Consider the following 461,373-nt stretch of genomic DNA (forward strand, 5'->3'; position numbering starts at 1 on the left):
CGGAGGACGCGACCGTCACCGCCGCCGCGCTGCTCGACCCGCACGCCGGCGCGGTGACCCGCTGGGTGCTGCTGCGCGACACCGGCACGCTGCTCGTGGTCGCGCACCACCTGGTCGTCGACGGCGTCAGCTGGCGGATCCTGATGGCCGACCTGGCCGCGGCCGCGGCGGACGTCCCGCTGCCCGCGCCCGCGACCGGTTTCGACGACTGGACCGCGCTGCTCGCCACGGACGCCGCGACGCCGAGGCGGACCACCGAGCTGCACCACTGGCAGCGTGCGCTCGACGCGCCACCGCCGTTCCCCGGTCTGCGTCTGGACGCGGCCCGGGACACCGCGGCCACCCGGCGCGAGCTGACGCGCAGTCTCGACTCCGGCGAGACCGAGGCCGTGCTCACCCATGGCGCCGAGGACGTGCTGCTGGCCGCGCTGGTCACCGCGCTCGGCGAGCGACCGGTCGCGGTGCTGCTGGAGGGCCACGGCCGCAACGACGACGTGCTCGACGCGGACGTCAGCCGCACGGTCGGCTGGTTCACCAGCATGTACCCGGTCCGGCTGGACGCCGGTGACCCGGCCCGGGTCGCGGCCGCCCGCAAGGCCGTCCCGGACCACGGCCTCGGCTACGGCCAGCTGCGCCACCTGCGGCGCGTGCTGCACGCGCCGGAGCCGCAGATCCGGTTCAACTACCTGGGCCGGTTCAGTACCGGCACGCACCGCGACTTCGCGCCGGTGGACGAGACCGAACCGATCGGCGGGTACGCCGACCCGGCGCTGCCGATCCCGTACCCGCTGGACATCACGGCCGCGGCGGTCGACGGCGCGCTGCACCTGCGGCTCGCCTGGCCCGGCCGGCACCTCGACGAGCCGCGCATGCGCGCGTTCGCCGACGACTACCTGCACGCCCTGCGACACCTGTCCGGCCGGCGCGCGCCGGACCCGGACGACGCCGTCCTCGTCGACATCGGCGCGGACGAGCTCGACGACCTGTGGAGGAACGCATGACCGGCCTGGAGGACGTCCTTCCGCTGTCCCCGCTGCAGCACGGACTGCTCGTCTGGGCGTCCTACGGTGACGCCGCCGCCGACGTCTACGCGGTGCAGCGCGCGTTCGACGTCGAGGGACCGGTCGACGCGGCGGCGCTGCGGCGCGCGGGTGAGACGCTGCTGCGCCGGCACCCGAACCTGCGGGCGGCGTTCCGCTTCCGGCGCAGCGGCGACCCGGTCGCGCTGGTGCCGCGCACGGCCGAGCTGCCGTGGCGGTCCGCGGACCTGACCGCGCTGGACGCCGGCGCGCGCCGCGCCGAGCTGGACCGGATCGCGGCGGACGAGCGCACCCGCCCGTTCGACCTGGGCCGGCCGCCGCTGCTCCGCCTGGCGCTGGTCCGCACGGACGAGACGCGCTACACGGTGCTGCTCACGTTCCACCACATCCTGCTGGACGGCTGGTCCGTGCCGCGGCTGGTCACCGAGCTGTTCACGCTGTACGGCACGCGCGGCGACGAGGCCGGGCTGGGCGCTCCGGTCCCGTACCGCCGCTATCTGGCCTGGCTGTCCACTCAGGACGCGGAGGCGTCCGTCGCGGCCTGGCGCCGCTACCTGGACGGGCTCGACGGTCCCACGCTGGTCGCGTTCGGCGCGGACCTGCACGGCCGCAGCACGCCCACCGAGATCACCACGTTCTTGACCGAGGACGAGACGGAGGCGCTGCGCGCGCTGACCCGCCGGCACGAGGTCACCGCGAACACGGTGCTGCAGACCGCCTGGGCGCTGGTGCTCGGCGAACTGACCGGCAAGTCGGACGTGGTGTTCGGGCTCAGCGGCTCCGGCCGCTCACCGGAGCTGCCCCGCGCCGACGAGATCATCGGTCTGCTGATCAACACGATCCCGGCCCGCGTCACGCCGCGCGCCGGTGAGACGGTCGCGGAGCTGCTCACCCGCGTGCAGGCCGGCCAGGCCGGGCTGCTGGCACACCAGCACGTGCGGCTCGCGGAGCTGTCCGCGGGCGGCGGCGAGCTGTTCGACACGTACGCGGTCTTCGAGAACTACCCGCTCGACCAGGGCGTGCTGGACGCGCTCGGCAGCCGTGCCGGGCTGCGGATCCACGGCGTCGAGTCGGCCGAGGGCAGCCACTATCCGCTCGGCGTGATCGCCACGCCCGGCGGCCGGCTGCGCCTCGACGTCCGCTACCGCGCCGAGGCGATCCCGCGCGCGACCGCGGAACGCGCCACGCGACGGCTCACCGACACGCTTCGGACGATCATCGAGAACCCCGGCCGGCGGTACGCCCGGCTGCCGCTGCTCGCCCCGGGCGAGCGCGCCGATCTGCTGGACGCCCGCAACCGCACCGAGCCGGCTCCACCCGGGGCCACGTTCGCGGAGCTGGTCGCCGGCCACGACCCGGACGCGCCCGCGGTCGTGCACCAGGGCACCACGCTCACCTACCGCGAGCTGCACGCGCGCGCCGACGTGGCGGCCGGCCGGCTCGCCGCGCGCGGCATCGGCCCGGAGCGCAGCGTGGTGGTGGCGCTGCCCCGGTCCGCCGACCAGATCGTGGCGATGTTGGCCGTGCTGAAGGCCGGTGCGGTGTACGTCCCGGTCGACACGGACTATCCGGCCGAGCGTGTGGCGTACCTCCTCGACGACGCCGCGCCCGCGCTGGTCATCATCGCACCCGCGCACACCCGCCTGCTCCCGCCGTCCGCGCCGGTCGTGCTGCTCAGCGAGCTGGAGGCCGAGGGGCCGTCGCGGGAGCCGGACCGCGCGCGTCCGGACAACGCGGCCTACACGATCTACACCTCCGGCTCGACCGGCCGGCCGAAGGCGGTCGTGGTCACGCACGCCGGACTGCCCGCGCTGGTCCGCACGGTCGCGGACGCGTTCCGGCCCGGCCCCGGCGACCGGGTGCTGCAGTTCGCGTCGCAGAGCTTCGACACGTCCGTGTGGGAGCTGTGCATGGCGCTCGGCACCGGCGCGGCCGTGGTGGTCGCGCCACCGGAGCGGCGGCTCGGCCCGGAACTGGCCCGGCTGCTCACCGAGGAGCGGATCACGCATCTGACGTTGCCGCCGTCCGCGCTGGCGGAGCTGCCCACGGACGCGGTCGCGCCCGGCACCGTGGTGATCGTCGCGGGCGAGGCCTGCCCGCCGGAGCTGGCCCGCCGCTGGATCGACGCCGGGCACGTGTTCTTCAACTCCTACGGCCCGACCGAGACCACGGTCGACGCCACGCTGTGGCGGGCCGGTGAGCCGTCCGGCACCGCGCTGCCGATCGGCCGGCCGGTCGCCGGTACCACGGTCTACGTGCTGGACGCGCTGCTGCGCCCGGTCCCGCCCGGCATCCCGGGCGAGCTGTACGCCGGCGGCACCGGCCTGGCGCGCGGTTACCGGGGCGTGCCCGGCCTGACCGCCACCCGGTTCGTCGCGAACCCGTTCGGCCCGGGGCGCCTCTACCGCACCGGTGACCTGGTCCGCTGGCGCGCGGACGGCGACCTGGAGTTCCTCGGCCGCGCCGACCACCAGATCAAGATCCGTGGCTTCCGGGTCGAGCCGGGCGAGGTCGAGGCCACGCTCGCCGCGCACCCCACGGTCGCGTCCGCGCTGGTCCTGGCCGTCGACGACGAGGTGGTCGGCCGCCGCCTGATCGCCTACGTGACGCCGTCCGGCGCGGAGGAGAAACCGGACCAGGTCACGCTGCGCGCGTACGCCGGCCGGAGCCTGCCCGAGCACATGGTGCCGTCCGCGGTGGTGACGCTGGACGCCTTCCCGCTCACCCCGAACGGCAAGGTGGACCGGGCCGCGCTGCCCGGCGCCGCGCCCGCGGTCACCGGCACGGCCCGGCCGTCCGGCGGCGCCCGCCCGCGCGAGGAGCTGATGTGCGGCGTGTTCGCGTCCGTGCTCGGCGTGCCCGAGGTCGGCCCGGACGACAGCTTCTTCGACCTCGGCGGCCACTCGCTGCTCTTCGCCCGCCTGGTCGCGCGCGTCGAGGCGGTGTTCGGCACCACGCTGTCGATGTCCGACGTGTTCGAGGCGCCCACGCCGCGCGACCTGGCCCGGCTGCTGGACGCGGGCCGCCGCCGTCCGCCGCTGACCGCCCGCGACCGCTCCGGTCCGCAGCCGCTGTCGTTCGCCCAGCGCCGCCTGTGGTTCCTGCACCGGCTCGACGGGCCCAGCGCCACCTACAACATCCCGGCCGTGCTGCGCATCCGCGGCGCGCTGGACGTGGACGCGCTGCGCGCCGCACTGTCCGACGTGGTCGCGCGGCACGAGAGCCTGCGCACGGTCTTCCGGGACGGCGACGGCGAGGGACTGCAGGAGGTGCTGGCCGACCCGTCGCTGCCGTTCACGGTCGGCGCGGCCACCGAGGCGGACCTGGACGCGCGGCTGACCGAGGCGGCCGGGCACCGGTTCGCGCTCGACGCGGAGATCCCGGTCCGCGCGCACCTGTTCGCGCTCGCGCCGCAGGACCACGTGCTGCTCGTGCTGCAGCACCACATCGCGGGCGACGAGTGGTCGGTCGGGCCGCTGTTCGCGGACCTGCGCCGCGCGTACGAGGCTCGCCGGCTCGGCCGCGCGCCCGCGTTCCCGCCGCTGCCGGTGCAGTACGCGGACTTCGCGGTCTGGCAGCGGGACCTGCTCGGCGCGGAGGACGACCCGGACAGCGTCGCGGCGAGCCAGGTCGCGTTCTGGCGCACCGCGCTGGACGGCACGCCGGAGGAGCTGGCGCTGCCGTTCGACCGGCCCCGGCCCGCGGTCGCCGGATACGCCGGTGACTACCTGATGTACGAGATCCCGGCCCCGGTCCACCGTGGACTGCTCGCGCTGGCCCGCGCGCACGACGTGACGCCGTTCATGGCCGTGCAGGCCGCGGTCGCGGCACTGCTCACCCGGCTCGGCGCGGGCGAGGACCTGCCGCTCGGCTCGCCGATCGCCGGCCGCACCCAGCAGGAGCTGGAGGACCTGGTCGGCTTCTTCGCGAACACGCTGGTGCTGCGCGTGGACACGTCCGGCGACCCGAGCTTCGCGGAGCTGCTCGGCCGGGTCCGCCGCACCGACCTGGCCGCGTTCGACCACGCTGACGTGCCGTTCGAACGCCTCGTCGAGGTGCTCCGCCCGGCCCGCTCGCTGTCCCGGAACCCGCTGTTCCAGGTGATGGTCACCCACCAGCACCGGCTGGACATGGACCTCGGCGTGGCCGGTCTGCAGACCACCGCGATCCCGTTCGGCCTGGACACCGCGAAGTTCGACCTGACGTTCAGCTTCTTCGGCGACGACGCGGACGGCCCGCTCGGTGCCGGCATCGAGTTCGCCACCGAGCTGTTCGACCGCGGCACGGTCGCCGGGCTCGCGGACCGGCTGACCCGCCTGCTCGCCGCCGTGGTCGCCGCGCCGGACGCGCCGATCGGTGCCGCGGACCTGCTCGCACCGGCCGAGCGCGCCGCGCTGACCGCCCCGCCGGAGCCGCCGGTCACCGTTGCGCTGGTGCCGGAGATGTTCGCTGCGGTCGCGTCCCGCCACCCGGAGCACCCGGCGCTGACCGACGGCGCGGCCGAGGTGAGCTATGCGGCGTTGCACCGGCGGGTCGTGGCGCTGGCCGGACGCCTGCCGGCCGGGCCGGAGGACGTGGTCGCGCTCGCGCTCCCGCCCTCGATCGACCTGGTGGTGGCGCAGCTCGCGGTGCTGCACGCGGGTGCCGCCTACCTGCCGCTGGACACCGGATACCCGGCCGGCCGCATCGCGCTGATGCTCGCGGACGCGCGCCCCGCGCTGCTTATCACGTCCGCGGACATCAGGGAGACCGTCGCACCGGTACGGGACTGGACCGGCCCGCTGCTGCTCACCGGCCCGGAATCCGCGGTCCCGGCACAGGATCCGGCGCGGACCGGCCGCGCCCGGCCGGACAACCCGGCGTACGTCATCTTCACGTCCGGCTCGACCGGCCGGCCCAAGGGCGTCGTCGGCACCCACGGCGGCCTGGCCGCGCGACTCCACTGGGGACAGACCGCGCTGCCGCTCGGCCCCGGCGACACCGTGGTGGCGAAGAGCTCGCCCAGCTTCATCGACGGCACCACCGAACTGCTCGGCGCGCTGATCGCCGGCGCCACCGTGGTGCTCGCGGACGCGGGCACCCGGAGCGACACACACGCGCTCGCCGCGCTCATCGAGACCGCCGGCGCCACCCGGATGACCATGGTCCCGAGCCAGCTCCGCACGCTGCTGGCCGAGACCGGCCCGGACCGGCTCGCGTCCGTCACCCGCTGGGTCACCAGCGGCGAGACGCTCACCCCGGACCTGGCCGCCGCGCTGCCCGGGATCACCGATCTCTACGGCTGCTCCGAGGCCAGCGGCGACAGCCTGGCCCGCCCGCACCCGGAGCACCCGGCGTTCACCGACGTGGTCACCGGCACCGCGGTCTACGTGCTCGACGCCCGGCTCCGCCCGGTCCCGCCCGGCGCGACCGGCGAGCTGTACCTCAGCGGCGCCGGCCTGGCCCGCGGCTACCGGGACGCGCCCGGGCTGACCGCCACCCGGTTCGTCGCGTCGCCGTTCGCGGCCGGCCGGCGGCTCTACCGCACCGGCGATCTGGCCCGGCGCACGCCCGGCGGCGGCATCGCGCTCCGCGGACGCGCGGACGCCCAGGTGAAGATCCGCGGCGTACGGGTCGAGCCGCGCGAGGTCGAGGCCGCGCTCGCGGCGCTCGACGGGGTCGCGGAGGCGGCCGTGCTGGCCCGCACCTCGCCCGCCGGTGAGACGGAGCTGCGCGCGTACCTCGTGCCCGGGGCCGGTTTCGATCTGCCGGCGGTGCGGGCCGCGCTGCGCCGCACGCTCCCGGCGCAGCTCGTACCGGCCGCGCTGATCCCGGTCGACCGGATGCCCCGGCTGCCCGGCGGGAAGACCGACCGGCGCGCGCTGGCCCGGCTCGACGCGCCGGCCGGCGAGCCGGTGGACGCGGCGGACGGCACCGAGCGGGAACGCCTGCTCGCCCAGCTCTTCGCGGACGTGCTGAGCCTCCCGTCAGCCGGGGTGGACCAGGACTTCTTCGACCTCGGCGGCCACTCGCTGGCCGCCACCCGGCTGGTCTCCCGGATCCGCGCGGTGCTCGGCGCCGAGGTGCCGCTGCGCGCGGTGTTCGAGTCGCCGACCGCCCGCGAGCTGGCCGGCCGGCTGACCGATCGGCCGGCCCGCCCGCCGATCACCGCGCGGCCCCGGCCGGACCGCATCCCGCTGTCGTTCGCGCAGCGCCGCCTGTGGTTCCTGGACCGCCTGGAGGGCCCCGGCACGGTCTACACGATCCCGCTGCTGTCCCGGCTGCGCGGCGACCTCGACGTGGACGCGTTGCGCGCCGCGGTCGCGGACGTGGTGACCCGGCACGAGCCGCTGCGCACGCTGCTCGTCGAGCACGACGGCGAGCCGTGGCAGCACATCCTCGCCGAGGCGCCGGACGTGTTCACCGTGCACCCGGACGCGGACCTGCCGGCCGGGCACCGGTTCGCGCTCGACGCCGAGCCGCCGATCCGGGTCGACCTGGCGCGCACCGGGCCGGCGGAGTGGCTGCTGCTGATCCTGCTGCACCACACCGCGGCCGACGCGCTCTCCACCGGCCCGCTCGTCGACGACCTGGAGACCGCGTACGCCGCGCGGCACGCCGGGCACGCGCCGTCGTGGACGCCGCTGGCCGTGCAGTACGCGGACGTCACGCTGTGGCAGCGGGAGCACCGGGGGAGCGCCGGCTACTGGCGGGACCGGCTGGCCGGTGCCCCGGCCGAGCTGACACTGCCCACCGACCGGCCGCGGCCCGCGCTGCCCGGCTACACCGGCGGCACGGTCAGCGAGCCGCGGCCGGACGGGCTGGACGCGCTCGCCCGTACGCTCGGCGTCACCCCGTTCATGCTGTTCCAGGCCGCGGTCGCGGCGCTGCTGTCCCGGCTCGGCGCCGGTGACGACATCCCGCTCGGAGCGCCGGTCGGCGGCCGCACCGAACCCGCGCTGGAGCGCCTGGTCGGGTTCCTGGTCGACACCGTGGTGCTGCGCACGGACGTGTCCGGCGACCCGACGCTGGCCGAGCTGGCCGCGCGCGTGCGCGACGCCGACCTGGCCGACCTCGCGCACCAGGACGTGCCGTTCGAGCTGCTGGTCGAGCAGCTGAGGCCGGAACGCGCGCGGGCTCGGCACCCGCTCTTCCAGATCCTGGTCAACCAGCACCGCGCGGGCGAGCCCGGGGTGCGGCTGGCCGGGCTGGTGAGCGAGTCGGTGGCGCAGGCGCCGGACACGGCCAAGTTCGACCTCAGCTTCCTGCTGGAGGACGACGCGGTGTCGCTCAACTACGCCGCGGACCTGTTCGACCACGGCAGCGCGCGGACCGTGCTGCGCCGTCTGACCCGGCTGCTGGCGGCGGCGACGCCGGGCACGCGGGTGTCCGAACTGGACGTGCTGCTGCCCGCGGAGCGCGTGGCGCTGCGGGAGCGGAACGCGACCGCGCACGACGTGCCCGGCGGTACGGTCGTCGACCGGCTGATCGAGGCGGCGCGCGCCCACCCGTACGCGATCGCGCTGCTGCCGGACGGCGGCGTGCCGGTAACCTACGCGGAGCTGAGCCGGTCCGCGGCCGCGCTGGCCCGCGCGCTGCGCAACCGCGGCGTGGCGCCCGGCGACGTGGTCGGTGTGCGGATCCCGCGTGGCCCGGAGCTGGTGATCGCGCTCTGGGGCGTGCTGCGCGCCGGGGCCGCGTACCTGCCGATCGACCCGGACCACCCGGACGAGCGCGCCGAGCTGCTGCGCGCCGACGCCGGTGCCCGCCTGGTGCTCGGCGCGGACGACGTGCGCGCCTGGTCCGCGGGCCCGGCCGCCGACCTGCCGCCGCCGTCACCGGACCTGCCCGCCTACGTCATCTACACGTCCGGGTCGACCGGGCGCCCGAAGGGCGTCCGGGTGCCGCACCGCGCGCTGACCAACCGGCTGGAATGGATGCAGGCCGCGTTCCGGCTCGGCGACGGCGACGCGGTGCTGCAGAAGACACCGGCCACGTTCGACGTGTCCGTGTGGGAGTTCTTCTGGCCCGCGCTCGCGGCCGCGCCGCTGGTCATCGCGCGGCCGGGCGGCCACCGCGACCCCGGCTACCTCGCGGCGCTGATCCGCCGCGCGCGTGTGACGGTCGCGCACTTCGTGCCGTCGATGCTGCGTGAGTTCGCCGCCACCCCGGCCGCCGGGTCCTGCGCGAGCCTGCGGCTGCTGGTCACCAGCGGTGAGGCGCTGGCCGCCGACCTGGCCACCGCCACCCGCGGCCTGCTCCCGCACGCCGAACTGCACAATCTCTACGGCCCGACCGAGGCCACGGTGGACGTGACGGCGTGGCACGTGACCGGCGACGACGTGCCGATCGGGCGGCCGGTCTGGAACACCCGCGCGTACGTGCTGGACCGCCGGCTGCGGCCGGTGCCGGACGGCGTGCCCGGCGAGCTGTACCTGGCGGGCGTGCAGCTCGCGGACGGCTACCTGGGCCGGGCCGCGCTGACCGCGGAACGGTTCGTCGCGGACCCGTTCGCCCGCGGCGAGCGGCTGTACCGGACCGGTGACCTGGCCCGGTGGCGGCCGGACGGCGCGTTGGACTTCCTCGGCCGCACCGACCACCAGGTGAAGGTGCGCGGTCTGCGGATCGAGCCGGGCGAGGTGGAGGCCGCGCTGGCCGCGCTGCCCGGCATCGCGGCCGCCGTGGTGGTCGCGCACGGCGACCGGCTCGCCGCATACGTCACGCCCGCGGACGAGCGTCACCTCGCACCGGCCGCGCTGCGCGCCGCGCTCGCCGGGACGCTGCCGGAGTACCTGATCCCGTCGACGTTCACGGTGCTGGCCGAGCTCCCGCTCACCACCAGCGGCAAGGTCGACCGGCGGGCACTGCCCGACCCGGCGTCCGCACCGGCCGGCGCCGAGGCACCGCGCGGGCTCGGCGAGGAGGTGCTGTCCGGCGTCTTCGCGGACCTGCTCGGCGTCGACCGGGTCGGCGCGGAGGACGACTTCTTCGCGCTCGGCGGCCACTCGCTGCTCGCGGTGCGCCTGGTCGCCCGGCTGCGCACGGTCTTCGGCGTCCAGCTGGCGCTGCACGACGTGTTCGACGCGCCGACCGTGCGCACGCTCGCGGAGCGGCTGCGGCGCGGCGGGGACCGGCCGGCGCTGCGGGCCGGTGCGCGCCCGGACCCGCTGCCGCTCTCCCCGGCGCAGCAACGGCTGTGGTTCATCGACCGGATGGACGGGCCGTCCGGCACGTACAACATCCCGTTCACGGCCCGGTTCCGCGGCGCGCTCGACCTGGAGGCGTTCACCGCGGCCGCGTCCGACGTGGTGGCCCGGCACGAGATCCTGCGCACGGTCTACCCCGCGCCGGGCGGCCGGGCCGCGCAGTCGATCCGGGCGCCGCACCCGGTCACGATCATCACCGAGGGTACGGTCGCGGAGGCGATCCACCGGCCGTTCCGGCTGGACCGGGAGATCCCGATCCGGTTCCACGCGTTCGCGGCCGGGCCGGACGAGCACGTGGTCGCGGTCGTGGTGCACCACATCGCGGCCGACGAGTGGTCCGCCCGGCCGCTGTTCACCGACCTCGCCATCGCGTACGCGGCCCGGGTGTCCGGAACCGCGCCGGAATGGGACGCGCCGCTGCCGGTGCAGTACGCCGACTACGCGCTCTGGCAGCACGACCTGCTCGGCACCGGCGACGACAAGACGCCACTGGCCGCGGAACAGCTCGCGTTCTGGAGCGCGGAACTCGCCGGCCTGCCCGAGGAACTCGCGCTCCCGGGCGCCCGCCCCCGCCCGCCGGTCGCCACCTACCGCGGTGAACTCGGCCGCCGGCCACTGTCGACGGAGCTGGCGGCGGCGCTGCGGTCGGTGGCCGCGGCGCACGGCGTCACCGTGTTCATGGTGCTGCAGGCCGCGGTCGCGGTGCTGCTGCGCAAGCTGGGCGCCGGTACCGACCTGCCGCTCGGCACGCCGATCGCGGGCCGGGCCGACGCCGCGCTCGACGACCTGGTCGGCTGCTTCCTGAACACGCTCGTGCTGCGCACCGACGTCTCCGGCGACCCCACGTTCACCGAGCTGCTCGACCGGGTGCGGCGCACCGACCTGGCCGCGTTCGCCCATTCTGACCTGCCGTTCGAGCGCCTGGTCGAGCATCTCGCGCCGGCCCGCTCGCTGTCCCGGCACCCGCTCTTCCAGGTCGTCACCACCCACCGGTACGCGGACCAGGACGGCTTCGGTCTCGCGGGCCTGGAGGTGGCGCCGGAACCGGCCGAGTTCACCGTCGCGAAGTTCGACCTGACGTTCGTCATCGAGGAGGACGCGGCCACCGGCGCCACCACGCTGGAACTGACCTGCGCCCGCGACCTCTTCGACGACGGCACCGCGGACCGGCTGCTGGACCGCCTCGACCGGGTCCTGCACGCCGTCCTCACCGACCCCGGCCAGCGGATCAGCACGGTACGGGTGCTGGACGACCGCGAACGCGAGCTGGTCCGGCACGGGTGGAACCGGACCGCGCGGGACGTACCGTTCACCGACCTGGCCGGGCTGTTCGAGGCGCAGGTGGCGGCCCGGCCGGACGCGGTCGCGCTGGCCGACGGCGACCGCGAGCTCACCTACCGGCAACTGGACGCGGCCGCGAACCGGCTCGCCCACGCGCTGCTCGGCCGCGGCGCCGGGCCGGAGCGGATCGTCGCGGTCGCGCTGCGCCGGTCCGCGGAGGTGGTGACCGCGATCCTGGCGGTGGCCAAGACCGGCGCGGCGTACCTGCCGATCGACCCGGACCACCCGGCGACCCGGGTACGGCACGTGCTCGACGACGCGCGGCCGGTGCTGGCGGTCGCGGCGCGCGCAGAAGACGTACCCGCGCCGGGCCCTGAGGTCGTCGACGTCGCCATGGCGTGGGCTGCCGGTCCCGCCACGCGGCCGGACCGGGCGGCGCCGGTGCCGTCGCGGCTGGCCTACGTCATCTACACGTCCGGGTCGACCGGGCGGCCGAAGGGCGTGGCGGTCCCGCACGCGGGGCTGCCGGACCTGGTCGCCACGATGGCCGGTGGGTCGCGCGGCGGCGCCGGGGCCCGGGTCGGGTCGTTCGCGTCGTTCTCGTTCGACGTCACGGTGGCGGAACTGGCCATCTCGATCCTGAGCGGCGGCACCGTCGTGCTGCTGCCGGACCACGCCCGCGCCGGTGCCGCGCTGGCCCGGTTCGCCACCGCGCAGCGGCTGACCCACCTGGTGATCCCGCCGTCCGTGCTGTCCTCGCTGCCCCGGCCCGGCACCGCTGAGCCGACGATCGGCCCGGACGTGACGCTGCTGGTCGGGACGGAGGCGCTGCGCCGCGACCTGATCCGGGACTGGGCCGGCGGGCGGCTGTTCCTGAACTGCTACGGCCCGACCGAGACGACCGTCAACTCCACCCTGTGGACGGCCGAGCCGGACTGGCCGGGCGCGGTGCTGCCGATCGGGCGGCCGGACGTGAACCGCCGCGCCTATGTGCTCGGGCCGGACCTGGCGCCGGTGCCGCCGGGCGTGACCGGTGAGCTGTACCTGGCCGGCGGGCTCGCGCGCGGCTACCTCGGCCGGGCCGGGCTGACGGCGCAGCGATTCGTGGCCGACCCGTTCGGCGTGCCGGGCGGCCGGCTCTACCGCACCGGCGACCTCGCCCGGTGGACCGGCACCGGGCTGCTGGAGTACCTCGGCCGCGCGGACGACCAGCTCAAGGTGCGGGGCCTGCGCATCGAGCCGGCTGAGATCGAGGCCGCGCTCCGTGACCTGCCCGGCGTGGCGGCCGCCGCGGTCGCGGCCCGCCCCGGTCCGGACGGCCGCGACCGTCTGGTCGGCTACCTGGTTCCGGACGGCGACGCCCCGGACCCGGCGCGGATCGCGCGGCTGGCGGGGGAGGTGCTGCCGGCCGGGATGGTGCCGTCCGCGTGGATGGTGCTGGACGCGCTGCCGCACACGGTCGCCGGGAAGCTCGACCGCGACCGGCTGCCGGCACCGGCCACGGTCGAGGCGGAGCGGGCGGACGCGGCCACCGATGTCGAGCAGACGCTGGTGGACCTGTTCGCGGAACTGCTCGGCCGGGACGATCTCGGTGCCACGGACGGCTTCTTCGCGCTCGGCGGCGACAGCATCCTGTCGATCCAGCTGGTCGCCCGGGCCCGCGACCACGGGCTGCTCCTCGCACCGCGGGACGTCTTCGAGAACCCGACGCCGCGCGAGCTGGCGGCGGTCGCGACCGAGGCCGGAATCGCGGTGCACGATCCCGGCGCCGGCGCCGTGCCGCTGACCCCGATCATGCGCCGGTTCGTGGACGCGGACCCGGCCGTGGCGAAGTTCGGCCAGGCGTTGCGGTTGAGTCTGCCGGCCGGGCTGACCGAGCGGACGATCCGGGACGGGCTGCGCGCGGTCCTGGGCCACCACGACGCGCTGCGCGCCCGGCTGGAGCCGGGCCGTCTGGTCGTGCCGCCGGAGGTGCCGGAGCCGGCGCTGACCGTGGTGACCGGCGACGCGGAGCTGCCCCTGGCGACCGCACGGGCCGGCCTGGACCCGTGGCGCGGCGCGATGATGCACGCGCTCTGGCGCGACACCGGGCCGGGCCGGCGCTCCGAGCTGCTGATCCTGATCCACCACCTGGTGGTCGACGGCGTCTCCTGGCGCATCCTCGCGGCCGACCTCGAGTCGGCCTGCACCGCGCTCCATCACGGACGGACACCGCGGCTCCGCCCGGTCGCCACGTCGCTGCGCACCTGGGCGCGGGCGCTGCCGGACGCGGCGCTCGCCCGCGAACCGGAGGCCCGCTACTGGCGTGACGTGCTCGACGCCGTCACCCCGGCACCGCGCGGCCGCGCGGCGGCCTCCGCCGGGTCCACACCGGGGGCCGGGCCCGGCGCCCGCGGCGGTGCGGCCGGCACACCTGATCCCGCCGCTGCCGCGAATGCGGCCGAGCCCGGCACGCTCGACACCGTCGCGCAGCTGAGCCGGACGCTACCGGCCGCGGACACCGCGCCGCTGCTCGGGGACGTGCCGGACCGGCTGCGGGCGGGCGTCAACGACGTGCTGCTGGCCGCGCTCGGGCTGGCGTTGCGCGAGTGGACCGGTGACGAGACCGTGATCGACCTGGAGGGGCACGGGCGCGAGCAGCAGATCGTGCCCGGCGCCGATCTGACCAGGACGGTCGGCTGGTTCACCACGGTCTATCCGGTGCGGCTCGCGACCGGTGGTGCCGGACTGGCCGAGGCCGAGGCCGACCCGGGCCGGGCCGCGGCGGCGGTCAGGGCCACGGCCGCGTCGCTCGGCACGGTCCCGGACCACGGCATCGGGTTCGGGCTGCTGCGCGAGCTGGCCCGGCACCCGGCGCTGACCGGGGCGCCGCGGCCGTGGATCGCGTTCAACTACCTGGGCCGGATCGGTGGCACGCCGGACCGCCACGGTGCCGGCTGGCGCATCGACGGCGGTCTCGGCGGCACGGTGGACGGGCACCGCGTCGCTGACCACACGCTCAGCATCGACGTCACGGCCGTGCCCGGTGCGGACGGGACCGCACTGCGGGCCGTCTTCGCCTACGTCTCCACCGCGATCGAGGAGGACTCCGTGGACCGACTGGCCACGCTGTGGGAACGGGCGCTGCGTGCGGTCGCGGCCGCCGCGGTCACCACCCGGCTCACCCCGGCCGACGTGCCGCTCGCCGGGCTCGACCAGCGGCAGCTGGACCGGATCGCGGCGAAGTGGGCCGCCCGATGAGCGCGATCACGGACGTCCTGCCGCTGTCCCCGTTGCAGGAGGGCTTGCTCTTCCTCAGCGGGTACGCGGATTCCGGCCCCGATCCGTACACGGTGCAGCTCGTTCTCGATCTTCGTGGCCCGCTCGGCGCCGGCCGGCTCCGGCAGGCCGCGAACGCGCTGCTCGACCGGCACCCGCACCTGCGCGCCGCGTTCTGGACCGAGGACGTGGACCGCCCGGTCGCGCTGGTACCGGACCGGGTCGACGTGCCGTGGACCGAGACGGACCTGTCCGGCCCGAGTCACCGGACCGGCATCCTCGAGCGCGCCGAGGCCATCGCGGCGGCGGAGCGAGCCCGCCGGCTGGACCTGACCAGGCCGCCGCTGTTCCGCTTCCACCTGCTGCGGCTCGGACCGGACCGGCACCGGCTGCTGGTGACCAGCCATCACCTGCTGCTCGACGGCTGGTCGACCGCGCCGCTGATCCGGGAGCTGCTCACGCTCTACCGCGCACCGGGCACGCTGCCGGAGCCGGCCCGATACCGCGACTACCTCGCGTGGCTGGCCGCCCGCGACCGGCCTGCCGCCGTCGGCGCGTGGCGCGCGGACCTGGCCGGTGCGGTCTCCTGCACCCCGTTCAGTGGTCCCGCGCGGCCGTCCCCGGTCGTGCACCGGGTCGCGGCCGACATCGACGGCGGCGGGCTCATCGCGCTGACCCGGGAGCTGGGCGTCACGCTCAATACGGTCCTGCAGTGCGCCTGGCTGACCGTGCTGGCCGCGGCCGGTGGCGGGCCGGACGTGGTCACCGGTCAGGCCGTGTCCGGCCGTCCGGCGGAGCTGCCCGGCGCCGACGGGATGATCGGGCTGTTCCTGAACACGGTCCCGGTGCGGGCCCGGCTGCGCCCGGCGGAGCCGTTCGCGGACCTGCTCCGGCGCCACCAGGCCGCGCAGGCCGCGCTGCGCGAGCACGCGTGGCTGGACCTGCCCGCGATCCTGAACGCGGCCGGGCAGGGCGAGCTGTTCGACAGCCTGCTCGTGGTCCAGACGTTCCCGGGCGTGGAACGGACTGACGAGTCAGACGGCCGGCTGACCGTGGAGTCGGTCGAGGGACATGACGGATCGCACTATCCGGTGATGCTCACGGCCGCGCCCGGCGCCGGCCGGCTCCGGCTGGAACTGAAGTACCGCGACGGCACGCCCGGCGCCGCCGCGCTCCTCGACCGCCTGCTGCGCGTCCTGACCCAGATCATCGACGATCCGGCGGTACGCACCGGCGCGGTCACCACGCTCGACGACCACGACCGGTCGCCGGTCACGACCGCGCCGGCCGCAACCGTGCGGCGGGCGGGCGGGCTCCCGTCCGCGGATGCCCGTGCCGCGGTCGGCGCGGCGCTCCCGGAGGACCTGTCCGCGCTGCTGAGGCCCGCGGATCCGGCCGCCACCGCGCTCGTCTGCGACGGGGCCGGCATCAGCGCGGGTGACCTCAGGGACCGCGCCGATCGGCTCGCGGCGGCGTTGCAGCACCGCGGGATCGGGCCGGAATCCGTCGTCGGGCTCGCCACCGGCTACCGCCCGGAGCTGGTGGCCGGGCTGCTCGCGGTGCTACGGACCGGCGCGGCCTACCTGCCGCTCGACCTCGATCATCCGCCGGCCCGGCTCCGCCACATGATCGACACGGCGCGTCCCGATCTGCTGCTGACGACCGGTGAGCTGCCGTACGACGTCCCGCAGCTCGACGTCACCGCGCCGCTGCCGGACGCGGCGCCGAAACCGGTCACCGTGGACCCGGACCATGCCGCCTACGTGCTGTTCACCTCCGGGTCCACCGGCACGCCGAAGGCCGTGATCGGCACCCGCGGCGGTCTGGCCGCCCGGCTGAGGTGGATGCTGGCGGCCGAGCCAGCCACGCCCGGCGACGTCGTGCTGGCCAAGAGCTCGATCGGCTTCGTCGACGGCTCGACCGAACTGCTCGGCGCGCTGGCCGCGCACGTGCCGGTGGTGCTGGCCGGCCGGGACGACCGCCGCGACCCGCTCGCGCTCATCGACCTGATCGAGCGGCACCGGATCACCCGGCTCACGGCCGTACCGACGCTGCTGCGGGCGCTGGCGGAGCACGGCCGCGGCCGGCTCGGCTCGGTCAACCTGTGGATCTCCAGCGGTGAACCGCTCACCCGCGCGCACACCGACGGCCTGACCGCGCGCGTGGTCAACCTGTACGGCTGTTCCGAGGCCAGCGGCGACAGCACCTACCTGGCCGACGCGCGCCGGGACCCGCACCTCGGCACGCCGATCACCGGCACCGCGGCGTACGTGCTCGACGCCTGGCTGCGCCCGGTGCCGGTCGGGGGCGTCGGTGAGCTGTACCTGTCCGGCGCCGGCCTGGCCCGCGGCTACCTGCGTGCGCCCGCCGCGACCGCGGACCGGTTCGTGGCGCACCCGTTCGTGCCCGGCGCCCGCCTCTACCGCACCGGCGACCTGGTGCGGCGCCGCGCCGACGGCGGTCTCGACCACCTCGGCCGCACCGACGAGCAGGTCAAGGTGCGCGGCCACCGCATCGAACCGGCCGAGATCGAGTCCGTGCTCGCCACCGCGCCCGGTGTCAGCGCGGCCGCGGTCACCGTCCACGACGGCCGCCTGACGGCCTATCTCGCGCCGGGTTCCGGCCACACCGCGGGTTCCGGGGGCGGGGCCCGCCCCGCCGGAACCGGGGATGCCGGTGCGAGCGGCGCGCGGATCGACCTGACCGCGGTCCGTGCCCATGCGGCCGGGCGGCTCGCCGAGCACCAGCTGCCGTCGATCATGGTGGTGCTGGAGCGGCTGCCGATGACACCGACCGGGAAGGTCGCCCGGCGCGAGCTGCCGAAGCCGGATCCGGCCGCGCTGACCGGCACCGGACGGCCACGCACGCCGGACGAGCGCGCACTGGCCCGGATCTTCGCGGACGTGCTCGGCCTGCCGGAGGTGGGCGTGCACGACGGCTTCACCGAGCTGGGCGGCGACAGCATCCTGTCGATCCGGCTGGTCAACCGCGCGCGCGAGGCCGGTCTGCCGCTGCGGCCCCGGGACGTCTTCGAGCACCGGACCGTGGCCGCGCTGGCCGCGATCGCCCGTCACCACGGCGAGGACGGCGTGGACGACGGCGAGGCGGCGCTGCGGGCGTTCCGGGACCGGCATGCGGCGCTGCGCGACGATCCCCGGGTCGAGGACGTGCTGCCGCTGACGCCGTTGCAGGCCGGCATGTTCTTCCTCGCCGGGTACGACCGGGAGGCACCGGACGTCTACACGATGCGGCTGCGGCTGCGGCTGCGCGGGCCGGTCGACGAGGAGCGGCTGCGCGACGCGGCCCGCCGCGTGATCGCCCGGCATCCCGCGTTGCGCGCGAGTTTCGTCCACCACGACGGCGAACCGGTGCAGATCGTACGGACCGCGCCGGGCGGCTCGGAGCCGGAGTGGAACGGGCCGGACCGGCGCTTCGACCTCGGCGCACCCCCGCTGATCCGCTTCGCGCTGGACCGCGTCGCCGACGGCGAGCACCGGTTCACGGTCACGAACCATCACCTGATCCTGGACGGCTGGTCCGTACCGCTGCTGGTGCGGGAGATCTTTGCGACCTACGCCGGGCTGGAGCCGGACACGCCGGCCGGCGGCCACCGCGCCCACCTGCGCTGGCTCGCCACCCGCGACCGCGCGGCCGCCGCCCGCGCCTGGCGGGACGCGCTCGACGGCCTGCCCGGCCCCACGCTGCTGGCCGGCCCGGCCGCCGCTGCTCGCCCGGACGGCGGCGGCGCCGACCTGTTGCCGCTGGCCCTGCCCGCGGGCCGGGCCGAGGCGCTGACCGCGCTGGCCCGCCGCACCGGCGTCACGCTGAACACGGTGCTGCAACTGGCCTGGGCCACCGTGCTGGCCCGCGCGACCGGGCGCGACGACGTGGTCTTCGGCGCCACCGTCTCCGGCCGCGACGCCGGTTTCCCGGACGCCGAGGCCACGCTCGGGCTGCTGATCAACACGGTGCCGGTCCGGGTCCGCCTGCCGCGCGCGGAGACGGTCGCCGGCGCGCTGCGGCGGGTCCAGGCCGAGGCCGCGGCGCTGCTGGAGCACCGGCACGCCGGGCTCGCGGACGTGCTGCGCTGGTCCGGCCGGCGGGAACTGTTCGACACGCTGCTGGTCTTCGAGAGCTTCCCGGTCGACGAGGACGCGCTGCACGCGGCCGAGCGCGCGGCCGGCCTCGACGTCGCGGCGCTGGCCGGTGAGTCGGTCACGCACTACCCGCTGACGCTGACCGTGCTGCCCGGCACCGGACTGGACCTGATCCTGGAGTACCGCCCGGATCTGTTCACCGCGGACGCCGCGGCCCGGCTCGGCGACCGCCTGCTGGCCGTGCTCGCCGCGATCGTGGCCGCCCCGGACGCCCCGCTGGCCGCGCTGCCCTCGGCCGGCCCGGCCGAACGTGAGCTGGTCCTGACCGGCTGGAACGACACGTCCACGGCCGGCGCGGAGCAGCTGCTGCCGGACCTGTTCGCCGCGTGCGTGCGCAGCCGGCCGGACGCACCCGCGCTGGTGCTCGGCGGCACCACGTGGACGTTCGCCGAGACCGGCGTGGCCGTCGACCGGATCGCCGGTGCGCTGCAACGACACGGCGTCGGGCCGGAGGACCGCGTCGCCGTGCTCGGCTCCCGCACGCCGGAGGCGATGGCGGCGATGCTGGCCGTGCTCGCGTCCGGCGCGGCCTACCTGCCGATCGACCCGTCCTATCCGGCCGAGCGGATCCGGACGCTGCTGACCGGCGCGCGCCCGGCCGCGCTGCTGCACACGCCGGACGTACCCGCGCCGCCGTTCGACGGCCCGGTGCTGAGCACCGACGCGGCCGGCCCGTTCACCGCGCCGCGGATCAGCGGGCAGCACCCGGCGTACGTGGTCTACACCTCCGGGTCCACCGGCACGCCGAAGGGCGTGGTCATCCCGCACGCCGCGATCGCGAACCTCTACCGAAGCCACCGCCGGCACCTGCACGAGCCGACCGTCCGGCTGGCGGGGCGGGAGCGGCTGCGGGTCGCGCACGCCTGGCCGTTCGCGTTCGACGCGGCCTGGCAGCCGCAGCTGTGGCTGTTCAGCGGCCACGCGGTGCACCTGGCCGACGAGGAGCAGCGCACCGACCCGGCCGCGCTGGCGAAGCTGATCGACCGGTCCGGCATCGACTTCGTCGAGGTCGCGCCCGCGATGCTGGCCGCGCTGGACGACCTCGGTATGTTCCAGCCGGACCGGCACACGCTGTCGATGATCGGCTTCGGTGGCGACGCGGTGGGGGAGCAGCAGTGGCGCCGCCTGGCGAACACGCCCGGCCTGGCCGCGGTCAACCTCTACGGCCCGACCGAGTGCACGGTGGACTCGCTGGCCGCGTTCGCCACGGACGCGGAACGGCCGGTGATCGGCCGGCCGGTGGACAACGCCCGCGCGTACGTGCTGGACGCGAACCTGAGCGTGCTGCCGCCCGGCGTGCCCGGCGAGCTGTACCTGGCCGGTGCCGGCCTGGCCCGCGGTTATCTGGACGCACCGGCCGCGACCGCGGCCCGGTTCGTGGCCAGCCCGTTCGAGCCCGGCGGCCGTCTCTACCGCACGGGCGACCTGGTGCGCTGGACCGAGAACGGCACGATCGACTACCTCGGCCGCACCGACGACCAGGTCAAGATCCGCGGGTACCGGGTCGAGCTGGGCGAGGTGCAGGCCGCGCTCGCCGCCCACCCGGACGTGGCCCAGGCCGAGGCCGCCGCGCCCACGCTCGGCAACGGCCGCCGGATCCTGGCCGGGTACGTGGTGCCGCGCGCCGGGCGGACGCTCGACCCGGCCGCGTTGAAAGGACACCTGGCCGCACGGCTGCCGGACTTCCTCGTACCCGCGGCGTTCGTGGTTCTGGATCGTCTGCCGCTGACCGGGAACGGCAAGGTGGACCGGGCCCGCCTGCCGCGCCCCGACCTGGCGGCGCCCACGTACCGCCCACCGGCCACCGACGCGGAGCACAAGCTCTGCGCGGCGTTCGCGGAGGCGCTGGGCGTGGACCGGGTCGGCGTCGACGACGACTTCTTCGCGCTCGGCGGTGACAGCCTCGCCACGCTCCGCCTGGTCGCGCTGACCAAGGACGTCAGCCCCCGGGACGTCTTCACGCACCGCACGCCCGGCGCGCTCGCAGCCGCCGGGAACCCCCACCCCAAGGAGTACGCATGACCGAGATACCCGACCCGCACGTCACCCGGCGGCGGTTGCTCGCCGGCGGCGTCGCCACCGGTGTCGCGGGCGCCGCGCTGCTGACCAACGAGTCGGTGCGCGGCCTGCTCGCGGTGGACGGCACGCCCACGCTGCCGCGCACCGTGCCGGTCGCCGCGCAGCAGCGGCTGCCCGGCCGGGCCGTGGCGGCCAGAGCGGTCTCGGCCTATCCGGAGCCGCTCACGCCGTACCGGGATGCCCTGCCCGTGCCCCGGGTCCTTCGCCCGGAACGGGGCCGCGGCGGCCGGCCCGCCGAGCTGACCGTGCCGATGCGGCTGGCGAAGCACCGGTTCCACTCGCAGCTCGGGCCGAGCACGGTCTGGGGCTTCGACGGTACGGTTCCCGGTCCCACCATCGAGGTGCGCGCGGACGAGCCGGTCGTGGTCCGGTGGGTCAACGCGCTCACCGGGAAGATCCCGCTGCGCGCCTGCGCGCCGATGATCGCCTGGGCCGACCCGCCGCTCTGGGACCGCCCCGGCACCGACGGCGCACCGCTGCTGACCGACGTGTCGAACCTTCCACCGTGGACGGTCGTGCACCTGCACGGCGCGGAGACCGGCATGGACAACGACGGCTGGCCCGAGGCCGGCATCCCGCCCGGTCAGGCGCAGGTCGCCGAGTACGCCAACGACCAGCGCGGCACCGCGCTGTGGTACCACGACCACGCCATGCCGATCTCCCGATGGAACACCATCGCCGGGCTCAGCGGCCTCTACCTGATCCGCGACGCCACCGAGGACCGGCTCGGGCTGCCGTCCGGGAAGTACGAGATCCCGCTGCTGCTCTGCGACCGTAACTTCGACACCGACGGCGCCGGGAAGCTCACGCCGTTCCAGCTGTACAAGACGGTCATGTACGCGACCGAGCCGGAACTGCTGGCGACCAGCTTCTCCGGGCCGTTCACCACGGTCAACGGCGTGATCTGGCCGCACCTGGACGTCGAGCCGCGCTGGTACCGGTTCCGGGTGGCGAACGTGTCCAACGTCCGCCCGTACCACCTGCAGCTGACGCTGGAGGACGGCACCGCGGTGCCGGAGACGGCGATCAAACTCATCGGTACGGACGGCGGCCTGCTCGCCGCGCCGGTCGACGCCGGGACGGTGAGCGTGCTCGCGGCCGAGCGCGCCGACATCCTGATCGACTTCTCCGCGTTCAAGGGCAAGAAGCTGATCCTGAAGAACGCGGACTACGACCCGGGGCCGTGGCCGCAGGTCATGCAGTTCCGGGTCGGCAGCGGCCGGGGCGCCGGCTGGAAGCCACCGGCCACGCTCGACGCGAAGCTGCCGAAGCCCGGCACCGCCGCGGCCCAGCGCATGATCATGTTCCCGCCGCTCGGCACCGGCCAGATCGAGCAGTGGGAGATGGTGGAGACCGAGGCGCCGGCCGGCCCGTTCCCGGTCGACGGCATCGTGCAGGTCAAGGGCCCGGACGGCGGCGTGCGGACGTACCGGCGGGTGGCCCGCGGCTTCCACGACCCGGCCCGGTTCATGGTGCGGACCGGCGACTGGGAGGACTGGACCTGGATCAACCTGGACGTCGGCGGCTGGCCGCACCCGCAGCACGTGCACGCCACCCACTTCACGGTCAAGCACCGCCATTCCTACGACGTGGCGGAGAAGTGGGAGTTCATCCTGGACGACGCCGGCCGCACGGTCGGCGGGGGCACGGTGGCCCCGATCGAGTACCGCGAGACTCTCCCGGCCGCCGCGTCCGACGCCGGCTGGAAGGACGTGGTCTCGGTCAACAACGGCGAGGCGGTCACGGTAACCGCCCACTTCGCGCACAGTGGCCGCTTCCTGCACCACTGCCACATGCGCGACCACGAGGACATGGGCATGATGCGCCCGTTCGTCGTGATGCCGGCCGAGGTCCTGAAGATCGAGCACCAGGCCGGCCACCCGATGGAGAACCCGGGCCACTCCGGCCACTGAGGTGCGGCGGGCCCGGATCGCTCCAGGCCCGCCGCCAACGGATCACGGATCAGCCGATTCCGGCGATCAGCAGTTGCCAGAGGGCGGGGTCGACCACGCCGGTGGCCGTCCGGTCGTGGGCGGACTGGAACGACGTCACCGCGGCCTGGGTCGCCGGGCCGAACGCGCCGTCCACGGTCAGTGCCGCGCCGGACCGGTTCAGCGCGACCTGCGCGGCCCGCACCGCGCTGCCCTGGTCGCCGGTCTGCACCTGGCGCAGCAGCCTGGACCAGGTGACCATGCCGACGATCCCGTCCGCGGTCGCGCCGTTGGCGGACTGGAACGACCGGACCGCGGTCTCGGTCGCCGCCCCGAACGCGCCGTCCACGGTCAGCGTCTGGCCGGACGCGTTCAGCAGGTGCTGCAGCACCTGCACGTTCACGCCGGTCGCGCCGCGCTCCAGCCGGGGCCAGGAGGCGGGCTGGTCGGCCGCCGTCCACCAGGTCGTCTGCTTGAGCGCGCCGGCCCGGCTGAAGCTGAAGTGCACGTGATCGGTGTGCGGGTTGCTGCCGGTGTACGTCCGCCAGCCCTCGCTCGCCCGGTACGCGGACCAGATGCGGCCGTCGAAGATGATGTACATGATCCCCAGCCGCCGCGCGTTCGCGTGCTGGTTGCCGTGCGCGTCGGTGGCGAGCAGCCAGGCCAGCAGCTCGTCCGCGCGGGCGTGGTCCGCGCTGTTGTTCGCGTTGATCGTCCAGTCCCAGGCCCGGCCCTCCTTATGCTCGGTGACCTCGGCGGCGCTGCACGCGCGGACGATGCCCGAGTCGCCGGTGGCCGGGTAGGTCCGCAGCGCCAGCTCGCGGAAGCCGAGCGTGCCCGGCTTGGCCACCGGGTCGCAGGTGGTCTGCGGGTCGTAGGCCGCGTGAGCGTCGATCGCGGCGCCGAACACCGGCGTGGTGGGCGGCACCGCGGCGGCCGGGACCGCCGCGACCAGCACGGCCAGCGTGGCCGCGGCGGCCGTGACCGCGCCGCGGCGAAGGACGGGGACGAGTCGCATCGGATCTCCTCCGGCTCAGGTCGGCGAGCGTGGCACGACGGAGTCCGGGCAGCGCGCACGGGACATTCACGCATGACCTCCCCCGTCATGCGGCAGACCATACACCCGCCTACGCCATGTAGATTTGTGCGATTCGATGGCAATAGTGCAGATAATTCGGCGCTATTGCCCGCTTTTGGGTAGCCGGGAATTCGGTGCGCGCGGAACTGCGCATGACGATTTGGTGTCGTCCGTCGCGCATTCCCGGACGGCCGGTTCTACTCATCACCGCACGACGTGTGACGAGACGGGGGAGAGCGGGATGGGAGTGTCGGAGAAGTCCGCGGAGGACCCGCTGGCCGGCATGTTCGCCGAGCTGGCCGGGCATCTGGACGAGCGACAGCGCCGGCTGGTGATGGGCGCGCAGGCGCGGCGGCTGGGCCGGGGCGGCATCGCCGTGGTGGCCCGCGCGGCCGGGGTCAACCGCAAGACCGTGGCCCGGGGCGTGGACGAGCTGGACGGCCGGGCCGAGCCGCCGGGCCGGGTCCGCGCCCCCGGCGCCGGGCGGCGTACCGCGGTCGAGGCCGACGACGGTCTGGAACGCGCGCTGTGGGACCTGATGGAGCCGCGGGACGCCGCGCGGTCGCCGTTGCGGTGGACGACCCGGTCGGTGCGCTGGCTGGCGGACGCGCTCCGGGCCGCCGGGCATCCGGTCTCGACCTGGACGGTGCGCCGGTTGCTCGAGGCCGGCGGATTCCGCCGTCCGGCCGCGCCGAGCCGCGGCGGCCACGGCGGCTGGCCGGACGGGGAGCGCGAGCGCCGCTTCCGCCGCCTGGACGACCAGGCCGCGGCCTTCGTCGACGCCGGTGAGCCGGTGGTCAGCCTGGTCGCGTGGCGCGGCGGCATCCCGGAGGCCACCGGTGCGGACGGTGCGACGGTGGGCCTCGCCGACCGGCGGCACCGGGTGCCGGTCGGCGGCGACCGGGAGACGGCCGGGTTCGCCGTGTCGAGCCTGCGCCGCTGGTGGGCGATGGCCGGTGCGGGCGAGCATCCCGGTGCGCGGCGCATGCTGGTCGTGGCGGACAGCGTGCACGCCACCGAGCACCGCCACCCGTGGCTGCGCACCGGGCTGGCCGGGTTCGGCGGGGAGGCGGGGCTGGCCGTGGTGGCCGGCGATCTGCCGCCCGGCATCAGCCGGTGGAACCAGCTCGCACACCGGATGTCCGACCAGGTGGTGCTCCGGCCGCGGGGCGGGCCGACGGCCGGCTACCTGGTGGCGATCGGCGTCGTCGGCCCGGAATGAGCGCCGGTTGACCAAGTAATTTTCTCGCACGAACATAAGTGCGGCCGGCGGTGTTGGCAACGACGGCGTGCCGATCATTCACGGTACGGATATTTCCGTCGTATGCGCCGATCGACATTGACGCTCGTCCGCTCCCTCGACACTGTGGTGGCTCGCGGCCCGCACCGCGGGCCACCGGAGCCACGGGGAGTAGTCCGGATGACGAGACAGAAGGTGTTCCGCCTGTTCATGGCGCTGTTCATGATGGTCTCCGCGACCGCCACGGTGAACGTGATGCTGGCGGGTCCGGCCCAGGCCGACGGGTGCTACACCTGGAGCCGCACGCTGCGCGAGGGCATGACCGGCGACGACGTCACGCAACTGCAGATACGCGTCGCGGGCTGGACCGACTCCGGCGAGGTGCTGTCCATCGACGGCGACTTCGGCCCGCGGACCACGGCCGCGGTGCGCAAGTTCCAGGCCGCGTACGGCCTGGGTGCCGACGGCGTCGCCGGCCCGCAGACCGTCAACCAGATCTACGCCCTGCAGGACGACGACTGCAGCCCGATCCACTTCACGTTCGCCGAGGTCACGCAGTCGTCGACGTGCGGCAGCCAGGCCAGCCTGCAGGGCGGTGCGGTGCCGGCCGCGCAGGTGCGGGAGAACCTGATCAGGTCGATGTGGCGGGCCGAGGCGCTGCGGCGCCAGCTCGACGACGCGCCGCTGGTCGTCACGTCCGGGTTCCGCAGCGTGGACTGCAACCGGCGGGTGGGCGGTGCCACCGGCAGCCGGCACACGTACGGTGACGCGCTCGACTTCACCGGCACGCCGAGCCTGTGCACCATCGCGCGGCAGGCCCGGACCGCGGGCTTCGCCGAGATCATCGGCCCCGGCGCCGCCGGCCACGACGACCACACCCACCTGGCCGCGAAGCCGACCCGCAGCTGGTCCGCGCCGGACTGCTTCTGATCCCGCACCACCGCAACGATCGGGACCGCGCCGTCGCGGGGTCCCGGCGAGGAGGTCACCACGTGCACACCCGGACATCGACCGGATCCCTGCTGCTCCGCCTGGCCGTCGCGGTCACCGTGGCGCTCGGCGGCGTCGTGCTCGCCGGCCCGGCGCAGCGGGCCGAGGCGTTCCCCGGCGCGTTCTTCCACACCCAGCGCCAGGGCAACCGTGGCGTCGACACCCAGGCCGTGCAGTACCTGCTGACGGCGCGCGGCCACGCGACCGACACCGACGGCGTCTTCGGCGCCGGCACGACCACCGCCGTGCGCGCGTTCCAGAGCGCGCGTGGGCTGACCGCCGACGGCATCGTCGGCCCGCAGACCTGGGGCGCGCTCGTCGTCACTGTCCGCCAGGGCGACAACGGCCCGGCGGTCCGCGCGGTGCAGACGCTGCTGAACAAGAAGCGGCGGCTGTCGCTCACGGTCGACGGTGACTTCGGCTCCGGCACCCACGCGGCCGTGGTCGCGTTCCAGAACCACGCCGGCATCGCCGCCGACGGCATCGTCGGGCCGGCCACCTGGCAGAACCTGGTCTGGCACTACGCCTACCCGTCGCTGGCCGACATGTGCGACAAGGACCCGGACGGCAACGGCACCGCGAACTGGGGGACCGGCGCCGCGATCGGCTCGCTGGAGGCGGCCGCCGCGTCGTTCGCCGGCAGCGGCAACGGGCAGCTGCCGCTGGGCGACGTCAGTTTCGAGCACGGCGGCGACATCCCCGGTCACAGCACGCACGAGACCGGGCTGGACGTCGACGTGTGGCCGATCCGCACTGACTCGGCACAGTGCACGGCCGGGCGGATCACCTGGCAGTCGTCCACCTACGACCGGGCGGCCACCCGGCTGCTGGTGCAGCGGATCCGGGCCACCGGGCGGATCGAGAGCATCTACTTCAACGACCCGACCCTGATCAGCGAGGGTCTGACCATCGACTACCCGAACCACGACAACCACCTGCACATCAACTACCTCTGACCGGTACGCGACGCCAGGGGCCCGGCGATCCGCCGGGCCCCTGGCGTACCCCCCGTGGCCGTGGTCCCTGCCGTGTTCCGGCAATTCGCGGGACGTGACTCGGCCGGGTTCGTGCCTGGAACACCGCGGCGCCCGCCGCGAGGATGTGGGCATGACGACCGACATCGCGATCCGCGCGGAGGGACTGACCAAGTTCTACGGCGGCGATCGCGGCATCGAGGACCTCGACCTGGAGGTCCGGGCCGGTGAGGTGCTGGGTTTCCTCGGGCCGAACGGGGCCGGGAAGACCACCTCCATCCGGTTGCTGCTGGACTATCTGCGCCCGACCCGGGGGCGCGTCACCGTGCTCGGGCTCGACCCGCGCCGGGACCGGGCCGCGCTGTACCGCCGCGTCGGATATCTCCCCGGCGAGCTGGCCTTCCCCGGGCGCGGGCGGGCCGACGAACTCCTCCGGTTCTTCGCCGCGGCCCGCGGCGGCGTCGCCTGGTCCCGGGTGACCGAGCTGGCCGACCGGCTCGAGCTGGACGTGTCCCGCCCGGTGCACGCGATGAGCAAGGGCAACAAGCAGAAGGTCGGTTTGGTGCAGGCGTTCATGCACCGGCCCGCGCTGCTGATCCTGGACGAGCCGACCAGCGGGCTCGACCCGCTGATGCAGCAGGAGTTCCTGGCGCTGGTACGCGACGCGCGCACCGACGGGCAGACCGTGCTGATGTCCTCGCACGTGCTGGCCGAGGTGCAGCACGCGGCGGACCGGGTGGCGATCGTGCGCGCCGGGCGGCTGGCCGCGGTCGAGCGGGTCGAGTCGCTGGGCCGGCGCGCGGTCCGCACCGTCGAGATCCATTTCGCGGATCCGGTGGACGCGGCCGAGTTCGCCGCGCTGCCCGGCGTCACCGACGTGCTGGTGTCCGGCCCGGTGCTGACCTGCACCGTGGACGGCCGGCTGGACCCGCTGATCAAGGCGGCAGCCCGGCACGACGTGGTCGACCTGCTGTCGGCGGAGCCGGACCTCGAGGAGACGTTCCTGTCGTACTACTACCACTCCGAAGGAGCCGGCGATGCTGCCCGCACTGGTGCGTAAGACCTGGCGGGACGACCGCCGCGCGGTGCTCGGCTGGGCCGCGGGCGTGGCCGTGTTCACCGCGGTCTACTCCGGCTTCTTCGCGAGCTTCCAGGGTACGGCCGAGTTCAAGCAGGACGCGCTGCCGCGGGAGGTGCTGGAGTTCCTCGGCGTCGCCGACCTGCTCTCCCCGGCCGGATATCTGCAGGCCAGCGTGTTCAGCCTGCTCGGGCCGCTGCTGGTGATCATGTGTGCGGTGACGTTGACCGTGCGGACGATCGCCGGGCCGGAGGAGGACGGCGGCATGGAGCTGCTGCTGGCCAACCCGGTGTCCCGGGTCGCGTTCGCCGTGCAGCGCCTGGCCGCGTCCACGGCCGCCGCCACGCTCGTCGCGGCGCTGCCCGGTCTGGTGCTGCTGGTCGTGGTGCCGGTGATCGGCATGGACATCCCGCTGTCCCACGTGGCCGCGGCCGGTGCCGGGCTGGTCGCGCTGGTGTGGTGCTTCACCGGGATCGCCTTCCTGGCCGGCGCGGTCACCGGCCGGCGCGGGCCGGTCCTCGCCGTCACCGGCGCGATCGCGGTCGCGACGTACATGGCGCACGCGCTCAGTGGCGTGATCGACGGGACGGCCTGGATGCGGTGGCTGTCGCCGTTCCACTACTTCATCGGCACCGACCCGCTGGGTACCGGCTGGCATGTGGCGGAACTGCTGGTGCTCGTGGCGGTCGGCGCGGTCACCGCCGCGGCCGGCGTGCTGCTGTTCGATCGCCGTGACGTCGGTGTCTGACGACGACCGGCTCGCCTCGCCGCCCGCTACCGGAACGTCTCTGCCGGGACAGCCGGGGGACGGCGCGGACCGTCTCGCCGCGGGGTGCGCGGCGCTGCTGGCGATGCCGGCCGGTGTGGAACGGGACCGCGCGGCCGCATCGCTCGGTGCGCACGCCGCCGACGCCGGCCTGCGGCTGCCGCAGCTCGTCGACGGCGTGCTCCGCGCCGCCACACTGCACTGGCATCCGACCGCGGGCCTGGCGGCCGGCGCCGCACACGCGCGGGCCGGCACGCTGCTGGACACGATCCGGGTGCTGATCGCCGCGATCCTCGACGGATACACCGATCAGACCAGAGCCGAACTCAGCCGGTACGACCGGGACCGCACCGCGTTCGTCAACGACCTGCTCACCGGCCGTGCAGACCAGGGCGGGCTGGCCGAGCGGGCCGGCCGCTACGGCATCCGGCTCTCCGCCACGCACGTGGTCCTGATCGCCCGGTCACCCGGCATCGGTATCGACGTCGTGCACCGGATCGACGCCGCGCTCGCCGACCGGTTCGGTGAGGGCAACACGCTGACCACGCTGCGCGACGGCGACCTGGTCTGCATCAGTGCCGGCGGCCTGCGCGGCATCGCGGCCGAACTCGCCCACCAGCTCCTCGGCACGCTCGGTGCCGGCCGCTGGCAGATCGCGGTCGGCCGCGCCCACCGAGGCCTGACCGGGCTGGCCCGATCGCTGGACGAGGCCCGCGGCACGCTCGACCACGCGGCCGCGCTGGGCTTCACCGCGCCCGTGCTGCACGCGGCCGACCTACTCGTCTTCCCGGTGCTGCTGCGCGACCGGGACGCGATCACCGACCTGGTCGCCACGGTCCTCGGCCCACTGGAGACCGCGCGCGGCGGTGCCCGGCCGTACCTGGAGACGCTCTCCGTGCTCTTCGACAACCAGGGCAACCACGCGGCCACGGCACGGCAGATGCACCTGTCCGTGCGCGCGGTCACCTACCGCCTCGACCGCATCCGGGCGATCACCGGCTACCACCCGGGCGAACCCACCCAGCGCTTCACGCTGCACGCCGCCGTCCTCGGCGCCCGCCTGCTCGGCTGGCCACCGACGCCCTCCGACTGACCGGAGCCGCCGCCGCAGTCCGGCCGGCGTGGTGTGCCGTCGGGCGTCGGGGAGGTCATGCCGTCCGGTCACCCGCTGAGGGCCGCGACCTCGGCGAGATCGCGGCCCGGCGCTCAGCGATGCAACAGCGTCAGAATTGCAGCGACCAGGACGCGATCGAGCCGGTGTCCCGGGAACTCCTGTCGCGGACGCGGAGCTTCCAGACGCCGTTCGGTTGCTTCGACGACACGTCCAGGACGTACGTCTTGTCGATGCTGTCGTAGTATCCGTACCCGCGATTATGGACGTTGTAGACCGTGCCGTCCGGGGCGATCACGTCCACGACCAGGTCGCGCGGCTCGCCGTGGTAGATCAGGACCTTGACCTTCAGATCGCGAGGCGACGTCGGCTGATCGGTGACGGTGATCGGCGACTCGGCCTCGCCGATCGGGCCGTCGGGGATGACGATGCGGTTCGTGTTCGAGAAGTAGTTGCTCTCCACCGGCGGCAGCTCTCCCGGCGGCGGATCGCCCGGACCGGTGCACACGGCGTCGGAGCCGGAGACGTTCACCGCGGACCAGGCGGCCTGCACGGCCCGGTACTCGTCGTTGCACGTGCCGTACAGGTCCGCAGCGGCCTTGAGCGTGTCCTGCCGGGCCTTGCGGTACGACTCGGTGCTGGTGAAGTGCGCGTCGAGGGCACGGAACCAGATCCTCGCCGCCCGTTCCCGGCCGATGCCGGTGACGGTGGAGCCGTCGCAGGTCGGGCTCGGCTTCGGTCCGCCGGACGAGCCCTCCGCGAGCAGGTAGAAGAAGTGGTTTCCCGGACCCGAGGTGTAATGCGGATCGTAGTCCGGCCAGGGGAACTGGTAACAGTCGAAGGATCGGCCGTCCAGGCTGGGCTGGTACATGTAACGCAACGGCCGGCCGTCGCCGAACAGGTTGATCTCCTCGCCGATGTCGTAGTCACCGGGGTCGTTGACGTTGTTGGCGGCGAACTCGACCATCGAGCCGAAGATGTCACTGGTCGCCTCGTTGAGGCCGCCCGCGTCGTCGTTGTACTCCAGGCCGGCGAGCGAATCGGTCAGCCCGTGGCTGAGTTCGTGGGCGACCACGTCGAGCGCCACCAACGGGTTGGCGTTGTCCCGGCCGTCGCCGAACGTCACGTTCGTCCCGTCCCAGAAGGCATTGGTGTAGTTCCAGCCGTAGTGGACTCGCGCCCGGACGCCCTTGCCGTCGCCACGGATGCCGGTGCGTCGGTGGACGGTCCTGAAGTAGTCCCAGGTCTGTGCGGCACCGTAGTGCGCATCGACACCGGCCGAGTTGCGGTCCGACTGCGTCCCGTTGCCCCAGGCGTTGTCGGCGTCCCACAGGGTGCTGCACAGGTTGGTGTTGTTGCCGAACGTGCAGGTGTCGTTGTCGCCCCGGGACGGATCCGTCAGCGCGAAGCTGCCCCCCGAACCCGGCTTGGTGTCGAGCGGTACGGCTCCGTTGAAGATGCCGAGGCCGGAACCCTTTGCCGGCACGCCGGCGGCTGCGCGCGCCACCGGCCCCGGTGCCGCCGCCGCTGCCGTGAGCTGCTCGGACGGGATGAACACGCGTACGTCATCCCAGCGCTGGAGCACGGCGCCCGTGTGGGCGTCGACGATGACGTTCTCCTTGCTCGGGGTCTGGCCGTCCGCACGTGTTCCGGACAGCCGCACCTGCCAGGCGAGCCGCGGAGTCGGTACGGCGTCCACGATCAGCGTGCTGCCGAGCACCCCCGTCAGGGTGCCCTCGAACCCCTGCTTGGCCGCGTCGGCGGCCTGCCCTGCGGTCTTCTTCGGAGTGATGGACGGCAACGAGATCGCATCCGGCTGCGCCACGTCCGCTCCGGCGAACCGCCCGGCCGCGTCGCTGTGCACGACGAAGTCACCGCCCCGCACCGGCAGGCCCCGATACGTCCGCTGATAGCGGGTATGGGAGGCGCCCGAGGCGTCGATGATGACCCGCCCGGCAATGTACTTCTCGCCGTCTACGCCCTTGATCGCCGCTCGGTGCGCCGACACGGCTTGTTCGGCCCGGGCCAGCGCGGCGGCGCGGTCGGGCACCCGATCGCCTCCGGACGGCGCGCCCTGCGCGGCCGTCGGCACTCCGGCCGCCAATCCCAGCACCACAGCGATGATGCCGGTCGAGGCAAGCATGCTCCTCACCGATACTCCTCCCGTTGGCTGCGTAACCGATCGTCACGCACGGAAAACTTATCGACGTCCGTCGTTTGTTGTTAGCTGTGGGAGCCACCGGTAAGAGCGCGGTAATAAATGAAACCGCCGCGGCCGGGAAACCTGGCCGCCGGAAGGCGTCGGCGTCGACCCGTGTGCCAGTGCGCCGCGGTGGGTCTTCATGTGGAGGTTCAGTTGACGCCCGTACCCGCCTCGCCCTTACCTCCGTGGGCGGCCGTGGTCCTCGTGCCTGAACCAGGCTCGATCGGCGGTAGATCCGCGCACGTGACCCTGGCGTCAAAGGCCACGAAAAGTACGTTGCGAAGGATGTCGAGAACGGCCTGACGGCTCCGTCTCGGAGGTGGATTCGACCACCGTGGCCGCACGACACCAAGGAGGCCCAGCATGACGATCCAGCGGATGGACAACGTCCTCGTCGTCGTCGACGACCTTGACGCTGTCATATCGTTCCTGGCCGAACTCGGCATGGGATCGTGCACAGAGTTCCGCTGAGCGAGTGCCGTATCAGCGCATCAGCGTGAGCGCGCACCCGCTGCTGAGACATCCTCGACGTCACGCCGCGCACGAACGGCGGCAGAAGAGTGCGCCACTCTCATTAGCCGGGCGGTAGTTCGCCCGAGGAGTCAAGGACCGACACCGTCATATCAAGCAGTCTCTGAAAGTAGGCGGCCTCATCGCCCGACAGCTCCGGCACAACCCGCTCGAGATCTCGCTCGCGCGCCGCGAGGACATCCCACCACCGGTCGTCGATGTTGCCACCATCGTTCAGCCAGGTGCTGATGCAGCCAGCGACGTCCGCATCGAGCATCACCATCTCGATACCCGCTATGTCCACGGACCGCAACCGGTCAGGGAAGGCAGCATCGCGATGTGCCGTCCACAGCCGCGCCATACCCGTCATTCGATCGTTTTTCATGCCGGGCGACGCTCCACTCGTCGACTACGGCACACTGTGCCAGAGGTGCGGACCCACCTGCCAGGCGGGAGGAGGCTTCATCGCGGACGGAGACCTCACACCTCGATCCGGGAACCCATGATCACCGTACGGTGGCGGGGGAGGCCGAAGTACTCGGCCGCGTCCGCGGTGATGTGGGCGGTGGCGATGAACAGGCGTTTGCGCCACGCGGCCATGGTGTGCGCCGGGCCGCGGACCAGTTCGATCTTCGACAGGAAGTACGACGCGTCGTCGACCTCGGTCCGGTCCGCCGTGATCAGCCGCAGCACCGCGGGCACGTCCGGCTTCTCGATGTAGCCGAAGCGCACGTTCACGTGCGTGATCCCCTCTCCGACGGCGCCGAGGTCGTCGATCTCGATGCGCTCGGCGTCCGGCACCCGCGGCACCGGCAGCGTCTGGATCGACAGGATCACCACCTTCTCGTGCAGCACCCGGTTGTGCTCCACGTTCGCGCGTAACGCCAGCGGCGCGGTCTGCTTGCCGCGGTTCAGGAACACCGCGGTGCCGGGCACCCGGACCGGCCGGCGCGCGTGCAGCTCCGCGACGAACTCGCGCAGCGGCCCCTCGGCCCGGTCGCGTTCCGCGGTGACGATCTGCCGGCCGCGCTGCCAGGTGGTCATCACCGTGAACGCGATCAGCCCGATGATCAGCGGCAGCCACGCGCCGTGCACCAGCTTGGTCAGGTTCGCGCCGACGAACAGCAGGTCCACCGCGATCAGCAGCGTCGCGCCGGTCGCGGCCAGCCAGGCGGGCACGCCCCAGCGGGTGTGTGCGAGGTAGAAGAACAGCAGCGTGGTGATGGTGATCGTGCCGACGACGGCCATGCCGAACGCGTACGCCAGCGCGGCCGAACTGCGGAACGCGAACACCAGCGTCAGCACCGAGACCATCAGGACCCAATTGATCCACGGTACGTAGATCTGGCCCATCGTCGACTCCGACGTGTGCGCCACCCGCAGTCGCGGCAGGTAGCCGAGCTGCCCGGCCTGGTTCGCCACCGAGTACGCCCCGGTGATCACCGCCTGGGCCGCGATCACCGTGGCCGCGGTCGCCAGCAGCACCATCGGCAGCCGCCCCCACCCCGGCACGAGCAGGAAGAACGGGCTGGACAGCGTGCCCGGATCGGCGAGCAGCAGCGCACCCTGCCCGAGGTAGCTGAGCGTGCTGGCCGGCAGCACCAGCCCGAGCCACCCGAACGCGATCGCGCGCCGCCCGAAGTGCCCCATGTCCGCGTACAGCGCCTCCGCGCCGGTGACCGCGAGCACGATCGCGGCGAGCGCGAAGAACGCGATGTGGAAGTGCCCGGCCAGGAACCCGATCGCGTACGTGGGGGAGAGCGCCCGGAGGATGTCCGGTCGCTGCGCGATCCCGCCGAGCCCGCAGATGCCGATCGCCAGGAACCAGGAGATCGTGATCGGCCCGAACAGCCGCCCGACCGCGTTCGTGCCGAACCGCTGCACCGCGAACAACACCACGATGATCACCGCGGTGATCGGGATGATCAGCTCCTCCAGCCCCGGCGAGACGACCTTCACCCCTTCGACCGCGGACAGCACCGAGATGGCCGGCGTGATCATGCTGTCCCCGAAGAACAGCGCGGCCCCGAACAGCCCCAGCACGGCCAGCGCCACCGCGGTCTTCCGCCCCCGGGCCGCCTCACCGCGCCGCAACAGCGTGATCAGGGCCATGATGCCGCCCTCACCGTCGTTGTTGATCCGCATGACGAGCGTGACGTAGGTCAGCGTCACGATCAGCATCACCGACCAGAAGATCGTCGACACCACGCCGAACAGGTTCTCCTCCGTCAGCGGCACCGGATGCGGGTCCGCCGGATTGAACACCGTCTGCAGCGTGTAGATCGGGCTGGTCCCGATGTCCCCGAACACCACCCCGAGCGCCCCCACCACCCCAGCCACGCTCAACTTGTCCCGCTTCGCCCCCATGCGCCCGATCATCCCGCACGCCCACGGCCCCGGCGACGTGATTCATCGTTTGACGTAATCACTGCGTGCCGCTGATGGCTACCCCGCCCTACCCGAACGACTGACCGGGTCAGGCGGAGGTGCGGCGCCAGTAGCCGCAGAAGTAGACCCGGCTCTTGGCGATGGCGAGGTCGGTGCAGAGGTGGCGGCGGACCGTGGTGACCATGGTCGATTCGCCGGCGATGAAGGCGTAGGGATTGCCCGGCGGCAGTTCCAGCGCGCGCAGCGTGTCGATGATCACGCTGCTGGTGCCCGGCTCGTCGCCGTTGCGGTGCAGCCAGTGGACGGTGACGCCGGGCGGTGCGGCGATCGGGATCTCGCAGGGTGTGCCGCCGCATTCGATTAGCGCCAGGCCGGTCGCGTCGTGCGGAAGGGACTCGATCGCGGCGGCGATCGCGGGGAGCGCGGTCTCGTCGCCGGCGAACAGCTGCCAGTCGGTGTCCGCGGGCGGCGCGTACTCCGCGCCGTCGCTGAGCACGCCGATCCGGTCGCCGGGCGCGGCCTTGTGCGCCCAGGCGGAGGCCGGGCCGCCGTCGCCGTGCAGGACGAAGTCGATGTCGAGTTCGCGGCGGTCGGCGTCGAAGCGGCGGACCGTGTAGTTGCGCACGACCGGGCGTACCTCCTCGGGCATCGCCTTGAGCGCGGGCCACCACCCGTCCGGCGAGTCCGGCAGCGTGAGCGGCACGTCCGGGGCCGGGGCCAGGAAGATGCGGACCAGGTGGTCGGGGCCGTCGTAACCGAAGCCGTGCAGGTCCGGCCCGGTGACGGTGATCCTGGTCAGGTGCGGGGTCAGGCGGCGGTTCGCGACCACCTCCGCGGACAGCGCACGGCTCGTCACGGTCATGGCGAGGCTCCTCTGTGGGGGGTTCTTCCGACCCGAGTGAGGTTAGGTTAGCCTGTCCTGAGTTTTGATCTCACTACTGAGGGGCGGGAAGTGACAGCGGTCGGTACGACCCGGGTCCGTCCCGCGGCACTCCTGCTTCCCGGCCTGCTCGGCGCACTCGGGCTGCTCGCGCTGGCCACCGTGCTCAGCGTGGCGGTCGGCGCGAAGTCGATCCCGCCGCAGGTCCTGATCGACGCGCTGCTGCACTACCGGCCGGACGACCCGGACCATCTGGTGATCCACACGCTCCGGTTGCCGCGTACCGCGGCCGGGCTGCTGGTCGGCGCCGCGCTCGGCGTGGCCGGTGCGGTCATGCAGGGCCTGACCCGCAACGCGCTCGCCGACCCGGGACTGCTCGGCATCAACGCGGGCGCGGCGCTGCTGCTGGTCATCGGCATCAGCGTGTTCGGGATAACCGGCCTGACCGGGTACGTGTGGTTCGGCTTCGCCGGCGCCACGCTCACGGCACTGATCGTCTACGGCATCGGCGCGCTCGGCCGGGACCGCGCCACGCCGGTCAAGCTTGCGCTCTCCGGCGCCGCGGTCAGCGCCGCGCTCGCCTCGGTCACCACCGCGATCGTGCTCACCGACTCGGACGCGTTCGACCGCATGCGCCTCTGGCAGGTCGGCTCGCTGGCCGGCCGGGACGCCGCACTGATCGGCCAGGCGCTGCCGTTCCTGATCGCCGGCGCGGTCGTCGCGATCCCGTGCGGCCGGCTGCTGAACGCGCTCGCGCTCGGCGACGACGTGGCCCGCGCGCTCGGCCAGCGGATCGGCGCCGCCCGCGCGATCGGCGCGCTGTGCGTGGTGGTGCTGTGCGGCACCGCGACCGCACTGGCCGGGCCGGTCGCGTTCGTCGGCCTGACCGTGCCGCACGTCGCGCGCATGCTGACCGGTCCGGACTACCGGTGGATCCTGCCCTACTCGGCCGTGCTCGCGCCCGCGCTGCTGCTGGCCGCGGACGTGCTCGGCCGGGTCGTCGCGCGCCCCGGCGAGATCCAGGTCGGCATCGTCACCGCCGTGATCGGCGCGCCGGTCTTCGTCGCGCTCGTCCGCCGCCGAGACCTGGCGCAGCTATGACCAGCACGCTGCACCGGACCAAGATCCAGATCACGAGGGTACGGCGACGAGGCGCCACCCGTACCGTGGCGGTGTCGTTGATCCTGGCGGCGTCAGCCGTGGTGTTGTTCTGTCTCGCGCTGTCGACGGGTGCGTTCCGGATCCCGGTCACCGGCGTGCTCGACACGCTGACCGGTCAGGGCACGCGGCGGGACACGTTCGTCATCATGGACGTGCGCCTGCCGCGCGTGCTGGTGGCGCTGCTCGCCGGTGCCGCGTTCGGGTTGTCCGGCGCGCTCTTCCAGACCCTGGTGCACAATCCGCTGGCCAGCCCGGACGTCATCGGCGTCACGATGGGCGCCAGCGCCGCCGCGGTCACCTGCACGGTGGTCCTCGGCGTGGTCGGCGCCGCGGTCTCGGCCAGTGCCTTTGCCGGGGCACTGGCCACCGCGGCGCTGATCTACCTGCTCGCCTGGCGGCGCGGCGTCAGCGGCTACCGGCTGGTGCTGGTCGGCATCGGCGTCGGCGCGGTGCTCAGCAGCGCCGTCTCCTATGTGATGTCGCGCGCGGACGTGACCAGCGCCCAGCAGGCCCTGGTGTGGCTGACCGGCAGCCTGAACGCCCGCTCCTACGAGCACGTCTGGCCGCTGCTGGCCGGCGTCGCGGTGCTGCTGCCGGTCGCGCTGGCACTGGCCCGTGGACTGCGCGTGCTCGGCTTCGGCGACGAGACCGCGCGCGGGCTCGGCGCGCGCGTGGAGACGCTGCGACTGTCCGTGCTGGTCACCGGCGTGGCGCTGGCCGCGTTCGCGACCGCGGCGGCTGGGCCGGTGCCGTTCGTGGCGTTCGTGGCCGGGCCGATCGCGCGCCGGCTGGTCGGCGAGCGCACGCTCGCGCTGGTCCCGGCCGCGCTGGTCGGGGCGGTGGTCATGGTCGCGTCCGACCTGGTCGCGCAGCGCCTGCTCGGCGACCGCGCGCTGCCGGTCGGCGTGGTCACCGGCGCGGTCGGCGCGCCGTTCCTGCTCTGGCAGCTGGCCAGCGCGAACCGGGAGGGCCGGGGTGGCTGAAGGCTTGCACGCCCACGAGGTGACGCTCGGCTACGGGGACCGCGCGGTCGTCCGGACGCTGTCCGTGCGCGTCCCGCCGGGACAGATCACCGTCATCGTCGGCCCGAACGCGTGCGGCAAGTCCACGCTGCTGCGCGGCCTGGCCCGGCTGCTGCACCCGTCGCACGGCCGGGTCGTGCTGGACGGCCACGACGTCCACCGGATGTCCACCCGCGCGGTCGCGCTGCGCCTCGGCATCCTGCCGCAGCAGCCGGTCGCGCCGGACGGCATGCGCGTCGCCGACCTGGTCGGCCGCGGACGCTACCCGCACCACCGCTTCTTCGACCGGTGGAGCGACTCCGACGACGAGGCGGTCGCGGCCGCGCTGCTCGCCACCGGCACGGCCGAGCTGGCCGACCGCGCGGTCGACGAACTCTCCGGCGGGCAGCGGCAGCGGGTCTGGATCGCGATGGCGCTCGCCCAGCGCACCGGCATCCTGCTGCTGGACGAGCCGACCACGTTCCTCGACGTCACCCACCAGGTCGAGGTGCTCGACCTGCTCACCGACCTGAACCGCCGGGACGGGGTGACGCTCGTGCTCGTCCTGCACGACCTGAACCTCGCCGCACGGTACGCGCACCACCTGATCGTCATGAAGGGCGGCGACCTGGTCGCGGAGGGCGTGCCGGCGGACGTGATCACCGAGAGCACGGTAGCCGACGTCTTCGGCCTGGCCAGCCGCGTCGTCCCCGACCCGGTCTCCGGCACACCCATGGTCGTGCCGATCGGCCGCTACCACGGCGGCCTGCCCCCGATCGAAACACCGCCCACGCCGCTGCGCGTGAAGAAAGGTTGACCCATGGCCATCAACAGGCGTCTCTTCCTGACCGGCAGTGTGGGCGTCGCCGGCGGCGCGCTGCTCGCGGCGTGCGGTTCCGGTTCCTCCCCGGAGGAGCCGGCCGCGTCCGCCGCCGAGCGCGAGGTGCAGACGGACAAGGGCCCGGTCACGGTGCCGGCCGCGCCCGCGAAGGTGGTCTGCGCCGACTACTACGGCGCGTTCGCGGTCGTCGACCTCGGGCTGATCCCGGTCGGTGTGGGCGGCGGCGGGTACGAGGGCACCGGCGCGTTCTACGGCGACAAGCTCAAGGCCGTGCCGGTCACCGGCGACTACACCGAGCCGGACGTGGAGAAGATCGCCGCGGCCGGCCCGGACCTGATCCTGCGCACCATCGACACGCCGGACGCGCTCTACCAGCAGCTGTCCACGATCGCGCCGACCGTGGTCATCTCGTTCCAGCAGCTGTCCCTGCTCGACGTGGCGAACCGGCTCGGCGACGTGCTCGGCCGCGGCACCGAGGCGAAGGCGCTGCTCACCCAATACGAGCAGAAGACCGCCGCGGTCAAGACCAAGCACGCGGACACGCTGGCCAAGTACACGTTCTCGTTCGTGCAGGTGGCCACGGAGACCGCGTTCTGGACGCTCGGCCCGGCCTGGACCGACACCACCGTGCTGCTCGCCTGCGGCGTCCAGCTGGCGGAGCCGTCCAAGTCGCAGACCGAGCAGACCCAGGAGCACTCGTTCGAGCAGATCAACATCCTGGAGCCGAGCGGCGCGCTGCTCATCCCGGCCGGTCCGGACGGCGTCACGGCCTCCCCGGATAATGCGGCCATGACTGATCTTGACCTGTGGAAGAACCTGTCCGCCGTGAAGGCCGGCCGGGTCTACCCGATCGTCTCCGGCGCCTCCTCGCTCGGCACCGGCATCCAGCTCGCCGACCGCATGGACACGGTCCTGACCGAGCTCGCGGGCTCCTGATGGCGGCGGCCGGCGAGTTCACCGCCAGCGCGGTCCAGCGGCGGATCCTGCGCCGCCAGCGGGCCCGGGTCGGCGTGAGCGTGGTGTTCCTGTGCTCCCATCAGGCCGCCGAGGCGCTCGTACCGGTGATGATCGGCGTGGTCATCGACCGGGCCATCCGCACCTCCGACACCCGCGCGCTGCTGCTGTCGCTCGCCGGCCTCGCCCTGCTCTTCACGGTCCTCACGTTCTCCTACTTCTTCGGTGCCCGCCTCGGGTACGCCGCGGTCGAGCACGAGTCGCACACCACCCGCGTCGAGATCGCGCGGCGCGCGCTCGACCCGCGCGGCCAGCGGTCCGGACTGCGCGACGGCGAGCTGCTGTCCGTCACCGCGTCCGACGCGGAGATCTCCACGCTGGTGCTGCGCGCGGCCGGGATCGCCGCGGCCGCCACCACGGCGCTCGTCGTCTCCGCGATCGCGCTGCTGGTCGTGGACGTGCCGCTCGGGCTGGGCGTGCTGCTCGGCGTACCGCTGGTGGTCCTCGCGCTGCAACGCCTCGCGCCACTGCTCACCCGCCGCAGCGAGGCCCAGCAGGAGGCGCTGGCCGGCACCACCGCGCTCGCCGTCGACCTGGTCTCCGGCCTGCGCGTGCTGCGCGGCATCGGCGCCCAGGACCACGCGGCCCGCCGGTACGCGGCCGCCAGCGCGCACGCGCTCGGCGTCACGCTGCGCGCCGCCAACAGCAAGGGCCTGCACCAGGGCCTGACCACCGCGGTCAACGGCCTGTTCCTCGCGGCCGTGGCCGGCACCGCCGGCTGGCTCGCGCTGCGCGGCCGCCTCACGCTCGGGGAACTGGCCACGGTGGTGCTCCTCGCCCAGTTCATCGCGGAGCCGGTCGGGACGCTCGGCTGGTGCGTGCAGCTGTTCGCGACCGCCAAGGCGTCCGCGACCCGGGTCGGCCGGGTCCTCGGCGCGCAGCCGCTGGTCACACCCGGTACCGCGGGCCTGCCCGGCCCGTCGGACACCCGGCTGGCGCTGGACGGCGTCGGCTACGGCAACCTCGGCGACGTCACGCTGCGGGTCCGCGCGGGCGAGGTCGTCGGCGTGGTCGCCTACGACCCGCGGGACGCGGACGCGCTGGTCACGCTGCTGTCCGGGCGGGTGCCCCGGGACGGCTACCGCGGCACCGTGCGCATCGACGGCGTACCGGCGGAGACGCTGACGCTGGACGCGGTGCGCGGCACGCTGCTGGTCGAGCAGCACGACGTGGCGTTGTTCGAGGGCACGCTGCGGACGAACCTGGCCACCCGTACGGCCGGCGACGACCACCTGCTCACCGCGCTGCGCCACGCCGGTGCCACCGACGTCATCGAGACGCACCCGGACGGGCTCGACCGTGAGCTCACCGAGCGCGGCGCGAACCTCTCCGGCGGTCAGCGGCAGCGCATCGGCCTGGCCCGCGCGCTCGCCGCCGACCCGCCGGTCCTGATCCTGCACGAACCCACCACGTCCGTCGACGCGGTCACCGAGGGCCTGGTCGCGGACGGCCTGACCGCCGCGCGCGGCACCGGCGCGCGCGGCACGCTGGTCATCACCAGCAGTCCCGCGCTGCTGCGCGCCGCCGACCGGGTCGCCGTGCTGGACGGCGGCCGTGTGGTCGCCGAGGGTACCCACGACGCGCTGGCCGCGGCCGACGCCCGATACCGCGAGGCAGTCATCCGATGAGCGAGGGATCGCGTACCACCCAGCTGCTGCCCACCGCGACCGCCCGGCAGACCTGGACCGCGCTCGCCGCGGAGTTCCGGCGCCTGCCCGGCCTGACCGCCGCCGCCGGTGCGCTGCTCGTCGCCGCGTCCGCGTCCGGGCTGGTCGCGCCGTGGGTGCTCGGCCGGCTCGTGGACGACGTCAAGGCCGGGGCCGACACCGGCCGGATCGTCATGTGGGCCGGCGTGATCGCGGCTGCGGCCGTGGTCGCCGGTGTGCTCACCGCGGCCGGCGCGGCCGTCGCCGCGCGGCTCGGCGAGACGGTCCTGGCCCGGCTCCGCGAACGCGTGCTCGACCGCGCGCTGCACCTGCCGTCCAGCACGCTCGAGCGGGCCGGCACCGGCGACCTGGTCGCGCGCGCCGGTGACGACGTCGCGGTGGTCACCAACGCGATCACCGGCATCGGGCCGCTGATGGTCGGCGCGGTGCTCACCATCGTGCTCACCGCCGGCGGGCTGTTCACGCTGAACCCGTGGCTCGGCCTGGCCGGCCTGGTCGCCGCGCCGGCCTATGCGCTGGCGCTGCGCTGGTACCTGCCGAAGTCGGTGCCGTTCTACGCCCAGGAGCGGATCGCCACCGGCGAACGGTCCCAGGCGATGGCCGGTGCGCTGCACGGCGCCGCCACGGTCCGCGCGTACGGCATCGAGGAAGTGCACGTCGCCCGGATCGCGGACCGGTCCGCGGCCGCCCGCGACCTCGGGCTGACCGTGTTCGGCATCTTCACCCGCTTCGGGCTGCGGATCAACCGGGCCGAGCTGATCGGGCTGAGCAGCGTGCTGATCGCCGGATTCCTGCTGGTCCGCGCGGGGCAGACCACGGTCGGCGCGGCCACCGCGGCCGCGCTGTACTTCCACCGCCTGTTCAACCCGATCGGCCTGATCCTGATGGAGTTCGACGCGGTCATGCAGGCCGGGGCCAGCCTGGCCCGGCTGATCGGCGTCGCGTCGCTGCCCGGGCAGCCCGCCGTGGCCGGCCGCGAGCCGGTCGACCACGACGCGGCGCTGAGCGTGACCGTGCGCCGGCACCACTACGAGGACGGGCCCACCGTCCTGGAGGACGTCACGCTGACGCTCGCGCCGGGGGAGCGGGTCGCGCTGGTCGGGGCCAGCGGCGCCGGGAAGAGCACGCTCGCCGGCATCGCGGCCGGGATCATCCCCGCGTCCGACGGCGACGCGCGCCTCCGCGGCGTACCCCTGCAAGATCTAGGCGAGATCCGGGTCCGCAAGGAGATCGCGCTGGTCAGCCAGGAGGTGCACGTGTTCGCCGGCCCGCTCGCCGACGACCTGCGGCTGGCCCGCCCGGACGCGGACGACGCCGAGGTCGAGAAGGCGCTCGACCGGGTCGGCGCGACCGGCTGGCTGCGCACGCTACCGGACGGCCTCGCCACGCACGTCGGCGAGGGCGGCCACCGCCTGACCGCGGCCCAGGCCCAGCAGCTCGCGCTGGCCCGGCTGATCCTCGCCGACCCGGCCGTCGCCGTGCTCGACGAGGCCACCGCGGAAGCCGGCAGCGCGGGCGCCCGCGACCTGGACCGCGCCGCGGCCGCCGCCACCGACGGCCGCACCACGCTGATCGTCGCGCACCGACTGGTCCAGGCCGCGGACGCGGACCGGATCATCGTGCTCGACCACGGCCGGATCGTCGAACAGGGCACGCACGACGCACTGCTCGCGGCCGGTGGACGGTACGCGCACCTGTGGCAGTCCTGGGGAGGACCACGATGAGCTCGGAAACCGCGGAACGCCGATACGCGGACTTCTACCGCTACCAGGCATCCAGCCCGACCCTGCGGCAGATCTACGTCGACGTGTACGGCGACGACTACCCGGACGAGCTGCAGCCGTTCGGCTTCGTCACCCGCACCGACCTGTCCCGCATCGCCACGCTCGTCGGCCCGCTCGACGGCGGCCTGCTCGTCGACGTCGGCTGCGGCCGCGGCGGCCCCGGCACATCCGTCGCACTCACCTGCGGCGCCCGCCTCCTCGGCCTGGACGTGGTCCCGGCCGCGGTCGAGGGCGCCCCCGCGCTCGCCGCCTCCCTCGGCCTGCCCACCGCCGAGTTCCGGACGGGCAGCTTCACCGGGACCGGCGTCCCGTCCGGCGCCGCCGACGCGGTGATGAGCATCGACGCGCTCTGGATGGTGTGGAACAAACCGGCCGCACTCACCGAGATCCACCGCATCCTCCGCCCCGGCGGCCGTTTCGTCTTCACCACCTGGGAGCCGTCCTATCTGGACCACGCGAGATTGCTGGCGAAAGCCGGTTTCGAGGTCTCGGTGCGCGAGGAGACCCCGGACTGGCTCGACCGCCAGGGCGCGGTCTACGCCCGCGTACTCGCCGCCACCGAGACCCTGGAACGCGAGCTGGGCCCCGGCGCCGAGGTCATCTTCGCCGAGGCCCGCGACACCCCCGCCGTCCTCGGCGGCACCCCACGCCTGCTGATCGCGGCGCACAAACCCTGATGGACGAAGGCCGTCTTCCCGCTTCCGGCGTGGTCCGGCCCGCATGCCCGAGGGCGGCCCGGCCCGCCCTCGCCAGGAACTCGCCCAGACTTCGAAACACATTTGATAGAGATCGGCATCGGTTGGACCGTTCTTACTCCTGTCGGTCCTAACGGCAATCGAGGCAATTAGGACACGAGGCTCCGCGTGCCCGGTCCACCGGTGACTTTTCGCCGCCCCCGGCCCCATTATGGGTGGCAATGGACGGTCCGCGCCGTGCGTACCGTTCTCCAACGGGCGGTTAACCACAGCGAAACGCGCATCGACTATCTGGGATCTAGCGACGTCGCCCGCGCACCGATATCCTGTCCGGAATTACGACAGAATCGCGAATCATCGTTTTCCTTCTTCAGTCGAGCAATGTTGAGCAAGGTCGCCCGCGAGCACGTGCGGGTGCTTTCCCGTGATGCGCAGCTCCCCGGAAAGGGGTGACTCATCTTTGTCTGCCTTCATGCGTGCGTGGCGACGCCGGGCGGTCATTCTGGTGCTGGCCGGTGTGGTCGCCGGGACCGCGGGGCTGGCATCGCCGGGTGCCGCGACGGCCGCGGTCGTTCCGCCGCCGGCTCCGGGCCGGGTCGTCTCGGCCAACCCGGACGACCGCACCCCGCATGCCCGTAACGGTGAAGTGCGGGCATTCGCCCAGATCGGCGACGCCGTCTACGTCGGCGGCACGTTCACCCAGCTGCGGACGGCGGCCAACGCCACCTGGATCAGCCGGTCCTATCTGTTCGCCTACGACCGGACCACCGGCGCGCTCCACACCACCTTCCTCCCCGTCCTGGACGGCGCGGTCAACTCGCTGGCCGTCAATCCCGAGGGCGACCTGGTGGTGGGCGGCGCCTTCCGCAACGTCAACGGTGTCGAGCGACGCAATCTGGTCGCCGTCGACCCGCAGACCGGCGCGACGGTGGGTGACTGGGTGGGACGGTCGGACGGCGGCGTGGTGCGGACCATGAAGCTGCTCGGTGACGACCTCTACGTCGGCGGGGCCTTCAACTGGCTCAACGGCGTGGAGCGGCACGGCCTGGCCCGGATCGACGCGTCCAGCGGGGCGATCGACACCGGCTTCGTGGTCCATGCGACCGGCGGGCGCAACAACGCCGCGCCGTACGTGTGGACGGTGGACGTCACCCCGAACGGCGCAACGCTGATCATGGGCGGCAACTTCACCCTGGTCAACGGGCTCTCCCGGAACCAGATCGCGCTCATCGAGATGGACGCCGCGGGTACGCCGACGGTCGCGAACTGGTCGACCACTCGCTACGTGCCGCCGTGCGCCGCACCGAACACGTTCATCCACTACGTGCAGGACGTCGACTTCTCCGATGACGGCAGCTACTTCATCGTCGGCAGCAACGGCGGCGGCGGCTGGCCCGCGGCCTATTGCGACGCGCTGGTCCGGTTCGAGACGAGCATCCGGGGCACCGGCCTGGAGGCCACCTGGATCGACTGGACCGGCAACGACACGATCACCTCGGTCGAGGCCACCGACGAGGTCGTCTATCTCGGCGGGCATTTCCGCTGGCTGAACAACCCCAACGCGAGCGACCAGGCCGGACCCGGCGCGATCGACCGGCTCGGGGTCGCCGCGGCCGATCCGAACAACGGGATGCCGATCAACTGGAACCCGCGACGCAGCGGCGCGCCGAGCGGGACCACCGCGTGGGGCTCGACGGTGCCGGTCATCTGGCGCGGCGACGACGGAATCTACATCGGGCAGAACTCCGACGGACTCGGCAACGAGTACCACGGCCGGTTCGCGATGTTCCCGATCGCGTCCGGTCGCGACATCCCGGTGGTCGAGGCCCCGGCCGGCACGACCGGCTTCCTCTACTCGGGAGACACCGACGGGCAGCTCACCCGCACGCCGTACGCCGCCGGTGGACTCGGCACGGCCACCGTGGTGAGCCAGCCGAACCTGGTGGGGGCGGGTGCGGCGATGCGGGCCGGCGACAAGCTCTACTGGGACGTCGGCGGCGCTTTCGGCATCTCCCAGGTCAGCAACACGGGTGTGGTGGGCGTGCCGTGGCACATCGGCTTCAACGACTGGTTCGACTCGTCCGTGATGACCGGCGCCTTCTTCCTGAGCGGGCGGATGTATTACACGAGGTCCACCGGGAACGGCCTCTACTATCGCTACCTCGAACCGGACGGTCACTACGTGGGCGCGACCGAGTTCACCGCGCCGACCACCGGGGTCACCTGGTCGGCCACGCGCGGGCTGGCCTACGCCGGCGGCACCGTGGTCTTCGGCTCGACGGACGGCAAGCTGCGGTCGGTGCCGTTCGACCCCACCGCGGCACCGAGCCTGGTGGTGGACGGCGCCGCGGTCACCGTGATCGACCCGGGCACCACCTGGACGAGCCCCACGCTCTTCTTCGCCGCGTCGTGATCGGAGCCGCGTCGTGATCGGGAGCCGCGTCATGGCCGGGGACAGCGCACCGGTGGACACCGAGCGCGCGCCGGCCCCCGTCGGCGTCCTGGTCCGGCAGGTGTTCCGGCTCAAGCGTGCGTGGTACCGGCTGCGCTACCCCCGGCTGACCCTGGGCAGGGACGTGCAGATCCGCGGCCGGATCCGGCTTCGGCGGGGCGTGACGGTCGTCATCGGCGACCGGTGCCGGCTGAACAAACTGGTCCGGTTCGCCGGCCCTGGCGTGGTCCGCATCGGACCGGACACCCTGCTCAACGGTTCCTGGGTGGGCTGCTGGACGACCGTCACGGTCGGTGCCGGCAGCTTGCTGTCGGACTGCGAACTGGTCGACAACACCTTCCACAACCTCGACCCGGCCCGGCGCCACGCGGCGCCCTCGCCCAGCACCCGGGCGCCGATCACCGTCGGCGAGAACGTGTGGATCGGTGCCGGCGCCCTGGTCATGAAGGGCGTCACGATCGGCCGGGACTCGGTGGTCGGCGCGGCCACGGTGGTCCGCACCGACGTGCCGGCCCGGGTGGTCGTGATCGGAAATCCGCAGCAGATCGCCAAGAGGTTCGATGACTGACACCACCGATGTCGCGCCCCGCAGCCGCACCGTCAGCCCTCTCGACCTGCTCCGCCCGCCCGTCCGGCGGTGGCGCACGACCCTCGCCGGGGTGCTGCTCGGCCTGCTCGGTGCGGTCGGCTACCTCGCCACCGCGGGCGGCTTCGAGGCCACCGCCGTGGTCGCGGTCCGGCCGGTCGTCACCGACCCGTTCACCTATCCGGGCCCGGGCTCCGACCGGGTGGTCAACATGACGGTGGAGAACGGCCTCGCCACCGGCACCGAGGTGGTCACGGCGGTCGCGGCGGCCACCGGGCAGGGCGAGGAGGCGGCCCGCGCGTCGCTGACCGTCGAGCTGCCGGACGGATCGCAGGTGCTCCGGTTCCGCTACGCCGCGCCGACCGCGGACGCGGCCGTCGCCGGGGCCAACGCCGCAGCCAACACTTACCTGGACGTGCGTCGCCGCCTCTACCAGACCCAGCGGGACGCGAGGATCGCCTCGTACGACCAGAGCATCGCCGCACTCGCCGCCGAACGCGACAAGGTCCGCGCCGCGCTGCCGTCCGGCGCCGGCTCGGTCGCCGCCACCGCCGCACTGGACCGGCTGCGGAGCCTCAATGACCAGCTCGGCGAGCTGGCCACCCGGCGTGCCGACGCCGCCGCGGTCGACGTCACGCCCGGTACGGTCACCCGGATCGCCACCCCACCCGCCGCCCCCGGACGGATGCCGCTGCCGATAGTGCTGATCGCGGCGCTGGCCGGCGGTCTGCTCGCCGGCGCGGTGCTCGCCACCGCGGTGGAGGCGCTGAGCCGCCGAGTCCGGACCGGGTACGACGCGGCCACGATCTCCGGGCTACCGCTGCTCGCCGAGCTGCGCGGCCGGCGGTTCGGCCAGGGTCGCAGCCAGCTCACGGCGGATCTGCGGTACCTGGTGCCGGCGATCCTCGGCCGGCTGGGCCCGGCCACCCGCCGCATCGTGCTGCTCGCCCCGGGCTCCGGTGAACTGCCCACCGGCGTCGCCGCCGGCCTGGCCGTGGCGCTCGCCGACGGCGGCAACGAGGTGCACTGGCAGGACCTGACGCCCGAGGCGCCGCTGAGCCGGTCACGGGTGCTGGCCTCCGCCACCGGCCCGATCACCGAGCGGCCGCGGCCCACCGACACGACCGAGCCGCTGACCCGGCCGCGCCCGTCGCCGGTGCTGGTCGAGCAGCGCGAACGGGACCGGACCAGCGCGTCCGTCACCCGGTCCGTACCGATCGGCCGGGGCCGGGTGTGGTTGATCGCGCCCGCCGACCCGGACGAAAAACTGATCACACTGGTCAGAGCCGTCCCGGCCGACTGGGACGCGCTCGGCGTGCGGTCCGTGCAGCAGGCCGCCGTGGTCCTGGTGGCACGCCGGGATCACACCCGCGCCGCCGACCTGGACCGGCTCGCCACCACCCTTCGCCTCAGCGGGGTCCGGACCCTCGGCATCGTTCTGGTGAGCGGGCATGACTGACCGGATCACGGACGGTGAGCTGCCGCTCTGGCCGCTGGCCGCGATGTTCGGCGCGGTGCCACTGCTCTGGCTGTCCGGCGGGTTCTACCTCGGATGGCCGCTGCTCGGCGGGCTGCTCGGGCTGGTCCTGCTGGCCCGCCGCAGCCGGGTCGAGTTACCCACCGGCAGTGGTCTCTGGCTGGTCTTCTGCGTCCTGGTACTGATCTCCGCGATCCGGCTGGACGCCGGCGGGCTGGTCGTGGCGGCGCTACGGTTCGGGTTCTACGTCGCGGCGTTCCTGCTGCTGCTCTACGCCTACACGGCGCTGCGCGACGGGCAGGGCTGGGAGCGGGTCTTCCGGCCGCTCTGCCTGTTCTGGCTGTCGATGGTCGCGCTCGGCTGGCTGGGCGTGCTGCTGCCGACGTTCGCCGCGGTCAGCCCGATCGAGTTGCTGCTGCCGGCCGGCCTGCGTGCGAACCCGTTCCTCAGCGACCTCGTCCACCTGCGCAGCAGTGAGTACAGCACGAACGCGACGGCGCCGATCTACCGTCCGTCGGCGCCGTTCGCGTACACGAACACCTGGGGCAGCGCCTGGGCGCTCCTCGTCCCGTGTGTGATCGCCTACGTCCTGTCGGTGCGGCGCGGCCCGTTGCGGCGGGCGCTGCTGATCTCCCTGCCGCTCTCCCTGCCGCCGGCCTTCCTGACCCTGAACCGCGGCATGTTCGTCAGTCTCGGCGCGGGCCTGCTGTTGCTGGCCGCGCGTGGGATCGGCAGACGGCAGACCACGGTCGTGGTCTCGGTGGTGGCCGCGACGCTGTTGGCGGGGGCCGTCTGGCTGGTCATCCCGGTGGACGAACTGATCTCGGCCCGGACCAGCAGCAGCGACACCACCACCGACCGGATCGACCTGTACCGGCAGGCCCTGCTGCTCGCGGAGCGTTCGCCCGTGATCGGGTACGGCGCCCCGGTCACCGTCGACACCACTACGGCGCAGGCACCGGTCGGCACCCAGGGCCAGATCTGGCAGGTCCTGGTCTCGCACGGCGTTCCCGCGCTGCTCTGCTTCCTCGCCTTCTTCGTGGTCACCGCCCGGCGGTCGGGCCGTGCGGTGTCCCCCGCCGGTCAGTGGCTGGCCACGGTGCCGGTGATCGGCGCGGTGCAGCTGCCGTACTACGGACTGACCTTCCACAACCTGACGGTGCTCTGCTACGCGATCGGGCTGTCGATGGCGGCGGTGGACGGTCCGGTCCGCCGGGCGGCGCCGCTACCGCCGGCGGGAGCGGCGCCGGCGCGCGGATCCGGCAGCCCTGCGCCGGACCGGGGCGGCACGGCGGAGCAGACCGCATGAGCGTCACCACCGCCCGGCGCACCGGTGCCCGAAGCAGCGCGGTCGGTCTGGCCGGGGCCGCGGTCAGCGGCCTGTTCGGGTTCCTGCTCGCCGTGGTCCTGGCCCGTGGTTTCGGGTCGGCCGGGGCGGGTGCGATCTTCGCCGCGGTCGGCCTGCTCACCGTGGCCTGCGCGGTCTGCTGCCTGGGGGCCGACACCGGCCTGGTCTGGGCCCTGCCCCGGCGGGCCCTCGCCACCGCGGCCCCGCTGCTCACCGTCGCCCTGGCACCGCCGCTGGCGCTGGGGTTGCTGGTGGCGGCGGGCGGGTTGCTCCTGGCCGGGCCACTGGCCGGGGTGCTCCTGCCCGACGCCGGACCGTCCGGTGTCCGCCTGCTGTCGGTGGCCTCGGCGGCGTTGCCGCTGGTCGTCGCGATGACCGTGCTGCTGTCGGCGGTGCGCGCCTCGCGGCCGATCACCGCGTACGCCGCCGTCCAGTTCGGGCTGCTGCCGGTGGGCCGCCCGGTGGCGGTCGGCGCGGTCGCTCTGGCTGCCGGTGGCGTCGTCGCGGCGCTGATCGGGTGGGTGCTGCCGGTGCTGCTCGCCCTGGTCGCCTGCGTGGCGCTGCTGTACCGGCCGCTCGGTGTCGACGGTATGTCCGCGCTGCGTCCGGTGTCTGCCGAGTGGCGCCCGTTCTGGTCGTTCGCGCTGCCCCGAGCGGTGTCCGCGGCGATCGACAGCGGCAGCATGTGGGTGGGTGTCCTGCTCACCTCCGCCCTGGCCACGGCCACCGACGCGGGCGTCTTCGGTGGCGTCGGCCGGTACGTGCTGGCCGGCCAGCTCGCGCTGCAGGGTCTTCGGGTCGCGGTGGCGCCGCAGCTGTCCCGGCTGCTCGGGGCGGGCCGGATCGCCGACGCCGCGGCCGTGCACCGGCAGACCACCGTCCTCGCCATCGCCCTGTCCTGGCCGGTCTACCTGCTCCTGGCGTTGTTCGCCCCGGCCTTCCTGGCGCTGTTCGGCGGCGACTTCGGTGCGGGCGGCACGGCGATGGCGGTGCTGAGCGCGGCCATGCTGGTGAACGTCGGGCTCGGCACGGTGCAGACGGTGCTGCTGATGAGCGGCCACAGCCGTCGCCACCTGGCCGCCACCTCGGCCGGCCTGGCCTGCACGGTGGGCTTCGGCCTCTGGTGGATACCGGCCGGCGGCGTGCTCGGGGCCGCCGCCGCGTGGGCGGTCGGGATCGTCGTCGAGAACGTCGCCGCGGCGATCGGCGCTCGGCAGGTGATCGGCGGTGCGGTGGTGAGCCGGAGCGCGCTGCTGTCGGCGGCGGGATCCGTCGTCGCCGTGGTCCCGATCGGGTTGTGCGCGGCCGCGGTCGCCGGCCGGGGCCTACCGGGACTGCTGCTGGCCTGCGTGTCGCTGATGTGCGGGCTGGCCGCCGCGGTGTCGGTCCGGCGGGTGCGGGAGCTGATCCGGGGCGGGGTGGCGCTGCTGCGCGATGCCCGGTCCGGGTCCGGTACTGGGGAGGACGACACGTGACGACCATGAGGGACCGAGCCAAGCGGATGGCGCCACCGGGACTGCGGGAACGGGCGCGGGAGGGCCTGGTCCGCTACGGCGAGCGCACCAGCGACCGTCGCCCGCTACCCGACTTCCTGATCATCGGTACCAAGCGCGGCGGCACCACCTCGCTGTGGAACTACCTGATCCAGCATCCGCTGGTGCCCCGCCTCTTTCCGGCCTGGAACACCAAGACGTCGCACTACTTCGAGGAGAACTGGCATCGGGGCGAGGCCTGGTACCGATCGCACTTCCCGACCGAACGACACCGGCGGCGGCTTGAGCGGCGGTTCGGCGCGGCGCCGAAGGTGGGCGAGGCGGCTCCGCTCTACATGTTCCATCCGCTCGTCCCGGCCCGGGTGCAGACGCTGATGCCGTCCGTCCGGCTGATCGTGCTGCTGCGCGACCCGGTGGAGCGGGCCTGGTCGCACTGGAAGGAGCGACGGACCGAGGGTCACGAGCCGTTGGGCTTCGCCGAGGCGCTGGCCGCGGAGCCGGAGCGGACGGCCGGCGAACGTGAGCGGTTGATCGCCGACCCGAACCTGTTCAGCGAGCCGTTCGACTGGTGGACGTACCGGGCCCGGGGCCGGTATCTGGAGCACCTCGAGCCCTGGCTCGTGCGCTTTCCCCGGGAACAGCTGCTGGTGCTGCCGAGCGAGGCGCTCTATCGCGACCCGGCCGCGACCTATGCACGGGTGCTGGAGTTCGTCGGCCTGCCCGCGCACGAGCTCGGTAGCTACGAGGTGTTCAACGGTCGTCGTTCGGCGCCGATGGACCCGGCGATCCGGGCGGAGCTGACGGCGTACTTCCGGCCCTGCAACCAGGCGCTCGCCCGGCGGCTGGGGATGTCCTTCGACTGGGCGGGCGGGGAGGGTTGACCGGCTCCGGGGCGCGGGCGGTCCTTCCACATGATCCGCGGGACCGCGACGACGGCCTGGGCTGGGTGGCCCGCGCGGTCTTCCCGGACGAGCGGCTGCGGGTGACGGTCGGCCGGCGCCGGTGGGGCCCCGGTGTGACCAGCTGGGCGGTGGTGCCCTCGGTGTCGCGTGCCCGGTTCCTGGTGCCGCTCGGGGATCCCCGGGTCGCGGCCGGTTCCGTGCTGGCCTTCAACTCGCTGCGGTCCGGCGCCACCCGGGCGGTGCGCACGACGCTGGGTGGTCTGGCCCGCGTGGGTGCCGCCGAGGCGTTGCCGTTCCCGGTGCTCTCCGCCGACGGCCCGGCCGGGGCGGCGGCGGCCTCGTCGCTGATCGCGCACCTGGCCGAGGTGCTGGGCGAGCCGGGCCTGCGCGCGGCGATCGGGGTCCGGCCGCCGGACCCGAACCGCAAGCCCACCCTGCAGTTGTTCGACGGACGGGGAAAGCCACGCGGGTACGCGAAGATCGGCTGGAACGAGGCCACCCGGGCGCTGGTCCGGGCGGAATCGGCGGCCCTGCGCGTCCTGCCGGATCGCCCTCACGACGGCTATCCGGTCGTACCTCGCCTGCTGCACAGCGGCGACTGGGCCGGGCGGGCGGTGTCGGTCACCGCTCCGCTGCCCGAGACGGTGCGCCGGCTGCCGGAGCCGAGCCGTCCTCGCCTGGCCGGGCTGCTGGCTGTCGCGCGCCGCGGTGGGCCGCCGGGCCCGCTCCGGACGACGGCCGAGGCGGGTCTGCTGGACCGGTTCCGCCGGGAGTCGGCGACGGTGCCGGGCGCGGCCGGCGAGACGATCCGGCGGCTGGTCGTGCGACTGGCCGAGACCGTGGGTGGTCTGCGGATGGAGTTCGGCGACTGGCACGGGGACTGGGTGCCGTGGAATCTGGGCGAGGTCGCCGAGCGCCCGGGTGTGGCCCGCCTGGTGGCCTGGGACTGGGAGCACAGCGGCTCCGGTATGCCGGTCGGCGTCGATCTCGTCCATCAGGTGTTCAACACCGCGCTGGTGGTGGCCCGGCGCCCCGCGTCCCGGGCGGTGGACGCCGCACGCGCGACGTTGTGGGCCCGGATGCCCGATCTGGGGATCAGTCCGGACGCCGTCGAATCAGTCGTCGACATATACCTGGTCGAAATGTGGCTGCGCACTTTTCGACTCGCCGCGGGCGGCGCCGGGTGGAATGCCGACCTGCACCCGTCTCTATTGGAGGTGCTGACCAGAAGAATGATGTGAGGCGGTCGACGAGATACGTTCTTCTCTGCGGATCAAATCATATTAAACCTATAGGTCGGCGAGGAAAGCGGGATCCGTCTTAAGCCGGAATTCCGGAAGGTTCCAAGAACTCCTTATGTGCATCATCTGACATTCGGAAAGGCGTATGAATGCCGACACCCACGCGAAAGTGAACGCGAATGAAACGCGCCGCCTATAAATTGTTTCCGTCGTTGAAAGCGGGGCCGCCAAAGATCGTTTAGGAGGAATGCATGGGTCACGTGCCGGGCGACGGGTCGGGCAGCCCGCCGCTTCTGCTGGTCGCCTCCAGCGGAGGACATCTCGCGCAGCTTCTCGCGCTCGAACCGTGGTACCGGGAGCGGAACCGCCGGTGGGTCAGCTTCGACACGCCGGACGCGGTCTCCCTGCTGCGCGACGAGACGGTCACCTGGGCGCATCACCCGACCACCCGCAACCTGCGGAACCTCCTGCGAAACCTGCGCCTCGCCGCCGCTCTGGTCCGCCCCGCCCGGGCCGGTGCGGTGATCACCACCGGAGCGGGCGTCGCCTTCCCGTTCGTGTTGCTGGCCTGGCTCCAGCGGATCCCCACCGTCTACATCGAGGTCTACGACCGGATAGACACGCCGACACTCACCGCGCGCCTGTGCCGGCCGTTCCTGTCCGCGATGCTCGTCCAGTGGGAGGAGCAGCGCAGGCTCTATCCCGAGGCCACCGTCGTGGGGCAGCTGATATGACCGAGGCGAGCACTCCGTCGGTGCTGGTCGTGGTCGGCACCGACGTGCACCGCTTCGACCGGTTGATGGGATGGCTGGAGCAGTGGCACACGACCCGCCGCGACGGTCTCGCCATGTTGATCCAGCACGGCAGCAGCCGGCGCCCGGAGATTCCCGGCGCCACCGCCTTTCTGGCCCATGAGGCACTGGCCGAGGCGATGACCAGGGTTCGGGCCGTGGTCAGCCACGGCGGCCCGGCCACCATCACCGAGGCCCGGCGCAACGGGCACACCCCGATCGTGGTCGCCCGCGATCCCGCGCACGGCGAACACGTCGACGACCATCAGATGCTGTTCGCCGGCCGGCTGGCCGGGTACGGCCTGATCCGGCTCTGCGCCTCCGCCACGGAGTTGCACACCGCGCTCGACGAGGCGATGTCCGGTGTCCCCGGTGCCCCGGCCAGGATACCGGCCCAGACGGACCGGTCGGCGGCGGTACGGCGGGTGGGCCGCATCGTCGACGACCTCCTGGCCGTCCGGCACCAGGGCCGGCGTGGGGGAGGGCGATGAGCCCGGCGATCTCCGTGATCGTGCCGACCGTCGACCGGCCCGAGCTGATGCGCCGGGCCGTGGACGCGGCCACCGGTCAGGAACACCCAGGCATGATCGAGGTGATCGTCGTCTTCGACCGTAACCCGCCGGACGAGTCCCTCCAGCGCGCCTGGCGCGACCCCTCCGGTGCGGAACGGGTGGTCCGGGTGATCCCCAACCGGCGGCGTCCCGGTCTCGCCGGCGCCCGCAACAGCGGGATCGACGCCGCGACCGGCGACCTGATCGCGTTCTGCGACGACGACGACGAATGGCTGCCCGGCAAGCTCGCCGCACAGCTTCCGGCACTGGATGCCGGGGCGGACTTCGTCTGCTCGGGCATCCGGGTGACCACCGGGGAGTCCGAACACGAGCGGGTGCTCCACCGCACCCGGGTGTCGCTCGCCGACCTGCTGCGCGACCGGATCACCGAGCTGCACCCGTCGACGTTCCTCATCCGGGCCGCGGCCCTGCGCGATCACATCGGCCTGGTCGACGAGGACATCCCCGGCAGTTACGCGGAGGACTACGAGTTCCTGCTCCGGGCCGCGCGACGCGGGCCGCTGGCCAACGTGCCGAGTCCCGGGGTGCTGGTCCGCTGGTATCGCCGCTCGCACTTCACCGAGCGCTGGGAGACCATCTCCGAGGCGCTGCGCTGGTTGCTGGAGCGCTATCCGGAGTTCGCCGGCGAGCCGGCCGGCCTCGCCCGGGTCTGCGGTCAGATCGCCTTCGCCGAGGCGGCGCTGGGCAACGGCCGGTCGGCGGCCCGGTGGGCCGGCCGGACACTGGCCGGGAACGCCCGCGAACCCCGGGCGTACCTCGCGCTGGCCGTCGCCGGCGGGCTCCTCAGCCCGGACACCGTGGTGCGCACGCTGCGCCGGCGCGGTCGCGGCATCTGACCGATCCTCCGGGCCGGTTCTGCCGGCCCGGAGGGGTCCGCCGTCAGTAGGCGCCGCTGGACCGGGCCACTGCGGTCACCGTGCGAGCGAGGATGATCAGGTCCAGGGTGAGAGTCCAGTTCTCCACGTACCGCAGGTCGAGCCGAATCGCTTCCTCCCACGGCAGGTCGCCCCGTCCGGAGACCTGCCACAGCCCGGTCATGCCGGGCTTGACCACCAGCCTCCGGCGCATGTCCTCCGGGTACGCGGCCACCTCCGCCGGAAGCGGCGGCCGAGGTCCGACCAGCGACATCTCGCCGCGCACCACATTCACCAGCTGCGGCAACTCGTCGAGGGAGTACCGTCGCAGAAATCGGCCCACCCGGCTGATCCGCGGATCCTCGCGTAGCTTGAACAGCACCCCGTCGTGGTCGTTGAGGTGGCGCAGCGCGGCCAGTTGCGCCTCGGCGCCGAGCCGCATGGTGCGAAACTTCAGCATGGTGAAGGGCCGCTCATGCCGCCCCACCCGGGTCTGCCGAAACAGCACCGGGCCGGGTGCGCTCCGGTCCAGCCGGACGGCGAGCGCGCACGCCGCCAACAGCGGAGCGAGCACGATCAGGGCAAGAGCCGCGGCGGTACGGTCGAAAAGGTTCTTGACCAGGCGTCCCGGGCCGGTGAGCCGTGGATGCTCGACATGCAGCATCGGCAGTCCGTCCACCGGCCGGATGGTCGTACGCCCGTCGGTGACCTCCACCAGCGCGCTGGACAGCACCAGGTCGATGTCCTGGCCCTCCAGCCGCCATGCGAGCCGGCGCACGGCCGGCCCGTCCAGTTCCGGGCAGGGCAGGATCATCACGGTGTCGGCCTGCGCGGTCAGCGCGACCGTGGCGATCGACTCGAATCCCTCGATCACCGGGACGGTCCGTAGCTGCGGCGGCAGATCATCCCGCCGGGGCACACAGGCCGCCACCACCTCAAGCCCGTGGTACCGCTCGTGACGCAGCTGCCCGGTCAGCGCGGCGACCGAGCCGGCGTGCCCGGCCACCACCACCCGGCGCAGGCAGCGCCGACGGGACCAGGCCCGGTGCAGTGCCATCCGGTTCAGGCGCCGGGCGGCGAGCCCGAGCGCGGTGAGCGCCGGCATCGCCACGGTCACGTAGCCACGGGCGACCTCCGCCTCGGACACGTACGACAGAAAGGCGATCGTCGCGGTGAGCGCCAGCGCCGCCCGCAGCACCCGCTGGTACTCCTCGTTGCCGCTGAACAGGTACCGGTCGTCGTAGGCGTGATTGAGCAGCAGTGCGATCAGCCAGCCCGCCGACAGCAGCACGCTGATCAGCGCATACGACCATCCCTCGGTCGTCAGGTCGCCCCCGAAGCGGACTTGCATGGCGATCAGGACCGCGGCCACCACGGCCAGGGTGTCGCTGACGATCAAGGTGAGGACGTAACGCCGTTGCCACGCGGGGCGGGCCGAGGCCTGAGTCCGTGGCGCGGGGACGGTGACGGCCGCAAGGGTGTCTGATGACATCATCGGCTGGTGCCCTTCCGATGGGTAGCACGACAGACCGGGGGTCCCGCCCGGTCGGGTGCCGTCGAAGGAGAGGCCGCCAAGCCACTTCGAACAGAGTTAACGTAACAACCTTTGGTAACGTTTCAGTTACCGTGAGTTTCAGCTCCGTTCCCACACCCGGACGTAGTCGACGCGGAAGTCCGCCGGGAACGTCGTGGCCGCGTTCGGATCGCCGAGCCAGCCACCGACCTGGAAGTTGATCCGCAGGTGGAAGGGCCGGCTGAACGCCTCGGTGAACCAGGGCGTCGTGGACCGGTTCCGCTTCCAGACCTCGGTGCCGTCGATGTACCACCGCAGTTCGTCGCGGTCCCACTCGGTGACGTAGGTGTGGTAGCCGTCGGCCGGATAGCCGACCGGGAAGTCGTAGCGGTTGTCCTGCTTGACCGGCGTGTAGTCATAGAAGATCGACTGAGTGGCCGCGTGGTAGTAGTCCTCGCCGCCGGGCAGCTCCACCACGTCGATCTCACCCACCCCGCCGTCGTCCGGCCGCAACCAGAACGCGGGCCACAGGCCGGTGGAGTTGCCCGGGCCGGTGGGCGTCTTCGCCCGGATCTCGAACCGGCCGTACGTGAACGACTTCTTCCCCTGTGTCGTCAGGTACGCCGTGGTGTATTTGCGGCTCTCGGACCCGCAGGTGGCGCTCTCCCGCTGAGCCGTGATCACCATCGTGTCGTCGCCCACCGAGACGTTGTCGTCGGTGATGCAGGCCAGGTCGTAGTCGACCATCGTGTCGTCCTTCGCCACCCACTTGGTGGTGTCCAGCCTCCCGGTGTCGAACTCGTCGGACCAGGTCAGCTTCCAGCCGGCCGGCGCCTGCGGCCCGGCCGCGACGGGCGGGGTGCTGGCCGGTGTCCGGGAGGGTGGCGGCGGCGGGGCGGTGCTCGGCGCGCTGCCGATCCCCGCGTCGGAGGTGGCCGACGGGGACGGCGACGTGGGGCTGGGCGCCGGTGGCGCGCTGGTGGCGCCGCTCGGCCCGCCACGATAGGTGAGGGTCAGCTGTGGACGGATGCCCGTGTCGCGGTTCTCCCTCGAGGCCCAGTAGACACGGGTGCCGAGCTGCTCCTGCCGCACCGTGAACGTGTACCGCCCGTTACCGGCCACGGCGCCGGAGACGTCCCACTCGTTGTAGCCCGACCGCACCGACGTGGCCCGGTCCAGCCCGGCACCGACGGCGGCACGCCGGGTCACCACGCCGGTGCCGGTGACCGAGCCGCCCAGGTGCACGCTGGTCATCGCGCCGAACGCCTGCCAGGAATAGAGCCGCAGTACGGCCCGGACATCGACGGCGCCGGCCGGGATGTCGGCCACGTCGAAGCTGATCACCGCGTCCCGCCAGCCTCGTGGGTTCCGGTCGCAGGTCGACGGGCACGTGGCCAGGGTGCTCTTGACGCTGTTGTCGCCGTCCTGCGGAACGGTCGTGCTGGTGGTGTCGGCAACCGCCGCGACGGTCAGATCACCGTGGTCGTCCGCGAGCAGCGGCACGGTGGTCAGCAGCGCCGCCGCCGCGGCCACGCCGACCACCAGCAGGAGTCTGGTCCGTCGCACCGGCATTCTCCCCTCACGATGAAGCTCTGGGGCACACTACCGATACGAGCGCCTTGATCACTCTCCGCATGCGCGAACAAGGCATCAACCTAAGCCGAATTTAAGGAAAGGTGCCACCGCGAGGGGTTGCGGTAGGCATGCGTCCCCGGGGCAGGCCGGGGCGTCGCCGGCCGTGATCCGTGGGTGGTGGAGCGACGAGACCGTCGACGACGACTGACCGGGCCGCGTCGGTCGAAGCGCCGGAGAAACCCCGCACGACCGCGGTCGCGCCCAAGATCTACAGCGCGGCCCAAGCCCCGCGGCGCGTCCATTGCCGGCACGCCCCGCTGGACGACGGCGGAACCGGGCACGCGACCCGCTGTCAGCAGCGCGTCCAGTTCGCCGAGCAGCACCTTGAGGTCGTCCGGCCCGGTCAGGTCGTAGTGCTTACTGACCGCGTGCTCATCAGAGATACGGAGGGCGTCAAGCTCCGCTTCCCGGCTGATCCGGATCAGCAGGCTGCCCAGCCAGGCCGCCGACTCGAACTCGCTGACGACCACCGGCTTGCCGTGGTCGGGCCGTGCTCTGCCTATGGCACCCACGTCAGCCGAACCGGGCGAACGGCAGATCTCCGAGTCGAGCCGAACGACGGTAGGCGACATCATGCCGCTCATCCGCTGTGAGCGCGCGCAGGTCGCGATCACTGAGCGATTCATCCAGCTGCGATATCATTGCCGTCATTGAATTATCGAGGCGATCGGGGGCGACGATGTCCGCCAACCCAGGACGGGGAACGGGCCGAGCGTCCAACCAGTCGCCGTCCGCGGAATCGTCTCCGGCCGACGGCCGTCGAGGCATCGTCGGCTGGTTGCTGGGACGCCCCTGGTGGCAGGGTGTCGGTGCAATAGTGGCCATTGTGGCCGTACTGATACCGTTCATCGCAAACGGCGACGGCAAAGGGGCAAAGCCTGACGCCTCCAGCGCCGCAAGCAACAGCGGCCAGGCATCGACGATCCAGGCCAACTCCGGCGGCTGCAACGTGCAGGGTTCGGGCAACGTGGTGGCGTGCGGGCCCGGCTTGGAGCAGTCGTACGGGCAGATCTCCTTGGCCTACTACATCGACTCTTTCTACTACACCGGGACGGCTCAGGAGCTCCCCGCGCCCCCTGATTACCCAGCCGAGAACGCCAACGACCACTGTAAGGAATGGCAGTCCTGGATCGCGGGCAATCCGGCGATGTACAACACGTACCCGTACATCGACCTTGAGATGCTGTCCGGCAGCGCCGACCTGGTGGTGGTGAAGAGCGCCGAGGTGGCGATCTTCAAGCGAACCCCGAGCGCCGGCGGGACCGCCCTGACGTGCCGGCATACCGGAGGTGACATCCCGTCGTAGTCATCGAGGTCGATACGGTAGAAGGCCGGACCACGATGTCCACGTTCGACGGACCGGACCAGGTTGATGGTCCCGACGCCATGCCGCCGGCCTCGATTCAGCTGACCGAACGCGGTTACCGATACGCGAGGCTCCTCATCGAGTCGAAGGAAGGCTATCTCTACGAGGGCGCGTTGACCGTCCGGGCGGTCATCAACGGGACCGAGAAGACCTACCAGATCGGAAGCGCGCAGCATCCTCTCCGCTGGATCCGCACCCCCAGGGACGATTCGGGTCCCGTACCGCTGGATTGGAACCCCACCGCGCGGGAGTGGACCGACACCGCGTGGTGAATCGCGAGGCACGGGGCCGTCGACCGGCCCGGATTGCCGCTGCGCGAAACACCGGGCCTGCTGCCGGCGTGCGCCGTGGCCGGACGCGCCGCTGATGAACAACGCGCAGGCCTGGCGTGCACGCTCGTGCCGACGTGAGTGCGTCTTTTTGGATGGCCCTCAGGCGATGCGAAACCGCGAAGCCGGACCGCGCCATGGCGGATTTCTGTCATACCCGGGCGATACCGTTCGCGGGTGATGGACCCACAACACACGGCCGAGGCCGTCCGGGGTGCCGCGTCGGCCGGACGGCCCGCGTGACCACCATGATCGAGGGGGTCTGGTCCCTGCATCGGAGGCGCGGTGGCGAACTGCTTGCCTCGCTGGTCGTGACCGGCGGGGATTTCCCCTGGCTGCACGCGCGGGTGGAGCCGGCGGGCGGCCTGGAGGACGTGCGGCCGCTGTTCGTCGACGAGTTGCGGCTGCTGGAGCGGGTCGACGAGGACGTCGAGGCGTGGGAGCGGGCGTACGACGCGGTGCGCAACGTCGTTGTGCTGCGCTATCCGGACGGCCGCGACGTGCCGGAGTTCCTGCTGCACGTCGACGGCGACGAGGCCTGGTGGCGGTGGAGCGACCAGGCCTTCGACGACGACTGACCGGACGGCGCCGGTGGTCAGTGGTGGTGCGGGACGACCGCGTGGCCGCGGCCGCGGAAGATGAGCCAGCGGTTGATCGGGACGGTGAGGACGAACGCGACGGCCAGTGCGAACGCGAGCGAGGCCCAGAAGACGACGGTGAGCGGCCCGGCGTCCATCGCGCCGGGGACGAGCAGCATCACGGCGTTGTCGATGGTCTCCACGGCCGCGATCGAGATCGTGCGGCGGCCAGCGCGATGCTCAGCGCGGCACGCGGGCCGAGGTGCTGGGCGAGCAGCGGGCGCATGGTCAGCGCGTAGCCGAAGAGCAACGCGAGCGCGACGGAGAGTGCGCCGGTGCCGCCGACGCGCCGGCCGAGCGCGGGTGCCGATCATCATGCCGAGGATCTCGCCGATCGCGCAGCCGGTGAGACAGCGCGCCGTGGCCTGCACGGCCGGCCGCCAGGTCCCTGCCGGATGCGTCACGCCGACCACAAACCCTCAGGGGGGTACGTGACGACAGTGCCGCCGGGCGGGCCGGACCCGGGCACCACGACGGCGCCGGCGTCGCGCTGAGCGACGCGGAACAGGCGGTGACCGGGCGCCGGCGGCAGCGTCCCGGCCGGTCACGATCGCGCTGCCGCACTGCCGTAGCCCGCTGGAAGTCCTGCGCCACACCGCCCCTGCCGCCGCCCGGGAGATGCCCGGCTGCCCGCGCGTGCGGGCACCTGATAGAAACGCCGCGTGAGCGATCAGCCCCAGTACCCGCAGTACCCGTCGGCGCAGCCGGGCCCGCAGCCCGGTCAGTACCCGGCCTACCCGCAGTACCCCGCCGCCGCACAGTCCGGGCCGCAGCCGGTCCAGTACCCGCCGCACCCGCCCCAGCCGCCGGCCTGGACCGACCCGGTCGCACCGGACGGGCGCCCGGTGGCCGACGCGGGCCGCCGGCTCGCCGCCCGGCTCGTCGACAGCGTCATCTTCATGCTCGCGGCCGGCGTGCTGGCCGGTGCGATCGGCGGCGGCCTGGTCGCGCTGTTGGTCAACACGGCCGGCGACGAGTCCCCGCTCGTCCCGATCACCGGCGTAACCGCGATCGTGCTGGTCATGCTCGGCGTTCAGTACGTCCACGAGGTCGAGATCCCGCTGCGCTGGCACGGCCAGACCCCGGGCAAGCGCATGCTGAAACTGGCCGTCGCCTCACTCGACCCGTACGCGCCGCTGACCCGCGGCCGCCTGACCTACCGATGGCTGGCCACGCTCGGCTTCTCCATCCTCTCCAACTGCTACGTCGGCCTCATCGACCCGCTCTGGTGCCTCTGGGACAAGCCCTACCGCCAGTGCCTCCACGACAAGCCCGCCCGCACCCTCGTGGTCCGCGTCCAGTGATCGGAGGTCGATGACCGGATGGCCCGGGAACGGGAGCGGCCGTCCCAGGGGGCCACGGAGGCGGCGGTCGTGCACCTGCTCCGGGACGCCATTCTCTCGATCAGGTTCGAGGTCGCGCCGCTCCGCGACGACGTGCCGGAACGGGAACGTCTGCACCGTGCGTGGGTGCTCGCCGACCTCTGCCACAACCTTCCGGCATGGCTGGATCCCACCCACCGGGCGAGGATCCACGAGGGCGTGGAGTACCTGTGGCGCTCCGCGCCGGAGCCGAGACGCGCCTGGTTACGGAGCCGCTGGGACGAGATCGGCTATGACCACGCGTGGCTGGCCGATTCGCCGGCATCCGCTCGCGGTGAGTGATGTGGCGCCTCGCACGCCGCCCGGTGGCGGGAGCCGGTGGCGTGATTGGATGGCTGGGTGACGTACACGGTGACTGACCTGCCCGACCGCGAGCGCTTCGAGGCGCGTGATGCTTCCGGGGCGCTCGCCGGGGTGCTCACCTATCAGGTCACCGGGCCGATCATCGCCTGCACGCACACCGACATCGAGCCCGGCTTCGAGAACACCGGCGTCGACGCGGCGCTGGCCCGCGCGGTCATGGACGACGCCCGCAGCCGCAACCGCACGGTCGTGCCGATCTGCCCGTTGCTGACCGCCTGGCTGGACAAGAACCGCCAGTACGAGAAGATCGTCGTCCGGTCCACCCGCCGGGTGAAGTAGCGGCCGCACCGGTTCATGCCGGCGGGCACTCAGGCGATCGACGCTCGCCGCCGCTCCCGGAGCGCGGAGGCCCGGGGAGCGGGGTCAGCGGGTGCGGCGGATCTTGCGGAGCAGCGTGGACCAGACGCCGGCCGCAACGCCGAGGGAGCCGCCGGCTGCCGCGCCCGCGCCCGAGGCCAGGAAGAGGGCCCGGGCGCAGTCCGGGCAGACCTCGCGGCCGAGGATCGTCTCCTCGAAGGGTTCGCGGACCCGGCGTTCGCAGTCGGGGCATACGCGACCGGACAGACCCATGCCGACCTCCTGATGCGGTCATCGTACCGGTGAATGCCGAGGTCTTCGGCCTTCAACAAGTAACCTTTTGTGCAAACGAAGATTTGTATTAGGGTCGAACCATGACGACATCGCTCGCGCCGCCGGAGCCCGACCTCGATGCGGCGTTCGCCGCGTTGGCCGATCCGGTGCGGCGGGCGCTGGTGAGCCGGCTGGCGCGGGGGGAGGCCACGGTGAAGCAGCTGGCGGAGCCGTTCGCGCTCACCCAGCAGGCGATCTCGCACCACGTCGGTGTGCTGCGCCGCTGTGGGCTGGTGGAGCAGCGGCGGGACGGGACCAGCCGGCCGTGCCGGCTGCGGGCGGAGCGGCTGGAGCTGCTCAGCACGTGGATCGACGACCAGCGGCGGGCCTGGGGTGACCGGCTCGACGCGCTCGAACGGCACCTCGGCGACGACGGGACGGCGCGGTGAGCGGTGACGAGCTGATCGCGCGGCGGCGGCTGGCGGCGAGCCCGGAGCGGGTGTGGACCGCGTTCACCACGCCGGCCGGCATCGCGGCGTTCTGGGGTGGCGCGCACGCCACCGTACCGCCGGGGTCCGTGGTCGTCGATTGCCGGCCGGGCGGGGAGTTCGCGCTCGACACGCGCGCGCCCGGCGGTGCGGCGGGCCGGCTCCGGTTCGTCTACGTCAGTGTCGCGGCGCCGCACGAGCTGGTCTTCGACGAGCCGGTCACCGGGATCCGCACCACCGTCACGATCCGCCCGGACGGCGACGGCGTGGAGCTGACCGTCCATCAGCGCCGGCTCCCGCCGGAGCTGCGCACCGCCCGGGCCGCCGACGGCCTCGCCTCGATCCTCGAGGCGCTCGACCTTCACCTGCGGCAAGGAGCAGACCGGTGAACCAGCGTGACCTCGTGGCGCGGTACTTCGACGGCTTCCGGGCCGGCGACCACGCGAAGATCCTGGCCACGCTGCACGACGACGTCGAGTGGGTGATCCACGGGCACCGCACCACGCGCGGGAAGGCCGAGTTCGACGGGGAGATCGAGAACCCCGGGTTCAGCGGCGTGCCGACGCTGGACGTGCAGCGGGTGCACGAGGACGGTCCGGTGGTGTTCGCGCTCGGTGAGGGCCGTGGGGTGAGCGTCGCGCACGGGCCGTTCCGGTTCGCGTTCAACGACGTCTTCACGTTCCGCGGCGGGCTGATCGCGCGCGTCGACTCCTACGTGGTGCCGCTGCCCGACGGGCGTTGACGTGCTGAACGGCCACCGAGCACCCCGCTGTCTCAGGGTGCGAAGCGGTCGACCTGCTCCTGGATCTGACCGGCGAAGCCCTCTGCCATCGCCAGCTGGTCGCGCAGCGCCTGTACGCGCCCCTGCGCGGCCTCGTGGAACGTGTGCAGCCGGTCCATCAGCGCGGCCCGCTCGCCGCCGGCGGGCGCGGGGGCGGCGGCCAGCGAGTCGAGGATGTCCAGCAGGTCGCGCATCTCCTCGAGCGTGAAACCGAGCGGCTTCATCCGCTTGACCACGGCGAGGCGGGCCAGGTCGGGCTCGCTGTACAGCCGGAACCCGCCCTCGCTGCGCGCGCTCGGGGTGACGAGGCCGGCCTGCTCGTAGTGCCGGATGGTGCGGATGCTCAACCCGACCCGCTCGGCCGCCTCGCCGATCTGCATGTGCCGTCCCGTCATGGTGATCAGTGCGCGGCGGTGAGCTTACCCGCTAGATTCTCGTGCATCAGCGCGCTCTCCTCGTTCAGCCCGGTGATCTCCACGTGCTTGCCGCGCGCCGCGTACTTCGTGGTGATCGCGTCCAACGCGGCGACCGAGGACGCGTCCCAGATGTGCGCCTTCGACAGGTCGATGACCACGCGGTCCGGGTCGCCGGCGTAGTCGAACTGGTAGACCAGGTCGTTGCTGGACGCGAAGAACAGCTCGCCGTGCACAGCGTAGACGCGGGTGCCCCCGTCCGGGCCGAGCACGCTCGTGACCGTGGTGACGTGCGCGACCCGCCGGGCGAAGATGACCATGGCGGCCAGCACGCCGAGCACGACGCCGATCGCGAGGTTGTGCGTGGCCAGCGTCGCGGCCACGGTCACGCCCATCACGACCAGCTCCCCCCACGGCATGCGCCGGAGCGTGGCCGGTGCGACGCTGTGCCAGTCGAACGTCGCCACCGACACGATGATCATCACGGCGACCAGCGCGGCCATCGGGATCACCGCGACCACGTCACCCAGTGCCACCACCAGCACCAGCAGGAACGCGCCGGCCAGGAATGTGGACAGCCGGGTCCGGGCGCCGGACGCCTTCACGTTGATCATCGTCTGGCCGATCATGGCGCAGCCGCCCATGCCACCGAAGAAGCCGGTCACGATGTTCGCCACGCCCTGTCCCCACGACTCGCGGGTCTTGTCCGAGTGCGTGTCCGTCACGTCGTCGACCAGCTTCGCGGTCATCAGCGACTCCATCAGGCCGACCAGGGCCAGCGCCAGCGCGTACGGTGCGATGATTGTCAGCGTTTCCCAGGTGTACGGGACGTCCGGCAGCGCCAGGACCGGCAGGCTGTCCGGCAGTGCACCCTCGTCGCCGACGGTGGGGACCTTCACGCCGGCGATCACGGTGAACGCGGTCAGCGCCACGATCGCGATCAACGGCGCCGGCACCACGGTGGTCAGCCGTGGCAGCAACACGATGATCGCCAAGGCGATCGCCACCAGTGCATAGACCAGCCATGGTACGCCGAACAGGTGCGGAAGCTGCGCCGTGAAGATCAGGATCGCGAGCGCGTTGACGAAGCCGACCATGACGGACCGCGGGATGAACCGCATCAGCCTCGCCACGCCCAGCAGCGCCAGCACGATCTGGATCAAGCCGCCGACGATCACGGCCGCGATCAGATGCCCGAGCCCGTGATCCTTCACCAGGGGCGCGATGACCAGCGCGATCGCGCCGGTCGCCGCGGAGATCATTGCTGGCCGCCCGCCGGTGAACGCGATCGTCACCGCCATGGTGAACGACGCGAACAGCCCGACCCGCGGATCCACGCCGGCCAGGACGGAGAACGAGATCGCCTCCGGGATCAGCGCGAGCGCGACCACCAGCCCCGCCAGCACCTCGGTACGCAGCACCGCGCCCGAGGACAGCCAGGCCGGCCGGGACAGGCGCGGCCCACGCGCCGCCGTCATCTGGGACGAAGACATCTAACTCATCTCTTTCCGGACAGGCCTCCGCGTGTGGGAGTGCCGGTCGTGCAACGGTGACCGGCGCCCCTCCGGTCACCGGCGGCGAGCCTTCCGCCCGCATGGCCTGATCGCGCCGAGGGGCCACCGGCCACACCTCGATCGCGTCCGGAACTCTACTCTCCGGAGAGGGGAGAGTTGTGCGCCTCCCGGAGGTGTCGATGATCACGGCGTCCCGGGTGCCGTGACGGACGTCAGGGCCGGGTGCCGAGGGGCAGGCCGCAGATGAGGGCGGTGGCGAGCAGCGTGGGCAGCAGGCAGAGGGCGATCTTCAGCGGAGCGGGAAGGCCGCTGCGGACGATCACGAGGTTGACGTAGACCAGGGCCGGGCCGATCAGCAACGCCGGGAAAAAGATCAGGAACAGGTTGCACAGCAGGATCGGCAGGAAGACGAGGGCGCGCAGCAGGGGTGGGGTCGGCGGGCCGACGTGGTGGTCGACGTCGCGGATCGTGAGCGTCGGGTACGCCTCCAGCAGGCCGGCGGTCGCGCGGACGACGACCGGATGGCCCGACGCGCCGGGCAGCCGGAACGTGAGGCCGTCGTTCTCCGCCACGCCCTGCCCGGCGATCCCGACCCGGGCCCGCCCGGTGAACGGCTCCACCGATGCCTCGACCGGCTGGTCCACGCCGTAGATGTTGATGATCATTTTTGCCACGGGCGCCGATGCTATTGCCATGGTCCACTGAGGGCAACGGAATACCCGGTGGTGTCGGCCGCCGACCGGACCATGCCGAGGAGACGAACATGACGTATCCCGCCGCGGACGGGCCGCGTGCGGCCTCCTGGCTGCGACCGTTGAACGCGGTGCTGCGGCCGGTCGTCCCGTACGCCTCGATCGAGGCCGCGCAGAAGGCGGCGAGCCGGCGCACCGGCCTGCCTGCCCGCGCGGACGACGAGGCGTTCGCCGAGGACATGCGGGTCCTGTGCGACGCGATCCGGGACGCCCCGGCGCTGAGCCCGGTCGGGCGGCTGGGCACCCAGGAGGAGCTCACCCGCCGGCTGGAGGCCCGGCTGCGGATGCGGCACCTGCTCGATCAGGATCCCGGTGTCGCCGATCGGGCGATCGCGCGGCCGATCCTCGTCACCGGGCTGCCGCGGACCGGCACGACGCTGCTGCACCGCATGCTCGGCGTGCACCCCGCGGCCCGCGCGCCGAAACTGTGGGAGCTTCTGGGCCCGGCGTCGCTCGGCCGGGAGGACGAGAAGCTGATCAAGGCGGCCCGGCGGATGTCCTCCATGTACCACCGCAGCATGCCCGAGATGCGGACGGTGCACCCGCTCGATCCGTTCGGTCCCGAGGAGTGCGTGTTCCTGCTGCCGCACAGCGACCAGTTCGACGGCGTCGTGCCCGTGCCCGCCTACCGCTCCTGGTACGCGCAGCGGGACGCCCGGCCCGACTACGCCTACTACCGGCTCCAGCTGCAGGCGATGCGGGAGCGCGACAACCCGGCGCGGTGGGTCCTGAAGTCGCCCTATCACCTCAACCACCTCGACGTGTTCCTCGAGACGTTCCCGGACGCCATGATCGTCATGACTCACCGCGACCCGGCGGCGGCGATGCTCTCCTGGTGCTACTTCATGGAGGGAAGCCGCCGGCTGTACAACACCGTGGTCGACCCGCACGAGATCGGCGCCACCTGGTTCGAGATCTGGAGCCGGGCGACCGAGCGGGCGCGGCGCGTCCGGCAAGCGCGCCCGGAGCGTTTCGTCGACGTCGACTATGCCGCCCTGTCCGCCACCCCCGTCCCGGTCGCGGTGGAGGTGGCGGCCCGGCTCGGGCTGGCCGGCTCCGCGGACTGGCAGCGGCTTGCGGCCGTGGAGGCGGGCCGCGGCGGCGACCGGGGGCGGCCGGCGCCCGTTCGGCCGTCGCTGGCCCGGTACGGTCTCGACGCGGCCGGCGTGCGGCGCGACCTGGCCCTGCCCGCGGTCACCACCGGGAACGACGGTGCCGCGGGGGTCAGGCGGTGAGCAGTGCGGCGGTGGCGTCCCAGAGGCGGCGTTCCCGGGTGCGGTCGTGGGCGAACGGCTTCGGCTCGATGAGGTGGTCGCGGAGTACGAACGCGCCGTCGCGCAGGTGCGACCAGCGGTCGTCGAGCGCGACCGAGGCCAGCGCCGGGCCGGAACGCTCCGGCGTGGAGACGCCGGGGATGCGGGACAGCGCGAGGCCGATCGCCCGGACCGCCGGCGGTGCGTCGCGGCCGAGCGCGGTGCCGGGCATCCAGCCGGGCTCGAACACGGTCACGCCGATGCCGGGCGCGACGTGCCGCTGCAGCTCGTGGGCGTAGTAGAGGATGGCGAGCTTCGCGTTCGAGTACGCGACGCCGGGCGGGTCGCCGGACGGCCGGGCCAGCTCCAGCGGGTCGCGCCAGCGCGCCTCCGGCACGCCGAGGAGCCGGCGCCAGACGTTCTGGTAGTACGTGTTCGAGCCGAGCAGCACGATCCGGGCCGGTGCGGTGAGCGTGCCGTGCAGGTCCGCGACGAGCTGCGCGTGCGCCAGGTAGTTGACCGCGAACGTCAGCTCGTGGCCGTCCGCGGAGACGCGCCGGGTGTCGCCGGACATCAGGCCGGCGTTGCCGATCAGCGCGCGCAGCGGACGTACCGTGCCGGTGTCGATCAGGTTCTTCGCGGCGGCGGCCGCGGCACGCACGTCGGCGAGCCGGGACAGGTCGGCGGTGATCTCGTGCACCCGGGCGCCGCGGTCGCGGGCCTCGGCCGCGACCGCGGACAGGTTGCGGCCGACGAGCAGCAGGTCGGCGCCGCGGGCGGCGAGCGCGAGCGTGGTGCTCCGGCCGAGGTTGCGGGACGGGCCGGTGATCAGTACGGAGGTCATGCTCCGAGCCTGGGCCGCGGGACGGCCGGTAGGCAGCCGTCCCGTTGTCGTAGGACTGCTGGGTCCAGGACAACCGGCGGCCGGGCGCGCAGACTGGGTCGCATGGAGTCGTGGGGGTTCGGCGCGACGGTGCGGCGCTGGCGGGATCGGGTCGCGCCGGAGGCGGTCGGCGTGCCGGTGGGCCGGCGGCGGCGCGCGGCCGGTCTGCGCCGGGAGGAGCTGGCCGCGCTGGCCGGTATCTCGGCGGATTACCTGACCCGGCTGGAGCAGGGCCGGGCGACCGCGCCGTCCGCGCAGGTGGTGGAGGCGCTGGCCCGCGCGCTGCGGATCAACGACGCCGAGCGCGACCTGCTCTACCGGCTGGCCGGGCATGCGGCGCCGGGCCGGGACGTGGTGCCGTCCCGGGTGCCGCCGAGCGTGCAGCGGCTGCTGGACCGGCTGGCGCACACGCCGGTCGTGGTGTGGGACGCGAGCTGGACGCTGGTGCTGGCGAACGCGCCGTACGACGCGTTGATGGGTGCGACGACGGCCTGGCACGGGCTGGAGCGGAATGCGATCTGGCGCAATCTGACCGGCCGTAACGGCCGGGTGGTGCACACGCCCGAGGAGCGGGCCGGCCTGGAGGCGGGGCTGGTCGCGGACCTGCGGCTGACGGTGTCGCGGTATCCGGCGGACCGTGGGCTGGCGAGACTGGTCGGCGAGTTGCGGGGCTGCCCGCGGTTCCCGGAGCTCTGGGAGGCCGCGCCGCCGGCGCAGGGGCCGGCCCGTCGGAAGATCATCGATCATCCGGCGGTCGGCCGGATCACGCTGGACTGCGACACACTGGTGGTGGCGCAGGACGATCTGCGGATCATGGCCTACACGGCCGAGCCGGGCACCGAGGACGCGGAGCGGCTGGCGCTGGCGATCGTCCTCGGCACGCAGAGCCTCGTGTGAGATATCCGCCGGCTCGCGTTTACGCAGGCAGGCCGCTGACCGGTCACCGTGCGTATCGGTACCGTTCGGCGCGATCGCAAGCCGGATAGGCGACAGAAATCGATATTTCAGACTTCGCTGGAGCCGGTCTCCAGTGAACCGACCTAGACTCGCGCGTTATGAGCACCACCCAGGCGGGACCGGTGCGGCGCAGTCGCCGTGCCGGGTACACGGCCGCGACCCACCGCTCCATCCTCGAGGCCGCCCGCCGCCTGTTCCGCGAGCGGGGCTACTTCGCGGTGAAGGTGGAGGAGGTGGCGCGCGCCGCCCGCGTCTCGCCCGCGACCGTCTACGCCGTGGCCGGTGGCAAGGGTGGTCTGCTGCGCTCGCTGATGCGGTTCTGCGCGGCCGCGCCCGCGGTCACCGCGAACCTGGACCTGATCGACCGCGCCGACGACCCGGGCCGGATCCTGGACCTGGTCGCGGACACCACGCTCGACATGCGCCGTGAGTGGGGCGACGTGCTGCGCGTCATCATGGCGACCGCGCCGCACGAGCCGGACGCGGCCGCGGCGCTGGCCGAGGCGACCGACCGGTACCGCTCCGGCCTCCTGCTGGCCGCGAAGCGCCTGTCCCGGCTCGGCGCGCTGCGCACCGGCGTCGACGTGCCGCACGCGGACGCGCTGCTGTGGTTCTACTTCGGCTACTCCTCGTTGTTCACGCTCGTCGACGACCTGCACTGGAGCGACGGCGACGCGGTGGCGTGGCTGCGCACCGCGGCCGCGGACGCGCTGCTGGAGCCGGGTGCCTGAGATGTGGTTGCAGGTGCTCGGCCCGGTGCGGGGCCGCCGGGACGACGTGGAGCTGGAACTCGGCCCGCCGCAGCAGCGCACACTGCTCGCGGTGCTGCTGGCCGCGGCCGGTGAGCCGGTCGGCATGGCCACGATCCTCGACGTGCTCTGGGGTGACGCGCCGCCCGCCGCCGCGGCCGCCACGGTCCAGCAGTACGTCAGCCGGCTCCGCCGGATCATCGAACCGGACCGGCCGGCCCGCGACACCGGCGGGCTGCTCCGGCGTACCGCCGGTGGCTACCAGCTGGCCGCGGACGACGACCAGGTCGACCTGCTGCGCTGGCGGGCGCTGATCCGCGACGCCCGCGCGCTCTACGGCGCGGACAAGGCCGCGGCCGGTGCGATGTTCCGGGAGGCGTTCGCGCTCTGGACCGGCCCGGCCGCGGCGAACCTGCCGCCGGAGGCGCGCGGCCACCCGGTCTTCGCCGGCCTGGACCGCGAGCACGTCACCACGCTGGTCGAGGCCGCCGACGACGCGCTGTCCTGCGGGTTCGGCGCCGCGCTGGTCCCGGCGCTGGACCGGGCCGCGGTCTGGCACCCGTTCGACGAGGGCGTGCACGCCCGGCTGCTGCGCGCGCTGGCCGCGGCCGGCCGCCGCGCCGACGGGCTGCGCCGCTACCGCGAGGTCCGCGACCGGCTCGTCGGCGAGCTGGGCATCGAGCCCGGGCCGCTGCTCCAGGCCGCCCACCGTGAGCTGCTGGCCGAGGCCGCCCCGGCGCCCGAGGACCGGCCCCGGGACGAACCCCGGGCGGTACGGCCGGCGCAGCTGCCCGCGGACCTCGGCTCGTTCTCCGGCCGCGACGTCGAACTGGACCGCCTCGACTCGCTCGCCGAGGGCGCGATGCCGCTGGTCGTGGTCGGTGGGCTGGGCGGTGTCGGCAAGACCGCGCTCGCGCTGCGCTGGGCACACCGGGTGATGTCCGACTACCCGGACGGCCAGCTATACGTGGACCTGCGCGGCTTCGCGCCGCGCAACCCGCCGCTGTCCCCGGTCGAGGCGCTGCACGGCTTCCTGGAGGCGCTCGGCGTGCCCCGGTCCAACCAGCCGGCCACGCTGGACGGTCTGTCCGCGCTGTACCGCAGCGTGCTGGCCGGCCGGAAGGTCCTGGTGGTGCTGGACAACGCGCGCGACGACGAGCAGGTCCGCCCGCTGCTGCCCGGTACGGCCGGGTGCGCGGTCGTGGTGACCAGCCGCAGCTATCTCGGCGGGCTCGCGGTAGACGAGGGCGCCCGGTCGGTCGGGCTGGACGTGTTCAGCGACGCGGACGCGTACCGCTATCTGCGGTCCCGGCTCGGCAAGGAACGGGTGGACGCGGAACCGGAGGCGGCCGCCGAGATCATCGAGGTGTGCGGCGGGCTGCCGCTGGCCCTGGCGATCTGTGCGGCGTGGACCGAGCGCAGCCCGGCGTTCACGCTCGGCACGGTCGCGGCGGAGATCCGGCGGCGGGCCGGGCTGGACGCGTTCGCCGGCGTCGCCACCGGCCGGGACGTGCGCGCGGTCTTCTCCTGGTCGTACCGGCGGCTCTCGCCCGGTGCCGCGGAGCTGTTCCGGCGGCTCGGCCTGCACCCCGGCGGCGACGTCGCGCTCGGCACCGTGGCCAGCATCGCCGGCCGCGGCACGCCGGAGACGCTCACGCTGCTGGCCGAGCTGGCCGACGCGCACCTGATCTCCGAGCTGCGGCCCGGCCGGTACGGCGCGCACGACCTGGTCCGGGCGTACGCGGCCGAGCTGGGCGAGCCGGCCGAGCGGCAGGAGACGCTGCGCCGCACGCTCGACCACTACCTGCACTCGCTGCTGGCCGGTGCGCAACTGGTCAACCCGCTGCGCACGCCGATCGACACCGGCGGGATCGCGGACCGGGTGCGGCCGTTCACGCCGCGCGACACCGACGAGGCGCTGGCCTGGTTCGGCGAGGAGCGGGAGAACATCTCGGCCGCGATGGACGCGGCCGAGCAGCACGGGCTCGACCCGTACCTGTGGTATTTCGCCTGGGGGCTGAACGGCTACCTGATGGACCAGCTCGGCCGGTGGGACGAGGTGATCCCGGCGGCCCGCCGCGCGCTGGCCGCGGCCGAGCGGCAGAACTCGCTGTGGTGGCGCGGCTACCTGCACAACGCGCTCGGCATCTGCCACCACCGGTTCGGTGACTACGCGGAGGCGTACCGGCAGTGGTCGCTCGCGGTGGAGGTGGGCCGGGCGGCGGACGACCCGGTCCGCACCGGCATCGGCCTGGCCGGCATGGCCAGCACGCTCACCGACAACGGCCGCTGGCCGACCGGCGACGAGATCGAGCGGGCCGCCGCGTTCGCGGACGAGGCGGTCGCGCTCTGCGGGCACCTGGACCGGGACGCGCCGCCCGGCCGGCCTGACCCGTACACGGTGCGTGCCCGGGAACTGCTCGGCATCTGCGCGGAGTTCTTCGCGCTGCGCATCCTGCACCGCACCGGCGACGTCGAGGCGGCCGCGGCCGAGCTGCGCCGCGGCATCGACATGCATCGCGGCGTCGGCAACTGGGCGCGCGAGGGCTGGGGCTGGGAGCTGCTCGGCCGCATCTACCAGCACGTCGGCCAGGACGCAGAGGCGATCGAGGCGTACGAGCGCGGCCTGGCGCTGATGCAGCGCTGGCAGTGGAGCGGCACCGAGGTGCTGGTCTCGCTCGCGGCCTGCCACGCCCGGCTCGGCGACAGGGCGGCCGCGGCCCGGCTGCGCGCCCGCGCCCGGCGGCTCGCCGACGGCGTCTACCACGCCTACGCCGACCAGCTGCGCGCCCGGCTGGACGCCTACGAGACGGCCGAGGGCTGACCCGGCGTGCCGATGTGGTTCGAGGTACTGGGCCCGGTCCGCGGCCGGCGCGACGGCGTGGAGCTGCCGCTCGGCTCGCCGCAGCAGCGCGTGCTGCTGGCCGTGCTGCTCGCGGCCGCGGGTGAACCGGTCGCCACCGGCGTGCTCTCCGACGTGCTGTGGGCCGGTGAGCCGCCGCCGGCCGCGGCCGCGACCGTGCAGCAGTACGTCAGCCGCCTGCGCCGGGTCGCCGGTCCGATCGGCCGGACCGCGGCCGGGTACCGCCTCGACGTCGACTCCGACCTGCGCCGCTACCGCACGTTCCTGGACCAGGCCCGCGAGCTGGCCGGGGCCGGGCGCACCGAGGCGGCGGTGGACGCGTACGCGGCCGGGCTCGGCCTGTGGACCGCACCGGCCGGCACCGGACTGCCGGCCCACCCGGTCTTCGCCGACCTCAACCGCGAGCACGCGGCCGTGCTGGCCGAGGCCGCGGACGCCGCGCTGGAGTCCGGGCGCGGCGCCGTGCTCGCCCCGGTGCTGGACCGTGCGGCCGGCTGGCACCCGTACGACGAGGGTCTGCAGGCCCGGCTGCTGCGCACGCTCGCCGCGGCCGGCCGCACCACGGACGCGCTCGGCCACTACCGCGCCGCACGCGAACGGCTCGTCGGCGAGCTGGGCATCGAACCGGGCCCGCTGCTGCGCGACGCGCACCGGGACGTGACCGCGCCCGCGTACGTCCGGCCCGCGCAACTGCCCGCGCCACCGGCCACGTTCACCGGCCGGACCGCGGAGCTGGCCCGGATCGACGCGATCGCCGGGCCCCGGCCGCTGGTGCTGGTCGGCGGTCTCGGCGGCGTCGGCAAGACCAGCCTGGCGCTGCACTGGGCGCACCGGGCCGCGCCGCGCTACCCGGACGGGCAGCTCTACGTGGACCTGCGCGGGTTCGCGCCGAGCGGCGTGCCGCTGTCCCCGGTGGAGGCGCTGCACGGCTTCCTCGAGGCGCTCGGCGTGCCCCGGGCCAACCAGCCGGCCACACTCGACGGCCTGGCCGCGCTCTACCGCACCGTGCTGTCCGGCCGCCGGGTACTGGTGCTGCTGGACAACGCGCGCGACGACGACCAGGTGCGCCCGCTGCTGCCCGGCACGGCCGGCTGCGCGGTGCTGGTCACCAGCCGCAGCTACCTCGGCGGGCTGTCCGTCGACGAGGACGCGCGCTCGGTCGGGCTGGACGTGTTCCGGGACGCCGACGCGCTCGGCTACCTGCGCTCCCGGCTCGGCGCCGCGCGGGTGGACGCGGAGCCGCACGCGGCCGCCGAGATCGTCCGGGTGTGCGGCGGGTTGCCGCTGGCGCTGGCCATCTGCGCGGCCTGGGCCGAGCGCAGCCCGGCGTACACGCTGGCCACGGTCGTGTCCGAGCTGCGCCGGCGGGACGGGCTGGACGCGTTCGCCACCGTCAACGTGGGCCGCGACGTGCGTACCGTCTTCTCCTGGTCCTATCGGCGGCTCGGCGCGGACGCGGCCGAACTGTTCCGGCGGCTCGGCCGGCACCCCGGCCCGGACGTGGCGCTCGCGACCGCGATCAGCGCGGCCGGCCGCACCTCCTCGGAGACGCTCGGCCTGCTCGGCGAGCTCACCGACGCGCAGCTGCTCAGCGAATTCAGGCCCGGCCGGTACGCGGCGCACGACCTGGTCCGGGCGTACGCGCTGGAGATCTCCTCGGCCGGGGAGGAGCCGCTGGCCCGGATCCTCGACCACTACCTGCACTCGGTGATCGCGGGCGCGCGGCTGGCGAACCCGTACCGGCGGCAGCGTGAGCCCGGCCCGCCCGCGGCCGGTGTCGTGCCGTACACGCCGGTGGACGTGCCGGACGCGGTCGCCTGGTTCGACGCGGAGCGGGAGAACCTGGGCGCCGCGCTGTACGCGGCCGACCGGGCCGGGCTCGACGAGTACGTGTGGCTGCTCTGCTGGGGCATGAACGGTTTCCTGCTCGACCACCTAGGCCGGTGGGACGAGGCGATACCGTACGCCCGGACCGCGCTGGCCTCGGCCCGCCGGCGCGGCGACGTGTGGTGGCGCGGCTACCTGCACAACGTGCTCGGCAACTGCTACCACCGCGGCGGCGACCACGAGCGCGCACACCGGGAGTGGTCGCTGACCGCGGCGGTCGGCCGGGAGGCGGGCGACCCGATCCGGATCGCGATCGGGCTCGGCGGCATGGCCACCACGCTCACCGAACGCGACGAGTGGCCGGACGGCGACAGCATCGAGCGGGCCGCCGGGTACGCGGACGAGATGCGCGCGCTGCTCGCCGGCATCGACCGGGCCGGGCCGCCCGGCCGCGCGGACGGCCGCACCACGCACGCGCGCGACCTGATCGGGTTCACCTACCGGCTGACCGCGCTGCGCGTGCTGCACCGCACCGGCGACGTGGCGGCCGCGGCCGCGGAACGGGCGGCCGGCATCGCGGTGCACGAGAGCATCGAGAACTGGCTGCAGGTGCGCAACGGCTGGCAGCAGATCGGCCGGATGCGCGAGCACGCCGGTGACCTGGACGGCGCGGTCGAGGCGTTCGAGAAGGCGCTGCCGCTGGGCCGCACCGACGAGTGGATCACCGTGGAGCTGCTGACCCGGCTGGCCGGCTGCCACGCGCGCCTCGGCCACTCCGGCGCGGCCGCGCACTGCCGGGCCCGCGCGCTGGAACGCCTGGGCGGCGTCTACCACCCGGCCGCGGACCGGCTGCGCGCTATGCTGCCGCCCGCGTGACCCGGCCGACCAGGTAGAGGTATCCGTCCGCGTCCAGGTAGCCCGAGTCGCCGGTGCGCAGCCAGCCGTCCGGCGTCCGCACCGCGGCCGTCTCCTCCGGCTGCCGCCAGTACGCGGTCATCGCGCGCGGCGTCGACACCTGCACCTCGCCGACCATGCCGTCGGGGATGCCGTCGCCGGACTCCGGGTCGCTGATCCGCAACCGCACGCCCGGCAGCGGCCGGCCCGCGGACGCGACCCGCACGTCGTCCGCGTGGTCGGCGGCCGGCAGCACGGTCGTCGCACCGGCCGCCTCGGTCACGCCGTACACCTGGAGCAGGTTCGTACGCAGCACCGAACCGACCGCGCGGATCATCGACGGCGGCATCGGCGCGGCGCCGTACGCCAGGTTGACCACGCTGCTCAGGTCCCGCCCGGCCGCGCCCGGCTCCGCGGCCATCGCGGCCAGCAGCGTCGGCGGCACGAACGTGTGCGTCACCCGCCGGGCCTCGATCGCGTCCAGCACCGCGGGCGCGCTCACCTCCGGCATGATGACGGTCTCGGCGCCGTGCCGGACCGCCATCAGCGCCTGGGACAGCGCGGCCACCCGGGACATCGGCGTCACCACCAGGCTCACGCCGGACGGTGTCAGCCCGATCGCGTCCGCGAGCGCGTCACAGACCGAGGCCATCGCCGCGTGGGTGAGCACCGCGCCGCGCGGGAAACCGTCCCGGCCGGCCGCGTACAGCTGGCAGAACGGGGCGTCGCCGGTCACCTCGACCCGGCGGGTCGTCGTCGGCGCCTCCGCGAGCAGCAGTTCGTAGCTGCGCTCCATGTCGACCAGCTCGCGCAAATGCGGCATCAGCACCCGGACCCGGGACATCCGCTCCGCCCGCCCCTCACCGGCCAGCAGCACCGGCGCGGACGCGTCGTCCACGATGTACGCGGCCTGGCCCTCGGTGGCCCGCCCGTTGATCGGCACGTACACCGCGCCGATCCAGGCGCACGCCAGCGCGATCTCCAGCGTGGCCGGGTCGTTGCCGGCCAGGTGCGCCACCCGGTCGCCGGGCAGTACGCCCAGCCCGTCCAGCATGCCGGCGGCGGCCCGGACCCGCGCCGTGAACGCGCGCCACGTCCAGCTGCGATCGCCGTGCCTGAGGGCCACGGCGTGCGAATCGTTGGCGAGGACTGCCGACAGGACGTCGGCGGGGCGGACCGGAGCGGCCGGGATGGTCATGACCCTCAAACCACCACCGCCCGATCGACGATCGCATGACGACCCCATGATCGGGCCGCTGACCGGCGCGTTCAGTTTTTGCTCAGTGGTTGACCTGTACATCCCCCTACCGTTCATATCGTCCACCGGACTACCGGTGGACGCCGGCTTTTCGGGGGCGCCGGCCGTGCCGAACGGTGTGGGGGAAGCAGGGACATGATGTCCGGGGGGATACGTTTCGCGTTGCTCGGCCCGGTGCGGGCCTGGGACGGCGCCACCGAGCTGCCGCTCGGGTCACCGCAGCAGCGCACGGTGCTGGCCGCGCTGCTGCTGCGCGAGGGCTCCATGGTCACCGTCGACGAGCTCGTCGCGGCCGTCTGGGGGGACGAGCCGCCGCGCAGCGCGATCAACACGGTGCGCACGTACCTGTCGCGGCTGCGCACGCTGCTGCGCGACGCCGCCACGATCGTCTCCATCGGTGGCGGTTACGCGCTCCCGGTCGACCGCGCGGCCACCGATGTAACCGTTTTCCTCGACCACGTGGCGGACGCCCGGGAGGCCCGCCGGCACGGTGACGTGGCCGCGGCCGCCACGTCGCTGCGGGCCGCCGTCGCGCTGCACCGCGGCCGCCCGCTGGCCGGTGCCTCCGGGCCGTACGCGGACGCCCAGCGCACCCGCCTGGAGCAGCAGATGCTGGCCGCCCGGATCGACCTGCTCGCCGCCGACGTCGAACTCGGCCACGGCGACGAGGCGATCCCGGAACTGATGGGACTCGCCGACGAGCACCCGCTGCGCGAGCGCGTGCACGAGCTGCTGATGCTCGCGCTCTACCAGGCCGGGCGGCAGGCCGACGCGCTCGCGGTCTACCAGGACGTGCGCCTGCTGCTCGCGGACGAGCTCGGCATCGACCCGGGCGCCGCGCTCCAGGCCGCGCACCGCCGGATCCTGGCCGCGGACCCGGGCCTGGTCCTGCCGGCGGTGCTCCCGGCCGCGGCCGCGGGTACGCCACGCACGCCGGCGCAGCGCACCGGCGGTCAGCGTCCGGGCGGCGTGGCCGCGCCGCTCCGGCCCCGCCGGCACCGGCGGCGCACCGGCCTGTAGCACTCGCTCCTCAGCCGGTCCAGGCGTCCCCGTGCGGGTGGGACGCCTGGACCGGTGTCCGTGCTGATCCGCACCAGTTCCGGGAGCAGCGCGCGCAGCATCGCCTCGTCGACCGGCGAGGACGGCGCGCAGCTCGCCACCGTCAGGCCGGCGAAGGTGCCGGGCGAGCCGTATGCCGCGCACGTCGCAGCGGCGTCCGGGCCGCCGGGCAGGCCGGCCGCCGTGTCGTGCCGTGGAACGGCGCCGGCCGCGGACGCCGCGCGATATATCGATACCCGCGCCGGCAGCGGCCGGACTACGCTCACCGCATGCGCGTGATCGGACTCATCGGCGGGATGAGCTGGCAATCAACGGCCGAGTTCTACCGGCTGATCAACGAGATGACCGCGGAGCGGCTCGGCGGGCTGCACTCCGCGCGGTGCCTGCTGTACTCGGTGGACTTCGCGCCGATCGAGCGCATGCAGGCGGACGGCCGGTGGGACGACGCCGCCGCCGAGCTGGGCCGCGCCGCCCGGTCGCTGGAGGCCGGCGGCGCGGAGACGCTGGTGCTGTGCACCAACACGATGCACAAGGTCGCCGCGGAGATCCAGGCGCAGGTGAACATCCCACTGCTGCACATCGCGGACGCGACCGCCACCGCCGCGCTCGCCGCCGGCGTCACCACGGTCGGCCTGCTCGGCACCCGGTTCACCATGGCGGAGCCGTTCCTGGCCGACCGGCTGGCCGCGCACGGCCTGCGCGTGCTGGTGCCGAACGCGCAGGACCAGCGCCTGGTCAACGACATCATCTACGGCGAGCTGTGCCTGGGCGTGGTCCGCCCGGAGTCCCGGGACGCGTACCGTGGCGTGATCCGGCGCCTGGTGAACGCGGGCGCGGACGGCGTCATCTACGGCTGCACCGAGATCGAGCTGCTGGTCGACCAGTCCGACAGCGACGTCCCGGTCTTCGCCACCACCCGCCTGCACGCCGCCGCCGCGGTCGACGCGGCCCTGAGCTCCTGACGTGCGGCGCATCGAGTCCACGACCGCGCGGACGGCTTCGATCAAGCCGGTCCGCGCGAACCGGCCGGGCCGGTAGAACCGCCGGACGGTCAGTCCTCGTCGTCGAGATCGTCCTCGTCGAGGCCGCTCTCCTCCATCACAGCCCGGGCGTCGTCCGCGCGGCCCGTGACCAGTAGCGCGCCGACCGGCAGCTGCAACGCTTGCCACTCGATGCCGTCGCCGTCCCGCTCCCGCACCGCCGGCGCCCGGGCCAGCGCCTCCTCGGCCCGGCCGGCCGCGAGGAGCAGGCGCCCGCGCAGGGTCAGCGCTTCGGAAAGGTGGTCCGGCTCGTCGGCGAGCGTGGACACCACCAGCGCGGCGCGCGACAGCGCCTCCGCCCCTGGGCGGTCTCGGCCGCGGCCGTGTGCAGCCGTCCCACATCGGCCCGGGGCAGCGGGTCACCGGCCGGATGCGGCGCGGCGCCGATCTCGTGCAACACGACCACCGGTCTCGATCAAGGCGACAGCACGATCCCCCGCCGGCCCGGCCGCGCGGCCCCATGTACTGGTACCGGAGTACCAGTGGCCCCGCCGAGGTGTCGCCCGCGGTACCACGATCGTCGCCCGGCCCGCTCATAGCGTGATTCCCATGGGGAACGCCACGCGAGGAGAAGAGCCGTGATCGAGGTACGCGAGGTCACGAAACGCTACGGGGCCAGGACCGCGGTGGACCGGTTGAGCTTCACGGCGAAGCCGGGGCAGGTGACCGGTTTCCTGGGGCCGAACGGGGCCGGGAAGTCGACCACCATGCGCATGATCATCGGCCTGGACAAGCCCACCGCCGGTACGGTCACCGTCAACGGCCGCCGCTACCGGGAGCACGCGGCGCCGCTGCGGGAGATCGGGGCGCTGCTGGAGGCGCGGTCGGTGCACCCGGGCCGCAGCGCGCGCAGTCACCTGCTCGGCCTGGCCCGCACGCACGGCATCCCGCGGTCCCGGGTCGACGAGGTGCTGGAGGTGGCCGGGCTGACCGCGGTCGCGGGGAAGCGGGCCGGTGCGTTCTCGCTCGGCATGGGGCAGCGGCTCGGGATCGCGGCCGCGCTGCTCGGCGACCCGGCCGTGGTGATGCTGGACGAACCGGTCAACGGGCTGGACCCGGAGGGTGTGCTGTGGGTGCGCGGCCTGCTCGCCGGGCTCGCGGCCGAGGGCCGTACCGTGCTGCTGTCCTCGCACCTGATGGCGGAGACCGCGCTGATCGCGGACCACCTGGTCGTGGTGGGCAAGGGGCGCCTGCTCGCCGACACGAGCGTGCAAGATCTGATCAACAGCGCCGGTACCGGGGTACGGGTCGGCAGCGACGAATCGGACCGGCTGCGCGGCCTGCTGGCCCGGCCGGGCGTGAGCGTGTCCTCCGCGAACGACGGCGAACTGGACGTGACCGGCATGGACGCGCGCGAGATCGGCGCGATCGCCAGCGCGCACGGCGTGCCGCTGCACCAGCTGACCACGCGTACCGCCTCGCTGGAGGACGCGTTCATGGACCTGACCCGCGGCAGCGTCGAGTACGGGAGTGTGCCGGCATGAGACTCACCTATCGGGGCGTGCTCGCGGGGGAGTGGACCAAGTTCTGGTCGCTGCGCTCGTCGTGGATCACGCTCGGCGTCTCGCTCCTGCTCATCGGCGCGCTCGGCGCGATCGCGGCGCTCGCCTACTCGCCGGCGACCGGCGGCGAGGTCGGCCCGCCCGGACCGCTCGGGCCGTACGGCGCGGACGCGGTGTCGATCGCGATCTCCGGCACCACGTTCGCGTCGCTGGCGCTGGGCGTGCTCGGCGTGCTGGTCAGCGCCGGCGAGTACACCACCGGCCTGATCCGGGCCACGCTCACGGCCGTACCGTCGCGTCTTCCGGTCCTGTGGGCGAAAGCCCTGGTGTACGGCCCGATCGCGCTGCTGGCCGGCACGGCGGGCGCGTTCGCGGCGTTCGCGATCGGCGTGCCGGTCCTGGACGGCGAGACCGTGTCGATGGCGCTGTCCGACGACGGCGTGCTGCGCAGCCTGGTCGGCGCCGGTCTCTACCTGGGCCTGGTGGGCGTGCTGGGCGTGGCGCTGGGCGTGCTGGTCCGGTCCAGCGCGGGCGGCATCGCGATCCTCGCCGGTGGCCTGCTGATCCTGCCCGGCCTGGCGATGCTGCTGCCGTCGGACTGGTACGACGCGATCGACGGCTACCTGCCGTCCACCGCGGGCGCCGAGATCATGTCGACCACCTCGGACCGCCCGTGGACCGGACTGGCGATCTTCGCGGGCTGGGTGGCCGTGACACTCGCGGCGGCCGCGTACCGCCTGGTGAAGTCGGACGCATAGGCGAGAATGGGCGCGATGAGCGACACCTGGCTGCTGCGGGCGCAGCAGAGGCTGGCCGCCGCCGGACGGCGGCGGCCATGGGTGCTGGACCTGCTCGTGACGGTCCCGGTGATCCTGTCCGGGCTGCGCGACATCTTCGGCGGCGAGAAACCGGGGCACGGCGGCCCGTTCGGTGACCAGGAGTTCGGCACGCTGCCGCCCGCGGTCACGGCCGCGCTGGTCGCGGTGATGGTGGTGGCGCTCTGGTGGCGCCGCCGCGCCCCGGCCGTGGTGCTCGCGGTCGTGCTGGCCGTGGTGCTCGGGTCGTGGCTGGCCGGCGCCTGGATCCAGTCCGGCATGGCGATGCTGCTCGCGCTGTACGCGCTGGCCCGGCACGGCAACCTGCGCACGCTCGCCTGGGCCTGCGCCGGCACCGCCGTGATGGTGGTCGCCGGGCTGTTCTTCCTGCTGTCCGTGGAGCACCCGTGGACCAGCGCGTTCTTCATGATCGGTACGGGGACCGCCGCGGTCGCGCTCGCGCTCACGGTCCGCACCCGCGCCGCCTACCTGGCCGCGCTCGAGGACCGCGCCCGCCGCCTGGAGGTGGAGCGGGACCAGCGGGAACGCCTGACCGCCGCGGCCGAGCGGTCCCGGGTCGCGCGGGAGATGCACGACATCGTCGGCCACAACCTGTCCGTGATGATCGGCCTCGCGGACGGCGGCGCGGTGCTGGCCGCCAGCCGCGGCGAGTCGACCGCGGAACCGCTGCGGCTGATCGGCGAGACCGGCCGGCAGGCGCTCGGCGAGCTGCGCCGCGTGCTCGGCGTGCTGCGCGACGGCACCACCGACGCCCGGCTCAGCCCGCAACCCGGCGTGGCCGACCTCGACGACCTGGTCCGGCGGGTGCGCGCAGCCGGGCTCACGGTCGAGTACCGCACGGACGGCGACGTGCGCACGCTCGGCGGCGGGCTGCAGCTGACCGTCTACCGCATCGTGCAGGAGGCGCTGACCAACACGCTCAAACACGCGGGCGCCGGGTCCCGGGCCACCGTCACCGTGCACGCCGAGGACGACACGGTACGGGTGACGGTCCGCGACACCGGCCCGTCCGGCGGTTTCACGGCGCCGGACGGCGACGAGCCCGGTCACGGCCTGGCCGGGATCCGGGAGCGGGCCGGGCTCTACGGCGGCGAGGTGATCGCCGGGCCGGACGCGGCCGGTGGCTGGCAGGTGGAGGCGTTGCTCAACGACCGCCCGGTGACGGTGGCATGACCACGGTCCTGATCGCCGACGACCAGCCGCTGCAACGGCTCGGCTTCCGCATGCTGCTCGAGGGCACGCCCGGGATGTCCGCGGTCGGCGAGGCCGAGCACGGCGCCGAGGCGGTGCGGATGGCCGCCGACCTGCGGCCGGACGTGGTGCTGATGGACGTGCGCATGCCCGGCATGGACGGTATCGAGGCCACCCGCCGGATCATCGCGGCCGGTGGCCGTACCCGGGTGCTGATCCTGACCACGTTCGACCTGGACGAGTACGTCTACGCCGGGTTGCGGGCCGGGGCCGGCGGCTTCCTGCTCAAGGACGCCCGGCCGGAGGAGCTGATCGCCGGGATCCGCGCGGTCGACGCCGGTGACGCCGTGGTCGCGCCGCGGCTGACCCGGCGGCTGATGGAGGCGTACACCCGGGACCAGGCCCCGGCCGCCGGTGACGATCCGCGGCTGGCCGCGCTGAGCGAGCGGGAGCACGAGGTACTGGTCGCGATCGGCCAGGGCTGGACCAACACGGAGATCGCCGAGCGGCTGGTGCTGACCGAGTCGACCGTGAAGAAGCACGTCGGCCGGGTGCTCGCGAAGGTGGGCGCGCGGGACCGGGTGCAGGCGGTGATCGTCGCCTACGACACCGGGCTGGTGCGCCCCGGACGGTGACGCGCCGGGTACCCGCCGATCCCCGGAGGGATCGGCGGGCGTGCCTCAGAGTTTGCTGATCTCCGCGGAGAGCATGTACGTGTAGACGACGGCGTGGCCGTACCGCTTCGGGTGGAAGGTCTGGTAGGCGAGGCCGAGGTCGGAGCTGACGCCGTGGATCCACTCGGTGGCGACGGGCGTGCAGGCCTCGTGACCGATGAACGGCAGCCGCATCTCGACGAACCGCACACCGGCCCGGCCGGCCGCGTCCGCGATGCCCGCGGCCAGGTGGTCGGCGTTGTGCGTGATCTGCTTGCGCTTCAGGGCGCTGAGGCCGATCGCGCCGCAGCTGCCGGCGCCCTCGTCGACCAGCCGCGGGTAACCGAGCACCAGCACCTGCGCCCGCGGCGCAGCGCCACGTACTCGCCGGGCGTCACGCCCGCCGCGTGCGCGGGTGCCGCGGCCGTCAGCGTGGCCGTGACCGCGAGTATGCCGGTGACCAGCACCGACCGGATCTTCTGCATGTACCGGTACACCTCCGCTGCCGCCGGACCGGCCACGCATCGGCATCCGCTGCCTAGACCCACCCGCCGGGCGGGGTAGGCATCCGTCGTCAGGGCACCATCCAGCTCAGCACCGGCGTGGCCTGCAAGCCGACCAGCAGCGCCATCGCGCAGATCAACACCACGCTCCAGCCGGCCGTACGACGGAACAGGTCGCCCTCGCGCCCGCTCAGCCCCACCGCGCCCGCCGCGATCGTCAGGTTCTGCAACGAGATCATCTTGCCGACCACGCCACCGGACGCGTTGGCCGCGGCGAGCAGCACCGGGTCCAGGCCGGCCGACCGGGCGGCGGTGACCTGGAGCCCGCCGAACAGCGAGTTGGACGAGGTGTCCGAGCCGGTGAGCGCCACCCCCAGCCAGCCGAGCACGGGCGAGAGCACGGCGAACACGCCACCGGCACCGGCCATCCAGCTGCCCAGCGTCGCGGTCTGCCCGCTGCCGTTCATCACGAAGGCCAGCGCCAGCAGCCCGCAGACCGTGACGATCGCCCCGCGCAGCGAGAGCAGCGTCCGCCCGTACGCCGCCGCCGCGGCTCGCGGTGTGATCCGCAGGATCGCCATCGTCATCAGGCCGGCCAGGAACAGCAGCGTGCCGGTCGAGGAGAGCCAGTTGAACCGGAACACCGGCAGGGACGACTGCGCACCGGAGCCGGTCAGCAGGTGCAGGCCCGGCCACCGGAACGTCACGGTCACGGCGTTCAGCGCGTCCGCGATCACCGGCACCTGCGACAGGCCGAAGATCACCACGATCAACAGGTACGGTGCGTACGCCCGCCATACCTCGGCCGCGGTGTCCGGTCTCGTGGGGGCCGCGAGGGTGACCGTGCCGCCCGCCCCGCCGGTCACGGCCGCCGGCCGCGAGCCCGCCGGTGCGCCGCCCCCACCGTCGCGCCGCGGCGGCCACACGCGGGCGGTCACCGCCACCACCACGGCGCTGACCAGCCCCGCCACGATGTCGGCCAGCGCGACCGAGAGATAGTTCGAGGTGAGGAACTGCGCCACCGCGAACGACACGCCGCAGGCGGCCGCGACGTGCCACGTGCCGCGCACGCCGCGGCGGCCACCGACCAGACCGACCAGCAGCAGCGGTACGAACAGCGCGATCACCGGTACCTGGCGCCCGGCCATCGCGCCCAGGTCGCCCGCCGGCAGATCGGTGACCCCCGCCAGCGTGGTGATCGGCAGGCCTAGCGGCCCGAACGCGGCCGGCACGGTGTTGGCCACCAGCGCGACCGTGGCCGCCCTCATCGGACCGAGCCCCAGCGCCAGCAGCATCACCGTGGTGATCGCGACCGGCGTACCCTGACCGGCCAGTCCCTCCAGCAGCGCGCCGAAGCAGAACGCGATCACCAGCGCCTGCACCTGCCGGTCGCCGCTGACCCGGGTGAACGCACGCCCGAGCACGTCGAAGTGCCCGCTCGTCACGGTCATCCGGTAGATCCAGATCGCGGTGCCGAACGTCCACACGAGCGGGAACAGCGCGAACGCCGCCCCCAGGCTCGCGGTGAGCAGCACCTGCCCGGCCGGCATCGCGTACGCCACGACGGACACCAGGGCGGCCACGGCGAGCGCACCGAGCGCGGCCAGCCACGCCCGCACCCGCGCGACCCCCAGCAACACGAACAACGTGATGATCGGCAGTCCGGCGACGACCGCGCTCCACACCAGCGAGCCGGCGAGCGGCGCCAGCATCGGTCGGTACATGCCCACCTCCGGCCACGCGGCACACCGCACGGGAACGCGCATAGTCTGCCCGCCCGCCCACGTCCCCCGTTCTCCGAGATTGCGCTCTGCCCCGCGACCCCGGCCGGCCGGCACCGTCCGGCGACGCTATGGACGTGCGGCCTCCGGGAGGTTCCGGCAGGTGCGGAACGTCGTCCGGATCTCCTCGGTGAGCAGGCCCGGCTGTTCGAGTGCGGCGAAGTGCCCGCCCCGGGGGAGCTGGGCGTAGTGCAGCAGGGACGGGTATCGGCGCTCGACCCATCGGCGCGACGCCTGCACGGCCTCGCCGGGAAAGATGCTGAAGCCGGCGGGTACCGGGTTCGGCTCGGCGGCGAACGTGGGGCGCTGCCGCTCCTCCCAGTAGAGGCGCGCGGCCGATGCGGCCGCGTTGGGCAGCCAGTAGAGCATGATGTCGTCGAGGATCTCGTCCCGGCCGACGGCCGTCTCCGGGTCGCCGTCGTGTTCGGCGACGTCCTGGAACAGCGTGTAGATCCAGGCGGCGAGCCCGGCCGGCGAGTCGGACAGCGCGTATCCGATCGTCTGCGGGCGAGTGGCCTGCTCCCGGGCGTACCCGTCCAGCTCGTCCTGGTAGTGCTGAGCGCGGCCGATCATGCGCTGCTCCTCGGGCGTGGCCTCGCTGATCTCCTGCGCGGTCGGGAACACCATCGGCAGGTTGACGTGCACGCCCCGGCACCGGTCGGGCGCCGCGCGGCTGATCCGCTCGACGACCGCGGAGCCCCAGTCGCCGCCCTGGGCGAAGAAGCTGTGGTAGCCGAGGCGTTCCATGAGCGTGAGCCAGGCGTCGGCGATCCGCGCGACGTTCCAGCCGGTCCCGGCCGGCTTGCCGGAGAAACCGAAGCCGGGCATCGAGGGGATCACCACGTGGAACGCGTCCGCGGCGTCGCCGCCGTGCGCGACCGGGTCGGTGAGCGGGCCGATCAGCTCGCGGAACTCCAGGACCGACCCGGGCCAGCCGTGGCACAGCAGCAGCGGGACCGCACCGGGCTCGGCCGAGCGCACGTGCAGGAAGTGGATCCCCAGCCCGTCGATCTCGGTGTGCATCGACCCGAGGTTGTTGAGGTCCCGCTCGCAGCGCCGCCAGTCGTAGCCGGTGGCCCAGTACTCGCAGAGCGCCCGGATCCGCTCGATCTGCGGTCCCTGGCCGGCGCCCGGCACGGTCTCGCGGTCCGGCCAGCGCGTCGCGGTGAGACGTTGCCGCAGGTCGAGGAGGGCTTCGTCGGGGATCGCGATGGGGAAGGGGGTGACGTCGGACATCGTTCGCTCCAGGTTCGGTCGGGTTCGGCCGTCACCATACCCGGAAAGTGGAGGAAAGAATCAACTTAGAAAAAGTTCCTCCACTTGACGATTTCCTGAGCCGGCCGGCGGCGGCGCGGTCGAGTCGCGGCGCCTCGCCGGCGTCCGGGGCCCGCACCGGAGCGACCTGTTCATCACCGCCGGGCGGCCCGCCCCCGACGGCCTCGCGCCACTGGATCCGGCCGCGTCCGGGCCGGCCGGCGGCTCGCGTGGACGCTGATCCATCGCCCTGCTTGCCGCGCGGGTGGCGAAGGTCAGGGCGCGGGCGGCTCGCTGATGTCCACCGTTACCGGCGACAGCGGGCAGCTGAGGCACGCCAGCACGTATCCGGGGCGGGTCCGGTCGTTCGGGTCGGACGTGCTGACCTCGCCGCCGCGGAGGCGGACCAGGCAGTCACCGCAGTTGCCGACGGTGCAGGAGTACGGCATCGGCAGCCCGGCGGCCAGCCCGGCGTCGAGCAGTGTCTGCCCGGGTTCGACCGTCACCGTACCGAAGGATTCGACGGTCATCGGCTGCGGCGCGGTGGTCACGGCCGCGTCCGGCGCGCTGCTGTAGCGCTCCTGATGCACGTGCGTCGCGGGAATCCCGAGCCCGGACAGCACACCGTGGACGGTGTCCATCAACGCGTCCGGCCCGCACACGAAATAGTGCGCCGCCGGCGACGCGGACAGACCGGAGATCCACCGGTGTACGCCGTGCGCGTCCAGCCGTCCGTCACGGCGCGTCAGCACGTGCGTGACGGACACGTGGCCCGCGGCCGCCAGCGCGTCGCCGAAGATGACCTCCTCCGGCGAGCGGCTGCTGTAGAGCAGCGACACCCGCCCACGGTACGCCCGGATCATGCTCATCATCGGCGTCACCCCGCTGCCCGCGGCGATCAGCACGATCTCCTCCGGCGCCGGATCCGGCAGGTGGAACGTGCCGGACGGCCCGAGCACCGCGATCCAGTCCCCGGCGCGCAGCTCCCGGTGCACGTGCCCGGAGAACCGGCCGCCGTCGACCTGCTTGACCGTCACCTCCAGCCGGGAGGAGCCGGGGGCGGACGAGGCCGAGTAGGCACGCCGCACCGGCTGCCCGCCGACGTCGGCGACGAGCGTGAAGTGCTGGCCGGGCCTAAAGTCGAACGTGCCGCCGGGGTCCTCCAGCACCAGCGTGACCGCGCTCGGCGTCTCCCGGCGGATCTCCACGATCCGCACCTGCCGCAGTGGGTCGGCGGCCGTGACGCCGCCGGCCGTGACGCCGCCGGCCGTGACGCCGCCGGCCGTGACGCCGCCGGCCGGGACGCCGGTGGAGACGTCGTCGTATCCCTCCTTCGCCAGCCCGGTCCGGTAGGCGCGGTTCATCACCGGCCGCAGCAGCCGGCCGATCCCGGGGATCGCGCCGATCGCCCGCAGCAGGGACCCGCCGCGCTTGGTGTTCGCCGCCAGATGCCGGCTGGCCAGCACCGTCATGTCCGGCGCGGTGTCCCGGCCGAGGTGGGTGCCGGCGTTCCAGATCCGGGACCGGGCGACCGCGTCGTTGCCGCGCACCTCCGCGTGCTCGACGTCGATCAGCAGCGCCGCGTGCGGCGCCATGCCGCGCAGCGCCATGGTCTCCAGCAGCGCCGGATCGTCCGTGATCACGCCGCGGCCGCTGACGTGCAGCACGCCGGTGCGGCCCGGCACCAGCGCGGCGAACGCCAGCCGGTCGTCGCGCAGCAGGTTGTGCAGCGTGTCCGCGCGCCGGTTGCCCTTCCGGTCCGGGATCGCCAGCGTGTGCCCGTCGAGGATCCGCGCCACCGTCCCCCGGTCGCCGCGCGGGCTGGTGTCGCTGCCGCCGTCACCGTCCCACGTGGACAGCGCGAGGAACGGCGCGGTGGCGAGGAAGCCGGCGACGCCCGGCCCGCTCAGCGGCCCGTCACCCGGAGCGGCAACCGCCGCGCCCGGGACGGGCGGCTGCCACAGCCGGGAGCGCAGCACCGCCTGTGCGCAGTGGACGAACGCCTCGGCGACGCGGACCGCGCGGCCGGACATCGTGCCGTTGACGCGCAGGACCTCGCCCACGCCCGGCAGCAGGAAGAACAACGACACCGGACCGGCGGGTACGTCCGGAGCGGCGAACGATATCCGGGTCGGCGAGTGCACGCGGGCGAATCCGGGCGTACCGCCGACGAACGTGGTCCGGGGGACGCCGCCGGCGTCGCGGTAGCCGAACGCCGCGATCGGGCTGAGCGCCAGGATCGCCCGGCAGCCCTCGTCGAGCGCGCTGATCTGCTTCAGCATGATCACCGCCGGGGCGCGGCCGACGGCCGACTCGACCTCGTCCACGCTGGTCAGCCGGCGAAAATGAGTCCGTTGCACGAGAAATCCCTCTCTCAGCCGGGAGCGGACCGGCCCAGACGCCAGTAGCCGAAGAACGAGATGTCCTGCTTGGGTACGCCACGGTCGCCGACCAGATGCCGGCGCACCGACGTGGCCAGCCGGGATTCGCCGGCGACCCAGGTGTAGTACCGGCCGGCCGGCAGCGTGGCCCGCCGCAGCGCGTCCAGCACCAGCTCGCCGGGCCGCAGCGCGGGATCGTCGCGGCTGAGCCAGTGCGCGTCCACGTCCCGGATGTCGGCCCGGGTCGGCACCTCCAGGAACACCGTGGTGGGCAGCGCCGGCGGCGTACCGTCCAGGATGGACAGTATCGCGGGCAGTGCGGTCTCGTCGCCGACCAGCAGCTGCGCCTGCGCGTGCTCCGGCCGGCGGTACGTCGTGCCGATGTCGAGGATCCCGGCCGGGCTGCCCGGCGCGGCCCGGCGCACCCAGTCCGACATCGGCGAGTCACCGTGCACCGCGAACTCGATGTCGACCTCGTCGTCCGCGGGCCGTACCCGGCGGATCGTCAGGTTCCGCACCCAGGGCCGCACCGCCTTCGGCATCAGCAGCACCTGCGCCATCCATGCCTCGCTGGACAGCGTCGGCATGCGCAGCCCGGTCTGTCCCGCCCGCGGGAAGAACAGCCGGACCGCCTGGTCGCCGCCGGCCGGCACCAGGCTCCGCACGTCCGGCCCGCCGAGTGTGACGCTCGCGAAGCTCGGCGAGAGGAACTCCCGGCGGCGCACCTCCAGCGTGCTCACCGTGCGTGACGAGGGCCGGTAGACCTTCGGTATCATGTCTTGTTTTCCCAGCTCACCGCACTATTGTGAACAATAGCTCGGTTCTTTGGCTACTCGCTTTCACCGCCTCCGGAAGGACGCCCGATGCCGCCCGCCGCCCGCCGTCTCCAGCCACGTCGCGAGCCCCGGCAGGTGCGCGCGGAACTCACCCGCGAGCGCATCCTGACCGCGGCTGCTCATGTTTTCACCGAGTACGGCTACGCCGCCGGCACCACGAACCGGATCGCCGAACAGGCTCGCATCTCGATCGGCTCGCTGTACCAGTACTTCCCGAACAAGGACGCGATCCTGGCCCAGCTCCTGATCCGGCACATCGACCGCGGCACCTGGACCGCCGCGGACCGGATCGACCTGACACCGGGCAGCCTGCGCGCGATGGTGCATGCCATGGTCCGCGACGCGATCGACCACCACAGTGACGACCCGCAGCTGCTCCGCATCATGATCGAGCAGGCGCCGGTCTCACCCGACCTGCTGGACGCGATCAACCGGCACGGCGAGACCCGCACCACCCAGATCCGCGATCTGCTCGCCCGTCACCCGGACGTGCGGGTCCGCGACCTCGGTACCGCCGCCGAACTGGTCCTGTTCACCATCGAGATGAACACCCACAAACTGATGGCCGGCCCTCGCCCCGTTCCCATCGCCACGATCGAGACCGAGCTCATCGACATGATCACTCGCTATCTCCAGGGCGACCCGCAGCCGGCGTCATGCTGAGGTGAACGCGCGCCGGAACGCCATGTCCACCTCATGTTCCGCCGGGTGCGGGCCGCGCGACGCGTTCACGGCTGATCCGATGGCCCGCCCGTGCACCGCGGTGGCCCGGACCGCTGATCCCCCTCGGCACGGGCCGGTGAGAGTTACGGCCGGCCCGCGTCGCCGAACGAGACCTTACCGAGTTCCTCCAGAGTGGCCCACAGCCTCGCTCCCAGTTGCGGGTCCCGGGCGTTCTCCGGGACGATCTCCACGCCCGGCAGGCCGCGCACCGCCTGGAAACCCTTCGGGCCGTAGTAGCCGCCACCGTTGGCCTGCGGCGACGTCGCGGCGTACAGGATGGGAAGAGCACCCACGGCGGGGTCCTGCCACATCGGGCGGATGAACCGGAAGCGCCGCCCCTCCGTGGTGTCCGGGCCGGGCCCGTCCAGGACGATGCTGGTTCGTGCGACACCGGGGTGTGCGGCGATGCTGGTGATCCGCCAGCCGGATGCCTTGCTCCGGCGCTCACATTCGAAGGCGAGCAGCATGTTGGCGAGCTTGGTGTCGTCGTACGCCTTGACGTAGTCGTACGTCCGTTCCTTCTGCAGGTCGTCGAAATTGATCGAGCCGGTGTGGCCGCGCAGGCTCGCCGTCCAGATGATCCGTGGATCGTTGCCCTTCTGCAGGAGCGGCCGCAGCCGGGCCGACAACGCGAACGGGCCGAGCGCGTTGGTGGCGAAGGTCCGCTCGAAGCCGTCGACGCTCACCTCGCGATTGACCCGGGCCATCACCCCGGCATTGTTGATCAGCAGGTCCAGCCGGTCTCCGGTCGCCTGGAGGCGCTCGGCGAAGGCTTCGATCGATGCGAGGTTCGTCAGGTCGAGCGTCTCGAATCGCACCGACGAGCCCGGCGCCGCTTCGCGAATCCGGCGGACCGCCTCTGCGCCACGTTCGGCGTTGCGGGAGGCGATCGTCACGTCCGCGCCCGCGATCGCGAGCCCGAGTGCCTCGTGGTATCCCAGTCCGCTGCGCCCGTCGTTCGGATAGCCGTTGGCACCGGTCACCACCGCGCGCCGGCCGTTCTGCGGGGGGATGTCCGCCGCGGTCCAGTCCGGGACCTCCGCGCCCGGGGAGGTCAGTCTTCCGCCTGCGAAGCCGGCGGCTCCGGCCACTCCGGCGCCCACGCCCAGCGCGGACATCCTCAATATCGAACGCCGGGAGAACCGTCGGGGCTGTGGAACTTCTTCTTCGTTCGCTTGCTCTGGCACGGCTGACTCCATGATCGTCGAGTAGGTATACTATACGGTGGAGTATACAAGCGGGCTGTGTCAAGCTTCGAGTCATCAATCAAGGATGCGAAGGTGAGCGCATGAAGATGATCGGTGGCGTACCCCTCGACCAAGCCATCCTCTCGGCGGCGATAGCCACCTTCGTCGCGCACGGCTACGAGAACACCTCGATGGACGAGGTCGCGGCACGCGCGTCCACCACCAAGCGCACGGTGTACGCGCACTTCGGCAACAAGGAGGCACTCTTCCGCAGCGCGCTGGCGAAGGCCGTGGAGCGGTTCCAGGACGAGATGCCGAAACTCGCCGACCTGTCCCGCCCGGCGGCGGAGCTGGAGGCGTTCGCGGTCGGCTTCAGCGATCTCTCGACCTGGCGGGGCGCCGTCCGCCTTCAGCGCGTGGTGATGAGCGGAGCCGAACAGTTCGCCGGCCTCGGCACCATGCTCCACCGCGAGGTCATCGAGCGAGCGGAGGCCGCGGTCGCCGACTTCCTCAGAGCGCTCGACGCGCACCACGGAACGGATCCCGGCCCGCGCTCGTACGAACTTCTCGCGAGCATGTTCATCAACCTGACGACCGGCCGGCAACGTTTCGCCACGCTGCTGCAGGCCCGCGAGCCGCTTTCCGAGCACCCACTGCACCTGCCGGCCCCCGACCACGACCGGGCCGCCATCCGGGACGCCGTTGAGATCTTTCTGCGGGGAGCACTGTTCGCCGGTTCACGCGAGACAGCGACCGGTACGCCGCCCGGTGACAGGCCGGCGCGGCCGGCCTGACCGGGTCGATCGCATAGAGTGACTACCTGCCCGGCCGCAGGGGGGGTCAGCGGTGGGCGGTGAGCAGCCGGGCGGTGGCGGGCAGGCGGTAGCCGCCGGTGCCGAGACGGTGTGGACGGAATTCGACGTTCGCGATGGCGAGCCCGCCGGTGCCGCACGCCAGCTGAACCACGTGCACGCCGGCCGGCAGGTCGCCGAGCGGGTCGAGCAGGGGAGTGACCAGGCCCGTGCAGCAGCCGCGCGAGATCGTTTCGCACGCCGTCGAGTACATCCGGCCGCCGGGGGCGGTGACCATGGCCGGTTGAACCTCGCGCATACGCGCACGGACCGGCCGGAAACGCGTTGCGCACGGCGTACCGGCGTGGTGGCTTGAAGACCATGGACTGGGTGGAGGATTTCTACTCGCGGACCGGCGTGTGGTGGGCCGGGGGCATGGCGCGGGTGACCGAGCGCGATCACCGGCGGGTGCGGCTGCTGCGCGCGCATGCCGGTGCCGGGCCGTTGCGGGTGCTGGAGCTGGGGTCGGGCTTCGGGACCACGGCGGCGGTCGCGGCTACCGGACCCCACCCGCGGGTACGCGCATGAGCTGCGCGAGGAGACATGGTTCGACCCGGTCACCAGCACCGCGTTCGACACCTGGTGGGACGTGACCGCGCCGGACCGGAAGGTCACCCAGCGGCTGCGCTGCTACAGCCCGGCGGACCTTGCGCTGCTGCTGGAGGGTACCGGCCTGCGCCTCGACGGCATCCTCCTCGGCGGGGAGCGCATCGCGCTCCGGCACTGGCCGCGGCTGCTGACCGAGGAGGCGGAGTACCTGGCGGTGCTCACCCCTCTGGCGAATGAAGGGATCCAGAGTTAGAGTTTCTGTATCCAATTCAATGCGACTTGGGTCCGTGTGCGAAGGAGGAGCCCACCATGCACGAATTGACGGTGCGCGGCCTGGTCCTCGAGGCCGAGGACGTGCTGACGGTCGAGCTGGCCGGAACCCGGCTGCCCGCCTGGACACCGGGCGCCCACGTCGACCTGGTCGTCGGCGACGGTACGGTCCGGCAGTACTCGCTGTGCGGCACGCCGGACGCGACGTCACTGACCGTGGCGGTACGGCACGAGCCGGCCGGCCGCGGCGGCTCCGACTGGGTGCACCGCACGCTGCGGCCGGGCGACCGGGTCACGGTCCGCGCCGTCCGGAACCACTTCGCGCTTGAGGACGCCGGCGACTACGTGCTGATCGCCGGTGGCGTCGGCATCACCCCGCTGCTGCCGATGGCTGAACGGCTGGCGGCCGGCGACCGGCCCTGGCGGCTCGTCTGCATCGGACGGAGCGCCGCCCGCATGCCCTTCCGGCAACGGATCGAGGCCCTCGGTCCACACACGACGATCCACGAGACCGCGGTCGACGGCCGCCCGGCGATCGACGGACTGCTGGACGGCACCGGCCTGGTCTACGTGTGCGGGCCCGTCACGCTCATCGAGGCGGTCCGGGCCGCGCTCGACGCCCGCGGCCAGGGTGAGCGGCTGCGCGCCGAGCACTTCCGGGCCCCGGACGACGCGGAGGCGGCCGAGCCGGGCGCGTTCACGCTGCGGCTGGAACGCTCCGGGCTCGACCTCGCGGTGCCGGCCGGCCGCAGCGCGCTCGACGTCGTCATCGAGGCCGGCGTCGGCGTGCACCGCGACTGCGAGGAGGGCATCTGCGGCAGCTGCGAGACGAAGGTGCTGGCCGGCGCGGTCGATCACCGCGACCACGTGCTGACCGCGCGGGAGCGGGCGGCCAACTCCTGCATGATGCTGTGCGTCTCGCGCGCGGCCGGTCCCCGCCTCGTGCTAGACCTGTGACACGTAGCCGAGCGCGCTCAGGATCCGGGCCGAGCGGTTGCCCGGGTGCGCGGCCAGCCGGTCGAGCAGCACGCCGGTGTCCTTCGGGAAGTCCGGCCCGGTTTTGATGATCTCGCTGACCGGCACCTCGTCCGGCCGGTTGTCCAGCGCGACCGACCGTACCCGCCGATGGTCCATGCCCTGCGCCAGCAGGGCCTCGCCGCCGGTGCGCCGGTCCCGGCCGAGCGCGCCCATGTGCGGGTACGCCAGCACCACCTCGTGCGTGGCCAGCAGCGCCAGGAGCAGGTCGTCGGTGCGCGTCGCGCGGCCCTGCTCGCGGGCGCGCTCGTCCGCCTCCAGCCGGGCCCAGAAGACCGGCTCGTCCGCGTGGTTGATCTCCCGGGCCAGCACCGACAGCAGCAGCTTGTCGCGCAGCCCGCGACCCCGGTAGCGGACCCGGCCGAGCAGCGCGTTCCGGGCCGGGCGCAGCTCAGGCACCAGCCGGTCCGGGCGCACCGGCGCGGTGCCGGCCAGCGCGGCCGCGCGCACCTCCGCCGGGTCCTCGCCGCAGTCGCGGATCACCGCGGACGCCTCCGAGTCCGGGTTCGCCAGGATCTCGGCCAGCAGCAGCACGCGCGAGTCCGCCACGTCGCCGCGCAACGCGTCCGCCGCGGCGACGGAGACGGACATGACCTGGTCGGTGGTCTCGTCCAGCACGGCCGGCACACCCTCGAACGGGCCCTTGCGCGGCTCCGCGTCCGGGTCCCACATCGCGCCGGTGTCCGGCTCTCGCCACACCCTGCCGGGCGTGCGCAGCACCGCGAAGACGACGCGCGCGGAGATGTCGAAGCCGTCCAGCACCGGCGCGACCTCCTTGTCGCCGGCGATCGACCACAGCAGCGCACCGGTGCCGATCGGGCCGTTGGCCATGCCGCGCACCCTGTGCAGCGAGCTCGTCAGCCGCTTCCCGACCGTGAACCGCTCCACCATCACCGCTCCTCAACCCGTGTTCTCCCGGCGTTCGCCGCATCCGAGAAAAACGGTACGGGCGGTGCGGCGCGCGTTCGTCGGCCCGGAAGCGGAAACGTGCCTCTACCGAGAGGTATAGGCGGTCAGCCTTCCGTGGTCGCCGCGGACGGCACGCCACCGGCGCAGGTCACCGCCATGGTCACGTAACGGTTGCCGTGCCGGAAGACGATTTCCGCCGGTACGGCCGGGCCGGGATCGACACTGTCCACCTTGTACGGCTTCGTGGCCGTGTAGGAGACCAGCCGGGCCTGGTCCGCGGTGGTGCAGGTGGCGTCCACGGTGCCGCCGGCCGAGCTGAACGTGCGCTGCTGCGGCACGACCGGGTCCGGTTCCTCCGCGGGCGGCTCATCGGGCGGCGGTGCGGCGGTGGTGGTGACGGCGCCCTGCGGCGCGGCCGGGGGCGGTGCGGCGACCGTGCCGGAGGACTGCGACAGGCCGGCCGGGGGCTGCGCCGCGCCGCTCCGGATCGCGCCGGGGCCGGCCTGCGCGGCGCCGGGACTGCCACCGGTCGCGGGGCCGGTGCCGGGCTGCGCTGAGGTGCCGGCGGTGGGCGGCGGGGCGGTCATGCCGGGCGGGACCGAGGCGGCGGGCTGCGTGACGTCGCGGTCGGCGCCGGTCGTGCCGATCGTCGCGGCGGTCAGGGCGCCGGCAGCGGCGAGCACGGCCAGCACGCCGGCGGCGATCGCGAGCGTGCGGCGGTTGGCGGGTGTGCGGCGGTCCGGGCGGTCGTCCGGGTCCGCTCCCGGGTTCACGCCGGCGGCCGGTGAATCCGGGGAGTGCGCCGGTGGCGGCATGCCGGGGGAGTGCGCCGGTGGCGGCGCACCGGGGGTGTGTGGCGGTTGCGGCACGCCGGGGGAGTGCGACGACTGCGACGCATCCGGGGAGCGTGGCGGCTGCGGCACGCCTGGCGTGCTCGACGTGGTCGACTCGTCCGGCGGGATCGGCGGATCCAGTGCGGCAAGCCCGGAGATACCCGATATTCCCGGATCGATGGAACTGTTCGATATATCCGGCGTGGCGGGCATGCCGATCGCGTGCTGCTGTCCCGGTGCGCCCGGCAGGCCCGGCGTGGCCGGCAACCCCGGCGCGGCAGACGAGCCCGACGCTCCCGAAAGGCCTGACGCTCCCGAAAGGCCCGACGCTCCCGAAAGGCCTGACGACGCCGAGAGGCCTGACGCCGCCGAGAGCCCCGGCGCCGCCGGCAGCCCCGGTGCCACCGCGGCCCGGGGGGTCAGCGCCAGGGACGGCTCGTCCATCACGGCCGGCCCGGGCCCGCCGGTCACGATCCGCACCCCCGCCGCCTCCGCCAGCAGCACCGCCGCCTCGCGGGCGCTCGGCCGTACCGCCGGATCCTTTCGGAGGCAGCGCTCGCAGAGCGCGATCACCGCGGGCGGCACGTGCGGCAGCGGCGGCAGTGGATCCGGTTCCGTGTAGACGTGCGCGTCCAGCATCTCCGTGATGCTCTCCGCCGTCCACGGCGCCCGTCCCGCGATCAGCAGGTACAGCAGCACGCCCAGCGCGTACACGTCGGTGGCCGGGTAGACGCCGTCGCCGGTCAGCCGCTCCGGTGCGATGTAGCCCGGCGTCCCCACCGGCACCTCGACCGGCCCGCCCCCGCTGCCCGGCGAGGCCACCGCCGCGATGCCGAAGTCGACGACCTTGGCGCCCTGCCGGGTGAGCATCACGTTCGCCGGTTTGATGTCGCGGTGCACCAGCCCTTCCTCGTGCGCCGCGGTCAGCGCCGCTGCGATCTCCGCGCAGCAGCGCAGCGCGTCGTCCAGCGACAGTGGCTCCGCGCGCAGGCGTCTGGCCAGCGTCACGCCGCTGACCAGCTCCATCACCACGAACGGCAGGACCTCGTCGCCGTCGGAGACCTCGCCGAAGTCGTGCACCTGCGCGATGTTCGGATGCGACAGCCGGGCCGCCGCACGCGCCTCCTCACGGATGCGCACCCGCGCCTGTGGATCGCTCGCATACGGCCCGGCCAGCACCTTCACGGCCACGGGCCGGCCGAGCACCTCGTCGTAGGCCCGCCACACCGCCGCCATGCCGCCGCGCCCGACCTCACCGTCGAGCCGATATCGCCCACCGAGCACCTGGTACTCACGCACCGCGACAGTCTTCCCGCATCGACATGCGCCGACAAGTCGGGCCTCTCGGCTCCGGTGCAGGTGGCGCCGCCGGGGTCACCCGGATGGCGTACATCGGCAACCGAAAAGTCTCATCAACGGTACGAAAGTCAGGCCTGCCGATGCGGCCGCAGCAGGGGTGGGTGCAGCAGCGTGGCCGGGCCGCGGCGGAACAGCTGGGCCGGGCGGCCCCGGTCGCGGGTCACGGTGCCGCCGGCCGGCTCGACGAAACCGTCCGCGCCGGTCACCTTGCGGTGGAAGTTGCGGGCGTCGATCGTGGTGCGCCACACCGTCTCGTACACGCCGCGCAGGTCCGCGATCGTGAACTCCGCCGGGCAGAACGCGGTGGCCAGCGGCGTGTACTCCAGTTTGGACCGGGCCCGTTCGACGCCGTCGGCCAGGATCCGGTCGTGGTCGAACGCGAGCCCGCCGCCGGCCACCTCGTCGTAGGGCCGCCACGCCGCACCGGCCGCGTCGCTGCCCGCGACCGGGGACGGCAGATCCGGCAGCAGCGCGAGGTAGGCGACCGTGACCACGCGCCCGCGCGGGTCGCGGCCCGGCGTGCCGTAGGTGGCCAGCTGCTCCAGGTGCCGCGGGTCCAGGCCGGTCTCCTCGCGCAGCTCCCGGAGGGCCGCGTCGGCGAGGTCCTCGTCGTCCAGCACGAACCCGCCGGGCAGCGCCCACATCCCCTGGTACGGCGGGATGCCGCGCCGGATCAGCAGCACCTGCAGCACGCCGTCGCGGATCGTGAGCAGCACCAGGTCCACCGTAATCGTCATGTTGACGATAATAGCGTCCGGAGTTTATCGTCATGATGACGAAAACATTCGGGAGGTACGTACCATGGCCGACGTGACCCGCCGCTTCCACCTGCGGCACCTGCGGTCCGCACCGACCAGCTGGGTCAGCCACACCGTCGGCGGCCGGGTCCGGCGGGCCGGCACCGGGCTGTCGTTCTGGTACCGGCCGCTCACCGCCGCACTGTCCGAGGTGCCGGTCGACGACCGCGAGCTGCCGCTGCTGTTCCACGCCCGTACCGAGGACTTCGCGGACGTGACCGTGCAGGCCACGGTCACCTACCGGGTGAGCGACCCGGTGAAGGCGGCGGAACGCCTGGACTTCTCCATCGACCCGTACCGGGGCACCTGGCGCGGCCAGCCGCTCGACCAGGTGGCCGGCATGCTCGCCGAGCTGGCCCAGCAGCCCGCGCTCGACCTGCTCGCCCGGGTGCCGCTGGCGGACGCGCTGACCACCGGCATCGCCACCATCCGGGCCGCGGTCGCCGCCGCGCTCGCGGACGACCCGCGGCTGACCGAGACCGGCGTCTCCGTGGTCAGCGCGCGCGTCGTCGCGCTGCGCCCCGAGCCGGAGATGGAACGCGCGCTGCAGACCCCCACCCGGGAGCAGGTGCAGCAGGACGCGGACCGGGCCACCTACGCCCGCCGCGCGCACGCGGTGCAGCAGGAGCAGTCGATCGCGGAGAACGAGCTGCAGAGCCGGATCGAGCTGGCCCGGCGCGAGCAGCAGCTGGTCGAGCAGCGCGGCGCGAACACCCGCCGCGAGGCCGAACTGGAGGCCGAGCGGCAGGACGTGGCCAGCGCTGCCGAGGCGGACCGGCTGCGGCGAAAGGCCACCGCAGAAGCAGACGCCGCCCGGGTACGGGACGAGGCGCGCGCGACCGGCACCCGGCTCGTCGGCCTGGCCGAGGCGGAGGCGGAGGTCGCGCGCCTGGCCGCGTACCGTGACCTGCCCCCGGCCGTGCTCCAGGCGCTCGCGGTCAAGGAACTGGCCGGCCAGCTGCCCGCGATCAACGAGCTGACCGTCACGCCGGACCTGCTCAGCAAGGTCCTCGGGCGGCTGTCGTGAGCACGCTCCACCCCCGGGTGGTGATCGTGTCGCGGCGCAGCGAGCTCGACGAGCTGCTCGCCCGGCACGGCACCCGCGGCGCGGCCGCGTTCTTCCTCCGCGAACGCGGCCGCACGCTCGACGACGTCACCGCCCGGCACGACGCGCTGACCGCGGCCCTCACCGCGGTCAGCGCCGCCATCCCGGCCGACTGGCGCCGCGGCCACGTCGAACGCGCCGACCTGCCCCGCTTCCTGTTCGCCCCGGAGGACGTGATCGTCGCGGTCGGCCAGGACGGCCTGGTCGCGAACGTGGCGAAGTACCTCGACGGCCAGCCGGTCATCGGCGTCGACCCGGAGCCCGGCCGCAACGCGGGCGTCCTGGTCCGGCATCCCGCCGGCGCGGTCCCCGCGCTGCTCCACGACCGCCCCGCCGGCTCGTCGCACACCATGGTCACCGCCCGCCTCGACGACGGCCAGGAACTGCACGGCCTCAACGAGATCTACATCGGGCAGCCCGGCCATCAGTCCGCCCGCTACGTCCTGACCACCCCCGGCGGCGACCGGGAGCGCCAGTCCTCGTCCGGCGTGATCATCGGCACCGGCACCGGCGCCACCGGCTGGTGCGCCTCGATCGCCCGTGAACGCGCCACCGCCCCACCCATGCCGGCTCCGGCCGACCCGCACCTGTGCTGGTACGTCCGCGAGGCATGGCCCTCCCCGTCCACCGGCGTGGCCCAGTCCGCCGGCCTGCTGCACCCCGGCGAGTCCCTGGAACTGGCCGGCGAGTCCGAGCGCCTGGTCGCTTTCGCCGACGGCCTCGAATCCGACGCCCTCCCGCTGACCTGGGGCCAGCGCATCACCGTCACCGTCGCGTCCCGCCGGCTGCGCCTGCTGTGACGGCCGGCCGGAATCGATCGTCGCGTGGTCCGGGAGGCGTTCATCGCCGTCCGCGGAGCGACGCTTTCCGCACGCCGATACCCGACGTGAGAATCGATTCGGAATTCCTGTGAGAACACATTTCCAGAGGTTGGTCAAGGTGGTGGAAATATTCGGGAGATGCGATCGGCGGGCATTGTGCAAGCTGGTGAGACGACTGTCTCCCGGTGCTGATGTGCGCGCTTTTCCGTCGTTATCATTCCCGGCGGAACACGCCGGGAGGTCAATGTGCTCAGCAATGATTCACCATCCATTCTCGACGCGGCCGCCGTCGCGGAGGAACAGGCATTCCTGGATGCCGCGATCGCGCAGCGGGAACGGCTGTCGGCGAGGCTGGCGGCGGAGCTGACGGTGCCGGCCGAGGACGCCACCGGCCGGGCCCGGCAGCGCGGCCTGCGGGCACAGCTCGAGGAGCTACGGCGCGCGACGGGCGGGCTGATCTTCGGCCGGCTCGACGGCGTGGACGGAACGGTCCGGCACGTCGGCCGGATCGGGCTCCGGGACGACGACGACACCGCCGACCCGATCGTGGTCGACTGGCGCGCGCCGGCCGCGCGGCCGTTCTACACCGCGACCCCGGTCGACCCGCAGGGCCAGGCCCGGCGCCGGCACGTCCGCACCGACGGCCCGGCCGTGACCGGCGTCGACGACGAACCGCTGGACGGCGCCGGGGCCGGCGAACTGGTCGGCGAGGGCGCGCTGCTGGCCGCGCTGGACGAGCGGCGCACCGGCCGGATGTCGACCGCGTTCGCCACGTTGCAACGCGAGCAGGACGCGATCATCCGTGCCGAGGCGACCGGCCCGCTGATCGTCCAGGGCGGACCCGGCACCGGCAAGACCGTGGTGGCGCTGCACCGGGTGGCGTACCTGCTGTTCACGTACCGTCAGATGGCCGAGCGGGCGGTGCTGGTGCTCGGCCCGTCGCCGCGCTTCCTGGACTACATCGCGCAGGTCCTGCCCGCGCTCGGCGAGACCGCGGTCGTCGCCGCCACCTGCGACACGCTGATCCCCGGCGAGACCGTCACCCGGGCCGAGCCACGCCGGCTCGCCGAGATCAAGGGCCGCGCGCTGTGGCAGGGCGCGCTGGAGCGGTACGTACGGTCGCTGCTGCCCCGTCCCCGCGAACTGAAGCTGCGCTGGGACGGCGAGTTCCACCCGATCGACGCGGACACGGTCGCGCAGCTGATCACCTCGGCGGTCCAGGGCCGCCCCTACCACCGGGCCCGGACGGTCTTCGCCGAACACCTGCACCACGCGCTGGCCGACGCGGTGGCCGAGCGGCGGGCCGCGCTGCTGGACGAGATGGACGAGGGATACGAGGACATCCTCGCCCGGTTCCGTCCCGAACCCGGCGACGACGGACGGTCCGGCTCCGACGTCGACGGCCTGATGTCCGACGAGGAACTCGACGACCTGCGCGACCGGATCGCCACCGACGCCACCATCGCCCGCTTCGTCGAGAGCGTCTGGCCGGCCCGGGACCCACGGACCGCGCTGCGCACCCTGCTGACCGACGCCGCGCTGCTGACCCGCCACGCACCGGACCTGACCACCGGCGACATCGCCCTGATCACGGCGGACGCGGAAGCGGTGGGCTGGGCGCCGAGCGACATCCCGCTGCTCGACGCGATCACCGACCTGCTCGGCGACCCCGGCAGCCCGCCGTCGCCGCCCGGTTCCGTCGCCGAACGGGCCCGCGGGCAGCGCGGCTGGGTCTACGGCCACGTGGTGATCGACGAGGCGCAGGAGCTGTCCGAGATGCAGTGGCAGATGGTGCTGCGCCGCTGCCCCTCCCGCTCGATCACCGCGGTCGGCGACATCGACCAGGCCGAGGCCGCCCACCGCCACACCGGCTGGGCGGACGCGGTCCGCTCCACGCTCGGCAATCGCTGGACCGCCGCCGAGCTGACCATCTGCTACCGCACGCCACGCGAGGTGATGGACCTGACCACCCCGGTCCTGCGCGCCGCCGGCAGCCACAACGCCCCACCCCGCGCCGTCCGCTCCTCCGGCATCCCGCCGCAGACCGTCGAGACCGGGGCCGACCGGCTACCGGCCGTCGCCGCCGACACGCTCGCCATGCTCCGGCAACGCTGGTCCGGTGGCACCGTCGGCGTCATCGCCCCCGCCGCCCTGATCCCCGCACTGACCGCCGCGCTCGGCGACACCCCGATCCTGACCGCCGCCCAGTCCAAGGGCCTCGAGTTCGACGCCACCCTGCTCATCGACCCGGCCGGCATCACCGCGGAACCCCGCGGCCACAACGCCCTCTACGTCGCCCTGACCCGCTGCACCCAGCAGCTGGTGACGCTGTCTCTGCGATAAGAGCAAGGGCAACGTCCCGATCGTCCCGCTTCCGGCGTGGCCCAGCCCGCATGCTCCCGCGGGCAAACCTCGTTGGCCGGCAAGACGCCGCTTTCGCTCCGCTTGCCGGCCAACCTCGGAGCCGGTTCCCTTGGCACCGGAAACCCGCGCGACCACCGCCACGCCGCCAGATCGCAGCGCGCATCTAGTACCCGTAGAGGATGTCGGCGTCTCTAGAGTTGTGCGGCGGCGTGCTCCAGTCGTGCGAGCAGCTGCCCGGCTCCGGCCTCGGCCTGGAAGTCCTCCAGGTGCCGCTTCCGATCGAGGTCCGACGTGTAGAACGACCGCAGCGACACGCGGGTCGAGGCCGCGTCCACCGGCTCGATCGTCATCACCGAGCGCGACGGCCCCAGCCCGTGCTCCACGGAGCCCCGATGCACCCAGCTCACCAGCGCGCCCTCGACCACCTCGCCGAACACGTACACGTTCTCGAACACGGCCCCGTCCGGGCCGTGCATGACCACGTCGAAGCGGCCGCCGTCGCGCAGGTCCAGCTCCCGCACCTCGCTGCGGAACCCGTCCGGCCCCCACCAGCTCGCCGGGTCTGCCCACGCGGCCCACGCCTGCGTGGGGGACACCGCCACCACCCGGGTCACGTCGACGTCGGGGCCGGTCACGAGCGGGCCACCGGGTCGCCGGAATGCCGGTCGGCCGTGAAGTGGTCCTTGCCGCCCAGCCAGTGGTGGTGGCGCCGCGCGGGGTGCGCGACTCCGGCGCCGAAACCGTCCGTCATGACAGCATCCTAAGTGGATCGGGGCCGTCCGTACCCTGGCAGGGATTTTTCCGGCATTTCGGGGTACCTCTCCGGGATGAGCGACATCAACCCGGAGCAGTACTCCGAATACACGACGCAGGACGGGCCCGGCTCGGCCGACAGTGATCCGATGGCCGCGGTGCCGGACCCGGACGGCATCGGCGAGGACGTCGACCCGCGCTTCGGCGACCATCGCAAGCCGGAACCGGACCGGGCGCAGGGCGCGCACTGATCAGTCCGGCAGGATCGGCGCGGCCTGGTGCAGGTCGCGGCCGAGCCGGTCGGCCCGGGTGACCGAGCCGGCGCCGAACCGGTCGCGGATCGCGTCCAGCGCGGAGTCCAGCCCTTCGTCGTGCGGGTCGTCGAACGGCAGCTCCGGCTGTACCGCGCCGCCGCCGTCGAGGTTGCCGACCGCCACGCCGACCAGCGTGATCCCGCGCTCGGTGATCAGCGGCCGGGCCGCGGACAGCAGCACGCGCGCGGTCCCCAGGATCGCGCGCGTGCTCAGCGTCGCCGTCAGCAGGCTGCGCGAGCGGGTCGCGCGCGTGTAGTCGCCGAACCGCAGCCGCAGCATCACGGTCCGCCCCGGCCGGCTCGCCGCGCGCATGCGCCGGGCCACCCGGTCGACCAGCGCGGCCAGCACCGCGTCGACCTCGGCGAACGTGTGCGGCCCACGGCCGAGCGCGCACTGCGAGCCGATCGAGCCGCGGCGCACTCCGGCCCGTACCCGCCGGGGGTCGTGGTTGTGCGCGAGCGCGTGCAGGTGGCGGCCGGCGCCTGCGCCCAGCATCGCGACCAGCGCCGCCTCGCCGACGCGGGCCACGTGCCCGACCGTGTGGATCTGCCGGTCCCGCAGTTTCGCCGCGGTGACCGGCCCGACGCCCCACAGCCGCTCGACCGGCAGCGGATGCAGAAAATCCAGTTCCCCGTCGACCGGTACGACCAGCAGCCCGTCCGGTTTCCCGACGCCGCTGGCCACCTTCGCCAGGAACTTCGTGCGCGCCACGCCGACCGTGATCGGCAGCCCGGCGCGCTCGCGGACGTCCGCCCGCAGCGTCGCCGCGATCTCCGCCGGGGTGCCGCGGATCCTCCGCAGACCGCTCACGTCCAGGAACGCCTCGTCGATCGAGATGCCCTCGACCAGCGGCGTCGTGTCCCGGAAGATCTCGAACACGCGCGTGCTGGCCTCGGAGTAGGCGCTCATCCGCGGCGGGACCACGATCGCGTCCGGGCACAGCGCCCGCGCCTGCGCCAGGCTCATCGGCGTGCGCACGCCGCGCGCCTTCGCCTCGTAGCTGGCGGCCAGCACCACCCCGCCGCCGACCAGGACCGGACGCCCGCGCAGCCGCGGGTCGTCGCGCTGCTCCACGGACGCGTAGAACGAGTCCAGGTCGGCGTGCAGGATGGTCACCGCGTCATTAGAACACGCGTTCTAATCTAGGGGAACAGCAGCAGCTTGCCCGTGGTCGCGCGCGACTCGATCGCGGCGTGCGCCCGCGCCGCGTCGGCCAGCGCGTACCGCCCGGTGATCCGGACCGTCAGCGCACCGCTCTCCACCAGCCCGAACAGCTCCGACGTGTGCGCCCGCAGCTTCTCCGGCGTGTCGACGTGATCCTCCGGCGTCGGGTACGTGATGCTGATGCTGCGCGGCAGCTCGCTCAGTCGCACGGTCGGTGGCTCGCCGATCAGCGGGCCGTAGAACACGAACGTGCCGTGCCGCCGCAGCACCGACATCGACGCCTCGAACGTGCTCGCGCCCGCGCCGTCGAACACCGCGTGGACCCCCTCGCCGCCGGTCAGCTCCCGCACCCGGTCCACGAACGCGCCCCCGCTGCTGACCAGCACGTGATCCGCGCGGGACGCGACCGGGACCTTCTCCGGCCGGGACACCAGTCCGATCACGGTCCCGCCACGCGCCTTGATCAGCTGGGTGAGCATCAGCCCGACGCCGCCGGCCGCCGCGTGCACCAGCGTGACGTCCCCCGGCCGCACCGGATGCGACACGGTCGCGAAGTGATGCGCCGTCAGCCCCTGCACCATCAGCGCCGCCGCGGTCTCGTCGTCGATCGCGTCCGGGATCCGCACCACGCCGTCCGCCGGCAGCACGATCTGCTCGGCGTAGCTGCCGTAGCTCATGTGCAGCCACGCGACCCGATCGCCCACGGCCAGGTCGCGCACGCCCGCCCCGACCTCCGTCACCACGCCGGCACCCTCCACGCCCGGCACCTCGGCCTGCGCGAGCCGGCGGATCGCGGTATCGAAGAAGTTCACGCCCGCCACCCGGACGTCGATCAGAATCTCCCCGGGCCCGGGCCGCGGCGCGGGCCGCTCCCGCAGCCGCAGCACCTCGGGCCCACCGGGCTCGGTGATCACCATTGCCTTCATGGCGGCCACGCTATTTTCCGAAAAATGTACCTGCAAGTACAGTATTCCGGTGACCACCAGGAAGGGCGCCGCGACCCGCCTGCGCATCGTCGAGGCCGCCGCCGCCGAGATCCGCGAACGCGGCATCAACGCCGTCACGCTCGACGACGTCGGCCGGCGCAGCGCCACCGGCAAGAGCCAGATGTTCCACTACTTCCCGCAGGGCCGCGAGCAGCTGCTGCTCGCGGTCACCGAGCACGAGGCCGCGAACGTCTTCGACGACCAGCGCCCCTACCTCGAGGAACTCACCTCCCGCGCGGCCTGGCAGGCCTGGCGCGACCTGATCATCGGCAACTACCGCGACCGCGGCATCCACTGCCCGCTCGGCGTCCTGATCGCCGACGTGGGCCGGCACAGCCCCGCCGCCCGCGAGGTCACGGCCCAGCTGATCCGGCGCTGGCAGGAATGCGTCCGCCTCGGCATCCAGGCCACCCAGGCCAACGGCGAGGCCGACCCCGCCCTCGACCCGGACCGCACCGCCGCCGCCGTCATCACCGCCATCCAGGGCGGCGTCAGCGTCCTCATCTCCACCGGCTCCGCCGACCACCTCGAGGCCGCCCTCGATCTCTGCCTCGACCACCTGCTGCTCCCGGCTGCCTCCTAGACCGGCAGGCCGGTCTTCCCGCTTCCGGCCACCACGATGGAGCTGACCTGTCGTTCGATGATCGGAACCGATGCGGTGCACGATGTGCGACACCAGGGGCGGCCGCGTTCTACCGGGGGGTGGGACCGAGGTGTGCTCCCCGAAGTGTGCGGCGTCGCCGGGCGCGCTCTGGCGCAGGCTCCGGATCGATTCGGCGCGGACTGTGGTCGGGCGGCGCCTTCCTTATCGGTGCCTGCCGCTTCGTCGGCAGCGGCCCAGAAGTCCTGTCCGTACAGACGGTTGCGCCCCTGGTCGACCGGGACAGGGCCGCGATGCGGCGCGGCGAACGCTGAGACCACGGGCGAACCGGCCATCGGCAGCAGGGTGGCAAGGTCCATATCGCCGGCCGGATGACCACGTTGGCCGCCGCAACCGGGTCGAGCTAGCTCAATGTGCCTACGGTCCGATCACGTCGCCTCGGACGCTCGTCGGTACCCGCTCACCGGCTCGCAGCGCTCCGCACGTAACGTCGGTCGCGGCCCACACGCGGGAGGCATCATGACCGACCTGGTCACCTGGCTACGCACCCAGCTCGACGGCGACCATGAACCCGGCACCGTCGCAGCCGCGCACCGCGCGATCCTGGAGATGCACCGCGATGACGGGCTCGGCTGGTGCACCTCCTGCGGCGACATGACCCTCGACGACCACGATCGAGCCCCGGTGGAGACGCCGTGCGACACCCTGCGCGCCCTGGCCTCCGCCTACGCCGGCCGGCCCGGCTACAACCCGGGGTGGGCGCTGTAGCCCTCCGCCGGCCCGGACGGCATACCGAGGCCGAGGCCGTGCGGATCACGACGGCTGGAAGCCGAAGACGTAACCGCTCGATCGACGGCATGAGCGGACACGGGGCGGCGCTGGCTACGCTCCGCGCGGTGCGACCTCCGGCCGCCGAGCAGGTCCTGTCGAACTGGCTGGCCGGCCTCGAGGCGGTCACGACATGCGATATCGCCGTCCGCGCGAGGAGCTGGACCTGTTCGCCGAGTCGGCCGGCTGCCGGGTGTGACCCGGCATACCCAGCCGGCATGGAGGACGTCCGGATTCACCGGCTTCGCCCGCCGTGCCGGCTGATCCGGCGGCATCAGGAGCAGGCGGCGCCGTTGACGGTGAAGGCGGTCGGGTCGGTGTTGCGGCCGGTGTGGGCGCCGGTGAAGCCGAAGCTCGCCGTGCCGCCGGGCGCGACCGTGCCGTTCCACGACGCGTTCGTGGCCGTGACCGCGGTGCCGGACTGGCTGACGGTGGCCGACCACGCCTGCCCGGCCGTCTGCCCGTCGGCGTAGGAGAAGCGCAGGGTCCAGCCGTTCCACGCGGTCGCGCCGGTGTTGGTGACGGTGATCGAGGCGGTGAATCCGCTGTTCCAGCTGTCGGCACGGTAGGTGACCCGGCACGGGCCGGCGGCGGGCGGGGTCGGTGACACCGGCGGGGTCGGTGACACGGGCGGGGTCGGTGACGGGCCGCTCGTGCCGCCGCCGGCCTTCTCGGCCGCCCAGTTCGCCAGCCAGGCGACCGCGGAGTTCCAGTTGAGCGCGACCTCGTTCACCGAGTACGCCTCGATGTTGTCGATGTAACAGCGCTGCTGGGCGCATCCGGCCAGCTGTGCTGCCGCGACAGGGTCCTGCAGGTCCCGGTTGGGCCCGCCGGCGACCGCTCCGGCGGGCGGGGCGGGCAGCGAGGCATCCAGGGAGTGGGCCCAGAACCGGTGGTGCGGTCTCTGCACCGGATTGTCGCCGTACCCGGCGATGTAGGAGCGGTTCAGCGGATTCCGGCCGAGCAGGTAGCTCAGCGTCTGGTAGACGCCGTCACGGTACTTCTGCGCGCCGGTGAAGTCGTGGGCGAGCGCCAGCACGTTGGCGTTGTTCGCGACGTTGCCGTTGGAGCCCCAGCCGTAGGCGGTGTTCGGCGCCGGGTATCCGGCGGTGGACATGACCGACAGCATCCGGTCGGCGAACGCGGTGAGCGCCTGCCGGGTCGCCGCCACGTCGCCCGCGGTCAGACCGTTGGGGACCAGCGCGAGCGTGGTGTCGCCGAGACCGCCCGTCCACCACCAGTCGTAGCCCTGCGTGTTGAAGCTGACGCCCCGGAACAGCGACGAACTGGTCACGTCCGTGCGGTAGCTGCTCTCGCCTGTGGTGACGTACAGCTCGGCGGCGGCCCAGTAGAACTCGTCGGTGACGTTGTCGTCCAGGTAGGTGCCGCTGCCGTTGGTGTCGTTCGCGTCGGCGTACCGGGTGGGGTTGGCACTCGCCGCCGTGTAGGCCTTGCGGGCCGCGGCCAGGGCGGTCGCCGAGAAGGTTGCGTCGAACGGCCGCCACAGCCGGGCGGCCTGGGCGGCGACCGCGGCCAGGTTGAGGGTGGCGGCGGTGCTGGGTGCCGAGGACAGGCGCCGCTGCGGGTCGAGCTCGGGGCGCATCGGCAGGGCGGTCCAGTTCTCGTCGCCCATCTTGTGCCGGGCCATGCCGGCGTCGGTGCGCCCGTCCGGGATCTGCATCCTCAGCAGGAACTCCAGCTCCCAGCGGGCCTCGTCGAGGATGTCCGGCACGCCGTTGGCCCGTTCCGGGATGGCGAGCGTGCCGTCGCCGAGCGCGTCGGCGTCGGCCCCGGCCACGGTGATCGCGCGCTCGTACTCGTTCTGCAGCTGCCAGGTGGAGATGCCGCCGTTGGGCAGGTACTTGCCGTGATCGCCGGCGTCGTACCAGCCGCCGCGCAGGTCCTGGGTGTAGCCGCAGGAGGCGCGACAGGCGACGCCGGCGTCGCCCTGGTTCGGCGAGACGTTGACGTGCCCGGCCGGGCGCGCGTGTGCCGCGCCGACGTACTGCGCCTGGATCGGAGTGCCGCTGCGCTGGTGGTAGAAGAACGCCAGCGCGTCGTAGCGCAGCCGCTCGACCGGTTCGGCGGAGATGTCGAACGGGTAGCTGTCGGCGCCCGCCGCGGAGAGCACGTAGCCGGTGCCGACGGTGTCGTAGGACGAGAAGTCGATCGTGTGCACGCGGTCGCCGGACATCGAGTCGGTGCCGCGTACCGTGCTCTGGCCGGTCGTGACCGTGGTGCCCGCGGCGTTGCGCAGTGTCCAGGTGACCGGCGACGTGGCGGAGCTGAGCAGCGTGGCCTGCTTGGCGGTGCCGGGGGTGTAGGCGGCCTGGTTGACCCGCACGGGCGTGTTCGGATCGGCGGCCGCCGAGGCGGCCGGGGCGGTGAGGGCGATAGCGGCCGCGGTGATCACGGTGGCGGCGCCGGCCGTGAGCACGGTGCGCCGCGAGCGGGGGACAGGCACGACTGTTCTCCTACTGGAACGGGACGCCGGCGTCACACCGGTGCCCCCGAGGGGAGGTCGATGGTCTGTGGACGGCGCCCGGCCCGTCCGCGGGGTTCGGCCGCGTGTGCCCGACGCGGCCGGCATTGCATCGGCTTCGCTCAATGTTCGTGCGGATGCTGCCGCCGAGTCAATCGTTGTCCGGAACGAAATCATCCGGTGCGTCGCGGGGTGGTGCTGCCCCGCACCGGGTGAGCCGTCGGCGGTGATGTCCGGCGTACCCGGAGCATGGCGCGCGCTGGGTACAGTGACGGAGTGTCGCTTCGCTATTACCTCTACATCAGTGATTCCAAAGTCGACATTCTGCTTCCCCAGATCGATCCGGCGTTCGGGCGTACCAGGGAGACGGAGATCGGCTTCAACCTGAGGGTGGCCGCCGGTAAGCGCAAGGTGGAGGCGACCTCCGACCGCATCGCGCGGCTGGACCGCGTGGTGCGTTATCTGGACGACTTCGCCGACGTGGGCACGGTGGACGAGCCTGGCCAGTACTTCCGCGGGCGGATGCGGATGCGGTGGGGGCCGGTCGGCGGCGAACTGGTGTGGTTCGCCGGGGCGACCTCGCGTACGGTGGTCGGCCTCGGCGGCAGCCGGGCGCACGTCGCCGGGGAGGGCGAGCCGAGTGGTTCCTCGACCCTGCCGGGGATGGTCGAAGGGCTGCGGTCGGTGCTCGCCGAGGAGGGCGGGGCGGAGGCGCTCGCCACCGTGCATCTCGCCGCCCGGCAGCTGCGCGGCACCGAGCAGGAGCTGGAGTTCGTGGCCAAACGCCTCGGCCAGGGCCCGAGCCCGTATCCGGAACTGGATCCCCGTGCGGGCATGACGGTCCTGGTCGGCTCACCGATCTTCGTCGCGCTGGCCGACTGAGCCATGACCTGGACGCGGGGGCAGGTCGTCGCCGGGCAGTACGAGGTGCTCGACGTGCTGGAATCCGGCGGGATGGGCCTGGTCCACCGGGTGCGGCACCTGGGGTGGCAGGTCGACCTGGCGGTGAAGACACCACGTGATGATCATGGCCACGATCTGTTCCGCGAGGAGGCCGGTACCTGGGTCGGGCTGGGCCTGCATCCGCACGTGGTCAACTGCGTGTACGTGCGCACGATCGACGGGATGCCGCGGGCGTTCGCGGAGTGGGTGGACGGCGGGAGCCTGGCCGGACAGCGGGGACTGGCCGTGCCGGCGATTCTCGACCTCGCGGTGCAGATCGCCTGGGGGCTGCGGCACGCGCACGACGCCGGTCTGGTGCATCAGGACGTCAAGCCCGCCAACGTGATGCTGGCACCGGACGGCACCGCGAAGGTGACCGACTTCGGGCTGTCCCGGGCCTCCACCGGCGGTGCCCGGCGGCCCGGCCCGCCCGGTTCGGTCACCTTCGGTGGTGGCACGCCCGCCTACTGCTCGCCGGAACAGGCCGCCGCGTTCCACGCCGACACCCCCGTCCGCCTCACCCGGGCCACGGATGTCTGGTCGTGGGCGGTGACCCTGCTGGAGATGTTCGCCGGCCGGCCACCCACCCGGTACGGGCAGGCGGCGGGTGCGGCCCTGCCCGCGTTCCGGCAGATGATGCCCCCGGCGGTGGCCGGCCTGCTGGCCGAGTGCTTCGCCGACGACCCGGCGGACCGGCCGGACGACTTGGGGGACCTGGCCGCGCGGCTGATCGCCGTCTACGCCGAGGTGGCGGGCCGTGACTACCCCCGCCCGGTGCCGCGCCCGGCGCTGTTGCGTGCGGACGGTCTGTCCAACCAGGCGCTGTCGTTGTACGACCTCGGGCGGACCAGGGAGGCAGAACAGCTGTGGCGGGAGGCCGTCACCGCCGACCCCCACCACCTGCCGTCGGTGTACAACCTGAGCCTGTACCGGTGGCGGTCCGGTGACATGACCGGCGAGGAGGTCGTCTCCGCCGTGGCGGCGGCCCGGGCGGCGGGGGACGACGAGCGTGGCGCCTTCCTCCAAGGTGCGATCGAGCTGGAACGCGGCGGCGACGCGGCGGCGCTGCTGCGTGCGGCGTCGCCCGCACCCGAGGTCACGGAGGCCCTCGCCGAGGTGGAGCGCCGGTCGGCTCAGGTCCGCGCGGACGTGCGCACCGGCGGCGACCGGGTGACCGCGGTGGCGGTCGGCCCCGGCGGCGACCCGCTGCTGTGCGGTGACGTGGCCGGCGGGCTCTACCTCCGCTCCGGAACGGTGATCCGCAAGCTCGGCGGCGGCGCACGGGTCGTGAGGCTCGCCATGGACGACGCCGGCCGGCACGCCGTGTCACTGCGCGAGGACGGCACGATCGAGTTCTGGGATCTGTCCCGTGGTGAGCGCGAGGCGCGGCGGAACCTGACCGGGATCGTCTCCGTCGCGATCAGCGGCGACGGCCGGTATGCCGCCATCGGCAGCGAGCAGGGCCTGATCACGGTTTTTGAGCCGGCCGCGCAGAGGCAGGTCTGCTGGCTGGCCGGGCACACCGGGCCGGCGAACCTGCTCGCACTGAGCCGTACCGGCGACCAGTTGCTGTCCGCCTCATTCGGTGAGGACTCCGGCAGCCGGCCCGACGGTACATTCCGCACCTGGGACGTGGCCGCCGGGGAACTGGTCGAAGCCTGGGCCGGGCCGCTGCGCGGCCGGCACCGCAACGGCCTCCCGATCCACACCGTGCCGGGCGACCAGGCCGCGCTGTCGCCCGCGGCGACTTTCGCGGTGGTCGCCTACGCCGACGGCCCACTGCGCTGGTTCGACGTCGAGCGCGGCGGTGGCGGCGACAGCCCGCACCCGTTCCGCGACGGCCGCACCGAAAGATCCATGGTGCTCTCCCCGGACGGTGAACGGCTGCTGGTCGCCGGCTGGCGGGGCGTCCCGACCCGGGTGTTCGACCCGCGGCGCGGCACCGGCGGCCCCGTCGCGGAACTCGACGACGGACTCGACTACGTGTGGCGTGCCGCGATCAGCCCGGACAGCACGGTGGCCGCGCTCGGCGGCGACGACGGCCAGGTGGCGCTGCGTACGCTGCCGGACGGCGGCTACTCGGCCCCATGGTGCTACGCCCGGCCGCGCGCCGCCGCCGACCTGCACCGGGCCGAGGAGAGCTTCGCCGGGCTGCGGCAGCGCGTCCACGCGCTCATCGACGACGGCTCGTTCGCCGCTGCAGCCGACGCGCTGCGTTCGGCCCGCGACCAGCCCGACTACGCCCGGCACCCGGAGGTCTTCTCAGCCTGGCGGCGGCTGCTGGCACACGGCCGGCGCGCGCAGCTGCTGGCCTGCTGGGAACTGTGGCGCCTCGACGGCTTCGGGCACCTCCTGCAGCCCCCGGTGGTGGCGCTGCGCGCCGACGGGGCGGCCATCGCCGCCCCGCTCTGGAGCGGTGAGGTCGAACTGCGGGAGGCCGGCAGCGCCCGGGTCGCGCACACGTTCAGCGGCACCGGCGGTGCCGCCCACGAACTCCGGTGGGCGCTCGGCGACACCGTGGTGCTGGCGTTGACCCGTAGCGGCGTCCTTCGCCGGCTGCACACCGGCAGCGGGGCCGAGCAGGTCCTGTCCGGTGAGGCGGGTCGTATCACCGCGTTCGATCTGGACCAGGACGGCGGCCGGGCGGTGACCGGTGACGACACCGGCACGCTGCGGCTGTACGACGTGCGCACCGGCGCTGCCCTGGCCACGGCACGGGTACGGGACCGCCGGCTGATCGCGGTGGCGCTCAGCCCGGACGGCCGGTTCGCGGCCGCGCTCGACGATACCGGGCGGGCGATGGCATGGCCGTTCGGCGCTCCCGGAGCGGCCTGGACGTCCGGCACCGACCCCGGGGTCCCGGTCGACCGCGACGCCCGGCTGCACTTCGCCGCCGACGGCCGGGTCCTGCTGCTCGGCGACGAGACCACCGTGACCGGCCGCGATACCGTGACCGGCGCGAAACTGTTCCAGCTCGAGGCGATGTCGGGCGGTTTCGGCACACGGATCGCGCTCAGCCCCGACCGCCGGCTGGGCGCCGTGGCCGGATCAAGCGAGTTGACCCTCTTCGACGCCGCTACCGGCCACGTGCGTCACCGCCTGCCGGTGCCGGACATGCCGTACGCGTTCGCGCTCGGCCCGGCCGGCACGTTCGCCGTGGTCTCCGGACTGTCCCACCACGTGCACGTGATCGACGCACCGACCGGGCGGCTGCTGCGCACCCTGGAAGGACACACCAAGACCGTGCACAGCATCGCCGTGAACGCCGACGGCACCGTCCTCACCACCGCCGACCTCGCCGACGAACTGCGGGTCTGGCAACTGGCCTGGGAAGCCGACTGTGACTGACCTGTGGACCGTGAGCGTGTCGACCGGGGGCGCGCAGCGCGTCCTCACCCACGACACCAGCATGCTGATCGGCCGGGGCCCGGAATGCGACCTCGTGGTGGCCGACCCGCAGGTGTCACACCGCCACTGCCGTCTGACGATCAGGCCACCGCGGGTCACCGTACGCGACCTTGCCAGCCGCAACGGCACCCGGGTGAACGGAGCGATCATCACGAAGCGGGACCTGCGCGACGGTGACCTGGTGCGCCTGGGCAACACGATCATCCGGGTCGGCATCCACCCGCCGGACCGCGACGGCCTGACCATCGTGCGGGAGCTCGGCCGGGGCGCACAAGGCGTGGTCCACCTGGCCCGCGAACAGGTCACCGGCACCATGGTGGCCGTCAAGACCCTGCTGGCCCCGGACGCGGCCGACCTGTTCCGCCGCGAGATGGACTGCACGGCCGCACTCGACCACCCCAACATCGTCCGCTTCCACCGCTCCCTGCCCCACCCACCGGGATACGTAGCCGAGTACTGCCCCGGGGGCCACCCCACCGCGCCGCTGCCGGTCAGCGAGGCGCTCCGGTTGACCCGGCAGGCACTCGACGCCCTGGCCTACGCCCACACCGCCGAGGTCCCGGTCCTGCTGGCCGACGGCACCACCACGATCGGCCGCGGCCTCGTCCACCGTGACATCAAACCCCAGAACCTGCTGCTGACCTCCGGCCGGACGCTCAAGATCGCCGATTTCGGGCTGGCCAAGGCGTACGACCAAGCCGGTCTCAGCGGCCGCACCCCCACCGGGGCGATCGCCGGCACGATCGCCTTCATGCCCCGGCACCAGCTCGTCGACTACAAATACGCGCGCCCCGACGTCGATCTCTGGGCCGTCACCGCCTGCCTGTACTGGATGCTGACCGGCGCACCACCACGCGACTTCCGCTCCGGCACCGACCCGGTCGCGGTCGTATTGCGGGAACGCCCCGTCCCCGTCCGGCACCGCCGCCCGCAGCTTCCCGCGGACCTGTCCACCCTGATCGACGCTGCCCTCGACGATGCCACCGAGCCCGCCTTCCAGCACGCGGCCGAGCTCGCCGCCGCCCTGGACGGCGTGGACTCGGCGTTGCCGGATGCCGACCCGGCGTCGGGCCGGCGCTGCCGCTCGACGTGAGGCCGATGACGGCCGGCGGCAACGCGTCGAGCTCCATCGGGCCGCCTCCACATGCGGGCGTCCGAGCCGCAGTACGGCGCCGTGGGCCTGGCTCAGGCCCCGGCTGCGGTCGTCGATCACGCCGCGTGGCGGCGGTCGTCGTGGAGCAGTGGGCGGTGGGCCGCGCGCAGGTGGTCGACGGTGGCGTCGCGGCCGGGTGGGCTGCGGCGGTCGAGCTCGGCCCAGGCCTCGGCCAGCGCCCGGACCAGCTCGTCCGTCTCCGCCGCGTGCCGGGTCAGCAGCTGGGCCCGCAGCTTCTCCAGGCGGGCCGACCAGCCCGCGGCGCTCTTCTCCGCGCGGCGTGCGGCGGCCGCCGCCTCCGCCGCACTCTGCGCAGCCTGGACCGGGACGAGAGCCGCGAGCGGCCGGTCGCCGTCCGCGATCACGGTGACGATGTCGGCGGGACCGGTGCGAGCGAGAAGGTGGGCGAGACGCGTCCGTGCGTCCCGCTGGGAGATGACCTGCCGCGGCCGGGGCTCTTCGGCAGGGATCGGAGTCAGATATGCCATGCCCGGCAGAATGCCACCGGGGTACGACATTTTTTCAGCGCGCCGCCCATTCACTCCGGTCGAGCGCATAATCCACGTCCCCGTGCTCCGCTCCCGGAATGGTCTCCGGCCACTCGCCGAAGAACGTCCGCACATACCGCAGGCCCACCGCCTCCAGTACCCGCCGCGACCGCACGTTGACCGTCATCGTGTCCGCCACGATCCGCTCGACGCCCAGCTCGCCGAACGCCTTGTCGATCAGGGCCCGCGCGCCTTCGGTGGCCAGTCCGCGTCCCCATACGGCCGTGCACAACCGATACCCCAGGTCCACCACGGTACGGTCGTGACCCGCCACCGGCGACAACGCGAACCACCCGGCGAACGCCCCGGACTCCTTCTCGAACGCGGCCCAGGCCCCCCGATCCGGATAGTCCCGGGTGAATGCCGGCAGCACCTTCTCCACGACGTCGGACCGCGCCTGCGCCTTTCCGCCGGTCAGGAATTCCATCACCGCCGGATCGGAGTGCAGCCCCACCACCAGCTCCACGTCGCCGGCCGTGAACTCCCGTAACACCAGCCGCCGGGTCTCCAGAAACGTCACCACGCCCCGATCCTCACGATCCCCGGCCGGCCGGGCCAGCGATTTACGCTGGGCACGTGGACGGGCTGGTGGCGGCGGGGCTGGGGCTGGCCCGCGGGACGGTGCGGCTGGAACGGGTGACGGCGGCGTGGATCGCGGCCGGCGAAGCCCTGCGCGAGGGGGTGTCGCGGACCCTCGGCGACGCGGTCGCGGGCGTCGAGGTGGTCGGGTCGGCATCGGTGCCGGGGCTGCTCGCGAAACCGATCGTCGACCTGGCCGCCGGCGTCCAGCCAGATCAAGAGCCAGACCCGGTCGCGGTACGGCTGGCGAGCGCCGGCTGGCTCTATCAGGGCGACGCGGGGGACGACGGCGGGCTGGTCTTCGTCCTGGAGTCCGGTCCGGGCCACCGGGTCGCCCACCTGCACGTCGTGCCGTTCGGGGGCCGGCAGTGGCGGAACTACCTGTGCCTCCGTGACCTGCTGCGGCGCAGTCCCGAGGCCCGGCTGCGGTACGAGACGGTCAAGCGGGACCTGCACCGGCGGTATCCGGAGGACCGCGCGGCGTACACGAACGGCAAGGGTGACGTGGTGGCCGCGCTGCTCAGCGGCGCAGACCCGCGATGAGCAGCAGGACCAGACGGCGGGCGTCGTAGCGGGAGTTCCGGCCGGCGCCGGCGCAGATGCCGCCGACGCCCCACATCAGTTCGGCCGCGTCCTGACCGGGGCGGATCTCGCCGGCGGTGGCGGCGGCGGTGATGCTGCCCGCCGGGCTGTCCGGCGCCGACGCGGAGACCTGGCTCCACGAGGCGCCGTTCGGCCTGCTGGCGCAGGACGACGCCGCGGACCCGCGGTTCGTCTACGCGAACCGCACCGCGCAGTGGCTGTTCGGCTACGACCGCGAGGAGTTCACCGGCCTGCCGTCCCGGCTCTCCGCGGCCGCGGCCGACCGTACCGCCCGGGCCGAGTTCCTGGAGTCGGTGCGCCGCAACGGCTTCGTGCGCGGCTACCGCGGCCTGCGGGTCACCCGGGAGGGCCGTCCGTTCTGGACAGAGGACGTCACGGTGTGGAACCTGGAGGCGGGTCAGGCCGCGCTGATACCGCGCTGGACGGACGCGTGACGGCGTTGACAGGAGCGTGACGGCCCTTCCAGACTCGCCTGGGAGGGATCTCATTGACGAATGTCATTACACATCCGGCCTGGCTGCCCGCGGCGGCGTGGCGCCCGATCGGCACGCGCCGCGTGCGCGTCGACGTGCCCGGCACGGTACGCGACGAGGTGGAGGCCGCCTGCGCGGCGCACGGCGGCCGGCTGGTCACCGCCGGCGAGGCCGACCTGACGCTGACGCTGACCGGGACCGGCCACGACGGTTACGCCATCACCCGCGACGACCGCGGGACCACGGTCACGGCCGCGACGCACGCCGGGCTCGTGCACGGGCTCTTCGCCACGGTACGGATGGGGGAGTCCGCGTTCACCCCCGGCCCGCGCGTGGCGAGCCGACCGGCGTTCCCGCGCCGCATGCTCGACCACTGGGACAACGTCGACGTGCACCCGGTGATGGGCCAGGTCGAGCGCGGCTACGCCGGCGGCTCGCTGTTCTGGTCCGCCGGCGCGCTGCGCACCGCCGACCTGCCCCGGATCCGCGACTACGCCCGGCTGCTGGCGTCGGTCGGCATCAACGCGGTCGCGCTCAACAACGTCAACGTGCACGCGACCGAGGCACGCCTGCTCACCGACCGGCTCCCCGAGATCGAGCTGCTGGCCGAGCCCTTCCGGCGGTACGGCATCCGCGTCCACCTCGCGGTCAGCTTCGCCGCGCCGATGCTGCTCGGCGGCCTGGACACCGCGGACCCGCTGGACCCGGCCGTGCGCTCGTGGTGGGCGCTGACGCTGGGCGAGGTCTGCGAGCGGATCCCGGACTTCGGCGGCGTGCTGGTCAAGGCCGACTCCGAGGGGCAGCCGGGCCCGTTCGCCTACGGCCGCACACACGCGGACGGCGCGAACATGCTGGCCGAGGCGCTCGCCCCGCACGGCGCGACGGTGCACTGGCGGGCGTTCGTCTACGACCACCGGCAGGACTGGCGGGACCGCTCCACCGACCGGGCGCGGGCCGCGTACGACCATTTCACGCCGCTCGACGGCGCGTTCGCGGACACCGTGACCGTGCAGGTCAAGCACGGCCCGATGGACTTCCAGCCGCGCGAGCCGGTCTCGCCGGTGCTGGCCGCGATGCCGCGTACCCGGCTGGCGCTGGAGGTGCAGGCCACCCAGGAGTACACCGGCCAGCAGAAACACGTCTGCTATCTGGCGCCGATGTGGTCGGAGATCCTCCGGTTCCGGCCGCGCGGTGACGACGGGCCACCGATCGCGGGTACGGTGGGGGAGCTGGTCGCGGTCGCGAACACCGGCGACGACCCGTTCTGGACCGGGCATCCGCTGGCGCAGGCGAACCTCTACGCGTTCGGCCGCCTGGCCTGGGACCCGTCGCTGACGCCGGCCGAGATCCTGGACGAGTGGATCACGCTGACCTTCGACCCGGACGACGGTACGCGTGCGGGGCTGCACGACGTCATGGACGACTCCTGGCGTACGTACGAGAGCTACACCGCGCCGCTCGGCGTCGGGTTCATGGTCCGGCCCGGTCATCACTACGGGCCGGACGTGGACGGGTACGAGTACACGCCCTGGGGCACCTACCACTTCGCGGACCGCGACGGCGTCGGCGTGGACCGCACGGTGGCGACCGGTACCGGGTTCGCCGGGCTCTACCCGTACCCCTGGAACGGTGTCTACGAGTCCTTGACCGACTGCCCGGACGAGCTGCTGCTGTTCCTGCACCACGTGCCGTACACGCACGTGCTGCGCTCCGGCCGGACCGTGATCCAGCACATCTACGACACGCACTTCGACGGCGTGACGCGGGTGGAGGCGGCCCGCGAGCGCTGGCGGCGGCTGGCACTCGACCCGGACGTGCACGCCCGGGTGGCGGCGCTGCTGGACGAGCAGGTGCGGTCCGCGATCGAGTGGCGCGACCAGATCAACACGTATTTCTTCCGCAAGTCCGGGATCGGGGACACGCACGGACGGATGATCTATTAGGATCTGTCAATGCGCAGTCGTGTGCTGACGATCCTCGTCCTCGTGCTGGCCCTGATCGCCCCGGCTGTGCCGGCGTCGGCAGCCGTTCCCGCGTCCGCGGCCGATGACCTCCTCGACCGGCTGTCCGCCATTCCCGGCTTGACCGTGGTGTCGGAGACCGCGCCCGCCGGCTACCGGTTCTTCGTGCTCACCTACCGGCAGCCGGCCGACCACCGGCATCCCGGGCGCGGCGGCTACGAGCAGCGGCTGACGCTGCTGCACCGCTCGCTGGACGCGCCGGTGGTGCTCGCCACCAGCGGTTACGGGCTGCCGGTCACGCCGACCGCGTCGCGCACCGAGCCGACCCGGCTGCTCGACGCGAACCAGGTGTCCGTCGAGCACCGGTTCTTCACGCCGTCCCGGCCGTCCCCGGCCGACTGGTCCGACCTGACCATCTGGCAGGAGGCGACGGACGAGCACCGCATCGTCACCGCGCTGAAGTCGGTCTACTCGGGGAAGTGGATCCAGACCGGCGCCAGCAAGGGCGGCATGACCTCGGTCTACCACCGCCGGTTCTACCCCGGCGACGTGGACGGCGTGGTCGCCTACGTCGCGCCGAACGACGTGCTCAACGACCTCGACGGCGCGTACGACCGGTTCTTCGCCACCGTGGCGGACGCGGGCTGCCGGCGCGCGCTCGACGACATGCAGCGTGAGGCGCTGAAACGGCGCGCGTCGCTGGTGCCCCGGCTGGAGGCGGCCGCGGCCGCGGCCGGATGGACGTTCGGCCGCACGCTCGGCACCGCCGACCGGGCGTTCGAGATGACCGTGCTGGACACGGTGTGGGCGTTCTGGCAGTACCGGACGGCCGCGGACTGCGCGACCGTGCCGCCGGTGACCGCGACCGACGACGAGATCTACGCCTGGTTCGACGCGGTCGCGGGCTGGTCGTTCTACACCGACCAGACGCTGGAGCACTACTGGCCGTACTACTACCAGGCCGCGACCCAGCTCGGCTGGCCCAGCCTGCGGTTCGACCACCTGCGCGGCCTGACGAGGTACCCCGGGCTCTACAGCGCGCTCTCCGCGCTGCCCCGGGAGCTGCGTGAACGGCACAACCCGTTCCCGATGCTGGACGTCGACCTGTGGGTGCGCACGTCCGCGCCGCGCATGCTGTTCATCTACGGCGAGAACGACCCGTGGGGCGCGGAGGCGTTCACGCCCAGCCGCCGCGACTCGTACCGGTACGTGGCGCCGGGCGCGAACCACGGGGCGAACATCTCCCGGCTGAATCCGGACGACGCGGCCGCGGCCACGGCCACGCTGCGCCGCTGGGCGAACGTGACCGCGACCATGGACGACTCCGCGCGGGTGGCACCGCTGCCGTTCGACGACATGCTGCCCCCGGCGCGCGGCGTCAGCGGGGCGCGAGCCGCCGGATGACCAGGTACATCTGGCAGCCGAGGCAGAACCCGAACGCGGCGTTGAGGAACGCGGCGAACAGCGCGAACCCGGTGAAGATCATGCCGATCAGCGGTGCGCCGGAGAGGTAGCCGATCGTCGCGACCACGGTGAAGATCATGCCGACCAGCTGCGCGAACCGCGGCGGCTCCGGCGCCTCCAGCTCGGCGGGCGGGGCCAGCCGCGGTGCGACCAGCGTGCGGTAGATCAGGCCGTACGGTGCCAGGCTCGGGACTGCCGCGCTGATCGTGAAGACCAGGGTCTGTGCGAGCGCGAGCCAGCCGGAGCCGGTGACCACCACGATCGCCAGGACGACGGAGGTTATCGCGGCGCCGAAACGCGGACCGCGCGGGTCTATACCGTTCACTGTTCTTCTTTCTGAAGGGCCGCGATCGCCGCGAGCACCTGGGGCCGGGTCGGCACGCCGCCGGCCCGGCCGACGATCCGGGACTCCCGGTCGATGACGAGCGTGGTCGGCGTCGCCCACACGTTCAGCGCGCGCACCGCCTCCAGGTGGCTCTCCGCGTCCACCTCGACGTGCCGGACGCCGTCGACGTCGCGGCCGACACCGGCCAGCACCGCGCGGGTGGCCCGGCACGGCTGGCAGAACGCGGTGGAGAACTGCAGCAGCGTCACCTCGCCCGGCAGCACGCCGAGCGCGTCACGCAGCGCGGGATCGAGGCGGTGCTCGTCCACCGGTGCCTCCGCTCTGATCCGGCCGGTCCGGTGCCGCCACCACAGGCCGGACACCGTGGCCGTGAGCAGCACGACACCGAGCGCGACCGCTCCCTCGTACACGGGCAAATCCTTACATCTCAGGTAGGAATCGGCCACGTAACGGCCGTCACCCGGTCGCTTGTGGACCGCGCCGTCGGTGGCGCTATCGTGCAGGCGTGGACGACACCAGCGCGGCCGCCGCCGCCCCAGGAATCGACCCGTCCGTGGCGCACCCCGCCCGGCGGTACAACTACTGGCTGGGCGGCAAGGACCACTTCGCCGCGGACCGCGCCTCCGGCGACGAGCTGGAAAAACACTTCCCCAAGGTACGGGACGGCGCGATCGCGAACCGGGCTCTGCTGCAGCGCGCGACCCGCTTCCTCGCGGCCGAGGCCGGCATCCGGCAGTTCCTCGACATCGGCACCGGCCTGCCGACCGCGGACAACACGCACGAGGTCGCGCAGCGGCACGCCCCGGACAGCCGGATCGTCTACGTCGACAACGACCCGCTGGTCATGGTGCACGCCCGCGCGCTGCTCAACTCCAGCCCCGAGGGCCGGACCGCGTACATCGAGGCGGACCTGAACGACCCGGAGTCGATCCTCGCCGACCCGATCCTGAGCGAGACGCTCGACCTGACCGAGCCGGTCGGCCTGATGCTGATCGCGGTCCTGCACTTCATCCACGGTGACGGCGCCGCCAAGCCGATCGTCGGCCGCCTGCTGGACGCGCTGCCGTCCGGCAGCTACCTGGTCGCCACGCATGCCACCTCCGACTTCGGCACCCCCGAGCAGCAGGCGCTCTACCGCCGGCTGGTCGAGGCCGGCCGCTCCGACGTGTGGACCCGTCCACGCGACGAGTTCGCCGCCCTCTTCGACGGCCTGGAGATCATCGACCCGGGCGTGGTCCCGGCGAGCGAGTGGCGCCCCGACCCGGGCACGGCCATCCCGGACCGCTCCGACATCAACGTGTGGACCGCGGTCGGCCGCAAGCCCTGACCGCCGGTCCCGCTCCGTCACCAGCGCCGGGAACGAGGCCGGCAGCGCCTCCGCGCCGCCGGGGACACCGTGGTGACCCCGGCGGCGCGTTGTCACCCTGGAACGTGTCTGTCACGGCGCCGCTCCGGTTCCCGGTGGCCCGGCGGCGGTCGGGTCAGGATGGCTGCCCGAGATTTGTCACGACGATCAGCACGGCCGGGTCGGTCGATCGTGACCGGCTCTCCGCCTCGGCCAGTCGCTCGGTCCCCGCCGGGTCCTGCGGCCAGCTGATCCGCCACACCCCGGCGAGGATCAGCCCGGCTGTGACGATCCAGCCCAGCAGCGCGCTCAGTTCCGGTGCGCCGAGTACGACGGCCACCGCGGCGACTGCGACGCCGGCGGCGAGCGACAGTGACACCCGCCGGATCGACAGCAGCCGCCCGGCGGCCGTACGCCCGGGATCGGTCATGGTTTGAGGACGATTTTCTCGCAGTCGTCCTGCTTGTTCTTGAAGATGTCGAAGCCGCGTGCGGCCTCGTCCAGCGGCAGTGTGTGGGTGATGATCCGGGTCGGGTCGAGTTCCCCGCGTTCGATGCGCCCGAGCAGCGGCTTCATGTAGCGCTGCACGTGGCACTGGCCGGTGCGCAGGGTCAGCGAGCGGTTCATCCAGGCGCCGGCCGGGAACTTGTCCAGGAAGCCGCCGTAGACGCCGATGACCGAGACCACCCCGCCGCTGCGGCACGACATGATCGCCTGCCGGAGTGCGTGCGGGCGTTCGGTCTCCGAGCGGACGGCCTGTTTGATGCGGTCGTACGCGCCGATGTGCGCGCTGCCGTGGGTGGCTTCCAGGCCGACCGCGTCGATGCACTTGTCCGGGCCCCGGCCGCCGGTCAGTTCCAGCAGCCGGGAGCGCACGTCGACCTCGTCGAAGTTGACCGGTACGTGGCCGGCCTGCTCGGCCATCCGGAGCCGGTACGGCTCCTTGTCGATCGCGATCACCTTCGCGGCGCCGAGCACGCGGGCGCTGTCCATGGCGAACTGGCCGACCGGGCCGGCGCCCCACACCGCGACCACGTCGCTGGGCTGGATGTCGCACATCTCGGCGCCCATGTAGCCGGTGGGCAGGATGTCGGACAGGAACAGCACCTGCTCGTCGGTCAGGTCCGCCTCGATCTTCAGCGGGCCGACGTCGGCGAACGGCACCCGCGCGTACTGCGCCTGACCGCCGGCGAACCCGCCGGTCAGGTGGGAGTAGCCGAAGATGCCGGCGACCGGGTGGCCGAACATCTTCTCCGCGATGCCCGCGTTCGGGTTGGTGTTCTCGCAGCAGGAGTACAGCTCGGCGGCGCAGGCCGCGCACGCGCCGCACGAGATCGGGAACGGTACGACCACCCGGTCACCGACACGCAGCCGGTCGCCGGGCACGCCGGAGCCGACCTCGATCACCTCGCCCATGAACTCGTGGCCCAGGACGTCGCCGTCCTGCATCGTGGGCACGTACCCGTCGACCAGGTGCAGGTCCGAGCCGCAGATCGCGGTCGAGGTGATCCGTACGATGGCGTCGCGGCTGTTCAGGATCTTCGGGTCCGGTACGTCGCGGACCTCGACCTTGTTGCGTCCGGCCCAGGTGTTCGCCCTCATGCGTCCGCTCCCTTCTCGAGCTCGGCGTCGGACAGCGGTTGCGCCGGACGCTGCGGGAACTCCTTGCGGGCCCGCTTGCCCCACGGCGCACCGTCGGACCGGACCACCTCGCCGGTCTCCAGCACCTGCTTGAGCCGGCGCAGGTCGTCGTCGAGCTGCTGATGCGGCTCCTCCCCGAAATACTTCGCGACCGCCTTGCCGACCGCGCCGCCCGGGATGTCGTACACCAGCGAGACGTGCACCTCCGTGCTCACCCCGTCCGGCGCCGGTACGAACCGGACCGTGCCGGTGTTCGGCACGTCGGCGTGCCCGGTCGAGCGCCACGCGATCCTCTCGCCGGGCGTCTCCTCGGTGATCTCCGCGTCCCACTCGACGTCCTTGCCGAACGGGGCCGCGGCGGTCCAGTGACTGGTCCGGTCACCGGTGGTGCGAATCTGCTCCAGGTGCGCCATGAAGGTGGGCAGGTTCTGCAGGTCGCGCCAGAACGTGTACACCTCCGACGCGGGTTTACGGATGGTTGTCGTAGCCACCAGATCCATGAACGCTCCTTGTACGGGACCCACACCGCTGGTGTGGAATCGGCTCTCCGGCCCGCGGGCCGGTGCCGAAGCCGAGGTCACCGTGTCGCCGGCAATCCGGACTCCGGGTGTTCCCGGTGGCGCGTTCCCGCCGCGATACCGCCTAAACCGCCCATTCACTGCCTCAGGCGTACGTGGCCTCCGGACGAAGCACCGGAACCGGCAGGCCTGGACGAGTAATTCCGATGTCGGGTTAGTGGTCGTAGGCGAGCAGGGATCGTGTGACTGGTTGGCCGGTGGCGCGGTTGTGCCAGATGGCGGCGGTCGGGGCGAGGAGGCGTCTCGCGCAGGATGCGAAGCTCGACATGCCGGGAAGGCGATTACATTTACTGATGTCCAATCATCTCCAGTCTCGGCCCGTCAGGGAGGGCCGGCCGACGGCGGTGAAGCGTTCAGCGATCTCGCGGCGCCGAGGCAGCTGCCCGGCCCTCCAGCGACGGCCGAAGCCGGCTGCCGCCGGCAGGGGCCGATGCACCGGCCCGGCACGATCGCCGCACCGCGCCTGCTTCGACGGCCACCAGTGGCCGCGCCACCACGACTGTGCGCGGGGCGGGAGGTGACCGAGCCGGTGAACTGCCGGATGTCGTCCTCGATGCCGTACTCGTCGGCGCGAGTCGGACCGGGAACATACGGGTCATGTCACCGCAACCGGCGTCAGCGTGCGAACGTCAGAATCCGCCTTGGTCACGATCACGCCCAGGTGTCGAGCACCTGTCCGAGCGCCTCGATCCGGCACGTCTCCGCCGGCGGCAGGTGAGTGATATTTTGCCCTTCGTGCTACCGGCCTCCATCGCACGCTCGCCGATCGGTTTCCGCTGGGAGCCGGATCAGTACGATTTCGGCCACGGCTTCACCAGCGACGGCAGCCGGTCGGCGATCGTACAGAAGTTGTTGTTGATGTCTGTGCGAGGAACTCTCGGCCTGCTGGCCGCCTCCGCGGAATGGCTGACGCACCGCCTCGCCGACCCGGCCGATCCGCTACCGTTCGACCTGGTGGCCGCGCTGTGGGCCGGCGCCGTCGACCCTCGACCGGTCGATCTGGCCATGCTGCCCTATGCCGAGCACATGATCGATCCGAGCAAAGGCCCGATTCTCACGTACGCCCGCACGGTGCGGTCCTGTTACGAGACCGCCCTGTGTTTCGACGGCGCGTTCCTCAGCTACGCCGAGACCGCGCTCCGCTTGGTCGACTATGTCATGCCGAACCGCGCCTACCGCCATTGGCGGCGGGACTGCTTCGGCCACCTGGCCACGCTGACGTCGTCACATTCGATGCCGGCGGTCCGCGCGTCGCTCGACGAAGCCGCCATCGCTCGGAAACTCTCCGACGGCGACTTCGACGAGATCTGGGGCCCAGCCCTGCCGCGAGACGCCTACGATCCCCGAAAGCGCGCCGACAGCCACCGCCCTGGCTAGGGCGGCCCGCCCCAGTGAGCCATTTCATCCGGAGAGGCTCGCGTACTCCACGTGACGGAGGACGGGGAGGGCCTCCGCGCCGCAAGAGAGAGGAGCCTTCTTCCGCACCGAGCGACGACCCCAGCCCGATGCTGCTCACCAGCCTGCCCCGCCCGGACGCCCACGGTAACTGGGCCGAACGACCGGCAGGTGCCGTTCCTGCTCGAAGTGGATCTCGGCACCGAAAGCCTGACCGCCCTCGCCAACAAGATCATCAACTACGTGCGGCTTGCGGACATGACCCGTTGGCGGTGGCCGGTGCTGTTCTGGCTGCCCTCGACCCGCCGCGAACTCACCATCCACATCCTGACCGACACCACGATCCCCGACCTGGTGGCCACCGCCTCCGGCGACGAGCACTAGAACACTGTCAACGGTGCGTGGCGCTCGCTCAGGCGGCGTACGGCCGTAGCGATGTGCGGCTGCGTCGAAGCCGGGAACGGCGCCACCGGCAGTCTGTCCGCGCCGATCACCACGCCGGTGCGGCCATCGAGGGCCGCCGCGGTGCCGGCCAGGATCGACGGGCGGGCGGCCACGGATGCCGGGCCGGCGGTCGACCGGGCGAACCTGCGCCGCACCAGCGGCCACAGCAGGCGCAGGCCCGGCGAGACCATGCGCGGGTCGTCCAGCGTGCCGGTGGTCATGCCGGTTGCCGCGCCACCGGGGTCGGCGGCGAAGACCGACACCCCGGATCCGTCCAGCCGTGCCGCCAGGTCGAGGGTGTAGGCCAGGTTGGCGAGCTTCGCCCGGCCGTACCAGTGAAAGCCGTAGTAGCCGCCAGGCGGCTCGGCCGCGTCGAAGACGGGCTTGGCCACACCGGCCGCGCCCGAGGTCACGTTCACGATCCGGCTCGGCGCGCTGCGCGACAGGGTGGGCAGGAGCAGCTCGGTCAGCAGGTACGGGGAGAGGTGGTTGACCACGAAGGACGCCTCGACCCCGCCGATGTCACGCCGTTCGGCGAACATCGCTCCGACGTTGTTGACCAGCAGCTTCAGCGGTCTTCCGGGTACGGCGTGCTCGGCGGTGATGCGCGCGGCGAGCGCGCGGACCTCGTCGAGCGAGGCCAGATCGGCGCGCAGGAAACGCGCCGGGTGTGCCGGTGCCGCCGCCGTGATCCGCTCGACCGCCCGTGCGCCGCGGCCTGCGTCGCGGCCGACGACCGTGACGGCGAAGCCGGCCGCGGCCAGCCCGAGCGCGGTTTCCAAGCCGATGCCGCCGGTGCCGGCCGTGACGATCGCATGGTGGTGCACGGTCTCCCCCTCAAAACGGATGGGTTATCCACTTGAGGCGAGCGTAGCAGAAGAAACGGATTACTTATCCGCTTGTTGAGGTGGCGAGTTACAGAATTTGACACTTGAAACCTGGCCGTCGACCCCGCCCGCGGGATGAGGGCTTGACCAGCAGGACGCCCGTGATCGCCGCACCTGTCCGCGCGTGACTACGCGAGTACCGCCCGGGAGCTGATGGACACTCACATAGGCTGACCTGCACCTGTACTGTCCCGCAGCGGGCCGGGTGGCGGTGCCGGGCGCCGCCGGCATGGGCGTGTTGGCGGTGGGTTCCGGCAGGGCCGGGGCCGGTGCTGCACCACCGGCTGCCGCCGCGCGGAGATGCGGGCCTGGCTGAGCGGAACCCGAGCTCCGGCGACCGGCCGCGGCGAGGGCCGGAAGGCGACGGGCCGCCGGTGCCGGCCCGGCTGGTGGCTGGAGCGGCGGGCCTTCGGCGGCGGAGGCTTGGTAGGTGACCGCGGAGACGCCTGCCGCGACAACGGCGGCTGCAACGAATTCCATCTTCCGCATTCCCCGGTCCGGACCCGACCGGACGCTGCGCCGCTGCGGTCGCGCCACGGACGGAAGCGTGGAGCTGTGCTCATGCGGAATCGCTCGCACAGCTCCAGGGCAGGCAGGCCCGCAAGTCTTCATGTCACGCGGAACACCGGCCACCCGATCTCTGTGCGCCAGGCGGCCGGATTGCTCACGTCCCGGGGCCCCACGCGGTAGACCTCCCGCACGGGCCCGGCCACCGACATCGCGTTCTCCACGACCCATGTACCGAGCTCGCCGTAGGTGACGTCCACGCCCTCGTGTTCGCCGACGTGGGTGGTCACCGCCAGTTCCGCGGCGGGCAGCGTCACGGCGTGCACCCGTCCGGTCCGCGGCGGGGTGGGGGTCGGCAGGTAGACCAGCGCCCGCCCGCGGCCCTCCTCGAACAGGGAGTTGTCGTAGGTGCCCCCCGGCGGTCCGGTCGCTGCCGCGCCCACGGCCGCTTCCAGCTCGGCCATCGCGCCGGCGAACCACGCCTCGACGTCGGCATCGCCGAGCACGGCCTCCACCGCCGCGACCTCGCGGGCGGGCTCGGCGCGTAGCTCTACCTCGATCGGCGCAGGATCGGGCTGCAGGAGGCGGCGTAGCGCGGTGACCGCTGTCCGGGTGCGCTCCAGCTCGGCCTCCAGGCGCCGTAGATGGCCCGCGACCAGGGCCGACCGGGCGCCGGGGTCCGGCGTCCGCAGGATCTGTTGCACGTCGCTCAAGGGGACGTCGAGCTCGCGGAGCCGGTTGATGACCTGCGCGGTCGGGATCTGCTCGACGGAGTAGTAGCGGTAGCCGGTCGCGTCGTCCACGACGGCCGGCTCGAGCAGCGCCCCCTCGTGGTAGCGGCGCAGGGTCCGCACGCTCAGGTGGGTCACACGCGAGAACTCCCCGATCGTCAGCACCCCCTCAGTGTGGACCCTCCCCCAGGGGGAGGGTCCAGCGCTTGACCCTCCGGCCTCGCGAGGCCGCACGGTGACGACATGACACACACCAGCCTCCGCTCCGACGCCCTCCCGACCGCAGTCCGCGACTTCCTCGCAGCCAGCACCGTGCACGACGCCGACACGGCCTCGTCGTTCCTCGCCGAGGACGTCGTGGTGGTCGACCAGAACGAGACCTTCCGGGGCCGCGACGAGGTGCACGCGTTCGTGCGCGACGCCGGCGCCGAGTTCGAGTACACGACCGAGCAGATCGGGGCCCGGCGGGTCGACGACGACCACTGGGTGGTGACCCTGCGTCTCGAGGGCACCTTCCCCGGCGGCGTCGCCGACCTGGACTACCGCTTCACGCTCCGCGGCGACCTCGTCGCCGAGCTCGTCATCGCCAACCACGAGGCCTGAGCCGGACCGCACACCGCCGAACCGCCGGAAGGAAGAGGAAGAATGTCCAGCAAGGAACGTGACCGTCTCGACGGCCGCCACGCGCTCGTCACGGGCGGGGCGAAGGGGTCGGGCAAGGCCGTCGTCACTCGTCTGCGGGAGATGGGCGCCGACGTGTGGACCACGGCCCGGACGATGCCCGACGGGTACGACCGCCCCGACCGGTTCATCGAGGCGGACACATCGACAGTCGAGGGCGCGCAGCTCGTGGCGGCCCGCATCGCCGAGGCCGCCGGCCCGCTCGACATCCTCGTGCACGTCGTCGGGGGCGCCTCGACGCCGTCCGGTGGGTTCGCGGTCATCACCGAAGAGCAGTGGCTGACCGAACTGAATCTCAACTTCCTGGGGGCGGTGCGTCTCGACCGGGCCCTCCTGCCGGCGATGGCCGCGGCCGGGTCGGGTGTGGTGCTGCACTTCACCTCGATCCAGCGGGAACTACCGCAGTACGACGCGTCGCTGGCGTACGCGGCGGCGAAGGCGGCGCTGCGTACGTACAGCAAGGGTCTCGCCAATGAGCTGGCACCCCGCGGCGTGCGGGTCAACGCGATCAGCCCCGGTGGCATCGAGACCGAGGCCTACGAGCGGTTCGTGGACCGGATCGCCGAGGGCAACGGTCTCACCCGCGAGGCCGCCAAGCAGACGATCTACGACTCCCTCGGCGGGGTTCCCCTGGGGCGGTTCGCCCAGCCCGAGGAGATCGCCGATCTGGCCGGGTTCCTGGTGTCGGACCGCGCCTCGGCCGTCGTGGGCGCCGAGTACGTCATCGACGGCGGCACGGTCCCGACCGTATGAGCCGACGGCCGGGCCGCATCGAGCAGATCGTGGCCGCCCGACCGGTAGGAACACCCGATGAGTCACCGACCACGAGGAACCCCGATGACCAGTCACGACACCGCACCGTCCCCCGCACAGCCGGTCGGACCCCCGCCTCCCTTCGATCCAGAGCTCGTCCCGGTCCTGGACGTGCTGACCGGCATTCGCCCCGCGGACGCGTACCGCCCGGACACCATCGCCGAGATGCGCCGGCCCGTTCCCGGCGTACCGACCACGACCGACGACGTTCTGTCCCGCGACGGCGCCTACCTCGTGCGCGAGAGGACCGTGCCCGGTCCGGCCGGGGACCCGGACATCGCGCTGCTCGTGTGCCTCCCGCGGCACGTGCGCACCCCGGCTCCGGTCATCTACTTCATCCACGGTGGTGGGATGATCGTCGGCGACTACCGGTTCGGCCTCCCGGAGATGCTGGACCTGGCTGAACCGCTGGGTGCGGCGGTGGTCTCGGTCGAGTACCGGCTCGCGCCGGAGACTCCCCACCCGGGACCGGTGGAGGACGGCTACGCCGGTCTGCGCTGGCTGTCGCAGCACGCCGACGAGCTCGACGTCGACCCTGGGCGTGTCGTCGTCGCCGGCATGAGCGCCGGTGGCGGACTGGCCGCAGGTGTCGCCCTCATGGCCCGTGACCGTGGCGGCCCGGCGATCGCGGGACAGTTGCTCCTGAGCCCCATGCTCGACGACCGCAACGACTCGCCCTCGGCACGCCAGATGCGCGGTATCGGCGTCTGGGATGACCGCTCCAACGAGACCGGTTGGAACGCGCTCCTCGGCGAGGGCGTGCGCGGAGGGCCGGATGTGTCTCCGTACGCCGCGCCGGCCCGCGCCGCGGACCTGTCCGGCCTGCCACCCACCTTCATCGACGTCGGCTCGGCCGAGACGTTCCGGGACGAGGACGTCGCCTTCGCGAGCCGCCTGTGGCAGGCCGGCGGCCGCGGTGAGTTGCATGTCTGGCCGGGCGGTTTCCACGGGTTCGATGTCGTGGCACCGTCCGCCGCGATTTCCAGGGACGCGATCGCCGCCCGCGCGGCGTGGCTGCGCCGCCGGCTGATCGGCGGGAACGCGGACGCCATGCTGCGCAGACCTGGTGGGGAGAGCCTCTGACCCGAACACGTCCAGCAAGCACATGCCGCGGTAGCCGAACTGGCTGTGGGAGAGGGAACTCACCCCGAGCCGAGTCGGGCGCAGCCAGGGACAGCCCGTCGCCGGCCGGCCGCACCAGCCGTGCCCGGACCGGGTCGCCACGAAGGCGCACCGCCGGTTGGACCGGCGGCCACGACCGGCGGCGGGCGCGAGCTCGAAGCCGGATCGCGCTCGGGAGCGTGTGCACGCTGCCACCGGCCTGGTGCGGCGCGACCACATGGGTGAACGCTGCGGACGTCACCTCGGTCGAGTCGGCAGGCGGACTGTCCCGGCCGGTCCTCAGGGTGGCCGGGACAGACCGGGTTATGCGTCGGCGATCAGGTGGGCGCCTCGCTCGCCGATCATGATCGACGGGGCGTGGATGTTGCCGCGTGGCAGGGTCGGCATGACCGAGGAGTCCACGACGTGCAGGCCGGTCACGCCGTGTACGCGCAGGGTGGGATCGACCACCGACGCGTCGTCCACGCCGGCGCGGCAGGTGCCCGCGGGGTGGTTGATCGAGATCGCCGAGGTCCTGACCGCCTGTTCGAGCGTGGTGTCGTCGGCGGCGGCGGGCAGGATCGGCTCGCCGGTCACGAGCGGAAGAGCGGGTCACGGCAGTTTTCCTGTGCAAAGGTCTGCCGACATTTATGAATCTCTTAACACCCTTAACAACCAATGTCGCGATCGGTACGTTCGTCGGGATTTCCAGATACCGAGGAGAACGACAATGCAGGTTCGAGGCTGGCACGTCACCGCTGCGGTGACCGCTGCCATGCTCGCCGCGGGGATCGGCCTGGCGGTCACGGCCAACGCCGACGACACGCCGCGCGGTACGACCGATGCCAGCCTCACGCTCGGCAAGCCCGCGACGTCGAAGCAGCGATCCTGCAAGACCGCCGAAGGTCCGGCCAAGGCCGTCGACGGGTCGGTGGCGGGCACCTCCACCAAGTGGTGCTCGGCGGACGGCACGGCCAAGACCCTCGACATCGACCTGGGTACGAGTGCCGCGCTGACGAAGATCGTCGTGCGGCACGCCGGCGCGGGCGGCGAGGCGGCCGGCCTGAACACCCGCGCCTTCACCATCAGCCTCTCCGCCGACGGCCGGGCCTGGACCACCGCGGCGGCCGTCACCGGCAACACCGCCTCCGTCACCGAGCATGCCGTGGCCGCGACCGCCCGGTGGATCCGGCTCTCGACGACCGACCGGATCGCGAGAATCTACGAGGTCGAGGCGCACGGTGCCGCCGCGGCCGCCCCGTCCTCGCAGCCCGCATCGCCTTCGCCGACGCCGTCGACCCCGGCGTCGTCACAGCCCGCACCGCCGTCGGCGCCGGTTCCGTCGTCGTCGCCCGCACTGCCGCCCGCGTCGGCCGGGCCGCTGGCGAAGACGTCCGGGTTCTTCGTCGACCCTAACTCCGAGCCGGCGAAGTGGGCTCTCGCCAACAGCAACGATCCCCGGGCCGCGCGCATCAGCGCAGAGATCGCATCCCGGCCGATCGCCAAGTGGTTCGGCGAGTGGTTCACCGACATCGGCGTCTCGGTCGACAAGTACGTCGACGCCGCCTCGGCGGCCGGGAAACTGCCGGTCCTCGTCGCGTACACCCTGCCGGGCCGGGACGCGTGCAGCGGGCACTCCGGTGGCGGCCAGAAGACCCCCGCCGAGTACAAGGCGTGGATGTCCGCGTTCGCCGGCGCCATCGGCGACCGCCCCGCCGTCGTCATCGTCGAACCCGACGCGCTCGGCGACGCCGAATGCATGACCCCCGAGCAGATCGCCGTCCGCAACGAGTTGCTGAACTTCGCCACCACCGAGCTGAGCCGCAAGGCGCCGCAGGTCTGGGCCTACCTCGACGCCGGCAACGTCGGCTGGGGCGAACCCACCGAGATGGCGGCCCGCCTGCACGACGCCGGTGTCCGCAACGTGCGCGGCTTCGCCCTGAACGTGTCGAACTTCCACCCGACCGACAAGACCGTCCAGCACGCCGAGAAGATCAACGCCCAGTTGAAGGCCAAGGGCTACACCGCGGGCTTCGTCATCGACACCAGCCGCAACGGCAACGGCCACGCCGGCTCCTGGTGCAACCCACCGCAGCGCAAACTCGGCTCGGCACCGCAGCCCGGCACCACCGGCGAGGACTACCGCCTGTGGGTCAAGACCCCCGGCATCTCGGACGGCCCCTGCGGCACCGCGCCGACCATCCCGTCCGGCACCTACAGCCCCGAACTCGCGATCGGTCTCATCGACGGCAGCTGAGCGACACCTCCGTCCCCTCGGGCCGTCCGGACATCCGGACGGCCCGTTGTCGCGCGTGGCGCCGACCCGCACCATGCGGGCCGCGGACGTTCGCAGTTCGGCACAAGTTTCATGCTGAAGTCCTGAGACGCTCGATTAGTTAGGGCAGATGATGAAGCATTTCGCGTCTCGCTGCTGCTGCCTAGCCTGAATGGGTGCAAAAGTTTCTTCTTGGTGACGTCGAGGTCTGCCGGGTTGTCGAGTGGCACGGTGCCTTCGGCGCGACCGACGTCCTTTTCCCGTCGATTCCTCAGCAGCTCTGGCAGCGGCACAGGTCCTGGCTGGCGCCTGACTTCGTGAACGCCGACACCGGTGAGTGGCAGACGACTGTCCAGACCTGGATGCTGCGCAGCGCGGGGCGCACCGTGCTGATCGACACCGGGCTGGGTCAGGGCACCGTCCTGCTCGACGGGCTGGCGGCGGCCGGGGTACGGCCGCAGGACGTCGACCTCGTGATCAACACCCACCTGCACAGCGACCACGTGGGTGGCAACACGCGGCCGGCCGGCGGCGGGTGGGTTCCGGCCTTCCCCAACGCGCGGTACCTCATACACGAGGCCGATTTCGAGTACTGGAACCCGGTCAACGGTCATGTCCCGCGCTCGCCGTTCCACTCGGTGCCCGACGTCGCGGCCATGTTCGAGCACAGTGTGCTGCCTGTGCACCGAGCGGGGCAGGTGGTGCTGTGGGGCGGCGACAGCTACCGCATCGACGACGACCTCGTGCTGGAGCCGGCCCCCGGTCACACACCGGGCTCGGCCGTCGTACGGCTTGAGTCCGGCACGGACCGGGCGCTGTTCGTCGGCGACATGATCCACAGCCCGCTCCAGATGATCGAACCCGATCACGAGATCTGCGTCAGCGAGGACCAGGCCGAGGCCGTCCGCAGCCGACGCCGCGTGCTGGAGCGGGCAGCGGCGACGAACAGTCTGGTGGTGCCGGCCCACTTCGGAGGTGCGGGCGCCGCCGAGGTCGTCCGATCCGGCGACACTTTCGCGATCAAGGGCTGGGCGCCGGACCCGCAACACTGATCCGGTACGCGATGATCCTGCCATGGACCTGCTCAGCGACCTGATCGGCGCCATGCGGGTGGGTCGTCCCACCGTGTCGCTGGCTGCCGCCGATCCATCGTGGGGGTCGGGTGTCCCGGCCTCCGACGGCGCCCGCTTCTATGTGGTCATCGCGGGCCGGTTGCACGTGAACGAGCCGGCTGTCACGGCCGGTCCGGGTGACGCCGTCCTGTTCCCGCACGGGACGGCGCATACCCTCGCGAACGCCGGCGAGAGCCCGGCGACGTTCCTGTCCGGTGAGTACCGGCTCGACCGGGCCCGTCCACATCCGCTCTTTCAGGATCTTCCCGGCCTGGTGACGCTGCCCGCGAACCCGGAGCGCTACCCGGCGCTGCACACGTCGGCCGGGCTGTTGCGCGACGAGCTCGGCGCTCACGCGTACGGCAGGGACGTGGTCGTTCCGGCACTGCTGGATGTGGTGTTCGTGCACCTGATCCGCGCGAGCGTCAGCGAGAGCGCGGGACTTCGTTCGACCGGGTGGTGTGCCGCGCTCGCCGACGAGACGATCGCCCGATCGCTGCGTGCTCTGCACGAACGTCCCGCCGATCCGTGGACCGTGGCATCGCTCGGCGCCCAGGCGGGATTGTCCCGGGCCGCCTTCGCGCGCCGGTTCACCGCGATGGTCGGGCAGCCGCCGCTCACCTATCTGACCTGGTGGCGGCTCACCGTGGCGGCCCGCCTGCTGCAGACCACGGACCTGCCACTGTCCGCCATCGCGTCACGCAGCGGCTACGGTTCCGCCTACGCCTTCGCCAACGCGTTCAAGCGCGAGTTCGGCATCTCCGCCGGGCGGTTCCGGCAGCGGGCGGCAGCGGGCTGAGGGACGTCACGCGGGTCGGACGCGCACCACGGCGGCACGGTCGCCGCCGAGCCGCAGACCCTGCTCGCTCGCGGCGCCCGCACCGGCGGCTCCGGCCGCGTAGGAACTTGACGACGATCTTCGAACCGGTCATGCCCACACACCGTCCCTTAGTTGCGGCACGAGCAGCTGCCGGAACGTCATGATCTTTCAGTCGCTGGGAGGCGCGTGGTGACGGAATCAGAAGAGAGCACGCCGGCCAGATCGCCCGGCCGCGGCGTACTCGAAGGGGCCTTCCAGCTCCTCCACGCGTTGCCGCGGACGTCGCCGGACGGCCAGGTGGCGCAGCTTGTCCGCCTCACGCGGATTCCCCGGCCGACGGTGCACCGGTTGCTGGCACAGTTGCGTGAGGCCGGCGCCGTGACACTCGTCGATGGGCACTGGTCGCTGGCATCCGGCCTGATGGGGTTGGCGCGGCAGGTCGAGCCGTACGCCGGCCTGCGCGAATCGGCGGCCGAGGTGCTGCGGGCGTTGCGGACGGGCACCGGGGCCACGGCCTCGCTGGTGGTCCCGGACGACTCGTTCTTCCTCGTGCTGGAGACGGTGCCCGGCCAGACGACTCTGCCGGTCGGGCACCGCCCGGGTGATCCCATGCCTGACTTCAGCGCGTCCGGGCAGGTGCTCGCCGGCCGGAGGGCGACTGCGCCGGTGCACCGCAATTCGGGTATCAGTTCCGATCACAGCGCGGTACAGGAGGGCTTCACCTGCTACGCCGTCCCGGTTCTCCTGCCGTCCGGGCGACGAGCGGCATTGCAGATCGCGTCCGTGGACCCGCGGTCCACGGACCGATTCGCCCCGATGGTGCACCGGGCGGCGGCCTCTTTGCAGAGCCTCATGGTGTCGCCGAGCTGACCTCCGGTCCGGCGGACAGACCGTGGTCGGACCGGATGAACTCCGCTGCCTGTTCGCCGACCAGCACGCTGGGCGCCATGGTGTTGGCGACCGTCACCCGGGGCAGCGCCGAGGCGTCCGCCACCCGCAGTCCCTCGCATCCGATCACGCGGAGACGCGAGTCGAGCACAGCCATGTCATCGCGGCCCATGCGTGCGGTTCCGCTCTGGTGCCAGAAGGTCTGCACCGCGTCACGCAGGTAGTCAAGACTGGCGTCGCGGCCGACGGGGCCCGGTAGCGCTTCCTCTTTCAGGAACGGCTTCAGGGCAGGGGCCATACCGATGGCCCGCGCGGTCTCAAGAGCGCGGAGCACGCTGCCGGAGTCGGCCGGGTCGGTGAAGAAGCCGGTCTTGATGATCGGGTTGACGGAGGGGTCGGCCGAGGCAAGCCGGACCTGGCCGGTGTTGTGCATCCGCACGCCAAGCAGGAAGGTGGCCGCGTGCTCCGGCAGCCCGCCACGCGCCGCGACCGTCTGCGACGTCTGTGCACCGGGCACCGCGTACAGGATCGACGGCGGATCGCCGGCGTCGCTGGTCAGATTCCAGAACACCCCGGCTCGGCTCTCGAGAGGACCACTGAAGTCCGCGCCGTCCGCGGCGTGCCAGACGTGGGCGAGCACCGGGTGGTCGTTGAGGTTGCGCCCGACGCCCGGCAGGTGCGCCCGTACGCCGATGCCGTGCTCGCGCAGCTGCGCTGCCTCGCCGACGCCGGACAGCATCAATGCCTTCGGCGTACCGACCGCGCCGAGTGAGAGCACCACCTCGGCCGAGGCGTGAATGTCGAGGTTCTGGCCGGCGTGCCGTACCTTGACGCCGACGGCGCGGTTGCCGTCGAACAGCACCTCGGTGACCAGTGCGTCGTGCAACACGGTCAGGTTGGGGCGGGGCCGCAGAGCCACATACGATTGGTACGGCGATTGGCGGCGCCCGTCCCGGATGATTTCCTGACGCGGCGCGGTCCCTCGTTCGGAGTTCATCAGAGCCCCGTTGGGATTGGCATACCGCGGGAAGCCATTTTCCTCGGCTGCAGCCAGCACGGCTTCGCCGTACGGATGAATGTCCTGGGTGTTTTGCACCCACATCGGGCCGCTCTCGATGCGATCGAACAGCCGGCGGACGTTGTCGTGGCCCCACGCCGGATCGCCGGTCTCGCGGGCGAAGAAGTCCCAGTCGTCGCGGTGCCCGCGGATCCAGATGGAGACGTTGACGCTGCCACCGCCGCCCAGCACACGGCCCATGGCGTACGGCAGCGAGCGACCGTTGAGCGCCGGGTCGGGCGCAGTGGTGAAATCCCACACCCGTTCGGTTCCCTGGTTCAGCGGCCACATCTCCGGGTTGACGACGGCCGGGTCCCGGTCGTCGCCACCCGCTTCGACGAGCAACACCGACACCGCGGGATCCTCCGCCAGGCGCCCGGCCACCGCTGATCCGGCCGATCCAGCTCCGCACACCACGAAGTCATAGCGCGATACAGACACCATGCAGTCCCTTCATCTCGTCATGTCCGACGGATGGCATGGTGCCGCGAAGCGGCTACTGCGGCGAGCCGGCGTCCGCTGAGCGGACGAGGTTCCCTGGCCTCGATCCACCGCTGAAGCCAGCCGGCAGGACCCCGGAGATGGAAAGTGCCCCTCGTGCAGGCCGAAGCCCAGCACCGCCAGCACGCGATCATCGAACAGATCAACGCCCGTGTCCCACTCTGCGACAGTCGCGGCCGGGACCGGCGGCCCGGCCGAACGGCGCCGGGAGACCGAAGCGGTGCGGCCTCCGGGAAATCCCTGAGCCGGTACGGCCCGTCGTTGGGGACGATGCCGCCGCTGGACCGCGGCCGCGACGCGGGCCGCGCGTTGCCGATCTTCAGGACGGTCGTTGTGCGGAATGCCGTCCCGCACAACCTCTGGAGCCGCGCATGCCCGATCTCATGCGGATCACCCTCGACGACGGCAGCGACCTATACGTGCAGGAGGCCGGGCCCCCGGCCGAGGGCCCGGTCAAAGCGGGCCGGATCGGGGACACGATCGAGCAGTTCACCGGCACGCTCCGCTCCGCACTCGACCCGGTGGTGCAGGCATGCCGCGACATCTCCGACAGGATGCGGCCGGCGGGCGCCGACGAGTGCACCGTCGAGTTCGGCGTGACGCTCAGCGCCGTAGCAGGCGCCGTAGTCGCCAAGGCCGGGACCGGCTGCCATCTGAAGGTCAGGCTGACCTGGTCGAAGCAAGCCTCATGACGACCGCCGAGAGGCAGAGCCCCGGCTGCGGGAGAGCGCCCTGCGGAGATCTCCTGGAGCAGACGCTGAAGCTCGCCGAGCGCGCCACAGGTCGCACGGTGATCGAGCTTGTTTGCCCACAGCGCCGCCTCCGGGAAATCAGCGGCTAATTAGGACCTGGACGGAGCTGAGGTCGCGGTGGGCCGCGTGCACCGTGGCGATCTCGGCGAAGGCGTTCCGGCCAAGCATGCGATAGGCCCCGACGAGCAGGTCCAAGCCGGCCTGTCGGTAGTCGTCGAGGTCTAGCCAGTGCAGTTCGCTGCCGATGGCGAGCGCGAGCGCAGGCTCTCCCGCGGCCAGCTCGTGATTGGCCTCGGCTATCCACGCGAAGGCCTGCTCCTGGTCGTTCCGGAAGGCATCCAGACGGGAAGTAGAGGGAGCTGCCTGTGGGTCACCGCTGTGGGACGGCAGCTGCGGCAGCAAGGATGTCGCGAGGTAGGACCTCGGTGTCGGAGCGGCCCGGGGCATCCCGTCCTGGCGTAACGCATCCTGGTCGGCGGCGGTAAACCATTCGATGGCCTCGATTAGGGGTCTGACGCGGCCGACTTCCTCCGGCTCGTCGCCGTAGTCGGCGAGGATGCGGTCCACCCTCTCGTGCACCGCTGCGACCAGACTCGGTGCGGAGGATACCCAGGTTTCCGCTGAGTCCCTGGCGTAGTTGTAGGCGATGAGCGTGGGCAATTCGGCGGGATCGTCGAACCAGAGCCCATAGTGCAGCCCGTCGGTGTCACCGCTTATAACGGTGATGAATTCTGCCGGGTCGCAGCGATAGCGAGCGTGCAGGCGTTCATCGAGTCCATCGCGGCCGACCATGTCGAGGCCGCCGTCACTGAAGTAATCGGTGACTCCCCACGGAGAGAGCCCGACCTCGTTGAGAGCGGTGCGGTCGCTGGCTGCCAGTGCGGCGAACACCGCGACATGACGTGGCAGCTGCAATCCCCACGTCTGCCGGAACCGTTCCGAGACGAGCGGAAACCGCTCGGTCATAGTGGCCAAGGCGCGCTCGCGCAGTGTCATGGCGAAATCCTAGAACCTCTCTACGAACGGAACTGAGCAACGCACTAATCTAATAGGTTCTCGTCAGCCTGCTGGTGCAGGATGGCTCCGGTAGCGGCCAGGGCCCCGGCAAAGTCGTGACGGTGTCCGACTTGAGCGGTTCGGGGTAGAAGCGCCGTTGCTGGCGGCAGCAAGACGGGAATGACCGGTTCAGAAGATCATCAAGGTTCTCTACGCCATGGTGATCGATCCGAAGTGAGTCATGCCCGCGCTGCCATCATCGCTGATCTCCTCTTTGTCCTGTGCACCGGCTCTGACCGTGGCCGAAACCGCTGGCGGGCTGGTGACGGCGCTTGCCGGTCTGCCTGATCCCCGCGCCCGGCGAGGTGTCCGGCACCGGCTGACGGTGGTAGTAGTCGCAGCGGTAGGCGCCGTGGTCGCCGGCTGTCGTTCCTACACCGCGATCGCCGAATGGGTCGCTGATGTCCCGGACGCGACGGCTCTCGCTCTGGGCATCGCTCCGGATCGGCGGCCTTCCGAAGCGATGATCCGCCGGCTGTTGCAGGCGATGGATCCGCACTTGCTGACCGCGGCGATCGGCGCCTGGCTCACCGGTCGGGCCTCGGCCGGCATCTCTGCGGGACGGCAGGCGATCGCGGTCGACGGCAAGACGCTGCGCGGCTCTCGCACCACCGGTACCGCCGCCCGGCACGTTCTCGCAGCCTGTGACCAGACCAGCGCAGTGGTTCTGGCCAGTACCGACGTCGATGGCAAGACCAACGAGATCACTCGCTTCGCCCCGCTGCTCGACCAGATCGGCGACCTCCGCGACACGGTGATCACCGCCGACGCGTTGCATTGCCAGCGCGAACACGTCGACTACCTCGCCGAACGCGGCGCCAACTGGATCATGACCGTCAAGGGCAACCAGCCCTACCTGCACCGACAGCTCACCGGGCTACCCTGGCGGGCGGTCCCGGACGCCATCCGCGACACCGATCGCGGCCACGGCCGCCGCGAGATCCGCACTTTGAAGATTCTGACGATCTCCACCGGCATCGACTTCCCGCACGCCACCCAAGCGCTGCAGGTCCGCCGCCGCAGACGACGCCTCGACCAGCCGAAACGCTTCACCACCGAGACCGTCTACGCCATCACCGACCTGCCCGTGCACCAAGCGAAACCAGCGCAACTGGCCGCCTGGATCCGCGGCCACTGGACCATCGAGAACAAGATCCACTGGGTGCGCGACGTCGCCTTCGACGAGGACCGCAGCCAAATCCGCACCGGCACCGTTCCCGAGATCATGGCCGCTCTGCGCAACGCCGCCATCGGCGCCCTGCGCATCGCCGGCACCACCAACATCGCAGCCGCCATCCGCCATCACGCCCGCGACAGCAGCCGCCCACTGGCATTACTCGGCATCAGCTGACGACTTTGCCGGGGCCCTGGGTCTCGTCAGACATCTCGAAAACCGCCGTGACCAGTTGTTTCAGTTTTTCCCGCCGCGCAGCGGTCGCTGATTGCGGCCGGCGCCGCCATTCGTAATAGCCGGAACTGAAACGCCGAGCCAGGTCAGCATTTGCGTGACGGTGTACTTGGGCCGGTCGTCCGGCCCGAGGGCGCGTTTCTCCGCGTCGATCAGCTCATACCGAGCGTCTACCGATACTCGCTGGCGAAGAACGCTGCGGCTTTTCCCAGAAACTCGCGTTCGAGTTTGAGTTCCCGGTTCTCCTTCTCCAGCTCCCGCAGCCGGGCACGCTCGGAAATCGTCAGCGGCGGCTCCTCGCCGATGTGCGCCTGCCGGTACGCGTTCACCCAATTCCGCAGAGTCTGCTCGTTCACGCCGATCTCACGCGCCGTCGACGGAATCGCTCGCGATTCCTGGACGATCATTCGAGCAATCTGCTCCTTATATTCAGGAGTGAACGACCTGCGCTGCCTCGCCATCACCATTCCCTCTTTCCTCCCCGAAGAGAAACGATCTTAGTTGGTTCTCTCTCCGGAAGATCCGAGGCGGCTCAGACGAGTTATGGGTGTTGACCGAGCCGTTGCTGCCGCCATGGCCGGAGAAGTAGCCCGGCTCGCGGCCGGTCCCGGACCGGTTGTGCCTACAGAGAGTGTTGTACCTGCTCTACACCGGGACGGGATGGGAGGACCTGCCCCAGGAACTCGGGTCCGGGATGACGTGCTGGCGGCGGCTGCGGCGGTGGACCGACGCTGGAGTCTTCGGCCAGCTGCACCGAATCCCGTTCGCGAAACCGAACGCGGCAGGTCGGATCGACCAGTCGCGACCGGTCATGGACGGCGGTCACGTCGATGCGAAAAGGGGAACCCGGCACAAGGTCGGTCGCCGGTCAGCCGCAGCAAGCATCCTGATCACCGACGGCGAAGGCACCCCACTCAAGGTGCTCACGACCGGCGCGAACGTGCCGGACATCAGCATGGCCGTCGCACTGCTGGACTCCGTGCCGCCGATCGCCGGCCCGAGTGGGCCGGCCACGGTTTCGATTCTCGGTCCTGCTCGCCGACAAAGGCTATGACAGCAAGGGATTCATAGCCGAGTGCCGACGGCGTGGCACCGAGCCGATCATCCTGCAACGCGGGTGTAAGCACATCAAAAGCCTCGGCCGGCCGCTACGTCGTCGAAAGGCATCGCCCTGCTTCACCAGTTCCGCCGATTGGCCATCCGCTGGAAACGACACCTCGACCTGCATGAGGCCTTCGTCAGCCTCGGCTGCGCTCTGATCTGCTGGCGACGCTTGACCAAATAACTGACGCGGAGATCATGTTAAGCCGATTCCGACGAAAGGTCAGTCGTTGCGCCCCTTCTCACCTACCGCCGGTCGTGCGTTGCGCCTACGAAAGCATCTCTACCTAGCGGGGGAGGATTAGAGTGCGAGAGCAGGCGGCGGCGACGGTGTCGTCGTGGGTGGCGATAACGATCGTCTTGCCTGCCTTGTTCAGCGCGACGAGCAACTCAAGAATGGTGTCCCGATTCTCGGCGTCGAGAGATCCGGTTGGTTCGTCGGCCAGGATGATGTCGCACGGTTTGAGCAGCAGGCGGGCTACCGCGACGCGCTGCTGCTCGCCACCGGACATGGAGTAGATCCGGCGGTTCTGGGTTCCGGGAAGACCGACCCGGGTCAGGGCCTCGGCGATACGCTCTTGTTTCGGGGTCTGGTGCTTCGCGTAGGTGAGCGCAATGTCGAGGTTCTGTCTCACGGTGGCGTCGTCGATCAGCGCGTAGTTCTGGAACAGATATCCGAGGTGTTCGCGCAGGTACCTGTTTGCTGCTCGGGTCCGGGGCTTCGGTGCGTCGGCGCCGAGGATCCGGATCTGACCGCTGTCGGGCGCGTCGAGTAGCCCGATCATGTTTAGCAGGGTGGACTTGCCGGATCCGCTGGGGCCGGTAAGGGCCAGCATTTCGCCTTCCTCGACGGTCAGGTTCAGGCCGGTGAAGATCTCCCGGCCGCCGAAGGCCTTTCGCACGTTCTGCAGTTCGCAGTGAGGCGTGGGCATCTCTACAACTCCTTCAGCGCCGTGGCGGCGTTGCGACGTTCGACGGTGAGGGTAGCGACGGCGACGCAAGCGATATCGACCAGCAGGCAGCAGACCAAGACCACAGCCAGTCTCGGCATGCCGGCCCAGAGGTCGACACCGGCCAACTGGGCGGCTATGTCCCTGGCCGTGGCGACCGCGTTCTGCTGGTGCAGGACGGCCACGGCCACGACAGCTTGGGCCAGCCACGCGGCGCCGAGCAGCATGATCAGCTCCCGGTATGTGCGGACGAACCCGATGCCGTGCAGCCGACGGACGGTGAAGGTGCGGCGTAGTCGGGCGCTGACAGCGGACACGACACCGATGTCGAGGGTGACCATGACCGCCAGGGCTGCTATGGCGCCGGCCACGGACCACCCGATGCCCTTGTGTAGTGAAGCTATCTTTGACAGGACGGCGTCGTTGGCGACCACCAAGGTCGTAAGGTTGTCGTCGAGGTGCAGGTCCCGCAGCGTCGGGGCGAGCTGGTCTAAGGTGGCCTGGGTGTCGTGGTCGATTCGGACCTTCAACGCTGTGTTGATATTGCCGGTGACGACGTTGAGACGGTCGATGGTAAGGCTGTTCTGCCGGGTCATCACCTCGACGATCGGGTCGGTCACCGTGCTGCCGGCGTCCGGACTTACTGTCGAGTCGAACGTGAATACCTGCTGGCCGTCGGCCGCCCAGATGATCGTGACCTGCTGTGTGCGGAACCTGTCGGGAACCGGCTCCTTCAGAATTCGCTCCTGACCCTGGACCGCGCCTTCCATGGTCCCATTACCAACTCTGGCAGCCTCCAGAAATGCCCGGACCGCAGCCTCCTGAGGCCTGTACCGGGCCGGTACGATGACCACCCACGCCTGCTCGTCCGGGCTGACCACAATTGGTTCTCCGGTCTCGTCGAGGATCGGGAACCGGTCCAGGTAGTTGGTATTTACTCGAATCGACGCAGTCGGCAGCGCCGTACTTGGCGGAATCCCCTGCCTGTACTGGCTGGCGTCGATATAAAGCCCGCCTTGGGCGTCGAGAACGGGATACAGGTCGCGGGCCTCGACGGCACTGATGGCGATACCACCACCGCGAAAGTCTTCCCGGTCGTCACCGACAAGATGGGGGTAGAACACTCCGTAGTCGGTGGTCTTCTCCCAGTCGTCCACCAAGGCCTGCTGCGTCCGTAGGTCATCGACGGCGTTCCAGGCCGCCACGACGAGCAACGCCAGCACCACGCCGGGGATGACCTTCAGCGCCGTGGCCAGAGCCGTCACCATCCACCCGTATGAGGCCGAGTCCCGGCGGCGGGCAGGAGCATGGTTTGCGGTGGTCACTGAATACGTCCTTTGACGATGTCGCCGAGATTGACGCGGCTGATGATGGCGAATCCGATCGTCACTGTGACGATCGCGCTGGCGGCGATAACGGCGGCCAGGGCCCCGATGAGGTTGCGGGCGAACGGCCAGTCGACGCCGGGCACGAACACCAGTACCGCCGCGCCGGCGGCGGTACCGACGGCGGCCGCAGTCATCTGCCGCCAGCCGGTCACGACGAACCAGATCCGGGCAACCGAGTACCCAGACAACCGCATCACACCGATCCGCCTGCCGTCTCTCAACACGGCGATCGCCGACAGCAACGACACAATGGGCGCGAAACTGTACGCCAACAGTGACATGGATGTATCGCTGGTGAGGTTCTCCTCCGCGCCGACAGCTCGGAGTGAATCGAGGGTCAGGTCGGGGACCCCAACTTCGGCCAGCCGGTGCTGCACGATGCCGAGAAACCGCTGCACGTCAGCCTCGTCATGAGACTCAATCACGTAGGTCCCTGTCGCTGGCAGCCGGGTGAGCGCCTGCCCGAACGGCGCGAACGTCAGATCGTAGGCATTCGCGAATACTGCCGGCTCGCCGATGACGGTAGGCCGCGAGTTGTCGATCGACGACACGACCATCGCCCCGGATCGGGTCTCCTCCCGGGTGGGCCACCGACCAGCGGTCAGGTCGAACCGGTCGAACAGGCGTGTACCGGCACCGGCGATGTAGAGATAGTGCGTGATCTCAGACCGTCCCGCCGCACCGATACCGACGGACGTACGGATGACGTTCGTCCCGGTGCCGTCGGCGGCCTCGGTCAGAATTCGCAGCGCATCGTCGGGGTTTCCGGCGGCGGGGTCCAGCGGCCACCCGAACCGCGTTCCGGCACTCGTGGCTGCCACCCGCGCTTCGGCCTCCCGGTTGAAGGCCGCATCAACGACCAGGATCGAAGGAACCGCAACAAGTCCTACGATGGACAGGACCAGTAGTACCGTCTTCACCGCTGCGTGTCCCTCGTTTGTTCTAGGACTCGAGTCCGATGCGGAGCAGAACTTCGGACCGGACTCGCTGCCCTTGCTTTCACTGAGCCGAACTCGACAGAGAGTCATCACGGCCGCACAGGTTAGAGTCAGTCAACCTGCGCCAGAGAACCTCTGCGAAGTCGGGCGTCGCTCATTGGAGCGACTCAACCCGTCAGTAGGTACCCCAGTAGGCGTAACAGGTGTAGCCGGCCCCGCCGCCGATGGACGTCTCACTCCAGTACGTCGCGTTGGCGAACACCTTGTCAACGACGTCGCCCATGACCGAAGTCGAGCTGTGGTAGAGGGAGTTGTGGACGTAGTCGGAGTAGCACGTCTTCGGTGGGATGATGGCGTAGACGGAGCCGTAACTCCAGGTTCCCCCACCGACATTCGTGACGGTGAGCGGAGAGACAGTGCCCGGCTTGATCGTGCCGTCGATCGTGACGTTGGCGTTTTCCGGCGCGACAGCCGACCCGCTGGCGATCGGCGTCAGTTCGGCGGCCGCCGCCATTCCAGGCGCGAATAGCCACGCCGCAGCAACCGCAACCGCAGCACCGGCAATAACGCCTGCAAGGCGACTCTCGGCCTTGTTCAGACCCTTGCTTTCCAGCACGTGTCCTCCAGCTTCGGGAGCGGCAGGATTTCCACCGCAGAACCGTTAACGGCGATCCGCGGTACACGGATCACCATGGCAAACTTGAGGGGCACGCATCGAAGGTGCCCTTCGTGTTGCGGACATGATCCTCGGAGAGTTCGGGATAAAAGTCAACTCGACCTGCAAGCCGAGACTGTCTGGCCTCTGTCCGATGTGTACGGTACTATCGCCCATGCTTGAACACCCTCTGACGAGCGTGGCCGAGGCGCCATCTGAGATGAATGCGAACGGGCTTCTGTGCTCACATGGGAGCCGTCATCGACCCCCCTGCCCCCGTCGGCTTCGGGTCGCTCCAGGGGCGCGAGGGCGGCCCGTCTCGCGGCGACCGCGCGACGCGCGCCGTAGTGCGGGTATGGGTATCTGCAGAGCAGAGGGTGTCCGTGTCGCGATTGGTGTTCCGGCTTTGCGGTCAGTATGTTCAGGCGGCCGACCAGCGGTCACCGAAGGCGATGGCGAAGGCATCGATGACCGGCTTCCAGCGCATCGTCCATCGTGCGCGGCCGGACCCTGTCGAGTCCACGCTGCGGGTCACAAGATGCAGGCATTCATGGCGGCCTGCTCGCTCGGGAAATGACTGCAAGCCCGGACAGCATGCCGGTAGGGCATTCAACGACTCGATCGCGTTTGTCGAGCATATCACCCGTCGAATTCCGACGTCGTAGTCCAAGGAGCCTTTTTCATCCTGGTGTGTGGCCTGCGTCGATGTGGTCGAGGACCAGGATGGCTTGGATGATGGTGGTGGTGCGGTGCGGGCTGCAGCGGAGTTTGGTCAGGATCTTCCATTGCTTCAGGGTGGCGTTGGCTTGTTCGCCGATGGCTCGTAGGCGGGCGTGTCCTTTATTGGCGGTTTTCTCTCCGGTCGATAGTTTGCGCCAGCGGCTGCCGCGGTAGGGGACGAGGACGTTGTCGGGGGCGCCGAGGTAGGCCTTGTCGGCGAGGACGGTGATGTTCGCGCTGGCGAGGGCGTCGATGATGCCGTGGGTGCGGGCGGCGGTGAGGTCGTGGGCGCCGCCGGGCAGGGCGGGTGAGGCCCATAGAGCTCCTAACACGATCTCGGTATGGGCTATTTGATCAAGCGTCGCCAGCAGATGAGGGCGCAGCCGAGGCTGACGAATGCTTCGTGGAGGTCGAGGTGTCGTTCCCAGCGGATGGCGAGGCGGCGGAACTGGTGGAGCAGGGCGATGCCCTGTTCGACGACGTAGCGCAGCCGGCCGAGGCCTTTGATGTGCTTGCGGCCGCGTTGCGGGATGATCGGCTCGGTCCCGCGTCGTCGGCACTCGGCCCTGAATCCCTTGCTGTCATAGCCTTTGTCGGCCAGCAGGACCGGGAACCGGAACCGCGGCCGGCCCACTCGGCCGGCGATCGGGGGCACGGAGTCCAGCAGCGTGACGGCCATGCTGATGTCCGGCATGTTGCCGCCGGTCGTGATCACCTTCAGCGGTGTGCCTTCGCCGTCGGTGATCACATGGTGCTTGCTGCCGGGCTTGCCGCGGTTGACCGGCGACGGACCTGTGCCGGGACCCCCTTTTTCGCGTCGACGTGACCGCCGTCCATGACCGCCCGTGACCAGTCGATGCGGCCCGCCGCGTTCAGCTCCGCGAGCAGGATCCGGTGCAGCCGGTCGAAGACACCCGCGTCGGTCCACCGCCGCAGCCGACGCCAGCACGTCATCCCCGACCCGAACCCCAGCTCCTGCGGCAGGTCCTCCCAGCCGATCCCGGTGTAGAGCACGTACAACACCCCTTGCAGGCACAACCGGTCCGGGACCGGGCGCGGCCCGGGGGACCTCTCCGGCCACGGCGGCAGCAACGGCTCGATCAACGCCCACAACTCGTCATCGACCACCCACGGCGCACTCACGCCGTACCGAACGAGACCCAACTGTCCACGACTCGCTGATCAACATCGATTCAGCAGATCGTGTTAGGAGCTCATAGCCATGTGCCTTGTGGGCTGGCGATCGTTTGGGTGTTCATGCCGTGCCGGTGATGTTTTCCGGAGTAGTACGGTTTTTGGTCCGCGACCCGGTCGATGGGTATCAGGGTGCCATCGAGGATGACGTACGGGTACCGGCGGATCCGGTCCATGGCGGTGGCCAGATCGGGTGCGGCGGCGGCGAGCAGGGCGATGGCTTCCTGGACGTAGCGCCAGGCGGTCGTGACCCCGATACCGAATCCGGCGGCCAGGCGGGTGTAGGTGTCCCCGTTACGCAGGTGTGCCAGGGCGAGAAGGGCCTGGTCGCGGGGTGTCAGCCGCCGCCACCGGGATCGTTGCTGGTGGCGGTGGCGGCGGATATGGCCGGTGAGGTGGTTGAGGGTGCGGGTGGACAACGAGATCGTGGCGGGGTAAGACAGCACGGGCGAGGCTCCCTGGTCGGGGCATCGGATCTTGGTCGACTGCTGGACATTCCCGTCGCCGACCTGAAGGCCGCGCACCTGGGCGTCGTCAAGCGAGAACGCCGTGCGCCGCGTGTCCATCGCCATCGACGATAGTCGGCCGCGGCACGAAGCGGCCCGACCGGCACGCTGCCGATCGGGCCGCATCATTCGTCAGGGGGTGTCCCTATGGCTACTGCAACCGCATTAACGACTCAGGACGCTAGACGAGCTTCCGCAGCTCCTCCAGCATCTCGATCTGCACGTCGATCGGGTCGGTGGGCGGCATCGCGAACGAGACCGCGGTGATGCCGTGCGGCCGGAGCCGGTCGATGTCCGCGGCGATCTGGGTGGGGGTGCCGCCGAGGAACGGGCGGTCGCCGGGCATCGGCTGGCGGGTTATTGGCGTGTTGGACTGCGCGGTCACGGTCAGCGCGGCCGGGTCGCGGCCGAGGCGCTCGGCGGCGGCCCGGAATCGTGCGGTCTGCGCGGTGATCGCGTCCAGTGAGAACGCCACCGGCATGATGCCGTCCGCGATGCGTGCGGCCCGGTCCACGCCGGCCTCGGTGTTGACGCCCATCACGATGGGGATGCGCCCGCGTACCGGCTTGGGATTGATCTCCGAGGCCTCGATCGTGTAGAAACGGCCGTCGTATTCGACCGGGTCCGGTCCCCAGGCGGCCCGGATCGCCGCGACCATGTCGTCGAGGCCGGCGCCACGGCGCTTCCACGGTACGTTCGCGGTCGCGAACTCCTGCGGCAGCGAGCCCTGCCCGACACCGGCGACGACGCGGCCGTCGCTGAACCGGTCGAGCGTGGCGAGCCGGCGGGCCAGCATGACCGGCGTGTGCAGCAGCGCGTTGAGCACGCTGGTGCCGAGCGTGATCCTGCTGGTCAGCGCGGCCACGTGGCCGAGCGTCTGGAGCGGCTCGTAGGTGGTGCCGTAGAGCTCCGGCAGGCGCTGCAGCGTGCCGTCCGGGCCGGGCCACACGCCGGCCATCGGGCGCAGCAGCCGTTCGTAGGTCCACAGTGAATCCCAGCCGAGCCGTTCCGCGGCCTGGGCGATGGTGACGATGTTCGCCGGGGACGCGTGGACCCCGGACACGGGCAGCATGACGCCGAGTTTCATGCCCCCATGCTCGCGACCGGGCGGCATGGCCCGCAACGACGAGGTAACCGGGTTACCTTTGGTAACCTATGCGTCGTCCCACCGCCGGACGAACCCGGCGATCGGCTGCAGCGAGGCGACCAGGTCGACGCCGCGCGGGGTGAGGCGGTAGCGCACGGAAACCGGCGTGGTGGGCACGACGATCCGCTCGACCAGCCGGGCGGCCTGAAGCTGCTTCAGCCGGACGGTGAGCATGCGCGCGGAGATGCCGGTGGCCGCGGCCGCGATCTCGGTGAACCGCTCGGTGCCGCGGGCCAGCGCGATGAGGATGCTGGGCGACCACCGCTGCCCGACGATCTCCAGCGCCGCACCGGCCCGCTTGCACTCGGCCTCGTCGCTGTGGTTCCACTGCGACCGGGATCTCTGCGTAGTCACTTACGAATGGTAACCAGGTTGCGTGAAAACAGGAGATCCGGCATCTCACCGTACCCGCGGGCCGATCGGGCTCGCGCCCGACCTCCACCTGCCCGCCGGCTTCGACGAGGCCGCGGCGCCTCAGCCCGCCGTGGTGCTGTCCGCGCCGGGCGCAGCGTGAAGGAGCAGATCGGTGCCGAGTACGCGTCCCGGCTCGCGGCCCGGGAATCCCGGCGCTCACGTTCGACCCGGCCCACCAAGGCCGCAGCGGCGGCGAACCGCGGGACCCCGAGGACCCGTACCGGCGGAGCGAGGACCGATTAGGTCCCCGAGAACGGGATCCGTTTGTCAGCGACAGGCGGAGCCGGTGTCGCGACGACGGGCATGATCGATGCCGGCGATTTGGGGAGCCATCGGTATCCGTGTCTCGGCCGCGTCGCGGGTGTGGCTGCGGCTGGTATTGCTGTCAGTGCTGGTGTGGGGTGCAGCAGCCGTCTTGGCAGGTGTCACCCGTGGTGGTGAGCGGTGTGCAGCAGGTGTCGCCGCGCCAGGCGTCGCGGCCTTCTTTGACGGCGACGGCGGCGATGATGAGCGCGGCGATCGGGTCGGCCCAGCTCCAGCCGAACAGGCTGTTGAGGCCGAGGCCGGCGAGCAGGACCGCGGACAGATAGGTACAGAGCAGGGTCTGTTTGGAGTCGGCGACGGCGGTGCGGGAGCCGAGTTCGCGGCCGGCGTGGCGCTGCGCCCAGGACAGGCCGGGCATGACCGCCAGGGAGACTGCGGCCAGGGTGAGCCCGATGGTGGAGTGCGCGGCGTCGCCGTCGCCGAGTAGTGCGCGGACCGACTCGACGGTGACGTAGGCGGCGAGCGCGAAGAACGACACCGCGATGATCCGCAGCGCGGTTTTCTCCCGGGCGGCGGGGTCGCGGGCGGTGAACTGCCAGGCGACCGCGGCGGCGGAGGAGACCTCGATGACGGAGTCGAGGCCGAACCCGATCAGCGCAGTCGACCCGGCGGTCGTGCCGGCGCTGATCGCGACGACGGCCTCGATGAGGTTGTAGCCGATCGTGGCGGCGACCAGTAGCCGGATCCGGCGGGTCAGGACCGCCCGGCGGGCCGGTGCCGGGCCGGCGGGTGCGAGCGGGAGCAGGGGCAGGCTCATCAGCAGCAGTTCTTCGTCTCGGTGTCCGGGCAGGCGGCCGGGTCGACCGCGAGGACCAGTCCGAGCAGGTCGTTCAGGGCGTGGCGGAGGCGGACGTCGGCGAGTTCGTAGCGGGTGCGTCGTCCCTCGGGGGCGGCGACGACCAGGCCGCAGCCGCGCAGGCAGGCGAGGTGGTTGGACAGGTTCTGCCGGGTGACGCCGAGCAGGTCGGCCAACTCTGCCGGGTATCCGGGGGAGTCGCGCAGCGCGAGCAGCAGCCGGGCGCGGGTCGGGTCGGACAGGGCGTGGCCGAACCGGGCGAGGACCTGCCCGTGTGTCACCGTCTCCATGCCCCGACAGTACAGCTTTGGCTGTATTCAGAAAACGTGGCTCCCCAGGTAGGCCGATCTGCAGGCCGTTGCCGGGTTCATTGTTCATTGCGGGTAGCCATGGGCCGAACGCCGTATCCAGTATGTGAGTTCGCCTCTGGTTGCGAGCTCGGGGCCGCTTCGGAGCTCATGGGCCGAGTCCTCGTGCTCATGCCGCTACACGACGAATGCCGCAACGCCTGACGTGCCGGACAGCACCGCGATGGAGGGGATCACATACGATCTTGGCGTGATCGAGGCCTCCAGGATCTGCCGCTGCGTCATCTGCCATGACTACGGCGATCGTGACGACTACGACGCGGCGGACCGTGGCGTGATCGCGAACGTGGCGGAGGTCGGGTGGAGCGTCACCGGGGTTCCGGCCGACGAGCGGGGGCCGGGCTGGGCGTACACGATCGGGCGGTGGCATCGGCGGGGTGAGCCCGAGCTGGCCATGTTCGGCCTTGACCTGCGGGTCATGCAGTCCTGCCTGAACATCCTCGGGCAGCGCGACGGTCTCGCCGACGGCCAGGCGCACGACGATGTCGTCAAGGGCTATCCGCTGCGGCTGCGGACCGTCGAGCCGGAGTGGTTCCGGGCGTTCTTCGGGCAGGGGATGTGGTTCTACCGGCACCCGCCGATCCCGTTCCTCGAGGTCGTCTGGCCGGACCGGGACGGCGCGTTCCCCTGGGACACCGGCAGCGCGGCCCAGCCGCACCTGTGGCTGAAGCCGGACGCGCACGCCCGGAACGTCTGGACCCAGGACGTCTGACCGGCTCAACCGGTGATCGACTCCGCGAGGGTACGGTGCGTGCCGGTCAGGCCGCGGGTGTCGCGCAGGGCGCTGGGGTCCGGGCTGACCAGGTCGCCGTACCGCACCGAGACGTCGGTCGGGCTGATCAGGTAGTTGGTGGTCAGGATCGTGGCACGGTGGGCGAGCAGGAATTCCAGGATGCCGTGCAGCCGGCGGCTGTCGCGGGACCAGTGACCGAGTGCGGGCACGTGCAGCACCGCGTCCCCGGTTGCGGCCCGGCTCAGGCGGGTGCGCAGCTCGTCGTCGGCCAACGGCGGCAGGCCCGGGACCGGCGCGGCCGGCAACGTCAGCGGGTGCGGCCCGCCGGCCGCGAACCCGTCGGTGAGCGCCTCCAGGCAGGTCCACGCCCGCGGGTACCGCCCGGCCAGACCCATGAACGGGTGTATCCCGGCCAGCCCGACCGGCTCCCGCAGCCGCGCGCCGAGCAGGTGTGACAGCGGCGCGGCCGCGTACCGCAGCACCGCCGCCACGCCGTAGCTGGGCGCGCCCGCGCGGACCGGCTCGTCCAGCAGGCTGTTGCGGACCACCAGCGCGACCTTGGCCTTCAGGTCCAGCGGCGCGTCCGCCGGTTCCTGCGCGAACGCCTCCTCGACGAACGGCGCGATGAGCACGTCCTGCTCCCGGGCGGGCAGGCTGGCCAGGGCTTCGGCCCGGCGCAGCACGTCGACGGCGATCCGGTGCGCGAGATCCTCGGGCACCTCGCACACGTCGATCAGCATGCCGGGCAGCGTCTGCTCGCAGTACGCGACCATGAACCCCGGGTCGGGAACCGTCATCGTCCCCGAGAATATGGGCGCCGACGACCGTAACACCGGAAAATCCGCAGATCAGGTGCCCGCCGGCGGCTTGACCGCGCGCACCGAGCGGGGGCGCTCCCGCAGTATCCGCTTGGCTGCCGCGTGACCGGCACGCCGCCGGCCGGGAACCGGTCCAGGTCCGCCAGGTGCCGGTCCGCCCGGAGGTGACGGCCACCGTCACGTCGGCGAGCGGAGCCGCTTCGAGCGGCGATCGTCGTGCCGGCGTCGGTGAGCCGGTCGAGGAACCAGCCGGTGCCGGACGGCGCGTTCGGGCAGGCGGAGCGCCGGGGCGCCGGAGAACGCCGATCTCGTGCCCCGCCGCCGGGCCGGCGCCGTGCAGGCCGGATGCGTCACGGTGGCCCCACCGGTGCCCGGCGGGCGCGACCGCAACGGCCGGCCGGTGCGCGGCGTGCGCCACCCCCGCTCCGGACTCGGCCGGCCAGGTGCTGGCGCTGTCACATCGTTTCCTCGTACCTACCATCGGTAATCTACCATCAGTAACCTACTAGTGGTAAGTTGCTGATGTGAACGACCAACCACCGCGGCGGCGCCTGTCCAAAGCGGATCGGCACGCACAGCTGCTGGACGTGGCGCGGGAACTGATCCGCGACACCGGCACCGACGAGCTCACCCTCGGGCGGCTCGCCGAGCGGGCCGGAGTGACCAAACCCCTGGTGTACGACCACTTCGGCGACCGGGCGGGACTGCTCGCCGAGCTGTACCGCGCGTTCGAGGCCCGCCAGCGGGACACCCTCGAGACCGCCATCGCGCAGGTCGAGCGCGAGCTGCCGGCGGTGGCGAGCGTGGTCGCCGGGGCGTACATCGACTGCTGCATCGCCGAGGGCCGGGAGATGGCCGACGTCGTCGCGGCGCTGGCCGGCTCGTCGGCCCTCAGCCGGGTCCGCCAGGAGGCCGAGGACGCCTACCTCGTCATGTGCCGCACGGCACTGGAACCCTTCTGCGACCCGCTCGACGCGGCCGGCCTGCACGCGTTCGTCGGCGCCGCGGACGCGCTGGCCCGCACCGTGCTCGCCGGCCGGATCGGCGCCGCCCGGGCGCGCGCCGTGCTCACCCGCGTCCTCATCGCCATCGCTCTCGACCCCACCGAGGTGACCCCATGACGATCACGCACCCACCGAAGCCCGGCACCGCCCACTGGATCTACGCGCACCCGCGCCGCGGATCCCTCAACGACCGCCTCTTCCAGGCGGGGACCGAAGAGCTCGCCATCCGGTACGACGTGGCGACGTCCGACCTCAACGCGCAGGGTTTCGACCCCGTGCTCGGCGAGCGCGACCTCGGCGATCTCGCCGCGAAGCCCGGGAACATCGCGGTACTGGCCGGCGAGGCCTACGCCGAGAACCAGCTCCCCGCCGACATCCGCGCGGAACAGGCCAAGATCGCCGCAGCTGAACTGGTCGTCGTGCAGTTCCCGCTGTGGTGGTACGGGATGCCGGCGATCCTCAAGGGCTGGTTCGACCGCGTCCTGACCGCCGGCTTCGCCTACGGCGACGACGACCCGGAGCATGGAGTGCCACGGCGGTACGGCGACGGCGGTCTCACCGGCCGCCGGGCCCTGGTCGTGGTCACCGCGGGCGACGACGCCGGCACTCTCGGCCCCCGCGGCATCAGCGGCGACCTGGAGTCCCTGTTGTTCCCGCTCACCCACGGCATCCTCTGGTACGTCGGCATCGAGACCCTCGACCTGCACGTCGTCCACGACGCGGACACGCTCGACGCCGCCGCGGTCGACCACGAGATCGCCCGCCTCCGGAAACGACTCCACACCGTCGGCACCGAGACCCCGATCCGGTTCCGCCGGCTGCGCGACGGCGACTACCGGGAGACCCGGGCGCTGCGTGCGGACCTCTACCCCGGCCGCACCGACCTCGGCATTCACGTCGTCCCGGCGCCGCGCGACCCGGACCCGGCGCCGCGGTAGCGAGCCGCGGCGAGATACCGGTCGGCGGCCCGCACGTGGGATGGCGGGTCGGGCGGATCGTCGAGGTGCCGTTGCCGGCCGGGATGGCCGCATCCAGCAGCGTGGTCAGCAGTTCAAGACCGCGCCTTCGGCGATGATCCCGCGGGTACGCCATCAGTCGCCTGCGGTAGTGCGCTCACGCGGTGGCCGGGCGGGTGGCGAGCCGGGCGACGGCCGCGTCGGAGTGCCGGCGCAGCCGGGCGGCCTCGGTGGCGAGCGCGGTGGCGCCGGCCTCCGCGAGGCGGTAGTAGCGCCGGAGACGGCCGTCGACGGCCTCCTCCCGGTCGACCTCGATCAGGCCCTGCTCGGAGAGCCGGTCCAGGGCGCCGTAGAGCGTGCCGGTGCGCAGCGTGACGCTGCCCTGGGAGAGCGCGCTGACCTGTTGCATCACGCCGTAGCCGTGCAACGGGCCGGACGCGAGCGCGGTGAGGATCAGGAACGTGGGTTCCTGCATGGTAGCCATGGACGCATACTACAGCGACCGGCATACGTCGTCCAACGTACTATGTCGGTCCGGCTTTCTGTCGTACCGGGTCGTTACAGTGACGCCGGTTTCCGAACGGATGTGAGAGGCGGACGGTGTGGGCGGCTTTCCGGACGAGGACACGCTGCTGCCGCAGAGCGGCTGGCGGCGCGGGCACCTGCTGCGCCCGGGCGGCTGGTTCACCGATCCGCCCGGGCGGGTCGACGCGGCGAAGGCGGCGGCGAACGCGGCGGCGCTGTTCGACGCGCAGCGGGACGGGGCACTGCGTCTGCTGATCGGCCGGCCCGACGACGGCGGCCTCGGTGAGTCCGGCCGGGCCGCGCTGGCGGACCCGGCGACCGCGACGCCGGCCGGGGCGGCCGCGCTGCTGGCCGCGTTCGTGCACACGCGGGGCTGGCGAGGCGACGACCGGGTGGCCGACGTGGCCGACCACTGGATCGTCACGCGCGGGCTGACCTTCGCGGTGACCGTCTCCGCGGAGCTCGCCGGGATCTACACGAACAGCCACGTGCGGGCGGCGACCGACCACGACTTCGCCCAGCGGCAGCACCACCACTTCCAGGGCTGGGCGGAGCTGTACTCGATCGCCTTCTCCGGCCGGATCCGCAACCGGCTGGCGACCGCCGGTGCCGGGGAGCGCGCGGCGGCGGAGGCGGTGCTCACGCCGTACCGTGGCGGCAATCCGATCCAGCGGGCGATGGCCGGCTTCCTGCTGCCGGCCCGCGAGGACTGGCTGGCCGAGGACGTCGCCTGGCTGCCGTCCGCGCCGGTGCCGCACGTGATCGGCGGCCTGCTGCTCCCGTCGCTGCGCACCGTGGCGCAGCTCGACGCGGTGATCGACTACGTGACGCCGTGGTGGGTGCTGCGGCGCCCCGGCGAGGTGACCGCCGTCGTCGAAGGACTCGGCGCGGCGGTGCTGCCGAGGCTGCTCGCCTGGCTCGACGACCGGAAATGGGGTGCGGAGGCGGAGCGGAAGGTCCTGCAGATGATCGCGGCGCTGCCGTCCGACGAGGCCTACCAGGCGCTGCTCGACCGGTCCACGGAGAAGTACGTGCTGCCCGCGCTGCACGAGGCGGCCGCGCGATTCCCCCGCCGTGCGCTGCGGCTGACCGCCGCGTCCGGCGCGCGGCCCGTCGCCGAGCTGCTGCGCGGGCACGTCAACCGGCACCGGGAGCTGGCCACCACAATGCTGCCGGAGCTGGACGGTCCGGCCGCGGCCCGGGTCGGTGCGCTGCTCACCGACGTCGACGCCGCAGCGGACGCCCCCGCGGACAGCCTGCCGCGCGTGCTGGTCAGCCCACCGTGGGCGGACCGGAAGAACGCGCCGAAGCCGGCCGTGATCGCCGGCCTGACCGCGGACCTGCCGGCCGCCGAGGCGTGGGAGCCGGGCGAGCGCGAGAAATTCCTCGCGATGAAGGACGACTACTACTATTTCAAGTACAACCACGAGCGTGCCGACTACCCGGCCATGGCCGAGCGGTACGCGCGCGGCGAACTGCGTTACGGCGAGGAGAGCCTGCTCTTCGCGCTCGGACCGGAGCCGCTGTCCCGGCCGCTGCTCGCCGACTGGCGCCCGCGGTACGTGTGGAGCGCCGAGTCCTGGCTGCCGCCGATCGTCGCCCGGCACGGCCTCGCCGCGCTGCCGGCCGCGATCCGGATCGCGCAGCGTGCCCCGTCCGCCGCGCCGGCGCTGCTGCCGTTCACCAGCTCCGAACTGGCCGCCCTGATGGCGGACTGGTTCGCCCGCACGAAGACCATGCGCGACCTGGCCCGCGAATGGCTGACCCGGCACCCGGGCGTCGCGGCCCGGGCGCTGATCCCGGCCGCGCTCGGCAAGCCCGGCGTGGCCCGCCGCGCCGCCGAGACCGCGCTGCGCGTGCTCGGCCGCGCCGACGTGCTGGCCGCCGCGGCCGGCTACGGCGAGCAGGCCACCGCCGCGATCGCCGCGGCCCTGGACACCGACCCCCTCGACGTGCTCCCGGCGAAGATCCCGCCGCTCGCCGACTGGATCGACCCGGAGACACTGCCCCGGGTGGCGCTGCGCGACGGCACCGGCCTGCTCCCGGTCGACTCGGTCCGGCACCTGCTCACCATGCTGGCGTTCACGAAGCCGGACGACCCGTACCCCGGGATCGCGATCGCCGTGCAACTGCTCGACCCGCATGACCTGGCCGAGCTGGGCCGGGCCGTGTTCGCGCGCTGGCAGGCGGCCGGGGCACCGTCCAAGGACGGCTGGGCGCTGACCTCCCTCGGCGTCACCGGCGACGACGAGACGGTCCGGCGGCTCGCCCCGGTCATCCGCACCTGGCCCGGCGAGGGCGGCCACTCCAAGGCCGTAGCCGGCCTGGACGTGCTGGCCGCGATCGGCACCGACGTGGCACTGATGCACCTGCACGGCATCGCGCAGAAGGTGAAGTTCAAGGGCCTCAAGGACCGCGCCACCGACAAGATCGACGAGGTGGCCGCATCGCTCGGCCTGACCGCGGAGGAACTGGCCGACCGCCTCGTGCCCGACCTCGGCCTGGCCGCGGACGGGTCGATGCGCCTGGACTACGGGCCGCGCGCGTTCGTGGTCGGCTTCGACGAACAGCTCAAGCCGTACGTGACGGACGGAACCGGCAAACGGCTCAAGGCACTGCCGAAGCCGGGCGCGCGGGACGACGCCGAACGCGCGGCGGAGTCGTACGCCCGGTTCTCGGCGCTGAAGAAGGACGCCCGGACGATCGCGGCCGACCAGATCGCCCGGCTGGAACGCGCCATGGTCACCGGACGGCGATGGACCGGCGCGGAGTTCCGGCAATACTTCGCCGGTCACCCGCTGCTGGTGCACATCGTCCGGCGGCTGGTCTGGGCCGTCTACACCGACGGCGTGGTCAGCGCCGGCTTCCGGGTCGCCGAGGACCGCAGCCTCTCCGACGCCGACGACGAGCCGACGACCGTCGCGGACGACGCCGTGGTCGGCCTGCCGCACCCGCTCGAACTCGGCGTCGCGGTGCCCGGGTGGGCGGAAGTGTTCGCCGACTACGAGATCCTGCAACCGTTCGCGCAGCTCGGGCGCGAGGTCTACACCCCGTCGCCGGATGACTTCGCCGCGATCGAAGGGCACGTCGTGCCGGTCGGGCGGGTGCTCGGCATGGAGAAGACGGGGTGGCGGCGCGGGGCGCCGCAGGACGCCGGCATCCAGGGCTGGATGGAGCGGCCGCTGCGCGGCGACCGGCTCGCGGTCCTCGATCTCGACCCCGGCATCGTGGTCGGCCTGGTGACCGAGTTCGAGGAGCAGACGCTCGGCCTGCTCCGCGTCGTCGAGGGAGCGAACCCCTGGTCGTCCGGCGTGCCGTCCGTCCCCCTCGACCGGCTCGACCCGGTCACCGCCGCCGAGCTGATGCGCGACCTGACGCTCCTGACCGCCTCGTGACCTGCCTCGTGCGTGACCTGACCGGGGCGCACGTGGATGGCCGCCATCCTCCTCAGCCCGCCGAGGCGCGCTGAGGAGGACGGCCGCCAGGGAGGGGTCCGGCTGCGAGGGCGAGTGCCAGCACCAGCATCGAACCGATACCGGCGTACAGACCCCACATCACCTCGTGCGTCAGACCGGAAATGTCGATGAGCACCAGGTCGTCCCGGACGATGTCACCGAACTCGCCGGCCGGCTCGGTCGAGGCACTCCACTGCATCCCGCCGCTGAGATCCACCGACGGAATGGAGAGCCAGGCCCAGACGGTCAGCCCGGCTGCGGCCAGGACGATGCCGGCCGCCACCCCTCGCACGACCGCCGGCGCCGTCCGGAAGGTCGCCACGATGCCGGCGACGGCGGCCAGCACACAGAGCACGATCGCCGCACTCCACCAGGTCGACGACGCCCACGCCGACGCGGTGTTGGTGTCCACACCGGTCCTGCCGGTCGCCCAGGTCATGCGAAACCAGGGCGCGAACGTCCCCACGACGACCACACACAGCGCGGAAATGGCGACGATCCATCGGTACGCAATACAGTCAGGTCGCATCGGCAGTCCAGTGTGGTCGCACCACTTTCTCGCCCGGCAGTAACGCTCGGAGTCGTCGATCCGGCGGTCTCAGCGGCCCGGACCGTAGATGCGGACCGGCTGACCGTCGCCGTACGTGGTGTTGCGCTCGAAGCGAAGGCCGATCTTCTCGGCCACGCGCTGGGACGGGACGTTGGCCGGGTCGATTATCGCGACGATCCGGTCGATGCCCAGCGTCTCGCGGGCGTGTGCGAGGCAGGCCGCAGCGGCCTCGGTGGCGTACCCCAGGCCCTGCGCGCCGGACCGGACGTGGTAGCCGACCTCGACCTCGGTGGTGCCGTCCACCTCCTGCGGTGTCAGGCCGCAGTCGCCGAGGAACTCCCCGGTCGCGCGTGACCGGATCACCCAGAGGCCGAACCCCGCCCGCGTGTAGAGGCCCTGGTTCCAGCCGATCCAGTGCAGCGCCTCGGCCCGGGTCTTCGGCCGCGGGTAGTACCGCATCACCTCGGCGTCGCCGAGCAGCGCGGCCATGTCGTCCAGGTCGTCGGGCGTCATCTCCGCGAAGGTCAGCCGCGCGGTGTCCGCGGGCGGCCCGTCAGTGCCACCCATGTCGTTCCCCCCGTTGTTGATGTCGGCCAACGATAGCGCGACCTGACGGGCAGCACCCGGCCCCACCCGTCCGTTGTGACGTCATGGCGCGGCGGTTGTTCGCGGGCAGTTCAGCACGTGCGGTGGGATCGCCGCATGTCCGACACCGGCACCAAGCGCGTGTACGTCAGGTCGGCCGACTTCGCCAGGATCGCGGAGCGGATCCACATGGAGCGGCTGCTGCGCGGCGACCGGCTCGCGGTCCTCGATCTCGACCCCGGCATCGTGGTCGGCCTGGTGACCGAGTTCGAGGAGCAGACGCTCGGCCTGCTCCGCGTCGTCGAGGGAGCGAACCCCTGGTCGTCCGGCGTGCCGTCCGTCCCCCTCGACCGGCTCGACCCGGTCACCGCCTCCGAGCTGATGCGCGACCTGACCCTGCTCATCACGTCGTGACCCGCGTTTACAGGAGGGGGAACATCCCAGCCGGTGCGCTTCCAATGGCTGTCTTGCTGCTGATCAGGTGCCGACGATGTTACGAGTGACGGCGGCCTGTTCGGTAAGCACGCCGCTTATCATGGTCTGGGTTTCGTTGATCCGGTCGACGACGTGGGCGATGTTGGCCAGGGCCTGCACCACGGTGGCAGCGTCGGCCTGGATCGCGGTGACAAGGGCGCTGACGTCGTCAGTAGCGCGAGCCGTGCTCTGGGCGAGTTCCTTCACCTCGCCCGCCACGACGGCAAAGCCCTTACCCAGTTGGCCGGCGCGGGCGGCTTCGATGGTGGCGTTCAGCGCGAGCAGATTGGTCTGCGCGGCAATGCTCGTGATCACTCTGACGACGTCGCCGATCTTGGCACTGGACTCCTCGAGACGGTGCACAGACGCGTTGGCGTCCTCGGTCATGACCTGAGCTTGACCGGCGACTGAAGTGGCGGCCAGGACGTTGCGCTCGGCTTCCTCGATCGAGGTGACCAGCTCGGCTCCGGCCGCGTTGATCCGATTCGTCTCCCCGATCCGCTGGATCGACTCGGCGACGAGAAACATCGCATTGCGCAGCGCATCGGCACGGCTGCTGGACAGTTCCTCCAACACCTCGGTCGCGAAGAAGTCCATGGTTCCGATCACTTTGCCGCGAATGATCAGGGGGAGCGCGACGCCGGACTTCACGCCGGCGCGCTGAGCAGCCGGCGCTCGCACACAGTCCGTCATCTCGCCCAGATCCTGGACGAACATCAAGTCGCGCTTCCGCCATGCCCTACCGGCCAGGCCGACGCCCTCGGCGAAACTCGCCCTCTCAGTGATCCGCCGGAACTCCTCGCCCGCGCTGCCGGACTCGACGACGAAGTGCAGCGCGTTGTCACGAGAGTCGACCTGCCAGAAGGATCCGTATGCCCAGCCGAACCCCTCCCGGATCGCGTCGAGCGCGGTTCGGGCTGCGGCCTCCACAGAGGTCGAAGCGGAGACGGCCCGCAATACGGCGGTGACGGCTCCGGCGTCGGCTGAGGCCGCCGCCCGGCGCTCACTGTCGACGAGACGCTCAAGCGTCTGAGAGACCAACATCCCGACGACTCGTAGCGTATCGAGGCGCTGGGGTGACGGGTCGAGCGTCTCGCCGGTGAAGAAATCCATGGTGCCCGTGACCTGACCCCGATCGAGCTGGCCAGCAGCGTGTTCCGGGTGACCGGCACGTCGGTTCAACGGGCTGCACGCGTACTTCCTGGTCGCCCCGGACGGTTCGCGGCGCGCGTTCCGCTACAGCTGGCTGCCGGACGCGGGCGAGGCGACGCTCACCGCCGGCGACCAGCGCCCGCCGCACTACCTGATCGACGAGATGCTGCAGCGCGGTACGGCGTCCTGGTCGCTGGTGTTCACGCTGGCCGAACCGGGCGACCCGACCGACGACGTGACCGCCCGGTGGCCGGACTCCCGCGAGACGGTCACGGCCGGCACGCTGCGCCTCGACTCCGCGGCCGAGGACCAGGCCGCGCTCGATGCGACCGTCTTCGACCCGGCCGGCGTCGTCCCCGGCATCGAACTCTCCGACGATCCGATCCTGCACTTCCGCTCCCAGGTCTACGGCGAGTCCTTCACCCGCCGTACCCGAGAGGAACGTCCCTGAGCGTCTGGCGGTGCGGCCGGCGCCCGCCGCCGCGAGCCCGCTCAGGCGCAGTCACCCGGCTGAGCCGGCACGCTGTGCGCGGGCGCGGGGCCGCCGCCGGCCAGTCGCTGCCGGATGGTCTCCGCCTCGGGATCGTCGAGTTCGACGAAGCTCTCCAGCGCGGCCCGCCAGGCGGCGTGTGCGGAGTCCGGCGAGCCGTTGGCGTGGTGGGCGTCGCCGAGGTTCGCCAGTGCTTTGGCCTCGCCGTGGCGGTCGGCGAGTTCGGTGCGCAGGGCCAGGCCTCGCTGGTACGCGTGCACCGCGTCGCGCGGCCGGCCCCGATGCAGGTGGGCGTAGCCGAGGCTGTCCCAGGTGGCGGCCTGACCGACCCGGTCGTCGAGTTCCTCCAGCAGCGTCAGTGCCTCGCCGCAGAATCGCAGGCACCGCTCGTGATCGCCGAGTACGGCGTGACTCCAGCCGATGATGTTGAGCGCGCGGGCCTGGCCGGGCAGGTGGCCGGCGTCGCGGTAACCGGTCAGGGCCAGTTCCGCGTGCCGCAGCATGTCCCGATGGCGGCCCAGGCTGTCACAGACCCATGCCAGGCTGTTGTGCACCTGTGCCTGCCCGAGACGGTCTCCCCCGGAGGTGAACAGGTCCAGCGCCGTCATCAGGTGCGTGTGCCCGGTCCTGCACCGTCCGAGCCGGACGTTGGCGGCCGCCAGGCCGCGCAGAACATGGGCCTGGGCGGGACGGTCGCCGAGCCGTCGTGCCGACGTCAGCGCGGTGCCGCCGGCGGCGAGCCAGTCGTGCCAGTGCCCGCGACGGTCGAGGAAGGTGGCCATGGCCCAGACGAGCTTCCACGCGTGTTCGTCGAAGTGGTGCTTCGCCGCGACGTCCACGGCGGCCAGGAGGACCGGGCGTTCGGTCCGGAACCACTCCATGGCCGCGGCCGGGTCCGGGATCGGTGCGCACGCCCGCGGGGACCGGATGTGGTCGACGGAGTCGCGGTGCGGGTGCAGCACCCGGGCGGCCTGCACCGCCGTTGCCAGGTAGTGGTCGAGCAGGCGGCCGAGGGCGGCTCTTCTGTCCTCCGGCGGCTCGGAGCGCTCGGCGAGCTCGTGCGCGTAGGCGCGCAGCAGGTCGTGGAAGGCGAACCGGCCGGGTAGCCGCTCGGTGATCAGATAGGCCTGGGTCAGCTCCGCCAGCGCCGCCGCGGTCTCGGCGTCGCCCCAGGTGGTCATCCGGGCGACCGCCGAGGTGGCGATCTCCGGTCCGATGATCGTGTCCAGCTGCCGGAACAGGCGCGCGGCGGGTGCGGTGAGCAGCCGGTACGACCAGGAGAAGACGGCCCGGACGTCGGTGCTGACGTCCCCTGTGACCAGTCCTCCGGTGCGGTTGACCTCGGCGGCCAGCGATTCGAGCGGGAACTGCGGGTTCATGGCGGCGCGGGCGGCGACGACGGACAGGGCGAGCGGCAGGCCCGCGCACCGCCGGATGATCATCTCGGCCGCCTCCGGTTCGGCCGAGACCCGCTGCGCGCCGACGCGGCGCGCGAGGAGCTGCTGCGCCTCCCGCCGCGACAGCCTGTCCAGTGTCATCGGGATGGCGCCACCGGTCGCGACGAGACCGTGCAGTTGCCGCCGGCTGGTGACCACCACGACGCACCGGGCGGAGCCGGGCAGCAGCTGCGCGATCTGGGTGGCGTCGCGTGCGTTGTCGAGGACGATGAGCGCCTGCCGGCCGGCCAGCAGGCTCCGGTAGAGACCGGTCTGCGCGTCCGCGTCGTCCGGGATCTTCTCCGGCGGTACGCCGAGCGCGGCGAGGAAGCCGCGGATCGCCGCGTGCGGCTGCATCGGCGGCCCGGCCGGGTCGAAACCGCGGAGGTTGACGTAGAGCTGGCCGTCGGGGAACCGCGCGGCGACCCGATGCGCCCAGTGCAGCGCCAGTGCGGTCTTGCCGATCCCGGGAGGTCCGCCGACGGTGACGATCCTGATGCCCGGTGGCCCGGCGCGTTGCTGGTCCAGCATCGCGTCGAGGCGGGCGAGCTCACCGATCCGGCCGGTGAACCCGGCGAAGTCCGCCGGCAGCTGCGCCGGGGTCGGATGCCCGGGATCCGGCGGCGGGGCCGAGGTGCCGGATGCCTCACCGCGGAGCACCTCGTGGTGCGCGCGACGCAGCTCCGGGCCGGGATCGGTGCCGAGGTCCTCGGCGAGCTGTCGTCGTACCGTGGTGTAGCAGTCCAGAGCCTCCGCGGTACGCCCGTCCGCCTGCAGCGCGGCCATCAGCCGGGCCGCGAGCGGTTCGACGTGCGGCATGTCGGCCAGCGCCGGGCGCAGCGTGTCGATGACCAGGCGGTGCCCGCCGGTACGCAGCTGTGCCTCGGCCCACGCGAGCAGCGTGTCCAGGCGTTGCTGCCGGAGGGTCTCCCGGACCCGGGCCGACCAGTCGCTGCCCAGGCCGCCGAGCGGGTCGCCGCGCCACAGTCGCATGGCGTCGTGCAGGATCGCGGCGCGGCGGTGGTCGTCGTCGGCGTCCCGGGCGGCCGTGACGAGCGTGCGGAATCGGTGCAGGTCGACGGAGCCGGCGTCGAACTCGGCGACGTAGCCGCCGGAACGCCGCGTCACTGCCGGCCGGCCCGCACCGTCCCGCGGCAGCGACGACAGCATCGTCCTGATCCGGCTGACGTGGGCGTAGAGCACCGCGCGGGCGCCATCGGGCGGTGCGCCACCCCACACCCGTTCGATCAGCGTCGGTACGCTCACCGGCCGTCCGGCGTCGACCATCAGCGCGGCGAGAACCTCGCGCTGCTTGACGGTGCCGAGCGGCACGGGACGTCCCTCGGCCCAGACCTCCACCGGCCCGAGAAGTCGGAAGTCGGCCACATCCACCCCCGCTGTCGCCTGCACCAATTGTTCTGTCCTGGGCGGGCACGGGCGCAAGGTTCCCGCAAGCTTTTGACACATAGCCATTCATCAGGCTGGGGAGGTTGCATGGCGGCGCGGTACATCGACGCTGCGCCCGCACCGACGACGGGGGACAGACGAATGGTGCGAAACGGTGGGGACCCGCGTGCGCTCGTGACGGAGCTGGTCCAGGCCCGGGTACGCGAGTACCCGGAACGCACGGCGCTGCGGGACGGGGATTCGGAGGTCACCTACGGGCAGCTGAACGCGCGTGCGAACCGGCTGGCTCACTGGCTGCGAGAGCGGGGCGTGGGCCCGGAGCGGGTCGTGGCCGTGCACCTCGGCCGGGGCGCCGGCTACGTCACGGCGGCCCTGGCCGTGCTCAAGGCGGGCGGGGCGTACCTGCCGATCGATCCGGCCAATCCGGAGGCCCGGGTCGCGGCGATGACCGCCGGCACCGGGGCCGGGCTGGTGCTGTGCGGCACCGAACATGCCGGGCGGCTGCGTGCGGCCGGCGTCGAGCCGGTGTCGCTCGACGCGATCGTGCTGGACGGACTGCCGGACGACGATCCGGAGCCCGGCCCGCTCCCCGGCGACCTGGCCTACGTGGTCCACACCTCCGGCTCGACCGGGGCACCGAAGGGCGTCATGGTCACCCACGGCGCGCTGGCGGCCTTCCTCGCCTCGATGGGGCGTGCCTACGATGTGCGTCCGGCCGACCGGCTCGCCCTGGTCTGCTCGCCCAGCTTCGACGTGTCGGTCTCGGAGCTGTGGCTGCCGCTCGCCGCGGGCGCGTCGATCGACGTGCCGCCGGCCGAGACGGTGGTGTCGCCCGTGGCCGTCGTGCGCTGGCTGGCGGACCGCGGGATCACGATGACCGTGCTGCCGACGCCGCTGGCGGAGCGGGCGCTGCAGGAGCGATGGCCGGAGCGGTCGGCGCTGCGGGTGCTGAACACCGGCGGTGACCGCCTGCACGTGCGGCCGTCGGCTGACCACCCGTTCGTCATGATCAACAACTACGGCCCGACCGAGAACACGGTGATCTCCACATTCGGTGTGGTGCGGCCGTCGCACGGTGCGGACCCCGCGTTGCCGACCATCGGCCGGCCGGTGCCGGGCACCACCGTCGAGCTGCTGGACGGCGAACTGCGCCCGGTCGCGGACGGCGAGACCGGCGAGATGTATCTCGGGGGTGACCAGCTGGCCCGCGGTTACGCCGGACGGGCGGACCTGACGGCCGACCGGTTCGTGCCGCACCCACGGCCGCGGTACCCGGGGGAGCGGCTGTACCGCTCCGGCGACCTGGCCCGGCGTACCGGCACCGGGGAGATCGAGTTCGTGGGCCGCGGTGACGACCAGGTCAAGCTCCGTGGGCACCGCATCGAGCTGGGCGAGGTGGTGGCCGCGCTGCGCTCCTGCCCCGGCGTGGCGGACGCGTACGTGCTGCCCCGGCGCGACGGCGGCGAGGACCGCCTGATCGCCTACCTGGCCCCGGCCGACCTGCGCCGTGTCCCCGCCGCGGCGCAGCTGCGCGCGTGGCTCGCCGAGCGCCTGCCGCAGTACATGATCCCCGCGGCCTTCGTGGTCCTGGAGTCGCTGCCGGCCGGCACGAACGGCAAGGTGGACCGTGCCGCGCTGCCCGATCCGGTGTTCGGCGCCGGCCCGGCCGCGACGGAGGCGCCACGCTCGGCCACCGAGAAGGTGATCGCGGCGATCTGGCGGGAGGTCCTGCACGTCGCGCGGGTCGGCCGCACGGACAGCTTCGTCGATCTCGGCGGGCACTCGCTGATGGCCACCCAGATCGTGGCCCGGGTCCACGAGGTCCTCGACGCGCCGGTGACCGTCGGCGACCTTTTCCGCGCACCCCGGCTGGATGCCTTCGCCCACGCGGTGGAGCAGGTGCGGCACTCCGGACGGCCCGGCTGGCTACCGGCGCTCGAGCCCGGCTCGGGGCCGCTCGTGGCTCCGCTGTCGGTGCCGCAGGAGCAGGTCTGGTTCATCGGCAAGCTCGCGCCGGGCAACACCGCCTACCACGCGCAGGCGACGATCCGGGTCACCGGCCCGTTCGACACCGGCGTCTTCGCCGGCGTGCTGACCGAGATCGTGCGCCGTCACGAGAGCCTGCGGACCGCGTTCGAGGAGCACGACGGTCGGCCCCGCCAGACGGTGCTCGCTCCCTCGGCGTACCCCCTGAGGGTCGTCGACCTGGGCGGCGTACCGCCGGCCGAGCGCGAGGAGCGCCTGGCCGAGGAGATCGACGCGGAGATGCGGCGTCCCTTCGATCTGAGCCGCCCGCCGCTGAGCCGCTGGACCGTGGTCCGGCTGGGACCGGACGAACACGAACTGATCATGGTGGAGCATCACTTCGTCCACGACGGCTGGTCGTTCTCGGTGCTGATGCGCGAGATGGAGGAGATCTACGGCGTGCTCGCCGGCGGCGGGACCCCGGTCGCGGCACCGGACCGGGCGCAGTACCGCGACTTCGTGGCGTGGCAGCAGGATCTGATCGACTCCGGCCGGCTCCGGCCACAGCTGGAGTTCTGGCGACACCGCCTGGCCGGTGTGACCGCACTGCCGCTGCCGACGGACCGGCCCAGGCCGACCACGCAGACGTTCCGTGGGCGGGTGCTGCGCCTGGAGACCTCCGCCGGTCTCGCCCGGCAGATCGCCCGCCTCGGCCGGGCCGAGGGGGTGAGCCGGTTCATGACGATGTACGCGGCGTTCACCGCGCTGCTGCACCGGTACACCGGCGCCACCGATCTCTGCTTCGCCAGCGGGTTCGCCAACCGCCGGCTGCGTGAGCTCGAGGACGTGATCGGCATGATCGTCAACCCGGTGGCGCTCCGGCTGGACGTGCGTCCGTCCGAATCGTTCCGGGACCTGCTGGCCCGCGCCCGTGACACCGTGCTGGAGGCGGCCGAGAACCAGGAGTCGCCGTTCCCGCTCGTGGTCCGCCAGCTCGGCCTGGAACGGGACCCGTCCCGTAACCCGCTCACCCAGATCATGTTCAGCGCGCACGACTCCGCGGTGCGCAACCCGCGGTTCGGCACCGCGACCGGAACCGTCTTCGAGCGCAGCAACAGCACCTCTAAGGTGGACCTGAACATCATCGTCGTACCGCGGGCGGCGGGGCGGCTCGGCGCGGCCGACTACGCCGACGAGCGGATCACCGTGCTGTGGGAGTACAACAGCGACCTGTTCGACGCCGCCACCATGCACGCGCTCGCCGACGCGTACTTCCGCCTGCTCGGCGCCGCGGTGGAGCGGCCCGGCACCGCGATCACCGACCTGCCCGTCCTCAGCGACACGCAGCTGCGCGCGCTGCTGGTCGACGACAACGCCGCCGAGCGGCGCGCGGTGCCGCACACCGCGCCGTCGGTCGCCAGGCTGGTGGAGGCGCGGGCGGCCGCGGACCCCGGGGCGGTCGCGGTCGACGACGGCGAGCGCGTACTCACCTACGGGGAACTGGACGCGGAGGCGAACCGGCTGGCCGGTGCGCTGCGCGCGCTCGGCGCGGGCCGGGAGGACGTGATCGGTGTGCTCCTGCACCGCTCGTGTGCGCTACCGGTGGCCGAGCTGGCGGTGCTGAAGTCCGGTGCGGCGTTCCTGCCCGTCGACCCGGCGCACCCGGACGAGCGCGTACGCCGGATCCTGGACGACGCGGGCGCCCGCGCGCTGCTCACGACGACGGCGCTGGCCGGCCGTCCCTGCGCCGCGGACCGGGCGGTCATCGCCGTCGACGCGCCACCGGAGGCCGCGCCGGCGACCGCGGTGCGGACCGGTCCGGACGATCTCGCATACGTCATCTACACCTCCGGGTCGACCGGACGGCCGAAGGGCGTGCTCATCCAGCAGCACTCGTTCGCCAACCTGGTCACCTGGCACGCCGCACGCTTCGCGCTGGGACCGGCCGACCGCACCACCGGCGTCGCCTCGCCGGGCTTCGACTTCTCCCTCTGGGAGCTGTGGCCGACCCTGGTCTCCGGCGGCAGCGTCCACCTGCCGCCCGACGAGACGCTGCTGTCGTCGCCGGAGCTGCGGCGGTGGCTGGTGCGGCAGCGCATCACGGTCACGCTGTTGCCGACGCCACTGGCCGAGCCACTGCTGGACTCGCCCTGGCCGGAACCGGGCAGCCTGCGGGTACTGCACGCCGGGGGTGACCGGCTGACGGTCCGTCCGCCGGACGGCCTCGGCTTCGAGGTGTTCAACACCTACGGACCGACAGAGAACACGATGATCTCGACGACCGGGCCGGTGGCACCCCGCCCGGCGGACGGCACGCTGCCGCACATCGGCACGCCGATCGACGGCACCGGGGCATACGTACTCGACGGCGAGCTGAACCTGGTGCCCGAGGGGGCGGTCGGCGAACTCTACCTGGCCGGCGTGGGCCTGGCGCGTGGCTACCTCGGCCGTCCCGACCTGACCGCCGACCGGTTCGTGCCGCACCCGTTCCCCGCAGAGCCGGGCCAGCGCCTCTACCGCACGGGTGACCTCGTGCGACGTCTCGCGGACGGCTCGCTGGCCTTCCTCGGCCGTGCCGACGCCCAGGTCCAGATCCGCGGTCACCGCATCGAGCCCGCCGAGGCCGCAGCCGCGCTACGGGAGCACCCGTCGGTCGGTGAGGTGCACGTCGCCGCCGACACCGATCCGGACACCGGGCGAACGGAGCTGGTCGCCTGGGTGACGCCGGTGCCGGGCGCGGCGCCGCCGGAGGCGCCGGTGCTGCGCGCGTACCTCGGCCGTGTGCTGCCCGCCTACCTCGTGCCGGGCGCCTACGTCGTCCTCGGCCGGCTGCCGCTGACCCGCAACGGCAAACTGGACCGGACGGCCCTGCCCCGCCCCCGGCGGGACACCGCGGCCGGCCCCGCGCCCGCCGGCGAGACCGAGGGGCGGCTGGCGTCGATCTGGGCCGAGGTGCTCAAGGTCGACCGGGTCGGCGCCGACGACAACTTCTTCGACCTCGGCGGGCACTCGCTGCTGCTGGCCGAGGTGCACCGGCGGATCGTGACCGACCTCGGCCGACGTCCACCGCTCGTCAGTCTGCTGACCCATCCGACCGTACGGTCGCTCGGCCGTTTCCTCGACTCGGCGGCACCGGAGCCCGCGGACGATCCGCGGCCGGCGAGCCGGGATCGGCTGCGCGCCCAGCGGTCCCGGCGGCGCCCGGCCGAGGACGGCGCCCGATGACCGCGCCGGAGTACCCGGAGGACAACGCGTTCATCGCCGTGATCGGCATGGCCGGCCGGTTCCCCGGCGCCGCCGATGTGGACGCGTTCTGGCACGCCCTCCGCCGGGGTGACGAGTCGGTGCGCCCGGTGCCCGCCGGTGCCCCGGTCGCCGGATTCACCCCGGCGCACGGGGTGCTCGACGGCGCCGACGAGTTCGACGCCGACCACTTCGGATACGCCCCGAACGAAGCCATGATCATCGACCCGCAGCAGCGGCTCTTCCTGGAGTGCGCGCACGAGGCGCTGGAACGCGCCGGCTACGGCGCGCCACCGGGACGCGGCCGGGTCGGTGTCTTCGCCGGCGGCTCCACCACCGACTACCGCGCGGTCCTGCAGTCCCGGCTGGCCGATCTGCCGTTCGTCGACGAGTGGCAGCTGCGTCTGGCGACGGCGCCGGACTTCCTGGCCACCCGTGCCGCGTACAAGCTGGGTCTGCACGGCCCGGCGGTGGCCGTGCAGACCGCCTGCTCCACGTCGCTGGTCGCGGTGCACCTGGCGATGCAGGCGCTGCTGGCCGGCGAGTGCGACACGGCCCTCGCCGGCGGCGCGGCCGTGCACGTGCCGCACCCGAGAATCGCCTACACCGAGGGCGGCATCCTCTCGCCGGACGGCCACTGCCGGGCCTTCGACGCGGACGCCCGCGGCACGGTCGGCGGCAGCGCGGTCGCGGTGGTGCTGCTCAAACCGCTGTCCGACGCGCTGCGCGACGGTGACCACGTGCACGCGGTGCTGCGCGGCTCGGCCATCAACAACGACGGTGCCGGCAAGGTGGGTTTCACCGCACCGAGCGTCGCCGGGCAGGCCCGCGTGGTGCGGGCGGCGCACCTGGTCGCCGACGTCGACCCGGACAGCATCACCTACGTCGAGGCACACGGCACCGGTACGCCCCTGGGTGACCCCGTCGAGATCGCCGCACTGACCGAGGCCTTCCGGCGTGGCACCCAGCGACGCGGGTACTGCGCCATCGGCTCGGTCAAGACCAACATCGGTCACACCGACGCGGCCGCCGGTGTCACCGGGCTGATCAAGACGGTTCTCGCCGCCGAACACGGCTATCTGCCGCCCAGCCTGCACTTCCGGGCACCGAACCCGGAGATCGACTTCGCCGGTTCGCCGTTCGTCGTCAACGCCGCCGGCCGTCCGTGGGAGCCCGACGGCATCCCACGCCGGGCCGGCGTCAACGCGCTGGGCGTCGGCGGCACCAACGCCCACGTCATCGTCGAGCAACCTCCGGCACGTCCACCGGCCCCGGCCGTGCGCGCCTGGCACCTGCTGCCGCTGTCCGCGCGCACCCCCTCGGCGCTGGCCGCGACGGGTGACCGCCTCGCCGGCGCGCTCACGGCCGGCCGGCACGAACTCAGCGACGTGGCGTGGACCCTGCAGACCGGGCGGGCCGCGCATCCACGACGTACGTACGTGGTCGCCCGCGACGCGGTCGAAGCGGCCGCGGCGCTGCGTGGACTGCCGGCGGGTCCCGACCCGGAATCCGGCGTCACCACCGGCGGCGCGGTCGCCACCGGCACGGCACCCGAGGTCGTCTTCCTCTTCCCCGGCCAGGGCAGCCAGCACGTCCACATGGGACGCGGCCTCTACGAACAGGAGCCGGTGTTCCGGCGCCACCTCGACGAGTGTGCGCGGGCCGCCGAGCCGGTCCTCGGCTTCGACCTGCGTGCGGTGCTCTATCCGCCGGCCGGCGACGAAGTGGCCGAGAAGCGGGCACGGGACCTGCTCGGCGGCATCGAGACCGGGCAGCCGGCCGTGTTCGCCGTCGAGTACGCACTTCTGCGGCTGCTCACCGACTGGGGCGTGACGCCGACCGCGGTCGCCGGGCACAGCCTCGGCGCGTTCGCCGCCGCCTGCGCGGCCGGCGTCCTCTCCGGCGCGGACGCGGCCCGGCTGGTCGCCACCCGCGGAATGCTGCTCGGCACCCTGCCCGCCGGGACGATGCTGGCCGTCCGGCAGCCCGAGGCCGAGGTCGCGGCGTCGCTGCCGCCGGGGCTGACCGTGGCGGCGGTCAACGGGCCCGGTCAGTGCACCGTCTCCGGACCCGCCGCGCTCACCGTCGCCTTCGCCGGCGAACTGGCCCGGCGGGGGGTGGAGGCGCGGGTACTGCCGATCGCCACGGCCGGTCACTCCCCGCTGGTGGAACCGATCCTGGACACGTTCCGGCAGGCCGTCGAGTCCGTCACGCTGCGGGAACCGGCCGTGCCGCTGCTGTCGGACACCAGCGGTGACTGGGCCGGCCCGTCGGAGGTGGCGAGCGCCGGATACTGGGCCAGGCATCTGCGGGCCCCGGTGCGCTTCGACCGGGTACTGTCGCGGCTCGGCGAGACACCGGACCGGATCCTCCTCGAGATCGGGCCCGGCCGGACGCTGAGCACCCTGGCCCGTCAGCACCCCGGCTGCCGAGCGCGCGCGGTGCGGACCCTGCCGCACCCGGCCGAGCGGACCCCGGAACAGGCCGTCGTGCTCGCGGCGGTCGGCGAGCTGTGGTCCGCCGGAGTCGGTGTCCGCTGGCCCCGGATGCACGAGGGCCGGCCGGCACGCCGGGTGGTGCTGCCGACGTACCCGTTCGAACGGCGTCGCTACCTGGTGTCGCCGGCCGGTCCGCCGGCCGTCGCGGCGGACGCCGGTCCGCCACTGCTCAACGGCGACGCCGCACCGTCCGCACCCGAGCCGCAGGAGCCCACGCCGGGCGACCGACCGGCCGATCCGGTCGAGGCGCAGGTGCGCACCGCGTTCCGGCAGGCACTCGGCGTCGCCCAGCTGACCGGCGCGGACGACTTCTTCGAGCTGGGCGGCGACTCGATCACCGCCACGAAACTGGCCGCATGGGCCCGCGGCACGTTCGGCGTGCCGGTCAGCGCCGTACACGTGCTCCGCACCCGCACCGCCGCGTCACTCGCGGCCCACATCCGCGCCGGACTGTCCGGCGTCACGACCTAGAGAGGTACGACGATGTTCGAGGACGACGGGGACCGCGAGTACGTCGTGGTCCGCAACACCGAGGAGCAGTACTCGATCTGGCCGGTGCGGCAGGCACTGCCACCGGGATGGCAGCGCGCCGGGCGCACCGGCCCGAAGGCCGACTGCCTGTCCGAGATCGCCGAGCTCTGGACCGACCTGCGCCCCCGCAGCGCCCGTGCGGCGCAGGAGCGACGGTGACCGGCACCTCTCGCTGGCTGAGCCGCCACCGGGACGCTCAGCCGGCCGCGGTGACGCTGTACTGCTTCCCGCACAGCGGCGCGACCACCGCCGAGTACCTGCAGTGGACGCCGTCCCTGCCCGGGCTGTCGGTCCACGGCGTTAACCTCCCGGGCCGTGGCGCACGGTTCGACGAGGCACCGCTCACCACCATGCCCACGCTGGTGCGGGCGCTGGCCGACGAGGTGCGCTTCGAGGCACCCTGCGTGTTCTTCGGCCACAGCCTCGGTGCGTTCGTCGCCTACGAGACGGCCCGCGAACTGCGTCGGCGAGGGCGGGAACTGCCGGGCGTACTGGTGCTCTCGGCCGCCCCCGCCCCGCACGTGCCCCGGACGGCGCCACGTCTGAGCGACCAGCCCGACGCACGCCTGCTCGCCGAGATCGGCGCGCGGTACGGCGGTCTTCCGCCCGGCCTGGCCGCAGACCCCGACCTGCTGCAGCTGGTGCTCCCACCGCTGCGCGCCGACCTCGCGATACTGGAGGACTACGCGCCGGGCGACACCCCACCGATCGACGTGCCGTTCGTGGCGGTCGGCGGGGACCGCGACGGAATCGGCCGGGACGACCTGCGGGGCTGGGCCCGGCACACCAGCGCCGGCTGCCGCACCGTGTTGCTGCCCGGCGGGCACTTCTACTTCCGGGACGACCCCACCGGGCTGCTGGACCTCCTGCGGCAGACCGTGCCCACCGCGGCCGGGACCCTACGGTGAGCGGCCTGCTGACCGGGATCCGCCGCGGGACGCTCGACTGGGACCTGCTGCGACCGTTCCCCGCACCGGACCCGGCCGAGCTGGCCGCGGCCGACGACGCCGCCACCGATCTGACGGTCCTGCTGGACGGGTTGCTGGACCCGGACGACGCCGACCTGACCCGGACCCTGCCACCGCAACTCGTGCCGAGCCTCGCCGCCAAGGGTTTCCTGCGGCTGACCCTGCCCGAATTGGACGGCGGCCTCGGCCTGGGCCCGTTCGGCATGTTCCGCACGCTCGCGGCCGCGTCCGGCAGGTCCGCGGCCGTCGGGCTGCTGCTCGCCGTGCACAATGCCCTGAGTCTTCCCGCATACCTGCCGGTGCTGCCGCCGGGCCCGCTGCGGGATCTCGTCCTGGCCCGGCTGGCGGACGGTACCGTCTTCGGAGTCGCCGACACCGAGCCGGCCGGGGCCGCCAACACGGCCAGGAACACGGTGGCGGTGCCGACCGCGGACGGCCGCGGCTACCTGTTGACCGGGGAGAAGACCTTCATCGGCAACGGGCGCATCGCGGGGCTGCTCGCCGTCACCGCGACGGTCCTCGACACCGGACCCGAACGCGTCGATCTGTTCGTGGTGGACACCGCGGCCGAGGGTTTCTCGGTCGCGGCCGCACACGATTTCCTCGGCCTCGCCGGGGCGCCGAGCGCGGCGCTGCGTCTCGACGGCGTGTTCGTGCCGGCCCACCGGGTGCTGGTGACCACCGACGGGGGATGGCGATCGTCGCCCGCCGTCACCGGCATCAACGCCCTCGCCCGGATGTGCATCACGGTGGCACCCGCGGCCGCGATCGCCCGGTCATGCGTCGGCTGGACCAGGGACTTCCTCGGCCGCCGCGCGATCGACGGGCGTCCGCTGGCCGGCTACGAGGCGGTCCGCCGCCGCGCGGCCGCCTCCGCCGCCGAACTGTTCGCGCTGGACAGCGTCGTGCGGTGGTGCCTGCTCGGGCCCGGTGACCGCACGCCCGAAATGGTCTCCGCCAAGAACATCGGCACGGTCCTCGCCTGGCGGGTGGCGGAACGGACCATGTCGCTGTTCGGCGCGGAAGGCTACGAGACCGCCACCAGCAAGGCACGCCGCGGGGTTCCTCCGGTCCCGCTGGAACGGGCGCTGCGCGACGTCCGCGGCCTCCGCATCGCCGGAGGCGTCGACTTCTCCGTCGACCTGCGGTCCGCCCGGGGCGCCATCCTCCCGCCGTACCGATCCGGTGAACTGCCGCCGCCGGGACGGCCCGCTGCCGCGGCGCACCCGCCCGGTTCCGCGCTCGCGCCGGCCGCGCGCTACCTCGACCGGCAGGCGCACGAGTTCGCCGTCCGGTGCGCGCGGCTCACCCGGGACAGCACCGCCTCCGAACTCGTCGAACGGCAGGACACCCTCATCACGCTCAGCCGGCTGGCCGACGAACTGTTCACCATGGCGGTCGTCCTCGGCCGGGCCGGCGGACCGGCCGAGACCGCGCTCGCGGAGACCTACTGCGCGCACGCCCGCAACCGGACAGCTGCCCTGTGCCGTGTCCTGGACACCCCCGCCGACGACGCCCACGACCGACTGGGCCGCGCATGGCTCGCCGGCGACCTCGACCATCTGCTGATGTGACCGGGAAGGACACCGCCATGCCGGCCAGACCCACGCTCCTGCTCCTCGCACTCGGCGCGTTCGCCGTGGGCACCGACAACCTGGTGGTCAACGGTGTGCTGGCATCGATCGCGGTCTCGATGGACGTGCCGGAGGCCGCGGCCGGACAACTCGTCACCGTCTTCGCCCTGGTCTACGCGGTCGGTGCGCCCGTACTGGCCGTGATCACCGCCGATCTCTCCCGGCGGGTGCTGCTGACCGCCTCGATGGCCGCCTTCGTGGCCGGCAACGCGCTCGCGGCGCTCGCACCCACCTTCGGCACGCTCATGGCCGGCCGGGTCCTCTCCGCGCTGGCGGCCGCCTGCTACATGGGCCCGGCCATGGCCGCCGCGGCGGCGCTCGTCCCGGCCAGTCACCGGGGACGAGCGCTGGCGCTGGTCGGCGGCGGGCTCACGGTCGCCACCGCGCTCGGTGTCCCGCTCGGCACACTCCTCGGTCACCTCGGTGGCTGGCGGCTCACCTTCACCGCGGTGGCGGTCATCGCGGCGATCGCGGCGGCCGGCATCGGCACGCGGCTGCCACCGGTGCCGAACCCGCCGACCGCCGGCCTCGCCGCGCGGGTCCGCGTGGCCGGGCGCAGCCCCGTGCTGCTCGGCCTGGCCGCCAACACGGCGACCGTGGCGGGTACGTTCGCGCTGTTCACCTACATCGGGCCGCTGAGCCTGCGGGAGACGCCGATCGGTGCCGCGTTCACCGTGGTCCTGCTGGCCTGGGGGCTGGCCGCGGTGGCCGGGAACCATCTCGGTGGCCGGTGGACGGACACGTTCGGCGCCGACCGGACCCTGACGACCGGCATGCTCGGCGTCGCCCTGGTGCTCGCCGCCATCAGTCTGCTGACCGTCGTCATTCCCCCGGACCGGGCGGTGGGCGTGCCGTTGCTGCTGCTCGCCGTAGCCGCACTGGGCGTGACGTCGTGGGCGCTTCCGGCAGCCCAACTGCACCGCATGGTCGGGCTCGCGCCGGAGTCCGCCGCCGTGATGTCCTCACTGAACAGCTCCGCCACCTACCTCGGGCTGGCGCTCGGCGGCGCACTGGGCGGTCTCACGCTCGCCGTCGCGTCCCCGTCCGCGCTGGGCTGGATCGGAGCTCTGCTGCAACTGCCGGCGATCGCACTGGTCGCCGCCTCCCGCCACCGGCGGAACGCCACCGCCCGGCCAGACCACGCCGGCGCACACTGATTCCTCGCCGCGCCGGTCACGCTGCCGGACCGGCGACCACGCGCGGGCCGGGACGGACCGTGATCGCTTGCGTACCGCAGGCATTGTGGAGCGTGTGCCACATTGACAGGTTCCGTGGCCGGTGACCTGCGGACACGGGGGTACGAGCGGAATGGCGAGACAGCGCCGATGGATCCTGCCGAGCGCCGCCGTCACCGCCTGCAGGGCCGTGGTCTTGCCCGCCCCGCGTCGCCGATCAGGATCACGTGCCCGGTGGCGTCCGCGACCCGCTCCACCCCGCGACGACCTGGTCCGCGTGGGTGCTCCGGTCGGCGCCCGCGTACTGCGCCACCTGGATCGGGATGTAGGTGCGGTCCAGGTGCAGCGGTGCGGTGGCATCCAGGTAGGGGTTGTCGTAGGTGCCGTACGTGTCCAGGAACCAGGCGCGGTAGCGCACGTCCGGCCGTTTCCGCCGCAGCGCCCGCAGCCGGGTCACCGCCCAGCTGCTCAGCCCGACGAGGCCGCCGAGGACCGCCAGCACGGTCTGCCGGGCCCCCAGCTGAGCGAGCAGGTCGTCCATCGCTCCATGGTGGCACCGGCGTTCACCCCGGCGGAGCCGGCCGGGTTGGCCGGGCCGGGCTAGGATGCGGCATGTCGTACAGCTTCGTGGTCGCGGGCCGGCTGCCGATGAGCCGGGACGCCTTCGGCGCCTGGCTCGACGCGCCCGTGCCCGGCCCGGCCGTCATCTCCAACCCGGGCGACATGTTCGCCGGCTGGTACTGGGACGACCGCCCGCGGCCCGAGGACTGGAGCGACGCGCCGGCCACCGGCACGCCACGTGACCTGCTGGCCGCGCGTGACCCCGAGGACACGATCACGGTGGTACGGCACGAGCGCGGCGCGCTGGAGGCCTATCTGTGGACGCCGGCCTGGTCCGGCGCCTGGGCGCCCGCGCAGCAGCGCCTGCTGCTGATGCTCGCGGGCGCGCGCGTACCCGGGCACGTGCTCTTCTGGGAGGACGCCGCGGGCGCGCTGCCGGACGCGGATTCCCTGCTGGCGCTGCTGTCCGTCACACCGGACCGCGCCCGCTTCCTCGGCCGCACCGACATCGGCCCACTCCTCGACGAGCTGCGGCCCGTCGAGGAGGCCTTCTCCGAGGCCGCCGCCGACCCGGAGGACTGAAGCCCGGCGCCGCCTCGGCGCAGCCCGGGGCAACGGGCGCGTGGCGGGTTCAGCTCAGGCCGCGGCGCTGATCGCGTCGACGACCGCGGCCGGCGCCTCGGACGGGATCTCGTGGCCGCTGCCCTCCGCCACCCGCAGCGTCCCCCGGGTGGAGAGCGCGGCCAGCCGCTCCTGCGCCGCGATCCAGGCGTCCGTGGCCTTCTCGCCCCGGCGCAGCACCACCAGCGGCAGATCGGTGAACACCCCGGGCTGCCCGGCCGCGTCACTCGCCTGGGCCTGCACCTGTTCCAGCGCCAGCCGCTCCTCGGCCATCGGCACGTCCGCCCACGAGTCCGCGCCGAGTGCGGGCAGCAGCCCGAAGCCCGGCTCGACGCCGTCGACCAGCACCAGGCCGGCCACCCGGTCCCGGTTCGCCGCCGTGTAGATGAGCACGGGGTAGCTGCCGAACGAGTGCCCGGCCAGGATCACCGGCGTGCCGGCCTCGGTGACCACCGCGTCCAGCTCGGCCGCCAGGTCGTCGCCGTCCCGGTCCCGCACCCGCGGTTCCGGGCTGTCGCCGGCACCGGGGCGGTCGTAGCGGCACACCCGCCGGTCCTCGGGCAGCCGGTCCAGCACCGCGTCCCAGGACGCGGAACTCGCCCGGTCGCCGATGCCGTGCACCAGCACCACCGGCGGGCCGGCGCTGCCACGGCACTCGGCCCGCTGCTGTTCGCCCGCGGCCTCGGTCACCGTGCCCCAGGACGTGCAGGCGCTCAGCGTCGCGACGACCAGTACCAGGCACGCCAGACGACGAACCACCACGTCTTCCCCTCCCGCTCGGGTCGATCCAGCGTGGCAGCGGCCGGATCGATGCGCATCAGGGTTGACCCGGAAACTGTTTTGACCTTCAGCCTCCTCGTCCCTATGGTTGATAAACGTCAACTGTTGCACGATGAAACGAGTACCCGTGTCCGACGCACCACCCGCCCCCATGACGCACCGGCAGATACTCGAGGCCCTCTCCGGGCTGCTGCTGGCCATGTTCGTCGCGATGATCTCCAGCACGGTGGTGACGAACGCGCTGCCGCGGATCGTCACCGACCTCGAGGGCAGCCAGACCGGGTACACCTGGGTGGTCGTCGCGACCCTGCTCGCGATGACCGCGACCACACCGGTCTGGGGCAAACTCGCCGACCTGTTCAGCAAGAAACTGCTGGTCCAGCTCGCGCTGCTGATCTACCTGGCCGGCTCGCTGGTCGCCGCGCTCGCGCCGGACATGCAGACGCTGATCGGCGCACGCGTGCTGCAGGGCCTCGGCGTCGGCGGCCTGACCGCGCTGGTCCAGATCGTCATCGCGAGCATGGTCAGCCCGCGCGACCTCGGCCGCTACTCCGGCTACATGGGCGCGGTCTTCGCCGCGGCCACGGTCACCGGCCCGCTGATCGGCGGCGTGGTCGCGGACAGCCCGCTCGGCTGGCGCGGCTGTTTCTTCATCGGCCTGCCGTTCGGTATCGTCGCGTTCATCCTGCTGCAGAAGACACTGCACCTGCCGGTGGTCCGGCGTGAGGTGCACATCGACTACCTCGGCGCGACCCTGATCATGGCGGGTGTGTCGCTGCTGCTGATCTGGGTCTCGCTGGCCGGCGACCAGTACGCCTGGGTCTCCGTCACCAGCGCCCTGCTGCTCGGCGGCGGACTGCTGGTCCTCGCCGCCGCGACGTTCGTCGAGGCCCGGGTCGCGCGCGAACCGGTCGTACCGTTGCGGCTCTTCAAGGACCGCACGATCTCCCTCGCGACGCTCGCGTCCGTCTTCGTCGGCGTCTCGATGTTCGCCTCCACCGTCTACCTCAGCCAGTACTTCCAGCTCGCCCGCGGCATGTCGCCGACCGAGGCCGGCCTGATGTCGATCGCGATGGTCGGCGGCCTGCTCGTCTCCAGCATCGTCAGCGGCCGCATGATCAGCGCCACCGGCCGGTGGAAGACCTGGCTGATCGTCAGCATGGTGCTGGTGCTGGCCGGCTGCATCCTGCTCGGCACGATCGACGAGCGCACCAACCTGGTCCTGGTCGGCGTGTACATGGCCGTGCTCGGCACCGGCCTCGGCGCCGCCATGCAGAACCTCGTCCTGCCGGTGCAGAACGTCGCCGCCCCCGCCGACCTCGGCGCGGCCAGCTCCGTCGTCGCGTTCTTCCGCTCGCTCGGCGGCACGATCGGCGTCTCCGCGCTCGGCGCGCTGCTCACCCCGCACGTGGCGGACAAGGTCACCGACGGCCTGACCGCGCTCGGCGTTCCGGCCACCGGCGGGCAGAGCTCCGGCATCCCCGACCTGACCGCGCTGCCCGCGCCGGTCCGCGCGGTCTTCGAGCACGCGTTCGGCGCGTCGATCGCCGAACTGTTCCTGGTCTCCGCGCCGCTCGCCGCGCTCGGCCTGATCTGTGTGCTGTTCATCAAGGAGGTCCCGCTGCGGACCGCCGTGCACGCGATCGACGACGTCCCCGGCGACGTCAGGGTGGCGGGCTGACCGTGGACCGGGCCGACGCGCTGCGCCGCCTCGAGGGCGAACTGGGCGTGCTGTCGCGCCGGCTCAAGTGCGTCCACGACGCCCAGGCCCGGGTGGTCCACCCGGGCCTGCAGCCCAACGCGTACCTCGTCCTGATCTGGATCGGCGAGCACGGCCCCGCCCGCCCCAGCGCGATCGTCGAGGAGTTCGCGCTCGACAAGGGTGCGGTCAGCCGCCTGCTCACCCACCTCGACGACCTCGGCCTGATCACCCGCGTCCCGGACCCGTCCGACCGCCGCGCCACGCTCATCTCCGCCACCGGCGAGGCCGTCACCCGGATGGCCACCGCCACCGAATCCGTCCGCCGCCACCGCGGCGACCGCCTCAGCGACTGGCCCGACGACCAGCTCTCCGCCTTCGTGACCGCCCTGGCCCACTACAACCGCACCCTCGGCCAGCCCACCTGAAGATCAAGTTCTGGATCTTCCCGTTCCCGGCGTGGTTGCTTCCCGCATGCTTCCGCGGGCCAACCTCGCCGAGGGCTCCGACTCCGCTGGCTCCGCTCCGCCCGCGGCGCCGGAGCCGGTCCCGCCGTGCCCGGCAAACACCACGCGACCTCCGCCGCTACCCGGCTTTCCCGCCGCACCTCCGCCCCGCCGGCACCAAGCGAGTTCCGCGGCCTCCCGGTTTCCCTGCCGACTCTCCGGCTCGCCGGTGCCACGCGTCCTCTGTGGCCTCCGGGGTTCCCAGCCGTGCCTTCGGCCCGCCGGACCCACACGACATCCGCCGCTTTCGGCATCACGCCCGCACTTCGGCCGCTGGCGACTCTGTCCAATGTTCCCGCCGAGAGGCCGGTCCGGATGGCGGCTGCGGACGGCTGGCCGTAGACGTCGTATATTCCGGGCGTGTAGCGCTCGGGAGCCGCAACAGGCCGGTCGACGGCGTGCCGGAGACGTCGGTGCGCCATTGCCGCGGTCTTCGTGTGCGCTTCCGCGAGCCGGCGTGTAAGCGGCGGAGTCTCCGGCGGCCGGGAATCGCGCGGTATCGGCCGGCTTTCATGTCACGGCCGCGCTTCCGGTTCGCCGATCGCCGGAGTGCGCGTGCCGCCGCAACGTCCGCACCCGGACTCGCCGGCTCGGCCGGGACCGCACCGCGGTGATCCCGTCAGGCGCGGGTGATCCGGGCGATCGCGTCCACCACGTCGGCCGCGTCGGCCGGTTCGGTGTCCAGCGCGCGGTGGATCGTCAGGCCCTCGATGAGCGCGTCCACCAGCCGGGCGGTGACCGGGTCGAAGTGCCGTTCCAGCGCCGCCCGGCTGCGCCGCATCCACCGGTTGGTCAGCGTCCGGTACGCCGGTTCGCGCGCGGCGAGCGTGTACAGCTCGTGCGTGAGCACCAGTTCCCGGCGGCTGGTGAACAGGTCGCGGGTGATCAGGCCGGCGACCGCCGCGCGCGCCGAGTCCAGGTCGGTCGCGGTCGCCATCCGGCGCTCGAACACGTCGCTGAACCCGCTGGTGAACCGGTCGAACGCGGCGTGCAGCAGCTCGTCCATGCCGGTGAAGTGGTAGGTCATCGAGCCCAGCGGCACCCCGGCCGCAGCCGCGACCCGGCGGTGTGACGCGCCGGCCACGCCCGACTCCGCGATCACGTCGAGGGCCGCGTCGATGATCCGGTCCCGGCGCTCCGGGTCGTACCGTCGCGTGGTCCTCGGCGCATCCGCGGTCATGCGTACGATCGTACACGAGTGATGTGTACGATCGTACGCATGAACGTCGTGGACCGCCGCGCCCGGATAGCCGTCGCCGCCCTGTTCTTCACGAACGGGGCGCTCTTCGCGAACCTCATCCCGCGCTACCCCGAGATCAAGGCCGAGCTCGGCATCGGCAACGCGCTCTACGGCCTGTCCGTCGCCGCGTTCCCGACCGGCGCGATCGTCGCCGGTCTCGCCGCCGGCCTGCTGGTCCGCCGGTTCGGCTCGGCCACCGTCGCCGCGGCCGGCACGCTGCTCACCGCGGCCGGCGTGCTCGCCGCCGGCCTGGCCCCGTCCGTCGCGGTCTTCGCCGGCGTGCTCTTCCTGGCCGGCGCCATGGACGCGATCACCGACGTCGCCCAGAACGCACACGGCCTGCGCGTCCAGCGCCGCTACGGCCGCTCGATCATCAACTCGCTGCACGCGATCTGGTCGATCGGCGCGGTCACCGGCGGCGCCATGGCCGCCGGCGCGATCGCGCTCGGCCTGTCCCGCGGCGTGCACCTCGGCCTCTCCGGCGCGCTGTTCACGCTGGCCGGCCTGGCTGCCTGGCGCTTCCGCCTCCCCGGCCCGGACACCGAGCCCGAGACCCGGACCAAGACCACGCCGGGGTACGGGCCGAGGCCCGCGCCGCGCCTCTGGCCGATCGTCGGCGCGCTGGTGCTGATCGCGATCGGCGGCACGATCGTCGAGGACGCCGGCAACTCGTGGGCCGCCGTCTACCTCTCCGGCTCACTGCACGCGGCCGCCGAGATCGCGGCGTGGGGCTACATCGCACTGGTCGGCGCCCAGTTCATCGGCCGTCTGCTCGGCGACCGCCTGGTCGACCGCTTCGGTCAGCGCACCATCGCCCGCGCCGGCGGCCTGATCGTCGCCGCCGGCATGGGCCTGGCGCTCGCCGTACCGTCGGTGCCCGGCACGATCCTGGGTTTCGCCGCCGCCGGTTTCGGCGTCGCCACACTGGTCCCGGCCGCCCTGCACGAGGCCGACGAACTGCCCGGCCTCGCCCCCGGCGCCGGACTGACCGTCGTCTCCTGGCTGATGCGCCTCGGCTTCCTGCTCTCCCCGCCGATCGTCGGCGCGGTCGCCGACGCCACCACGCTCCGCACCGGCCTGCTCATCGTCCCGCTCGCCGGCCTGCTCGTCGTCCTGCTGGCCGGTGTCCTCGCCGCCCGCCGCCCGGCGCACCGCGACCGGCCCGCGGAGCCGGTCGCCGCGGCGGCCGGCTGACCGCCGCCCGTTGTCCTGACGGCCGGAGAGCGCATAAGGTCTCGAATGGCATCGATTTCCGTCATTGGAGGTCTCGTGCGTTCGCTACTGACGGCTGTCCTCGTTCTCGCCGTGCTCCCCGGAGCGCCGGCCGACCGCGCTGGTCTGGAGTGGACGGTCGTGGCGCCGGACGGGGCGGTCACCGCGCGCGTCGGGCTCGACCAGGGGCGGCTGTCGTTCGGGATCGACGGGGTGCTGCCCGCCGCGCCGATCGGCATCCGGACCGCGGCGGCGGATCTCAGTGCCGGTCTGGTGCTCCAGAACCGCAGCGCCCGCACGGTGCGCGAGCGATACACGATGACCAGCGGCAAGCGGCTCGACCGGGACACCACGCTGCGCGAGTCGACGTTCTCGTTCACCGGCACCGGCGGCGCCCGGCTCGACCTGGTGGTGCGGGTCTCCGCCGAGGGTGCCGCCTACCGCTACGTGCTGCCGGGCGACGGGCCGGTCACCGTCACCGGCGAGACCTCGTCCTTCGCGATCCCGGCCGACGCCCCCGCCTGGCTGCTGCCGTACTCGCCGAACTACGAGGAGTCCTGGAGCCAGACCACCGCCGGTGCCGCGCCCGCGGGGAACTACGGCTTCCCGGCGCTGTTCCGGATCGGCGGCACCTACGCCATGCTCGCCGAGTCCGACGTGGACGGGCGCTACGCCGGCGGCCGCCTCACCCACGCCGGCGACGGCACCTACACGATCGACCTGGCTGATCCGGCAGTCAGCGCTGACGGGCCGCTCAGCACGCCGTGGCGGGTCGCCGTGGTCGGCGACCTCGCGACCGTCACCGGGAGCACGCTCACCGACGATCTCGCGCCCGCCTCGAAGATCAAGGACACCTCGTGGGTACGGCCGGGTGCCGTCGCCTGGTCGTGGCTGTCCGAGCACGCGAGCCCGGCCGATCCGGTGCGGCAGCGGCAGTACGTCGACTTCGCCGCGCGGCACCGCTGGCCGTACGTGCTGATCGACGAGGGCTGGAACGCGTCCTGGGTGCCGGAGACGGTCCGCTACGCGCGTGCCCGCGGCGTCGACATCCTGCTCTGGCTGCACTGGACCGCGCTGGACACGCCGGAGGAGCGCGCCACGGTGCTGCCGCGGCTGAAGTCATGGGGCGTCGCCGGACTGAAGATCGACTTCATGGACTCGGACGGCCAGGACCGGTTCCGCTGGTACGACGAGATCCTGCCGGCCACCGCGGCGCTGCAGCTGATGGTCAACTTCCACGGTGCCACCACGCCGCGCGGTATGCAGCGCACCTGGCCGCACGTGCTCACCCAGGAGGCGGTGCGCGGCGCCGAGCAGTTCCGCACCCGGGCCGCGACGAACACGATCTTCCCGTTCACCCGCAACGTCACCGGTGGCATGGACTACACGCCGGTGACCTGGGCGGTTACCGACCGGGACACCACGGACGCGCACGAGGTCGCGCTGTCCGTGGTCTACGAGTCCGGCTGGCAGCACCTGGCGGACCGGTTCGAGAACTACGAGACGCACCCGGAGGCGCTGCGCACGCTCGACCAGATCCCGGTGGTCTGGGACGACACGCGGCTGCTGTCCGGCGAGCCGGGCCGGTCCGCGGTCCTGGCCCGGCGTGCCGGTGACCGCTGGTGGGTGGCCGGGATCAGCGCCGCACCCGCCGGGAGCACGGCCGCCGGGCTCGGTTTCCTGCCCGCCGGGCGGTGGCTGGCCGAGACGCTGCGCGACGGCGACCACGGCCTGGTCCGGGAGAGCCGGATCGTGCGCCGCGGCGACACGCTGACCGTGCCGCTGGCCGCGAACGGCGGGTTCGTCACCGCGCTCTGCCCGTACACCGGCGCGGCGACCTGTGACCGCCCGGTCGTGCCGGTGCCGTCCACGATCCTGACCGTGGACCCGCCCGCGGCCGAGGGCAGCACGGTGGACGTCACCGCGACGTTCACGCTGCCGGCCGGTGGCCCGATCACGGACGTGCGGCTGGCGCCCGCGGCCGGCGGCACCCCGGTGACCGCGGCCCGGCTGCGCGGCGGCGAGTCGCTGACCGGGACGTGGCGGCTGTCCGTGCCGGCCGGTGCGATCGGCGACGTCGACCTGCCGATCGTGGCCATCTACCGCTGGCAGGGCGAGACCGTGCACGTCGAGCGCGCGGTCCGGGTGTTCGTGCCGCCGCCCGCACCGGCCGGTGACGCGTGGGTGAGCGACCTGCCGTTCCTGAGCGAGACCAACGGGTACGGGCCGGTGGAGCGCGACCGCTCCAACGGCGAGCAGTCCGCCGGTGACGGCAACCCGCTCACGCTGCGCGGCACCGTCCACCCGAAGGGCCTGGGCACGCACGCGCCCGCGGAGGTGACGGTGTGGCTCGGCGCGGCCTGCACGTCGTTCACCGCGCTGACCGGCGTCGACGACGAGGTGACCTCGCCCGGCTCGGTCACGTTCGAGGTGCTCGGCGACGGCCGCCCGCTGGCCGCCACCGGCGTGCTGCGCAGCGCCGACCCGGCGTATCCGCTGACCGCGGACGTGACCGGCGTCCGCCGCCTCACGCTGCGCGTCACGGACGGCGGCGACGGCAAGAACTTCGATCATGCCGACTGGGCCGCCGCGCGTCTCACCTGTGCCGGAAAGTAAAGGGAGACGATCCTCACATCCATTGCTTTCACGCGAAACGGAATGTCCGCCGCATTGCCTATTGTCATTTGATATCTGCGCACGCGATGATCTCCTGCGGATCGCGCCGGGACGGCCCGGACCGGTCGGAAGGGATGCGCTCGTGAAGCGGAAGAACGATGGTCCCGCACTGCCCGGTGAGGGCGACACCGACTATGCGCGGTACATGCGTACCGATGTACTGCTCGACCTGCAGCGAAGCCCGGCAGAGGTCATTCACCGCGATGAACTGCTCTTCCAGGTGGCGCACCAGTCCGCCGAACTGTGGCTCAAACTGGCGGCGGCCGAACTCGCCGGCGCGGCCGAGCGGATCGACGCGGGTGAACCGGCCGCGGCCGAGTTGCTGCTCACCCGCGCCACGCTCGCGGTCCGGCTGATCACGGATCAGCTCGACATGCTGGCCCACCTGCGCCCGGCCGACTTCCAGGCGATGCAGCCGGCGCTCGGCACCGGGTCCGGCGCGGAGTCGCCCGGCTGGCGGCAGACCCAGGCCGTGACGCGCCGGCTCGGCGTCGCGTTCGGCGCGCTGCTCACCGCCCGGGGGCTCGATCCGGCCGCGCTCTACGCCGGTGAGCCGTCCGACCCCGCGCACCGGCTCGCCGAGGCCATGGTCGAGTTCGACGACCGGGTCTCGACGTGGCGGGTGCGGCACTACAAGCTGGCGATCCGGGTCGGCAGCCACGGCGTCATCGGCACGGCCGGCAGCCCGTCCGGCTGGCTCGCCAAACTGATCGACTACCGGTTCTTCCCGGAACTGTGGCAGGCCCGCGCGGAACGCGCGCTGAGCGGGACGGTGCATTCATGACGGCGGCGGCGATCCGTGACCACTTCCCATTGCTGAACACCTGCGTCTACCTCGCCAACAATTCCACCGGGGCCGTCCCGAAAGGCGCCGAACGCGTTCTGGCCGACTATTGGAAATCGCTGAGCACCTGGCGGGACAGCGTCTGGGACGGCTGGCACGAGGGCCTCGACGAATACACCGCCGGATTGGCGGATTTCATCGGGGCGCCGCCCGGCAGTGTGGCCGTCGACGCGAACCTGAGCGCGTTCCTGGCCCGGATCGCGTCCTGTTTCGACTACCGCGCGCCCCGCAACCGCGTGGTCATCACCGACCTGGAGTTCCCGACCGTACCGTTCATCTGGAACGCGTTCCGGCGGTACGGCGCGGAGGTCCTCGTGTCCGGCACCGGCGGGCCGCACCTCGACGAGGACGCGCTGCTGCGGAGCATCGACGAGCGCACGCTGCTGGTGTCCGTGCCGCACGCCAGCTTCTCCTCCGGCGCCACCGTCGACCTGGAGCGCCTGGTCAAGCACGCGCACAGCGTCGGCGCGCTGGTCGTGGTGGACGCGTTCCAGAGCGTCGGCGTGATGCCGCTGGACGTGACCGCGCTCGACGTCGACTTCGTGCTCGGCGGCTCGCACAAGTGGATGTGCGGCGTCGGCACCGCGTTCCTGTACGTCCGCCCCGACCTGCTGCCCGGCCTCGAACCCGCGGCGACCGGCTGGCAGGCGGGCGACCGCGCGCTGACGTTCCAGCCGTCCACCGGATACGCCGGCGACGCGCGCCGGTTCACCGGCGGCACGCCGTTCCCGCTCACCGCGCTCGTCTCCCGGGTCGGCCTGGACCTGCTGCGCGGCGTCGGCATCGAGGCGATCCGCGCGCACTCGCTGGCCTGCACGGACCGGATCATCGAGCGTGCCGGTGCCGCGGGCCTGCGCGTGGTCAGCCCGGCCGAGCCGCACCGGCGCGGCGGCGTGGTGTGCCTGGACCTGCCGGAGAGCGTCAAGTACCGGCTGGCCGAGCGGGACATGATCTGCAGCTGGCGCACCTACCTGCGGATCGGCCCGCACGTCTACAACACGCTCGACGAGATCGACGCGTTCATGGACGCGCTCGAGGACGTGACCCGGTGACCCTCTCGCCGCGCGCGCTGATGAGCCTGCTGGTCAACGGTGCGAAGGCCGTCGACGTGGTGACGACCGCGCTGGAGACCGGTCTGCTCGACGCGCTGGAACCCGGCCCGGTCAGCCGGTTGCGCGAGGTCGGCTTCTGCACCGCGCTGCTGGCCGAGACCGGCTTCATCGACGTGGAGGTGCTGCCCGGCGTCTGGGAACTCGTCGTGGCCCGCAAGCCCGGTTGATCTCCTTGACGAAGTGGAACCTCGTTCCGTATTGTTGCGGAACGAGGTTCCACTTCGTTGCGGAGGTCTGGGTCATGAGCATTCTGGTCACCGGAGGTCTCGGTTTCATCGGGTCGCACACCGTGGCGGCACTGCGCGAGCAGGGGCAGGAGTGCGTGCTGGTGCAGCGCCGGGCCGGCGGCGCCCACGCCGGCGACGGCGTCGCGGTGGAGCAGGCCGACATCCGGGACCTGGCGTCGCTGCGCGCCGTCGGTGAGCGGCACCGCATCACCGGCATCGTGCACCTCGCCGGCTCGATGCCGTGGCCGCCGAACGCGGACGCGCCGGTCGAGGACGCACGCCGGGCCCTCGGCAGCCTGTTCAACATCATGCAGGTCGCGCAGGAGTGGGGCGTGCGCCGGGTCGGTCTCGCCAGCACCATCGGCGTGTACGTGTCGAGCGGCTTGACCGAGGGCGCGCTGACCGAGGACATGCTGCTGTCGCTCGGCGCCGCACACCCGATCCCCACCTTCAAGAAGGTCGGCGAGCTGCTCGGCGGCTACCTCGCGGACGCCACCGGCATCGAGGTCGTCAACTACCGCATCTCCGGCACCTGGGGCCCGCGCGGCCACCGCGACCCGTTCTTCGCCGCCCCCGCGCTGGTGCATGCGGCCGCGCGCGGCACCGCACCCGACTTCTCCGACCTGATCGCACCGCCGCACGCGGAGGACGCGCTGGACCTCTGCTACGTCAAGGACACCGGGCGGGCCATCGCGCTGCTCCAGCTGGCGGACAAGCTGAACCACGCCACGTACAACGTCGCCTCCGGCCGCGCCACCTCCAACGCCGAGATCATCGCCGCCATCCGGGCCGCCGTCCCGGACGCCGGCGTCGACCTGCCCACCGGCGACGGCACCGCGCCCCGCGCCTGGCTCGACATCACCCGCCTGCACGGCGACACCGGCTTCACCCCGGAGTACGACACCACCCGCGCGACCGCCGACTACATCACCTGGCTGCGCGCCGGCAACGAGCGCTGAGGCCCGCGTGCACCGCCGGGCGTTGCGGAGGTCTACCGTGCCTCCATGAGGCGCGGAACGATCACCGGGCTGGCGACCGCCCCGTTGACGTACGAGGAGACCGGTGCCACCCGGGCCGAGCCGATGCCCGGCGGCTACCACCACGTGCACCGGGACGTCAGCATCGGCAGCGGCCCGGACGACTTCGCCCGGGCCGCCGACGCGCTGATCGGCTGGCGCATGCACGAGGGCGCCGGGCTGACCGTGCTCCACGCCGACGGGCCGGCCGCCCCCGGGGTCCTGGTCGTGCTGCGCGGACCGCTGCGCCTGCGCATCCCGTGCCGCGTCGTCTACACCGTCGACGAACCGGGCCGCCGCGGCTTCGCCTACGGGACGCTGCCCGGCCACCCGGAGCGCGGCGAGGAGGCGTTCACCGTCGTGCTGACCGGGACCGGCGACGTAAGGATCCGGATCCGCGCGTTCAGCCGCCCCGCCTCCCTGCTCATCCGCGCCGCCGGCCCGGTCAACCGCCGTTTCCAGCAGCACGCCACCGACCGCTACGTCGCCGCACTCGGCCGCCTCGCCCGCGGTCACGCCGGCTGAGCACCGCGCGGATCAGCGGCTGCCTGCTGCGGGCGTCACGCCGTGCCGCGGTGCCGCGGTCTCGTGCCGCGTTGTGGATCCTCGTGTACGGCGGGGGTCGGCCGGCCCCGCGCGGGACCGGCTCCGACGCCGGGCGGCAAGCGGAGCCAGCGGAGTCTTGCCGGACGGCGAGGTTTGCCCGCGGGAGCGCTCGGGACGCGACCGCGCCGGAAGCGGGGAGATCAATTTCTTTGATCGTGAATTCGACCGGCGGCAGCCTGATCCGGCGCGACGAAATGGCGGCGCCGGGATTGGGCCGGCCGGCTGGGGGCATGACCAGGACATGGGGCTGACCTGGGGAACCGTGCGCCGCAGTGCGGTGGTGTGTGGTCCGCGTGGCGCGGACGAGGTGTGGGATCGGTACGTGCGTCCGCGGCGCTGGCCGGAGTGGTCGCCGCAGATCCGGTCGGTGGACTACCCGGCCGGCGTGCTCGGGGCCGGTGGCGCCGGTGCGGTGCGCGGGCCGCTCGGGGTGCGGGTCAGGTTCCGGGTGGTGGACGTCGACCCGGCGGGGCCGGTGCGCAGCTGGTCCTGGGTGGTGTCGGCGGCGGGTCTGCGTCTCGGCCTCCGGCACACGGTCGAGGCGGCCGGCACCGGCACCCGGACCGGGCTGACGATCGAGGGACCCGCCCCGGCGGTGCTCGGTTATCTGCCGATCGCCCGCCTGGCGTTACGCCGGCTGGTCCGCTGAGAGTCTCCCGGGACGACCGCCGGCGGTACGGCCGGGAGCGCGCCGGGTGGACGGCGGGATCACCTACGAACCAGTCACGTACCGGGCGAGGTTGTCCAGGGCCGTCCGGGTGCCGGTCTCGTTGTCGGCGGCGGGAATCGCGTCCGGGATGCCCTCGTGCAGGATGGTGACCTCGGTGCCGCCGGTGGCCGGGGTGAGCGTGGTGGTCATCGTCATGGTGCCCCGCATCGCCGGGTCCGCGGTCTCGAACTCCATGGTCTCGACGACCTGCTCGTCCGGCACGAGCCGGAGGAACCGGCCGTGGTACGTGTCGGTGTGCGCGGCCGACTTGCCGGTCTCGCCGGGCACCTCGTAGGTCAGCGACACCCGGAACCGGCCGCCCTCACGCGCCTCGAACTCGTGCACCTGCCCGCGCATGCCCTCCGGCACCCGCCACGCCGCGATCGCGTCCGCCTCGGTCAGTGCCCGGTAGACCACCGCCGGTGCAGCGCCGACGAGCCGGGAGATCCGCGTCGAGTACATGCGGCCAGCATAGGGCTAGGCTGGGGCCGGTGAGCCTGCCCGCGGACAGTCATGTGCACAGCGAGTTCTCCTGGGACGCGGCACGGCGTGGCACCGGGTCGATGGAGCGGACCTGCGCGCGGGCGGTGGAGATCGGGCTGCCGGCGCTGGCGTTCACCGAGCATCTCGACCACACGGCCTGGCTGGACTACACCGCGCCGCCGCTGGACGTGGACGGCTACCTGGAGTCCGTCGAGCGGTGCCGGGACCTGTTCCCGCAGCTGCGCATCCTGACCGGCCTGGAGATCGGCGAGCCGCACTGGCACCCGGAGCCGGTCGCGAAGCTGCTGGCCGGCGGCCGGTTCGAGCGCGTCCTCGGCTCACTGCACTCGCTGCGCGTCCCGGCCGGGATCGCGGAGGCGAACTCGGTCTACCTGCTCCGCCCGGCCGCGGACGTGGTACGCGACTACCTGACCGAGCTACCGCAGCTGATCGCGGGCTCGGACGTGTTCGAGGCGCTGACCCACATCGACTACCCGGCCCGGCACTGGCCGGCCGACGAGGGGCGCTTCGACCCGTACGCGTTCGAGGAGGAGTTCCGGGTCGCGCTGCGCGCGCTGGCCGGGACCGGCCGCGCGCTGGAGATCAACACGCGGCGCCCGCTCGACGAGGTGGTGCTCCGCTGGTGGCACCAGGAAGGCGGCGACGCGGTCACGTTCGGCAGCGACGCCCATGAGCCGGACGCGCTGGCCCGCGGTTTCGCGGACGCGGCCGCGATGGCGCAGGCGCACGGCTTCCGGCCCGGCCCCCGGCCGTACGACTGGTGGTCCAGGTCCTGATCCCGTAGCTGACGCGCGGGTCTCGAACAGGGCCGCGCCGGTCCGGGACGTTCCAGGTGGTCGACTGGTGAACAGCGGCTGAACGTCCTGATGCGACGGACGCGGGTCGCATACAGCGGCTGCTATGAATGGTGCCCGTGAGATCATTTATACGTGTGGTCACCGCCGCACTACTGATCAGCGGGTTCGCCGTAGCGGCCGAATCCCCGGCCATCGCGGCGGTCACGCCGTCCGCGCGACTCCTGCTCAACCCCGGCTTCGAGGCCGGGCTGCCCGGCTGGACCACCGACGACGCGGGCGCGACCGCGGTCGTCACCTCGCCGGTGCACGGCGGCGGCCGCGCGGTCCGCATCACCGACACCTCCACCGGCAGTGGCGTCAGCGTGCGCAGTGCGCACCTGGCCGTGCTGCCGGGCGAGGAGATCACCACCTCCATCTGGGTGCAGCAGGCGGTCGCGGGGGCCGGCGGCTCGCTCTACCTCGAGTTCTGGCGTGCCGACGGCAGCCGGACCACCCCGGTGACCTCGCTCGCGGCCGCGGACTCCACCGCCTGGCAGAAACTCACCGTCACCGGGACCGTCCCGGACGACGCGGTCACCGCGACGCTGCTCGCCTACACCACGTGGGCCGACAGCGGCGTCACGTACTGGGACGACGCCGCGGTCACGGCGCTGCCGCCGCCGCTGCGCAAGGTGCCGAACGCCGGCTTCGAGGAGATGCGCAACCGGGAGGTCCCGACCCAGTGGACGTCCACGGAGCCGAACTGCACCGGCACCGCGTGCCCGGTCCAGTGGCTGCGCGGCACGGTCGCGCACGGCGGCTCCGGCTACGTGCTGATCAACGACACGTCCAGCGCCGAGGCGATCTCGGTGCTCAGCGACGCGGTACCGGTCAACGCGGGTGAGACGATCACCGCGTCCGCGTGGGCGCACCGGCTCAGCGGCACCGGCGCCCGGATCTACGTGGAGTTCCGGGACGCGTCCGGCGCCCGGATCGGCGTCACCGACACGGTCGTACCTTCCGGCTCCGGGTGGCAGAAGGCCAAGGTCACCGGCACCGCACCGGCCGGCGCGACCACCACCAGCGTGCGCCTCTACGGTGACCTCGACGGCGTCGGCCAGACCCGCTGGGACGACGTCGAGCTGCGCTCCAGCGCGGACGTGGCGGACAGCACCGCGCTGAACCCCGGCGCCGCCGTGCTGTTCGTCGGCGACCAGCGCGTCGAGGCGTACACCGGCGTCGAGCGCGTCGTCCACCCCGGCAGCAAGGGCGCGAACGACGGCGTCGTGCTGACCGGCACCGGCGCGGCCACCTGGGACGCCAACCCGCGGATGGGCGGCACCGTGCTGCCCGGGATCTTCCCCGGCGAGCCGGCGTTCACCATGTGGTACCAGACCAGCTCCGGCACCGGCCGGGCGATCAGCGACGACGGGATCACCTGGAGCCGGGACGGCCGTACCGCGCCGGTCTACCCGACGCACGGGCCGCAGGGCGTCGTGCGGAACCCGGCCTGGACGCCCGGCGCGACCGTGCCCAAGTTCTTCATGATGGTGCGGGAGGGCATGACCTACATCGGTAAACAGTCCAACGACGGCATCACCTGGTCGGCCATCTCCGGCGCCCGCGGCATTCCCGGGTTCGACGTGGCCATGGCCACCTACGACCCGGTGTCCAAGCGGTTCGTCGCGATGATCAAGAACCAGCTGACGTCGCCGTTCGGGCCGCGTACCACGTGGGTGTCGTACAGCACCGACTTCCGGACGTGGACCACGCCGTCCCCGTCGTTCGCGGCGGACCTGCTCGACGACGCGCGGATCCCGGCCGGGTACGGCCGGCTCGGCGACACCGCGTGGAGCGAGATCTACGGCATGCCGGCGATCCGCTACGGCGACCAGTTCCTCGGCGTCCCGTGGATCTTCGACATCGCGTACTCGCCGAACCGGCTCGGCAACCCCGGTGCGGACACCGGCCGCAGCCACCTCGGCGTCGCCGCGTCCCGCGACCTGGTCAACTGGAGCCGGCCGAGCCGCGACAACCTGGTCGAGCCCGGCCCGCTCGGCGGCTGGGACTACGGCTTCAACCTCTCCAGCAGCGGCTTCGTCACCGTCACCCGTGCCGACGGGCGGCTGGAGACCCGCCTCTACTACGGCGCGTTCAAGGGCGAGCACGTGTGCCAGCAGGAGCAGATCGACGCCGGCTACTGCACGGTCCACTACGGCAACTCCAACGTCGGCATGGTCTCCTGGCCGGCCGACCGGTTCGCGTCGTTCCACGCGGACGGCGCCGGCACGGTGACCACCCGGCCGCTGACCGCGGCCGGCCGTGCGCTGACCGTGAACTACCGGCCGGCCGCGGCCGGTGACTCGCTGCGCGTGGAGGTCCTCGACGTCAACGGCAACCCCATCCAGGGGTACGCCGCGGCCGACTCGATCCCGGTGACGACCGACGCGCTCGCACCCGGCGTGCGTGCGGCCTGGACCGGCGGCGACACGCTGCCCTCCGGTGCGGTCCGGCTCCGCTTCCACCTGTCCGGCGGCGACCTGTACTCCTTCGCCGCGAACTGACCCGATCGGCGGCGGCCCCCTCCCGGCGACGGGAGGGGGCGTTTGCGCCTCACCGTGGCAGACGGACAAAACGGCGGTCCGATCGCGCCCGGCCGTTGCTACTGTCCCGGCCTGATGACCCAGCGATCCGATTTCGTCGGCCGGGTGGCCGAGACCGCGATCCTCCGCCGGTCCTGGCAGCTGGCGGCCCGGGACGGCGGCACCCGGCTGGTCGCGGTGCACGGGCCGGCCGGCATCGGCAAGACCGCGCTGGTCCGGGCCGCACTGGCCACGGTGGACGGTGCGCCGCCGGTGGTCCGGGTCAGCGCGGACCGCGCCGGGTTCGTCCCGCCCTGGGCGGTGCTCGGCGCGATCCTGCGCGAGTTCGACGGCGAGGCACCGGCCGAGACCGCGGACCGCTACCTGGTGGCGATGACCGTGGCGGGGCTGTTCGAGCGGTCCGGTGGCCTGATCGTGTTCGTCGACGACGCGCATCGCATCGACGTGCCGTCGCTGACCGCGCTGCGCCACGCGACCGGGCGGGTGACCCGGCACCCACTGCTGGTCGTGCTGGCGTACCAGGCCGGCACCGACCCGGCCTGGCGGCTGACCGGCCGCGACGCGGACCCGGACCGGCCGCAGGAGTGGGCCGACGCCGCCGGGGCCGACGAGATCGCGCTCGGCGGGCTCACCGTCGAGGAGCTGATGCACCTCGCGCACGCGCGCAAGAGACCGCTGCCCACCGCGGCCGCGGTCCGGCTGCACGAGATCACCGGCGGCCATCCGGTGCACGCGGCCCACCTGCTCGACCGGTACGACCCGGCCACGTTCACCGCCGCGATCGGCCCGCTGGACGCGCCGCCGGACGTGACCCGCGCGGTCGCGGCCGGCCTGGCCGAGCTGCCGCCCGAGGTCCGCGACGTGATCATGACGGCGGCCGTGCTGGGCCGCCGGTTCAGCGCGGCGGACGTGCGCGAGTTGCACGGCGCGGACGTCCGGGTCGCGCTCGCGGCCGGGATCGAGGCCGGCCTGCTCGACGAGGAGCCGGGCAGCGCCGGTCGCCGGCTGCGGTTCGTCACCACGCTGGTGCGCGACGCAGCGTACGCCCGGCTGCCCGCCGGCCGGCGCGGTGAACTGCACCGGGCCGCCGCCCGGCTCGGCGACCGGGACACCGTCTGGCACCGCGTGGCGGCCAGCGACGGCCCGGACGAGACCCTGGCCGAGGCGGTGGCCCGGGTGGCGAAGATCGCGCTGCGCGAAGGCCGCCCGCAGCGTGCCGCGCAGTTCCTCACCCAGGCGCTGGAGCTGACCCCGCGGGACAGCCCGCACCGCGCCGCCCGGCTGCTGGAGGCGGTGGAGCTGCTGCTGGTCGCCGGCGAGATCGCCACCGCGGTCCGCTACCTGGACGCGCTGGACGAGCTGCCGCCCAGCCCGTGGCGTGCGTACGTGCGCAGTTACCTGCTGATGATCTCCGGGGATCTGGCCGCGGTCCGCACCGGCTTCCAGAGTGCGCTGACCGAGATGGACGATCAGGCACCGCCCGATCTCGAGGCCCGGATCTGCGGTCAGATCGCCGTCCTCGGCATCGTGGAACTCCGGCACGACGAGACCGTGTCGTACGCCGACCGGGCACTCTCGTTGCACCCGCGCGACCCGTCCGTGCTCACGTTCGCCTGGTTCGCCCGCAGCGTCGGCCTGGCGATGACCGGCCGCGGCGCGGAGGCGCTCGCCGCGCTGGCCAGCTCGACCGCGCTGGTCCGCGCGTCCGGGCTGGACGCGCTGGTGGCCCGCGGCATGATCCACCTCTGGACCGACGACCTGGACGCGGCCCGCCGCGACCTGACGGACGCGGTGCAGCGCGCCACCCGCGGCGAGTCGCTGCGCATCGGGCAGGCGCTGGCGTACCTGGCCGAGACCGAGTTCCGCCGTGGCGACCTGGACGCGGCCGTGCACCTGGCGCAGTGGGCCGCGGACGACGCCGAGGCCAACGGCCGGTTATGGGACTTCGCGCTGGTCCGGGCGCTGCGCGCGTATCCGCACGCGGCCCGCGGCGACTGGGGGATCGCGGAGGAGCTGGTCCGCTCGTCCGGGAACGCCGCGGTCACCCGGATCGGCCGCGCCTACTTCGCCGGTGGCCTGGCCGCGCTCGCCCAGGCCCGCGACGACCCGGGCGCGCTGCTCACCGCGGCCGACGACCTCGCGGCCGTGCTCGACGTCGGCGAGCCCGGCACCCACCTGTACGGCCCGCTGCGCGCGGACGCGCTCAGCCGCCTCGGCCGGCTCGACGAGGCCACCGCCGAACTGGCCGCGTTCCGGGCCCGCTACGACCACCTGCATCGCACGTCCGCCCGGATGACCGCGGACCGCGTGGCGGCGCAGATCGCGCTCGAGGCCGGCGACCCGGCCGGCGCCCGGGACCTGATCTTCGACGCGCTGCGCGGCGCCGAGCGGGTCGGCCTGCCGATCGAGGCCGGCCGGATCCGGCTGGTCGCGGCGCGCGTGCTGGACGCGCTCGGCCGCCGCCGCGCCGCCGAGCGCTTCCTGAACCGGGCGCGGCACGCGTTCCGCGGCGCCGGCGCGTACGCGGCACAGGCGTCCGCGCTCGCGGACACGCTGGGCCTGCCGGCCGGGCGCCCGGCCGGGCACGGGCTCGGCGCGCACGAACGGCAGGCGATCCGCATGCACCTGGACGGCGCCACGCACGCCGCGATCGGCGCGGCCATGCACTACAAGCCGAAGAGCATCGAGAACATGATGCGCGCGATCCGGCACGTCAAGCTGGAGATCCAGCCGGTCGAGGACGAGGACGCGGTGCTGGCCGACGCGATCGCCGAGGGGGTACCGGCCGCGGACCGAGGGGATGTGCCCGGGCCGCGGCCCCGCTAGACCTGAGGGCATGCGACGTTCCCTGCGCACCGCGGTCTTCCTGGGCACGCGCGGCGCCGGTAAGAGCTCCACGCTGAACCGCCTGTTCGCGCTGGGCCTGGACACCGACCCGGTGCGCGAGTGCGCCACCGGCCCGTCCGCGCACCGGCTGCGGGTCACCGGCGGCCGCCCGTGGCTGATCGTCGACCTGCCCGCCACCGACTGCGGCGAGCACCCGCACTACCGCCGCTGGCTGCCGCACGCCGACGTGATCGTCTGGATCACCCGGGCGAACACCCGCGCGTACCAGCAGGACCAGCGGTTCTGGCGCGACCACGCCCGGTTCGTGGCCACCGGCACCCGGCTGGTGCTCGCGGTCGGCGCGTTCGACACCCGGCTGGCCGGGCTGCCCGGCACGGCCGCCGACCCGCGCGCCGCGGATCTGGTCGGCCGGGCCCTGGCCGACGCCGGTGCCGGCATCATCCCGTTCACCTGGACCACCGTGGACCGCACCCGCGTCGTCCCGTACTCCGCCGAGGCCGGCTGGAACCTCGGCCGGCTGCACCGCGAGATCTTCGAGGAGCACTGATGGACCTGCCCGCCGACCCGCCGATCTGCCTGTCCCGCGCCCGCCCGCGCCGGCTGCCCACGCTGCGCCGGCCCGCGATCCGGGCCGGCTGCTGTCGCGAACCCGACCTGGTCCTGCTGATCAGCCGCGCCCGCCGGGCCGGCCACCGGTGAGCGATCTCGACGACCGGGACCGCCGGGAGATCGTCGACGCGCTCGACCGGGAGAGCCCGGCCGCGCGCACCGACATCCTGGCCACCGTGGACGCCTTCCGCGACTGGCTGCGCCGGACGCTGCACCTCATCTTCCTCAAGACCCACGACGACCTCGAACCGCTCTGGGCCTGGCTGCGCCTCGCCTACGCGTAGCGGGCGACAGGACCGGAGCATGCTGTCCCGCTTCCGGCGTGGCCGCTTCCCGCACGCTCCCGCGGGCACCGGTCGTCGCTGGCGCTCCTCCCTGCACGATCCGCGGGTGGCGAAGAGCAGCGGGTCATCCGGTGAGGTCGAGCACGGCCTGCCGCAGGAGCATCAGCAGTGGCTCGGCGGCGTCCGTGGACGTGTGGGGCAGCCAGGCGGCCGCGAGCGCCAGCACGCCGAACCGGAACGCGGTCCAGACGCGGGGATGCTCGGACGGCGGCACGGCACGCACACGGCGGTCCAGCTTGTCCGCGGCGACCAGCAGGGCGAGCCACCCGGCGCTGCCGATCAGCACGGCCGCCGCCGTGTGCGTGCCGACCGTCGCGACGAGCCACCCGTCGACGGCGCGGAACGGCGCGACGGCCGCGTCCCAGACCGGCGGCGAGAAGCGGTCACCGCCGTGCCACACCGCGACGGCGGCGAACAGCGTGGCGGCCGGTGCCACCTGGCGGGCCGCCGGTACGTCGCGGCCCGGCCGGCGCGGGCCCGCGATCAGCACGAGCAGCAGCGCCAGGACCGGCACCGCGAGCCGCGCCTGCACGGTCGCCACGCCGTCGAGGACCGCCTCGTCGCGGACGCTGCCGCCGTAGGAGAGCACGGCCAGCGCCGCCGTACCGGTCATCAGGTAGCCGGTGACCAGCAGCACGCCGAGGTAGAGGCCGTCCAGGCCCGCGATCCCGGCCGCCCGGCGCAGGCGGGTGACCGCGGACGCCCGCACCCACGCGGCCCGCGCACCGGCCTGCGCGGCCGCGGCCGGCGCCAGCGACGCGGCGAGTGCCAGCCGGGCCGCGGCCGCCGGGCCCGTGGAGGTCGCCAGCTCGGCCCGCAACGCGGCCCACCAGGCGGTCCGGCCCGCGCCGGCCGCCTGCCGCACCGTGGCTCGCTGGGCCTGTGCGACCTCGGCCGACGCGCGCTGATCGTGCAGCGCGCGCACCGCCTCGGCCAGCGTGCCGCTATCGGCTGGTGCGGTGACCGGCAGGGCGTCGTGCCGTTCGGTGAGCGCGGCGAGCGCGGCGTCGAACGGGTCCAGGGCCGGTGCGGGCGCCGCCGTCAGCCGCGGCGGGGGCGGCGCCCAGTCGAACTCGCGCCGGGCGTACCGTTCCGCCTCGACCGTGGTCCGTGGCCAGCCCCGGGCCCCGGGCAGCCGGTCCAGGCGCAGCGCCAGCAGTGCGAGCCCGGCCGTGACGCGTTCCCGCAGCGGGCCGCCGGGCCGGTCCGCCCGGTCGCGGAGCGTCTGCGCCGCCTCCGCGCGGAGCCCGTACGCCCGCGCGAGCACCAGCAGCACGTGAACGGCGAGACCGGCCGGGGTGCGCGGATCGGTGAGCACCTCGTCCGCCGCCGCGACGCCGGCGTCGGTGGCACCGAGCCGCCGCAGCGCCGTCAGCGCCAGCAGCCGCAGCTGCACCGGGCGGTCCGCGGAGCGCACCCAGCCGAGCAGCGCCGCCACGTCCGCCGCGCGCGGGTCCGCGCGGTCCAGCGCCTCGACCCGGCCGTCCGCCGGGCCGGCCGCCTCGTCCGGCCCGAATACGTGCGCGATCGCGGCGGACAGGCTGTGCGCGGCGGGCGGCACCACGGGCGGGTCCAGCAGCCTGTGCCGCCGCTGGTCGTACGGCAACCGGAAGACCCAGAACGGCACGAACGGCGCCGGATCGGCCCCGACCAGGTTCGGCCGCAGATGCGCGGGCAGCTGTGCGAGCTCCTCGCCGCTGACCGTGGCGGTCCGCTCGAGGCCGGCGCCGTGTTCGAGCTGCACGAGATGACCCATCGCCGCGACCTGGTCGGACCACACCACCGACCGCGCCGCCCGCAGCAGCAGCGCCCGCCGGATCGCGGCGGTCTCGCCGAGGCCGAGCAGCATGTCGATGGCCTGGAAGCGGTCCGCCTCGACCGGCGCGGACTCCACCAGCCGGACCAGGGTCGCCACGCCCCGCGCGCGGGCGTCCGCGTCCCGGTCGTGCGCGAGTGTGTGCAGCGCCTGGAACCGGCGCCGGCGGGAGACGGACCGGGCCGTGCCCAGCTCGGTCAGCACCCGCGCGCCGAACGCACGGTCCGCGGCCGTGGACCCGTGCGTCACCAGCATCCGGGCCGCGACGAGCCGGCGGCCGGCCGGTGCCCGGCCGGCGGCGACCGTGGACAGCACCCGGCCGTCCGGGTCCCTGGCGGCCAGCGACTCCAGCACGGCCGCGACCGTGGCGTCGTCCAGCCGGCCGAGCCGCAGCGCCCAGCGTGCGAGCGTGGTGAGCCGGCGGATCGCGTCCGGCGGCAGCGGCAGCCCGTCCTCCAGCACCTCGCAGAACGCGATCAGCGCCGGGAACCGCAGGCGCGGTCCGGGCAGCAACAGCACCACCAGGATCGGTACCGGATCGTGCCGGTCGCCGGTCCAGCGGGCGAGCGTGAAGAGCGAGACGTTGTCCAGCCCGCGCCGGCGGACCTGCCGCAGCCAGCGGCGCGGCGCGAAGCCGGACCGGACCCGCAGACCGGCGGCCAGGTACTCGGCGAACCCGCGGTGCACGAACGCGAGCCGGTCCCAGGCCACCACCAGCAGCCCGGTGTTGACCAGCAGCGACCGCACGTCGGCGACCAGGGCCGGCACGTCCGGCAACCCGGTGACGCGCTCGCGCAGCCAGTCCATGCCCACGCCGGTCGCGTCCGGGTCGTCGTCCCGGGCGAGCATCACCGTGGCGATCTCCTCCAGGCACTCCTCGGTGCTACCGGCCAGCAGCTCCGCCGCCCGCTGCGACGCCGGCCCGAACCGGCCGATCCGGGTCCGCAGATCCGCGTGCGCGGCCGCCCGCGACGGCCGTTCGTAGAGCAGCCCGTGCACGAACCGTCGGTACAGGCCGGTCCGGTCGATCGGCAGCGGGTCGTCCGGGTGCTTCTCGTGGACGATGGCCGCGATCGTGGCCAGCAACGGCACCGCGACCAGATGGGACAGCCGGCTGTGCGAGACCCGGTCGAGGAACGCCGCGGTGCGTTCCGGTGCCCGCCCCGGGTCACGCAGCTCGAACCACTTCGCCGCGAACGCGGCCAGCCGTCCCCGGTCGAACGGCAGCAGCTCGTACGCCTCGAACCGCAGCCGGGTGCCGACCTCCACGCCCCGGGAGCGCAGGCCGTCGAACTCGGCCTGCAGCAGCCCCCGGCTGGCCACCAGGATCCGCCAGTGCGAGCCGTACCCGCCCATGTAGTGCGCGATCGCCCCGATCAGCCGTTCCCGCCGCTCGGGGTCCATCACCTCGTCGAGGCCGTCGATGAGCAGCAGCCACTCCAGGCCCGGCCACGGCTCGCGGCCGAACATCGCGGGGGTGACGTCGCCGCCGAGCAGGTCGCCCAGGTCCGCGTGCACGGCGCCGGCGATCATCGCCGCCCACGGCTCGCCGGCCAGCAGCGCGGTCGCGGGGATCCGGACCGGCACCACCCAGCCGTACGGCGGCGGGCCCTTCTCCGCGTCGTCCCGCAGATGCCAGCCGGCCGTCTCGTGCACGATGCGCCGCAGCAGGCTGGACTTGCCCGCGCCGGGGCCGCCGACCAGCAGCGTGTGCCGGTGCGCGCCGACCATCTCGCGTACCGACAGCATCTGCTCGGCCCGGATCGCGGACGCCCCGGATCGCGGCGTGGCCTGCGGGCTCACGTAGATGGACGACAGTCCCGGCGACGGCCCGTCGGTCAGCCGGTACGGCATGTCGTCGGAGCGTTCGGCCTGGGCCGTGAGCAGCCGCCGCAGCCGCGGGTCGCCGATCGGCGGCGGCGCGGAACGAGGGGACGCCGCGTCGGCCGGCGTCCGCCAGTGCTCCTGGAGCTGGGTGGCGACGATCGTGGCCGGGATGATCCAGCCACCGCGCGGCCGGTCGTAGTCCCGGGAGGCCTTGACGATCCCGTGCAGCCGGCCTTCGCCGTCGACCGCCGGCGCGCCGCTCATCCCGTCGACGATCTCGTCGTCCTTGACCCGCAGATAGCCGTCCCCGCTGCGGCCGACCACGGTCAGGCGGAGGCTGTCCGGCTGCACGCCGGCTCCCGGCGTGTGCAGCGAGAACCCGACCGCGGTGAGGACCTCCGGCGGTGCCGGGCTGTCGCTGAGACGCACGTCCGGATGGTCCGGCGGCGCCGTGACGCGCAGGAACGCCAGGTCCGGGAAGGGGTAGTGCGCGTCCGCGCCCGGTCCGGCGGGACCAGCGTGACGGCCTCCGCGGTGAACTCCCGGTCCATCCAGACGACGGTGAGCGGGCCCGGGTGGCCGTGCACGACGTGCGCGCAGGTGACCACCGTGTGGTGCCGGAGGAACGAGCCGGTGCCCAGGTAGAGATCACCGGCCCGGATCGCGACGGTGGACATCCGTACGAGGTCCACGGGCCCGGCCGGATGGTAGATCACGGTGCGTAGCATAGTCGTCACGTGCATCCCCGTGTCGACAGGAGCCGATGTGACCGAGACCCGGATCGTCCCGCTGGTGCTGCCCGACGGCACCGAGATTCTCGCCGAGGTGGCCGTGGCCGGGACCGGCGGGGACGCGCGTGCGGCCGGCGCACTGTCGCTGGAGGACATTCGCGGGCAGATCGCCACCATCGGCGCGTTCTTCGCCGACACCGTCAAGCGGTCGCTGCCGGATCCGCCGGACCGGTTCGGCATCGACTTCGGGCTGAAGCTGGCCGTGGAGAGCAAGGGCCTGGTCAGCGTGCTGGCCAAGGCGTCCGGCGAGGCGACCGTCACGGTCCGCCTGGAGTGGGACCGCGCCGAGGTCACGGACGGTGACCCCCATGCATGACGATGCCGTCTGTCCATGCGGGACCGTCTGCGAGTAGATTACTGGGCGTGCCGCCGCTTGAGTTGAACACGGATGTTGCCCACTCCGCCCGGATCTATGACTTCCTGCTGGGCGGGAAGGACAACTTCGAGGCCGACCGCAAGGCGGCCGAGGCGATCATGAAGGCGTCGCCGAGCCTGCCGATCTCGATGCGGGCGAACCGGGACTACATGGTCCGCGTCGCCCGGCACCTGGCGAGCGAGCACGGCATCCGCCAGTTCCTGGACATCGGCACCGGGCTGCCGACCTCGCCGAACCTGCACGAGGTGGTGCAGGAGATCGCGCCGGAGTCACGGATCGTCTACGTGGACAACGACCCGCTGGTGCTCGCGCACGCCCGCGCGCTGCTGACCTCGCACGACGCCGGCGCGACCGCCTACATCGACGCGGACCTGCGGGACGTGCCGGCCATCCTCGGGTCGGCGCAGCTGCGCGACACGCTGGACCTGACGCGGCCGGTCGCGATCAGCCTGATCGCGGTGCTGCAGTTCGTCACCGACGAGGCGGAGGCGCACGCGATCCTCGACGAGTTGATCGCGGCGGTCCCGGCCGGCAGCGCGCTGGCGATCTCCACGGTCACGGCGAACAGTCTGCAGGCGGTCGGCGCGGCCGCGAGCTACAAGGCGCGCGGCATCCCGGCGAAGCCGCGCACGGACGACGAGGTGCGCGCGCTGTTCCGTGGGCTGGAGCTGGCCGAGCCGGGCGTGGTCCCGGTGCACCGCTGGCGCCCGGAGCCGGGCACCGACCCGGCGGCCGACGACGTCCACGTGCAGATGACCGGCGGTCTCGCGCTCAAGCGCTGAGCCTCAGCGCAGGATCAGCACGTCGCGTGGTGCGAGCCGGAGCGGCGCACCACGCGTGACCGGCGTGCCGGTCAGCAGATCCGTGGCGTCCCGGTCCGCGACGACCTCCACCGGCTCGTCGCGGTGGTTCAGGAGGAACATCAGCGGTACGCCGCCCGCCGTCACCCGGTGCGCCACCTCCAGGTCCGGCACGTCCGGGTACGGCCCGGCCAGGCCGTGCCGGTCCAGCGCGCGCCGCACCAGCGCGTCCACCCCGGGCTGTGCCAGCACGGTGCCCACGTACCAGGCCGCACCGCCGCCGTACTCGTTGCGGGTCACCGCGGCCGTCCCGGCGTAGAAGTCCGCGCCGTACGTGCCCTCCACCGCCGCTGTCAGCGGCGTGATCAGGTCGAAGTGCAGCCGTGCGTCCACCGCCGTGCCGTCCGCGAACGAGACCGGGTTGACCACGGCGGGCTCGCGCGCGTCCCACTCGTCCACGCGCACCCCCAGCAGCGAGGTCAACGGCGGATCACCGAGGTACGCGCGGGCGTGCTCATCCACCAGACCGGACAGGAACGTGGTGATCACCGTCCCGCCGCGCGCGGCCACCTCGGCCAGCCGCGCCGCCAGGTCGCCCTTGAGCAGGTGCAGCGCCGGCGCGAGGACCACGTCGTAGCCGCCCAGGTCCGCGGTCACCGGGACCGCGTCCAGGTCGGCACCGGCCGACCAGACCGCCCGGTGGTACGCCAGCACGATCTCCGGGTAACGCAGGTGCCGATTCAGCCCGTCGGTCATCTCCAGCGCCCACCAGCTGTCCCAGTCGAACAGCAGCGCGACCCGGGCCGGCGTGCGCGCGCCGACCGTGAGACCGCCTAGGTCGCGCAGTTCCGCGCCGAGCGCCGCGACCTCCCGGAACACCCGCGTGTCGTCCCGCCCGGCGTGCCCGATCACGGCGCCGTGGTACTTCTCGCACGCGCCCCGGCTCGCCCGCATCTGGAAGAACAGCACCGCGTCCGCGCCGTGCGCGACCGCCTGCCAGCTCCACGACCGCATCACGCCGGGCCGCTTGACCGGGTTGACCGCGCGGGACGCGGTGATCGACGGCGTCTGCTCCATCAGCCAGAACGGCGCCCCGCCCTTCAGCCCGCGCATCAGGTCGTGGGTGAACGCCATCCGCGCGTACGACACATCGTCCGGCGGATAGTTGTCCCAGGACACGAAGTCCAGGTCCGATGCCCACCGGTGATAGTCGATCGGCTGGTACATGCCCATGAAGTTGGTGGTCACCGGCGCGTCGGAGAACGCCCGCACCGCAGCCTTCTCGTCGCGGAAGTTCGCCAGCATCGCGTCCGACATGAACCGGCGGTAGTCGAGCGTGATCCCCTGGAACGCGGTGTGGTCCGGCCCGCGCCAGTGCTCGGTCAGCGCGCTCGGCGGCTCGATCTCGTCCCAGTCGCCGAACGTGTGCGACCAGAATCGGGTGTACCAGGCGTCGTTGAGCGCGTCCAGGCTGCCGTGGCGGGCGCGCAGCCAGTCCCGGAACCCCGCCGCGCACAGCCCGCAATAGCAGGCGCCGCCGTACTCGTTGCCCACGTGCCACGCGGTGACCACGTCGCCGTACCGTTCCGCGATCCTCCCGGCGACCAGCGCGGAGAACCGGCGGAACGCGGGGGAGGAGGGACAGGAGTGGTGCCGGGTGCCGTACGCGTGCCGCCGCCCCTCGAAGTCCACGCGCGTCACCTCCGGGTAGGCGCGGGCCATCCACGCCGGGTGCGCGCCGGTGCCGGTGGCCAGGCAGATCGTGCGGCCCTCGGCGGCCGCGCGCCCGACCACGGCGTCGAGCACGGTGAAGTCGTAGACGTCCTCGGCCGGCTGGGTCAGCCCCCAGGTGAACACGCCCAGCGTGACCGTGTCGATCGCCGCGAGGTCGAACAGCCGGTAGTCCTCCTTCCACACCTCTTCCGGCCACTGCTCCGGGTTGTAGTCGCCACCGAACAGGATCTTCACCGCATCGCACCCCTCGCGACGGTACGCACGAGCGCGAGCAGCAGCGGCGGCGCGGCGAGCAGCAGCGCGGCCTCGGTGCCGGCCAGCGTGACCGCGGCGGCCACCACGAGCAGCGCGGCCACGGTCAGCGTCACGCCGGGCCGGGTCGACAGCGTCCGCGCGGACCGCCGCGCCGCGTCCCGCCGGCCGAGCGCGACCAGCGCGAGCGCGACCGCGATCCACAGGCACGCGGCCACGGTGATCAGCGTGAGCGGCACCGCCCACCAGCCCGGCACCCGGGCCACGTCCAGGTGGGTCAGGTTGATCGCCATGATCGTGAGCAGGGCCAGGAACGGCGCCCACAGCCGCAGCGACGCCGCGAACCCGGCCCGGTAGCCGCGCCGGAAGTCCGCGGACGGGTGCAGGTCGGCCAGGTCCGGCCGGTGCGCGGCGAGCGCGTGCAGCGCGGCCGCGATGGCCGGCCCGGCCGGGAGCGCGGCCACGGCCAGCAGCGGCAGGTTGGTGACGTCGCCGCCGAGCGCGAGCCCGGCGGCGACGGTGGGGGCGCAGGCCACGGCCGTCCACGCGCCGACCACCAGCAGCCGGTGCACGAGTGCGGCGGCGCGGGCGAGCGGTGACTCGAGGACCGGCGCTCCCGGACGTACCATCACCCGTTCTTGTCCGTGTACCGGGTCCGGGCCTTGTTCACCAGGTCGATGTAGGCCTGCCCGTTCTTCGCGTTCAGCTCGGCGACGTAGGCGTCCCATTCGGCCAGGTCCCGCTGGCCGAGGATGAAGCGCAGCGTCTGCTGGGTGACGTAGTCCTTCAACGGCGTCTCCCAGAGCGTGGCCTGCTCGCGCTCGGAGTCGGTCAGCGGCGCCGGCGGCGGCACCGGGATCGAGGTCTTCGCGTCCATCGTGGCCTGGAACGCCTGCTCCTCCGCGGAGAACGTGGAGCGCAGCAGCTCGGTGCTGCCGCCGTAGGCGAAATTGCCGCCGGAGAAGCCGAAGTCCTTCTGCAGGTGCTTCGGCGCGCCCTTGTTCAGGCCGACGAAGTCGACGTTCTTCGTGAGCACCCGCTTGCCCGACGCGTCCCGGGTGAACGTGACGCCCTCCACGCCCCACTTCGCGAACTCCTGGCCGGCGTCGGAGTAGAACAGCCAGTCGACGAACTGCATCAGCGCCACGAAGTTCTTCGACTCGCGCGCCTTCGCCGAGATCATGATGCCGCTCTCCCGGCGGATCCAGTTCTTCACCTCGCCGGTCGGCCCGGACAGGAACGGGATCTTCGCCATCGTGGCGCCGTTCTTCAGCAGCGGCCGGTAGTCGTTGATCAGGTTCTGCGCGTTCGTGCTGATCACCAGCGCCTTGCCGGCGGCGACCTTCTGCTTGGCCTGGTCGTCGGTCTGCGTGAAGCTCTCCGGGTCGAGCAGCCCCTCGGCCACCAGCTTGTGCAGGTAGGTGAGCATGTCCCGGTACTGCGGCATGGCGCCGGTGAGCACGTACTTCTGCCCGTCCCAGGTGCCGGTGTTGTAGCCCCAGCCGGCCTGTGTGCCGTAGGCCAGCGCCAGCATGTTGAGCAGGTTGCCGCCCGGGTCCGGGACCGCGAACCGGTCGGAGAACGGGTACGAGTCCGGGTACCGCGCCTTCATCGCCTTCAGCGTGGTGTACAGCTGGTCCCAGGTCTTCGGCGGTTGCAGGCCCAGCTCCTGCAGCACGTCGGTGCGCACCGCGAGCGTGTAGTCCTGCCAGACGTTCTCGTGCAGGCCGGGCAGCACGTAGAACTTGCCGTCCGCCAGCCGCAGGTTGTCGATCTGCGGCTCCAGCTTCCACTTCGCGATCTTGTCCTTGAAGTGCGGCATCAGGTCGAGGTAGTCGCTGACCGGCAGGATCGCGCCGGACGCCACGAACGGCTGCTCCTGCGGCGGGTAGACCTTCGGGATGATGAACGGCGCGTCACCGGCGGAGACCACCAGGCCGCGCTTCTGGTTGTAGTCGCTGGCCGGCACCACGGACGGCGTGATCGTGATGTTGGTGCGCTTGGTCAGCTCCTGCCAGAACAGCCAGTCGTTCTTGATCGGATAGTTCGGGTGGTCGCTGTAGAGCATGTCGAACGTGATCGGCTCGGTGGCCTTGAACTGCGCGCCGATCGCGTAGTCCGCCATCGCGCCCACACGGTTCTCGTCGAGGTTGCTCTCCTCCGGCGATGATCCACAGGCGGCGAGGAGAGCGAGTGCCGCCAGTGACGCTATTGCTCGTTTCATGGAAAGACCTTTCAGCCCTTGACGGCGCCGAGCATGACCCCGGAGACGAAGTAGCGCTGGACGAAGGGGTAGACCGTCAGGATCGGCACGACCGTCAGCACCATGGTCACGGCCTTGATGTTCGCCGCGACCTGCGCCACGTTCGTGTCGACGCTGCCGGTGGAGGTGGCGTCCGTCGCGCCCGCGATCAGGTTCCGCAGGTAGACGGTGACCGGGAACAGATCGGCCCGGTCCAGGTAGAGGAACGCGGTGAACCACGAGTTCCAGTAGGCGACCGCGTAGAACAGCAGCATGGTGGCGACGATCGCCTTCGACAGCGGCAACACGATCCGCAGCAGGATGCCGTACGTGCCGAGCCCGTCGACCGCGGCCTGCTCCTCCAGCTCGACCGGCAGGCTCTCGAAGAACGCCTTCATCACCAGCAGGTTGAACACGTTGATCGCGTTCGGCAGCACCACGGCCCAGATGGTGTTGCGCAGGCCCAGCCCGGAGACCAGCACATAGTTGGGGATCAGCCCGCCGGAGAAGAACATGGTGAACACCGCGATCCCGACCAGCACGCCGCGCCCGCGGAGGTGGTGCTTGGACAGCACGTACGCGTAGCAGGTGGTCAGCACGATCGAGATGATCGTGGCGACCACGGTGTAGACCACCGTGTTCCGGTAGTTGGTCCAGAAAAGATCATCGGACATGACCAGCCGGTACGTGGTGAGGTCGAACCCGCGAGGCAGCAGCGTCACCCGCCCGGCGATGATCTCCTCCTCGCTGGACAGCGACCGCGCCACGATGTTGAGGAACGGGTAGAGCGTCACCACCACGACCGCGCTCAGCACGACCGCGTTGATGACGTTGAAGACTTTGCGGCCGGTCACCACAGACTCGTCCCTACCGTGCGGCGGGAGATCGTGTTCGCGGAGAACACCAGGATCAGCCCGATGAGCGCCTCGAACAGGCCGATCGCGGCGCCGTAGGAGAAGTTCCCGCTGACCACGCCGAGCCGGTAGAGGTACGTGGGTATCACGTCCGCGGTCGGGTAGGTCAGCGGGTTGTACAGCAGCAGGATCTTCTCGAAGCCGACCGCCATGAACGTGCCGATGTTCAGGATCAGCAGCGTGATCATCGTCGGCCGGATGCCGGGCAGCGTCACGTGCCAGGTCTGCCGCAGCCGGCCGGCGCCGTCGATCTTCGCGGCGTCGTAGAGCTCCTCGTCCAGCGTGGTCAGCGCCGCCAGGTAGAGGATCGTGCCCCAGCCGACGGTCTGCCACACCTCCGAGGACACGTAGATCGTCCGGAACCACTCCGGGCGCTGCAGGAACGGGATCTCCGTCCCGGCGAGCGCGTTGACCGTGCCGTCCACCGAGAGCAGCTGGCCGACCATGCCCGCCACGATCACCACGGAGAGGAAGTGCGGCAGGTACGACACCGACTGCACGAACCCCTTGAGGCGCTTGATCCGTACCTCGTTGAGCAGCAGCGCCAGCACGATGGGCAGCGGGAAGCAGACGATCAGCGTGAGCGCGCCGATGATCAGCGTGTTCGTGAAGACCTGCCAGAACGTCGGGTCGGCCAGGAACATCCGCACGTAGCGCAGGCCCACCCAGTCGTCGCCGAACATGCTGCCGCCCGGCCGGAACCGGCGGAACGCGATCACGTTGCCGACCATCGGCGCGTACCGGAAGACCGCGAAGAACAGCAGCGGCAGTACGGCAAGCGAGTACAGCTGCCAGTCCTGGCTCAGCCGCCGTCTCGCCCGCTTCGGCGGTGCGGCCGGAGCCGTCGGCGGCGCCTTCGTCAGCGTGACCATCCGCCCCTCCGAAACTTTCGGCACCGCCACCGGTACATCTGCCCGGAATCTAGGTGTGACATCCACACATGTCAAGGTCTCGATATCATTGCGTTTCGGGTGTAGACAGGCTTTACCCGTACCGTCGATGGCTCTTGGGGTTGATCATGGGTTTTGATCGTCGCCGAAACTTCCGGTGCGGGTTTCGATGACCCAGCCGACCATCGCGTTCATCGCGGAAGAGGTCGGCGTCTCCGTCACCACCGTCTCCAAGGTGCTCAACGGCCACGCCGACGTGGCCGCGGCCACCCGGGAACGTGTCGAGGACAGCCTGCGCCGGCACCAGTACCAGCGCCGCACCGCTCGCCGCGCCGCCGGCCACATCGACCTGGTCTTCCACGAGCTGGACTCGGTCTGGGCGATGGAGATCCTGCGCGGCGTCAGCGCGGTCGCCGGCCCGGACGGCACCCCGGTCATGGTCTCACACCTCGACGGCCAGCACCGCCCGGACCGCGCCCGGATCGACCGGCTGCTGACCCGCCGGCCGCTCGGCATCATCATGGTGCTCTGCGCGGTCGCCGACGCCCAGCACCGGCAGCTCGCCCGCCGCGGCATCCCGCTGGTCATCGTGGACAACGACAGCGCCACCTCGGCGCGGGTACCCACGGTCGGCGCGAACAACTGGAACGGCGGCCTGCTCGCCACCCGCCACCTGATCGAACTCGGCCACCGCCGGATCGCGGTCGTCACCGGCCCGCGCGACGTGCTCTGCAGCCAGGCCCGGCTGGCCGGCTACCGCTTCGCGCACGAGTCCAGCGACCTGCTGGTCGACCCCGCGCTGGTCCGGTACGGCGACTTCACCGCCGAGGCCGGCCTCACCCACGGCCTGCGCCTGCTCGACCGCGCCGACCGGCCGACCGCGGTCTTCGCCGGATCGGACATGCAGGCGATGGGCGTGCTCCGCGCCGCCGAACGCCTCGGCCTCTCCGTGCCGCGCGACCTGTCCGTGATCGGCTACGACGACCTGCCGATGGCCGCCTGGACCGGGCCCGCGCTCACCACCGTCAACCAGCCGCTGCGCGAGATGGCCGGCGCCGCCACCCGCATGCTGCTCGACCTGGCCCGCGGCATCCCGGTCCCGGCGGACCGAATCGACTTCGTCACCGGCCTGGTGGTGCGCGAGACCACGGGACCACCGGCGTGAACGTCGAGCACTACACCGCGGACGTGCCGGTGCCACCGGACTTCGACCAGTTCTGGGCCACCTCGCTGCGTCGGCCCGGCCCGGTGCTGCTCTCCGTCGAACCGGTGCCCAACCGGCTGCGGCTGATCTCCACGTTCGACGTGTCGTTCGCCGGGTTCGGCGGGCACCCGATCCGCGCGTGGTACTCCCGGCCGTCGTTCGTCGAGGACGTGGTGCTGCCGGCCGTCGTGGAATTCCCCGGGTACGGGCGCGGGCGCGGTTTCCCGCACGAGCGGCTCACCTGGGTGTCGGCCGGGTACGCGCACCTGCTGATGGACGTGCGCGGCGCGGGCGGGCGCTACGGCAACGGGGGAGACACGCCGGACCCGGGCGCGGTGCCGGATGCGCCATGGCCGGTGACGTGGGGGATCGGCTCGCCGGACACCTACTACTACCGGCGTGTGATCACGGACGCGGTGCGGGCCGTGCTGGCGGTACGGGCACTGCCGGGCGTCGATCCGGCGCGGGTGGCGGCGGTGGGCAACAGCCAGGGCGGGGGACTGGCGCTGGCGGTCGCCGGTCTGGTGCCGGACCTGGCCGCGCTGCTGGTCACCGCGCCGTTCCTGTGCGACATCCACCACTGCCTGTCGACGGTCGACACGTCGCCGTACGCGGAAATATCGTCCTACCTCGCGGTGCGGCGGGATCTGACACCCGCCGCCTACGACACGCTGTCCTACATGGACGGCGTGACGTTCGCCCGGCAGGCCGTCGCACCCGCCTGCTTCGGCACCGGACTGCGCGACAACGTCTGCCCGCCGGCCGGCACGTACGCGGCCTTCAACGCCTACGGCGGCCCGCGCACCGACAAGGAGATCCACTCCTACCCGTTCAACGGCCACGAGGGCGGCGACACGTTCCACGTCGCCCACCAGCTGGAGTGGCTCACCGCGCGCATGCCACCGGAGCCCGCCGGGGCCGCGCCCGACCTGCCGGGACCCCGCCGGGGGTGGCCCCGGCCGGGTGCGCCGGGGCCACCTGGTGCGACGGTTCAGCCGCAGGTGAACAACACGTAGTTCGACTCGGTGCTGGCGGTGGCCCTGGCGGTGCCCAGCCGCGCCTCGTGTACGCCGACCACGGCGAAGTGCGCGGCCCGGCAGTTCGAGCTGGCGACGCTGGTCACCGCCTCACCGGGATTCCGGTAGGGCACGGCGACGCCCAGGCTGCCGTACGAGGCGATCTCCCAGCGGTTCAGGTCCGGCACGAAGAAGAACAGGGTGGCCTTCGCGCTGAGGTAGTCGACCGGCGCCGGACAGCTGGAGGTCGCCTCACCGACCGCGATGAAGAAGCCACCACCGGTCGACCGGAGCACCTGGCTGAACGCCGTGCAGATGACCGCAGCCGCGGCGTTCCGGGCCGGCCCGGAACCGGGGCGCAGGGCCAGGGTCTGCGGCGCCGTCTTCCGGGCGGCCCATTCCGGCGTGCCCGGCGCGGGCAGCTCGGCCGCGGCCGCCGCGATCATCCTGTCCATCTCGGCGTCGGACAGCGGGGCAGGGGTGGCGCTCGCGGGCGCCGCGAGCGCCAGCACGCTCAATACGCTCAGCGCGGCGGCGAGTACGAGTTTCCTCATGTGCGTGGCTCCTTCTGACCGGGCCGTCACCTCGTGTGCGGCTGGTGCCCCGGACCGTATGCGCGGCCGTTGGACGCCCGCTGAACCCGCGCGCCCGCCCGTCCAGTGGCCCGGCCGCCGCGGTCAGCAGGTGGAGTGGATCAGCGCACCGACCGGCGCGCGCCCGGCCAGATCGTTGTAGAGCGCCACGGCCGCGCGGGTCTCCAGCACGTGCACCGCCACGCCCTGCCCGGTGAGGTGGTCCACCGTGGAGGCCGGCACCTGAAGCACCTCGTCCATGCCGGTCGACAGGACGACCGTGTTGGCGCCGTGCTCCAGCAGCTCGGCGACGTCCGCCGGCTGCACACCGGGCCGATGCCGGGTGCCGGTCTCCGACCAGTCCCACTCGCGCGCCCCGCCCGGCCACAGCTTGACGTCCTTGAACTCGCCGACGCCCGCGACCCGCACGACACCCCACTCGACCGACACCGACGCCATCCGTCGCCCATCCTTTCCCGCCGCCTGCGCCGGAGACGGTACCGTGCGCCGGTGACCGCGTACGAGACCGCCGCGAGCCTGCCCGCCGTCGACGAGTTGCGGCGCCGGTGCCGTGCGCTGGCGGTCCTCGACCGGATCGTCGGAAGTGACTGGCCCTACTACGGCTACACCGAGCGGTGGGGCGACGGCGCGGCCGGGTCGATGTCCAACGGCAGCGGTGACGAGTGGACGATCGTGTTCGGGCCGGCCGGTGCCTTCATCCGGGTCTTCGACCATGAGTCGAACATGAGCCCGTACGGCAACGAGGACCACGAACCGTGGCCCGGCCTGCTCGACGGGTTGCCCGAGGTGTTCCGCCCGCAGGTCGAGCAGCCGGCGTTCCGCGACGAGGAGGGCACCTTCGTGGCCACGGCCGTGCTCTGGCGGCAGACCGGGGACTCGCGCTGGCACGCCGGTGACGGCATCGTCTTCCCGCGCTCGCGCGGGCCGCACGACGCCGGCCCGGACGGCACCGCGATGCTCGACATCCTCGGCGATGACATCGTCGACCGGTACGTCGCGTTCGCCGGTGAGCACTACGAGGTCGAGGTCGGCCGGGCGGCAGCCGCGCACGTCGTGGCGCACCGTCCGGTGACCGATGCGGTCGTCCGGGCGATCAACCCGGCCGCCGCCGTCGCGGACCTGCGGGACGACCTCGTTGCGATGAACTTCCCGGTGCCGGCGTCTGCTCCGTGAAGGAGCCCGACAACGCCGGCCGGTCCCGGTGGCGGCTTTTCAGCCACCGTGGGACCGGCGGAAAGGCCGCCCGCGGCTGAACGGTGCTCGCGGAACGCGACCACGCCGGAAGCGGGGACACGGATCGTCAGGGATGCGGCGGCGTGATCAGGCGCCGGACCGCGGTCTCGATCGCCGCGCGATGCGTGGTGGGCTGGTCCAGGCCGGTGCGGCTGATCTCGAGGATCATCGTGAGCAGCGTGAGGGCCGGGAGCGTGGCGTCGACGAGGCCACGGCGCTGGGCGTCGGCGATCGCCTCGGTCTTGTCGGTGGTGGCCTTGCGCACGACGTCGGCGGTCATGCCGGCGGCGTCGCGTTCGAGCCGGTCCCAGGTGGCGATGCGGAGCAGTTCCGGGCGGCGGCGGTGCCAGTCCCACATCCGGGCGGCGAAGCCGGGCAGGTCGTCGCCGGTGATCGGGACGTCGTCCATGGTCTGCACCACGATGGTGTCGAAGACCGCGTCGAAGAGCTGGTCCTTGTTGCCGAAGTACTTGTAGATCATCGCCTTGTTCGCGCCGGACGCTGCCGCGATGCGGTCGACGCGCGCGCCGGCGATGCCGTACGCGGCGAACTCGGCGATCGCGGCGTCGAGGATGCGGCGGCGGGTGCTGGCGGCGTCTCCGGGCATGCCGCCGAGTGTAGTAGGTAACTAGTTAGTTGCCACCGGCCGCAATTCGGGGTTACGGTAGCCAACCAGTTGGTTACCAAGGAGGAGTGCCATGCCCACCACCGCCAACGCGTTCGCGGCCCTGGAGCGCGACGGGAAGCTCACACCGTGGAGCTACCAACAGCGCGACGCCCGGCCGCACGACGTGCGCATCGACGTGCTGTACTGCGGGGTCTGCCACACCGACGTGCACCAGATCGGGCCGTGGGGCCGGCACTTCCCGGTCGTCCCGGGGCACGAGACGGTCGGCCGGGTGGTCGAGATCGGCGCGGCGGTGACCACGCACGCCGTGGGCGACCTGGTCGCGGTCGGCCCGGTCGTCGACTCGTGCCGCGAGTGCCCGCCGTGCCTGGCCGGCGACGAGACGCTGTGCCTGACCATCGCCACGTCCGCCTACGGCGCCGAGGACCGGCACGGCGACGGCGTGACCCGCGGCGGGTTCGCCGACCGGATCATCGTGGACGAGCACTTCGTCTACCGGCTGCCGGATGGGCTGGACCCCGCGGCGGCCGCGCCGCTGCTCTGCGCGGGCAGCACGGTCTTCGCGCCGCTGCGGCACTGGGGTGCCGGCCCGGGCACGACCGTCGGCATCGTCGGCATCGGCGGGCTCGGGCACCTCGGCGTGAAGTTCGCCCGGGCGCTCGGCGCACACGTGGTCGCGTTCACCACCACGGCCGCGAAGGCCGCGGACGCGCGGCGGCTGGGCGCGCACGAGGTGGTGCTGGCCGGTGACGCCGCGCAGCCGGTGAACCGCCTCGACCTGATCATCGACACCGTGCCCGCGGTGCACCCGATGACGCCGCTGGTGCAGGCGCTGCGGACGGACGGCACGCTGGTCACCGTGGGCCTGCCGGACACGCTCGACGTGGCGACGTTCGCGATGGCGGTCGGCCGCAAGTCGATCGCCGGGGCGGGCGCGGGCGGCACCCGGGTCACGCGCGAGATGCTGGAGTTCGCCGCCGCGCACGACATCACGGCGGACATCGAGCTGCTCGGCACCGGCGACCTCAACACCGCGCTGGCGCGCGTGGCGGCGAACGACGTGAAGTACCGCTTCGTGATCGACCTCAAGCGGTGAGCCCCGGCCGCGCCCGGCGATCGGCCGGGCGCGGCCGCGGTGCCCCTCAGCGGTCCCGGATCGCCGCCACGTCACCGGCGAACAGCCCGCCCGGGTCCACGTCGCGGCGGACCCGCTCCACCCGGGCGCGGGCCGCCTCGTCGTAGGTGCGCTGCGGCTGTCCGAAGTGGTCGGCGAACGTCGGCGCGGTGAACCCGGTGGCGTACGGCGCGAGCGCGGCCCGGACCGCCGCCAGGTCCGCCTCGGTCCGCTCACCGGGCAGCCCGCACGCCCAGTACAGCAGCGGCGCCCCGACCCGCTGGAACGCGCCACCGTCCGGCGCCGGCTCCGCGAACGCGCCGCCCAGCTGCCGCAGTTCGACCGACAGCAGCTCGCTCCGCCCGGCCGCGTCCAGCAGCGCCGCCCACCCGGCCTCGGGAAGCGACCGCAGCAGCAGCGTGTCGGACCGGAACGGGATCGGCTCCGCCGGGTCCATGTGGGTCAGCGGCAGCGTCTCCGGCCCGGCCGGCGCCCACGTGCTGAACTCCGGCTCCGGCAGCGCCGCCAGCATCTCCGCCGTGACCTTCTCCGCGCGCTCCACGTCCGCCGGGGTCTCCGCGGCGACCGCGCCGTCCAGCACCAGGATGCGCCGCCCGGCCAGCGCCGGCGGCACGGTCGGCAGCGGCGGCACGTTCAGCAGCCGCAGCGACGTGGTCACCTCCCGCGGCGCGGTCTCCGCCCAGCGCTGCCACGCCGGCCCGGCCGTCGCCGCGCCGGCCGCGTCCCACACGGCCATGCCGGTGACCACCCGATGCATCGGTACGAGCGCCACCTCCACCTCGACCACCACGCCGAACCCGCCGCCTCCGCCGCGCAGCGCCCAGAACAGGTCCGGATGCGCGGCGGCGCTCGCCACGACGACCTCTCCCGCGGCCGTGACCAGCGTGATCGACCGGACCAGGTTCGCGGCGACGCCGAACCGGCGCCCGTAGAAGCTGATCCCGCCGTTGAGCAGGTAGCCGACCGCGCCGACCGTGGCCGACGAGCCGTGCGCCGCGGTCAGCCCGTGCGCGACCGCCGCCGGCAGCACGTCACTCCAGCGCTTCCCGGCCGGGATGCGGGCCGTGCGGGCCACCGGGTCCACCCGGACCGGCGCGTCGATCAGCGGGCGGAGCAGCAGCGCGCCGGCCACCGGCGCCGCACGGCCCATCCCGTGCCCGGTCGTGTGCACCCGCAGCGGCAGACCGGCCCGGCGCGCGGTGGCGACCGCCCGGACCACGTCGCCGACCGAGCGGGCGGTGAACGCACCGGCCGGATCGACCGGCGCGGCGAGCTGGAAGGCGGCGCACGCGGCCGCGTACTCGTCGGTGCCGGGCGGGCTGAACGGTGTCAGATCAGTCGGATGCATGCCGGTACCGTCCCGCGGCGTCACTACAGCCGGCTTGCAAACGGCATACAGCACCGGATTACATGGGCGCGTGCGACGCTACGCGGTGCTCGGCCCCACCGAGGTCCTCGACGGCGACCGCCCGGTCCACCTCGGCGGTCCGCTGCCCCGGCGGCTGCTCACCGCGCTGATCGCGGCCGAGGGCGCCGCCGTCCCCGACGACCGGCTCAGCGAGGCGGTCTGGCCCGGCCGCCCTCCCGGCCGGGCCGCCACGCTGCAGGTCTACGTGTCCCGGCTGCGCCGCGCGCTCGGCGACGGCGTGCTCGTGCGCACCGGCGGCGGGTACGCGCTCGCCGTCCCTCCCGGCGCCACCGACGCCGGCCGGTTCCGGCAGCTGGCCGCGGACGGCCGGGCGCTCGCGGCGGCGGACCGCCCGGCCCAGGCCCGGGAGGTGTTCGAGGAGGCGCTGCTGCTGTGGCGCGGCGAACCGTACGCGGACCTGCCCGGCGCCGCCGCCCGGGAGCCGCTGATCGCGCTGCGCGAGGCGGTCCTGGAGGAGAGCGCCGAGGCCGGGCTGGCCGCCGGCCAGCACGCCCGGGCCGTCGCCGAGCTGGAGGCGCTGACCCGCGCCGAACCGTACCGGGAACGCCGCTGGGCGCTGTTCGCGCTCGCGCTCTACCGCTCCGGCCGGCAGGCCGACGCGCTCGACGCGATGCGCCGCATGCGCGAGCTGCTCGCCGACGAGCTCGGCGTCGACCCCGGCCCGGAGCTGCGACGGCTGGAACGCCGGATCCTCAGCCAGGACCCGGAGTTGACCGGGGCACCGGGCCGGCCCGCCCGGCCGCTGTCGTCGTTCGTGGGCCGGGACGCCGACCTGCGCCTGCTGGACAAGCTCGCCTCCGGTCATCGCCTGGTCACGGTCGCCGGCCCGGCCGGCGTCGGCAAGACCCGCCTGATCATCGAGTACGCCGCCGGCGTCACCGGCGAGGCCTGGCTGGCCCGGCTGGCCGACGTCACCGACCCGGCGCTGATCACGTCCGCGATCGCGGCTGCGACCGGCGTCACCGGAACGGTCAGCGACCCGCTGGACCGCGTCGCCCGCGCGCTCGCCGGCCGGGACGGGCTGCTGCTGCTGGACAACTGCGAGCACCTGCCCGGCGCGGTCGCCGAGGTCGCGCTGGCGCTGCTCGCCCGGGCACCCGGCCTGCGCGTGCTGGCCACCTCGCGGGCCCCGCTCGGCGTGGACGGCGAGCAGATCCTGCCGCTCGGCCCGCTGGCCGTCGACGACGCGGTCGCGCTGCTCGGCGACCGGATCCGCGCCGTCCGGCCGGCCTGGGCCGCGCGCGGGCCGGACGAGCCGGACGTGCGCCGGCTCGCCACCGCGCTGGACGGCATCCCGCTCGCGCTGGAACTCGCGGCGGCCCGCGCGCGCACGCTCAGCCTCCGCGAGTTGATCGAGCACCTAGGCGACCGGTTCGCGCTGCTCGGCCACATCCCGCGCGGCCTGCCGAACCCGCACGCGACGCTGCAGGCCGCGATCGCCTGGAGCGTCGACCTACTCGCCCCGGTGGAACGCGAACGGCTGCTGCGGCTGTGGCCGTTCGAGGGCGGGCTGCCGCTCACCGCGGCCGCCGCGGTCTGGTCGGCCGCGCCGCTCGCCGCCGTGGAGACGCTCGACGCACTGGTCGGCCAGTCGGTCGTCACCGCCGACCCGAGCGGGCCACCGGCCCGGTACCTGCTGCTGGAGACGGTCCGCGCGTTCTGCCGCGCGGCCGACCCCGACCCGGCCGCCAGCCGGGAGAACCATGCCGCCTGGGTACGGGACCTGGTCGCCACGGCGTCGGCGGATCTGCTCGGCGCGCGGTCCGCCGAGGCGATGCGCGTGCTGCACCGCGAGCTGCCGAACATCCGCGCGGCGATCGCGCACGACCTGGACCGGGCGCCCGAGGCCGCACTGCGTACCGGCGCGGCCCTGATGTGGTTCTGGATCCGCGGCGGTCTGGTCGACGAGGGCCGGGACGTGCTGTCCGGTGCGCTCCGGGCCGCGGCCGGTGCACCGGCCGCGGACGTCCACCGGGCGCGCGCCGCACTCGCCGGACTGATCGCGGTCAGCGGCGAGATGGGCACGGCCCGCGCCATGCTGGTGGACACGGCCGCGCGGCTGGGGGCCGGCGGCGACGAACGCCTGCTCGGCGAGGTCCGCTACTACGAGTCGATGGCGCACCTGTGGGACGGCGATCCGGCGAGCGCGCTGGAGGCCGCGACCGAGGCGCACCGGCTGGCCGTGGAGACCGGCACCGAATGGCTCATCCCGTCCGCGGCGGCGGTCCGCGGCGCCGCGCTGATCGGGTCCGGCCGGGTGACGGACGGCCGGCGGCAGCTGCGGGCGGCCGCGGAGGGCGCGGTCCACGTCGGCCAGTTCTGGACCGCGGCGCTCAGCGACCTCATGCTCGCCCAGACGCTGGACGGCCGCCCGGCGGAGGCGCTGTCGCTGCTGCGCAGCGCGGTGCGCACGTTCCGCCGCGAGGACGACCTGAACAGCGTGCTGGCCGTGCTCGAGCACGCCGCGGTGGTGCTGGACGCGCTCGGCGACACCGGCCGGGCCGCACTGCTGCGGGCCGCGGTGCATCACCACCTGACCCGGTTCGGGGTCCGGGCCGGCCGCACCTACATCGGCACGGTCACACCGGCCGGACCCGGCCCGGCCGCACCACCGGCCGATCCACCGTCGCTGAGCGAGGCGATCGCGGCGCTGGAGTCAGAGTGACGCGAGCACGGCCGGATCGGTGCAGCCCCGCGCGTACCCCCGGATGCGTTTGTTGATGTCCCTGGTCAGCAGCCAGACGCCGATCCGGTCGGCGACCGGGCGGAGCCAGACCGGGCGGCAGCGGAAGCTGTACCGCCAGGTCGCCACCGTGTGACCGGGCGTGCCCGCCGGTGCGAACCGCCAGCCACCGGCGAACATCTCGAAGAACCACGGCCCGCGCACCATCTTCATGCCCACGTTCGTCGGCGGCGCGAACGACACGTACTCGCTGACCATGCTCAGCCCGTGCCGGGACCGGGTGAACGTGCGCACGCCCTTGCCCGGCCGGGCCGCGCCGTCCATCAGGTACTGCCGGCGCACGAACGGATCCCACCGGTACCGCACCGGCGCCACCGTCTGCGACACCGCAAAGGCCACCTCCGGCGGTACGGGTACGGTGATGCTCGACTCGACCACGGGCACCCGCCCATTATCCGGTACAGGCGCTAAGGTCGCGGCATGCCGGAGCTGATCCCGCCCACGACCGCGCTGCACGCCGAGTGGCTGGCCGCGCATCGCGAGTGGGGACCGGGCACGCACGAGGACGGCTTCGGGCTGCTGCCGATGGACCGGCCGGAGACGCCCGCCGGGTTCGCCGCCTGGATCGCCCGGCTGGCGGCCACACCGGACTGCACGTACCGGTGGATCGTCGACGGCACCGAGGTGGTGGGGGGCATCGCGCTGCGCCACGCGCTGTCCGGCGCCGCCGCGTCGATGGGCCACATCGGGTACGGGATCCGGCCGTCCGCGCGCCGGCGCGGGCTCGGCGGCTGGGCGCTGGAGCGGATGCTCGCGCACGCCCGGGAACTCGGCCTCGACCGGGTGCTGCTGGTCTGCCTGGTGGACAACGTGGCCTCCGCCCGCCTGATCGAACGCCACGGCGGCGTCCTCGACGGCGCGCCCGATGTCGTCCGGCGGTACTGGATTAGGTTGGCGGCATGATCGTCAAGGGTGAGCGGTGGGAGACGGCCGAGGAGATCGGTGCGGCGCGGCGGCGGTTCGAGGCGGCGATCCCGGGCTACCGGCCGCCGATGGCGCACGCGATCATGCTGCCCGGCGGGGACTTCGCGCGGGTCAACATCGGTGAGGGCCCGTTGCCCGCGGTCATCCTGGCGACGCTGCTCGGCCACCGCGGCGGCAACGCGTCCTACCCGCTGGACGCGGCCACGCTCGACCGCGCGCTGACCATGCTGGCCCCGGCCGAGGCGTGCACCACGCTGCAGCACCCGAACCTCGGCGTCTGGCGCTGGCTGCGCGGCTCGGACGGTCTGACCGCGGTCTTCGTCTCGTCGCTGGCGGAGCCGGGCGAGCCGGCCGCGTCGGCCGACCCGGCGGTCAGCGCGCTGGTCGCCCGCCTGCTGGCCGGGCGGGTCGAGAACCCGGACGGCACCACCACGCTCTGGCGCCCGGTCGGCCCGGCCGAACTCGACCTGATCGCTCAGTCAGGCTACGCCGCGTTCCCGCCCCGGCTGCCGGACCAGCCCATCTTCTACCCGGTCCTGAACGAGGCCTACGCCGCGCGGATCGCCACCGAGTGGAACGTGGACGCCTCCGGCTCCGGCCACGTCACCCGGTTCCGGGTGACCACCGGCTTCGCCCGCCGCTACCCGAGCCGCCAGGCCGGCGGCCGGCAGATCGCCGAGCTGTGGATCCCGGCCGAGGACCTGCCCGAGCTGAACGCCCACATCGTGGGCCCGATCGAGGTGGTTTCGTCGTTCTGACGCCGCTGATCACCGACGCGAGCGCGGTCGGCGAGCTGAGTGAGAGCTCACGGGCGTCCTGCCGCGTGCCAGTCGGGTCACCGACGTCGCGTCAGAGGCGGTCGGGACGGATGACGATGGTGCTCACCGTGCCGTTGCCCCAGATGGTGGTGTTGAGGAGCACCCGCTGATCGAGGGAGATCATGGCGAACTCGGGCACGTAGCGATCGGTGAAGTGCGCGCCGAAGTAGCCGCGAAGCGCCTCCGATCCGCCGGCTGCCAGATCCCACGTCCGCGCGAGCCTGACCCGCGCCCAGCCGTACTCGCCGTCGACCGCACCGGGATCTCGGTAATCCACGCCGACCAGGAATTCGCCGCCCGCGTCGAACAGGCCGAACTCGGTGGCCATCCGCCACCAGTCCTCGTTGACCCGCGCCGGCATGTCGGGGGCGTCGACGTCGACCGGATCGGAGTCGAAACGTCCGTGCTCCGGCAGGCAGCTGGCGGCGCCGCGCAGGGGCGGTAGCGGCCCCCGCAACTTTTCCATGATCCGCTCAAGGAACTCCAGGCCGGCGAGGGCCAGATCGGCCGCGACTGCGGCATCGGTCTTCGACACCCGCGCACGATAGCCGCGGTCGGTGCCCGGCGGAAACGGTTTTGCCAGCACCGGCCGTCCCCGCCGTCGGCCCGTCGCCCGTCCCGCCGGAGATCATCGGGGGCGCACGGGCGGATCACAGCTGGCGCAAAGGGTCCGGGCGCTGAATGAACGGGTCATGAATCCGAACTTAAGGATCGACCCGTGCAGCAGCTGCTCGTCATCGCGGTGGACCTGGTCGCCATCGGTGTCCTGGTCTTCGCCGTCTACTTCCCCCGCCACCACCGCCGGGACCTGGTCGCCGCGTTCCTCGGCGTCAACATCGGCGTGCTGGCCGTCTCGCTCGTGCTCGCCTCGTCCACGGTCGGTGTCGGGCTCGGCCTCGGGCTGTTCGGCGTACTGTCGATCATCCGGCTGCGGTCGGACGAGATCGCCCAGCACGAGGTCGCGTACTACTTCGCGGCGCTCGCGCTGGGCCTGCTCGCGGGGTTGAGCGGCACGGTCACGCCGCTGACCGCCGGGCTGATGGCGCTGGTCGTGGCCGCGCTGGTGGCCGGTGACCACCCGGCGCTGTTCCGCCGGCACCGCGCCCAGACGCTGCGGCTGGACAGCGCGCACACCGACGAGGCCGCGCTCACCGCGCACCTGGAGATCCTGCTCGGCGCGCGGGTGCTGAACGTGTCGATCAAGAACGTCGACCTGGTCAACGACACCACGCTCGCGGAGGTCCGCTACCTGGTGTCGCCGCGCCGCGCCCGGGTCGCCGACCGCGGACCGGCCCTGGAACGGATCGAGGCCGGGCGGTGAGGCCGATCACGCTGGACGAGCTGGTCGCGCGCGCCGCGCTGCTGCACCGGGTCGACCGCAAGTACGTGCTCGCCGGCGCGGACCTGAGCGCGTTCCTCGACCGGCTCGGCGACGACACCCGGGTGCTGGAGATCGACGGCCGCCGCACGTTCCGCTACCGCTCCGACTACCTGGACACGCCCGCGCTGACCGCCTATCTCGGTGCGGCACACCGCCGGCGCCGCAGATTCAAGATCAGATTCCGCCGGTACGAGGAGAGCGGCGCCCGGTTCATCGAGGTGAAGACGCGCGGGCGCCGGGGCGGCACGGTCAAGGAACGCATGCCGCACGACGACGCCGCGCTCACCCCGGACGGCCTCGCCTACGTCGTCCGGACGCTCGGCGCGGCCGGTATCGCCGCCGCCGGACTGTCCCTGACACCGGCACTGACCAGCCGGTACCGCCGCACCACGCTCTTCCTGCCGGGCTGCGGCGCACGGGTGACCGTCGACGAGGACCTGTGCTGGGAGCTGCCGGACGGCACCGCACGCCGGGTCCCGGACCGGTTCGTGGTCGAGACCAAGTCCACCGGTGGTGCCTCCGAGGCCGACCGGGTGCTCTGGTCGCTCGGCCGCCGGCCGTGCCCGATCTCCAAGTACGCCACCGGCCTGGCCGCGCTCCGGCCCGGCCTGCCCGCCAACCGCTGGCGGCCGGTCCTGCGCCGGCTCGCCCCCGTACCCACCGCAGACCACCACCACCTGACCGTCCCGCTGAAAGGCAGCCGAGCATGAAGCCCATCCGTAAGAAGATCGTCGCCGCCGTGACGTCGCTGGTCCTGGCCGGCGCGATGCTGACCGGCTGCTCGGCCACCACCGCCTCGCCGGCCGCGTCCGAGGAGACGGCCGTGGCCGCCGCGTACGTCGACGGCGCGCAGACCGCCGAGGCCGTGCTCGCGGCGAACACCGCGGTGCACACCGCGGACGCCGGGTACGACGCGTCCACCGCGGCCGGGATCACGCTCACCGGCTCGTCCGCGACCGTGGACGGCGACGGCGTCACCGTCGACGGCGGCACGGTCACGATCACGGCGTCCGGGACGTACCGGATCAGCGGCACGCTCACCGACGGCCAGATCGTGGTGGCCGCGGACGGCGCCACGGTCACGCTCGTGCTGGACGGCGCCACGATCTCCAGCAGCAGCACGGCCGCGATCGCGGTCACCGCCGCCGAGCGCGTCGTGGTGGTCCTGGCCGACGGCACCACCAGCACGCTCTCCGACACCTCGGCGTACGCCGCCGACGCCGACGTCAACGCCGCCCTGTTCAGCGCCGCGGACCTGACCATCGCCGGTGCCGGTGCACTGGTCGTGCACGGCAACGGCAACGACGGCATCGCCGGCAAGGACGGCCTGCTGATCACCGCCGGCACGATCACGGTCGAGGCGGCGGACGACGGCATCCGCGGCAAGGACTACCTGGCGGTGACCGGCGGCGCGATCACGGTCACCGCCGGCGGCGACGGGCTCAAAGCGGACAACGACACCGCCGCCGACGCCGGCTACGTCCTGGTCAGCGGCGGCACGGTCACGGCCACCGCGGGCGGCGACGGCGTCGACGCGGTCACCGACGTGGTGCTCACCGGCGGCACGGTCACGGTCACGGCCGGCGGCGGGCACGGCGCCCAGGCGAGCGAGGACACCTCGACGAAGGGCGTCAAGTCCGGCGTGGTCACGGTCCTGGAGGGCGGCACGGTCGCGGCCGACGCCGCCGACGACGCGGTGCACAGCGACGGCTCCGTGCACCTGTCCGGCGCCACGGTGACGCTCGCGGCCGGCGACGACGCCGTACACGCGGAGAACGCCCTGGTCGTGGACGGCGGCGCGGTCGAGGTCAGCACGTCCGGCGAGGGCCTGGAGGCCGCGGACATCACGGTCGCGGCCGGCAGCGTGCACGTGGTCGCCGACGACGACGGCCTGAACGCGTCCGGCGGCACGTCCACCGGCGGCGGCCGCGGCGGCGAGATGGCCGCGGGCGACTTCTCGGTCACGGTCACCGGCGGCACGCTGGTCATCGACGCGAACGGCGACGGCCTCGACTCCAACGGCACGGCCACGATCAGCGGCGGGACCGTCGTGGTCAACGGCCCGGCCGGCCAGGGCAACGGCGCGCTGGACGTCAACGGCACGCTCACCGTCACCGGCGGCGTGCTGGTCGCGGCCGGCAGCTCCGGCACGGCGGTGGCGCCGTCCGCCGACTCCGCGCAGGGCTGGGTCTCGGTCACGTTCGACTCCACGGTCGCGGCCGGGACGACGCTGCAGCTGACCGACGCGGACGGCACCGTGGTCGCCACCTTCACCACCTCGAAGGACCTGCAGAACCTGGTCTTCTCCTCCGAGCGGATCACCAGCGGCGAGGAGTACACGGTCTACCGCGGCGGGTCCGCCTCCGGTGGCAGCACCGGCGGCCTGGCCGGGGCCGGTGAGCTCGGCTCCGCGACCCAGGTCGCCACGGCCACCGCGGGCGAGGCGCCGGCCGGTGGCCACGGCCCGGGGCCGCGCGGATGAGCCGGCGACTCTCCCGCCGTGCGGTGCTGGCCGGCGGCCTCGGCGCGTTCGTCGCGGCCGCCGGTGGCACCAGCGCCTGGGCGCTCGACCGCTACGTCTTCGACCACGTGCAGGTGGCGAACGCCTCCGCGCTGACCGACCTGGCCGACGTCGCCGGAACCGGCACCGCGACCGCGAGCGGCTACACCAGCGACACCGCGACGGTCACGATCGAATCGGTGGACACCGGCACGGTGCGGTACTTCGTCGCGGACGTCACGGTCAGCGACGCCACCATCGTCCGGGCCGCGTTCGCGAACGACCAGTTCGGCGAGAACATCATCGCGAACCCGTCCGAGATCGCCGCCGGCGCCGGCGCGGTGCTGGCGATCAACGGTGACTACTACGGGTTCCGGGACACCGGGATCGTGATCCGCAACGGCGTCGCGTTCCGGGACCGGGGCGCCCGGCAGGGACTCGCGATCCACACCGACGGCAGCGCCCGGCTGTACGACGAGACCGCCACGAACGCGGACGCGCTGCTGGCCGACGGGGTCTGGCACACGCTGTCGTTCGGGCCCGGCCTGGTGGAGAACGGCGCGGTGCTGGACGGCATCGACGCCGTGGAGATCGACACCAACGTCGGCAACCACTCCGTGCAGGGCAACCAGCCGCGCACCGGCATCGGGCTGGTCGACGCGAACCACTGGCTGTTCGTGGTCGTCGACGGCCGCAGCGACTCCAGCGCCGGGCTCACCATGAGCGGCTTCGCCCAGGTCTTCGCGGACCGGGGCGCGACCGTGGCGTACAACCTGGACGGCGGTGGCTCCTCCACGATGATCTTCAACGGTGACCTGGTCAACGACCCGCTCGGCCGTGGCCAGGAACGCGGCACCAGCGACATCCTCTACGTGGCCGGCTGATGGACGCGGTCATCCTGATCCCGGCGTACCAGCCGGACGGGCGGCTCACCGACCTCCTCGTCCGGCTGGCCGGCCACGACGTCGTGGTGGTCGACGACGGCAGTGGCCCCCGGTACGCCGACGTCTTCGCCCGGGCCCGCGCGCTCGGCGCCGAGGTGGTCACGCACGACCGCAACCGTGGCAAGGGCGCGGCGCTCAAGACCGGGTTCGCGCACGTGCGGGCGTACCGTGCGGGTCGTGACGTGGTCTGCGCGGACAGCGACGGCCAGCACCGCCCCGGCGACATCGAGGCCGTCGCCGCCCGGCTGGCGGCCGGCGATGCCGATCTGGTGCTCGGCGCCCGCCGGTTCACCGGCCCGGTCCCGGCCCGCAGCCGGTTCGGCAACGGATGCACCCGTACGGTGTTCCGGCTCGCCACCGGCCGCGACCTCGCGGACACCCAGACCGGCCTGCGCGGCTACCCGGCCCGGCACCTGCCGCGGCTGGGCACGGTCCCGGGCGCGCGATTCGAGTACGAGCAGCGCCTGCTGCTGCGCGCGGTCCGCGACCGGTGGACGATCGCGGAGGTCCCGATCGCCACCGTCTACCTGGCCGGCAACGCGTCCTCGCACTTCCGGCCGCTGCGCGACTCCGCCCGGGTGTACGGGCCGCTGCTCGCCTACGGCACGTCGTCGCTGCTGGCGTTCGCGGTCGACACCGCGCTGTTCCTGGCCCTGGCCGCGGTCACCGGCGGGGTCGCCGGACCGGCCGTGCTCGCCCGCCTGGTCAGCGCCACGCTCAACTTCACGGTCAACCGGCGGTACGTCTTCGGCCGCGCCGCGCCACTGACCCGGGCCGCCCGGGACTACGCGCTGCTCGCCGCCGTGATCCTGGCCGCGAACGTGGTGCTGCTGACCGTGTTCACCGCGGCGACCGGATCCGCGCCGGCCGCCAAGCTCCTCGCCGAGGGCGTGCTGCTGGCCGCGAGCTTCCTGGTGCAGCGGCACGTGGTCTTCGCCGATCGCCGCCCGCCGGCCCCGGTCCCGGCGCCCGGCGTCACACCAGCCCGCCCGATGGCCGGAGCGGGCCAACCGCACTGAACCACTGCCCGGCGGGGAGCGTGGCCGGTGCCGCACCCGGCTCGTCCCACCGTGACGGTGCGTGACGTTGTGGCGGCCGCTCGGCGACCTGCTCGCCCACGAGCGGCGCGCCGGCCGGGTCGTGCTGTCCGGCGGCATCGCATGACGCGGCCGCGGCCGGCGCGCTCGCCGCCTGCCGCGACGCCGGCGTGCCGGTCCCGGCGCGGCTGTCCGTCACCGGCTTCGACGACGTCGCGCTCGCCGCACCGGCGACGACGTCTTCCTCGCTCGTCACAATTTCTGCGCGAACACGCGGATGTCGTCCGCGAGAAGATCCGGTTGCTCCCGGGCCGCGAAGTGGCCTCCCCGGGGCATCCGGTTGTAGTGGACGACGTGATAGTTGCGGGCGGGCCAGCTGCGCGGCGGTTGGACCAGGTCGGCCGGGAACACCGCGACTCCGGTCGGCACCGTCACCCGGACCGGTCCGGGTGGGTAGACCCGGTGCTCCCAGTAGGGACGGAAGGACGCGGCGATCGCACCGGTGAACCAGTAGAGGCTCACCTGAGTGAGGATGAGGTCGTCGTCGAGGCCGGCCGCGCCATCGGCGTGATCGGTCCAGGCGTGGTACTTCTCCAGCAGCCAGCCGAGCAGCCCGACCGGCGAGTCGTTGAGCGCGTAGGCGGCGCTGAGCGGGCGGGTGCGCTGCAGGTGTTCGTAGCCGCCTTCCTCGGCCCACCAGCGTTCGCCCTGGCCGAGGTAGGCCCGTTCGCCGTCGGTGAGGTCGGCGGCGTCCTCGGGGTCGGCGACGGCGAGCAGGTGGATGCCGGCGACCGACTCCGGGTGTGCCTGAGCCAGGCGGGTGCTGATGCCGGCGCCGAGGTCGCCGCCGTGTGCCAGGTAGCGCGGGAATCCGAGCTGCGTCATCAGCCGGTGCCACAGTTCGTGCGTCGGAACGCCGGGCATCCGGCTCTGTTCGGGCGTGAACGGGAATCCGGGCAGCGCCGGCACGATCGCGGTGAACGACGGCGCGCCGGCGCGGCCGTACCGGGAGGGGGAGGAGAGGCGGCGGGCGAGTTCGACCTCCTCGAGGACCGTGCTCGGCCAGCCGTGTGTGAGCACGATCGGCACGGCATCCGCGGTCTCGCCGTCGAACCGCAGGTAGTGCACGGCGGTCCCGTCCAGGTCCGCGTGATGCGACGGGAGCGCGTTGATCGCCGCCTGCTGCGCGTACCAGTCGAAACCGTCGGCCCAGTACGCGGACAGCCGGCGCAACCGGCCCGGCTCGGTACCGGCCTCCCAGCCGTCCACCGGCCAGGGGCGCGGCCACCGGGCCGCCCGGATCCGGTGTCGTAGGTCCTCCAGCTCCGACACCGGAACCTCGATCAGCGGGACCTGCGACATGGACGTTCCCCTCCACAACGAGACAAGATCCTCAACCTCGCCCGAAAATTCTGACGGCACGCTACCCCGGCGGCAACGCCCGCAAACGACGGCGGACGGCGCCCCCGGACGCCCCCGGATCCGCCGCCTGACCCGGGACCGCGGCGACATCGCGGCCGGTTGGTGTGCCGCACCGCCCGCATCCCCGCGCCGGGCTGATGTGGCGTGACGAGCCGCTTCGCCACACGGTCGCGTTGCCGCCCGAGGCCGGCGCGCCGGCTCGCGTCGCCGCGCCGGCTCGCGTCGCCGCGCCGGCTCGCGTCGCCGCGCCGGCTCGCGTCGCCGTGCCGGCTCGCGTCGCCGTGCCGGCTCGCGTTGCCGTGCCGTGCTGCGTCACGGTGCCGTGCTGGGTTGCGTTGCCGCGCCGGGTCGCGTTGCCGCGCCCGCTCGCGTTGTCGTGCTTGGTCGCGTTGTCGTGCCGGGCTGATTGCCGTGCTGCCGTGCCGCGCCGGGCTGGTTGCCGCGCCGGGCTGGTTGCCGCGCCGGCTCGCGTTGTCGTGCTGGGTCGCGGTGCCGCGCCGGATCGCATTGCCGCGTCGGCCGGTCGCGTCCGTGGTGTGCTGCCACGCCAGCCGCCCGACGATCCCGGAGTGCCGCGGGTGGGCGGTGTGACCGGTGGCGTCCGGCGGATCTCTCGCGGAGTGGTGCGGCCGTGTTCGATGCCGTTTTGCGGCCGTGGTGGCGGTGGCGCGGGCGGTGGCCGGCATGACAGGCTCGGGCGGGAGACGCAATCGGTGATCTGGGCGTGACGGAGCTTGGCGCACCAGTACGTGCGAGCACACTGCGGAACACGTTTCCAGCCGACGCGGACCGGAGGGCACCCCGGCCCGCGTCCGGCGGGCGAAGGAGGCACCCCGATGCTAGCGGCGTCCGTCGGAGAAGTGCGTCGCGGGCAAGCGCTTTCTCGCTGTTCGGGGCGCCTGGCGTACCCGTTGAATGGTTTAAAGGAACGCATCGATCGCCAGCGGCCCTAGCGCGGCAGCGCCGCGCTGAAACGATCCATTGTCATCGGCCCGAAACACTTGACGCGCGTCACAGCATCGATGCAGACTGCGGAAAGCGCTTTCCCCCCTTCGATGCTTTCGACCCGAAACATCCCCCTTGCCGGAGGCACCCCGGTTCGCGGAGGATCGCGCGCCACGAGTGACTGCTCATGTGAAGGAGGGTCGTGTGAGTGCTCTCGGCGAGCTCCAACGGCTCGGCACCTCCAAGGGCGGCCCGCCTCCGCGAAAGCGGGACAACAAGGCCGCCTTCCTGTTCCTGCTGCCGTGGTTCGCGGGTCTCCTGCTGATCACGGCCGGGCCGATCGTGGCCTCGCTGGGGCTCAGCTTCACCGACTACAACCTGATCCAGCCGCCGGAGTTCAACGGCGTCGAGAACATCAGCCGCATGTTCGGCGACGAGCGTCTGCACCGGTCGCTCGGCGTCACGTTCATCTACGTGTTCGTCTCGGTGCCGCTCCAGCTGCTGGCCGCGCTCGGGCTGGCGATCCTGCTCGATCGCGGGCTGCGCGGCCTGCCGTTCTACCGTTCCGCGTTCTACCTGCCGTCGCTGCTCGGCTCCAGCGTCGCGATCGCGGTGCTGTGGAAGCAGATCTTCGGTGCGGAGGGACTGCTCAACCAGGTGCTCGGCGTCTTCGGCATCACCGGCCGGGGGTGGATCTCCGACCCGGACACCGCGCTGTCGACGCTGATCGTCCTGAACGTCTGGACGTTCGGCGCGCCGATGGTGATCTTCCTGGCCGGGCTGCGGCAGATCCCGGTGATGTATTACGAGGCCGCGTCCGTGGACGGCGCGAGCAGGTGGACGCAGTTCAAGAAGATCACCGTGCCGCTGCTGTCGCCGATCATCTTCTTCAACCTGGTGCTGCAGATCATCCACGCGTTCCAGTCGTTCACCCAGGCGTTCGTCGTCTCGGGCGGCACCGGCGGACCGTCGGACTCGACGCTGTTCTACACGCTCTTCCTCTACGAGCGCGGCTTCGCCAGATTCGACATGGGGTACGCCTCGGCGCTCGCCTGGCTGCTCCTGATCATCATCGCCGGGTTCACCGCGATCAACTTCTGGGCCGCCAAGCGATGGGTGTTCTACGATGACTGACCTCAAGGAGCGCCCGGTCCCGGTCGCCACGCACGACGACCCGCCGCCGCCGAGGTTCGTGCTGCCGGGCTGGGTCAAGTCCACGCTCAAGCACGCCGCGCTGATCGCGTTCGCGATCGTGATGCTCTATCCGGTCATCTGGATGGTGGTCAGCTCGCTGCGGCCGAACAACGAGATCTTCCGCTCGCCGGGCCTGGTGCTGGACAGCTTCGAGGTCTCCAACTACAGCGACGGGTGGAACGCGCTCGCCTCGCCGTTCGGCCACTACATGCTGAACTCGGCGCTCGTGGTGCTCGGCTGCATCATCGGCAACCTGGTCTCCTGCTCGATGGCGGCGTACGCGTTCGCCCGGCTGGAGTTCACCGGGAAGACGTGGTGGTTCGCCATCATGCTGATGACGATCATGCTGCCGATCCACGTGCTGATCGTCCCGCAGTACATCATCTTCTCGAACCTCGGCTGGGTGAACACGTTCCTGCCGCTGATCGTGCCGAAGCTGCTGGCCACGGACGCGTTCTTCGTGTTCCTGATGGTCCAGTTCATCCGCGGCCTGCCGCGCGAGCTGGACGAGGCCGCCCGCATCGACGGCGCCGGCCACCCGCGCATCTTCCTCCGGGTGATCCTGCCGCTGATGCTGCCGGCGCTGGCCACCACCACGATCTTCACGTTCATCTGGACCTGGAACGACTTCTTCTCGCAGCTGATCTACCTGACCGACCCGGAGATGTACACGGTGCCGGTCGCGCTGCGCTCGTTCGTGGACGCCACGGTCGCCACGTCGTGGGGCTCCATGTTCGCGATGAGCGTGGTCTCCCTCCTGCCGGTGTTCCTCGCCTTCCTGATCGGCCAGCGATACCTGATCAAGGGCATCGCCACCACCGGTATCAAGTGATCCCTCGGAACGACACACATCGAAAGGGCACATTCGATGACAAACGGCATGTCCCGGCGTACGATTCTGTCCCTCGCGGGCGCGGTCGGCGCGTCGACCGCGCTCGCGGCCTGCGGTGGCGGTGGCGGTGACGCGGGCGGGGAACTCTCCACCGAACCGGTCACGCTGCGCTTCACCTGGTGGGGCTCGGACGCGCGGCACAAGCGCACCCAGCAGGCGATCGACCTGTTCACGGCCAAGTACCCGAACATCACCGTCAAGGGCGAGTTCAAGGACTGGAACGGCTACTGGGACAGCCTGGCCACCACGGTCGCTGCGAACGACGCGCCGGACATCATCCAGATGGACGAGCTCTACCTCGCGTCGTACGCCGAGCGCGGCGCGCTGCTCGACCTGGGCACCGCGTCGAACCACCTGAGGACCGCGGACATCGAGCCGGCCGCGCTGGACACCGGCAAGGTCGACGGTAAGCAGTACGCGATCCCGACCGGCCTCACCGCGTACTCGTTCATCGTCAACGACGACCTGCTCAAGCAGTACGACGTGATGCTGCCGGACACCGCGACCTGGTCCTGGGAGGACCTGCGCACGGTCGGCGACCAGGTCTCCAAGGCCAGTGGCGGCAAGGTCGACGGCGTCCAGCTCTGGGGCTTCGACACCGGTTCGGTCAACGTCTGGCTCCGCCAGCAGGGCGCGTCGTTGTACGACGAGTCCGGCAGGGTCTCCGCGCCACCGGCCGTGCTCGCCCAGTACTGGCAGTACCTGCTGGACCTGTCGAAGGCCGGCATAGGCCCGGCCGCGTCGGTCACCATCGAGCGGGCCGGTGCCGCGCTGGACCAGTCCGGCATGGCCACGAACGCGACCGCGATCGGCACGTCGTGGAACACCCAGCTGACGTCGTTCGCGGCGGCCAGCGGCCAGAACCTGCGGCTGGTGCAGATCCCGGGCGAGTCCCAGGTGGGTACGCCGGGCGCCTACTACAAGCCGTCCATGTACTGGGCGATCTCCGCCCGGTCGAAACAGCCGGCCGAGGCCGCCGCGTTCGTCGACTTCCTGCTCAACACGCAGGAGGCCGCGGACGTGCTGCTCACCGACCGGGGCGTGCCGGGCAACACGACGATCCGGGCCGCGCTCGCGCCGAAGCTCACCGCCACCGACAAGGCCGCCGCGGACTACCTGGACACGGTCAAGGTCGGCCCGGCACCGCGCGTCACGCCGAACGGCGCCAGCGGCATCGAGGCGATCCTGAAGCGGCACACCGAGGAGGTCCTGTTCGAGCGCAAGACGCCGCAGGCCGCCGCGGAGTCGTTCATCAAGGAACTGCAGACCGAGATCGACGCCGCCTGACCACCAGCGCAGCGGGCCGGTGCCGGACGGCACCGGCCCGGGTACCGAGGAGCGTGGCATGACCAAGACCCCCTACCGCGCGGCGATCATCGGCACCGGTGGCATCGCCGCCGCCCACGCGCAGGCGCTGCGCGCCCACCCGGGCCGGGTGGAACTCGCCGCGGTCGTCGACGTCGACGCGGACCGGGCCCGCACGTTCGCGACCGCGTGGGACGTGCCCGCGGCCGCGCCGGCCCTGACCGCACTGCTCGACTCCGGCGGCATCGACCTGGTCCACCTGTGCACGCCGCCGTCCACGCACGCGCCGCTCGCGATCGAGGCGCTGCGCGCCGGCGCGCACGTGCTGGTGGAGAAGCCACCGACACTCTCGCTGTCCGAACTGGACGACGTCGCGACCGTGTCGAAGGAGACCGGCCGGCACGTCGCCACCGTGTTCCAGCACCGGTTCGGCACCGGCGCGGTCCGGCTGCGCGCGCTCGTGGCGGACGGCTACCTGGGCGAATCGCTGCTGGCCACCTGCGACACGCTCTGGTACCGCGACGACGCGTACTTCGCGGCGCCCTGGCGCGGGAAGTGGGAGACCGAGGGCGGCGGCCCGACCATGGGCCACGGCATCCACCAGTTCGACCTGCTGCTGTCCGTGCTCGGGCCGTGGGAGCGGGTCACCGCGGTGGCCGGCCGGCGGGCCCGGCACCAGGTGCATACCGAGGACGTGTCGATGGCGCTGGTCACGTTCGCGGACGGCACGCTCGCGTCCGTGGTCAACTCGGTGGTCTCGCCGCGCCAGACGTCCGCGCTGCGTTTCGACTTCGCGCGTGCCACGGTCGAGCTGACCCACCTGTACGGCTACACCGACGACCACTGGACCGTCACGCCCGCGCCCGGCGCCGGTGACGTCAAGCGGCGCTGGTACGCGGACTGGGACGACGTCGAGTCCGGCCACGCCGGGCAGCTGGCGGCCGTGCTGGACGCGCTGGACGCCGGCACCGAGCCACCGGTCACGCTCGCGGACACCCGCCGGACCATGGAGTTCGTCGCGGCGCTGTACAGGTCCGCGTTCACCGGCGCACCGGTGCGGGCCGGCGAGATCGGCCCGGACGACCCGTTCGCGGCCCGGATGAACGGCACCGACACACCCTGGGAAGGAACCCGTACGGCATGAGTCTCCAGGTCGATCACACGCTCGGCAGGGAGGTCACGGTCACGGCCGGGGACGTCCCGATCGTCACCTACGTCTACGTGCCGGACACGGTGCAGCTGGAGTCGCCGAAGCCGTACCTGCACCCGATCCGCACGCTCGCCGGTGATCTGGTCTCGCTGTTCCGGCCGCACGACCACGTCTGGCACAAGGGCATCGCCTGGTCGCTGCCGCACCTGGGCGAGCACAACTTCTGGGGCGGCCCGACCTACGTGCACGGCCGGTTCTACGTGCAGCAGGAGAACAACGGCACGGCCGCGCACCGGGAGATGACGCGGCTGACCGTGGACGGCGACACGGCCGCGCTCACCCACACGCTGGACTGGACGTCCCAGCAGGGCGTGCCGGTGGTCGACGAGACCCGTTCGCTGACCGTCTCGCTGCTGGACGCCGTGAGCTGGGCGCTGACGTTCGAGACCGCGATGACCAACGTCTCCGGCACGACGCTCCACATCGGATCGCCGACCACCAAGGGCCGGGAGAACGCCGGGTACGGCGGGCTGTTCTGGCGCGGGCCGCGCAGCTTCACCAACGGCACCGCGCAGTCACCGGACGGCGTCGGCGCGGACGACCTGCGCGGCACCCGCGCGGCATGGTTCGCCTACCGCGGCAAGCACGACGAGACCGGCCGCGCGTCCACCGTCGTGATGGTCGACGACACCCGCAACCCGCAGCACCCGCCGCAGTGGTTCACCCGCAGCGAGGACTTCGCCTGCCTCTGCCCGGCGCCGTTCTTCAGCGAGGAACTGCCGTTCGAGGCGGGCGGCACACTGACGTTCCGCTACGCGGTGGTCATCGCCTCCGGCGACCACGGCGACGAGGGTACGCACGAGCTGGCCGCGCAGGGCCGGAACGTGCTGGCGTCATGACGTTCCCCGGCGGCACCTCGGTCAGTCACCTCACCGTCTACACCGGACGGTGCCTGGACGGGCTGGCCGGCGGCACACCGCACCTGCACACCGCGTCCACCGAGGCGTACGTGGTCACCGGCGGCACCGGCGCGCTGCAGACGCTGGACGCGTCCGGCTTCCGGGAGACGCCGCTGGCCGCGGGCTCGCTGCTCTGGTTCACGCCCGGCGTCATCCACCGCGCGGTCAACCACGGCGACCTGCGGGTGGTGGTCGTCATGTCGAACGCCGGCCTGCCCGAGGCCGGCGACGCGGTGATGACGTTCCCGCCGGAGGTACTGCGGACCGCCGAGTCCTACCAGGCTGCGGCCGTGCTGCCGCGCGAGGACGAGGAGGCGGTCGCTCGCCGCCGGGACCTCGCGGTCGCGGAGTTCCTCCGGCTGCGCGCGGCGGTGGAGAGTGACGACTTCGCGCCGCTGCACGCGTTCTACGAAGCGGCCGCGCGCCTGGTGCGGGCGAACGTGCCGCGGTGGCGGGAGATCTGGCGGGAGACGGTCGCCGCGCAGGCCGCCCGGACCGCCGGCATGTTGAAGAACCTTGATGCGGGCGACGCCGTGCACCTCCGTGCGGGAGCCGTGTCCGGCGCGCCGCGGAGCGAGACCGAGGGCTGGGGCATGTGCGGCCGGCTCGGCACCCACGACGTCCGTCATCCCCAGCGACCCGGAGGTTCGCAGTGACCCGCCGCTACGCCATCATCGGTCTCGGCCACCGCGCCCAGATGTACGTGGACGCACTGCTCGGGGACTGGAGCGACACCGGCACGATCGCCGCGTTCCTGGACACCAACCGGACCCGGATGGACTACCACAACTCTCGGCTGCCCTCGCCCGTACCCACGTTCGGTCCTGAGGGTCTGCAAGAGCTTCTGGCCCTGTCCGACGCGGTGATCGTGACCAGTGTGGACGCCACCCACGCCGGCTACGTGGTCGCCGCGCTCGACGCCGGGCTGGACGTGGTGTGCGAGAAACCGCTGACCGTGGACGAGGAGGGGTGCGCACGCATCGCCGCGGCGGCCGAACGCGCCCGTGGCACGCTCGTCGTCACGTTCAACTACCGCTACTCGCCGCGGAACTCCGCGGTCCGCGAGCTGATCGCGTCCGGGCGGATCGGTGACATCACCGCGGTGCACTTCGAGTGGGCGCTGGACACCGCGCACGGCGCCGACTACTTCCGGCGCTGGCACCGCGACCGCGCCAGCTCCGGCGGCCTGCTGGTGCACAAGTCCACGCACCACTTCGACCTGATCAACTGGTGGCTGGCCAGCCATCCGGAGCTGGTCTTCGCGCAGACCGCGCTGCGCTTCTACGGCGATCAGGGCGCGCGGGCCGGTGCGCAGCGGCCGGCCCGGGCCAAGGGCGCACCCGGGCTCGGCACCGACCCGTTCCTGCTGGACGCGGCCGCCGACCCGCGGCTCAAGGCGCTCTACCTGGACGCGGAGCACGAGGACGGGTACCTGCGCGACCAGGACGTCTTCGCGCCCGGCGTGACCATCGACGACACCATGTCCGTGCTGATCCGGTACGCCAGCCGCGCGCTGGTCACCTACTCGCTGACCGCATACAGCCCGTTCGAGGGTTACCGGGTCGCGTTCACCGGCACCCGCGGCCGGATCGAGCTGGAGGTCGGCGAGCGCGCCTGGACGCCGGTCAACGCGGCCATCGACCCGAGCGCCGGGCTGCACGCGGCCGACTCCTCCTGGGAGCGGCTGACCGTGCAGGAGCATTGGGGCACGCCGGAGGAGGTGCCGATCATCCGCGGCGAGGGTGGCCACGGCGGCGGCGACGGACTGCTGCTCGACGACGTGTTCCGCGGCCCGTCCGGCGACCCGCTCGCCCGGCAGGCCGGATACCGCGACGGCATCCGCAGCGTGCTCACCGGCGTCGCCGCGAACCGGTCCGCCGCGACCGGCGCGCCGGTGACCCTCGCGGACGAGGGGACTCGCCTAACCTGAGCCGGTGAACGGCGTTCAACTTCTGCTCATCGCCGGGGCCGGGATCGCGGTCGCCGCGGTTGCCCGCCGCAAGGGCCTCGAGCCCGGCATGTTCGTCGTGGTGCTGGCCGCGGCTGCCTCGTTCCTCCCGGGCATGCCGCGGCTGGAGCTGGAGAGCGAGGTCATCCTCGCGATCGTGGTGCCGCCGCTGCTCTACTCCGCGGCGCGCGGCGCCTCGTTCGCGGGCTTCCGCCGGAACCTGCGCCCGATCATCTCGCTCGGCGTGCTGCTCGTGGTGCTCACCGCGGGCGCGCTCGGCCTGATCGCCGGGTGGCTGCTGCCGTCGATCGGCGCGGCCGCGTTCGTGCTCGGCGCGGTGCTGGCGCCGCCGGACACGATCACCACGGTCTCGCACGGCGAGGAGATCGGGCTGCCGGAGCGCGCGACGTCCGTGCTCACCGGCGAGAGCCTGGTCAACGACGCGACCGCGCTGACGCTGTTCAGCATCGCGATCGCGGCGGTGGACGGCGCGCACACCACGGTCGGTGCGGGTGTGGCGGAGTTCTTCCGGTCCGCGTTCCTCGGCGTCGGCATCGGCGCGCTGCTGGCCACCGCGACGCTGCTGATCCGCCGCTGGCTGCGCGACGCCACGCTGGAGACCGCGCTGGTGCTGCTGCTGCCGTTCACCGCGTTCCTCGCGGCCGAGGCGGCGCACGTGTCCGGCATCCTCGCGGTCGTGATGGCCTCGTTCCTGGTCAGCGTCAACCTCAGGCTCGACCCGAACCACGAGTACCCGGGCGCGTACCGGACCAGGGTGCGGGAGAACGAGGTCTGGCCGGTGCTGGACTTCCTGCTGGAGACGTTCGTCTTCGCGTACATCGGGCTGCAGTTGCGGTTCGTCCTGGAGGATCTCGTGTCGGCCGGCGAGCCGGGTCTCGGCCGGACGCTGCTCGCGGCCGGTGTGCTGCTGGCGGCCGCGATCGTGATCCGGATCGCCGGCGTCTACGCGCTGTTCGGGCGCTGGATGCTGCGGGCCCGGATGACCGCGCGGCGCCGCGAGCGCGATCCCGTGTTCCGGGCCGCCCGGGAACGGTGGATCGCCCGCGGGGGTCTGCCGCCGGACCCGCCCACCCAGCGGGAGACGCTGCTGGCCGGGTGGACCGGCATGCGCGGCATCCTGACGCTCGCGGCCGCGGCGGCGATCCCGGAGACCACGTCGTCCGGCGTGCCGTTCCCGGGCCGCGACGAGATCCAGGCGATCGCGCTGTTCGTCACGCTCGGCACGCTGATCATCCAGGGGACCACGATCGGCGCGCTGGCCCGGCTGCTGCGGTTCGACCTGGCGGGAGAGCGGGCCGCGCGGGAGCAGATGCGCGCCGCCGGCCGCGCGCTGCTCGCCGGCCGGGACTTCCAGGAGCAACGGGCGGCGGTACGCACGGCGGTGCGCGACCGGACGCTGTCCGAGGAGGTCGCGCGCGAGCTGATCGACGACATCGACCTGCGGCAGGCAGCCAGTTCAGACCCTATGTAGAAAATCTGTCGAGGGTGGGCTAGGGTGGCCGCCATGCCACAACCGCTACGCGTCACCGCGGCCGTCTCCAAGGTGCTGGCCGCGTTTCTCGAAGATCCCGATGCCGATCGGTACGGCCTGGACCTGATGCGGTCGAGCGGGCACCCGAGCGGCACGCTCTACCCGATCCTGCTGCGCCTGCAGAACGCGGGCTGGGTGGAGACGCGCTGGGAGGACGTCGACCCGGTCGCGGCCGGCCGTCCGGCCCGGCGCTACTACCGGCTCACGCCGGACGGCGTGGCCTGGGCCCGCACCGAGCTGGCGGCCCTGCAGGCGCAGCTCAGCCGCGGTCTCGGTGGTGCGACGAAGCCCCGCCCGGCCTGATCTCGACCTGATCGTCCCATCCGTGTACGACCCTATGTAGATAACCGGTAGTGGGGGTATGCATCGTGAACCCGATACGGGTCACCCCGGTGGTGGCGGACGTGCTCGCCGTGTTCCTCCGGGATCCGGCGGCCGAGCGGTACGGTCTCGACCTGATCCGCGGCAGCGGGCACGCCGGCGGCACCGTCTATCCGATCCTGTTCCGGCTCCGCGCCGGCGGCTGGGCCGAGGCCCGCTGGGAGGACGCCGGCGACCGCCCGGCCCGCCGCCGCTACCGGCTGACCGGGGACGGCATTCGCACCGCCGTGGGGGGAGTGGCATGAGCGCCGACGGTGTCGCGCGGTGGTGCCTGTCCGCGGCGGCCCGCCGCTGGCCGGCCGAGATCCGCGACGAGATGGAACGCGAGTGGCTGGCCGAGCTGTCCGCGATGGCGGCGGAACGGGCCCCGGCGCACCGGCGGCTCGGGTTCGCGCTGAGCCTGCTGACGTCACCGCCGGCCCGGGACACCACCGGCGTGCCGCGCGGCTGGGCGGAGACGCTCTCCGCGTTCGGCCCCGGCGCGGCCGTGATGCTGCTCGGCCTCGCCACGTACGCGGCCGGCCGGGGCGTCGACGAGATCCTGACGACCGGGTTCGCGGCCGCCGGGCTCCAGTACCTGATCTTCCTCCCGTCCTGGACCGCGCTGCTGCCCGCGCCCGTCATGATCGCGTGGGGCGTGGTGGCCGGCCGGTGGCTGGGCCGGCGCCGGCCGATGTCGCACGACGGCCGGTTCGGCGCCGCCACCTCCGCCGCGCTGGCCCCGCTCGGGCTCGTACCGGCGCTGCTGCTCGGCGCCTGGATGATGTTCGAGCCCTACATCGTGTACGGCGTGCTGCTCGGCGCCGCGATCTGGGTGCCCGGCACCGCGCTGACCGGCATCGCGGTCGCCCGCGCGGCCCGGCGCGGCCCCGCGATCATGATCGCCTGCCTGGGCACGCCGGTGACGGCCGTGCTCGCCGCGGTCGCGGCCACCGTGCCGATGGTGCTGACCAGTCAGGCCGGCACCACGGTCGGACTGCGCGCGGCCTGGGCGTCGCTGACCTTCGGCATGCCGCCGGACGCGTTCCTGGCGATCCCGGCGGGCGCGCTGACCGGCATCGCGTTCTACTCGTTCGGCGCGTGGGCCGTCACGCTGCTGGGCCACACCGCGGTCGCCCTGGCCTACGGCCGCGCCGCCGCCCATCCCCGCGCCGAGACGGTCGCGCTGCCGATCGTCGCGGACGAGCCGGCCGCGCGTCTCCGTCACGGCACGGAGGCGCCGGCGGCCGGTGCGGGGGACATGCGCATCGGCCCTGGGGACGCGGACGTCGCGGACGCGGACCCCGGCGCCGGCGAGGGATCGGGTGCGGTGCCCGCCGGGCCGGCGGCGGGGACGCCGGGCCGGCCGTACCACCACGACCCGGCCCGTGGGCCGCTGCCCGGGTTCGCGGCGGCCGTGGGGTCGGCCGCGGCCGCGGTGGGCGTGCTGGCCTGGGCCTACGCGCAGGCCGTGCTGACGCCGGAGATGGACCGGGTCGCCGAGACCGCGCCCACGCCCGGCGGGCCGACCGAGCTGTTCATGTGGGTGGCGGAGCTGCGCTGGGCCGCGATCCTGCTGGCCACGCTCGGCATGCTGGTGGCCGTGGCGGAGCGCCGCTACGCCGTGCGCGCGGCCCTGGCGTTCGGCGCGCTGCTGCTGGCCGCGAACGCCGGACTGCAGATCGCCGCGTTGCACCAGCTGCAACTCGCGCTGCTGGCCGGTGGCGTCGCGGTGCTCGGCGCCCGGGCGGTCGCCGGGTCCGCGCCGGCCCGGGACCCCCGGGTGGTCCGCCGCGGGATCGCGGTCGCCGCGGTCACGGCCGCGGCCTGCGGGCCGATCGTGCTGTTCCAGAGCACGCCGTCGGAGAACCACCCGTTCCTGCCGGTCCTGCTGTCCGTGACGACCGGCGGCGTGGCCGTGGTGTCCGCGCTGCTGGCCGTGGCCGGCGCGCTCGCGATCAGCCCGCGCCGGACGCCGCCCGCGCTCGCGGCCGTGCTGCTCCTGCTGCCCGCGGTCGCGCTGGCCGTCGCCGCGGTCCATCTGGGCAACGGCGCCACGGAGCCGTTCGCAGCGGCCGGGACGCTGGTGGCCGGGCCGCTCGCCGTGCTGGTGGTGGCGCTGGCCCGGCGGCACCACCCGCGGCGCCGCGCGCTCACCGCCGCGCTGTGGGCCACGGCCGCGCTGGTCGCGGCGCCGGTCCTGCCGATGCTGGCGGTCATGTCGGTGTTCGTGCTGCACGTGGTGTCCGACGTGCTGTTCATGCTGGAGAACAGCGGCTGGGCCGCGGACGGCCTGTCGCTGCTGCCCAGCCTGCTGGTGCTGGTGCTGCCCGCGGCGGCGCTGTTCACCCGGCACCTGGACGGCCGCCCGGCACCGGCCGCGGCACTGCTGCTGGCCCGGCCGAGCGAGGCCTGAGCCGCACCGCGCCGGCCGGCCCCGGGTGCACACCCGGGCCCGGCCGGCGCGGACGGGTCAGGAACGGCCGACGACCGAGCCGTTGGCGACGGCGACGAACGCGGTCGGGCGGATCGTGCAGATCACCCGGACGTCCGCGTCCGGGATCGGGTAGACCATGTCGTAGCGGCGCTGCAGCGAGGCGTAGAACGAGGCCTCGGCGTCGTCGTCCTCGATCTTCTCGACCGTGCCGCGCACCTCGAGGAAGCGGTACTCGTCCTGCGGGTCCGCGATCGACAGTGCGACCCGCGGCTCCTTCCCCAGGTTGCGGAACTTCTGCCGGGTCTTCGTGTGCGTCATCCGGATCACCTCACCGTCCCACGCGAACCACATGACGCTCGACTGCGGCGACCCGTCCGGGCGGATCGTGGCCAGGTGCGCGAACACCGGGCGCTCGAGCAGATCTGCGTGACTTTCGGGAACAGTAGCCATGTCGACGATCCTGCCACGAATTACTTGCACGCGCACCATATCGGCGCGCGCGTGTCTGTGGGCATCGGGCAGCCGTGCTGGGCCGTGCAGGGCGTCCACCCGCAGCCGGCCGGTGCCCGCGGAAGCAACTCCGTTGCTCTTTCCCGCGGTTATGCCGGACACACCCGGCCCCGCCGCGGCAACCCGGCCCTGCCGCGGCAGTCCGGCCCTGCCGCGGCAACCCGGCCCTGCCGCGGCAGTCCGGCCCTGCCGCTGTGACCTGGCCTGCCGCGGCATCGGCCGTGCTGCGGTGATCTGGCTGTTGCGGCACCCGGCCGTGCTGCGGTGACCCGGCCTGTTGCGGCACCCGGCCTGCGGTGACCCGGCCTGCTGCGGCACCCGGCCCCGCCGCGGTAACCGGCCCCGCCGCGGTAACCGGCCTGCTGCGGCACTTGGCCGTGCTGCGGCACTTGGCCGTGCTGCGGTTGTCGGGTCCCGCGGCGGCAACCTGGTCCCGCGGCGGCAACCGGGCACTCCGTGCCCGAAATATCGCGATATCCCACCCTGCATTGGTGTGCGCTGCCGCCCACGAATGACGCCGCTCGACCCTGTGTGATCAATCAGTGGAGCGATATAGATATCAACTTCGCTAAATGACCTCCTTCTCGCTCCACTGATTGATCACACAGGCCTCGGCCCCCGTGGGCGGATGCGATCACCAGGGGAAGCGGCCGAAGGCTTCATCCGGAGATTTCGGGCGGGTAGCGCGCACGACCGTGGCGTAGGCCGGCTGGGCGCCGGTGGTGTGCGGGCTGCGCGGCAAGCGGCCGGCGTCTCGGCGGGAACGGGCACAGGGCCGGGAATATGCGGCAAGTGGCCACGCCGCGAGCAGGAACAGCGAATCCTGGATTCGTACGACCGGGGATGGCTGTTTCACGGGAGGAATCGTCACGGAACTGACACATATTGGCGGGGGCGCCGTCAAACGCCCCCGGCAGCCTGATCGAAGTGGAGTCGTGGCGACCGGGAGGCCGGGATGCAGGTGGGGCAGGCCGCCCTGATCGAGCTGACGATCACGCACGAGCTGGTGCGGCATCGCCTGCCCGCGGTCGAGTTGCTGCTGGACCAGGCTCTGGCGCGGCGCCCGTCCCGGCTCGTCCTGGACCTCGCCGCATGCCCGGCGATCGACGCCGCCGGGATCGATCTACTGCTCAGCACGCATCGGCGCCTGTGGGGCAGCGAAGGACGGCTGGCGTTGCGCCGGCCCACGGCGCGGGTACTCCGTCTGTTGGAGATCGCGCACGCGACGAAGGTGCTGCAGATCGACGCCGGCTGACGATGGGTGGTATGTCATGACCGCGGTGCCCGGGCAGGTCGCCAACATGATCGACCTGATCTGCGATCGGTGCGGGGACGTGGTCAGCTGCCGCGCCGACCATCTGCGCGACCTCGAGGTGGTGTGGCCGCTGCTGACCGATCAGGGCTGGGCCGGGTCGCCGTTCGCGACCGGGCAGCACACCTGCCCCGAGTGTGCGGTCGGGCAGCTGCGCGAGCCGTCCGCGGTCGCGGCCGCGACCTGGCCGGTCCGCAAGCACATCGCGCGCGACGTCGTGGTGCGGCCGGACCCGCACGCCGCGATCGTCGAGGTCACCGGCGACATCGACCGGCTGCTGGTGTCCACCATGCAGGCGGCGCTCGGCCGGGCGACCGCGCTGCACCGCAACATCGCGCTGGACCTGTCCGCGGTGGAGCTGGTCGACCCGATCGGGCTGAGCGTGCTGGTGCGCGGGCACATGCGGGCCCGCAAGCGCGGCGGCCACCTGTGCCTGTCCGCGCCGAGCCGGTTCGTGCTGACCGTGCTGCACACCATGCGCCTGGACGACGCGCTGCCGGTCTTCGAGGACCTGCCGTCCGCGCTGACCTGGCTGGCCGCCCACCCGCCGGCGCCGCGCCAGCGCTCGTCGTGACCGTGTCCGCGGTCGTCATGAAACCGTCACACGTCCGGGAAGCCGTTGCCATGAACCACCCGAAAGATGATCATCCCGCCGGTGCCGGGGCTCGACTCCTCCCCCCAGACGGGAGTTCCGTCACCGGCGGGCCGGCCGCACCCGGGTGCGGGTCCCGCGCGCGGGTGTCCCCGGGCGACTCCGCCGCGGTACGGGCATGATGGGTGACATGTCGGGCGTACTGGTGATCGAGGACGACGACCGGATCCGGTTGTCGCTGGTGATGGCGCTGGAGGACGAGGGCTACACGGCCCGGGGCGCCGCGACCGCGGAGGAGGGGCTCGCCGCGCAGCGCGCCCAGGCCGCGGACACCGTCCTCGTCGACCTGATGCTCCCGGGCATCGACGGCTTCGAGTGCATCCGGCAGCTGCGCCGCGTCGACGACGTACCGATCGTGGTGGTCAGCGCGCGCGACGACACGCACGACATCGTGGCCGCGCTGGAGGCGGGCGCGGACGACTACGTGGTCAAGCCGGTCGCGATCAAGGAGCTGTCCGCGCGGCTGCGGGCGCTGCGCCGCCGGGCCCGGCCGGTCACGGTCGACCCCGTACCGGTGCTGTCCTTCGGTGATCTTCAGATCCTGCCGGAGGCGGGCGAGGTGCGGGTCGGCGGCCAGGCCGTGGCCGTGACGCGCACCGAGTTCCAGCTGCTCTGCGAGCTGGCCGAGCACGCCGGCCGGGTGCTGTCCCGGCAGCAGCTGCTGCAACGCGTGTGGGGTTACGACGGCGGGGACGAGCGGCTGGTCGACGTGCACATCGGCCGGCTGCGCGCCAAGATCGAGAAGGACTCGGGGGCGCCGCGCCACCTGGTCACGGTGCGCGGGCTCGGATACAAGCTCCTGGTGTCATGAACGTCGTGGGGCGGGCCGGGTTGCGGGCGCGGGTCACCACCGGGTTCGCGGCCGGCGCGCTCGTGCTGTCGCTGGCCATGGCGGTCGTGTCGTACCAGCTGGTGCGCCGCTCGCTGATCACGGAACGGGAGAACACGGCGGTCCGGGCCGCGTACTACGACGCCGCGATCGTGGAGGCCGGCGTCAACAACAACCTCACGCCCGACATCGGTACGGTGCTGCGCTCCCTGGACACGGGCGACAGCCGCCGCGCGGTCCTCCAGCTCGGTTCCGGCCAGTGGCATGCGCGCAGCGCCGACGTCGGCCTCACCGACGCGATCCCGCCGGAGCTGCAGGAACACGCGTCCACCGGCCGGGTCGGCGTGCAGATGGTCAACGCCGGTGACGGCCCCGCGCTGGTGGTGGCCGTACCGCTCGGCGACGGCGCCGTGTTCTACGAGGTCGACTCGATGGACGAGCTCGACCACACGCTCCGCGTGCTCGCGCTGGTGCTGACGCTGGTCGCGCTGGGCACCGCCGGCGCGGGCGCGCTGGTCGGCTGGAACGCCACCCGGTACGTGCTGCGCCCGCTCACCCGGGTCGCGGCCGCGGCCCAGGAGATCACCGCGGGCCGGCACATGGCCCGCCTCGACCCGGCCACCGAGCCGGACCTGGCCCGGCTCACCACCTCGTTCAACCACATGGTGGACCAGCTCTCCGCCCGGATGGAACGCGACCGCCGGTTCGCCGCGGACGTCAGCCACGAGCTGCGCTCCCCGCTGCAGACGCTCGCGGCCGCGGCCAGCGTGCTGGACCGGCGCCGGGACACGCTCGACGACCGCACCGCGCTCGCGGCCGGCCTGGTCGTCGACGAGGTCGACCGGTTCCAGCGCCTGGTCAACGACCTGCTCGAACTGGCCCGCACCGACCAGCCCGCGGACCGGCAGGAGGTCGACGTGGCGGAACTGGCCCGGCAGGCCTGCCGCGACCACGGCCTCGACCCGGGCATCGTCACCGTGGTCGGCGGCCCGGTCGCCTGGTCCGTTGACCGGCGCCGGATCCGGCAGCTGTTCGACAACCTGCTCGACAACGCGGCCGGCTACGGCGGCGGCGCCACCGAGATCCGGTTGACCGCGGACGCGGAGCGCTGCCGGATCGAGGTCGACGACGAAGGCCCCGGCGTCAGCCCGGAGGACAAGCCGCTGATCTGGAACCGGTTCGTCCGCGGCCGGTCGCAGAGCTCGTCGCGCGCGGACGGCGGCGGCACCGGCCTCGGACTCGCGCTCGTCGCCCAGCACGCGGCCGCCCACGACGGCACCGCCGAGGTGCTGGACCGTCCGGGCGGTGGCGCGCGGTTCCGCATCGACCTGCCGGAGTGCCTGTGAGACGCGTACTGCCGCTGGTGCCGCTGCTGCTGCTGGCCGGCTGCGGCATCCCGCTGGACGACGCGCCGCGCGAGCCGGACAACCCGCGGCCGTACCGGTCCGGCACCGCGCCCGCGCCCGGCGTCGGCTCCGCCGTGGAACGGCTCTGCCTGGTCAAGGACGACCGGATCGTGCGCGTCCAGCGGCGGCTGCCGACCACCCGGACCGCGCCCGAGCAGCTCGCCGACCTGTTCGGCGGCCCGAACGCGGCCGAACAGGCGGACGGCTACACCAGCGCGCTCACCGGCGGGCTGCCCGCGCCCCGGCTCACGATGGACGGCGCCGCCGCGGTCGTGGAGATCGGCGACTGGACCGCGCACGGCGCCCGCAGCGACCAGGTGCTCGCGTTCGGCCAGATCGTCTGCACGCTCACCACCCGCCCGGAGGTCGGCACGGTCGAGTTCACCAGCGGCGGCGAGCCGATCAGCGTGCCGCGCGCGGACCTGTCGCTCTCCGACCGGCCGCTGACGATCGTCGACTACGACGAACTGATCACCTGACCGCGCGCGGAGATCTGCTGGACGGCCCAGGCGTTGCCGTCCGGGTCGCTGAAGAACACGAAGCCGACGTTGTCCAGCGGGTCCGGGACCGGGTGCGGGTTCTCCCCGATCACCTGGACGTCGCCGCAGTCCACGCCACGTTCGCGCAGCTCGGCGTGCGCGGCGCGGATGTCCGGCACGACCAGCTGCAGGCCCTTCAGTGAGCCGGGCGGCATCTCCGGCACCGCGCCCCGGCCGATCACGACGGAGCAGCCCGAGCCGCGCGGGGTCAGCTGGATGATCCGCCCGGTGCCGAAGTCGGTGTCGTGGTCGACGTGGAAGCCGAGCTTGTCGGCGTAGAACTCCTTCGCCCGGTCCAGATCGGAGACGGGGACGACGACCACTTCCAGGGTCCAGTTCACGAAGATGCCTCCTCGGGTGCGTGCGGAACTGGAGCACACGCGACCGGGGCGCCGGCTGTCAACGGGACGCGCCGACACCGTAATTATCTCATGCCGTCGATGCGTACCCGCGGGTGGTGCCAGATCCGGGCAGCTCAGGGATGGTCTAGCGTCTGCGGTCATGATTCGGCTGTGGAGTGAGGAGCGCGGTGCCGGCGTGCCGACACTGCTCGTCATGGGTACCGCCACGCAGTCCGTCGGGTGGCCGGAACCGCTGGTGGACCGGCTGGTCGAGGGCGGGCGCCGGGTGATCCGGTTCGACCACCGGGACACCGGGCGGTCCGAGTGCCGGGACTTCGCGACGCACCCGTACAGCATCGACGACCTCGCGCGGGACGCGCTCGCGGTGCTGGACGCGCACCGCGTACCGGCCGCGCACCTGGTCGGCGCGTCACTCGGCGGCGCGATCGGCCAGTGGCTGGCCGTGCACCGCCCGGACCGGGCGCTGTCCCTGACCGCGATCATGACGTCGCCGATGGGCAACGACCCCGGGCCGGCCTGGGCGCGCGCGTTCGCCGGACAGCCGCCGCCGGACGGTGCGCTGCCGCCGCCGAGCCCGGCGTTCCTGCGGCTGGTCACGCAACCGGCGTCGCCGCTCGACACGCTGCGGATCCTGCACGGCGACGGCCTCCCGTTCGACGAGGCGGCCGCGCGCGACTACCTGCGCCGCGCCGCCGAGCGGGCCGCGCACCCGGAGGCGGCCGCCAACCACGACCTGGCCGGCCGGCGCTGGACGGACGCCCGCCGCGCCCCGCTCAGCACGATCACCGCGCCCACGCACGTCATCCACGGCAGCGCGGACCCGCTGTTCCCGCCCGCGCACGGCGAGGCACTGGCCGCACTGATCCCCGGCGCGCGGCTGACCGTGGTCGACGGCATGGGCCACGGCTTCTACGCACCGGGCCTGCCGGAACACGTCGCGGAGCTGATCCTCTGATGGTCCGGGGCGTGCTGCTCGACTTCTACGGGACCGTGGTCGAGGACGACGACGAGGTCATGACGGCGATCGCGGCCCGGGTCGCGGCCGGTGCCACCCGGCCGGTCACCCCGGAGGCGGTGCTGCACGCCTGGTCGCGTGCCTATCAGGCGGCGGCGGACCGGGTGCCGTTCCGGCCGCTGCGCGACTGCGCACGCGACGGCCTGGCCGCGGCGATGGCCGAGGCAGGATGCACCGGGGACCCGGCGCAGCTGTGCGCGCCCCAGTTCGCGTACTGGCGGACGGCACCGCTGCGGCCGGGCGCGCGCGAGTTCCTGGCGACCCTCGGCGTGCCGGTCTGCCTGGTGTCGGACGCGGACCGGTCCGACCTGGACGCCGCGATCCGGCTGCACGGCCTCGAGGTCGCGGCCGTGGTGTGCAGCGAGGAGACAGGCGCGTACAAGCCGGACCCGGCGATGTTCGCGGCCGGGCTGGCCGCGCTCGGGCTGACCGCCACCGAGGTGGTGCACGTCGGCGACTCGCTCGCCGCGGACGTGGCGGGCGCGGCCGCGGCCGGCATCCCGGTCGCCTGGATCAACCGGCACGGCCGCCCCGCACCGCCCGGCGTCCCGCTGCTGGCCGAGGTCACCGGCCTCGCCGGCCTGATCGGCCACCCCGCGTTCCGCCTTCGCTCGTAGTGACCGCGGCGGCCTGCCGGGCCGGTTCCGTACCCGCGCCGGTGGTGGGTCGGCGTGGTGCCGGTGGGATGAGCCGGGCACCGGATATGTCGCTTCGCCACTACGACTTTCGCCAGATGCGCATGTCCGGAAACCCCGGCACGGTGGGGAGCGACCGGACTTATCAGGAGGAAGACAACAGATGCTGTCACGACGTAACCTGCTCGCGGGTGCGGCCGGCATCGGCGCCGTCGCACTGGCCGGCGCCGCCGGTGCCAACGCGTTCGCCGGCGAGACCACGACCGCCGCCTCGCCGGCCGCGCGCCGCCTGCCGACGACGCTCGCCCACCGGCGGCCTGGAGTGGCGAGCCGGGCGCGCACCGACGTGGCCGACTTCAGCCTCACCCACCTGTCGGTCGTCTCCTCGGCCGCCGCGGGGGTCCGGCTGCGTACCGCCGCGGGCTGGGGCGACTGGGTCGACCTCGCCGCGAGTTCCTGCGCGGGCGCCCGCGACGACCGGACCGCGCCCGCCGGGCGGCGGTCACTGGTGCTGGCCCGGGGCGTCACCGGCTACGAGGTGCAGACCAGCGACGGCAGCACCGCCGTGGTCACCGAACTGAACACCGTCGACGGACCCGCCGGACCGGTCGCCGGCGCGCGCACCCGGCAGCTGCGTACCCGCGGCGGCGCCTGCGACCTGCCCGCCTACCTGTCCCGGGCCGCATGGGGCGCGGACGAGACGCTGCGTTTCGCCGCGGACGGCACCACCGAGCTGTGGCCGGTGCAGTTCTTCCCGGTCCAGACGCTGACCGTCCACCACACCGGGCTCTATGCGCACAACGACGACCCGGATCCGGCCGCGACCGTCCGCGCCGTCTACTACGACGACTGCGTCGTCGACGACTACGGCGACATCGGGTACCAGCTGCTCATCGACGAGGCCGGTGCGGTCTACGAAGGGCGCGTCTCCGGCGACGACGGCCTGCCCGTCTACGACCGCGAACTGAACATGGCCAACGGCGCGCACGTCGGCTCGTTCAACGCCGGGAACATCGGCGTGGTCCTGCTCGGCCGCTTCACCTCCGTGCAGCCGACGCCGGCCGCCCGCGAGTCGCTGGTCAAGGTACTCGCGCTGCTGTCCAAGGTCTCCGGCCTCGATCCCGCCGGCACCACCGCGTACCTCAACCCGGGCAACGGGCTCGGCGGCGAGGTCCGCACCATCCAGGGACACCGCGACTGGGCGGCGATCGGCGCCGGCGCCACCGAATGCCCCGGCGACGCCTTCCATCCCACCCTCGAGTCGATCCGCCGGGACGTGGCGGCGTCGCTCTGACCGACGTGGACGGGTGACCGGGGAGGCCCGGTCACCGGGGCTCCCCGTGTTCGTCGCCCCGGATCGTCGCCGCCGCCCGGCGCAGCTCCGACAGCACGGCCCGGACCGCGCGCCGGGCCGCCCGCTCGGGCCGGTGGAGGACGTCGATGTGCCGCCGCGTGCGCACCCCGCCGAGCGGGCGGAGGACCATCCCGGGACGCGCCCGCGTGGTCCAGCGGGGCATCAGCGCCAGGCCGCCCCGGGCCACCACCACCTCGGCGGCCACCGCGAGATCGTTGATGCGGTGGACGACGGTGAGCGGCCGGCCCGCCGCGGTGGCGATCGCGTCGACGGTGGCCGACAACGGAAAGCCCTCGTGCACGGCGATCCACGGCTCGTCCACCACGTCGTACGGGCTGAGGCGCCGTTTCCCGGCCAGCGGATGGTCGCTGGACAGCGCCACGTCCAGCGGCTCACGCAGCAGCGGGCTCGCGACGACGGTGTCCGGCCACGGTGACGCGTGGCCGAGACGGTGCGCGAGCACCAGATCGTAGTCGCGGGTGAGCCGCGGGAACTCCTCCTGGGCGACATCCTCGTCGGCGAACGCGAGCCGCGGGTGTCCCGGCCCGGATCGGCGCAGCAGCAGGGGGAAGAACGCGGCGGCCGCACTGTGGAACGCGGCCACCGACACGTCCGCGTCCGGCCGCTCGACGAACTCCTCCACCACGCTGCGCGCCCTGGCCAGCGCGGTCTCCACCTCGATTGCCGCACCGGCCAGCGCACGCCCGGCGCCGGTGAGCACCAGCCGCCGCCCGTCGCGCTCGGTGAGCGGCACCGGGATCGGCCGCTGCAACAGCCGGAGCTGCTGGGAGACCGCCGACGGAGTCATCGCCAGCGCCTCGGCCGCGGCGGTGACGCTGCCCAGCTCGCCGACCTCCCGCAGGATCTGCAACTGCCGCTCGTTCACGCGCTGAGTGTAGTGATCCTTCAGCGTCGCTGAAGAAGGTCGCTCTTGGCTTCACGATCAGGTCACCGCAGGCTGTCCGCATGTTCCACGGCCGCCGCACCGACGCAGTGCTGCTCCTCGTCGCGATCGTCTGGGGGTCCAGCTACCTGGCCGCCAAGACCGCCACCCACGACCTGCCCGTCCTCACGGTGCTGCTCGCCCGGTACGCGATCTCCGCCATCGCCTGCCTCGCCCTCGTCGAGGCACACCGCCGCAGCGGGCGGCTCACCCCGGACGAGATCCGGATCGGCGCGCTGCTCGGCGTCACCCAGGCGGCCGTGCTGGGGCTGGAGACGTACGGCGTCGCGCACACCAGCGCCGCCAACGCCGGACTGATCATCAGCCTCACCATCGTGCTCACCCCGCTGCTCGACCGCACGGCCGGCGCCGGCCGGCTGCCCACCCGCTTCTTCGCCGCCACCGGCCTGTGTCTGCTCGCCGTCACGCTGCTCATGCTCGGCAGCGGCTTCCACCGCCCCCGGCTCGGTGACCTGCTGATCCTCGCCGCGGCGGTGGTACGCGCCGGGCACGTGGTCCTGGTCGGCCGGCTGACGAAGGACCGGGCCGTACGACCGGCGCAGCTCACGGCCGTGCAGATGGTCGTCGGCACCGTGCTGTTCGCAGGGCCTGCCGCGAGCGGCCTGCCGGCCCTCGCCCGGGCCGGCACGCCCGTCTGGGGTGCGCTGCTCTACCTCGCGCTGTTCTGCAGCGTGTTCGCCTTCCTCGCCCAGACCTGGGCGGTGCAGCACAGCTCGCCGAGCCGCGCCAGCCTGCTGCTGGGCACCGAACCGGTCTGGGCGGTCGTGATCGGCATCGGGCTCGGCGGCGAGACGGTCACCGCCTTCGCCGGTCTCGGGGCGGTGCTCATGGTCGTCGGCACGTACTGGGGACAGCACATCGAACGCGCCCACCGCACCCTGCCACCGGTACGGCGAACGGCCCTCGGCAGTTCACGGACGTAGCGGCTCGCGCCGGCCCTCACGGTCGATGCATGCTTTAGCCGTTGCTGGGCGTGTAGGTGCCGGTGGGCAGCTCGGCGCCGGTCGCGTCGGTGGCGCGCAGGCCGGCGAGCTGGTCCCGGCCGGCGGTCGCGGGATCGCACCAGAACACCACGGTCCGGTCGGCGCCGACCTGGACCTCGGCAGCCACTGGCGGCGGGAGACGTCGTCGGCGACGTCGGCCGGAGCGGGCCGGTCCGGCACCTCGGCGTGCGGCTGCTCGCGGATCGGCCGCCGCCAGCCGTCGGTGATGTGGTTGATCAGAACCCGCCGGGTGTACGCGTACGCGTCCTGGCGGCGGACCCGGGACCACGACGCGTACGTGCGGGCCAGCGCGGTCTGCGCCGCGTCCTCGGCGCGGTGGTGATCGCCGAGGATCAGGTACGCCGCGTGGACCAGTCGTCTCCACGCCACCTGGGCAACTCCACGAATCGTCGTCGCCGCGGGCCGGCTCCGGGGTCCTCACGCGCATGATACGGATGAGCGGCCGGAAAAGTTGCCCGTCCCCACGGGCAACGTCGATCGTGGGCCGCCCGTATCACCGGCAGCGGCCGCGCCGTCCACGACCGGCCGGCGGGCCGGTCCGGGCGGACCCGGAACGCAACCGGACGCCGGGCCGCAAACCGTACCGTGGCCGATGCCTTTGCTTGGTATTCCGCTTCCTGCGGATAAAGCGGCATTTAGCCTGAATCGGTGTACGGGCTGTCGCTGATCTTTCGCGCGGGTACGGTGCTGTGCGCGCTGCCGCTCGGCGACATCGTGGAACTCATGCGGCCGTTGCCGATCACGCCACTCGCCGGCAGCGCGCACTACGTGCGTGGCGTCAGCGTGGTGCGCGGCGTGGCCGTGCCGGTGCTGGACCTCGGCCGGCTGCTCGGCGACTTCGACACCGCGCCGGAACGGTTCGTCACCACCAAGACCGGCGGCGTGCTGGCCATCGGCGCGGTGCTCGGCGTGCGCGACGTGCATCCGGAGGCCGGCCGGGACGCGCCGTCGGTGGGCGGCGTGGTCACGGCGGTCGGCGTGCTGGACGCGGAGCCGCTGATGTTCCTCGACCCGGAGGGCGTGACCCGGATGGTGGCGGCGTATGCGGCCTGACCTGCGCCGGTTGCGGGCGCTGCTGGCCGAGCGGCTGGGCATGACGTTCGACGAGAAGCGCGACGACCTGCTCACCGAGGTGCTGCGCACGCGCGCGGAACGGCACCGGATGAGCGAGCGCGACTACCTGGACCGGCTGACCGCAGACCCGGAACGGGCCGAGCTGCGCGCGCTCGCCGAGGCCGTCACGATCAACGAGACGTACTTCTTCCGCAACATCGAGCAGTTCCACGCGCTGGCCGAGGTGGTGATCCCGGAGCGGCTGAAGGCGCGCGCGTCGGTCCGGGCACTGCGGCTGCTCAGCGTCGGCTGCTCGTCCGGCGAGGAGCCGTACACGCTCGCGGCCGTGACCGCGGAACGGGTGCCGCCGGACTGGCACGTCTCCATCGTCGGCCTGGACATCAACCGTGCGGTGCTGCGCCGCGCGGCCACCGGGCGGTACGGCACCTGGTCGCTGCGCGAGACCCCGGCCAGCATCCGGCAGCGCTGGTTCCACGAGCGCGACGGCGGCGTCGAGGTCGACGCGCGGCTGCGTGCCCGTGTGCAGTTCGTCGAGCACAACGTGGTCCACGACGACCCGGTGCTGTGGGCACACCAGAGCTACGACGTGATCTTCTGCCGGAACATGCTGATGTACCTCACCGACGAGGTCCGGCGCGGCACGATCGCGCGCATCACCCGCGCGCTGGCGCCCGGCGGGTACCTCTTCCTCGGCCACACCGACTCGCTCGGCAGCCGCCCGGACGGGCTGGAGGTCCGGCACACGCACGGCACGTTCTACTACTGCCGGACCGTCCCGGCCGGTGTGCCGCAACCGGTGGTCACCGCGCCGGGACCTCTCACCCGGCCACCGGCGGCGCCACCATCCAAGAACCACCCCATGCGGGGGTACGAGCGGGCGCTCCTGCTGCTGCGCGACGAACGGTTCCAGGATGCGCTGGCGGCCGTCGAGTCGATGACCGAGCCGGAGTCCCGGCTGCCCCGGGTGCGGGTGTTGCGCGGCGCGCTGCTCGCCCACGCCGGTGACACCGGCCGGGCCGCGGAGCTGTGCGAACGGCTGGTCGCCGAGGACGGGCTGAACGCGGACGCGCACTACGTGATCGGCGTCTGCCACGAGGGTGACGCGTCCCCGGCCACCGCGGGCCGGCACCATCAGCTCGCCGCGTACCTCGACCCCGGCTTCGCGATGCCACGCATGCGGCTCGGCCTGCTGGCCAAGCAGGCCGGCGACCGGCAGACCGCGGCGCGTGAGCTGGACCGGGCCGTGACGCTGCTGCGCGGCGAGACCGACGAACGGATCCTGCTGTTCGGCGGCGGATTCGGCCGGCAGTCGCTGATCGCGCTCTGCCGCAGCGAACTCCAGGCGGTCGGAGCGGTGTCATGACCGAGGCCTGGACGCCACCGGCGGAGACCTGGGGCGCCCCGCCGGCCGGTGCGGCCTGGACCGGCACGCTCGCGGACGAGATGGCCGACCTAGCCGCCCGCAACCGCGCGATCGAGGACGTCCGCGACGGCCCGGCCGGTGTCACGTCCACCGTGGACAGTGTGGCCGCGCGGGAGATGCGGGACCGGCTCGGTGAGCTACGCGCCTCGTTCGACCGGTCGTTCGCGGACCCGCCCCGGGAACAGGTCGTCCAGTTCCACGACCTGCTGGCGATCACGGTCGCCGGGCGCCGCTACGCGCTGCGCCTGTCCCAGTCCGCCGGCCTGTTCCCGAACCGTCGGGTCACGCCGCTGCCCGGCCCGATCGGCGCGCTGCTCGGCGTGGCCGGCTTCCGCGGCTCGATCGTGCCGGTCTACAGCCTGGCGGCGGTGCTCGGCCAGCCGCCGCAGCCGGAGTCGCGCTGGCTGGTGCTGGCCGCCGGTGAGCCCGCGGTCGCGCTCGCGTTCGAGGCGCTCGACGGTCACCTGCGCATCCCGGCCGGCGAGGTCATCGAGGAGCAGGTCGGGCACGGCCCCCGGGGGTGCCTGCGCGGCATCGTGCAACGGCCGGAGGGCACCCGGCCGATCGTCGACGTCGCCGCGGTCCGCGCCGCCATCCAGGCCCTGACGCACGGTTGAGGAGATCGCTATGAGACGAGAGTGGACGTTCGGCCAGAAGCTCGGCGCCGGTTTCGCGGTCACGATCGCGCTGACGCTACTCACCGGGCTGGTGGGGATCGGCGCGCTGAAGACGGTCGTGGACCAGAAGGACCGGGTCATCACGCTCGGCGTCACCGGCCTGGTACAGGCGCAGGCGCTGCGCGCGTCCGCGGAGGCGAAGGCCAGCGCGTCCCGGGGCTACCTGCTCACCGGCGACGAGCGGTTCCTCACCACGATGAACGAGGCCCGCGCCGAGTTCACCGCCGGTGTCGGCGAGCTGCGCGCGAACACCACCACCACGGAGGAGCGGACGCTACTCGACCAGGTGAGCGGCGCCGAGCAGGATCACCAGGTCGCGCTGGACGCGGTCATCGCGGCGCGGAAGGCCGGCACGTCGATGACCGATGTGACCGCGCGGTGGGACCAGACCGTCACCCCCAAACGGGAGGCGCTGGACCAGGACATCGCCGCGCTCACCGGCATGGTGCGCCGCGACCTGACCGCCGGGCAGCAGGACGCGTCCGAGCAGGCCGCCACCGCGATCGTCGTGGTCATCGTGATCGCGCTGGCCGCCATGGTCTCCGGGGTGGTCACCGCGGTGGTGCTGAACCGGGCGCTGAAACGGCAGGTGGCCGGCGCGGTCGGGCACATCCAGAGCTCGTCCGCGGAGCTGGAGGCCGCGGCCGCGCAGCAGGCGTCCGGCAGCCGGGACCAGGCCACCGCGATGAACGAGATCACCACCACGATCGAGGAACTGCTGATCACGTCCCGGCAGATCTCCGAGGGCGCGCAGCGGGTCGCGAAGATCGCCGAGGACACCGCGAACGCGGCCGCGTCCGGCGACTCCACCATCGAGCAGGCTCGCTCGTCGATCACCGCGATCCGCCAGCAGGTGGACCTGATCGTGCAGCACATGCTGGAACTGGGCCAGCGCTCGCAGCAGATCGGCGGCGTCGTCGACCTGGTGTCCGAGCTGGCCGAGCAGACCAACATCCTGGCGATCAACGCGACCATCGAGGCGTCCGGCGCGGGCGAGTGGGGACGGCGATTCGCGGTGGTGGCGGACGAGATCCGCAAGCTGGCGGACCGGACCGCGGCGTCGGCGAAGGAGATCCGCGCGCTGATCGACGACGTGCGCGGCGCCGTGAACACCACGGTGATGGCGACCGAGACCGGCGCGAAGGCGGTGGACGCCGGCACCCGGCAGTTCGGCGAGGTGACCGCGTCGTTCCAGCAGATCGTGTCGCTGGTCGGCAACACCACGGAGTCGGCGCGCGAGATCGAGCTGTCCACCAAGCAGCAGACGACCGCGGTGGAGCAGGTCAACGCGGCGGTCGCGGACACCGCGCGGGTCACCCGGGAGACGGAGACCAGCGCGTCCCAGACCCGGCAGACCGCGGCGCACCTGAGCACGCTGTCCGGGTCGCTGCTGAAGATGGTGACCGCGGGAGCCGCGAAGTGAGCGGGCGGTGAGTGCCAAGGACCCGTTGCGGTACTTCCGGGTCGAGGCCCGGGAGCTGGTCGACGCGCTCAGCCAGGGAGTGCTCGACCTGACGCAGGCCGGTGGCGCGGAACCGGTGGCGCGGCTGCTGCGGGCCGCGCACACGCTCAAGGGCGCGGCGCGGGTGGTGAAACAGCCGGAGATCGCGGACGAGGCGCACGCGCTGGAAGAAATCCTGATGCCGTACCGGGACGGTACGACGCCGGTGCCGCCGGGGGAGATCTCGCAGCTGCTGGCGCTGTCGGACTCGATGACCACGCGCGTCGACGGACTGATCGGCCAGCCGGCACAGCCCGCGGCACCGTTTCCGCCGCCGGCTCCGGCGGCGACGGTGCCACCGGCCACGCCCGGGCCGGTGCCGCCCGCCCCGCCGTCGGCGGGCACCGTGGCGGAGCCGTGGATCACGACACCCGATCCGGTACCGCCGCCGGCACCGGCGGAGCGGCACGCCACCGTACCCCCGGAAGGGGTTTCGGCTCCGGCGCAGCCGGTACGCAGCGAGACGTCCGACGTGGACGAACTGCTGGAGGCCGTGGACGAGGCACACGCGCGGTTCGGGCCGATCCGGCGTCAGCTCGCGGTCGTGCAACGCGCGCACCGGGCCGCCGCCGCGCTTGCCGACCAGCTGCGGGTGGGCCGGACCGGCGCGGTCACGCACATCGACCCGGTGACCGGGCTCGGCCACGGCGGCGGCGAACCTCGCTACACCGACCAGGCCGGCGCGATGGCGTCCCGGCTGACCGCGGAGCTGGGCGCGCTCGGCCGGCAGCTGACCGAGACCGTGGAACAGGTCGAGCGCGAGCTGGACGACGTGCGCGGCCGGGCCGAACGGCTGCGCCTGGTGCCGGTCGCGGCGGTACTCACCACGCTGCACCGGGCCGTGCACGACGCCGCGACCGTGCACGGCAGGCGCGTGGCGTTCGAGGGGCACGGCGGCGAGCTGCGGCTGGACCCGCACGTGCTGAGCCAGACCTCCGGCGCGCTGCAGCACGTGGTCCGCAACGCGGTCGCGCACGGCATCGAGCCGGCGGAGGAGCGGATCGCGGCCGGCAAGCCCGCGGACGGGCACGTGACCGTGACCGTCACGCACCGCGGCAAGTTCGCGGCGTTCGAGTGCCGGGACGACGGGCGCGGCTTCGACCTGGCCGCGGTCCGCCGCACCGCGGAGGCGCAAGGACTGCTTGCCGTGGGCGAACCGGCCGACGCCCGCGCGCTGATGGCGATGCTGATGCGCGGCGGGATCAGCACGGCCGCGTCCGTCACCGGCGTGTCCGGCCGCGGCATCGGCCTGGACGCGGTCCGGGACGTGGCCGAGCAGCTCGGCGGCGACGTCAGCATCGACACCACGCCCGGCGCGGGCACCCGGCTGGAACTGGTGGTGCCGCTGTCGCTGGTGTCGCTGCACGGCCTGATCGTGGAGGCCGGCGGCGCGCTGGCGTCGGTGCCGCTGGACGCGGTGGAGACCTGCCTGCGCCTGACCGGCGAGGAGGCGGCCGCCGCGGCCTCGGCCGAGGTGATCACGCACGACGGCCGGGTCATCCCGTTCCTGCCGCTGACCCGCGCGCTCGGCGGCCCGGCGCCGGCCGCGAAGACCGCGGCGGTCGCGGTCGTCGTCAAGGCGGGTGCGGACATCGTGGCGGTCTGCGTCGACCGGCTGCTCGGCACGTCCGTGCTGATCGTGCGCCCGCTGCCGGAACTGGCACCGGCCGGTCCGGTGATCAGCGGGCTGTCGATGGACGCGGAGGGCAATCCGCGCCTGGTGCTGGACCCGCACGGCCTGGTCGCCGCCGGCGGGCGGAGCACGGCCGCACGCACCGGCGAGGCCGCCCCGATGGCCACCACCGAGGACGATGCGGCGGGGCGGCGCCCGATCCTGGTGGTCGACGACTCGCTCACCACGCGGATGCTGGAACAGTCCATCCTGGAGTCCGCCGGGTACCAGGTGGACCTGGCCGCGTCCGGTGAGGAGGGCCTGGAGCGGGCGAAGTACCGCTCCTACGCGCTGTTCCTGGTCGACGTGGACATGCCCGGCATCGACGGGTTCACGTTCGTCGAGCAGACCCGCGCGGACCCGGTACTGCGCGAGACCCCGGCGATCCTGGTCACCTCGCGGTCGTCGCCGGAGGACCGGCGGCGCGGCTTCGACGTGGGCGCCAGTGCGTACGTGGTGAAGAGCGAGTTCGACCAGGAGGAGCTGCTCGACTACATCAAGGGCCTGGTGGGCGCCGCATGATCCGGGTGCTGGTGGTGGAGGACTCGCTGACCGTGCGCGCGGCGCTGCGCGCGGCGCTGACGCTGGACCCGGGCGTGGAGATCGTCGGCGAGGCGGTGACCGGCGCGGAGGCGGTGGACATGTGCCGCCGCCTGCGCCCCGACGTCATCACCATGGACGTGATGCTGCCGGTGATGAGCGGGCTGCAGGCGACCGAGCAGATCATGCAGACCTGCCCCACGCCGATCCTGGTGGTGTCGTCCGCGGCCCGGCGGGAGGCGCTCGGCACCTACGACGTGCTCGCGGCGGGTGCGGTGGACGTGCTGGAGAAGCCGCGCGGCGACGCCTCCGACGACACGTGGGGTGCGCGGCTGCGGACCGCGGTGAAGGTGGTGTCCCGGATCAAGGTGGTGACCCGGCGGCGGACCGCGCCGATGCCCGAGCCGGCACCGGCGCCGATGCCCGGCCGTCCGAAGGGGACACAGCTGGTGGTGATCGGCGCGTCCACCGGCGGGCCGGGCGCGATCACGCACATCCTCAGCCGGCTGCCGGCCGGGTTCCCGCTGCCGGTCCTCTACGTGCAGCACCTCTCCGCGAACGAGGTCTTCGCGACCGCGTTCACCGACTGGCTCGCCGGTCAGGTGCACCGGCCGGTCGCGTACGCCACCGGCGGTGTCCCGGTCTCGGCCGGAGCCGGCCGGGTGATCGTCGCGCCGCCGGACCGGCACCTGTTCGTCCGCGGCGGCATGCTGCACCTCAGCAACGGGCCGGAACGCCACTCCTGCCGGCCGAGCGTGGACACGCTGTTCGAGAGCGTCGCGGACGCGTACGGTCCGTCCGCGGTCGGCGTGCTGCTGACCGGCATGGGCCGGGACGGCGCGGCCGGGCTGCTCGCCATGCGCCGGGCCGGGGCCCGCACGTACGCGCAGGACGAGGCGACCAGCGTGGTCTACGGCATGCCGCGGGAGGCCGTGCTGCTCGGCGCGGCCGGCGAGACGCTGCCGCTGACCGCGATCGCCGAGCGGCTGGCGGCGCTGGGATGACCGGAGCCGACACCGTGCTGATCGTCGACGACAGCCTCACCGTGCGGATGGACCTGGACGAGGTGTTCGCGGAGGCCGGCTTCCGTACCGTGCTGGCCGCGACCGGTGCCGAGGCCCGCGCGGCCTTCCAGCGGGAACGCTTCGACGTGATCATCCTGGACGTGCTGCTGCCGGACGCGGACGGCGTCGACCTGCTGCGCGACGCCGGTGAGGTCCCGTTGCAGGCCGGCGCGGTCCGAATCCTGCTGTCCAGCGAGGCCGAGGTCAAGGACCGGGTCCGCGGGCTGGCCACCGGCGCGGACGAGTACGTCGGCAAGCCCTACGACGGCCACTTCGTGGTCGCGCGCAGCCGGGAACTGCTGCGCGCCCGCGGATCCCCCGCCTCGCACGCGCGCACCGTGCTGGTCATCGACGACAGCCCCACGTTCCGCGCGGTCGTCACCGAGGCGCTGGAGGAGGCCGGCTACGCGGTGCTGACCGCCGGGACCGGGGAGGAGGGCCTGCGGGTCGCGGCGGACCGGCGGCCCAGCGCGGTCATCGTCGACGGCATGCTCCCCGGCATCGACGGCGCCACCGTGATCCGCCGCATCCGGCTGGACGCGGCACTGCGCAACCTGCCCTGCCTGCTGCTCACCGCGTCCGACGACTACGCCACCGAACTGCAGATCCTGGACGCGGGCGCGGACGCGTTCGTCCGCAAGCAGGACGACTTCGCGGTACTGCTGGCCAAGCTCGCGGCCGTGCTCCGGCAGACCGCGGCCACGCTGCCGATCGACGCGCCGCGCGGCATGCACGGCCCGAAGAAGGTCCTCATGATCGGCGCGGACCCGGGCTACCTCGCGCAGGCCCAGGCCGCGCTGCGCGAGGACGGCTACGAGGTGGTGGTCGCCCGGCACGCGGACGACGCGATGGCCATGCTGGCCGCCCAGCCGGCCGACTGCGTGGTGCTCGGTGCGGTCCCGGCGTTCGGCGCGCAGGCGTCCTCGCAGGCGGTCGCGGAGGCCCGGCAGACCTGTGAACGGATCAAGGACGTGCCGGGCCTGCGCGACATCCCGCTGATCATGGTGGGGGTGGAGGACGGCGCCGTGATGCTCAGCTCGCTGTCCTCGGGCGCGGACGACTACGTCCGTACCGTCGACGGCCCGGGCACGCTGCGCGCGCACGTCCGCGCGCATCTGCGCCGCAAGCACCTGCAGGACGAGTCCCGCCGGATCCGGGAGGAACTGCTCACCCGGGAGATCATGGCGGCCGAGGAGCGCGCGGCCCGGGACGCGGCGGAGGCCCGCGCCCGGATGGTCGACGAACTGGAGTGGCGCAACCGGGAACTGGAGGCGTTCAGCGGCAGCGTGTCGCACGACCTCCGGGCGCCGCTGCAGACCATCCTCGGGTTCACCGAACAGATCCTCGACGACCCGGACACCACCGACCGGGCACGGCGGGACCTGACCCGCATCCACGGCGCGGCCTGGCGAATGGCCGCGCTGATCGAGTCGCTGCTGCTGCTGGCCCGCGCCAGCCGCGGCGACATCCGGCGGGACACGGTGGACGTCACCGCGGTCGCCACCGAGGTCGTCGACGACTTCCGGCAGCGTTTCCCGGACCGCGCGGTGACCGCGGTCATCGCGCCCGGCATGACCGCGTCCGGCGACGTGGAACTGGTGCGCGTGGTGCTGGTCAACCTGTTCGGCAACGCCTGGAAGTTCACCGGCCGCACACCGGGCGCGCGGATCGAGATCGGCTACGCGGACGGCGTGTTCCACGTCCGCGACAACGGCGCCGGCTTCCCGGCCGACAAGGCCGACCAGCTGTTCCGCCCGTTCGGCCGGCTGCACGCCAACGACGACTTCCCCGGCACCGGGATCGGGCTGACCACGGTCTGGCGCATCATCGACCGGCACGGCGGCCGGATCTGGGCCTCCGGGAACCCCGGCGAGGGCGCGTCCTTCAACTTCACGCTGCCACCGGCGGAGCCGTAGCGCCACGCCGGTGAATCCGGTTGCGCCCGGCGCGATACTTCGGGACGTGACGCACGCCTACGAGGAACTGCTGTCCCGCGCCGGCGCGGACGAGACGTGGCCGGGCTGGTCCTGTCCGGCTCCCGGGCGCGGGACGCCGCGACCGACCACTCGGACACCGACGTCTACGTGATCGTCCGCGAGCACGGCGGCGCCTGGCGCCCGAGCCGGACGCCTGGGTGCGCGAGTACCTCGACGGGTTCCTCAACTTCGCCTACCGGGCCGCGAAGAGCCGGCGGGACGGCCGGGACGAGGCGGCCGGCCTCGACGAGCGGGAGTCAGCGCCGTGGTTCCTCTGGACGCTGTTCGCGCTGTACGGGCGGGTGCGGCCGTACAACAAGTTTCCGCGGTGGGAGCTGGACACGGATCCGCTCCCGGCGCCGTGGACGGCCGGACACCTGATCGGGACGCTGCGCGACCGGCCGTCCGCGCTGCTGCCCCCGCTGGAGCGGGTCGCCAGGCAGAAAGGGTTCGGTGGCGTGCTCGACGAGTGGGATCTCGAGCTGCTGCATCGCTGGTGACGGTAACCGCGCGGCGCCGCTCACCGCCCGGTCGCGACACCCGGCCGTGCTCGGAGCCCGCGCACTCGGCCACCAGCAGCGCGAACGCGGCAGCGGTCACCGCCGCGCCGGTTGGGAACGCGGCCCGCACACCGGCACCGGGCAGCAGCGCGCCGCCGAGGAACGCGCCGGACGCGATGCCCACGTTGAGGGCGCCCGAGTCGGCCGCGAACCCGATGTCGGTCCGGCCCGGGGGAGAACCGCAGGATCCGCACCTGCGTGGCCTGAAGACCGGCGGCGCCGAGCAGCGCCAGCGCGCGGGTACACAGGGTCTATCTTGCAAGGCGTGGACGAGGTGACCGGTGCCGAGGCGTACCTGGAGGCGCTGGCGGCGCGTGAGCTGCCGCCGTTGCGCGGCGGGCGGCACGAGAAACGCGACTTCCGCGCCGGTGTGCGCGGCCGCGACCTGGGACCGTTGCGGCTCACCGAGCTGGTCACACCGGCCGGGGAGTGCTTCCGGGACGCGCGGGCCGTGCGCGAGTCCGACGTCACGATGTGGCAGATCGACGTGATGGCGCGGGGTTCGGTACGGGTCGAGCACGGCGGTGGCGACACGGTGCTCGGGCCGGCCGACCTGATGCTGATCGACCCGGTGCGCCCGGTCCGGTTCGCCAGCACCGAGAGCCGCCACGTGACCATGATGGTGCCGCGCACCGCGCTGCGGCTCGGCGCCCGCGTGGCCGACCGGCTGGCCGGCGTGCGCATCCCCGGCGACAGCGGCCCGGGCGCGCTGGTGTCCGCGCTGGCCCGGGACATGACGCGCACGCTCGGCGGCCCGCTGCGCGCCGACCAGGAGACCCGCTCCGCGGCCGCGGTGATCGAGCTGCTCTCGGTGGCGCTGTCCGCGCGGCTCGGCGACCCGCACCCGGCGCCGGACGAGGCACTGCGCGACCGGATCACCGGCTACATCGAGGCGCGGCTGCCCGACCCGCGGCTGACCCCGGCGACCGTGGCCGCAGCCCACCACATGTCGGTACGGCGCCTGCACCGGCTGTTCGAGGACGAGCCGCTGACGGTGGCCGCGCTGATCCGCACCCGCCGGCTGGAGCGCTGTCACGCGGACCTGGCCGTCTCCGGCCGTACCGTCACGGCCGTTGCCTCTCGATGGGGTTTCCCGGACCCGGCGCACTTCAGCCGGCTGTTCAAGGCGACCTACGGCTACACCGCCGCGACGCTGATCTCCAGTAACCCGGCACGCATGGTCAAGGCGGCCGGTGCCGGCCGCGGAGAGGATGGTGGCGCACGCACAGAAAGGTGATTTTTCATGGAGCAGCAGTCCGTCGAGGCGCTGAGCGCCATCCCGGCGCGGATGTGCGAGGCCTGGGCCCGCGGCGACGCCACCGGCTTCTACGCCGACTTCGCCGAGGACGCCGAACTCGTCGAGTTCGAGGGGTCGATCCTGCGCGGCCGTGCCGCCCTGATCGCCGCCAACCAGCCGGTCTTCGACACCGTGATGAAGGGCTCGCGGCTGGTCCGCAGCGAGGTGCCGTTCGCCCGGATCCTGGCGCCCGGTTACGGCGTGGTCCACCACCGCGCCGGCATCCTGCTGCCCGGCGAGGAGGAACCACTGTCCAGTCGGTACGTGATGCAGCTGCTCGCGGTCGTCTGGCAGAACGACCGCTGGGAGGTCGCCACCTTGCAGAACGCCCGGATCGTCTCCTTCGAGGCCACGGTCGCGCTGGACAACCTGGCCACCGCGGCCTGACCGGTTTCCGGCAGCGCCGCCGGTCCGGTTCCGGGCCGGCGGCGTCCGGTCATCCGGTGACGCTGCGCTTCCGGCCGGTCTCGGCGCGGTGGAACAGGGCCCAGCAGGCCGCGAGCGCGGCCGCGAAGAGGGGCAGCCAGAGCAGGCGGGCCGCGGGCCAGGCCGGGGTGTCCGGGAGCGTGTGCAGGCCGGGGAGCGGGCCGGCGGTGCGCAGGGTCAGGCCGGTGACCGCGAGCATCGCGGTCTGGTGCCAGAGGAACACCGTCATCGCGGACAGGTTCGCCACCGCCACCGCGGCCCACGCGTGCGGCGCCCGCAGCAGCCGCCGCAGCGGGCCGTGCAGCAGCAGCGCGGCGCCGCACTGGGCCAGGCCGAACGTGACCGCGGCCAGCGTCGGCGGGTTCAGATTGGAGAACTCGCCCGGCACGCCGACCATCGCGGCCGGATAGCCGGCCCACCGCACCAGCGCGACCGTGGCGACCGCGCCGCCGATCAGCAGCGCCCACCCGTACCGTCGATGGAAGTAACGCGCGCCGAGCGTGAACGGCACCAGCCAGCCCGCCGCAACATTGAGCCAGCCGAGCGCCGCAGGACCGTCCAGGCCGAGCCGGACCACGTCGACGGCCGCCACGGTCAGCAGCGGCCACGCCGGGTGCAGGCGCATGGCGAGCGGCGTCAGCGCGGTCAGGCCCGCGAACACCAGCAGGAACCACAACGGCGACAGGACCAGCGTGAGTACGGTGTGCACGGTTTTCGGCCCGGCGCCGGCCAGCAGCAGACCCGCGGTGATCGCGGTCCAGACCGCCAGCAGCACCACCACCGGCCGGAACAGCCGCCGGAGCCGCCGCGCCAGCCACGCCCGGTAGGGACGGCGGTAGCCGAGCGCCGCGGCCCGGCCGCCGACCAGGAAGAACACCGCCAGCGTCTGGAGCGGCCAGGACACCCACGTCATACCACCGAGGTAGGTCAGCGGGCTCGCCACCGCCACGCCGTCCGCGGTCGCCACCATCGCGGTCACCAGCCAGTGCCCCAGCACCACCCCGAGGATCGCCACCGCCCGCAGCCCGTCCACCGCCCGGTCCCGCCCGGCCGCCGTCCCGGCCTCGATCCTGCGCACCAGCCCCGTATCCACCATGCCGGCACGCTAGGCGGCCACGGTCCGCCCCGGCGTCACCCCGGGGTGCTCCATGCGACGTAGCCCCACGGTACGCACCCGCCCTATCGGTGGCTCTCCTGCCACCGTGGTACGACACCTCGGCAGAGGTCCTGTACTTCCCGGCCGCCAGCTGATTCGCTATCCAGTGATCTCAATCGAACCGGGTGGTGATGGGTGTGCGGCTCCTGCGGGTCGGGCCGGTCGGGGCGGAGCGCCCGGCCGTGCTGGACGGTGACGGGGTCCTGCGTGATCTCTCCGGCGTGATCCCGGACGTCGATCCGGCGTTCCTGGCCGGTGGCGGGCTCGCGGCGATCCCGGCCGGGCTGCCGGTGCTGGACCCGGACGGGCTGCGGATCGGGCCGCCGGTCGCGCGGATCGGCAAGATCGTGTGCATCGGGCTGAACTACCACGATCACGCGGCGGAGATTGGGGCGGCCGCGCCGGGTGAGCCGGTGGTGTTCATGAAGGCGGCGGACACCGTGGCCGGGCCGTACGACGACGTGCTGATCCCGCGCGGCAGCGCCAAGACCGACTGGGAGGTCGAGCTGGCCGTGGTGATCAGCCGTTCCGCCGCCTACCTGGAGTCGGCGGAACGGGCAGCGGACCACATCGCCGGGTACGCGGTGGCGCACGACGTGTCGGAACGCGCGTTCCAGCTGGAGCGCGGCGGGCAGTGGGACAAGGGCAAGAACTGTGCCACGTTCAACCCGCTCGGGCCGTGGCTGGTCACCGCGGACGACGTGCCCGACCCGCAGAACCTGGGCCTGCGGCTGCGCGTCAACGGCGAGGCGCGGCAGACCGGCAGCACCAAAGACATGATCTTCGGGGTGTACGAGATCGTCCGTTACCTGTCGCAGTTCATGACGCTGCACCCGGGCGACGTGATCAACACGGGCACGCCGGCCGGCGTCGCGCTCGGGCAGCCGGAGCCGAAACCGTACCTGCGGCCCGGCGACGTCGTCGAGCTGGAGATCGACGGGCTCGGGCGGCAGCGGCAGACGTTCCGGGCGGCCTGAGATGGACGAGTTCTCCGGGCTGGCCGCGCTGGTCACCGGCGGCGCGTCCGGCATCGGGCTGGCCACCGCGCGCTGGCTGTCCGCGCGTGGCGCGCACGTCGCGGTGCTCGACCGGGACACCGAGGGACTGCCGGACCCGCTGGCCGGCTTCGTCGCGGACGTGACGGACGACGCGGCCGTGCGCGCGGCGGTGGAGGCCGCGGCGGACCGGCTCGGCGGGCTGGACATCCTGGTCAACAACGCGGGCGTGGGCGCGGTCGGCACGGTCGAGGACAACGACGACGTGGAGTGGGCGCGCGTCCTCGACGTGAACGTGACCGGCCTGGTCCGGGTGAGCCGTGCCGCGCTGCCGCACCTGCGCGAGTCGGCGTACGCCGCGATCGTGAACACCTGCTCGATCGCCGGGCACGCGGGTTTGCCGCAACGCGCTCTCTACAGCGCCACCAAGGGCGCGGTGCAGGCATTGACGCTGGCCATGGCCGCGGACCACGTCGGCGAGGGCATCCGGGTCAACTGCGTCAACCCGGGCACGGTGGACACGCCGTGGGTACGCCGCCTGCTGGCCGCCACCGACGACCCGGACGCGACGCTCGCCGCACTGGAGGCCCGCCAGCCACACGGCCGCCTGGTCTCCGCCGACGAGGTCGCCTCCGCCATCGCCTACCTGGCCGGCCCGAACTCCGGCTCCACCACCGGCACGGTCCTGGCGGTGGACGGCGGCATGCACGGCCTCCGGCTGCCGCCGCGCGATTAACCGAGGGTTTTTTCGGTTTTCGCCCGCCGGGCGTACCCCCGGGATGGTCTTCTGGAAATCATGATCCGGAAATGGGCGGCGGGCCTGGTGGTGCTCGCTCTGGGACTGACCGGGTGCGGCGGGGACGCGGCCGAGGTCGCGGCGCCGGACCGGGGGCTGGTCGGCATCGCGATGCCGACCAAGCAGTCGCCGCGCTGGATCGGCGACGGCGAGAACATGGTGGCGCAGTTCGGGCTGCTCGGCTACGACACGTCGCTGCAGTACGCGGACGACGACACGGCGCTGCAGGTGTCGCAGATCCAGCAGATGATCGACGACGGGGCGAAGGCGCTGGTGATCGGCGCGATCGACGGGACCAAGCTCACCGGCGTGCTGGCGGCGGCCGCGGCCGCGAAGGTGCCGGTGATCTCCTACGACCGGCTGATCCGCGGCACCGAGAACATCGACTACTACGCCACGTTCGACAACTTCAAGGTCGGCGTGCAGCAGGCCGGTTACATCGTGCAGGCGCTGCGGCTGGCGCGCGGCGGCGGGCCGTACACGCTCGAGCTGTTCGCCGGGTCGGCGGACGACAACAACGCCACCTTCTTCTTCAACGGCGCGATGAGCGTGCTCCAGCCGTACATCAACGACGGGATCCTGGACGTCGCCAGCGGCGAGACGAGCTTCGCGACCGTGGCCACCCAGCGCTGGGACGGCAAGGTCGCGAAGGAGCGGATGGCCCGGCTGCTCGCCGGCACCTACGCGGACGAGCGGGTCGACGCGGTGCTCTCCCCGTACGACGGGATCACCCGCGGCATCATCGAGGCGCTGACCGAGGGCGGGTACGCCCCGACCGCGCTGCCCGTGCTGACCGGCCAGGACGCGGAGCTGGACTCGGTCAAGCTGATCGCGGCCGGACAGCAGGGACAGACCGTGTACAAGGACACCCGCGAACTCGCGAAGGTCGCGGTGCAGATGGTCAACGCGCTGGTCACCGGCGGCGAGCCGATGGTCAACGACACCAAGCAGTACAACAACGGCGTCAAGGACGTGCCCACGTTCCTGCTCCAGCCGGTGACCGTGACCAAGGACAACTACCAGCGGGTCCTGGTCGACGGCGGCTACTACACCGCCGCCGAGATCGGAGTCTGAGTTGAGCCGGTTCCTGGACCTGTCCGTGCGGACCAAGCTGGCGCTGCTCGTCGCCGCGTCGCTGGTCGCGCTGGCCACCTGCATGACCGTGACGATCATCAGCGACCATCAGGCGGACGAGGCCAGCGACCGGCTGGCGAACGTCAACGCGGCCAGCGCGCTGGTGCTCCGCCTCGACCAGCTGGCCAGCGAGATGAAGGTCAACGGCCTGCAGTCGGTCATTCGCGCCACCCCGGCCGAGCAGACCGGCCTGCTGTCCTCGACCGTCGCCGAGACCGAGGACCTGCTGGCCGAGCTCGACGCGATCACGTTGCCGTCCGGCCTGGAGTCCGCGGTCGAGCGGATCAAGACGGTCTACACCGACTACACCCAGGTGATCACCCGGTTCGTGGCCAGCGCGGTCGCGGAACAGTCCCAGGCCCGCCTCGCCTGGGAGCAGAACGACGTCGACAACTACCTGACCAGCGCCGTGCTGGACAACGAGCGGGCGCTGTTCGCCGACACCATCGAGCGGGAGGACGCGGCCCGAGCCGCCGCCAGCAACCGCGCGCTGATCATCATGTGGGTCACCGTGGTCGTCGCGGCCGTGGTGCTGGCCGCGTTCGCGTACCTGGTCGTGCAGTCCGTGGTCCCACCGCTGTCCCGGGTCCGGGCCGCGCTCGCCGCGATGGCGGCCGGCGACCTGACCGTGGCCGCGAACGTGCGCTCCCGCGACGAGGTCGGCCAGATGGCGGCCGCGCTCGAGGAGGCGCAGAAGGACATCCGTACCGTGGTCGCCGCCGTCACCGAGGCAGCGCACTCGGTCGCGTCGTCCGCCGACCGGATCTCCACCACCTCCAGCACCATGTCGCAGTCCGCCGCGGATGCCTCCGACCAGGCGCACGGCGTCGCCGAGGCCGCCGCGCGCGTGTCCAGCAACGTCGACGCGGTCGCGAACGGCACCCAGGAGATGGGCACCGCGATCCGCGAGATCGCGCACAACGCCACCGAGGCCGCCCGCTTCGCCGGCCAGGCCGTGCAGGTCGCGGAGACCACCACGGCCCAGGTCGGCAAGCTCGGCGAGTCCTCCGAGCAGATCGCCAACGTGATCAAGGTGATCACCGCGATCGCCAGCCAGACGAACCTGCTCGCGCTGAACGCCACCATCGAAGCCGCCCGCGCCGGGGAGTCCGGTAAGGGCTTCGCGGTGGTCGCCGGCGAGGTCAAGGAACTGGCCCAGGAGACCGCCCGCGCCACCGAGGACATCGCCCGCCAGGTCGAGGCCATCCAGAACGACACGTCCGGCGCGGTCGCCGCGATCGAGGAGATCAGTCACGTGATCGCGCAGATCAGCTCGTTCCAGACCACGATCGCCGGCGCGGTAGAGGAACAGACCGCCACCACCACCGAGATGAACCGCAGCATCGCCGCCGCCGCCGAGGGCGCGGCCGGCATCGCCGCCAACATCTCCGGCCTGGCCACCGCGACCGAGGTCACCACGTCCGGCGTCGGCGAGTCCCAGAGCGCGGTCACCGATCTCGGCACCATGGCCCACCGCCTGGAGAACCTGGTCTCCCACTTCCGCTACTGAGAAAACCCCGCCTCCCGCTTCCGGCGCTCCGCCCCGCACGTCAGGTCGGTGGTTCGGGTGCGGAAGCAGGCCGTCGATGCTGGTGGCGATGGGCTGCCGGGTGCCTCAGCGGGTTTCCGGAGCCTGGACCAGCGGCGTCTCCGACGTAGAGGGCGGCGATCCGGGCGCCGTGATCACCGCGGCCACCGCGTCACCGTCCGTGGCGTACCGTGCCGTGAGCCGGGAACCCACGATCGACTCGTGCAGCAGTTCCTCGACCGGCGCGAGCAGGCCGGACGCGGCCAGCGTCGTCACGCGTGCCGCGGTGCCGGATCCGCACGGCGACCGGTCGACTTCGCCGTCCGCGAAGATCGTCACGTTTCGCCGCTGCCGTGGCCCGGCGACCTCCTCGTGGAGGATCACGCCGTAGATTCCGCTCAAGCCGTGCGTCCGACGGGTGCCGGGCGGCCGGGTGATCCGCCAGCGAGGCCTTGATCTCCCGTCCGATTCCGATCAGCGCGGTCCACGTCCGGATCGCCGATCGCCGACATGCGCCGCTCCGCCACGGTCGCGCCGTCGATCCGGACCGGTGGAACCGGCACGATCCGGAACGGCTCACCGCCCGTGTGGTGATCCTCCGTCAGCACCCGCTCACTGATCATGAGTTCATCGGACCACGGCCGGAAGATCGATTTCACAGCCGTCCCGCGGTACGTGTCGTCACGCTGTGTACGAGCGTGGCCACGTGCAGCATGCGATAGGCGTCATACCTGAGAGTAGCTCTGATGCAAGATCACGATCGGGTGACGAGTTCGTGAAGAGCGGGACGGTATCAGGGTGGTTCAACCCCCGCTGACCTGCGCTTTTACCCATTCGGTCCGGTGTGGACGAATTGCGGCGCGCACTTACGCTGCGCAGCATGTTCAACGGGGACACCCTTGTCAGCTGGCGGCGCCGGGCAACGGCCGGTGCGCTCAGCTTCGCGGCGGCCGGACTGCTGGCCGCCGGCTGCACGCCGGTCGGCGAGCCCGCGACGGCCGCCTCGGGTGCGTCCGGTGCGCCGGTCGCGGCGCCGGTGTTCGACGGCGATCCGCTGCCGTTCGGCCCGGACGGCTTCGGCCGGATAACCGTCGGCATGAAGGAGGAGGAGGCGCTGCTCACCGGCGACCTCCAGGCCACGCCGATCTCCACCGTGCTGGGGCGGAACGTGTACTCGTTCGTCGGCGGCCCGGAGCCGGACCCGAGCCGGATGGCCGCGGACGAGGAGCTGGAGGCCAAGGTCGCGAAGGCGGACGACCCGGCGGCCGCCAACTCGAAGGACAACTTCGCGCAGCTCTACGCGGACTCGACGAAGCGGACGCTGGAGCGCATGCACGCCTACCTGGACGCGGGCGGCGCGTCGTTCCGCGGCGGATACCTGGACAGCATCGCCGCACCGAAGGACGCGGTCACGGCCGAGGGCATCAAGCGCGGCTCGTCCCGTGCCGACCTGGAGGCGGCCTACGAGAACCTCGGCCTGGCCAAGGGCGGCGACGGCAACTACAAGATGCCGGCCGGCCGCGAGTGGCAGCTGATCTTCGAGATGGACCGCGACAAGGTCAAGTACATGTCGCTGGCCCGCCGCCTCTGACGTACGGCCGACAATGATCAGGGCCTCCCGGATGACACATCCGGGAGGCCCTGACCGTTGTGGCTCACGCGTCGGCGAGCGCGGGCTCCGGCGTACCGGTGGCGACGTCCTCGGTGTGCTGCGGCCGCACCACCGGGACCAGTAGCGACAGCGCGACGGCGGTGGCGGCGAGCCCGGTCATCACCCAGAAGGCGGTGGTGTAGCCGGACTCGTACGGCAGGCCGTTCGGCTGCATGTGCCCGGTCACGATCGAGGCGACCACGGCCGTGCCGATGGACGCGCCGATCGTCCGGATGTTGGTGTTCATACCGCTGGCCACGCCGGTCTGGGACGGCGGCACCGCGTGCACGATCAGGTTGATCATCGCGGCGAACGAGACGCCCAGGCCCAGGCCGAAGACCGCGCCGGCGGTGGCGACCTGCCACGGCGCGTGGTGGAACGCCGCGATCGAGGCGCACGCCAGCGCGACCAGCGACGCGCCGATCACCAGCTGCGCCTTGCCGGACAGCCGGGTGTTCAGCGGCCCGCTCAGCGAGCCGGACGCGGCCATCGCGATCAGCATCGGCAGCATCAGCAGGCCGGTCGTGGTCAGGCTGGCGCCGAAGCCGTATCCGGCCGCGACCGGCGTCTGGATCAGTTGCGGCAGGAACGCGTATGCGCCGAACATGCCGGCGCCGAACAGCAGCGCCACCAGGTTCGTGGTCCACACGGCCGGGCGCCGCATCATGCGCATGTCGATCAGCGGGTTCGAGGACCGGAACTCGACCACGATCCAGGTGGCGAGCAGCACCGCGGCCGCGGCCAGCAGCCCGATCACCGGCGCCGAGGTCCATCCCCAGGCCGAGGCCTTGGTGAGCGGCAGCAGCAGTGCGACCAGCCAGGACGACATCAGTGCCGCGGCGAGCCAGTTGATCCTTCCCGGGGTACGGAGCGGGGACTCCGGCACCACCCGCAGCGCGAACGCGGCCACCGTCAGCGCGGCGGCCAGCGGGAGCCAGAACAGCCAGCGCCAGTCGAGCGCGCCGACGACCGGCCCGGCGAGCACGATGCCGACGCCGCCGCCGGCCGCGATGACCGCGGACATACCGCCCACCGCGGACGCGACGCGGGCCGGCGGGAACTCGTCCCGGATGATGCCGAACGCCAGCGGGAAGACCGCACCGCCGAGGCCTTGTAGCACGCGGCCGGCGATGAGCACCGCGATGGTCGGTGCCAGCGCCGCGACCAGGCAGCCGGCCGCGAGCGCGACCAGCGCGGCGACCAGCACGCGGCGTTTGCCGATCATGTCGCCGACCCGGCCGAGCAGCGGCGTGGCGACCGCGGCCGCCAGCAGCCAGGACGTGAAGACCCAGGTCGCGGTGCCGGCGTCGGTGTGCAGGTCGCGCTGGATGGTGGGCAGCACCGGGGTGATCAGGGACTGCATGAGGGAGACGGTGCCCGCGGCGGACGCGAGGATCGCGAACACGCGGGTGGTGCTGGTGCTTGCCATGAGGGCCCTTCGAAGGCATGGAGTTCGACGTGCCTGTTAAAGTGGAGGCACTCCTCCACCTTAGTGGAGGCAAGCCTCCGGTTTCAACCGGGTTCGTCGGGAGGGATGACGTGACGGAGCGGACAACCGCTCTCCGGCGGCCGCAGCGCGCGGACGCCCGGCGCAACTACGACGCGCTGCTGGCCGCCGCGCGCGAGGTCTTCGCGGATAAGGGAACCGAGGCGTCGCTGGAGGAGATCGCCCGCCGGGCCGGTGTCGGCATCGGCACGCTCTACCGCAACTTCCCGGCCCGCCAGGACCTGTTCGAGGCCGTCTACGTCGGCGAGGTCGAGCAGCTGTGCGCGGTCGCGGACGAGGTGGCGGACCTGCCGCCGTGGGACGCGCTGCAGACCTTCCTGCGCCGGTTCGTCGGCTACGCCGCGACCAAGCGTGCGATCAAGGAGGCGCTGAACGCGGAGTCCGCGATGTTCGTCAGCTGCCGCGCCGACATGTACGCGGCCGGCCGCCCGCTCTTCGCCCGCGCCCAGGCCGCCGGCGTGGCCCGCGCGGACGCCACCTTCGACGACGTCCTGCGCATGGTCAGCGGCATCACCGCCGGCGCCTACGTCGACGACGCCCAGCGCGAACGCGTCCTCACCATGGCCCTGGACGGCGTGCGGGCCACGTAGTGGCCAGAGCCCGGAGGGCGACGCCCGGGTTTGGCGTCGCCCTCCGGGCGTCGGGGTTCTGGTGGGGTGGTGTGGGGTGTGGCGTCGTCTTCCGGGCGTCCGGGATTTGGCCGACAATGCAGGGATGCCGGTCGATGCGCATGTGCACTTCTGGAATCCTCAGACGCTGCACTACGCGTGGCTGGCCGGGACGCCGCTGGACCGGCCGTACCGTCCGGTGGATCTTGCCGCCGAGCTCGGTGAGCTGCCCGACCTCGTCATGGTGCAGGCCGACTGTGCCCCGCATCAGGCGCGTGCCGAGGTGGAGTGGATGCGCGCGGCCGCGGACGCCTATCCGCGGATCCGCGGCATGGTCGCCTACGCCCCGCTGGAGACCGGACCGGCCGCGGCCGGCCTGATCGAGGAGTACGCGGCCGACCCGTTCGTCGTCGGCGTCCGCCGGAGCATCCAGGACCAGAAACCCGGCTTCGCCGTGACCGGCCATTTCCGGTACGGCGTGCGCGCGCTCGGCGCCGCCGGCCTGACGTTCGACGCGTGCGTCCGGCACCACCAGCTGCCCGAGCTGGCTGTGCTGGCCCGCGACTGCCCGGGCACCACGATCGTGCTCGACCACCTGGGCAAGCCGCCGGTTGCCACCGGCGAGGGCCGGGACGCCTGGCGTGCCGCGCTGGCCGAGCTGGCCGCGCTCCCGCACGTACGGTGCAAGCTGTCCGGGCTGGTCACCGAGGCGAGCTACGACACCTGGACGCCCGATCAGCTGTACCCCTATCTCGACACGGCGCTGGAGCTGTTCGGCGCGGACCGTTGCCTGTTCGGCAGTGACTGGCCCGTGGTGACGCTCGCCTCCGACTACCGGCACTGGTACGGCACGGTCCGCAATGTGCTCGCGCCCGCGGAACGGCATGCGGTGCTGTCCGGGAATGCGCTCACCGTCTACGGCCTTTCGCGCTGACCGTCCCTTTCTTTGCCGACCGTCGCATTTGCCGCCGAACACCCGTGCCCGCCGGGTCGCGCCCTATCCGATCTGTCTGATCAACCGCTCGGTCAGCCGGTTCGTGGTGTTAAATCAACGTTGAGATGGGCGCTGACTATGAGTGTCGAGGGAGGCCACTCTTCGTAGTCGCTACCAACGTGGAGTCCGAAGCGCAACCGCCCGTTCCGCTCTGCTCCGGGTCATTCGGGCGATCTTCGCCTTGCCTGGTCAGGCATAACTCGGATCGCGTTTTCGATTCAGACCGGATCCATGCAAAGCTTCACTGGTCGCTCATGATCCAAACACCATCCGTATTCGCCGGACGGCGATTCGGACCGTCGCAACTACCGGAGGAAAAGTGGCTAACATCGATACCGCGCTGAAGGATGCGATGTCGATCGACGGAGCCATCGCTGTCGCGCTCGTCGACTACACCAGTGGGCTCACGCTCGGCGTGATGGGTGGCGGACCGGGCATGGACGTGACGATCGCGGCCGCCGGCAACACCGACGTGGTCCGTGCCAAGCTGCGCACGCTGGAGATGCTCGGCCTGCCGGACGGCATCGAGGACATCCTGATCACGCTGGACACGCAGTACCACCTGATCCGGCTGCTCCAGCCGCGCCGTCAGGGCGAGGCGCTGTTCATGTACCTGGCGCTCAGCAAGAGCCGGGCCAACCTGGGCATGGCCCGCCACCAGCTCAAGCGCATCGAGGCCGAGCTCGAGGTCTGAGTCGCACCGCTCGGTCCGGCCCGGCCGTGATCAGTAGATCGCGGGGATGACACCGCGGTGGCACACCGTGGTGCGGAGAAAAGGAAAGCAGTGGCAGAACGAAGCCTGTCCCAGATCGTCACCGACACGGTCCGGGACTTCCGGAACCAGGTGCCCGAGTGCATCGCCTCGGGCTGGGTCGACATGTCGACCGGCATGCTCCTGGTGGCGGACACGCTCGACGACCACCCGACCGAGGTCCTCGACCTCCTCGCGGCCGCGACGTTCGACCTGTTCCAGGGCCGCAACGTCACGATGATCGAGGACATCTGGAAGCAGCAGCGCGGCACGCCGGGCGACGACCGTCACTACTTCCAGGAGATCCTGGTCAACAGCGACAACCTCGTCCACCTGTTCATGCGCAGCGCGTCGAACCAGGACCTGGTCGCGGTCATCGTCTGCCGCCGGCAGGTGAACATCGGCATGCTCTTCGCGCAGGCCCGCATGGTGATGAAGCAGGTCGAAACCGGCTTCGCCGCCGTCTGACCCGGTCCCGGCCGGCCCGCGGGCCGGCCGGAGCGGGAAAGTCTCTTCGCACGCCCCGGGGTTCGCGACGTACGCGGGCCCCGGTATTCGACTGCGCACCGGCGGGGTGCGCGCGGGGGAACGACGTGCCGGTCACGGCGATGACAATGTTTTTGACGGACGCGGGACGGCGATGGCGATGACGGACCCGGCGGACGCCGGCGACCACCCGATACGTGCGCTCGCCGAGGCGCTGCGGATTCCCGGGGCGCGGCGGGTGGCACTCGTCGCGGAGGGCGCGAGCGCGCCGGCCTGGTCGTGCACGCCCGGCGGGCCGGACGAGCCGACCGAGGGTACGGCCACGGTCGCGGTCGTCATGGTGCAGGCGGCGCGCGAACTGCTCCGGCTGACCGCCGGCGGCGACGTCGACGACCTGCTGCTGACCAGCGGCGAGCACTTCCACGTGCTGCGCCTGATCGAGCGCCCCGGCCGGGGCGCCGAGGTCGTGCACCTCACGCTGCAGCGCTCCGCCGCGAACCTGGCGATGGCCCGCCACGAGTTCCGCCGCGCCGCCGCGATCTACCGCGACGGCCCCTACGCCATCGCCGCCACCCCCGGTTCTGCGACACCCCCGGCGGTCCCGGCGCCGCCGGTTCCACCGGCCGCCGAGCCCACGCCCGCCGCGCCGATCATCGTGCTACCCGAAGCCGAGATCCTCCCGCCGGTGCCCGCCCCGGAGTCGCTCGCGGCGCGGCCGGCGGCCGAGATTCCCGTGGCGGCGGAGCCGGTCATGGCCTTGCCGGACGGCGAGGCTTTCGTGGAGTCGGAGCCGTTCGTGGTGCTGCCGGACGGCGAGGCCTCCGTGGAGTCGGAGCCGTTCGTGGCGCTGCCGGATGCCCGGATTTCCGCGGCACCGGAGCCGTATGTGATCCGGCCGGAGGCCGAGGCCTCCGCGGAGCCGGAGGGGAACACGGTGCTGCCGCGAGCCGAGGCGGCCCCGGCGGAGCCGCCCTCGGAGCCGGCGCCGGGCGGTTCCGAGCCCGCATCGGTGGACGCCGCACCCGACTGGCTCGCGCCGGTTGCCGAGACGATGCCGGACGGGCCGGCGATCGATCTGGCGTTCGAGCCCGGCACGCCGGTCGATCCGGAGCCCGGCGCGGTCGGGCACGCCCCGGCCATCGGCATCGCACCGGTGGTCCCCGCCGCGGACGCCGATGCCGAACTGGAGCCGCCGCCGGCGCACGTCTTCCCGGACTTCGTGGTACCGCCGCCCGCTGACGTGTCGCTGCTGCCCGCGGCCGAGGCACCAGACCCGGCCTACCCGCCGGCCTCGGTTTACCCGGCGGATCCGGTTCACCCGGTGGGTCCGGTCTACCCGGCAGGTCCGGTTTATCCGGCGGATTCGGTGCACCCGGCGGATCCGATGGATCCGGCAGATCCGGTGCATCCGACGGACTCGGCCTACCCGCCGCACCCTGGCCTCCCGCCGGATCTCGCCTACCCGGAGGCGTTCGTCGCGGAGCCGCTCGGTCGGGAACCGTTTCCGTCGGCGCCGCCCGGCTTCGCACCGCTGACACCAGTGGCGTCAGCGGAGCCGGCACCCGACGAGCTGACCCCCTACGGTCAGCGGCGCCGTCCCGGCGCGTTCCTCGAGGCGCAGGCCGCCGAGGACGCCGCCACCCAGGAGACCGCCGCCGAGGACGCTGCCACCCTCGACCCCGCCGCCGAGAATCCCGCCACCCTCGAAGCCGCCGCCGTCCGGGAGGCGGCCGGAGACGCACAGGCCGCATATGCGCCCGGCTACCGGGAGCCGGACGCGGCCTGGCCCGGTCACGTGCCGCCGGGCGTGGACTTCCCGGTCACCGGTTCGCCGCCGTACCCGCAGATCGTGGATCTTCCGCCGGATGCGCCCTGGCCAGGGGAGACGATGCCCACGTCCACCCCCACGGGCCCGCTGACCGGGGATACGCTCATTTTCGCCGGCACGGCCGGCGTGGATGACGCGGTGGAGCTGCTGCCGCGCCGCACCGCCCGGGAGGCGCCGGTGCCGGAGCCCGATCCGGGGCCCGAGCTGCCGGCCGAGGCCCTGGACGGCGCGGCGCCGTCGCTGTTCAGCCTGCTGAATCAGCCGTTCACCAACGACTCGCCGACCCTGGATCGCATCATGTCCGCGCTGCGCGATCTGTAGAGCACGCCCACCTGCCGCCCGGAGAGAAACCGTGACGACCATGACCGCACCGCACGACCCGTACCACGCCGCCCGGTCCGAGCTCGCCTCGCTGCGCACGCAGGTGACCGGTGTGAAGGGCAGCATCATCTCCGGCGTGGACGGGCTGCTGGTGCTGCACGACCTGCTGACCCAGGCCGAGCCGCACGACCTGGCCGCGCTGGCCGCGGCCGCGTACGGCATCGGGCGCACCTGCGGCGCCGCGCTCAACCAGGGCAACTTCAGCGAGTGCACGGTACGCAGCCAGGGCGGGTATTTCGCGGTCTACGCGATCGGCGACCTCGCGCTGCTGGCCGTGCTCGGCGACGACGGGCTGAACGTGGCGCGGCTGCACATCGAGGCGCGCGCGGTCGCGGCCCGGCTGTCCACACAGCTCAGCGCGCAGGCGATGCAGCAGAACCTGCTCTGACCCGGCTCGGGTTTTCATGCGCTTGTGCGCATAACGTAACGAACTCTTGACGTAGCGTGTCTGGCCCGATTGCATCGAGATGGCTCCGTGCGATGCGGCACGGGACCGTCGGGAGGTGCTTCGTGGTCAACCTGATTCTGGGGAACTGTCCCGGTTCGTGGGGTGTGCGGTGGGCGGGGCCGGAGCCGCGCCCGCCGTGGCGCCGATTTCTGGACGAGCTGGCCGGTGCCGGTTACGGCTGGCTGGAGCTGGGGCCGTACGGCTATCTGCCGACCGACCCCGGGCGTCTCAACGATGAACTGGCCCGCCGCGGCCTGCGCGTCTGCGCCGGGACCGTGCACGGCTGCGGTGGACTGCACCGGCCGGACGAGTTCGGCGACATCCTGGCCCGCACCCGGCGCGCGGCCGAGCTGGCGGCCGCGACCGGCGCGCACCACCTGGTGTTCGTGCCGGTCCCCGGATACCGGGACGAGTTCACCGGCGCCTGGGCCGAGCCGGACAAGCTGGACGACGACGGCTGGCGGGTACTCGTCCGCACCGCGAACGAGCTGGGCAAACACGTGCTGGGGGAGTACGGGCTGACGCTGTGCTTCCAGCCGCACGCGGACACCTACGTGGAGACCGGCGCGCAGATCGGCCGGTTCCTGGCGGAGACGGACCCGGCGTACGTGTCGCTGTGCCTGGACACCGGGCACCACGCCTATGCCGGCGGTGACCCGGCCGGGCTGATCGCCGAGGCCCCGGACCGGGTCGGCTGCGTGCACGTCAAGCAGATCGACCCGCGGCTGGCGATCCGTGCGCAACGCGAGTCGCTCGCCTACGGCCAGGTGGTCATGCTCGGCGCGGCCTGCGAACCCCCGCACGGCCTGCCGGACCTGCCACCGGTGATGGACGCGCTGCGCGACCGTGGCCGGGACGTGTTCGTGGTGGTGGCGCACGAGCCGCCGCCCGGCCTCGAGGCACCGGCCGTCGTCGCCGCCCGTACCCGGGAGTATCTCCAGTCCTGCTGACCCGTGATCCGGGCGTCGTCCCCGCCGGCCGGCGACGCCCGGGTCCCTTAATTGGCGAAGCCCGGCAGCGACACGTACTGGCCGTCCTCCGGCACCTTGATCCGCTCGCGGACCCGGGTGCCGGTCACCACCAGCGCGGCCGTCACGCCGGGCGCGCGTACGTCGAGCCGGGCCGGCAGCCCGTCCGAGGTCAGCGTCAGGTCGAACGCGGTGTGCGGCGAGCCGGTCACCAGCCCGGCCCGGCGCAGCGCGGCGGTCAGCTGCGGACCGGGCGTCCAGCCGGCCAGCCGGTACCGGAGACCGCCGTCCATGGTCCGCGCGGCGACCGTCATCCGCGCGCCGGTCACGTCCAGCCAGACGAACGGATCGACCTCCGGCAACGGTACGGCCGCGCCGGACCGCCAGTAGTACGTGTTCCGGTCGTCGCCGTCCAGCGCCACCCACTCGTACCCGCGAAACGTCCTGGTCATCGAGTCGAGGTAGCGGACGCCGCCCGCGTCGACGACGCTGAGCGCGTCGATGATCCGGCCCTCGTCGCTGGCGGTGCCGTCGACCGACCAGATCGCGTCGACGCCGCCGAGCGTGCGCATCACGCCGGTCCAGCGGACCGGCCGCTCCGGCAGGATCATGTCGAACGTCGCCCGGTACGACCCGTCGCGCAGCAGCTCGGCTGCGCGGCGGAACTCGGCGACCACCCGGTCGACGGCCGGGCCGGGCACGCGCGGCGCGGCACACCCGGCGAGCAGCAGCCCGCTCAGCAGGACCGCCGCGAACCGCCGCACCCGCCGAGCGTAGCGCCCGTCACCCACGGGAGCGATTGTCCGAGTTTTACGAACCCCTGACCTGCACAAACAACGCAGCGTGCCGCACACTCGACCCGTGGTGAACTGTCGCCGCCCGGCCGTACGCGCGGGCGTGCTCGTCCTGATCAGTATCGGCCTCTGGGCCTGCACGGGCTGCACCTCGACCGGCCCGGGCGGCAAGAGCGAGGCCGAGGTCCCGGCCCGCGCGCACTGCACGCCGCTGTCCGGCGACCCGCTGCCGTCGATGTGCTCGCCGCACGGCCGCACCACCGCCTCCGCGTCCGGCCGCGCCACCGTGCCCGAGCACGTGCCCGCGGCCCCGCACGACGGCCGGCCCACCCGCGGGACCGGCACGCCCCCGCGCACGGACGTCACGCACGACACCGGCGGGACCGTGCCGGCCACGGTGGACGAGCCGGTCTCGCCGGAGCTGATGCCGGAGGCGCCGTTCTCCGCCTGGGGCGTGCCGGCCCCGTGGCTTCCGGAGACCGGCGAACCCGTGCCGGACGCCGGGGAGCCGGTGGTGCCGGAGCACACCGCGGAGCCCGTCCCGCCGGTCACCGAGGAGCCGATCACACGGTACGAGGAGCCGGTGCCGCCCGAGCCGGAACCCGTGCCGTCCGGCGCTCCGGTGGAGGCCGCCCTGGATGCCTGATCCGCTGCTCCCGGCACAGCCGGCCGGACCCGGACGCCCGGTCGCCGCCGGGCCCCCGGCCGTGCCGGAGTCGCCGCCCGTGCCGGAGCCGCCGGCCGTGGCGGGGTCGCCGGCCGTGGCGGGGCCGCCGGCCGTGGCGGGGGACAGCGTGCGGGCCGGGTTGCTGTGGGGCAGCGCGATGTGGCGGGTGGCCGGCACGGTCGCCACCCAGACCGCGCTGATCAGCGCCGTCCTCTACTACTTCGGCACGATCCGGCTGCGCGCCACGTTCGACTACTTCGGCGTGGACGCGTCCGCGCTCGGCTTCTCCGTCGCCGACCACCTGATCCACAGCGTGAACGCCGCGTTCCAGCCGCTGGTCTTCGCCGGGCTGGCCGCGCTGCCCGCGCTCACGCTGCACCGGCGGATCGTGGTCCCGGTGCTGCGCGGTACCGCCACGCCCCGGCGCGTCCGCTGGATCCGGCGGGTCGCGCGCGCCTGCCGTACCGCCGGGATCGCGGGTGGTGGGGTGGTGACCGCCGGCCTGCTGGACCGGGGCGGCATCGGCCAGCCGCTCGGCATCGGCCTGCCGCTGATCCTGGCCGCGTCCGTCGCGCTGATGGCCTACGGGCACGTGCTGATGGGCCAGCCGCACCAGCCGGCGGAGGCTGCGATTCCGGTGCGGCTGCGCAGCCTGGCCCTGGCCGTGCTGGCCGTCACCGGGCTGCTCTGGGCCACCGGCCTGTACGCGCAGCGGATCGGCCGCGACTACGCCCGATACCTGGCGGCGAACCTGGACGCGCGCCCGCGGGTGGTGCTCTACGCGCCGGAGCGGCTGGCGATCGCGGGGGACGGCGTCGCGTCGCAGGACCTCGGCGAGCAGGCCGGCCGGTACCGTGTCCGCTACTGGAACCTGCGGCTGCTCGCCCAGCGCAACGACCTTCTCCTGCTGCTGCCGGACTCGTGGCGCCCCGGGACCGGCCCGGTCTACGTGGTGCCGGCCGCCGGTACCCGCCTCGATCTCACGGTGCCGCCCCGCTAGGCTTCCCGACTCGTGACCCCTCGTATCAGTCTGCGGTTCGCCGCCGTCCTCATCGCCCTCGTCCCGGCCGCGGCCGCCTGCGCCACCGGCCCCGAGGGGGCGAGCCCCGCGGCCTCCGCCTCCTCGTCCTCCGCGGCACCGGCCGGCCCGCCCGCCGCCGCCGAGGCCGCCCGGGTCGGGGCCGCCGACAGCGGCTGCCCGATGCCCGTGTCGTTCGGCATCGCGGCGTCCTGGACGCCGAAGGCGGTGGACACCGCCGCGCTGGGCCCGGACCTGGCCGCCGCGCTCGGCAAGGGCGGGATGGTGCCGGTGTGCGAGATCGACGCCAAGCCGGCCGGCAACATCGGCTTCATCCGGGTCTACACCGGCGAGCACGGCGACCTGCGCGCCACGCTGACCTCGTTCGCCGGCGAGGGTGCGCAGGCGCCCGCGTTCACCGAGCTGCGGATCGGCGGCAAGCCGGCCGTGGAGATCACCTACACGTCCACCAGCGAGCTCGACGGTACGGTGGAGAAGGAGGTCGCGTTCGCGGTGGAGACCTCCCGGGGCGTCGTCGCGGTCGCGCTGGACTCGTTCGACGACGAGGAGCACGCGGCCATGCTGCCCGCCTACGAGCTGGCGAAGTCGACGCTGACCGTCACCGGCTGATCAGCAGCGCCCCGTTCCCCAGGCGACGCAGACGTCGCGCGCCTGGGAACGGGTGCGCAGCTCGGCCGTACCCCCGCGATTGCTCATGATCTTCTCGGTCTTGTTCCAGTGCCGGGCCAGGCCGTCGGAGGTGCCGGTCGCCGCGTACAGGTCGAACGACGCGCCCGGGTCCAGCACCGCGGCCGAGGTGATCGGGTAGACGTGCGGGCCGGTCGCGACGGTGTGGCCGAACAGGTTGACCGGGGCCGCACCGGTGTTCGTGACCCGGATCAGCTCCGGATCGGTGGGCCGGGCGGACAGCGCCACCGTGCCGGCCAGCGTGCGGCAGCCGGCCACGCACGGGTAGAGGTCCTGTGCGCGCAGGTCACCCTGCGGGTCGAAGAGGTAGGCGCCGTCCCCGATCGCGGTCGCGTCCCACGACGGGTTCTCGAAGATCGGCTCGGACAGGCCCCAGTATTTGTGCGTCGCGGTGGAGACGCCGTGGCCGGTGTGCACGAAGATCGCGCCGCCGGACGGCACGGACGTGCCGGGCCGGAACGTGTAGCGGCGTAACCCGGAGTCGCGCACCCACCAGCCGCCGAGCGGGATCGCGGAGCCGGAGTTGTTGCCGATCCGGATCCACTCGCCGTTGATGTTCGCCGAGTCGCTGCCGTCCGCGTCCGGGTTCACCCACACGTCCAGCGCCGCGGTCGGGTACGGCCCGGCGCCACACCGGTCCCGGTCGTAGAGGTTCCGCCCGGCCCGCGCCGCGAGCTGTGCCGCCTGCCGGTACGGCGCGTTCCACGCGGTCTCGCCGCCGCTGCTGAGCATCCACATCGCGTGCCCCTCGCGGATCAGGATCTGTCCGGCGTCCCGCCACACGCCGCCGATCCGCACCGACATCGAGCGCAGCGCCCGGCCGCGGGACTGGCTGTCCGGGTGCTGCGCGGTCAGCCGGACCAGGCCGCCGCTCCACCGGATCAGCTCCTCCAGCCGCGCGGTCGCGGCCAGCGCGTGGCACTCACCGCGGCGCTTCGCCGTGACGCTGGAGTAGACGTGCTGCTCCATCGCCTGCACGCCGATGAGCCGGATCGGCAGCGGCGTGCCGGTACCGTCGCCGAACACGTCGACCGCGACCGTGTCGCCGTCCGACACGTGGTCGACCCGGCCGGCCCAGATCCGGCACACCGGCCCGCTCCCGTCCGGGCGGCACCGTCCGGTGGCCGCGGCCTGGGCGGGCGCGGCGGGCAGCGCCACGAGGAGCGCGGTGGCGAGGGCGAGGAGTCGGCGCATTCCGGCACCTTCGGCGCGCGGCCCGGCGCGCTGATGGCGGTGCGGGAGCGGTCCGGTTGCGAGTCGCTAAGCTCAAGATCGTTTCCGTCCGTCGACAAGGAGCTCAGCTGATGGCCCGCGCGCGACTCACGCTCGACCCGGCGTTCACGATCGGTGCCGTCCGGCGGCGGCTGTTCGGCGGCTTCGTCGAGCACCTCGGCCGGCACATCTACGACGGCATCCATGAGCCGGGCCACCCGTCCGCCGGCCCGGACGGGTTCCGCCGGGACGTGGTCGATCTGGTCAAGGAACTGGGCGTGTCCGCCATCCGGTACCCCGGCGGCAACTTCGTCTCCGGCTACAACTGGGAGGACGGCGTCGGCCCGGTCGCGGACCGCCCGCGCCGCCTCGACCTCGCCTGGCACTCCACCGAGACGAACCAGGTGGGCCTGCACGAGTTCCAGACCTGGCTGGACCTGGTCGGCTCCGAACTGATGCTGGCCGTCAACCTCGGCACCCGCGGCGTCAAGGAGGCGATCGAGCTGCTGGAGTACGCGAACATCGCCGGCGGCACCGCGCTGAGCGAGCAGCGGCGGGCCAACGGCCGCGCGGAGCCGTTCGGCATCCGGATGTGGTGTCTCGGCAACGAGATGGACGGGCCCTGGCAGCTCGGCCGGCGCGACGCGGAGGACTACGGCAAGCTCGCCTCGATGACCGCGAACGCGATGCGGCAGATCGACCCGGGCCTCGAACTGGTCGTCTGCGGCTCCTCCGCGCGCAGCATGCCCACGTTCGGCTCCTGGGAGCGGACCGTGCTGGAGCACGCGTACGACGAGGTCGACTACATCTCCTGCCACGCCTACTACGAGCCGGCCGACGGTGACTACGCGAGCTTCCTGGCGTCCGGCACGGACATGGACGCGTTCATCGACGCGGTGGTCGCGACCGCGGACCACGTGCGCGCGGTCAAGCGCAGCGACAAGCGGATCGACATCTCGTTCGACGAGTGGAACGTGTGGTACGCCTCCCGGTGGAACGCGATCGAGGACAACCTGCCGATCGACCACTGGCCGGTCGCGCCGCGGCTGCTGGAGGACGTCTACTCGGTCGTCGACGCGGTCACGTTCGGCGGCCTGCTCATCTCGCTGCTCAATCACGCGGACCGGGTGACCTCGGCCAGCCTCGCCCAGCTGGTCAACGTGATCGGCCCGATCATGACCGAGCCGGGCGGCCCGGCGTGGCGGCAGACCACGTTCTTCCCGTTCGCGCTGACCTCCCGGCTGGCCCGCGGCGACGCGCTGCGGGTGCTGGTCGACGCGGACACCGTGCCCACCGCCAAGTACGGCGACGTGCCGGTGGTGTCCGCGGCGGCCACGTCGTCCGGCACCGGCGTGTCGCTCTTCCTGCAGAACCGGCACCTCACCGAGCCGGCCACGGTCACGGCCGACCTGCGCGGCGCCGCGGTCACCACGGTCACCGCGCAGGGCATCTGGGACGACGACATGCACGCGGCGAACACGCCGGCCGACCGCGAGCGGGTCGCGCTGCGCACCAACGACTCGGCGCGGCTGGCGGACGGCACGCTCACCGTCACGCTGCCGCCGGTCTCCTGGACCGCGGTCTCGCTGGCCTGACGTCGAGGCGCCGGCCCGCGGCGCCGCGGGCCGGTCAGACGGTCAGCGGCACCGCGGTGCCGGTAACCGGGATCCCGGCGGAGGTCTCCGCCGGGACGGTGACGGTCAGCACGCTCGGGCGGCCCATGTCGTACCCCTGGTGGATCGTGATGGTCTCCGGCGCGGGCCCGAGGGAGCGCAGGTAGCCGCCGAACGCCGCGGCTGCCGCGCCGGTGGCCGGGTCCTCGACGACGCCGCCGGGCGGGAACGGGTTGCGGGCGTGGAAGACGGTGTCCGACTCGCGGTGCACCAGCATGATCGTGGTCCAGTCGCGGGCGGCCATCAGCGCGGCGAGCGTGCCCAGGTCGTAGTCGAGTTTCGCGAGCCGGGCCCGGGTGCGGGCGGCGAGCACGGGATGCCACGCCCCGGCGAACGCGGCCCGTGGCGGCAGCGCCGGATCGAGGTCGTCCCGGGACCAGCCGAGGATGTCCAGCAGCGGGTCCAGGTCCTCGAGATCCGCGGTGCGCGGTGCGACGCTGACCAGCGTGGCGGTACGCCCGGTGGTGGTGACCGGGACCAGCCCGGCGCGGGTGTGCAGGCGCAGCTGCCCGGGGCCGTGCCGGTCGGCGTGGGCGACCGCGGTGGCGATCGTGGCGTGGCCGCAGAACGGCACCTCGGCGAGCGGGCTGAAGTAGCGGACGTCGTGCTCGCCGTCCGGGCGGGGGAGCAGGAACGCGGTCTCGGAGTAGCCGACCTCCGCGGCCACGGCCAGCATCTCGGACTCGGTGGCGCCGGTGGCGTCGAGGACCACCCCGGCCGGGTTGCCGCCGGCCGGGTCGTCGCTGAACGCGGTGTAACGAAGGATCTGCATGCCGCCGACGCTATGGCCGGCGGGAATCCCGGGTCGAGGTCCAATCCGCGACCCGCGGCCCATGGCTATCGACGTGGTGGCGGAGCCGTGCTGGAGCGTTCGACCAGCCGCGTGGGGACCAGCGTGGTGCCGGGCGCGGTGCCCTCGTGCCGTATCTGGCGCAGCACCATCTGCACGCACCGCCGCCCCATCTCCGCGAAGTCCTGGTGCACCGTGGTCAGCGGCGGCAGGAAGTTGCGCGATTCCGGGATGTCGTCGAAGCCGACCACGCTGATCTCGCCCGGCACCGACCGCCCGCGCTCGTGGAACGCCCGCAGCAGCCCGAGCGCCATCTGGTCGTTGGACGCGAACACCGCGGTGCACGAGGGGTCGCCGGCCAGTTGCAGCCCGGCCGCGTAGCCGGAGTCAGCCGACCAGTCGCCGACCAGCGGTGCCGGGACCGGCGCACCGGCCTCGGTCAGCACCGACCGCCAGGCCGCGGCCCGCCGCTCGCTGGCGAACGACGACGACGGCCCGGTCACGTGGTGCACGGTGGGGTGGCCGAGCGCGAGCAGGTGACGCACGGCCGCACGGGCGCCGTCCGCCTGGTCGGTGTCGACCACGGTGTAGGTGTCGCCGGCGTCGGAGTCGACCACCACGACCTGGACGCCCGGCGGCAGCGTGATCCGGGTGGTGTCCAGCAGGTGCACCTCCATGATCACGATGGCGCCGTCGACGGCCAGCTCGCCGAGCCGGGTGAACGCGCCGAGCACGCCGTCCTGGGTCGGTGCCGCGACCGGGATGATCGTGATCGCGTAGCCCTCCCGGGCCGCGTGGTTCGCGATCGCCTCGACCGTGCGGCTGTTACCGGTGGTGGCCAGCGTGAACAGGATGACGCCGATGGTCCGGAACTCGCCGCGCTTGAGCGCCCGGGCCGCGCTGTTCGGCCGGTAGCCCAGCTCCTTCATGGCGGCGAGCACCTGGGCACGGGTGGAGCCGACCACGCCGGGATGGCCCGTGGAGACGCGCGAGACGGTCTGGGCCGACACGCCCGCCAGCCGGGCCACGTCGGCCATCGAGACCCCTCGTTTACGCCGCCGGGGCGAGGCGCTCTCAGGATTTTCCGAGGTGAACAACCCTCACGCCTTCTCTTGACGAGCCGTGGACGTGGTGAAACTATCACCGCACGATGTTTACGTAAACATTGCGCTCCCATGAAGGCCGTTATCGGATCGAAACACCTTACCCCCGATGAACGAAGCCCTACTGAGCTGTATGTTTGCGCAAACATAGCAGTGTTGCTAGGGGGTACATGGGATGACTACGGCGCAAGCGGCGCTTCCGAAGCCGCGCCGTCGGCGATCGTGGACCGGGTGGCAGTTCGTGGGGCCGTTCATGGCCGTCTTCGCGCTGGTCTTCCTCGCTCCGATCGCATATTCGATCTACATCAGCCTGTTCAAGACCCGGCTGATCGGCGGCACCTCGTTCGTCGGCCTGGAGAACTACCAGCAGGCGCTGACCGATCCGAACTTCTGGGACGGCCTGTTCCGGGTGGGGATCTTCCTGGTCGTCCAGGTGCCGATCATGCTGGGCCTGGCGCTGCTGGCCGCGCTCGCCATCGACAGCGGGCGGCTGCACGGCGCGAGCTTCTTCCGCATCACGATCTTCCTGCCCTACGCGGTGCCGGCCGTGGTCGCCGCGATCATGTGGGGCTTCATGTACGGCAACCAGTTCGGCCTGGTCGGCAACATCAACGAGGCCTTCGGGATCAACATCCCGGCGCCGCTGGGGCCGGACTGGATCCTCGCCAGCATCGGCAACATCGTGACCTGGGAGTTCGTCGGCTACAACATGCTGATCTTCTACAGCGCGCTGCGGGTCATCCCGTCCTCGCTGTACGAGGCGGCGGAGATCGACGGTGCCGGCCAGTTCCGGATCATCCGCTCGATCAAGCTGCCGGCCATCCGGGGCGCGCTGGTCATCGCCACGATCTTCTCCATCATCGGCAGCTTCCAGCTCTTCACCGAGCCGTCGATCCTGCAGAAGCTCGCGCCGAACGCGATCACCACGTTCTTCACGCCGAACTACTACGCGTACTCGCTGTCGTTCAACGGCCAGCAGTACAACTACTCGGCGACCATCGCGATCATCATGGGCCTGGTCACCATGATCATCGCCTACGTGATCCAGCTGCGCGGCATGCGGAAGGGGAGCTGAGCGATGACGACGCTCCAGGAAGCACCGGCCACGCGGTCGGCGCCGAAGAAGAAGGTCAGGCGGTACAGCACCAAGCCGCGCAAGAGCATCACGCTCACGCTGGCCACCGGCGTCATCCTGCTCTACAGCGTGGTGCCGCTGCTCTGGCTGGTCATCAACGCCACCAAGAGCCGCGAGGGACTGACCGACTCGTTCGGCCTGTGGTTCGCCGACGGTGAGTTCCTGCTCTGGGACAACATCGTCAGCACACTGACGTACAACGACGGGATCTTCGGCCGCTGGTTCCTCAACACGCTGCTCTACGTGGTGGCCGGCGCCGGTGGCGCCACGTTCCTGGCCGTGCTCGGCGGCTACGGCCTGGCGAAGTTCAACTTCCCCGGCCGGGGCGGCGTCTTCGCGGTCGTGATCGGCGCGGTCGCGGTGCCCGGCACGGCGCTCGCGGTCCCCACGTTCCTCATGTTCAGCCAGATGGGCTTGACGGACACCCCCTGGGCGATCATCATTCCGTCACTGATCTCGCCGTTCGGTCTGTACCTGATGTGGACGTTCGCGAACGACGCGATCCCCACCGAACTGCTCGAGGCGGCGCGGGTGGACGGGTCCGGCGAGTTCCGGACGTTCTTCCAGGTCGGCATCCCCCTGCTGGCCCCCGGCATCGTCACGGTTCTGCTCTTCACCACGGTCGCGACCTGGAACAATTACTTCCTGCCGCTGATCATGCTGAAGGACCCGGACTGGTACCCGCTGACGCTCGGTCTGAACGCGTGGAACGCGCAGGCGACGACGAACGGCGGCGAGGTCATCTTCCACCTGGTGATCACCGGATCCCTCCTGATGATCATCCCGCTGATCGCGGCGTTCCTGCTGCTCCAGCGCTACTGGCAGTCGGGCCTGGCGGCCGGCAGCGTCAAGGAATGACCGGTTCCCCGCCGGTCACCACGACTTTTCGGGCACCCAATCAAAATTTCCGGAAGGAACACCCAGAATGATGTACACCTCTCGGCGCAACCTGCTGCGCCTGGCCGGCGCGGTCGGCGTGGCCTCCGTGCTCGCGGCCTGCGGTGGCGGCGGCGACTCCGGCACCGGCGGCGAGACCGTCTCCGCGGACGACGTCACCAAGGCGCTCGAGGAGGGCGGCGAGCTGCTGATCTGGTCGTGGGACACCACGATCAAGCCGACCGCCGATGCGTTCATGGCCAAGTACCCCAAGGTCAAGATCAACGTCGTCAACGCGGGTACGAACGCCGATCAGTACGTGGCGCTGCAGAACGCGCTGCAGGCCGGTAAGGGCGTGCCGGACCTCGCGCACATCGAGTATTACGCGCTGTCCCAGTTCGCGCTGCAGAAGCAGGTCGCGGACCTGACCGGCTTCGGCGCCCCGGCGCTGAAGGACAAGTTCGCGCCCGGCCCGTGGAACGGCGTCACCCCGAACGGCGGCGTCTTCGGCCTGCCGCTCGACTCCGGCCCGATGGTCCTCTACTACAACGAAGAGGTCTTCAAGAAGCACAACGTGGCGGTGCCGGCCACCTGGGACGAGTATTACGAGGCCGCGAAGAAGCTGCACGCCGCGGACCCGAAGGTGTTCATCGCGGCGGACTCCGGCGACGCCGGCACCACCACCTCGATGATCTGGCAGGCCGGCGGCAAGCCGTACACCGTCGAGGGGCAGAACGTCACGATCAACTTCGCCGACGCCGGTGCGCAGAAGTACACCGCGCTGTGGCAGAAGATGATCGACGAGAAGCTGCTGTCGAACATCTCCGGCTGGACCGACGAGTGGTTCCAGGCGCTGGGCAACGGCACGCTGGCCACCCTGGTCGTCGGCGCCTGGATGCCGAGCAACCTGGTCTCCGGCGCGCCGAACGGTGCCGGCAAGTGGCGCGTCGCGCCGATGCCGCAGTGGGAGGCGGGCGGCACCGCCACCGCCGAGAACGGCGGCTCCGCGATGTCGGTCATGGAGGCCTCCACCCGCAAGGCGCTCGCCTACGGCTTCCTGGAGTACCTGACCAACGGCGAGGGCGTGAAGACCCGCCTGGACAACGGCGCGTTCCCGGCCACCACGGCCGACCTGAACTCGCCGGAGTTCCAGGCCAAGGAGTTCGAGTACTTCGGCGGCCAGAAGATCAACGAGCTGTTCGCCCAGTCCTCCGCGAACGTGGTACCGGGCTGGCAGTACCTGCCGTTCCAGGTCTACGCGAACTCGATCTTCAAGGACACGGCCGGCCAGGCGTACATCACGCCCACCAAGCTGGCCGACGGCCTGAAGGCGTGGCAGGACGCGTCCGTCAAGTACGGCAACGAGCAGGGCTTCACCGTCAAGTAGGTCCCCCTCGTGTCACCCGCGCCGGGTCCTCCATCGGGCCCGGCGCGGCCATGAACCACACCCACCACAAGGGAGCAACACACGTGGAACACCGGTGGCTGCGCTGGCCCTCTCCGGAGGCCGGGCCGCGGATGGCGTTCGGCGCCGACTACAACCCCGACCAGTGGCCGCGCGAGGTCTGGGACGAGGATGTCGCCGCCATGCGCGAGGCCGGCGTCAACATCGTCTCGATCGCGATCTTCTCCTGGGCGCGGATCCAGCCGAACGCGGACACGTTCGACTGGGCGTGGCTCGACGACGCGATGGACCTGCTGCACGCGAACGGCATCGCGGTCGACCTGGCCACCGCGACCGCCTCTCCGCCGCCGTGGCTGACCACGTCGCACCCGGAGATCCTGCCGGTCGACCACGCCGGCAACACGCTGTGGCCGGGCGCCCGCCAGCACTGGCGGCCCACCTCGCCGATCTTCCGCGAGTACGCGCTGCGACTGGTCCGCGAGCTGGCCACCCGCTACGCGAACCACCCGGCACTGACCGCCTGGCACGTCAGCAACGAGCTGGGCTGCCACAACGTCTACGACTTCTCCGACGACGCGGCGCGCGCGTTCCGCACCTGGCTCAAGGCCCGGTACGGCACGATCGAGGCGCTGAACGACGCCTGGGCGACCGCGTTCTGGTCGCAGCGGTACAGCGCGTGGGGCCAGATCCTCCCGCCGCGGCAGGCCGCCAGCTACCCGAACCCGACGCAGCAGCTGGACTTCAAGCGGTTCAGCTCGGACGCGCTCAAGGAGTACCTGGTCGCCGAGCGGGAGATCCTGCGCGAGCTCACCCCGGACGTGCCGGTCACCACGAACTTCATGGTGATGGGCGAGACCAAGGGGATGAACTACGCCGACTGGGCGTCCGAGGTGGACTTCGTCTCCAACGACCACTACTTCTGGCCCGGTCCGCAGGGCCTGGACGAGCTGTCCTTCTCCGCGAACCTGACCGGCCACATCGCGTCCGGCCGCCCGTGGTTCCTGATGGAGCACTCCACCAGCGCGGTCAACTGGCAGCCGATCAACCTGGCGAAGCGGCCCGGTGACATGAGCCGCGACTCGCTGATCCACGTGGCGCACGGCGCGGACGCGGTCTGCTTCTTCCAGTGGCGCCAGTCCAAGGGCGGCGCGGAGAAGTACCACTCCGCGATGCTGCCGCACGCGGGCACGGACAGCGCGGTGTTCCGCGCGGTCGCCCGACTGGGCCAGGATCTCAGGACCATCCAACCCGTCGCCGGTACGGCCCAGGCGCCGTCGCGCGCCGCGATCCTGTTCGACTGGGACTCGTGGTGGGCCAGCGAGCTGGACTCGCACCCGACCGAGAAGCTGCGCTACCGGGCCGAGGCGCTGGACTGGTACACCGCGTTCCTGGCCAACGGCGTGCCGGCCGACGTGATCCCGGCGTCCTCCGCGCTGGAGAACTACGACCTGGTCGTGGCGCCGATCCTGCACGTGGTGCCGGGCGAGCTGGCGTCGCGGCTGGAGTCCTACGTCGCGGGCGGCGGTCATCTGGTCACCACGTACTTCTCCGGGATCGTGGACCAGAACGACCACATCTGGCTGGGCGGCTACCCGGGCGCGCTGCGCGACCTGCTCGGCATCCGGATCGAGGAGTTCGGCCCGCTGTACGAGGGTGACAGCGTCACGCTCGACAACGGCGCGGACGGCACGCTGTGGACCGACCGGATCGACGTGACCGGCTCCGACGTCGAGGTGCTGGCCTGGTACAAGACCGGCGAGCACGCGGGCCGGGCGGCGATCACCCGGCGTACCGTCCCGGCCGGCTCGTCCGACGGCGAGCCCGGCGGCGACGGCGCTCCGGCCGGCACCGCGACGTACGTCTCCACCCGGCTCGGGCCGGAGGGGCTCACGCCGCTGCTGGCCGACCTGCTGCGCGCCGCGGGCATCACCAGCCCGCTGCCGGAGGAGGCCCGCGGTCAGGTGGAGCTGGCGATCCGTACCGGTGCGAACGAGGATTTCTGGTTCCTGATCAACCGGACCGACGTGCCGGTCGAGCTGCCCGGCGTCGAGGGCGAGGCGCTGCTCGGCAGCATCACGCCGCTGGCCCCGCGCGGGGTCGCGATCCTGCGGCGCAGCCACTAGACGCCGTGCGGGCGGGACCGGGGCCCAGCCCGGATCCGCCCGCGCGGGCCGTTGTCCGGCCCGGTCACCGCCTCTGCACGGGTGGTGACCGGGCCGTGAGTGGTTTCCCTGGGGTTGAGGCGCGCGACTTGTGAGAGCGCTCTCTGGCGCCCTAGAGTTCCGAGGCGGAACAACCGCGCGGGGACCCCCCGGTCCGCACCGCGCGACGCCCACACCTTATACGGCCCGGAGGCCATTCACCATGCAGAGCGACCCCTCGGCTGTGCCGGATAAAACGGCGAAAAAGAGTAAAAAGCGGTGGTTCCTGCTCGCCATCCCGGTGGCCGTCGCGGTCACCGGCAGCGGCGTGCTGGTCGCCACCGCCAACGCGGGCAGCAACCAGACGCCGATCCCCGGCGTGCTCGAGGCCGAGTCCTACGCGGCTCAGCAGGGCGCGCAGACCGAGGGCACCAGCGACGCCGGCGGCGGCCGCAACGTCGGCTGGCTCAGCAACGGCGACTGGATGCGCTACGACAACGTCGACCTCGGCGCGGCCGGCGGCGGCCTGACCGTCGAGGCGCGCGTGGCCTCGGCGAACACCGACGGCGGCAGCGTCGAGGTGCGCGCGGGCAGCCAGACCGGCGAGCTGCTGGCCGCGTTCCCGATCACCAAGACCGGCCACTGGCAGGACTGGGTGACCGGCACCGCGAACAGCCCGACCACGCTCAGCGGCAAGCAGACCATCTTCGTCAACATGGTCAGCAAGAGCCGCAGCGACTTCGTGAACGTCAACTGGCTCCGGTTCACCCGGGTCAACGGCGGCGCCGGTGCGCCCGGGTCGTCCCCGTCCGCCACCGCCGCCGCCTCGGCGTCCGCGTCGGCCCCGGTCCCGGCCTCGCCGGGCGTGTCGCCGTCGGTCAGCGTGTCGCCCACGCCGGCCGGCACCGCGCCGCAGACCGGCACCGGCTGGGTGGTGATGGACCAGGCGAAGTGGGCGCAGGAGCTGGCCGCGTTCCGCGCGATCACGCCGAGGACGCCGAAGGAGCGGATGGTCCCGGAGTTCCACGCCTCCTGCAAGATCAGCCACACCAAGCCGGACGACCCGATCGTCTTCCCCGGCATGCCTGGTGCGTCGCACGACCACACGTTCTGGGGCAACAAGAGCACCGGCGCCGCGTCGACCGCCGAGTCGCTGTTCGCGAACAAGGCCACCACGTGCGAGCCGTCCACCCAGGACTTCTCCGCGTACTGGGTGCCGACACTGCTCAAGGACAACAAGCCGGTCATGCCGAAGGAGGTCACGGTCTACTACGGCTCGCGCCTCAAGGACTACGCCGCGACCGTGCCGTTCCCGTCCGGCTTCCGCATGATCGCCGGTGACGCGAAGCAGCAGACCAGCACCGGCCAGAACAACCAGTTCTGGTGCGCCGGCGTCGGCGGTGAGACCGGGCGGACCTCCGACGGCGAGTGGCCGGTCTGCGCACCGACCGCGGAGCTGATCCGCCAGCTGACGTTCCCGGACTGCTGGGACGGCGTGCACCTGGACAGCCCGGACCACAAGTCGCACGTCGGCCCGGCGGACAACACCGGCAAGTGCTCCGGCAAGTTCCCGGTCGCGATCCCGTCGATCTCGTTCATGCTGCCGTACCCGCTGAACACGGACACCGAGGGCGTCAAGCTGTCGTCCGGCACCGGGTACTCGATGCACGGCGACTTCTTCAACGCGTGGGTGCCGCAGGCGCTGGCCGAGCGCGTGCGCAACTGCATCAACCAGCACGCCAAGTGCAACGCCCAGGGCAACTTCTGACCCATCGGGTACGGTGACGGGCTCCCCTTCGCGGGGGAGCCCGTTCCCGTGTGGCGGGTCAGGCCGTTCGCCGTGTGGCGGGTCAGGCCGCGAGCGCCATCGGCACGCGCGCGGAGCGGTCCCCGCCGATCGCGTAGAGCTGCTCGAACGCGGCCACGGTGCGCGACTCGTCGTGCTGCTCGGCCACGGCGCGGGCCCGGCGGCCCAGCGCGGCCGCGAGGTGCGGGTCCTGCAACAGCGTCGCCAGGTGACCGGCCAGCGCGCGGGTGTCGCCCGGCGCGAACAGGTAACCGGTCTCGTCGTTGATCACCAGGTGCGGCAGCGCGGCCGCGTCCGCGCCCAGCACCGGGCGGCCGCACGCCATCGCCTCCAGCGTCACCAGGCTCTGCAGCTCCGCGGTGCCCGGGTTGACGAACACGGTCGACGCCGCGTACGCGTCCGGCAGCTCCTCGTCCGGGACGAAACCGGCGAACCGCACCGAGTCCGCGACGCCCAGCTCGGCCGCGAGCGCGCGCAGCGCCCGGTCCTCCGCGCCGGTGCCGACCAGCAGCAGCTGTGCACGGACCCTCCGGCGCACCGTGGCGAACGCGCGGACCAGCACGTCCAGGTTCTTCTCCGAGTCCAGCCGGCCGACGAACGCGACCGTGGGGACGTCCTCGAGGCCGTACCGGTGGCGGAAACCGGCCGCGTCCCCGCCGGACCGGAACCGGGACAGGTCGATGCCGCACGAGATCGGCAGCACCGGGCCGGGGATGCCGGCCACCGTGGCCAGCGCGGCCGCGTACGGCGTCGGCGCGGTGACCACGTCCGCCCGGGCGAACACCCGGGCCGCGTCCCGCCACGCCCAGGCGTGCACCTGGTCCCGGCCGAGCGGCAGGTAGTGCGTCAGGTTCTCCGGCATGAAGTGGTTCGTGGCGACCACGAAGATCCCACGCTCGTGCGCGGCCGCGATCAGCGCGCGGCAGACCGGGAAGTGGCTCTGCACGTGCACCACGTCCGGGCGCACCTCGTCCAGGATCCGCCCGGCCACCCGGCGCAGCGCGATCGGCAGCGAGAACCGGAACTCCCGGCGCTGCCAGATCGGCAGCGACCGCACCCGGTGCTCGACGATGCCCTCGGCGGTGACCCGTCTCTCGCTGCCGTACCCGGTCGCGGGACTGACCACGTGCACCTCGTGGCGCTCGTTCAGCGCGGCCGCGAGGCGCTGGGCGAAGTAGGAGGCGCCGTTGACGTGCGGGGCGTAGGTGTCGGCGCCGATGAGGATGCGCATGGGGTCTTCGTCTCCCTGATCGTGGTGAGGCGGCGGAAGAGCCGGTTGAGGAGCAGGTGGATGAGCAGGACCGGGCCGGCCACGGCCGCGGTGAGCAGCAGGAAACCGCCGGGCAGCTCCAGCAGGCCGGTGAGCCTGGTGCCGAGCAGCGCACCGGCGCCGATCAGCACCGCGGCCCGGATCGCGGACCCGGCCGTCACCCAGGCCGCGAACCGGCGGTACGGGATGCGCGCGATGCCGGCCGCGACGAACGCGGGCATGGCCAGCACGTCGACGAGCTTCGCGGTCATCACCAGCCGCGGCAGCGAGCGGGTGACGCCCGCGGCACGCCGCGAGGTGAACCCGATCCGGGCCAGCAGCGACGACACCCGCGGGTGCCGCGACCAGCGGCCGGCCAGGTAGAGCAGGCTGTCGCCGGTCACGTCCGCGAGCACGACGATCGCCCAGACCGGCCAGAACCGGGCCAGTCCGGCGCCGACCATCGAGCCGGCGGTGACCGTCGCGGCCGGCCCCTCGACCAGCACCAACGGGCCGATCCAGGCGTACGTGTCCATGGCGTCCACCTTCGGTCCCGAGACTTCTCGGGTGCGTCCGCCGGGGGAGCCACAGCGCCCGTAGGGGTTCGCATCGGACCACGGGGTGATGCTCGGGGTGATTCCGGTAGGTAGCGTTCCGAGCGTGAGCGGGGTGTCGATGCACGTGCACGGTGTGCCGAGGCGGTGGTGGCTGGTCGTCGGCGCGCTGGCCGGCATGCTGCTGGTCGGGACCGCGACCGTGATGACCGACGTCTACGACGTGCCGCTGCTGATCTCGTGGGGTGCCGCGACCGCGCAGTGCGGCGCGCTGGCGCTCACCCTGACCCGGCCGCGCATCGCAACGGTGCTGCAGCTCGCGGCCGTGGCGGTGTTCGCGTTCGCGCAGCAGGGCGCGGCGGGCATCTGGCCGTTCCAGCCGCCGGTGATGCTGACCATGGTGGTGCACGTTGCGCTGATCGGGCTGCGCTGGCCGTGGCGCGAGGCCGTGGTCATCTGGTGGATCAGCGCGCTCTTCGGCATCCTGCTGGCGACCGTCGACCCGCGCGGCCGGACCATCGAGGTGGGCGACACCGCGCTGATCACCTACGCGACGAACTCGGTGATGGTGCTGTTCGGCACGATCGCCTGGCGGCAGCGCGGCGCGGTCCGGCGGGAGCTGGCCCAGGCCCGGCGCGACGTGGAGCTGGAGCAGGCCCAGCGCGCGCTGGTCGAGGAGCGCAACCGGATCGCGCGCGAGCTGCACGACGTGGTCGCGCACAGCATGTCGGTGATCCACATGCAGGCGACCTCCGCGGTGTACCGGTTCCCGGACATCGACCCGGAGCCGCGCGCGGAGTTCGGCCGGATCGCGGCCGGCACCCGGGCCACGCTGCGGGAGATGCGCGCGCTGCTGGCGCTGCTGCGCGACGAGAGCGCGGACACCGCGGCCCGCCCGCTGCCGGACCTGCGCGACCTGGGCGAGCTGGCCGAGTCCGCGCGCCGCGGGGGCGTGCCGGTGACGCTGGACGTGACCGGTGATCCCGGTGACGGGGCCGTGGGGCTGGCCGCGTACCGGATCGTGCAGGAGTCGCTGAGCAACGTGATCCGGCACGCGCCGGGCGCGGACACCCGGGTCCGGGTCGCGGTCGAGCGCGGCGAGCTGCTGGTCGACGTGGTCAACGGCCCACCGGCCGCGCTGCCCCGGCTGATCGAGGAGCCGGCCCGCGCCGGGCACGGCCTGGTCGGCATGCGCGAGCGCGCCCGGCTCGCCGGCGGCCACGTCCGGACCGCCGCTCAGCCGGACGGCGGCTACCGCGTCACCGCCCGGCTCCCGCTCTCCGCGGACCCGCTGCCTCCGCTGTCCGAGGGCCCGCTAGTCCCGTCCGCCGGGCCGGTGGCTCACCCGGCCGTCGAGGAAGGCAACGCATGATCCGGATTCTGATCGCGGACGATCAGCCGATGATCCGGTCCGGGGTGCGGGTCATCCTGGAGTCGCAGCCGGATCTGACCGTGGTCGGCGTCGCGGAGAACGGGCGGGAGGCGATCGAGCGCAGCCGCGCGCTCCGGCCGGACGTGGTGCTGATGGACGTGCGCATGCCGGAGCTGGACGGGCTGGCCGCGACGCGGGAACTGCTCGGCGCGGGCGAGCCGGCGCCGCGCGTGCTGATGCTGACCACGTTCGACATCGACGACTATGTGTACGAGGCGTTGCGTGCGGGCGCGAGCGGGTTCCTGCTCAAGGACAGCGAGCCGGAGGAGCTGATGCGCGCGGTCCGGGTGGTGGCACGCAGCGAGTCGCTGCTGGCCCCGACGATCACCCGCCGCCTGATCGAGAACTTCCTCGACTCCCGGCCGCCGGAGCCGGTGGCCGGCCCGGCGCTGGACGCGCTGACCGACCGCGAGCGCGAGGTACTGCGGCACATGGCGATGGGCATGTCGAACGCGGAGATCGCCAGGGCGCTGTTCATCGCGGAGCAGACCACGAAGACCCACGTCAGCCGGATCCTGAACAAGCTCGGCCTGCGTGACCGGGTGCACGCCGTGGTCTTCGGCTACGAGAACGGGCTGGTGACACCGGGCCGGAACACGTCACTGCCGGGATGAACGGTGCCGGGGTTTTCGCCACCGGCCGCGCGACGTGCAGGGAGGCCGCCCGCGGCCGACCGGTGCCCGCGGGAGCGTGCGGAGAGTGACCAGGCCGGAAGTGGGCATATCCGTCATTTGATCTTGGGTTTTGGTTTTGCGACACGGATGCGCTAGGAAGATCGGATGGAGAAACTCCTGCTCTTCCCCGGTCGGCACCACCTGCTGACGCGTTTTCAGGCAGAGTTCCTGCGGCGGGCGGCCGGGGACGCGACCGTGGTGTGGGCGGTGACGTCGGCGAACCATGAGAACACGAAGCGTAATCCGATCCCGTATCACCGGCGCGAGGCCGCGATCGAGCGGCTCAGCGCGCATGAGGGGCTACGTTCGCTGGTGGTGCCGGTGTTCGACACCGCGCCGACGGGCCGGTTCGCCGCGGTGACGGTGAAGAACATCGAGGTGGCGACCGGGCTGACGGTGACGCCGGAGAACACGGTGGTGGCCTGCTCGACGCCGGCGGTCGCGTCGCTCTACACCGCGCTGGGATTCCCGGTGGTGCCGGTCGAGGACGACCCGGCGCTGGCCGCGGACCCGCCCGAGCGCCCGTGGGACGTGCTGATGCGGCTGGCCGGCGGCGACGAGACGTGGCGCGAGCTGGCGCATCCGGCGTCGGTGGACGTGTTCGGGCGGTACCGGCTGGTGGAGGCGGTGCGCGCGGTGGTGAACGACCCGGTGGTCGGCGACGAGGGTGGGCTGACCGCGACCCGCGACTACCGGACGTACGTGGAGGCGTTCGCCGCCGGTGCCGAGCGCAAGTGGGGTCTGGTCCGTGAGCACGTGCGGCCGGGCCGGATCGTGGACGTCGGGTGCGGCGCGGGCGCGGTGCTGGAGATGGCGGACCGCGAGCCGGCGCTGCGGGAGAGCGACCTGATCGGCGTGGAGGTGGCGCGGCACCTGTTCGAGGAGTGCGTGCACAAGAAGGCCCAGGGCGCGTTCACGAACCCGAACGTGTTCTTCTACCACCGCAACGTGCTCGGCGGTGCGGTGTTCGCGCCGCGGTCGATCGACACCACGATGACGTTCGCGCTCACCCACGAGATCTGGTCGTACGGCGCGCGGATGGAGTCGCTGCGCCGGTTCGTGGCCGCGATCTACGAGCACACCGTGCCGGGCGGAGTGTGGATCAACAGTGACGTGTGCGGGCCGGACGGCAAGGACCAGCTGGTGCACCTGCGGCTGTCCACGTCGGACGGTGCGAACCCGGATGCGCCGGCCGACCTCGGCGGCGACGTCGCCGGCTACGTGAGCGGGCTGTCCACCCGGGCGCGGCTCGACCAGTTCGCGAAGGACTTCCGGTTCCCGTTCGCCTTCCGCCCGGTGTCGGACGACGTGGTCGAGCTGACGCTGGCGGACGCGATGGACTTCCTGACCCGCAAGGACTACACGGACAACTGGCTGTCCGAGACGCAGGAGCAGTTCTGCGGGCTGGAGATGGCGGACTGGAAAGGGCTGCTGACCGACGTCGGGTTCGAGGTCGACCCGGCCTCGCGGACCACGCGCAACGACTGGATCGTGCAGAACCGGCTGGCGCCGGTCGCGTCGCTGCACCGGCCGGACGGCACCGCGCTGGACTGGCCGGTCACCCACACGTTGCTGATCGCGCGGCGCCCGCTCAACACCTGAACGGGCGAAAGGCCGGGATTGACGGTACGTGCACAAAGGAACACGGGCCGTCGAGGATGCTGCCTGGCAGGATCCTCGGCGTGCCGATGTTCGTCAGCAGAGCCGCCGCCTGGATCGCACTGGTCGGCGGCATCGTGGCCCTCTTCTGGGGGCTGCTGTCCGTGTTCGGCACGCCGACGCCCCGCTGCGAGGGCTGGCGCATGCAGCCCGACGACGTCTGCGGCGCGCGCGGCTATGCGGAACAGCTCGCGTACGAGACCACCCGCATGCAGATCGAGTCGTTCGTCGCGCTCGGCGGCGGCCTGCTGCTGGTGACCGCCGGCCTGCTGCTGCTGGCGCGCGCCACCCGGGCCGCGGCCGAGGACGCCGGGCCGGACACCGGGCGCCGCAAGCTGCTCGCCCAGCAGCGCGGGTGGTCGTACCGGGCGGTCGACCCCGACGTCGCGGAGCGCTACCCGAACGTGGGCCTGAGCCGGAACGCGGCGGACAACGACTACTCCCGCGTGCTCAGCGGCGAGCTGGACGGCATGCCGTTCGACGTGTTCAACCACGCGTACACGTTCGGCGTCGGCAGCGGCGCGATCCGGCACGAGGAGACCGTGTTCCTGCTACGCCTGCCGCCGTGTGCGGCCTCGTTCAGCGTGGAGGACGCCGGCCGCGTGATGCCGGCCGAACTGGGCCCGCCGGTGCTCACCGAGGAACTGCGGCGGGCGTGCACGAAGGCGCGGGTGCGTGACTGGGCCGTGGTCGGCTCCACGCTGGTGTACGCGGAGGCGGTCATCCCGGACTCGCGGGTCAAGCGGATCCCGGCGCGGCTGGACGACCTGCGGACGGTCGCGGCCGCGATACCGTCCATCGTGTTCAGCGGGCGGCGCATCGACTGACGTCATGCTACGTTCGGCCGCATGAGGCGTATCCGGGCCGTCCTGCTCGCCGTCGTCGTCGTGCTGCTGCCGTCCGCCGCGGTCGCGTCGCCGGGCCCGTCCTGGGCGCTGTCGCCGTCCGGGAGCACGGCCCGGCTGCGCGGGCTGTCCGTGGTGTCGGCGCAGGTGGTGTGGGCCAGCGGCAGCGGCGGCACGGTGCTGCGGACCGTGGACGGCGGCCGGCACTGGGCGTCCACCGGCCCGGCGGGCACGGAGGCGTTGCAGTTCCGTGACATCGAGGCGTTCGACGCGCGGCGGGCCGTGGCGCTGTCCATCGGCGCGGGCGCGGATTCGCGCGTCTACCGGACCGTTGACGGCGGTCGAACCTGGACGGAGACGTTCCGCAACCCCGACCCGGACGCGTTCTACGACTGCTTGGCGTTCACCGACGAGCGGCGCGGCCTGGCACTGTCCGACCCGGTCGGCGGCGCGTTCCGGATCCTGTCCACGTCGGACGGTGGCCGCAGCTGGGCGGTGCTGTCCCGGGTGCGGATGCCGGCGGCGCTGGCCGGCGAGTTCGCGTTCGCGGCCAGCGGCACGTGCCTGGTCGCCGGCGCCGACGGCCGGTACTGGTTCGCCACCGGCGGCGGCGCGACCGCGCGGGTGTTCTCGACCGCGGATCACGGCCGCAGCTGGCGGGTGACCGCGACGCCGGTCCCGTCCGGTCCGTCCGCGGGCATCTACTCGCTGGCGTTCCGGTCGCCGGGCCAGGGCGTCGCGGTCGGCGGTGACTACGCGGCGCCGGCCTCCGCACCATCCGGCGCGGCCGTGTTCCGCGACGGCCGGTGGACCGCGTCCGCGGTCCCACCGGGGGAGTACCGGTCCGGCGCGGCGTGGGTGCCCGGCCGGCGCGCGTCCGTGCTGGCGGTCGGCCCGGCCGGCAGCTCGCTCAGCCACGACGGCGGCCACACGTGGACGGAGTTCGACCAGGGCAGTTTCGACACGGTCGACTGCGCCGCCGGCCGGCGGGCGCCGGTGTGCTGGGCGTCCGGCGAGGCGGGACGGCTGGCGGTGCTCGGCTAGATCTCGTCGCGGCGTGGGGTGGTGACGCTGCAGGAGCTGGCGCCGGTGGTGGTGACCGGGGTGTGCGGGGCCAGGGCGGAGGCGCCGGACCAGCGGCGGCAGCGGGCGCAGGTGCGGACCGCGCGCGGCGGCCGGCGACCGGACGGGCGGGACAGCGCCGCCACCGAACAACCGCACGTCATGCCGTAACCCCCTGGGTGGTGTCGTTCATCAGTGTGCCCCGGGGCGATGTTCACGCGGCAGCTCATCGGCTGCTCACGCGTTTCTGTCGTACCCCGGGTCCAGCGTGTCCGTGTAGAAGACGCGCCCTTCGCCGTGGAGGTTGTCAGGCATGCGCACGTTCACCGATCGGCCGGAGTGTGCGCTGGTCATCGCGCGCACGAGTCTCCACTGGCGGTTCCACCGCGTGCCGGGCCGCAGCGGCGGCACGGTCAGCACGGCGGAGGTGACGTTCACCCGGCCGGCACCGTGACCACCGTGCCGGTGCGCCGGGCCTGCTCGGCCGCGAAGACCGCGAGGTGGCTCGCCAGTGACTCGGCCGGGCCGGACCGGATGTGCGTTTCACGAGGTCGGTGCAGGGCGTGTAGCGCAGCACGTGGCAGACGGCCAGCAGCACGCCGGCGTCCGCGACCGTGGCGACGATCCGGCGGCACTCGTCCGCGGCCGGTGCCAGCGGCTTCTCCAGCAGCACGTGATAGCCGGCGCGGGCGAACGCCTCGGCCGGGCCTAGATGATCCCGGTCCTGCGTCGCGATGATCACCGCGTCCGCGACGCGGCCCTCGCCGATCAGATCCTCCCAACGGGGGTACGGGGTGCCGCCGGCTCGCTCCCGCCGGTGCGGGAGCGGATCGGCGACCGCGACCAGGCACGCCCGGTCCGGGTGTGCGGCGACCCACTCCGCGTACTTCTGCCCGCGGCTGCCCGCACCGACCAGCGCGATCGTCACCGGACTCATGCTTTCGGCACCTCCCGGTCCCCGTCATGCCTACAGTGGTGGTACCGATCGGGGGGATTATGGACACCGCCACCGTGGTCGTCTCGCGAACCGACCTGTCACACCTGCACCTCCCGCCCCGCTCGATCTTCGACGGGCAGTACGCGGGCGAGACCGCCGAGGTGTCCTGCCTGCCGCTGTGGCGGCGCGCGACCACGGACGCGGTGCTGAACCTGCCGGTCACCGAGTCCGAGGCGCAGATCCTGCAGCGCAGCTACGCACTCGAGCGGTTCCGCAGCCGCCTGGTCGTACCGTCGATGATCGTGATCGGGGTCTGCGCGGCGGGCTGGATCGGGTACTCCCTGCTCGCGCGCACCGGCCGGACCGACGTGATCGGCGCCGCCGCGCTCCTCGTCGTGGTGCTGCTGCTGTTGGTCAACCTGCTCATCGGCGAATACCTGATCCCGAAACAGTACCCGCGGCTCGTCCGTGGCGACCGGGTCCGCATCGAGTCGGTGCCGAACGAGGTGGTGCGGGAGTGGGAGCACCTGAACCCCGGGGTCACGCTCCGCGAACGGCTGTGATCCGTGCGATCGTGAAGCGGTGAGGATGCGAATCGTCGGTGTCGACCTGCCGGGTCGGTGGGCGGACACGAATCCGGCCGGGCCGCCGTACCGGGACGTGCACGTGGGTGTGCAGCGCCGGGACGAGGTGATCGACCTGGTGCCGGGTGACGCGGAGTCGGCGGTGTGGGCGTTCGAGGTGACGGCCAAGGCGGAGCCGGTGGACTTCGGCGGGCCGTTCATCCACGGGAAGCGCGGTGCGCGGTTCGTGTATCTGGCCTGGGGGAGCGCGGTGGCGGGCGGCGGTTTCCACACGTTCCGCCGGGCGAAGATCCACCCGGTGGACGCGGGGATGGAGCTAGTCGCCGAGGCCGCCGCCGGTCGTGGTGTGCTCACGGCCCGGCTCGGGCTGACCGACGCCGAGGGCGGACCGGTCTGCGCCACCGTCCGCCCGCCGCTCGTGCGCTGGGAGCTGCTCCCGGACTGACCGGGCACGCACCACGAGATCGGGCCGCGTGGTCGTGTATCGGGCGATCATCAGGTCGAGAAGCCACGGCGTGCGTGACTGCCGAGCCGGGTGGAGTTCACAGGCGCGCAGGAACGCGTGCGCCAGGTCCGGCGTCACCGTGTCGGTCCGACGATCGATGATCGATTCCAGCATCAGCGACAGCGCGTCGTCGGCCTCCGGATGCCGGCCGAGATGCGCCGCGATGCAGCGTGCGTGGCCGTCGGGCGAGCCGTCCGGCAGGATCTTCAGCACCTGGACCACCGTCACCGGGGGGACGTGCGGGTCGGCGGCCAGCTGAAGGAGGAGCAGGTCGGTCATCCGGTCATTCGCCACCACGGCCCAGTGGCGATACGCGGCGGCTCGCTGCGGTGGCGGCAGGTCCGGAGAGAAGAGCACGCGGAACGCCACACTCAGCGACGTTGTCAACTCGTCGCCCAGCAGGACGAGATTGCTGCTCGCCGGGCCGAGGCGAGCAGCGATCAGCGGATCGTTCAGATGCTGCTGCAGGTCGTCGTCGTCGTGACAGGTGAAGTGTGCCTCCCGGCGCAGGTGGATCATGCTGTCCGCCCGCACCGGCACGTCGCGCAGGGCCCACCGCAGGTCCACCGCCGCCGGAGCCGCAGCCGGTGCGTCGGTGAGGCGCAGGGCGATCTCGCGCTGCCCGTCGGCGGTCCAGGTCCGGTCCAGCGACACCAGGTCGAGCAGGCCGCTGAAGCCGCTCGCGGCCGGCTGGGAGCGCCACAGGCGGCTGTCCTGCCGCCATGCCCGGACCACGGAGTCGCGACCGCGCGCGGACTCGCCGCCGACCAGCCGAGAAGCCGTCACCGGCCCGATGCTGAGGACCAGCAACAGCAGATTCGACGTGTACGCCGCGACGCGCGCGGGGACGGTGAGGAGCGCCGGGGCGTACCCGTCGAAGGCTCGTGGTGGTCTGGGCAGCTGTGCGGCACGGTAGACGCCGACGAGGACGTCGAGCCACTCCTCGCGGGCTCCGGTATCCAGTTCGGACGCCAGGCCGCGGAGGAAGAGCACGACCTGGCGGCGGTCGGCGAGCGGGGCGAAGGACAGCAGCGCGTGCAGCAGGTCGTCGTCGAGCGCGGTGCCGGTGTGGAACGTGGTGACGCGCTCGCGGGCGACCAGCTCGGCCACGATGCCGTGGATCAGGCGGGCCGCCAGGAACTCGCCGAACGTGGCGTGCAGGAACTCGTAGGTCTCCAGCTCGGCCAGGTCGCGGGTCGCGCGGGCACGGTGGACGAAGAAGAACGAACCGAGCGCCAGCTCCGCGGCCCGCAGCGGTGCGCGCAGGCCGGCCGGCGAGGCGGGTGCCTGCCCGGCGCCGCCGAGCGCGGGCAGTGCCAGCAGGTCGGACTGGAGCTGCTCCTCGGTGACCCACTGCGCGCCGCGATTGAGCATGGCGAACGCGACCACGCTCAGCCGGCGCATCTCGCCCTCCACGCGTCTGTGGACCTCGCGCCGGGGCAGGCCGGTGCCGAGCTTCTCGACCTCGCGCAGCGCGAACCGGGTCAGCAGCCGCTCGTAGAGCTGGTCCGGCCGCAGCGCACCGGCGGAGTGCAGCGCGTTGCCCTCCGCGTCGTAGAGCGCGAGCATCAGCAGCAGCAGCGGCTGGGACGCGAGCTCCGGGTAGCGCAGCACGGTCTCCAGCGAGATCGGGTGCACGTCGCCGGTGAAGCGGGGCGCGTTGGCGCGGTTCCAGACGTCCAGCCAGGCCGCGACGCGCGGCACGTCGAACGGCTCCAGCCGGAGCGCGATCGTGTCCTCCGGGGCCTGCGCGCGGTCGGCGACGCTGGTCCTGCTGGTCACCACGACCGCGACCGGGCGGCCCTGGTCCGCCTCCCGCCGCTGGAAGCGGGCCACCCGCTGCAGGTAGTCGGACTGGCTCACGCCGGTCGCCTGGAGCAGCTCGTCGAAGCCGTCCAGGATGATCAGCGGGAGCGCGCCGTCGGCGGAGCGGGACAGCGCCGGCCATTCGACGCGCTCACCGGTCGCGTCGCGGATCGCGTACTCGATCTGGTCCTGCAGGTCGGCGGCGGCCGGCACCGCGCGCAGCACGACCAGCACCGGCATGAAATCGGCCGGCGGCAGTTGCGCGGCGAGGACGCGGGTCAGGACGGACTTGCCGGAGCCGGGCTGGCCGAGGATCAGCAGTGGCCCGGCCGTCGCGGCCGGTGCGGTCAGGTGCCACGTCAGGAACGCCAGCAGGTCGTCCCGGACCGGCCGCCGCTCCCACCAGTCCTCGCTGCTCAGCGCGGCCTGGCCGGTGACGGCGGACGCGCGGTACAGCTGTGGCAGAAAGGCCTCGGCCAGCGTGGGTACGCGCAGGCCCGCCGGGATCTCGCCGGACGGCGCGATCGGCAGGCGCATCGCGGCCCGGTACGCGAGGGCCAGCCCGCGGCGCCGGTCGTCCGGCGCGCGGCCGGTGGCGATCGCGTCCAGCGTGGTGTGCAGCGCGTCCAGCCCGGTGGCGAGGTCGCGGAGCCGTTCACGGGTGGCGGCGTGCTCGCGCAGCCCGGCCCAGAAGCCGGCCTCGGGGAACTCGGTGGCGAGCCGGCCCAGCAGGCTCCGGTAGCGGCCGAGCGCGGGCTCCGGCACGGCCGCGACGGCGGCGAGCGCGTGGGCTCGCGCGGTCTCGTCGAGCCGTTCGAACGCGGCCAGCCCGGTCACGAACGCGGCGACCGCGGCGGCCCGCTCCGTGTAGTAGGCGGCGAGGTCGCCGAGAAAGGCCTCGTGCGGCTGCGCCGGCCCGGGGATCGGCGTCGACCAGCCGCCCAGCGGCGTGCGGCCCGCCGTGCCGCCGGTCAGCGACCGCTGCTCGTCGGCGGTCAGCTCGAGCGCGCGGTGCTCCAGCGGGGAGGCGGACTCGGCGAGCGCCTCGAAGAACGCGGTCACCACGATCACCGCGTGCGCGGCCTCCAGGCGCTGGGTGCGCTCGTAGCGGGACAGGCCGGAGCGGTGGTCGGCGAGCCGGCTGACCAGCGCGGCGGTGACGCGGCTCAGCTCCGCCTTGGCGTCGAACCAGCCGAGCACGTCACGGAACGGGCCGACCAGCGCGAGCATGCCGGCGCCGAGCAGCGTGTCGAGGAGCTTCTGGATGCCGGCGTGGTCACCGCCGAGGATGCGGACGGCGTCGTCATAGCTGATGTCCCGGGCCACGAGCGCAGTATCTCGTATGGACACCAGCGGCCGTGATCCGTCACCGTGGGGATCGGACGTGGGAATGCGCAGCGGCTGGAAGAATGCGGGATTGCGCAGGGGCGATGGATTTCCGGGATCGGCTGCAACAATTGTGGTCATGCGACAGATGCAGCTGTTCAGTCCGGTGGAGTTGGCGGGGATGCGCGATCCGGCGGCGTCGCGCCGGCGCAGTCCCGCACACGACGAGTTCCGCCGCGTGCATCGGCGGCACCGGGAGTGGGGGCTTCGGCAACGGCATGACCGGCGGCTGCGTGACCTGCGGGATCGGTCCGGCGGTGAGCACGTGATGCTGCGGTGGGAGGCGGCCGGGGATCAGGGCGGTGTCCGGTGGCTGTTCCCGAGTGCGGTGGCGCGGCGGATCGTCGCTGTGAAAGGCGGCGCATGAATTGCGTCGCATCGGTTTCCGGCGCCGTCGGAAATGGTATTCCGATGGCTTCCCGGGCGAGGTGGCTCCCGTATTCGTAGTAGGTGCGGCCGGCCGTCAGGCGGTGCGGCCGAGTGCCTTCATGCCGGGGCGGCAGGCGGCCTCGAGGGCTGCCAACTCGTGCGGGGGCAGCCTGCGGGACCGGCCGATCGTGTCCGGTGTGACGCGGGCGCGGGACCGGGCCAGCCAGTCGCCGTCCACGGCGGTGTTGAGCGTGGCGGCGAGGCGGGTCAGCGTGGTCTCGGGCGAGCGGAGCAGGTCCTCGTAGCGAAGCGTGGAGGTCAGCGGCGCGGGCAGCACGTCCAGGGCGGCGACCCCGTCAACGATCATCGACGACCAGAGCGCACCGAGGACCGGAAGCGGGTACGGGGACGTGGGCTGTGCGGCGGCCCGCTGCGTGGACTCGGCGTGGCGGCTCATCGAGAGCGCGCAGTCGGGGCCGTCGCGGTGCATGTGGACGACGTGCGCGTCCGGTAGGGCCGCGTGGAGCGCCGGGACGAGGTGGAGTGCGGCGGTGCAGTGGTCGACGATCGTGGTCCGGCCGGACCGGGCCGCGAGGTGTTCCAGCAGCGCGCGGTAGTGCGCGGCGGGAGGCCCCGAGGGCTGGCGGCGGATGACCGGTGCGAGTACGTCGAGGAGCGTGCCGGGCCCGGTGCGCGGCGACGGCGGTGACGTGCCGGCGACCTCGCCGGGTGGCAGGTCCGGTCGGGCTGTGGTGAGGCGGGACCATGCTGTCTCGCCGTCGATCTCGGCACCGGGTGGATCAGGAGGATCGGTGATCAAAGCGGCGCACAGGTCGCGGACGCTGAGCACGTCGGGGTGGTCGCGGAGGATTCGCGACAGCAGGGTGCAGCCGCAGTGGCCGGCGCCGACGATGAGCGTCAGGTTCATGCGTACCTTCCGCAAGTGGGGTGCCGGAACGGCGCGAGGAAGCCGGGCGGGAAGTGTTGATCCGTGGCCGGTCCGGCTTCGTATCACCGGGTGCGGACCGCGGCGGCCGGGGCACGATCATCATCCGGTGGCAGGTGGGACCGCGCGGCCCCGGTCGCCTGTTTTCGCACGTCGCTGAAAGGATAGCCTTGCCCGCTGGACATGCTCTCGCTCGTTTGCTGGTCCTGGCGCTCGCCGGAGCCGGGCTTGCGGCCTGCACCGCCACGCCCCAGGACCGTACCGGCGAGGTGATCTCGATCGATCCGAAGGTCTGCATCAACGCGACCACGGGTGCGGACTACTGCTTCGAGCAGAACCCGGTGGAGCGGAAGGTGCCGGGGCTCGAGGTGGGTGACTGCGTCGAGTTCGCGCACACACCGCCGAAGAAGCCGGGCGGCCTGTTCCACCTGGAGCGGATGAACCGCTGCGGCGAGGAACCGGAGGAGCCGAGAACCGCCGAGAACTCCCGCGACGACACGGCCGATCCCGCCGGTCAGGACCCGGCCGCGGGTGACCAGGATCCGGCCGCGGGCGACGCGGCCGAGCAGGATCCGGCGGCGGCCGAGCAGGATCCGGCGGCGGGTGACCAGGACCCGGCTGCCGGGGATCAGGCCCAGGACGGCGAGCAGCCCGCCGGCCAGGACGGGCAGTAAGCCGCCGGATCGGCGGGTAGCCCGCCGGCCAGGATGGCGAGCGGCCCGCCGGCCGGGTGACGAGTGGGCCGCGGACCAGGCCGGCAGAGCACGCCGTGGGCCGGACGCGAACCCACGGCTGTGCGCCGTGCTACGGCCGGGACACGAAGCGGGGCGGCGCGGTGCGCGGCGGGAGAGTGACGGGAACCAATAGCCTGGAGTCCATGAGCGACTTCGACGAGGCGCAGGTGGCGGTCGAGGCGGCACTGGCCGCCGGTGCCCGCTATGCGGACGCGCGGGTGATGCATCGGCGATACGAGTCGATGCATGCCCGCAACGGGGAGATCCAGGAGCTGGCCCAGCGTGAGGACGCCGGTCTCGGCGTACGCGCGCTGGTCGGTGACTCCTGGGGCTTCTACGCCATATCCGACCTGACCGACATAGCCGCCCGGAAGGCGGGCCGGTCCGCCGCTGAGATCGCCGAGGCGTCCGCGATCGTGGGCGGGCGACCGGTCGAGTTCACGCCGGCCGCGGCCACGATCGACTCGTGGGCCAGCGGCTGCGCGGTCGACCCGCTCGCCGTGCCGCTCTCCGACAAGGGTGATCTGCTCTCCGGCGCGACCAAGACCGCGCACGCGGCCGGTGCGGACCTGGCCGAGGGCATCTACCAGGTGTGGGACACCCGCAAGTGGTTCGTCTCGTCCGAGGGGCACCGCATCGACCAGCACATCCGGGAGTGCGGCGGAGGCATCTGGGCCACCGCGATCGGCGACGGTGAGACCCAGCGGCGGTCCTACCCGTCGCACCGCGGCCAGTACGGCACCCGCGGCTGGGAGCTGGTCACCGAGCTGGACCTGGGCGCGCACGCGGAACGGATCGCGGACGAGTCGCGCGCGCTGCTGTCCGCGCCGCTCTGCCCGTCCGGTGAGACCACGCTGATCCTCGGCGGCGAGCAGCTCGCGCTGCAGATCCACGAGTCGATCGGGCACGCGATCGAGCTGGACCGGATCCTCGGCTGGGAGGCCGCGTTCGCCGGGACGAGCTGGCTCGACCTGACCGGGCTCGGTACGCTCCGGTACGGTTCCGGCCTGCTCAACGTGGTGATCGACCCGACCGTCCCGGGCGCGCTCGGCTCGTTCGGCTACGACGACGAGGGCTCGCCCGCGGTCGCCCGGGACGCGGTCCGGGACGGCATCTGGGTCGGCGTGCTGGCCGGCCGGGACTCCGCGGCCGTGGCCGGGCTGCCGTACGGCGGCAGCGTCCGCGCGGACGGGTGGCAGTCGCTGCCGATGGTCCGGATGACGAACGTCGGCCTGGAGCCCGGCCCGCACACGCTCGACGAGATCATCGAGGCGACCGACGACGGCATCCTGATGGAGACGAACCGCTCCTGGTCGATCGACGACAAGCGGCTCAACTTCCAGTTCGGCACGGAGATCGGCTACGAGGTGAAACGCGGCCGGCTCGGCCGGATGCTGCGCAACCCCACGTACACCGGGATCGGTCCGGTCTTCTGGGGATCGATGGACATGCTGTCCTCCGAGATCGTCGCCTACGGCACGCCGAACTGCGGCAAGGGACAGCCGGCGCAGATCGGGCACACCGGCCATCCGGCCGCGCCGGCCCGGTTCCAGAACGTGCGGGTGGGGGTGCGCGGATGATCGAGCAGGTGACGAGGGCGCTGCCGGGTGCCGAGGCCGAGGTGTTCACCCAGCACGTGGCGCGCGGCCTGACCCGGTTCGCGAACTCCGCGATCCACCAGAACATCACGACCGAGACCACCACGGTACGGCTGCGCGTGCACCGCGACGGCCGGACCGTGGCGCTGACCGGCCAGGACCGGGAGACGCTGATCGCCCGGGCCCGCGCCGCGCTGGACGCGGCACCCGCGGACCGCGCCTGGCCGGGTCTGACGCCGCCGTCCGCGCTGGCCGGCTCGGGCAACCTGGACGAGGAGACCGCCGCCGCCACGCCCGCGGACCGGGCCGCGCGGGTCCGGGACTTCGTGCGCGCGGCCGGTGGGCTGGAGACCGCCGGGTACGTCGCCACCACCGTGCACCGGGCCACGTACGCGAACACGCTCGGGCAGGTGGTGTCCGGCGGCACCACCGAGGCCGCGCTCGACGGCATCGCCCGCACCGGCACGTCCGACGGCGTGTCCCGGCTCGCGTCGGTGCGCCTGGCCGACCTCGACGGCGCCCGGCTCGGCGCCCGCGCCGCGGTCAAGGCCCGCGCGTCCGCGCACCCGGAGGTGCTGCCGCCGGGCCGTTACGAGGTGGTGCTCGAACCGACCGCGGTCGCGGACGTGCTCAACTGCCTCGCGATCTTCGGCTTCAACGGCCGGATGGTCGCCGAGGGCATGTCGTTCGCCCGGCTCGGCGCGGACCAGCTCGACCCGGCTATCACGCTGCGTGACGACCCGGTCGGGCCGGGCGGCATCGGGCTGCCGTTCGACGCCGAGGGCACGCCGCGGGACACGCTGACGCTGGTGGACCGCGGCACGGTCCGCGCGGTGCTGCACGACCGGCAGACCGCGGCGCTGACCGGCGCGGTCTCCACCGGCCACTACAGCGACGCCGGGTTCGGCGTGCTCGGGTCGTGCCTGCACCTGCTCGGGTCCGGCGCCGGGCCGGCCGACGAGGTGGACGGGCCGGAGGCGGACTCGCACGTGACCGCGCTGGTCCGCGACGTGGAGCGCGGTTTGCTGGTGACGGACAACTGGTACACCCGGGTGCTCGACCCGAAGACGCTGGTGATGACCGGCCTGACCCGCAACGGGCTGTGGCTGATCGAGAACGGGCAGGTCACCCGGCCGGTGCAGAACCTGCGCTTCACTCAGTCCTACCCGCTGGCGCTCGCGCCCGGCGCGGTGCTCGGCGTGGGCACGTCCGCGGCCGGCCAGCCCGCGACCCGGCTGGATCTCGGCTTCCGCGCCCCGGCCCTGCGCCTGGCCTCCTGGAACTACACCGGCAACGCGGCCGGCTGACCCCGGGAACACGGCCTCCCGGCCCGGTGAGCGCCGTGCTGGCCGGGCTGGGAGCGGCCCGCAGAGCGGCAGATGGGGCCGGGAGTGGCCCGCGATGCGGCAGGCGGGGCAGGGAGCGGCCCGCGATGCGGCAAGCCCGCAAGCACCGGGCCGGGCCCGCGGAACGCGGTCAGTCCGTGATCATCACCCCGGTCAGCGGCACTCCCCGGAACGACGCCAGCCGTTCCGCCTGCTCCTCGACCGCCTTGCGCTGATCCGGCGGGACCGGCGCCCACAGGTCCACCGCCACCTGGAACTTCTTCCCCTGCTTCCGTGGCCGCCAGGTGCCGAGCAGGTCACCGTCGACCAGCACCACGCCGGGCCGGCCGAGCACCGGCCAGATCGCCTTGGCCCGCGCCGGGTCGGCGACCAGCAGCTCACGGTCCTTCGCCTGAACGAACAGGTCGTACGGCCCGAGCAGGCGGGTGACGTCAGTGGCCGGGCCGGCGGTCAGCGCGTCCAGGTCCGCGGTCAGGATCGAGCGTTTCTGCCCGGCCACCACCACCTCGGTCACGTCCGACGGCCAGCGCGCGGCCACGGTCTTGACCGGCGCGTCCAGGAACGCGGCCACCTGCTTCGGCACGGCCGGCCCGAGCAGCCGCAGGTAGGCCCGGATCACGTCGAACCGGGGCGCGACGGTACTGCTCACCCGGAAACCGGGGATCGGCTGCAGCACCGGCGGTGACGTGCCGGGCTGCAGCTCCAGCCCGGCCCGGACCGCGGCCAGCCGGAACGGCATCTCCCACGCGTGCGTCACGCCGCACGGCTTGCAGAACCGCAGGTGCGGCGCATCCAGCACAGCGGCCAGCCGGCCGGAGACGTCGCCCTTCACGGTCGGCTTCGACACGATCTTCCGTAGCTGCGCGGCCACCTGGTCGAGCCCTTCCAGGTTGCCGATACCGGCCTGGCGCAGCGGCTTCGCCGCGTCGTAGATCCGCTTGCCGGCGTCCTCGTCGTCGAACGGCGCGACCGCGGCGGCCACCTGCGCGAGGTCCGCCCGCCGGTACAGGTGCGGGCCGCCGCGCAGCGTCCACAGCATGCTCAGCGCGTCCTCCGCGATGCGCGCGGTGTCCACACCGCGCGTGTGCAGCGCCCAGAGCGCGCCGTCCGGCCCGGTGTCCTGCGCGCCGTAGTCCAGCAGCGCGGTGTCCTCGACCGCGCCGGTGCCCACCGCCCGGTCCAGCTGCTGCGCCCGGACCCGGAAACCCAGCACCTGCTCCCGTGTGACCTCCACAGTGTCCACTCCTCCGTCGTCGGGCGATTATCGTCGGGCGATGAAGAAAGCGCGCTTCGCCACCGCACTCCTCTTTCTGCTCTACGGCACGCTGCTCGGCGTCTGGACCGCGCGCATCCCCGCGATCAAGGAGCGCCTCGGCCTGACCGACGGCCTGCTCAGCCTCGCACTCCTCGCGCTCGCCGCGGGCGCGATCACCGGCATGCAGGCGGCCGGCCCGCTGGTCGACCGGTTCGGCACTCGCCGGGTGCTGACCCCGGTCGCGGTGGCCGACGGTTTCCTGCTGATCCCGGTGGCGCTCGCGCCGAGCCTGGGCACGCTCGCGGTGGCGCTCTTCGCGTTCGGCGTGGTGCACGGCACGCTCAACGTCGCGATGAACGCGCGCGGCGTCGAGATCGAACGGTCCTGGGGCTCGCCGATCATGTCCTCCTTCCACGCTGCCTACAGCGTCGGCGGTTTCCTGGGCGCGGCGGCCGGTGGCGCGTTCGCCGCGGCGGGTGCCGGGGCGGCTGTCACGTTCGCCTCGGCCGCGGTGGTGCTGGCCGCGGTCGCGCTCGTCGCCGTCTCGGTGCGGGCCGGGACACACCCTGCCACAGGGGTACGACAGAATCCCGGCCGGCTGCACGGCGTACTCCTGCTGGGTGGTCTTGCCTTCTGCGCGCTGGTCGGCGAGGGCGCCGCCGCGGACTGGAGCACCGTCTACGTGCGCGACAGCCTCGGCGGCTCCCCGGCGCTGGCGGCCGGTGCCTACGCCGCGTTCTTCGCCGCGATGACCGCCGGCCGGCTCGCCGGCGATCCGCTCACCGCCCGGTTCGGCCCGGTCGCGGTGGTCCGCGCCGGTGGCCTGCTCGCGGCCGGTGGACTCGGCACCGCGCTGGTCCTCGGCCATCCGGTCGCCGGTGTGATCGGCTTCGGCTGCCTGGGCGCCGGCGTGTCCACGATCGCGCCGCAGGTCTTCTCCGCCGCGGGCGCACGGAACCCGGACCGCCCGGCCCGCGCGATCGCCCGCGCGGCCAGCATCGGCTGGCTCGGCTTCTTCGCCGGCCCGGTGCTGATCGGCGGCGGCGCCACGCTTACCGGCCTGCCGGCCGCGCTCGCGATCCCGGTCGTGCTGGCCGCGGTCATCGTGCTCGCGGCCCGCGCGGTCGCGGTGAAGCCGGCCGCCGTGCCGGCCACCGCGCCGCGATGACGGCGGACGGACGCCGGGACCGGCGCCGCGCTCGTGCGACGCCTGATCCAGGCGCAGTTCCCGCAGTGGCCGACGCTCGCGGTCACGCCGGTCCGGGTGGACGGCTGCGACGACCGGACGTACCGGCTCGGCACGACGATGAGCGTGCGCATGCCGCCCGCGAACGACGACAACGACGAGGTCCGCGGCCCGGGAGACCCGGCGAGTGATCGCTGAACTGCTCACCGGCTGAAACTTCCGGACCCGGCTGCACCGCCGCGACCCGGCGTTTCACGTGCTCATAACAAATTTACGGACTTGGATGTTACGGAAAAGTTTCGTAACCTGGTGGCGTTGCCGGTGCATCCACCCCGTCCCGCCCGGCGCAGAAGGGAAGGACCACGTGACTGTCACGACACCACGGCGCGCGATCGTGATCGCGGCCGTCGGCGCGCTCGCGGCGAGCCTCGCGGTCGGCGTCACCACCGCGGCCGAGGCCGCCACCACGCTGGGCGCGTCCGCGGCCGAGAAGGGCCGGTACTTCGGCACCGCCGTCGCGGCGAACCGGCTGGGTGACTCCGCGTACACGTCGATCCTGAATCGGGAGTTCAACCAGATCACGCCCGAGAACGAGATGAAGACGGACGCGACCGAGCCGAACCAGAACCAGTTCAGCTACGGCAACGCGGACCGGATCGTCGCGCACGCGCGCGCCAACGGCATGCAGGTCCGCGGGCACACCCTGGCCTGGCACGCGCAGCAGCCCGGCTGGATGCAGAACCTGTCCGGCACCGCGCTGCGCAACGCGATGCTCAACCACGTCACCCAGGTCGCCACCCACTTCCGCGGCCAGATCGCCTGGTGGGACGTGGTGAACGAGGCGTTCGCGGACGGCTCCAGCGGTGCCCGGCGCGACTCCAACCTGCAGCGCACCGGGAACGACTGGATCGAGGCCGCGTTCCGGGCGGCGCGGGCCGCCGACCCGAACGCGCAGCTCTGCTACAACGACTACAACACCGACAACTGGACCGACGCGAAGACCCAGGGCGTCTACCGGATGGTGCAGGACTTCAAGCAGCGCGGCGTGCCGATCGACTGCGTCGGCTTCCAGTCGCACTTCACCGGCGGGTCGAACTACCCGTCGAACTACCGCACCACGCTGTCCAGCTTCGCCGCGCTCGGCGTCGACGTGCACATCACCGAGCTGGACATCCGCAACGCACCGGCGGACGCGTACCGCAACGTGACCAACGACTGCCTCGCGGTCCCGCGGTGCAAGGGCATCACGGTGTGGGGCATTCGTGACTCCGACTCGTGGCGTTCCGGCGAGAGCCCGCTGCTGTTCAACGGCAGCGGCCAGAAGAAGGCCGCCTACGACGCGGTCCTCGCGGCGCTCAACAGCGGCACCACGCCGCCCACGTCGCCGCCGCCCGGCACCACCCCGCCGCCCACCGGCACCTGCACCGCCTCGGCCACGCCCGGCCAGGTGTGGGGCGACCGGTACAACACCTCCGTCACGGTCAGCGGCGCCTCCAGCTGGTCGGTCGTGGTCACGCTCACCCCGCCGCAACGCGTCTCCAGCACCTGGAACGGCACTCCGGCCTGGGACTCCAGCGGCAACGTGATGACCATGCGATCCAACGGCAGCGGCAACACGTTCGGCTTCACCACGATGACGAACGGCAACAGCTCCGCCCGCCCGCAGATCACCTCCTGCACGGCGAGCTGAGGCACCCTGGGGGCGGCCGCGTGGCTTCGCCGCCGCCCCCACACATGCATTTCCATTTTCCCGCTTCCGGCGTGGCCGAGTCCCCAGTGCTCCCGCGGGCACCGATCCCGCTGTGCTGACGAAAACCCCAGCGGGTGAATCCTTTCGCGCCGCTCTCGCCCCTGCCGCCCATTCCCCGCCGAGGCGCTGGGCTCCGTATGGCCGCCCGCGCCGTCCGCGTATCACCGGCGCGGACCCGGTCATCGAACGGCCGGTCGCGCTACCCGCCCGAAACTTCCGGATAAATTAGTCGGCCGCTGTACCTGGTGGTCGCATCCGCCGTGGGTCCGAAGCCTGTGTGATCAATCAGTGGAGCGAAACGGAGGTCATCTAGCGAAGTTGATATCCCAAACGCTCCACTGATTGATCACACAGGGCCGAGCGGTATCGTCCGCTGGTGGCGGCGCCTGCCATGCGGTTCTGAATATGGCGATATTTCGGGCGCGGAGCGCCCGGCTGCGTGCCCCGAGCTCCGTGCCGCGAGCTCCGTGCCGCGCCGCGCGCCTTGCGACGGGGATAGCGTCGTTGGTGATCGGTGCTGCTCCGGGTAGGCCGGACATGTCCTGGTCAAGGCATTCGGGGGCGGCGGTGCTGTCCCGGCCACGGGCGGTTGTGGCGCGCGCCGGGCTATGTGGGACGTGTCGACCTCGCGCTGCCTGTGTGGGATGCGTCGACCTCACGCTGGGGGTGAGGGACGGAGCGACGCGCCGATGAAACTGAATGCGGAGGAGAGGAGCGTGCTCCAGTAGGTGAAGTTGTGCCGTCCGAGGGTGTAGCCGCCGGTGGCCGGTGGGGTGGGCAGGGCGTCGTGGAGCGTGCGGACCTGGGGATAGAGAGGGTCGCCGGTGCCGCACCAGAGACCGACGGGGGTGTCACCCAACCGGGTGAGGCCGGCGAAGACCGGATCGGCCGGCGTGACCGCGGGGGAGAACGCGGCGACCGCGCGCAGCAGGCCGGGACGGGCCTCGGCCAGCAGCAGGGCGCCGAAGCCGCCCATCGACCAGCCCCAGGCGGCGAGCCGGGACGGGTCGAAGCCGCGGGCCGCGCACCAGGCCGGGATCTCCTCGGCGGCCATCCGCTGTGGGTCGTCGGCCGGGGACGGTTGCCAGGCGAGCCGGTCGCCGGTGGCTCCGGCCAGCACGAACGGGGGTGTGCCGCGCCGGACCGCGTCGGTGAGGAAACCGCCCAGACCGAGCGCGGCGAAGTCCGGAGGGCGCTTCGAGCCGCCGTGCAACACCAGGCAGACCGGCAGGCCACGGCCGTCGCCGTGCCCGTGCGGCACCGCGGTGTAGAGGTCCACCTCGCGTCCGCGCGCCGCCGACCAGACCCGCTCCAGCCGCTCCACCCCGGCCGGCGCCGGCGCCCGCACCGGGGCCGGCCGGCTCCGTCCGCTCCACAGGCCCGCCCCGGCCGCCACTGCCGACCCACCCGCGATGCCCGCCGCCAGCAGAGTCCGTCGTCGCACACCGGTCCAACGACGACCCACCCGAGCGGAGACGTGCCCGGCACATCGCGTCACCCTGCGCGTAGCCGCCGCTTCGCAGCGATCCTTGACCGATACGAAAAGGAGGCCGCAGGGCGATTCGGCCGCCGGCAACGCATCGGCCAATGATCCGCCTGCCGGTGCGCGCGGCCGGGCGGGCGCACCCGGCCCGAGTACGCGACCGCGAGTGTCTGTCCGTACCCGAAATATCGCGGTATTTCGCGCACGGAGAATGTCACGCACGCGGACGTGCCGGCAGGCGGGCTGCGGGGAAGAGCGCGGTTGGCCCGCTCCGAGCATGCGGATCGCGCCACGCCGGGAGCGGGAATATCGGGTGTGCGGGCTTTGTGGTGGGTGCGGGGGGCTGATCTGGGGAAATGGGGGAGAGTCAGTGATGGGCATTACCGCCCATCGAGGACGGGCAGGCCGTAACGTGAGCATCGGGGTCTTCGGGGGAAAGGGAGAGCCATGAGCGAGCAACATCGGGTTGTCGTCGTGGGTGCCGGGTTCGGTGGACTCTTCGCCACGAAGGCGCTGAAACGCGCGGACGTGCACGTGACAATGATCAACGGGACGACGCATCACCTGTTTCAGCCGTTGCTGTACCAGGTGGCGACCGGGATCCTGTCCGAAGGGGAGATCGCGCCACCGGTGCGGGAGATCCTGCGGCGGCAGCAGAACGTGGAGGTGCTGCTCGGCTGGGCGACGGAGGTGGACGTCGAGAAGCGGATAGTGACCGCGAACGCGCCGACCGGCATCGAGTACCAGGTGCCGTACGACACGCTGATCGTGGCCGCGGGCGCGTCCCAGTCGTACTTCGGCAACGACCAGTTCGCCGAGAACGCGCCCGGCATGAAGAGCATCGACGACGCGCTGGAGCTGCGCGGGCGGATCTTCGGCGCGTTCGAGATGGCGGAGCTGGAGACCGATCAGGAGGCGATCGACCGCTGGCTCACGTTCGTGGTGGTCGGCGCCGGGCCGACCGGTGTGGAGATGGCCGGGCAGATCGCCGAGCTCGCGCACCGTACGCTGCCGGGGCAGTACCGGCGGATCGATCCGAAGCGGGCACGGGTGATACTGGTCGACGCGGTCGACGCGGTGCTGCCCAGCTTCGGCGATCACCTGTCCACGCAGGCGCTCCGGCAGCTGCACAAGATCGGTGTCGAGGTCGAGCTGGGCACGAAGGTGGTCGGCGTCGACGAGGGCGGCATCGACGTGGAGACCGCGCGCGGCAAGCAGCGGATCGAGGCGGCCACCAAGATCTGGGCGGCCGGGGTGGCGGCGCCGCCGCTGGCCCGCAAGATCGCTGCCGCGGCCGGTGCGGAGACGGACCGGGCCGGGCGGATCATGGTGAATCCCGACTGCACCGTGCCGGGTCACCCGGAGATCTTCGCGGTCGGTGACATGATGTCGCTCAACCGGCTGCCCGGTGTCGCGCAGGTCGCGATCCAGAGCGGGCGGTACGCGGCCGACACGATCAAGCGACGGCTGGCCGGCAAGCCCGCGCCGGAGCCGTTCACGTACCACGACAAGGGCAGCATGGCCACGATCTCGCGCTTCTCGGCCGTGGCCAGCACCGGGAAACTGCACTTCACCGGCTTCATCGGCTGGTTCATGTGGCTCGCCGTGCACCTGCTCTACCTGGTCGGCTTCAAGAACCGGCTGTCCACCATCGGGCACTGGTTCGTCTCGTTCGTCGGCACCGGCCGGTCCGAGCGTGTCACCACCACCCAGCAGGTCGTGGCGCGCGGCGCGATCCGGCGTCTGGGCCTGCTCGACACGACCGTGCCGGCCCACGACGGCGTGCCCGCGCCGGTCTCGGTCTCCAAGCTCGGTTCGCCGGTGCCGAGGCCCTGACCCGACGGTACGGTGGGCGGGCCGGACAGCCCGCCCACTACCGTGGTACGCATGGCGGACGATCTTCACGTCTCCGACCGGCTGGTCATCCCGGCGGCGGAGCTCAGCTGGCGGTTCTCCCGGTCGAGCGGGCCGGGCGGCCAGGGGGTGAACACGGCGGACAGCCGGGTCGAGCTGAGCTGGCCGGTCGCGTCGTCGTCGGTGCTGCCGCCGGTGCTGCGCGAGCGTGCGCTCGAGCGGCTGGGGAACCGGCTGGTGGACGGCGTACTCACGGTCGTCGCGTCCGAGTTCCGTTCGCAGCTGCGCAACCGGGAGGCGGCCCGGGCCCGGCTGGCCGCGCTGATCTCCCGTGCGGTGGCCGCGCCGCCACGGCAGCGGCGGGCCACGAAGCCGACCCGGGGGTCGGTGGAGCGCCGCATCTCCGCCAAGAAACAGCGTGGAGCGATCAAGCGCGGACGGCGCGGCGACGTCGACTGACGGTCAGTGCACCGGGCGGCCGTCCGCCGCGGCGTCCGGGTTTCCGGGCGCGGGGGCGGGCAGCGCGGTCGCGTAGACCACGATGTTGTCCACGAACGTCCGCGCGGCCGGGTCGTAGGCACCGCCGCAGGTGATCAGGCGCAGCGTGGGGGCGTCGGTCGGGCCGTAGACGCGCTCCGTGGGGAACGCCGACTTCGCGTAGCGCTCCATGGCGGTGACCGTGAAGACCGCGGTGCTGCCGTCGGCGCGGGTCACCCGGATCTCTGCGCCGCGGGTGAGGTCGGTCAGGCGGTAGAAGACGCCGCGGCCGGTCTCGGCCGAGTCGACGTGTCCGAGCAGGACGGACGGGCCGGTCTCGCCGGGTGTGACGGAGTGGCGGTACCAGCCGGCCGGGGCGTTGCCGGTGAGCGGCGGCACCTGAACCGTGCCGTCCGGTCGCCGGCCGAGCGGGATCAGCGCCGAGCGCACGCCGATCGACGGGATGTCCAGCATGCGCGGGAAGCTACGGGGCAGTACCGTCCACCGTGGATCGCCGCCGAGCCGCCGCGCCGCGGGCGGCGCCGGGACGAACGGGCCGGCGGGCGACGTGGGCGCCGGGATCGCGCTGTCGATCCGGCCGGCCGCGCGGGACGGCACCGCCGGGCCGGGAGACGCCGCCGGGCCGGCGGGTTCCTCGGCGAAGCCGGTGGCCCGGACCCGGGCGGCCTCTGCCGCGTCGGCCGCCGCGGCCTGCCGGGCGCCCTGGACCGTCAGTGCCGTGCCGGCGAGCGCGAGCACGGCCGCGACCACCGCGACGCGGGGCCGGAGCCGTGCCCGTAACTCGTCACGCATGCGGATCAGCGGGACGGGCGGCGCCGGACCGCGGCGACCGTGGCCGCCGCCGCGGCGGCCAGCAGCGCCAGGCCGGCGAGAAGCGTGCCGTTCATGCCGCCGCCGCCACCGATGCCGGTGTCCGGCCCGCCGCTCGGGTACGGCGCACCCGTGGTGCCACCGCCCGGCCCGGGCGTGCTCGGCGCACCCGTCGGCTCACCGGTCGGACCGCCCGTCGGTCCGCCGGTCGGTCCGCCGGTCGTGGGGTAGCCGGTCGGCGTGACCGACGGCTCGCCGGTCGTCGGGTAGGCCGTCGGCGTGACCGACGGGTCGCCGGACGTGGTCGGGTAGCCGCCCGGCACCGTCGACGACGGGTACGGACTGCCGGTGGCCGGCGGCACGGACGTGACGCCGGCGCTCGGGGCCGGTGAGCCGGACGGGTAGGCGACCGGGTCGTTGCCGCCGTCGCGGCAGAACGCCAGCAGGAGCAGCAGCAACAGCAGCAGCAGGATGACACCCGCCACGGTGATCCAGGTGGTCCGGCGACGCCCGCCACCGCCGGCACCACCACCGGCGCCATAGCCCGGCGGCGGATTGCCGGGCGGCGGCGGGTTCGACGGCGGCGGGTTCGACGGCGGAGGGTTCTGCGGTGGTCTGTAGTCGGACATGGCCGATGCCTCTTCGCAAAGTCGGCGGTGAGGGACAGATCTCTGGTGGAACCGGGTAATGGTGCCAGCAGTCCGTCGCGCATGGTGTCCAGGAACCGACACGAATCCGGCAGGGCTCCCATCGGACACGAATTCACCGAATTCTACGTCCTCAGCTCCAGCCCCGCGCTGCCGAAGGGTCCGGCGTGGACGAGGAGCAGGAGCGGCTGGCGACGCTGCACGAGTACGGCCTGCTCGACGCGCCCGCGGACGACGAGCTGGCGGCGGTCGTCCGGGTCGCCGCGCTGGTCGCCGGCGTACCCACGGCGACGTTGAACCTGATCGACGAGAACCGGCAGTGCCAGCTCACCACGTGCGGGTTCGAGGGCGGCGACTCCGCGCGCGAGGACTCGATGTGCGCGATCCGGCTGCTGGAGCGGCGGACCGTGGTGGTGCCGGACGCCAGCCGGGACCCGGTCTACCGGGACAACCCGTGGGTGACCGGGCGGCTGGCCGGCGTGCGGTTCTACGCCTCGGTCCCGCTGGTCACGCCGACCGGGCACGCGCTCGGCACGCTGTGCGTCTTCGACGACGTACCGGGCGGCCTGGACGACCGGCAGATCGCCCGCCTGGAGGACCTGGCCCGGGTCATCCTGGCGCTGTTCGAACGCCGCCGGGAGGCGCGGGCCCGAGCCGAGCTGGCCGCGGTGGCGCAGCGCGCGCTGCGCGAGGCCGAGGCCCGCCAGCAGCTGCTGGACGCGGTACTGGACAGCGTGGACGTGGCGATCGTGGCCGCGGACCCGTTCGGCCGGCTGTCGCTGTTCAACCGCGCGGCCGCGGAATGGCACGGCCTGGACGCGGACGCCACGGTCGGGCCGGGCGACCTCTCCGACACGTACGCGCTGTTCGAGACGGACGGCGTGACCCCGCTGGGACCGGACCGCATCCCGCTGCTGCGCGCGCTGCGCGACGGCGCGGTCGACCACGCGGAGATCATGATCCGGCCGGCGGACCGCGAGGCCCGCTGGGTGACCGCGACCGGCCGCCGGATGACCGCGGCGGACGGCATCCCGCTCGGCGCGGTGGTCGCGATGACCGACGTCTCCGCGGACCGGGCGCACCGGGTGGAGATGGAGGCCGCGCACGCGGCGCTGAACGCGACGGTCGCGGAGCTGGAACGGTCGAACACGGAGCTGACCAACTTCGCCGCGGTCGCCGGGCACGACCTGGCGTCCCCGCTGGCCGTCGTCTCCGGCTACCTGGAGCTGCTCACCGACCTGCACGGCGCGCAGCTGGACGAGCAGGCCCGCGGCTGGGTGCAGACGGCCGCCCGGTCGGTGGCCCGGATGCAGGGACTGATCCAGGCGCTGCTCACCTACGCGCGCGCCGGCAACGCGCCCACGAACCACCGGCCGACGGACCTGGCCGAGGTGCTCGGCCACGCCATGGTCGACCTGCGTACCGCGATCAAGGACAACCAGGCCACGGTACGGACACCGGCCGCGCTGCCGTCCGCGAGCTGCGACCCGACGCTGGTCCGGCAGCTGCTGCAGAACCTGCTGGGCAACTCGATCAAGTACCGGCACCCGGACCGGCCGCCGACGATCACGGTCACCGGCGAGGTCACGGACGAGGGCGTGCTGGTCCGGGTCGCGGATGACGGCATCGGCATCCCGCCCGCGCACCGGCAGCGCGTCTTCGACATGTTCGCCATGGTCGAGCCGGCGAAGAAGACCGGCCACGGCATCGGCCTGTCCACCTGCCTGCGCATCGTGCAGCGGCACGGCGGCTGGATCCGGGCGGAGGAGACGCCGGGCGGTGGCACGACGATCGTGTTCACGCTGCCGCATACCCCCTGATGGTTTTTTGTCAGGTTTACCCGCGGCGTGCCGATGGGGGAGACGTGCTGACAGCTTGGCTGCGGGCCGCCGGGTCCGTGCTGCCGCAGGGGCGGCCGCTGCCCGGCGAGACCTGGGCGCGGCGGCACCGCGCGATTCTCTGGGTGCTCGGCCTGCATGCGGCCGGGCTCTACGCGTTCGCGCTGGTCCGCGGCCATTCCCCGGCGGACGCGCTGGTCGTCGTGTTCCCACTGGCGGTCGCGGTCGCGCTGGGCGCGTACCGGGGACTGTCCCGGCGCTGGCGCGCGTCGATCACCACACTCGGGCTGATGGGCTCGTCCGCGGTGATGGTCGGGCTGGCCGACGGGCAGACCGAGGCGCACTTCCACTTCTTCGTCATGCTCTTCGTGATCGTGCTCTACCAGGAGTGGGTCACGTTCCTGCTGGCGACCGTGTTCGTGCTGGCCGAGCACGCGATCGTCGGCGTCTTCGCACCGCACGACGTCTACGCGCACACCGCGGCCACCGAGGAACCGATCAAGTGGGCCGCGATCCACGCGCTGTTCATCGGCGGTGCCGCGATCGCCGCGATCGCGAACTGGCGGCTGACCGAGACCGCGCAGGACCGGGGGCAGGCGGCCGCGGACGAGCTCGCGCACGCGGCCACGCACGACGCGCTCACCGGGCTGGTGAACCGGATCGGCTTCGACCGGCTGCTGCTGGACGCGATCGGCGCGTCCGCGTCCGCGCCGCAAACGCTGTGCCTGGTCAACCTGGACCGGTTCCGGCTGATCAGCGAGGCCGGCCGGCACACCCAGGGCGACGAGATGCTGCGCCGGGTGGCCGAGCTGATCGAGGATCTGGCCGGCGACGACGCGGTGGTGGCCCGGGTCCGCGGCGACCGGTTCGCCGTGCTGCTGCCGGTGACGGCGGAGGAGTGCGTCGCGGTCGCGGAACGCGTCCGGGCCGGCGTCGCGAACCTCGCGTTCCAGGTCGAGGGCCAGGCGGTCGCGCTGACCGCCAGCATCGGCGTGGTACCGGTGTCGCCGCTGGCCGTCGGCCCGGAGGAACTGATCGTCGCGGCCGAGGCGGCCTGCTACACCGCGAAGGAACGCGGCCGGGACCGGGTGGAGCTGTACCGGGCGGACAATGAGGCGCTCGCGAAGCACCAGCAGGAGATGGACTGGGCCGGCCGGCTGGTCACGGCCCTGCGCGACGACCGGTTCGAGCTGTTCTACCAGCCGATCGCGCGGGTGCCCGGCGCACGCGTGCCGGACGGCGACCACCAGTTCGGCGAGCTGCTGCTGCGCATGCGCACCGAGGACGGCAAGGTCGTCCCGCCCGGTCTGTTCCTGCCCGCGGCGGAGCGCTACGACCTGCTGCCCGCGGTCGACCGGTGGGTGGTCGCGCACGCGTTCCAGGTGCTCGCCGCGCACTACCACGGCCACGGCGCGGCCGGGCCGGACGGCAAGATCGGCGACCACTGGGCGATCAACCTTTCCGGACCGTCGATCGGCGACGCCGAGTTCACCGACTACGTGCAGGCGCAGCTGGCGATGTCCGGCATCCCGGCGGAGCTGATCTGCTTCGAGATCACCGAGTCGGTCGCGATCAACGACCTGAAGAAGGCCGCGGAGTTCATCGCCGAGCTGCGCAACCTCGGCTTCCGGTTCGCGCTGGACGACTTCGGCACCGGGCTGTCGTCGTTCACGTACCTGAAGCACCTGCCGGTCGACTTCCTCAAGATCGACGGTGCGTTCATCAAGAACCTGGAACGCGACGAGCTCGACCGGGTGATGACCCGCACGATCAACGACCTCGGCCACCAGATGGGCCTGAGCACGGTCGCGGAGTTCGTCGAGGACGCGGCCACCATCGCCCGCCTCCAGGAGATCGGCGTCGACTACGCCCAGGGCTACGGCATCGCCATGCCCGGCCCGCTCTCCGACTGGCTGCGCACCCACCCGGCCGGCTCCGGCGCCGACCTGCGCCTCGCCACCGCCTGACTACGCTTACCGGATGATCTCTCTGACCGTTGCCGGTGTGGTCCTGCGGGACCCGCACGACCGGGTCCTGCTCCAGCTGCGCGACGGCAACACCACGGTCGCGCCGCACCGCTGGTGCCTGCCCGGCGGCGCAGTGGAACCCGGCGAGACGCTGATCGAGGCCGCCGCACGCGAGCTGGCGGAGGAGACCGGGCTGCGCGCGGACGGTCCGCTCGACCTGATCTGGCACGGCACCGCACCGTCGGTCCGCGACCCCGGCACGCTCACCGAGTACGCGCTGTTCCTCGGCCACACCACCGCCACCCAGGAGCAGGTGCAGTGCAACGAGGGCGCGGCCATGGTCTTCACCCCGATCGCGGAGCTGCCCGGGGTCGACTGGGCCGACCACTACGAACCGGTGCTCGCCCGGGTCTTCCCACACCTCGGCCTGCCCTGGGATCCGCACAGGTCCTGCACACCGTGACGGCGCCGGCTGCGGCACCATAGGGGCATGGGGGCAGCTCACGGCACACCCGCGGCGCGGCAGCGGACCACGGCGGTCATCACCGCCGTGCTCGTCACCGCGTTCGTGATCGGGATCCTGGTGGTGGTGTCGCGCGCACCCGGCCCCGGCCGGGACGCCCGCGCCTACCCGGCCGACCGCGGCACGATCACGCTGGCCGGCGCGCTCGGCCGGGCCCACGTGCGCATCCCCGACTGCCTCGCCGGCACGCTGCGCTACGCCGTACCGGGCCCGTCGCACGACCTCTACCTGCTGCTCGGCGGATCCCGCCCGTGCCTCGACCGGTTCATCACGATCAACACCCTGACCGGCGAGGGTACGGTCTCCGAGCTACCCGCCTGGGCACGCGACGGCCGGGGTGAGGCGCTCGGCTGGCGGCTCGACCCGAGCCTCGGCTACACGCTCTACACGGGCCGCCCGGCGCCGGACCACGAGGTCGAGGCGCTGATCCGCGAGCTGAGCGACGGCTCCGGGCTTCAGGCGTACGTCCGGGCGACCTGACACCGGGGCTCAGCGGTCTTTCAGCGAGCCGCGTTACGGTCCGGGAGGTGAACGAGGACAGGGCACGGTGGGTGGTCGACCGGCTCCGGGCGCGTGGCGTACCGGCGCATCTGCAACTCCCGCGGGCCGGGCAGACGCAGGCCGGCATCCGGGTCGGCCTGCCGGACGGGCGCGAGGCGATCTGGGACACGGACGGCACCGCGGGCCTCGAGGCACAGGTGCTGCGCAACGGCGTGCTGGTCGGTTTCGTGCCGGTGATCGACGGCTCGGACCGGTTCACGCCGGAACAGACCGTGGACGCGATCGCGCACACCGACTACGACCAGCCGATCGCCCGGCGCGCGGCGACACCGCGGTCGCACGGGCCGGCACTCCCGCCGGAGGGCGGGTTCTTCCGCCGCCTGATGGACGGTTTCCGCTGACGGGCTGATCGGGGCTTTCAGGTTCCGGGCCCCGCCCCGGCATCGGGGACGGGGCCCGCCGATCCGGCCGGGAGGTGTGATTCCCGTGCCGGTCGTCCTTCGGGCCCCGCCGCCCGTCGTTCCTCGGGCGGCGGGGAAACCAGGCGCCGGTCAGCGCTGGCCGTGGGTGCGGCGGCGGGAGCGCGGCTCGGTCGCCGCGAACGCCGCCGCCAGCAGCCCGGCCGCGGCCGCACCGGCCAGCAGCCACGGCATCCGCCCGTCCGAGCCGGCCGCGGCCAGCCCCAGCGTGACCACGGCACCGACGCCGAGCACGGCGGCCAGCACGCGCCGAACCGTGTTCAGCGCGCGGCCCAGCGCCCGCCGCCCGGACGCACCGGACGACCAGACGAACTGGACCACCATCAGCGCGATCGTGACCAGCGTGATCACGGCGGCCAGGCGAGCCGTGTCGGTCAGGTTCCAGACCAGGCACGCGTACGTGACACCGGCGCCGAGCGCGGTGGTCACACCGGCCCGGGCCATCGGCCACCGGGCGTCCGACGCGCCGTACGAGACGACCGGGACCGTGCCGGTGCCCTGCTGCCAGGCGCGGGTGCCGGCCAGCGCGGACCAGTCCGGCCCGCCCGGCCGCATCGTGCCGGTCATCGACGGGCCGCCGCGCTGCCACGGCTTGTCACCCGGGTCCTGGGTGACCAGCTTCGGCATCGGGCGCGGCGGACGGTACGCCGCCTTGCCCTCCGGCACCGTCTCGCCCTCCAGCACGGTGACGCCGTCGTTGCCCGGCACCACCGGCACGTCCGACTTCAGCGACTCGACGAAGTCGACGATCGGCTCTCCGTCCGCCGAGGTCTCCGGCTTCCCGGCGGACGGCCCGGCCGGCAGCGCGAGCGCCCGGCCGGTGCCCCGGCCCCAGGCCCAGCGGCGTGCCGGAGCCCGGTCGTCCTCACCGGCGTCCGGCTTGGCCGCACCGGCCGGGCGGAACGGGACCAGCGCGGTCTCGGTCGACACCTCCGGCTCCGCGCCGCCCCGCCCACGGCGGTGCCGCGAACCCTGGGTCAGCACGGCCGTGGCCTGGAACGCGGGCTCGTCCGGCATCGCCGCGACCGCGGCCCGCGCCAGCTTGTCCGCCTCGGCCCGGTCCTTACCGGCCTCGACCAGCCGCGTCGCGACCAGGTGCTGCCAGTGCGGGTTGCCCGGCTCCGCCTCCAGCGCGGCGCGCGCGGACGCGATCGCCTCCGCGTGCCGGCCGGACGCGGCCAGCGCGTCGCTGACCACGGCCGAGATCGTCGCCGCACCCGGCTTCAGCGCGGACGCGGTCTCGGTCGCCCGCAGCGCACCCGGGATGTCGTCCAGCGCGATCCGGATCCGGGCCATCAGCAGCCACACGTCCGCGTCCGACGCGAGCCGGGCCATCGCCGGGCTCGCCTCCGCCAGCGCGGAGTGCGGGTCACCGGACGCCAGCAGGATCTCGGCGCGGCGCAGCGCGAGCCGGTCCATCCGGCGGCGCTCCTCCAGCTCCGACTCATCGCTCGACTCGCCCTCGCCGGCCGGACTCTCGTCCTTGCCGGTCTCCTCGACCGGTTCGGGCGCGGGCATCTGACGGAGCGTGGGCATCGGCTTCGGCGTCCGTGCGGGTGCGGCCGTTTCGGCGCCACTCGCGGCGCTGGATCCGGCCGCCGTTGCGGTGCCGCTCGCGGAGTTCGATCCCGCTGCCGTCCCGGCGCCGCCGGCGGTGCCTGATCCGGCTGCCGTTCCGGCGCCACGTGCGGCGTCCGATCCGGTGCCGCCGGCGGTAGCCGAGCCGGCCCTCGAAACGGTGCGGCCTGCGGTAGCCGGGCCGGTGCCGGTTACCGAGCTTGCGCTCGCCGGCGTGCCGGTGTCTGCGGCGGTGCCCGTGCCGGCCGGCGTGCCCGTGCGGGGTGCCGCGCCGGTGGTGCGGTGCGTGCCGGTGCCGGTTGCCGCGCCGGTGGTGCGGTGCGTGCCGGTGCCGGTCGCGGCGCCGGTGGTGCGGTGCGTGCCGGTGCCGGTCGCCGCGCCTGCCGTGGACGCGGCGTCACCCGCGGCGCCGGCCGGGGTGCCGGTGGTCGCGGTGTCACCGGCGCCGTTCCCCGCGGCCGAGGCCGGCAGACCGGCGGCCGACGTGCCGGTGCGGTCTCCCGCGCCGCTGTCCGGCATACCGGTGGCCGGGCCGGCGGTGGGAATGCCGCCGGCCGTGGTCGGGATGCCGGCGGACCCGTCGATGGGCGTGGAGAACACGGACTCCGGCGAGCGCGCCTCCTGCGCGCCGGGGTCACCCGGCGTGCCCGGGACGCCTGGCGTGCCCGGGACGCCTGCCGTGCCCGGGACGCCTGGCGTGCCCGGGACGCCTGCCGTGCCCGCGGCACCCGGCCGGGGCACGGCGGAACCGCCGGCCGGCACGGTCAGGCCCGGATCGGCCGGCGTGCCCGCGTCGCGGTGCGGCGTGGCCGGCGCACCGGCGGGCCGGCCCGGCGCGTCGGGACGGGCGAACGCCCCGCCCGCCGGCCGGAAGGCCGGGGACGACGTCCCCGAACGCCCGGCCAGCGTGCCCGGTCCGACCCCGGTCGTCCCGGCGGGCCCGGCCGATGTCGCGTCGCCGGTCGCCGCGCCGCGCCCACCGGCGCCGTGCCGCGATGCCGCACCGCCCGAATCCGGACGGCGCAGTCCCGGCCCGGCCGGCCGGAACGCGGGCGTGCCGTCGGACGGCCGTCGCGCCGGTGCGGACTCCGTGCCGCCGGCGCCGCCCGTGCCGGACGACGCGGCGGCGTGTGGGGCCGCGTCGCGCGCCGAGGCGGCGCGGTGCGTCGAGGGCTTCGTCTCCTCCGGGCCGGCGGCCGCGTCCGAGGACGCCCGGCCCGGCCGCGGCGGCCGGTATCCCGTGCCGCCATCGGTCGCGTTCGCGCCACCCTCGGCGGCCGTCACACCGTCACGGCCAGGACTCGGCTTCGCCGCGCCCTGGGCGTACCCGCCGCGGTCGGCAGCGGCCGCCGCGCTGCGGTCAGCGCGCGTTCCGCGGCCGGCAGCGGTCGACGCACCGCGATCGGCGCGTGACGGTGCCGCGTCCCGGGAGTCTTCGGTGCGCGTTCCGCTGCCGGCGGTGGCCGCCGCGCCGCGATCGGCGTGTGACGGTGCCGCGTCCCGGGGGCCGGCACCGCGCGTTACGCGGTCGCCGACGGCCGAGCCGCTGTGGTCGGTCACCGCATGGACCGAGTCCTGCGGCCGGTTCCCACGGGCGAGTCCGTCGGCCACGGAGGCGGCGTCGCCGCCGGCGGACCGGGCCGGGTCGTGCGACCGGCCACGGCCGGTGACGTCGCCGGCCGCCGATGGCGCACCGCCGGTGGCGAACCGATTCCCGTCCTGCTGCCGGACGCCAGGACCGCCGGTGGTGTCGTCGCTTCCCGTGGCGGAATCGCCGCCGGCGGAGCGCGCGCCGTCGTGTCCCGCGCCCGCCGCCGGCGTGGCGGCACGGCTGGGCTGCGGCGTGACCAGGTCCGGCGGCCGGAACCCGGCCGTCGGCATCTCCCGGACCGGGAGATCGTCCCCCTCCGTACCCGTGGCGGGAACCTCGGCTCCCGAGATCAGCGCGTTCGCCGCGTCCACCGCCGACCGCGTGGTCAGCGGCATCGCCGGAACCGCCGGCTGCTGCGCGGCCGGCCCGGGCTGCACGGCCGGAGCCTGCACCGCAGGGGTCGCCGGCTGACCGGCCGATCCCGCGCCCGGCACGCCCGTGCCCCAGATCGGCGCGTTGGCCGCGTCGACCGCGGCCGGGCTCGGCTTGGGGGCGAACGCCTGCCAGCTGCCGGTCGGCAGCTGGGCGCCCCGTTCCCGGCGCGGCAGCGGGTACGCGCCGGACGCGTCCGGCGTGGCCGGGCGCGTGACGGTGGTGTCCTCGGCCGCGAGCGGCCCGGTCGCGGGGTGCGGGATGGATGGGCCGGGCGGCGGCGGGACCAGACCGGCCGCGCTGACCAGGTCTGCCTCCGCTGATGACGCCGCACCCGGCTGCCCCTGAGGCGGCTCGGGTTGCTGCCGCGCGGGGGTGAAGGATTCCGTGGACATCGGTACGCCTTCCGCGGGGGATACGGGGATCACCGGGCGCGTACACGCCCGGTCGGGGGGTTCGATGCCACGGTCGGCAGGGAGGCGGTGTGTCCTGAGCGTTCCGGCAAACCTCACAGCGGTACGGTCCGCATCGTGGACGATCTCGTGGTACGGACCGACCGGGGCCGGGTGCGCGGGCGGGACGGCGTGTTCAAGGGTATTCCGTTCGCCGCGCCGCCAGCGGGTGAACTGCGGTTCCGTGATCCGGTGCCGGCCGAGCCGTGGAACGGTGTGCGGGACGCGCTGGAGTTCGGCCCGGCCGTGCCGCAGCCGTCGCCCGCGCCGGGCGTACCGTCGTGCTTCGATCCGGCCCGCGGCGACGACTGGCTGACGCTGAACGTGTGGTCGCCGGACCCGGGCCCGGGTGCGCGGCTGCCGGTGATGGTCTGGATCCACGGCGGCGGCTGGCGGATCGGCTGGCCGGGGATGCCGCAGTACGACGGCGCGACGCTGGCCGCGCACGGCGTGGTGCTGGTGACGGTCGCGTACCGGCTGGGAGAAGAGGGTTTCCGGGGTGCCAACCGTGGGCTGCGTGATCAGCTGGCCGCGCTGGAGTGGGTGCACCGCAACATTGCGGCGTTCGGTGGCGATCCGGGCGCGGTGACCGTGTTCGGGCAGTCGGCCGGTGCCGCGTCCGCGGTCTTCCTGGCCGCCTACCCGGGCGCGAAGGGCCTGGTCCGGCGCGTGATCGCGCAGAGCATCCCGAACGGGTACGCGACCGGGCCGGCCGAGGAGCCGATGCCGCTGATCGATGGTGACCTGGTGCCGGCGCCGCCGTGGGAGCTGGCGATCGGCGTGGACCTGCTGGCCGGTGTCAGTCACCGCGAGTGGCGCACGATGGGCCCGGTGCCGGACGTCGACCACCCCGACCTCGCACGCTATAAAGCGAAATATCCGGATAATCCGGAGGAGGAGTTGATGTCCGACTTCGTGTTCCGGCGGCCGACGGTCCGGACCGTCGAGCGCAACGGCGGCTGGCTGTACGACTTCGCCTGGCGCGGCGGCGGCCACGGGTCCGAGGTGCCGTTCGTCTTCGGCAACGGCGACAACCGGTTCGCGGCCCGGCACGTCGGCGTGCCGCCGTCGCCGGAGTTCGCGCCGCTGTCCGCCGCGATACGCGCGTCCTGGACCGGTTTCGCCGCCACCGGCGACCCCGGCTGGCCGCGCTACCGTATGGAATCGGCCGGCCCGGTCCGCAGGTGGGACGTCGAGCCGGCCGAGGTGCGCAATCCGTTCGTCAGCTGGTGAACAGCTTTGCCGCGGTGATCCCGGTCTGGATCACGCCGTAGCCGAGCAGCGCGCCGACCAGCAGCCAGGAGATGATCAGCCGGGCGCCCTGACCGGCCGGCTTCGCCGTACTCTCAGACATCCTTGCCTCCGTGTGCGTCGGTGCCGGCCAGGACCGGGTCGGCCGGCCTGCTCGGCTCGTGGTACTTCTCCGGCACCGGCCGGACCAGCAGGTTCGCGATGAAGCCGATCGCCAGCACGCCGACCATGGTGAACAGCGCCGGCCGGTAGGCGTCCGCGGTGAGCGTGCCCGGCTTTCCCTGCGCGTCCAGGAAGCCGTTGATGATCAGCGGCCCGGCCACGCCCGCGGCCGACCACGCGGTCAGCAGCCGGCCGTGGATCGCGCCGACCTGGAACGTGCCGAAGATGTCCCGCAGGTACGCCGGGACGGTCGCGAACCCGCCGCCGTAGAACGACAGGATCACGCCCGCGAGCAGCACGAACAGCGCGGTGTGCAGGTTGCCGAACGCGGCCAGCGTGGCGTAGAGGACCATGCCGAGGCCGAGGTACAGCATGTAGATCGGCTTGCGGCCGATGAGGTCCGACGTCGACGACCAGATGAACCGGCCACCCATGTTGAACAGCGACAGCAGGCCGACGAAGCCACCGGCCGCGGCGACCGCCACGGTGGAGGTGCCGTTCTCCCGGAAGAAGTCCTGGATCATCGGTGAGGCCTGCTCCAGGATGCCGATGCCGGCCGTGACGTTGCAGAACAGCACCACCCAGAGCAGCCAGAACGTCGGCGTCTTGATCGCGTTGGCGGCGGAGACGCTGGCGGTGGTGACCATCGGCTTCGCGGCCACGGTCGACGGGTCCCAGCCCTCCGGCTTCCACCCCTCGCGTGGCACCCGCACGTTGAACACGCCGAACATCATGATCAGGAAGTAGGCGACGCCGAGCGTCAGGAACAGCGAGACCAGCGCGCCGCCGGAGGCCACGGACGCGGCGTTGCCCGGGTCGTAGTCCGGGTCGTAGAACGACAGCAGCTGGCGTGACAGCGGGCTGGCGACCAGCGCGCCACCGCCGAAGCCCATGATCGCCATGCCGGTGGCCAGTCCCGGGCGGTCCGGGAACCACTTGATCAGCGTCGACACCGGCGAGATGTAGCCGATCCCGAGGCCGATACCGCCGATCACGCCGTAGCCGAGGTAGACCAGCCACAGCTGCTTCGTGGCGATGCCGAGCGCGCCGACCAGGAAGCCGGTGGCCCAGAAGCAGGCGGAGACGAACATGGCCTTACGCGGCCCGTTGCGCTCCACCCAGGTGCCGCCGACCGCGGCGGACAGGCCGAGCATCACGATCGCGATGCTGAAGATGACGCCGATCGCGGTCTGCGACGCGCCGAAATGGCTGATCAGGGATGTTTTGTACACACTTGTGGCGTACGCCTGCCCGATGCACAGATGCACCGCGAGCGCCGCCGGCGGAATGAGCCACCGGGAATAACCGGGTGGCGCGATGGTGTGCTGGCGATCGAGTGCGGACAGCAGCGCCATGTTGGTAAAACCTCCCCACATCGGGCGGTATCTCCACGGGAAAGTAGCCCTCTGTCACGGTGTTCGATGTTGAGTGATCGCTGAGCGGTCATCGGCCTGAGCCGAACGGTCAAAGATCAAAACAGATGACGGCCGGCCGGTACGGAGATCAACTGTGCGGCTCCGGCGACCGGCGGGCCATCGCGTCGAAGTACGCGTCCTGCGCCGCACGGAACGCCGCGTTCGCCGCCGCGACCGCGGTGATGTCCGCGACCAGCGCGACCAGCGCCCGCTCCTGCGCCGGGGTCACCTCCCGCACCACGTCCCGGTGCGCCGCGTCGGCCGCGAAGTACGCCTCCTCGGCCTGGTCCGCGGCGGCCGCCAGCCCGGGCACCTGCGCCGGCAGCGCCCGCGCCGCGTCCCAGGCCGCACCGGCCTGCTGCACCGCGGCCGCGGCCTCGGCCAGCCGCCGGTAACCGGACGTCACGGTCGCCACCCGGGCGTCCGCCTCCGCCGCGGCCTCGGTCACCAGCTGCCGGTGCACGGCGAACAGCCGCGCGGCCTCATCTTTGAGCGGCTGGATCCGCGCGTCGTCGTCCACCGGCACCTCCACGGGTTCGTCGTCCGCCCACGACTGCCCGGTGGCGCCGCCCCCGAAACGATCAGACCGGCACCTGTCCCAGCGCGACCAGCAACGACATGACCCGGTACGCCTCCGGAAGATCGCGGGCGGCGAACCGGACCGTGCGCGCGCCCGGCGCCCGTTCGACGCCGGGGACCAGCGTCGCCAGGTCGACGGCGGCGGGCCCGTGCAGGTCCATCTCCAGCACGACCGGCCCGTCGATCCGGAACGGCGGGATCCCCGGCACCGCGCGAACCGCCTCCGCGGCCGCGGCACGCAGCCGTTCCCGGACCACCGTGGGGTGCAGCGTCACGGCCGCGAACTGCCCGGCCGCCTGCTTCACCGGCACGGCCACCGACCGCGGCGACAGCGCCGCCAACTCGGCGCAGGCCACGTCGTCACCGGCGACCAGCGCGACCGGCACGCCGTGGTGACCGGCCAGCGCCGCGTTGAGGCCGATCTCGCCGACCGTGCGGCCGTTCAGCCGCACGTCCAGCACCGCGCCGCTCATCGCGTGCGCCAGCACGGCCGGCCCGGCACCGGCCCGCGCGTGATAACCGACGAACATCACCGCGCCGGTACGGTCGTCCAGCCCGGCCATCATGCCGAGCGGCCGCGGCCGGCCACGCACCAGCCGGACCCGTGGGTCCAGGTCCTCCGGCAGGATGCTCCGGAACGGCCCGTGCGCGTCCGCGACCAGCACGTCCGCCCCTGGATCGGCCGTCAGGACGCCGTCGATCACCGCGTTCACCTCGGCGGTCATCAGCGCGCGGCCGCGCTCGTAGTCGTACTCCCCGGGCAGGATCTCCGTCCGGTGGACCACGCCGGAGATGCCCTCCATATCGGCGGATATCACAACGCGCATCCCGTCACCCTAACGCCCCGCCGCCGCCCGGAAGTCACGGCGCGGGCGCCGACGGCCGCCCGGCGGTATAGAGTGAGGGGATGAGGACCGCGGTGTTCTGACCCGAGCGGACGCGCTTCTCGTCTTCTGCGGAGGGGTCCGATGACCCACCAGCGAGCCTTCGGGCACCTCGATGACGCCTATGAGCACCCCGACGACATAGTGCAGATCGACACGATCGTGGCCGAGCCGGGCGGTCAGGTGTGGTTGCACGTGCGCGGCGACCTCGACCGGGACACCGTTCACCGGCTGACCTCGGCGTTCGCGGCCGCGCTGACCACGGCCGGCCTCGCCCGGCTGGAGCTGAACCTGGCCGAGGTGGCGTTCGTCGACGCCGCCGGTGCCCGCTGCCTGCTGACCTGCCGCAAGACGGCGGACGCGGCCGGCATCCCGATGACCGTCCGCAACCCGTCCCCGGCGGTCCTGCGCGTCCTGGACGCGCTCGGTTTGCACGACTGCTTCGACCTGCCGCGCAAGACCGGCACCCGCGCACCCGGCACGTTCGCCCGCGGCGGCCTCCTCCGCCCGGCGAACAGCTGACCTGGCGTAGGACGCGGGGCCGCACCCGGGCTCGCGCCCGAGCGAGGCGAGCCCGGAGAACGTCCTCGATGTACTCGGCGGGCTGAGCCGGCGCGGTCTCGCAGCCGGGGGTTTCAGCGCGCCACCGCGGGCCGGGGCGCGGCGGGTCCGCGCCCCGGCTCTCGTGCGGTCAGAGGCTCTCGTGCGGTCAGAGGCTCTCGCGTGGTCGTAGGGTCTCGCGCGGTCGTAGGCTCTGGTGCGGTCAGAGCAGTGCCGTCACCGCCTCCGTGGTCTCCGGATGCGCCGCGAGCAGTGCGGTGACCGCCGCGTCGGCCGGGCCGCCGGCCGTCGTGTTGCCGGGGACCGGTGCCCACTCACCGGCGCAGCCGAGCAGCGCCGCGACCGCGTCCGCGGCGTCCGGCCGGGTGGCCAGCAGCGTCGCGGCCGGCCCGCGGGCCGGCCCGGCCGCCGGTGCGGCCGTGCGCGGCCGGCGCGGAGGTGCGTTCCATGGTGCGACCCAGGCGTCGACCGCGGGCAGCGTGCCGGGGAACGTGCGGCCGGCCTCCCGGGTCAGCAGCGGCACCAGCTCCGCGGCCTGGTCCTTCAGCGTCATGATCAGCGTCGGGAGCCAGGGCAGCAGCACCGGGTCCGGCAGCCGGGCGAACGCCTTGGACAGCGTCTCCACCACGAACGGCGCCAGCCGCGGCACCGACTCCAGGGACTGGATGAAACCGGCCACGTACTGCGGGAACGCGGGCACCACCAGCGGGTTGCCGAGCAGCCCGTCCACCCGGGACCGCAGGTCCGTCATGGTCAGCACGCCGAGCTGGTGCAGCGCGGCCCAGAGCAGCGCCACCTTCGCCGGGTGCTCCGGGTGCGACTGCCGGACCGCCAGCTCCAGCTGGGCCCGGTCGCAGCCGAGCGACAGCGCCAGGCTCTCCATGCTGAACAGGAAGCCCAGCATGGCACCGACCTGCCGGACACCGGTGTCGTCCGCGACGAACGCGGTCGGCAGCAGCGTGCAGTAGTGCGCGTACCCGGTCCGGACGAACGACTCCGACCAGGCCGGCAGCGTCGGCGTGGTGGCCCGGTAGTGCGCGAGCAGCCGCCGGATGCGGCGCAGCACGGCCGGGGCCTCGTCGACGGTCCGCTCCGCGGCCAGCAGCTCGACCGCGCGCCGGCCGAGTTCGTCGGTCAGGCGCGGGCTGTCCAGGAACAGCAGCGAGTCCTCGACGGCCGTGAGCGCGGTCGCGGCCGTCGCCTTCGGGTCCCAGGCGGCGCGGCGCAGGCGCTGCTCCAGGACCTGCTCGACGGTGACGCCCTCGTACCCCAGCTCGATGATCGTCCGCTGGTGACGGCCGAGGTCGAGGTCCCAGCTCTCCTGGATGTGCTTCTCGCCGAGCTTGCGGGAGCCCATGATCGGGCGGACCGCGTGGTCGGGCAGCAGGTAGCGCAGCATCCAGAGCAGCCGCGAGCAGGCGGCCAGCTCCGGCCGGGCGGCCAGGTCGAGCAGCGCACGCTGGATGCTGCGCTGCTCGAGGCTGAGGCCGAGCGGTGCCAGCCGGTCGTAGACGTCGCGGGCCAGCGGCGGCAGCGCGTCGTAGCCGACCTGGCCGACCCGGTCGCCGCCGAGCAGGATCTCGCAGAGCCGGCGCACGTCCCGGCGGCCCGGCACGGTGTCCTTCTCGATGCAGGTGACGGCCGCGTCCTGGAAGTCGTACGGCGTGGGCCGCGCGCGTCCCCGCATGCCGGCCAGCAGGATCGACGTCTCGAAGACCGCGATCGCGTCCGCGGTGCTGGCCAGGTAGCCGTTGCGCCGGGCCAGCCGGACGATGTCCACGCACCACCCGCGCAGCTCCTCCTCGTCCAGCCCGTCCAGCGCGGGCGGCCCGGACAGGTAGCCGGTGAGCTGGTCCTCGACCGGCCCCGGCGCGGCGACCGGCGCGGGCAGCTCCGCGGGTTTCCGGCCCTTCTGCCCGGCGAGCCGGAACGGCTTCAGGCGCGTCTTCGCCAGGTTCTTCTGCCAGGTGGCGGCCGCGATCGAGACCGAGCCGGGCGCGAGCCCGAACTGCGCCTCGATCGCGGAGTGACTGGACGGGATCAGGCCGTACAGCCACGTCGTCGCGGTCCGCGGCGTGATGTCGAAGTCCGGCGTGCCCGGCTCCGACCCGACCTCCGCCAGCCGGCTCGCCGCGTGGAACGCGCCGCAGACGTAGAGCGCGTCGGCCCGGTCCAGGTCGTTCGCGGCCAGGTGCTGCCGGATCCGCGTCCACATGTAGCGCTCGCGGTCCTCGTCGGACGCGTACCGTCGGGTGCCGTGCGGCGCCAGCCGCCGGAACAGCGAGCCGATCAAAACCATGACCTGCCGGTACGTGTCGTAGTCCGCACCCGCGAGCGGCTGCTCCACGTACTGGTCCCACCACTCGGACCAGTGCCGGACCCGGCCGTGGTGCAGCAGGTGCTCCTCCAGCTCCGCGAACCGGGGCCGCAGGTCGCCGATCTCCACGCCGACCGCGTCGCCGTGCAGGTCGTCCTCCGCGTCCTCCGGCTGCTCGTGCGCCTCGGACGCGTCCGGCTGCCACTGGAAGACGTGGTCGGTGGACCGGTCGACCAGGACCAGCTCCACGCCGGGCGTCTCCAGCGCGTACGAGATCGCCTGATACTCCGCCGATGCCTCGGTGATCGGTGCGATCACCGAGAGCGGCGCGGACTCCTTCGGGAAACCGTCCAGCTCGGACGCGAACGACTGGAGCGCCACCGGCAGCCGGCAGTTGCGCAGCTCGGTGAGCAGCGGCGTCATGTCCTCGCAGAGCTCCAGGTAGATCACCTTCGGCTGTTTCTCCCGGAGGCGGCGCACCATCGCCAGCGCGGAGGCCGGGGAGTGGTGGCAGACCGGGAAGATCTCGAGCGGTTCACGGAGAGCGTGATCCACGTCGTCGACGATCCCGCTGAGGATGTCCGGCAGCGTGGCCGGGCCGCCGGCGAGCGCCTCGGCGGCGCCGAGCAGCTGCGTCCGGAGGGCATCGAACGGCCCGCTCACGACAGGGTGGCGATCGCCTGACGACCGCCCTCCAGGAAGCCGTTCCACTCGCCGCCCGCGTCCTTGCTGCGCGGCTCGATCACACCGTGCCAGTACTTGTTCAGGATCGCCAGGTCCTCCGGGCTGCGCCGGGCGAGCGACCCGACCAGCGAGGACGCCAGCGTCTGCGAGGTCAGCGACGCGGCGCCGAAGAAGGTGCTGTGCAGGATCGCGTCCTCCAGCACGCCGATCTGCTCGGCCGTGGACAGCGCGGACTCCAGCCGCTCGTCGTCGCTGGTCGCGGACGCGGACGCGGCGCGCAGGTCGGCGAACGACTGGAGGAGCACGTCGAGCAGCGTCGGCGGCACCTCCAGCTCGATGTTGTGCCGGCGCAGCAGCTCCTCGGTGCGGAACCGGACGATCTCCGCCTCGCTCTTCTTGTTCGTCACCACCGGGATGCGGACGAAGTTGAACCGCCGCTTCAGCGCGGACGACAGGTCGTTGACGCCGCGGTCCCGGCTGTTCGCGGTCGCGATGATCGAGAAGCCGGGCTTGGCGAAGACGATGTTGTCCTCGTCCAGCTCCGGGATGGACACGTACTTCTCGGACAGGATCGAGATCAGCGCGTCCTGCACGTCGCTGGTCGAGCGGGTCAGCTCCTCGAACCGGCCGATCACGCCGTTCTCCATCGCCGTCATGATCGGCGACGGGATCATCGACTGCCGGGACTGGCCCTTCGCGATCACCATCGAGACGTTCCACGAGTACTTGATGTGGTCCTCGGTGGTCCCCGCGGTGCCCTGCACGACCAGCGTCGAGTTCCGGCTGATCGCGGCGGACAGCAGCTCGGCCAGCCAGCTCTTGCCGGTGCCCGGGTCGCCGATCAGCAGCAGGCCGCGGTCGGACGCGAGCGTGACGATCGCGCGCTCCACGAAGCTGCGGTCGCCGAACCACTTCTGCGGGATCTCCCGCTCCAGCCCGTCGGCGCGCTCCGAGCCGAGGATGAACAGGCGCACCATCTTCGGGCTCAGCCGCCAGGAGAACGGCTTGGGGTTGTCGTCGATCGACTCCAGCCAGTCCAGCTCCTCGGCGTACTTCGCCTCGGCCGGGGCGCGCAGCAGCTCGTTGCTCATGTGTATGTGCTCCTTAAAACGGTCAGACGAGGAAGTTCTTGAGCTCGTGGACGAGCTTCTTGATCCGGCCGGAGAGCACCGGGGTGCCCTGATCCTTGAACCGCTGCCGGAACCACGGGTTGACGGACTGCTGGCCGCCGCTGCTGACCGACCCGACCGGGATGAACCGGGCGCCGGACCGGTGGATCGCGGAGAACCCGTCCCAGCACTCCTGCTCGCGCCACTCGTAGAAGTCGGAGATCCAGACCACCACGGTGTTGCGCGGGTCGGCGATCTTCGGGCGGGCCAGCTGCAGCGCGGCCGTGCCGTCCGTGCCGCCGCCGAGCTGGGTGCGCAGCAGCACCTCGAACGGGTCGTGCACCCAGGTGGTCAGGTCCAGTGCGCGCGTGTCGTACGCGATGAGGTGCACGTCCACCTTGGGCAGACCGGCGAAGATCGAGGCGAGGATGGTGCAGTTGACCATCGCGTCCACCATCGAGCCGGACTGGTCCACCACCACGATCAACCGGGCCGGCTCGACGCGCTTGGCGGTCTGCTTGTAGTACAGCCGGTCGACGTAGAGACGCTCGTCCTCCGGGCTCCAGTTCGGCAGGTTCTTCCAGATCGTCCGGTCGACGTCCAGGTTGCGGAACACCCGCTTCGGCGGGATCGACCGGTCGATCGTGCCGGTGGAGGCCTGTGCCACCTGCGTGCGGAGCACCTGCGCGACCTCGTCGACGAAGCGCTTGATCAGTGCCTTCGCGTTCGCCAGCGCCACCCCGTCCAGGTTGTCCTTGTCGCGCAGCAGCTGCTCGATCAGCGACATGCTCGGCGTCAGCTTCTTCGCCAGCCGCGGGTCGGCCAGCACCTCGCGCAGCCGCATGCGCTTGATCAGGTCGGCCTCGATCGCGGCCAGTGCCGGGCCGAGGCTGACGTGGAAGCCGCTCCCGGGCGCGTTCCCGGCCGCGGGGCCGCTGCCCGTCTCCGTGCCGCCGGCGCCGGTGGCCGCGGCCCGGCCGCGCAGCGCACCCGGCTCGCAACCCAGCGCGCGCTCGAACCAGCCCGCGTCCGACTGCCAGCGGGCCAGCTGCTCCGCGGTGACGTTGCCGCCGCCGGTGACGAACACGTTCAGCATCAGCTTCGACACCAGCGCGGCGCGGCGGACCTCCTGCGACCGGCCGTCGTCGGCCGGTGCCATCAGCCCGTCGATCTCGGCCTCCAGGTCCGGGTACCGCTGGACCACGCTGTCGACCGACACGGACGGGTCGAGCAGCAGCGCGGGCAGGCCGAGGTCGTCGACGATCGCCACGCTCGTGGACTCCAGCGAGGCCTGCTCCTCCGGGTCGAACAGCCGCGCCAGCAGCCGCCAGTAGAGCACCTGCCGCCGGTTCTCGTCCGGCGAGGGCGCGTTCGCGGGCTCGTTCATTTGCGCAGCAGCCTTCCCGCGCGCTCGCGCAGCACGTCGACCGCGGTGCCGGCCACGGCCTCCGCCTTCGCCGCCTTCGCCTCGGCCGGGCCGGACGCCCACTCGCCCGAATGCACGGTGACCTGCTTCTTCTTCACCGTGGTCTGGACCGCCAGCGGTTGCACCGACCAGCGGCCGTCCCAGCGCAGCAGGCCCAGGCACGCGGTGGCGCCGTCGACCAGCGCCGGGGTCAGCGGCCCGGCCGCGGGCAGCCGGCCGTAGTCGACCGCGACCGCGTCGAACCCCTCCAGCAGCACGGGCGTGGCGAGCATCGCCGGGTGCCGGTCCAGCGGCGGGACCGCGGGCAGCGTGGCCGCTCCCATCCGAACCCGTGCGGTGGTGATCGGGTCTGCGGCGTCGCCGGGCGTGGCCTTCGCCTCGTCCCAGATCAGGTCGCCGGCCGGGGTCAGCGCCATGCCGTCGATCTCGGCCGTGGTGCCGCCGGTGACCATGGCCCGGAAGACCGGGAACCCGGCCAGCATGCGCCACGCGGACGGGCCGGTGATCGTGTCGACCTTCGCGGCCGCGACACTCGTCCGGACCACCCGCACCTCGTCGCCGGTCTCCAGCAGCGCGTGCACCTGCGCCTGGAACACGGTCGGGTGCTCGTGCAGATCCACGCCCAGGTAGAGCAGCCGGCCGCGGACCGGGGTGGCCCCGAACGCCGGGAAACCGTCCTGGCTGAGCAGCAGCCCGCGGGTCCACAGGTCGGCCCAGCGGCGCACCGGCACCCGGTCGAGCGTGGCGACCGGCGCGGCCGCGCGCAGCTCGGCGGCGAACCCGTCGAGCAGCACGGCCAGCCGCCGCTGGGCCGGGTCGGCCAGCAGCGCGGCCACCGCCTGCGCACCGGCCGCGGCCAGCTCGTGATCGACGCCGTGCCAGCCCGCGATGGCCAGCTCGCGCAGCCAGGACCGGCCGCCCGCGAGCAAGCCCGGCGGGGTCTGCGCACCGGCGCCCGGCTCCCACCCGGCGCGGGTGCGGCCGAGCGCGGTGTCGACCGAGGTCAGCAGCGCGTCGTGGACCGCGCCGAGCAGCGCGGTGCGGGCACCGGCCAGCGCGATCAGGTGCTCGTCCGTCACCGTACCCGCGATGATCTTTCCGACGGAGTCGGCGATCCGGCCGGCCAGCGGTGACCCGGCGAACGCGCCCGCGAGATCCTCGAGCGCGGCCGTGCGCTCCTCGTCGAGCCGGGCCAGGCCGTGGATGAGCGCGTCGTCCAGGCCGTCGACCAGCGCCAGCGACTCCTCGACCCCGGCCGGGGTGGCACGCAACGCATCCGCCAGCATCAGCGCACCGCCCCGGTCGCCGGGAACCACTGCAGCTCCGGCAGCGGATCGGTGCCGGCCGGCAGCTCCAGGTAGGCCAGGTGGCGCAGGAAACTGGCGAACACCTCGGCCGCCCGGTTCGGCGCGGTCGTGGTCCGCAGCGCGGACATCACGCTCGCGCCCTCGGCCACCTCCACCTTCAGGTAACGGGCGACGCGGTCCGTGCCGTACTGCAACTCGGCCTCCGCGACCAGCGCCTGAATGTGCTTGCAGGGCCGGGAACCGCCGGACAGCCCACCACAGGGCCGGTTGTTGTTGGTGTTGCAGCTCAGCCCGTGCTCACCCGCGGTCACCGACGACACGTAGACGCGCTCGACGTCCGACCCGCTGGACACCACACCCTGCAGCCGCCCCTCCGCCAGCTCCACGAACGGCACCTTCGCCAGCTTCCGCGGCCGTGCCGGCGCGACGACGGGCGCTGCGCTGCGCCGCTCGTAGGCGACGCCATCGCTTGTCACAACCAGTCCTCCTCACGAACAAGTGCCCGTAGTTGTATCGGAGCGGTCCGACAAAAACCGGTGACCTGGCCTTCTGGCATGATTCGCGGTCATGTGGGAGAGGACTGACGCGGGTTTCTGGCGGCACGTCGCGTCCGGCGTGCTGTTCCGCCGGGTGCCGGCCGGCACGTTCCGGATGGGTCTGTCCGAGGCCGAGGAGGCGACGCTGGCCGGCGTCGAGTTCGCCGACGGCGGCCTGACGGCCGAGGACCTGGCCCAGATGCGGCCGGTCCGCGACGTACGCGTGGACGGGTTCCTGATGGCCCGGCACCCGCTGACCGTCGCCCAGGTGCGGCACTGGCTGCCCGAGTACGAGGACGAGTACGCCGACGGTGACGAGCACCGGGTGGCGCGGCTGGAGTGGCCGGACGAACTGCTGGAGCAGCTGCCGTTCCGGCTGCCCAGCGAGGCCGAGTGGGAGTACGCCGCGCGAGCCGGCACCACCGGCCTGTGGCACCGCGGCGACACGCCGCCGGGCTCGGGCGACGTGCTCGACACGTTCGGCGACGAGGCCGCCGTCGCCGCGTCGGAGAACCCGTTCGGGCTGGCCGCGATGGGCAGCACCGCGGACCTGTGCGCGGACACCTACATCGACGGGTACGCGGACGCGCCGTCCGACGCCCGGCCACGGATCGCGGAGGACGCGGAACGGGTGGTCCGCGGCGGTGCCGCCGATCTCCACCCGTGGCAGGGCGTCGACGAGTGGCTGATGCTGCTGCCGTCGACCCGCTACGAGTTCGGCGAGTTCGCCTCCGTCCGGCCGGTCGCACCGCTGCCGTAGGGTGCTCGCCATGACGATCGTGGAGATCTTCACCGACGGTGCGTGCCGCCGGAACCCCGGGCCCGGCGGCTGGGGCGCGCTGCTGCGTTACGGCGCGCACGAGCGGGAGATGTGCGGGGGCGAGGCGGGGGAGACCACCAACAACCGGATGGAGCTGATGGCCCCGATCGCGGCTCTGGAGACGCTGACCCGCCCGTCCGAGGTGCACATCCACACGGACAGTACGTATGTGCGGAACGGGATCACCAGCTGGATCAAGGGCTGGAAGCGCAACGGGTGGCAGACGAAGGACAAGAAGCCGGTCAAGAACGCGGATCTGTGGCAGCGGCTGGACGAGGCCTGCAAGCGGCACACGATCGAGTGGCACTGGGTGAAGGGCCACGCCGGGCACGTGGAGAACGAACGCGCGGACCGTCTCGCGGCCAAGGGCCTCGCGGAGGCGGTCGCCAACGACCACCGCGCCGACCCACCCGCCCCATTGGGCTCGCGTGCCGCGACGGATCCGGGCGCCCTCTTCCCGGCGGGCTGAGGACTCGCCGGACCGTCGTCCCGCCTCCGGCGCCCCGCCGTCACCGAGGGCTGTTCGGGCCGGTGAGGGTCGTGATCGGCAGTACGTCCCGCCAACGGTCCTCGCGGGTGCGGTCGCGCAGCTCCGCATCGGGCTCGTCGCCGGCGCGCACGGCGTCGACGTACGCCTTCGCCTCCCGGAGGCTGAGCCGAGGCGCGTTCCGGCGCAGATGCCGCAGGGCGGCCGTGCCGCTCTCCCGCGTGATCAGGTCCCGTACCGCGTCGAGCAGCGCGTCGGGTGGCGCCATGCCCTTGACCTGCTCGCGATAGAGCTCCTCCCAGGCCTCGGCGACGAAAGTGGTGACGGGAATGTGATGAATGCTCCCGTCCTCCTGGTCGACCAGGTACGGGCCGTGCCCGACCAGCATCCGACCGGGATCTCCGGTACGGATGTACTCCGCGGACTGCCAGGAGACGAGCCACCCGAGAGCGTGTCTCCGCACGGCGCTCACGCCGAGTTCCGGAAGCCGGGGCTGCGCCCGCCGCTCGACCGCGAGCTGCGCCTCCACCAGCGCGACGGCACGCTCCATCGTGATCACACCAGCATTGTCCGGTCTACCGGCGCCGAGCCGGCGCAACCGCGTGTCGCTGTCCCGGTGAGGAACGATTCCAGATCGTTCCTGATCGATCGGCGGTTCGAGCGGCTGGTCGCGGACGGACTGGACGCGGCTCGGCGGGATCACCATGGGACTGCGGCCGCGCGGGCAGCGGGAGGCGCTCACGCCGTGGCGAGGGCCGGCCTTCGCGGACGTGGCGGACCGGTCGGTCATCGCCCACCTCCGCACGACACGGAGGCCGTACCCGCCCGGTGGCGGCGCCGATCGACGAGGTCTGCGCGGACGTGACGGCCGCGTGAGGGTCGCCCGCTGAGCATGGCGGGATGTTGGCCGGTACGGCGTGGCGGCGCGGTGCGGCACGAGGAGCTGCGTGCCGGCGTGCCGGACCTGCGGATCACCGGCGCGCGCCGGAGTGGGCCACCCGGATGCCGATGACCGAGTCCGGCGTGCCGGTGGACTGAATCCGGGGGTACGGCGCGCACGCCGTACCCCCGGGCGGTGTGTCAGACCGTGCCCGCGCTGATCTTCAGCATCAGCTGGATCTGGGCGGTGCGGGAGTCGTCGATGCTCTTGGCGAGCGCCTTCGCGTCCGGGTTCGCGCCCTCGGCGGCCTCGGTCTTCGCCATCTCGACCGCGTTGTGCTGGTGGCCGGTGAACAGCGCGAGGAACGTGCCGTCGAAGTCGGCCGCGGGCGTGTTGCGCAGCGACTCGATCTCCTCGGGCGTGGTGGCCGGGAGGCCGCCGTGGTCGGCGTGCAGATTGACGTCGGTGTCGGCGCGGTCGGCCTCGCCCCAGGCGGTCAGCCACGACTTCATGGTGGCGATCTCGTCCTTCTGGGTGGCGACGACCGCGGAGGCGAGCGTCTTCAGGTCGTCGCTGGTGGCCTTCTCGGTGGCGATCTCCGCCATCGCGACGCCCTGCTCGTGGTGGTTGACCATCATCTGCAGGAACATCACGTCGTGGTCGTTGCGCCCGCCGGTGTTCGGCGCCGTGTCCGCGGCGGCCGGCGGGGTGTCCGGCGAGGTGGACGGCGTGGCGGGGGCGGTACCGCAGGCGGTCAGGACCGCGGTCAGGGCGGTGGCGGTGAGCAGGGCGGTGGCGAGACGGCGTGTCATCGTGGGCTTCCTAGCGGTGTGCACGAGATCGTGGGCGAGGGGACCGTGCGGGACCCGCCGGTCGGAACGGGTCCCGCACGGAGAATCACGTGACCGGAAGCCAGAGCGCGAGCACGATCGGCGGCTCCCAGCCGGGGAGCGTGGTGTGCCCCTGGCGGCACTCGTAGGTGACGCCCTCGAACGTGACCCTGTCGCCGGTCTTGTACGCGGTCCAGCTCTTCCAGTCCGTCGCGGCACCGCCGCCGGTGTTGCCACCGCCGGTGTTGCCGCCACCGCTGACCGGTGCGGACGTGCCGGCCGAGGCGGACGGGGACGCGGGCGCCGGGTTCGCCGGCTGCTGCGGTGCCGGCTGCTGGGGCGCGGGCTGCTCCGGGGCCGGCTTCGCCGGTGCGTTGCCGCCGGTGCCGCCCACGTTCAGGTCGACGCAGTTGTAGAACGCCATCGGCGTGTCCGCGATGTTCCACACGGCCAGCACCTTGATCCGGCCGGAGTAGCCGCTCAGGTTCACCTGGTGCCGGACGGTCGCGGCCGGCTGCGCGCCCTTGTCGTCGAACTCGGCGATCTTCTTGGTGCCGACGAAGTACTGCCACGTCGACGTCTTGTGCCGGGCGGTCAGCACCCAGCTGAACGACGCGGACGTGCCGACGTTCGTCACCGGCCAGGCCCGCGCGTCGTCCTTCAGCACCGAGAACTGCGACAGGCCACCGTCGCAGCTCGTCAGGCCCTTCGGCCCCTCGACCGACTGCGGCTCGTACTGGATGTTGCCGCAGTCCTTGGCCGCGCCGCTCGCGCAGTTCGCCTGCCGGCTCGGCGGAGACGATATGTAGCCGTGCGCGCTCGCCGGCGACGCGACCACCAGGGAACCGGCGACGGTGCCCAGCGCGAGAAGGGACGTGGTGAGGGTTCTACGCATGACGAACGGTGCTCCTTCGTAGGACGGACCCGCTGCGCGATCCCCGGCGGGAGGGTGTCACTCAGCGTGGAACTCACGCTAGAAGAAGGTCACCTAAAGTAAGATCATGCCTTCCCTAAATCTTCTTTATGCTCTTCTCCTGGCTCACCGCGTACCCTCGGCGGGTTCGTGATCCGGCGGGTCCGGGCACCGCGCGGCGACGCCCGGACCGGCGGGTCAGACGCGGTCCCAGAGCGCCGGTACGTTCGGCGGCTCCCAGCCCGTGATGGCGGTGTGCGACTGCTTGCAGCGGTAGCTCAGCCCGCCGTAGGTCACGGTCGCACCGGTCGCGTAACTGGTGCCGGCCGCCCAGGTGCCACCGGCAGGCGGCGGCGTGACCGGGGGCGGCGTCGGGGTCGCGGTCGGCCGGGGCGTCGGGGTGGGCGACGGTCCAGGGTTGCCGGTCCCGCCGCCGAACTGCAGGTCCACGCAGGCGTAGAACGCGTTCGGCGTGTCCGCGACGTTCCACACCGCGAGCACCCGCTGCCGCCCGCCGTAGCCGCCGAAGGTGACCGTGTGCCGCACGGTCGCGCCCGGCTGCGCGCCGCCGTCGTTGAACTCCGCGACCTTCGCCGAGCCGATGAAGTACTGCCAGGTGCTGGTGGCGTGCCGCGCGGTCAGCACCCAGTTGAACGTGACGCTGGAGCCGGCCGGTGTGGCCGGCCAGCCCTTCGACTCGTCGTCCAGCTGCCGGAACCGGTCGACGCCGCCGCTGCACTGGGTGCGCCCCTTGGGCGCCTCGACGGACTGCGGCTCCCACTGGATGTCGCCGCAGTTGGCGACCGTCTTGCTGGCACAGAGCGCCTGCCGGCTCGGCGGCGAGGAGATGTAGCCGTGCGCGCTGGCCGGCGCCGCCGCGACGACCGTGGTGGCGAGGACGGACAGCGGGGTGAGCAGGGCCAGGGTGAGGAGATTCCTCCGCATGTGACGGGCTCCTTCGGGTGGGGGTCCAGGGCCGCGGCCGATGCCTGCGCGCTGCTGCGATCCCCGCACAGCGCTGCGGCCCAACCGCCGGAACGCCCTCCACCAGGCGCCTGACGTGCCAGCCAGTCTACTGAAAACCTAGTTAACAGTAAATGCCGAATCCGTCGAAGGCGGGCGCAGTGCGCGCTTCCGCCGAGCGGGTGCAGCGGGCCGCAGACCACCGGGGTGAAGTCGTCGCCGCCGGGCAGGACGCGGTATCAGGGCAGTGGCCGCGACGGCGCGGATGCGGTCGCCGTCGTCGGCGTCGTGGCCGGTCGTGACCACGGCGCGCAGTGCCGATGCCACGAACGCGAGGCGGTCCGCCTCGCCGACGTCGTCGAGGTCGTGGACGAAGTTCGCCGTGATGTCGTGGTCGAAGATGTCGTCGCCGGTCACGGGCGGGTGCGCTTGGCGTACTGGGCCGGGGTCTCGGCGTAGTGGGCGCGGAAGGTGCGGATGAAGTGGCTGCTGTCGGCGAAGCGGAACCGGGCGGCGGCCTCCGAGACGGTGTGGCCGGCGGCCAGCGCGCGGCGGGCCTCCTCGAGCCGGCGGCGGCGGATGTAGGCGGCGGCCGGTTCGCCGGTGCCGGCGAAGGCACGGCTCAGCGTGCGGACCGAGACGTGCAGTTCGCGGGCGAGCAGCGCGGGGGTCAGCTCGGCACGGGTGAGCAGCCGGTCGGCCAGGTCGCGGGCGGCGCGGGCCAGCGCGGGGGCCAGCGCCGGCTCGGTGGCGTCGGCGGCGCGGCGCAGGACGCCGCGGGTCAGTTCGACCAGCGCGTTGCGGGCGGCGCCGACACCGGCGTCGCTGAGGTCGTCGATCGTGTCGTGCAGCAGGGTGGCGTGGGCGAGCAGCAGCCGGACCTCGGCGGCGGCGGCGGAACCGGTGAGCGGCGCGTCGACGGGCAGGTCGCGCAGCTCGCCGAGCGGGATCGCGACCGAGTGGCCGGTGGTCTGCGGCGTGGTGTCAAAACCTTTCAAACCCGTCGACGGGTACGCCAGGAAGCCGCCGGGCCGCACCGGGAACGCGCCACGGTCGTAGTCGAGCGTCCAGACGCCGCGGCGCACCAGGTAGAGCCGCATCTCGGCGGGCTGGTGCGGGGCGACCGGGGTCCGTACCCCGGCGGTGGTGTGGAAGTCGGTGACGGTCACGTCGCCGGCGCGGGAGTCGCGGCCGTGCACGCGTGCGGCCGACCGGGTCACCGCGGGCAGCGGCGCGCAGCCGCTGATCCGGGTGAACCGCTCGTCGTGCGCGGGCGGGCCGGGGCGTGCGGTGTCGACCAGGACCGTGCCGCGCGGTGAGTTCATCCACCCATGGAAGCACGCTGTCCCGGACGTTCCATTCGGCGGCCGCCGCGTTCAAGCCGCGGGGCCCGGGCGGCGCCTAGCTTTGCCCGCACAGCAACGGCGTACGAGAGTGGGAACACGACATGGGTGACACGAGAGTGGTGCTGGTGACCGGCGCGGGCACCGGCTTCGGGCGGCTGGCCGTGGAGGCGCTGGCGGCGCGCGGGCACACGGTCTTCGCCGCGATGCGCGACGTCGAGGGCCGCAACCGGCCGGCCGCGGAGAAGCTGGCGGCCGTCGCGCGCGTGATCGAGCTGGACGTGACCGACCAGGACGCGGCGACGCGCGCGGTCGAGACGGTCGTCGGCACCGCCGGCCGTCTGGACGTGGTGATCAACAACGCCGGGCAGGTCTTCGCCGGGCCGGTCGAGGCGTACACGGCGGAGGAGGTGCTGCGGCAGCTGGACGTGAACGTGCTCGGCGCGCTGCGGGTGAACCGGGCCGCGCTCCCGCACCTGCGCGTGCGGGGCCGCGGCCTGCTGATCCAGGTCAGCTCCACGTCCGACCGGGTGACCGTGCCGTTCACCGGCCTGTACAGCGCCAGCAAGGCCGCACTGGCCAGCCTGACCGAGGCCTGGCGGTACGAACTGGCCGGCTCCGGCGTCGAGTCGGTGAGCCTGGAGGCCGCGCCGCACACCACCGAGCTCGGCGCGAAGGGCACGATGCCCGCGGACGCGGCGCGGCTGGAGCCGTACCTGCCGGCGCTCGGCGCGTTCATGACCGACCTGATCACACGTCAGCAGGAGCAGGACGGCGACCCCCAGCCGGTCGCGGACGCGCTGGTCCGGCTGGTCGAGGCCGCGGACGGCACCCGGCCGCACCGGACCGTGGTCGGCCCGGCCGTGCAGGTCGCGGCGCTGGACGACCTCAACCGCGCGGCGGCCGAGGCGGCCCGGATCGTCGGCGCGGACATGGGAATCGCGGCCCACATGCGCTGACCGGGCTCAGGCCGGAACCGGTGAGCAGCGACGCCGGCTCCGCAGGCCGTCGAGGTCGATCAACGGCCCTGGCGGAGCCGCGCGGCCGGCGGAGCCGCGCGGTCCCGGGTGACGGCACCGGCCCGGCGCATGATCTGCTCGGTCGGCCTGATCGGCCACGTCGAATCCGCCGCTCCCCGCCGCTACTGCCAGCGACGTTCGCCCGGCGTCTCGTCCGCCGGCGGCTGATACGGTCGGCCGTAGCCGGGCTGCCGGTACGGGTCCGCGCCGGGCTGCTGATACGGATCCTGCTGATCCGCGCCGGGCCGCGGCCGGTACCCGTCCACCGGCTGATGCTGCGCATCCCCGGCGGCCGGCCGATAAGCGGCACCGTCGGATCCTTGATAGGCCGCGCCCCCGGCGGGTGGCTGGTTGGAGCCGCCCCCGGCGGGTGGCTGGTAGGAGCCGCCCCCGGCGGGTGGCTGGTAGGAGCCGCCGCCAGCGGGCGCCTGGTGAGTGCCGCCGCCGGTGGGCTGCGGACGGGCGGTGCCACCGAACGGCTCCGGATAGGCAGCGCTCCCGGACGGTCCCGGGTAGGCCCGGCCGCCGGTGGCGGGCTGATATGCGGCGCCGTCGGCAGGCGGCGTGGCTCCCGCCGCCTGCCGGCGAGCGGTGCCGACACCCGGCTGCGGGAAGGCGGTGCCGCCGGGCGGCGCCTGCGGCTCCGGCGCGGCCGGCCGGCCCGGCGGGGTCGGCTGGGGTACGTGCACCACGCCGCGCGCCGTGTCCGGCTTGGCCGCGCCGGATATGGCGGGCTCCTCGTCCGGCTTGCCGGACCGCCCGCCGCGCGGCGTGACCAGGCCGAAGCGCGCCGCCAGCTTCGTCAGCCCGCGCTTCATCGCCTTCGCGCCGGGGCGCTCGACGTACCGGTGGATCAGCCAGGCGACGCTGCACATCAGCAGCGGCACGATCAGCAGCAGGACCCAGCGGTTGACGTAGTCGTCGAGGCGGTTCCAGAGCACGACGCCGACCCGGTCGTGGATCAGGTAGAGCGGGTAGGTGAGGCTGCCCGCGACCGCGAACCAGGGCCGGCCGACACCGCGCGTGACGCGCAGCGCGACCAGCGTCATCACCACGAAGACCAGCAGCACGACGGTGACCACGACCGCGGTGTGGAACTCCGCCTGGTACCGCTCGCCGACCGCGTTCTTGAAGTCGATCGACCGGACGACCGCGATCACGGCCGACACCGCGAGCAGTGCGAACGGCTGCCACGTCCGGCCGAACCGGTAGAGCAGGCTGAGCGCCATGCCGGCGATGAAATACTGCGACCACTCCGGCTGGAAGATCAGCGTGGCGACGGTCTGGACCGGGCCGGGCAGCACGTTCGCGGCGAGCAGCAGTGAGATCGCGGTCCAGCCCCAGAGGAAGACCAGCACCCGGTTCTTCGTGATGCCGATCATCGTGAAGATCAGGATCATCACGTAGAAGCGCATCTCGGCCCAGAGCGTCCAGTAGACGACGTCCACGTTCGGGATGTTGACCAGCGAGTTGAACATGGTCAGGTTCGCCGCGTACTGCACGACGCTGATCGGGAACTGGTCGGCGCCGATCGTGGCCAGCACGATCGCGGTGATGGTCAGCGCCACCCAGTACGCCGGGTAGAGGCGCACCACGCGGGAGATGACGAACTCGGCCGGGCGGCGGCCCATCGCGCTGAGCAGGATGACGAAGCCGCTGATCGTGAAGAACAGGTCGACGCCGAGGTAACCGTACTGGAACAGGCCACCGAGCTCCGGGTAGCCGGTGCCGGTGTGCGGTTCGGGGCCGGCCGCGTTCGCCCACGCGTAGTGGTAGAACATGACGGCGACCGCGGCGAAGATGCGCAGCCCGTCCAGCTCGTACAAGCGGTCGCGCTCGGCGGACTGCTCGGTCACGGCGACTCCCCTTCAGGCTTCGTCGGCTGAGGGCGCAGGACACCCGGCAGAACGAGGAACGGACGATGGGGCAGCGTACCGGAGTCGCCCGCGTCGCTGGGAACGTGCTGAACACCCGACAGTTGCCGTCAGCGGGCGAATCGTGCGGTGAACGCGGCCCGGATGGGTGCGTCGCCGCGGTCCAGCACAGCGAGAACCACCCGGTCGAAGCGGCCCGGGAGCGCGTCGAGCGCGGTCGCGAACGCGTCCGCCACCGCGGCCGGGTCGTTGCGGAAGACACCGCAGCCCCACGCGCCGAGCACGAGCCGTCGCTCACCGTGCGCGGCCGCGACCTCGAGGACGCGGCGGGCGCGCGCCGCCAGCACCGCGTCGACCCGGGGGAGCGACGCGGGCTGGTTGCGGGCGATCGCACCGCGGTTCGGGGCGGCCGCGGTCAGCATCGACACCGGGTGCGGTGCGTCCAGGAAGCGGCCCTTGTCGTCCCGGAAGACCGGTACGGCCGGCGAGTAGATCACCCGATCGCTGTACAGCAGGTCGCCCTGCTCGCGGTGGAAGTCGTAGAACCCGGGCACGGCGGTGAGGCAGGGGAACAGCGCGCTCGCGCGGGCGACGCTCTCCTCCTGTGCCTGCGCGCCGGTGCGGAACCCGCCGCCGGGGTTCTTCGCGGACGCGAACACCAGCGCCGCGACCGGCCCGTCCGCCGCGAGCCGCCGCGCGGCCCACAGCGTGCTCTCCGCGGTGACCTCGACGCCGGCCGCGGCGTCACCGGCCGCGCCGGCGGGTGCGGCGGGAAGAGCGGCGTCCGGCAGGTGCAGCACGGTGCCGGCGACCGCGGCGTCGACGAGCGGGGCCAGTGGCACGGTCGCGCCGGACGGGGCGGTGTATGCGCCGGCGTCGAGCGCGGCAAGGGTGGAGCGGGCGATTTCTCGCAGTCGGGCACTCACGGAACCCGATTCTGGGGCCAATGTGCTGATCTTGAACAGCGAATATCCCGGTCGGCCGCGCGCCGTTGTACCTACGAAGGAATTGAACGGACAAAAAGGAGTCACCGATATGATCCGCCGGATCCTCGGCGTGCTGACCGCCGTGGTCGTCGCCGTCACGCTCGCGCCCGCCGCCGCCCAGGCCGCGCCGAACCCGTACTCGCCCGCGAAGCTGTGCGGCGCCGGATACACGGTGAAGCGGCAGGCGAAGGTCGCGGACGCGGTCGTCTACCAGCTGACCAGCGGCCACTGGCAGTGCGTGGTCACGATCAAGACCGCCCGGATCGGCAAGGCGTCGTACGTGGGTGCGGGCCTGCTGGTGCGCGGCGGCCGCGGCTGGGCGCTGGACGACGGCACCTACCGCTACTACGCCGGGCCGGTGAAGCAGAAGGGCGCGTGCGCGAGCGTGCGCGGGCTCAGCGGCACCTCCGCGGTGTCGTTCAGCTGCTGATCCCCGACCGTGGCAGCGCGGCCGCCTCGCACGATGCGCGGGGCGGCCGCATCCGTACCCCATGATCGGAATTTTTGTTAAGGGACCTTTACATATCAGTGACCGGCGATCGAAGATGGCGGGCGGGTCATCATCGTCGATGGAGGTCTCATGCGTCGTCTGCCCGTCGCCGCCACAATGGCATCGGTACTGGTCGGAGGGCTGGTGATGATCCCGGCACCGGTGTCGGCGGCTCCGGCGCCCCGGTTCGCCAGCTCGTTCGAGAGCGGGGATCCGCCGCCGGCCTGGGTGGACACGGCGGAACGCGTGTCCGGCGTGGACGGCCGGCTGAACCCGGGGCTGCCGGGCTCGGTCGCGGGCCGGGTCACCGCGATCACCGCGTCCGGGGAGAACACCGGGGGCGGCGAGGTCAAGGAGAACCTGAACGACGCGGACCCGGACACGAAGTGGCTGGTCTTCACCGCGACCGGCTGGGCCGCCTACCGGCTGGACGCGCCGGTCCGGGTGGTGAGATACGCGCTGACCGCGGCGAACGACGCGCCGGAGCGCGACCCGAAGGACTGGCGCCTGGAGGGCTCGAACGATGGCAGCGCGTGGACCACGGTGGACACCCGGACCGGGCAGAACCTGGGCGCGCGCGGCAACACCAGCACGTTCGACGTGGCCACGCCGGGGGAGTGGAGCCACTACCGGCTGAGCGTGACCGCGAACGGCGGCGTGAACCTGATCCAGCTGGCCGACCTGCAGCTGTCCGACGGTGACGAGACGCCGCAGCCACCGGCGCCGGTGCGCAGCGCGATCGGCGACGGGCCGGGTAACGCGCCGGCCGCGAAGGCACGGGCCGGCTTCACCGGCGTCAAGGCGCTGGAGTTCGCCGGGCGGCACGCGGTGGACGGGCGCGGCTACACGTACAACAAGATCTACGACGTGAACCTGCGGGTGCACCGGGACACCGAGCTGTCCTACCTGGTGTTCCCGGAGTTCACCCGCGGTGACATGAGCTATCCGGCCACGTACACCGCGGTGGATCTGGCGTTCACCGACGGCACGTTCCTGAGCGGGCTCGCGGCGAAGGATCAGCACGGGACCGTGGTCAGCCCGGCGGCGCAGGGCGCGGCGAAGACGCTCTCCGCGAACCAGTGGAACAAGATCATCACCCGGATCGGGGACGTGGCCCGCGGCAAGACGATCGACCGCATCCTGGTCGCCTACGACAAGCCGGCCGGGCCGGCCAGCCCGTGGCGTGCCTGGTTCGACGACATCAGCATCGCGGACACGCCGGTCGAGAAACCTTCGAAGAGCCTCGCCGGGTACGTGGAGACGCGGCGCGGCACGCACTCCAGCGGCGCGTTCTCCCGCGGCAACAACATCCCCGCGACCGCGGTGCCGCACGGCTTCAACTTCTGGACGCCGGTGACCAACGCGGGCACGCTGAGCTGGCTGTACGAGTACCACAAGGCCAACGACGCGCAGAACCGGCCGGCGCTGCAGGCGCTGGCGGTCAGTCACGAGCCGAGCCCGTGGATGGCGGACCGGCAGACGTTCCAGTTCATGCCGCAGGACGGCACCGGCGTGCCGGACGCGAGCCGGACCGGGCGGGCGCTGACCTTCCGGCACGACAACGAGGTGGCGAAGCCGCACTACTACGGCGTCACGTTCGACAGCGGGCTGAAGGCGGAGATCGCACCGGCCGACCACGCGGCGGTGCTGCGGTTCACGTTCACCGGCGACGGCGGCAGCATCGTCCTCGACAACGTGGACGCGAACTCGGGCCTGACCATCGACGCGGCAACCGGCACGATCACCGGCTGGTCGGACGTGCGCAGCGGCCTGTCCAACGGCGCGACGCGGATGTTCCTCTACGGCACGCTGGACGCGCCGGTGACCGCGAGCGGCATGCTGCCGAACGGCAACCGCCCCTCGACCGGGTACGTGACGGTCGGCGCGAGGACCGTGAACCTGCGCGTGGCCACCTCGCTGATCAGCGTGGCGCAGGCCCGGCACAACCTCGGCCTGGAGGTCGCCGCGAACGACACCGTCGAGTCGGTGCGGGCCCGGGCCGAGGCGGCATGGAACACGAAGCTGAGGACCGTGGAGGTGGAGGGCGCGAGCCGCGACCAGCTGGTCACGCTCTACTCCAACCTGTACCGGCTGTTCCTCTACCCGAACTCGGCGTTCGAGAACACCGGCACGGCCGCGGCACCGGTCTACCGGCACGCGGTGCAGTCGTCGGTGTCGACGCCGCCGAGCACGCCGACCGAGACCGGGGCGGAGGTCAAACCCGGCAAGGTGTACGTCAACAACGGCTTCTGGGACACCTACCGCACCACCTGGCCCGCGTACTCGCTGCTCACACCCACGACGGCGGGCGAGATGGCGGACGGGTTCGTGCAGCAGTACCGGGACGGCGGCTGGATCTCCCGCTGGTCGTCGCCGGGCTACGCGAACCTGATGGTCGGCACCAGCTCGGACGTCGCGTTCGCGGACGCGTACCTCAAGGGGGTCAAGGGCTTCGATCTCGAGGAGGCCTACGCGGCGGCGGTGAAGAACGCGTCGGTCACACCCCCGAACGACAACGTCGGGCGCAAGGGCATGCGGACGTCGATCTTCAAGGGCTACACGCCGTCGGACGTGACCGGTGAGGCGTTCTCCTGGGCGATGGACGGTTACATCAACGACTTCGGCATCGCGAACATGGCGTCCGCGCTCGCCTCGCGCGGCGGCCCCGACGCCGCCCGGTACCGGGAGGAGGCGGAGCACTACCGGCAGCGGGCGCTCGGGTACGTCAACCTGTTCGACCCGTCCGTGGACTTCTTCCAGGGCCGGAACTCGGCCGGTCAGTGGCGGTGGACGCCGGAGCAGTACGACCCGGAGGTGTGGGGCTACGACTACACCGAGACGAACGGGTGGAACATGGCGTTCCACGTGCCGCAGGACGGGCAGGGCCTGGCCAACCTCTACGGCGGCCGGGACGCGCTCGCGGCCAAGCTGGACGCGTTCTTCGCCGACCCGGAGGAAGGGCTCAAGGGCGGCTCGTACGGTGGCGTCATCCACGAGATGACCGAGGCGCGGGACGTGCGGATGGGCCAGTACGGGCACTCCAACCAGCCGTCGCACCACATCCCGTGGATGTACGCGTTCACCGGGCAGCCGTACAAGACCCAGGCGCTCACCCGCGAGGTGCTGGACCGGCTCTACCTCGGCAGCGAGATCGGCCAGGGCTACCCGGGCGACGAGGACAACGGCGAGATGTCCGCCTGGTACGTGTTCGCCGCGCTCGGCTTCTACCCGCTCCAGATGGGCAGCGCGTCCTACGTGATCGGCTCCCCGCTGTTCACCAAGGCGACCATCAACCTGGAGAACGGCAAGAAGGTGGTCATCCGCGCCCCCGGCAACTCCAGGTCCACCGTGTACGTGCAGTCGCTCAAGGTGAACGGCAAGGCGTGGAACCAGACGCACCTGCCGCACTCGGTGCTCGCGAACGGTGCCACGCTGGACTTCACCATGGGTGCGACACCGTCCCGCTGGGCGACCGGCGCGAACGCGGTGCCGCCGTCGCTGACCCAGGGCCCGGCGATCGCCACACCGCGGCGGGACGTGACCGGCACGGTGACCACGGCCGCGCTCGCGGACGACTCGTCGGCCACGCCGGCGTCGGTGACCGCGCAGCAGTGGGACCTGCCCGAGGCCGCCACGGTCGAGCAGTACACGATCACGTCCGCGGCCACGGCGGGCGCGGACCCGGGCGCCTGGAAGCTGCTCGGCTCGGCCGACGGGCAGACCTGGACGACGCTGTCCGAGCGGTCCGGTGAGTCGTTCACCTGGCGGCAGCAGACCCGGCCGTTCACGGTCTCCGCACCCGGTTCGTACCGGCACTACCGCCTGGAGTTCACCGGCCCGGCCACCGTGGCCGAGCTGGAACTGCTGGCCTGATCCTCGTGTCCGGCGCCGCCACGGCGGCGCCGGACACGAATGCCCTGTCGAGGGCCGCTATCGTGATCCGGTGACGCACCTCTGCATCGATTTCGGCACCTCCAGCACGGTGGCCGTGGTGGACGGCCGCCCGGTGCTCTTCGACGGCACGCCGTCGCTGCCGTCCGGGGTCTGCGCGGACCCGGCCGGGCAGCTGCTCGTCGGGCCGGACGCGGCGCACGCGGCCCGCACCTCGCCGGAGAGCTACGAGCCGTACCCGAAGCAGCGCGTCGACGAACGGACCGTGCTGCTCGGCGACGTCGAGGTGGACGTGCCGGACCTGTTCGCGGCCGTGCTCCGCCGGGTGCTCGGCCAGCTCACCGCGCCGCCGCGGCGGGTCACGATCACCCACCCGGCCGCCTGGGGCAGCCGCCGCCGTGAGGTGCTGCGCGAGGCCGCGACCCGGGCCGGCATGCACGACGTCCGGCTGGTCAGCGAGCCGATCGCGGCCGCCGCGCACTTCGCCGGCACGGCCGGTACCACGATCCCGGCCGGTGGCACCGTGGTCGTCTACGACCTCGGCGCCGGCACGTTCGACGCGTCCGTGATCCGCCGCACCCGGGACGGTTTCGAGGTGCTGGCCACGTCCGGCCTGTCCGACGGCGGCGGCCTGGACCTGGACGCCGCGATCGTCGCGCACCTCGGCGCGGTCTACGGGCCGAAGGACCCGGCCGCGTGGGGGCGCCTGATGCTGCCCGCCTCGGCCGCGGACCGGCGGGTGTCCCGGGCGTTCTGGGCGGACGTGCGGACCGGCAAGGAGATGCTGTCCCGGTCCGCGGCCACGCACATCCACGTGCCGCTGCTGGAGACGGAGGCGCCGCTCGGCCGGGAGGAGTTCGAGGCGCTGGCCCGGCCGGTGATCGACCGTACCGTGGCGGCCACCCGGGCGGTGCTGCGCGAGGCGGGCGTGGCCGAGTCCGCGCTCGCGGGCGTGCTCCTGGTCGGCGGCGCGAGCCGGGTGCCGCTGGTCGCGTCCACGCTGCACCGCGCGCTGGGCGTGGCACCGTCCGTGATCGAGCAGCCGGAGTTGGCGGTGGCGCACGGCGCGTCCCGGTCCGGTGAGGTCAGCCGGACCGACGCCCACGCGACCGTGCGGGTCGCCCGGGACCAGGTGCCGTACGTGATTCCGGCGCAGACCGGGTCGGACCTGGCGACGGTCCTGAACGGGCCGCCGGTGCCGCTGGTGCCGTTGACGGCGCTCGCGGCGGCGAAGCGGGCCGGTGACGCGGCGGCCCGGCCGGGTGGCACGTCACCGGCCCGGCCGTCCTCCGCGGGGCCGTCGTCCGTGCGGATCGAGCCGAACGACGGCGCGACCCGGCCGTACGCGCGGGTCGGTGCGCCCGAGGTCACGATGACCGGCGATCCCGCGCCCACCGGCCCGGTGCCCCGGCGGCGCCGCTGGCCGGCCGCGCTGGCCGCGGTCGTCGTGCTGGCCGCGGCGGGCGCCGGCTATGCCGTCTACCGCAACGACCGCGAGGCGGACCGGTCGCAGCGCACCGGCCCGGCGGCTCCCAGCGGTGCCGCGGCCACCCCGGCCGGCCCGCTGCGCAACGCCGCCGGTGATCCGCTGGACCCGCTGGTCGTGCAGGCGGTCCGGGAGGCGAACCCGGACGACCCGGACGCCTACCGTGGCCTGCCCGGCACCGATTACGCCGGGCGCGGACCGATCGCGATGGTGATCGACTCCTCCAGCACGTCCGGCGGCCGGCTGCGGCTGCGGATCCGGGAGGCCGCGGAGACGGGCGGCACGGCCGACGGGGTCGGCCCGTGGTGGCTCGCGGTCGCCGAGGACGCGACGTTCCGCACCATCAACGGTGGCGCCGTGCCCCTGGCCGACTTCGTGGCCGCGCTGCCCGGCTACCCCCGGTCGCAGACGTACGGCATCACGTTCGACGCCGACCTCGCGATCACCGAGATCAAGCAGCTGTAGGCGCCTGGTAGTCCTCGACGGTGAGCGCGGTCGCGTTGCGGTCGATCCGCGAGGACAGCCGGGACAGCAACGGCGCCGCCCGCAGGCCCTGGTTGCGCAGCCACAGCCCGGGCCGGGTGCGCGGGAACAGGAACGACGCGCCGACCGCCATGTCCTGGTTGCGTCGCACGTACTCGCGCATCGCCGCCTCGTACCGCGAGAACGCGTGCTCCGGCGCCCGGTGCAGCTCACCGGCCAGCACGTACGCGCCGGTCAGCGCCAGGCTGGTGCCCTGACCGGACAGGAACGACGGCGCGTAACCGGCGTCCCCGGCCAGCACCACCCGCCCGGCCGACCAGGACGGCATGCGGATCTGGCTGACCGTGTCGAAGTACAGGTCGTCCGCCGCGTCCATCGCGTCCAGCAGGCGGGGCACCTCGCCGCCGAAGCCCGCGAACCGCTCCCGCACCCGGCGGCGTACGTCGTCCGCGGTCCAGCCGCGCGGCGGCTGCGGGCCGGTGAAGACCATCAGCGTGAACAGGCGCGGCTGGTCGCGAATCGCGTACATGGTGGCGCCGAGGCCGGGCCCGTTCTGCAGCACCGCCTCGCGGTACAGGCCCGCGGTGTTCGGCACGGAGAACCCGGCGAAGCAGAAGCCCAGGTACCGGTGGTAGTCCGGCTCCGGGCCGAACGCCAGCGACCGGGTCCTCGAGTGCAGCCCGTCGCACCCCACCACCACGTCGACGGTACGCGGTGCGCCCTGCTCGAACGTGACGCCGACCGTGTCACCGTGCTGCGTGATCGTGCGGATCGAGTCGCCGAAGACGTACTCCACCCGGTCCTTGGTCAGCGCGTACAGCAGGTCGCTCAGCTCGCCGCGGGGCAGCTCCACGTCGCGCTGCGTCTGCCCGGTCCCGAGCAGCCGCTCCACCTCGACGCGCCCCGCGACCCGCCCGTCCGGGTGCAGCGCGGTCAGCCGCCGGGTGTTGACCGCCGCCTCGCGCAGCGCCGGCAGAATGCCCATCCGCGCGCAGACCTCGATCGCGGACCCGCGGACGTCGATCGGATAACCACCCTGCCGTACGCCCGCCGACCGCTCCACCACCGTGACGTCGAACCCGTACCGGTCCAGCCAGTACGCCAGCGCCGGGCCCGCGATGCTGGCCCCCGAAATCAGCACACGTCTCATACCTCTCGATGCTTACTTACCGGCCGGCAGGTAGTCAAGGGCGGGTCTATGATCACCGCATGCCACGTCCGAACGCCGACACCCGCGAGGAGGCCCGGCGGATCGCGACGGAGCTGTTCGCCTCCCGCGGCTACGAACAGACCAGCCTGGCCGAGATCGCCACCCGGCTCGGCATCACCAAGGCCGCGCTCTACTACCACTTCCGCTCCAAGAGCGATCTGCTCAAGAGCCTGGTCGACCCGCTGCTCGACGACATCGAGACACTGGCCGGCAATCTGCCGGCCGACCCGCGCGCCACGCTCGAGGCCTACTTCGACACCTGCCACCGCCACCGCGCGGTGCTGCTCGGGCTGCTCCGCGACGTCGCCGTCCTCAACGAACTCCAGATCGTCGACCGCATCATCGCCGTCCGCACCCGCATCGACGCCGCGCTCACCGACCCCACCCCGGCCGGCCGGGTCCGTGCCGTCGTCGCCCTCGGCGGCCTCCAGGACGCGGTCATCCTCTTCCCCGACGACCCCACCCTCACCACCACGCTTCGCACCGAGGCCGTCAACGCCGCCCTACGCGCCCTCGACCTCCCCGCCTGACCGCCACCGGTACCGCACCTGCCGGCGATTCCCGGCCCTCATCACAGCACGTGTTCCTGCCTCGGTTCTTCGCCGGGACGCCGGACGGATCGCGCTGTTCGGTGCGCGAGCGGCTCGGGCTCACCGTGTCCGCGGACGGTGAGCATCGGTTCTGGGCCGCGTTCATCACCCGCTCGGCAGGCTCGTGGATCTCCTCCGCGCCGCATTCCAGGCAGGCCGTCGCCTGGCCGGACGGTACCGGAACGGGGGCGCGCGTGCCGGGGTGCTTGCGGTGCGGGTGGGATCGGGGGACAAAGGATCATGCGAATCGCCATGCTGTGCGTCGGGAGCCGGGGGGACGTGCAGCCGATGGTGGCGCTCGGGGTGGCGCTGCGCCGGCGCGGGCACGACGTGCTGCTCGCCGTACCGTCGGATCTGGTGGGTCTCGCGGAACGCGCCGGGCTGGCGGCCGTGTCCGCCGGGGTGGACGCGCGCGAGTTCCTGCAGTCGGCCGAGGGGCAGCGGCTGCTGGCCGCGGGGGACTCGCGGCGGTACCTGACCGCGCTGGCCCGCAAGCGCGCCGCGGTCATCGGCGACGTCCAGGACGCGCTGATCGGGGCGGCCCGCGGCGCCCGGGTGATCGTGGCCAGCCGGCTGGTCGAGGACGACGCGGCCGTGCTCGCCGAGCACGCCGGTGTCCCGCTGGTCGGCCTGCACTACGCGCCGTCCCGGCCGAACCGGGCGATCGCGCCGTACTTCGTGACGGTGCGGCGGCTGCCCGCGCCGCTGACCGCGCTCACCCACGAGGTGGCCGCGCGCGTGCACTGGCGCGCGATCGCCGGCAGCGTGAACGCGCTGCGCGCCCGGCTCGGGATGCCGCCGGTGCGGGAACCCACCGGGCATCGCCTGGCCCGCGCCGGTACCACGGAGATCCAGGCGTACAGCCGGGTGCTGGTCCCGGCGATCGCGGACTGGGGCACGTACCGGCCGACGGTGGGCTTTCTGGGTCTGGACGCGGCTACCCGGGCGCGGATCGGTGAGCGGGGCACCGCACCGGACCTCGGCCGGTGGCTGGACGACGGCGAGCCGCCGATCTACATCGGATTCGGCAGCATGCCGGCGGCCGAACCGGGCCGGATGCTCGGCCTGCTCCGTGACCTGCCGGGCCGGGTGCTGGTCAGCGCCGCGTGGGACGTGCCACCGAGCCGGAACCTGTTCGTGGCCGGTGCGCTGGACCACGACGCGGTCCTGCCCCGGTGCCGCGCGGCGGTGCATCACGGCGGCGCCGGTACGACCGCGGCCGCGCTCCGCGCCGGACTGCCCAGCCTGGTCTGCGCGGTCCTCGGCGACCAGCCGTTCTGGGGCGAGCGGGTGCGCGCGCTCGGCGCCGGCGACTGGCTGCGCTTCGCCGACCTGGACGCCCGCCGTCTCCGCGACGGCGTCGGCCGGCTGCTGGTGCCGGACGTCCGGGAGTCGGCGTCCCGGCTGGCCGCGCGGCTGGCCGCGGAGGGCGACGGTGGTGACCGGGCCGCTGACCTGGTCGAATCGGCGGCACGGTGAGGCGGAGAACCGCGGACCCGGCCGGCGGTGGTGGACTACTGTGAGTAGCGCCGCCGACCCACAGCTCGGGCACAGCCTGCGCTCAGCCGGCGCACGGCGGCGGACAGCAGGCTGGCCGGTGATGACGTCGGCGAGCGGAGGACAACGATGAGGCGCACCTACGAGGGCCGGGTACTGCCCAAGCAGGACGAGGAGGTCGTCGATCAGGGGCTCGGTTTCGACCTGGAGACGCTGCTCGGGCGGCGGCGGGTGCTGCGCGCGCTCGGCCTGGGCGCGCTCGGTCTCGGGCTCGCGGCCTGCGGTGACGGCGGCTCGGGCACGCCGGGCGCGACCGCCACGACCGGCGGCACCAGCACCGGCGAGATCCCGGACGAGACGGCCGGGCCGTACCCCGGTGACGGCTCCAACGGGCCGGACGTGCTGGAGCAGAGCGGCGTGGTCCGCTCCGACATCCGGTCCAGCTTCGGCGGCACCGGCACCGCGACGGCCGAGGGCGTGCCGATGACACTGGAGCTGACGATCCTGGACATGGCGAACGGGGACGCGCCGTTCGCGAACACCGCGGTGTACGTGTGGCACTGCGACCGGGGCGGCGGCTACTCGCTCTACTCGGACAACCTGACCGGCGAGAACTACCTGCGCGGTGTGCAGATCGCGGACGCGTCCGGCAAGGTCACCTTCACCAGTATCGTGCCGGCCTGCTACACCGGGCGGTGGCCGCACATCCACTTCGAGGTGTACCCGGACCAGGCGTCGATCACCGACTCGGCGAACGCGATCGCCACGTCGCAGGTGGCGTTGCCGAAGGACGTCTGCGACACGGTGTTCGCACAGACCGGGTACGAGGCGTCCGTGTCGAACCTGGCGCAGCTGTCGCTGGACTCGGACAACGTGTTCGGCGACGACGGCGGCGCGTCCCAGCTGGCCACCGTGACCGGCGACGTGACCGGCGGGTACACGGTCGCGCTGACGGTCCGGGTGGACACCCGCACGGAGCCGGCCGGGGGAGTGGCGCCGGAGGGCGGCGTGCCCGGTGGCGGTGACCCGTCCGGCGGCCCGGGCGGCCCCGGCGGTCCGGGTGGTACGCCGCCGTCCGGCATGCCGGGTGGCACGCCGCCGTCCGGTGCGCCCGGCGCCTGACCGTACGGCCGGTACCGGTCCGCCGGGCAAACGCCGCTCGGCGGACCATCGGCATGAATCGCCCACACAGCGAGCGGCGTCGATGGAATCGATTTATCGTGCTGCGTCATGGGCATGTCGAGACGCACGTTGCTGTCCGGATCGGCCGCTGCCGGTCTGATGTGGACCCCGCTCGGCCGGCTGGCCGACCCGGGGCCCGAGCCGCCCGGTTTCCCGGCCGGGATCCCGCACGAACGCCGTACCTATCTGAACTGGTCCGGTGAGACCGTCGCGGACGACGTGTGGACCGCGTCCCCGCGTACCCCCGGCGATCTGGTCACGCTCGCGAACTGGGCGCACGGTCAGGGCTGGCGGCTGCGGCCGCACGGCTTCCGGCACGGCTGGTCGCCGCTCACGCTCGCACCCGGCGACGACGCCGACGTGGTGCTGCTGGACATGACCGCGCACCTCACCGGCATGTCGATGGCCGCGGCCGGCCGGGTGCGCGTGCAGACCGGCGCGTCGATGGAGTCGCTGCTGACGTTCCTGGAGCGGCAGGGCCGCGGGCTCGCGCACTGCCCGGCACCGGGTGACCTGTCGGTCGGCGGTGTGCTCGCGATCGGCGGGCACGGCACCGCGACCCCGGCCACCGGCGAGACCCGCGCGCCCGGCACCACGTACGGCTCGCTCAGCAACCTGGTCGCCTCGGTCACCGCGGTGGTCTGGGACGGAACGTCCTATGTGCTACGCACGATCGACCGGTCCGCCCCGGGCGCGGCCGCGCTGCTCACCGGCCTGGGCGTGATCTGCCTGGCCGAGGTCACGCTGCGGACCGGCATCGACACGAACCTGCGCTGCGTGAGCCGCGTCGACATCCCGGCCACCGACCTGTTCGCCACGTCCGGGCCGAACACGGTGGAGTCGTTCCTGGCCGCGGCCGGGCGGATCGAGGTGATCTGGTTCGCGTTCACCACCCACCCGTGGCTGAAGGTGTGGAGCGTCGCGCCGCAGAAGCCGCTGCCCAGCCGGCTCGCGCTCACGCCGTACAACTACCCGTTCTCGGACAACATCCCGCGGCCGGTGGCCGAGGTCGCCGGTGCGATCCTGAGCGGGCAGTACCACCTCGCACCGGTGCTCGGGCAGTTGCAGTACACCACGTCCGCGGCCGGGCTGACCGCGTCGCTCGCGCTGGACCTGTGGGGCCCGTCGAAGAACCTGCTGCTCTACATCAAGCCGACCACGCTGCGCGTGCACCCGAACGGGTACGCCGTGCTGACCCGCCGCGCCGACGTGCAGTGGGTGCTGCACACGTTCGCCACCGAGTACGAGCGGCTGCTGCACGCGTACGCGGCCGACGGCCGGTTCCCGGTCAACGGCGCGGTCGAGATCCGGGTCACCGGCCTCGACGACCCGGCCGACACGGACGTGCCGGGCGCGGAGCCGCCGCTGCTGTCCGCCGTGACCCCGGCGCCGTCCCGCCCGGAGTTCGACACCGCGGTCTGGCTGGACGTGCTCACGCTGCCGGGCACCGCGCACGCGAACGCGTTCCTCGCCGACCTGGAGGCGTTCTGCTACGCCACGTTCACCGGCGACAAGGCGCTGACCCGGGTGGAGTGGTCCAAGGGCTGGGCCTACACCGCCGCGGCGCCGTGGACCGACCGGACGCTGCTGGACCGGGTGATCCCGGCGTCGTTCGGCCCGTCCTGGCAGCGCGCCGCGACCGAGCTGCACGCGCTCGACCCGCACGGCGTGTTCCGCAACGGGTTCACGGACGCGCTGTTCAGCTGACCCGCTCCTCAGCTGACCCGCTCCTCAGCTGACCCGCTCCTCAGCTGACCCGCTCCTCAGCTGACCCGCTCCTCAGCTGACCCGCTCCTCAGCTGACCGCTGTTCAGCGGGCCTGCAGTGACCGGGCGTACGCGGCGAAGTCGACGTGGACCGTGCTGTACGGGTCCGCGCCGTACTGGCCGGCGATCCCGGCGAGGTAGCCGGCGATCTCGCGGCGCATCGTGGCCGGGGACGGCAGCCGTACCTCGCCGGTGATCACGCCGGCGATCCAGCGGGACTGCAGCTCGACGATGCGGGTGATCGCGCCGACCGGCCGGACCATGCCGGCGAACATCAGGCCGGGCTGGTTCACCGAGACGATCCGCTTGTACAGCCGCATGCGCCCGGCCCGGTCCCGCGCGCTGCGCGCGGTCAGGAACGGGAACCGGGGTGCGTAGCCGGTGCACCAGATGACCGTGTCGATCTCGTCCGTGCGGCCGTCGGTGAACGTGACCCGGCGGCCGTCGAAGCCCGCGATGCCGGGCCGAGGCGTGACCAGGCCGTGGCTGATCTGGCTCAGGATGCTGTCCGAGATGGTCAGCCCGGCGGAGAACAGCTCGTGGTCCGGTTCCGGCAGGCCGTAGTCGGTCAGGTTGCCGTGCATCGTCCATAGCGTGCGCTGGATGAACGCCCGGGCGCCGGCCAGGCCGAGCTCGGCGTACCAGGGCTGGTCCGCGATCTCGTCGATCGGCACGCCGTAGAGCCGTTTCGGGGTCACGTGCATGCCGCGCCGGACGGACAGCAGCGTGGTCTCGGCGACCCGGGACAGGTCACCGGCCACGTCGACCGCGGACGAGCCGAAGCCGACCACCAGGACGCGCTTGCCGGCGAACGGCGCGCTGTCGTGGTAGTCGATCGTGTGCAGCACCTCACCGGTGAAGCCGCGGTGGCCGTCCGGGACGCGCGGGTCCTGGTGCAGGCCGGACGCGACGACCACGTGGCTGAACCGGCGGGACCGGCCGTCGCCGGTGACCACGGTCCAGCCGCCGTCCGCGTCCCGGCGCGCGGAGTCCACCGCGGTCCGCGTCTCGACGTGGTCGAGCAGGCCGTGCTCCTTCGCGTAGTCGCGCAGGTAGCGGGCGAACCGGGCGTGGCCCGGATGGGTCGGGTAGTCGTCCGGCATCGGCGTGTCCGAGTAGCCGGTCAGCCGCTTGGACGTGTTCAGGTGCAGGCTGGCGTAGCCGGGACCGCGCCGGCCGGTGCCCGCCCGGGCCCACATGCCGCCGACCTCGTCCTCCCGCTCGACACAGACGAACGGCACGCCGGCCCGGTGCAGCGCGCGGGCGGCCGCGAGCCCGGAGAGCCCGGCACCGATGACGCAGACTGAGCGCCCAGTCACTTTCACTCCTCCACGGATCCGTTCCGAGCGGCCGTGTTCGGAGAGTATCGTCCAGGGTGGACATGTGTAACTACTGAGTCCACGATCAGGTACTGATTGTGCAAAGACTCACGCATAGGGTGACCGCGCTCGATTCGCTGGTGCAGAATATGCCGTTATGCCTGATAAGTCCGGCCGCGCGCTTGCCGTGCGGCACCAGCAGCTCTTCGGCGCGTCACCGGACACCACGCACGCGGCCCTGCTCGCCTCGCTCTGGGACCGGATATGCACGGCCGCGTGGGCGGGCGGCGAGCGAGTGGACGCCCGCGCGCACCTGGCCGACATGCTCCTCCCGTGGGCGCACCGTCCGATAGAGACGGTGCCGCGATATCCGTCCTTCGTGTCCGCGGACGGGTTCCCGGCCGAGCTGTCGGTCAGCTGGCGCAAGGGCGTCACCGAGGTGCGCATCCTGTTCGAGCCGGTCGGCACGGACCCGGCGGTGCGGGCGGTGCAGGACGCCGGGCGGGCCATGGTCCGCGCGCTGACCGCACGGGACGGCGTGTCGATCCGCGGCTACGAGGCGGTCGAGGACCTGTTCACCTCGGACGACCCGCCGGCCCACCGGTCCGGCGTGTGGCTGTCGCTGGCCTGCGGGCCGGACCTGCCGCCGCACTTCAAGGTCTACCTCAACCCGTACGTCAACGGCGCCGGGCGGGAGTGGGCGACCGTGACCCGCGCGATGGAGCGCCTCGGGTTGGCCGCCGCGTGGGCGCCGGTCGTGGCGGCCCGGGACGCGCTCGCGGCGACCGGAACTGGCCTGGACTACGTGGCACTCGACCTGGCCGCGGGTGCCCACGCGCGCGCGAAGATCTATTTCCGGCACCGCGCGGCCGGGCTGGCCGGCATTCACCGTCTCGGCGCGTTCGCCCGCAGCTACGACGCGGAACGGGTCGCGGACGCGGCGGCGGACCTGTACCCGGACGGCGGCCCGGACACGCCGGACAACGAGCCGATGACCGGGCTGGCGTTCCGGGCCGGCCGGGACGGCGCCGACGAGGCCAACGTCTACTTCCGCCTGCCGGGCGCGGTGCCCAGCGATGCGCTCGCGGCCCGCCGGATCACCACGTTGATGGATCGTGAGGGCGCACCGGCCGACGTCTACCGCCGGATCGCGGACGCGGTCGCGCCCGCGCCGATGGAGACCACGACCGGCGTCCACGAGCTGGTCAGCTTCCGCACCCGGGACGCGGGCCCGGCGGACATCGGCGTCTACTTCCGGCTGCCGGTGCACGCGTCCGGCGACGCGCCCCGGCCGGGCCACGGCTGGCCACGCGTGCCGTTGTAGGCGGCTGCCGTTCGGTCGCGCGGGCCGATGAGGCGCGGGAAGAGGCGAAACCCGACGGCGGTCTTCCCGCTCCCGGCGTGGTGCGGCCCGCATGCTCCCGCGGGCCCCGGTCGTCGCCGGCGCTCCTCCCTGCCGGTGCCGTCGTGGCGGGCTCAGGACCACGCGGCCTCCGATGCGTGCCGCGCCCGTTGCCGCGACCGCGGCTTCCGCCGTGGCGGCGGCATTTTTCGTGACCGCGGCACCTGCCCGAGTCACGCCGCGACCGTTGCGGCCGGCGGTCCCGCGGTCACGTCCCGGCGGCACCGGTGTCGTCGTTGTGCCGGGACCGCCGCCGCGGCTTCGTCACGTCGTGTGACCGGTGAGGACGTGGTCGCTGATCATGCGGGTGGCGCCCAGGTAGGCCGCGTCCGGGCCGAGTTCGGAGAGGACGACCGGCATGTCGCCGGTGGCCAGCGGGAGTGACGATCGGTAGACCACGCCGCGGATCTCGGCGAGCAGTGCGTGGCCCATGCCGGACAGGCCGCCACCGATCACGATCATGCCGGGGTTGAAGAAGCTGACCAGGCTGGCCAGCACCTGGCCGACGCGCCGGCCGCCGTCGCGGACCAGCGTGGTGGCGAACGGGTCCCCCGCGGCCATCGCGTCGGTGACGTCACGCGCGGTGAGCGTGCCGGCGTCCGCGAGCCGCATCGCGAGGATGTCGGAGCGGCCGGCCGCGGCCGCGGCGGTGGCGTCCCGGGCCAGCGCGGCGCCGCCGAAGTGCGCCTCCAGGCAACCGGTGTTGCCGCACACGCAGAGTGGCGGCGGCCCGTCCGACATGACCGCGGTGTGCCCGATGTCGCCGGCGCAGCCGTTCGCGCCACGGTAGACCGTGCCACCGACCACGATGCCGGCGCCGATCCCCGCGCCGATCTTGACGAACAGGAAGTCGTCGAACGGTTTCGCGATGCCGGCGTGCTTCTCGCCGAGCGCCATCAGGTTCACGTCGTTGTCCACCAGCACCGGGCAGTCCAGTTCGGCCGCGAGGTGGTCGCGGACCGGATGCCGGTCCCAGCCGGGCAGGAACGGCGGCGACACCGGGACACCCTCGGCGTAGCTGACCGGTCCGGGGATGCCGACACCGGCGCCGCACAGGAAGCCGCCGGCCTCCGCGCGCACCTTGACCGCCAGCTCGACCGCGCGGCCGAGCACCGCGGACGGCCCGCGCCGCAGGTCGACCTGCTCGGTGACGCGCGCGACCGGGCGCAGCGTGCCGTCGGTCAGCGTCACCTCCAGCGAGGTCGCGCCGAGCGCGATGCTCAGGAACCGCATGCCGGCCGCCAGCCGCACGATGGACGAGCGCCGGCCGCCCCGGGACGCGGCGGGCTCGCCGCCCTCGATGAGCCCGCGGTCCGCGAGCCGGGTCACCTCGACCGCGGCCTTGGACCGGGACAGGCCGACCGCGTCGCCGAGCTCGGCCCGGGACCGCTCGCCGTCGTCGCGGAGCAGCCGGAGGAGGCGCGCCTGGTGCGTGTTCTCCGGACCGTCCATGTTCCCCACTTTCGCTTGGGCGGAGACAAAGATACCGCTAAGTCAACGGAAAGTTGTGTCAGTGGGGGTCTTTCTTTTCCTGTGACGGCGCGCTAACTTTCCGGGCAGGACGTAACACGGACGACACACGGGAGCCTCGGACCTGTGCCGGGGCCCGCACCACCCTGGGTCCACAGTCGGCGTTCGGCGGCGCTCGACCCGCACACCCATCCCTTCACGACAGCGCGTTTCAACCCGACCTCGGCTCGGGCGATGCCCCCTGCCGTTCTCGAGAGGTGAAGAAGCATGGACGAGGTGCAGCAGAGCCGTTCGAACCTGACCCGCCGCAAGATCCTCGGCGCCTCCGCGGCCGCCGCGGCCGTGATCGGCGGCGCCGGCGGGACCGTCGTGGCCACCGGCCCGGCGCTGGCCGGCGGCAACGGCCACGGCCACGGACGGCTGCGGGCCGAGCCGCTGATCCCGGCGCGCAACCGCGGCATCATCCTCTACAGCGTGCGCGACCGGATCACCGCGGCGCCGGACGACAGCGGCGTGCCGTACGGGTTCGAGCGGGTGCTCGCCCGGCTGGCCGAGCTGGGCTACAAGGAGATCGAGTTCGCCGGTTACAACCAGCACGAGTCGATCCTCGGCCGGCAGATCACGCCGCAGGAGATCCGCAAGATCCTGGACGACAACGGCCTGGTCGCGAACGGCGCGCACACGCAGATCAACGCGGCCACGTTCACCCAGCAGATGGACATCGCGCAGACGCTGGGCATGAAGAACATCGGCACCGGCTCGGACCCGACGAACAGCTCCTACACCAAGGACTGGGACGCCGCAGCCGACCTGTGGAACGAGCTGGGCCGCCAGGCCGCACGCCGTGGGCTGCGGCTCTACACCCACAACCACGACGCGGCGTACGGTTTCCTGCTCGACGCCGGCCCGAAGGACGTGAACGGCAACCCGACCCGGTCGTCCGGCACCCGGAAGCTGGAATACTTCTTCGGGAAGACCGACCCGCGCTACGTCTTCTTCGAGATGGACATCTTCTGGGGCTACGTGGCCCGCTACAAGCACCAGAAGTTCGTCGACGCGCGCGGCCGGGAGCAGACCGACCTCTTCGACCCGATCATCACGGTCGCGGAGCGGACCAAGCGGTTCCCGCTGTTCCACGCCAAGGACGGCAACAGGAACACCGCGGTGCCCAACGGGTACGACATGGTCCCGCTCGGCGAGGGCGACATCAACTTCCAGCAGTTCTTCCAGACGATCGGCGAGCAGGACTTCCACCACGCCAACTGGGAGCAGGACACTGCACCCGGAGGCGCCGCGAACCCGGGCCAGTCGCTGAACTTCGCGGCCCTCAGCTACCAGAACATGTCCGAGCTGACGATCTACAAGCGTTAGTCAGCCCGACGAGAGGTGGAGTTGAACGTGCGACCCGACGAGGCCCTGCACCTGCGGCTGCTGCGGCTGCTGCGCGACCACGGCGCGATCTCCCGCGCCGAGCTCGCCGACCGGCTGCAGATCCCGCGTCCCCGGCTGCTCACGGAGCTGGACCGGCTCGCCGCCGCCGGGTTCGTCAGCGAGGCCGGCATGGCCGCGTCCCGGGGCGGGCGTCGCTCCACCCTCGTCGAGCTGAACCCGCGGCTCCGGTTCGCCGCGGTCGACCTCGGCGCCAGCTCGATCGACATCGAGGTGGTCAACGGCCGGCTGGAGCCGGTCGCGGCGTACGCCGAGGCCTCCGACATCCGCTCCGGCCCGAAGGCGATCCTGCACCGGGTCAGCGAGCTGCTGGCCAAGGCCAAGGCGGACGGCGTCTACGAGCGGCTGGACGGCATCGGCATCGGCGTGCCCGGCCCGGTCAGCTACCGCGACGGCGTGCCGGTCTCGCCACCGATCATGCCGGGCTGGGACCGCTACCCGGTGCGCGAGCTGCTGGCCCGCGAGCACGGCTGCCCGGCCGTGGTGGACAACGACGTGAACATCATGGCGCTCGGCGAGCGGCACGGCGGCGTCGCGCACAGCATCGACGACTTCCTGTACGTGAAGATCGGCACCGGCATCGGCTGCGGCATCTTCCTCTCCGGCCAGGTCTACCGCGGTACGGACGGGTGCGCCGGCGACATCGGGCACATCATGGCCGAGCCGCACGGCCCGGTCTGCTCGTGCGGCAACTCCGGTTGCCTGGAGGCGCTGTTCAGCGGCGCGGCGCTGGCCCGGGACGCGACCGCGGCCGGCCGCTCCGGCGCCTCGCCCGCGCTCGCCGACCGGCTCGCCGCGTCCGGCGCGCTGACCGCGCGGGACGTCGGCCTGGCCGCGGCCGAGGGCGACATCACCAGCATCGGCCTGATCCGGGACGGCGGTCGCCGGGTCGGTTCGGTGCTCGCCGGCCTGGTCAGCTTCGCGAACCCCTCGATGATCGTGATCGGCGGCGGCCTGGCCCAGCTCGGGCACGTGCTGCTCGCCGAGATCCGCAGCGTGGTGTACCGCCGCTCGCTGCCGCTGGCCACCGGCAACCTCCCGGTGGTCCTGTCCGAGCTGGCCTCCCGCGCGGGCGTCACCGGTGCCGCCGTGCTGGCCAGCGACGTCGCGTTCGAACAGGCAAGCGAATGAGCGAACGTGTGAGTGTTCCCGAGGAAGGCGGCATGAGCGATTCCGCGATCCCGAGGCCGGACAGCGGCGTGATCCTGCGCCTGACCGACGTGGTCAAGACGTTCCCCGGCGTGCGCGCGCTGGACGGCGTACAGCTGGAGGTGCGCGCCGGCGAGGTGCACTGCCTGCTCGGGCAGAACGGCGCCGGCAAGTCGACCCTGATCAAGGTGCTGGCCGGCGTGCACCGCCCGGACAGCGGCCGCGTCGAGTGGCAGGGCAAGCCGGTCGAGTTCGCGAACCCGCAGGCCGCGATGCGTGCCGGGATCGCCACCATCTATCAGGAACTCGACCTGGTCGACGACCTGTCGGTGGCGGAGAACGCGTTCCTCGGCCACGAGCCGCGCCGCCTCGGCTTCGTCCGGCGCGGTGAGACCGCCCGCCGTACCGCCGAGATCCTGCACCGGCTCGGCCACGGCGAGATCCCGGCACGCCGGCCGGTGCACCGGCTGCCGTCGGCCGGCAAGCAGATCGTGAGCATGGCCCGCGCGCTCTCGCACGACGCCAAGCTCATCATCATGGACGAGCCGAGCGCGGTGCTCGCGCACGACGAGGTCGGCAACCTGTTCCGGATCATCCGCGAGCTGACCGCGGCCGGTATCGCGGTCGTCTACATCTCGCACCGGATGGAGGAGATCCGCGAGATCGGCGACCGGGTGACCGTGCTCAAGGACGGCCGGACCACCGCGGCCGGTCTCTCCGCCCGCGAGACGCCGACCCGCGACCTGGTCACCAAGATGACCGGCCGGACCATCGAGTACGTGTTCCCGGACCGGGTCACCCACGCCACGGACACGGCACCGCTGCTGGACGTGCGCGGCCTGACCCGGCACGGCGAGTTCGCGGACGTGTCGCTGACCGTGCGCCCGGGCGAGATCGTCGGCATCGCCGGCCTGGTCGGCTCCGGCCGCTCCGAGCTGCTGGAGACCATCTTCGGCGCGCGCCGCGCGGAGGCCGGCACGGTCACCATGGACGGCCGGCGGCTGCGTCCCGGCAGCGTCGGCGCGGCGGTCCGGGCCGGCATCGGCATGGCGCCGGAGGAGCGCAAGAGCCAGGCGCTGCTGCTGGACGAGCCGATCTACCGCAACGTGACCCTGGCCGGGTTCAGCCGGTTCGCGGCCGGTGGGTTCACCCGCACCGGCCGGGAGACCGCGTCCGCCCGCGCGGTCGCGGAACGGCTCGACCTGCGCCCGCCGGACGTGCGCCGCCCGGTGCGGCAGCTCTCCGGCGGCAACCAGCAGAAGGTCGTGGTCGGCCGCTGGCTGGTCGGCACCGGCCCGCGCAACGGCGGCCCGCAGGGCGGCGCGGACGGCACCCCGACCCGGTTGCTCCTGCTGGACGAACCGACCCGCGGCGTGGACGTCGGCGCGCGCGCCGAGCTGTACCAGGTGATCCGCGACCTGGCCGCGGCCGGCCTGGGCGTGCTGCTGGTCTCCAGCGAGGTGCCCGAGGTGCTCGGCCTGGCCGACCGGGTGCTGATCATGCGTGAGGGCAGCGTGATCCACGAGGCGCCCGGCGGCACGCTGGACGAGGAAGCGGTACTGGACATGATCATGGCGGGCTCGCTCACCACCGGGGCGCTCGCGGCCGAGACGGACACCACCGAGGGGGAAGCGGCATGAAGGCCACGACGGCGGACCCGGGCACCCGCCCGGAGATACGCAAGGACGGCGGCGACGTGTTGCGCCGCTGGTGGACCAGTGAGAGCAACGAGTTCGCCGGGCGGAACCTGGCGCTGATCGGCGTGCTGGTCGTGCTGATCGCGCTCGGCGCGCTGACCCGGCCGGACCTCTACGGCGACCCGGACTGGGTGCGCAACAACGTCTTCACCATCCTGCAGCAGGCGTCCGCGATCGGCGTGGTCACGGTCGGCATGACCTTCGTGATCATCGGCGGCGGCATCGACCTGTCGGTCGGCGCGATCATGGCGCTGGCCGGCGTCTGGGCCACCACGGTCGCCACCCAGAGCTTCGGCGCGGGCGGCATGATCTTCACGGCGATCGCGGTCGGCGTCGGCACCGGACTGGTCAACGGCCTGCTCATCTCGTACGGCCGGCTGGTGCCGTTCATCGCGACGCTGGCCATGATGGTGGCGGCGCGCGGGCTGGCCGCCTCGATCTCCGGCAAGCAGACGCAGATCTCCGGCAACGCCACGATCAACGGCATCGCGTCGACCGAGATCCTCGGCGTACCGCTGCTGGTGATCATCCTGGTGGTGGTGGTCGCGGCCGGCTGGGTGCTGCTCAACCGGACCACGTTCGGCCGGCGCACGGTCGCGGTCGGCGGCAACCCGGAGGCGGCCCGGCTGGCCGGCATCAACGTCCGCCGGCACACGCTGCTGCTCTACGCGCTCTCCGGCCTCTGCTGCGGCATCGGTGCGCTGATGCTCACCGCGCAGGCGAACTCCGCGCAGGCCGCGATGGCGAACCTGTACGAACTGGACGCGATCGCCGCCGCGATCATCGGTGGCACGCTGCTCTCCGGCGGCCGCGGCACCATCGTCGGCGCGCTCTTCGGCGTGCTGGTCTTCTCCACGATCACGAACCTGTTCGCGATCAACAACCTCACCACCGAGTCGCAGAACATGATCAAGGGCGGCATCATCGTCGCCGCCGTGCTGATCCAGCAGTTCCGGTTCGGCTCGCTGACCAAACTCTTCTCTCGCACAGCCTGACCGGGGCGTCCCCGAGGGCGCCCCGATCACGAAACAGCACATAGGCGGCCGTCACGATCGAGACGGCGGCCGGGCACCGCACATCCTGAAATCGATCCGAGAGCGAGGATTCCATGATCCAGGACGCTTCCCGCCGCCGCCTGCTGTTCGGCGGCGCCATGGTCGGCGCGGGCGCGCTGCTCGCCGCCTGCACCAGCAACGAGCAGGCCCCGACCGCCGCGCAGACCAAGGGACCCGAGGGCGACAACGCGAACGCGGCGCCCGGCAAGGCCGTCACCATCGGTTTCTCCGCGCCGGCCGCGGACCACGGCTGGATGGCCGCGATCACGAACAACGCGAAGGCGCAGGCCGCCGCGTACTCCGACGTGACGTTCAACAGCGTGGAGGCCGGCGCGGACGCGGCCGCCCAGCGCGCGGCGCTGGACACGCTGATCTCGCAGAAGCCGGACGCGATCGTCATGCTGCCGCACGACGGCAAGGAGCTGACCGCGTCCGGCCTGAAGGCGATGCAGGCCGGCATCCCGGTGATCAACCTGGACCGGGCGTTCACCCAGGCGCTCGCGTACCGCGTGATGATCAAGGGCGACAACTACGGCATGGGCGTCTCGGCCGGCAACTTCATCGTGGCGCAGATGAAGGCCAAGGGCGTCACCAACCCGGTGATCGGCGAGATCGCCGGCATCGACTCGCTGGAGCTGACCCAGGAGCGCTCGCAGGGCTTCAAGGACGCGCTGGCCGCGGCCGGCTTCACGGTCGCGAACCGGCGGGCCGCCGAGTTCACCGTCGACTCCGGGCAGCGCGAGGCCACGAACCTGCTGCAGGCGCTGCCGAAGATCGACGCGCTCTGGAACCACGACGACGACCAGGGCGTCGGCGTGCTGGCCGCGGTCAGCCAGGCCAACCGCAGCGAGTTCATCATGGTCGGCGGCGCCGGTTCCAAGGCCGCGATCGAGGCGATCCAGGCGGACAACAGCGTGCTCAAGGCCACGGTCACCTACAGCCCGTCGATGGCCTCGTCCGCGATCTCGCTGGCCCGGCTGGTCGCGCAGGGTCGCGGCCTGTCCGATCTGGTGGAACTGTCGGTACCGAAGGACATCACGCTCGCCTCCGAAACGATCACCAAGGAGAACGCGGCGAACTACCTTCAGCTTGGGTTCTGACACACACTTCTTACAGACAGGGAGCTTTCCGTGGGCGAGCTGCGCATCGGGATGGTCGGCTACGCGTTCATGGGCGAGGCACACTCGCAGGCGTGGCGTACCGTCAACCGCGTCTACGACCTGCCCGTACGCGCCCGCATGTCGCTGATCGCGGGCCGGGACAAGGCGAACGTGGCCGCGGCCGCGGACCGGCTCGGGTGGGACGAGCACACCACCGACTGGCGTGACCTGATCAGCCGGGACGACATCGACCTGGTCGACATCTGCACGCCGGGCGACTCGCACGCGGAGATCGCGTGTGCCGCGCTCGCCGCCGGCAAGCACGTGCTCTGCGAGAAACCCCTGGCCAACACGGTCGAGGAGGCCCGGGCGATGGTCGCCGCGGCGGACACCGCCCGGGAACGCGGCGTGCGAGCGATGTGCGGGTTCACCTACCGCCGCGTCCCGGCCGTCACGTTCATGCGCCGGCTGATCGCGGACGGCCGGCTCGGTGACCTGCGGCACGTCCGGGCCGTCTACCTGCAGGACTGGATCACCGATCCGGAGTTCCCGCTGGTCTGGCGGTTGCAGAAGGACAAGGCCGGGTCGGGCGCGCTGGGCGACATCGGCGCGCACATCATCGACATGACGCAGTTCGTCACCGGGCAGGCGATCACCGGCGTGTCCGGGCTGACCGAGACGTTCGTCCGCGAGCGCCCGCTGGCGTCGGCCGACGGTGCGGCGCTCGGCGCGGCGAAGGCCGCGGAAACGAGCAAGGGCCAGGTCACCGTGGACGACGCGGCGCTCTTCATCGCGCGGCTGTCCGGCGGCGCGGTCGCCACGTTCGAGGCGACCCGGATGGCGACCGGCCGCAAGAACGGGCTGCGCATCGAGGTGAACGGCACCAAGGGCTCGCTGGCGTTCGACCTGGAGCGACTCAACGAGCTCGAGTTCTACGACGCCACGCTGCCGGGCACGGAGCTGGGATTCCGGCGGATCCTGGTCACCGAGCCCGAGCACCCGTACCTGTCCGCGTGGTGGCCGACCGGTCACCTCATCGGGTACGAGCACGGCTTCACGCACCAGGCCCGGGACCTGCTGGAGGCGATCGGCAACGGCACCGATCCGCTCCCGTCGTTCGCCGACGCGCTCGGCGTGCAGTTGGTGCTGGACGCGGTGGAGAAGTCCGCCGAGACCGGCGGCTGGGTCCAGTTGTAAACCAGAACTCCTCGGGCCGCGCCGGCGAGGGGCCGGCACGCGGTTGCGCCCCGCGTGACGGCAGGCGGGCGCGGCCCGAGGCAGCACCACCTTGGCGGATGTGGCACCGCGCCAGGGGTGAGGCACAACCCCCGTGCCCGTGGCGGGGCGTCTCGGATCGGCACCGGCCCGAAGCGCCTCTCTGACCCCGGAGGAACACCATGACAAGATCCGTCCGTCGATGGCTGGCATCCGTGGCAGGCCTGGTCATCGCCCTCCCGATCCTGGCCGCCGCACCGGCTCATGCCGAGCCGCCGAATCCCGACACGCTGATCACCACCGAGAACGGCCCGGAGGCGCTGCGCTCGGACGTGCGCAAACCCGGTTCGTACCGTGTGCTGGTCTTCACGAAGACGACCGGGGAGCGCCGCGCGTCGATCCCGGCCGCGGTCGCCGCTATCCGGCTGATGGGCGTGGCCAACGGCTTCCGGGTGGACGAGACCGCGAACGCGGGTGCGTTCACCGCCGCGAACCTCGGAAGATACCGCGCGGTGGTCTTCCTGAACACCACCGGCGACGTGCTGAACGACGCCCAGCAGTCCGCGTTCGAGCGGTACTTCACGAACGGCGGCGGCTACCTCGGCGTGCACGCGGCCGCGGAGACCGAGCCGGACTGGGACTTCTACCGCGACCTGGTCGGCAGCTCCGTGTCCGGGAAGCTCCCGGTGGAGGACGCCACGATCGACGTGGCGGACCGGGCGCACCCGTCCACCGAGCGGATCGCGCGCAAGCTGACGCTGTCCGAGGAGTGGTACAACTTCGCCACCAACGTGCGCGGCACCGCGCACGTGCTGGCCACACTGGACGAGTCCACGGTCACCGGCGGGACCATGGGGCACGACCACCCGGTCTCCTGGTGCCGTGACTACCAGGGTGGGCGCACGTTCTACACCGGGCTCGGCCACTCCACCCGGTCGTACCTGGACTCGTCGTTCCGGCGGCACCTGCTCGGCGGCCTGCAGTGGGCGGCCGGGGTGGTCGAGGGCGACTGCGGCGCGACCGTGGTCCGCAACTACGAGAAGGTCGTGCTGAACGACGAGCCCGGCGAGCCGATGTCGCTCGCGGTGCTGCCGGACGGCCGGGTGCTGCACAACACGCGCAACGGCCAGATCAGGCTGTACGACCCGGCGAGCGGCGCCAGCCCGGTGATCAACACGCTCGAGGTCTACCAGCACGACGAGGACGGGCTGCAGTCGGTCGCGCTGGACCCGCAGTTCGCCACCAACAAATGGGTCTACATCTACTATGCGCCCCGGCTGACCACGCCCACCACGGACGCGCCGGCCACCAGTCCCGATCCGTCGGTGTGGGACGCGTACAAGGGCTACAACCAGCTGTCCCGGGTCAAGTTCGCCGAGACGCCCACGCCGCATCTGGACATGAGCACGGAACAGCAGATCATGCGGGTCGACGTGGACCGCGGCGTCTGCTGCCACGTGGCCGGCGAGATCAAGTTCGACGGCAACGGCCTGCTCTACCTGGTCACCGGCGACGACACGAACGCGGGCGGCTCGGACGGCTACACGCCGATCAACGAGTCGCCGACCCAGGGGCCGGGCTACGACGCGCAGCGCTCCTCGGGCAACACCAACGACCTGCGCGGCAAGGTGCTGCGGATCCGGGTCAACGCGGACGGCAGCTACGGCATCCCGGCCGGGAACCTGTTCGACGAGCGGCGGGACACGGCCGGGAGGACGCGGCCGGAGATCTTCCTGATGGGGCTGCGCAACCCGTTCCGGTTCGACGTGGACAAGCGCGGGTACGTGTACATCGGCGACTACTCGCCGGACTCGCAGGTGCCGTCCGCGACCCGCGGGCCGGAGGGGACCGGGCGCTGGCTCGCCACGAACAAGGCCGGCAACTACGGCTGGCCGTACTGCTACTCGCCCACGCTGCCGTACATCGACTACGACTTCGTCACCAAGCAGTCGAAGGGCGCGTTCAACTGTGCGGCCCCGGTCAACGACTCGCCGCGCAACACCGGCCTGACCACGCTGCCCCCGGTCGCGCAGCCGGACTTCTGGTACACGTTCCAGGGCCGTACCCCGTGCGCCGGATCGTATCTGTCGACCCCGCCGACCACGTGCGGCTTCACCTGGCCGGTGATCGGCACCGGTGGTGTCGGGCCGATGGGCGGGCCGATCTACGAGTACGACTCCCGCTCCACGTCGGCGTCGAAGTTCCCGGAGTACTACGACAACGCCGTGGTCTTCGGCGAGTTCACCCGCGACAAGATCTTCATGATGCGGACCGACGGCAACGGCAACCTGACCGGCGTCGAGCAGCTCCTGCCCGGCGTGGTCTTCGACAACCCGATGGACATGGAGTTCGGCCCGGACGGCAGCCTCTACGTCCTCGAGTACGGCGACGGCTTCTTCCGGGCGAACCCGGACGCGGCGCTGTCCGTCATCCGCTACGCCAAGGGCACCCGCGCCCCGGTCGCCGCGCTCGAGGCCACGCCGGACAACGGACCGGCACCGCTGACCGTGCAGTTCTCCTCCGAGGGCACCTACGACCCGGACCCGGGCGAGTCCATCTCGTACGCCTGGGACTTCACCTCGGACGGCACGGTCGACTCCGCCGACCCGAACCCGGCGTTCACCTACACCGCCAACGGCGTCTACACCGCGCGCCTCACGGTGACCGACTCCAGCGGCAAGACCGCACAGCTCACCCACCAGATCGTGGTCGGCAACACCCGGCCCACGGTCACGGTCACGTCGCCGATCTCCGGCACGTTCTTCAACTGGGGCGACACGGTCCCGTGGACCGTCTCCGTCACCGACCCGGAGGACGGGCCGATCGACTGCTCCCGGGTCACGGTCTCGTTCGTGCTCGGCCACGACACGCACGGCCACGGCATGAGCGACGCCAACGGCTGCTCCGGATCGTTCGTCTCCCCGGCGGACGGCGCGGACCACGCCGGCGGCTACCTCTACGGCGCGGTCAGCGCACGCTACACCGACCTGGGCGCGAACGGCCAGCCGGCGCTGGAGGACGTCGACCAGGTGGTGCTGCAGACGTGGCGCCAGCAGGCCGAGTTCGCGCAGCAGCAGCTCGGCGTGACCACGGCGAACACGAACGACACCGGCGGGGGCACCCACCTCACCGGCTTCGACCCGAACGAGTACGTCGCGTTCGACCCGATCAACCTGGGCGGCGTCGGCACGGTCACGCTCCGGTACGCGGGCGGCACCGCCGCCACCGCCGGGCAGCCCCGCGCCACCGTGACGCTACGGCTCGACGCACCCGACGGCCCGATCGTCGGCAGCGCCACGCTCGCCGCCACCGCCTCCAACACCACCTGGGCGTCGCAGACCGTCGCGGTCTCCGCGGCACCCGGGACCCACCGGCTCTACCTGGTCGCCGGTGGCGTCGAGGGCGGGCCCACCACCGGCCTGTTCAACCTGAACTGGGTCGAGTTCGCCGCACCGTAACCGGGCCGTATCCACTGCCCACCACGAACCCCCGTCCGTCGCGCCGTCCCGGGTCCCCGGGGCGGGCGCCCGACGACCGCCGACTGACGGCGCCACCCCGGGTGGTGCCACCCCGGGAGGCGCGGCGGGCGGGGCCACATCACCATCGGAGGTCGGTCCCAGTGTCCTTCGTCTCCCCCCGTACCGGCGTCTGGCTCATCGGCGCCAGAGGCTCCGTCGCCACCACCGCGATCACCGGCGCGCTCGCCGTCCGGGCCGGCCTGGCCGGCACCGACGGCTGCGTCACCGAGCTGCCCGCGCTGGCCCGGCCCTGGCTCCCGCCCATCCCGTCGCTGGTCTTCGGCGGCCACGACATCACCGACACCCCGCTGCCGAAGAAGGCCGAGGCGCTCGGCGCCGCCGGTGTGCTGCCCGCACACCTGGCCGCCGCGCTGTGCTCCGAACTGTCCGCGGTGGACGCCTCCGTGCTGCCGCTGCCCGCGACCGTGGACGGCATCGCGCGCGACATCGCGCGGTTCCGTGCGGTCAACGACCTCGACCGCGTCGTCGTGATCAACGTGGCGAGCACGGAACCCGTACCCTCTGATGATCTTGAAAGCGCGTCCCTGGACGCGCTGCCGCCGAGCGCGCGTGCCGCGTACGCCGCGTTCCTGGCCGACGCGGCGTTCGTCGACTTCACGCCGTCCACCGGCGCGCGGCTGCCGATGCTGGACGCACTCGCGCGGGACCGCGGCCTGCCCTACGCCGGCAGCGACGGCAAGACCGGCGAGACGCTGGTCAAGTCCGTGCTCGCGCCGATGTTCGCGTCCCGCAACCTGCGCGTACGCAGCTGGTCCGGCCTCAACCTGCTCGGCGGCGGCGACGGCGCCCGGCTGGCCGACCCGGCCGCGAACGCGGCGAAGACCGCCAGCAAGCAGCGCGTCCTCGCGGACACGCTCGGCTACGAACCGCAGGGGACCACGAGGATCGACTACGTGGAGACGCTCGGCGACTTCAAGGCCGCCTGGGATCTGATCAGCTTCAGCGGCTTCCTCGGCACCGGGATGCGGATGGAGTTCACCTGGCACGGCTGCGATTCGGCCCTGGCCGCACCGTTGATCCTGGACCTGGCCCGGCTCACCGCCGCCGCCCACGCCGCCGGGCGCGTGGGTCCGGTGCCGGAGCTGGCGTTCTTCTTCAAGGACCCGATCGGCACGGGGACGGGCGCGCTCGCCGACCAGTGGTCCCTCCTCGTCTCGTTCGTCGAGGACCTTTCCCGATCCCTCCCCGGTACGGCCGAAGCCGCTCCCGGCACGCCCGTACTCCCTCCGGCGGCCCCGTCGGCCCGGGGGCCGGCGCCTGGCGGCGAGGCCGGCGTTCATGTTGATTCTCCGGCTCATGTTGACGACATCCGTCATGTTGATCCGGCTCGTCATGTTGACAGCGCCGGTCGTGTCGACGGTGCCGGCCATGGCGACGGGGGAGTGGCCTGATGGGCGGCCTTGCCGACCTGGCCGAACTCGTGCGTGCCCCGGCCGCGCTGTCCGTGCCGGGCGACCTCGTCGCGGGGGCCAGCGCGGCCGGTGCGATCACGCCCGCGACCGGTGTGCTCTCCGCGGCGTCGGTCTGTTTCTACTGGGCCGGTATGGCCGCGAACGACTGGGCCGACCGGGACCTCGACGCCGTCGAGCGTCCGGAGCGGCCGATCCCGTCCGGCCGGGTGCGGCCGGGCACCGCGTTCGGCCTGGCGGCCGGGCTCACCGGTGCCGGTCTGGCGCTGACCGCCGCGGCCGGTGGCCGTCGCTCGCTCGCGGTCGCACTGCCGCTGGCCGCCACGATCTGGGCGTACGACCTGCGCACCAAGAACACGCCCGCCGGGCCGGCGGTGATGGCCGCGTGCCGTGCTCTCGACGTGCTCCTCGGCGCGACGGCGACGCCCGGCCGGGCAGCGTCCGCGGCCCCAGGAGCGGCCCGGAGATCGCTGTGGCGGGCGCTTCCCGCAGCGGCGGCGGTCGCCGCACACACCTACACGGTCACCGAACTGTCGCGCCGCGAGGTATCCGGCGCCACCCCGGCACTGCCCGCCGCGACACTCGCCGCCACCGGCGTCCTCGGTGCCACGATCGCGGGCTCGGCCGGTCGTGCCGGTCGTGCCGGTCGTGCCGGTCGCGCCGGTCGCCCGGCGCCATCCGCCGGGACCGGCGCCTCCGGTGCGCCGATCGCCGGTTCCGGTGGCCGGCGTGCCGAGCGGCTGGTGGTGCGGACCGCTGTCGTCGGTGCGCTGGTAGGGCAGTATCTGGCCGGGTACGGGTCGGCGCAGGTGCGTGCGCTAACGAGTCCGGCCCCCGGACCGATCCGGGCGGCCGTCGGTGCCGGGATCACCGGGCTCCCGGCGTTGCAGGGGGCGCTGACCGCGCGTGCCGGTGCGACCCTCGCCGGACTGGCCGTCGCCGCGGCGGCGCCGCTCGCCCGCATGCTCGCCCGGAAGGTGTCGCCGACATGAGCCATCAGGATGCTGCGGCCGGGGCGACACCCGCGCCGGGCGGCGTGCCGCCGCGGTTCGGATACGGCACGAACGGGTTCGCGAACCATCGGCTGGCGGATGCGTTACGGGTGATCGCGGACCTCGGCTACGTGGGCGTGGCGCTGACGCTCGACCATGATCACCTCGATCCGTTCGCGCCGGACGTGGCACGCCGGACGGCGGAGACCGCGGACCTGCTGCGCAGTCTCGGGCTCGCGGTCGTCATCGAGACCGGCGCCCGCTATCTGCTGGATCCGCGCCGGAAGCACGCGCCCACGCTGCTGCACGACGACCGCGCGCTGCGCCTGGAGTTCCTGCGCCGGGCGATCGCGATCGGCGCGGATCTCGGCGCGGAGGCGGTCTCGTTCTGGGCCGGGGTGCGGCCGGACGGCGTACCCGCGGATCTGGCCTGGAAACGGCTCGTCGACGGGTGCGCCGAGGCCGGTGCGGCCGCCGGGGACGCCGGGATCCCGCTCGGGTTCGAACCGGAGCCGGGCATGCTGGTCGAGGACATCGCGGGCTGGCACCGGCTGCGGGCCGAACTCGGCGCACCGGCCTGGTTCGGGCTGACGCTCGACATCGGACACTGCCGGTGCCTGGAGCCGACCGGCGTGGCCGAGTGCGTGACCGCGGTCGCTGAGCACCTGGTCAACGTGCAGATCGACGACATGCGCCGGGGCGTGCACGAGCACCTGGAGTTCGGCACCGGCGAGATCGACTTCCCGCCGGTGCTGCGCGCGCTCGCGGACGGCGGCTATCGCGGCCTGGTCGCGGTCGAGCTGCCGCGCCATTCGCACGCCGCGCCGACGGTCGCCGCCTCGTCGCTCGCCTTCCTGCGCGCGGCCGCACCGAATGCACCTAGCTTCCTAGGAAGTGCCAGGCGGGGTGCGGCCGGGCACGGCGCGCAGGCCACGCTCGACGGTGAGGTGCGCATTCCGGAGCGCCCCGCATCGGCGGCCGATGTGTCCGGGACCGGCATACCGGCGGCGGGCGAGTTCACGCCGGGGGGAGCGGCAGCGGTGGGTGGGGGAGAGACCGACGGGAGAGCGTCATGACGACCACGGCGGACGACATCACCATCGAGGTGCTCCGGGGCGCGCTGAGTGACGTGCCGGGGCGGGACTGGCTGGCGGACGCGGAGGCCGCGGTGCGGAAGGAACCCGCCGCGGTCGGGCGGCTCTTCCCGGCCGCCGGTCGCCACACCGGCCGGGAAGAGCTGCCCGGCGTGCCGGGCTGGACCGCCGACGCCGCCGCGCGCGCGGTGCTGCTGGCCACGCTCCTCGGTACGCCAGGCGGCACCGGCGAGGTCGCGGAGCTGTACCGCTATGGCGACTCCCGGGAGAAGCTGGCGATCCTGCACGCGTGCTCGATCCTGCCGGACGCGCCGGACGAGCCGGTGCTCCCGCTGCTGCGCGACGCGCTGCGCACGAACGACACCCGGCTGGTCGCGGCCGCGCTCGGCCCGGTCGCGGATCGCCTGGACGACGACACCTGGCGGCAGGGCGTGCTCAAGTGCGTCTTCATGGGCGTCCCGCTGACCGCGGTGCACGCGCTGCGCGACCGCGCCGACGACGCGCTGGCCGACATGCTCGCGGCGCTGGCCGAGGAACGCGCGGCCGCGGGCCGCGACTTCCCGCCGGACGCGGACGCGCTGCTCACCGAGCTGCGCCGGCGTGGCCCGGTCTCGTCATGACCGGCGGCCACGATACCGGCGGCGACGCCCGCGCCGAGCGCCTGGAACGCCGTTTGCGTGGCCGCGCCGACGTCGGGACGCGCCACGGACACAGCGGCGGGGGCGGCCGGGCGTGCCGCTCACCGCACCTCGGTGACGGCCGGGCGGGTCGCGCGAGCGGCCATGGCGGTGTCGACGGCCCGGCCGGCCGCCGGGACGGCACCGCGCCGGAGACCGGAGCCGGCGGCACGGAAGCGCGTGGCGACAGCGAGAGGGGACGGTAATGCGGATCTTCGACCCGCACATTCACATGACGTCGCGGACGACGGACGACTACGCGGCGATGGCGGCCGCCGGGGTGGTCGCGGTGGTCGAGCCGGCGTTCTGGCTGGGGCAGCCGCGGACCGGGCCGGGCTCGTTCGCGGACTACTTCGACTCGCTGGTCGGCTGGGAGCCGTACCGTGCCTCGCAGTTCGGGGTGCGGCATCATGCGACGATCGCGTTGAACCCGAAGGAGGCCAACGATCCGCGGTGCCGGCCGGTGCTCGATCTGGTGCCACGCTATCTGGCCAAGGACGGCGTGGTCGCGGTCGGTGAGATCGGCTACGACTCGATGACCGCGGACGAGGACGACGCGTTCACCCGGCAGCTGGCGATGGCGGTCGAGTTCGGCCTGCCCGCGCTGGTGCACACGCCGCACCGGGACAAGGCGCGCGGGACCGCGCGCAGCCTGGACGTGGTCGCGGAGTCCGGCATCCGGCCCGAGTACGTGGTGATCGACCACCTGAACGAGGTCACCGTCAAGGCGGTCAAGGACGCGGGCTGCTGGGCCGGCTTCTCCATCTACCCGGACACGAAGATGTCGCCGCCGCGGATGGTGGAGATCCTGAAGGAGTACGGGCTGGACCGCATGCTGGTCAATTCGGCCGCGGACTGGGGGAAGTCCGACCCGCTGCTGACCGTCCGGACCGCGGAGGCGATGCGCGAGGCCGGGTTCACCGAGGATGACGTGGACCGCGTGCTGTGGCGGAACCCGGCCGAGTTCTACGGCCAGTCCGGCCGGCTGGACCTGACGGACCTGAAACCCGCCGACGGTACGTACGAGGGCAGCTCGATCCTGCGGGGAGGCTCCTGACATGCGGCTGCGGCACCCGGACGGTACGACCGTCCACCTCGGATACTGCACGAACGTCCACCCGGCCGAGGACCTGCCCGGCATCGTGGCGCAGTTCGACAGGTACGCGGTCCCGGTCCGCGAACGCCTCGGCGTACCCGTGCTGGGTCTGGGACTGTGGCTCGCGGCACCGGTCGCGGCCGGCCTGGCCGCGGACCGGACGGCCGTGCACCGGCTCCGCGCCGAGCTGGCCGCGCGCGGCCTCGAGGTGGTGACGCTGAACGGCTTCCCCTACCAGGCGTTCCAGGCCCCGGTGGTCAAGCACGCGGTCTACTACCCGGACTGGTCCGAGCCGGAGCGCCTGCGGTACACACTGGACCTGGCCGAGGTGCTGGCGCAGCTGCTGCCGGAGGACGCCCGCCGCGGCTCTATCTCCACGCTGCCGCTGGCCTGGCGCACCCCGTGGGACGCGGGGACACGACGGCGCTGCCGGGCCGCCCTGCGTGCGCTCGCCGACGGACTGGCCGCGCTGGAGCGGCGCTCCGGCCGTACCGTGCGGGTGGCCTTCGAACCTGAACCCGGCTGCGTCATCGAGTCGACCGCGCAGGCGGCCGGCCTGCTGAGCACCGTGGACACCGAGCGGCTCGGCGTGTGCCTCGATCTCGCCCACCTCGCGTGCGCCTGGGAGGAGCCGCGCGACGCGCTGAAGCGGCTGGACGCCGCGGGCGTGCCGGTGGTGAAGGTGCAGGTGTCGGCCGCGCTGGAGAGCGCGGACCCGCGCGCGGACGCGGAGGTGCTGCGGGGCTACGTGGAGCCGCGCTTTCTGCACCAGACGCGCGCGGAGGACGGCGCCGCCACCGACGACCTCGACGAGGCACTGTCCACGATGGGAGCCGGACCGTGGCGGGTGCACTATCACGTGCCGCTGCACGCGGAGCCGATCGCACAGCTGCGCGCGACCACCGGCGTGCTGGCCGACGCGCTGACGGAGATCGTGGGCGGCCCCGCGGCGCGCTGCGACCACCTCGACGTGGAGACGTACACCTGGGGCGTGCTGCCGCCCGCGCGCCGCCCGTCCACACCGGGCGAGCTTGCCGGTGGGATCGCGGCCGAGCTGGCGTACGCGCGGGATCTGCTGACGACGCTGGGACTGACGCACACCGTGGAGGCGACCCGATGACCACCCCACTGCTCGTGCTCGACGTGGTCGGGCTGACGCCGCGCCTGCTGGCGCACATGCCCAGGCTGTCCGCGATCGGGTTCCAGGCCGAGCTGGGCACCGTGCTGCCGGCCGTGACGTGCTCCGCGCAGTCGACGTTCCTGACCGGGCTGCTCCCGTCCGAGCACGGGATCGTGGGCAACGGCTGGTACTTCCGTGACCTCGGCGAGGTCTTCCTGTGGCGGCAGCACAACCGGCTGGTCCAGGGCGAGAAACTCTGGGACGCGGCACGTGCGGCCCGGCCCGGCTACACGGTCGCGAACGTGTGCTGGTGGTACGCGATGGGCGCGGACGTGGACTGGACGGTCACGCCACGCCCGATCTACTACGCCGACGGCCGCAAGGAACCGGACTGCTACACCGCGCCGCCGTCGCTGCACGACGAGCTGACCGGGCGGCTCGGGCCGTTCCCGCTGTTCACCTACTGGGGCCCGAACGCCGGTATCGCGTCGTCCACCTGGATCTGCCGGGCCGCCGAGCAGATCATGGCGGACCACGATCCCGACCTGACGCTGGTCTACGTGCCGCACCTGGACTACGACCTGCAGCGGTTCGGCCCGTCCTCGCCGGAGGCCGCCCGGGCCGCGCGCGCCGTGGACGACATCCTCGCGCCGCTGCTCGACGCGGCGCGGAACCGGGGCGCGACCGTGGTCGCGCTGTCCGAGTACGGGATCACCGACGCGCACCGCCCGATCGACATCAACCGTGTCCTTCGCGCCGAGGGTCTTCTCCACGTTTACACGCAGGACGGCATGGAATATCTCGATCCGTGGACCTCCGCCGCGTTCGCCGTCGCCGACCATCAGATCGCGCACGTCTACGTCCGGGACCCGGCCGACCGTGACCGCGTGCAACGGCTCTGCGCCCGGCTGCCCGGCGTCGACGTGGTGCTCGACGCGGCCGGTAAGCGGGCACACGGTCTGGACCACGAGCGGGCCGGTGACCTGGTGCTGATCGCCGACCCGGACGCCTGGTTCACCTACTACTACTGGCTCGACGACGCCCGCGCGCCCGACTTCGCCCGGCTCGTCGAGATCCACCGCAAGCCCGGCTACGATCCCGCGGAGCTGTTCTTCGACCCGGCCAACCCGGGCGCCGCCAAGCTGCGGGCCGCGAAGGCGTTGCTGCGCAAGAAGACCGGCTTCCGCTACCTGATGAACCCGGTCGGCCTGGACGCCGGTGCGCGCGCGGTCCGTGGCTCGCACGGCCGGCTGCCCGCGGACCCGCAGGACGGCCCGGTGCTGCTCTGCTCCGACCCGGCGCTGGCCCGGGAGCGCGTCGAAGCCGTACAGGTGAAGGATCTGCTGTTGCGCGCGGCCGGTCTCACGCATGACGCTGTGTCCATCGACTAGAGAGGGCCGGGTGATGACGGCGGACGTCGTCGCGAACGCCAGCGGTCTGCGGGAACGCTGCGAGACCACGCTGGCGCACTGGCTGGACCGGCACCGCCCGGCCTGGCCGGACCCGGACGTGTTCGAGACCATGCGCCGGTTCGTGCTGCACGGCGGCAAGCGGCTGCGGCCGATGTTCTGCTACTGGGGCTGGCGCGGCGCGGGCGGCGACGACGGGCCGGACATCGTGTCGGCCGCGGCCGCGCTGGAGCTGTTCCACGCGTTCGCGCTCATTCACGACGACATCATGGACGGCAGCGATCTTCGCCGCGGCGAGCCGTCCGTGCACCGCCGGCTCGCCGACGAGCACCACCGGCGCGGCTGGCGCGGATCGTCCGGCGCGTACGGTGCCGGTGCCGCACTGCTGGTCGGCGATCTGCTCGCCGCGTGGGCCGACGAGCTGTTCAGCGTGGCCGACCGGCATCGCCGCGGCGCCACGTTGTTCGCCCGCATGCGCACCGAGGTGATCGCCGGCCAGTACCTCGACCTGCGCGCCGGTGCCGACGGCGGCTCGGTCGCGGACGCGCTCACCGTGGTCCGGATGAAAGCCGCCCGCTACACCGTGACCCGCCCGCTGCAGATCGGCGCCACGCTGGCCGGGGCCGGCGACGACCTGCTCAGCGCCTACCGCGCGTTCGGCGACCCGCTCGGCGACGCGTTCCAGCTCCGCGACGACGTTCTCGGCGTCTTCGGCGACCCCGCGATCACCGGCAAACCCGCGCTCGACGACCTCCGCGAGGGCAAGCAGACGGTGATGCTCGCGCTCGCCCGCGACCACGCCACCCCGTCCCAGGCCGCCCAGCTCGACCGCCTGATCGGCAACCCCGGGCTGGACACCCCCGGCGCCGCCACGCTCCGCGAGATCATCGTCGACACGGGCGCGCTCGCCCGTACCGAACGCATGATCCAGGTCCGCGCCGAGGCTGCCCACGCCGCGCTGGCCGCCGCACCCATCACGCCGGAGTCAGCCGCGGCCCTCACCGAACTCGCCCACCACGCCATCCACCGCCTGTCCTGACCGAACCCCTGCCCGGGTACGGTCCGCACCCCGCCGCCGGGCTGACCGCCCCCGGCCGGTCGCGCAGCACGAGGTCTTCCCGGCCGGCTGGCGCGTGCTGGTCCGGGTCGACCTCGCCGGTCCGGACCTGCGGATCGCGATCGAGTACGAGGGTGACCACCACCGCGACCCGGCCACGTTCCGCAACGACCTGCTGCGGGCGTGCCGCCTGGAGCAGTCCGGCTGGCTGGTGCTGCGCTTCACCGCGGACGACGTGTACCGGAGGCCGGCCGAGACGGTCCGGGCCGTCGCGACCGCTCGCCACCGGCGGCTCGCCGGATCGGGCGCCGCTCAGGGGGTTGCGGCGGTGCGGGTGAGCTCGACGCCGTAGAAGGTGCCGTGGATGACGAGGGTGTCGTCGCGACATTCGTAGGAGGAGGCGTCGTCGCTGACGGAGAGCGCGCGGGAGTTGTCGAGGTCGCCGTTGACGAGCAGCTTGGAGGTGCCGGTGGCGGCGACGTCGGTGGCGGCGAGCTTGCCGCCGGTGGTGGTGTACCGGCCGGTGACGCGGCCGGTGACGATGTGCTCCCAGAGGTCGTCGCGGACGGTGGCCCTGAACGGGCTGCCGCTGTAGACGATCTCGTAGCTGCCGTCCGGGCGGTACGTGTCGGTGCCGGTGTCGTAGCCGGTGAAGTCGGTCGGCTTGCCGTCGATGGTGTTCTCGATGACGTACTTCTGCTGCTTCCACACGCCGATCACGCACGGGTCCAGACCGGGGCTGATCGACGGGGAGGGGGACGGCCCGGCCAGGAACGGCCAGCGGCCGGTGGTGGCGGCGCGGACCGTGATCGAGGTGGCCACGGCCACGATGAGGACGCTGACGACGGCGATGGCGATCACCAGGCCGCGCCGGGCCGAGACGGCGGGTACGCCGGTGGCCGGTGCGGTACCGCCGGCGCCGGAGACCGGGCCCGGCTGATGTCCGGACGGCAGGGCCGCCCGGGGACCGGGTGTGCCGGCCTGGGCGGTCAGCGGCGCTGCCGCGTGCCCGGATGGCGGGGACGCCGGGTATCCGGCGGGCGGTGCTGCCGGTTGACCGGGCGCGGCTGAGGAACCGGCAGCCGGGGACGGTGGGTGCCCGGGTGCCTGTGGTTGTCCGAGCGGCCGTGGAAATCCGGGCGCCTGCGGATGTCCCAGCGCCTGCGGATATCCCGGCGGCTGAGGATGCGCCTGTGGCCGCCCGGGCGCCGGTGGCTGCGCCTGCCCGGGTGTCCGCGGGTATCCGGGCGTCTGGGGTCCTGGCGTCTGCGGGTGTCCGGGCGGTGGGGCCGAGGCGTGCGGGGCCGGTGAGTGACCGGCCGGCGGCGACACCGGCGAGTGGCTGCTCTGCGGCGGCACCGGCACGGACCGCGCCGGTGGCGTACCCGGTGGATGCCCCGCGGCCTGCTGCCGTGCGCCCGGTGGCTGCCGGGGCGGTGGGGTGACGGCGGCGGGGAGCGAGGCCGGGGTGGTGGCGTAGAGCGCGCCCTCCGCGACCACCAGTTCGGGCTGGTCGAGCAGGGTCGGGCGGACCCCCAGGCTCTGGTAGAGCAGCGCGGCGGTCAGCGGCATGCGGCTCGCGCCGCCGACCAGGAAGACGCCGGCCGGGGTGCCACCGGCGCCGGCCACCACGCGGCGGGTGGCGACCAGCGTGCGCTCCAGGATCGGGCGGGCGGCCTGGTCGAGCTGTTCGCGGCCGAGCGGCACCTCCTCGTCGAAGATCGGCACGTGCAGCACGGTGGAGGTGGCGCGGGACAGAACCTCTTTCGCGGTACGGGCGCCGTCCCACATGGTCCGGGCGGCGCGCCGGTCCGCGCGGGTGGCGGGGGCGGCGAGGCGCTGCCAGGCGGCCGGGTCGCGGGGCGCGAACGTGTGGGCGAGCAGCTCGACGACGGCGGCGTCGACGTCCGCGCCGCCGGTGTCGTCCAGGCCCTCGGAGGCGACCACGCGCAGCCCGTCCGGGTCGGCGCGGACCACGGAGACGTCGAACGTACCGGCGCCGAAGTCGTAGACCACGACCCGGCCGCCGGGCGGGATGCGGGCGGCGGCGCGGTGCACCACGTAACCGGCCGCGGCGACCGGCTCGGGCACCAGTGTGACCTCGGGGAAGACGGTGCGGGCCGCGGACTCCAGGCGTTGCCGGCGCTGCGCGGCCCAGGCGGCCGGGTGGGTGAGCACGACGGTGCCGACCGGGCGGCCGGCGACGCGGCCGGCCTCCGCGGCCACGTGCCCGAGCACGGTGGCGATCACCGACTCGACGGACGGCTGCGCGGTGCCGAGCAGCATCGTCTCCTCGTCGATGTGCCGTTTCGGGTGCGGCTCGTAGCCGGCCGGGTCGGTCTGCGCGGCGTGCTGGGCGTCGCGGCCGACGATCAGGCGGCCGGACGGGTCGGCCCAGACCGCGGACGGCAGCAGCGGAGATCCGTCGAACAGCAACGGCACGGGCGGGCGCCCGCCGACCGCGAGCATTCCCACGGTGTGCGAGGTGCCGAAGTCGATGCCGAGCCGCGCGGCCGCGTTCACATCGGACACGGTACGGCTTGCGCGCCACCCGCGGTGGACGGTCAGCAGCCGTTCGGGTCGATCGCGCGCATGATCCGGCCGGCGATGTCGCCGAGCTGGCGGACCTGGGCCTTGGTGGTCCGGTCGAAGACGAGCCGGCGCACCTCCGCGACGTGGCCGGGCGCGGTCGCGACGACCTTGTCCCAGCCCTCGCCGGTGAGGACCGCCAGCGTGTAGCGCCCGTCGGCCGGGTCGGGCGTCCGCCGTACCCACGCGCGTTTCTCCAGGCGGGACACCGCCTGCGAGAGGCGCGGCAGGGAACCCTCGCAGTGCGCGGCGAGCGTGCTCATCCGCATGGTGCGCTCGGGTGCCTCGGACAGGGCGGCGAGGATCAGGTATTCGAAGTGGCTGATCCCGGCGTCGCGCTGCAGCTGGGCGTCGAGCGCGGCGGGCAGCGCGAACAGCAGCGCGGCCGTCGTCCTCCACGACTCCAGCTCGTCGGCTCCGAGCCAGCGGGGTTCGTCCGTCACCGGCCCAGTATAACTTCACCGTTGAAGTGACCAGAACTTGCATGTTCAAGTCACGGCCGCTACGGTTCGCTTCACCGCTTAACTCATTTCGCGCTTTGGGGAATCATGAACATCGTTCTTTGGGTCATCGCCGCGCTGCTCGCGGCCGCATTTCTGATGGCGGGCGCGATGAAGGTGATCCAGCCGCGGGAGAGGCTGGTCGCGTCCGGCATGGCCTGGGCCGGGGATTTCCCGCCCGCCGTGGTCAAGGCGATCGGTGTGCTGGAGGTGCTGGGCGCGGCCGGGCTGATCCTGCCGGCGGTGACCGGCGTCGCGCCGATCGTAGTGCCGCTCGCCGCCACCGGCCTGGTCCTGATGATGGCCGGCGCGGTGATCGTGCACGTGCGCCGCGGTGAGTTCTCCATGATGGCGCCGAGCGTGGTGCTGCTGATCCTGGCCGCCGTGGTCGCCTGGGGCCGGTTCGGGCCGTACGCGTTCTGACCGGAGGTGGTCACGGTGCCACGACATCGTGACCACTTCTCCGCGAAGTCAGGTATGGGCATGCCTCGATCGCGAATCGGCGCTAGTGTCCCCTGCGGGGCACAGGCGGAATCGACGTGCATGGGGGCATGATGCTGCGACGAACGATCCTGATCGGCACCGTCATCCTGGCGATGCTGCTCACCGGCGCGCAGGGCGCGGCGGCACACGGCGGCGGGTTCACGCCCGGCGCACCCGGAACAGGCGATCCGTATTTCCCGCTCGACGGCAACGGCGGCTACGACGTCCGGCACTACGACCTCGACGTGCGCTACACACCGGCCACCGACGTGCTGGCCGGCACCGCGACGATCAGCGCGCGGGCCACGCAGAACCTCTCCGCGTTCAATCTCGACTTCGACGGGCTGACCATCCGGTCGCTGACCGTCGACGGCGTGCCCGCGCGCTGGTCCCGGTCCGGCGCCGAGCTGACCGTCACACCGCGCCGCGGCCTGCCGAAGAACCGGCCGTTCACCGTGGTGGTCCGCTACGACGGCGTGCCGCAGACGATCGACGACCCGAACCTCGGGCGGACCGGCGTCTTCCACACCGACGACGGCATGATCATCGCCGGCCAGCCGGACGTGGCGGCCACCTGGTTCCCGGTCAACGACCACCCGACCGACAAGGCGGCCTACACGATCCGGCTGACCGTGCCGAAGGGCCTGGAGGCGGTCGCGAACGGCGCGCTCACCGGCACCCGCACCCGCGGCGGCTGGACCACCTGGACCTGGGACGCGCCCGAGCCCATGGCCTCCTACCTGGTGACGGCGAACGTCGGCGAGTTCCGGCTGAACGCCTACCGGTCCGGTGGCATCCGCTACTGGGACGCGGTCGACCCGGACCTCTACGCGCCACCGGCCACGCCGAGCACCGGCGAGCGGTTCGCGCTCAGCGGCGTCGGCGAGCCCGGCTACCGGCGGCTGACCCGCACGATCGACGTGCCCGCCGGCGGCGCCACGCTCGGGTTCGACGCCACCCTCGCGGTGGAGAACGACTGGGACTTCTTCCTGGTCGAGGCGCACACGCCGGGCCAGGACGACTGGACCACGCTGCCGGACGCGAACGGCCACACGTCCACCGCGACCGGCGCGGTCTGCGCCTACGCGGGGGCGCTGCACCCGTTCCTGCTGCACTACGTGACGCCCGGCGAGGACGGCGCCTGCACGGCCGCGACCGGCACGACCGGGCAGTGGCACGCCGCCACCGGCGACAGCGACGGCGTGCAGGAGTGGTCGGTCGACCTGGGCGACTGGGCGGGTGGGCCGGTGGAGGTGTCGCTGACCTACGTCAACGACGACGTGATCACCCCGGCCGGCGTGTTCATCGACGACGTGGCCGTCTCCACCGGGCCGGGCAGCACCAGCTTCGAGGAGGACGGCGACACGTTCGACGGCTGGACGCCGACCGGCCCGCCGGCGGGCTCCCCGCCGAACCCGGCGCAGTGGACCGTGGGCGACGCCGGCGACATCACCACCACCGGTGACGTCATCGACGCCACCTTCGAGCGCCAGCCGGAGATCGTCGCCTTCCTGGCGGACACGTTCGGGCCGTACCCGTTCCGCACGTCCGGGGGCATCGTCGACGACATCGACGGGCTCGGCTTCGCGCTGGAGACACAGACCCGGCCGATCTACACGAAGGCCTTCTTCAGCAGCGCGGTGAGCGGCGCCGGCGTCGTCGTGCACGAGCTGGCCCACCAGTGGTACGGGGACAGTCTCGCGCTCGGCCGCTGGCAGGACATCTGGCTGAACGAGGGCTTCGCGTCCTACGCGGAGTGGCTGTGGGCGGAGCGGGAGGGGCAGGGCACCCCGCAGGAGTTCTTCGAGCAGACCTATGCGTCCATCCCGGCGGAGTCCGGGTTCTGGACGGTGAAGATCGGCGATCCAGGGCCGGTGCGGCTGTTCGACGGCGCGGTCTACACCCGCGGCGCGATGACGCTGCAGGTGCTGCGCAACCGGGTCGGCGACGCCGCGTTCTTCCGGATCCTGAAGGGCTGGGCGCAGTCGCGGGCCGGGGACAACGTGACCACGCCGCAGTTCATCGCGTTCGCGGAGCGGGTCTCCGGGCAGCAGCTCGACGACCTGTTCCAGGAGTGGCTGTTCACGGACACGAAGCCGACGATCACCACGGCGGCCCCGGACGCGAGGGCGGCGGCCGGCCTGCCCGGCCCGGTGCAGCCGAAGCTGCGTCGCTGACGCAGCGGGCCGCGGGTCCCGGAGCGATCCGGGACCCGCGGCCGCGCCGTCCGGTGGGGTGGAGTCAGCGAGAGGAGAAGGCGGCGTCGAAGGCCGCGGCGGGGGCGTCGAACGCGAGGTTGCGGACGAACTTGAGCGCTTCGGGCGCGCCGACCAGGCGGTCCATGCCGGCGTCCTCCCACTCGATCGAGAGCGGGCCGTTGTAGCCGATCGCGTTCAGCGCGCGGAAGCAGTCCTCCCACGGCACGTCGCCGTGGCCGGTCGAGACGAAGTCCCAGCCGCGCCGAAGGTCGGCCCACGGCAGGTGGGAGGAGAGGCGGCCGCGGCGGCCGTCGCCGGTGCGGACCTTCGCGTCCTTGCAGTCGACGTGGTAAATGCGGTCGGCGAAGTCCAGGATGAAATTCACCGGGTCCAGCTCCTGCCACACGAAGTGCGACGGGTCCCAGTTCAGGCCGAACGCGGGCCGGTTGCCGACCGCCTCGAGCGCGCGTTTGGTCGTCCAGTAGTCGTAGGCGATCTCGGACGGGTGCACCTCGTGCGCGAACCGCACGCCGACCTCGTCGAACACGTCCAGGATCGGGTTCCACCGGTCGGCGAAGTCCTGGTAGCCGCGTTCGATCATCGCGGGCGGCACCGGCGGGAACATCGCGAGCGTGTGCCAGATGGACGAGCCGGTGAACCCGACCACGGTCTTCACGCCCAGCTTCGCCGCGGCTCGCGCGGTGTCGGCGATCTCCGCGGCCGCGCGCTGCCGCACGCCCTCCGGCTCGCCGTCGCCCCAGATCCGGGCCGGCAGGATGTCCTGGTGCCGCTCGTCGATCGGGTGGTCGCAGACGGCCTGCCCGACCAGGTGATTGGAGATCGCGAACACCTGCAGGTTGTGCTTGGCCAGCTGCTCGCGCTTGCGGTCCACGTACGACTCGTCGGACAGCGCCTTGTCCACCTCGAAGTGGTCGCCCCAGCAGGCGATCTCCAGCCCGTCGTAGCCCCACTCGGAGGCGAGCCGGCACACCTCCTCGAACGGCAGGTCCGCCCACTGGCCGGTGAACAGCGTGATCGGTCGCGCCATGTGTCTGTCTCCCTCGGTGCCCGCGTTCTCATGCAGCGACAGGTGCACGGCGACCGCCGGGTGCCCACGGCGAACGGGCCGGGCGGCGGTCAGCCGATCGGCGGCGAGGGAGGCCGATCCCGGATCCGCCGCGGCACACGCCTGGCCGGGCCGACGGTGCGGTGCGCACCCCGGGCGGGTTGCGCCTCCCGCCCGAGCCGTCGGCCCGCGGGCACACCCGCGGATCCGGCACTCACGCTAGCCGACCCGGTCGCCGCTCGCCAGGACCCGCGACGGCTTCTTATACACGTACTGCGTCTGCAGTTCCGCGTAGCCGTCCACGCCGGCCGTCCCGCACTCGCGCCCGATCCCGGAGTCCTTCACGCCACCGAACGGGATGTGCGGCGCGACCTCCGCGTGCGTGTTGACGTACGCGGTGCCGCACTCCAGCCGGGCCGCGAGACGCTCACCGGCCGCGATGTCGGACGTCCAGACCGAGCCGCACAACCCGTACGGTGTGTCGTTCGCGGCCGCGATCGCCTCGTCCACGTCGCGGAAGCTGAGCACCGGCAGCAGCGGGCCGAACTGCTCCTCGTCCACCACGCGCATGCCCGGCCGTACCCCGGTCAGGATCATCGGCGCCTGGAAGTAGCCGCCCTCGTCCGCCCGCGCGCCGGCGTTGGCCGGCTTCGCGCCGTGTGTGAGCGCGTCGTCGAGCAGCAGGCGCACCCGCTCGAACTGCGGGCGGGTGGAGACCGGGCCGAACGAGCCGCCCGCCGACTCCGGCACCGGCGTGGCCGCGTCGGCCAGCCGGGCCAGCGCCTCGACCATCCGCGGATAGATCGACTCGTGTACGTACAGCCGCTTGACCGCGGCGCACACCTGCCCGCTCATGATCATGGAGGAGGTGAACAGCTGCGCCGCCACCAGGTCGACGTCCACGTCCGGCAGCACGATCGCGGCGTCGTTGCCGCCGAGCTCCAGCACCACCCGCTTCAGCGCGGGCGCCGCGGCCGCCGCGATGTGCCGCCCTGCCTCGACCGAGCCGGTGAACGAGATCAGCGCGATGTCCGGGTGCGCGACCAGCGCCCGCCCGGCGTCGTCGCCGCCGGCCACGATGTTGACCACGCCGGGCGGCACCACGTCCTTCCAGATCTCGCCGAGCAGCAGCGTGGCGAACGGGGTGAACGGCGACGGCTTCAGCACCACCGTGTTCCCGGCCAGCAGCGCACCGGCCACCTTCACGCAGGCGGTCAGGATCGGCGAGTTCCACGGCGTTATCGCGGCGACCACGCCGACCGGTTTCCGGACCACCCGGACCAGCCGCTCGTCGTTGTCCTCGATGACGTCGACCGGCAGCGGCGCGGCCGCGTGATGGCCGAGGAACGCCGGCCCGCCGTACGCCTCGATCGCGCCGCCCGTCGCGCCCTTCTCCAGCGCGGACACCGCGACCACGGACTCCAGCCGCGCGGTCAGCGCCTCCGCCATCGCGCCGATCACCCGGCGTCGTTCCTGCTCGCCGGCCGCGTACCAGCCCGGCTGTGCGCGCTTCGCCGCCGCGACCGCTTCGCCGACCAGGGCGCCGGTCGCGTCCGGGCAGTCGCCGATCGGGGACCGGGTGGCCGGGTTCTCCACCGGGAACGTCGCGTCGTTCCGCACGATCCGCCCGTCGACGAGGTGACCCAGGGCGGCGATCGTGGATCGGATGTCCTCCATGTCCGGCGTCCTTCCGCAGAGGCTGCTCAACGCAGTCATGCTAATCAATGCCGCCGGGTAAATTCGGTATCGCCGGCCGGGTGGTGACGATACGAATGATCGATGCCGTTCGTTGCGTTGTTCGCCGCCGTCCTGCTGCTCGGCGTCGCGGACTCGATGATCAACTCCTATATCGTGCTGTTCGGTGCGGACGAGGCCGGCCTGACCCCGATCCGGATCGGCGTGTGGTCCTCCGTGTGCGCGATCGCCGGCATGACGATCAGCTGGTGGCTCGGCCGCCGGTTCGACCACCGGCCGGCCCGCGTTTACGCGATCGTGGTGATCCTGCTCGGCGCCGCCGGATACCTGCTGCTGCCGCGGGTGACCAGCTTCCCGGTGCTGCTGGTGATGGCCGCGACCGTGCTCGGCGCGACGGGCGCGGCGTTCCCACAGCTGTTCGCACTGGCCCGGGCCGTGCTCGGCGACGGCGCCGCCGGACAGCGTTCCGCGCCGCTGCTGCGTACCGCGTGGTCGCTGGCCTGGGCCGGTGGACCGCTGTTCGGCGCGCTGGTGCTGTCCCGGGGCGGCTACGACGCGCTGATGTGGACCGCCGCCGCGGTGTTCCTCGGGTCCGCGCTGATGGTGCTCACCGTGCCCCGGCCGGGCCCGGTCACCGCCGTGCACCCGGCGCCGGGCGGCACGCCGGTCCTGCTCACCACCGCGATCACGTTGTTCTTCACCGCCATGTTCGCCGGCAGCCTGGCACTGCCGCTGTTCGTCACGCGCGCGCTTCACCAGGGGCCGGCCGCGGTCGGTGTGCTGTACAGCGTGTGCGCCGCGGTCGAGGTGGCCGCCACGCTCGGCCTGGCCGCCGTACCCGACCGGGTCGGTCAGCGGACGCTGATCCTGGGCGGCTTCGGCGCGTTCGTCTGCTACTTCGCGGTCACGGTCGTGTCCACCGGCATGCCGATGCTGGTGGCCGGGCAGATCCTGCGCGGCACCGGGATCGCGGTCGTCGGCGCGGCCGGCATCCGCTACTTCCAGGACCTGCTGGCACCGGCCACCGGCCGGGCCACCACGCTGTTCTCCAACGCCACCACGGCCGGCCTGCTGCTCTCCGGCGTACTGGCCGGCGTCGCGGTCGAACAATTCGGTTATCGCACCACGCTGCTGCTCTGCGGCGTCACGGCGGCGCTGGGCGGCGTCGCGTTCGCGCTCGCTTCCCCCGGCCGGCGTGCGGCCGTACACAGTGAACGGCCGTCCGGCGGATGAGTGCCGGTCCGCAGACCGGATGGCCGTCCACAGCGGCTGATACCATGCCCCGCGCATACCAGCCGTGATCGACGGGAACCTGTTGTGGAACGAGACGTGAGCCGGTCAGGGCCGCTGCTGGACGGGGACCCGGCCCGCGTCGGCGACTACGAGATCGTCGGGCGGCTCGGCGCCGGCGGCATGGGCGTGGTCTACCTGGCGCGCGGCGCCGACGGGCGGCAGGTCGCGGTGAAGCTCGTGCACACGGAGATAGCCGGCGACCCGGAGTTTCGGCGCCGGTTCCGCGACGAGGTGGCCCGCGCCCGGCAGGTGCCGCCGTTCTGCACCGCCGAGGTCGTGGACGCCGACCCGGACGCGGCCCGGCCGTACCTGGTCGTCGAGTACGTCGAGGGCCCGACGCTGGACGAGGAGGTCCGGCAGCGCGGGCCGCTGAACCCGGCCAACCTGCACGGGCTGGCGATCGGCGTGGCGACGGCGCTGACCGCGATCCACGGCGCCGGGGTCATCCACCGCGACCTGAAACCGGGCAACGTGCTGCTCGCGCCGGGCAGCCCCAAGGTGATCGACTTCGGCATCGCGCACGCGCTGGAGGCGGCGCAGGAGCGGCTCACCCGGACCGGCGTGTACCTGGGCACCGTGAACTACATGGCGCCGGAGCGGTTCGCGGAGGAGGCCGGCCCGATCACGGCCGCGGCGGACGTGTTCGCCTGGGGATGCGTGGTGGTGTTCGCCGGCACCGGGCGGGCGCCGTTCGACGGTGGCACGGCCATCGCCACCATGGCCCGGATCATCAGCCAGCCGCCCCGGCTGGACGGGCTGCCGGAGGGACCGCTGCGCCGGCTCGCCGGACGCGCGCTGGCCCCCGACCCGGCGAGCCGGCCGACCGCGCGGGAACTGCTCGACCTGCTGCTCGGCAACGCACCGGCCGGTGCGCTGGATGACCGGCCGGAACTGCGCTCGGCCTCGGCGGAGGCGTCGGTCGCGGCACGGACCGTCACCGACGTGCCGGCCGCGACCGACGTGCCGGCCGAGACCGTGACCGTGGCCGGCACCGGACCCGCGGCCCGGGCGGGCGAGCGGGTCACCGGGCCGGCACCGCGCCGGCGTACCGTGGCGGTTCTCACGGCGGCCGTCGCCGTCCTTGCCCTCGCCCTGCTCGGCGGCGCCGGTTTCGTCCTCCAGCAGAGCAGTCGCGCCGGTGAGCAGCCGCTCGTCCCGGCTCCCGCGGCGCCGCCGCCGAGCGCGCCGTCGACCGCACCCACCGCCGGTGGGTCCGCGCCGCCGTCGCCGTCCGCGTCCGTCACACCGTCCTCCGTGCCCGCGGCCACCCGTACCACCGCGGCTCCGGCGGCGCCGAAGCCCTCGGCGGCCGCACCGGCGCCGGACGTGCAGCCTCCGGTCGAGGCCGCGCCCGGCACCCGGTCCGGGTACGGTCCGTACCTCATCCACAACCTGCGCACCGGCCTGTGCGCCGACCTGGACGGCACCGCCGGCGGCACGCCCACGCAACCGGTCCTGCAGGACGTCTGCCGGACCACCACCGACGACAACCAGGAGTTCTCGTTCGTGCCCCGCGGCACCGACGGGTCCGGACGCCAGTTCTACTGGATCCGCAACACCGACGACGACCTCTGTCTGGACGTCGACGGCACCGGCTCGGTCCCGCGCGCCACGCCGGTCGTCGAGCGGGAGTGCTACGGCGAGGACAACCAGGACTACCGGCTGGAGCCGAAACTCACCTCCGGCGGCCGGCAGTACTACTGGCTCGTCAACACCGCCTCCGGCCTGTGCCTGGACGTCTACGGCAAGGGCGACGGCGGCAGTGCCACCCACCTCACCCTGGTCAACTGCGTCTCCGGCGACGACCACGAATGGGCACTGGTCCGCCGGTCCGACTGGTGAGGCCGCTGTCCGACGCTGTCCAGGATCGCGCGTGTACGTGACCGGACCGGCCGAGGATGGGCGTCTGCCGATCCGAGGAGGAACCCGTGCCCGTCGATCCCGTCACCGAAGCGCCCGCCTGCGACGTCTGCGGAGGCACGCCGGCTGAGTTCGCGACGTTCCGTTCCGTGCTCGCGCTGTTGATCGCCTGGCAGCTGCAGACCCGGAGAGGCTGGTTCTGCCGCGACTGCGGTGTGTCGGTGCACCGGGAGATGACCACGTTCACCATGGTCGCCGGGTGGTGGGGACTGGCGTTCCTCGGCGCGCTGACGGCGATCGCGATGAACGCGAGCGCGGCCGGGCGCCTGGCACGGCTGCCCGCACCGGCGTACCGCACCGGACGCCCGCTGGCCCCGCGCCGGCCGCTCTCGCGCAGCCCGGCGCTGATCGGGCCGATCCTGTTCGGCACGCTCGTGCTCGCGTTCTGCTGCGGGGTTCCGGGACGGTAGACCCGGCGGGTACCCTCCGGCCGCATGGAGGACATCACCACGCTGGGCGAGCTCGGTGAGGTGCTGCGACGGTTGCGGCGCAGGCAGGCCCGGCAGCGCGGTGGTGCCCAGCTGACGTACCGGGAGCTCGCCGCGGCCACCGGCTGGTCGCACGGCATCGTGGGGGAGTATCTGTCCGGGAGCGTGCTGCCGCCGACCGACCGGTTCGACGTGCTGGTCCGCATGCTCGGCGCGACCCCGCGCGAGCAGGGCGCGCTCGCCACCGCCCGGGACCGGGTCGAGGAGCACCGCCGGTCCGGCGGCGCCGTGCCGCGCGGGCTCCCGGCCGGACTGCCGGCGTTCACCGGCCGGGCCGTGGCACTGGCCGCGCTGGACGCGCTGACCGGCGGCGTCGCGATCCTCTCCGGCCCGGCCGGGGTCGGCAAGACGTCGCTGGCCGTGCACTGGGCGCACGGCGCCGCGGCCCGCTTCCCGGACGGGCAGCTCTACCTGGATCTGCGCGGCTTCGGCCCGGCTGCCGATCCGGTGCCGCCGGCCGAGGCACTGCGTCTGTTGCTCTCCCGTCTCGGCCTGGCACCCGGCCGGATCCCGGCCGGGACGGACGAGGCCGCGTCCCGGCTGCGCTACCTGACCGCGGCACGCCGTCTGCTGATCGTGCTGGACAACGCGGCGACCGCGGATCAGGTCCGGCCGCTGCTGCCGGCCGCGCCCGGCTCCCTCACGCTGGTCACCAGCCGCGCGCAGCTCACCGGCCTGGTCGCGGTCGACGGCGCGCGGCCGGTGCCACTCGGGCTGCCCGGCGACGACGAGGCCGCCGCGCTGTTCGCCGGCCGGGCGGGCGCGGCGCGGGCGGCGGCCGAACCGGAGGCGGTGGAACGGATCGTGCTGGCCTGCGCCCGGCTGCCGCTGGCCCTGGCGGTGGTCGCGGCGCGTGCGGCCGTCGCGCCGGGCATGTCACTGGCCGCGCTCGCCGCACAGCTCGCCGAGGACCGGCTCGGCGCGCTGGAGACCGGCGACCCGGCCGCGGACGTACGGTCGGCGCTGTCCTGGTCCTACCTGCGGCTGCCGCCCGCGGAGGCGCGCGTCTTCCGGCTGCTCGGCCTGCACCCGGGCGCGGACGCGGGGCCGGCGGCGATCGCAAGCCTGGCCGGACTGCCATCGGCGGCGACCCGGCGGCTGCTGGCCGGGCTGGTCCGCGTGCACCTGCTCACCGAGCAGGGCGATCGCTACGCGATGCATGACCTACTCCGGGTGTACGCGGCGGAGCTGGCGGCGGACGACGCCGACCGGGCCGGCGCGGTCGCCCGGTTGCGGGAGCACCACCTGCACAGCGCGTTCGCCGCGGCGATGCGTCTGCACCCGGCCCGGACGCCGATCACGCTCTCGCCGCCCCCGGCCGACGTGACGGTGGCCGAACCGGCGGACTCCCCGGCGGCGGACGCGTGGTTCCGCGCGGAACTTCCGCCCCTGCTCACCCTCGTCCACGGCGACGTGACCGGCTCCGGCGACGCGGTCGGCCCCGGCTCCGCGACCGGCCATGGTTCCGCGACCGGCCATGGTTCCGCGACCGGCCATGGTTCCGCGACCGGCCATGGTTCCGCGACCGGCCATGGTTCCGCGACCGGCCATGGCTCCGCGACCGGCCATGGCGACGGGATCGGCCGCGGCGACGCGGCTGTCCGTGGCGGCGCGACCGGCCCCGGCGGCGCGGCTGTGCATGGTGGCGCGACCGGCCCCGGCGGCGCAACCCCCGCCGGTGGCCGCGACGCGACGGACCGCGACGTCTACGTCTGGCGGCTCGCCTGGACGCTCGCCGACCACCTGGACCGGTCCGGCCGCTGGGCCGACTGGGTCGCCACCCAGACCGCGGCGCTGGCCGCGGCGGGCCGTCTCGGCGACGACGCCGGGCGCCTGTTCGCCCATCGCAGTCTGGCCGGCGGCGCGATCCGCCTGAACCGCTTCGGCCTGGCCCGCACCCACCTGGAGGCCTCCGCCGCGCTCGCGGAGAAGCTCGGCGACCCCGGCGCGCAGGCCCGTGCCGCGCACGCGCTCGCCTGGCTCGCCGAACAGGAGGACGACCACCCGGCCGCGCTCACCCACGCGCTGCGCGCCGCCGCGCTGTTCGCCACGGCCGGTGACCGCCTCGGCGCGGCCCGCGCCGCGAACTCGGCCGGGCTGGCCGCCGCGCACACCGGAGACCTGGCACGCGCGCTGCGCCTCTGCGAGGACGCGCTGGCCGTCCACCGCGAGCTGGACGATCGGGCCGGTGCGGCCGGGACACTGGACAGCCTCGGCGTCGTCCACCACGGACTCGGCCGCCTCGGCGACGCCGTGGCCGCGTACCGGGAGGCGATCGCGCTCTACCGGTCGGACACCGACCGGTACGGCGAGGCGGACACCCGGCGGCGGCTGGCCGACAGCCTCGACGCGGCCGGCGATCCGGCCTCGGCCACGGCCGAACGCGACCTGGCCCGGGCGATCCTGGACGATCTCGACGCCCGCTGATCTGCCGCGCTACCCCGGGCCGCGGGTCTTGCGCCGAGTCGCGGACTGGCGTCGCGGTGCGGGGCTCGTGGGTGGCGGTGGTCGCGTGGTTTCTCCGGTGTCGTGCGGGACCGGCTTCGATGCCGGGCGGCAAGCGGAGCGCCAGCGGAGGCTTGCCGCCCGGCGAGGTTGGCCCGCGGGAGCACTCGGTACGCGGCCACGCCGGAAGCGGGAAGATCGAGAACTTCGTCCTTGATCTTCGCCGTTGATGCCCGAGGAACAGCCGGTGCCGAGGCGAGGTCGCCTCGGCACCGGGGTCAGCGGGTCACCACCAGGCGGTGCAGGTCGACGCGTAGCCGACGATGTTGCCACAGGCCCGGAATCTCCAGGCGGTGCTGGAGCTGGTGTTCTTCGCGGCGCTGGTCTTCGGTGTCGCGGCCGTGGTGACCGTGAACGGCCCGCACTGGAGGATGTTGGCGCCGCCGTTCCAGGTCCACTCCAGCCAGACCCGGTCGCCCGGGCGGGTGTCGCCGCCGATGCGGGCCCAGCCGCGCTGTGCTCCGGCGACCGTGCCGTAGTTCAGCGTGATCTGGGCGCCGGTGACGAAGTTGATGATGTAGTTGCCGGCCGGTTCCGGCTGCGTCCCCCAGAGGTTGTCCGGGATGTCCACGAAGCCGTTCGCGCCACGCTCGCACTCCGCTGCCGTCGCCGCCGCCGGGGACGGCGCCACCAGCAGCGCCCCCAGTACCAGCGCCAGCAGCGCAACCCCCGTCTGGAGCGTTCGTCTGACCACTGTCCGATTACCTCCCGTGTGGTGCCGGACCGGCCGGCCCGGCACCACCAGGTTTCCGGCCGTGCGGGTGCCGGCGCGAGACGTTTCGGTCAGGGGCGAAGCATCTGGCGGCCGAGTGGCGTGATCGAGTGCAGTGAGCGCCGGCCCTCCCGGCGGGTGCTCGCCAGGCCGGCGTGCCGTAGCACGGTCAGGTGTTCGCTGACGCTGGGCAGCGACGCGCCCAGCCGATGGGCCAGATCCGTGGTGCTCTGGCCGTGCCCGGCGGCCAGCCGGCGCAGCACCTCGGCACGGGTGGCGCCGATCAGGTCGTCCAGCCGCCGCGGGCTGTCGCCGGCCGGAAGCGCGGGTGCGCGGGTGACCGGATAGACGAGCACCGGCGGCAGCGCCGGGTCGAGCAGCGAGATGGGCAGGCCATGGCAGAAATAGGACGGGACCAGCAGGAGACCCCGGCCGTCCAGATGAAGATCACGATCCGCCGGGTACGGCATGAGCAGCACCGGTGACTCCCAGCGCGCGCCCGGGAAGATCGACGGTAGGAGCCGTTCCACGCCGCCGTCCAGGAGCGCGCGGCCGCGCACCGCCCGGTCGGCCGCGACGTCGTCCTCGATCGTCCGCCAGATCGGGGCGAGCGTGGCGTGGAAGTATCCGCGCATGGACGCGCCGAGCCGGGCCAGTGCCGCGGCACCGCCGTCGGCGAGCAGGCGCACGGCCTCGGCGGACCCGGGCCGGCCGGCGAGTTGCGCCAGGTCGGTGCGGAGCCGGTGGCGCTGCGTGTGCAGCACGGTGTCGATGCCGTCATCGAGCCGGACGCTGCCACCGGCCGGGGTGAGGAAGTCCGCGGAGTAGCCGACCGGCGGGGCCAGCTGGAACAGCAGCCGCGCGTCGGCCGGCAGCCGCGGCCGGGCCCACCTGGCCCAGTCGCCGAAGATCCCACCGGCGGCACGCGAGCCCAGCGTGTGCGCGCTGAGCAGCGTCTCCCAGAGGGGATCGGGGCCCGGGGCGAGCCGGACACGTGCCAGGTCATCCGTCGTGAAGTGAATTCGCAGCACCGTCGACCCTCTCCGTGAGGCTACCGGCACCCTATGTGCTTTGTGGACGGTTGTCGGTCAGGATCAGGACATGTCCGGGCTGCCTCCGGGGCCCTCGACGGCTTTCGAGGGGGGCGGTTTGGGGCTGCGATCCGGGTCGGGTAGATTCTTCTGGTCGGCGGGAGCCGGGCGAGACGCACCACCACGGTGGGGCGTAGGCCGGTCCGCAGGACTCCCCGTAGTGAAAGAAGCGCCAGGCAATGGCGTCGATTTTGCACGGGGAAATTCGGTTATCGCTTTCCGATAATCCGGCGCTCCGGTTGACGGGGGGCGGATTTGACGGGGCGGAAAACGACCGGATAAAGTAATTGCAGCGCCGGGGGAAACGCCGGAGCTGAACGAACGAAATGCCCCACGGCGGGGTCCGGTTAACCCGGGTCGCGGTGTGGTGTGTGGTTGTTCTTTGAGAACTCAACAGGGTGCTTGAAAAGCCAGTGCCAATTGATTTATACCCCGGCCGGAGCTTCGGTTTCGGTTGGATTCCTTTGGCAGTTTGATGACTGTCGGGACAGATTTTCTCTAGATTTCGTTGGAGAGTTTGATCCTGGCTCAGGACGAACGCTGGCGGCGTGCTTAACACATGCAAGTCGAGCGGAAAGGCCCTTCGGGGTACTCGAGCGGCGAACGGGTGAGTAACACGTGAGTAACCTGCCCCAGACTTTGGGATAACCCTCGGAAACGGGGGCTAATACCGGATACTCCTTGGCTATCGCATGGTGGTCTCGGGAAAGTTTTTCGGTCTGGGATGGACTCGCGGCCTATCAGCTTGTTGGTGGGGTAATGGCCTACCAAGGCGACGACGGGTAGCCGGCCTGAGAGGGCGACCGGCCACACTGGGACTGAGACACGGCCCAGACTCCTACGGGAGGCAGCAGTGGGGAATATTGCACAATGGGCGGAAGCCTGATGCAGCGACGCCGCGTGAGGGATGACGGCCTTCGGGTTGTAAACCTCTTTCAGCAGGGACGAAGCGCAAGTGACGGTACCTGCAGAAGAAGCGCCGGCCAACTACGTGCCAGCAGCCGCGGTAAGACGTAGGGCGCGAGCGTTGTCCGGATTTATTGGGCGTAAAGAGCTCGTAGGCGGCTTGTCGCGTCGAATGTGAAATCCCGTGGCTCAACTGCGGGTCTGCATTCGATACGGGCAGGCTAGAGTTCGGTAGGGGAGACTGGAATTCCTGGTGTAGCGGTGAAATGCGCAGATATCAGGAGGAACACCGGTGGCGAAGGCGGGTCTCTGGGCCGATACTGACGCTGAGGAGCGAAAGCGTGGGGAGCGAACAGGATTAGATACCCTGGTAGTCCACGCTGTAAACGTTGGGCGCTAGGTGTGGGGGGCCTCTCCGGTCCTCTGTGCCGCAGCTAACGCATTAAGCGCCCCGCCTGGGGAGTACGGCCGCAAGGCTAAAACTCAAAGGAATTGACGGGGGCCCGCACAAGCGGCGGAGCATGCGGATTAATTCGATGCGACGCGAAGAACCTTACCTGGGTTTGACATCACCGCAAATCCTCCAGAGATGGGGGGTCCTTCGGGGGCGGTGACAGGTGGTGCATGGCTGTCGTCAGCTCGTGTCGTGAGATGTTGGGTTAAGTCCCGCAACGAGCGCAACCCTCGTTCCATGTTGCCAGCACGTTATGGTGGGGACTCATGGGAGACTGCCGGGGTCAACTCGGAGGAAGGTGGGGATGACGTCAAGTCATCATGCCCCTTATGTCCAGGGCTTCACGCATGCTACAATGGCCGGTACAATGGGCTGCGATACCGTGAGGTGGAGCGAATCCCAAAAAGCCGGTCTCAGTTCGGATCGGGGTCTGCAACTCGACCCCGTGAAGTCGGAGTCGCTAGTAATCGCAGATCAGCAACGCTGCGGTGAATACGTTCCCGGGCCTTGTACACACCGCCCGTCACGTCACGAAAGTCGGCAACACCCGAAGCCGGTGGCCCAACCCCTTGTGGGAGGGAGCCGTCGAAGGTGGGGCTGGCGATTGGGACGAAGTCGTAACAAGGTAGCCGTACCGGAAGGTGCGGCTGGATCACCTCCTTTCTAAGGAGCAACTTCACCTGAAAAGGTGCAAGAAGCCCGCGGTCCGCGAATGCCGGATCGGGGTGCTCATAGGCGGAGACACTGGCAAGTCAGACCCGGCAACGGTCATCTGAAGTGAGTACGGCCCGCGTGGGCATGGAAAGCAGTCAGTGATGCGGCTGGAATCTGGCGCTAAGCACCCTGTTGAGTCCTGAAGGAACAACCCACGGGTTGGACTTCAAGGAACGAAACGCCAAGCATGGCCTTGCGCGGCATACCTCGGCTTTGACGCCGGCATGGTGTTGTGTGTGGTGGTTGTGGGTTGGTTGTTTGTTGAGAATTGCACAGTGGACGCGAGCATCTTTGTTTTCTGTAGGTCAAGTTGTCAAGGGCGAACGGTGGATGCCTTGGCACCAGGAGCCGATGAAGGACGTGGGAGGCGACGATACGCCTGGGGGAGCTGTCAACCGAGCTGTGATCCCAGGATTTCCGAATGGGGGAACCCGGCGTCAGTCATGTGACGTCACCCGTATCTGAATTCATAGGATACGTGGAGGGAACGCGGGGAAGTGAAACATCTCAGTACCCGCAGGAAGAGAAAACAACATGTGATTCCGCGAGTAGTGGCGAGCGAAAGCGGATCTAGCCTAAACCGATATCGCGTGATACCTGTCAGGGGTTGCGTTCTCGGGGTCGTGGGACCATCTTTCCATTACTGACATGGTGGACGAAAGTTACAAAGTCGATTGTTAACGGAACAGTCTGGAATGTCTGGCCGTAGACGGTGAAAGTCCGGTACGTGAAAATAGTCGATCTTTCGTGATGGCACCCGAGTAGCAGCGGACTCCTGAAATCTGCTGTGAATCTGCCAGGACCACCTGGTAAGGCTGAATACTTCCTGGTGACCGATAGCGGACGAGTACCGTGAGGGAATGGTGAAAAGTACCCCGGGAGGGGAGTGAAATAGTACCTGAAACCGTTCGCCTACAATCCGTCGGAGCCTTTTGGGGTGACGGCGTGCCTTTTGAAGAATGAGCCTGCGAGTTAGTGGCATGTGGCGAGGTTAACCCGGGTGGGGTAGCCGTAGCGAAAGCGAGTCTGAAGAGGGCGTTCGAGTCGCATGTTCTAGACCCGAAGCGGGGTGATCTAGCCATGGGCAGGCTGAAGCGCGGGTAAGACCGTGTGGAGGGCCGAACCCACCAACGTTGAAAAGTTGGGGGATGACCTGTGGTTAGGGGTGAAAGGCCAATCAAACTCCGTGATAGCTGGTTCTCCCCGAAATGCATTTAGGTGCAGCGTTGCGTGTTTCTTGCCGGAGGTAGAGCACTGGATGGCCTAGGGGCCCTACAAGGTTACTGAAGTCAGCCAAACTCCGAATGCCGGTAAGTGAGAGCGTGGCAGTGAGACTGCGGGGGATAAGCTTCGTAGTCGAGAGGGAAACAGCCCAGATCGCCAGCTAAGGCCCCTAAGCGTGTGCTAAGTGGAAAAGGATGTGGGATCGCATTGACAACCAGGAGGTTGGCTTAGAAGCAGCCACCCTTTAAAGAGTGCGTAATAGCTCACTGGTCAAGTGGTTCCGCGCCGACAATGTAGCGGGGCTCAAGTACACCGCCGAAGCTGTGGCATTCACACTTTGTGTGGATGGGTAGGGGAGCGTCGTTCAGCGGGTGAAGCTGCCGGGTGACCGAGTGGTGGACGCTGGACGAGTGAGAATGCAGGCATGAGTAGCGAATGAAGGGTGAGAATCCCTTCCGCCGGATGACCAAGGGTTCCAGGGCCAGGCTAATCCGCCCTGGGTGAGTCGGGACCTAAGGCGAGGCCGAGAGGCGTAGTCGATGGACAACGGGTTGATATTCCCGTACCCGCGAAGAAGCGTCCCTGCCGAACCTCACTGTGCTAACCACGCGAACTGATTGACGTCTTCGGACTGATAAAGGGGAGTCTGGGATCCTGGTGGGTAGTAGGCAAGCGATGGGGTGACGCAGGAAGGTAGCTGAGCCCGGTGAGTGGTTGTGCCGGGGTAAGCGTGTAGGCCGTGTCATAGGCAAATCCGTGACGCATATAGGCTGAGACGTGATGCCGAGCCGATTCAGGTGAAGTCAGTGATCCTATGCTGCCGAGAAAAGCCTCTAGCGAGCTTTGAGCGGCCCGTACCCTAAACCGACACAGGTGGTCAGGTAGAGAATACCGAGGCGACGGGTGAACTGTGGTTAAGGAACTCGGCAAATTGCCCCCGTAACTTAGGGAGAAGGGGGGCCGGACGCGTGAAGCCACTTGCTGGTGGAGCGTGGTATGGCCGCAGAGAGCAGGGGGAAGCGACTGTTTACTAAAAACACAGGTCCATGCGAAGTCGTAAGACGATGTATATGGACTGACGCCTGCCCGGTGCTGGAACGTTAAGGGGACCGGTTAGCCAGTGATGGCGAGGCTGAGAACTTAAGCGCCAGTAAACGGCGGTGGTAACTATAACCATCCTAAGGTAGCGAAATTCCTTGTCGGGTAAGTTCCGACCTGCACGAATGGCGTAACGACTTCCCCACTGTCTCAACCACAGGCCCGGCGAAATTGCAGTACGAGTAAAGATGCTCGTTACGCGCGGCAGGACGGAAAGACCCCGGGACCTTTACTATAGCTTGACATTGGTATTTGGGTTGGCTTGTGTAGGATAGGTGGGAGCCGGTGAAGCTCGGACGCCAGTTCGGGTGGAGGCAATCTTGAAATACCACTCTGGTTGATCTGGGTATCTAACTTCGGGCCCTTATCGGGTTCAGGGACAGTGTCTGGTGGGTAGTTTAACTGGGGCGGTTGCCTCCTAAAGGGTAACGGAGGCGCCCAAAGGTTCCCTCAGCCTGGTTGGCAATCAGGTGTTGAGTGTAAGTGCACAAGGGAGCTTGACTGTGAGACTGACGGGTCGAGCAGGGACGAAAGTCGGGACTAGTGATCCGGCACTTGCGTGTGGAAGCGGTGTCGCTCAACGGATAAAAGGTACCCCGGGGATAACAGGCTGATCTTCCCCAAGAGTCCATATCGACGGGATGGTTTGGCACCTCGATGTCGGCTCGTCGCATCCTGGGGCTGTAGCAGGTCCCAAGGGTTGGGCTGTTCGCCCATTAAAGCGGTACGCGAGCTGGGTTTAGAACGTCGTGAGACAGTTCGGTCCCTATCCGCCGCGCGCGTAGGATACTTGAGAAGGGCTGTCCCTAGTACGAGAGGACCGGGACGGACGAACCTCTGGTGTGCCAGTTGTCCTGCCATGGGCATGGCTGGTTGGCTACGTTCGGAAGGGATAACCGCTGAAAGCATCTAAGCGGGAAGCTCGCTTCAAGATGAGGTATCCCACCCACTTCGGTGGGGTAAGGCTCCCAGTAGATGACTGGGTTGATAGGCCGGAGATGTAAGCACGGTAACGTGTTGAGTTGACCGGTACTAATAGGCCGAGGACTTGACTACATTAAACGTGCAAAGTTTGCTACGCGTCCACTGTGTGATATCTGAACAAACAACCGTGAACACCCCGGTTTGTAAAGTTCATAGTGTTACGGCGGTTATAGCGAGAGGGAAACGCCCGGTTACATTCCGAACCCGGAAGCTAAGCCTTTCAGCGCCGATGGTACTGCACTCGGGAGGGTGTGGGAGAGTAGGACGCCGCCGGACTTCTTCATGATCAGGGCCACCCCACACGGGGTGGCCCTGATGTGTTTACGCATAGTGGGCCGCGATGGCGGCGTAGATCTCGGCGAACCTGGAAAGAGCGATCCGTGCCGGCCAGGGGACTTCGGTCCGGGGAGACCGATGGAGAGGTCCATGGATCGCGTTGCGCCGGTCGCTTCCCCGGGATCCGGCAGCTGCGCGTGATTCGCTGCTGGCCACCGTCCCCGGTCGTCGGCGGCGGCTGGGACTCCCGACGAGGACTGACGGCGGCGGTGCGGGCCTCCCGGAGGCACTCCGGGAGGCCCGCACCGCTTACTTGCTGAAACCCGCCGTCAGACCGCTGAGCAGCTGACGCCGGCCGACCGCGTACGCGATCACGATCGGGACCGTGGTCAGCGTGACCGAGGCGGCGATGGCCGGCACGTTGATGCCGTACTCGCCCTCGTACGTCCACAGCGCGAGCGGCATCGTGCGCTGGTCCGGGCTCTGCGTGAGTACCAGCGGCAGGATGAACCCGTTCCAGATGCTCAGCGCGTTGTAGATGACCACGGTGACCAGCGCCGGCCGGGTGAGCGGCAGCGCCAGCCGCCACAGCGTGCCCCATTCGCTCGCGCCGTCCACCCGCATCGACTCGAACAGCTCGCGCGGCACGTCCCGGATGAAGTTGGCCAGAACCAGGACGGACAGCGGGATGGCGAACGCGATGGACGGCATGATGATGGCGGCCAGCGTGTCGTACATCTGGATCCGGATGATGATCAGGTAGATCGGGATCACCACGGCCTGCAGCGGGATGGCCAGGCCGAGCAGGAACAGCGTGTTGATCGAGCGGAGCCAGCGGTTGCCGGCGCCACGGACGATCGCGTAGGACGCCATGAACGAGACCGCGACGGCGGGGATCACCGCACCGGCGGTCACGATCACGCTGTTCAAGAAGTAGCGGATGAAGCCGCTCTCGATCACGGTCAGGTAGTTCTCGAACGTCGGGTCGGCCGGCGGTGCGAACGTGTTCGTGATGAAGTACGTCGCCCGCGTCTTGAAGCTGGTGATCACGACCCAGTAGATCGGCAGCATCACGACGAGCAGCCACACCCAGGCGAGCGCGCCGCCGAACCAGTTCAGCCGGAGGAGCTTGTGCATCAGGCGCCCTCCTGCTGGCTCTCGTCGCCGCGCCCGCCGAGCCGCCGCAGCAACTGGGACAGGCCGAGGCCGACCAGGACCAGGATGACCGCGATCGCACTCGCGGGTCCCATCAGGTTCGCCTGGAAGCCGGTCCGGTACATCTCCAGCGCCAGCGCGCGGGTGGCGTCGCCGGGGCCACCCGCGGTCAGCACGTAGATCAGATCGAACAGCGTCAGCGAGCCGACCACCATCAGCGTGGACGACGTGACGATCGTGTACCGCAGCTGCGGCAGGGTGATGCTGAAGAACTGCCGGATCCGGCCGGCGCCGTCGATCAGCGACGCCTCGTACATGCTGTGCGGAATGGATCTCACCGCGCCCTGGTAGATCAGCGTGTGGAACGGGATGTACTGCCAGGAGACGATGAAGACGACGACGCCGACCGCGAGCGTGGAGTCCCCGAGCCAGTCCTGGTTGAGCAGCGGGATGCCGAGGCCGTTGCCGATGCCGAAGTTCGGGTCGAGCAGCGCCTTGTACGTGATCGCGATCGCCGCGGAGCTGAGCAGCAGCGGGATGAAGTAGAGCACCGCGAGGAACCCGCGGTACCGCTTGTGCGCGGCCAGGAACACGCCGAGCAGCACCGATATCGGCGTCTGCACCAGCCAGGACAACCCCATGATCAGAAAGGTCACCCAGAGCGCGTGCGGCAGGTCCGGGTCGGTCAGGACGGTGGTCCAGCTGTCCAGGCCGCTCGGCTGGATCGGGCCGACGTTGTTCCAGGTGGTGAAGCTGAGCGCGAGCACACCCAGCAACGGCACGACGCCGAACGCGGTGAAGATCAGCAGTGCGGGCACCGTCATCCAGATCAGCCCGCCACCCCGCCCGCCGCCGGTGACGGTGGGCTCGGACACCCGCACGGCGGGCGGAGCGAGCGTGGTCATTTGCCGATGACCGCGTTCATGTTGTCGATCCACTGCTGCGGGCTGATCTGCTTCTGGAACAGCTTGGCGATGTTGTCCAGCAGTGTCTCGGCCGCGGTCGGGCTCAGCGCCTGGTCCCAGGACTGGGCGAAGACTTTCGCGTTGACCGACGTGTCGTAGACGAACTTGAGGAACTCGCCCTTCGGGTTCGCCTCGTACATGCTGTCGCTGCCCTTGATGATCGGCACGTTGCCGGACTGGATCCAGGCCTTCGGCTCCTCCGCGTCGATCAGCGTGGTGGAGAAGAATTTCTTCGCCACCTCCTTCTGCTCCGGCGTCGCCTTCGCGTTGATCGACAGGTAGTGGCCCGGGTTACCGACCTGGTTCGACGGGTCGCCCTTGCCGCCGTCGACCGGCGGGAAGTTCATGTAGCCGAGCCCGTCGTTCTTGACGAAGTCGCCGCCCTGCTCCTCCTGGATGCCGTACGACCAGGAGCCGTGCACCATCATCGCGGCCTTGCCGGTGTAGAGCAGCGCCTGGTCCGCGTTCGAGTCCGCGGTGATGGACGAGAAGCCGTTCACGAAGCCGTTCGCGTCGATCAGCTGCTGCACCTTGGTGAGCATGTCCAGCACGGCCGGGTCGGACCACGCGTTCGCCTCGCCGGCGAACACCCGGTCGAAGACCTCGGACCCGGCGGTACGGTCGAGGAGCAGCTCCAGCCACATCATGTTCGTCCACCGGGACTGGCCGCCGAGCGCGAACGGCGCGATGTTCTTCGCGTTGAACTTCGGCACCAGGTCGAGGATGTCGCCCCAGGACTGCGGCGGCTGCACGCCGACGTCGTCGAAGACCTTCTTGTTCCAGTACAGCAGGATCGGCTGGACGGTCTCGTGCGGCATCGCGTAGATCTTGCCGTTCACCGTGGCCGCGCCGAACGACGTCGGGAACAGCTTGTCCTTGACCGCCGCGTTCTGGTTGAACCAGTCGGTGAGGTCGTCGACCTGACCGGCCTCCACGTAGGACTTGAGCGTGCCGCCGCCCCAGCCCCAGATCAGCACGGGTGCCTCACCGGCGCCGATCGAGGTCTTGATCTTCTGCTTGAACGCGTCGTTCTTGAGGAAGATCGACGAGATCTTCGTATCCGGGTTGGCCGCGTTGAACCGGTCCAGGGCAGCCCGGCGGGCGGGCTCCCCGGGCGGGCCGCTCAGCGACCAGTAGTCGGCGACGGCGTCGCCGCCCGCACCGGACTGGCCGCTGGGACCGGAACTGCCGCACGCGGCCAGTGCCGCGGCCGCGCCCGCACCCACGCCGAGCCCCAGAAGGTGACGTCGGGACATGGCTCTACTGATCATGTGTGAACTCCGTACTCGAGACGCTGGATTGCGCTTGCCGGGTTCTGCTCACGTACGGCCCTGGCACGGACTCGAGTGGAGTGGGGGAGGCCGCGCCGAGGACGAGGTGGCGCAACCGTAAAATCGCTGAAACCTTATGTCAAGGCCCCGAAACTTTCGGCTGCAAACTCCGGTACAGGTGTAACTCTGTTACATACCGCATCGACGCATGTCAGGGCCACGCGACGCCGACGCGCGCCGACCGCCGTCGACCTGACGCAGCGACACGAAGTAAAGAGTTCCGAGAATTTCCGGAAACCTTCGAAGCCTGATCTACCGGCGTGGATCAGCGTCGTCCGGTGCCCGGCAGACCGGCCGCACCGGCCCGGTCGTGCGTGCGCGACCGGGCCCGCTTGCTAGCGTGCCCGCATGACGGAACGTGCGAAGATCGCCGGCCTCGCGGTCGCCGCGGCCGTGGGTGCGCTGGCCGGTGCCGCGCTCACCGGTCGCCGCGGCGCCCGCACGGCCGCGGTCGGCGGGCTCGCCGGTGCGGCCGCACTGACCGCCATCGAGGCGGCGGCCCGCGCCCGGCAGCGCCCCGCTGAGATACCGGCGTGGTGGTCCCGGGTCGCGATGAGCGGCGCGCTCGCGGCCTCGGCGGGCTGGCTCGGCGGCCGCCTCACCGGCGCCGGTCCGGTGGCGGTCGGCGTCGCGGCCGGCACCGTCGCCGGTGCGCTCGGCCTGCGCCCGCAGAAGGTCGCGCTCGGCCCGGTGGTCGGCGTCGCGGTGGGTGCCGCGTGGCGGCGTGCCGGTGGCCGGGACGTGCCGCCGGCGGTGGTCGCGGCGACCGCGGTGGCCGGCTTCCGCGCGCTGGCCGCGCTGCTGTTCCGCGCCCCCCAGGTGGAGCTGCTGGCGGAGCGGGCACGCGCCGAGGACCTGCCGTTCGTGGTGCCGCTGGAGGCCCGCACCGGCTACGTCGGCACCGGCTACGTGCGCGAGCTGGCCGGCGTGCTCGGCGGCACGTACCGGGAGGACGTGCCGGACGCCGGGATCGTCGCGTCGCTGGACGACCTCGCCGGGCCGGACTTCGACCCGTCCGCCGTGGACCCGCTGGTGCGTGAGTTCTACGAGCGGACCACCCGGTTCCGGCTGGACATCGTGCCCGAGTGGCGCCTCTGGGTGCGGCCCGGCTATCTGCTCTACCGCACGTTCGTGGCGCGGCCGCTGGGTCAGGCGAACGTGCCGATGAACCAGCGCGAGACGCTGCGCGGCGTCCGTAGCCGGATCGACACGATCACACCGGACGGCACCGACGTGATCGGCGTACGCGGCTGGATCCGCTCCTTCGCGGACACCGGCGAGCCGATCTACGTCGGCATCTATACCACGTACCGGCACGACGGCCGCGGGTACGTGAGCGTCGGATTCCCGGTGCCGCGGGGCAACTTCACGGCCACGCTGCTGCCGCTGCACCGGCCCGGCGGCGGGCTGGTGCTCACCAGCGGCAGCGCGCTCGCCCACCCCGGCCACTATCTGACCTATGTGGACGCCGCGACGCGCGAGCTGACCACGCTGGCCGTGCCCGGCTTCACCGAACGGCTCGACGTGTTCACCGAGGGCGGCGAGCTGCGCGCCGCGCACGCGTTCTCGCTGTACGGCCTGCCGTTCCTGACGCTGCACTACCGGATTCATCGCCGGAACCAGGGTTGACCGGCGGTGTCTGACCTGGACTCCCCGGTCGAGCCGCGGCGGCGGGACGCGGCGCGGACCCGGCAGCTGCTGCTGGACGCCGCCCGCCGGCGCTTCATCCGCGACGGCTACGCCGCGACCACCGTGCGGGACATCGCGGACGACGCCGGCGTCAACGTCTCGCTGATCAACCGCTACTTCGCGTCCAAGGAGGGCCTGTTCGAGGCGTGCCTGGGCGCCGCCGTCACGGACCTCGGCAACGACACGGACGGCCTGTCCCGCGACGAGATCATCGCGCGCGTCGTCGCACGGATCTCCGGCCGGGACCCGCTCGACAACGCGTACGTGATGCTGATGCGCTCCTCCGGCGACGAACGCATCGACGAGATGCGGCGGGCGATCCTGATCTCGCACGCCCGGAAACTGGCCGCCGCCGGCACGCCCGGCCCGCACGCGCTGCTGCGCGCCCAGATCGTGATCGCGGCCGCGTTCGGCATCGCCACGATGCGGTCCGCACTGCAACCGGAGCCGATCACCTCCGCCGACCCGGCCGTGCTGCACGCGCTGCTCACCGACCTGATCGACGCGGTCCTGCCTCGATAGCCAAAGACCCAGGAGCCGGCTTTCCCGCTTCCGGCGTGGTCACCTCCCGCATGCTCCCGCGGGCACCGGTCGTCGCCCAGGGCTCCTCCCTGCACGTCAGCGGGTGGCTGAGCCAAAAATCAAGACCCGGCCGCCCGTCACCGCGTGGCGCGGGCGCACCGCCCGCCCGGCACCCGGCCGGCCGCTCCACGCTCGGTTCCCCGCGATGACCGCGTTCCACGGGCGGGGAACGCGCGAGCGGCCGGTGTGTCCGGCCCCGGCGGCGTGTGCGGGCAGCGGCCGGCGTGCTCAGGTGGCGGCCGGGAGGCGGCGGTCGACGACGGCCTGGCGCCACTGGCGCATCGCGCGGGCCATGCCGGCACCGGCGACCGCGGTGACCTCGTCGCCGGACAGGTAGACGGCGACGAACCGGCGCTCGTCCAGCGAGCCCTCCACGATCCGTACCTCGTCGGCTCCGGACGGCAGGCCGTAGGCCTGGATCTTCAGGTCGTACTGGTCGGACCAGAAGTACGGCACCTGGTCCGGCGCGGCGTCGTGGGGCAGGCCGAGGATGTCACGGGCCACGATCCGGCCGTGCTGGCCGGCCGTGAAGCGGTGCTCGACGCGCACGTGCCGCCCCAGCGCCGGTGACCACCACGCGGCCACGTCACCCGCGGCCCACACCCGCTCGGCCGCCCGGCCGTGCGCGTCGCAGACCACGCCGTCCGCGAGCGGCACGCCGCTGTCCCGCAGCCAGCCGACCCGCGGCACGCACCCGATCGCGGTGACCACCAGGTCCGCCGGAATCCGGGTGCCGTCGTCCAGCAGCACCGCAGCGATCCGGTCGCCCGCGTTCGTGGGGTGGTCGCCCGCGGTCGCGGCGCGGTTATTCGCGTTCGCGGCCCGGATGTCCGTGTTCGGCGAGGCGGCCACGCCCGGGGGCGTGGTGTGCGGCGCGGCCGGGACGGGGGTGGCGGGGATTCCGGCGACGTTGCCGGAAACGGTTTCCAGTGCGGCCACGGCGTGGCCGAGGCGGAGGTCGACGCCGCGGTCGCGGTGCAGGCCCGCGATCATCGTGCCGAGCAGGGGGCCGAGCGGGGCGTGCAGCGGTGTGGGGAACGGGTCGGCGAGCGTGACCGCGATGCCCATGGTGCGGGCCGCGGCCGTGATCTCGCAGCCGAGGAAGCCGGCGCCGACCACGGCGACCCGGCGGGCGCGGGTCAGTGCGCCGCGCAGCCGGAGGGTGTCGTCCAGGCCACGGAGCACGTGCTGGGCCGGCGTGCCGGGCAGCCGGCGCGGTGCGACGCCGGTCGCGGCGACCAGCGCGGCGTACCCGATGGTGGTGCCGTTCGACAGCGTCAGCGTGGACGCGGCCGGGTCCAGTGCGACCGCGGCCGTGCCGGGCCGGAAGTCGATGCCGCGCGCGGCCAGTTCGGCCCGGCTGCGCAGCACGGCCCGGTCCGGCCGCCAGGCGCCGGTGAGCACCTGTTTGGACAGTGGCGGCCGGTCGTAGGGCGCGTGCGGCTCGTCGCCGAGCAGCAGGATCGCGCCGTCGTACCCCTCGGTGCGCAGCGCGTCCGCGGTGGCGAGCCCGGCGGCGCCGCTGCCGGCTATCACGACCGGGCCGGTCACCTCAGCCCGCCACGACCGTGATCGCGGCGGCCGGGCAGACCGCGGCGGCGGTGCGCGCCGCGGCCTGCTCCGGCGCGGCCGGCTCCGCGGACAGCAGGATCACCACGCCGTCGGAGTCCCGCTGGTCGAACGTGTGCGGCGCGGTCAGCACGCACTGACCAGCGCCGATGCACTTGTCCTCGTCGACGGAGATTTTCACGGCACCTCCACAATCGATACCGACCGATTGATTCCCGGTCGTCCTCGCCGTACGGTACCAAGTAATCAGACGTTGACTTAAGGGGAAGACGTGCCCGAGACGGAGAAAGTTCTCGATTACCCGTTCACCCCGCCGACCGCCGTGGACCCGCCCGCGGAGTGGGCCGAGCTGCGCGCCACCTGCCCCGTCGCGCACGTGCGCACCAGCACCGGGACGGACGCGCTGCTGGTCACGCGGTATGACGCGGTCCGCACCGTGCTCAGCGACCCGCGTTGCCTGCGGAACACGCCCGCGGGCGGCAGCATGGCCGGTGGCGGTGCCGCGTTCATGAACGACGAGGCCGGGCACATGCGCTGGCGCCGCCTGCTGAGCCGGTCGTTCACCGCCAAGCGGATGACCGCGATGCAGCCCGGCATCACCCGGATCGCGCACGATCTGATCGACGACATGGTGGACCGTGGCGCACCCGCCGACCTCCGGTCCGCACTGGGCTTCCCGCTGCCCGTCTTCGTCATCTGCGACCTGCTCGGCGTACCCGTGCAGGATCGGGAAAGATTTGCGCACTGGTCCGACCGGTTCCTCAACCTGACCCGGTTCACGCCCGGCGAGGTGCGTCGGTCCGGCGAGGAGCTGTGGGCCTACATGCGCGACCACGTGGCGGCCAAGCGTACGGAACCGGGCGACGATCTCCTCTCCGAACTCGTGACGGTGGTCGACTCGGCGGACGGCCGGCTGTCCGAGGAGGAGTTGATCTTCACGGGCCAGGGCCTGCTGATCGCCGGGCACGAGACCACCGCCAACATGATCGGCAAGATGGCCGCGATGCTGCTCTCCCGCCGCGAGCGCTGGGAGCGGCTGCTGGCCGAGCCCGGCCTGATCCAGCCGGCCGTGGAGGAGGTGCTGCGGTTCGACGCGAACCTCGGCTTCGGCATGCACCGCCTGATCACCGAGGACATGGAGATCGACGGCACGCTCGTCCCGGCCGGCACCCAGGTGCTGGCGTCCATGCCGTCGGCCAACCGGGACGAACGCGTCTTCGCCGACCCGGACGACATGGACCTCACGCGTACGCCGAACCCGCACCTGACGTTCGGTGCCGGCTCCCGGTCCTGCCTCGGTCAGTCGCTGGCCCGGGTGGAACTGCAGACCACGCTGCGCGTGCTGCTCGAGCGGCTCCCCGGCCTGGAGCTGGCCGTCCCGGTCGAGGAGCTGCGCCGCCGCGAGGGGCTGCTGGTCGGCGGCCTGGAGGAGGTGCCGGTCCGCTGGTGAGCCGCTCCGCGCCGGCGCGCGCCGGAGGTAGCGCACCACGTCCGCCGGCTCCGAGGCCGCGCAGCCGACGTAGTTGGATCCCGAGCACGGCCGCGGCCACCGGGAGCCGTTCCGCCCTCGTAGCTGTCCCGGATCCCGTCGTCGCCGGTGGTCCAGTTTCCAGCTGAGGTTGTACGCGTCCTGGATGCCGGTGTTGAGCCCCTGCGCGCCGGTCGGCGGATGCACGTGTGCGGCGTCGCCGGCCAGGAAGACGTCGCCGACCCGGAAGCGCCGCGCCATCCGGACGTTCGCCCGCCAGCGCGAGGTCCGACCGAGGTGCGCGGAGGCCGCCGCACGGCCGCGCTGGACCGTCGCCGTGGGTGCGGCCGGGCACGGGCAGCGGATCGGCTGCCCACGCCCGGCCGGACGGACTACCGGGAGCGGCCGCCCCGGCGGCTGGCGCCGACTCGGCTCCCGGCGGAGAAGGCGGCGGCACCGGTCGTGTGACGCGCCGCGGACTGACCTTCACGTGCACCGGCGGTCGCCTGCCGGCCGCTACCGGCCGCCTGACGGCTGCTACCGGCCGCCTGACGGCTGCTACCGGTTGCCTGACGACCGCTACGGCCGCCACCGGTTGCCTGTTGGGCGCCACGACCGCTGCCGGTTGCCCGCTGCGCCTCACGGCCGCCGCCCGCCACCTCCTGGCTTCCGCGGCCGGCGCCGGTCGCCTGCTGACTTCCGCGGCCGCGACGACCGCCGCCGTTCGCCTGCTCGGTCGCGGCCTGGCCGCCGCGAGTGCCGCCGGCCGCCCTGGACCGCCGCGGACGGCGCGGACCGCTCGTCTCCGCGGCGCCGGCCGACCGGGACCGCGACCGCGGCCGGCCGGAAGGCGGGGCGGGCTCGCCGGCGTCCGCGGCCGGCGGGGCGACCAGCGTGCGCGGCCCGGGTGCGATCTGGTGGAGGAGCGGATCGCCGGGCCGCATCCGGGTGATCGTGGCGGTGATGCCGGCCTGACGGGCGAGATGGCGCACGTCGTCGACCTGCTCGTCGGTCATCAGCGTGACGACCGTGCCGGTCGCGCCCGCCCGGGCGGTGCGGCCGGACCGGTGCAGGTACGCCTTGTACTCCGCCGGCGGGTCGGCGTGGACGACGAGCGCGACACCGTCGACGTGGATGCCGCGCGCCGCGATGTCGGTCGCGACCAGCGTGGTGGCGGTGCCGGTGGCGAATGCGTCCAGGTTGCGGCTGCGCGCGTTCTGCCCCAGGTTGCCGTGCAGCTCCATGGCGGGCACGCCGGCCGCGACGAGCTGGCGGGTGAGCGTCTTCGCCCGCCGTTTGGTCCGGGCGAAGACCAGCGTGCGGCCCGGCGCGGCGGCCAGATCGACCAGCACGGTCAGCATGTCCTGGTGGCCGATGTGCAGCATGTGGTGCGGCACGGTGACCGGTGCCGCCACGGTGTCGACGCTGTGCGTGACCGGGTCGGTGAGGTACCGCCGGACCAGGACGTCGACGCCGGCGTCCAGCGTGGCCGAGAAGAGCAGCCGCTGCGCCCGGCGCGGGGTCTGGTCGAGCAGCCGCCGGACGACCGGCAGGAAGCCGAGGTCGGCCATGTGGTCGGCCTCGTCGAGCACGGTGATCTCCACCGCGTCGAGGCTCGCGTGACCGCCGTCGATCAGGTCGAGGAGCCGGCCGGGACAGGCGACGACGATGTCGGCGCCGTCCCGCAACCCGGCGATCTGACGGTTCGCGTTGACCCCGCCGAACACCGTGAGCGTGCGCAGCGACACGGCCGCGGCCAGCGGCGCGATCGACGCCTCGATCTGGGTGGCGAGCTCGCGGGTCGGCGCCAGGATCAGGGCCCGCGGCCGTCCGCGGCGGCGCTGCGCGGGCCGCGCCAGCAGCCGGGCCAGCACCGGCACCACGAAGGCGTAGGTCTTGCCCGACCCGGTGCGCCCGCGGCCGAGGACGTCGCGTCCGGCGAGCGCGTCCGGCAGCGTCGCGGCCTGGATCGGGAACGGTGTGGTGACACCGTTCCCGGCCAGCGCCTCGACGATCGGAGCGGGCACGCCCAGCTCGCTGAACGTGGTGGGGGAAGCGGTCGAGCGGGGGCGGCGTGCCGCCATGCAGTCTCCGAACGTAAAAGGGTGCGCTGCCCGGCATCGGCCGGCGGCCGGGTGCACAGGAGCCGGCGGTCGCGCGGCGGGGCAGAGTCAGCACAAATGTACCCGCTCCCGGAGAACTCCAGGAGCGGGACTCGGTGCACGACGATCCAGCCCTAGCGCCGGATCGGCGCAGCGGACCGGTGGATGGGTGCCTCCAGGCCGGTCAGCGGGTGGCCGGTGCCGCCCCAGGTGGCGGCGATGATCTCGGCGGCGATGGAGACCGCGGTCTCCTCCGGTGTCCGGGCGCCGAGGTCGAGGCCGATCGGGGAGCGGAGGCGGGCCAGCGACGTCTCGGGGACGCCCGCGGCGCGCAGGCGTCTCATCCGGTCGTCATGGGTGGCGCGGCTGCCCATCGCGCCGATGTAGCCCGCCGGTGACCGCAGCGCCTCGGTCAGCAGCGGGACGTCGAACTTCGGGTCGTGGGTCAGCACGCACAGCACGGTCCGGGCGTCGACCTCGGTGGTCGCGAGATATTCGTGCGGCCACCGCACCACCACCTCGTCCGCGTCCGGGAAGCGGCGGCGCGTGGTGAACACCGGCCGGGCGTCGCACACCGTGACGTGGTAGCCGAGGAACGCGCCGATCCGGGACACCGCGGCCGCGAAGTCGATCGCGCCGAAGACGATCATGCGGGGTGGCGGCGCGAACGATTGCACGAACACGCGGCGGCCCTGTGCGCCGAGCGCGACCACACCGGTGGCGCCGGCCGCGAGCATGCCCGCGGCCTGGTCGGCCACCACCCGGTCGAAACCGTCGAGCGGGCCGTCGGCCGGTACGTGCAGCCGCCGCCCCGGACCGTCGCCGCCGTCCAGCATCGAGGCGGTCGCGATCGCCCGCCCCTCGCGTATCGCGGAGAGCACCCGGTCCGGCAGGCCGGTGTCCGGCTGAACCAGCACCTCGATGGTGCCGCCGCAGGTCAGGCCGACCGCGAACGCGTCGTCGTCGGCGACGCCATAGGTCTCCAGGACCGGCGTGCCGGTCTCCAGCACCGTGCGGGCCAGCTCGTAGACCGCGGCCTCGACACAGCCGCCGGAGACGCTGCCGAGCACCTCGCCGGTCTCCGCGACCGCCATCGCGGCGCCGGGCGGGCGGGGCGCGGACCGCCACGTCGACACCACGGTCGCGATCGCGAACCGCAGGCCGGCGGCCCGCCACTCCGCCAGCCCGGCGGCGATCTCCCTCACAGCAGTTTGTCCAGCGTGACGGGCAGGTCGCGGACGCGGCGGCCGGTCGCGTTGAAGACCGCGTTCGCGACCGCGGCCGCGACGCCGCTGGTGCCGAGCTCGCCGAGGCCGCGCGCGCCGAGCGGCGAGTGCGGGTCGGGGATGCCGGTCCAGATCACGTCGATGTCCGGTACGTCCAGGTGCGCGGGGATGTGGTAGTCGGCCAGCGACGGGTTCATGATCCGGCCGGTGCGCTCGTCGAACAGCGTCTCCTCGGTGAGCGCCACGCCCAAGCCCATGATCATGCCGCCGCGCAGCTGGCCGGCCGCGGTCTTCGGGTTGAGCACGGTGCCGCAGTCGAACGAGCCGAGCAGCCGGTCGACGCGCACCTCGCCGGTGACCTCGCTGACCCGCAGCTCGCAGAAGATCGCGGACGAGCTGTGCATCGTGTACTTGAGGAACTCCAGCGGCGGCGCGCCGGTGCCGGTGACGGTCACCTCGTCGCGGCCGGCCCGGGCCAGGATCGCCCGGTAGGTGTCGTGCCGGCCCGGGTCCGCGGCCAGCCCGCCGTCGGCCAGCCGCACCGCGGAGCCGCGCAGCCCGGCGAGCGGGCCGTCCGCGCCGGCGATCTTCAGCAACTCGTCGCGCAGCCGGTCGGCCGCGGAGATCACGGCCGCCAGGATCGACGCGGTCTGCGCGGAGCCGCCGGCCATCGGGCTGGCGGCCAGCGCGGAGTCGCCGAGCGTGAACGTGACCCGGTCCAGCGGCAGGCCGAGCCGGTCCGCGGCGTGCTGGGTCTGCACCGTGGTCGTGCCCATGCCCATGTCCTGCGCGGAGCAGGAGATCGCGACCGTGCCGTCCCGGCGCAGCGTGAGGCTGACGTTCGCGCCGGGCATCCGCGCGTACGGGAAGCCGCCGGACGCGCACCCCAGGCCGATCAGCCACTCGCCGTCGCGCCGCTCGCCGGGTTTCGCGGTCCGCCGGTCCCAGCCGAAGCGGGCGGCGCCGTCCACGTACGCCTGGTGCAGCGCGTGCTGCGAGAACGGCGCGCCGGAGATCGGGTGCCGGTCCGGCAGGTTGCGCAGGCGCAGCTCGACCGGGTCCGCGTCCATCGCGGCCGCGAGCTCGTCGATCGCGCTCTCCACCGCGAACGTGCCGATCGTCTCGCCGGGCGTGCGCATGAACGTGTTCGGCACGACGTCCAGATCCAGGTGCCGGTGCAGAAGTTCGAAACTGTCCGCCCGGTACGCCGTGCGCGTACCCATGGTGAACTGCTCCGGGCACGCGCCGTACGTGGGCATCACGGTGTACCCGGTGTGGATGATCGCGGTGAACCGGCCGTCCGCGTCCGCGCCGACCGCCACCCGCTGCTCCGACGGGCTGCGCCCGCCGATGATCCGGTAGACGCCCTCGCGGGACAGCCGCAGCCGCACCGGCCGCCCGGCCACCCGGGCCGCCGCGACCGCGATGATCTGGTGGTCCCACAGTCCCTTGCCGCCGAACCCACCGCCGATGAACGGCGAGATCACCCGCACCTGCTCGTTCTTCAGGCCGAACACGGTGGCCAGCGCGCGCGCCTCCGGGACGATGGCCTGCGTGGTGTCGTGCACCAGCAGCGAGTCACCGTCCCAGGCCGCGGTCACGCCGTGCAGCTCGATCGCGTTGTGGTTGTGGCCCGGCGTCCGGTAGACGTTGTCCACCCGGTGCACGGCCGCGCTGAGCCGCCGCTCGGCGCCACCGACCGACACGTGGTTCTTCTCGATCAGGATCGACGCCGGGGTACGGGCGGTCGCCTTCGCGTCCGCGAACCGGGTCGCCGCGGGCTGCGCCGCGTAGTCGATCTCGATCAGCGACGCCGCGTGGTCCGCCTGCTCCTGCGTCTCGGCCAGCACGGCCGCGACGACCTGCCCGTTGTAGCGCACCTCGGCGTCCTGCATGATCGGCAACCCGCTGCTGCCGGGCGCGAACAGGTTCGCGCCGCCGGGCATCGGGACGATGCCGAGCCGGGGCATGTTCCGGTACGTCAGGACCAGCGCCACGCCCGGCGCGGCCTCGGCGGCGCGCGTGTCCAAGCGGGTGATCCGGCCGCGGGTGACCGTGCTGTGCACCAGCGCGGCGCTGAGCTGTCCGGGCAGCACGGTCTCGGTCACGAACGGCGCCCGGCCGGTGACCTTCAGCGGGCCGTCCAGCCGGGACGTCGGCCGCCCCAGCTCGGCCTGCCGCTCGATCAGCGGGTCCGGTGCGCCGCCGCCGGGCAGCATCCGGTCCGGCAGCCAGCCGGCCACCCGCCGGGCCGACCCGATCACCACGTTCTGCACCCTGCTCATGCGGTCTCTCCACGAAGCTCGGCCAGGAGCGCGGACACCGTACGGCGTACCAGCTCGACTTTGAAGGTGTTGCCGGGCAGCGGCGTGGCGTGCGCCAGTTCCGCGTCGATCGCCGCGGTGATCGCCTCGTCCGTGGGCCGGGTGCCGCGCAGCGCGTCCTCGGTGCGGTGCGCCCGCCACGGTTTCGGCGCGACGCCGCCGAGCGCGATCCGTACGTCGTGCACGACGCCGTCCCGGATCTCCACCGCGGCCGCCACCGACACCAGCGCGAACGCGTAACTGGCCCGGTCGCGGACCTTCCGGTACGCCGACGTGGCCGCGAACGGCGACGGCGGCAGCTCGATCCAGACGATCACCTCGTCCGGCGACAGCGCGGTCTCCAGGTCCGGCCGGCCGCCGGGCAGCCGGTGGAACTCGCCGATCGGGATCGTCCGGTCGCCGTCCCGCCCGGTCACCACCACGCGCGCGTCCAGCGCGGCCAGCGCCACGGCCATGTCCGACGGGTGCGCCGCGATGCACTCCGGCGACGTACCGAAGATCGAGTGGTAGCGGGTGAAGCCACCGATCGCGTCGCAGCCGCTGCCCGGCACGCGCTTGTTGCAGCGGGAACCGGCCGCATCCGCGAAGTACGCGCAGCGGGTGCGCTGCATCAGGTTCCCGCCGGCCGTGGCCATGTTCCGGATCTGCGCGGACGCACCGGCCAGGATCGCCCGGGACAGCATCGGGTGGTCGCGCCGGACCAGCGGGTGCGCCGCGATCGCGCTGTTCCGCGCGGCCGCGCCGATCCGCAGCCCGCCGTCCGCGGCCGGGGTGATCGTGTCCGGCAGCAGGCCGGTCACGTCCAGCAGCCCGGCCGGGGACTCCACGCCCTTGCGCATCAGGTCGACCAGGTTGGTGCCGCCGCCGAGCAGCCGCCAGCCGTCCGAGCCGGCCGCCGCGACCGCGTCCGCGATCGACGTGGGACGGCGATAGGTAACCGGGTTCATGCCGCCCGCCCCTCCGCCACCTGCATGATCGCGTCGACGATGCCGTGGTGCGCGCCGCACCGGCACAGGTTGCCGCTCATCCGCTCGCGTACCTCCGTCCGGGACAGCGCCACGTGCTCCGCGCCGAGGTCGGCCGTGACGTAGCTGGGGACGCCCGCGCGGACCTCGTCGAGCATGGCCGCGGCCGCGCAGATCTGGCCCGGCGTGCAGTAACCGCACTGCAGGCCGTCCCGTTCCACGAACGCGTCCTGCAGCGGATGCGACTCCAGCCCTTCGATCGTGGTGACCGACCGCCCGGCCGCCTGCGCCGCCAGCGTCAGGCAGGAGAGCACGCGGTCGCCGTCGACCAGCACCGTGCACGCGCCGCACGCGCCCTGATTGCAGCCGACCTTCGTACCGGTCAGGTGTAGATGGTCACGCAGCAGGTCGAGCAGGGAGACACGTGCGTCCTCCGGGGCCGCCACGTCCGTACCGTTGACTGTGATGTGCTCCATCTCTTCACCGTAGAAACCGCACCGCGTACCGTGAATGCCTGTGAGTTCGGATTTTCTTCGCGTGCGTCCGGGAGACCCGCTCTCCGAGGTGCTCGACCTCGTCGACGTCCGCGGCGTGATATCGGGCGGTTCCGCGGTCAGCGGCGCCTGGGTGTCCCCGGAGCTCGACATGAGCGGGGCGCTGAAGTTCATGGCCGTGGTCCGCGGCGGGATGCGCGTGCACGCCGCCGGCCTGTCCGGCCCGGTCGAGCTGACCGCCGGTGACGTCGCCGTGCTCAACCACCGCGATCGCGTGGTCCTGGAGAGTATCACGCCGCGCGGCCTGCCGCGGCGGGTCATCGACGAGGTCGACGTCGACGACGACGTGGTCGCGCTGTTCGGCTCGGCTCAGGACGCCGACGACATCATGGTGGGCGGGCACGTCGACCTGAACCCGGCCGGTCACGCGCTGCTCGCCCCCGTGCTGCCGCCGGTGGCGCACGTGCGCGCGTCCGCGCCCGCCGCCACCGGCGTGCGCCGGATACTCGACCGGCTGTTCGAGGAACTGCTGGCCGAGCGCGTCGGGTCCAGCTTCGCGATCCGGCAGTACGGCCAGCTGTTCGTCCTGGAGCTGCTGCGCGCCTACATGCACCAGACCGACCTGCCACCCGGCTGGCTGCGCGTCTCCATCGACGAGCAACTACGCCCCACGCTGGCCCTGATGCACGGCGAACCGGCTCGCCGCCCGAGCGTCGACGAGCTGGCCCGCGCCGCGTCGATGTCCCGCACGTCGTTCGCGGAACGGTTCCGGGCGGTGGCCGGGATGCCGCCGGTGGCGTACATGAGCCGGTGGCGGATGCTGCACGCGCAGCGCGCACTGCGGGACAGCGACATCGGCGTGGGCGCGCTGGCCAGCCACCTCGGGTACGCGTCGGAAAGCGCGTTCAGCACCGCGTTCAAGCGCGAGATCGGCGAGTCGCCGCTGCGTTTCCGCCAGCGCCAGCGCCGCGCGATCGCCGGACGTCACTCCTCCGGCGGCGGCTCGGCGTAGGCCTCCGTCGGTCTCAGCGGCGCCGCGGACGGATCGGTCACCGACGGCCCGCCCGAGCAACCGGAGCGCGTCACCGCCGCGCTCGACGCGCTGCACGGTGAACACCCGTTCCTCGTCCGCGGCTACCTGCACTACAGCGACGCGGCGCCGGGCACGGTTCAGGCGCCACCGGAGCCCGCCCGGTACGCGACCGGCCGGCGGCGCCTCGACCTCGTGCTGTGCTTCCGGGAACCCGGCCATGACCTCAGCGGCTGGCTGGAGTTCATCCGCGCGCAGATCCGCCGGTACGCCGGATGCCTGGCCACCCTGCAGATCACCGAGGAGGCCAACCACGCCGGCCCCGGCGGCGACGGTGGCTTCCCGGCCGTGCGGCAGGCGCTGGTCGACGGCGTCATCGCCGCGAAACGCGAGGTGCGGCGGCACGGACTCGACGTCCGGATCGGCTGCAACTCCACCGCCGTGTTCGACCCGGCCCAGGAATTCTGGACCGACCTGGGCCGTCGCGGCGGTGACGAGTGCCGGTCCGCCCTGGACTACGCGGGACTGGGCTTCTTCCCCGACGTCTTCCAGCCGGTCCCGGCCGGCCGTCTGCCCGAGACCGTCGCGGGCGTCCTCGCGCTGTTCCGCCGGCGGAGCCTCGCCGTGGCGGGCATCGCGGAGTCGGTGCCGATCCACATCACCGAGCACGGCTGGGGCACCGTACTCCCGGCAGGCCGAGGTGCTCGACACCGTCGTGCGCACCGTCGACGCGCACAGCGGCGAACTCAACATCACCACGTACGAGCACTTAGCGCTGCGGGACGCGAACACCGGCACCGGCCATCCGCTGTTCCAGCTCGGCATCCTCGACTCGCGGTACCGGCCGAAGCCGGCGGCCAGTACCTACCGGCGCCTCATCGAGGAACTGAGCGTACGGCCCGTGGAGGTACCGGCATCGCATCGATCCCCGTTCTCGTCCCTCCGGTAGCCACCGCTAGGATCTGCAACGTTTTTGGCGTGTAACGGGGAGGAAGATCCATATGCGATGGAAGGCATCGGCGGGCGTCCTGGTGGCGCTGGCCTTTCTGATTCCGGCGGCACCGGCGTCGGCGCAGGCCGCACAGCCGGGGCTCGACAAGACCTGCCAGACGGTCGAGCGCACGGTGTACAAGGACATCCGCGAGCTCATCACCATTGATCTGGAGACCGCCACCGACACGGAGGTGCGGGTGGTGGCCAACCAGGTCCTGTCCCAGGCGAAGGCCGAGTCCCTGCCGGTGCTGACCGATGCCGTGCAGAAGCAGCTGGACGGCACGCCGGAGGGCCTGCGCACGTTCCTCCGGGACGACGTGGAGAACGCCTGGTCGGTGGCGCTGCGGATCATGGTGGGCCGGACGTTGACGGACGCCGGCAAGAACGTGCAGGCCGCCGCGCAGAAGGTGCTCGGCGCCGGCAGCATCGAGACCTACCTGGCGTACCTGAACGAGGGCGTGTACGCGGCACGTGAGCTGGACTGCGCGTCCCAGCCCACCCCGACGCCGACCGTCACGCCCGGCACCGGCGCCACGCCCAGCGCTTCGGCGACCGCCGCACCGACCGCCACCTCCTCGGACGCCGCGGCGCCCGGTGGCGAGGGCGGCGGCCTGCCGGTGACCGGCGCGAACACCGCGGTCGTGGCCGCGGTCGGCGTCGCGATCCTGGCCCTCGGCGGCGTCGCGTTCTGGATCGGCCGCCGTCGCCGGTCCCGCTTCGTGGCCTAGCCGGCCCGGCCCGCCCGGCTGGACACCTCGTCCGGCCGGGCGGGCTCAGCGGTGGTCCGGCCGGGCGAGCTCGGCATGTCGCGGCCGGCCGGGGGCGGCGCAGGACGGGCGCAGCAGCACCGCGAGGCCGGCACCGGCGGCCGCGAGGAGCGCGCCCGCGTACCCGTTGACGGGGTATCCCAGGCCCGTCGCGAGCAGTGCGCCACCGGCCGAGGTACCGATGACGTTGGCCAGGTTGACGGCGGACTGGTTGAGCGCGGCGGCGACCGCGGGCGCGTGCGGTGCCACGTCCATCAGCCGCAGCTGCAGCGACGCGAACATGAACAGCTGCACCAGGCCGATAGCGAACGCACCGGCGAACGGTGCTCACGACGCGTCCATCATGGCCGCGAAGCCGGCGAGCACCGCGCAGGCCGCGACGCCGCCGATCGGCACGGCGCGGGCCACGTCCCAGTCGGCGGCCCGGCCACCGGCGATCGCGCCGGCCGTCATCCCGGCGCCGTAGAGCATCAGCACGACCGGCGTCGCGTCCGCGGGCAGCCCGGCGACGTCCGTGGTGATCGGCGCGATGAAGCTGAGCACGCAGTAGAGACCGGCGAACGCGCTCGCGGCGACTGCGAAGCCGGCCCACAGGCCGGGCGAGCGCAGCGCGGCCACGGGCAGCACCGTCCCGCCGGTGTCGCGTGGCACGAACGTCAGGACCGCGGCGAACGCGGCCACGAAGACCAGCACGGCGAGCGCCAGTGCCGCCCGCCAGCTGAGCGCCTGACCGAGGAAGATCGCCGACGGTACGCCGACGATGCTCGCGATCGTCTGTCCGATCCCGACCAGCGCGGTCGCCCGGCCCCGGCGCTCCCGGGGCACCAGCGACGCCGCGGTGGCTGCCGCCAGCGCGAGGTAGGCGCCGTGCGGCAGGCCCGCGACGAACCGGGCCAGGCAGAACAGCGCCAGGTTCGGTGCGGCCAGTGCGGCCGTGTTGCCGGCGATGAACAGCAGCAGCGTGGCCGGCAGCAGGCGATGGCGCGGCACCCGGGCACCCGCGATCGTGATCAGTGGCACGCCGGCGACCACGCCGAGCGCGTACAGCGAGATCGCGGTGCCGACCGCGGCCGGGCTCGTCTGCAGGTCGGCCGCGACCCGGCCGAGCAGGCCGGTCACGGTCATCTCCGCGATGCCGATCCCGAACGCGCCGAGCGCCTCCCGAACTGGACGAAACGTTTCGCCCAACGAAACGCCGCGTCCCGACTGACGCAACATATGGCGGGCGAAACGATTCGCTCAAGGGCGGCTCACCAGTCGTGCACGGTCCCGTCCGCCAGCCGGTTCACCGGCAGGTACGCGGGGGAGTACGGGTGCGCGGCCGCCAGTTCCTCGTCCAGCTCCACGCCGATCCCCGGCGCCTCGCCCGGGTGCAGGTGACCGTCGTCGAACGTGAACGCGTGCCGGAACACCTCGTGCGTCAGCGGCGTGTAGCCGGAATACTCCTGGATGCCGAAGTTGTGGATCGCCAGGTCGAGATGGATCGCCGCGGCCATGCCGACCGGCGAGATGTCCTCCGGCCCGTGGATCGCGCTCTTGATCTGCCGGGTGGCCGCGTAGTCGAACAGCTTCCGCAGCGGGGAGACGCCGCCGAAGTGCGTCACTGCGGACCGGACGTAGTCGATCAGGCGTTCGTCGATCAACGTCTGGTAGTCGAAGACCGTGTTGAAGACCTCGCCGATCGCCAGCGGCGTCGTGGTGTGCTGACGCACCAGCCGCAGGCCCGACTGGTCCTCCGCCGGTGTGCAGTCCTCCAGCCAGAACAGGTCGTACCGCTCGATCTCCCTGCCGAGCCGCGCGGCCTGCTGCGGCGTGAGCCGGTGGTGCGCGTCGTGCAGCAGCGGCAGGTCCGGCCCGAACTCGGCGCGTACCGCCTCCAGCACGCGCGGGAGGTGCCGCATGTACCGCCCGGTGTCCCAGTCCTCGACGACCGGCAGTGCCCGCGCGTCGACCCGCACGCCGTCCGCGGTCGCGGGCGCGATCGCAGTGCCGGCGTGCACGCCGTACACGGTCTCCAGGCCCGGCACGCCGGTCTGCACGCGTACGGACCGGTAGCCCTCGGCCAGCCGGGCCCGCACGGAGTCGAGCAGCTCCGGGATGTCCCGCCCGTTCGCGTGGCCGTAGGTGCGCACCCGGTCCCGGGACGCGCCGCCGAACAGCTGGTAGAGCGGCAATCCGGCGACCTTGGCCTTGATGTCCCAGAGCGCCACGTCGACCGCGGCGATCGCGGCCATGGTGACCGGCCCGCGCCGCCAGTAGGCACCGCGGTACAGCGACTGCCAGGTGTCCTCGATCCGGTGCGGATCAAGACCGATCAGCAACGGTACGACGTGATCACGCAGGTAGGAGACGACGGACAGCTCGCGCCCGTTGAGCGTGGCGTCGCCGAGCCCGGTCACCCCCTCGTCCGTGGTGATCTTGAGCGTGACGAAGTTGCGCCCGGGGCTGCTGACGATCACGGTGGCGTCGACGATCTCCATGATGGAATCCTTCCGTCCGTGGTGGGGCCGCCCGGCCGGCTCCCGCGCGGACGGCGGCTTCGCGCCCGCGGCCGGCGTGCCGCCGTGGAGGTCGTGCGCCGGCCGCCGGCGATGCGTTCCGTGAGCGGACCGCGGGGAAGGTCCGTGCACGGACGCCGGCTCACGAGACCGTGCACAGCGCGCGGACGGCGCGCGTGACCGCGGCCGCCAGCCCGTCCGGCGGACCGGGGAACGCGAGCTGGTGCAGGATCAGGCCGTCCAGGAAGTCCATCAGCGCGTCGCACTCCCGCTCCGGCTCGGCCGCGCCGCTCGCCCGCAGCAGGCCGGCGGCCCAGGCCCGCAGCTCGCGCGCGGACGCACCGAGCGGGCCCTGCAACGCCGGGCGCAGCGCGGCCTCGACGAACAGCGCGTACCGGGCGATCGTCACGGCGCGGTCCGGGCCGAGCGCGCGGTGCACGTACCCGGTCAGCACCGTGGCCAGCGCGTCCGCGCCGGCCGGGTGCACCAGCCCGGCGATCGCGGTCCAGGCGGCCCGGTCCCGCTCGGCGAAGCGCGCGGTGACCGCGCCGATCAGCGCGTCCCGGGTCTTGAAGTAGTTCGCGGCCGACCCGGCCGGCAGCGCGGCGGCCGCGTCCACCGCGCGGTGGGTCAGCGCGCGCGTCCCCTGCCGGCCGAGGACGTCGATGGCGGCATCGAGCAGCTGCTCCTGGCGGGTCGGCACCCGGACACCCTAACGGATCACAACAGATGTTGTTAATAAACAACGTCTGTTGTACGGTCGGGGCATGACGAACGTGGTCGAGATCATCGGTGGTGGCATCGGCGGGCTGGCGGCCGCGATCGCGCTGCGCCGGGCGGGCCGCCGGGTGACCGTGCGGGAGCGGGACGCGGCGCTGCCGGCGACCGGTACCGCGCTCGCCCTGTGGCCGGCCGCGCTGCGGGCGCTGGACGCGATCGGCGTCGGCGACGACGTGCGCCGGACCGGGGTGCGGCAGCGTTCCGGCGCGTTCCTCCGGCCGGACGGCTCGCGGATCGCCGCGGTCGACCTGGATCGGTTGCACCGCCGCACCGGCGACGCCGTCTTCCTGCTCTCCCGGCCGGCTCTGCTCGCCGTGCTGCACCGGGCCGCCGCGGACGCGGGCGCGCAGCTGCGCGCCGGGGAGCCGGTGGACGGCGAGCCGGACGCGGATCTCGTCGTGGCCGCGGACGGCGTGTTCAGCCGCACCCGCGAGCGGCTGTTCGGGCCGGCCTACCGGGCCCGGTCGTCCGGCGTCACGGCTTGGCGGGGCACGCTCGACGGCCTGGCCACGGACACGTTCGCGGAGGTGTGGGGGCGCGGCGTGAAGTTCGGCGTGACGCCGCACGAGGGCGGCCGGACCAACTGGTTCGCGTCCGCGCCCGGCGTGTTCGACGCCGGGGACGACGTCGCCCGGCTGCGCGCGATGTTCGCCGGCTGGGCGCCCCCGGTCCGTACCGTGCTGGCGGCTCTTGACGGCTCCGCCGTGCTGCGGCACGAGGTGTTCGTGACGCCGGCGCTGCCGTCGTTCACCCGCGGACGGGTCGCGCTGATCGGCGACGCCGCCCACGCGATGCCGCCCGACCTGGGCCGCGGTGCCTGTGAGGCGATCGTCGACGCGGTCGCGCTGGCCGGTCACATGCGCTCCGCGAAGACCATCGGAGAAGCCCTGCACGGGTACGACCGGGAGCGTCGCCCGGCCACCCAGCGGCTCGCCGGGATGGCCGGTGCGGCCGCGCGGCTGACCCGCGTCCGGCACGCGCTCCCGGTCCGCGACCGGCTGCTGCGCACCGCCATGCTGGCCGGTCCGCCCGGCTGACGCCCGCATCGGCGTGGGATGCCGGGCTGCGGCGCGGCCCAGGCGCCGCCCGGCCGCACGCCGCACGAGCCACCGACGACGCCGGTATGCGGGCTTCCCCGCCGCGCACCCGGACGGCACCTGGACCGCGCCTCGCTCCGGCCCGCACGCCGATACCGGGTCTAGCCGGCACGCCGGGCCGCGCCGCAGCCGGGCGGGTTCCGGCGCTCGCCGGTGGTGAAGCGGCGGCGGTAGGCGTCCGGGGTGAGGCCGGTGTGCCGGCGGATCAGCGTGCGCATGTTCGTGGTGGTGCCGAGGCCGCTGGCCTGCGCGACCGCCTCCAGGCGCTGCTCACCGGCCTCCAGGAGCCGGCAGGCCAGCGCCACGCGCTGACCGGTCAGCCAGGCCAGCGGCGTGGTGCCGAGCTCGTTGCGGAACCGGCGGTGCAGCGTCGCGGGGCTGACCGCGGCGTGCGCGGCCAGGTCGGCGACGCCCAGCGGCCGGTTCAGCCGCGCGGTGGCCCAGTCCAGCAGCGGCGCCAGCGACGTGTCCGGCACGGCCGGGACCGGTTGCGGGACGAACTGGCGCTGGCCGCCGTCGCGGTGCGCGGCGAACACCAGCCGGCGGCTGACCGTGTTGGCGACCTCGGCCCCGTGGTCACGGCGGATCAGGTGCAGGCCCAGGTCCAGCGCGGCCGCGCTGCCCGCCGCGGTGAGCACGTCACCGTCGTCGACGAACAGCACGTCCGGTTGCAGCAGCACGTCCGGGTAGCGGCCGGCGAACAGCGCGGTCCAGCGCCAGTGCGTGGTGGCCCGGCGGCCGTCCAGGACACCCGCCGCGGCCAGCGTGAACGCGCCGGTGCAGAAGCTGACCAGCCGGGCCCCGCGGGCCGCGGCGCGGCGCACCACGTCCAGCACGGCCGGTCCGGGCGGCACGTAGGGGTCCGGCCGGTTCGGCACGATCAGCGTGTCCGCACGGTCCGCCGCCTCCGGGCCGGGCACGTCGGTGAGCGTGAACATGCCGGCGTGCATGCGGGTGGCCGGCGTGGCCGCGCACACCGTGAAGTCGTACCAGCGGCGGTCGATCTCCGGCCGGCGCAGCCCGAACAGCTCGGTGGCCACGCCCATCTCGAACGGGTTCGAGCCGTCCTCCACGAGCATCACCACCCGATGCGGCCGCGAGGATTCTTTCGACATACGCGATTTCTAGCACTCACGGCCGCGATCCGGCATCGGCCACGATGACCGCATGATGACCGAACCGGTGGAACTGACCGCGGCCCTGGCCACGTTCGAGGCGCTGTGGAGCCCGCGCATCGTCACCCGCGTCAACGACTACGACGTCCGCATCGCCAAGGTCGCCGGTGAGCACGTCTGGCACCGGCACGACGACACCGACGAGTTCTTCCTCGTGCTCTCCGGCGAGCTGACCATCGAACTCCGCGACCGCTCCGTGGTCCTGCCGCAGGGCGCGGTCTTCGTCGTCCCGCGCGGCACCGACCACAGGCCGTCGTCCGGGTCCGGCGCCGCGATTCTGATGTTCGAGCCGACCGGCACGTCCACGGTCGGCGACCACCACGACCCGGTGCCCGGCCACGTCGACGCGACCACCGGTCACGAACTGCGGGCCCGCACCTGACGGTCGCGCAGGGCGTGCCGGGCCGCGCGCAGCAGCAGACCCGGGCGGGACAGCGCGGCCGGATGATCGATCATGGTGGTGACCCGGGACAGCCCACGGTTGACCACCGGGTCGTGCGCCGCGGCCGCGGAGATCAGGCCGCCGGCCCACCGCCGGAGCCGGTAGCCGCGCGGGTACGGGCCGTCCACGTGCGGCAGTGCCAGGTCCGCTGCCGTCGACGTCTGCCAGGCCGCGTCCACCACCACGCGCGTCTCCGCGAAGTACGTGCGCGCCGGCCGGTCCAGGTCCGGCCGGCCGCGCAGATAGCGGGACAGGCACGAGGCGTGCAGCAGCGCGGACGTCATGCCCTGCCCGTAGGCCGGGTTGAAGGACGCGAGCGCGTCACCGGCCGCGACCAGCCGGGCGGGGAAGCGCTCCAGCCCGGTGAAGTCCCGCCGCCGGCTGTCCGCCTGGTGGTACGTGGCGACGTCGCTCGCCCACCCGGCCGTGTTGACCACGTGCGCGAACTCCGGCGGGAAGTCACGCTCGCAGCGGCGCCGGTAGTCCTCCCGGTCCCGGCCGGGGCGGTCGTCGCCGTACCCGGCGATCAGCATCGTCCACCGGCCGCCCTCGATCGGGGTGAAACCGCCCTGCCGCGCGGGCCGGCCGGGCGCGGGTGTGGTCACCGCGATCGTGCCCCACACGTCCGGCTCCGGCGGGCGGTGGAACAGCGCGGTCGCATAGGTCAGCGCGATCCCCATCCGCTGCGTCGCCGGCTTCGGGAAGCCGTGCGCGGCCACCCAGTCGCCTAGCCGGCTGGACCGGCCGGTCGCGTCCACCACGAAGTCCGCGTCCAGCGTGCCGCCGCCGGTCAGCCGCACGCCGGTGACCCGGCCGCCCTCGATCAGCAGGCCGGCGGCCCGGCCGGTGCGCGTGGTGACGGCCGGCAGCGCCAGCACCCGGTGCCGGATCAGCGCCTCCAGGAACGGCCGGCTGGACGACAGCGACTCGGCCTGCACGCCCGGGTCGGCCGGTGGGCGGCGTGCGCCGTCCAGGTAGAACACGAACCGGGACGCGTGTGGCCGGACCGGTGCGCCGGCCCGCACCGCGTCCTCGGTGAAGCCCGGGAACCACCGGGCGAGCTGCGCCTGACCGGCCGGCAGCAGCGCGTGCACGTGCCCGCCCTGCGGCACGCCGGGCCGGGGCACGGGCGGTGCGCCCGGCACGTCCAGCGCGACCAGGTCGTCCGGCTCGACGATGACCACCTCGTCTGCGTGCTCGCTGAGCACGCGTGCGGCCATCAGACCGGCGATGCTGCCGCCGAGCACGACGGCCCGGCCCAGCGCGGCACGCGGACCGGTGGCCGGTGCGACGGACGTGATCTGTGCGAACTGGCGCTGCGCCGACATCGGGCTCCTGCCGTCACGGGACTTCGTCGATCAGTGTGGACAGTCTCGCAGGCGTGTCGTGCCCGCGCAGCCCGGCCAGGATCAACGGTAACGAGTCGCGGTGCGCGTCCCGGCCGAAGAGCACGTCGAGGTGGCCGTAGCCGGGCAGCACGTGCAGCGCGTGCCGGCCGGGCGCGTGCCGCTCCAGGTAGGCGTGCGTGCGGCGCTGGCTGTCCGGCAGGAAACAGCGGTTGTGCGCACCGGCCAGCAGCGTGATCCGCGCGTCCGTGCGCGGTGCCGCCGCCGCGTGCACCCGGGGCAGCCACCCGCACTACGACCGCGTGGCGCACATGATCGGCCCGGTGCCGTACCCGATCGATCATCAGCTGTTCGACCGTACGGCGAAGACGCGCGCGATGACGGAGGCGGCCGGCCGGCTCGGGCTCGACCTGCGCCGCGGCCGGCTCGCCGCGGACTGGACGACGGCGCGGTCGGAGGCCTGCTTCGCGGACGTGCGGGCCACCATGCGCGCGATCGCGGCCGCGTTCGGCGGCGAGTTCGAGGACAACCCGCTCGGCGCGCTGCGGCAGGTCGTCACCGTGCACCCGCTCGGCGGCGCGGCCCGGTCCGGCACATGCGCTACCGGCTGCCGTTCGGCACGCTGTGCCTGATCGGCCGCAAGGACGTGCGCGACGACACCGGCCTCGACCTGTGGCCGGACACGACCACGCTGCACGCGCGCATCGCCGGCCTGCCGGACGGTGAGCCGATCGACGAGGGTGAGATCCGGATCGGCCGGGCCGCGTTCCTGGAACAGCTGACCACGGTACGGGTCACCGGCCCGCGCCGGGCCGCCGCGCTCGCCGCGTTCGGCCGTCTGTTCGCCGGCACGCTCTGGGACGCCTACGCCGGTCAGGCCGTGTGAGGCCCGAACCGGGCGCGAAGCGGGAGATCGGGCTCGGCCGCCCCGCGCCCGGAGTAACGGCGTGCCGTCCGGCACGCCAGCCGTATCGGCAGGCGCCCGCCACGGCTGAGGCTTACCGGCGAGGCGCCTATCACAGCGACCGGTGCGATGTTCGCTTTCCGGCCACACCGTTCGCTTCCGGACCTCCGCCGGCCGGGTACGCCTCCGGCCGTCCGCCGGCCGGTTTCGCTTCCGGCCCTTCGCCGGTCAGTCGAGCGTGCCGCTGCGGTGGTGGTGGCGGCAGAGCACCTGGTAGCGGACCTCCGCGTGGGATGCGGTGTCGCCGATCACGACCTGCTCGCCGGCGCGGACGATCTCGCCGTCGACGATCCGCGCGTTCAGGTGGCCGCGGCGCCCGCACCAGCAGAGCACCTCGACCTGCAGCCGGTGCACCTCGTCGGCCAGCTCGAACAGCCGCTGCGACGCCGGGAACAGCCGCGAGCGGAAGTCGCTGGCCAGCCCGAACGCGAACACGTCCACGCCGGCCCGGTCGACCAGGTCGGCGAGCTGCTCGATGTGGTCGACCGTGTAGAAGCAGGCCTCGTCACAGATCAGGTAGTCGACCTTCCCGTACGCGAGATCCCACAGGTTCAGGTCGTCGGTGACCTCGATCGCGTCCTGCGCCAGGCCGATCCGGGTGGTGACCTTCGGCCCGAGCGAGCGGTCGTTGCGGGTCAGCACCAGGCCGCGGCGCCCCTGCCGGCCGTGGTTGTGGTGCATCTGCAGCGCGAGCGTCGACTTGCCGCAGTCCATCGGCCCCCAGTAGAACGTCAGCCGGGCGCCGTGCCCGTTGCCGCCGAGCCCCGGCAGCGGGGAGTGGGTGGTCGCGAGCGCGGAGTCGTTCTTCACGGCCGGTGAGCATAGCCGGTGACAGGTAGGCCGCCCGGCGACACATAGACGGGTGAGACCCCTGTTCGCCACGCCGCCGGAGGCTTCCGCACGGGACCACCGGACTCCGACGCTCGGGACGACGCCTGGTTCAGCACCGTTTATACAGATTTACCCCGCAAATCGCACGGTACGGCGTGCGTCACCCGCCGGACGGCAGTCCACGGCCTGACCGGCCGGGACGTGTTCGTGATCACCTGACGCCGCCGCACCCAGGTTTCCCTGCCCGGCCGTACGGCGTGGCCCGCCGGGTCCTGGCCAGGCGCCGCCGGACCGGCCGGTCCCGGTGGCCGGCCCGCCGGACCGCGCCGTCTCGACGAGCCCGCCGACGTCCTCGGTCTGCGCGCCCGCACCACCACCGGCGGGCGGGCCCGGTGAGCGGGTTCCCCGGCGGCACCGGGGAACCCGAACCGGTCAGGCGGTCTCGGCCCGGTGGTTGCGGATGATCTCGGCGTACCGGTGCCCGCTGTTCTTGATCGTGCGGACCTGGGTGTCGTAGTCGACGTGGACCAGGCCGAAGCGCTTGTCGTAGCCGTACGCCCATTCGAAGTTGTCCAGCAGCGACCACGCGAAGTAGCCGGCCAGCGGCGCGCCCTGGGCGACCGCGGACGCGCACGCGGCCAGGTGGTCCTCGAGGTACGCGGTGCGCTGCTTGTCCTCGACCGTGCCGTCCGCGCCGGGCGTGTCCGCCCACGCCGACCCGTTCTCGGTCACGTAGATCTTCTCGGCGCCGTACTCCCGCGTGACGCGCAGCAGCAGCTGCTCCAGTCCGTCCGCGTAGACCTCCCAGCCCATCGCGGTCTCCAGCGCGCCGTCGACCGGCACCTGCCGGCCGTGCGGCGCGGGTGCCTCGGGCGCGTCCGCGATCAGCTGCCGGAAGTAGTAGTTGAGCCCGAAGAAGTCGGCCGGTGCCGCGATCGCCTCGAGGTCGCCGTCGTGGACCGGCGGCGCGATGCCGTACGTGGCGACCATGTCGGCCGGGTAGCCGCGGCCGAAGACCGGGTCCAGCCACCAGCGGTTCGTGTGCCCGTCCGCGCGCCGGGCCGCCGCCACGTCCTCCGGCCGGTCGCTGGCCGGCTCGATCGGGCTGAGGTTGAGCACGATGCCCACCTCGGCCGGCCGCGGGGAGTGCGCGCGTACCGCGGCCATGCCGAGGCCGTGCGCGAGCAGCAGGTGATGGCTGGCCGGGACGGCGCGCGCCAGCGACGTCTCACCGGGCGCCATCGCGCCGTCGAGGTGCCCGATCCACGCGCTGCACAGCGGCTCGTTCATGGTCATCCAGTCGGTGACCCGGTCGCCGAGCCGGGCCGCGACCACGGCCGCGTAGTCGGCGAACGCGTACGCGGTGTCCCGCTCCGGCCAGCCGCCGCGGTCCTGCAGCGCCTGCGGCAGGTCCCAGTGGTAGAGCGTGGCGAACGGCGTGACGCCGGCCGCGAGGAGCTGGTCGACGAGCCGATCGTAGAAGTCCAGGCCGGCCGCGTTGACCTGCCCGCGCCCGTCCGGGACGATCCGCGGCCAGGCGATCGAGAACCGGTAGGCGTCCAGCCCGAGGCGCTTCATCAGCGCCACGTCCTCCGGCACGCGGTGGTAGTGGTCGGCGGCGACGTCGCCGGTGTCGCCGTTGTCGATCGCGCCGGGTACGCGGCAGAACGTGTCCCAGATCGACGGCTTGCGGCCGTCCGCGGACACGGCCCCCTCGATCTGGTAGGCCGAGGTGGCGGCCCCCCAGACGAAGGCCGGGGGAAGGGCGGCGAACTCGCGCACTGAGGCTCCTCCGATGATGATCTTTCAACACTTAATTTACGACGTCATTAAACCAGGCGTGCGCGGAGACTCAAGGGGGTTCACGCGTGATCCGGCGGCCATGCGGCATGCTGGACGCACCCCACACGACGAAAGAGATGCCCCGGCCATGGACCCGAAACGGACCACGGTACGCGACGTGCGCCGCGCCAACCGTTCCGTGCTGCTGAGCAGCCTCTACCGCAGCGGGCCGGTCTCCCGGCACGAGCTGGCCCAGGTCACCGCGCTCAGCCAGGCCAGCGTCAGCAATCTGATCGGCGAGATGGTCGCGGAGGGCCTGGTCGAGGAGGCCGGCTCGGTCGACTCCGACGGCGGACGCCCGCGCATCCTGCTGCGCGTCGCACCCGGCTTCGGTCACGTCATCGGCGCGGACGTCGGCGAGACCCGGGTGCAGGTGGAGTTGTTCGACCTGGCCATGACGCCGCTGGCCAAGGCCGAGTACCCGATCCTGGCGACCCGGCCGGCACCGGGCGACGTGCTGGACTGCCTGCGCGACGGTCTCACTTCGGTCATCACCCAGGGCGGCGTCGACCCCGGCACCGTGCTCGGCCTCGGCGTCGCGGTCTCCGGCGTGGTCGGCTCCGACGCCGTCGTGCACGCGCAGACGCTCGGCTGGGACGGGGTGCCGCTCGGCGCGATGCTCCGCGAGATCACCGGCATCCCGGTGCTGGTCGACAACGGCGCGAAGACGCTCGGCCAGGCCGAGATGTGGTTCGGCGCCGGGCGGGGTGCCCGGCACGCCGTGGTCGCGCTGGTCGGCTCCGGCGTCGGCGCCGCGGTCATCGCGGACGGCGCGTCCTACCGCGGCGCGCACTCCAGCGCGGGGGAGTGGGGACACACCCCGATCGTGTACGGCGGGCGGGCGTGCCGCTGCGGCGCACAGGGCTGCCTCGAGGCGTACATCGGCGCGGAATCCGTGATCGACCGCTACCGGACCGCGAACCGGAACCGGCCCGCACCCGGCGCGGACGAGGAGTCCGCGCTCGCGGCCGTGCTCGCCGCCTCCGGTACCAAGGCCGGCGCACAGGTGCTCGCGGACACCGCCGGGTACCTCGGCGCCGGCCTGGCCACGCTGGTCAACCTGTTCAACCCGGAACGGATCGTGCTCGGCGGCTGGGCCGGCCTCGCGCTCGGCCAGGCGCTGTTGCCGCAGATCCGCGAGGCCACCGCCCGGCACGCGCTGCGCCGCCCGTTCGAGCAGGTCACCATCGAGCTGTGCCAGCTCGGCCCGGACGCGGTCGCGATGGGCGCGGCCACCCTCCCGGTCGCCCGCCTGATCGCCGACGGCGGCACCCGCGGCACCACGCCCACCAGCCGCCCGGTGACCGCCCGCCCGGCCTCGCGCCGGCGTCGCTGAACCGCTGACCGCCCCGCGGCTGGTTCCGGCGGTGCCCGGCCGTGATTCCACCTGTCCCGGCTCGGCACGGGCTCGCCGGACGGCAACCACTGCGACGTGACCGACTGCGACACCAGCGGGTACGAGCCGACACGGCGGCTGGTGACCGGACAGGTGAAGGGCTGGATCTCGCGCAGCGGGTGACGGGCGTGCCGTGGAGGCCCGACCGGGCTCGGCCCACGCCGCGATCGCGCCGAGACGGCGGCGAGCCGGGCGGCGGTCGACGCGGCCGCACCGGTGGCCGACGCGGCCGCGGCCGCGCAGGGGCGGACCGGGGCGGCCGTGCCGGCGTCGTGCACCACAAGTCATGAGCTGCACCCGCGCCGCCGAACGCGGTGCGGGGCGGCGGTCGCGGCATCGCCGCGGTCCATCGTGGACCGGTGTGATGCCCGGCTGGTCGTCGTGGAACCGGCCGGGCGCCCGGTGAGGTCACGTCCGGCGCAGGCCGTCGATGAAGACCGCCACGATGCGCTGGTGGTAGTGCGGCTCGTGGCCGGGGATCGGGCGGCACAGCGCGGTGATCGCGTGCAGCACCTCGTCGGCCACGACGTCGTCGCGGATCGAGCCGTCCGCCCGCCCGGCGTCGAGCAGGGCCGCGAGGGCGGGGCCGAGGCGGGCCACGAAGTAGCCGGGCAGGCCGGCGAACGCCGCGCCACCGGAGTGCAGTGCGGACGCGAGGCCGCGTTTGGTGGCGAGCAACTCGGCGAAGCGTTGCGCCCACAGGTGCAGCGCCTCGACCGGCGGGTGCGCGGCGCTCAGCTGCGGGCCGGCGTCCGCGACCGCGTCGATGCCGGCCTCGACCACGGCCTTGACCAGGTCGGACCGCTGGGGGAAGTGCCGGTAGAGCGTACCCACGCCGACGCCGGCCAGGTCGGTGATCTCCTTCGCCGGCGCGTCCACGCCCGAGGTCGCGAAGACCGTGCGCGCGGCCTCCAGGAGCGCGTCCACGTTGCGCCGGGCGTCCGCGCGCCGGCGGCGGGGTTCCTCGGTCATCCGGCCGCACCTCTCTTGCGTAAGCGGAAAGCCTTTCCGTATAGTTTCGGAAAAGCTTTCCGCTTAGCGTACCCGCAGGGAGAGACGCATGCTCTATCGCACCCTCGGCCGGACCGGCATCCGGGTCAGCCCGTACGGTCTCGGTGGTCTGATGCTGGCCACGGCCATGGGCAACGCACCGGAGGAGTCCGGCCACCTGATCCACCGGGCGCTGGACGCCGGCATCAACCTGATCGACACCTCCGACGCGTACGGCGACTCCGAGGAGGTCATCGGCGCGGCGCTGGCCGGGCGCCGGGACGACGTCGTGCTCGCCACCAAGTTCGGACGCGCGGCCGGCCGCGACCCCAACCAGCAGGGCACGTCACGGCGCTGGATCGTCACCGCGGTCGAGCGCTCGCTGCGCCGGCTGCGGACCGACCGGATCGATCTCTATCAGATCCACTTCCCGGACCCGGTGACCGGCACCGAGGAGACGCTGGCCGCTCTCACCGACCTGATCCGCGACGGCAAGGTCCGGGCGATCGGCGCGTCGCACACGCCGGTGTCCGGCATCGTCGAGGCACAGTGGACGGCCGAGCGGCGGGGCCTGGCGCGTTTCCACACCGAGCAGCCGGCCTACTCGATCCTCAATCGTGGCATCGAGCGCGAACTGCTGCCGGTCACCCAGCACTTCGGCATGGGCACGCTGGTCTGGGGCCCGCTCGGCCAGGGGCTGCTCACCGGCCGGGTCCGCCGTGACGATCCGGCCCCGTCGGCCGGTGACGGCCTGCGCCGCTCCGGGATGATGCGGCACCTGCGGGACGCGCACCGAATCGACGTGGTCGAGCGCCTGATGCCGCTCGCCGCCGAGGCCGGGCTGCCGATGACCCATCTCGCGATGGCGTTCGCGATCGCCCACCCGGGTGTGACCAGCGCGCTGATCGGCATCCGTACCGAGCGGCACCTCGACGACCTGATCGCCGGCCTGGGCGTCACGCTCACCGACGACGTACTCGACCGGATCGACGAGATCGTCCCACCCGGCACCGACGTGGGCACGCTCGACCAGGCTTTCGTACCGCCCGCTCTGACGGTGCCGGACCTGCGCCGCCGGCCCGTCGCGGCCCGTGCCGCGGCCTGACCGGAGCACGCGGGAGGGGGACCGGCGTGGCGACCGTGCGGATCGGGGCGGCCGGGTGGGCGCCGTACCGGCTGCCGTGGTTGCCGGCGCCGTGGCGGCGAGCCGCGGCCGTGGGCGTTCATCACCGCTGGGGCGGTGTGCGCGGCACAGGGCGGCCCGGCAGCGTGGGCTGCGGACCCGGCCGCACCGCGTTGCCGGCGGTGTGACCGTGCGGCCCGGGTCCGTGTGCCGGACGCGTCCGTGCGCCGGTCCGGTCTGCGGTGCTGGTCCGGTCTGCGGTGCTGGTCCGGTCTGCGGTGGTGGTCCGGACTGCGTGCCGGTCCCGTTCGCGTGCCGGGCCGGTTCGTGCGCCGGCCCGGGCCGCGCGCCCGCGTCCGTGTCAGGACAGTCCGATGGCCGGCCGGGGTTTGCGGATGAGCAGTTTGGCGGCCTGACCGACGACGAATCTGCGTACCCCGTGGTTGAAGGGGTTGGACGGAACGAAGCCCTCGCCCTTGACGTGCGCGATCAGCTGGTGAGCGCGGATCGTGGGGCGCATCGTGCGTTCCCAGGCGCGCAGTGCCCGGGGTAGCGGCAGGCCGGAGGTCAGCGCGTCGCCGAGCGCGGCCGCGCCCATCATGCCGGTGCTGGCGCCCATGCCGGAGTAGAGCGTGAGGCACCAGGCGGCGTCGCCGAGCAGCACCACCCGGCCGCGGTGCCAGTGCGGCATGCGCACCTGCCACACCGAGTCGAAGAGCCGTTCCGGTGCGTGGGCCAGCCGGTCCAGCACCCACGGCACCGGCTCGCCCATGCCGGCGTAGCGGGCGGCCAGCGCCTCGGCCGGGTCGCGCCGCTGCTCGGCGTCGACGTCCCGGGCGCGGTACGCGAACAGCGCGGTCGGCGGCCGGTCCCGGTACGGGAAGACCCACAGCGCGCGGCCCGGCTCGACCAGCGCGAGCTGGTCAGAGGCGGAGTAGCCGGGCACCGGTGCGTCCAGTGAGAACGTGCAGATCATCGAGCGGGCCGGCCGCAGGTACCGGTCGTCCGGGCCGAACGCGAGCCGGCGCACGGTGGAGCGCAGTCCGTCCGCGCCGACCACCAGGTCGAAGCGTTCCTCGCCGTCGCCGAGGTCGGCGTAGGCCGCGTCGGCGGTCTGCCGGAGGGAGAGCGGCCCGGTGCCGAACCGGATGTCGGTGTCGGGGGAGAGGCCGGCCCAGAGCGCGGCCTCCACGTCACCGCGCATGGTGCCCTCGGGCTGGCCCGGCTGGTCCAGGAAGCCGATGCTGCGCCGTCGCTCGCCACCGGCGTCGACCGCCCAGGTCCGGTGGTCGACGGGTGTGCGCAGGTGCATGCGGTCGAGGACGCCCAGCCGGTCCGCGGCCTTCTTGCCCGCGGGGAACAGGCCGACGAAGTATCCGCCGGTGCGCCGTGCGGGCGCGCGCTCCACGATCACCGGCGTCCAGCCGGCCCCGGACAGGGCGATCGCCGCGGCCATTCCGGAGACGCCGAGACCCACCACAAGTGCTCTCACGGTGGCCAGTCAAGCGGAGCATCCGGCCAGATCCAAATCATAACGTTTCGATCGCGACGATTAGTGATCACGGGCGATGCGTGATGGAACGTCCCTATTCCGAGAGAGCGTTCTCTCGCACTTCCTACAAACCTTGAAGTTAGCCGTGGTTCGTTACCTCGTCGTTATTGACGTGCCCCAGCTCACTCCGGTTGACTCCCCCCACGGAACCGCTTCCGCAACCGGTTCCGAACGTGTCGTTAACCGTGCCGACACAGCTCGGGGGGTGGGTGGATTGACGATCACCATCGCGGACGTCGCCGCGGCCGCGGGTGTCAGCAAGACCACCGTTTCCCGGGTACTGAACGGTAAGGACGATCTCGACGCGCAGACCGCGGACCGGGTCCGGCGGGTGATCGCCGAACTCGGTTACGTGCCGAGTGCTCGCGCGGTCGGGCTGGCACGCGGCCGGACCCGGATCGTCGGCATGCTCGTACCGTCGCTGACCTGGCCCTGGATGGGCGAGGTGCTGCAGGGCGCGGTCGACGCGATGGAAGCGGCGGGCTACGGCCTGCTGCTGTTCACGGTCAACCGCGGGGAGGACTCGATGCGTCAGTTCGCGCAGCAGGTCTCCGCGCGTGCGTTCGACGGCCTGCTGGTCGTCGAGCCGGACGGGCAGACCGGCTACATCGCGGAGCTCTACGCGGGCGGGCTGCCGGTCGTGCTGATCGACGACCGCGCCGCGCGGCGGCCGATGTTCCCGTCCGTCGGCACCACCAACCGGTCGGGCGCCCGCTCGGCCGGTGAGCACCTGATCGCGCTGGGCCGGCACCGGCCGCTCGTGATCACTGGAAAGATCACGTTCGGCTGCACGCGGGAGCGGGTGGCCGGATTCGCCGACGCCTACGCGGAGGCCGGCCTGCCGATCGACCCGGCGCTGGTCTTCGAGGGCGACTTCTCCTATCGGTGCGGCCGCGAGGCCGTGCTGCGCAGCGCCGGCGCCGGGTTCGACGCCGTGTTCGCGCACAACGACCTGTCCGCCACCGGCGCGATGCAGGCCGTGATCGAGTCCGGCCGGAGCGTGCCCGGTGATGTGGCGGTCGTCGGGTTCGACGACCTCCCGCTCGCCGCGAATGCCCAGCCGCCGTTGAGCACGGTGCGCCAGCCACTGCGGGAGATGGGCGACGCGGCCGCCCGCTTGCTGCTGGCGCACTTCGCGGGCGAACCGCTGCCCGCGAGCCCCGTGACCATCCCGACCACCTTCGTCACCCGCGAGTCCACCACCGGCCGATAAATCACCACAAAACAGGATCGCCGGCCGCGACGGTACGCCCGCCGTGGCGCGATCCCGCACGCCCCGGCACCGGGCACCACACATCAGAAGAGGGAGCAGGACCGCATGAGTCCCACCAGAAGATCCGTCGCCATGGCGATCGCCGGCGTGCTGGCGGCCGCCGCGCTCGGCGCCTGCGGCGAGAGCCCGAACGCGAACCGCAACAACGGCGGGGCCGCGACCGTGCTCAACATCGGCATGCCGAACGGGCCGCAGACCGAGAACCACAACCCGTTTCTGGAGTCGTCCTCCGCCTCCATCCTCGGCTACCGCTGGCAGATCTACGAGCCGCTCGCGCTGGCCAACGTGATCCGGCCGGCCGACAAGCCGAAGCCGTGGCTGGCGCAGGAGTACAGCTGGAGCGCGGACCTCAAGACGCTGACCGTGACCGCGCGCGAGGGCGCGAAGTGGTCGGACGGCACCGCGTTCTCGGCCGAGGACATCGCATTCACCTACGACCTGATCGGCAAGACGCCGGCGATCAACCGGTTCGCGCTGCCGATCGTCTCCGCCACCGCGACCGGCAACCAGGCGTCGATCGTGTTCGAGCGGCCGCAGTTCGTCAACGAGGCCCGGATCCTGCGTGACATCGCGATCGTGCCGAAGCACCTGTGGTCGCAGATCCCGGACCCGTCCACCGACATCATCAAGAACCCGGTCGGCACCGGCCCGTACACACTGAAGACGTTCACGCCGCAGACCACCACGCTGTCCGTCCGCACCGAGGGCTACTGGCAGCAGTTGCCGCAGGTCAAGGAACTGCGCTTCACGTCGTACAACGACAACAACGCCCAGACCACCGCGCTGGCGAACGGCGAGTCGGAGTGGAGCTTCGTCTTCATCCCGAACTACAAGACGGTCTACATCGACAAGGACCCGGAGAACAACAAGATCTTCCCGGCCCCGGTCATCGGCATCCACGGGCTGTACATCAACACCACGGTCAAGCCGTTCGACGACCCGGTGCTGCGCCGCGCGATGAACATGGTGATCAACCGGAACGACATCTTCGAGCAGGCCGCGGCCGGTTACTTCCACCCGGAGATCACGTCGGTGACCGGCATCCCGACGCCGGCCGGTGACCCCTACATCGCGCCGGAGTTCAAGGGCCAGACGCACAAGGTCGACGTCGAGGGCGCGAAGGCGCTGCTCACCGGCGCCGGCTACAAGCTCGAGGGCACCACGCTGAAGGACAAGAGCGGCAAGCCGGTCAAGATCAAGCTGACCGACCCGGCGCCGTGGTCCGACTACATCACCAGCCTGGAGATCGTGAAGGACAACCTCTCGCAGATCGGCATCGAGGCCACGCTGGACAAGGCCACCCAGGACGCCTGGCAGAAGTCGATCGAGGAGGGCACGTTCGAGGCCTCGTTCCGCTGGACCAACGGCGGCGCGACCCCGTACGACATGTACCAGACGATCATGGACGGCAACCTGCTCAAGCCCGTCGGTCAGGCCGCCCAGAACGGCAACTTCGGCCGCTTCGACAGCCCGGAGGCGACGGCCGCGCTGGAGGCGTACGCCAACGCCACCGACGACGCGGCGCGCACCACCGCGATGAACACGCTGCAGAAGATCTTCGTCGAGCAGATGCCGATGATCCCGGTCGGCGCGGACAACGCCGGCGGCGCCTACAACGTGAAGAACTGGGTCGGCTGGCCGTCCGCCGAGGACCCCTACGCCCCGGCGCAGCCCACGCAGCCCAACGCGGTCGACGTGATCCTGCACCTCAAGCCGGCCGGCGCCTGACCCTCCCTCCGGCCGCCGGTCCCGAAGCGGGCTGAAGGCCAGATCAATCCCCTGCGGTCCGCCCCGGGTGTGCCACCGCCGCCCGGGGAGGACCGCACCCCCTCTCCCGAGGAGCCCGGCATGACGCCGAGTGACGACACGGTGGTCCTCTCCGCCGATGGACTGACCAAACACTTCCCGGTACGACGAGGCCTCGCCGACCTGCTCGCCCGCAGGTTGCGCGTGGTGCACGCGGTGGACGACGTGACGCTCACGCTGCGCCGCGGCCGGGTGACCGCGCTCGTCGGCGAGTCCGGCTCCGGCAAGTCGACCGTGGCCCGCCTGCTCTCCCAGCTCTACCCGCGCACGTCCGGCGAGATCCGGCTGCACGGCGGCGTCAGCGCCGTGCGCGGTGGCCGGGCGTTCCGCGCGTACGCCCGGAAGGTCCAGATGATCTTCCAGGACCCGTTCGCGTCGCTGAACCCGGTGCACACGATCCGCTACCACCTCACCCGGTCGCTGCGCATCCACGGCAACGGCGGCCGGACCCGGGCGGAACTCGAGGACGCGCTGCACGCGCTGCTCACCCGGGTGCACCTGACGCCGCCGGAACGCTACCTGGACAAGTTCCCGCACGAGCTCTCCGGTGGGCAGCGGCAGCGCGTCGCGATCGCCCGCGCGCTCGGCGCGAACCCGGAGGTCCTGCTCGCGGACGAGCCGGTGTCGATGCTGGACGTGTCGATCCGGCTCGGCGTGCTCAACCTGCTGCGCGACCTCAAGGAGCGGCTGCACCTGGCGATCCTCTACATCACGCACGACATCGCGTCGGCCCGATACTTCGCGGACGAGACGCTGGTGATGTACGCCGGCCGGATGGTCGAGGGCGGCGACAGCGAAACCGTCACGCAGCGGCCGGCTCATCCGTACACCCGGCTGCTGATCGAGTCGGCGCCGGACCCGGACACGATCCAGGGCTCCGCGCGGAAGGCGGCCGCGCACACGCCGGAGGACCGCGGCGGCGGTGAACCGCCGAGCCTGATCGCACCGCCTGCCGGGTGCCGTTTCCACCCGCGCTGCCCGGCCGCGATGACCAGGTGCACGACCGAGCTGCCGCCCCGGCTGACCGTGGGCGACGCGGACGGGCACTGGGCCGCGTGCTGGCTGTTCGACCCGGAGACGGTCGCGGCGGCGCGGCCGACTGCGTCGGCTGCGTCATCGGCGGTGGGGAAGGTGACGTCGTGAAGCACGTCCTTCGCCGGGTGGCGTTCTATCTGTTCACCGCGTGGGCTGCGATCACGCTGAACTTCTTCATCCCGCGCCTGATCCCGGGCGACCCGGTCCGCTCGATGATCTCGCGCTATCAGGGGCAGCTGAACGCGGACGCGATCCAGTCGCTCTACATCCTGTTCGGCCTGGACGAGCAGAAGTCGCTCTGGGGACAGTACGTCGACTACTGGGGTCAGCTGTTCCGCGGCGACCTCGGATTGTCGTTCACGTTCTTCCCCGCGCCCGTCTCCCAGGTGATCGGTGACAGCATCGGCTGGACCGTGCTGCTGGTCGGCATCACCACGATCATCAGCTTCGCGATCGGCACGCTGCTCGGTGTGCTGGCCGGCTGGCGGCGCGGTTCCTGGGTCGACGGCCTGCTGCCGGCCACCACGTTCCTCTCCTCGATCCCGTACTTCTGGCTCGGCCTGATCGCGATCACCGTGCTCGCCGGGCCGGGCAGCTTCTTCCCGTCGTCCGGTGGCTACGAGCCCGGGCTCATCCCGGCCTGGGACCAGTGGTTCATCGGCAGCGCGCTGCAGCACAGCATCCTGCCCGCGTTCACCATCCTGATCTCGTCGGTGTCCGGCTGGATCCTGTCGATGCGGAACATGATGGTCACGGTCGCGGCCGAGGACTACATCACGGTGGCGCACGCGAAGGGACTGCCGGAACGCCGGGTCGCGCTTGCCTACGCGGCCCGCAACGCACTGCTGCCGAACGTGTCCGGCTTCGCGCTCTCGCTCGGCTTCATCGTCGGGGGCACACTGCTCGTCGAGATCGTCTTCTCGTACCCCGGGCTCGGTTTCCAGCTCTTCCAGGCGGTCGGCGCCAAGGACTACCCGCTGATGCAGGGCGTTTTCCTGGTGATCACGTTGTCCGTGCTCGCCGCGAACCTGCTGGCCGACCTGGCCTACCTCGCGCTCGACCCGCGCACCCGAAGGGAGGGCTGAGACGTGACCACACCCTCGGCCGCGGAGATCACCCCGGCCGCCGTCGCGGCCAAGCGCCGGCCGTTCCGCTTCGTCGCGAACGCGAAGGCCGCCACCGGCATCGCCATCGTCGGCTTCTTCGTGCTGCTGGCGATCATCGGGCCGTGGATCGCACCGTACGACGCGTCGGAGCGCTCCGCCGACCTGCTCCAGCCACCGTCCGCCGCACACTGGTTCGGCACCACCCACCTCGGCCAGGACGTGCTCAGCCAGATCCTGGTCGGCACGCGTGGCGTCATCTTCGTCGGCTTCCTGGCCGGCGTGATCGCCACCACGCTCGCGATCGTGGTCGGCGTGACCGCGGGTTACCTCGGCGGCACCGCGGACGACTCCCTCTCCGCACTGTCCAACGTGTTCCTGGTGATCCCCTCGCTGCCGCTGATCATCATCATCACGTCGCTGCTGGAGCGCAGCACCGACCTGATGATCGCGCTCGTCATCGGCCTCACCTCGTGGGCCTGGAACGCGCGGGTGCTGCGCGCGCAGACGCTGTCGCTGCGCCGCCGCGACTACGTGGAGGCCGCGCGGGCCACCGGCGAGCCCACCTGGCGGGTGATCTTCTTCGAGATCCTGCCGAACCTCACCGCGATCATCGCCTCCGGCTTCGTCGGCACGGTGATCTTCGCGGTGATGTCCGAGATCACGCTGGCGTTCATCGGCATCACCACGGTCTCCGAGTGGAACTGGGGCACGATCCTGTTCTGGGCCCAGGGTCAGCAAGCGCTCGCCTCCGGTGCCTGGTGGTGGTTCGTGCCGGCCGGCCTGGCGATCGCGATCCTCGGCACCGCGCTCTCGCTGGTCAACTTCGGCATCGACGAGTTCGTCAGCCCGCGTCTCCGCTCCGCGGGCAAGACCACGATCAGGACCGCCTCCGGCGCCACGGTACGGATGCGGGTCGGCTTCACCCCGGTCCTGCGCACCACGCCGCTGGGCGAGGACCCGGTGTCACCGCACGCCCCGGCCGTACCGCTGGAGCGGGTGGCGTCGGCGGCGGCTGTCACCCCCACCGGTGCGCCCGGCGCGCAGCGGCCGCTCGGAGAGAAGGAGTCGGCGTGATCGAGTCGATCGGTGCGGTGCGGACCGAACCGGCCGCGGGGAGTCCCCGCCGGCGTGAGCCCGTGCTGGAGATCCGCAACCTCAACGTGGACTACGGGCTGGGCGACGACGCCGTGCACGCGGTGCGCGAGGTGCACCTGACGCTGCACCGCGGCGAGGTGCTCGGGCTGGCCGGGGAGAGCGGCAGCGGCAAGTCGACGCTCGCCTACGGCGCGACCCGGCTGCTGCCGCCGCCCGGCGTGATCGCGGGCGGTCAGGTCATCTACCATCCGCGTGACGGTGCGCCGTTCGACGTGCTCGCGCTCACGCCGAAGCAGCTGCGCGCGTTCCGCTGGGCGGAGACGTCCATCGTTTTCCAGGGCGCGATGAACTCGCTCAACCCGGTCCACAAGATCTCGGTGCAGCTCACCGACGTGATCCGCGCGCACACCCCCGGCCTGACCCGGGCCGCGCTGACCGCGCGTGCCGCTGAGCTGCTCGGTCTGGTCGGGATCGCGAAGGACCGGCTCGACGCCTACCCGCACCAGCTCTCCGGCGGCATGCGGCAGCGCGTCATGATCGCGATGGCGCTGGCGCTGGAGCCACAGGTCGTGATCATGGACGAGCCGACCACCGCCCTCGACGTGGTGATGCAGCGGCAGATCCTGCGGCAACTCGTCCAGCTGCGCGAACGGCTCGGCTTCTCGGTCCTGTTCATCACGCACGACCTGTCGCTGCTGGTGGAGTTCTCCGACCGGATCGCCATCATGTACGGCGGGCGGATCGTGGAGGAGGCACCGGCGGCCGCGTTGTATCGCGACTCGCTCCATCCGTACAGTCATGGGCTGCTGAACTCCTTTCCTGCTCTCCGGGGTGAGAAGCGCGAACTCAGCGGCATCCCGGGATCGCCGCCGGACCTGCGTGCCATGCCGCGCGGCTGCTCCTTCCACCCGCGCTGCCCGAAGGCCTTCGCTCCGTGTGCGACGCACCTGCCGCCGCTCGGGCCGCCGCCGGCCGCCGACCGCGCGGGGAACCGCACCGTCGCCTGCTGGCTTCACCCGACGGCCGCCCCGGTCGGGTGATCCCCGCCGGGCCCGCGCGCTCCCGCACGGCACGCGGGCCCGGCCTACGTCTATACCATCCATCGACAACTGTCAGCGAGGTTACGCGCTCGGCCGCCATCTGTTTCGTCGCCTGTGGATATCTTTTCGGCCTGTGGATATCGATGAACCGCTCTCGTCGGCTGGCATGATGGACCGCGGCCGACGGTCGGCCAGGGGGCGAGGTTCCTATGTTCGGGCGAAGAGCGCGGTCGATGGCGGCACTCGTCATCACGGCGGCGCTGGTGACGACCGCGGTGCCGGCCTCCGCGGCACCGGGCGGCGCCACACTGCGGCGCACCGAGTTCGGCATCCCGCACGTGCTCGCGTCCAGCTATCGCACGGCCGGTGTCGGCGCCGGTTATGCGTTCGCCGAGGACAATCTGTGCCTGCTCGCGCCGCAGATCGTCGCGCTCGACGGCGAGCAGTCCCGGTGGTTCGGCCCGGCCGGCGGCAACCTGGAGGACGACCTCTACCACCGCTGGCTCAAGCAGAACCGCGTCGTCGAGCGGGCACTGGCCGCTCCCGGCGGGCCGTCCCGTGACGCGCGCGAGCTGGCGCGTGGCTACGCCGAGGGCTACAACCGTTACCTGTCCTCGGTCGGCGTCGACAACCTGCCCGAGTCCGTCTGCCGAGGCGCCGAGTGGGTCCGTCCGATCACCGAGCTGGACGTCTGGCGGCGCGTGCTGCAGATCTCGGACATGGGCGGCGCCGAGGGCGTCACCGGCCTGATCGCGGCCGCCCAGCCGCCCGGCACACCGGCCGTCGCGTCCCGCACCGCCCCGACCGGCCTGCCCGACGTGCTCGGCGGCGGCATCGGCAGCAACGCGGTCGGGCTCGGCGCCGACGGCACCACCGGCCGCACCGGCATGCTGCTGGCCAACCCGCACTTCCCCTGGCAGTGTGATCGCCGCTTCCACCAGATCCACCTGACCATCCCCGGCGAGCTGAACGTCTCCGGCGTCTCGCTCCCCGGCCTCCCCGGCGTGGCGATCGGTCACACCGACCGGGTCGCCTGGAGTCACACCGTCTCCACCGCGGTCACGGTCACGCTGCACCGGCTCGCACTCACCCCCGGCGACCCCACGCGGTACGTGGTGGACGGTCAGACCCGCGTGCTGCGCAACGACCCGGTTACGGTGACCGTGCGGCAGGACGACGGCACGCTCACCACGGTCACCCAGTCGGTGTGGAGCACGCCGGACGGCCCGATCGTGTCCATCCCCGGCGCGCTGCCGTGGGACGCCACCCAGGCCTTCCAACTGCGCAGCGCGAACGCGACCAACCTCCGCACGGTCGACCAGTGGATCGGCATGGCGAAGGCGCGCGACGTGCGGCAGCTCCGCGACGTCCAGGCCCGGCTGCTCGCCTCGCCCTGGGTCAACACCACCGCCGCCGACGTCACCGGCACCGCGTTCTACGGTGACCTGCAGGTCGTCCCGCACGTGACGAATGAGCAGGAGGAGCGGTGCGGGCTCGCCGACTTCGACGGCATCCCGGTGCTGGACGGCTCCCGCGCCGACTGCGCCTGGGGCTCGGACGCGGACGCGCCCGTGCCCGGCCTGTTCGGCGCCGGCAACCTGCCCACGCTGTTCCGCCGCGACGTGGTCAGCAACATGAACGACAGCCCGTGGCTGGCCAACCCGGCCGCGCCGCTGGTCAGCTATCCCGCGATCGTCGGAGACACCGGGACGCCACGGTCCTACCGGACGCGGATGGGCCTCGAGATGATCGCCGAGGGCATCGCAGACTCCGGGTTCACGCTGGCCGAACTGCAGGCGATGCAGCTCAACAACCGCAACTTCACAGCCGAGCGCGGCCTGCCGTCCGTGCTGGCCTGGTGCCGGTCCGGCGCACCCGCCCCGTCCGCGGTCGCCACCGACGGCCGCACCGTCGACCTGACCGCCGCCTGCGCCGCGCTGGCCGGCTGGAACACGCGCGGCGACCTCGAAGCGCGCGGCGCCGCGCTCTGGCGCGTGTTCGTCCTGCGGCTGCGGACCGATCCGTGGACCGTTCCCTTCGACCCGGCCGACCCGGTGAACACGCCACGTGGCTTCGACGCGACGCGCCCGGGCGTCAGCACCGCGCTGGCCGACGCGGTTCAGGCCTTCGCCGCGGCCAGCATCCCGGTCGACGTCCGCCTCGCCGACGTGCAGAAATACGAGAGTATCGGCGTGCACGGCTGCGACGGTCGCGAGGGCTGCTTCAACGTCATCACCGCCGACGTCACCCGTCCGGACTCCGGGGTGCAGCACGGCTCCAGCTTCATCATGGCCACCGAGCTGACCCGCTCCGGCCCGCGCACCCGCACGCTCCTGACGTACGGCCAGTCCGCGAACCCGACGTCGCCCCACCACACCGACCAGATCCACGTCTACAACGACAAGCGCTGGGTCACCGAGCGCTTCACCGAGCGCGAGATCGCCTCCGACCCGCACCTGACGATCCGCCACCTGCGCTGACCCACCCCGATGCCGGTGGCCGCGAGCCCACGCGCGGCCACCGGTCCGCCCCACCCACGCAGTGTGTGCGTTGCCGGGTCAGTCCAGGCGGAGGAGTCCGGCGGCGGTCGGGCGAAAGCCCGCCGACTGGTAAAAGCCGCCGAGGTGCGGCTCGTAGTCCACGTGCAGCCATGATGCGCCAGCGGTCGTGGCGGCGGTCACGGCAGCCAGGACCAGGCGGCGGCCGAGGCCCCGTCGGCGATGAGCCGGGTGCACCGTCGTGTCGAGCAGGAACGCATGGACGCCGCCGTCGGTGGCGACGTTGACGTAGCCGACGAGATCGCGATCGATGCGGGCCGTCACCCAGGCGAGGCTGCGCGCGTGGAGCGCGGCCCACGACCGCGGGCGGTGCTCCGGCCAGGCCGCGGCGAACAGCTCATTCAGTTCCTCGTCGGTCACTTCATCGCCGACCGTCAACGTCTCCGGCATGGCCGGCACCCTACGCGACTCGGCGACACAGCCCACCGCCATAGCGGGATCCGCGTCGCGTCCCGATCCGTGATGCACGTGGTCCGTGGTGTGCCAGGCGACTCGTGGCGCGCGCCGTGGTGTGCGGGAGTCCGTGTTCCAAGGCGCTGAACGACGGCGGGGGCGGGGTGTGCGGGGGGATCGGGCGGTTGGGGTGGCCGGTGGAACCAGATCGGGTGGGTGGGGCGTCGAAGCGGGCGGATGTGACGGCGACGGGAGGCGTGGTGGGACAGCGGGTTGCGGCCGGAACGATGCTGGTGGTGGCGATGTCGGTGGGGGCGTGTGCGGCGCCGGGGGAGCGGCCCGGAGGCCGGGACGAGGCGCAACCGGTGGCGTCGCTCGCGGTGGGGTGGGACTCGTGCGCGGTGGCGGGAGCGCCGGTGCCGCAGGCCACGCCGGATGCGGGGGCGGGCATGATCCCGCCGGTCGGTGCGGATCAGAGCGAGGAACCGCGACTGCCGGCGGGATTCGCGGCGGTTGCGGTGACCACCTGCGGTGCCGGGTTGAGGCAGCGGTCGGACGGCGGTCGGGACGTCGTGATGTCGGAGCAGCGCACGGAGGATCCGGCCGCGGTGGCGGCGCTGGTCGCGGCGTTGCGGCTGCCGAACCTGCCGGGAACGGCGGAGGCGTGCACGGCGGACGCGGTCATACTGCCGTGGTTCGTGCTGCACGACGCGCACGGCGCCTGGGTGCGGCCCGGCGTGCCGCACGACGACTGCCGTAAGCCGCGGCGCGAGGTGCTCACCGCGTTGTCCGCACTCCGGGGGACCACCGTCGCCGAGACGCCGGTCGGCGAGTCGCAGTCGAGTCTGTCCGCGCGTACCGGCTGTGCGGACCGGCACGCAGACATGATCGCGGTGTCGGCCGGCTTCGGGACCGAAGCGCCGCCCGCCGCCGCGCCGCCGGCTGCGGACGCGTCGCTTCGACTGTGCGTCTACGACGTGCCAGCGACCGAGTTGGGCAGCGGCAAACCCGCGGGCACCCTGCGGTCCGGCGCCGTCCTGACCGCGGAGGCGTGGCAGGCGGTACGGGCCGCATTCCCGCCCGCCGCGAAGGCCGCGCCCTGTGCCGAGGCGTCGGAATCCTTTGCGCTGCTGCAGCCGGTGGACACCGGAGCGGCCATCTACGTCGAGCTTTCCGGTTGCCGGCGCACCATGCAGGACGGCGCCGGCCTCGCCGCGGGCGACCCGCG

General features: G+C 72.7%; 391 protein-coding genes, 3 rRNA genes and 10 pseudogenes (2 of these 404 only partly in view). 252 read left to right on the forward strand and 152 right to left on the reverse strand.

Annotated elements, in window-relative coordinates; all coding sequences use genetic code 11:
• The 4 genes in view from J2S42_RS38510 to J2S42_RS38525 are tightly spaced (each overlapping or abutting the next) and all read left to right on the forward strand, a layout consistent with a single transcriptional unit that may run on beyond the window.
• Positions 1-1,001 carry the 3' portion of a non-ribosomal peptide synthetase gene (locus tag J2S42_RS38510; protein WP_307247484.1) on the forward strand. Its footprint begins 9,889 nt before the window's first position, so only the last 1,001 of its 10,890 coding nucleotides appear in the window; the start codon falls outside the window, past its left edge; the stop codon is at positions 999-1,001.
• A complete protein-coding gene (locus J2S42_RS38515; protein WP_307247486.1) occupies positions 998-14,746 on the forward strand; it encodes a non-ribosomal peptide synthetase in 13,749 nt (4,582 codons plus the stop codon). The genes J2S42_RS38510 and J2S42_RS38515 overlap by 4 nt, the downstream gene beginning before the upstream one ends.
• Entirely contained in the window at positions 14,743-20,943 is a 6,201-nt protein-coding gene (locus tag J2S42_RS38520) for a non-ribosomal peptide synthetase (RefSeq protein ID WP_307247488.1), read from the forward strand. Before J2S42_RS38515 ends, J2S42_RS38520 begins: the two co-directional genes overlap by 4 nt.
• Complete coding sequence (locus J2S42_RS38525; protein WP_307247490.1) at positions 20,940-22,913, forward strand: multicopper oxidase family protein; 1,974 nt, start codon at positions 20,940-20,942, stop codon at positions 22,911-22,913. Before J2S42_RS38520 ends, J2S42_RS38525 begins: the two co-directional genes overlap by 4 nt.
• Before the next feature lie 49 nt (positions 22,914-22,962).
• Here J2S42_RS38525 and J2S42_RS38530 read toward each other — a convergent pair whose 3' ends face one another.
• Positions 22,963-23,949 carry a peptidoglycan-binding domain-containing protein gene (locus J2S42_RS38530; RefSeq protein WP_307247493.1) on the reverse strand — a complete coding sequence of 329 codons (987 nt, stop codon included), beginning with the start codon at positions 23,947-23,949 and terminating at the stop codon, positions 22,963-22,965.
• Positions 23,950-24,250: 301 nt separating this feature from the next.
• Here J2S42_RS38530 and J2S42_RS38535 point away from each other — a divergent pair, with 301 nt between their 5' ends.
• The 6 genes from J2S42_RS38535 to J2S42_RS38560 all read left to right on the forward strand — a co-directional run bounded on the left by J2S42_RS38535 (position 24,251) and on the right by J2S42_RS38560 (position 30,150).
• Positions 24,251-25,231 carry an ISAzo13-like element transposase-related protein gene (locus J2S42_RS38535; protein ID WP_307247495.1) on the forward strand — a complete coding sequence of 327 codons (981 nt, stop codon included), beginning with the start codon at positions 24,251-24,253 and terminating at the stop codon, positions 25,229-25,231.
• Positions 25,232-25,429: 198 nt separating this feature from the next.
• Positions 25,430-26,179, forward strand: a complete 750-nt coding sequence (locus tag J2S42_RS38540; RefSeq protein ID WP_307247497.1) for a D-Ala-D-Ala carboxypeptidase family metallohydrolase — start codon at positions 25,430-25,432, stop codon at positions 26,177-26,179.
• 62 nt (positions 26,180-26,241) lie between these two features.
• Positions 26,242-27,195, forward strand: coding sequence for a penicillin-insensitive murein endopeptidase (locus J2S42_RS38545; protein ID WP_307247499.1), 954 nt, complete (start codon positions 26,242-26,244; stop codon positions 27,193-27,195).
• A gap of 151 nt (positions 27,196-27,346) precedes the next feature.
• Positions 27,347-28,273: an ABC transporter ATP-binding protein gene (locus tag J2S42_RS38550; protein ID WP_307247501.1), complete on the forward strand. Its 927-nt coding sequence runs from the start codon at positions 27,347-27,349 to the stop codon at positions 28,271-28,273.
• Positions 28,251-29,039: an efflux permease Rv1217c-related protein gene (locus tag J2S42_RS38555; RefSeq protein ID WP_307247503.1), complete on the forward strand. Its 789-nt coding sequence runs from the start codon at positions 28,251-28,253 to the stop codon at positions 29,037-29,039. The genes J2S42_RS38550 and J2S42_RS38555 overlap by 23 nt, the downstream gene beginning before the upstream one ends.
• Positions 29,032-30,150 (forward strand): PucR family transcriptional regulator, encoded by a 1,119-nt coding sequence (locus tag J2S42_RS38560; RefSeq protein ID WP_307247504.1) that lies wholly within the window; start codon positions 29,032-29,034, stop codon positions 30,148-30,150. The genes J2S42_RS38555 and J2S42_RS38560 overlap by 8 nt, the downstream gene beginning before the upstream one ends.
• Positions 30,151-30,280: 130 nt before the next feature.
• On the opposite strand, the gene J2S42_RS38565 is transcribed toward J2S42_RS38560, so the two are convergent.
• From J2S42_RS38565 to J2S42_RS38580, 4 genes are all read right to left on the reverse strand, one after another.
• Entirely contained in the window at positions 30,281-32,311 is a 2,031-nt protein-coding gene (locus J2S42_RS38565) for a M4 family metallopeptidase (RefSeq protein ID WP_307249267.1), read from the reverse strand.
• A 634-nt stretch (positions 32,312-32,945) separates the two neighbouring features.
• Positions 32,946-33,266, reverse strand: coding sequence for a hypothetical protein (locus tag J2S42_RS38570; protein WP_307247506.1), 321 nt, complete (start codon positions 33,264-33,266; stop codon positions 32,946-32,948).
• 95 nt (positions 33,267-33,361) lie between these two features.
• Positions 33,362-35,248 carry a potassium transporter Kup gene (locus tag J2S42_RS38575; RefSeq protein ID WP_307247508.1) on the reverse strand — a complete coding sequence of 629 codons (1,887 nt, stop codon included), beginning with the start codon at positions 35,246-35,248 and terminating at the stop codon, positions 33,362-33,364.
• A 109-nt stretch (positions 35,249-35,357) separates the two neighbouring features.
• A complete protein-coding gene (locus J2S42_RS38580; RefSeq protein WP_307247510.1) occupies positions 35,358-36,131 on the reverse strand; it encodes a siderophore-interacting protein in 774 nt (257 codons plus the stop codon).
• 162 nt (positions 36,132-36,293) lie between these two features.
• Here J2S42_RS38580 and J2S42_RS38585 point away from each other — a divergent pair, with 162 nt between their 5' ends.
• The 17 genes from J2S42_RS38585 (at position 36,294) to J2S42_RS38665 (ending at position 56,010) form a co-directional block, all read left to right on the forward strand.
• Complete coding sequence (locus J2S42_RS38585; protein WP_370879468.1) at positions 36,294-37,250, forward strand: FecCD family ABC transporter permease; 957 nt, start codon at positions 36,294-36,296, stop codon at positions 37,248-37,250.
• Positions 37,247-38,293 (forward strand): FecCD family ABC transporter permease, encoded by a 1,047-nt coding sequence (locus J2S42_RS38590; RefSeq protein ID WP_307247512.1) that lies wholly within the window; start codon positions 37,247-37,249, stop codon positions 38,291-38,293. The genes J2S42_RS38585 and J2S42_RS38590 overlap by 4 nt, the downstream gene beginning before the upstream one ends.
• Positions 38,286-39,128 (forward strand): ABC transporter ATP-binding protein, encoded by an 843-nt coding sequence (locus J2S42_RS38595; protein WP_370879348.1) that lies wholly within the window; start codon positions 38,286-38,288, stop codon positions 39,126-39,128. The genes J2S42_RS38590 and J2S42_RS38595 overlap by 8 nt, the downstream gene beginning before the upstream one ends.
• Before the next feature lie 3 nt (positions 39,129-39,131).
• A complete protein-coding gene (locus tag J2S42_RS38600; RefSeq protein ID WP_307247513.1) occupies positions 39,132-40,088 on the forward strand; it encodes an ABC transporter substrate-binding protein in 957 nt (318 codons plus the stop codon).
• A complete protein-coding gene (locus tag J2S42_RS38605) occupies positions 40,088-41,794 on the forward strand; it encodes an ABC transporter ATP-binding protein (RefSeq protein WP_307247515.1) in 1,707 nt (568 codons plus the stop codon). Before J2S42_RS38600 ends, J2S42_RS38605 begins: the two co-directional genes overlap by 1 nt.
• A complete protein-coding gene (locus tag J2S42_RS38610; RefSeq protein ID WP_307247517.1) occupies positions 41,791-43,557 on the forward strand; it encodes an ABC transporter ATP-binding protein in 1,767 nt (588 codons plus the stop codon). Before J2S42_RS38605 ends, J2S42_RS38610 begins: the two co-directional genes overlap by 4 nt.
• Positions 43,554-44,294: a class I SAM-dependent methyltransferase gene (locus tag J2S42_RS38615; protein ID WP_307247519.1), complete on the forward strand. Its 741-nt coding sequence runs from the start codon at positions 43,554-43,556 to the stop codon at positions 44,292-44,294. Before J2S42_RS38610 ends, J2S42_RS38615 begins: the two co-directional genes overlap by 4 nt.
• 490 nt (positions 44,295-44,784) lie before the next feature.
• Positions 44,785-46,725: a hypothetical protein gene (locus J2S42_RS38620; RefSeq protein WP_307247521.1), complete on the forward strand. Its 1,941-nt coding sequence runs from the start codon at positions 44,785-44,787 to the stop codon at positions 46,723-46,725.
• Positions 46,726-46,756: 31 nt separating this feature from the next.
• Entirely contained in the window at positions 46,757-47,332 is a 576-nt protein-coding gene (locus J2S42_RS38625) for an acyltransferase (RefSeq protein ID WP_307247522.1), read from the forward strand.
• Positions 47,325-48,809 carry a hypothetical protein gene (locus tag J2S42_RS38630; protein ID WP_307247524.1) on the forward strand — a complete coding sequence of 495 codons (1,485 nt, stop codon included), beginning with the start codon at positions 47,325-47,327 and terminating at the stop codon, positions 48,807-48,809. The genes J2S42_RS38625 and J2S42_RS38630 overlap by 8 nt, the downstream gene beginning before the upstream one ends.
• The gene (locus J2S42_RS38635) at positions 48,802-50,136 is read left to right on the forward strand and encodes an O-antigen ligase family protein (RefSeq protein ID WP_307247526.1); all 1,335 of its coding nucleotides are present in this window, start codon (positions 48,802-48,804) and stop codon (positions 50,134-50,136) included. Before J2S42_RS38630 ends, J2S42_RS38635 begins: the two co-directional genes overlap by 8 nt.
• The gene (locus tag J2S42_RS38640; RefSeq protein WP_307247528.1) at positions 50,133-51,650 is read left to right on the forward strand and encodes a lipopolysaccharide biosynthesis protein; all 1,518 of its coding nucleotides are present in this window, start codon (positions 50,133-50,135) and stop codon (positions 51,648-51,650) included. Before J2S42_RS38635 ends, J2S42_RS38640 begins: the two co-directional genes overlap by 4 nt.
• Positions 51,647-52,549 carry a sulfotransferase domain-containing protein gene (locus tag J2S42_RS38645; RefSeq protein ID WP_307247531.1) on the forward strand — a complete coding sequence of 301 codons (903 nt, stop codon included), beginning with the start codon at positions 51,647-51,649 and terminating at the stop codon, positions 52,547-52,549. Before J2S42_RS38640 ends, J2S42_RS38645 begins: the two co-directional genes overlap by 4 nt.
• On the forward strand, positions 52,546-53,811 hold the full coding sequence (locus J2S42_RS38650) for a hypothetical protein (protein ID WP_307247533.1): 1,266 nt from the start codon (positions 52,546-52,548) through the stop codon (positions 53,809-53,811). The genes J2S42_RS38645 and J2S42_RS38650 overlap by 4 nt, the downstream gene beginning before the upstream one ends.
• A 251-nt stretch (positions 53,812-54,062) precedes the next feature.
• Positions 54,063-54,545, forward strand: coding sequence for a glycosyltransferase family protein (locus J2S42_RS38655; RefSeq protein WP_307247534.1), 483 nt, complete (start codon positions 54,063-54,065; stop codon positions 54,543-54,545).
• The gene (locus J2S42_RS38660; protein ID WP_307247537.1) at positions 54,542-55,093 is read left to right on the forward strand and encodes a glycosyltransferase; all 552 of its coding nucleotides are present in this window, start codon (positions 54,542-54,544) and stop codon (positions 55,091-55,093) included. The genes J2S42_RS38655 and J2S42_RS38660 overlap by 4 nt, the downstream gene beginning before the upstream one ends.
• A complete protein-coding gene (locus tag J2S42_RS38665) occupies positions 55,090-56,010 on the forward strand; it encodes a glycosyltransferase family 2 protein (RefSeq protein ID WP_307247539.1) in 921 nt (306 codons plus the stop codon). The genes J2S42_RS38660 and J2S42_RS38665 overlap by 4 nt, the downstream gene beginning before the upstream one ends.
• 43 nt (positions 56,011-56,053) lie before the next feature.
• Here J2S42_RS38665 and J2S42_RS38670 read toward each other — a convergent pair whose 3' ends face one another.
• The 3 genes from J2S42_RS38670 to J2S42_RS38680 all read right to left on the reverse strand — a co-directional run bounded on the left by J2S42_RS38670 (position 56,054) and on the right by J2S42_RS38680 (position 59,802).
• Complete coding sequence (locus J2S42_RS38670; RefSeq protein WP_307247541.1) at positions 56,054-57,427, reverse strand: sugar transferase; 1,374 nt, start codon at positions 57,425-57,427, stop codon at positions 56,054-56,056.
• 234 nt (positions 57,428-57,661) lie between these two features.
• Positions 57,662-59,107: a glycoside hydrolase family 16 protein gene (locus J2S42_RS38675; protein ID WP_307247543.1), complete on the reverse strand. Its 1,446-nt coding sequence runs from the start codon at positions 59,105-59,107 to the stop codon at positions 57,662-57,664.
• A gap of 89 nt (positions 59,108-59,196) precedes the next feature.
• Positions 59,197-59,802, reverse strand: a complete 606-nt coding sequence (locus J2S42_RS38680; RefSeq protein WP_307247545.1) for a hypothetical protein — start codon at positions 59,800-59,802, stop codon at positions 59,197-59,199.
• A 200-nt stretch (positions 59,803-60,002) separates the two neighbouring features.
• Here J2S42_RS38680 and J2S42_RS38685 point away from each other — a divergent pair, with 200 nt between their 5' ends.
• The 3 genes from J2S42_RS38685 (at position 60,003) to J2S42_RS38695 (ending at position 61,449) form a co-directional block, all read left to right on the forward strand.
• On the forward strand, positions 60,003-60,482 hold the full coding sequence (locus tag J2S42_RS38685) for a hypothetical protein (RefSeq protein WP_307247547.1): 480 nt from the start codon (positions 60,003-60,005) through the stop codon (positions 60,480-60,482).
• Between the two features lie 35 nt (positions 60,483-60,517).
• Positions 60,518-60,814 (forward strand): hypothetical protein, encoded by a 297-nt coding sequence (locus tag J2S42_RS38690; protein WP_307247549.1) that lies wholly within the window; start codon positions 60,518-60,520, stop codon positions 60,812-60,814.
• Between the two features lie 305 nt (positions 60,815-61,119).
• Entirely contained in the window at positions 61,120-61,449 is a 330-nt protein-coding gene (locus J2S42_RS38695) for a hypothetical protein (protein WP_307249273.1), read from the forward strand.
• Between the two features lie 17 nt (positions 61,450-61,466).
• On the opposite strand, the gene J2S42_RS38700 is transcribed toward J2S42_RS38695, so the two are convergent.
• Positions 61,467-61,922 carry a DUF4396 domain-containing protein gene (locus J2S42_RS38700; RefSeq protein ID WP_307247551.1) on the reverse strand — a complete coding sequence of 152 codons (456 nt, stop codon included), beginning with the start codon at positions 61,920-61,922 and terminating at the stop codon, positions 61,467-61,469.
• 249 nt (positions 61,923-62,171) lie between these two features.
• On the opposite strand from J2S42_RS38700, the gene J2S42_RS38705 reads away from it, so the two are divergent.
• The 3 genes from J2S42_RS38705 to J2S42_RS38715 are packed head-to-tail and all read left to right on the forward strand — an operon-like array spanning position 62,172 to position 63,533.
• Positions 62,172-62,813 carry an RDD family protein gene (locus J2S42_RS38705; RefSeq protein ID WP_307247553.1) on the forward strand — a complete coding sequence of 214 codons (642 nt, stop codon included), beginning with the start codon at positions 62,172-62,174 and terminating at the stop codon, positions 62,811-62,813.
• Between the two features lie 18 nt (positions 62,814-62,831).
• Entirely contained in the window at positions 62,832-63,173 is a 342-nt protein-coding gene (locus J2S42_RS38710; protein ID WP_307247555.1) for a hypothetical protein, read from the forward strand.
• A 57-nt stretch (positions 63,174-63,230) separates the two neighbouring features.
• A complete protein-coding gene (locus J2S42_RS38715) occupies positions 63,231-63,533 on the forward strand; it encodes a GNAT family N-acetyltransferase (RefSeq protein WP_307247557.1) in 303 nt (100 codons plus the stop codon).
• A gap of 84 nt (positions 63,534-63,617) precedes the next feature.
• Here the strand turns inward: J2S42_RS38715 and J2S42_RS38720 are convergent, their stop codons facing one another.
• On the reverse strand, positions 63,618-63,824 hold the full coding sequence (locus J2S42_RS38720; RefSeq protein WP_307247559.1) for a hypothetical protein: 207 nt from the start codon (positions 63,822-63,824) through the stop codon (positions 63,618-63,620).
• A gap of 101 nt (positions 63,825-63,925) precedes the next feature.
• On the opposite strand from J2S42_RS38720, the gene J2S42_RS38725 reads away from it, so the two are divergent.
• Genes J2S42_RS38725 through J2S42_RS38735 form a run of 3 tightly spaced genes read left to right on the forward strand, consistent with a single transcriptional unit; the run spans position 63,926 to position 65,054 of the window.
• Positions 63,926-64,273: an ArsR/SmtB family transcription factor gene (locus J2S42_RS38725; protein ID WP_307247561.1), complete on the forward strand. Its 348-nt coding sequence runs from the start codon at positions 63,926-63,928 to the stop codon at positions 64,271-64,273.
• A complete protein-coding gene (locus J2S42_RS38730; protein WP_307247563.1) occupies positions 64,270-64,701 on the forward strand; it encodes an SRPBCC family protein in 432 nt (143 codons plus the stop codon). The genes J2S42_RS38725 and J2S42_RS38730 overlap by 4 nt, the downstream gene beginning before the upstream one ends.
• Complete coding sequence (locus J2S42_RS38735; RefSeq protein ID WP_307247565.1) at positions 64,698-65,054, forward strand: nuclear transport factor 2 family protein; 357 nt, start codon at positions 64,698-64,700, stop codon at positions 65,052-65,054. Before J2S42_RS38730 ends, J2S42_RS38735 begins: the two co-directional genes overlap by 4 nt.
• 32 nt (positions 65,055-65,086) lie before the next feature.
• On the opposite strand, the gene J2S42_RS38740 is transcribed toward J2S42_RS38735, so the two are convergent.
• The 3 genes from J2S42_RS38740 to J2S42_RS38750 form a co-directional block, all read right to left on the reverse strand.
• A complete protein-coding gene (locus tag J2S42_RS38740) occupies positions 65,087-65,488 on the reverse strand; it encodes a MerR family transcriptional regulator (protein ID WP_307247567.1) in 402 nt (133 codons plus the stop codon).
• A 5-nt stretch (positions 65,489-65,493) separates the two neighbouring features.
• Positions 65,494-66,999, reverse strand: a complete 1,506-nt coding sequence (locus tag J2S42_RS38745; protein ID WP_307247569.1) for a SulP family inorganic anion transporter — start codon at positions 66,997-66,999, stop codon at positions 65,494-65,496.
• 233 nt (positions 67,000-67,232) lie between these two features.
• A complete protein-coding gene (locus tag J2S42_RS38750) occupies positions 67,233-67,694 on the reverse strand; it encodes a hypothetical protein (RefSeq protein WP_307247571.1) in 462 nt (153 codons plus the stop codon).
• An 89-nt stretch (positions 67,695-67,783) separates the two neighbouring features.
• Between J2S42_RS38750 and J2S42_RS38755 the strand changes: the two genes are divergently transcribed.
• Complete coding sequence (locus J2S42_RS38755; RefSeq protein ID WP_307247573.1) at positions 67,784-69,007, forward strand: sulfotransferase family protein; 1,224 nt, start codon at positions 67,784-67,786, stop codon at positions 69,005-69,007.
• Here the strand turns inward: J2S42_RS38755 and J2S42_RS38760 are convergent.
• Entirely contained in the window at positions 68,997-69,869 is an 873-nt protein-coding gene (locus tag J2S42_RS38760; protein WP_307247575.1) for an SDR family NAD(P)-dependent oxidoreductase, read from the reverse strand. The two genes, J2S42_RS38755 and J2S42_RS38760, sit on opposite strands and share 11 nt — an antisense overlap.
• A 102-nt stretch (positions 69,870-69,971) precedes the next feature.
• Here J2S42_RS38760 and J2S42_RS38765 point away from each other — a divergent pair, with 102 nt between their 5' ends.
• From J2S42_RS38765 to J2S42_RS38780, 4 genes are all read left to right on the forward strand, one after another.
• Positions 69,972-70,805 carry a helix-turn-helix domain-containing protein gene (locus tag J2S42_RS38765; RefSeq protein ID WP_307247577.1) on the forward strand — a complete coding sequence of 278 codons (834 nt, stop codon included), beginning with the start codon at positions 69,972-69,974 and terminating at the stop codon, positions 70,803-70,805.
• A gap of 158 nt (positions 70,806-70,963) precedes the next feature.
• Positions 70,964-71,596: a TetR/AcrR family transcriptional regulator gene (locus J2S42_RS38770; RefSeq protein WP_307247579.1), complete on the forward strand. Its 633-nt coding sequence runs from the start codon at positions 70,964-70,966 to the stop codon at positions 71,594-71,596.
• Position 71,597: 1 nt separating this feature from the next.
• Positions 71,598-74,438: an AfsR/SARP family transcriptional regulator gene (locus J2S42_RS38775; protein ID WP_307249275.1), complete on the forward strand. Its 2,841-nt coding sequence runs from the start codon at positions 71,598-71,600 to the stop codon at positions 74,436-74,438.
• A gap of 12 nt (positions 74,439-74,450) precedes the next feature.
• Entirely contained in the window at positions 74,451-77,180 is a 2,730-nt protein-coding gene (locus tag J2S42_RS38780) for an AfsR/SARP family transcriptional regulator (protein ID WP_307249277.1), read from the forward strand.
• Here J2S42_RS38780 and J2S42_RS38785 read toward each other — a convergent pair.
• Complete coding sequence (locus J2S42_RS38785; protein ID WP_307247581.1) at positions 77,161-78,396, reverse strand: AMP-binding protein; 1,236 nt, start codon at positions 78,394-78,396, stop codon at positions 77,161-77,163. The two genes, J2S42_RS38780 and J2S42_RS38785, sit on opposite strands and share 20 nt — an antisense overlap.
• Before the next feature lie 198 nt (positions 78,397-78,594).
• Here J2S42_RS38785 and J2S42_RS38790 point away from each other — a divergent pair, with 198 nt between their 5' ends.
• The 3 genes from J2S42_RS38790 to J2S42_RS38800 are packed head-to-tail and all read left to right on the forward strand — an operon-like array spanning position 78,595 to position 80,477.
• A complete protein-coding gene (locus J2S42_RS38790; RefSeq protein WP_307247582.1) occupies positions 78,595-79,476 on the forward strand; it encodes an AfsR/SARP family transcriptional regulator in 882 nt (293 codons plus the stop codon).
• Positions 79,477-79,530: 54 nt separating this feature from the next.
• Positions 79,531-79,794: a hypothetical protein gene (locus tag J2S42_RS38795; RefSeq protein ID WP_307247584.1), complete on the forward strand. Its 264-nt coding sequence runs from the start codon at positions 79,531-79,533 to the stop codon at positions 79,792-79,794.
• Positions 79,785-80,477 (forward strand): aspartate/glutamate racemase family protein, encoded by a 693-nt coding sequence (locus J2S42_RS38800; protein ID WP_307247586.1) that lies wholly within the window; start codon positions 79,785-79,787, stop codon positions 80,475-80,477. Before J2S42_RS38795 ends, J2S42_RS38800 begins: the two co-directional genes overlap by 10 nt.
• Before the next feature lie 89 nt (positions 80,478-80,566).
• Here J2S42_RS38800 and J2S42_RS38805 read toward each other — a convergent pair whose 3' ends face one another.
• Entirely contained in the window at positions 80,567-80,824 is a 258-nt protein-coding gene (locus tag J2S42_RS38805; RefSeq protein ID WP_307247588.1) for a hypothetical protein, read from the reverse strand.
• Between the two features lie 309 nt (positions 80,825-81,133).
• Here J2S42_RS38805 and J2S42_RS38810 point away from each other — a divergent pair, with 309 nt between their 5' ends.
• Genes J2S42_RS38810 through J2S42_RS38825 form a run of 4 tightly spaced genes read left to right on the forward strand, consistent with a single transcriptional unit; the run spans position 81,134 to position 84,719 of the window.
• Positions 81,134-82,039: an ATP-binding cassette domain-containing protein gene (locus J2S42_RS38810; RefSeq protein WP_307247590.1), complete on the forward strand. Its 906-nt coding sequence runs from the start codon at positions 81,134-81,136 to the stop codon at positions 82,037-82,039.
• A complete protein-coding gene (locus J2S42_RS38815) occupies positions 82,036-82,815 on the forward strand; it encodes an ABC transporter permease (protein ID WP_307247592.1) in 780 nt (259 codons plus the stop codon). The genes J2S42_RS38810 and J2S42_RS38815 overlap by 4 nt, the downstream gene beginning before the upstream one ends.
• A gap of 15 nt (positions 82,816-82,830) precedes the next feature.
• Positions 82,831-84,066, forward strand: coding sequence for a sensor histidine kinase (locus J2S42_RS38820; protein WP_307247594.1), 1,236 nt, complete (start codon positions 82,831-82,833; stop codon positions 84,064-84,066).
• Complete coding sequence (locus J2S42_RS38825; RefSeq protein WP_307247596.1) at positions 84,063-84,719, forward strand: response regulator; 657 nt, start codon at positions 84,063-84,065, stop codon at positions 84,717-84,719. The genes J2S42_RS38820 and J2S42_RS38825 overlap by 4 nt, the downstream gene beginning before the upstream one ends.
• A 45-nt stretch (positions 84,720-84,764) precedes the next feature.
• Here the strand turns inward: J2S42_RS38825 and J2S42_RS38830 are convergent, their stop codons facing one another.
• The 5 genes from J2S42_RS38830 to J2S42_RS38850 form a co-directional block, all read right to left on the reverse strand.
• Positions 84,765-85,088 (reverse strand): SGNH/GDSL hydrolase family protein, encoded by a 324-nt coding sequence (locus J2S42_RS38830; RefSeq protein WP_307247597.1) that lies wholly within the window; start codon positions 85,086-85,088, stop codon positions 84,765-84,767.
• A gap of 223 nt (positions 85,089-85,311) precedes the next feature.
• A complete protein-coding gene (locus J2S42_RS38835; protein ID WP_307247600.1) occupies positions 85,312-86,964 on the reverse strand; it encodes an L-lactate permease in 1,653 nt (550 codons plus the stop codon).
• Positions 86,965-87,090: 126 nt separating this feature from the next.
• A complete protein-coding gene (locus J2S42_RS38840) occupies positions 87,091-88,257 on the reverse strand; it encodes an epoxide hydrolase family protein (protein WP_307247602.1) in 1,167 nt (388 codons plus the stop codon).
• Positions 88,258-88,550: 293 nt separating this feature from the next.
• Positions 88,551-90,635 carry a 2Fe-2S iron-sulfur cluster-binding protein gene (locus tag J2S42_RS38845; protein ID WP_307247604.1) on the reverse strand — a complete coding sequence of 695 codons (2,085 nt, stop codon included), beginning with the start codon at positions 90,633-90,635 and terminating at the stop codon, positions 88,551-88,553.
• A gap of 14 nt (positions 90,636-90,649) precedes the next feature.
• Positions 90,650-91,396, reverse strand: a complete 747-nt coding sequence (locus J2S42_RS38850) for a siderophore-interacting protein (protein ID WP_307247606.1) — start codon at positions 91,394-91,396, stop codon at positions 90,650-90,652.
• A 123-nt stretch (positions 91,397-91,519) separates the two neighbouring features.
• On the opposite strand from J2S42_RS38850, the gene J2S42_RS38855 reads away from it, so the two are divergent.
• Positions 91,520-92,155: a TetR/AcrR family transcriptional regulator gene (locus J2S42_RS38855; protein WP_307247608.1), complete on the forward strand. Its 636-nt coding sequence runs from the start codon at positions 91,520-91,522 to the stop codon at positions 92,153-92,155.
• 143 nt (positions 92,156-92,298) lie between these two features.
• On the opposite strand, the gene J2S42_RS38860 is transcribed toward J2S42_RS38855, so the two are convergent.
• Positions 92,299-93,333: an oxidoreductase gene (locus tag J2S42_RS38860; protein ID WP_307247609.1), complete on the reverse strand. Its 1,035-nt coding sequence runs from the start codon at positions 93,331-93,333 to the stop codon at positions 92,299-92,301.
• A gap of 170 nt (positions 93,334-93,503) precedes the next feature.
• Between J2S42_RS38860 and J2S42_RS38865 the strand changes: the two genes are divergently transcribed.
• Complete coding sequence (locus J2S42_RS38865; protein ID WP_307247611.1) at positions 93,504-94,196, forward strand: TetR/AcrR family transcriptional regulator; 693 nt, start codon at positions 93,504-93,506, stop codon at positions 94,194-94,196.
• 46 nt (positions 94,197-94,242) lie between these two features.
• On the opposite strand, the gene J2S42_RS38870 is transcribed toward J2S42_RS38865, so the two are convergent.
• A complete protein-coding gene (locus J2S42_RS38870; RefSeq protein WP_307247613.1) occupies positions 94,243-94,491 on the reverse strand; it encodes a hypothetical protein in 249 nt (82 codons plus the stop codon).
• A 92-nt stretch (positions 94,492-94,583) separates the two neighbouring features.
• Here J2S42_RS38870 and J2S42_RS38875 point away from each other — a divergent pair, with 92 nt between their 5' ends.
• The 3 genes from J2S42_RS38875 (at position 94,584) to J2S42_RS38885 (ending at position 96,029) form a co-directional block, all read left to right on the forward strand.
• A complete protein-coding gene (locus J2S42_RS38875; protein WP_307247615.1) occupies positions 94,584-94,781 on the forward strand; it encodes a hypothetical protein in 198 nt (65 codons plus the stop codon).
• A gap of 61 nt (positions 94,782-94,842) precedes the next feature.
• Entirely contained in the window at positions 94,843-95,055 is a 213-nt protein-coding gene (locus J2S42_RS38880) for a hypothetical protein (protein ID WP_307247617.1), read from the forward strand.
• 56 nt (positions 95,056-95,111) lie between these two features.
• Positions 95,112-96,029 carry a PDR/VanB family oxidoreductase gene (locus tag J2S42_RS38885; protein WP_307247619.1) on the forward strand — a complete coding sequence of 306 codons (918 nt, stop codon included), beginning with the start codon at positions 95,112-95,114 and terminating at the stop codon, positions 96,027-96,029.
• Here the strand turns inward: J2S42_RS38885 and J2S42_RS38890 are convergent.
• The 3 genes from J2S42_RS38890 to J2S42_RS38900 form a co-directional block, all read right to left on the reverse strand.
• Positions 96,018-96,998, reverse strand: coding sequence for a hypothetical protein (locus tag J2S42_RS38890; RefSeq protein ID WP_307247621.1), 981 nt, complete (start codon positions 96,996-96,998; stop codon positions 96,018-96,020). The two genes, J2S42_RS38885 and J2S42_RS38890, sit on opposite strands and share 12 nt — an antisense overlap.
• A gap of 122 nt (positions 96,999-97,120) precedes the next feature.
• The gene (locus J2S42_RS38895) at positions 97,121-99,148 is read right to left on the reverse strand and encodes a serine/threonine-protein kinase (RefSeq protein WP_307247623.1); all 2,028 of its coding nucleotides are present in this window, start codon (positions 99,146-99,148) and stop codon (positions 97,121-97,123) included.
• Between the two features lie 128 nt (positions 99,149-99,276).
• On the reverse strand, positions 99,277-99,945 hold the full coding sequence (locus J2S42_RS38900) for an NUDIX hydrolase (RefSeq protein WP_307247625.1): 669 nt from the start codon (positions 99,943-99,945) through the stop codon (positions 99,277-99,279).
• Positions 99,946-100,009: 64 nt separating this feature from the next.
• Between J2S42_RS38900 and J2S42_RS38905 the strand changes: the two genes are divergently transcribed.
• From J2S42_RS38905 to J2S42_RS38915, 3 genes are all read left to right on the forward strand, one after another.
• Positions 100,010-101,032, forward strand: coding sequence for an SPFH domain-containing protein (locus tag J2S42_RS38905; RefSeq protein ID WP_307247627.1), 1,023 nt, complete (start codon positions 100,010-100,012; stop codon positions 101,030-101,032).
• Positions 101,029-101,910 carry an NAD(+)/NADH kinase gene (locus tag J2S42_RS38910; RefSeq protein WP_307247629.1) on the forward strand — a complete coding sequence of 294 codons (882 nt, stop codon included), beginning with the start codon at positions 101,029-101,031 and terminating at the stop codon, positions 101,908-101,910. Before J2S42_RS38905 ends, J2S42_RS38910 begins: the two co-directional genes overlap by 4 nt.
• Before the next feature lie 267 nt (positions 101,911-102,177).
• Entirely contained in the window at positions 102,178-104,274 is a 2,097-nt protein-coding gene (locus tag J2S42_RS38915) for a HelD family protein (protein ID WP_307247631.1), read from the forward strand.
• Positions 104,275-104,486: 212 nt separating this feature from the next.
• Here the strand turns inward: J2S42_RS38915 and J2S42_RS38920 are convergent, their stop codons facing one another.
• A complete protein-coding gene (locus J2S42_RS38920) occupies positions 104,487-104,930 on the reverse strand; it encodes an SRPBCC domain-containing protein (RefSeq protein WP_307247633.1) in 444 nt (147 codons plus the stop codon).
• A gap of 192 nt (positions 104,931-105,122) precedes the next feature.
• Between J2S42_RS38920 and J2S42_RS38930 the strand changes: the two genes are divergently transcribed.
• Positions 105,123-105,299, forward strand: coding sequence for a hypothetical protein (locus J2S42_RS38930; RefSeq protein WP_307247634.1), 177 nt, complete (start codon positions 105,123-105,125; stop codon positions 105,297-105,299).
• Here the strand turns inward: J2S42_RS38930 and dinB are convergent, their stop codons facing one another.
• Both dinB and J2S42_RS38940 read right to left on the reverse strand, forming a co-directional pair.
• The gene (gene dinB, locus J2S42_RS38935; RefSeq protein ID WP_307247636.1) at positions 105,300-106,478 is read right to left on the reverse strand and encodes a DNA polymerase IV; all 1,179 of its coding nucleotides are present in this window, start codon (positions 106,476-106,478) and stop codon (positions 105,300-105,302) included.
• A 26-nt stretch (positions 106,479-106,504) separates the two neighbouring features.
• Entirely contained in the window at positions 106,505-107,452 is a 948-nt protein-coding gene (locus tag J2S42_RS38940; RefSeq protein WP_307247638.1) for a quinone oxidoreductase family protein, read from the reverse strand.
• A gap of 49 nt (positions 107,453-107,501) precedes the next feature.
• Here J2S42_RS38940 and J2S42_RS38945 point away from each other — a divergent pair, with 49 nt between their 5' ends.
• Positions 107,502-108,095 carry a TetR/AcrR family transcriptional regulator gene (locus J2S42_RS38945; protein WP_307247641.1) on the forward strand — a complete coding sequence of 198 codons (594 nt, stop codon included), beginning with the start codon at positions 107,502-107,504 and terminating at the stop codon, positions 108,093-108,095.
• A gap of 537 nt (positions 108,096-108,632) precedes the next feature.
• Complete coding sequence (locus J2S42_RS38950) at positions 108,633-108,881, forward strand: DUF6221 family protein (RefSeq protein ID WP_307247643.1); 249 nt, start codon at positions 108,633-108,635, stop codon at positions 108,879-108,881.
• A 334-nt stretch (positions 108,882-109,215) separates the two neighbouring features.
• Here the strand turns inward: J2S42_RS38950 and J2S42_RS38955 are convergent, their stop codons facing one another.
• Positions 109,216-111,405: a glycoside hydrolase family 9 protein gene (locus J2S42_RS38955; protein ID WP_307247645.1), complete on the reverse strand. Its 2,190-nt coding sequence runs from the start codon at positions 111,403-111,405 to the stop codon at positions 109,216-109,218.
• Positions 111,406-111,699: 294 nt separating this feature from the next.
• Here J2S42_RS38955 and J2S42_RS38960 point away from each other — a divergent pair, with 294 nt between their 5' ends.
• From J2S42_RS38960 to J2S42_RS38970, 3 genes are read left to right on the forward strand one after another with little or no spacing between them, the layout of a single operon-like run.
• Entirely contained in the window at positions 111,700-112,305 is a 606-nt protein-coding gene (locus J2S42_RS38960; RefSeq protein WP_307247647.1) for a DUF7019 family protein, read from the forward strand.
• A 3-nt stretch (positions 112,306-112,308) separates the two neighbouring features.
• Positions 112,309-115,713: a serine/threonine-protein kinase gene (locus tag J2S42_RS38965; RefSeq protein ID WP_307247649.1), complete on the forward strand. Its 3,405-nt coding sequence runs from the start codon at positions 112,309-112,311 to the stop codon at positions 115,711-115,713.
• Entirely contained in the window at positions 115,706-116,866 is a 1,161-nt protein-coding gene (locus tag J2S42_RS38970; RefSeq protein WP_307247651.1) for a protein kinase domain-containing protein, read from the forward strand. Before J2S42_RS38965 ends, J2S42_RS38970 begins: the two co-directional genes overlap by 8 nt.
• A gap of 116 nt (positions 116,867-116,982) precedes the next feature.
• Here J2S42_RS38970 and J2S42_RS38975 read toward each other — a convergent pair whose 3' ends face one another.
• Complete coding sequence (locus tag J2S42_RS38975) at positions 116,983-117,414, reverse strand: type II toxin-antitoxin system Phd/YefM family antitoxin (RefSeq protein ID WP_307247653.1); 432 nt, start codon at positions 117,412-117,414, stop codon at positions 116,983-116,985.
• A gap of 34 nt (positions 117,415-117,448) precedes the next feature.
• Entirely contained in the window at positions 117,449-117,997 is a 549-nt protein-coding gene (locus tag J2S42_RS38980) for a GNAT family N-acetyltransferase (RefSeq protein ID WP_307247655.1), read from the reverse strand.
• A gap of 53 nt (positions 117,998-118,050) precedes the next feature.
• Between J2S42_RS38980 and J2S42_RS38985 the strand changes: the two genes are divergently transcribed.
• The gene (locus J2S42_RS38985; protein ID WP_307247656.1) at positions 118,051-118,596 is read left to right on the forward strand and encodes a GrpB family protein; all 546 of its coding nucleotides are present in this window, start codon (positions 118,051-118,053) and stop codon (positions 118,594-118,596) included.
• Here the strand turns inward: J2S42_RS38985 and J2S42_RS38990 are convergent.
• Positions 118,574-118,729, reverse strand: a pseudogene (locus J2S42_RS38990) (TetR family transcriptional regulator); the annotation flags it as partial. The gene J2S42_RS38985 and the pseudogene J2S42_RS38990 overlap by 23 nt on opposite strands.
• On the opposite strand from J2S42_RS38990, the gene J2S42_RS38995 reads away from it, so the two are divergent.
• Genes J2S42_RS38995 through J2S42_RS39005 form a run of 3 tightly spaced genes read left to right on the forward strand, consistent with a single transcriptional unit; the run spans position 118,728 to position 122,494 of the window.
• Positions 118,728-119,090 carry an MEKHLA domain-containing protein gene (locus J2S42_RS38995; protein WP_307249279.1) on the forward strand — a complete coding sequence of 121 codons (363 nt, stop codon included), beginning with the start codon at positions 118,728-118,730 and terminating at the stop codon, positions 119,088-119,090. The pseudogene J2S42_RS38990 and the gene J2S42_RS38995 sit on opposite strands and share 2 nt — an antisense overlap.
• Before the next feature lie 53 nt (positions 119,091-119,143).
• Positions 119,144-121,072 (forward strand): alpha-glucuronidase, encoded by a 1,929-nt coding sequence (locus tag J2S42_RS39000; RefSeq protein WP_307247657.1) that lies wholly within the window; start codon positions 119,144-119,146, stop codon positions 121,070-121,072.
• A 9-nt stretch (positions 121,073-121,081) separates the two neighbouring features.
• Positions 121,082-122,494, forward strand: coding sequence for a S28 family serine protease (locus J2S42_RS39005; protein ID WP_307247659.1), 1,413 nt, complete (start codon positions 121,082-121,084; stop codon positions 122,492-122,494).
• Here the strand turns inward: J2S42_RS39005 and J2S42_RS39010 are convergent.
• Together J2S42_RS39010 and J2S42_RS39015 are read right to left on the reverse strand one after the other, a co-directional pair.
• Positions 122,469-122,879 (reverse strand): DUF4395 domain-containing protein, encoded by a 411-nt coding sequence (locus J2S42_RS39010; RefSeq protein ID WP_307247661.1) that lies wholly within the window; start codon positions 122,877-122,879, stop codon positions 122,469-122,471. The genes J2S42_RS39005 and J2S42_RS39010 overlap by 26 nt on opposite strands.
• Positions 122,876-123,310, reverse strand: a complete 435-nt coding sequence (locus J2S42_RS39015) for a TlpA family protein disulfide reductase (RefSeq protein WP_307247663.1) — start codon at positions 123,308-123,310, stop codon at positions 122,876-122,878. The genes J2S42_RS39010 and J2S42_RS39015 overlap by 4 nt, the downstream gene beginning before the upstream one ends.
• 95 nt (positions 123,311-123,405) lie before the next feature.
• Between J2S42_RS39015 and J2S42_RS39020 the strand changes: the two genes are divergently transcribed.
• A complete protein-coding gene (locus J2S42_RS39020) occupies positions 123,406-124,227 on the forward strand; it encodes an SAM-dependent methyltransferase (RefSeq protein ID WP_307247665.1) in 822 nt (273 codons plus the stop codon).
• A gap of 154 nt (positions 124,228-124,381) precedes the next feature.
• Here J2S42_RS39020 and J2S42_RS39025 read toward each other — a convergent pair whose 3' ends face one another.
• The 4 genes and pseudogenes from J2S42_RS39025 to J2S42_RS42150 all read right to left on the reverse strand — a co-directional run.
• Positions 124,382-124,675, reverse strand: a complete 294-nt coding sequence (locus J2S42_RS39025) for a hypothetical protein (protein ID WP_307247667.1) — start codon at positions 124,673-124,675, stop codon at positions 124,382-124,384.
• Positions 124,672-125,847 carry a zinc-dependent alcohol dehydrogenase gene (locus J2S42_RS39030; protein ID WP_307247669.1) on the reverse strand — a complete coding sequence of 392 codons (1,176 nt, stop codon included), beginning with the start codon at positions 125,845-125,847 and terminating at the stop codon, positions 124,672-124,674. The genes J2S42_RS39025 and J2S42_RS39030 overlap by 4 nt, the downstream gene beginning before the upstream one ends.
• Positions 125,844-126,386, reverse strand: a complete 543-nt coding sequence (locus tag J2S42_RS39035; RefSeq protein WP_307247670.1) for an SRPBCC family protein — start codon at positions 126,384-126,386, stop codon at positions 125,844-125,846. Before J2S42_RS39035 ends, J2S42_RS39030 begins: the two co-directional genes overlap by 4 nt.
• 232 nt (positions 126,387-126,618) lie before the next feature.
• Positions 126,619-126,720: pseudogene (locus J2S42_RS42150) on the reverse strand (IS982 family transposase); the annotation flags it as partial.
• A 479-nt stretch (positions 126,721-127,199) separates the two neighbouring features.
• Here J2S42_RS42150 and J2S42_RS39040 point away from each other — a divergent pair.
• A complete protein-coding gene (locus J2S42_RS39040) occupies positions 127,200-127,841 on the forward strand; it encodes a hypothetical protein (RefSeq protein WP_307247671.1) in 642 nt (213 codons plus the stop codon).
• 189 nt (positions 127,842-128,030) lie between these two features.
• On the forward strand, positions 128,031-128,243 hold the full coding sequence (locus J2S42_RS39045; protein WP_307247672.1) for a replication-relaxation family protein: 213 nt from the start codon (positions 128,031-128,033) through the stop codon (positions 128,241-128,243).
• Here J2S42_RS39045 and J2S42_RS39050 read toward each other — a convergent pair.
• Both J2S42_RS39050 and J2S42_RS39055 read right to left on the reverse strand, forming a co-directional pair.
• The gene (locus J2S42_RS39050) at positions 128,240-129,130 is read right to left on the reverse strand and encodes an SDR family NAD(P)-dependent oxidoreductase (protein WP_307247673.1); all 891 of its coding nucleotides are present in this window, start codon (positions 129,128-129,130) and stop codon (positions 128,240-128,242) included. The genes J2S42_RS39045 and J2S42_RS39050 overlap by 4 nt on opposite strands.
• Before the next feature lie 668 nt (positions 129,131-129,798).
• The gene (locus J2S42_RS39055) at positions 129,799-130,593 is read right to left on the reverse strand and encodes a MerR family transcriptional regulator (protein WP_307247685.1); all 795 of its coding nucleotides are present in this window, start codon (positions 130,591-130,593) and stop codon (positions 129,799-129,801) included.
• 78 nt (positions 130,594-130,671) lie between these two features.
• On the opposite strand from J2S42_RS39055, the gene J2S42_RS39060 reads away from it, so the two are divergent.
• The 3 genes from J2S42_RS39060 to J2S42_RS39070 all read left to right on the forward strand — a co-directional run bounded on the left by J2S42_RS39060 (position 130,672) and on the right by J2S42_RS39070 (position 133,005).
• Positions 130,672-131,031 (forward strand): nuclear transport factor 2 family protein, encoded by a 360-nt coding sequence (locus tag J2S42_RS39060; RefSeq protein ID WP_307247690.1) that lies wholly within the window; start codon positions 130,672-130,674, stop codon positions 131,029-131,031.
• Between the two features lie 42 nt (positions 131,032-131,073).
• Positions 131,074-131,862, forward strand: coding sequence for an SDR family oxidoreductase (locus tag J2S42_RS39065; protein ID WP_307247691.1), 789 nt, complete (start codon positions 131,074-131,076; stop codon positions 131,860-131,862).
• Between the two features lie 84 nt (positions 131,863-131,946).
• Entirely contained in the window at positions 131,947-133,005 is a 1,059-nt protein-coding gene (locus tag J2S42_RS39070; protein WP_307247693.1) for an alpha/beta hydrolase, read from the forward strand.
• Between the two features lie 342 nt (positions 133,006-133,347).
• Here J2S42_RS39070 and J2S42_RS39075 read toward each other — a convergent pair whose 3' ends face one another.
• A complete protein-coding gene (locus tag J2S42_RS39075) occupies positions 133,348-133,620 on the reverse strand; it encodes a GMC oxidoreductase (RefSeq protein ID WP_307247694.1) in 273 nt (90 codons plus the stop codon).
• A 133-nt stretch (positions 133,621-133,753) separates the two neighbouring features.
• Here J2S42_RS39075 and J2S42_RS39080 point away from each other — a divergent pair, with 133 nt between their 5' ends.
• The 4 genes from J2S42_RS39080 (at position 133,754) to J2S42_RS39095 (ending at position 138,100) form a co-directional block, all read left to right on the forward strand.
• Complete coding sequence (locus tag J2S42_RS39080; protein WP_307247695.1) at positions 133,754-135,280, forward strand: glycoside hydrolase family 6 protein; 1,527 nt, start codon at positions 133,754-133,756, stop codon at positions 135,278-135,280.
• Between the two features lie 194 nt (positions 135,281-135,474).
• Entirely contained in the window at positions 135,475-136,350 is an 876-nt protein-coding gene (locus tag J2S42_RS39085; protein WP_307247696.1) for an MBL fold metallo-hydrolase, read from the forward strand.
• A gap of 22 nt (positions 136,351-136,372) precedes the next feature.
• Positions 136,373-137,209, forward strand: a complete 837-nt coding sequence (locus tag J2S42_RS39090) for an AraC family transcriptional regulator (protein ID WP_307247699.1) — start codon at positions 136,373-136,375, stop codon at positions 137,207-137,209.
• Between the two features lie 153 nt (positions 137,210-137,362).
• Positions 137,363-138,100: a helix-turn-helix domain-containing protein gene (locus J2S42_RS39095; protein WP_307247701.1), complete on the forward strand. Its 738-nt coding sequence runs from the start codon at positions 137,363-137,365 to the stop codon at positions 138,098-138,100.
• Here the strand turns inward: J2S42_RS39095 and J2S42_RS39100 are convergent.
• The gene (locus J2S42_RS39100) at positions 138,081-139,619 is read right to left on the reverse strand and encodes a GMC family oxidoreductase (RefSeq protein ID WP_307247703.1); all 1,539 of its coding nucleotides are present in this window, start codon (positions 139,617-139,619) and stop codon (positions 138,081-138,083) included. The genes J2S42_RS39095 and J2S42_RS39100 overlap by 20 nt on opposite strands.
• A 428-nt stretch (positions 139,620-140,047) precedes the next feature.
• On the opposite strand from J2S42_RS39100, the gene J2S42_RS39105 reads away from it, so the two are divergent.
• A complete protein-coding gene (locus tag J2S42_RS39105; RefSeq protein WP_307247705.1) occupies positions 140,048-140,368 on the forward strand; it encodes a CU044_2847 family protein in 321 nt (106 codons plus the stop codon).
• Between the two features lie 138 nt (positions 140,369-140,506).
• Here the strand turns inward: J2S42_RS39105 and J2S42_RS39110 are convergent, their stop codons facing one another.
• A complete protein-coding gene (locus tag J2S42_RS39110; RefSeq protein WP_307247707.1) occupies positions 140,507-141,424 on the reverse strand; it encodes an ADP-ribosylation family protein in 918 nt (305 codons plus the stop codon).
• A 241-nt stretch (positions 141,425-141,665) separates the two neighbouring features.
• On the opposite strand from J2S42_RS39110, the gene J2S42_RS39115 reads away from it, so the two are divergent.
• Positions 141,666-142,835, forward strand: coding sequence for an ISAs1 family transposase (locus J2S42_RS39115; RefSeq protein ID WP_307247709.1), 1,170 nt, complete (start codon positions 141,666-141,668; stop codon positions 142,833-142,835).
• Positions 142,836-143,062: 227 nt separating this feature from the next.
• Here J2S42_RS39115 and J2S42_RS39120 read toward each other — a convergent pair whose 3' ends face one another.
• Positions 143,063-143,359, reverse strand: a complete 297-nt coding sequence (locus J2S42_RS39120; protein WP_307247711.1) for a transposase — start codon at positions 143,357-143,359, stop codon at positions 143,063-143,065.
• A 140-nt stretch (positions 143,360-143,499) separates the two neighbouring features.
• On the opposite strand from J2S42_RS39120, the pseudogene J2S42_RS39125 reads away from it, so the two are divergent.
• Positions 143,500-143,946, forward strand: a pseudogene (locus J2S42_RS39125) (transposase); the annotation flags it as partial.
• Between the two features lie 334 nt (positions 143,947-144,280).
• On the opposite strand, the gene J2S42_RS39130 reads toward J2S42_RS39125, so the two are convergent.
• The 12 genes and pseudogenes from J2S42_RS39130 to J2S42_RS39185 all read right to left on the reverse strand — a co-directional run bounded on the left by J2S42_RS39130 (position 144,281) and on the right by J2S42_RS39185 (position 153,315).
• Positions 144,281-144,925 carry an ABC transporter ATP-binding protein gene (locus J2S42_RS39130; RefSeq protein WP_307247713.1) on the reverse strand — a complete coding sequence of 215 codons (645 nt, stop codon included), beginning with the start codon at positions 144,923-144,925 and terminating at the stop codon, positions 144,281-144,283.
• A gap of 2 nt (positions 144,926-144,927) precedes the next feature.
• Entirely contained in the window at positions 144,928-146,211 is a 1,284-nt protein-coding gene (locus tag J2S42_RS39135; protein ID WP_307247715.1) for a bacteriocin-associated integral membrane family protein, read from the reverse strand.
• A 53-nt stretch (positions 146,212-146,264) separates the two neighbouring features.
• Entirely contained in the window at positions 146,265-147,251 is a 987-nt protein-coding gene (locus J2S42_RS39140) for a hypothetical protein (protein ID WP_307247717.1), read from the reverse strand.
• A 193-nt stretch (positions 147,252-147,444) separates the two neighbouring features.
• Positions 147,445-147,885 (reverse strand): lactococcin 972 family bacteriocin, encoded by a 441-nt coding sequence (locus J2S42_RS39145; protein ID WP_307247719.1) that lies wholly within the window; start codon positions 147,883-147,885, stop codon positions 147,445-147,447.
• Positions 147,886-148,345: 460 nt separating this feature from the next.
• Positions 148,346-148,594, reverse strand: a pseudogene (locus J2S42_RS39150) (transposase); the annotation flags it as partial.
• Positions 148,595-148,604: 10 nt separating this feature from the next.
• Positions 148,605-148,976 (reverse strand): transposase family protein, encoded by a 372-nt coding sequence (locus J2S42_RS39155; protein WP_370879350.1) that lies wholly within the window; start codon positions 148,974-148,976, stop codon positions 148,605-148,607.
• 14 nt (positions 148,977-148,990) lie between these two features.
• Positions 148,991-149,787 (reverse strand): IS5 family transposase gene (locus J2S42_RS39160; protein ID WP_307247721.1). Its coding sequence is split into 2 segments (ribosomal slippage): positions 148,991-149,457 and positions 149,457-149,787, totalling 798 coding nucleotides; the frame shifts between segments, so codons are not numbered across the junction.
• An 83-nt stretch (positions 149,788-149,870) separates the two neighbouring features.
• Positions 149,871-150,284 (reverse strand): annotated as a pseudogene (locus J2S42_RS39165) (transposase family protein); the annotation flags it as partial.
• A gap of 241 nt (positions 150,285-150,525) precedes the next feature.
• Entirely contained in the window at positions 150,526-151,431 is a 906-nt protein-coding gene (locus tag J2S42_RS39170; protein ID WP_307247723.1) for an LLM class flavin-dependent oxidoreductase, read from the reverse strand.
• Positions 151,432-151,497: 66 nt separating this feature from the next.
• Positions 151,498-151,845 (reverse strand): winged helix-turn-helix transcriptional regulator, encoded by a 348-nt coding sequence (locus J2S42_RS39175; protein WP_307247725.1) that lies wholly within the window; start codon positions 151,843-151,845, stop codon positions 151,498-151,500.
• A gap of 445 nt (positions 151,846-152,290) precedes the next feature.
• Positions 152,291-152,986, reverse strand: a complete 696-nt coding sequence (locus J2S42_RS39180; protein ID WP_307247727.1) for a cation efflux transmembrane domain-containing protein — start codon at positions 152,984-152,986, stop codon at positions 152,291-152,293.
• Positions 152,986-153,315 carry an ArsR/SmtB family transcription factor gene (locus J2S42_RS39185; protein ID WP_307247728.1) on the reverse strand — a complete coding sequence of 110 codons (330 nt, stop codon included), beginning with the start codon at positions 153,313-153,315 and terminating at the stop codon, positions 152,986-152,988. Before J2S42_RS39185 ends, J2S42_RS39180 begins: the two co-directional genes overlap by 1 nt.
• Positions 153,316-153,583: 268 nt before the next feature.
• On the opposite strand from J2S42_RS39185, the gene J2S42_RS39190 reads away from it, so the two are divergent.
• Entirely contained in the window at positions 153,584-154,105 is a 522-nt protein-coding gene (locus J2S42_RS39190; RefSeq protein ID WP_307247730.1) for a DUF4262 domain-containing protein, read from the forward strand.
• 5 nt (positions 154,106-154,110) lie between these two features.
• On the opposite strand, the gene J2S42_RS39195 is transcribed toward J2S42_RS39190, so the two are convergent.
• Positions 154,111-154,923 carry a hypothetical protein gene (locus tag J2S42_RS39195; RefSeq protein WP_307247732.1) on the reverse strand — a complete coding sequence of 271 codons (813 nt, stop codon included), beginning with the start codon at positions 154,921-154,923 and terminating at the stop codon, positions 154,111-154,113.
• Positions 154,924-155,468: 545 nt separating this feature from the next.
• Here J2S42_RS39195 and J2S42_RS39200 point away from each other — a divergent pair.
• Together J2S42_RS39200 and J2S42_RS39205 are read left to right on the forward strand one after the other, a co-directional pair.
• Complete coding sequence (locus J2S42_RS39200) at positions 155,469-156,065, forward strand: TetR/AcrR family transcriptional regulator (RefSeq protein ID WP_307247734.1); 597 nt, start codon at positions 155,469-155,471, stop codon at positions 156,063-156,065.
• A complete protein-coding gene (locus J2S42_RS39205) occupies positions 156,062-156,886 on the forward strand; it encodes an NAD(P)H-dependent oxidoreductase (RefSeq protein WP_307247736.1) in 825 nt (274 codons plus the stop codon). The genes J2S42_RS39200 and J2S42_RS39205 overlap by 4 nt, the downstream gene beginning before the upstream one ends.
• A gap of 175 nt (positions 156,887-157,061) precedes the next feature.
• On the opposite strand, the gene J2S42_RS39210 is transcribed toward J2S42_RS39205, so the two are convergent.
• A complete protein-coding gene (locus tag J2S42_RS39210; RefSeq protein ID WP_307249281.1) occupies positions 157,062-157,379 on the reverse strand; it encodes a PadR family transcriptional regulator in 318 nt (105 codons plus the stop codon).
• A 127-nt stretch (positions 157,380-157,506) separates the two neighbouring features.
• On the opposite strand from J2S42_RS39210, the gene J2S42_RS39215 reads away from it, so the two are divergent.
• Positions 157,507-160,824 (forward strand): DUF4132 domain-containing protein, encoded by a 3,318-nt coding sequence (locus J2S42_RS39215; protein ID WP_307247738.1) that lies wholly within the window; start codon positions 157,507-157,509, stop codon positions 160,822-160,824.
• Between the two features lie 52 nt (positions 160,825-160,876).
• Here J2S42_RS39215 and J2S42_RS39220 read toward each other — a convergent pair whose 3' ends face one another.
• The gene (locus J2S42_RS39220) at positions 160,877-161,323 is read right to left on the reverse strand and encodes a hypothetical protein (protein WP_307247740.1); all 447 of its coding nucleotides are present in this window, start codon (positions 161,321-161,323) and stop codon (positions 160,877-160,879) included.
• 159 nt (positions 161,324-161,482) lie between these two features.
• Positions 161,483-162,001 (reverse strand): GNAT family N-acetyltransferase, encoded by a 519-nt coding sequence (locus J2S42_RS39225; protein WP_307247742.1) that lies wholly within the window; start codon positions 161,999-162,001, stop codon positions 161,483-161,485.
• Positions 162,002-162,136: 135 nt separating this feature from the next.
• Between J2S42_RS39225 and J2S42_RS39230 the strand changes: the two genes are divergently transcribed.
• A complete protein-coding gene (locus J2S42_RS39230) occupies positions 162,137-162,433 on the forward strand; it encodes a hypothetical protein (RefSeq protein ID WP_307247744.1) in 297 nt (98 codons plus the stop codon).
• A gap of 63 nt (positions 162,434-162,496) precedes the next feature.
• Here J2S42_RS39230 and J2S42_RS39235 read toward each other — a convergent pair whose 3' ends face one another.
• Positions 162,497-163,606 (reverse strand): methyl-accepting chemotaxis protein, encoded by a 1,110-nt coding sequence (locus J2S42_RS39235; RefSeq protein ID WP_307247745.1) that lies wholly within the window; start codon positions 163,604-163,606, stop codon positions 162,497-162,499.
• A 73-nt stretch (positions 163,607-163,679) separates the two neighbouring features.
• Between J2S42_RS39235 and J2S42_RS39240 the strand changes: the two genes are divergently transcribed.
• The gene (locus tag J2S42_RS39240) at positions 163,680-164,096 is read left to right on the forward strand and encodes a catalase (protein WP_307249283.1); all 417 of its coding nucleotides are present in this window, start codon (positions 163,680-163,682) and stop codon (positions 164,094-164,096) included.
• A 41-nt stretch (positions 164,097-164,137) separates the two neighbouring features.
• Here the strand turns inward: J2S42_RS39240 and J2S42_RS39245 are convergent, their stop codons facing one another.
• The gene (locus J2S42_RS39245) at positions 164,138-166,957 is read right to left on the reverse strand and encodes an AfsR/SARP family transcriptional regulator (protein WP_307247747.1); all 2,820 of its coding nucleotides are present in this window, start codon (positions 166,955-166,957) and stop codon (positions 164,138-164,140) included.
• A gap of 195 nt (positions 166,958-167,152) precedes the next feature.
• On the opposite strand from J2S42_RS39245, the gene J2S42_RS39250 reads away from it, so the two are divergent.
• The 6 genes from J2S42_RS39250 to J2S42_RS39275 are packed head-to-tail and all read left to right on the forward strand — an operon-like array spanning position 167,153 to position 178,974.
• Positions 167,153-172,168, forward strand: coding sequence for a non-ribosomal peptide synthetase (locus tag J2S42_RS39250; protein ID WP_307247748.1), 5,016 nt, complete (start codon positions 167,153-167,155; stop codon positions 172,166-172,168).
• Positions 172,165-175,155: a type I polyketide synthase gene (locus J2S42_RS39255; protein WP_307247750.1), complete on the forward strand. Its 2,991-nt coding sequence runs from the start codon at positions 172,165-172,167 to the stop codon at positions 175,153-175,155. Before J2S42_RS39250 ends, J2S42_RS39255 begins: the two co-directional genes overlap by 4 nt.
• A 12-nt stretch (positions 175,156-175,167) precedes the next feature.
• Positions 175,168-175,374 (forward strand): MbtH family protein, encoded by a 207-nt coding sequence (locus J2S42_RS39260; RefSeq protein WP_307247752.1) that lies wholly within the window; start codon positions 175,168-175,170, stop codon positions 175,372-175,374.
• Positions 175,371-176,123: a thioesterase II family protein gene (locus tag J2S42_RS39265; RefSeq protein WP_307247754.1), complete on the forward strand. Its 753-nt coding sequence runs from the start codon at positions 175,371-175,373 to the stop codon at positions 176,121-176,123. The genes J2S42_RS39260 and J2S42_RS39265 overlap by 4 nt, the downstream gene beginning before the upstream one ends.
• Positions 176,120-177,757, forward strand: coding sequence for an acyl-CoA dehydrogenase family protein (locus J2S42_RS39270; RefSeq protein WP_307247756.1), 1,638 nt, complete (start codon positions 176,120-176,122; stop codon positions 177,755-177,757). Before J2S42_RS39265 ends, J2S42_RS39270 begins: the two co-directional genes overlap by 4 nt.
• Before the next feature lie 17 nt (positions 177,758-177,774).
• Entirely contained in the window at positions 177,775-178,974 is a 1,200-nt protein-coding gene (locus J2S42_RS39275; RefSeq protein ID WP_307247758.1) for an MFS transporter, read from the forward strand.
• A gap of 241 nt (positions 178,975-179,215) precedes the next feature.
• On the opposite strand, the gene J2S42_RS39280 is transcribed toward J2S42_RS39275, so the two are convergent.
• A complete protein-coding gene (locus tag J2S42_RS39280) occupies positions 179,216-179,533 on the reverse strand; it encodes a hypothetical protein (RefSeq protein WP_307247760.1) in 318 nt (105 codons plus the stop codon).
• A gap of 71 nt (positions 179,534-179,604) precedes the next feature.
• On the opposite strand from J2S42_RS39280, the gene J2S42_RS39285 reads away from it, so the two are divergent.
• Entirely contained in the window at positions 179,605-180,135 is a 531-nt protein-coding gene (locus J2S42_RS39285; protein ID WP_307247762.1) for a hypothetical protein, read from the forward strand.
• Between the two features lie 54 nt (positions 180,136-180,189).
• Here J2S42_RS39285 and J2S42_RS39290 read toward each other — a convergent pair whose 3' ends face one another.
• Complete coding sequence (locus J2S42_RS39290; protein ID WP_307247763.1) at positions 180,190-180,936, reverse strand: alpha/beta fold hydrolase; 747 nt, start codon at positions 180,934-180,936, stop codon at positions 180,190-180,192.
• A 145-nt stretch (positions 180,937-181,081) separates the two neighbouring features.
• Here J2S42_RS39290 and J2S42_RS39295 point away from each other — a divergent pair, with 145 nt between their 5' ends.
• Positions 181,082-182,635 carry an MDR family MFS transporter gene (locus J2S42_RS39295; protein WP_307247765.1) on the forward strand — a complete coding sequence of 518 codons (1,554 nt, stop codon included), beginning with the start codon at positions 181,082-181,084 and terminating at the stop codon, positions 182,633-182,635.
• A gap of 2 nt (positions 182,636-182,637) precedes the next feature.
• Positions 182,638-183,081, forward strand: coding sequence for a MarR family winged helix-turn-helix transcriptional regulator (locus tag J2S42_RS39300; RefSeq protein ID WP_307247767.1), 444 nt, complete (start codon positions 182,638-182,640; stop codon positions 183,079-183,081).
• 697 nt (positions 183,082-183,778) lie between these two features.
• On the opposite strand, the gene J2S42_RS39305 is transcribed toward J2S42_RS39300, so the two are convergent.
• Entirely contained in the window at positions 183,779-184,339 is a 561-nt protein-coding gene (locus J2S42_RS39305) for a TetR/AcrR family transcriptional regulator (RefSeq protein WP_307247769.1), read from the reverse strand.
• A 39-nt stretch (positions 184,340-184,378) separates the two neighbouring features.
• Between J2S42_RS39305 and J2S42_RS39310 the strand changes: the two genes are divergently transcribed.
• From J2S42_RS39310 to J2S42_RS39345, 8 genes and pseudogenes are all read left to right on the forward strand, one after another.
• A complete protein-coding gene (locus tag J2S42_RS39310) occupies positions 184,379-185,593 on the forward strand; it encodes an MFS transporter (RefSeq protein ID WP_307247772.1) in 1,215 nt (404 codons plus the stop codon).
• 75 nt (positions 185,594-185,668) lie between these two features.
• The gene (locus J2S42_RS39315) at positions 185,669-188,227 is read left to right on the forward strand and encodes an NPCBM/NEW2 domain-containing protein (RefSeq protein WP_307247774.1); all 2,559 of its coding nucleotides are present in this window, start codon (positions 185,669-185,671) and stop codon (positions 188,225-188,227) included.
• A 142-nt stretch (positions 188,228-188,369) separates the two neighbouring features.
• Positions 188,370-189,071 (forward strand): tryptophan 2,3-dioxygenase family protein, encoded by a 702-nt coding sequence (locus J2S42_RS39320; protein ID WP_307247776.1) that lies wholly within the window; start codon positions 188,370-188,372, stop codon positions 189,069-189,071.
• A complete protein-coding gene (locus J2S42_RS39325; RefSeq protein WP_307247778.1) occupies positions 189,068-190,183 on the forward strand; it encodes an aminotransferase class V-fold PLP-dependent enzyme in 1,116 nt (371 codons plus the stop codon). Before J2S42_RS39320 ends, J2S42_RS39325 begins: the two co-directional genes overlap by 4 nt.
• Positions 190,184-190,203: 20 nt before the next feature.
• Positions 190,204-190,314, forward strand: a pseudogene (locus J2S42_RS39330) (methyltransferase); the annotation flags it as partial.
• Positions 190,315-190,484: 170 nt separating this feature from the next.
• Positions 190,485-191,429 (forward strand): NAD-dependent epimerase/dehydratase family protein, encoded by a 945-nt coding sequence (locus tag J2S42_RS39335; protein WP_307247780.1) that lies wholly within the window; start codon positions 190,485-190,487, stop codon positions 191,427-191,429.
• A 45-nt stretch (positions 191,430-191,474) separates the two neighbouring features.
• A complete protein-coding gene (locus J2S42_RS39340; protein WP_307247782.1) occupies positions 191,475-192,011 on the forward strand; it encodes a DUF1990 domain-containing protein in 537 nt (178 codons plus the stop codon).
• 322 nt (positions 192,012-192,333) lie between these two features.
• The gene (locus J2S42_RS39345) at positions 192,334-192,741 is read left to right on the forward strand and encodes an SRPBCC family protein (protein WP_307247784.1); all 408 of its coding nucleotides are present in this window, start codon (positions 192,334-192,336) and stop codon (positions 192,739-192,741) included.
• Between the two features lie 63 nt (positions 192,742-192,804).
• On the opposite strand, the gene J2S42_RS39350 is transcribed toward J2S42_RS39345, so the two are convergent.
• Positions 192,805-193,263, reverse strand: coding sequence for an SRPBCC domain-containing protein (locus tag J2S42_RS39350; RefSeq protein ID WP_307247786.1), 459 nt, complete (start codon positions 193,261-193,263; stop codon positions 192,805-192,807).
• 29 nt (positions 193,264-193,292) lie between these two features.
• Here J2S42_RS39350 and J2S42_RS39355 point away from each other — a divergent pair, with 29 nt between their 5' ends.
• The 6 genes from J2S42_RS39355 (at position 193,293) to J2S42_RS39380 (ending at position 200,424) form a co-directional block, all read left to right on the forward strand.
• The gene (locus tag J2S42_RS39355; RefSeq protein ID WP_307247788.1) at positions 193,293-194,081 is read left to right on the forward strand and encodes a PHP domain-containing protein; all 789 of its coding nucleotides are present in this window, start codon (positions 193,293-193,295) and stop codon (positions 194,079-194,081) included.
• Positions 194,082-194,209: 128 nt separating this feature from the next.
• Positions 194,210-196,645 carry a carbohydrate binding domain-containing protein gene (locus J2S42_RS39360; protein WP_307247790.1) on the forward strand — a complete coding sequence of 812 codons (2,436 nt, stop codon included), beginning with the start codon at positions 194,210-194,212 and terminating at the stop codon, positions 196,643-196,645.
• A 114-nt stretch (positions 196,646-196,759) separates the two neighbouring features.
• Complete coding sequence (locus J2S42_RS39365; RefSeq protein ID WP_307247792.1) at positions 196,760-199,510, forward strand: AAA family ATPase; 2,751 nt, start codon at positions 196,760-196,762, stop codon at positions 199,508-199,510.
• 10 nt (positions 199,511-199,520) lie between these two features.
• A complete protein-coding gene (locus tag J2S42_RS39370; protein WP_307247794.1) occupies positions 199,521-200,078 on the forward strand; it encodes a GTPase in 558 nt (185 codons plus the stop codon).
• Positions 200,078-200,230, forward strand: a complete 153-nt coding sequence (locus J2S42_RS39375) for a hypothetical protein (protein WP_307247796.1) — start codon at positions 200,078-200,080, stop codon at positions 200,228-200,230. Before J2S42_RS39370 ends, J2S42_RS39375 begins: the two co-directional genes overlap by 1 nt.
• On the forward strand, positions 200,227-200,424 hold the full coding sequence (locus tag J2S42_RS39380) for a hypothetical protein (RefSeq protein WP_307247798.1): 198 nt from the start codon (positions 200,227-200,229) through the stop codon (positions 200,422-200,424). The genes J2S42_RS39375 and J2S42_RS39380 overlap by 4 nt, the downstream gene beginning before the upstream one ends.
• A gap of 124 nt (positions 200,425-200,548) precedes the next feature.
• On the opposite strand, the gene J2S42_RS39385 is transcribed toward J2S42_RS39380, so the two are convergent.
• Positions 200,549-204,556, reverse strand: coding sequence for an NACHT domain-containing protein (locus J2S42_RS39385; RefSeq protein ID WP_307247800.1), 4,008 nt, complete (start codon positions 204,554-204,556; stop codon positions 200,549-200,551).
• Between the two features lie 336 nt (positions 204,557-204,892).
• Here J2S42_RS39385 and J2S42_RS39390 point away from each other — a divergent pair, with 336 nt between their 5' ends.
• Together J2S42_RS39390 and J2S42_RS39395 are read left to right on the forward strand one after the other, a co-directional pair.
• Entirely contained in the window at positions 204,893-205,234 is a 342-nt protein-coding gene (locus J2S42_RS39390; RefSeq protein ID WP_307247802.1) for a CU044_2847 family protein, read from the forward strand.
• A 47-nt stretch (positions 205,235-205,281) separates the two neighbouring features.
• Complete coding sequence (locus J2S42_RS39395; protein WP_307247804.1) at positions 205,282-206,076, forward strand: SAM-dependent methyltransferase; 795 nt, start codon at positions 205,282-205,284, stop codon at positions 206,074-206,076.
• Positions 206,077-206,079: 3 nt separating this feature from the next.
• Here the strand turns inward: J2S42_RS39395 and J2S42_RS39400 are convergent, their stop codons facing one another.
• Genes J2S42_RS39400 through J2S42_RS39420 form a run of 5 tightly spaced genes read right to left on the reverse strand, consistent with a single transcriptional unit; the run spans position 206,080 to position 212,108 of the window.
• Positions 206,080-208,062: a beta-galactosidase gene (locus tag J2S42_RS39400; protein WP_307247806.1), complete on the reverse strand. Its 1,983-nt coding sequence runs from the start codon at positions 208,060-208,062 to the stop codon at positions 206,080-206,082.
• A complete protein-coding gene (locus tag J2S42_RS39405; protein WP_307247808.1) occupies positions 208,059-208,709 on the reverse strand; it encodes a hypothetical protein in 651 nt (216 codons plus the stop codon). Before J2S42_RS39405 ends, J2S42_RS39400 begins: the two co-directional genes overlap by 4 nt.
• Entirely contained in the window at positions 208,709-210,304 is a 1,596-nt protein-coding gene (locus J2S42_RS39410) for an ABC transporter substrate-binding protein (RefSeq protein ID WP_307247810.1), read from the reverse strand. Before J2S42_RS39410 ends, J2S42_RS39405 begins: the two co-directional genes overlap by 1 nt.
• A gap of 11 nt (positions 210,305-210,315) precedes the next feature.
• Positions 210,316-211,176 (reverse strand): carbohydrate ABC transporter permease, encoded by an 861-nt coding sequence (locus J2S42_RS39415; protein ID WP_307247811.1) that lies wholly within the window; start codon positions 211,174-211,176, stop codon positions 210,316-210,318.
• Positions 211,173-212,108 (reverse strand): ABC transporter permease, encoded by a 936-nt coding sequence (locus J2S42_RS39420; protein ID WP_307247813.1) that lies wholly within the window; start codon positions 212,106-212,108, stop codon positions 211,173-211,175. Before J2S42_RS39420 ends, J2S42_RS39415 begins: the two co-directional genes overlap by 4 nt.
• Positions 212,109-212,295: 187 nt before the next feature.
• Between J2S42_RS39420 and J2S42_RS39425 the strand changes: the two genes are divergently transcribed.
• Positions 212,296-213,291 (forward strand): LacI family DNA-binding transcriptional regulator, encoded by a 996-nt coding sequence (locus J2S42_RS39425; protein ID WP_307247815.1) that lies wholly within the window; start codon positions 212,296-212,298, stop codon positions 213,289-213,291.
• Positions 213,288-214,346 carry an acetylxylan esterase gene (locus tag J2S42_RS39430; protein ID WP_307247817.1) on the forward strand — a complete coding sequence of 353 codons (1,059 nt, stop codon included), beginning with the start codon at positions 213,288-213,290 and terminating at the stop codon, positions 214,344-214,346. Before J2S42_RS39425 ends, J2S42_RS39430 begins: the two co-directional genes overlap by 4 nt.
• On the opposite strand, the gene J2S42_RS39435 is transcribed toward J2S42_RS39430, so the two are convergent.
• Together J2S42_RS39435 and J2S42_RS39440 are read right to left on the reverse strand one after the other, a co-directional pair.
• Positions 214,322-214,900 (reverse strand): hypothetical protein, encoded by a 579-nt coding sequence (locus J2S42_RS39435; protein WP_307247819.1) that lies wholly within the window; start codon positions 214,898-214,900, stop codon positions 214,322-214,324. The two genes, J2S42_RS39430 and J2S42_RS39435, sit on opposite strands and share 25 nt — an antisense overlap.
• 123 nt (positions 214,901-215,023) lie before the next feature.
• The gene (locus tag J2S42_RS39440) at positions 215,024-215,377 is read right to left on the reverse strand and encodes an Mth938-like domain-containing protein (RefSeq protein ID WP_307247821.1); all 354 of its coding nucleotides are present in this window, start codon (positions 215,375-215,377) and stop codon (positions 215,024-215,026) included.
• 51 nt (positions 215,378-215,428) lie between these two features.
• Here J2S42_RS39440 and J2S42_RS39445 point away from each other — a divergent pair, with 51 nt between their 5' ends.
• Positions 215,429-216,112, forward strand: coding sequence for a hypothetical protein (locus J2S42_RS39445; RefSeq protein WP_307247824.1), 684 nt, complete (start codon positions 215,429-215,431; stop codon positions 216,110-216,112).
• Between the two features lie 127 nt (positions 216,113-216,239).
• Here J2S42_RS39445 and J2S42_RS39450 read toward each other — a convergent pair whose 3' ends face one another.
• On the reverse strand, positions 216,240-216,779 hold the full coding sequence (locus tag J2S42_RS39450) for a TetR/AcrR family transcriptional regulator (protein WP_307247826.1): 540 nt from the start codon (positions 216,777-216,779) through the stop codon (positions 216,240-216,242).
• 91 nt (positions 216,780-216,870) lie between these two features.
• Here J2S42_RS39450 and J2S42_RS39455 point away from each other — a divergent pair, with 91 nt between their 5' ends.
• Positions 216,871-217,896 (forward strand): NAD(P)-dependent alcohol dehydrogenase, encoded by a 1,026-nt coding sequence (locus tag J2S42_RS39455; RefSeq protein WP_307247828.1) that lies wholly within the window; start codon positions 216,871-216,873, stop codon positions 217,894-217,896.
• Positions 217,897-217,942: 46 nt separating this feature from the next.
• Here J2S42_RS39455 and J2S42_RS39460 read toward each other — a convergent pair whose 3' ends face one another.
• Positions 217,943-219,283 carry an FAD-binding oxidoreductase gene (locus J2S42_RS39460; RefSeq protein ID WP_307247829.1) on the reverse strand — a complete coding sequence of 447 codons (1,341 nt, stop codon included), beginning with the start codon at positions 219,281-219,283 and terminating at the stop codon, positions 217,943-217,945.
• A 70-nt stretch (positions 219,284-219,353) separates the two neighbouring features.
• On the opposite strand from J2S42_RS39460, the gene J2S42_RS39465 reads away from it, so the two are divergent.
• The gene (locus tag J2S42_RS39465; RefSeq protein WP_307247831.1) at positions 219,354-222,029 is read left to right on the forward strand and encodes an ATP-binding protein; all 2,676 of its coding nucleotides are present in this window, start codon (positions 219,354-219,356) and stop codon (positions 222,027-222,029) included.
• On the opposite strand, the gene J2S42_RS39470 is transcribed toward J2S42_RS39465, so the two are convergent.
• The gene (locus J2S42_RS39470) at positions 222,021-222,491 is read right to left on the reverse strand and encodes an SRPBCC family protein (protein ID WP_307247833.1); all 471 of its coding nucleotides are present in this window, start codon (positions 222,489-222,491) and stop codon (positions 222,021-222,023) included. The genes J2S42_RS39465 and J2S42_RS39470 overlap by 9 nt on opposite strands.
• A gap of 36 nt (positions 222,492-222,527) precedes the next feature.
• Here J2S42_RS39470 and J2S42_RS39475 point away from each other — a divergent pair, with 36 nt between their 5' ends.
• The gene (locus J2S42_RS39475) at positions 222,528-223,010 is read left to right on the forward strand and encodes a GNAT family N-acetyltransferase (protein WP_307247835.1); all 483 of its coding nucleotides are present in this window, start codon (positions 222,528-222,530) and stop codon (positions 223,008-223,010) included.
• A gap of 416 nt (positions 223,011-223,426) precedes the next feature.
• Entirely contained in the window at positions 223,427-223,789 is a 363-nt protein-coding gene (locus tag J2S42_RS39480) for a hypothetical protein (RefSeq protein ID WP_307249285.1), read from the forward strand.
• Between the two features lie 91 nt (positions 223,790-223,880).
• Here J2S42_RS39480 and J2S42_RS39485 read toward each other — a convergent pair whose 3' ends face one another.
• The gene (locus tag J2S42_RS39485; RefSeq protein ID WP_307247837.1) at positions 223,881-224,384 is read right to left on the reverse strand and encodes a hypothetical protein; all 504 of its coding nucleotides are present in this window, start codon (positions 224,382-224,384) and stop codon (positions 223,881-223,883) included.
• A gap of 183 nt (positions 224,385-224,567) precedes the next feature.
• Between J2S42_RS39485 and J2S42_RS39490 the strand changes: the two genes are divergently transcribed.
• The 5 genes from J2S42_RS39490 to J2S42_RS39510 are packed head-to-tail and all read left to right on the forward strand — an operon-like array spanning position 224,568 to position 229,693.
• A complete protein-coding gene (locus tag J2S42_RS39490; protein WP_307247839.1) occupies positions 224,568-225,170 on the forward strand; it encodes a DUF4956 domain-containing protein in 603 nt (200 codons plus the stop codon).
• Positions 225,167-225,940 (forward strand): VTC domain-containing protein, encoded by a 774-nt coding sequence (locus tag J2S42_RS39495; protein ID WP_307247841.1) that lies wholly within the window; start codon positions 225,167-225,169, stop codon positions 225,938-225,940. Before J2S42_RS39490 ends, J2S42_RS39495 begins: the two co-directional genes overlap by 4 nt.
• Positions 225,937-227,712 (forward strand): carbohydrate-binding domain-containing protein, encoded by a 1,776-nt coding sequence (locus J2S42_RS39500; RefSeq protein WP_307247843.1) that lies wholly within the window; start codon positions 225,937-225,939, stop codon positions 227,710-227,712. The genes J2S42_RS39495 and J2S42_RS39500 overlap by 4 nt, the downstream gene beginning before the upstream one ends.
• Entirely contained in the window at positions 227,709-228,614 is a 906-nt protein-coding gene (locus J2S42_RS39505; RefSeq protein WP_307247845.1) for a phosphodiester glycosidase family protein, read from the forward strand. The genes J2S42_RS39500 and J2S42_RS39505 overlap by 4 nt, the downstream gene beginning before the upstream one ends.
• Positions 228,614-229,693, forward strand: a complete 1,080-nt coding sequence (locus J2S42_RS39510) for a bifunctional glycosyltransferase family 2/GtrA family protein (RefSeq protein ID WP_307247847.1) — start codon at positions 228,614-228,616, stop codon at positions 229,691-229,693. The genes J2S42_RS39505 and J2S42_RS39510 overlap by 1 nt, the downstream gene beginning before the upstream one ends.
• A gap of 270 nt (positions 229,694-229,963) precedes the next feature.
• On the opposite strand, the gene J2S42_RS39520 is transcribed toward J2S42_RS39510, so the two are convergent.
• Positions 229,964-231,073: an epoxide hydrolase family protein gene (locus J2S42_RS39520; RefSeq protein WP_307247850.1), complete on the reverse strand. Its 1,110-nt coding sequence runs from the start codon at positions 231,071-231,073 to the stop codon at positions 229,964-229,966.
• Positions 231,074-232,282: 1,209 nt separating this feature from the next.
• Here J2S42_RS39520 and J2S42_RS39525 point away from each other — a divergent pair.
• The 11 genes from J2S42_RS39525 to J2S42_RS39575 all read left to right on the forward strand — a co-directional run bounded on the left by J2S42_RS39525 (position 232,283) and on the right by J2S42_RS39575 (position 243,854).
• Positions 232,283-233,212, forward strand: a complete 930-nt coding sequence (locus J2S42_RS39525) for a carbohydrate ABC transporter permease (protein WP_307247852.1) — start codon at positions 232,283-232,285, stop codon at positions 233,210-233,212.
• On the forward strand, positions 233,205-234,104 hold the full coding sequence (locus J2S42_RS39530) for a carbohydrate ABC transporter permease (protein WP_307247854.1): 900 nt from the start codon (positions 233,205-233,207) through the stop codon (positions 234,102-234,104). Before J2S42_RS39525 ends, J2S42_RS39530 begins: the two co-directional genes overlap by 8 nt.
• Positions 234,105-234,152: 48 nt before the next feature.
• Positions 234,153-235,451, forward strand: coding sequence for an ABC transporter substrate-binding protein (locus J2S42_RS39535; protein WP_307247856.1), 1,299 nt, complete (start codon positions 234,153-234,155; stop codon positions 235,449-235,451).
• Between the two features lie 58 nt (positions 235,452-235,509).
• A complete protein-coding gene (locus J2S42_RS39540) occupies positions 235,510-236,613 on the forward strand; it encodes a Gfo/Idh/MocA family protein (RefSeq protein WP_307247859.1) in 1,104 nt (367 codons plus the stop codon).
• Positions 236,610-237,518 (forward strand): DUF6807 domain-containing protein, encoded by a 909-nt coding sequence (locus tag J2S42_RS39545; protein ID WP_307247861.1) that lies wholly within the window; start codon positions 236,610-236,612, stop codon positions 237,516-237,518. The genes J2S42_RS39540 and J2S42_RS39545 overlap by 4 nt, the downstream gene beginning before the upstream one ends.
• Complete coding sequence (locus J2S42_RS39550) at positions 237,515-238,234, forward strand: cupin domain-containing protein (RefSeq protein ID WP_307247862.1); 720 nt, start codon at positions 237,515-237,517, stop codon at positions 238,232-238,234. Before J2S42_RS39545 ends, J2S42_RS39550 begins: the two co-directional genes overlap by 4 nt.
• The gene (locus tag J2S42_RS39555) at positions 238,231-239,508 is read left to right on the forward strand and encodes a Gfo/Idh/MocA family protein (RefSeq protein ID WP_307247864.1); all 1,278 of its coding nucleotides are present in this window, start codon (positions 238,231-238,233) and stop codon (positions 239,506-239,508) included. The genes J2S42_RS39550 and J2S42_RS39555 overlap by 4 nt, the downstream gene beginning before the upstream one ends.
• Positions 239,509-239,512: 4 nt before the next feature.
• A complete protein-coding gene (locus tag J2S42_RS39560) occupies positions 239,513-241,018 on the forward strand; it encodes a cation:proton antiporter (RefSeq protein WP_307247866.1) in 1,506 nt (501 codons plus the stop codon).
• Between the two features lie 33 nt (positions 241,019-241,051).
• A complete protein-coding gene (locus J2S42_RS39565) occupies positions 241,052-241,381 on the forward strand; it encodes a PadR family transcriptional regulator (protein WP_307247868.1) in 330 nt (109 codons plus the stop codon).
• Between the two features lie 65 nt (positions 241,382-241,446).
• Positions 241,447-241,704 carry a PadR family transcriptional regulator gene (locus J2S42_RS39570; RefSeq protein ID WP_307247870.1) on the forward strand — a complete coding sequence of 86 codons (258 nt, stop codon included), beginning with the start codon at positions 241,447-241,449 and terminating at the stop codon, positions 241,702-241,704.
• Positions 241,701-243,854, forward strand: a complete 2,154-nt coding sequence (locus J2S42_RS39575) for a hypothetical protein (protein WP_307247871.1) — start codon at positions 241,701-241,703, stop codon at positions 243,852-243,854. Before J2S42_RS39570 ends, J2S42_RS39575 begins: the two co-directional genes overlap by 4 nt.
• 57 nt (positions 243,855-243,911) lie before the next feature.
• Here J2S42_RS39575 and J2S42_RS39580 read toward each other — a convergent pair whose 3' ends face one another.
• Positions 243,912-244,325, reverse strand: coding sequence for a PPOX class F420-dependent oxidoreductase (locus J2S42_RS39580; protein WP_307247873.1), 414 nt, complete (start codon positions 244,323-244,325; stop codon positions 243,912-243,914).
• A gap of 1,015 nt (positions 244,326-245,340) precedes the next feature.
• Here J2S42_RS39580 and J2S42_RS39585 point away from each other — a divergent pair.
• From J2S42_RS39585 to J2S42_RS39605, 5 genes are all read left to right on the forward strand, one after another.
• Positions 245,341-245,640 (forward strand): STAS domain-containing protein, encoded by a 300-nt coding sequence (locus J2S42_RS39585; protein ID WP_307247875.1) that lies wholly within the window; start codon positions 245,341-245,343, stop codon positions 245,638-245,640.
• Positions 245,641-245,656: 16 nt separating this feature from the next.
• Complete coding sequence (locus tag J2S42_RS39590; RefSeq protein WP_307247877.1) at positions 245,657-246,271, forward strand: STAS domain-containing protein; 615 nt, start codon at positions 245,657-245,659, stop codon at positions 246,269-246,271.
• A 208-nt stretch (positions 246,272-246,479) separates the two neighbouring features.
• The gene (locus J2S42_RS39595) at positions 246,480-247,160 is read left to right on the forward strand and encodes a response regulator transcription factor (protein WP_307247879.1); all 681 of its coding nucleotides are present in this window, start codon (positions 246,480-246,482) and stop codon (positions 247,158-247,160) included.
• Between the two features lie 5 nt (positions 247,161-247,165).
• Entirely contained in the window at positions 247,166-248,524 is a 1,359-nt protein-coding gene (locus tag J2S42_RS39600; RefSeq protein ID WP_307249286.1) for a sensor histidine kinase, read from the forward strand.
• Positions 248,521-249,063: a GerMN domain-containing protein gene (locus tag J2S42_RS39605; protein ID WP_307247881.1), complete on the forward strand. Its 543-nt coding sequence runs from the start codon at positions 248,521-248,523 to the stop codon at positions 249,061-249,063. The genes J2S42_RS39600 and J2S42_RS39605 overlap by 4 nt, the downstream gene beginning before the upstream one ends.
• On the opposite strand, the gene J2S42_RS39610 is transcribed toward J2S42_RS39605, so the two are convergent.
• Positions 249,042-249,464 carry a VOC family protein gene (locus J2S42_RS39610; protein ID WP_307247882.1) on the reverse strand — a complete coding sequence of 141 codons (423 nt, stop codon included), beginning with the start codon at positions 249,462-249,464 and terminating at the stop codon, positions 249,042-249,044. The two genes, J2S42_RS39605 and J2S42_RS39610, sit on opposite strands and share 22 nt — an antisense overlap.
• Before the next feature lie 160 nt (positions 249,465-249,624).
• Between J2S42_RS39610 and J2S42_RS39615 the strand changes: the two genes are divergently transcribed.
• The 3 genes from J2S42_RS39615 (at position 249,625) to J2S42_RS39625 (ending at position 252,429) form a co-directional block, all read left to right on the forward strand.
• A complete protein-coding gene (locus J2S42_RS39615) occupies positions 249,625-250,440 on the forward strand; it encodes an alpha/beta hydrolase (protein ID WP_307247884.1) in 816 nt (271 codons plus the stop codon).
• Positions 250,440-251,117 (forward strand): HAD family hydrolase, encoded by a 678-nt coding sequence (locus J2S42_RS39620; protein ID WP_307247886.1) that lies wholly within the window; start codon positions 250,440-250,442, stop codon positions 251,115-251,117. The genes J2S42_RS39615 and J2S42_RS39620 overlap by 1 nt, the downstream gene beginning before the upstream one ends.
• Before the next feature lie 181 nt (positions 251,118-251,298).
• Positions 251,299-252,429: a peptidoglycan recognition protein family protein gene (locus J2S42_RS39625; protein ID WP_307247888.1), complete on the forward strand. Its 1,131-nt coding sequence runs from the start codon at positions 251,299-251,301 to the stop codon at positions 252,427-252,429.
• A 31-nt stretch (positions 252,430-252,460) separates the two neighbouring features.
• Here J2S42_RS39625 and J2S42_RS39630 read toward each other — a convergent pair whose 3' ends face one another.
• On the reverse strand, positions 252,461-253,375 hold the full coding sequence (locus tag J2S42_RS39630) for a LysR family transcriptional regulator (protein ID WP_307247890.1): 915 nt from the start codon (positions 253,373-253,375) through the stop codon (positions 252,461-252,463).
• 80 nt (positions 253,376-253,455) lie between these two features.
• Here J2S42_RS39630 and J2S42_RS39635 point away from each other — a divergent pair, with 80 nt between their 5' ends.
• Complete coding sequence (locus J2S42_RS39635) at positions 253,456-254,376, forward strand: DMT family transporter (RefSeq protein WP_307247892.1); 921 nt, start codon at positions 253,456-253,458, stop codon at positions 254,374-254,376.
• A gap of 34 nt (positions 254,377-254,410) precedes the next feature.
• Here the strand turns inward: J2S42_RS39635 and J2S42_RS39640 are convergent, their stop codons facing one another.
• Positions 254,411-254,563: a hypothetical protein gene (locus J2S42_RS39640; protein ID WP_307249333.1), complete on the reverse strand. Its 153-nt coding sequence runs from the start codon at positions 254,561-254,563 to the stop codon at positions 254,411-254,413.
• A gap of 140 nt (positions 254,564-254,703) precedes the next feature.
• Positions 254,704-254,826 (reverse strand): annotated as a pseudogene (locus J2S42_RS39645) (SigE family RNA polymerase sigma factor); the annotation flags it as partial.
• Between the two features lie 279 nt (positions 254,827-255,105).
• Between J2S42_RS39645 and J2S42_RS39650 the strand changes: the two are divergent.
• From J2S42_RS39650 to J2S42_RS39695, 10 genes are all read left to right on the forward strand, one after another.
• Positions 255,106-255,510, forward strand: coding sequence for a chemotaxis protein CheW (locus J2S42_RS39650; protein ID WP_307247894.1), 405 nt, complete (start codon positions 255,106-255,108; stop codon positions 255,508-255,510).
• Positions 255,500-256,894, forward strand: a complete 1,395-nt coding sequence (locus J2S42_RS39655; RefSeq protein WP_307247896.1) for a CheR family methyltransferase — start codon at positions 255,500-255,502, stop codon at positions 256,892-256,894. The genes J2S42_RS39650 and J2S42_RS39655 overlap by 11 nt, the downstream gene beginning before the upstream one ends.
• The gene (locus J2S42_RS39660; protein ID WP_307247898.1) at positions 256,891-257,571 is read left to right on the forward strand and encodes a chemotaxis protein CheW; all 681 of its coding nucleotides are present in this window, start codon (positions 256,891-256,893) and stop codon (positions 257,569-257,571) included. The genes J2S42_RS39655 and J2S42_RS39660 overlap by 4 nt, the downstream gene beginning before the upstream one ends.
• A 10-nt stretch (positions 257,572-257,581) precedes the next feature.
• A complete protein-coding gene (locus J2S42_RS39665; protein ID WP_307247900.1) occupies positions 257,582-259,054 on the forward strand; it encodes a methyl-accepting chemotaxis protein in 1,473 nt (490 codons plus the stop codon).
• Between the two features lie 7 nt (positions 259,055-259,061).
• On the forward strand, positions 259,062-261,326 hold the full coding sequence (locus tag J2S42_RS39670; protein WP_307247902.1) for a hybrid sensor histidine kinase/response regulator: 2,265 nt from the start codon (positions 259,062-259,064) through the stop codon (positions 261,324-261,326).
• Entirely contained in the window at positions 261,323-262,348 is a 1,026-nt protein-coding gene (cheB, locus tag J2S42_RS39675) for a chemotaxis-specific protein-glutamate methyltransferase CheB (RefSeq protein ID WP_307247904.1), read from the forward strand. Before J2S42_RS39670 ends, cheB begins: the two co-directional genes overlap by 4 nt.
• Entirely contained in the window at positions 262,345-264,324 is a 1,980-nt protein-coding gene (locus J2S42_RS39680) for a response regulator (protein ID WP_307247906.1), read from the forward strand. Before cheB ends, J2S42_RS39680 begins: the two co-directional genes overlap by 4 nt.
• A gap of 218 nt (positions 264,325-264,542) precedes the next feature.
• Positions 264,543-264,884, forward strand: a complete 342-nt coding sequence (locus tag J2S42_RS39685; protein WP_307247908.1) for a hypothetical protein — start codon at positions 264,543-264,545, stop codon at positions 264,882-264,884.
• 325 nt (positions 264,885-265,209) lie between these two features.
• Positions 265,210-266,181, forward strand: a complete 972-nt coding sequence (locus J2S42_RS39690; protein WP_307247910.1) for an AraC-like ligand-binding domain-containing protein — start codon at positions 265,210-265,212, stop codon at positions 266,179-266,181.
• Positions 266,182-266,187: 6 nt separating this feature from the next.
• Positions 266,188-266,628, forward strand: coding sequence for an SgcJ/EcaC family oxidoreductase (locus tag J2S42_RS39695; protein ID WP_307247912.1), 441 nt, complete (start codon positions 266,188-266,190; stop codon positions 266,626-266,628).
• Between the two features lie 49 nt (positions 266,629-266,677).
• Here the strand turns inward: J2S42_RS39695 and J2S42_RS39700 are convergent, their stop codons facing one another.
• The gene (locus tag J2S42_RS39700) at positions 266,678-267,763 is read right to left on the reverse strand and encodes an acyltransferase family protein (RefSeq protein ID WP_307247914.1); all 1,086 of its coding nucleotides are present in this window, start codon (positions 267,761-267,763) and stop codon (positions 266,678-266,680) included.
• A gap of 191 nt (positions 267,764-267,954) precedes the next feature.
• Here J2S42_RS39700 and J2S42_RS39705 point away from each other — a divergent pair, with 191 nt between their 5' ends.
• Genes J2S42_RS39705 through J2S42_RS39720 form a run of 4 tightly spaced genes read left to right on the forward strand, consistent with a single transcriptional unit; the run spans position 267,955 to position 272,258 of the window.
• Positions 267,955-268,800 carry a fumarylacetoacetate hydrolase family protein gene (locus J2S42_RS39705; protein WP_307247916.1) on the forward strand — a complete coding sequence of 282 codons (846 nt, stop codon included), beginning with the start codon at positions 267,955-267,957 and terminating at the stop codon, positions 268,798-268,800.
• A gap of 1 nt (position 268,801) precedes the next feature.
• Positions 268,802-269,554, forward strand: a complete 753-nt coding sequence (locus J2S42_RS39710) for an SDR family NAD(P)-dependent oxidoreductase (RefSeq protein ID WP_307247918.1) — start codon at positions 268,802-268,804, stop codon at positions 269,552-269,554.
• A gap of 60 nt (positions 269,555-269,614) precedes the next feature.
• Complete coding sequence (chvE, locus tag J2S42_RS39715; protein ID WP_307247920.1) at positions 269,615-270,688, forward strand: multiple monosaccharide ABC transporter substrate-binding protein; 1,074 nt, start codon at positions 269,615-269,617, stop codon at positions 270,686-270,688.
• Position 270,689: 1 nt separating this feature from the next.
• Positions 270,690-272,258, forward strand: coding sequence for a methyl-accepting chemotaxis protein (locus J2S42_RS39720; protein WP_307247922.1), 1,569 nt, complete (start codon positions 270,690-270,692; stop codon positions 272,256-272,258).
• A 105-nt stretch (positions 272,259-272,363) separates the two neighbouring features.
• On the opposite strand, the gene J2S42_RS39725 is transcribed toward J2S42_RS39720, so the two are convergent.
• Positions 272,364-272,678, reverse strand: coding sequence for a proline racemase family protein (locus J2S42_RS39725; RefSeq protein ID WP_307247924.1), 315 nt, complete (start codon positions 272,676-272,678; stop codon positions 272,364-272,366).
• A 478-nt stretch (positions 272,679-273,156) separates the two neighbouring features.
• Here J2S42_RS39725 and J2S42_RS39730 point away from each other — a divergent pair, with 478 nt between their 5' ends.
• Positions 273,157-273,867 (forward strand): hypothetical protein, encoded by a 711-nt coding sequence (locus tag J2S42_RS39730; protein WP_307247926.1) that lies wholly within the window; start codon positions 273,157-273,159, stop codon positions 273,865-273,867.
• Between the two features lie 64 nt (positions 273,868-273,931).
• On the opposite strand, the gene J2S42_RS39735 is transcribed toward J2S42_RS39730, so the two are convergent.
• Positions 273,932-275,356 carry an MFS transporter gene (locus J2S42_RS39735; protein ID WP_307247928.1) on the reverse strand — a complete coding sequence of 475 codons (1,425 nt, stop codon included), beginning with the start codon at positions 275,354-275,356 and terminating at the stop codon, positions 273,932-273,934.
• 110 nt (positions 275,357-275,466) lie between these two features.
• Between J2S42_RS39735 and J2S42_RS39740 the strand changes: the two genes are divergently transcribed.
• From J2S42_RS39740 to J2S42_RS39770, 7 genes are all read left to right on the forward strand, one after another.
• Positions 275,467-276,024 carry a TetR/AcrR family transcriptional regulator gene (locus tag J2S42_RS39740; protein WP_307247930.1) on the forward strand — a complete coding sequence of 186 codons (558 nt, stop codon included), beginning with the start codon at positions 275,467-275,469 and terminating at the stop codon, positions 276,022-276,024.
• A 124-nt stretch (positions 276,025-276,148) separates the two neighbouring features.
• Positions 276,149-276,976, forward strand: coding sequence for an amidohydrolase family protein (locus J2S42_RS39745; RefSeq protein ID WP_307247931.1), 828 nt, complete (start codon positions 276,149-276,151; stop codon positions 276,974-276,976).
• Positions 276,977-277,355: 379 nt separating this feature from the next.
• Positions 277,356-277,730: a roadblock/LC7 domain-containing protein gene (locus tag J2S42_RS39750; RefSeq protein ID WP_306830111.1), complete on the forward strand. Its 375-nt coding sequence runs from the start codon at positions 277,356-277,358 to the stop codon at positions 277,728-277,730.
• 90 nt (positions 277,731-277,820) lie between these two features.
• Positions 277,821-278,255 carry a hypothetical protein gene (locus J2S42_RS39755; protein WP_307247933.1) on the forward strand — a complete coding sequence of 145 codons (435 nt, stop codon included), beginning with the start codon at positions 277,821-277,823 and terminating at the stop codon, positions 278,253-278,255.
• Between the two features lie 178 nt (positions 278,256-278,433).
• The gene (locus tag J2S42_RS39760) at positions 278,434-280,422 is read left to right on the forward strand and encodes a roadblock/LC7 domain-containing protein (RefSeq protein WP_307247934.1); all 1,989 of its coding nucleotides are present in this window, start codon (positions 278,434-278,436) and stop codon (positions 280,420-280,422) included.
• Positions 280,423-280,462: 40 nt separating this feature from the next.
• A complete protein-coding gene (locus tag J2S42_RS39765) occupies positions 280,463-280,870 on the forward strand; it encodes a roadblock/LC7 domain-containing protein (protein WP_307247936.1) in 408 nt (135 codons plus the stop codon).
• 122 nt (positions 280,871-280,992) lie between these two features.
• Positions 280,993-281,880 (forward strand): sugar phosphate isomerase/epimerase family protein, encoded by an 888-nt coding sequence (locus J2S42_RS39770; protein ID WP_307247939.1) that lies wholly within the window; start codon positions 280,993-280,995, stop codon positions 281,878-281,880.
• Positions 281,881-281,927: 47 nt separating this feature from the next.
• Here J2S42_RS39770 and J2S42_RS39775 read toward each other — a convergent pair whose 3' ends face one another.
• Positions 281,928-282,662 carry a hypothetical protein gene (locus J2S42_RS39775; protein ID WP_307247940.1) on the reverse strand — a complete coding sequence of 245 codons (735 nt, stop codon included), beginning with the start codon at positions 282,660-282,662 and terminating at the stop codon, positions 281,928-281,930.
• Between the two features lie 97 nt (positions 282,663-282,759).
• Between J2S42_RS39775 and J2S42_RS39780 the strand changes: the two genes are divergently transcribed.
• The 3 genes from J2S42_RS39780 to J2S42_RS39790 are packed head-to-tail and all read left to right on the forward strand — an operon-like array spanning position 282,760 to position 285,007.
• Complete coding sequence (locus J2S42_RS39780) at positions 282,760-283,338, forward strand: hypothetical protein (RefSeq protein WP_307247942.1); 579 nt, start codon at positions 282,760-282,762, stop codon at positions 283,336-283,338.
• On the forward strand, positions 283,331-284,359 hold the full coding sequence (locus J2S42_RS39785; protein WP_307247944.1) for a hypothetical protein: 1,029 nt from the start codon (positions 283,331-283,333) through the stop codon (positions 284,357-284,359). The genes J2S42_RS39780 and J2S42_RS39785 overlap by 8 nt, the downstream gene beginning before the upstream one ends.
• A 12-nt stretch (positions 284,360-284,371) precedes the next feature.
• Positions 284,372-285,007 carry a lipoprotein gene (locus J2S42_RS39790; RefSeq protein WP_307247946.1) on the forward strand — a complete coding sequence of 212 codons (636 nt, stop codon included), beginning with the start codon at positions 284,372-284,374 and terminating at the stop codon, positions 285,005-285,007.
• On the opposite strand, the gene J2S42_RS39795 is transcribed toward J2S42_RS39790, so the two are convergent.
• Entirely contained in the window at positions 285,008-286,279 is a 1,272-nt protein-coding gene (locus J2S42_RS39795; protein WP_307247948.1) for a lamin tail domain-containing protein, read from the reverse strand.
• 110 nt (positions 286,280-286,389) lie between these two features.
• On the opposite strand from J2S42_RS39795, the gene arfA reads away from it, so the two are divergent.
• On the forward strand, positions 286,390-287,892 hold the full coding sequence (gene arfA, locus J2S42_RS39800; RefSeq protein ID WP_307247951.1) for an arabinosylfuranosidase ArfA: 1,503 nt from the start codon (positions 286,390-286,392) through the stop codon (positions 287,890-287,892).
• Between the two features lie 34 nt (positions 287,893-287,926).
• Here the strand turns inward: arfA and J2S42_RS39805 are convergent, their stop codons facing one another.
• Complete coding sequence (locus tag J2S42_RS39805; RefSeq protein WP_307247952.1) at positions 287,927-288,742, reverse strand: PhzF family phenazine biosynthesis protein; 816 nt, start codon at positions 288,740-288,742, stop codon at positions 287,927-287,929.
• Between the two features lie 65 nt (positions 288,743-288,807).
• Positions 288,808-289,797 carry a LacI family DNA-binding transcriptional regulator gene (locus J2S42_RS39810; RefSeq protein ID WP_307247954.1) on the reverse strand — a complete coding sequence of 330 codons (990 nt, stop codon included), beginning with the start codon at positions 289,795-289,797 and terminating at the stop codon, positions 288,808-288,810.
• 319 nt (positions 289,798-290,116) lie between these two features.
• On the opposite strand from J2S42_RS39810, the gene J2S42_RS39815 reads away from it, so the two are divergent.
• The 5 genes from J2S42_RS39815 (at position 290,117) to J2S42_RS39835 (ending at position 297,188) form a co-directional block, all read left to right on the forward strand.
• Complete coding sequence (locus J2S42_RS39815; protein ID WP_370879351.1) at positions 290,117-290,938, forward strand: carbohydrate ABC transporter permease; 822 nt, start codon at positions 290,117-290,119, stop codon at positions 290,936-290,938.
• Between the two features lie 3 nt (positions 290,939-290,941).
• Positions 290,942-291,856 carry a carbohydrate ABC transporter permease gene (locus tag J2S42_RS39820; protein WP_307247957.1) on the forward strand — a complete coding sequence of 305 codons (915 nt, stop codon included), beginning with the start codon at positions 290,942-290,944 and terminating at the stop codon, positions 291,854-291,856.
• A gap of 67 nt (positions 291,857-291,923) precedes the next feature.
• Entirely contained in the window at positions 291,924-293,261 is a 1,338-nt protein-coding gene (locus J2S42_RS39825; protein WP_307247959.1) for an ABC transporter substrate-binding protein, read from the forward strand.
• Positions 293,262-293,344: 83 nt separating this feature from the next.
• Entirely contained in the window at positions 293,345-295,402 is a 2,058-nt protein-coding gene (locus tag J2S42_RS39830) for a beta-galactosidase (RefSeq protein ID WP_307247961.1), read from the forward strand.
• A gap of 262 nt (positions 295,403-295,664) precedes the next feature.
• Positions 295,665-297,188 carry a DUF1996 domain-containing protein gene (locus J2S42_RS39835; protein WP_307247963.1) on the forward strand — a complete coding sequence of 508 codons (1,524 nt, stop codon included), beginning with the start codon at positions 295,665-295,667 and terminating at the stop codon, positions 297,186-297,188.
• Positions 297,189-297,270: 82 nt separating this feature from the next.
• On the opposite strand, the gene J2S42_RS39840 is transcribed toward J2S42_RS39835, so the two are convergent.
• Positions 297,271-298,458: a glycosyltransferase gene (locus J2S42_RS39840; RefSeq protein WP_307247965.1), complete on the reverse strand. Its 1,188-nt coding sequence runs from the start codon at positions 298,456-298,458 to the stop codon at positions 297,271-297,273.
• The gene (locus tag J2S42_RS39845; RefSeq protein ID WP_307247967.1) at positions 298,374-299,012 is read right to left on the reverse strand and encodes a DedA family protein; all 639 of its coding nucleotides are present in this window, start codon (positions 299,010-299,012) and stop codon (positions 298,374-298,376) included. The genes J2S42_RS39840 and J2S42_RS39845 overlap by 85 nt, the downstream gene beginning before the upstream one ends.
• Positions 299,013-299,136: 124 nt before the next feature.
• Between J2S42_RS39845 and J2S42_RS39850 the strand changes: the two genes are divergently transcribed.
• From J2S42_RS39850 to J2S42_RS39870, 5 genes are all read left to right on the forward strand, one after another.
• Positions 299,137-300,402, forward strand: coding sequence for a sensor histidine kinase (locus J2S42_RS39850; RefSeq protein ID WP_307247970.1), 1,266 nt, complete (start codon positions 299,137-299,139; stop codon positions 300,400-300,402).
• On the forward strand, positions 300,399-301,076 hold the full coding sequence (locus J2S42_RS39855) for a response regulator (protein WP_307247972.1): 678 nt from the start codon (positions 300,399-300,401) through the stop codon (positions 301,074-301,076). The genes J2S42_RS39850 and J2S42_RS39855 overlap by 4 nt, the downstream gene beginning before the upstream one ends.
• A gap of 165 nt (positions 301,077-301,241) precedes the next feature.
• Positions 301,242-302,738 (forward strand): class I SAM-dependent methyltransferase, encoded by a 1,497-nt coding sequence (locus J2S42_RS39860; protein WP_307247974.1) that lies wholly within the window; start codon positions 301,242-301,244, stop codon positions 302,736-302,738.
• Between the two features lie 80 nt (positions 302,739-302,818).
• Positions 302,819-303,622 (forward strand): hypothetical protein, encoded by an 804-nt coding sequence (locus J2S42_RS39865; protein WP_307247975.1) that lies wholly within the window; start codon positions 302,819-302,821, stop codon positions 303,620-303,622.
• A 21-nt stretch (positions 303,623-303,643) separates the two neighbouring features.
• Positions 303,644-304,684: a beta propeller repeat protein gene (locus J2S42_RS39870; protein WP_307247978.1), complete on the forward strand. Its 1,041-nt coding sequence runs from the start codon at positions 303,644-303,646 to the stop codon at positions 304,682-304,684.
• On the opposite strand, the gene J2S42_RS39875 is transcribed toward J2S42_RS39870, so the two are convergent.
• Both J2S42_RS39875 and J2S42_RS39880 read right to left on the reverse strand, forming a co-directional pair.
• Positions 304,681-304,848: a hypothetical protein gene (locus J2S42_RS39875; RefSeq protein ID WP_307247980.1), complete on the reverse strand. Its 168-nt coding sequence runs from the start codon at positions 304,846-304,848 to the stop codon at positions 304,681-304,683. The genes J2S42_RS39870 and J2S42_RS39875 overlap by 4 nt on opposite strands.
• Before the next feature lie 161 nt (positions 304,849-305,009).
• Positions 305,010-305,639, reverse strand: coding sequence for a Gfo/Idh/MocA family protein (locus J2S42_RS39880; protein WP_307247982.1), 630 nt, complete (start codon positions 305,637-305,639; stop codon positions 305,010-305,012).
• 59 nt (positions 305,640-305,698) lie between these two features.
• On the opposite strand from J2S42_RS39880, the gene J2S42_RS39885 reads away from it, so the two are divergent.
• Entirely contained in the window at positions 305,699-306,202 is a 504-nt protein-coding gene (locus J2S42_RS39885; RefSeq protein WP_307247983.1) for a hypothetical protein, read from the forward strand.
• A gap of 25 nt (positions 306,203-306,227) precedes the next feature.
• Positions 306,228-306,668 (forward strand): DUF5990 family protein, encoded by a 441-nt coding sequence (locus J2S42_RS39890; protein WP_307249288.1) that lies wholly within the window; start codon positions 306,228-306,230, stop codon positions 306,666-306,668.
• Positions 306,669-309,218: 2,550 nt separating this feature from the next.
• On the opposite strand, the pseudogene J2S42_RS42085 reads toward J2S42_RS39890, so the two are convergent.
• Positions 309,219-310,001 (reverse strand): annotated as a pseudogene (locus tag J2S42_RS42085) (NACHT N-terminal helical domain 7-containing protein); the annotation flags it as partial.
• Here J2S42_RS42085 and J2S42_RS39895 point away from each other — a divergent pair.
• Positions 309,919-310,287, forward strand: coding sequence for a hypothetical protein (locus J2S42_RS39895; protein ID WP_307247986.1), 369 nt, complete (start codon positions 309,919-309,921; stop codon positions 310,285-310,287). The pseudogene J2S42_RS42085 and the gene J2S42_RS39895 overlap by 83 nt on opposite strands.
• 96 nt (positions 310,288-310,383) lie before the next feature.
• On the opposite strand, the gene J2S42_RS39900 is transcribed toward J2S42_RS39895, so the two are convergent.
• Positions 310,384-311,217, reverse strand: coding sequence for a sulfotransferase family protein (locus J2S42_RS39900; protein WP_307247988.1), 834 nt, complete (start codon positions 311,215-311,217; stop codon positions 310,384-310,386).
• A gap of 215 nt (positions 311,218-311,432) precedes the next feature.
• Here J2S42_RS39900 and J2S42_RS39905 point away from each other — a divergent pair, with 215 nt between their 5' ends.
• The 3 genes from J2S42_RS39905 to J2S42_RS39915 all read left to right on the forward strand — a co-directional run bounded on the left by J2S42_RS39905 (position 311,433) and on the right by J2S42_RS39915 (position 314,874).
• Positions 311,433-311,909 (forward strand): hypothetical protein, encoded by a 477-nt coding sequence (locus J2S42_RS39905; protein WP_307247990.1) that lies wholly within the window; start codon positions 311,433-311,435, stop codon positions 311,907-311,909.
• Between the two features lie 203 nt (positions 311,910-312,112).
• Positions 312,113-313,549, forward strand: a complete 1,437-nt coding sequence (locus J2S42_RS39910) for a TldD/PmbA family protein (protein WP_307247992.1) — start codon at positions 312,113-312,115, stop codon at positions 313,547-313,549.
• A complete protein-coding gene (locus J2S42_RS39915) occupies positions 313,546-314,874 on the forward strand; it encodes a metallopeptidase TldD-related protein (RefSeq protein WP_307247994.1) in 1,329 nt (442 codons plus the stop codon). Before J2S42_RS39910 ends, J2S42_RS39915 begins: the two co-directional genes overlap by 4 nt.
• Before the next feature lie 169 nt (positions 314,875-315,043).
• Here J2S42_RS39915 and J2S42_RS39920 read toward each other — a convergent pair whose 3' ends face one another.
• Entirely contained in the window at positions 315,044-316,147 is a 1,104-nt protein-coding gene (locus tag J2S42_RS39920) for a DNA glycosylase AlkZ-like family protein (protein ID WP_307247996.1), read from the reverse strand.
• Between the two features lie 40 nt (positions 316,148-316,187).
• Here J2S42_RS39920 and J2S42_RS39925 point away from each other — a divergent pair, with 40 nt between their 5' ends.
• The 3 genes from J2S42_RS39925 (at position 316,188) to J2S42_RS39935 (ending at position 319,044) form a co-directional block, all read left to right on the forward strand.
• Entirely contained in the window at positions 316,188-317,336 is a 1,149-nt protein-coding gene (locus J2S42_RS39925) for an MFS transporter (protein WP_307247998.1), read from the forward strand.
• A gap of 33 nt (positions 317,337-317,369) precedes the next feature.
• Positions 317,370-317,552, forward strand: coding sequence for a hypothetical protein (locus J2S42_RS39930; RefSeq protein ID WP_307248001.1), 183 nt, complete (start codon positions 317,370-317,372; stop codon positions 317,550-317,552).
• A 166-nt stretch (positions 317,553-317,718) separates the two neighbouring features.
• Entirely contained in the window at positions 317,719-319,044 is a 1,326-nt protein-coding gene (locus J2S42_RS39935; protein WP_370879352.1) for a glycoside hydrolase family 10 protein, read from the forward strand.
• Between the two features lie 715 nt (positions 319,045-319,759).
• Here J2S42_RS39935 and J2S42_RS39940 read toward each other — a convergent pair.
• Complete coding sequence (locus tag J2S42_RS39940; protein WP_370879353.1) at positions 319,760-320,548, reverse strand: alpha/beta hydrolase-fold protein; 789 nt, start codon at positions 320,546-320,548, stop codon at positions 319,760-319,762.
• A 486-nt stretch (positions 320,549-321,034) separates the two neighbouring features.
• Here J2S42_RS39940 and J2S42_RS39945 point away from each other — a divergent pair, with 486 nt between their 5' ends.
• Both J2S42_RS39945 and arfB read left to right on the forward strand, forming a co-directional pair.
• Positions 321,035-322,423, forward strand: coding sequence for an NAD(P)/FAD-dependent oxidoreductase (locus J2S42_RS39945; protein ID WP_307248005.1), 1,389 nt, complete (start codon positions 321,035-321,037; stop codon positions 322,421-322,423).
• Between the two features lie 51 nt (positions 322,424-322,474).
• Entirely contained in the window at positions 322,475-322,900 is a 426-nt protein-coding gene (gene arfB / locus J2S42_RS39950; RefSeq protein ID WP_307248007.1) for an alternative ribosome rescue aminoacyl-tRNA hydrolase ArfB, read from the forward strand.
• 3 nt (positions 322,901-322,903) lie between these two features.
• Here the strand turns inward: arfB and J2S42_RS39955 are convergent, their stop codons facing one another.
• Both J2S42_RS39955 and J2S42_RS39960 read right to left on the reverse strand, forming a co-directional pair.
• Positions 322,904-323,731 carry a class F sortase gene (locus J2S42_RS39955; RefSeq protein ID WP_307248009.1) on the reverse strand — a complete coding sequence of 276 codons (828 nt, stop codon included), beginning with the start codon at positions 323,729-323,731 and terminating at the stop codon, positions 322,904-322,906.
• Between the two features lie 5 nt (positions 323,732-323,736).
• The gene (locus tag J2S42_RS39960; protein ID WP_307248011.1) at positions 323,737-324,378 is read right to left on the reverse strand and encodes a hypothetical protein; all 642 of its coding nucleotides are present in this window, start codon (positions 324,376-324,378) and stop codon (positions 323,737-323,739) included.
• Positions 324,379-324,563: 185 nt separating this feature from the next.
• Here J2S42_RS39960 and J2S42_RS39965 point away from each other — a divergent pair, with 185 nt between their 5' ends.
• From J2S42_RS39965 to J2S42_RS39985, 5 genes are read left to right on the forward strand one after another with little or no spacing between them, the layout of a single operon-like run.
• The gene (locus tag J2S42_RS39965; RefSeq protein ID WP_307248012.1) at positions 324,564-326,216 is read left to right on the forward strand and encodes a sensor histidine kinase; all 1,653 of its coding nucleotides are present in this window, start codon (positions 324,564-324,566) and stop codon (positions 326,214-326,216) included.
• Positions 326,217-326,260: 44 nt separating this feature from the next.
• Entirely contained in the window at positions 326,261-328,201 is a 1,941-nt protein-coding gene (locus J2S42_RS39970) for a putative bifunctional diguanylate cyclase/phosphodiesterase (RefSeq protein ID WP_307248014.1), read from the forward strand.
• Positions 328,202-328,214: 13 nt separating this feature from the next.
• Positions 328,215-328,664 carry an NUDIX domain-containing protein gene (locus J2S42_RS39975; RefSeq protein WP_307248015.1) on the forward strand — a complete coding sequence of 150 codons (450 nt, stop codon included), beginning with the start codon at positions 328,215-328,217 and terminating at the stop codon, positions 328,662-328,664.
• A gap of 27 nt (positions 328,665-328,691) precedes the next feature.
• Positions 328,692-329,204 (forward strand): hypothetical protein, encoded by a 513-nt coding sequence (locus tag J2S42_RS39980; protein ID WP_307248017.1) that lies wholly within the window; start codon positions 328,692-328,694, stop codon positions 329,202-329,204.
• Between the two features lie 47 nt (positions 329,205-329,251).
• Positions 329,252-329,626 (forward strand): hypothetical protein, encoded by a 375-nt coding sequence (locus tag J2S42_RS39985; protein WP_307248020.1) that lies wholly within the window; start codon positions 329,252-329,254, stop codon positions 329,624-329,626.
• Between the two features lie 150 nt (positions 329,627-329,776).
• Here the strand turns inward: J2S42_RS39985 and J2S42_RS39990 are convergent, their stop codons facing one another.
• Positions 329,777-333,700: a hypothetical protein gene (locus tag J2S42_RS39990; RefSeq protein ID WP_307248021.1), complete on the reverse strand. Its 3,924-nt coding sequence runs from the start codon at positions 333,698-333,700 to the stop codon at positions 329,777-329,779.
• 135 nt (positions 333,701-333,835) lie between these two features.
• On the opposite strand from J2S42_RS39990, the gene J2S42_RS39995 reads away from it, so the two are divergent.
• On the forward strand, positions 333,836-334,990 hold the full coding sequence (locus J2S42_RS39995) for a carboxylesterase/lipase family protein (RefSeq protein WP_307248023.1): 1,155 nt from the start codon (positions 333,836-333,838) through the stop codon (positions 334,988-334,990).
• Here the strand turns inward: J2S42_RS39995 and J2S42_RS40000 are convergent.
• From J2S42_RS40000 to J2S42_RS40015, 4 genes are all read right to left on the reverse strand, one after another.
• Positions 334,980-335,111 carry an MFS transporter small subunit gene (locus J2S42_RS40000; protein WP_307248025.1) on the reverse strand — a complete coding sequence of 44 codons (132 nt, stop codon included), beginning with the start codon at positions 335,109-335,111 and terminating at the stop codon, positions 334,980-334,982. The genes J2S42_RS39995 and J2S42_RS40000 overlap by 11 nt on opposite strands.
• Entirely contained in the window at positions 335,104-336,525 is a 1,422-nt protein-coding gene (locus tag J2S42_RS40005) for an OFA family MFS transporter (protein WP_370879354.1), read from the reverse strand. The genes J2S42_RS40000 and J2S42_RS40005 overlap by 8 nt, the downstream gene beginning before the upstream one ends.
• A 148-nt stretch (positions 336,526-336,673) precedes the next feature.
• On the reverse strand, positions 336,674-337,105 hold the full coding sequence (locus J2S42_RS40010) for a hypothetical protein (RefSeq protein ID WP_307248027.1): 432 nt from the start codon (positions 337,103-337,105) through the stop codon (positions 336,674-336,676).
• A gap of 61 nt (positions 337,106-337,166) precedes the next feature.
• Complete coding sequence (locus tag J2S42_RS40015) at positions 337,167-337,991, reverse strand: M55 family metallopeptidase (RefSeq protein WP_307248029.1); 825 nt, start codon at positions 337,989-337,991, stop codon at positions 337,167-337,169.
• Positions 337,992-338,132: 141 nt separating this feature from the next.
• Here J2S42_RS40015 and J2S42_RS40020 point away from each other — a divergent pair, with 141 nt between their 5' ends.
• Positions 338,133-338,570: an STAS domain-containing protein gene (locus J2S42_RS40020; protein WP_307248031.1), complete on the forward strand. Its 438-nt coding sequence runs from the start codon at positions 338,133-338,135 to the stop codon at positions 338,568-338,570.
• A gap of 241 nt (positions 338,571-338,811) precedes the next feature.
• Here J2S42_RS40020 and J2S42_RS40025 read toward each other — a convergent pair whose 3' ends face one another.
• Genes J2S42_RS40025 through J2S42_RS40045 form a run of 5 tightly spaced genes read right to left on the reverse strand, consistent with a single transcriptional unit; the run spans position 338,812 to position 345,928 of the window.
• On the reverse strand, positions 338,812-341,589 hold the full coding sequence (locus J2S42_RS40025) for a DUF5682 family protein (protein WP_307248033.1): 2,778 nt from the start codon (positions 341,587-341,589) through the stop codon (positions 338,812-338,814).
• Positions 341,586-342,701, reverse strand: a complete 1,116-nt coding sequence (locus tag J2S42_RS40030) for an ATP-binding protein (protein ID WP_307248035.1) — start codon at positions 342,699-342,701, stop codon at positions 341,586-341,588. The genes J2S42_RS40025 and J2S42_RS40030 overlap by 4 nt, the downstream gene beginning before the upstream one ends.
• Positions 342,702-342,723: 22 nt before the next feature.
• Positions 342,724-344,106: a vWA domain-containing protein gene (locus J2S42_RS40035; protein ID WP_307248038.1), complete on the reverse strand. Its 1,383-nt coding sequence runs from the start codon at positions 344,104-344,106 to the stop codon at positions 342,724-342,726.
• Positions 344,103-345,431, reverse strand: coding sequence for a hypothetical protein (locus J2S42_RS40040; protein WP_307248040.1), 1,329 nt, complete (start codon positions 345,429-345,431; stop codon positions 344,103-344,105). The genes J2S42_RS40035 and J2S42_RS40040 overlap by 4 nt, the downstream gene beginning before the upstream one ends.
• Entirely contained in the window at positions 345,431-345,928 is a 498-nt protein-coding gene (locus tag J2S42_RS40045) for a hypothetical protein (protein WP_307248042.1), read from the reverse strand. The genes J2S42_RS40040 and J2S42_RS40045 overlap by 1 nt, the downstream gene beginning before the upstream one ends.
• A 91-nt stretch (positions 345,929-346,019) precedes the next feature.
• Here J2S42_RS40045 and J2S42_RS40050 point away from each other — a divergent pair, with 91 nt between their 5' ends.
• Both J2S42_RS40050 and rnhA read left to right on the forward strand, forming a co-directional pair.
• Complete coding sequence (locus J2S42_RS40050; RefSeq protein ID WP_307248044.1) at positions 346,020-346,748, forward strand: formylglycine-generating enzyme family protein; 729 nt, start codon at positions 346,020-346,022, stop codon at positions 346,746-346,748.
• Positions 346,749-346,758: 10 nt separating this feature from the next.
• Positions 346,759-347,277 (forward strand): ribonuclease HI, encoded by a 519-nt coding sequence (rnhA, locus tag J2S42_RS40055; RefSeq protein WP_307248046.1) that lies wholly within the window; start codon positions 346,759-346,761, stop codon positions 347,275-347,277.
• 40 nt (positions 347,278-347,317) lie between these two features.
• Here the strand turns inward: rnhA and J2S42_RS40060 are convergent, their stop codons facing one another.
• The 6 genes from J2S42_RS40060 to J2S42_RS40085 form a co-directional block, all read right to left on the reverse strand.
• Positions 347,318-347,845: a YrhB domain-containing protein gene (locus J2S42_RS40060; RefSeq protein WP_307249295.1), complete on the reverse strand. Its 528-nt coding sequence runs from the start codon at positions 347,843-347,845 to the stop codon at positions 347,318-347,320.
• A 530-nt stretch (positions 347,846-348,375) separates the two neighbouring features.
• Entirely contained in the window at positions 348,376-348,987 is a 612-nt protein-coding gene (locus tag J2S42_RS40065; protein ID WP_307248048.1) for a DUF305 domain-containing protein, read from the reverse strand.
• Positions 348,988-349,072: 85 nt separating this feature from the next.
• On the reverse strand, positions 349,073-349,900 hold the full coding sequence (locus tag J2S42_RS40070; RefSeq protein ID WP_307248050.1) for a lytic polysaccharide monooxygenase: 828 nt from the start codon (positions 349,898-349,900) through the stop codon (positions 349,073-349,075).
• A 216-nt stretch (positions 349,901-350,116) separates the two neighbouring features.
• On the reverse strand, positions 350,117-350,863 hold the full coding sequence (locus J2S42_RS40075) for a lytic polysaccharide monooxygenase (RefSeq protein ID WP_307248052.1): 747 nt from the start codon (positions 350,861-350,863) through the stop codon (positions 350,117-350,119).
• A gap of 138 nt (positions 350,864-351,001) precedes the next feature.
• Positions 351,002-351,298, reverse strand: a complete 297-nt coding sequence (locus tag J2S42_RS40080; RefSeq protein WP_307248054.1) for a hypothetical protein — start codon at positions 351,296-351,298, stop codon at positions 351,002-351,004.
• Positions 351,295-352,206, reverse strand: a complete 912-nt coding sequence (locus J2S42_RS40085) for an AraC family transcriptional regulator (protein ID WP_307248055.1) — start codon at positions 352,204-352,206, stop codon at positions 351,295-351,297. Before J2S42_RS40085 ends, J2S42_RS40080 begins: the two co-directional genes overlap by 4 nt.
• Positions 352,207-352,328: 122 nt before the next feature.
• Between J2S42_RS40085 and J2S42_RS40090 the strand changes: the two genes are divergently transcribed.
• The gene (locus J2S42_RS40090) at positions 352,329-353,183 is read left to right on the forward strand and encodes an SDR family oxidoreductase (RefSeq protein WP_307248057.1); all 855 of its coding nucleotides are present in this window, start codon (positions 352,329-352,331) and stop codon (positions 353,181-353,183) included.
• Between the two features lie 182 nt (positions 353,184-353,365).
• Here the strand turns inward: J2S42_RS40090 and J2S42_RS40095 are convergent, their stop codons facing one another.
• Both J2S42_RS40095 and J2S42_RS40100 read right to left on the reverse strand, forming a co-directional pair.
• A complete protein-coding gene (locus J2S42_RS40095) occupies positions 353,366-355,099 on the reverse strand; it encodes an acyltransferase (protein ID WP_307248059.1) in 1,734 nt (577 codons plus the stop codon).
• A 128-nt stretch (positions 355,100-355,227) separates the two neighbouring features.
• The gene (locus J2S42_RS40100) at positions 355,228-356,043 is read right to left on the reverse strand and encodes a TIGR02452 family protein (protein WP_307248061.1); all 816 of its coding nucleotides are present in this window, start codon (positions 356,041-356,043) and stop codon (positions 355,228-355,230) included.
• 109 nt (positions 356,044-356,152) lie between these two features.
• Here J2S42_RS40100 and J2S42_RS40105 point away from each other — a divergent pair, with 109 nt between their 5' ends.
• The 3 genes and pseudogenes from J2S42_RS40105 to J2S42_RS40115 all read left to right on the forward strand — a co-directional run bounded on the left by J2S42_RS40105 (position 356,153) and on the right by J2S42_RS40115 (position 362,435).
• A complete protein-coding gene (locus J2S42_RS40105) occupies positions 356,153-356,533 on the forward strand; it encodes a hypothetical protein (protein ID WP_307248063.1) in 381 nt (126 codons plus the stop codon).
• Positions 356,534-356,683: 150 nt separating this feature from the next.
• Positions 356,684-360,463, forward strand: a pseudogene (locus J2S42_RS40110) (GH92 family glycosyl hydrolase); the annotation flags it as partial.
• 73 nt (positions 360,464-360,536) lie between these two features.
• Positions 360,537-362,435 (forward strand): Hsp70 family protein, encoded by a 1,899-nt coding sequence (locus J2S42_RS40115; protein WP_307248066.1) that lies wholly within the window; start codon positions 360,537-360,539, stop codon positions 362,433-362,435.
• Here the strand turns inward: J2S42_RS40115 and J2S42_RS40120 are convergent.
• The gene (locus tag J2S42_RS40120; protein WP_307248068.1) at positions 362,422-363,603 is read right to left on the reverse strand and encodes an FAD-dependent monooxygenase; all 1,182 of its coding nucleotides are present in this window, start codon (positions 363,601-363,603) and stop codon (positions 362,422-362,424) included. The two genes, J2S42_RS40115 and J2S42_RS40120, sit on opposite strands and share 14 nt — an antisense overlap.
• A gap of 59 nt (positions 363,604-363,662) precedes the next feature.
• Here J2S42_RS40120 and J2S42_RS40125 point away from each other — a divergent pair, with 59 nt between their 5' ends.
• From J2S42_RS40125 to J2S42_RS40140, 4 genes are all read left to right on the forward strand, one after another.
• Positions 363,663-364,193 (forward strand): TetR/AcrR family transcriptional regulator, encoded by a 531-nt coding sequence (locus J2S42_RS40125; RefSeq protein ID WP_307248070.1) that lies wholly within the window; start codon positions 363,663-363,665, stop codon positions 364,191-364,193.
• 300 nt (positions 364,194-364,493) lie between these two features.
• A complete protein-coding gene (locus tag J2S42_RS40130; protein ID WP_307248072.1) occupies positions 364,494-365,732 on the forward strand; it encodes a glycosyltransferase in 1,239 nt (412 codons plus the stop codon).
• Positions 365,733-365,879: 147 nt separating this feature from the next.
• The gene (locus J2S42_RS40135; RefSeq protein WP_307248074.1) at positions 365,880-366,872 is read left to right on the forward strand and encodes an intradiol ring-cleavage dioxygenase; all 993 of its coding nucleotides are present in this window, start codon (positions 365,880-365,882) and stop codon (positions 366,870-366,872) included.
• A 108-nt stretch (positions 366,873-366,980) separates the two neighbouring features.
• The gene (locus tag J2S42_RS40140; protein WP_307248076.1) at positions 366,981-368,639 is read left to right on the forward strand and encodes a cholesterol oxidase substrate-binding domain-containing protein; all 1,659 of its coding nucleotides are present in this window, start codon (positions 366,981-366,983) and stop codon (positions 368,637-368,639) included.
• A gap of 103 nt (positions 368,640-368,742) precedes the next feature.
• On the opposite strand, the gene J2S42_RS40145 is transcribed toward J2S42_RS40140, so the two are convergent.
• On the reverse strand, positions 368,743-370,017 hold the full coding sequence (locus J2S42_RS40145; protein ID WP_307248078.1) for a flavin-containing monooxygenase: 1,275 nt from the start codon (positions 370,015-370,017) through the stop codon (positions 368,743-368,745).
• A 157-nt stretch (positions 370,018-370,174) separates the two neighbouring features.
• Between J2S42_RS40145 and J2S42_RS40150 the strand changes: the two genes are divergently transcribed.
• A complete protein-coding gene (locus tag J2S42_RS40150) occupies positions 370,175-371,341 on the forward strand; it encodes a tryptophan dimethylallyltransferase family protein (protein WP_307248080.1) in 1,167 nt (388 codons plus the stop codon).
• A gap of 342 nt (positions 371,342-371,683) precedes the next feature.
• On the opposite strand, the gene J2S42_RS40155 is transcribed toward J2S42_RS40150, so the two are convergent.
• Positions 371,684-372,871, reverse strand: a complete 1,188-nt coding sequence (locus J2S42_RS40155; protein ID WP_307248082.1) for an ROK family transcriptional regulator — start codon at positions 372,869-372,871, stop codon at positions 371,684-371,686.
• A 285-nt stretch (positions 372,872-373,156) separates the two neighbouring features.
• Here J2S42_RS40155 and J2S42_RS40160 point away from each other — a divergent pair, with 285 nt between their 5' ends.
• From J2S42_RS40160 to J2S42_RS40235, 16 genes are all read left to right on the forward strand, one after another.
• The gene (locus J2S42_RS40160) at positions 373,157-374,260 is read left to right on the forward strand and encodes a sugar phosphate isomerase/epimerase family protein (protein WP_307248084.1); all 1,104 of its coding nucleotides are present in this window, start codon (positions 373,157-373,159) and stop codon (positions 374,258-374,260) included.
• A gap of 27 nt (positions 374,261-374,287) precedes the next feature.
• Positions 374,288-375,469, forward strand: a complete 1,182-nt coding sequence (locus J2S42_RS40165; RefSeq protein ID WP_307248086.1) for an ROK family transcriptional regulator — start codon at positions 374,288-374,290, stop codon at positions 375,467-375,469.
• A gap of 32 nt (positions 375,470-375,501) precedes the next feature.
• A complete protein-coding gene (locus J2S42_RS40170) occupies positions 375,502-377,127 on the forward strand; it encodes a sugar ABC transporter ATP-binding protein (protein WP_307248087.1) in 1,626 nt (541 codons plus the stop codon).
• Complete coding sequence (locus tag J2S42_RS40175; RefSeq protein WP_307248089.1) at positions 377,124-378,179, forward strand: ABC transporter permease; 1,056 nt, start codon at positions 377,124-377,126, stop codon at positions 378,177-378,179. The genes J2S42_RS40170 and J2S42_RS40175 overlap by 4 nt, the downstream gene beginning before the upstream one ends.
• Positions 378,180-378,292: 113 nt before the next feature.
• The gene (locus J2S42_RS40180) at positions 378,293-379,339 is read left to right on the forward strand and encodes a substrate-binding domain-containing protein (RefSeq protein WP_307248091.1); all 1,047 of its coding nucleotides are present in this window, start codon (positions 378,293-378,295) and stop codon (positions 379,337-379,339) included.
• A gap of 51 nt (positions 379,340-379,390) precedes the next feature.
• Entirely contained in the window at positions 379,391-380,536 is a 1,146-nt protein-coding gene (locus J2S42_RS40185; RefSeq protein ID WP_307249297.1) for a Gfo/Idh/MocA family protein, read from the forward strand.
• Between the two features lie 200 nt (positions 380,537-380,736).
• Positions 380,737-384,012 carry a ThuA domain-containing protein gene (locus J2S42_RS40190; protein ID WP_307248092.1) on the forward strand — a complete coding sequence of 1,092 codons (3,276 nt, stop codon included), beginning with the start codon at positions 380,737-380,739 and terminating at the stop codon, positions 384,010-384,012.
• Positions 384,013-384,173: 161 nt separating this feature from the next.
• The gene (locus J2S42_RS40195; protein ID WP_307248094.1) at positions 384,174-385,484 is read left to right on the forward strand and encodes an inositol-3-phosphate synthase; all 1,311 of its coding nucleotides are present in this window, start codon (positions 384,174-384,176) and stop codon (positions 385,482-385,484) included.
• A complete protein-coding gene (locus J2S42_RS40200) occupies positions 385,484-386,494 on the forward strand; it encodes an SCO3242 family prenyltransferase (protein WP_307248096.1) in 1,011 nt (336 codons plus the stop codon). The genes J2S42_RS40195 and J2S42_RS40200 overlap by 1 nt, the downstream gene beginning before the upstream one ends.
• Positions 386,491-387,570 carry a sugar phosphate isomerase/epimerase family protein gene (locus J2S42_RS40205; RefSeq protein WP_307248098.1) on the forward strand — a complete coding sequence of 360 codons (1,080 nt, stop codon included), beginning with the start codon at positions 386,491-386,493 and terminating at the stop codon, positions 387,568-387,570. Before J2S42_RS40200 ends, J2S42_RS40205 begins: the two co-directional genes overlap by 4 nt.
• Positions 387,567-388,208, forward strand: coding sequence for an EboA domain-containing protein (locus J2S42_RS40210; RefSeq protein ID WP_307248100.1), 642 nt, complete (start codon positions 387,567-387,569; stop codon positions 388,206-388,208). Before J2S42_RS40205 ends, J2S42_RS40210 begins: the two co-directional genes overlap by 4 nt.
• A 262-nt stretch (positions 388,209-388,470) precedes the next feature.
• Positions 388,471-389,322 (forward strand): TatD family hydrolase, encoded by an 852-nt coding sequence (locus J2S42_RS40215; RefSeq protein ID WP_307248102.1) that lies wholly within the window; start codon positions 388,471-388,473, stop codon positions 389,320-389,322.
• A 1-nt stretch (position 389,323) separates the two neighbouring features.
• Positions 389,324-390,481: a metabolite traffic protein EboE gene (gene eboE / locus J2S42_RS40220; protein WP_307248104.1), complete on the forward strand. Its 1,158-nt coding sequence runs from the start codon at positions 389,324-389,326 to the stop codon at positions 390,479-390,481.
• Positions 390,478-391,872 (forward strand): alkaline phosphatase family protein, encoded by a 1,395-nt coding sequence (locus J2S42_RS40225; protein WP_307248106.1) that lies wholly within the window; start codon positions 390,478-390,480, stop codon positions 391,870-391,872. The genes eboE and J2S42_RS40225 overlap by 4 nt, the downstream gene beginning before the upstream one ends.
• Positions 391,873-391,885: 13 nt before the next feature.
• A complete protein-coding gene (locus J2S42_RS40230; RefSeq protein ID WP_307248108.1) occupies positions 391,886-392,929 on the forward strand; it encodes a polyprenyl synthetase family protein in 1,044 nt (347 codons plus the stop codon).
• 94 nt (positions 392,930-393,023) lie between these two features.
• A complete protein-coding gene (locus J2S42_RS40235; protein ID WP_307248110.1) occupies positions 393,024-393,299 on the forward strand; it encodes an endonuclease domain-containing protein in 276 nt (91 codons plus the stop codon).
• On the opposite strand, the gene J2S42_RS40240 is transcribed toward J2S42_RS40235, so the two are convergent.
• Both J2S42_RS40240 and J2S42_RS40245 read right to left on the reverse strand, forming a co-directional pair.
• Positions 393,260-395,470: an Hsp70 family protein gene (locus tag J2S42_RS40240; protein ID WP_307248112.1), complete on the reverse strand. Its 2,211-nt coding sequence runs from the start codon at positions 395,468-395,470 to the stop codon at positions 393,260-393,262. The genes J2S42_RS40235 and J2S42_RS40240 overlap by 40 nt on opposite strands.
• A 41-nt stretch (positions 395,471-395,511) precedes the next feature.
• Entirely contained in the window at positions 395,512-395,979 is a 468-nt protein-coding gene (locus J2S42_RS40245; RefSeq protein ID WP_307248115.1) for a MarR family winged helix-turn-helix transcriptional regulator, read from the reverse strand.
• Positions 395,980-396,084: 105 nt separating this feature from the next.
• Between J2S42_RS40245 and J2S42_RS40250 the strand changes: the two genes are divergently transcribed.
• Positions 396,085-396,459 (forward strand): DoxX family protein, encoded by a 375-nt coding sequence (locus J2S42_RS40250; RefSeq protein ID WP_307248117.1) that lies wholly within the window; start codon positions 396,085-396,087, stop codon positions 396,457-396,459.
• 128 nt (positions 396,460-396,587) lie between these two features.
• A complete protein-coding gene (locus J2S42_RS40255) occupies positions 396,588-398,696 on the forward strand; it encodes a M1 family metallopeptidase (RefSeq protein ID WP_307248118.1) in 2,109 nt (702 codons plus the stop codon).
• A gap of 64 nt (positions 398,697-398,760) precedes the next feature.
• Here J2S42_RS40255 and J2S42_RS40260 read toward each other — a convergent pair whose 3' ends face one another.
• Positions 398,761-399,765, reverse strand: a complete 1,005-nt coding sequence (locus tag J2S42_RS40260) for a sugar phosphate isomerase/epimerase family protein (protein WP_307248120.1) — start codon at positions 399,763-399,765, stop codon at positions 398,761-398,763.
• A gap of 237 nt (positions 399,766-400,002) precedes the next feature.
• The gene (locus tag J2S42_RS40265; RefSeq protein ID WP_307248122.1) at positions 400,003-401,460 is read right to left on the reverse strand and encodes an aldehyde dehydrogenase family protein; all 1,458 of its coding nucleotides are present in this window, start codon (positions 401,458-401,460) and stop codon (positions 400,003-400,005) included.
• Between the two features lie 102 nt (positions 401,461-401,562).
• On the opposite strand from J2S42_RS40265, the gene J2S42_RS40270 reads away from it, so the two are divergent.
• From J2S42_RS40270 to J2S42_RS40285, 4 genes are all read left to right on the forward strand, one after another.
• Entirely contained in the window at positions 401,563-402,711 is a 1,149-nt protein-coding gene (locus J2S42_RS40270) for an MFS transporter (RefSeq protein WP_307248124.1), read from the forward strand.
• Between the two features lie 96 nt (positions 402,712-402,807).
• Positions 402,808-404,613, forward strand: coding sequence for a serine/threonine protein kinase (locus J2S42_RS40275; RefSeq protein ID WP_307248126.1), 1,806 nt, complete (start codon positions 402,808-402,810; stop codon positions 404,611-404,613).
• A gap of 86 nt (positions 404,614-404,699) precedes the next feature.
• The gene (locus J2S42_RS40280; protein ID WP_307248128.1) at positions 404,700-405,101 is read left to right on the forward strand and encodes a hypothetical protein; all 402 of its coding nucleotides are present in this window, start codon (positions 404,700-404,702) and stop codon (positions 405,099-405,101) included.
• Positions 405,102-405,125: 24 nt separating this feature from the next.
• Entirely contained in the window at positions 405,126-407,606 is a 2,481-nt protein-coding gene (locus J2S42_RS40285; RefSeq protein WP_307248130.1) for an ATP-binding protein, read from the forward strand.
• A gap of 304 nt (positions 407,607-407,910) precedes the next feature.
• Here the strand turns inward: J2S42_RS40285 and J2S42_RS40290 are convergent, their stop codons facing one another.
• Both J2S42_RS40290 and J2S42_RS40295 read right to left on the reverse strand, forming a co-directional pair.
• On the reverse strand, positions 407,911-408,378 hold the full coding sequence (locus tag J2S42_RS40290; RefSeq protein WP_307248132.1) for a hypothetical protein: 468 nt from the start codon (positions 408,376-408,378) through the stop codon (positions 407,911-407,913).
• A gap of 89 nt (positions 408,379-408,467) precedes the next feature.
• Positions 408,468-409,427 (reverse strand): ArsR/SmtB family transcription factor, encoded by a 960-nt coding sequence (locus J2S42_RS40295; RefSeq protein WP_307248134.1) that lies wholly within the window; start codon positions 409,425-409,427, stop codon positions 408,468-408,470.
• Between the two features lie 565 nt (positions 409,428-409,992).
• Here J2S42_RS40295 and J2S42_RS40300 point away from each other — a divergent pair.
• From J2S42_RS40300 to rrf, 3 genes are all read left to right on the forward strand, one after another.
• A 16S ribosomal RNA gene (locus tag J2S42_RS40300) occupies positions 409,993-411,510 on the forward strand.
• Positions 411,511-411,864: 354 nt separating this feature from the next.
• Positions 411,865-414,939 (forward strand): 23S ribosomal RNA (locus J2S42_RS40305).
• An 87-nt stretch (positions 414,940-415,026) separates the two neighbouring features.
• A 5S ribosomal RNA gene (gene rrf, locus J2S42_RS40310) occupies positions 415,027-415,143 on the forward strand.
• Together the 16S, 23S and 5S rRNA genes form the textbook arrangement of a ribosomal RNA operon.
• Positions 415,144-415,452: 309 nt before the next feature.
• On the opposite strand, the gene J2S42_RS40315 is transcribed toward rrf, so the two are convergent.
• Genes J2S42_RS40315 through J2S42_RS40325 form a run of 3 tightly spaced genes read right to left on the reverse strand, consistent with a single transcriptional unit; the run spans position 415,453 to position 418,534 of the window.
• Entirely contained in the window at positions 415,453-416,280 is an 828-nt protein-coding gene (locus J2S42_RS40315; protein ID WP_307248136.1) for a carbohydrate ABC transporter permease, read from the reverse strand.
• Positions 416,280-417,203, reverse strand: coding sequence for a carbohydrate ABC transporter permease (locus tag J2S42_RS40320; RefSeq protein WP_307248137.1), 924 nt, complete (start codon positions 417,201-417,203; stop codon positions 416,280-416,282). The genes J2S42_RS40315 and J2S42_RS40320 overlap by 1 nt, the downstream gene beginning before the upstream one ends.
• Positions 417,200-418,534, reverse strand: coding sequence for an extracellular solute-binding protein (locus J2S42_RS40325; RefSeq protein ID WP_307248139.1), 1,335 nt, complete (start codon positions 418,532-418,534; stop codon positions 417,200-417,202). The genes J2S42_RS40320 and J2S42_RS40325 overlap by 4 nt, the downstream gene beginning before the upstream one ends.
• 408 nt (positions 418,535-418,942) lie before the next feature.
• On the opposite strand from J2S42_RS40325, the gene J2S42_RS40330 reads away from it, so the two are divergent.
• Together J2S42_RS40330 and J2S42_RS40335 are read left to right on the forward strand one after the other, a co-directional pair.
• A complete protein-coding gene (locus J2S42_RS40330) occupies positions 418,943-420,223 on the forward strand; it encodes a hypothetical protein (protein ID WP_307248141.1) in 1,281 nt (426 codons plus the stop codon).
• 6 nt (positions 420,224-420,229) lie between these two features.
• A complete protein-coding gene (locus tag J2S42_RS40335; protein ID WP_307248142.1) occupies positions 420,230-420,805 on the forward strand; it encodes a TetR/AcrR family transcriptional regulator in 576 nt (191 codons plus the stop codon).
• Between the two features lie 288 nt (positions 420,806-421,093).
• On the opposite strand, the gene J2S42_RS40340 is transcribed toward J2S42_RS40335, so the two are convergent.
• Positions 421,094-422,416 (reverse strand): NAD(P)/FAD-dependent oxidoreductase, encoded by a 1,323-nt coding sequence (locus J2S42_RS40340; RefSeq protein WP_307248144.1) that lies wholly within the window; start codon positions 422,414-422,416, stop codon positions 421,094-421,096.
• A gap of 1 nt (position 422,417) precedes the next feature.
• On the reverse strand, positions 422,418-422,615 hold the full coding sequence (locus J2S42_RS40345) for a ferredoxin (RefSeq protein ID WP_307248146.1): 198 nt from the start codon (positions 422,613-422,615) through the stop codon (positions 422,418-422,420).
• Between the two features lie 90 nt (positions 422,616-422,705).
• Here J2S42_RS40345 and J2S42_RS40350 point away from each other — a divergent pair, with 90 nt between their 5' ends.
• On the forward strand, positions 422,706-423,884 hold the full coding sequence (locus J2S42_RS40350; RefSeq protein WP_307248148.1) for a cytochrome P450: 1,179 nt from the start codon (positions 422,706-422,708) through the stop codon (positions 423,882-423,884).
• 153 nt (positions 423,885-424,037) lie between these two features.
• Here J2S42_RS40350 and J2S42_RS42155 read toward each other — a convergent pair.
• The 6 genes and pseudogenes from J2S42_RS42155 to J2S42_RS40380 all read right to left on the reverse strand — a co-directional run.
• A pseudogene (locus J2S42_RS42155) lies at positions 424,038-424,166 on the reverse strand (FAD-dependent monooxygenase); the annotation flags it as partial.
• A 128-nt stretch (positions 424,167-424,294) separates the two neighbouring features.
• On the reverse strand, positions 424,295-425,986 hold the full coding sequence (locus J2S42_RS40360) for a DEAD/DEAH box helicase (protein ID WP_307248150.1): 1,692 nt from the start codon (positions 425,984-425,986) through the stop codon (positions 424,295-424,297).
• Positions 425,987-426,138: 152 nt separating this feature from the next.
• Positions 426,139-427,209, reverse strand: a complete 1,071-nt coding sequence (locus J2S42_RS40365; protein WP_307248152.1) for an XdhC family protein — start codon at positions 427,207-427,209, stop codon at positions 426,139-426,141.
• Positions 427,206-429,515, reverse strand: coding sequence for a xanthine dehydrogenase family protein molybdopterin-binding subunit (locus J2S42_RS40370; RefSeq protein ID WP_307248154.1), 2,310 nt, complete (start codon positions 429,513-429,515; stop codon positions 427,206-427,208). Before J2S42_RS40370 ends, J2S42_RS40365 begins: the two co-directional genes overlap by 4 nt.
• Positions 429,512-430,501, reverse strand: coding sequence for an FAD binding domain-containing protein (locus tag J2S42_RS40375; protein WP_307248155.1), 990 nt, complete (start codon positions 430,499-430,501; stop codon positions 429,512-429,514). The genes J2S42_RS40370 and J2S42_RS40375 overlap by 4 nt, the downstream gene beginning before the upstream one ends.
• Positions 430,498-430,995, reverse strand: coding sequence for a 2Fe-2S iron-sulfur cluster-binding protein (locus J2S42_RS40380; RefSeq protein WP_307248157.1), 498 nt, complete (start codon positions 430,993-430,995; stop codon positions 430,498-430,500). The genes J2S42_RS40375 and J2S42_RS40380 overlap by 4 nt, the downstream gene beginning before the upstream one ends.
• A 61-nt stretch (positions 430,996-431,056) precedes the next feature.
• Here J2S42_RS40380 and J2S42_RS40385 point away from each other — a divergent pair, with 61 nt between their 5' ends.
• From J2S42_RS40385 to J2S42_RS40395, 3 genes are all read left to right on the forward strand, one after another.
• On the forward strand, positions 431,057-432,025 hold the full coding sequence (locus J2S42_RS40385) for an AraC family transcriptional regulator (RefSeq protein ID WP_307248159.1): 969 nt from the start codon (positions 431,057-431,059) through the stop codon (positions 432,023-432,025).
• Between the two features lie 718 nt (positions 432,026-432,743).
• Positions 432,744-432,992 carry a hypothetical protein gene (locus J2S42_RS40390; protein WP_307248162.1) on the forward strand — a complete coding sequence of 83 codons (249 nt, stop codon included), beginning with the start codon at positions 432,744-432,746 and terminating at the stop codon, positions 432,990-432,992.
• A 52-nt stretch (positions 432,993-433,044) separates the two neighbouring features.
• Positions 433,045-433,764 (forward strand): LPXTG cell wall anchor domain-containing protein, encoded by a 720-nt coding sequence (locus J2S42_RS40395; protein WP_307248164.1) that lies wholly within the window; start codon positions 433,045-433,047, stop codon positions 433,762-433,764.
• Between the two features lie 45 nt (positions 433,765-433,809).
• Here J2S42_RS40395 and J2S42_RS40400 read toward each other — a convergent pair whose 3' ends face one another.
• The 4 genes from J2S42_RS40400 to J2S42_RS40415 all read right to left on the reverse strand — a co-directional run bounded on the left by J2S42_RS40400 (position 433,810) and on the right by J2S42_RS40415 (position 437,004).
• Positions 433,810-434,097: a hypothetical protein gene (locus tag J2S42_RS40400; protein WP_307248166.1), complete on the reverse strand. Its 288-nt coding sequence runs from the start codon at positions 434,095-434,097 to the stop codon at positions 433,810-433,812.
• A 33-nt stretch (positions 434,098-434,130) separates the two neighbouring features.
• Positions 434,131-434,991 (reverse strand): MFS transporter, encoded by an 861-nt coding sequence (locus tag J2S42_RS40405; RefSeq protein ID WP_307248168.1) that lies wholly within the window; start codon positions 434,989-434,991, stop codon positions 434,131-434,133.
• 62 nt (positions 434,992-435,053) lie between these two features.
• Positions 435,054-436,283, reverse strand: a complete 1,230-nt coding sequence (manD, locus tag J2S42_RS40410; RefSeq protein ID WP_307248170.1) for a D-mannonate dehydratase ManD — start codon at positions 436,281-436,283, stop codon at positions 435,054-435,056.
• 160 nt (positions 436,284-436,443) lie between these two features.
• Positions 436,444-437,004 carry a TetR/AcrR family transcriptional regulator gene (locus J2S42_RS40415; protein ID WP_307248172.1) on the reverse strand — a complete coding sequence of 187 codons (561 nt, stop codon included), beginning with the start codon at positions 437,002-437,004 and terminating at the stop codon, positions 436,444-436,446.
• A 64-nt stretch (positions 437,005-437,068) separates the two neighbouring features.
• Between J2S42_RS40415 and J2S42_RS40420 the strand changes: the two genes are divergently transcribed.
• The gene (locus J2S42_RS40420; protein ID WP_307248174.1) at positions 437,069-438,118 is read left to right on the forward strand and encodes an FAD-dependent oxidoreductase; all 1,050 of its coding nucleotides are present in this window, start codon (positions 437,069-437,071) and stop codon (positions 438,116-438,118) included.
• Positions 438,119-438,279: 161 nt separating this feature from the next.
• On the opposite strand, the gene J2S42_RS40425 is transcribed toward J2S42_RS40420, so the two are convergent.
• Positions 438,280-439,293, reverse strand: coding sequence for a helix-turn-helix domain-containing protein (locus J2S42_RS40425; RefSeq protein WP_307248176.1), 1,014 nt, complete (start codon positions 439,291-439,293; stop codon positions 438,280-438,282).
• A gap of 52 nt (positions 439,294-439,345) precedes the next feature.
• Between J2S42_RS40425 and J2S42_RS40430 the strand changes: the two genes are divergently transcribed.
• Entirely contained in the window at positions 439,346-439,735 is a 390-nt protein-coding gene (locus tag J2S42_RS40430; RefSeq protein WP_307248178.1) for a cupin domain-containing protein, read from the forward strand.
• On the opposite strand, the gene J2S42_RS40435 is transcribed toward J2S42_RS40430, so the two are convergent.
• Together J2S42_RS40435 and J2S42_RS40440 are read right to left on the reverse strand one after the other, a co-directional pair.
• Positions 439,711-441,123 (reverse strand): FAD-dependent oxidoreductase, encoded by a 1,413-nt coding sequence (locus J2S42_RS40435; protein ID WP_307248180.1) that lies wholly within the window; start codon positions 441,121-441,123, stop codon positions 439,711-439,713. The two genes, J2S42_RS40430 and J2S42_RS40435, sit on opposite strands and share 25 nt — an antisense overlap.
• A 13-nt stretch (positions 441,124-441,136) precedes the next feature.
• The gene (locus tag J2S42_RS40440; RefSeq protein WP_307248182.1) at positions 441,137-441,415 is read right to left on the reverse strand and encodes a hypothetical protein; all 279 of its coding nucleotides are present in this window, start codon (positions 441,413-441,415) and stop codon (positions 441,137-441,139) included.
• 28 nt (positions 441,416-441,443) lie between these two features.
• On the opposite strand from J2S42_RS40440, the gene J2S42_RS40445 reads away from it, so the two are divergent.
• Positions 441,444-441,773: a hypothetical protein gene (locus tag J2S42_RS40445; RefSeq protein ID WP_307248184.1), complete on the forward strand. Its 330-nt coding sequence runs from the start codon at positions 441,444-441,446 to the stop codon at positions 441,771-441,773.
• Positions 441,737-442,027 (forward strand): hypothetical protein, encoded by a 291-nt coding sequence (locus J2S42_RS40450; protein ID WP_307248186.1) that lies wholly within the window; start codon positions 441,737-441,739, stop codon positions 442,025-442,027. The genes J2S42_RS40445 and J2S42_RS40450 overlap by 37 nt, the downstream gene beginning before the upstream one ends.
• A 246-nt stretch (positions 442,028-442,273) precedes the next feature.
• Here J2S42_RS40450 and J2S42_RS40455 read toward each other — a convergent pair whose 3' ends face one another.
• Positions 442,274-442,915: a thymidine kinase gene (locus J2S42_RS40455; protein WP_370879355.1), complete on the reverse strand. Its 642-nt coding sequence runs from the start codon at positions 442,913-442,915 to the stop codon at positions 442,274-442,276.
• A gap of 453 nt (positions 442,916-443,368) precedes the next feature.
• Entirely contained in the window at positions 443,369-444,718 is a 1,350-nt protein-coding gene (locus J2S42_RS40460) for a GH1 family beta-glucosidase (protein WP_307248188.1), read from the reverse strand.
• Between the two features lie 148 nt (positions 444,719-444,866).
• Between J2S42_RS40460 and J2S42_RS40465 the strand changes: the two genes are divergently transcribed.
• The gene (locus J2S42_RS40465) at positions 444,867-446,114 is read left to right on the forward strand and encodes an ROK family transcriptional regulator (RefSeq protein WP_307248190.1); all 1,248 of its coding nucleotides are present in this window, start codon (positions 444,867-444,869) and stop codon (positions 446,112-446,114) included.
• A 468-nt stretch (positions 446,115-446,582) separates the two neighbouring features.
• Here J2S42_RS40465 and J2S42_RS40470 read toward each other — a convergent pair whose 3' ends face one another.
• Positions 446,583-447,146 carry a TetR/AcrR family transcriptional regulator gene (locus tag J2S42_RS40470; RefSeq protein ID WP_307248192.1) on the reverse strand — a complete coding sequence of 188 codons (564 nt, stop codon included), beginning with the start codon at positions 447,144-447,146 and terminating at the stop codon, positions 446,583-446,585.
• 88 nt (positions 447,147-447,234) lie between these two features.
• Here J2S42_RS40470 and J2S42_RS40475 point away from each other — a divergent pair, with 88 nt between their 5' ends.
• The gene (locus tag J2S42_RS40475) at positions 447,235-448,269 is read left to right on the forward strand and encodes an aldo/keto reductase (RefSeq protein ID WP_307248193.1); all 1,035 of its coding nucleotides are present in this window, start codon (positions 447,235-447,237) and stop codon (positions 448,267-448,269) included.
• 379 nt (positions 448,270-448,648) lie between these two features.
• Here the strand turns inward: J2S42_RS40475 and J2S42_RS40480 are convergent, their stop codons facing one another.
• Entirely contained in the window at positions 448,649-449,779 is a 1,131-nt protein-coding gene (locus tag J2S42_RS40480; protein WP_307248195.1) for an FAD-dependent monooxygenase, read from the reverse strand.
• A gap of 274 nt (positions 449,780-450,053) precedes the next feature.
• Here J2S42_RS40480 and J2S42_RS40485 point away from each other — a divergent pair, with 274 nt between their 5' ends.
• The 7 genes from J2S42_RS40485 (at position 450,054) to J2S42_RS40515 (ending at position 459,674) form a co-directional block, all read left to right on the forward strand.
• The gene (locus J2S42_RS40485) at positions 450,054-451,052 is read left to right on the forward strand and encodes a LacI family DNA-binding transcriptional regulator (protein ID WP_307248197.1); all 999 of its coding nucleotides are present in this window, start codon (positions 450,054-450,056) and stop codon (positions 451,050-451,052) included.
• A gap of 105 nt (positions 451,053-451,157) precedes the next feature.
• Positions 451,158-452,840 (forward strand): ABC transporter substrate-binding protein, encoded by a 1,683-nt coding sequence (locus tag J2S42_RS40490; protein ID WP_307248199.1) that lies wholly within the window; start codon positions 451,158-451,160, stop codon positions 452,838-452,840.
• A gap of 120 nt (positions 452,841-452,960) precedes the next feature.
• Complete coding sequence (locus tag J2S42_RS40495) at positions 452,961-454,061, forward strand: ABC transporter ATP-binding protein (RefSeq protein WP_307248201.1); 1,101 nt, start codon at positions 452,961-452,963, stop codon at positions 454,059-454,061.
• Positions 454,058-455,038 (forward strand): ABC transporter permease, encoded by a 981-nt coding sequence (locus J2S42_RS40500; protein WP_307248203.1) that lies wholly within the window; start codon positions 454,058-454,060, stop codon positions 455,036-455,038. The genes J2S42_RS40495 and J2S42_RS40500 overlap by 4 nt, the downstream gene beginning before the upstream one ends.
• Before the next feature lie 3 nt (positions 455,039-455,041).
• Entirely contained in the window at positions 455,042-456,133 is a 1,092-nt protein-coding gene (locus J2S42_RS40505) for an ABC transporter permease (RefSeq protein WP_370879357.1), read from the forward strand.
• A gap of 62 nt (positions 456,134-456,195) precedes the next feature.
• A complete protein-coding gene (locus J2S42_RS40510) occupies positions 456,196-457,194 on the forward strand; it encodes an ABC transporter ATP-binding protein (RefSeq protein ID WP_307249303.1) in 999 nt (332 codons plus the stop codon).
• Positions 457,195-457,427: 233 nt separating this feature from the next.
• The gene (locus tag J2S42_RS40515; protein WP_307248205.1) at positions 457,428-459,674 is read left to right on the forward strand and encodes a penicillin acylase family protein; all 2,247 of its coding nucleotides are present in this window, start codon (positions 457,428-457,430) and stop codon (positions 459,672-459,674) included.
• Positions 459,675-459,752: 78 nt separating this feature from the next.
• Here the strand turns inward: J2S42_RS40515 and J2S42_RS40520 are convergent, their stop codons facing one another.
• Positions 459,753-460,142: a GNAT family N-acetyltransferase gene (locus J2S42_RS40520; RefSeq protein ID WP_307248207.1), complete on the reverse strand. Its 390-nt coding sequence runs from the start codon at positions 460,140-460,142 to the stop codon at positions 459,753-459,755.
• 263 nt (positions 460,143-460,405) lie between these two features.
• Between J2S42_RS40520 and J2S42_RS40525 the strand changes: the two genes are divergently transcribed.
• Positions 460,406-461,373, forward strand: partial view of a hypothetical protein gene (locus tag J2S42_RS40525; protein ID WP_307248209.1) — the 5' portion only. Its footprint extends 4 nt past the window's final position; the window shows 968 of its 972 coding nt (coding positions 1-968); the start codon lies at positions 460,406-460,408; its stop codon lies beyond the right edge, outside the window.

The organism is Catenuloplanes indicus, assembly GCF_030813715.1.
GTDB classification, from domain to species: domain Bacteria; phylum Actinomycetota; class Actinomycetes; order Mycobacteriales; family Micromonosporaceae; genus Catenuloplanes; species Catenuloplanes indicus.

Excerpts from the sequence above, each read along its gene's own strand:
- J2S42_RS38515 (WP_307247486.1), top strand. The coding sequence starts at position 998 with ATGACCGGCCTGGAGGACGTCCTTCCGCTGTCCCCGCTGCAGCACGGA.
- J2S42_RS38520 (WP_307247488.1), top strand. The coding sequence starts at position 14,743 with ATGAGCGCGATCACGGACGTCCTGCCGCTGTCCCCGTTGCAGGAGGGC.
- J2S42_RS38525 (WP_307247490.1), top strand. The coding sequence starts at position 20,940 with ATGACCGAGATACCCGACCCGCACGTCACCCGGCGGCGGTTGCTCGCC.
- J2S42_RS38530 (WP_307247493.1), bottom strand. The coding sequence starts at position 23,949 with ATGCGACTCGTCCCCGTCCTTCGCCGCGGCGCGGTCACGGCCGCCGCG.
- J2S42_RS38535 (WP_307247495.1), top strand. The coding sequence starts at position 24,251 with ATGGGAGTGTCGGAGAAGTCCGCGGAGGACCCGCTGGCCGGCATGTTC.
- J2S42_RS38540 (WP_307247497.1), top strand. The coding sequence starts at position 25,430 with ATGACGAGACAGAAGGTGTTCCGCCTGTTCATGGCGCTGTTCATGATG.
- J2S42_RS38550 (WP_307247501.1), top strand. The coding sequence starts at position 27,347 with ATGACGACCGACATCGCGATCCGCGCGGAGGGACTGACCAAGTTCTAC.
- J2S42_RS38555 (WP_307247503.1), top strand. The coding sequence starts at position 28,251 with ATGCTGCCCGCACTGGTGCGTAAGACCTGGCGGGACGACCGCCGCGCG.
- J2S42_RS38565 (WP_307249267.1), bottom strand. The coding sequence starts at position 32,311 with ATGCTTGCCTCGACCGGCATCATCGCTGTGGTGCTGGGATTGGCGGCC.
- J2S42_RS38570 (WP_307247506.1), bottom strand. The coding sequence starts at position 33,266 with ATGAAAAACGATCGAATGACGGGTATGGCGCGGCTGTGGACGGCACAT.
- J2S42_RS38575 (WP_307247508.1), bottom strand. The coding sequence starts at position 35,248 with ATGGGGGCGAAGCGGGACAAGTTGAGCGTGGCTGGGGTGGTGGGGGCG.
- J2S42_RS38580 (WP_307247510.1), bottom strand. The coding sequence starts at position 36,131 with ATGACCGTGACGAGCCGTGCGCTGTCCGCGGAGGTGGTCGCGAACCGC.
- J2S42_RS38590 (WP_307247512.1), top strand. The coding sequence starts at position 37,247 with ATGACCAGCACGCTGCACCGGACCAAGATCCAGATCACGAGGGTACGG.
- J2S42_RS38600 (WP_307247513.1), top strand. The coding sequence starts at position 39,132 with ATGGCCATCAACAGGCGTCTCTTCCTGACCGGCAGTGTGGGCGTCGCC.
- J2S42_RS38605 (WP_307247515.1), top strand. The coding sequence starts at position 40,088 with ATGGCGGCGGCCGGCGAGTTCACCGCCAGCGCGGTCCAGCGGCGGATC.
- J2S42_RS38610 (WP_307247517.1), top strand. The coding sequence starts at position 41,791 with ATGAGCGAGGGATCGCGTACCACCCAGCTGCTGCCCACCGCGACCGCC.
- J2S42_RS38615 (WP_307247519.1), top strand. The coding sequence starts at position 43,554 with ATGAGCTCGGAAACCGCGGAACGCCGATACGCGGACTTCTACCGCTAC.
- J2S42_RS38620 (WP_307247521.1), top strand. The coding sequence starts at position 44,785 with ATGCGTGCGTGGCGACGCCGGGCGGTCATTCTGGTGCTGGCCGGTGTG.
- J2S42_RS38625 (WP_307247522.1), top strand. The coding sequence starts at position 46,757 with ATGGCCGGGGACAGCGCACCGGTGGACACCGAGCGCGCGCCGGCCCCC.
- J2S42_RS38630 (WP_307247524.1), top strand. The coding sequence starts at position 47,325 with ATGACTGACACCACCGATGTCGCGCCCCGCAGCCGCACCGTCAGCCCT.
- J2S42_RS38635 (WP_307247526.1), top strand. The coding sequence starts at position 48,802 with ATGACTGACCGGATCACGGACGGTGAGCTGCCGCTCTGGCCGCTGGCC.
- J2S42_RS38640 (WP_307247528.1), top strand. The coding sequence starts at position 50,133 with ATGAGCGTCACCACCGCCCGGCGCACCGGTGCCCGAAGCAGCGCGGTC.
- J2S42_RS38655 (WP_307247534.1), top strand. The coding sequence starts at position 54,063 with ATGGGTCACGTGCCGGGCGACGGGTCGGGCAGCCCGCCGCTTCTGCTG.
- J2S42_RS38660 (WP_307247537.1), top strand. The coding sequence starts at position 54,542 with ATGACCGAGGCGAGCACTCCGTCGGTGCTGGTCGTGGTCGGCACCGAC.
- J2S42_RS38665 (WP_307247539.1), top strand. The coding sequence starts at position 55,090 with ATGAGCCCGGCGATCTCCGTGATCGTGCCGACCGTCGACCGGCCCGAG.
- J2S42_RS38680 (WP_307247545.1), bottom strand. The coding sequence starts at position 59,802 with ATGAATCGCTCAGTGATCGCGACCTGCGCGCGCTCACAGCGGATGAGC.
- J2S42_RS38690 (WP_307247549.1), top strand. The coding sequence starts at position 60,518 with ATGTCCACGTTCGACGGACCGGACCAGGTTGATGGTCCCGACGCCATG.
- J2S42_RS38695 (WP_307249273.1), top strand. The coding sequence starts at position 61,120 with ATGATCGAGGGGGTCTGGTCCCTGCATCGGAGGCGCGGTGGCGAACTG.
- J2S42_RS38710 (WP_307247555.1), top strand. The coding sequence starts at position 62,832 with ATGGCCCGGGAACGGGAGCGGCCGTCCCAGGGGGCCACGGAGGCGGCG.
- J2S42_RS38720 (WP_307247559.1), bottom strand. The coding sequence starts at position 63,824 with ATGGGTCTGTCCGGTCGCGTATGCCCCGACTGCGAACGCCGGGTCCGC.
- J2S42_RS38725 (WP_307247561.1), top strand. The coding sequence starts at position 63,926 with ATGACGACATCGCTCGCGCCGCCGGAGCCCGACCTCGATGCGGCGTTC.
- J2S42_RS38740 (WP_307247567.1), bottom strand. The coding sequence starts at position 65,488 with ATGACGGGACGGCACATGCAGATCGGCGAGGCGGCCGAGCGGGTCGGG.
- J2S42_RS38745 (WP_307247569.1), bottom strand. The coding sequence starts at position 66,999 with ATGTCTTCGTCCCAGATGACGGCGGCGCGTGGGCCGCGCCTGTCCCGG.
- J2S42_RS38755 (WP_307247573.1), top strand. The coding sequence starts at position 67,784 with ATGACGTATCCCGCCGCGGACGGGCCGCGTGCGGCCTCCTGGCTGCGA.
- J2S42_RS38760 (WP_307247575.1), bottom strand. The coding sequence starts at position 69,869 with ATGACCTCCGTACTGATCACCGGCCCGTCCCGCAACCTCGGCCGGAGC.
- J2S42_RS38765 (WP_307247577.1), top strand. The coding sequence starts at position 69,972 with ATGGAGTCGTGGGGGTTCGGCGCGACGGTGCGGCGCTGGCGGGATCGG.
- J2S42_RS38770 (WP_307247579.1), top strand. The coding sequence starts at position 70,964 with ATGAGCACCACCCAGGCGGGACCGGTGCGGCGCAGTCGCCGTGCCGGG.
- J2S42_RS38775 (WP_307249275.1), top strand. The coding sequence starts at position 71,598 with ATGTGGTTGCAGGTGCTCGGCCCGGTGCGGGGCCGCCGGGACGACGTG.
- J2S42_RS38780 (WP_307249277.1), top strand. The coding sequence starts at position 74,451 with ATGTGGTTCGAGGTACTGGGCCCGGTCCGCGGCCGGCGCGACGGCGTG.
- J2S42_RS38785 (WP_307247581.1), bottom strand. The coding sequence starts at position 78,396 with ATGACCATCCCGGCCGCTCCGGTCCGCCCCGCCGACGTCCTGTCGGCA.
- J2S42_RS38790 (WP_307247582.1), top strand. The coding sequence starts at position 78,595 with ATGTCCGGGGGGATACGTTTCGCGTTGCTCGGCCCGGTGCGGGCCTGG.
- J2S42_RS38800 (WP_307247586.1), top strand. The coding sequence starts at position 79,785 with ATGCGCGTGATCGGACTCATCGGCGGGATGAGCTGGCAATCAACGGCC.
- J2S42_RS38815 (WP_307247592.1), top strand. The coding sequence starts at position 82,036 with ATGAGACTCACCTATCGGGGCGTGCTCGCGGGGGAGTGGACCAAGTTC.
- J2S42_RS38820 (WP_307247594.1), top strand. The coding sequence starts at position 82,831 with ATGAGCGACACCTGGCTGCTGCGGGCGCAGCAGAGGCTGGCCGCCGCC.
- J2S42_RS38825 (WP_307247596.1), top strand. The coding sequence starts at position 84,063 with ATGACCACGGTCCTGATCGCCGACGACCAGCCGCTGCAACGGCTCGGC.
- J2S42_RS38835 (WP_307247600.1), bottom strand. The coding sequence starts at position 86,964 with ATGTACCGACCGATGCTGGCGCCGCTCGCCGGCTCGCTGGTGTGGAGC.
- J2S42_RS38840 (WP_307247602.1), bottom strand. The coding sequence starts at position 88,257 with ATGTCCGACGTCACCCCCTTCCCCATCGCGATCCCCGACGAAGCCCTC.
- J2S42_RS38855 (WP_307247608.1), top strand. The coding sequence starts at position 91,520 with ATGCCGCCCGCCGCCCGCCGTCTCCAGCCACGTCGCGAGCCCCGGCAG.
- J2S42_RS38860 (WP_307247609.1), bottom strand. The coding sequence starts at position 93,333 with ATGTCCGCGCTGGGCGTGGGCGCCGGAGTGGCCGGAGCCGCCGGCTTC.
- J2S42_RS38865 (WP_307247611.1), top strand. The coding sequence starts at position 93,504 with ATGAAGATGATCGGTGGCGTACCCCTCGACCAAGCCATCCTCTCGGCG.
- J2S42_RS38870 (WP_307247613.1), bottom strand. The coding sequence starts at position 94,491 with ATGGTCACCGCCCCCGGCGGCCGGATGTACTCGACGGCGTGCGAAACG.
- J2S42_RS38885 (WP_307247619.1), top strand. The coding sequence starts at position 95,112 with ATGCACGAATTGACGGTGCGCGGCCTGGTCCTCGAGGCCGAGGACGTG.
- J2S42_RS38890 (WP_307247621.1), bottom strand. The coding sequence starts at position 96,998 with ATGGTGGAGCGGTTCACGGTCGGGAAGCGGCTGACGAGCTCGCTGCAC.
- J2S42_RS38900 (WP_307247625.1), bottom strand. The coding sequence starts at position 99,945 with ATGACGATTACGGTGGACCTGGTGCTGCTCACGATCCGCGACGGCGTG.
- J2S42_RS38905 (WP_307247627.1), top strand. The coding sequence starts at position 100,010 with ATGGCCGACGTGACCCGCCGCTTCCACCTGCGGCACCTGCGGTCCGCA.
- J2S42_RS38930 (WP_307247634.1), top strand. The coding sequence starts at position 105,123 with ATGAGCGACATCAACCCGGAGCAGTACTCCGAATACACGACGCAGGAC.
- J2S42_RS38940 (WP_307247638.1), bottom strand. The coding sequence starts at position 107,452 with ATGAAGGCAATGGTGATCACCGAGCCCGGTGGGCCCGAGGTGCTGCGG.
- J2S42_RS38950 (WP_307247643.1), top strand. The coding sequence starts at position 108,633 with ATGACCGACCTGGTCACCTGGCTACGCACCCAGCTCGACGGCGACCAT.
- J2S42_RS38965 (WP_307247649.1), top strand. The coding sequence starts at position 112,309 with ATGACCTGGACGCGGGGGCAGGTCGTCGCCGGGCAGTACGAGGTGCTC.
- J2S42_RS38975 (WP_307247653.1), bottom strand. The coding sequence starts at position 117,414 with ATGGCATATCTGACTCCGATCCCTGCCGAAGAGCCCCGGCCGCGGCAG.
- J2S42_RS38995 (WP_307249279.1), top strand. The coding sequence starts at position 118,728 with ATGCTGCCCGCCGGGCTGTCCGGCGCCGACGCGGAGACCTGGCTCCAC.
- J2S42_RS39005 (WP_307247659.1), top strand. The coding sequence starts at position 121,082 with ATGCGCAGTCGTGTGCTGACGATCCTCGTCCTCGTGCTGGCCCTGATC.
- J2S42_RS39025 (WP_307247667.1), bottom strand. The coding sequence starts at position 124,675 with ATGACCGATCCCGGGCGTACGGCCGCCGGGCGGCTGCTGTCGATCCGG.
- J2S42_RS39030 (WP_307247669.1), bottom strand. The coding sequence starts at position 125,847 with ATGAGGGCGAACACCTGGGCCGGACGCAACAAGGTCGAGGTCCGCGAC.
- J2S42_RS39035 (WP_307247670.1), bottom strand. The coding sequence starts at position 126,386 with ATGGATCTGGTGGCTACGACAACCATCCGTAAACCCGCGTCGGAGGTG.
- J2S42_RS39060 (WP_307247690.1), top strand. The coding sequence starts at position 130,672 with ATGACACACACCAGCCTCCGCTCCGACGCCCTCCCGACCGCAGTCCGC.
- J2S42_RS39065 (WP_307247691.1), top strand. The coding sequence starts at position 131,074 with ATGTCCAGCAAGGAACGTGACCGTCTCGACGGCCGCCACGCGCTCGTC.
- J2S42_RS39070 (WP_307247693.1), top strand. The coding sequence starts at position 131,947 with ATGACCAGTCACGACACCGCACCGTCCCCCGCACAGCCGGTCGGACCC.
- J2S42_RS39080 (WP_307247695.1), top strand. The coding sequence starts at position 133,754 with ATGCAGGTTCGAGGCTGGCACGTCACCGCTGCGGTGACCGCTGCCATG.
- J2S42_RS39090 (WP_307247699.1), top strand. The coding sequence starts at position 136,373 with ATGGACCTGCTCAGCGACCTGATCGGCGCCATGCGGGTGGGTCGTCCC.
- J2S42_RS39100 (WP_307247703.1), bottom strand. The coding sequence starts at position 139,619 with ATGGTGTCTGTATCGCGCTATGACTTCGTGGTGTGCGGAGCTGGATCG.
- J2S42_RS39105 (WP_307247705.1), top strand. The coding sequence starts at position 140,048 with ATGCCCGATCTCATGCGGATCACCCTCGACGACGGCAGCGACCTATAC.
- J2S42_RS39110 (WP_307247707.1), bottom strand. The coding sequence starts at position 141,424 with ATGACACTGCGCGAGCGCGCCTTGGCCACTATGACCGAGCGGTTTCCG.
- J2S42_RS39115 (WP_307247709.1), top strand. The coding sequence starts at position 141,666 with ATGCCCGCGCTGCCATCATCGCTGATCTCCTCTTTGTCCTGTGCACCG.
- J2S42_RS39120 (WP_307247711.1), bottom strand. The coding sequence starts at position 143,359 with ATGGTGATGGCGAGGCAGCGCAGGTCGTTCACTCCTGAATATAAGGAG.
- J2S42_RS39130 (WP_307247713.1), bottom strand. The coding sequence starts at position 144,925 with ATGCCCACGCCTCACTGCGAACTGCAGAACGTGCGAAAGGCCTTCGGC.
- J2S42_RS39135 (WP_307247715.1), bottom strand. The coding sequence starts at position 146,211 with ATGGTGACGGCTCTGGCCACGGCGCTGAAGGTCATCCCCGGCGTGGTG.
- J2S42_RS39170 (WP_307247723.1), bottom strand. The coding sequence starts at position 151,431 with ATGAAACTCGGCGTCATGCTGCCCGTGTCCGGGGTCCACGCGTCCCCG.
- J2S42_RS39180 (WP_307247727.1), bottom strand. The coding sequence starts at position 152,986 with ATGAGCCTGCCCCTGCTCCCGCTCGCACCCGCCGGCCCGGCACCGGCC.
- J2S42_RS39185 (WP_307247728.1), bottom strand. The coding sequence starts at position 153,315 with ATGGAGACGGTGACACACGGGCAGGTCCTCGCCCGGTTCGGCCACGCC.
- J2S42_RS39195 (WP_307247732.1), bottom strand. The coding sequence starts at position 154,923 with ATGACGGTTCCCGACCCGGGGTTCATGGTCGCGTACTGCGAGCAGACG.
- J2S42_RS39205 (WP_307247736.1), top strand. The coding sequence starts at position 156,062 with ATGACGATCACGCACCCACCGAAGCCCGGCACCGCCCACTGGATCTAC.
- J2S42_RS39210 (WP_307249281.1), bottom strand. The coding sequence starts at position 157,379 with ATGCAGGAACCCACGTTCCTGATCCTCACCGCGCTCGCGTCCGGCCCG.
- J2S42_RS39220 (WP_307247740.1), bottom strand. The coding sequence starts at position 161,323 with ATGACCTGGGCGACCGGCAGGACCGGTGTGGACACCAACACCGCGTCG.
- J2S42_RS39225 (WP_307247742.1), bottom strand. The coding sequence starts at position 162,001 with ATGGGTGGCACTGACGGGCCGCCCGCGGACACCGCGCGGCTGACCTTC.
- J2S42_RS39230 (WP_307247744.1), top strand. The coding sequence starts at position 162,137 with ATGTCCGACACCGGCACCAAGCGCGTGTACGTCAGGTCGGCCGACTTC.
- J2S42_RS39235 (WP_307247745.1), bottom strand. The coding sequence starts at position 163,606 with ATGGATTTCTTCACCGGCGAGACGCTCGACCCGTCACCCCAGCGCCTC.
- J2S42_RS39255 (WP_307247750.1), top strand. The coding sequence starts at position 172,165 with ATGACCGCGCCGGAGTACCCGGAGGACAACGCGTTCATCGCCGTGATC.
- J2S42_RS39260 (WP_307247752.1), top strand. The coding sequence starts at position 175,168 with ATGTTCGAGGACGACGGGGACCGCGAGTACGTCGTGGTCCGCAACACC.
- J2S42_RS39275 (WP_307247758.1), top strand. The coding sequence starts at position 177,775 with ATGCCGGCCAGACCCACGCTCCTGCTCCTCGCACTCGGCGCGTTCGCC.
- J2S42_RS39280 (WP_307247760.1), bottom strand. The coding sequence starts at position 179,533 with ATGGACGACCTGCTCGCTCAGCTGGGGGCCCGGCAGACCGTGCTGGCG.
- J2S42_RS39285 (WP_307247762.1), top strand. The coding sequence starts at position 179,605 with ATGTCGTACAGCTTCGTGGTCGCGGGCCGGCTGCCGATGAGCCGGGAC.
- J2S42_RS39305 (WP_307247769.1), bottom strand. The coding sequence starts at position 184,339 with ATGACCGCGGATGCGCCGAGGACCACGCGACGGTACGACCCGGAGCGC.
- J2S42_RS39310 (WP_307247772.1), top strand. The coding sequence starts at position 184,379 with ATGAACGTCGTGGACCGCCGCGCCCGGATAGCCGTCGCCGCCCTGTTC.
- J2S42_RS39325 (WP_307247778.1), top strand. The coding sequence starts at position 189,068 with ATGACGGCGGCGGCGATCCGTGACCACTTCCCATTGCTGAACACCTGC.
- J2S42_RS39335 (WP_307247780.1), top strand. The coding sequence starts at position 190,485 with ATGAGCATTCTGGTCACCGGAGGTCTCGGTTTCATCGGGTCGCACACC.
- J2S42_RS39340 (WP_307247782.1), top strand. The coding sequence starts at position 191,475 with ATGAGGCGCGGAACGATCACCGGGCTGGCGACCGCCCCGTTGACGTAC.
- J2S42_RS39345 (WP_307247784.1), top strand. The coding sequence starts at position 192,334 with ATGGGGCTGACCTGGGGAACCGTGCGCCGCAGTGCGGTGGTGTGTGGT.
- J2S42_RS39350 (WP_307247786.1), bottom strand. The coding sequence starts at position 193,263 with ATGTACTCGACGCGGATCTCCCGGCTCGTCGGCGCTGCACCGGCGGTG.
- J2S42_RS39360 (WP_307247790.1), top strand. The coding sequence starts at position 194,210 with ATGGTGCCCGTGAGATCATTTATACGTGTGGTCACCGCCGCACTACTG.
- J2S42_RS39365 (WP_307247792.1), top strand. The coding sequence starts at position 196,760 with ATGACCCAGCGATCCGATTTCGTCGGCCGGGTGGCCGAGACCGCGATC.
- J2S42_RS39370 (WP_307247794.1), top strand. The coding sequence starts at position 199,521 with ATGCGACGTTCCCTGCGCACCGCGGTCTTCCTGGGCACGCGCGGCGCC.
- J2S42_RS39375 (WP_307247796.1), top strand. The coding sequence starts at position 200,078 with ATGGACCTGCCCGCCGACCCGCCGATCTGCCTGTCCCGCGCCCGCCCG.
- J2S42_RS39405 (WP_307247808.1), bottom strand. The coding sequence starts at position 208,709 with ATGGTACGTCCGGGAGCGCCGGTCCTCGAGTCACCGCTCGCCCGCGCC.
- J2S42_RS39410 (WP_307247810.1), bottom strand. The coding sequence starts at position 210,304 with ATGAAACGAGCAATAGCGTCACTGGCGGCACTCGCTCTCCTCGCCGCC.
- J2S42_RS39420 (WP_307247813.1), bottom strand. The coding sequence starts at position 212,108 with ATGGTCACGCTGACGAAGGCGCCGCCGACGGCTCCGGCCGCACCGCCG.
- J2S42_RS39425 (WP_307247815.1), top strand. The coding sequence starts at position 212,296 with ATGACCCAGCCGACCATCGCGTTCATCGCGGAAGAGGTCGGCGTCTCC.
- J2S42_RS39435 (WP_307247819.1), bottom strand. The coding sequence starts at position 214,900 with ATGAGGAAACTCGTACTCGCCGCCGCGCTGAGCGTATTGAGCGTGCTG.
- J2S42_RS39440 (WP_307247821.1), bottom strand. The coding sequence starts at position 215,377 with ATGGCGTCGGTGTCGGTCGAGTGGGGTGTCGTGCGGGTCGCGGGCGTC.
- J2S42_RS39450 (WP_307247826.1), bottom strand. The coding sequence starts at position 216,779 with ATGCCCGGAGACGCCGCCAGCACCCGCCGCCGCATCCTCGACGCCGCG.
- J2S42_RS39455 (WP_307247828.1), top strand. The coding sequence starts at position 216,871 with ATGCCCACCACCGCCAACGCGTTCGCGGCCCTGGAGCGCGACGGGAAG.
- J2S42_RS39460 (WP_307247829.1), bottom strand. The coding sequence starts at position 219,283 with ATGCATCCGACTGATCTGACACCGTTCAGCCCGCCCGGCACCGACGAG.
- J2S42_RS39475 (WP_307247835.1), top strand. The coding sequence starts at position 222,528 with ATGCCGGAGCTGATCCCGCCCACGACCGCGCTGCACGCCGAGTGGCTG.
- J2S42_RS39500 (WP_307247843.1), top strand. The coding sequence starts at position 225,937 with ATGAAGCCCATCCGTAAGAAGATCGTCGCCGCCGTGACGTCGCTGGTC.
- J2S42_RS39505 (WP_307247845.1), top strand. The coding sequence starts at position 227,709 with ATGAGCCGGCGACTCTCCCGCCGTGCGGTGCTGGCCGGCGGCCTCGGC.
- J2S42_RS39510 (WP_307247847.1), top strand. The coding sequence starts at position 228,614 with ATGGACGCGGTCATCCTGATCCCGGCGTACCAGCCGGACGGGCGGCTC.
- J2S42_RS39520 (WP_307247850.1), bottom strand. The coding sequence starts at position 231,073 with ATGTCGCAGGTCCCGCTGATCGAGGTTCCGGTGTCGGAGCTGGAGGAC.
- J2S42_RS39530 (WP_307247854.1), top strand. The coding sequence starts at position 233,205 with ATGACTGACCTCAAGGAGCGCCCGGTCCCGGTCGCCACGCACGACGAC.
- J2S42_RS39535 (WP_307247856.1), top strand. The coding sequence starts at position 234,153 with ATGTCCCGGCGTACGATTCTGTCCCTCGCGGGCGCGGTCGGCGCGTCG.
- J2S42_RS39540 (WP_307247859.1), top strand. The coding sequence starts at position 235,510 with ATGACCAAGACCCCCTACCGCGCGGCGATCATCGGCACCGGTGGCATC.
- J2S42_RS39545 (WP_307247861.1), top strand. The coding sequence starts at position 236,610 with ATGAGTCTCCAGGTCGATCACACGCTCGGCAGGGAGGTCACGGTCACG.
- J2S42_RS39550 (WP_307247862.1), top strand. The coding sequence starts at position 237,515 with ATGACGTTCCCCGGCGGCACCTCGGTCAGTCACCTCACCGTCTACACC.
- J2S42_RS39565 (WP_307247868.1), top strand. The coding sequence starts at position 241,052 with ATGCCACAACCGCTACGCGTCACCGCGGCCGTCTCCAAGGTGCTGGCC.
- J2S42_RS39575 (WP_307247871.1), top strand. The coding sequence starts at position 241,701 with ATGAGCGCCGACGGTGTCGCGCGGTGGTGCCTGTCCGCGGCGGCCCGC.
- J2S42_RS39580 (WP_307247873.1), bottom strand. The coding sequence starts at position 244,325 with ATGGCTACTGTTCCCGAAAGTCACGCAGATCTGCTCGAGCGCCCGGTG.
- J2S42_RS39585 (WP_307247875.1), top strand. The coding sequence starts at position 245,341 with ATGCAGGTGGGGCAGGCCGCCCTGATCGAGCTGACGATCACGCACGAG.
- J2S42_RS39590 (WP_307247877.1), top strand. The coding sequence starts at position 245,657 with ATGACCGCGGTGCCCGGGCAGGTCGCCAACATGATCGACCTGATCTGC.
- J2S42_RS39595 (WP_307247879.1), top strand. The coding sequence starts at position 246,480 with ATGTCGGGCGTACTGGTGATCGAGGACGACGACCGGATCCGGTTGTCG.
- J2S42_RS39615 (WP_307247884.1), top strand. The coding sequence starts at position 249,625 with ATGATTCGGCTGTGGAGTGAGGAGCGCGGTGCCGGCGTGCCGACACTG.
- J2S42_RS39620 (WP_307247886.1), top strand. The coding sequence starts at position 250,440 with ATGGTCCGGGGCGTGCTGCTCGACTTCTACGGGACCGTGGTCGAGGAC.
- J2S42_RS39625 (WP_307247888.1), top strand. The coding sequence starts at position 251,299 with ATGCTGTCACGACGTAACCTGCTCGCGGGTGCGGCCGGCATCGGCGCC.
- J2S42_RS39635 (WP_307247892.1), top strand. The coding sequence starts at position 253,456 with ATGTTCCACGGCCGCCGCACCGACGCAGTGCTGCTCCTCGTCGCGATC.
- J2S42_RS39655 (WP_307247896.1), top strand. The coding sequence starts at position 255,500 with ATGCGGCCTGACCTGCGCCGGTTGCGGGCGCTGCTGGCCGAGCGGCTG.
- J2S42_RS39660 (WP_307247898.1), top strand. The coding sequence starts at position 256,891 with ATGACCGAGGCCTGGACGCCACCGGCGGAGACCTGGGGCGCCCCGCCG.
- J2S42_RS39665 (WP_307247900.1), top strand. The coding sequence starts at position 257,582 with ATGAGACGAGAGTGGACGTTCGGCCAGAAGCTCGGCGCCGGTTTCGCG.
- cheB (WP_307247904.1), top strand. The coding sequence starts at position 261,323 with ATGATCCGGGTGCTGGTGGTGGAGGACTCGCTGACCGTGCGCGCGGCG.
- J2S42_RS39680 (WP_307247906.1), top strand. The coding sequence starts at position 262,345 with ATGACCGGAGCCGACACCGTGCTGATCGTCGACGACAGCCTCACCGTG.
- J2S42_RS39695 (WP_307247912.1), top strand. The coding sequence starts at position 266,188 with ATGGAGCAGCAGTCCGTCGAGGCGCTGAGCGCCATCCCGGCGCGGATG.
- J2S42_RS39700 (WP_307247914.1), bottom strand. The coding sequence starts at position 267,763 with ATGGTGGATACGGGGCTGGTGCGCAGGATCGAGGCCGGGACGGCGGCC.
- J2S42_RS39705 (WP_307247916.1), top strand. The coding sequence starts at position 267,955 with ATGGGTGTGCGGCTCCTGCGGGTCGGGCCGGTCGGGGCGGAGCGCCCG.
- J2S42_RS39710 (WP_307247918.1), top strand. The coding sequence starts at position 268,802 with ATGGACGAGTTCTCCGGGCTGGCCGCGCTGGTCACCGGCGGCGCGTCC.
- chvE (WP_307247920.1), top strand. The coding sequence starts at position 269,615 with ATGATCCGGAAATGGGCGGCGGGCCTGGTGGTGCTCGCTCTGGGACTG.
- J2S42_RS39730 (WP_307247926.1), top strand. The coding sequence starts at position 273,157 with ATGTTCAACGGGGACACCCTTGTCAGCTGGCGGCGCCGGGCAACGGCC.
- J2S42_RS39735 (WP_307247928.1), bottom strand. The coding sequence starts at position 275,356 with ATGGCAAGCACCAGCACCACCCGCGTGTTCGCGATCCTCGCGTCCGCC.
- J2S42_RS39745 (WP_307247931.1), top strand. The coding sequence starts at position 276,149 with ATGCCGGTCGATGCGCATGTGCACTTCTGGAATCCTCAGACGCTGCAC.
- J2S42_RS39760 (WP_307247934.1), top strand. The coding sequence starts at position 278,434 with ATGACGGACCCGGCGGACGCCGGCGACCACCCGATACGTGCGCTCGCC.
- J2S42_RS39765 (WP_307247936.1), top strand. The coding sequence starts at position 280,463 with ATGACCGCACCGCACGACCCGTACCACGCCGCCCGGTCCGAGCTCGCC.
- J2S42_RS39785 (WP_307247944.1), top strand. The coding sequence starts at position 283,331 with ATGCCTGATCCGCTGCTCCCGGCACAGCCGGCCGGACCCGGACGCCCG.
- J2S42_RS39795 (WP_307247948.1), bottom strand. The coding sequence starts at position 286,279 with ATGCGCCGACTCCTCGCCCTCGCCACCGCGCTCCTCGTGGCGCTGCCC.
- arfA (WP_307247951.1), top strand. The coding sequence starts at position 286,390 with ATGGCCCGCGCGCGACTCACGCTCGACCCGGCGTTCACGATCGGTGCC.
- J2S42_RS39805 (WP_307247952.1), bottom strand. The coding sequence starts at position 288,742 with ATGCAGATCCTTCGTTACACCGCGTTCAGCGACGACCCGGCCGGCGGC.
- J2S42_RS39810 (WP_307247954.1), bottom strand. The coding sequence starts at position 289,797 with ATGGCCGACGTGGCCCGGCTGGCGGGCGTGTCGGCCCAGACCGTCTCG.
- J2S42_RS39815 (WP_370879351.1), top strand. The coding sequence starts at position 290,117 with ATGGCCGTCTTCGCGCTGGTCTTCCTCGCTCCGATCGCATATTCGATC.
- J2S42_RS39820 (WP_307247957.1), top strand. The coding sequence starts at position 290,942 with ATGACGACGCTCCAGGAAGCACCGGCCACGCGGTCGGCGCCGAAGAAG.
- J2S42_RS39825 (WP_307247959.1), top strand. The coding sequence starts at position 291,924 with ATGATGTACACCTCTCGGCGCAACCTGCTGCGCCTGGCCGGCGCGGTC.
- J2S42_RS39840 (WP_307247965.1), bottom strand. The coding sequence starts at position 298,458 with ATGCGCATCCTCATCGGCGCCGACACCTACGCCCCGCACGTCAACGGC.
- J2S42_RS39845 (WP_307247967.1), bottom strand. The coding sequence starts at position 299,012 with ATGGACACGTACGCCTGGATCGGCCCGTTGGTGCTGGTCGAGGGGCCG.
- J2S42_RS39855 (WP_307247972.1), top strand. The coding sequence starts at position 300,399 with ATGATCCGGATTCTGATCGCGGACGATCAGCCGATGATCCGGTCCGGG.
- J2S42_RS39860 (WP_307247974.1), top strand. The coding sequence starts at position 301,242 with ATGGAGAAACTCCTGCTCTTCCCCGGTCGGCACCACCTGCTGACGCGT.
- J2S42_RS39870 (WP_307247978.1), top strand. The coding sequence starts at position 303,644 with ATGAGGCGTATCCGGGCCGTCCTGCTCGCCGTCGTCGTCGTGCTGCTG.
- J2S42_RS39880 (WP_307247982.1), bottom strand. The coding sequence starts at position 305,639 with ATGAGTCCGGTGACGATCGCGCTGGTCGGTGCGGGCAGCCGCGGGCAG.
- J2S42_RS39885 (WP_307247983.1), top strand. The coding sequence starts at position 305,699 with ATGGACACCGCCACCGTGGTCGTCTCGCGAACCGACCTGTCACACCTG.
- J2S42_RS39890 (WP_307249288.1), top strand. The coding sequence starts at position 306,228 with ATGCGAATCGTCGGTGTCGACCTGCCGGGTCGGTGGGCGGACACGAAT.
- J2S42_RS39900 (WP_307247988.1), bottom strand. The coding sequence starts at position 311,217 with ATGAACCTGACGCTCATCGTCGGCGCCGGCCACTGCGGCTGCACCCTG.
- J2S42_RS39910 (WP_307247992.1), top strand. The coding sequence starts at position 312,113 with ATGAGCGACTTCGACGAGGCGCAGGTGGCGGTCGAGGCGGCACTGGCC.
- J2S42_RS39915 (WP_307247994.1), top strand. The coding sequence starts at position 313,546 with ATGATCGAGCAGGTGACGAGGGCGCTGCCGGGTGCCGAGGCCGAGGTG.
- J2S42_RS39925 (WP_307247998.1), top strand. The coding sequence starts at position 316,188 with ATGAAGAAAGCGCGCTTCGCCACCGCACTCCTCTTTCTGCTCTACGGC.
- J2S42_RS39945 (WP_307248005.1), top strand. The coding sequence starts at position 321,035 with ATGAGCGAGCAACATCGGGTTGTCGTCGTGGGTGCCGGGTTCGGTGGA.
- arfB (WP_307248007.1), top strand. The coding sequence starts at position 322,475 with ATGGCGGACGATCTTCACGTCTCCGACCGGCTGGTCATCCCGGCGGCG.
- J2S42_RS39955 (WP_307248009.1), bottom strand. The coding sequence starts at position 323,731 with ATGCGTGACGAGTTACGGGCACGGCTCCGGCCCCGCGTCGCGGTGGTC.
- J2S42_RS39960 (WP_307248011.1), bottom strand. The coding sequence starts at position 324,378 with ATGTCCGACTACAGACCACCGCAGAACCCTCCGCCGTCGAACCCGCCG.
- J2S42_RS39975 (WP_307248015.1), top strand. The coding sequence starts at position 328,215 with ATGATCTCTCTGACCGTTGCCGGTGTGGTCCTGCGGGACCCGCACGAC.
- J2S42_RS39980 (WP_307248017.1), top strand. The coding sequence starts at position 328,692 with ATGGGGGCAGCTCACGGCACACCCGCGGCGCGGCAGCGGACCACGGCG.
- J2S42_RS39990 (WP_307248021.1), bottom strand. The coding sequence starts at position 333,700 with ATGTCCACGGAATCCTTCACCCCCGCGCGGCAGCAACCCGAGCCGCCT.
- J2S42_RS40000 (WP_307248025.1), bottom strand. The coding sequence starts at position 335,111 with ATGTCTGAGAGTACGGCGAAGCCGGCCGGTCAGGGCGCCCGGCTGATC.
- J2S42_RS40005 (WP_370879354.1), bottom strand. The coding sequence starts at position 336,525 with ATGGCGCTGCTGTCCGCACTCGATCGCCAGCACACCATCGCGCCACCC.
- J2S42_RS40015 (WP_307248029.1), bottom strand. The coding sequence starts at position 337,991 with ATGCGCGTTGTGATATCCGCCGATATGGAGGGCATCTCCGGCGTGGTC.
- J2S42_RS40020 (WP_307248031.1), top strand. The coding sequence starts at position 338,133 with ATGACCCACCAGCGAGCCTTCGGGCACCTCGATGACGCCTATGAGCAC.
- J2S42_RS40030 (WP_307248035.1), bottom strand. The coding sequence starts at position 342,701 with ATGAGCAACGAGCTGCTGCGCGCCCCGGCCGAGGCGAAGTACGCCGAG.
- J2S42_RS40035 (WP_307248038.1), bottom strand. The coding sequence starts at position 344,106 with ATGAACGAGCCCGCGAACGCGCCCTCGCCGGACGAGAACCGGCGGCAG.
- J2S42_RS40040 (WP_307248040.1), bottom strand. The coding sequence starts at position 345,431 with ATGCTGGCGGATGCGTTGCGTGCCACCCCGGCCGGGGTCGAGGAGTCG.
- J2S42_RS40050 (WP_307248044.1), top strand. The coding sequence starts at position 346,020 with ATGTGGGAGAGGACTGACGCGGGTTTCTGGCGGCACGTCGCGTCCGGC.
- rnhA (WP_307248046.1), top strand. The coding sequence starts at position 346,759 with ATGACGATCGTGGAGATCTTCACCGACGGTGCGTGCCGCCGGAACCCC.
- J2S42_RS40060 (WP_307249295.1), bottom strand. The coding sequence starts at position 347,845 with ATGGAGCGTGCCGTCGCGCTGGTGGAGGCGCAGCTCGCGGTCGAGCGG.
- J2S42_RS40065 (WP_307248048.1), bottom strand. The coding sequence starts at position 348,987 with ATGACACGCCGTCTCGCCACCGCCCTGCTCACCGCCACCGCCCTGACC.
- J2S42_RS40070 (WP_307248050.1), bottom strand. The coding sequence starts at position 349,900 with ATGCGTAGAACCCTCACCACGTCCCTTCTCGCGCTGGGCACCGTCGCC.
- J2S42_RS40075 (WP_307248052.1), bottom strand. The coding sequence starts at position 350,863 with ATGCGGAGGAATCTCCTCACCCTGGCCCTGCTCACCCCGCTGTCCGTC.
- J2S42_RS40085 (WP_307248055.1), bottom strand. The coding sequence starts at position 352,206 with ATGAACTCACCGCGCGGCACGGTCCTGGTCGACACCGCACGCCCCGGC.
- J2S42_RS40090 (WP_307248057.1), top strand. The coding sequence starts at position 352,329 with ATGGGTGACACGAGAGTGGTGCTGGTGACCGGCGCGGGCACCGGCTTC.
- J2S42_RS40105 (WP_307248063.1), top strand. The coding sequence starts at position 356,153 with ATGATCCGCCGGATCCTCGGCGTGCTGACCGCCGTGGTCGTCGCCGTC.
- J2S42_RS40120 (WP_307248068.1), bottom strand. The coding sequence starts at position 363,603 with ATGAGACGTGTGCTGATTTCGGGGGCCAGCATCGCGGGCCCGGCGCTG.
- J2S42_RS40125 (WP_307248070.1), top strand. The coding sequence starts at position 363,663 with ATGCCACGTCCGAACGCCGACACCCGCGAGGAGGCCCGGCGGATCGCG.
- J2S42_RS40130 (WP_307248072.1), top strand. The coding sequence starts at position 364,494 with ATGCGAATCGCCATGCTGTGCGTCGGGAGCCGGGGGGACGTGCAGCCG.
- J2S42_RS40135 (WP_307248074.1), top strand. The coding sequence starts at position 365,880 with ATGAGGCGCACCTACGAGGGCCGGGTACTGCCCAAGCAGGACGAGGAG.
- J2S42_RS40140 (WP_307248076.1), top strand. The coding sequence starts at position 366,981 with ATGGGCATGTCGAGACGCACGTTGCTGTCCGGATCGGCCGCTGCCGGT.
- J2S42_RS40150 (WP_307248080.1), top strand. The coding sequence starts at position 370,175 with ATGCCTGATAAGTCCGGCCGCGCGCTTGCCGTGCGGCACCAGCAGCTC.
- J2S42_RS40155 (WP_307248082.1), bottom strand. The coding sequence starts at position 372,871 with ATGGACGGTCCGGAGAACACGCACCAGGCGCGCCTCCTCCGGCTGCTC.
- J2S42_RS40160 (WP_307248084.1), top strand. The coding sequence starts at position 373,157 with ATGGACGAGGTGCAGCAGAGCCGTTCGAACCTGACCCGCCGCAAGATC.
- J2S42_RS40170 (WP_307248087.1), top strand. The coding sequence starts at position 375,502 with ATGAGCGATTCCGCGATCCCGAGGCCGGACAGCGGCGTGATCCTGCGC.
- J2S42_RS40175 (WP_307248089.1), top strand. The coding sequence starts at position 377,124 with ATGAAGGCCACGACGGCGGACCCGGGCACCCGCCCGGAGATACGCAAG.
- J2S42_RS40180 (WP_307248091.1), top strand. The coding sequence starts at position 378,293 with ATGATCCAGGACGCTTCCCGCCGCCGCCTGCTGTTCGGCGGCGCCATG.
- J2S42_RS40185 (WP_307249297.1), top strand. The coding sequence starts at position 379,391 with ATGGTCGGCTACGCGTTCATGGGCGAGGCACACTCGCAGGCGTGGCGT.
- J2S42_RS40190 (WP_307248092.1), top strand. The coding sequence starts at position 380,737 with ATGACAAGATCCGTCCGTCGATGGCTGGCATCCGTGGCAGGCCTGGTC.
- J2S42_RS40200 (WP_307248096.1), top strand. The coding sequence starts at position 385,484 with ATGGGCGGCCTTGCCGACCTGGCCGAACTCGTGCGTGCCCCGGCCGCG.
- J2S42_RS40205 (WP_307248098.1), top strand. The coding sequence starts at position 386,491 with ATGAGCCATCAGGATGCTGCGGCCGGGGCGACACCCGCGCCGGGCGGC.
- J2S42_RS40210 (WP_307248100.1), top strand. The coding sequence starts at position 387,567 with ATGACGACCACGGCGGACGACATCACCATCGAGGTGCTCCGGGGCGCG.
- J2S42_RS40215 (WP_307248102.1), top strand. The coding sequence starts at position 388,471 with ATGCGGATCTTCGACCCGCACATTCACATGACGTCGCGGACGACGGAC.
- eboE (WP_307248104.1), top strand. The coding sequence starts at position 389,324 with ATGCGGCTGCGGCACCCGGACGGTACGACCGTCCACCTCGGATACTGC.
- J2S42_RS40225 (WP_307248106.1), top strand. The coding sequence starts at position 390,478 with ATGACCACCCCACTGCTCGTGCTCGACGTGGTCGGGCTGACGCCGCGC.
- J2S42_RS40230 (WP_307248108.1), top strand. The coding sequence starts at position 391,886 with ATGACGGCGGACGTCGTCGCGAACGCCAGCGGTCTGCGGGAACGCTGC.
- J2S42_RS40250 (WP_307248117.1), top strand. The coding sequence starts at position 396,085 with ATGAACATCGTTCTTTGGGTCATCGCCGCGCTGCTCGCGGCCGCATTT.
- J2S42_RS40255 (WP_307248118.1), top strand. The coding sequence starts at position 396,588 with ATGATGCTGCGACGAACGATCCTGATCGGCACCGTCATCCTGGCGATG.
- J2S42_RS40260 (WP_307248120.1), bottom strand. The coding sequence starts at position 399,765 with ATGGCGCGACCGATCACGCTGTTCACCGGCCAGTGGGCGGACCTGCCG.
- J2S42_RS40265 (WP_307248122.1), bottom strand. The coding sequence starts at position 401,460 with ATGGAGGACATCCGATCCACGATCGCCGCCCTGGGTCACCTCGTCGAC.
- J2S42_RS40270 (WP_307248124.1), top strand. The coding sequence starts at position 401,563 with ATGCCGTTCGTTGCGTTGTTCGCCGCCGTCCTGCTGCTCGGCGTCGCG.
- J2S42_RS40285 (WP_307248130.1), top strand. The coding sequence starts at position 405,126 with ATGGAGGACATCACCACGCTGGGCGAGCTCGGTGAGGTGCTGCGACGG.
- J2S42_RS40315 (WP_307248136.1), bottom strand. The coding sequence starts at position 416,280 with ATGCACAAGCTCCTCCGGCTGAACTGGTTCGGCGGCGCGCTCGCCTGG.
- J2S42_RS40320 (WP_307248137.1), bottom strand. The coding sequence starts at position 417,203 with ATGACCACGCTCGCTCCGCCCGCCGTGCGGGTGTCCGAGCCCACCGTC.
- J2S42_RS40325 (WP_307248139.1), bottom strand. The coding sequence starts at position 418,534 with ATGATCAGTAGAGCCATGTCCCGACGTCACCTTCTGGGGCTCGGCGTG.
- J2S42_RS40330 (WP_307248141.1), top strand. The coding sequence starts at position 418,943 with ATGACGGAACGTGCGAAGATCGCCGGCCTCGCGGTCGCCGCGGCCGTG.
- J2S42_RS40360 (WP_307248150.1), bottom strand. The coding sequence starts at position 425,986 with ATGGCGGCACGCCGCCCCCGCTCGACCGCTTCCCCCACCACGTTCAGC.
- J2S42_RS40370 (WP_307248154.1), bottom strand. The coding sequence starts at position 429,515 with ATGAGCAGGGTGCAGAACGTGGTGATCGGGTCGGCCCGGCGGGTGGCC.
- J2S42_RS40375 (WP_307248155.1), bottom strand. The coding sequence starts at position 430,501 with ATGAACCCGGTTACCTATCGCCGTCCCACGTCGATCGCGGACGCGGTC.
- J2S42_RS40380 (WP_307248157.1), bottom strand. The coding sequence starts at position 430,995 with ATGGAGCACATCACAGTCAACGGTACGGACGTGGCGGCCCCGGAGGAC.
- J2S42_RS40395 (WP_307248164.1), top strand. The coding sequence starts at position 433,045 with ATGCGATGGAAGGCATCGGCGGGCGTCCTGGTGGCGCTGGCCTTTCTG.
- manD (WP_307248170.1), bottom strand. The coding sequence starts at position 436,283 with ATGGAGATCGTCGACGCCACCGTGATCGTCAGCAGCCCCGGGCGCAAC.
- J2S42_RS40420 (WP_307248174.1), top strand. The coding sequence starts at position 437,069 with ATGACGAACGTGGTCGAGATCATCGGTGGTGGCATCGGCGGGCTGGCG.
- J2S42_RS40425 (WP_307248176.1), bottom strand. The coding sequence starts at position 439,293 with ATGTCGAAAGAATCCTCGCGGCCGCATCGGGTGGTGATGCTCGTGGAG.
- J2S42_RS40430 (WP_307248178.1), top strand. The coding sequence starts at position 439,346 with ATGATGACCGAACCGGTGGAACTGACCGCGGCCCTGGCCACGTTCGAG.
- J2S42_RS40435 (WP_307248180.1), bottom strand. The coding sequence starts at position 441,123 with ATGTCGGCGCAGCGCCAGTTCGCACAGATCACGTCCGTCGCACCGGCC.
- J2S42_RS40450 (WP_307248186.1), top strand. The coding sequence starts at position 441,737 with ATGCGCTACCGGCTGCCGTTCGGCACGCTGTGCCTGATCGGCCGCAAG.
- J2S42_RS40465 (WP_307248190.1), top strand. The coding sequence starts at position 444,867 with ATGGACCCGAAACGGACCACGGTACGCGACGTGCGCCGCGCCAACCGT.
- J2S42_RS40470 (WP_307248192.1), bottom strand. The coding sequence starts at position 447,146 with ATGACCGAGGAACCCCGCCGCCGGCGCGCGGACGCCCGGCGCAACGTG.
- J2S42_RS40475 (WP_307248193.1), top strand. The coding sequence starts at position 447,235 with ATGCTCTATCGCACCCTCGGCCGGACCGGCATCCGGGTCAGCCCGTAC.
- J2S42_RS40490 (WP_307248199.1), top strand. The coding sequence starts at position 451,158 with ATGAGTCCCACCAGAAGATCCGTCGCCATGGCGATCGCCGGCGTGCTG.
- J2S42_RS40495 (WP_307248201.1), top strand. The coding sequence starts at position 452,961 with ATGACGCCGAGTGACGACACGGTGGTCCTCTCCGCCGATGGACTGACC.
- J2S42_RS40515 (WP_307248205.1), top strand. The coding sequence starts at position 457,428 with ATGGCGGCACTCGTCATCACGGCGGCGCTGGTGACGACCGCGGTGCCG.
- J2S42_RS40520 (WP_307248207.1), bottom strand. The coding sequence starts at position 460,142 with ATGCCGGAGACGTTGACGGTCGGCGATGAAGTGACCGACGAGGAACTG.